Genomic DNA, 457207 nt, shown 5'->3' on the forward strand with positions numbered 1-457207 from the left:
CCGGTGCAGGTGGTGTGGCGGCGCGTGCGGCTTGCGGTCGAGGACGTGGTCCTCGATGAGCCGGGCGGCGATGCGGTTGTGCAGCTGCGGTCAAGTTTTGGACGCAGCCGACGGCTCGATGTGCGGCATGCGCCGCTGTTGCGGGGCTGTGTCGCCCATGACGCGCAGCATGGACGCTGGCTGCTGCTGCTGACCTATCATCATCTGGTGATGGATCATACGACCCTGGAGGTGCTCACGCATGAGGTCCATGCCCATCTGATCGGCCGGCAGGCGGAGCTGCCTGCGCCGGTGCCGTTCCGTAATTTCATCGGGCAGACGCTGCACGGCGTCAGCACGGCGGAGCACGAGACGTTCTTCCGCGAGCTGTTGGCGGACGTGACCGAGCCATCGGCGCCGTTCGGGCTCGTCAATGTGCAGGGCGACGGTACGGACATCGAGGACGCGCGTCATGTGCTTCCTGCGGCCCTGTCGGCACGGCTGCGCGCCCACGCGCGTGAGCTCGGGGTGAGCGCTGCAAGTCTGTTTCACCTGGCGTGGGGGCTTGTGGTGTCGCGGACGTCGGGAGGACGTGATGCGGTGTTTGGGACGGTGTTGTTCGGACGTCTGCACGGGATGTCCGGAGCGGATCGGACGGCGGGGATGTTCATCAACACGCTGCCGGTGCGGATTGCGATCGGCGAGACCAGCGCAGCCGCGAGCGTTCGCGATGTCCATGCGCTGTTGGGGCAGCTCCTCCGTCACGAGCATGCTTCGCTCGCACTCGCGCAGCGTTGCAGCGGTATCGAAGGTGCCGGCCCGCTGTTCACGTCGCTGCTGAACTACCGCTACAGCGGCGGTGTCGCCGAAGGCCCGGCGTGGGACGGAATCGAGCTGCTGTGGGGAGAGGAACGCACGAACTATCCCGTGATGCTGTCGGTCGATGACGCCGGAGACAGCTTCGGCCTGACGGCGCAGACGACGAGGTCGATAGGAGCGGCCCCGCTCTGCAGGATGATGGAGACGGCGCTGACCGAGCTTGTGGATGCGCTGGCACAGCATCCGGAAAGACCGATGCGACGGCTCGGGGTGCTGAGCGCCGCGGATCGTCGCGTTCTGCTGGAGGATTGGGCGGGCAAGGCTAAGGCCGATCCCGAGCGCTGTCTGCACGAGCTGTTCGCGGCGCAGGCTGCGCGGACGCCGGACTCCGTGGCGGTGGCGTTCGAGGACGAGCAGCTGAGCTACCGCGAGCTGGACGCACGCGCGAACCAGCTGGCGCATCATCTGCGCGGGCTCGGCGTAGGTCCTGAGGTCGTGGTCGGACTTTGCGTCGAGCGCGGCCTCGAGCTGGTGGTGGCGTTGCTGGGAATCCTGAAGGCCGGCGGCGCCTATCTGCCGCTCGACCCGGGCTACCCAGCGGACCGGCTGAGCTACATGCTGCACGACGCAGGCGCGCCGGTCATCGTCACGCAGCGGCACCTGACCGGTGCGCTGCCCGCTCATGCCGGGCGGGTGGTGGAGTTCGATACGGAAGCGGCTGACATCGCGGCCTGGCCGCGGCAGGCCCCAGTGAACACCAGCCGGCCGGCCAACCTCGCTTATGTCATCTACACCTCGGGCTCGACCGGACGGCCCAAGGGCGTGATGGTGGCGCATGCGGGGCTGATCAATTTCCTGACGGACATGGCCGAGCGTCCCGGCATCGATGCCTCGGACGTCGTGGCGGCGGTGACGCCGATCTCGTTCGACATCGCCGGACTGGAGATCTACCTGCCGCTGCTCGCCGGCGCCCGCGTGGTGGTGCTGCCCCGAGAGCTCAGCGTCGACGGGGAACGCCTGCGCGAGCGGCTTGCCGTAATCGGCGTGACGACGGTGCAGGCGACGCCCGCGACATGGCGCCTGCTGACGGACGCCGGCTGGCGACCATCCGCCTCGCTGAAGGTGCTTTGTGGCGGCGAGGCATTGCCACCCGACCTGGCGTCGCGACTCGCGGATGGATCATCCGCGAGCTGGAATCTCTACGGTCCGACCGAGACCACGGTCTGGTCGAGCTTGAGCCGGATCTCGACCGAGCGCCGGATCAGCATCGGGCATGCGATCGCGAACACGCAGCTTCATGTCCTGGATGGTGATGGCGAGCTGGTGCCCGTCGGTGTCGCGGGTGAGCTGTATATCGGCGGTGCCGGACTGGCGCGGGGCTATCTCGGCCGCGCCGACCTGACAGCGGAGCGGTTCGTGCCGAGTCCGTTCGGCGACGGCGAGCGGCTGTACCGGACGGGAGATCTCGTCCGCTGGGGCGCGGATGGCGAGCTGGACTATCTCGGGCGGCTGGATCACCAGGTGAAGATCCGCGGCTTCCGGATCGAGCTCGGCGAGATCGAAGCGGCGCTCCTTGCCCATGCCGGCGTGGCGCAGGCGGTGGTGACGGCCCAGGAGGACGGCAGCGGCGGCACGCGGCTCGTGGCCTATGTGGTGGGCGACGCAGCGCTGCGCGCAGACGATCTGCGGACGCAGCTGTCGCGGCGTCTTCCCGACTACATGGTCCCGTCGGCCTATGTGCAGCTCGCAGCTCTGCCGCAGACGCCGAACGGCAAGCTCGATCGCAAGGCGCTGCCTGCGCCGGGATCGGCAGCGTTTGGGCATCGTGCCTTCATTGCGCCGCTCGGTGAGGTCGAGGAGCGGCTGGCGCAGATCTGGTGCGAGCTGCTGAAGCTAGACCGCATGGGCCGGCATGACGACTTCTTTGCATCAGGTGGTCACTCGCTGCTGGCGATGCGGGCGCTGTCCCGGCTGCGCGACGAGTTCGTGATCGATCTGCCGCTGCGGGCCATGTTCGATGCGCCGCGACTGAGCGATCTGGCGGGACGGATCGAGAGCGCGTTGCGCAGTGGCGCCGGAGTGGCACTGCCGCCGCTGCAGGTTCAGCCGCGCCCGCAGCGGCTGGTGCTGTCCTTTGCGCAGGAGCGATTGTGGTTCCTGGATCAGCTCGGGCTGGTGGGAGCGGCCTACAATCTGCCGTTTGCCGTGCGGCTCGAAGGGGCGCTGGACACGATCGCGCTGGAGCGGAGCTTTGTCGAAGTGGTCCGGCGTCACGAGGCGTTGCGGACGCACTTCGAGACGGAGCAAGGGCAGGCGGTGCAGATCATCGAGGCCCCCTCGGTGTTCAAGCTCGGCCGAGACGATCTATCGGAGCTCGAGGACGACGAGGTGCGCCGGCTCAGGATCGATCGTCTGCTGCGCGAGACGGCCGTGCAGCCGTTCGATCTGTCGCGGGGACCGTTGTTCCGGGCACGGTTAATCCGGCTGGGTCCGCAGGACCATGTGGTGCTGGTGACGATGCATCACATCGTGTCGGACGGCTGGTCGATCGGCGTGCTGGTCCGAGAAATCGCCGCGCTGTACGAGGCCTATCGCACCAACGCGGCGCCGCCCCTGGCTGATCCCGAGGTGCAATATGCTGATTATGCGCTGTGGCAGCGGGCCTGGCTGCAGGGCGAGGCGCTGGAGCGCCAGCTTGCCTATTGGACGATGCGGCTGAAGGGCGCGCCGGCAGCGCTGGAGCTGCCGACCAACCGGGCGCGTCCCGCGGTCGCGAGCTTCGCTGGCGGAATGGTGCCGTTCACGCTGTCCCGCACGCTGTCGGACGGGCTCAAGGCGCTGTCGCGTCGTTCGGGCGCGACGCTCTACATGGTGCTGCTGGCCGCGTATCAGGTGCTGTTGTCGCGCTACAGCGGCCAGACCGACATCGTCGTGGGCTCGCCGATCGCCGGGCGCGTCGACCGCCAGCTGGAGGGACTGATCGGGTTCTTCGTCAACACGCTCGCGATGCGTACCGATCTGTCCGGGAATCCGAGCTTCATCGAGCTGCTCGGGCGGGTGAAGGAAGTGGCGCTCGGGGCCTATGCGCACCAGGATCTTCCGTTCGAGAGACTGGTGGAGGAGCTGCAGCCGGTCCGCGACCTGAGCCGTCAGCCGGTGTTCCAGGTCAGCTTCAGCCTGCAGAATACGCCGCAGGACGCGATCGAGCTGCGCGCGCTGACGCTTCGGCTCCTCGGCAGCGAGCACCGCACGTCGCTGTTCGATCTGGCGCTGTTCATGCGCGAGACCGCGGACGGCCTGGTCGGGACGTTTGAATATGCCTCGGATCTGTTCGACCGTGCGACGATCGCGCGGCTTTCGGAACACTTCGGCATCCTGCTGGGAGGCATCGTGTCGGCCCCGGAAGCCCGCTTGTCGGAGCTTGCGCTGCTGACCGAAGCCGAGCGTCATCAGCTGATCGTCGACTGGAACGCGACGGACGCCGACTATCCGGCGGATAAGTGCCTGCACGAGCTGTTTGCCGCGCAGGCCGCACGAACCCCCGACGGCCTCGCCGTGGTGTTCGAGGGCGCGCAGCTGAGCTACCAGGAGTTGGACATCCGCTCCAACCAGCTCGCGCACCATTTGCGCCGGCTTGGCGTGGGGCCCGAGGTCGTAGTGGGGCTGTGCGTGGAGCGCAGCCTGGAGATGGTGGTGGCTTTGCTCGGAATCCTGAAGGCGGGTGGGGCGTATCTGCCGCTCGACCCGGGCTATCCGGCGGAACGGCTGAGCTACATGATGCAGAACGCGGGCGCGCCCGTCATCGTGACACAGCCGCGCTTGGCCGCGTTGCTTCCCGCGCATGCCACCCGGGTGGTGGAGATCGACGCGGCCTGGTCCGCCATTGCGGCCGAGCCGCAGCAGGCGCCTGTCAACTGTAGCCGTCCTGCCAATCTCGCTTATGTCATCTACACCTCGGGATCGACCGGACGGCCCAAGGGAGTCGCCAGCACGCATGGCGGCATCGTCAACCGGCTGGTGTGGATGCAGGCGGCCTATCGGCTCGGCCCCGGCGACCGCGTTCTGCAGAAGACGCCGTTTTCGTTCGACGTGTCGGTGTGGGAGTTCTTCTGGCCGCTGATCGAGGGCGTGCCGCTCGTCGTGGCCCGGCCCGAGGGCCACCAGGATCCGTCCTATCTCGCCGCGCTGATCCAGCGCGAGGCGGTGACGATCGCGCATTTCGTCCCGTCGATGCTGCAGGTGTTCCTGGAGACGGAGGATGTCTCCCGCTGCGCCAGCCTGCGCGCCGTGATGTGCAGCGGCGAGGCGCTCGGAGGAGAGCTGAAGACGCGCTTCCTGCGGAGCTCGCGGAGCGAGCTGCACAATCTCTACGGACCGACCGAGGCTGCGGTCGATGTGAGCGCGTTCGCGTGCCGCCTGGAGGCGGATGCGGTCAGCGTGCCGATCGGCCGTCCGATCTCGAACATGCAGCTCCATGTTCTGGATGATCACGGCGCGCTCGTGCCCGTCGGCGTCGCCGGCGAGTTGTACATCGGCGGCGTGGGACTTGCGCGCGGCTATTTCGGCCGTGCCGATCTGACGGCGGAGCGCTTCGTGCCGAGCCCGTTCGGAGACGGCGAGCGGTTGTACCGGACGGGCGATCTGGTCCGGTGGCGCACGGATGGCGAGCTGGAATATCTCGGGCGCCTGGATCATCAGGTGAAGATCCGCGGCTTTCGGATCGAACTCGGCGAGATCGAGGCGGCGCTCGCCGAGCATGTCGGTGTGTCGCAGGCCGTGGTGGTAGCGCCGGAGGACGGAAGAGGTGACAGGCGGCTCGTAGCCTATGTCGTCGGTGACGAGAACACCATCGATCCGGTGGCGTTGAGCGCGCATCTCAAGCGGCGGCTTCCCGACTACATGGTGCCTGCGGCGTCGGCATTCGTCGTTCTGGATCAGCTTCCGCTCTCGCCGAACGGCAAGCTCGACCGCAGCGCGCTGCCGCAGCCGCAACGGCGGCACAGCGGCGGTGAAGCTGCTCCACGCACGGCCGCCGAGGACATTCTCGCGAAGCTGTGGTCGGACCTGCTCGGACTGCAGTCTGTCGGCGTGCATGACGATTTCTTCGAGCTCGGCGGCCATTCGCTGCTGGCGATGCGCCTGATCGCCCAGGTGCGGCATGCGCTCGGCGTCGATCTGCCGGTGCGCCTCCTGTTCGAGGAGAAGCCGACGATTGCGGTGATGGCCGCCCACATCGCCGTCGCACGCGCGGCGAAACAGGGGTTCGAGATGCACGGATCGGGCAGGCGCGACTACTCCTGCATCATCCCGATCCATCTGAGCGAGCAGGGGACGCCGATCATCTGTGTTCATCCCATCGGGGGCGGCATCCTGTGCTATCGCGACCTCGCGAAGTCGCTCGGGCCCGGCTATTCCGTCTACGGCATCAAGGCGCTGGGTCTCCATGGCGAGCAGGATCCGCTGGTCTCGATCGATCAGATGGCGGATCACCATGTCGCCCGCATGCTCGAGATCCAGCCAACGGGCCCATTCAATCTCGTCGGCTGGTCCGCCGGCGGGCTGATCGCCTTTGCCATTGCCAAGAAGCTGAACGAGCTCGGGCATCAGGTCGGGGTGCTGGCGCTGATCGATACCGTTCCGCCGAGCTCGACCGGAGAGTGGCGGCACAACAGGCGCCAGGTCGAGCGCACCGAGTGGCTCACATTCATGGGCGTGTTGGACATTCCGCCGCAACGCGGGCTGACGTCGCGATGGCATTCGTTCTGGCGACTCTCCGACGCGGCCAAGGCCGACTATGTGCTGCGTCTGGCCAAGCGCCACAAGTCGCTCTCGAGCGGAATGACGGACGCAGAGTTCGCCCACGTCGTCTCCGTGTTCCAGGCCAACCTGCATGCTCTCCAGCAGCACGTGGTGTCGCCCTATGGCGGCAAGCTGTTGCTGTTCCAGCCGGACGGAGATCCGGTCAGGGCGCCGGATCACTTCGTCAGAGCTGCGAAATTCTGGCAATCCAAGTCGCTGAACGGCTTTGACGTGAATTACGTCCCGGGCAACCACGGCTCCATGATCCAGCATCCGGCCTCGGACCACATCGCGGCGCGCTTGCGGGCCGAGCTCGAGGGGGCTCAGCCGGTCTCCGAGAGACTGGCCGCCGAGCCGGTCTAGGTCATCCTCATGCAGAACAAGCTCGTCTCTTTCCTGCTTCGTCTGGTCCCCGGGCCTATCGCAGTGGCCTCGGGGTGCAGCATTGTCGCGGCCGCCACGACCGTCGCGTTGTTTGCCTATGTCTTTGCGCATGTTCGCCAGCAGTCGCCGGCAGCTCTGCCCGATGTCATCTCGTTTGCGGCCCTCGCATCGGCATCGATCGCGAGCCGTCTGGCCGCCGCGCGAGCTTCGGTCCGTGTTGGCTGCGCCGTCATTCTCCGGCTTCGAAACACGTTGATCACGGCGATTCTGAAGACGCGCTACCGCCAGCTCGAGATCATCGGATCCGGACGGCTGAAAGCCGTCGTCTCGGCCGACGTCCAGACGATTGCGACGGCGGCTCCGATCCTCGTCAATATGGTGACGAACCTCGCGATGGTCGCGAGCCTGCTGGTCTACATGTGCTGGCTCTCACCGACCGGGGCAGGCGTGATCGTCGGCGCGGCGATGGTCGGCGTGCCGCTGTACTGGGCCGTGGTCGGCCGGTCGACCAGGTTGAGCTATCAGGCCTGGATGGCGTGGGAGCGCCTCGACAAGGTGCTGGGAGGACTGATCGCAGGTCTGAAACAGTTGAAATTGAGCACCGTCCGAACGTCGCGTTACCTGTCCGAGGACATCGACGGGCGTCAGACCGAGTTTCTCCGCCTTCGCGAGCAGGCGACATGGGCCGGCGCCATTGCGATGAATGTCGGGCAGGCCGTGTTTCTGCTGGTGATCGGAATTCTCTTGTTTCAGCATTCTTCGGACGCCCGGGATGTCGAGTTCTTCTTTGCTGCGATCTATCTGATCGGCCCGCTGGATGCCGCCATCGGGTCGTTCGCGTCGCTCGGCCATGTCAATGCGGTGTTTCGCAGGATCCAGGATCTCGGCGTGGTGCTCGCGTCGTCAGCGGCCGTGGACCCCGAAGCGGGCGAGAGCGCCGCGGCTGACGTCCCGTGGCGGCAGGTCAGCTTCGAGGGCGTCTGCTATTCCTACGGCGAGACCGGGCCCGCGGATGCGTTTGCATTCGGGCCGGTGGATCTCGTACTGAAACGCGGAGAGATCGTCTTCATCAAGGGCGGAAACGGCAGCGGCAAGAGCACCTTTGCGCGGCTGCTCGCCGGCCTGTACGAGCCGTCGAGCGGCGCGATCCTCCTGGACGGCCGGCCGGTCGATGATCGGAGCCGCGAGCTCTATCGTCAGATCTTCAGCTGCCTGTTCGAGGATGCGCATGCGTTCGAGCGCATTCCCGGCCACGAGACCTGTGAGGATCGCGCGCGCGGCTTGCTCGGGGAATGGTCGATCGACCGCAAGGTCATGACGGAGCACGCGAGGTTCTTGAATACGCAGGATCTGTCGCGGGGGCAGAAGGGCCGATTGCTGCTCGTGTCTGCCCTGATGGAAGATCGCGACATCTACATCTTCGACGAATGGGCTGCGGATCAGGACGCGAGATCGCGGGAGCAGTTCTATCTCTCGCTGCTGCCGGCGTTGAAGCGTGACGGGAAGCTCGTTATCGTCCTGACGCATGACGAGTCATTCGATTCCGTCGCGGATCGCATCGTCCGTTTCCATGATGGAAGAATCGCAGCCGATATGCCGGCCATGACTGGACAAGAAGGGTTGTCGCGTGCAGGCGTCGTCTAGTCGATCTCTTCTGCGCTATGCCAGCGCGCGGCCTGGTTGCCCGAAATTGCTGTGCTTTCCCTACGCCGGCGGCGTGGCTGCGGGCTATCGCAATTGGGCCTTGGCCCTGTCGCCGCATGTCGATGTCGTGGCCGTCGAATATCCCGGCAGGGGATTTCGCCGGCGTGAGCAGCTCTCGCGCCGGATTGTCGATCTCGTCCAGGGAATCATGCCCGAGATCGCGGCGGAAATGACCGGGCCGGTCATCCTGTTCGGCCACAGCATGGGGGCGCTTGTCGCCTTTGAGGTGTTGCGCGTCTTGTCCCCCAGGCAACCCGTGATCGCCGCCGTGATGTCCGGTTGTCGTCCGCCTGTCCTGCGCGGCTCCGAGCCCGAGATCCACGCTCTTCCTGACGAGGAGTTCATCGAGGAGCTGCGCAAACTCGACGGTACGCCGGAGGAGTTGCTCGCCGACCGTGACCTGATGGAGCTCGCGATGCCGGTGCTCCGCGCCGATTTCGAGGCGGTCGCGACCTATGCCCCGCCGAAGGCGCTCAAACTGTCCTGCCCCGTGCTGGTCTATGGCGGCGAGAGCGACAACAGTGTCGGTCTCGACGAACTGGAAGGATGGCGAGATCACGCCGCCATCTCGTGCGCCATCAGGGCGTTTCCGGGCAACCATTTCTTCGTCCGCTCCGCCGAGCAGGACGTGCTGAGCACGCTGCGGCGCGACATTCGTTCGCTCACCACGGTGTGAGAGGGCGCGGATACAGTCGCTCAGCGGGTTGAATTGCCGGCTGATTGTAAGTCATGGCTCCGCCACGCTCTCATTCGAGAGCGGCTGGCACCAGTTCAGAAGTTGGGCATTGCGGTGCAAGCGATCGCAGCCGATAGTTGTCAAATAGGGCTTGGCCTGATCGTGCAAAATATCCCTGTGGATCAACACGCGGGAAAATCGTCGGTACCACCTTCGGCATCCTGAAGCAGCACCGCGAAATAAGATAAAGGTATCAACGATCTGGCCGCGTGATAAGCAAACAAGTGGGAGTAATTCGCGGCGAGCTAAAGCCGTAAGGACCGCGGAGGGGTCTGGCGCGCGTCAGCGCGCGAGATCTGTTAAACCGCCCTGCGGCCAGAGAACAGCAACTCGATTGCAGTTGGTCTCGCGGATTGCCTTGCCCTGGGATGGCTACGAGTGTCCATCACGCGTGTCGATGCGCGCCGCGGCTCGTCCACGACGGAACCGGGAGCGCGCGCCGGGCAGATAGGCCCGTGCGAGCCGGTTGTGCTCGATCCGGTGCTGCATCATGTCTCTGCGGGTTTGACGCTCATCCTGGCTCAGGACGAGGTCTGAACGCGGCATGGTTGAGCACAGCAGAACAAAACCGGCTTCGACGTCCTCGGGATATACCGTGAGCGCGCCGGAGCGATCGACATCGCCGGCCAGAAGGCGCGCGGCGCAGGCGATGCACCAGCCTTGCTCGCAGATGTAGGGACTGTCGAGTCCGGCATCGATCATGGCATAGAGAAGATACTCGTCGGCCGCCGCGTCGAAACTGTAAGTGCCATCGGGCCGCTCGAGCCGGACGCGAAATGGCTTGGCGCCGCCTGCATTGGTCTTGGCCGGGAGCTCCGTCATCGTTCACCACCGGCTGTCGGGCAGCGCGACTTCGCCGATGCGGCCGGTCGCGTAGCAATGCGCCGCCGTGATGATGCGCATGGCAATCGCCAGCTCGCTCTCATCGCGCGGCGCGTAGATGATCAGGCTCTGCGGCGGCACGGCGCCCGCCATGTAGCGCGCGAAGGGATGCACCGTTCCCCATCCCTTGGCCGCGATCTTCTGCGCCCATTCCGGCCGCAAGGTCAGATGCAGCGAGGCGTCGGGGCGCACGATCAGCCACACCGAGGCGAACACGAAAGCCTCCGGCTGGCCCATCGCGTGCGCATCGTCGAGCGCGAAACCGCGGCCGGCGGCATTCAGGGGCGCGGGGACTTCGTCGACGCCTGCCAGGGTCCACGCGTAGGAGCAAAGCTGCGCGGCGAAGCTGGCGGGTGCGCCGTCGTCGAGCTGGTGGCATGGCCAGGTCGGCGCCAATCGCGGGCCGCCGCCGCGACGCGCCGTGAGGCGACGCAGTGCAGGGGCCATCGCCCAAACTGGGGGAATCCGGCGCAACCTTGGCCTAGCCGAAACTGTCATAATGAACCTGCGTGATCGGAACGTCGGCGCTGCGCAGCAGCGACTTGACGGCGTTCACCATGACCGGAGGTCCGGCGACGTAGAACTCGGCGGCGGCGGGCTCGGCGATCGTCGATGTGATGGCGTCGGTGACGAAGCCTGACGCATGCGGCCAACCCGCCGGCGCGATTTCGACCACGGGCAGATAGCGCGCCTGCGGGATCCGAGCGACCGCGGACGCCAGCATGTCGCCAGCAGCGAGGTCGGCCGGCGTGCTTGCGCCGTAGAGGACATCCACGCTCGCTTCGAAATCGAGCCGCGCCGCGGCCGCCTCGCGCAGCATCGCTAGGATCGGGGCGAGGCCGGTGCCGCCGGCCACGAACACCTTGCGGCCCGGCTGGCGCCGCAGGGTGCAGGCACCGAAAGGCGCCTCAATGCTGAGACGTGAGCCAGGCGCTAGTGCCGCGAGCGCGTTGCTGCCTCTGCCGCCCTCGTAGCGCTTGGCAATGAACTGCAGCAGTCTGCTGCCGGGCAGGTTGCATATCGAGTAGCAGCGCCGCAGCCTGTCGCCGAGATGCAGGATCGCATATTGGCCGGGCCGAAAGGCGACCGGCTCTGACGTTTCGAAGCTGAACTGGCGAATCTCCGGCGCGAGATCCTCGACATCAAATAGGATTGCCTGTTGCTCGATGCATCGCGGCGCCGGCGCGGACCATTCGCCCGGACCGCGCGCGATGGTGACGTCGGAGATCGCGCGCGACTGGCAGGCAAGAATGCGGTTGCGCCGCGCGTCGCGTGGATTGACGGCCGGCGCGCCTGGAAACATCAGATCGACCTGGCCGTCGACGAGCGTCACCTTGCATGCCCCGCAACTCCCCCAGCCGCATTCGTAAGCCAGCGCGACGCCCCCACGTCGCGCGGCCTGCAGGATGGTGTCATGGTCGGCGAGGTCGACTGCGACACCGTCGGGCTCGATACGGAGTTGCCGGGTCATGAACGCCATCCTTTCAGGCTTGGCGGCCGGCGCAGCACGCCGACCGTGCCTGCCAACTACAAGCCACACTCAGCAACCAGCCGTGCCTGGGCCGTCATGGTGCGGGTGAGGATCGCCTGCGTACTGTCGGCCCCTGGCGCTGCGGACAGCGCCTCGCTGAGGCCGCGCGCGGCGCGCTCGCCGAGCGGCAGCCACTTGGCAATCCACTCCCGCAGCAGATCAGCATGCGCCGGCACCTTGCCGGTGGCATAGGCCACCAGCGCCTTGGTGGTCTCGACCGCATAGGCTTCGTCGTAATTGCGGAAGTCGTCGTGCAGCAGCGCCAGCAGGTCATCGTCGTTCGCGCGGGCCAGCTCGGCGATCTCGCGATTGAAGATGTGGTCGAAGATCGGCCGCAGCACGAGGTTGCGGGATACGAAGGCCTCGCCCCAATCATAGGCGATCAGCTGCTTCTCGATCAGCTCCCGCAGACCCTGCCAGTGCGGCGCCTGCGTCCAGATCGCCCGCGCGATGTTGCTGTCGGCAAGTTCCGGTCGGCCGGTATCGAGCGCGAGCGCCTTGGCCAAATAGGCTTGGCGCTGCACCCGGCGCATCTCGTTGCCCATCTGGAAGTAGAAGGTGTTGGTGACGAAGGCGGACGGCGCCATCTGCGCGACATAGGCCGCGCTCATCTGCATCGCATGTCCGGGGAAACGCACCGGCAGATAGGCCTGGCCGAGGAAGTCGAGCCACGCCGCCGGCAGCTTGCGATAGCTGTCCTGGCGTTCGAACTCGTCGATCAGATTGTCGCAATAGACCTCACGGTCCTTCTGGTCGCCAACGTAGCGCCGATAGGTGTAGGTGAGGGGATCGCGGTAGCCTTCCCAATCATCGAGGTTGAACCTCGAGCCCTCGCGGTTCCTGAGATAGAACTGGTTGACCGGCCAGTTCTCCGCCAATTCGAACGGCGCCGGTGCGCGGCGGAAATGGCTGTGGAACTTGTAGGTGACGGCCTCGTATTCCGATGGTAGCCGGCGCTCGGTCCACAGGCTCCAGGTCTTCTTCTGCCTGCGCGCAGCCGGCTTCGCGGTCATCGCGGTCATGACGTATCCTCCCGGTATTTATGCTGTGTGGATGGTCCAGACCCATTCGTCGTCCATCGATTCCAGCCTGCCGCCGAACGACACCAGGCTCGGCTCGATTTCGGCGAGCCGGAACGGCCGCCCCAGCGCCGCCTGCATGCTCTTTTGCGTCAGGCGGAAATTTCGGTCGGCCTGGATGCGGACGTAGCCGCCGCGGTCCTCGACAACAATCTCGACGTCCGGATTGTCCTGCTCGCTCGCCGCGATCACGGCGTCGATGATGTCCTCGTCGACGCCCCTGATGACGGGCCCGACCAGTTTCGGTGCTGCTGTCGTGGTCATGAGCTTGGTCCTATGCGTCCTGTTCGGTCTTGTGGCGCAGGCGGCGCAGCCGGCCGTCTTGGGGCACGCCGACGAGAATGGTTTCACCGTCCTTCTTCACCTCGTAGCGGAAGAGGCGGCAGTCGCGCGGGTTGAGGCCGCGGCCGTCGTCCATGCTGAACTCCCACTCATGGGCCGAGCAGGTGATGGTGCCGGCTTCGAAATCGACCTTGCCGTCGGCCAGCAGGATTTCCTGGTGCGGGCACATGCCCTGGAAGCAGCGCAGTTCGCCCCCCGGCAGGTGCACCACGATCACCTCCTCGCCCTCGACCTCGACGCCGAGGAAGTCGCCTTCCCAGAGGTCGTCCAAGGTGGCGACCTGACGCCACGTCACGCTGGAATCATCAGACATAGGCCACCTCGATCCAATCCATCGGCTGGATGCCGGATTGCGCGATCGTCATCGACGAGGGCAGCTCGCGGCCATTGTAGTAGACGCATTTCGGCGAGTTCTTCTCGGCGACCCGCAGTCCGACCGCGTGCTGTGCGACCTTGTCGGCCACGATGCTCATGTCGTCGCCGTCGTCGACGGGGATGAGCAGAACGACGAAGTCGCCGCGGAAATTGGCTTGGAGCGGGAACAGGGCCACGCTTGCCTCCCATCTTGGTTGTTTGTTGTGATTGGTTGCTTGTCTGCGATCGTGTCGGTCAGCCGCGCCGCTCGTGAGCGGCGCCTCTTGCCGTGTCGGCCGCGGGTGCGCCAGCGTCACTCCGCCGCGAGGCGGGATGCGCCGTTCCAGGCGTAGGCCTGGGCGTCGTTGCCGGCGACGTCGGGCGTGATGCCCATGTATTGCAGCGCGCCTTCCAAGGTCGGCGGCTGGATGTGGCCAGCGAGGAAGCGGTCAACAATCGAGAGGTGGGTATCGTAGCGCTCGGGCTGGCTTTTCCACACCCACTCGCAGACCTCGCAGCAGAAGTTCAGCTTGCGGCCGTTATGCGTGGTGATGCGCGGCGCCTTGCCGATGCTCGGGCTGCAGATCGGGATGTGGCAGCAGTTGCAGACGATCGGCAAGGTCGCCGGATAGGTCTTCTCGATCTGGCCGGTACGTACGTTGTCGCCGATCACGTCCCACAGCTTGCCGAAGCGGTCGTTCCAGCCGGGATATTTCTGCTCCAGCCAGTCCCGCTCGGCGGGCGACACGCCGGCGTCCGGATTCCACCACACCGTCGGCCGCCAGAACCAGACGCCCATGTGATAGGCGTGATGGACCCAGTCGAGCTCCGGCAGGAAGTGCTCCTCCCAGTACCACGGCACGTTCATGCCGAGGTCCTTGAACTGGTCCATGAACTGCCGGCAGATCCAGTCCTGCATGAACTCCTTGAACGACATCGTCCGGCTTTCCAGCGGCGTGTAGTAGTCCATGGAGATGCCGGTCAGCAGCGCGAACAGCTTCCACGATCGCCAGAACATCTGGTCGACCATCTTCTGCGCCTCGGCCTTCCTGCCGTTATTGATCATGATCTTCAGCGTCGGCTCGCCCTGCTGCGAATGCCGCGCCTCGTCGGTCTGGATCGAGGAGATGAGCGCGCCGAACTCGATGTCGCCGACATGCAGCGCGTCCGAGGCCATGCCGAGGAATTGCAGGTTGGTGAAGCCGGTCTCGAAGGTGAAGGTCAACTGGATCGCCGTCGATACCGCGTCGTTGGCGGTGAACATGTCGTCGAACAGGCTGCGCGCCGCGATCACGCCCCATTCGTTGGTGTGCATCGCCTTGTGGGCCCAGTCAAACTGCGGGTCCTTTCCGAGCAGGCAATAAGGGAAGTAGATCTGCGCCTGGCCGTGGCGGCATTCGTCCAGTGTCCCGAACGCGGCCATGTTGCGCCACGCTGCTGCGCGGCCGAACCGGGCCATGCGCGCCTCGCCGATCGAGGCGAAATATTCCGGAACCGGTATCGCACCGTAATGCGCCTTGATCGCCGACTTCCAGCCGGCGTCGAGATTGTCGTACAGATTTGAGCGCGCGATCGTCGAGCGGATCGAGTAGATGCCGTCGTCCTTGCCGGCCTGATTGTGGACATATTCGCGATAGGTCAGCTTGTACGGCTCGTCCCAGCCCCACCATTGCTCGCCATGGATACCGAAGCTCTTGGAGAGCTCCTCGGGAAAGACCTCGTCCTCGCTGACATAGGAGAAGGCCCAGTTCATGTCGCGAACTGTATCGTAATAGTCCCGCCGCTGCAGCTTCGGCATCGTTGCTCCTCCCGAGCGTGATGGTCGCGTTCGTTCTTGTTCGTTGCCGCCGCTGCGCCGCCCTTGAACGGGCGAACCTTGTGCGGCTGCTGTCGGTCGTCCGATCTGTCGTCTTCGGACTAATCGATCGTCGCTCGATGTTAGTTGCTCCAGTGTAGGGAGCGTTCTTTGGTTTTTCTTTAGGTCGTCCCGAGCAGCGATCGGTGCCGCGCAAGCTGCGATTCAAGCGCAGGCGACCGCAGCGGTGCTGCGGCTTCACACGAGGTGATGCGATGCGGGATGATGGGGCGCTGGCGCCGAATCGACGCGTCGACCTGCGCGAGCTAGCAGCTCGTGGCGTGTCATGAGTCGGTTGTGTGGAGGAGAGGAGGCCGGCGCGGCCTTCGGACGATCAGCTGCTGCGGCCGACGACGCGCAGCGTCAGTCCATCGAGCGCGTCGATGATCGTGATCTGACACGCCAGGCGGCTCTCCGGCCGCACGTCCGTGGCCTCGAATTCGAGAACGTCCGCCTCGATCTCACCCGCCGGGCCGACACGGTCGAGCCATGCCTCGTCGACGTGGCAATGGCAGGTGGCGCAGATGCAGGAGCCGCCGCATTCGCCGATGATGCCATCGACGCTATTGCGCTTCGCCGCCTGCATGACGCTTTCGTCGTGCTCGGCATCCACGGTCCGCACGGTGCCATCGGGCTCGATGAAGGTGATCCTGGGCATGAGCGTTCGCGTCCCTAGTTGAACTGCCTGCCGCCGTCGACGATCAAGGTCTGGCCGGTGATGAAGGCGGCGGCGGGCGAGGCGAAGAACAGCGCGCCGCCGACCATGTCGTCGACATCGGCCGCGCGTTTCAGCGCGCCGCGCGAGACGCCGTATTCGGCCGCATTCTCCATCAGGCCGAGGCTGGCTGCGGTAAGCGTGAAGCCGGGCGCGATAACGTTGACGGTGATCTTGTCGTCGCCGAGCTCGCGCGCCAGGGCGCGGGTCATCGCGATCACGGCGCCTTTCGACGACACGTAGTGTAGCCACATCGGCGAGCCGCTCATGACTGTGGCTGACGAGACGTTGACGATCGCGCCGCCGCCAGCGCTTCGCATCAATGGGGCCGCCGCCTTGCTCATCATCCACACGCCCTTGACGTTGACGCGCATGACGCGGTCCCACTCGGCCTCGGGGATCGCCTCGAAGCCGCGGCGCTCCAGCTCGGCATAGATTGCGGCATTGTTGACGAGAACGTCGACCCCGCCCATGTGTGCGGCGGCGAATTGCGCGAGCCGTTCGGTGGACGACTCGCTCGCGACGTCGACCTCGGCGGCATGCGCCTTGCCGCCGCCGTCGCGGATCAGCCGCGCGGTCTCCTCGACCCCACCAAGACGGATGTCGGCGGCCACGACCTCCGCGCCCGCGGCCGCGAACGCCAGGGCGAAGCCGCGGCCGAGCCCGCCGGCGGCGCCAGTGACGATGACGCGCTTGCCATGCAGCTGGATCGTGCTCATGCGGACACCTCGATATGCAGCAGGTCGGTCATGCAGGCGGAGGCCGTGCCCTCAGCGATCAGCGCCTGGGCCATGGTGGTGCCGGCATTGGTCAGCATCGACGGCAGCACGAAGCTCTCGAGCATCGCGAGCGTCTCTTTCGGCTGTGTGTCGAACCAGCCGCCAATCGTGGCGACGCCGTGCCCGGTGAAGCGCCATAGCTTGTCGGCATCCTTCATCAGCGCATCCTCTTGCGAGATCGCGGCCTTGCGGGTGTCGTGGCCGTCGATGATCGCCAGGATGATCTCGACTTGAAGGCCGGGGATCGCGAGCCGCTTGAACGCCTCCGCCGCAATCTTCACGCCTTCGATCTCGTGGGCGCGCTGCAATTCGGGATATTTCGGATTGGGACCCACGGCAGCGGGGAGCTGCTCAGGCGGGAATTTCTTCCAGCCGACGTCGTGCATGAGGATCGCGGGCAGCACGACCGAGGCGTCCGCTTCGGGATGGATCCGCAGCAGTGCCTGGCCTAGCCGATAGGAAATCAGGGTGTGCTCGTCGTTCGAGCGCACGTCCAGCCAGGGCCGCGCTTCATGCCAGATCGGCAGATCCTGGTCGCGCAGAAAATGCGTCATCGCAGCTCCGCGTCGTAGGTGAGATAGATCGTCTTGTATTCGAGATAGTCCTCGACGCCGTAGCGGCCCTTCTCGCGTCCGATGCCGCTCTGCTTGACGCCGCCGAACGGCGCGCGCTGGCTGGAGCGCTGGATGTCGTTGACCCAGATCGAGCCGGCTTCGAGGCGTTCGGCCAATGTGAGTCCGGTCGCGAGATCGCGCGAGAACACGAAGGCGGCGAGGCCATAAACCGTTGCATTTGCCAGCCGCAGCGCCTCCTTGCGATCGTCGAAGGGAGCGACACCGAGCACCGGCCCGAAGGTTTCCTCGGTCATCACGAGAGAGGCAGGATCAGCATCGGCGATGATTGTGGGCGGCAGGAACCAGCCCTTGTCGTAGGGCCCGCCCGTCAGCCTTGCGCCGCCGGCCAGCAGCCTCGCGCCGCGAGAGCGCGCATCGGCAATCTGCCGCTCGCTGTTGCGATAGATCTTCTCGTTGACGAGGGGCCCGAGCGCGCAGGTCGAGATCAGGCCGTTGCCGACGGCGAGCTGCAAGACCTTGTCGGTGAGCGCGTCGAGGAATCTCGCATAAACGGTCCGCTCGACATAGACGCGATTGACGCGGTAGCAGAACTGGCCGGAATTGGCGAAGGCGTGACGCGCGATTGCAGCCGCCGCCGCGCCGACATCGGCGTCGGCGCAAACGATGGCCGGACACTGCCCGCCGAGCTCGAGCGTGACGCGCTTCATCGTGCCTGCGGCCGCCGCGGCAATCGCCTTGCCGGCCCGTGTGCCGCCGGTGAAGGCGATCTTGCGCGGCGTCGGATGTTCGATCATCTGCATGCCTACGTCAGGACCGCGGCCGGTCACGACGTTGAAGCAGCCGTCGGGATAACCCGCCGTCGTGAACAGCTCGGCAAGCCGCAGGGTCGACAGCGGCGTGTCCTCGGCGGGCTTGGCGACGACCGTGCAGCCGGCCATCAGCGCTGCGCCCAGCTTGAAGCAGAGCAGGGTGACCGGATAGTTGAACGGCGTGATCGCGATGACCACGCCGACCGGCTCACGGGTGATGATGATCTTCTCGCCGGCCACCCCCGTCAGCGGCATCTCGGCGTGCAGGCGCAGGCCTTCCTCGGCATAGACCTCGAGCAGTTCGGCCGAGCGCTGGATTTCGGTGATGGCGCCCGCCAGCGGACGGCCGAGCTCGCGGGTCATGAGACGGCCGAGCTGCTCGGCGTTCTCGCGCATCAGTCGCGCGGCGGCCTTCTGCAGGCGTGCGCGGTCCGCGACCGGGGTTGCCTTCCAGGCCTGGAAGGCCGTCTCCGCCGAGCGGATCGCGGCATCGACGTCGGCGGGACCGGCATCGGGAACGCTGTCGATGGTCTCGCCAATGGCGGGATCGAGCACGTCGAAGGTCGCGCCGCTCCGGGCTGCAACCCAGCGGCCATCGATGAACATGTCCATGTCCGCGGGCCCTCTGGTCAGATGAGGTCGAGCATAAGCGCAACCTGGGTCTTGGCCAGCGCCTCCTCGGCCATCTGTCGTCCGACCTCGGTCTCAAGCAGGGCGAACTGCGCCGTCAGGCGCGCGGCATATTGGTGTGGCGTCATCTTGAACCAGTCGCAGGCGACGGCGACGCCCGTGGTGGTGAAGCGCCACAGCTTGTCGGCGTCGCGCACGATCCGGTCGTTGAGCGAGCGCGGATAGGGGCGCGTGTCGTGGCCGTCGATGATCTCGGCGACTGCGACGATGACGGCTTCCGGCCAGTCGGCCTGCTCCAGCACCTCGCGCGACATGCGCACACCTTCGCTTTCGTGCAGGAAGCGCACGTCGGACTGCATCATGTTGGGGCCAAAACCCTTCTCGATGATGTCGGTCATGTCGATCGAGTACCAGCCGATGTCGTGCAGGATGATCGCAAGCGAAACAATGTCCTCGTCCGCGTCCGGATAATGCGCCAGCAGCTTGCGCGCATAGGCGTAGGACAGCGGGATGTGCACGTCGTTCTTGCGGGCGCGCATGTACGGCTCGCTGATGCGCCACACCTGGTCATAACGGCTGCCGATCTCGGGCCTGTCGAGCATTGCAATGTCCCATCTTGCGGAGAAGGCCGGCGTCGCCGGCCTTCTGTGGTTCGGGTGTCAGGAGAGAACGGTGACTTCGCCGGTCGAACCGTTGACGCGCAGCATCTGGCCGTTCTTGATGGAGGAGCTGGCGCGTCCCGTGCCGGTGACGGCGGGCAGTCCGTATTCGCGGCACACGATCGCCGCGTGGGACATCATGCCGCCGATGTCGGTGACGATCGCGTTGATCTTGCCGAAGATCGGCGCCCAACTTGGCGCGGTCACCGGCGCCACCAGGATCTCGCCCTGCTCGATCTGGCCGAGCTCGTCGGCCGAGCGCACCACGCGGGCGCGTCCCTCGACGATGCCGGGCGACGCGGCCATGCCGGACAGCTTGGTCGTGTTCGCGGCGCCATCGAGCCAGCGGCCGATGCTTTCCGTGGTGATGCCCCAGAGCATGATCGTGAACGGCTCGGTGATGACATCGGGCGGATTGTTGAGCGCGGGCTGCGGCGGCGTCGTCGCGAGCGCGGCGAGGATCTTCTTGCGCCGCTCGATCTCCGGCGGCCAGTAGGTCGGGCCGATTGCGGGCGCGCCGACCGCCCAGCCATTGCCATAGTCGAACAGCGCGTCGCGAACCTCCTGGCGGTTCAGATAGAACAGGTCGTCGGCGTCCTTCCAGAAGCCGGCATCGCGGAAGATCGCGCCGAGCTCGCGCATCTTGCGCCAGAACACGCTCATCGACCAATGCTCGATGTAGAAATTGTGGTTCTCGACGTAGGGGAATACGGTGCGGGCGAGTCCGAGCTTGCCCTCGAAGGCAGCGCGCGCGTCGGCATCGAGCATCTCGGCATATTCGGAGGTGATACGGTCGCGCTCGCGCGCGATGGCTTCGGTGGGGCGGTCGATCTCCTCGCCGCGCTGAACGCGGACGACATAATCCCTGATATAGCCGAGCGGAATGTCGAGATGCTCGATCCAGTATTTGTCGGTCGAGTAGAAGCCGTTGCCGGAGGTGAAGTTGAACCACGGGTCCTGCGCCTCCGTCCAGGCCTTCAGCCATTCGGCGCCGTTCGGCGCACGACCAACAGCGCTGAGTGCTTCGTCGACCGATCCGCTCTTCAGCGCTTCGGTTACGCCGAGCTTCACCGCAAGCTTCGCGAGTTTCTTCAGCTCGTCATCGGGACGGAACAGGTCGACCTCGACGCCCTGGACCATCTTGGCGATGGCCTGGTCCGGAATGGTCGGGAATTGCCCCTTCATGAAGCTGAAGAAGTCGAGATACGCGGCGTAGCCGAGATTGAGGAACTCGAAATGATACTGCCAGGTCTTGTACAGCAGCTGGATCGCGCGGTCGTAGGTCTCGGTGAGCGCGTAGGTGTTGTCGAGGCCGACGCCGCCGGTGATCCAGTCGAGCGGCACGGCATCGGGCAGCGGCTCGAAGCTGAGCGCCTCGAGGTCGGCGATGTTGGCGCGGACCTTCTTGTCCCAATTGGCCAGCAGGCGATCCCAGTTCTGGAAGTAGTAGCCGGCGCGCTCCATGAAGTGCGGGACGCGGTCGCCGATCAGCTCGGGCGCGACCGCGACCGGGCTCATGTAGCAATAGCCGTTGTGGATACGGTATTCGACACCGTTGGCCGGCGGGATCAGATAGTGCCGGGTGTTGTATTGGCCGAGGCACTTCACGGCGAACTCGACGGTGACGGCATCGAACGGCTTGAACGGGCTCGGCCAGTGCTGCGAATCGCAGAACCAGAACTTGCCGTCCTCCTTGTCGCGCAGGCTGTTCTGGAACTGCAGATAATAGGGATAGAGCTTCTCCCAGCCCTCGGCGCCTGCAGGCGTCTTCAGGTCATAGGGGCTCGGAAATTTCGCGTGCGCCGTCATGATCGTTTCCCCTCGTTGTCTCTGTTATTCGTTGTCGTGATGCTCAGCGCTTGGCCTGGACCGGAGCGAGCAGCGTTCCGAGTACGCCGGCAATGCCGGTCTCGTAGACGGCCGTCGTCTGCCTCTTCTTCTGGCTCCACACCGTTTCGGGCCGGCTCTGCAGCGCGACCAGATTCTCGTCCTCGGGGAGATCGGCGTCGATTGCCCATTCGACATCCTGCGGGCAGCCCATGCTGCGCTCGAGCGATTTGGCGAGCCGGGCGACGGCGAGGACCTGGGCATTGGTCAGAGAGGGCAGGGTGCGCCGCTCCGGCGCGATGACGCGCTCGACGGTGCGCCGCGCCGCGCGATCGGCGACGAGCTCGAAATCCTTCTCCGAGATGCGCTGCTTGATTACCTGCAGCAGCACCTTCTCAACGACGAAATTGTCCGGGGTGATCTCGCCGGACACCACGGGCTCGCCGAGTCCGAACGCGGCATCGATCACGATCTTGGTGCGATCCCCGTTGATCGGATCGAGCGTCATCGCGACGCCCGCGGCTGACGCATTGACCATCTTTTGGACGCCGACCGACATCAGCACGTCGATCTGGCCGAGCCCGTTCTCGGCGCGATAGGAGATGGCGCGGGCATTGAACAGGCTGGCCCAGCACGCCTTGACCTTCTCGACCACGGCGTCCTCGCCGACAATCCAGAGATAGGTGTCCTGCTGGCCGGCGAAGCTGGCATCGGGCAGATCCTCGGCTGTCGCGGAGGAGCGCACCGCCACCGGCAGTTGGCCGTCGGGCGACATCCGGCGATAGGCCTCGCGGATCGACTGCTCGACCACGCCGGGCATCGGCTGGGCGATGATCACGTCGCGGATCTCGTGGGACAGCTTCTCCTCGTCATCGACGTCGTCGAGCACGATCTGCGACAGGCGCTCGCGGATCGTCGCCTGGAGCCCGTTGCTGCGCAGATGCAGGGCATAGGCGTCGGTCGCGACCGCAAAGCCCTGGGGCACGCGGACGCCTTGCGCGATCATGCGCGCGAGGCTGGCGCATTTGCCGCCGATGCGCGGGAAGTCGGCCTCGCGCGCGGCGTCGAACGGCACGATGAAGGATGCGGCTGCGTTGGCGCCCATGCGTCTGTTCCCCACCTTGTGGTCCGGATCTGCTCCGGACTTGTTATTGCTTGTGACACGCGTCCGAGCGGTGGACGCGCCGTGTCAGGCGACGTCCCATTCGATCCGAAGTGCCGTCGGCACGCGAAACGAGATGTTGTGAACGAAGTCGATGGTCTGGTCCGCGGCCAGTCGCAGGCTCGGGAGCCGACGCGTCAGCTCGCCCAGCGCGATTGCGAACTCGATGCGGGCGAGCTGCTGGCCGACGCAGGTGTGGATGCCGTAGCCGAACGCCAGATGGCTTCGCGCATCGCTGCGCCGGACGTCGAAGCGGGACGGCGCCGAGAACACGCTTTCGTCGCGATTGGCGGAGCCGATCAGCAGCAGGATGTTGGAGTCCTTCGGCACGGGCACGCCGCCGATCTCCGCGTCCTTCAGCGCGCGCCTTCGCCACGCCACGATCGATGGGCTGAAGCGCAGCGATTCCTCGACGGCGGTCGAAATCAGCTGCGGCTCGGCGATGATGGCCTCCCAGTTCTCGCGGCGCTGCAGCAGCTCGCGCATGCCGTTGGCCATCAGGGTCGTCGTCGTCTCGTGGCCGGCGAACAGCGCGCTGTAGAGCACGCCGGCGATCTCTTCGTCGCTGATCTCGGCGCCGTCCTTCTGCAGCCGCACCAGGTCGCCCGGCAGATCGTCGGTCGGATCGTCGTGGCGCTGGCGCACCAGATCGCGGCAGTAGTTCCAGTATTCCACCATGTTGCGGGCGTGCACGACCTGCTCGTCGTCGCTGAGGTCGCCCCAGGTCAGGAGCGCGCGGCTGACCGCCCAGGATTTCACGCGCGGCACGTCCATGTTGGGAATGCCGACCAGCTTGAACAGCACCAGCGCCGGCACGTCATAGGCGAACTCGCGGAAGAAGTCGGCATGGCCGCGCCCGGCGAAGGCGTCGATCGCCTGGTTGACGATGGCCTTGATCTCCGGCTCGATTGCCCGGAAGCGGCGCGGCCCGAAGCAGCCCTGGACCAGCTTGCGGATGCGGGTGTGATCGGGCGGCACGCGAGCCGACAGGCCGGAATAGGCGGTGAAGCCGCCCTCACGCATGATGCGCTTGCCTTCCTCACACATCGGACGCAGCGGCGCCTGAGCGTTCTCCGACGAGAAGGTGCGCCAGTCGTCGAACACCGCCTTGATGTCGGCATGGCGCGCGACGACGTAGTATTTCAGTTCGTCAGAGAAGAAGACCGGCGCCTCGGCGCGTGCCCATTCGTAGAACGGGAACGGATCGCGCATCTCGAACGGATCGAAGTCCTTTGCGGCGTCGTGATAGGGGCATCGCGCCAGCTGAGCAGCCGAACCCGGCATGTGGTCCTCCCATTCGCCGCCCTCGACGGCGACCGTTTGTTATGGGCTCACTCTAAACGGCGGCCTTTGGGTTTTCTTTAGTCGACAACTCTATGAAAGATTGAGAGAAACTGTCAATTCTGCGTGGCAGTCGCCGTGCTGCGGGGAGACCGGCGAGGGCCGCGTCATCGATCCGTGGCCAGCGTTCTGGGCTCAAGCCGTCAGCTTGCGATGCAGCTCCTGGAGCGAGGCGCTCTTCGGCCGGTTGTCGAAGTGCTTGAGCGAGTCGAGGTAGAGCTTGAACTGGCGGTCGATCGCCTCGCGTCGCCCTTGCGCCTTGAACACCTGCATCGCCTCGGCATGCGCCATCTCGCACAACGGATCGATCGCGAGCGCCTTCTGGCAATGCGCAAGCGCGGCCGAGTAGTCGCTGCGTTCGAGATAGATCCGCGCCGCGTCGCGCTGCACCTTGAAGAACATGTCGCGCAGCCAATAGCGCTTGCTCCAGCACCAGTCGCGCTCGCCGTCGTCGGCATATTCGAGCGGAATGTCCTCGAACAGATCGCCGGTGTAGAGGCGATCCGCCGCCTGCAGGCAGATCAGCGCTTCGTCGCTGGCGCCGGCCTTGATATGTCCCTGGGACTGCCGGCACAGCTGCTCGAAGGTCGAAATGTCGAGCCAGCTGCGCTCCGGCGGCACCAGCACGTAGCGCGAGCCCTCGCGCCGGACGTAGTTGCGGCTACTGTCGCGTCCGTCCGACTGGCCCAGCGCCAGCCGGAGATAGCGCACGGTGTGATACAGGCGGTTGCGCGCTGCCTCGATGTCGTCGGCATTGGGCCAGAGCAGATCGGCGAGCTCGTCGGTGCTGGCGCCGTGGCCGCCTTTCTGCAGCAGATAGGCGAACAGCGTCTTGGTCTTGCGGGTGGCGCCGCCCGGCGGGTCCCAGTTCACCTGGCTGCCATCGTTGCGATAGATGCGCAGCCGGCCGAAGCAACGGATCTTCCAGCGGTCGCGGCTGTCGAGATGAACCGCTCCCGGCTCCTCCGCCGATCGGCGCAACAGCCACATCGGGTCGGCGCCTTCGGCCGCATGCAGAGCGACCGCAGACGTCCCGATGCGGAGCTCCGGCGCGATCGCGCCAAGCCAGAAATCGACCTGCTCGCGCAGCGCGCCGCGCGTCTGCAGTCGCGACGGAAGCCAATGTGGGTTGCTGACCAGTCCGGCGCTGGTGAGAATCTGCGGATGGCCGCGGAGGGCGACGAGCAACTGCTCGTCGATCAACAGTCGACGGTTGTAAAGCGAGGCGATCGACAGCACGGACTGCCGCGAGAGCACCTCTGCAAGCGCCGGCCAGCCCTCGAAATTGGCGGTGGCGGAGTTGGTCTCGAGTCCCCAACTCATGTCAACGACGAGCATGGCAGGGCCGTGATCACGGGTTGGCGAGATCCACGTCTCGATCTGGGCTGCGACGTCACGGAACGAGATCGGGACCCGCAGCAGCGCCATGTCGACGAAGCTCTTGCCCTCGACGCATCGGATCTTGCTGACGCGCCTCGCAAGCCTCTCGGCGATCGTGATCGCTTTTGCGTCCGCCGCAATGACGAAGATCCGCGACGGGCGTGCAACGGCGAGGTAGTGCTTGAAGAAGTCCGCAAAAAGCAGTCTTTGCTGCGTCGCGAAATGGGCGAGGTTGACACAACTGTTCTCAGCCATCGGTACCCACCCGCAACAACCCCTATCGGAGGCGGCAGACTGGAGCCAGTCTAAGAGTGGCCGTCGGAAACATGCAAGGCCCTGTTTCGCAAGCAGCCGTCACGAGCTTGACGTGGTTCTCTCGGCGGATTTCAAGCGCATTGTGACTTGGAAGAGCTTTTTGCTCGTCGTGTCAATGCACACCGCAAGTTCGACAGCGAACAAGTCAAACAGATGTGAGGACCATTAGGACCGCAAATCGCGTCGCGTTCGCTTCTTTGGCGGAGCGGAGCGATGGAGACCTCGTACCTCCTGCTGTTGAAAAAGCTCCGCGCAGAGTCCACGCAGCCATTGGCTTGCCAGGTCGTGATGGAAGCGGGCGTGCCAATATTGCTTCACCGTGAAGCCGGCGATCGCCAGCGGGCAGTCGAGCACGCGCAGACTGTAATAGTGAGCCAACGTTTCCCCGATGTGCCTTGGGAGAGTGGCGATCAGATCGGTCGTCCCGACGATTGCCGGTAACCCTAAAAAGCCGGGTAGCTCGAGCGCAACCTCGGGCGCCATCTTCTGCTCCTCCAGTGCGCCCGCGAGCAACTGATGTCCCGTGCCTGACCGGATGAAGACATGCGCCTCGCGCCGGAAATCCTTGACCGTCATGCGATCGCGGATTCGAGCGTGTTTGGCGTTCACCAAACAGACCCAGTCCTGCGGAAAGAGCGCCTGCTGAAAGTGCCCGGCGTCGAGATCCGAGATGTAGCCGAGTGCAAGATCGGCCTCGCCGGATTGCAGCATCCGCGGAGTGTCGGCGCCGATCTGTGTCGCCTCGATACGAACACCAGGGGCAACGCGGCGGACGTGAGCGAGAATGGACGGGAGCAGCGTGACGTGGCTTGCATCCGTCATGCAGATGGCGAACCGGCGCTTTGCGGTCGTCGGATCAAAATCGGTGCGAAGCTCCGCGAGGCGGCGCAGCATCTCCAAGGCCTGCCTCGCCGTGCCGATGAGGGCCTCGGCGCGGGGGGTCGGCAGCATCCCCTCCGCTGAGCGGACGAAGAGCGGATCGTCCAATTCCTTTCGCAGCCGTGCCAGCCAGATCGAGATCGTCGGCTGACTTTGACCGAGCTTCTCGGCTGCTTTGGTGACGCTGCCTGTGGTGAACAATGCGTCGAACAGCCTGAGCAGGCGCGGGGCGAGCAGGTTGGTCTCGGCATGGTGCGGGTGCGTCATTGCGTTTCACAATAATGGATATAAAGTTCATAGTATATCACAATGTAGGCCGGCCTGATACCAACGCCACCAACGCCGAGACAGGCGAGGGAGACGCGTTCGGATGAGGATCTGCTTTATCGGAGCAGGAGCTCTAGGCTCGACCATCGGCGGCACGCTGGCGCGCGGCGGGGCCGAGGTCTGGCTGATCGATCCGTTCCAGGCCCATGTCGGCGCGATCAATGCGGCGGGCCTGAGGATGCTCGAAGGTGACGCCGAGAGCGTTGTGAAGGTCACTGCCTGCACCTCGGCGGCCGAGGTCGGCGCGGAGGCGGACCTCATCATCGTCCTGGTCAAATCCTACCATACGCGCGACGCCATCCGGGCGGCAGCGCCGATCATCGGGCCGCGGACGGTCGTGATGTCGCTTCAAAACGGACTGGGCCATGAGGACATCCTGTCGGATGAGGTCGGTCGTGACCGGGTGATGGCCGGCAAGACCTACGTCGGCGGCGTGCTGTTGGGCCCGGGTCATGTTCGCTCCGGGGTGGTCGGCAAGGAAACCATCATCGGTGAACTCGATGGACGCGTGACGGAACGCGCACTGCGAATTTCCGAGACTTTCAATGATGCCGGCCTTCTCACGCTGCTCAGCGACAACATCTTGGGCACGATGTGGGACAAGCTCTTCATCAACGTCGCAGGCGGCGGCGTGACTGCCATAACCGGCCTGACCTATGGCGGCCTCTATTCGCTGCCGATCCTGGAAGAGTGCGCACTGGCCGCCATTTCGGAGGGCATCGCGGTCGCGCAGGCCGCGGGTGTGAAGATCTCGATTACCGACCCGCGGCGAGCCTGGACGATGGCGTCTGCTGGGCTGCCGCCCGAGTTCAAGACGTCGATGTTGCAGAGTCTGCAGTCCGGCAACCCCACCGAGGTCGATTACATCCACGGCTCCGTCGTGCGTTGGGGCGCCAAGCTCAACGTACCGACCCCTGTGAACTCCACTCTGGTCGCGTTGGTCAAAGGCATCGAATACGCCCGCGGCGATTATCCCGGAAAGGCCTGAGATGATGTCGCTGCCGCGCGCTTATGTCGAGCACGTCGCGATCCGCGTGCCGGATGTCGATCGTCACGTCGGCTTCTTTCGCGATGTACTTGGTCTTGCCATTCGCGACGAGCAACTCGCGATGGCCGGGCGCCCGCGCCAGGTATGGGTGCTCGGCAGCGTGCAACTGATCGAAGATCCGGATTTTGCCGGACCAGAGGGCCGTCTCGCCCATCTCGGAATCATGGTCGACGATTACTACGGCGTGCTCACCCGTGCCGCAGCCTGGGGCGCCAAGGCGTTGCCGGCCGGGCCGAACTGGCTCGAGCTGCCGGGCGGGCTCAACGTCGAAATCCTGCAAGCCAGCGCAGGCGCGGTAGAAGCCGCCCTGGCGATCAACCCCCGCGCTTAGATCAAGAGGGAGATGCGACATGACCGCTGAGCGCTACTGGGACGATGCCAATGTCGGCGACGAATGCGTCACTCCCTCAGTGACGGTCACCGAAGCAATGGTGAACGCTTATGCCGAGCTGACAGGTGATTTCACGCCTGTTCACGTCGACGAGGACTACGCCAAGACCACGCCATTCGGCACGCGCGTCGCGCACGGGCTGTTTGGTCTGTCGCTGGCCGACGGTTTGAAGACTCGCGCCGACTATCGTTTTCTCCCGGGAATGTCGCTGGGCTGGACGTGGGATTTCAAGCTGCCCATCAAGCTCGGCGACACCGTGCATGTGAAGTTCCGCGTCGGCTCGATGCGCGCGACGAAGCGGGAAGGGTGGGGCATCGTGGTGCTGCCCTCGGAACTGATCAATCAGCGCGGCGAGGTGGTGCAACTGGGCGAACACCGGCTGATGATTCCGATGCGCCCCACGACCAGCGTCGCGGGAGAGCAGGCATGACCGCGCAACATCTGCCACTCAAGGGCATCCGCGTCATCGACTACAGCCATTTCCTGGCAGGCCCGTTCATGGGCCGTTGTCTCGCCGCAATGGGCGCTGAGGTCATCAAGGTCGAGCGTCCCAGGGATGGCGATGCGGGCCGCGCCCATGGCTATTTCAAGGACGGACAATCCGGCTACTTCCTGCAGCAGAACATGGGCAAGCAGGGATTGTGCATCGATCTGCGCGACAAGCGCGGTCTCGACCTGATGATGAAGCTGGTCGATACGGCCGATGTCTTCATCGAGAACTACCGACCCGGTGCCCTCGAGCGTCTCGGGCTCGGTTACAAGGCGCTGTCGGCGCGCAATCCGAGACTGATCTACTGCTCGGTCTCCGCCTACGGCCACACCGGTCCCTATGCTGATCGTCCTGGGTTTGGCTTGATCGCAGAGGCGATGTCGGGCGCCTTGGCGCAACTGGGCACGCCCGGCGAAGCGCCGCCGCTGCTGCGGATGCCACTCGCCGATATGTACACCGGTATTCATGGTGTCGCAGCGATCAATGCCGCACTGGTCGGCCGCGCGTCGTCCGGCCGCGGCCAGCATATCGATCTGGCGTTGTACGACTGCATGGTCTCGATGCACGACTATGCGGTTCAGCGCTACTTCCTGTCCGGTGGCACTGACCTGCCGAAGCAGACCGGCAGTGGACAGCCGGACTCGACCGTCTACGGGGTCTTCCCGGCCAAGGACGGCAACCTGGTCATCGCTGCGCAAGTCGATGATGCCTGGCGGCGCTTGGCGACGCTGATCGGCGGGGACGCGCTGGCAGCCGATGAGCGCTTCGCCAGGCCCGCGGCGCGCAACGCCCATTATGCCGAAGCGATGGAGATCGTGCGCAACTGGACGATGTCGCAGTCGTCACGAGACTCCTGTCTCGCCGCACTCGATCAGGCAGGTGTGCCGTCGGCTCCGGTGCAGACCATCGAGGAGGTCGTCATGGATCCGCAGATTCACGCGCGTGGCATGTTGGTGGTGCAGGAGCATCCGGTGCTCGGCAAGGTGACGCTGCCGAACCTGCCTTTCCGCTTCTCCGACTGTGACACCACGATCCGCACGCCGGCGCCCCTGCTCGGGCAGGACAATCGCCGCATCGCTGCATCGCTCGGATTTTCGGCCGAGAATGTCGATGCCATGGTGCGCGACGGCGTTCTCTACAACGAAGCCGCAGTGACGGAGTGAGCGATGACTGACCGCTACGCCGTCATCGGCAATCCGATCGGGTTCACCAAATCCCCCTTCATCCACTGCACGTTCGCCGAGGCAACTGGACAGGACCTCTCCTACGAGGCCATCGAGGGTCCGATCGGCGGCTTTGCCGGAAGGGTCGATCAATTTCGTGCCGAGGGTGCCAGGGGGCTGAACATCACCGCCCCGTTCAAGCTTGATGCCTTCGCTTATGCGACGGAGCTTTCGGACAGCGCAAGACAGGCCGGCGCCGCGAACTGCCTGAAGTTCGAGGGCGACCGGATCATTGCCGAGAATTTCGACGGTGTCGGCCTTGTGCGCGACATCACCGTGAACCTTGGTGTGAAGATGAAGGGCCGCCGCGTCCTGATGCTCGGCGCTGGAGGAGCCGCCCGCGGTGCGCTGCTGCCGTTCCTGCGTCAGCAACCGGCTGAGCTGGTTCTCGTCAATCGAACGCTGTCGAAAGCGGTCGTCCTGGCTGAGGAGTTTGCGGGCCGTGGTCCGCTCATCGTCAGCGGCTACGGCGAACTGGTCGACCTCGCCGAAGGCTATGACGTCGTCATCAATGCGACCTCGGCCAGCCTGCGAGGCGAAATGCCGCCACTTCCGAGCCATGTCTTGCGCGGTGCGGAACTGGCCTACGAGCTTGCCTACGGTAAGGGGTTGACTCCCTTTCTACAGGCTGCACGCGCCGCAGGCGTCGCCAAACTGGCGGACGGGGTCGGCATGCTGGTCGAGCAGGCGGCGGAAGCCTTTGTCTGGTGGCGCGGTGTCAGGCCGAGCACGGCTGAGGTGATCGCCAAGTTGACCGTTCCCTTGACCTGACGGGCACGACAGATGTTGGGGGTCCATCCGAAACCAAGCTTTCTCGTCGGTCTGATCGGCAGCGGCATCGCGGCGTCGCGCACTCCGCCGATGCACGAAGCCGCCGCCGATGATGCCGGTCTCCGTTATCTCTACAAGAAGATCGATCTGGCCGAGTTGAAGCTCGGGGTCGAAGCCTTGCCTGAATTGGTCACGGCAGCAAGGCGAATGGGATTTGACGGGCTGAACGTGACCCATCCCTGCAAGCAAGCGATCCTTCCGCTGCTCGACGAACTCTCGCCGGATGCAGAAGCGCTTGGCGCGGTGAACACCGTGGTCATCAGGAATGGCCGTATGACCGGCCATAACACCGACTGGTTCGGGTTCGCCGAGAACTTTCGCCGCAACATGCAGGGTGCTCCGCTTGGCCGCGTCGTCCAGTTCGGTGCGGGTGGCGCGGGCGCGGCGGTTACGTTCGCGCTCATGAAGCTCGGCGTGCAGGATCTGACGATCATAGACGTCGACTTGGGTAGGGCGCGGAGCGTCGTTGATGGGTTGTCTGCTCGTTTCGAAAAGGGGCGCCTGAAGGTCGGCCAGGATGTCGCCGCCGCCGTGGCTGCTGCAGACGGAATTGTGAACGCGACGCCGGTCGGCATGGACAAATATCCAGGGACGCCGTTGCCGACAGCCTTGCTGCGTCCGGGTCTTTGGGTCGCCGAAATCATCTACTTTCCGCTGGAGACCGCATTGCTGCGCGCAGCGCGTGCCCTCGGCTGCCGCACGGTGGACGGCGGCGGCATGGCGGTCTTCCAGGGCACCGAAGCATTTCGCCTGTTCACGGGCATCTCACCGGATCCAGACGTCTTCTTCACGACCTTCGCATCCCTGGGAGGGTGACACCCGGCCGATGGGCGAGCGGTACGAACAACGCCCGAGAGGAAACGCATGATGAGCTACACGCTCGATTTCTCGGTGGTCTGGCATGCGATGCCCGCGCTGCTGTGGGGATGCGTGGGCACGTTGGGCCTTGCGCTGGCCGGAATGACGCTTGCAATGGTGATCGGTGTCGCCGGCGTCGCGGCACGCGACTCGAAGGCGGCGTGGCTGCGTGCTCTCGTGATCGGCTTTGTCGAGATCGCTCGCAATACACCTTTCCTGGTGCAGATCTTCTTTCTGTTCTTTGCCCTGCCGCTCATCGGATTGAAGCTCAATCCGACAGCGACCGCAATCATCGCCCTCGGCGTCAATGGCGGCGCCTACGCCATCGAGATCATCCGCGGTGGCGTTCAGTCCATCCATAAAGGGCAGCTGGAGGCTGGTTACGCGCTCGGACTGCACAAAGGGCAGGTCTTCCGGTTCATTGTGCTCAAGCCCGCGCTTCGCGCGATCTATCCCTCGCTTACCGGCCAGTTCATCATGCTGACGCTGACCTCGTCGATCTGTTCGGCGGTGTCGGCCTACGAATTGACCTCGGTTGCGCAGCGGATCGAAAGCGACACGTTCCGCAGCTTCGAGGTCTACTTCTTCGTGACCTTCCTCTATCTCGCGATCTCCTGGCTGTTGATGCTGGGCTTCGCGGCCATCTCTTACCGCTTCTTCTCATATCCGACACGCTGAGGAGGAGATCATGGCACCGCATTTTGGCCTCGCAGAGTTCGGCTTCCTGCTGCGTGGACTGCAGTGGACGATACTGCTGACGCTGGTCGCCTTCGTGGGCGGCTGTACCGGGGGCCTGGCGGTCGCATTGCTGCGCACCTGTGGTCATAAGGGCGTGGAATGGATCGTCCGCATCTACATCGGGGTCTTCCAGGGCACGCCGCTGCTGCTGCAGCTGTTCGTCGTGTATTACGGCTTGGCGCTGACCGGGCTGAAGCTCGACGCCTTCGTCGCGGTGGCGATCGGCTTCACCGTGAATGCCTCGGCCTTCCTTGGCGAGATCTGGCGCGGCGCGATCCAGGCGGTGCCGCGCGGTCAGACCGAGGCGGCGATGGCGCTTGGGCTGCACTATTCATCCCGCATGCGTGACATCGTGCTGCCCCAGGCGATCCGCATCTCGCTGCCGGCGACCATCGGCTATCTCGTGCAGCTAATCAAAGGCACGTCGCTCGCCGCCATCGTCGGCTTCATCGAACTCGCCCGCGCCGGCCAGATCGTGTCGAACCAGACCTTCCAGCCGCTGCTCGTCTTCGGCGTGGTCGGCGCAATGTATTTCGTCCTCTGCTGGCCACTCTCCTGGTGGGGCAGCCGGATGGAAGCCAGGCTCGCCCTGGCCGGTCAAAGGTAGGAACGGCGCGTCTGCCCAACAGAATACAGCCGCCGCGAAAGAGGAGGAGACAACAAATGCTAAATTCGATGACTCGGCGCCATCTTGGCGTCGCGCTGCTTACATTGGCGGCCCTCGCCACCGCGGACAAAGTGCAGGCCGGCACGTTGGAGGACGTCAAGAAGAAGGGCGTCGTCGTCATCGGCATCCAGGGCGACAATCCGCCCTGGGGCTATGTGGATAGTTCGGGGAAACAGGATGGCATCGATGCCGACATGGGACGCGCCTTCGCTGAATACCTCGGTGTGAAGGCCGAATTCACGCCGCTGGCCGTGGCCAATCGTATTCCGGCGCTGACCACGGGCCGTGTGGACATCCTGTTCGCGACCATGGCCATGCTGCCGGACCGCGCCAAGGCGGTGCAGTATTCCAAGCCTTATGTGGCTAACGAGATCACGCTCGTCGCGGCCAAGGCAACGCCGATCAGCAGCAATGCGGACATGGGCAAATACGTCATCGGGGTCCCGCGCTCCTCGACGCAAGACACCCAGGTCACCAACAATGCCCCGTCGGGCACCGAGATCCGCAGATTCGACGATGACGCGGCCACGATACAGGCACTGATATCCGGCCAGGTCCAGGCCGTCGGTGCGAACCTGTTCTACCCGCAGCGTCTGAACGCCGCAAAGCCGGATCTCGGATTCGAGCCCAAGCTCCACTTCACCGCGCTGTACAATGGCGCATGCACGCGGCTGGGTGAGAAGGAGTGGAACGAGACGGTCAACAAGTTCATCGACCAGATCAAGTCGGACGGCAGGCTGGCTGCCTTCTACGCCAAATGGATGAAGGTGCCCGTGCCGACTTTCCCCGATTCCGTCCCCGGCGTTCCGTTCACCGTCCAGTAGCCACGCAAGCGGCCGGCGCGACCTGCGTCGGCCGCCGCTCGACAGCGGAGACGAGCATGCAGGACGAGATCCTGATTGAAATGAACGGCGTGCAGAAATGGTACGGCGGGTATCAAGCTCTCCGCAACGTCGATCTCACCGTGCGCAGAGGTGAAAAGATCGTGCTCTGCGGCCCGTCCGGTTCAGGCAAGTCGACCTTGATCCGTTGCATCAACCGACTGGAGGCGATTCAGCAAGGCAGCATCGTCGTCAACGGTCATACGCTGGACGACAGCATCAAGGCCATCGATGTCGTGCGTCAGGACGTCGGGATGGTGTTTCAGAGCTTCAATCTGTTTCCGCATATGACGGTGTTGCAGAACTGCATGCTCGCGCCCATTCGCGCGCGCCGCATCAGCAAGACCGAGGCGGAGGCGACCGCGCGAAAATATCTCGAGCGGGTGCGCATCGGCGATCAGGCCGAGAAGTATCCGGCTCAGCTGTCGGGCGGTCAGCAACAGCGCGTCGCGATCGCGCGCGCGCTCTGCATGCAGCCCAAGGTGATGCTGTTCGACGAGCCGACGTCCGCCCTCGACCCGGAAATGGTCAAGGAAGTGCTCGACACGATGATCGGCCTCGCCAACGACGGCATGACCATGATCTGCGTCACCCACGAAATGGGCTTTGCCCGCCAAGTGGCTGATCGCGTGATCTTCATGGCTGACGGGCAGATCGTCGAAGAAGGTGCGCCCGACGCTTTCTTCCGTAATCCTCAGCACGCGCGCACCAAGCAGTTCCTTGGTGAGATTCTCGCTCATCACTGAATGGAGCCGGTCCATGAGCCGCCTTGTCTATGTCCTGAACGGGCCAAATCTGAATCTGCTCGGCAAGCGTCAGCCCCACATCTATGGTCATGAGACGCTTGCGGATGTGGAGCGGGATTGTCAGGCGCTGGCCGAGGAGATCGGTCTGGAAATCCGCTTTCGCCAATCCAACAGAGAATACGAGATCATCGATTGCATTCATGAGGCGCGCGAGACAGCCGCGGGCATCGTGATGAATCCCGCGGCTTTCACGCATACATCGGTCGCCATCCTGGATGCTCTCAATACGTTCGAAGGGAAGGTGATCGAAGTGCATATCTCGAACGTTCACAAGCGCGAGGAGTTTCGCCACCACTCGTTTGTCTCAAAACGAGCTGATGGAGTCATCGCAGGCTTCGGCACTCAGGGGTATCAGCTCGGCTTGCGGCGGGTGGCCAAGCTGCTCGACGAGTAGAAGGACTAGTTTCGGATAAGGATACCGGTCCGCCTGTCAGTGATGGGAGCGGGTCTCATGGACAAGCGCAACATCGCGTCTTTTGAGCTGACCCCTCGCAGCGCGTTCCACCTCCACATTTGGAGTATGCCTGCCAAGCCAATTGATTTTACAAGAGGCGAGTTCCGCGAGTTTTCCAAACGCGGGATGAAATCACTAGACAACCCAGCTGATCTTGATGCCGCCAGCTCTGTCCCAACGAACGATCTACGGGACGAGCAATCCTCGCATGCCCCGCATGCGCCAACTGCCCGTCGTGCCAGTTTGTCGCGGACTTCTCCCTTGCCACGTCGGGCAAATCACCTCCACATTTCAGCGCATCCCGGCTCGTTGAAGAGGGACGTTTCGCGATCGTCATGAAGCGTCGAGCCGGAGAGGCGACGGGCGCGTTGCTCCGCAGCCGGGTGTCACAGCCCGTGCCGACGAACGGAGCGAGGCGACGGCGAAGTGGTGTGGTCCTGGTCTCCCGACGCTGAGACCAAGCCGGCGGGGATGATGATCCGCTGGCGACGGGGGCAAGACAGCCGGTCCCCGGGGAGAGCGCCTATAAGTCGCAAAACCGTCGCGCAGGGAAGGCCGGATATTGGGCTGTACCTGTGGTTCTGCCGCGTGCTTGTTTGCTGCACGCGGACCGCGGGTATCAGCCGATACCCGGTCTTCCCTGCGCCTCTTCTTCCGAAGAGGAGAGGTTCACCCAGGTCAAACTCGGGCGCGAGTCGCCGCGAGATCGCAAAGCCATACCTGCTGTTTGAACGTGGAGAAACCATGCCGCATGATGTCCGGCGCGGACGCGGCGCAGAGACCCCGGAACGTCGTCGCGGGTGAGCCCCCGACCGCGTGCGACTTCGTCGCAATCCGAACTGGCAGCTCGATCAGCGACAATTTGCTTCGACGTGTCCGGTTCTGAAACAAACAATGCGCCGGCTCGCGATCTTTGAAGTTCCATTTCATTGACCGGAGGGAGGCGTGCGCCGATATTCGCGGCCGTCATTGCCCAACCGTGGATCGCCAGATGAGAACCAGAATCGCAGCCCGTCGCCTGGTGCGCAAGCGCCTCGCCGGACGCTGCTTCTCGGCGGCGACCGGGGCGTGTTGCTGATCGCTGCAGCCGAAGTCACCTCATTCATCGATTTGCAGATCCGACAGGAGCGCCGCTGCGCAAGGCGGCGAACGATCACTCATGACCACAGCCTTTGTCATCGAAGTCTTCAACCGCACCGCCGGCATCGTTACGGCCGACGAGCGCGGCTTCAGCTTCTTCTCGTCCGAGCGCGCGTTCGACAGCCTGGAAGGGCAGTTCTTCACATCGGCGCGCGATGCCGAACGCGCCGCTCGCGCGCTCGTCATCAGCGGTGGCGGGCGCCTGCGCCGCGGCTCCGTGTAAATCTTCCCATCGACAGCGAAGGAACATCGCTCATGAGCTTCTACAGGGACTTCAACGACAAGCTCGCCATCCAGGCGTGGAACGACCGCAAGCGCGAACCCTATCAGACGATCGAGGTCCGGCAGCTCGGTCCGACGGTCGGCGCTGAGATCGGCGGGGTCGATCTTGCCAAGGACGTGTCGGAGGCGCAGTTCGCGGAGATCCGCCGCGCGCTCGACGAAAATCTGGCGATCGTGTTTCGCGATCAGGACATCTCCAAGGAGGACCACAAGCGCTTCGCACGCCGCTTCGGCAAGTCGCTGCATCGGCACGAATTGGCGGCGACGCGCTTCCGTCATGATGGGCCGTTCGATCCGGAATTCCTGTCGTGGAAGACCGACGCCAATTCGCGCTTCACTGCAGGCGACGGCTGGCATCCCGACGTGTCCTGCGATCCGAGCCCGATCGCGGTCTCGCTGCTGCGGGTGACAAAGACGCCGCCGCTGGGCGGCGACACCGCCTTCGCCAACATGTATCTCGCCTATGAATTTCTGTCGGATCCGATCAAGCAGCTGCTCGACGGCCTGACCGCGATTCACGACGGATCATTGGCCTGGACCGCCGGCTACGGCGCGAAGCCCGATCCCGGCAAGACCTATCCGCAGTCCGAGCATCCGGTGGTCGTGACCCATCCGCGCACCGGCCGCAAGTTCCTCTACGTCAACGCCTCCTTCACCTCGCACATCGTGCAGCTGACGCGGCGGGAAAGCGACGCGCTGTTGCAGCTCTTGTTCCGCCATGTCGAAAGCCAGCTTGCGCTGCAGACGCGCGTGCACTGGCGGCCCAATTCGCTGCTCGTCTGGGACAATTGGGCGAGCCAGCATCATGCCGTGTGGGACTACTATCCGGAAGAGCGGTGGGGCGAGCGGGTGTCGGTGGTGACCGGCGAGAGTCCGCGGGCGCGGCTGGATCTCAGCGAGGCGGCGGAGTAGGGCGTTCGCGCGGGTGGGAGGGCGCGCGGCACGACGCGACGGCAAGCCTGATGTCGCTGCGGTGGCGTCATGCCAGCCATGTCCTGTCGCCGCAGGCAACGCAGAGAAGAAACATTTCATTCGGGAGCAGTGGCCGACGGCAAACCCGTCCTACGCCACGGCGCTCCAGAAGCAGGTCCGTTGCTATTTCTCGCATCGGCTTGTTCTGTCCGCCGCCGCCGACCAAGCTCCATGCAATCGCATGAAATTGCCCGGAGACATCACATGAGCCTGGTCGAGAGAAAGATCGAAGCGCTGCCCTTCGTGCTCGCCGAGCTGAACTATCTGGCGCCCATTGCGTCCAAGCCGCGGACCTACGCGTTCGATCCGCCGCCGGGCGAGCCGAAATCGACGGCGCTGCCGGAGCCGCACCGGGTGCCGGTGTTTGACGGCCGCCCGATCGCATCGTCGTTCTCGCTCGACCGCGAGGGCTTTGCATTGGTGCGGCACCCGACCTTCGTCCGTGACTTCACCAATGAAAAGGAAGTCCGCTCTATCTATTATCCGGCGGCGGAGGCCTTCATCCGCGCGACCTTGCGCGCGGATCGTGTCGTCATCTTCGATCATACCGTGCGCAAGCGTGTACCCGGCGCGGTCGATGTCCGCGACGGCGGGCCGCGGCAGCCGGCGACGCGCGTCCATGTCGACCAGACCGTGACATCGGGCGCCAATCGGGTGCGCGAGCACCTCGGTGACGAGGCTGAGGCGCTGCTGCGTGGGCGGGTTCAGGTCATCAATCTCTGGCGCCCGATCATCGGTACGCTGCGCGACAGCCCGCTCGCGATGTGCGACGGCACCACCGTCGCGCCGGAGGATCTCGTTGCCTCCGACCTGATCTATCCGAACCGCAACGGCGAGACCTATTCGGTCACCTACAATCCGGCGCATCGCTGGTTCTATTTCCCGGACATGACGGTGGACGAGGCCTTGCTGCTGAAGTGCTATGATTCGGCAACCGACGGCCGCACCCGCTTCGGGCCGCATACCGCCTTCGTCGACCCGACCACGCCAGCGGATGCCGCGCCGCGCGAGAGCATCGAGCTGCGGACGCTGGTGTTCCACTACGAGTGATGATGTGTGGGGAGCATGATGTTTCACGATGCGGCATCGGACGAGAAGCTTCGTCCATGACTTCAGGCATTTCTGAAATTGCGTCGGGACTGATCGCAGGCGATGGTGGGTTGAATGCGTGCATTGCAGCACGTCCAGTCAAGGTTCTCACATGAATGCCCACTCGTCCCTCGCCGCCGCCGAGCCGATCCGGCCGGTGGAGGCGGTCGTGCCCGATGCCTCGGTCGCCGCGCCGATGGTCCGCTTCGAGGCGCTCTCCAAGACCTATCCCGCCTATCGTGACAAGCCGGCCGTCGCGGCGCTCAAGGAGATCGATTTTGCCATCGCGCGCGGCTCGATCACCGGGGTGATCGGGCGCTCCGGCGCCGGCAAGTCGAGCCTGGTGCGGCTGATCAACGGACTGGAGAAGCCGAGTGCCGGCCGCGTCATCGTCGACGGGCGCGAAATCTCCGCGCTGAGCGGACAGCAGCTTCGGCTCGCGCAGCGCTCGATCGGGATGATCTTCCAGCACTTCAATCTGCTGTCCTCGCGCACCGCCGCCGACAACATCGCGCTGCCGCTGGAGATCGCCGGCTGGTCGAAGGCCGATATCCGAACGCGTGTCGCCGAACTGCTCGAACTGGTCGACATCGCCGACAAGCACGACCGCTATCCGTCGGAGCTGTCCGGCGGGCAGAAGCAGCGCATCGGCATTGCGCGCGCGCTGGCGACGCGGCCGGACGTGCTGTTGTCGGACGAGGCGACCTCGGCGCTCGATCCGCAGACCACGCGCGCCATCCTCGACCTGCTCGCCAACATCAACCGCGAGCTCGGCGTCACGATCATTCTCATCACCCACGAAATGTCGGTGGTCCGCCAACTCGCCAAGGAGGTGGTCGTGATCGATGACGGCCGCGTCGTCGAGCGCGGCCATGTCGCCGACATCTTCACCCAGCCGAAGCATCCGACGACGCAGACCTTCCTGGCCGAAGCGCTCGGCGATGCCGTGCCGGTGTCGCTGGCGAGCCGGTTGGTACAGCTGCCGACGCCGATCGGCCAGGCGGTTATTCGCGTGCAGGTGCGGGGCTCCGATGCTGGCGACACGCTGGTGGCGCGGCTCGCGCGCGAGCTGTCGATCGACGTCGCGCTGCTGTCGGCGCGCATCGACGAGATCGGCGGCCAGCACGTCGGCTCGCTGATCCTCGGCATTCCCGGTGGCGAGGCCGCGGCGCGGCAGACGCTCGCTTATCTCTCTCAGCATCAGTTCGCAGCGGAGCGTCTCGGCTATGTCGCCTGAGCTCATCAACCTGATCGTCCAGGCCACCGGCGAGAGCCTGTTCATGGTCTCGACCGCGGCGCTGGTCGCGACCGCCCTCGGCCTGCCGCTCGGCGTCTTCCTCGCGACCAGCCGCAAGGGTGAGCTGTTCGCGGCTCCTGCCGTGAACGCGGCGCTCGGGGTCGTCGTCAATGCGACGCGCTCGACGCCCTTCATCATCCTGGTTGTTGCGATCATCCCGTTCACGCGTCTCGTCGCCGGCACCTCGATCGGGTCGGGAGCTGCGATCGTGCCGCTGACGGTCGCGGCGACGCCGTTCATTGCCCGGCTGGTCGAGGCGGCGATCCGCGAGGTCGATGCCGGCCTGATCGAGACCGCGTCGTCGTTTGGCGCGACGCCGTTGCAGATCGTGTTCAAGGTGCTGATCCCGGAGGCGCTGTCCGGCCTGGTGCTGGCGCTGACGCTCGCGGTGGTCAGCCTGCTCGGCTACTCCGCGATGGTCGGCGCTGTCGGCGGCGGCGGCCTCGGCGATCTCGGCATCCGCTACGGCTACCAGCGCTTCATGCCGGAGATGATGCTGGCCGTGGTGGTCGTGCTGATCGCGCTGGTGCAGACGGTGCAGACCATCGGCGATCATCTCGCGCGCCGGCTCAATCGGCGCTTGAGGCAGCGCTGAGCTGAGGCAGACACGGACTCATCGACGCAGCCGAGCAGGAGGAATGACCATGAACGAGATCGTCGAACGACCCAGGAAGTTTGCGCTGGTCGAGCGCGCCCCCGCAGCCACCTTCGAGGAGGAGCGGCTGCATCGCAAGCAACGGCTTGCGGCGACCTTCCGCCTGTTTGCGCGCTACGGCTTCGATCAGGGGCTGGCCGGCCACGTCACGGTGCGTGATCCGGAATTCCCGGACCGGTTCTGGATCAATCCGCTGTCGACGCATTTCAGCCAGATCAAGGTCTCCGACCTGCAGCTCGTCGACCACGACGGCAACATCCTGATCGGCAACAAGCCAATCAACCAGGCCGGCTTCGTCATTCACTCCGCCATCCACGCCGCGCATCCGCAGGTGATCGCCGCCGCGCATACCCATTCGACCTATGGCAAGGCGTTCTCCGCGCTGGGCAAGCTGCTCGATCCGCTGACCCAGGATTCCTGCGCCTTCTACGACGATCATGTGCTGTTCGACCCGTTCACCGGCGTCGTGCTCGACGCCGAGGAGGGCAAGAAGATCGCGGCGGCGCTCGGCACCAAGAAGGCTGCGATCCTCCAGAACCATGGCCTGCTGACGGTCGGCCCGACCATCGAGGCGACGGCCTGGTGGTACATCGCGATGGACAATGCCGCGCGGACGCAATTGCTGGCTGAGGCCGCGGGGCCGACGAAGCCGATCCCGCACGAGATCGCGAAGCACACGTCGGGGCAGGTCGGCACCCACAAGGGCGGCTATTTCAGCTTCCAGCCGCTGTGGGACTGGATCACCGCGCAAGAGCCGGATCTGTTCAACTGAGTTTAGCGCCGTAGCCCGCATGAGCGCCAGCGACATGCGGGTTCTCCTCAACAGCTCATGTGACCCTGGATGTCGCTTCGCTCATCCGGGCTACAAGGAGGAGGATAAATCCTTCGGGGAAGGCGAGGAATAAAGAACATTTGTACACGAACATCAAACTCGAGAGCGCGTCCATTGCTTTGTTCGCAGCTGCGATTGATCCTCTGCGGCGCCAGGGCTAGTCACCAGCGGAACTGTTTTGTTTGGTTGGAGACTTGAATGTACCGTACCGTTATTGCGCTTGCCGCCTTGCTGTCCGTCGCGCTTCCCGCGCATGCCGAAACCATCCGTGTCGGTGTCACCGCTGGCCCGCATGCCGAGATCATCGATGTCGTGAAGAAGGTCGCGGCCGAGCGCGGGCTCGACATCAAGGTCGTCGAGTTCACCGACTACGTGATTCCGAACCAGGCGCTTGCGCTGAAGGATCTCGAGGCGAACTCGTTCCAGCACGAGCCCTATCTGAAGAACCAGATCTCCAAGACCGGCTGGAAGATCGTCAAGGTCGCCACCACCATCGCCTCGCCGCAGGGCGTCTATTCGCAGAAGTACAAGACGCTCGCCGAGCTTCCGGAGGGGGCCAAGGTCGCGATAGCCAATGATCCGTCGAACGGCGCGCGCGGACTGATGATCCTGGCGCTGCATGGCGTGATCAAGCTGAAGGATCCGAGCAACGTCGCCGCGACCGTCGCCGACATCACCGACAATCCCAAAAAGCTGAAATTCGTCGAGCTCGACGCTGCGCAGCTGCCGCGCGCGCTCGCCGACGTCGACCTCGTCTCGATCAACAACAACTACGCCGTCCAGGCCGGGCTCAATCCCGCCAAGGACGCGATCGCGCGCGAGAATGCCGAGGGGCCCTGGGTCAACATCCTCGCGGTGCGCGAGGAGGACAAGGACAAGCCCTGGGTGAAGCAGCTGATCGAGGCCTACCACTCCGAGCCGGTGAAGGCGTTCCTCGACACCCGCTTCAAGGGCACCTACATCGCGACCTGGTGATCGGGAGCCGCAGCCAAGGCCGGCGCGTCGACCGGCGGCACGGCGATCGGGCGGGCCTGCAACAGCCGGTGCGCCAGATCGGCGCATTGGCTGCGGATGTCGGGGATCGCGATGATCTCCCAGAACGCGGCGCGCGTCAGCGGGCCGATCGCGAACAGCCGCTGCGATGGCGTGCCATCGGCGCCGACGATGGCGCAATCGGCCGTGACCTCGATGCCAATCCGCAAGGCGTCGCAGCGCGCGAGCCCTTGGTCGAACAGGCTGCGGACCGCCGGATTGGCGGTGGCACGGGGATCCTTGACGATGCCCGTGCAGTCGATGACGGCGCCGACCTCGAGCGTCTCGACCTCGCTGCGGCCGCGCCGGCGATAATGCGCGCGGGCACCTTGCGTGCCACCGTCGATCTTGACGAGCTTGGCGGCGGCGATGCGGAGCTGTCCGTCCGCGATCGCCCGCGCGATCCGCTCCTCGACCTCGGGCGCCATGCGGTGGCGATGCACGTCCCACCACGCCCGCGCATGCTCCAGGAAGCTGCGCTTGGATGCCTGTGGCAATTCCTGCCAGAGGCGGTGGCTGAACGGCCTCACGGCATCGATGACGGCGCGCCAGTCGCCGCCCTCGGTGATGTGATCGGCAATCCGTTGCCGGAACCAGCGCAGCACAACGCTGCCGCACGCACCGAACGGAACCTCGTCCTCGCTGATCCTGCAGGGCGCGATGCGGCGATGTCCCCTGGCCATCAGGCCGCGGCGCGAGATGGCGACGATCGGGCCGCGATGGCCCTCGCGCAACAGCGACAGCACGTAGTCCGCCATCGTCAAGCCGGCGCCGAGAATGAGTACCGCCGAGTCGCGGCTGAAGCCGGGAACGGACGGGTTGATCCAGGGATCGGCATGCCAGGCCGAGCGCGGGATCGCGGCGTCGTGGCCCGTGGCGAACACCGCGACATCGCCGAGCCGGCGCGTGCCGTCGGCGAGGCTGACGGTGACGCCGCTGCCACCTTCGCTGACGGCCACGCATTCGCCCTGAATAATGGCGAGCCGCCGCGCACCGTTCTCGGTCGCGAGGAACGGCGCGATCAGGCTGGCGATGTAGTCGCCATAAAGGCGGCGCGGGACGAAGCAGAACGGATCGGGACAGAGCTGAAGGCCGTGCTCATGGGTCGACAGCCAGCGCCAGAAATGGTCGGGATCATCCGGCAGCGCGCTCATGTTGGCGGCGCGCACGTTGAGCAAATGGTCGGCATTGCCGGTGTGATATGCGAGCCCGCGGCCGACCTCCGAACGCTTCTCGATCAGGGTGACGCGGATATCGGAGTCCGGGCGCTGCAGCAGCTGATAGGCCAGAAGAACGCCGGATGCGCCGCCGCCGACGATGATGATGTGTCGTTCCGGAAAACGGCTCATGCAAAGATGCCTTTTCTCTCGCGCGGCGACGATGCGTAACGTTCATAATCTAGCACGTAAAAAAGCCGCCGGATTCGGAAAGACGAATATTCTACTTGTCGGCTTTTTCCGATCGAGCTTATTCCAAGGAAGTACAGATTGTTGTTCCGAGTGTGTCGTCGTAAGCGTTGGCGCATGAGAATTATCATACGCGCCCACTCGCACACGGGACGCCTGCGGCAGCGGGGAACGCTCGACCGAATTCTTCTCCAATCACGGATCGCGGCGAGAACAGAGCGTTCGAAAATTGCGCAATTCTGAAATTGCCAGCGGCAGCGCACTGGATGACCATATCAGCGGATGTGCGTCGTTTGCGCGCAGGGCTGCGGAGTTGGGACCATGATTGCGCGTGCGATGCTGACAGGACCAATGGGAGCGCGCGCCTTGCGGGTGACGCGTCGGATCGCCTCGTGACGGCTGCTGTGACTGATCCACTTTCGCTCAGCGCTGATGTGCTTGCGATCGGCGGCGGCATGGCCGGCGCCTGGGCCGCGGTCTCAGCCGCGCGTACCGGCGCGCGGGTGATCCTCGTCGACAAGGGCTATTGCGGCACCAGCGGCGTCACGGCCGCGGCAGGCCCGGGCCACTGGTGGGTGCCGCCTGATGCGCGCGTGCACGCCGTCAGCCAGCGTGTCGCCGCCGGGCTTGGTCTCGGCGAGGCCGCATGGATGCATGCGATCATCGACGAGACCTGGCGCACGCTGCCGACGCTCGCGAGCCACTATGCGTTCGGCATCGATGACAACGGAGAGACCAATTATCGCGCCGTTCGTGGCCCCGAATACATGCGGGCGCTGCGCACCCTCGCGCGGGAGAGTGGCGTCACCATCCTCGACCATTCGCCGGTGCTGGAACTGCTGGCGCGCGGCGACGGCACGATCGGCGGCGCGCGAGGCCTTCGCCGGCAGGACGGCGATGGGACCTATGAGATCGCCGCAGGCGCGACCGTGCTCGCCGCAGGCGGCACCAGCTTCCTGTCGCATCTGCTGGGATCGCGCACCAACACCGGCGACGGCTATCTGCTCGCGGCGGAGGCGGGCGCCGAGCTCTCGGGCATGGAGTTCACCGCGGCCTACACGATCGCGCCGGCGCATTCGACGATGACGCGCAGCATGGCCTATGCGTTCGCGACCTATTACGACACTGATGGCCGCGAGCTCGATCTGCCGTTCGGACCGCAGCAGACGATCGGGCTGGCGAGAGCGTTGCTCGCGGGTCCCGTGTTCTGCTCGCTGCATCGGCTGCCCGACGACATCAAGGCCCGGCTGCATACGATCTCGCCGAACGTGCCGCTGGTGTTCGACCGCTGGGGCATCGATCCCTGGCGCGATCGCTTTGAGGTCACGCTGCACAATGACGGCACCATCCGCGGGCTCGGTGGCGTCAGGGTCGACGATGTCGATGGCCGCACGTCGGTGCCGGGGCTGTTCGTCGCCGGCGACAATGCCTCGCGCGAGAAGGTGGCCGGTGCGATCTCCGGCGGCGGCAACATCAATTCGGCCTGGGCGCTGACCTCCGGCGTCCGCGCGGGGCAGGCCGCCGCGCGGCTGGCGCGCAGCATCGGAGCGAAGGCCTCGACCTTGACGCCGCTCGGGCAGGCCGGCCTGCGGCCGCACTTGCGGATCCGTGCGCTCGATCACGACACGATCAGGGCCGGCGTCCGCGCCGAGATGCATCCCTTCGACAAGACCCTGTTCCGCAAGGAGTCGACGCTGGCAGCGTCGCAGCGCGCGCTCGACGGGCTCTGGCGCGAAATCTCCGACCATGCGGGTGGCGATGTCATGCGCTCGCGCGAGACGGCGGCACTGGTCGCCACGGCACGCTGGTCGGTCGCGACCGCGCGCCGCCGGACCGAGAGCAGGGGCCTGCATCGCAGGATCGATCATCCCGGCCTCGACCCAAGCTTGGCGGTGCGGCTCGTCAGCCGTGGCCTCGATCGCGTCGAGATCGCAGCCGATACGGTCCACGCGCTTGACGCTCCGATCGCGCTGGAAGAGGCGTCATGATCGAGCTCATCCTTGCCGATCGCTGCACGGATTGCGGCGCCTGCGTCGACGTGTGTCCCACCAACGTGCTCGACCGCGCGGCGTCGGGACCGCCCTTGCTGGCACGGGTCGAGGATTGCCAGACCTGCTTCATGTGCGAGCTGTATTGCCGCGCCGATGCGATCTATGTCGCGCCGGATTGCGACCGCCGCGTCGCGATCACGCCGGACGAGGCATTGGCCTCGGGGCGTCTCGGTCAATATCGCCAGCATTCCGGCTGGGACGAATGGGCCGGCCAGTTTCCCAACGAGCAATGGTTGATGGAAACAGTGTTCCGCCGCGCCGGCGAGGCCGCGCGCGCAGCCGAGACGGACGATAAGAGGACAGCATGACCATCATCACCCACCGGCCGGGCGCCCTCGTCGGTCTCGACGGTTTTCCGGGACCCGCCGACCGGCCCGACAGCCCGCTGTCGCAAGCGCTGCAACAGCCGCTGCTGCTCGGCCTGTTCCTGCCGATCCAGGCCGGCGGCTGGAGCGCCTCGACCTTGCCGCGCACCACGTCATGGCATTTCGACTACAACCGCGACCTGGTGCTGACTGCTGAGAATCTCGGCTTCGATCTCGTGTTCGCGCTGTCGCAATGGCTGCCGAAGGGCGGTTATGGCGGCGTGTTCACGGGCGAGGCGCTCGACTCCTTCATGACCACGGCCGCGCTGACGAGCCTGACCCGGCGGATCATCCTGATCTCGACGATCCATGTGCTGTACGGTCCCATGCATCCGCTGCACCTGGCCAAATATGGCGCGACGCTCGACCACATTTCCAATGGCCGCTGGGGCATCAATGTCGTCACCGGCCATCGTGCCGCCGAGCACGAGGCTTTCGGCTGGAGCCGGATCGATCACGACCGCCGCTACGAGCTCGCGGCCGAGTTTCTCGAAGTGTTGCAGCGGCTGTGGGGCGACAGCGAGAACTACTCGTTCTCCGGCCAGTCGTCCTGGAAGCTCAACGGCGCCTTCGTGACGCCGAAGCCGCGCTTCGGCCGGCCGGTGCTGGTCAACGCCACCGGCTCGGACGCCGGTATCGCTTTTGCCGCGCGCTATTCCGACATCGTCTTCATCACCAGCCCCGCCGGCTCGAGCTTCGAGAGCGCGATCCCCGCGCTGCCCGCGCATACGGCGCGGGTCAACCAGGCGGCGCTCGACATCGGCCGCGAGGTGCGCACCCTGCTCAATCCGATGGTGATCTGCCGCGAGACCGAGCGCGAGACCTGGGCCTATCACGACGCCATCGTCGCCCACGCCGACCCGGTCGGCGACTTCCATCGGCTGGACAGCGACGCCCATGCCTGGCGCGGCCGTATCGGCGTCGATGCGCCGAAGCGCCGCGCGATCGGCGGCAACATCGAGGTGATCGGCACGCCCGAGCAGGTTGTCGAGCAGTTCGTGCAGCTCAAGAAGGCCGGCGTCGACGGTCTGCAGCTGTCGTTCTACGACTTCAAGCTGGATCTCGATGTCTTCGGCCGCCGCGTACTGCCGCTGATGGAGCAGGCGGGTTTGCGCAAACCGGTGATTGATCCCACCGCGGCGCAGGCGGCGGAGTAGCGGAGCCTTTCGACATCGCACGCATGATTTGTCGGGGGATTGTCGTCGTCCTCCGGGTCGGCTTTGCTAGGCGCCGACGCGCACGCAACTATCGAACAGCGGCCTGACAATGGCGTACGGGCCGGCATGGGGACTGAGGCAATGACGATCATCGAAACGAGGGCACCGATCACTCCGAGCGACGACATCACCGCGGCGCTGCGCAAGCGCTACGGCGCTGATATCCCCGCCATCACTTCCGGCGCCGACGACATCCTCGGCCAACTGCTGGCGCACCGCTCGATCCGTAGCTACCGCCCCGATCCGGTGCCGCCGCACACCGTGGAAACGCTGGTGGCCGCGGCGCAGTCGGCGGCGTCGTCGTCGAACCTGCAGACCTGGAGCGTCGTCGCGGTCGAGGACCCCGCGCGCAAGCAGCGCCTGTCGGAATTCGTGGGCAACCAGAAGCACGTCCGCGAGGCGCCCCTGTTCCTGGTCTGGCTCGCCGATCTGTCGCGGGCCGAGCGGCTGGCGCGGCGGGAAGGGCGCCCCGATGACGGCATCCATTTCCTGGAGACGCTGTTCGTCGCGATCATCGACGCAGCTCTCGCTGCGCAGAATGCGGTCGTCGCGCTCGAGGCGCTCGGCCTCGGCTCGGTCTATATTGGCGCGATCCGCAACCGGCCGCAGGCGGTGGCTGAGGAGCTCGGCCTGCCGCCGAGCGTGCTCGCCGTGTTCGGCCTCTGCATCGGCTATGCCGATCTCGCGGCTGGCGAGGACGTCAAGCCGCGGCTGCGCCAGAGCGTGGTTCTGCATCGCGAGCGCTATGCGCCGACCGATGAGATCCACGGCATCGCCGCCTATGACGAGACCCTGCGCGCGTTCCAGACCAGCCAGGGCGTGGCGCCGGTCGGCTGGCGGGACACGGTGCTCAACCGGCTCGGTTCGGCGAAGGCGCTCAACGGCCGCGACAAACTGGCTGAGGCGCTGCGCGCGCTCGGCTTCGGATTGAAGTAGCTGCGGGCGGTAGATGTTGACGGCGGCCGGGACGGGCCGCCGTCATCGATCACTTCATGTAGTCGGGCAGGGTGAAGCCGTCATAGAAGCGGTCGGCGAGGATGGCGGCCTTGAAGCCCGGTGACTTGTAGCCGTCCACGATGTCCTTGGCCCAGGCGGTCTCGGCATTGCCGCGCTTGACCGCGACGACGTTGATGTAGGGCGTCGTCATCTTCTCCAGCGCGAAGGCGTTGGTCAGCTTCAGGCCGCTGAAGATCGCGAAATTGCCCTGGATGGCGGCGAAGTCGACGTCGTCGAGCGCGCGCGGCGCCTGCGCCGCCTCGAGCGGGACGATCTTGATGCCGCCGGGATTCTTGATGACGTCGAGCTCGGTGACGTCGATCGGCTTGGAGTCGCGGATCTCGATCAGGTCGAGATCGCGCAGGATCCATAGTGCGCGCTGCAAATTGACCGGATCGTTGGGGACCGCGATCTTGGCACCCTGGCCGATCTTGGTGCCGAGCGGATGCTTCTTGGAATAGATCCCCATCGGCGGCGTCGGTACGTGCACGATGCCGGTGAGGTCGGTGCTCTGCCGCTCATTGTAGGAGTTCAGGAAGATCGTGTGCTGCATCACATTGGCGTCGATCTCGCTTTTGAACACGGCATTGTTGGCTTCAAGGCCGGTCGAAAACTCGACGTAACGGATCTGGTAACCCTTCTTCTGCAATTCGGGCGCGACGCCGATCTTGAACTCGTCGATGTAGGGGCCGGGCACGAAGCCGACCTTCAGCTCCTTCTTCTCAGGTCCTTGCGCCCATGCGCTGCTGACCGAGACGATCGAGAGGACAGAGGCGGCGAGCAGGCCGATGAATTGCGATCTGGTGATGTGATGCATGTGACTTCCAAGGCTTGATAAAGACTTGAACCAAACGAAAGGCGGCGCGGGCGCCTGTTGGTGTTCCGCGCCGTCCATGAAAAGAAGCTCAGGCGATCGCCTGGACCGGATGGCTGTAGAGACTGGCGGGTCGGTCCAGCCCGTAGTGCTCGCGCAAGGTCGTGCCGGTGTACTCGGTGCGGAACAGGCCGCGCTTGCGAAGGAGCGGCACGACGTGCTCGGCGAACAGGTCGAAGCCGCCGGGCAACCAGGGTGGCATGACGTTGAAGCCGTCCGCAGCGCCGTTCTCGAACCAGGCCTGGATGTTGTCGGCGATCTTCTCCGGCGTGCCGGCGATCACCCAGTGCCCGCGGGCGCCGGCGAGGCGCTGGATGAGCTGGCGGATCGTCGGCTTCTCGCGGTCGACGATGTCGACGACGAGCTTGAAGCGGCTGGCAACGCCGCGCGCGCCGTCGGTCTCGATCAGATGGCGCGGGAACGGCCCGTCGAGATCGAAGCCGGAGAGGTCGAGCCCGAGCATCTGGCGCAGCTGCACCAGCGAGTATTCCGGCTGGATCAGATCGTTGAACTCCTCCTGCAGCCGGTCGGCCTCGGCCTGCGTCGAGCCGATGAACGGGCTGATGCCGGGCAGGATCTTGACGTGATCGGGATTGCGGTCGAGCGCGCGCGCTTGGCGCTTGATGTCGGCATAGAACTCCTGCGCGCTGGCGAGCGTCTGGTGTGCCGTGAAGATGGCCTCCGCAAAGCGCGCCGCGAAGGCGCGACCGTCCTCGGACGAGCCGGCCTGGACGTAGACCGGCCGGCCTTGCGGCGAGCGCGGCACGTTCAGCGGCCCGCGGACGCGAAAATACTTGCCGACATGATTGAGCGGATGGACCTTGTCGGTGTCGGCAAAGATGCCGGACGCCGGATCATTGACGACGGCGTCGTCCTCCCAGCTGTCCCACAGCGCGGTGACGACGTCGAGGAACTCCTTGGCGCGCTCGTAGCGCTCGTGGTGCGGGGGATGCTCCGGCAGGCCGAAATTCTGTGCGGCCTGCACCGCGCTGGTGGTGACGATGTTCCAGCCGGCGCGGCCGCCGCTCAGATGATCGAGCGAGGCGAACAGGCGGGCGAGATTATAGGGCTCGTGATAGGTCGTGGATGCCGTGCCGATCAGGCCGATATGGCTGGTGGCGGCGGCGATTGCCGACAGCCAGGTGATCGGCTCGAAGCGGAAGCGCTGCGCGTAACGTACATTGTCGGCCAGCGCCGGACCATCGGCGAAGAAGATCGCGTCGAACTTGGCATGCTCCGCCGTTCGCGCCAGCTGCTGGTAATAGCCGATGTCGAGCGCACGGCTGGCGGACGACCCCTTGTAGCGCCACGCCGCCTCGTGATGGCCGCCCGGATAGATGAAGAGATTGAGGTTCAGTTGACGACGCTGGCTCATGGGGCGCTCGTGGGCTGGATTGTCGGAGGGACGCGAAACGATGGCTGGAGAGTTCGGCTATCGCGGTGTATCGGCAACGATGCGGCTCGGCGGTTGCGGCCACCGCAGGCGCCGCGCGAGCTCGACGGCAGCGCGGCTGATGCCGACGCCGAGATCGCGACCGCGCTGGTGGAGCTCGCGAAGCAGCGGCCTCATCTCGGCGCGGGCGCTGTCGCGGGGCGCATCGCTGCAACCCGTGGGCGGATCCTGGTACAGGCTGATCATGGCGAGAGGGTCGAACATCACGGCATCCGTCGAAGCGCGAACATCCCGGCATCGCTGATGCCGGCCGCGCGAATGCGAAAATCTAGCTTTTGGAGGACGATGCTGTCGATGAAATGGATTTGCATTGTTGTCTGCGGCGCGAGCATGAATCCGTCGTGCTCATCAGCAAGCGGGGATCTCCATTTCGATCGCCGATCCCCGGCAGATTCCGCGCCGGCTCAGGAGGTCTGCAGGTTCGGTCCGCCGACCTTGTTGCGGAGCGTGGCCTGGGTGACGACGCTGTTGGGCGGGACGTCGTGCGTCAGCCAGACATTGCCGCCGATCGTCGATCCCTGGCCGATCGTGATACGGCCGAGGATGGTGGCGCCGGCATAGATGACGACGTCATCCTCGACGATCGGATGGCGCGCGTCGCCCTTGATCAGCGTGCCGTCCTCCTCGGTCGGGAAGTGACGGGCGCCCAATGTGACCGCCTGGTAGATCCGGACATTGTCGCCGATCACGGCCGTTTCGCCGATCACGACGCCGGTGCCGTGGTCGATGAAGAAGCCGGAGCCGATCTGCGCCCCCGGATGAATGTCGATGCCGGTGGCGGTATGGGCGATCTCGGCGATCAGCCGCGACACCAGGCGGGCACCGAGACCGTAGAGAAGGTGGGCGAGGCGGTGATGGATGATCGCCGTCATGCCGGGATAGCCGATCAGGATTTCCGGAAAGCTCTTGGCGGCGGGGTCGCCGACGAAGGCCGCGCGCAAATCGCTGATCAGGATGCCGCGCAGCGCGGGCAACTCCTTCGCGAAGCTGCGCGTGAGTTCGATGGCCTCGGGCTGACGGAAGCCGGGGATCAACTCGTCGCCGACAAACAGCGCGGCGCGGTGGATCTGGTCGGAGAGCAGGTCGAGGCCGACGCTGAGCCGGTGGCCGACGAAATAGTCGATGTTCTCGCTATCGAGGTCGTACTGGCCATAGTGGCGCGGAAACAGCGCCTCCGTCAGTGCGGAGACGACCTGCGCCAGCTTCTCGCGCGACGGCGGCCGGTGGATCGTGCCGTCCTTGCGGATGCTGTGGGTCTCCTCGCGCGAGACGCGCAGCTCCGCCACCAGCCGATCGAGGCCCCAGCGTTCGCCCGCCGGGGCAGGTGCCTCGGTGCCGGAGCCCGCCACAGGACGATGTCTCATGCCGTCTCCCCCGTGATGCGCTATCACCGCACATGCGCCGGCGGCACGCCGACTTCCGCCAGCAGATCGAGGTCGGCATTGCGGTCGACCTCGACATACTGCTCGTTCCAGTACAGCAGGCTCGACAGCCGTGGCGCAAGCTCGATCGTGTCGGGACGACCGACGATGATCGCATGGTCGTAGCGCTCGATGATCTCGTCGACCTCGCAGGCGATCGCCGCCTGCGCATGCTGCAACAGCGGAACGCCGGTCGCGTGGCGCGACCAATCGATGCCCTCGAACTTCTGCCGCCCGGCGAGATGCGGACTGCTGAAGCGATCGGCGAGCACGAGCTGATCGGAGCTGAGGACGTTGATCCCGAACCAGCCGTTGCGGACGATCAGGGGAACGGCCGACGATTGCCGGCCGAGATTGATCATCAGCCGCGGCGGCTCGACCGAGAGCGAGACCAGAGACGCCGTGGTCACGCCGGTGATGTCGTCGCCGCGGCCGGCGGTCACGATGCTGACGCCGGAGGCGACGCGGCGCAGCGCCGAGTAGAAGTGCGGGGGAGTGGACGCCGTCAGGAGATGCAGTCCATGCTTGCTCATCCGTCGCCTCCTTCAGGGGGCTGCGCCTGCCGGTCAGAAGAACCCCTTCGCGGGAAGCGGTGTGCCGTTGATCAGATACTGCCCGATCGCCCGCTCCTTATAGGTGACCGGATTATGCGACGACAGCGTGCGCGCATTGCGCCAGTGCCGGTCGAAATTGGTGGCCTTCTTGGTCGACGACGCGCCGCCGACGTCGAAGATCAGCCCGCCATTGCGGATGGCCGCGTCGTCCGCGACGATCTTCGCCTGAGCCGACAGCAGTGCGGCGCGATGCGCCAGGGCCTCGGCGTCGGCGCGGCCCGCATCGAACGCTTCGGTGGCGGCGTCGAGCGCCTCGGCGGCGACGAGCACCACCGTTTCGGCGGCGTGCGCGGACGCTGCGATCTGGCCGATGGTCTGTTGCAGCAGCGGATCTTCGGTCGGCTTCTCATGCGGCGCGTAGTAGAAGGTGCGCTTGCGCGAGCGGACCAGCGCGATGGCGTCGCGCAAGGCCGCGCGGCTGATGCCGGCCACGGCCGCGGTCAGGAACAGCTGCGCGAACGTATTGGAGTAGGGCACGCCATAGCCGATATCAGGCGCATCGAACACGATCTCCTGCCGCTTGACCCGGACGTTGCGGAAATGCGTGGTGCCGGTCGCGGTCAGCCGCTGGCCCATGCCGTCCCAGTCGTCGATCAGCTCGATGCCGGCGCGATCGAGCGGCAGGATGGTCGCGCCGGGACGCCCGCTGGGATCAGCCGCGCGCACCAGGACGAGATCGGAATACAGCGTGCCGGTGCTGTAGTACTTGGTCCCGTTCAGCAGATAGTCGTCGCCGTCGGGGGTGAAGGTCGTGTTCGGCGTGATGTTGCCGACCTGCGGACTGTCGAGCTCGGTGGTGGCGAGGCCGATGATCGCACCGGCTGCGATGCGCTGCTGCCACTCCCGCGCCTGGTCGTCACGGGGAATGCGGACCAGACGCTCGACCACGCTGAAATGATTGCGCAGGATGTGCGCGACGTTGGCGTCGGCCTCGGCGAGCCGGATCACGATCTCGAACAGGCCGCGGATCGTACTGCCGGCACCGCCGGCGGCCACGGGAAGGCGGAGCGCGCCGAGCCGCGCCTGCTTGATCAAGGCGATCTGCTGGTGCGGCAGGATGCGCTCGCGCTCCCGCTCCGACTCGCCATCGGCAATGGCGGCGAGCAGCTGATCGAGCGTCTCCGCTGCCAAGGGCAGCGAGCTGTCGGCGATGAGAGTCTTGGTCGAGACCGGCTTGTTCATGACGAGTCCAGGCGATTGAATGGGAACGATCGGTGTCAGCGCTGCGGCGCCGCGTCTTCGATTGGGGCGAGATGATCGGCGACCTTGACCGGCTCGGGCAGCACCTTGCGCTCGGCCAGCCAGTCGGCCGCTTTCTGCAGGTCGGTGACGAACTGCTTGTCGTTGACCGAGAAATAGCGGTACTTGCGGTTCATCGCGATGAACTGATCGCGCACCTGGTCGCTGTATTTGCCGGCCTTCTGGGCGATGTATTCTGCCTCTTTGCTGTTCTCCGAAATCCACTTGCCTTCGGCGCGGAACGCGTCGTTGACGGCACGGACCAAAGCCGGGTTCTCGGTCGCGAATTTGCGGGTCGTCAGATAGGACGTGTAGTCGATCTGGAATTCGAGATCGCGGCCTTCCAGGAAGATGTCGTGCGCCTTGTAGTCGAGCCGGGCGATGTCGACGCCCGGGCTCCACATCGACCAGGCATCGACCTTGCCGGAGGCCAGCGCCGGCGCGGCATCCGGCGGGTTGAGGTAGACGAACTTGACCTTGGAGCGGTCGACCTTGTGCTTCTCGAGCGCGGCGACCAGCAGGAATTCGCCGAGACCGGAGCGGTTCACCGCGACCGACTTGCCGACGAGGTCCTCGACCTTGTTGATACCGGAATCGTCGCGCGCGATGATCGCGGTGGTGCGCGGCTCGTAGACGACAAATTGGGTGAACACCAGCGGCGAGCCGGCGATGATCGCGGCCAGCGCCGGCGTCGTCGAGCCGCCGAAGGAGAAATCGGCGGTGCCGCCGGTCACGGCCTGCAGGGTCGGCGCGTGGTTCGGGAACGGCCCGAGCCACTCCACCTTGATGCCGTCCTTGGCGAGCAGCTTCTCGAACTCGCCGCGCTCCTTGGCGATGTTGTTCAGGCCGGCGAGCCCCCAGGTCAGCCGCACCGTGTCAGTGACGCGGCCGGGCGCCGACCAGGCGTCATCGGTCAGCGTGAGGCCGGCGAGCGCGCCAATGCCGAACGCGGCAGTGCCGAGGAAATGGCGGCGGGAGAGGTCATCCGAAGACATGGTCGATCCTTGCGGCAATCAGGTGTGAAGGGAGGGCTTGAGCACGCCGAGCTCGGCCAGCAGGTCGCCGCGCGCGACCTCGCCGCCGTCGGCGGCACGGTGCTCGTAGGCGATCCGGCCGTCGCGCATCACCAGAATGCGGTCGGCGAGCGCGATCGCCTCGTCGACATCGTGGGTGACCAGCAGCACGCCCGGGCGATGAGTGGCAACGAGCTCGCGCACCAGCGCATGCATGCGGATGCGGGTCAGCGCATCGAGCGCGGCAAATGGTTCGTCGAGCAGCAGCAGCTCGGGCTGCTGCACCAGAGCGCGGGCGAGCGCGACGCGCTGCGCCTGGCCGCCGGAGAGATTGCGCGGCCAGTCGTCGAGGCGGTCGCCGAGGCCGACCTCGGCGAGCGCGGCCGCCGCGCGTTGCCGCGCATCGGGCACGTCGAGACCGAGCGCGACGTTGCGCCAGAGGCTGTCCCACGGCAGCAGGCGGTGCTCCTGAAACACCACGGCAGGTCGCTTCGGCGCGATGATCCGGCCGCCCTGAACGGGGTCAAGCCCGGCCAGAGCGCGCAGCAAGGTGGTCTTTCCGCAGCCGCTTTCGCCGAGCAGCGCGACGAACTCACCGCGCTCGATGCGCAGATCGAGGCCCTCGATCACGGTGCGCTCGCTATAGGCGCGGCGCAGGCCGTTGACGATCACCGCAGGCGCGGTGGCGGCCTGCAGCGGCGGCGCGAACTGGACCGTCATCGCACAGCTCCATAGTTGGGGTGCCAGGCGAGCAGGCGCCGCTCCAGCCAGCGCGCGATCAGGTCGGCGCCGACGCCGATCAGAGCGTAGATCACGATCGTCAGCACGATCACATCGGTGCGTAGGAATTCGCGGGCGTCCATCGCGAGAAAGCCGAGGCCGGATTGCGCGCCGATGGTCTCGGCGACGACGAGCGCGAGCCAGGCAGTCGCCAGCGCATAGCGCACACCGGTGAGGATCGAAGGCAGGGCGCCGGGCAGGATGATGCGGCGGATCAGCTGCAGGGTCGACAGCGCCTGCACCCGGCCAAGCTCGAGCAGCTTGGGATCGACCTGACGGATGCCGAGCGTGGTGTTGATGTAGATCGGGAAGGTCACGCCGAGCGCGACGAGAAACACCTTCTCGGCCTCGCCGACGCCGAGCCACACGATCACCAGCGGCAGCACGGCCAGGAACGGGATCGCGCGGATCATCTGGATGCTGCGGTCGATCAGCGCCTCGGCTACCGATGAGAAGCCGACGAGAATGCCAAGCGCGAAACCGACGGCGCCGCCGATCGCAAAGCCGGCAGCGGCGCGCAGCAGGCTGACGCCGAGATCGTTGAGCAGGGTGCCCTGTGTGGTCAGCTTGAAGGCGGTGCGGATGACCTTGCTGGGCGCCGGCAGGACCTGTGGCGACAGATAGCCACCCTGCGCCGCCGCTTCCCAGATCACGATCAGCAGGACCGGGGCGAGCCACGACAAAGCCTGCAGCGTCAGCGGGCTCAGCGCGCGGTGTCGTCCGGTGCCGGGGCGCGCGCCACGGGTGGTCTGCGGCAGCTCGATCGTCCCGGCAGCTTGTTCGAGATTGCTCAAGAGTACGTCGTCCTCGCGATGTCATGCTTCCGCCGGTCGCGATCGCGCGGCAGAGTAAGTAGATCGGATGCGCGCGGGCGGCCGCGTGACACAGCGTCGTTTCGCGCTGGCAAACTGTCCCACGAAACATGGCCGATCGAAATAGAGCCGTTTTCCAATTGTCGTTGCGATCGGAGGTTTTCGATTTCTCGCGCGGGCCAAAAGCGGCAAGAAGTTCTTTTCGGGATTTGTTAGTACGTGCAGCTATGAAAACGCATCGTCGAGACGGCGAAGCGTGACGCTGAGATCGTGAGGCTCGCCATGACACATCCGCTTCGTTTCGGCATTTGGGCTCTGGTGCATGGCCCGCGGGCCGCGCATCAGGATCCGGAAGAGCCCTATGATGCCTCCTGGGAGCGCAATCGCGATCTCGTGCTGCAGGCCGAGGCGCTGGGCTTCGATTCGACGCTGGTCGCCCAGCACACCATCAATCCGCATCAGGAGGATCTCGACCAGCTCGAGGCCTGGAGCGCGGCGGCTGCACTTGCGGCATTGACCAGCCGGATCGAGATCATCACCGCGATCAAGCCTTATCTGTATCATCCCGTGGTGCTCGCCAAGATGGCGCTCGGCATCGAGAACATCAGCCGCGGGCGGTTCGCGATCAATCTCGTCAACGCCTGGAACAGGCCCGAGCTGGAGCGCGCCGGCATCGGCTTCGCCGAGCACGATGAGCGCTACGCCTATGGTCGCGAATGGATCGATGTGGTGTCGCGGCTGCTGCAGGGCGAGCGCCTGACGCACAAGGGCCGCTATTTCGACGTGCAGGACTACGCGCTGCGGCCGAAGGATCTCTATCGCGCAAGGCCGCGGATCTATGTCGGTGGAGAATCGGAACCGGCGCGTGCGCTGGTCGCCGATCACGGCGATGTCTGGTTCATCAACGGCCAGCCACTCGATGACGTCGCCTGCTTGATTCGTGACGTCGCGGCGCGGCCGAGGGGCGCGGCGCTGCCGCTCCGCTTCGGCCTCTCGGCCTTCGTGATCGCGCGGCCGAGCGCCGAAGAGGCCGAGGCGGCGCATCAGCGGCTGCTGCGTCTCGCCGAGAAGGACGCGCCGATGAAGGCGCTTCAGAAGGCGAACACCGATCCCAAGGTCGTGATGATGCAGACCATGCAGAAGAGCGCGCGCGTCGGCAGCAATGGCGGCACGGCCGCCGGGCTGGTCGGCAGCTACGAGGAGGTGGCGGATCGCATCGTCGACTTCCACGCCGCCGGCATCGAACTGTTCATGCTGCAGTTCCAGCCGTTCGAGGCCGAGATGAAGCGGTTCGCTGAGGAGGTGATTCCGCGTGTCCGGCAGCGGCAGCGCGATCTCGGTCGTGGTAATGCCGAGTCCGGCCGTCGCGTGGGATGATGTCGCCCGCGACACGCGCGGAAGAACTGATTGCTTTGCGAAGCTCGCTTGGTGGGGAGATTATCGCTCGCCGCCGCGCCACATTCGAAAATCCATTTCATTGACGATGTGCAGTCGCGAACGCATCATCCGTTCATCATTGGGGCGCTGACGACAGCGCTGGTTCAACGACACATCAACGCATTCCGCGGGGGAGTGCGGGCGCTGTACGCCCGCGCAACGGCGGAGCTTTGTTGGCAGGAGAGGGCGATGGACAACACGGACAACACGGGCGCAGTCACCCGGCGTCGACTGCTTCAGGCGGGTGCCGGTGCCGCTTTGGTGGCGCCATTCGGCGGCTTGGCCGCGCAGGCCTTGTCCTTGCGGGCCGCCCCGGAGATCGATCTGTCGCAGTTTCCGATCTGCCGGACGGCAGCTGAAGCGCCGGCTCTCACCGGCGCGCCGCGCAAGCTGAAGCTGTCCTGGAATGCCGGCGCGGTCTGCCTGACGCCGGTGCCTGTGGCGATCGACCAGGGCTTCTTCAAGAAGTATAATCTCGACGTCGAGCTGATCAACTATTCCGGCTCCACCGATCAGCTGCTGGAAGCCATCGCGACCGGCAAGAGCGACGCCGGGCTCGGCATGGCGCTGCGCTGGCTGAAGCCGCTGGAGCAGGGCTTTGACGTCAAGATCGCGGCGGGCACGCATGGCGGCTGCATGCGGGTGCTGGCGCGCACGGAGTCCGGCATCAAGACGCTCGCCGATCTCAAGGGCAAGGCGGTTGCGGTCGGCGATCTCGGCGGTCCCGACAAGAACTTCTTCTCGATCCAGCTGGCGCGGCTCGGCATCGATCCGGTGAAGGACGTCGATTGGCGCGTCTATCCGGGCGCGGTCGTCAACGTCGCCGCCGACAAGGGCGAGACGCAGGCGTTCCTGGCGTCCGATCCGCTCGCCTATCTCTGGCTCAAGGATCCCGCCTATCGCGAGGTCGCCTCCAATCTCGACGGCGAGTATCAGAACCGCGTCTGCTGCATCCTCGGCCTACGCGGCAGCCTGGTGCGCGAGGAGCCGCAGGTCGGCCGCGCGATCACGCAGGCGCTGCTCGATGCCGCGATGTTCACCGCGCAGAACCCGGTCGAGGCGGCGAAGTCGTTCCAGCCCTATGCGCCGAAGCAGGCGACCTTGGCCGATCTCGAAGGCATGGTGCGCTACCACACCCATCATCATCATCCGCATGGTCAGCCGCTCAAGCAGGAGCTGAAGGCCTATGCCGACGACCTCAAGGTCGTCTCCGTCTTCAAGCCGAGCACCGACACCAGCAAATTCGCCGAGCGCATCTATGTCGACATTTTCGCTGTCTGAGGTCGCCCCGGGCGACAGCGCGCGGAGCGGCGCGCTTGCCGACAAGCTCCGCGAGGTGGCGCCCGGCATTGCCGCAGCGCTCGCCTGGGCGGCTTTCGGGGCCGCCTGTCTGGTGCGCGAGGATGTCGGTGACTGGTCCCGCACCAAGGATCTCGCGATCGCGGCGTTCGTGATCGCCGGGCTCGTGTTCGTCGTGAGCGTCGCCGCCGCTCAGCTCGGCCGTGTGGGCTCGGCTTTGCGCAAGCGCAGCCCCTGGCTGCTCGCGCTCGGCGTGTTCCTGACGCTGTGGGAGCTCGCCACCGCCAAATACGCCTGGCTGCCGCTGCCGTTCTTCCCGCCGCCGCAGGCGATCATCGAGGTCTACACCGACGATCTGCCGAAACTGCTCGACAGCGTCATCGCCTCGATCAAGCTGCAGCTCGGCGGCTATCTGATCGGCGCGGCCACCGGCTTCATCACCGGGGTCTCGATCGGCTGGTCGACGCGGATCGGCTATTGGGTGCATCCGGTGCTGCGCTTCATCGGGCCGCTGCCGGCGACCGCCTGGCTGCCGATCGCCTTCTTCGCGTTTCCGACCAGCTGGAGCGCGTCGACCTTCCTCATCGCGCTCGCCACCGGCTTCCCCGTCACGGTCTTGACCTGGTCCGGCGTCGCCAGCGTGCCATCAGCTTACTACGATGTCGCGCGCACGCTCGGCGCCAGGCCCTGGTTCCTGGTGCTGAAGGTCGCGATCCCCGCAGCCTTGCCGCATGTCTTCGTCGGCCTGTTCATGGGCCTGGGCGCCTCGTTCGCGGTGCTCGTCGTCACCGAGATGATCGGCGTCAAGGCCGGGCTCGGCTGGTACCTGCAATGGGCGCAGGGCTGGGCCGCCTATTCCAACATGTATGCCGCGCTCTTGGTGATGTCGCTGCTGTGCTCCGGCGCGATCACCCTGCTGTTCAAGACCCGTGACCGCGTGCTGGTCTGGCAGAAGGATGTCGTCAAATGGTAGCCGCAGCCGTTGCCGTCAGGGCGCAAGCTCCTGGTGCTGCGATCGACATCGCCCATGTCGATCATGCCTTCGACATCGACGGCGCCGAGCTGAAGGTGCTCGACGACGTCAGCCTGATCGTCGAGCCCGGCGAGTTCGTCGCGCTGCTCGGGCCGTCCGGCTGCGGCAAGTCGACCCTGCTGCGGCTGATCGCCGGCCTCGACAAGCCGCGCAGCGGCAGCTTGCGCGAGGACGAGGTCAGCATCAGGGGACCGCATCCGTCGCGCGTCGTCGTGTTCCAGGATCCGACGCTGTTTCCGTGGCGCACGGTCTGGGACAATGTCGCGCTCGGCCTGGAAGCGCAGGGCATCCTCAAGAAGCAGCGCCATCGCGTCGATGCCGCGCTCGATCTCGTCGGCCTCACCGACTTCAGGAACGCCTATCCGCATCAGCTCTCCGGCGGCATGGCGCAGCGCGTCGCGCTGGCGCGGGCGCTGGTCAACGATCCCAAGGTGCTGGTGCTCGACGAGCCGCTCGGCAAGCTCGACTCTCTGACCCGGATTGCGATGCAGGCCGAGCTGGTGGCGCTGTGGCAGCGCAAGGGCTTCACGACCCTGCTCGTGACCCACGACGTCGAGGAGGCGCTGGTGCTCGCCAATCGCGTCATCGTGCTGAGCGACCGCCCGGCGCGCATCAAGGCCGACATCGTCGTGGACCGGCCGTATCCGCGGCATCGCGGCGATCCGCATCTCGCCGATCTGCGCCGGCAGATTCTTGGTCTCCTCGGGTTGGAAGCGACATGGTAGCCGTCATCGAGAGCCTCGCGCCACGCCAGACCGGCACGGAGAATGAGGACGAACTGATCGCACGCGCGCTGCGGCTGGTGCCTGTGTTCGCCGAGCGCGCGCCGGCGCATGATCGCGACCGCAGCTTTCCGTTCCAGAATTTCAAGGATCTGTTCGAGGCGGGCCTGCTGTCGCTGACCGTGCCGACGGCGCTGGGCGGACACGGGGCGGGCGCGGGCCTCACGGCGCGCGTGCTCGGACTCATCGCCGAAGCCGATCCCTCGACGGCGCTGGTCCTGGCGATGCATTACATCCAGCACTTCGTGATGGCGCGCCAACAGGAATATCCGCCGCGGCTGGCCCGCAAGCTCCAGCGGGACTCGGTCGAGCGCGGCGCGCTGATCAACACCTTCCGCGTCGAACCGGCGCTTGGCTCGCCGTCGCGCGGTGGCCTGCCGGAGACGATCGCGCGGCGCACCGAGACCGGCTGGCGTCTGAGCGGCCACAAGATCTATTCGACCGGCGCGCCGATCCTGTCCTGGTACTCGGTGTGGGCCAAGACCGACGAGGCCGAGCCGCGGCTCGGCCTGTTCCTGGTCCAGGCGGGATCGCCCGGCATCCGCATCGTCGAGACCTGGGATCATCTCGGCCTGCGCGCCAGCGGCAGCCACGACGTCGTGTTCGAGGACGTCGTGATCCCGCTCGACCACGAGATCGAGCTGCGCAAGCCCGCGGACTGGCGGGTGCAGAATCCGACACAGGCACTGGTTCATGCCGCCTTCGTCGGCGCGATCTATGACGGGGTCGCGCGCGCGGCGCGCAACTGGATCATCGATTTCCTCAAGACGCGCACGCCGTCGAGCCTCGGCGCGCCGCTGTCGACTTTGGCGCGCGCGCAGGAGGTGCTCGGCGCGATCGAGGCGCGGCTTCAGGTCAATTCAAGGCTGATCGACAGCGTCGCGCGCGATTTCGACGAGGGCCGGGTGGTCAGCCCGGTCGAGGGCAACATCATCAAGCTCACCGTCACCAACAATGCGGTGGCGGCGGTCGAGGACGCGCTGTCGCTGTCGAGCAATCACGGCCTCAGCCGCACCAATCCGCTGGAGCGGCATTATCGCGACGTGCTGTGCGGCCGCGTCCACACCCCGCAGGACGACGCCACGCGCATCGCCGCCGGCCGTCTGGCGCTTGGACTCTAGGAACACAAGGAGACAGGACCCATGTCCGAGATCGAATTCATCGGCTTCATTTCCAACAACAACTCGTCCGAGATCATCGTCCGCCAGGGACCGGTGCTCGATCCCGTCCATATCGAAACGGTGGCGAAGGCGCATGAGAATGCCGGCTTCGACCGCGCGCTGCTGGCGTTCCACTCGACCTCGCCGGACAGCTTGCAGGTGGCCCAGCACGTGCTCGGCGTCACCTCGAAGCTCAACGTACTGATCGCGCAGCGGCCCGGCTTCACCTCGCCGACCCTGCTGGCGCGCCAGTTCGCGGTGCTCGACCAGTTCTCGAAGGGGCGCGTCGCGCTGCACGTCATCACCGGCGGCAACGCCACCGAGTTGCGCCAGGACGGCAATACGCTGGACGACAAGAGCGAGCGCTATGCCAGGACCAGCGAGTTCCTCGATATCATCCGGGCCGAATGGACCAGCGACAAGCCGTTCAGCTACGCAGGCAAGTACTACCAGGTCGAGAACGGCTTCGCGCAGGTGAAGCCGTATCGGAAAGAGGGCATCCGGATCTATTTCGGCGGCGCCTCGGATGCGGCGATCGACGTCGCGGGCAAGCATGCCGACACCTATGCGCTGTGGGGCGAATCCTATGCGCAGGTGCGCGAGCAGGTCGCCCGCGTCAGCGCCGCCGCGGCGAAGCACGGCCGTCCGGCGCCGCGCTTCTCGCTGTCGGTGCGGCCGATCCTCGCCGACACCGAGGAGAAGGCCTGGGCGAGGGCGCAGGATATCTTGGAGCGCGCGACCGCGCTGCAGGACCAGACCGGCTATCGCAAGCCGGCCGATGGCCACGCCACCGACGGCGCCAAGCGCCTGCTGGCGATCGCGGAGCAGGGCAAGCGCGTCGACAAGCGGCTGTGGACCGATATCGCCAAGCTCACCGGCGCCAACAGCAACACCACGGCACTGGTCGGCACGCCCGAGCAGGTCGCCGAGGTGTTCGGCGACTATTACGATCTCGGCATCAGCCATTTCCTGATCCGCGGCTTCGATCCGCTGATCGATGCCATCGACTATGGCCGCGCGCTGATCCCCGCGACGCGCGAGCTGATCGCTCGCCGTCAGGGCGCGAAGGGAGTCGCGGCGGAATGAAGCGCGTTCTCCTGGCGGCTAGCCTGCTGCTCGCATTCACCGCCTCGGCCTTCGCGCAGGTGACCTTGCGCGTCGGCGATCAGAAGGGCAATGCGCGCGCCGTCATGGAGGCGGCGGGCGTGCTCAAGGACGTGCCCTACACGATCGCGTGGAAGGAGTTCGTTGCGGCGGCGCCGCTGCTGGAGGCGCTCAGCGCCGGCGCGATCGATACCGGTCTCGTCGGCGACGCGCCCTTCACCTTCGCGGCGGCCTCCGGCGTGCCGGTCAAGGCGATCGCCGCGATCCGGCAGACCCAGGAAGGGCTGGCGATGCTGGTGCCGGAGACTTCGCCGATCAAGAGTTTCGATGATCTCAAGGGCAAGAAGATCGCCACCGGCCGCGGCTCGATCGGACACCAACTGGTGCTCGCCGCACTGGAATCGCGCGGCTGGACCACCAGCGACATCCAGCTCGTCTTCCTGCCGCCGTCGGACGCCAAGGTCGCCTACACGCAAGGCTCGGTCGATGCCTGGTCGACCTGGGAGCCTTATGTCAGCCAGGAGGAGGTGCTGTTTAAGTCGCGCCGGGTCATCACCGGCGAGGGACTGACACCCGGCCTCAGCTTCCAGGTCGCCACCCCCACTGCGATCAAGGAGCAGCGCGCGGCGCTGGAGGATTTCGTCCAGCGGCTCGCCGCGGCCCGCGCCTGGTCGCTCGGCCATGTCGAGAGCTACGCCGAGACCTGGGGAAAGCTGATGAACATCCCGGCGGCCGTGCCGCTCAACTGGCTCACGCGCGCCAAGGTCCGCATCGCCCCGATCGACGACGACGTCGTCGCCGACGAGCAGAAGACGATCGACCTCTATGCGCGGACCGGCCTGATCAAGGAGCGGCTCGATGCGGCGGCGATCCTCGATCGGTCGTTCGCTGAGGCGATCGCGAAAGGCGCGGGGCTTTGAGCTGGCGGCGGCATCTACTACATAGCGCCGAAAGCCATAACATCCTTTAGCGGTGATGATTCCGTCCTAAGACTTCACGCAGTCGGCGCCTGACCCTCCCTCTCGTCAGCATCAATAATCTCTGGCGGCAGCCAACTTTTGCGATTCCGATCGTAGAGTGCCTGCAGAGATCTTTAGATTAGGCCTTGCGCCCGCGCCAGTTGCCTGGGTGTTCTTTCTGTATATCACGGAGCCTTTGAACCCGAACTTTGCGTCGTTCCAACTCCTCCTGGGTGACTGTGCCGTCTTCAAGCACAGCGGACATCGCGTAATTCGCTAAAACCTTTTCAACATTGGCCTCGACATCCCCAACGACGTCAAGCATTTCATTGATAGCTCGCAACGCTGCGCCTTTGACATGACTTGGCAGCCGATCAATTGGAAAACTGCGAAGGGCCATAATTCCGTGCGAAACGGCTACTTCGGCCTCCCATAATCGTCTTCTTAGCGTGCGAAGCTGACGGAGTTCCCCACGGTTAAGATCCAGCGCGTTTATAGTGTAGTCCCCGACCTTGCTTCCACCCTTTGCCTCAAGGCGGATGCCCTTTTGCTCGAAGTGTTCGGTGCGCGCCTCTTGATCGCTTCGAAAAATGCGATAGCCGACGGCCCTAGCCGAGGCTGGCGGACATCGATCACCCTTTCTCTCGTTACATGCGTCACAAGCATAAAAGAGATTCTCATAGACAGTTTCTAAGTCTGGTCGCGCGCTACGTGGTTCATAGTGATCAATAGTGAACCGGTGACCACCAGCCTCGGACTCGCACATCGTGCAATAAGCGCACGAGAACCAAAAATCGGCCCGGAGATAATTCTTGTATTTACGATAGTCGGTCTGAGCTTCTACAGTCGAGCGTTGAACAATAAGCGATTTCCCGTCGTCAGAAGAGAACGGGGGCTGGATTTCGCCAGGATTGTCTTTTGTCATCGCTTCTTGAGATTCCCGGCAGCGCGGGTCAGGTCCTTGTGCAACTGATTGACGCTATCGCGGAAGCCCTCAAGCTTAGAAACGAAGGCGCCTAACGCTTCAAGTTCGATCCCTCGACGGGCGTCATCAATGCGATCCAGCGACCATCGAATGTATTCGAGTCGATTAGACTCGGATTTTGTCATGGTGCCGTCAAACTTCTTGTCGAGCAAGCGTTGTCGCTCCGACAATAGCGTCTCTAGCTCAGTTCGCTTTATCTGGGCGGCATTCAGTCGACCCGCTTCTCGTGCCGTGGCGGCATAGATGTTTGCTGGGAGGTCACGTTGAGCAGAGTGGCTGGTTCCGCTCGCAGGCGCATCGGACATAGGGGCGACCCCGAAAGTTTCTTCGTCAGCTATTAGAGTCGCGAATGATGTCTTCATCGAACATGCTCCCCTCAGCTACTTTCTCGAAATATTCCAATGCATCTTTGGTTACTAGCCGACAGCTTTGCTTCAGTCGATCGGAGGTCTACGCAGCACGTGGGCCCCGAGCAGCGTGTTTATGGAGAGAGCGAACGCCAGGTAGCGCTGCGTTGACGTTGGGTGGTGTCGCCGATCGGCTGACTAATCATCCGCCCGACGGGCAATCCGTGCACACCCCGCATGCATCAACTGCCCGTCGTGCCAGTTTGTCGCGCACTTCTCCCTTGTCATGTCGGGCAAATCACATCCACATTCTTGCGTATCCCGGCTCGCTGAAGAGGGACGTTTCGCGATCGTCATGAAGCGTCGGGCCGGAGATGCGACGGGCGCGTTGCTCCGCAGCCGGGTGTCAAAAGCCCGTGCCGACGAACGGAGTGAGGCGACGGCGAAATGGTGTGGTCCTGGTCTCCCGACGCTGAGGCCAAGCCGGTGGTGATGATGATCCGCTGGCGACGGGGGCAAGACAGCCGGTCCCCGGGGAGAGCACCTATAACCCGCAAAACCGTCGCGCAGGGAAGGCCGGATATTGGGCTGAACCTGTGGTTCTGCCGCGTGCTTGTTTGCTGCACGCGGACCGCGGGTATCAGTCGATACCCGGTCTTCCCTGCGCCTCTTCTTCCGAAGAGGAGAGGTCGAATGACCGCACAACTCGGGCGCATGTCGCCGCGGGATGGTTCGGCCATGCCCGCTGATCGGACAGGCCGGTCTCGTCGGCCAGGCGTTTGGTCAGGACAGTGATGGCGCGGGCGCAACGTTTGAGTCTCTCGCGATGGAAAGGCCAGATCTTGGGTGCCCTCGACCATTCGAATCCGATAATTGTCGTCAGATTCGCCGGGCTTTCATTCCGGCGTCCTCAATGACACGTGAGTCCACATCTTTGCCCTCAGTCCTTCGTGCTGCCCGCAGCTCGGTGCAGCGTAAGACGACGTCGCCAAAGCCCTCCGCAGCGCCAAAGAAGCCGGTTCCGCGCAAGACGATATCGATTGCGCCGAACAAGGTGGCGGTCGCGAAACCCAGCGTCTCCTCCGCGTCGCCTCTGGGACTCCTGGCGCTGCACCTGGTGGCGGAGTGGCAGGGGGCCGGCCGCGGCGGCGTCGTGTTTCTCGCGGAGAATGAGCGCCGGGCCGAGCGGCTGGCGTCCGTCATTCAGGTGCTCGAGCCGGCCTGTGATGTGCTCGTCTATCCCCGACTGAACACCTTGCCGTTCGATATGCTCGAGCCGTCGCGTGACATTGCGGGCAGGCGAAGTTCGGTCCTGCGGCGTCTGGCGCGCGCGAAGAAGCCGGTGCTGCTGATCACGACGGTCGAGGCGATGATGGAGCGCCTGCCGCGGCCGACGGAGTGGTCGGACATCGGCATGCTGCTGCGGGTCGGTGAAACCTACGCCGAACCGCTCGTCGAGGCGCGCTTTGCTGCGCTTGGCTATGACCTGGACGACAGCCCGGATTATCCCGGCGGCGTGCTGTTTCACGGCAACACATTCGAGATATTCCCGGCCGGCGCGCGCGGCCCGTTCAGGGTCGAGCATTCCGGCGGCAAGATACGGCGGATCGCCGCGTTCAATCCGCTGGATCAGGAGGTGATCTCCGAGTTCAAGGAGCTCCAGATCGATCCGATGTCCGAGCGGGTGGCGTTCAAGGAGCGGGCTCGGAACAAGGCGAGCCTGTTCGAGTATTGCACGCGGGCCAAGTGGATGGCCGATGCCCATGTGCCCAAACATGCTGACACGTGGCTGAGCACGATCGAGGATGCGGCTCCGCGCGCCGAGCGTGATCGCGCCTATGTGAGCCGCCGCGAATGGGAGCAGGCGGCGAAGCGGATCGCATGGCTGGTGCCGGCGGCGCCCTACCGGGCGACACCGGAGTTCTTCAAGCAGGCCACGCCGCGCAAGGCGCTGCGCGCCTTCATCGAGGAAGCCCGACGCGGTGATGCGCGTCTCGTGTTTGCCGCAGCGGTCGAGTCGGATCTGCGACTCATGGCCACGATGAGCGGCGTCAAGGCCGAACCTGCCGATGATTGGGCGCAGGCGATCGCGAGAGGAAGGCGGGAAGCCGCCTTGCTGGCCGGCTTCGACGCCGGCTTCGTCATTCCCGGACGGAAGCCGATTGTCGTCATCACGGCGTCTGACGTTCTCGGCAGCCGGGCGCATCAGCCGCAGCCGGCGAACTGGGCCTGGTCACCCGGCTTCGACGCCATCGATCTTCCCGAGCTTGGATCGGTGGTCGTTCATCTGCAGCGCGGCTTGGCCCGGCTCGGCGGATTGCGGTCGATGGGCACTGCCGGAGTTTCCGCGCGCGAAATGGTTCGGCTGGTGTTTGCCGGCAACGACGCCGTGCTCGTGCCTCTTGCGGAGCTGGCCCTGACTTGGCCGTACGCGAGTGAACTCGGCGACACCTCGCTCGACAAGGCCGATGGCAGCTCATGGCGGCCGCGGCGGGCCGCTGCCGAGACCGAGATCCATGTCGTCGCCAAGGAGCTCGCCAAGCAGAGAAGCCTGCGCCGGCGGCGGCCGGCGCCGAAGCTCGTGCCGCGGCCGGCGAGCTACGAGCAATTCGTTGCGCGCTTCCCTTATTTCACCACGCCGGACCAGGCGCAGGCGATCCGCGAGGTCCTGGATGATCTCGCGTCCGGTCATCCGATGGACCGCATCGTGTGCGGCGATGTCGGCTTCGGCAAGACCGAGGTGGCGTTGCGCGCCGCCGCGGCCACCGTGTTGGCCGGCAGGCAGGTCGCGATCGTCGTGCCGACGACGGTGCTGGCGCGACAGCATGTTGAGACGTTCCGCAAGCGCTTTGCCGCGCTCGGCATCGAGGTCGGAAATCTCTCCCGGATCGCGTCGACCGCCGAAGCACGCAAGGTACGCGAGGGCTTGAAGAGCGGTGAGCTCAAGGTCGTCGTGGGGACGCTCGCGCTGGCCTCGAAGGACGTCAAGTTTGCCGATCTCGGCCTCGTCATCATCGACGAGGAGCAGCATTTCGGCGCGGCCGACAAGGCCCTGCTGTCGAGCCTCAACAAGAACGGCCACAGGCTCTGGATGAGTGCGACGCCGATCCCGCGCACGCTGGCGGCGGGCCTGACCGGCTTGCGCGACCTCAGCGTGATCGCGACGCCGCCCGTGCATCGTGTTCCCGTCGTGACCAAGGTGGCGCCGCTGTCGGACATCGCGATCGCCGCGGCCCTGGCGCGCGAGCATCGCCGCAGCGGCCAGAGCTTCCTGATCTGTCCGAGGATTCAGGACCTCGATCCCATGCAGGCCCGCATTCACGCGCTGGCGCCGGAGCTTCGGATCATCACGATCCACGGCAAGCTGCCTGCTGATGAGATCGACGAGCGGCTGATGGCGTTCGTCGAAGGCAAGGCCGACGTGCTGCTCGCGACCAACATCGTCGAAAGCGGTCTCGACATCCCCCGGGCCAACACCATCGTCGTGTGCTGGCCGGAAAAATTCGGCTTGGCGCAACTGCATCAGCTGCGCGGCCGGGTCGGGCGCGGCGGCATCCGCGCCTTCGCGCATTTCCTGACCGAGGGCGGCTCCGACCGATCGGAGCAGCGGCTCTCCGTGCTCGAGGAGCTCAATCGTCCGGGCGCGGGCTTTGCCATCAGCGCGCGCGATCTCGACCTTCGCGGCGGCGGCGACATGCTGTCGGATCGCCAGTCCGGTCATGTGCAGGTGTTTGGTCCGACACTCTATGGCCATCTGCTGACCCTGGCTCTGGAGGGCGATCGCGACGGGATGTCCGCCCTGTGGCTTCCGGAATTGAACCTGCCCATCGCCGAGCTGCTTCCGTCGAACTACGTGCAGTCGGAGGCCGTCAGGCTGGAGATCTATGCCCGGGCTGCGCGCTGCAGGTCTGATGATGAGCTTGAGGAGCTCGAGGACGAAACGCAGCGCCGGTTCGGGCCGTTGCCGCCCGCGGCCAGCAACTTTTTCGCCGTTGCCAGGCTCCGGGTGGAATGCCGGGAGCGGGGGATCATGCGGCTCGATGTCGGTCCGGAGGCGATTGCCGCGACTCTGCTTCCGGGCAGGATCCGCAAGACGTGCTCACGCCTCCTGCTGCGCGACGGCAACCGTGTTGTCTACGCCGGGCGACGCAGCGAGTCTGTCCTGCAAAGAGTCGAGCAGTTTCTGGAGCTCCTCGACGAATAGCTACGTCATGGATGGGGCCCCGCGCATTCCGCTGCATTGGTCGCGCCGGCAATCGCCGCAGCAAGAAAGGCTTCTCACACCTGCGCGGACGGTGGGAAAATCACAGATGCTCCCGCGAGCACACGTCATCATCCGACCAATGCAGCGGTCCGAATATATTCTCGCGATCGCGGAGCAGGGCAAGCGGGTCACAAGCGGCTGTGGAGCGAGATCGCCAAGCTCACCGGCGCCAACAGTGATGAACCGACCTCTGCGACATCCGCCTGCTGACGCGGAACGATCCGCCTGTGTCGCGCATTACGACAGCATATTGTCATATCGACAGGACGCTGCTGATGCCCGCCTCAGGTTCCGACCCGCCCATCGTCCGCGATCTCGTGCTCAAGGTGTTCGAAACCAATGGCAGGCTGGTCGACGCGGGCAATGAGTTGGTCCGGCCGGCGGGGCTGACGACGGCTTGGTGGCAGGTGCTGGGTGCGCTCGGCTACTCGCCGCATCCTCTGCCGGTGGCGCACATCGCGCGCAACATGGGCCTGACCCGCCAGGCGGTGCAGCGCGTCGTCGATCTCTTGATTGCGCGCGGCCTGGTCGCGTTCGAAGCCAATCCGCACCATCAACGCGCCAAGCTCGTGGTGCTCACGCCGGCAGGCCGCAACGCACTCGCAGCGGCCGAGGCCGCCGTGGCCCCGCTCGACCGCAGGATTCTCAAGCGGATCGGGGCGAACCGGATCGCCACCGCGATCGCGGTCTTGAGCGAGCTGAACGACGTGCTCGCACACGATCTCCATCAGCGCGCGCCGACGGGCCTGCTATCAGCAAAGGACAAGTCATGACGACGGTTGCTAACGACCATTACGATACGGATGTCATCATCATCGGCGGCGGACCGATTGGCCTCACCACGGCCTGCGCGCTCGCCCACCATGGCGTCAGCTTCCGCCTGTTCGAGAAACGACGCGAGCACAAGCCCTATTCGCGAGCCAACAATCTGTGGGCACGGCCGCAGGAGCTGCTTGCGAGCATCGGCCTGCGCGATGCCCTGGCCGAGAAATCCTACCGGATCACGCAGATCAACACGCTGTTGAACGGTCGGCCGGTCAACCCCATCGACATTGCAGATGTGGCGAGTCCCTACGGGCGGGTGCTGTACAGCGGACAGGACGTGATCGAGGCCACGCTGGAGTCGCAAGTCGCGGCGCGCGGCGGCCAGGTCGAACGCGGCGTTTGCGTGACCGGGTTCGAGCAGGATGCGCAAGGTGTCACCGTCACGGTTGCGACGGCGAGCGAACGGGACGACGACAAGACCGAAGGGCCGAGCCGGCGGCTGCGCTGCCGCTATCTGATCGGGGCCGACGGCGGCGAGGGGTTCGTGCGCCGGCAACTGGGCTTCGACTTCGTGCCCGAGAAGCTGCCCAACTGCATGAACCGTCAGGTCGATGCAAAGCTGAGCTGGCGGCGATCGACCGACAAGGATCATCTGTGGTTCTTCTACTATCCGCGCGGCTTCTGCGGCGTGCTGCCGGTGTGGGAGGGCTATCACCGGCTGTTCTTCCTTGCCGACGATACCGGAATTCCCGACCGCGATCCCACGCTCGAGGAGATGCAGGCGATCGCGCGCGAGGTGACGCAGGACGAGACGCTGACGCTGACCGATCCGATCTGGCTGACGCACAGCCGCTTCCAGCACGGCGCCGCGCCGCATCACGCCAAGGGGCGCGTCTTCCTCGTCGGCGATTCCGGGCATTTGTCGTTGCCGATCGGAGGGCAGGGCATGAATGCCGGCCTGCACGATGCCGTCGGCTTGGCATGGCGGCTCGCCATGGTGCTCAACGGCGCGGCCGAACCCGTTCTGCTCGACTCCTACGACGAGGAGCGGGGCGGAGAGCATCGCCGGCTCGACGGCCAGCAGAAGCGCGGCTTCGATAACAGCGTCTATCGCGGGCCGCTGAAAGACGCGGCCATGGACCTTGCCGCCCGGGTGCTGCCCAATATCGGCGCACTGATCCAGGGTAGCGCCGACCTGCAGCAATTGACCGTTGCCTATCCCACGAGCCCGCTGAACGAGGATCACCTCAGCGGTTTCGGCGACCTCATCCGGCGCCGCGCTCCCAAGGCGGGCGAGCGCGCGCCCGATGCGAATGTGATTGCGGCGGACGGCGCCTCGACGACGATCTTCGCGCATCTCTACAATCCAGACGGCCGGAGTTGGGGCTGGTCGTTGCTCGCGTTCGACGGACGACAGGCCGATGCCATGCCTGAGCTGCGCAGGGCCTGCGCCGCGGCGAAGCCATGGGCATGGTTGCGACCGCGGCTGGTTCTCGCCGCTGCCGTTCCCGGGCCTGATGACCCGACGGTGCTGTCCGATCTGGATGGCGTTGCCCACGCCTCGTATGGCATCGGCAGCGAAGCCGCCCTGGTACTTGTCAGGCCCGACGGGCACATCGCCTTTCGCGGCGCTGCGGACCAGCCGGAGCGTCTGGTTGCCTATTGTCGCAGACTGTTCCGGGATCAGTCAGCCGAACGCAGGTCAGTCGTCACTCCGGGCGCCGGTGAAGAGTTGTGTCATGGGGCGTGATCTCATCCGGTTCGCTCGAGCCGGAGGTACCAGCGCGCGCGGTCTCTTACCGAGGCCTCGCCCGTCGCATTTCGTCTTGCCGCATCGGCATCGCATCGACGCGCTTGAACAGGTCCTCGGCCGAGATCGGCGTGTGAGAGGCCAGCGCGGTATGGCCGTCCTTGCCGATCAGAGTGACCGTGAAGCGGCGGTTGTCGCTGCTGAGCGCCGCGCGAAGCTGGCGGGAGGCGACGCTGTCGTCGACAGCCTCGAGCAGCACGATCGCGCGCTCGGACATGCCGGCTTTGGCGGCTTTGTAGATCCGGCGTTGCTGCTGCGTGTCGTCGTCGTCGGGGCCGGTCACGACCAGGACGCGATTCTTCCATCGGTACGGGTCGAGCAGTGAGGCGTCACTTGGGTGCGGCATGGCGATGAAGCCTGCGAGGAGTGCGGTCGTGAGCAGATACCGTCGCATGGTCGGGCCTCATGATGGCTCTCGCCTGAACGTCGAGGGCGCCGGCTTGGATCTCTGCCCATGCCGCCGGCGTCCGCTTGAGACTGCGCCGTCAGCTCTAGCGGTTGCCCTGGTCCTCGATCGGGACGTCGTCCCAGGGACGATAATACAGCTTGCTGCAGGACTCGCGCAGCACGCCGCCTTCGATCGTGATGTCGTCGCGATAGGCGTTGGCGACGAATTTGAGCGTGTCGACATGCCTGGCCTCGAAATACATCTGGTGCACGTCTTCGCGGCCGGCGCCGAACACGATGCGGCCGACCTTGCTCCAGATCGAGGCCATGGTGCACATGCCGCAGGGCTGCAGCGTGGTGTAGAGCGTGGCGCCACGCAGCTCGCCGTCGTCGAAGCCGCGGCCAGCGGCGCGGATCGCCTCGATCTCGGCATGCGCCGTGGCGTCGTGCTTGGCGGCGACGTGATTGCGTTCGGCCGCGATGATGTCGGAGCCCAGCACGATCACGCAGCCGATCGGCGACAACGAAGGGTCTGCACCATCCTGCGTGGCGACCTTGATCGCCTCCTGCATGAAATGCTCGTCGGTTTTCAGGTTCGGCACGGTCGGCGCTCAGGCTGCGAGCTGTTTCATCTGGGTGATCTTCGCCTGCAGGCTCTCGCGCTGCCGAGCCAGCGTGGCGGTGGTGGCGGCGTCGCCGGCGCACTCCTGCAGTGCGTCGTCATATTGGCCGAGGATCTGCTCCTCGCCGCTGACGAAGGACGACAGCGCATGGGTGCCGAGGCCGGTCACCGCGGCGCGAACGCGAATCACGGTCTGGTGCACCGTGGACATGAAGGAGCCGGACTCGTCCGGCGTCTCGCCCATCCGCCGCAGCGCGTCGTGCAGTTCGGCGTGATCCCGCTCCTTGAGCGCGATCATCTCGGCGAACAGCGCCTTGAGCGCCGGCGTCTCGGCGTCATCAGCGGCTTCCTGATAGCCGTTGCGCGCATCAACCAGGGACGTGTGCAGTGTCTTCAGGCCGTCTGCAGCCATGGTCGCCTCACCGTGTTGCTGGGTGGAATTTCGACCACGACAATCCGGCTTCGCAAGCTTTGTTCCGGGCCTGCTGCCTTCCGCCACAGGGGCGCGCTACTCCAGGCGGTATGCAGGTTGCCCGCGTCCGGGCGGCATCGTAGGCTCACTCATGCGACGGGCAGCATGCTCAGGATATCCTGGTGGCGCTGAGATCGCTGAGGGATTGCGCGTGTGATGGATGAGGACGACCCGGGCGGACAGATCGCCCTGATCGAGACGCGGATCGAACAGCTTGCCGACAGAGCCGAGCGCTGTCGAAAGATCATCCTGGCGTCGAAGATCGTGATTTCAGGCGGCGCCGCATTGTTGGTCGGCGCAGTGCTGGGGCTGTTCGGCTCCAATGCAACCGGGCTGCTCGGCGCGATCGCAGCCGTGCTCGGCGGCATCGTCTCGCTGGGATCGAATGTCAGCACGTTGCGGCAGACCCTGGCGGCGATCGCCGCCGCGGAGACGTTGCGCTCGGAGCTGATCGGCAGGATCGATCTCCGGCTGGTCGGCGAGGGGCGAGCCGTGTAGCGCGTGAGCGCCCGACCGCGCCATGCACCTTCGATTAAGGAAACGATGGGGAGACCACATGCTCAAGGGTTTGGATCCGCTGCTCAATGCCGACGTGCTCTATGCGCTCAGGGCGATGGGGCATGGCGACCGCCTGGTGATCTGCGACACCAACTTTCCGGCGGACGCGATCGCGCGGCAGACCGCGTTCGGCGAGCTGCTGCGCATTGACAATGTCAGCGCGGCGAGGGCCGTTCAGGCAGTGCTGTCGGTGCTGCCGCTCGACACCTTCGTGGACGATGCCGCCGTGCGGATGGAGGTCGTTGGCCAGCCGGAGGAGGTGACCGAGGTGCAGCAGGAGGTGCAGGCGGCGATCGATGCGGCCGAAGGCAGGCCGTGGCCGCTGGTCGGCGTCGAGCGCTACGCGTTCTACGAGATGGCCAAGTCGACCTATTGCGTGATCGCCACCGGCGAGCGCCGCTTCTATGGCTGCTTCATCTTCAGCAAGGGCGTGATCCCGCCGGAGGTGGCGTGAGGCCGAGAAGCCTCAACGCTCCTCTCGCATGATCTTCTCGAAGCGGAAGAAGTCGCCGTCGTCGGGCATGCCCTCGAGCGGCGGCCGATGCGGCAGCGGGTTGTGGGCGTTGTAGTATTCGACGATCCGAAAGCCGCATTTGTTGACGTAGAAATGGATGTTGCGCTTCTCGAAATAGGGCGTGAACGTCTGCCACACCCTGGTGTCGGGATAGCGCGCCTCGATCGCCCGCCATGCGCGCTGGCCGACGCCGCGGCTATGCTGCCGGACCGAGATGTAGAACAGGTCGAGCGAGTTGCGATGCGAGACCGGATCGATGGTCAGGACGACGCCGCCGACGCGGCTCCCATTCAGCAGTAAATGATAGGTCACAGCGCCTGGCGCGGTGAACGACTGCTCGATATCGTCGCAGGACGGGATCGCCTGCTCGGGCACTGCGCCGATCTCGTCCATCAATGCGACGGAAAAGGCCTCCTGCAATTCCTGCTTGAAGGCCGGGAGATCCCGCTTGTCCGCGACCTCAAGGGTGACGCTGTCGTGTTCCAAGGCTGTCCTCGCTGCAAGGTACCCCGCACGATCCATCGCCGGCGGGCGCGGCGATCTGAACGCGGTGAAGCTTACCGCCGTCTGACACAGCGATGGCAGCGCGGCCGAATGCCACTCACCCCATCGTGGCCAGCCGCACCGCCAGCGCGCAGGCGCGGTCGTATTCGTCGCGGTTGATCCACTCGTCGATCGTATGCGGCTCGTTCTGTCCGGTGCCGAAGGTGACGGTGGGGATGCCGTGGCGGACCATCCAGTTGGCGTCGAGGCCGCCATTGCCGGCGCGCAACGCCGGCGTCGCGCCGATGTCGATGACGGCGGCGGTGGCGCGCTTGACGACGGGCAGGGTCTCCTTGATCTGGAACGGCGGAAACTCCGTCACCGCCTTGAACTTGACGCGGCCGGACTTGCCGTCGCTGTTGGTGACCTGCTTGGCGGCCTTTTCGAATGCGGCCTTGTAGGCGTTGCTGATCTCGCGGACGAACTTCGCATCGTGGCTGCGGCACTCGCCGACGACATGGACATAGTCGGTGACGACGTTGGTGGCGTCGCCCGCCGGGCGGCCCTCGCCGCCGGTGACCGGCCCGACATTGCTGGTGCCAAGCTTCGCGTCCTTGCCCTTGCCTTGCACCACCTTGCCGAACCAGCCGCCGGCTTTGACCTCGGCGAGCGCGAAGGCGAGGATCATGGTGGCGCTGATGCCGCGCTCTGGAGCTACGCCGGCATGCGAGGCGCGGCCGAAGATCTCGACCTCCCATTTGTCGGCGCCCACCGCGGCGATGGTGATGCTGGATGCCGAGCTGCCGTCGAAATTGAACGCCATCTTGGGCGCGCCGAGCATGTCGAGATCGACGTGGCGCGCGCCGTGGAGCCCGCTTTCCTCGCGCACGCAGAACAACAGCGTGATCGGCGGATGATCGAGCCTCTCGCGGATCAGCTCGGCGGCCAGCGTCACCAGGATGCCGCAGCCGCAGCGGTTGTCGCCGCCGAGCGCGGTCTTGGCCTGGTTGACGATTTTGCGGCCCGAGATCTTCGGCTGCGCGCCGGCGCACAGCGGCACCGTGTCCATGTGGGTCATGAACATCAGTCGCGGCTGGTCTTTCAGGCTGCCGCGGCCGGGCAGGTCGACGATCAAATTGCCGGTCTCGGTCGGCAGGGCGATGCGCGTGTTCGCGTCATCGAACCGCATCGCCTTCGCCGGCACCCCGGCCTGCTTCAGCGCCGCCATGATCTCGCGCCCGATCGCCTTCTCCTGTCCGGTGACGCCCTGCACGGCGAGAAAGCGCATCAGGCGATCGGTGGCGGCGGCGGTGTCGACGGACATGGAGCGAATCCCGTGTTTGAACGATGCCCGACCATCCCGTCCGGCGTCGCATCGCGCAAGGGGCTGCTTGCCCCCGACGCGAGGCGCGTCGACAGGAGCATTGTTTCGAGAACCTGAACACCGCATTTGGTCCCGGCGCCATTATCAACCGGGCCGCGAGCCGCCACATCGGCACCACGAGCATGAAGGTCACGAGACACCCGTCGAGGACGGCAACGCAGGCGATGCCGTCGTGGGAGCGAGCGGTGGTCGGACAGCAAGGATCGGGCGGAACCCGGATGGTCATTCTGCACAAGGAGCACTCGCCTGAGGATGCGCGAGCGACAGCGCCTGCGTCTGCGGGCCGTGCGCTGCGGCCGCTCGCCGGGCTCGGCCTGATCGTGGGTATGCTCGTCGCGCTGTGGTGGATGGTCGACTACGTGACCGTCGGCCAATATCTCGTCCACACCGACGACGCCTATGTCGGGGGGAACGAAGTCCCGGTCAGGTCAGCCGTGCCCGGCCGGGTCAGAGAGCTGCTCGTGACCGACCATCAGGAGATCGCCCTCGGACAGCTTCTTGCGCGCATCGAGCCCCGCGACGCGGACACAGCGACGGTGGCGCTGAACGACGTCGTCGCTCCCGTCGCCGGCGTGGTGACGATGGGCGGTCTCCATGTCGGCGACGCCGTCACGTCAGACCGGTCGATGATGGCGGTGGTCGCGCCGGGCGAGCCCCACATCACCGCTGTCCTCGCTGTCTCCGAGATCACCTATGTCGCGATCGGACAGGCGGTTACGATCGAGGTGCCGGACCTGCCGTCCGTCCGGCTCTATGGACATGTGGCAGATGCCGAATGGATCGGTGAAGCGACGGGCTCGCCAAACGGTGAAGACCGGGTCGCACTGAAGATCCGCCTGCTGAAGGCTGTCCTTCCCGCCGGATTGAAGCCGGGCATGGCCGTCGGCGCGACCATTCTCACCGGCCTGACCGGGACAGAGCGGATGGTCTCGCAGATCCTGCAGGACAAGGCGCAGGGGAGCTGCCGCTGCGGGCAGGACCTCCAGCATGCGTCGGTGCGGCGGCGCATCTGATCAGAGCCATCTCCGCGCGACGCGCTATCCCTCTCTGCGCTGCCTGTTACTGCGCCCTCTCCCCTTGCGGGAGAGGGCATGTACGGCCGATCCCCAGGTGCGGTTGGGTGAGGGGTCTCTATCCTCAGGCGACGTTCTCGGAGAGAAACCCCTCACCCAACCGAGCACGTTGATAGTTCGGAGATGCCCTCTCCCACAAGGGGAGAGGGCGCAATCACGACGATCGTGGTTCGGGTTCTTGACGTCGGCTATTCCAGTATGGATGCGCCGAACGACATCATCGTTCGTCGTCGAGTCGGGCGCGCTGTCTGTTCAATGGTTCAGCGCCTGCACGCCGTCGTGCACCTGATAGACCACCTTGCCTTCGCGCCAGGCGAACGGCGCGTCCGGGTCGCGGCAACTGATGGCGGATTCCGGAATGAGCTTGTCGCACAGCATGACGATGATCGACTCCAGCGGAGCCGACGTGTCGTTCTCCTCGGTCATGCGGTCGATCGAGATTTCGTCGCCTTCGACGCCGTCGTCGATGTGGACGATGAAGATCTCCTCATGGCCATGGATGCCATGCGCCGTGACCCGAAACACTTCCCCCTTGTATTCGAATTCCCGAACCATCGTGTCCGCCCTCTGAGTTTGTTGATTGCCGCAAGCGGGTGCGGAAACTAGGAGCGCGACGGCCGAGGGGCAAGAAAAATGGGTGTCGGGAATCCGACAAAATGCATCGCGACTGCGATGCATCGGCGCACGACGGCCTGACGAGCAATCCTCCGCATGCTCTGATGGATCAACTGCCCGTCGTGCCAGCCTGTCGCGAACTCATCACTTGCGCTGCGCCTCTTCTTTGAAAGAGAGACCCATCGTTCAGCGCCGTGTCGCATCCGCGCGCAGCCAGCGCCGTTGCAGGAAGCCGCTCGCCGCGAGCACCGCGACATGGCCCAGCGGCAGCTCGACGAGATGATCGCCGACGATGCGGCGCCTGGCACGATCGAGCAGCGCCTGACCGCGGGCGCGCGGCACCATCCGGTCGAAGCGGCCGACGACGAGGCGGCTGTCGGGCGCGACGCGGTCGATCCAGTGGATCGGGTTGTAGCGGTGAAGCGCTGCGGCGAAATCGTCACGCCGAAAGCCGCGCCGCTCGGCCTCGCGGCGGATGCCACGCGCGGCCGGGCTCGACCAGATCATCAGTTCGCCGCGATCGGCCGAGGCGAAGCTCCAGACGGGTCGACCGAGCCGGCCGGCCATCAAGGTGGCCGGCACGCTGCCGAGGCTGAAGCCGACCAGCCGCGAGGGCGGGCCATTGCGCGCGGCGAGCCGGATCACGTCGCCTTCGATGGCTGCGATGCAGCCCGCGCACACCTCGGGATCGGGGCTGACCATCGCATCCGGCAGCCGGTAGCAGGCCTGCCAATCATGTCCGCCGACGAGGCCAAGCCAGCGCGCGGTGGTGAAGCCCATGCCCCAGGGCAGGAAGTAGATCGCGCCGCGCGAGTTGAGGCCGTCGATGCGTCGGGGGCGGATCTCGTCGGCGGGAAGCGGAGTGCAGGGCATTTGTCGCGACTCGGGATTTCGGATGGGCAAAGAGGGCGAACCGGCAGCCCGGACGGCCGTTCCTAACCGCCGCCTGGACCCCGCCGGCCGGCCATGACCCTGATTCCGCGATTAATTCCGAGCTGTGGGACGCCGCCTCGTTGGGCCGAAAGCGGCTTTTCGGTTCCGAAACAGCCGTGTTAGAAGGCCGCCAACAGTCACGACATGGAACGGGCGGACGCGCATGAAGGACATCCTGGACACCCTCGAGGAGCGGCGTAAAGGCGCCAAGCTCGGCGGCGGCGAGAAGCGCATCGAGGCGCAGCATGCCCGCGGCAAGCTGACCGCCCGCGAGCGCATCGAGCTGCTGCTGGACAAGGGCTCGTTCGAGGAGTTCGACATGTTCGTCGAGCACCGCTCGACCGAATTCGGAATGGAAAAGAACAAGATCCCCGGCGACGGCGTCGTCACCGGCTGGGGCACCGTCAATGGCCGCAAGACCTTCGTCTTCGCGAAGGACTTCACCGTGTTCGGCGGCTCGCTGTCCGAGACCCACGCGCTGAAGATCACCAAGCTGCAGGATATGGCGATGAAGGCGCGCGCGCCGATCATCGGGCTCTATGATGCCGGCGGCGCCCGCATCCAGGAGGGCGTCGCGGCGCTGGCGGGCTACTCCTACGTGTTCCGCCGCAACGTGCTGGCCTCCGGCGTGATCCCGCAGATCTCCGTCATCATGGGCCCGTGCGCCGGCGGCGACGTCTATTCGCCGGCCATGACCGACTTCATCTTCATGGTGAAGAACACCAGCTACATGTTCGTGACCGGCCCTGATGTCGTGAAGACCGTCACCAACGAGGTGGTCACGGCGGAAGAGCTCGGCGGCGCCTCGGTGCATGCGACGCGCTCCTCGATCGCCGACGGCGCTTTCGACAATGACGTCGAGACGCTGTTGCAGATGCGCCGGCTGATCGACTTCCTGCCGTCGAACAATTCGGACGGCGTGCCGGAATGGCCGAGCTTCGACGACATCGAGCGCGTCGACATGTCGCTCGACACGTTGATCCCCGACAATCCGAACAAGCCCTACGACATGAAGGAGCTGATCCTGAAGGTCGTGGACGAGGGCGACTTCTTCGAGATCGCCGACCTCTTTGCCAAGAACATCGTCACCGGCTTCGGCCGCATTGCGGGGCGCACCGTCGGCTTCGTCGCCAACCAGCCGATGGTGCTGGCCGGCGTGCTCGACAGCGATGCCTCGCGGAAAGCTGCGCGCTTCGTCCGCTTCTGCGACGCCTTCAACATTCCGATCGTCACCTTCGTCGACGTGCCGGGCTTCCTGCCGGGCACCGCGCAGGAATATGGCGGCCTGATCAAGCACGGCGCGAAGCTGCTGTTTGCATATTCGCAGTGCACGGTGCCGCTCGTCACCGTCATCACCCGCAAGGCCTATGGCGGCGCCTTCGACGTCATGGCCTCGAAGGAGATCGGCGCCGACATGAACTACGCCTGGCCGACGGCGCAGATCGCGGTCATGGGCGCCAAGGGCGCGGTCGAGATCATCTTCCGTGCCGACATGGCCGACCCGGAGAAGATCGCCGCCCGCACCAAGGAGTACGAGGACCGCTTCCTGTCGCCGTTCATCGCCGCCGAGCGCGGCTATATCGACGACGTCATCATGCCGCACTCCACCCGCCGCCGCATTGCGCGGGCGCTCGCCATGCTCCGCGACAAGAAGATGGAGATGCCGGCGAAGAAGCACGACAATCTGCCGCTCTAAGGCATCCATGAGATGTCGTTAGTGGGGGCAAGGAAGTCATTGAGAGCCTAAGGCGTGGCCCTGGATTGCTTCCGCCTTCGCTCTGCGAGCTACGGCGGACAAGTCGCTGCGCTCGCAGTGACGGAGAATGTGGCGCTTGCTGAGAACACCCCTGGCGCCCAACTGCATCGGAGTGCCGCAAGCGCACCACCTCCACCGTCATTGCGAGGAGCGTAGCGACGAAGCAATCCAGGGGCATCACGCGCAGCTCTGCATTGCAGCTCGCGGCCATTGCGGCAATCTGGCGCCTCACGCGGCCCTGGCGTTAAGCCTATGTCTTAACTAACCTTTAACGATGGGTTTGCGGGAACTGGGCCGCTGGCTTAGCTTTGATGGTCAAGGCAGGCACGTGAGTAGAGTAGAGGTCGCGTATCATGGCTGATAGAACATCGGCGTTTCGTTTCGGAGCTTGGGTTGCCTGCGCAGGCGCCGCCGCTCTGATGCTCTCGTCGCAGGCCGCCTCGGCCGGCTCAGGCGCTGCGGTGGCGGCGCCGATCGCCGCTGCGCCCGCCGCCCCGAGCCACGTCGCGCCGCCGGTGACCATCGTCCGTCCGCACCACCGCTTTCATCGGTCCTATCTGCCGGCTGCCGGCGCTTTTGCGTATGGTGGTACCGGCGAGCCGGTGATTCAGCAGATCCCAGAGCACACATCGGCCGACGTGCGTTACACCTATACCTACGACGTGCCGTGGGACTGGGCGCACCGCTACCCGCCGAACGTCGTGCCGTCCGACCGGCCCTATGTGTCGAACTGCCCGATGCAGACCGTGACGGTGCCGGGGCGCCGCGGCGGCGATCACAGCGTGACGATCACGCGCTGCTACTGAGAGACCGGAATTCTACGGGAAAGCCAGATCAGCACGGCTTGCGCCATGTCAACGCGACAGCTGGTGCAATCAATTAGCTGAAAGAGATACCGACCGGCTTCGCTCGCGCGAGGTCGCGAGGGGACGAGGCCCGGACTCCTAGGCACTCCGGGCCTCGTATTAAATTTGCTAGTCTTGTCGCGAGCCGAGTCGGCTGGCGGGAGGCTTCGATGAGCAGAACGGACGCGTGTCGGACGGTCCTGCGGATCGGACTGGTAGTGATGCTGGCGGCTGCTTTGGCCGGTGCAGCCTCCGCCGATGAGACCGTCACGGTCGGCGGCTCGCGCGTGGCGCTGATCAAGCCGGCTTCGGTGCGGGCTAGCGTCATCCTGCTGCCCGGCGGCGATGGCGCCATCAATGTCGGCGAGCGCGGCGACATTCATGGCCTGCTTGGCAACCAGCTGGTGCGCACCCGCAATGCCTATGCCGCGCGCGGCCTCGCGGTGATGGTCGCCGACACCAGCACCGACCTGAAGGCCGCAATCGACTACATGGCGGCCATCAAACGCCCCGTCACGGTGATCGGCACCAGCCGCGGCACGATCCGCGCGGCAGAGGGAATTGCGCGCGGCGCCCGCCCGGACGCGCTGGTCCTGACCTCCGGCTTTCTCAGCCCAGAGTCTGGGAGCTCATCGAACGTGATGTCGATCCTCGGCTCGCCGTCGGCGCTGCCGCGGACACTGGTCATTCATCACACCAGCGACGCCTGCAAGTTCACGCTGCCGGCCGGCGTGGATCCCTTCATCAAATGGTCCGGCGGGCGCGCCCGCGTGAAGTGGCTGTCCGGCGGCGCGGAGGAGGGCGATCCCTGCCAGGCCCGCGGCCATCATGGCTTCAACGGTCTGGATGGGCAGGTGGTGTCGCTCGCGGCGGGATTTCGCTGAACGCCTGATTGCGGCCAGGCTTCCGCGACAAGACCAACAACAACCGGAGGAACCGATGCCATCAGCCATCTTCGTCGTGCGCGCGACCGTGCCCGATCCAGTCAAGCGCGATGCGTTCGATCGCTGGTATCGCGACGTGCATCTGCCTGATGCGATCAAGAGCTTTGGCGTTCGCAAGGCGTGGCGTGTGTGGAGCCTCGTCGACCCCGCAGTGCATCAGGCGATGTATCAGTTCGACGACGTCGCCGCGATGGAGCGCGCTGTTGGTGGCGACGAGATGAAGCGGCTGATCGTCGACTTCAACCGCGACTGGCCCGACGTGACGCGTACGCGCGAGAGCTTCACGCTGGCGCAGATCGTCGAGGAATGAACAAAGCCATGCGCGATCGTGGCGAAAGCTCGGCGGCGACGTCTTTGCGCTTCTCGTGATGAGCGGGGCAGTTCAGCTCACGTTCAGGTGATCGTCGCGATACTCCATGCTCTGCTTGCTGATCATGGAGGCGCTCGATGGAACGACGATACTTCCTCAAGCTGGCATTGGGCCTGGGATGCGCGGCCGCCGGCGGCTTGGCGCTCCGCACGACGGAGTCGGTCGCCGCGCCGCTTGCGCCGGCGCCGCTGAACGAGGCGATCCCCTCGCCATCAAATGACACGGCGGAGCGCGCGGTCGGCTCGCAGGACGAGGCGGATCGCCTGACGTCAGAGCAGGTGCGTTGGGGGCATCATGGCCATCACGGACATCATCATGGCCACGGGCATCATTGGGGCTGGCGCCGGCGTCATTGGGGGTGGCGTCGCCGGCATTGGGGCTGGCGTCATCACCATCGGCACTGGCGCCGCCGCTGGCACCGTCGGCATTATTGGTGACGCCGGCGCCTTGGCCCGGCCTGCTTTTGGACACCTGCGGGCCGGCATGGCGGTTCTTACGGCGGCCGCTGCTCGGCAGCTAACAAGCGAACAGCACGGCAGGGATACGGCATCGCCGTGGTCCCTGCCGCCTGCCGGAGCTACTTGCCGAGAAACTCCAGCAGCAACGCGTCGTACTTCGCGGGCGCATCCAGAAACACCAGGTGGCCGGCATTGGCGATCACCTCGGCGCGGGCATCGCGCATCTGGCTTGCGAGGGCTTTTGATAGCTCCGCGTTCTGCCCCATCCTCGCCCGTAGCGCCTCCGGCGCATTCGGCCGGCCCGGCGCATTGTGGTCGTCGGCGCCCATGATGAACAGCGTCGGCTGCGTCAGCAGCGGGATCTCGTGCACGACAGGCTCGCGATAGATCATCTGGTAGGAGCTGACGAAGCTCTTCAGCCAGCGCGGATAGTCGGCGCTGTCCTTGAGATTGAACCTGGTGTCGATGAACGGGGTGACCTGCTCCGGCGGCAGCTTCATTGCGTAGTTGGTCTGCAACTGCTTGCGATAGCCGTCCGCGGTGAGACGATCCTCGTTCTCCATGATCGTCTCGGACGAGATCGGCGGCACTGAGAGGCGGTAGTCCTCGAGACCGATCGGCGCGGTCAGCACGAGATGAGCGACGCGATCCGGGTAGGCGCGGGCGATGCGCACGGCCAGCATGCCGCCCATCGAATGCGCGACGACATCGGCCTTGGCGATGCCGAGGTGATCGAGCAGCGTCATGGTGTTGCGCGCCAGCGTATCGAAATGCAGCTCGCCCGACGGCTTGGAGGATTTGCCGAAGCCGACCTGGTCGGGCACGACGACGCGGAAGCCGGCCTCGGTCAGCGTCCTGATCACGGGCGCCCAATAGCTCGACGGGAAATTGCGCCCGTGGAGCAACAGCACGGTGCGCCCGTTCGGCTGCGCCGGCGCGACGTCCATATAGGCCATGCGCAGCCGCTCGCCATCATTGACCAGCGGCAGCAGGTTGACCGGATACGGATAGGAAAAACCCTCGAGATTGATCCCATAGGGCTCACGCGGCGCCTCGGCGGCCGGAACCATGGTGGGAGCGAAAGCGAGCAGGGCGGTGCAGAATGCGATGGCGAAACGGGGCATTGAAACTCCAGGGCCGACGGCAGGGATCGTCGTCAGCCATCTGGCCGTGACGCGCCTTCGGCCTGAAGACAAGACCTTGACCGCGTGCCGCGATAAACAGCGCGTGATTGTCAGCTGCCGGACGTGCCGAACAGTGCAGCAAAATGTCTTTCGCCGGCGCGGCTGAAATTCACCACGCGGCTGCCGGGAGTGGGGTCGCGCGCGGCCCATTTCAACTCGGCGAAGCGCTTCATCAGGGCAGCGCCCAAGGTGCCGGCGAGATGATGCCGCCGCGCGCTCCAGTCCAGGCAGGCCTTGCAGACCGGACGGCGCGGATGCGCCAGCATCTCCGGCGAGATCCGCAAGTGCTGGGCGAGAAACCGTTCGCCATCCTCGGTGAGGATGATCTCCTGCTTGCGCTGGCGCACCAGCTTCTGCCTGACCATGCTGTCCAGCATCTGCACGCCGAGATCGCCGGCGAGATGATCGTAGCAGATGCGCGCACGCCGCAGCTCTGGCTCCTTCGGCCCGGTGCGCACCCGCATGTGGCCGGCGCGCGCGGCGAGCCCGGCAAGCTTCTCCAGCACGTCCGCAACGTCAGGATCGGCGAGCCGGTAGTAGCGATGCCGACCCTGTTTCTCCGGCTCGATCAGGCCGCCGCCTTCCAGCTTGGCAAGATGCGAGCTCGCGGTTTGCGGCGTCACGCCGGCCTCCTGGGCGAGCTCGGTTGCGGTGAGCGCGCGGCCCGAGAGCAGCGCGGTGAGCATGTTCGCGCGGGCGGGATCGCCGACCAGCGCTGCAACCATCGCGATATCAGGGCCTGATTTCATACTTCGATGCTAGACGAAGCATTGTCGTCCCGCAAGCGGATAGTGTGAGGCTGCGAAACATACCCGAGGTTGTCATGACTATCACCGTCTTCATCCGCTATCGCATCGATCCGTTCAAGCGCGATGTCTTCGAGCACTATGCGCAGCGCTGGCTGTCGATCATTCCGCGCTGCGGGGGCGATCTGATCGGCTATTTCATGCCCCATGAAGGCACCAACGACATCGCCTACGGCCTGATTTCATTCGACAGCCTCGCGGCTTACGAGCGTTATCGCGCGACCTTGCGCAGTGATGGCGAGGGCCGGGCGAACTTCGCGCTCGCGGAGGAGCACCAGCTCATTCTGGGCGAAGAGCGAACATTTCTGCGCAATGTCGTGGCGGCGCCATGAGAGCGGTACTATCCTGGTGCAACGAAGAGATGCATGGGAGGATGACATGACGGTGACCACCACGGCGGAGAAGCGCGCGGCCTTTCGCAGACTGCACGAGGCCGGCTGCTTCGTGCTGCCGAACCCGTTCGACGTCGGCACGGCGAAGATGCTTGAGCATCTCGGCTTCAAAGCGGTCGCTTCGACCAGCGCCGGCTTTGCGTGGTCGATCGGCAAGGCCGACACCGGCACGATGCTGGACGAGATGCTCGCGCATCTGGCGGCGTTGTCGGCGTCTGTCGACATTCCGGTCAATGCCGATTTCGAGGGCGGCTTCGCCGACGCGCCGGAGGGCGTGGCCGCCAATGTCGCACGCGCGGTCGCGACCGGCGTGGCCGGCCTGTCGATCGAGGATTCCACCGGCGACAAGGATCACCCGCTCTATGAGCGCGAACTGGCCGTGGAGCGCATCCGTGCCGCGCGTCAGGCGATCGATGCCAACGGCGGCGACGTGCTGCTGACCGGCCGTTGCGAGGCGTTTCTCTGGGGCAAGCCCGACCTCTCGCTGGTGACCGATCGCCTCGTGGCCTATGCGGAGGCCGGAGCCGACTGTCTCTATGCGCCGGGGATCAAGACCGTCGAGGAGATCAGCGCTGTCGTGAAGGCCGTGGCGCCGAAGCCGGTGAACCTGCTGATCGGGGCGTCCGGCCTGTCACTGGAGCAGGCCGGCGCGCTCGGCGTGCGCCGGATCAGCGTCGGCGGGTCACTGGCGCGGATGGCCTGGGCGGGCTTCATGCGCGCGGCGAAGGAGATGGCGGAGCAGGGGACCTTTACTGAGCTGGCGAACGGCTATCCCGGCGGCGAGCTGAACAAGCTCTTCGGCTGAGATCAGGTGCACGCATGCAGAAAAGCCGCGGAGCTTGCCGCGGCTTTTCCGATTCAGCAGCTATAACGGCTCAGTAGCGATCCGTGCCGATGCCGACGCTCACGCCGGGGGCGCGGATGCCGATGCCGCCGCGGTCTTCATAGGTGCGGCGCTCGATGTAGCGCTCGCGCGGTGAATAGGCGTAGGAATCGCGGTCGCGATCCTCGATGATGACGCGACGTTCGCGGTGCTCGCGCCAGCAACGGCCGTCTTCGTTGCAGACCATCCGGACGTTCTGGACGTCGCGCTGCGGGACGGCCGAAACGTCGGGCGAGAGCGGGGCGGCCGAGGCTGCGGTCACCACGAGCGTGCCTGCTGCGGCTGCGAGAGCAAGAACCTTCATCATGTGTCTCCTCCAGATAGTGGGTCAAAGTGCCGCACAGGCAATCGGCCAGTGTGCGATTAGTTCCACCTCAATGTCGTTGTTGGTCTGGAATTACGCGCGGCGACCCGTCTGCCGCTGCTAAGGACTCTCTCAAAAAAATGGCAGCGGATGATTGCTCACCCGCCGCCAGTTGCGACGGCTCGTCGCCGCCTGCGAGATGTCGTTGATGCGCGCGATTACTTCGCGTTGTTGCTCTGTCCGCTCGGGGCCGCCGGCGGCGGGGTGGTGCGGTCGCCCGCTGCGCCCGTAGTCACGCCCGGCGAGCCGTTGGGCGTGGTGCCGCTTTTCGTCGAAGCCGACTGCGTAGCCGGCGTGTTGCTGGCCTGGTTGTTGTTCACCGACATGTTGTTGAGGCCGTAGAACACGGCGCCGAGCAGGATCGCGATGCCGAGCGCGTAGGCGGCCATGCGGCCGGTCGAGGCCCGGCCTTCGCTCAGCTCAGGGTCGGGCTGCAGCCGACTGTCCATGCGGGCGGCGCGCTCATACTCCGTACCAGTCATGCCGGCACCGGTCATATCCGCGCCCATGCCTGGACGCGTGCTCATGTCCGGGCGGTTCATGCCATCAGGATAACGTTCGTTCGGAAGCCGTTCGTTGGCCATTGCATCCTCCTTGCGATTGTCTCCTGACAACCAGCGCAGCCGCCGGTCCGTTCCGCGAAACCTTACGAATTCGCAAGCTCGCGTAAGGCTGGGCGCGCTAAGGTTCCTCATGCGACCTGCGATTCTGGAGCCTTCGATGTGGAACCTGCCGCCGACCGACAGCGTGTTGCATGTGTTGTCCTGGCTGGCGCTGGCGGCACAGGCGATGACGGCTGCGCTCGCGGCGGGGCGTCGCAGCATGGACTGGATGGGCGTCTGCCTGCTGGGCGCCATCACCGCGCTCGGCGGCGGCACGCTGCGCGACGTCCTGCTCGGGCATTATCCGCTGGCCTGGGTCGAGCAGCCGTCCTTCTTGTTACTGACCCTGTTGGCGCCGTTCGTCACCATCGCGATGGCGCGGCTCGTGCACCGATTGACGACGGCCTTCCTCGTGCTGGATGCGATCGGCCTGGTCGTCTTCACCATCGCGGGCTGCGACATCGCCTGGCAGATGAACGTGCCGTTCGGCATCGTCATCGTCGCCGGGATGATCACGGGCTGCGCCGGCGGCGTGCTGCGCGACATCCTCTGCAACGACGTGCCACTGCTGTTTCGTGCCGAGCTCTACGCCAGCGTGTCTCTGCTGACCGGGCTGATCTATGCGACAGGCCTCCTGCTTGGTCTCGGCAGCGGCGTGCTGACGGCCCTGACCTTCGCCTTCGGCCTGTCGTTCCGGCTGCTGGCGATCCGTTACAAGTGGAACATGCCGCGGTTCGTCTTCACCGAAGAGGACAAGAGTTGAGGCCTTCTGTCGCAATGCACAACGAGGCATCCGAGAGAGAGCCGATCGGGCGGCAACGATTCGGTAACTGTCCGGCCATCGCGCCTAAGCCATGGCGGATATCATCCCATTTCGCAGCGGCCGTCGTTTCCGACACAAACCGCAAAACCCACCGCCTTGGCCGCCACGAAATTGCGATTTCGGTTGGCTGCCCTGCGCGTACGAGATTTGTGATGCGCATTCTTGAAAAGCAGACTTAAATCATTGGCAGAACGCGCGCTTCCGCCCAACGGTGGTGAGCTGCGCACCCCGACAAAGCACGGCAAGAGGGCGGAATGGGCATCAACGAGAGCGAGATCAATCTCGACCAGAAATACACCGCAAGCTCCGGCCACATCTTCCTGACCGGCATCCAGGCGCTGGTGCGGCTGCCGATGGCCCAGATCCGGCGCGACCGCGCCGCCGGCCTCAACACCGCCGGCTTCATCTCCGGCTATCGCGGCTCGCCGCTCGGCGGCTACGATCAGCAGCTGTTCTCCGCGCGCAAGCATCTCGAGCAATACAACGTCAAGTTCCAGCCGGGCGTGAACGAGGATCTTGCTGCGACCGCCGTGTGGGGCTCGCAGCAGCTGCATCTATCGCCCGGCGGCAAGTATGATGGCGTCGTCGGCATCTGGTACGGCAAGGGCCCCGGCGTCGACCGCTGCGGCGACGTCTTTCGCCATGGCAATGCGGCAGGCTCCGCCAAGAACGGCGGCGTGCTGTGCCTCGCCGGCGACGACCACGGCGCCAAATCCTCCACCGTGCCGCACCAGTCCGACCACGCCTTCATGTCGGCGCTGATGCCCTATCTCTATCCGTCCTCGATCCACGAGATGATCGAGATGGGTCTGCTCGGGATTGCGATGTCGCGCTATTCCGGCTGCTGGGTCGGCATGAAGGTCATCACGGAGACCGTGGAGACCACCGCCGAGATCAACCTCAACGACGAGATGACGCCGTTCGTCATCCCCACTGATTTCGAGATGCCGCCGGGCGGCCTCAATCTGCGCTGGCCCGACGACCGCTTCGAGCAGGACCGCCGGCTGCAGGACTACAAGGGCTTCGCCGCGATTGCCTTTGCCCGCGCCAACAAGGTCAACCGCATCACGATGGATTCACCTAACGCCCGCTACGGCATCATGGCGTCGGGCAAGAGCTACGAGGACATCCGCCAGGCGCTGCGCGAGCTCGGGATTACCGAGGAGGTCGCCGCCAAGATCGGGCTTCGCCTCTACAAGATCGGCATGCCCTGGCCGCTGGAGCCGGAAGGCGTGCGGCAGTTCGCGGTCGGTCTCGAGGAGATCTTCATCATCGAGGAGCGCCGCGAGATCGTCGAGAACCAGGTCAAGCAGGAGCTGTTCAACTGGCGCGACGACGTCCGCCCGCGCATCGTCGGCAAGATGGACGACCACGACAAGCGCTTCCTGCCGTTCGCGACCGAGCTTTCGGTGGCATCGCTCGCGACCTCGCTGACCGAGCGGCTGCTTCGTCTCGACCTCAATCCCGAGATCAAGGCGATGCTGCGCGCCAAGGCCGACTGGTTCAACGGCCGCGACGCCTCGCAGATGCAGCTGGTCTCGCCGGTGGCGCGCACGCCGTATTTCTGCTCGGGCTGTCCGCACAACACCTCGACCAAGGTGCCCGAAGGCAGCCGCGCGCTGGCCGGCATCGGCTGCCACTTCATGTCGCTTTGGATGAACCGCAACACCGAGACGTTCACGCATATGGGCGGCGAGGGCGTGCCGTGGGTCGGCATCGCGCCGTTCACGGGCGAGGAGCACATCTTCGCCAATCTTGGCGACGGCACCTATTTCCATTCCGGCAGCCTCGCGATCCGCCAAGCGGTCGCCTCCAAGGCCAACATCACCTACAAGATCCTCTACAACGACGCCGTCGCGATGACCGGCGGTCAGCGCCATGACGGCGATCTGTCGCCGCAGCAGATCACCTTCCAGCTGCATGCCGAAGGCATCCGCGAGATCTACCTGGTCTCGGAAAACCCGGACTCGTATCCGGCCGACAGCATCGCGCCCGGCGTCAAGCTGGCGCATCGCGACGAGCTCGACAACGTTATGAAGACCCTGCGCCAGACCAAGGGCGCCTCGGCGATCGTGTTCGTACAGACCTGCGCCGCCGAGAAGCGCCGCCGCCGCAAGCGCGGCACGATGGAGGATCCGCAGCGCCGCGTCTTCATCAACCCGGCGGTCTGCGAGGGCTGCGGCGACTGCTCGGTGCAGTCGAACTGCATTTCGGTCGAACCGCTGGAGACCGAGCTTGGCCGCAAGCGCGTCATCAACCAGTCCTCCTGCAACAAGGACTATTCCTGCGTGAAGGGTTTTTGCCCGTCCTTCGTCACCATCGATGGCGGCAAGCCGCGCTCGCGCGCACCGGCCGAGCTCGGCGACATCGGCGAGATGCCGGAGCCGCTGGAGAAGCCCACGCTCGACCGTCCCTACAACGTCGCCGTCGGCGGCGTCGGTGGCACCGGCGTGCTGACGATCGGCGCGCTGCTCGGCATGGCCGCGCATATCGAGGGCAAGGCCTCGATGATCCTCGACATGTCCGGCCTGGCGCAGAAGGGCGGGGCGGTGCTCAGCCACGTCCGGCTGTCACAGAACACCGCCGACGTGACCTGCTCGCGCATCGTCACCGGCACCGCCGATCTCGTCATCGCCGCCGACGAGGTGGTGGCGGGCGCCAAGGAGACGATCACGCTCTGCGATTCCGAGCGCACCCATGGCGTCATCAACAGCCACCTGATCCCGACCGCCGACTTCGTGCTCAACCGCGACTTCAACTTCCAGAACCGCAAGGTCACGAGCCTCCTGGAGACCGCGCTCCGCAAGGACGCCACCTTCTTCGACTTCACCAAGCCGGCCGAGGCGCTGCTCGGCGATTCCATCGCCACCAACATGATGATGATGGGCTACGCCTATCAGAAGGGCCTGCTGCCGCTGTCGGCGGAAGCGATCGAGAAGGCCATCGCGATCAATGGGGTGGCCGTCAAGATGAACACGGAGGCGTTCCGGCTCGGCCGCCTGATGGTGGTCAACCCCGAGCGCGTCGCCGGCATGATGACCGGCCAGGACGAGACGATGCCGCCGAAATCGCTCGACGCGATGACGCTCGACGAGATCATCGCTCATCGTATGGCGCACCTCACCTCGTATCAGAATGCGCGGCTCGCCAAGCGCTACCGCAAGCTGGTCGACCAGGTCCGCGACGCCGCTGACAAGGGCGGCTATGGCGAGGCGCTGCCGCGCGCGGTCGCGATCAACTACGCCAAGCTGCTCGCCTACAAGGACGAGTACGAGGTGGCCCGGTTGTTCTCCGACGGCACCTTCGAGAAGCAGCTGCACGACGCCTTCGAGGGCGACTACAAGGTGTCGTTCAACCTGGCGCCGCCGATCTTCAACTCAGGTCTCGACCCGCAGGGCCGGCCGAAGAAGAAGAGCTACGGCCCCTCCATGATGAAGACGTTCCGTCTGCTGGCGAAGCTCAAGGGACTGCGCGGCACGCCGCTCGACATCTTCGGCTACTCCGCCGAGCGCAGAACCGAGCGCGACCTGATCGCCGGCTACGAGAAGGACGTCGCGACGGTGCTGAGCCTGCTGTCACCGGCCAACGCCGAGATCGCCGCGGAATTCCTGTCGCTGCCCGACAAGATCCGCGGCTACGGCCCGGTGAAGGACAAGGCCGTGCAGGACGCCAAGGTCCGCTACACCCAGCTCGCCGCCGACCTCGCCAACCCGCCGCCCGCGCCACGCCAGATGGCGGCGGAGTAGGGCACTACACGCGAGGTGCCGTAGGGTGGGCAAAGCGCCGCCACCGGCGGCGCGTGCCCACCGTCTCGGGGCGTGCTCGTTGCTCGATGGTGGGCACGTCGCGCCGCTCCGCGTCGCGCCTTTGCCCACCCTACGGTTTGACCGTCATTGCGAGGAGCGCAGCGACGAAGCAATCCAGGGGTGCGCACGCGGCCCTGGATTGCTTCGCTGCGCTCGCAATGACGCAACGAGAGTGTAGCCCGCATGAGCGAAGCGACGTGCGTGGCGATTGTCCGGACAAGTGTCGCAAGGAGAATTCCGGTTTACAGATTTATATTGACGAATTTCGGAATTTGTGTTTTACTCCCCGACATCCCGCCTCACTCGGAAGGGGCGTTGCGCGCGATCGTCACGACACGCGGGGCGGGGAGCGATGGCCGCGATCGAGCCGCAGCGTGTCCGCAAGGATGCGCCGACGAACGGTTCGGCGCGGACGTGAAGTCGCAGCGTGCTGGCACCCCGATGCTGGTGCTACGTTCGTGAGGCGCTTGCGCGCCGCGCGGGCCATGGTGGCTACAAGCCCGGACACCAGGCAGACTGCGTATAAGCGTTAAACCCGTCGCGCAGGGAAGGCCGGGCGTTGTCCGGCTGCACCTGTGGTACCTGCCGCCTGCATTTTTTTTCGCAGGCGGGCCGCAGGCGTCAGCCGACGCCTGGCCTTCCCTGCGCCCTCCGATTTTCGAGAGGGTGAAAGAGATCAGCATGACTCGGGCAGAGATGTCGCGGGAACGCGCGCTCACGTGTAGTTCGATATCAGCTCGCTCGCGCCACATCACCGGTGTCGTCCCGGGCTTGACCCGGGACCCATAACCACAGACGGGTGTGAGAGTGCACGCTGGTTGACCATCGAGTCTAACAAGATCCGCCGGGGGGTATGGGTCCCGGGTCAAGCCCGGGACGACGGCGGAGTCGGAGGCGCGATCGCGCTCCATCTCCACCGCGCGGAATATTGTCGGCGCTTGCCAAGACGCTTGCCAAGACTCCTGCGAGGGTCCAAAAAATCTCCAACCATCAGGCAGGAAACGACAGGAAGCGGAGACGGAATTGACCATCAAGGGCAAGGCCTACATTGCCGGGATCTACGAGCATCCGACCCGGCACGCACCGGACAAATCGACCGCTCAGCTGCATGCCGAGGTCGCCAAGGGCGCGCTGGAGGATGCGGGGCTCAGCGCGAAGGATGTCGACGGTTACTTCTGCGCCGGCGATGCGCCGGGCGGCGCCTGGCCGATGGTCGATTATCTCGGCCTTAAGGTGCGGCACATCGACTCCACCGAGACCGGCGGCTGCTCCTATCTGATCCATGTCGGCCACGCTGCCGAGGCCATCGCCGCCGGCAAATGCTCGATCGCGCTGATCACGCTCGCCGGCAAGCCGCGCACCGGCCCGATGCCGCCGCGTGCCGCCGGCGCCGAGGCCGATTTCGAAGCCGCCTACGGCGCGACCACGCACAACGCCTACGGCATGTGCGCCATGCGCCACATGCACGACTACGGCACCACCTCCGAGCAGCTTGCCTGGATCAAGGTCGCGGCCTCGCATCACGCGCAGTACAATCCGCATGCGATGCTGAAGGAGGTCGTCACCGTCGAGGACGTCATCAACTCGCCGATGATCTCCGATCCGTTGCACCGCATGGATTGCTGCGTCGTCACCGATGGCGGCGGCGCGCTGATCGTGACCACGCCGGAGATCGCCAAGAGCCTGAAGAAGCCGCTGGTGCGGCTGATCGGCCACGGCGAGGCCATGAAGGGCCCACGCGGCGGCAAGGATCTCGACCTCACTTACTCAGCTGGCGTGTGGTCCGGCCCGCGCGCGTTCGAGGAGGCGGGTATCACGCCGAAAGATATCAAATACGCCTCGATCTATGACAGCTTCACCATCACCGTGCTGATGCAGCTCGAGGACCTCGGCTTCTGCAAGAAGGGGGAAGGCGGCAAGTTCGTCGCCGACGGCAACCTCATCTCCGGCGTCGGCAAGCTGCCGTTCAACACCGATGGCGGCGGTCTCTGCAGCAACCATCCCGTCAACCGCGGCGGCATGACCAAGGTGATCGAGGCCGTGCGCCAGCTGCGCGGCGAAGCCCATCCCAAGGTGCAGGTGCCGAACTGCGACCTCGCCATCGCCCATGGCACCGGTGGACTTCTGGGCGTGCGCCACGCCGCCTCGACCTGCATTCTGGAGCGCGTCTGATGTCTGAAGCCAAGAAACTGCCGGCCAAACTGCCGGCCCCCGTCACCAATCCCGAGACCAAGGCGTTCTGGGACGCGGCCATTGAGGGCAAGTTCCTGATCAAGCGTTGCACCGCCTGCGGCGAGGCGCATTACTTCCCGCGCTCGATCTGCCCGTTCTGCTTCTCCGACCAGACGGTGTGGGAGCAAAGCGCGGGCGAGGGCGAGATCTACACGTTCTCGATCATGCGCAAGTCGCCGACGGGCCCGTATGCGATCGGGTATGTGACTTTGAAGGAGGGGCCGTCGTTGCAGACCAACTTCGTCGACTGCGATTTCGATCAACTGAAGATCGGTCAAAAGGTGAAGGTGGTGTTCAAGCCCACCGACGGCGCGCCGCTGCCGTTCTTCACGCCGGTGTAGCGACACGTGCCGGTGGCGACACGAAAGGTGCACCCTCTCCCTTTGCGGGAGAGGGTGGTAGTTCAGGCGATGCGAAGCAACGCCTGAACTACCGGGTGAGGGGTATCTTTCCGCACGAGCGGTGTCTCTGTGGAGGCATACCCCTCACCCGAGCGAGATTGACGCTGATAGCTGTGTAGCCCTCTCCCGCAAGGGGAGAGGGCGCAGCAATGGGCGCCGGAGAAAGTGCGTAGGGTGGGCAAAGGCGCGGAGCGCCGTGCCCACCGTGGGTGTTGTAAGACAGGCGGTGGGCACGCTTCGCTTTGCCCACCCTACGAAGAACGAATTCGGGGAGGCTAAATGCCGATCAATTACGATGAGCTGATGGCGATGAAGGCGATCGGGCAGCCCTATGCCTACACCGATCGCGATGTGATGCTCTACGCCTACGGCATCGGTATGGGCGCCGATCCGATGGATGAGCGCGAGCTCGCCTTCGTCAACGAGGCCACCGCCGAGCCGCGGCCGCTGAAGGTGGTGCCGACCTTTGCGTCCGTGGCGGCGTGGGGCGCCGGCCCCGGCGACATGAAACTGAACCGCGTGCTGGTGGTCGACGGCGAGCGTGACATCACCTTCCACAAGCCGCTCGCTGTCGCCGCGAAGATCACCGCCGACTCCTCGGTGCTCGCGGTCTCCGACAAGGGCAAGGACAAGGGCGCCGTCATCCGCCACCAGACGATCCTGCGCGACGAAGGCGGCGCGCCTCTGGCGACGCTCGTGGCCTCGCGTTTCGCCCGCGGCGATGGTGGCTTCGGCGGTCCGTCCGGCGGCATCCCGGATCCGCATCCGGTGCCGTCGCGCGCGCCGGACCGCAGCGTCGACATCTCGACGCGGCCCGACCAGGCGCTGATCTATCGCCTGTGCGGCGATCGCAACCCGCTACACTCCGACCCCGAATTCGCCCGCCGCGCCGGCTTCCCGCGGCCCATCCTGCACGGCATGTGCACCTATGGCCTGACCTGCCGCGCCGTGCTGCAAACCTACGCGGACTACGACGCGTCGGCGTTCAAGCAGCACGCCGCGCGGTTCTCCTCGCCTGTATTTCCGGGTGAGACCGTGACGGTCGATCTGTGGAAGGACGGCAATGTGATCTCGTTCGAAGCCCGCGTGAAGGACCGCAACGTCACCGTCATCAAGAACGGCAAGACCGTGCTGAGTTAGGACGGTGCTGAGTTAGGAAGGCACGAACGTGGTCTCCCTCTCCCCGTTCTTCACGGGGAGAGGGTGGGGTGAGGGGCAGCCACAACCACCGGGCTCGCGGAGAGTCCCCCTCACCCGGATCGCATCTTGCGATGCAATCCGACCTCTCCCCGCACGCGGGGAGAGGTGAACAAGTGGAAGCGGGGCTGTAACAGTAAGCGCAGGAGGACACACCCATGGGACTGCTCGACGGCAAGGTGGCGTTGATCACCGGCGCAGGTGGCGGGCTCGGTGAGGCCTACGCAAAGCTGTTCGCGCGCGAGGGCGCGGCGGTCGTGGTCAACGACCTCGGCGGCCCGCGCGATGGCTCAGGCTCCGACCTGTCGATGGCCGAGCAGGTGGTCGCCGCGATCAAGGCCGAGGGCGGCCGTGCGGTTGCCAACGGCGCTGATATCTCCACCATGGCCGGCGGGCAATCGGTGTTCGACGACGCCATCCGCCATTTCGGCCGCGCCGACATCCTGGTCAACAATGCCGGCATCCTGCGCGACCAGACCTTTGCCAAGGCGAGCGAGGCCGACTGGGACAAGGTGATCCAGGTCCACCTCAAGGGCACCTTCTGCTGCACCCTGCCGGTGTTCCGCTGGATGCGCGACAATGGCGGCGGCGTCATCGTCAACACCTCCTCGACCTCGGGCCTGATCGGCAATTTCGGCCAATCGAACTACGGCGCTGCGAAGGGCGGTATCTGGGGCCTGTCCAACGTGCTGGCGATCGAGGGCCGCAAGTACAACATCCGGGTCTGGACGCTCGCGCCGGGTGCGCTGACCCGCATGACCGCAGACCTGCCGCGCTACAAGGAAAATCCCGGCGCCGCGCTGACGCCCGAAGGCATCGCCCCGGCGGTGCTCTACATGGTCAGCCATCTCTCGGGCGACCAGACCGGCAAAGTGCTCGGCGTCTCCGGTCCGCGCGGCGTGCGCGAGTTGCGTATGATGGAAATGGACGGTTGGAAGCCGCCGTCCTCGGGCTGGAAGGCGGAGGACATCGCGGATCATGCAGAGGAGATATTCTTTTCGGAGGACGAGATTCGAAAGTCCGCGCGGCGGTTTTGATGTATGTCTGGCGTCATCCCAGGGGCTCCGCCGAGACCCGATTGTGAGACGGCGGAGCAGCGTTCCCGGAATCCAGAAGTATCACGGACCGCATCGCCTCCGGGCTCGCGCCCGGCAGCGTATCCCGGACTGACGCCAGAGAGATTGGAGACCAGACGATGAAGCTTACCGCCGCCGCCAAAGGCACTTTCGCGATTGCGCCGACGCCGTTCCATGATGACGGCCGCATCGACGAAGCGTCCATCGATCGTCTTGTCGATTTCTATGCCGAGGCGGGCTGCGACGGCATCACCGTGCTGGGCATCATGGGCGAAGCGCCGAAGCTCGATGCGGCTGAATCCGAGCAGGTCGCGGTGCGTTTCGCCAAGCGGGCCAAGAACCTTCAGATCATCGTTGGTGTCTCCGCGCCGGGCTTTGCGACCATGCGCTCGCTGGCGCGTGCTTCGATGGACGCCGGCGCTGCCGGCGTGATGATCGCACCGCCGCCCTCGCTCCGTACCGATGATCAGATCACGGGCTATTTCAAGCAGGCCCAGGAGGCGATCGGCGAGGACATTCCGTGGGTGCTGCAGGACTATCCGCTGACCTTGAACGTCCAGTTCACGCCGGCGGTGATCCGCAAGATCGTCATGGACAGCCCGTCCTGCGTGATGCTCAAGCACGAGGACTGGCCGGGCCTGGAGAAGATCTCTGCGCTGCGCGGCTTCCAGAAGGACGGCTCGCTCAAGCCGCTGTCGATCCTGTGCGGCAATGGCGGCCTGTTCCTCGACTTCGAGATGGAGCGCGGTGCCGACGGCGCGATGACCGGCTACGCCTTCCCGGAAATGCTGGTCGACGTCGTCAAGCTGTCGCAGGCCGGCAAGCGCGATGCCGCGCACGACCTGTTCGACGCGCATCTGCCGCTGGTGCGTTACGAGCAGCAGCCGGGGGCGGGGCTCGCCGTGCGCAAATACGTGCTGCAGAAGCGCGGCGCGATCGCCTCCAGCGCGCAGCGCAAGCCGGCGTCCGGCATCAGCGCCGCGGCCAAGGCCGAGGTCGACTATCTGCTGTCGCGCGTCGCCCGCACTGATGCCCGTGCCAACCTGCAACCCCGAGCCACCGCCGCGGAGTAACCATGGCTGACGCTGCCGCCGTTCGTCCTGCCTCGACCGTGCTGCTGCTGCGCGACAGCGCAGCGGCTCGCGAGATCCAACTGTTCATGATGGTGCGTCACCATCAGATCGAGTTCAATTCGGGCGCCCTGGTGTTTCCAGGCGGCAGCGTCGACAAGGGCGATCAGGAGATCGCCGGCAATCCTGAGCTCTATGCCGGCGATGAGGGCCTCGGCGTCGAGGCGCTCGGCTTCCGGATTGCCGGGGTGCGTGAGACGTTCGAGGAGAGCGGCATCCTGCTGGCGCGGGCCAGGGGCTCCGGCACGCTGATCGATGCAGCCAGCGCACGCGAGATCGAGGCGGCGCACCGCCTGGCGCTGTGCGAGAGCAAGATCAGCTTCCGCGAGGTGATCGAGGCGCATGGCCTGGTGCTGGCGCTGGATGCGCTCGTGCCTTACGCGCATTGGATCACGCCCGAGGGCATGCCCAAGCGCTTCGACACCTGGTTCTTCCTGGCGGCTGCGCCACCGGACCAGCTCGGCGCCCATGACGGCCGGGAATCGACCGACTCGATCTGGGTGTCGCCGCGCGAGGCGCTCGCCGGCGGCGAGGACGGCCGCTTCAAGCTGCCATTCCCGACCACGCGCAACCTGATCCGGCTCGGCAAGCAGCCGGCGGTTGCCGACGCGCTGGCTGCGGCGCGCGCCATGGACATCGTGACCGTGATGCCGATCATGACCAAGACCGCGGATGGCGGCCGCGAGCTGCGCATTCCGCGCGAAGCCGGCTATGATGGCGAGGTGTTCGCGTTCGGTGCGGCTGGTTAACCGCACAGATTATTTTTCGTCCGGCGGGTCGCCTGGACGATCGTTGTTCCTAATTTGTTCTGTTGGCCGCGCGGCGGCTCGTATATACTGCGGTTCCGACCATCGGATCCCATGAGTAAAAACGTTGATTTCGGCCTCGCCTGTGATCGCCTCCGATCCCTCACGATCGGACGGATGATCTTTGGCAGCTTTTTGCTGCTGCTCGCCGTCATCACCGCCACCAGCATGGCGAGCGTCATCGCCATCCGCCACATCGACTCCACCTTTGCCGAGTTGCAGCGGCTGCAGGGCGTCGGCGATCTCGCCGAGGAGATCGATCAGCGCATGAATGAGCTGCGGCTCGCCGCGCGCGACTTCGTCACCGATCCCGGCTCGCGCTCCGACCGCGTGATGGAGGCGGCGACCGAGCTCAGCGCGCTCCTGAAGAAGACGCGGCTGCAACTGGCGCCGGAGCAGCAGGCGACCATCGATGGCGTCTCGCAGCGGCTGGCGAATTATCGCGAGGGCATCGACCGGATCAGTGCGCTGATCGCACAGCGCGCCGAGCTGCTGTCAGGACTGCCAGCCGCGCGCGAGGGTTTTGAGGCGGCGATCGCCGGTGTTACCGATCGTGGCACGGCGCGAGCCTTGTTCCAGGTGCAGAACCAGGTCGGAGCGGCGCTGCTGGCGCGTGATCCCGCCGGCGCCGAGCAGGCGGCCCGCAGCATGCGCGCGCTGCCGATCGAGGATGCCAATTTGCGGGCGGCCGTGGACCGCTATGCCCAAGCGATCATCGCGATCTCCGGCACCGAGGACGAGATTGCACGGCTCGACAAGGAGGTGCTCGGCATCGAGGGCCGGCTGATCGGCCGCGTCACCGAGCTGTTGCGCGCACTGAGCGCCAGCCAGGGCAAGGTGCTGTCGCGCGACTTCGCCCGCACGCTCGCGGAAACGAAGTGGCAGAGCATCATCTTCGGCACATCGGGCGTGCTGATCGGCATCTTTGCCGCGTGGTTCGTGGTGCGTCGGACGGTGAAGCCGCTCGCTTCCATCGCGCGCTCGATCCGGGCGCTGGCGGCCGGCGAGAAGGCGACCTCGATTCCGCAGACCGACGTCCAGAACGAGATCGGCGACATCGCGCGTGCCGCCGAAGTGTTCCGGCAGACGCTGCAGGACGCCGATGCCGCCCGCGAGGCGGCGGTGCGTGCGCTCGCCGAGCAGCGGCTCGCCGAGGAGAGCTATCGCAAGCTGTTCGAAGCCTCGATCGACGGCATCTATGTGACCACCCCGAGCGGCCTCGTGCTCAACGCCAACCCGGCGCTGGCGCGCATCATGGGCTACGAGTCCCCGAGCGAGCTGATCCAGGGCGTCAACGACATCGCCGACACGATCTATGTCCACCCGCTGGCGCGCGAGCGCTACCAGCGGCTGATGCGGCGCGACGGCATGGTGCGCGAGTTCGAATATCAGGTGCGCCGGCGCAATGGCGAGATCCGCTGGCTGTCGGACAGCGCCACCGTGGTGCGCGACGAGAGCGGCGAGGTCGTCCGCTACGAAGGCGTGGTCCGCGACATCACCGATCAGAAACGCGCGGAAGATGCGATCGCGGAAGGGCGGCGATTGCTGCAGCAGGTCATCGACACCGTGCCGGCGGTGATCAACGTCAAGGATCGCGAGCTGCGCTATGTGCTGATGAACCGCTACATGGCCGGCATCTTCAACGTCGAGCCCGAGGATGCGCTGGGGCGCACCACGGGCGAGCTGATGTCGCGCTATGGCGCAAGCAAGACCGATTCCAACGACAAGCGTGTGCTGGCGACGAAGGACGGACTGGGCTTCTACGAGGAAGAATATCTGGATTCCAGCAACGTGATGCGGCAGTGGCTGGTCAACAAGCTGCCGCTGCTCGATGCCGACGGCGAGGTCGACAAGATCGTTACCGTGGCGCTCGACATCGGCGAGCGCAAGAAGAGCGAGCACGAGATGCGCAAGGCGAAGGAGGCGGCCGAGACCGCGCTCCGGAACCTGCGCGACACCCAGGCCTCGCTGATCGAGGCGGAGAAACTCGCTGCGCTCGGACGCATGGTCGCGGGCGTCGCGCATGAGGTCAACAATCCCGTCGGCATCAGCCTGACGGTGGCCTCCGCGCTCGAGCGCAAGACCGATCTGTTCAGCGAGGCGGTGACGCGCGGCGAGCTCCGGCGCTCCAGCCTCAACGAGTTCATCGACACCAGCCGCAATGCAGCCGCCCAGCTGGTCGCCAATCTCAATCGCGCGGCCGAGCTGATTCAGTCGTTCAAGCAAGTCGCGGCGGATCGCAACTACTCGGACCAGCGCAGTTTCGATCTGGCCGATCTCACCGAGCAGGTGGTGATGAGTCTGCGCCCGGGCGTGCGTAGACAGAACCTGACGATCAATGTCGATTGCCAGCCCAATCTGGTGATGAACAGCTATCCCGGCCCCTATGGTCAGGTTCTGACCAACCTGTTCCTCAACGCCGTCGCGCATGCATTCCCAGACGGGCGCAGCGGAGTGATCGAGATCCGGGCGCGCGAGTCCGGGCGCGACAATGTCGAGATCATCTTTTCTGACAATGGCTGCGGCATGTCGCTCGACGTCCGCCGCCGCGCCTTCGATCCGTTCTTCACGACGCGCCGCGACCAGGGCGGCACGGGGCTCGGGCTGCACATCGTCTACAACATCGTCACCAACAGGCTGGGTGGCCGGCTCGATCTCGACACCGAGCCTGGCGCGGGCACACGCGTTCAGATCATCCTCCCGCGGACGGCGCCGCTGGAGCAGGCGGCGGAGTAGTCTGACGGGCTGAACATGGATGGGACTGAACGACGTCGATCTCCGGATTGACTCTCACGAAGCCGCGATCGAATCGAATCTGGCCCGGTTGATGCATCGCCATCCGCGCACCCTGGGGTGGTGCAGGAGCCAGATGGAAATGAGCAAATGGATCGTGTCCCGCGGCCATGCGCCGCATCGCGCTGATTGTTCGGCTGTCAGTCACCTCGGTTCGAGGCGACAGGAATCCGGACGCTGGAAGCCTCCCATCCAGGTCACGGGCGCCGCGCTGCTGATCGCGCTCGCTACGCCAATCCAGGCGCGCGATCGCGGTCAATGGGCGAACTCATCGCCGGAGATCAAGGCGTGGTTCGACGGCCTGCGCAGCGGCAAGGGCCCGTGCTGCTCCGATGCCGACGGCAGCGCCGTCAGCGATGTCGATTGGGAGAGCAAAGGCGGCCACTATCGTGTGCGCATCGAAGGCGAATGGCTCGACGTTCCCGACGATGCCGTGATCACCGAGCCCAACCGCGTCGGCCGCACCATGGTCTGGCCGATGCGCGGCTATCAGGGCCTCTCGATCCGTTGCTTCATGCCCGGCAGCATGACGTAGTGGAGAGCCGCGGCGTCTCAGACGTATTTCTTGTCGCGCTCCAGCAGCTCGATGGAGATGCCCTCGGGACCGCGGATGAAGCAGATGCGCACGCCGGGGCGGATCGTGGTCGGCTCGGTCGTGAAGGTGACGCCCTTGGCCTTCAGCTCGGCCGCCGCGGCGTCGATGTCCTTCACGGTGAGGCCGAAATGATCGAGGCCCCGGTGGGGCGTCTCGGGCGCCGCATTGACGCCGTCGCCAGGCTCGACCTTGGCAATGAACACGCTGGCGCCGCCAAGTTTGACGTCGATGCGGCCGGGATGGCGGACGATCTCGCCGCCGAGAACCTCGTGCAGCCAGTTGGCGGTCGCTTCCGGATCCGGGCTGCGCAGATGAATATGGTCCCAGGTGACGTTCAACATCGTCTTAGAGCTTTCCAAAGAGTGAACCGTGGCCGAAGCGGCGGCGTTACCGATGCGGCGGCAATGACGCGCATGTCTACCGGCTCGCTGCCGCCGACACCAGTCCGGCAAACGAACGGTATCGGGGCCTGCCCTCCAATTGTCGGCTTTGCATGAGACGCTGGCGATGTTTGCCGAAGGAGGCTTTCAGATGCCCGAGCGGGCAGCCGATGGTGCAGACATGAGTGCGGGTCTCTCTCGTTTGCTGAGGCGCAAGCTCGGCGGGACGCCTGCGCGCCGGCGGTCGGACGCTCATCTTCCTTTGGGAACGGCTTCACTTGGTTTAGGGGCGCTCGCGCTCGTCGTGTTCGGCACGGTCGGCTGGCTGATCGTGACCGGTGACGAAGGCGAGATCGCCGACGGCAGTCTTGCGCGGCTCACGTTGGACAGTTCGAGCAGACAATATCAAGACGATGAGGATGGCACGGAGCCATCCCGCGGGTTCTCGTCGGTGGTGCCCGGCGGATCCAGCGCCTACCTCTCTTCATCATCCGCGGTCAGCGCGGTCCCGAGTCTCATGGACGCGAATGCCAGCCTTGCGCCCGCGATGCCGGGGCCGCCGGTGGGGCTCGATCCTGCCGTTCTGTCCGGCCTGCGCATCAGTTCCCAATCCTGGCGGCGCGGCGGGCTGGGATCGAAGGCGCTCGTCACCTTCACCTTGCGAAATGCCAATAGCTTCGCAATCAAGGACGTCGAGATCAGCTGCGCCTTTAGCCGGCGCGATGGCAGCCAGGTGACCGAGCGCCGCCGGGTCGTTCCGGGCGAGATCCGGCCGCAGAGCCGCAGGACCTTCGCCTCGGTCCATGTCGGATTTGTCAACGTTAATGCCAGCTCGGCCAAATGCGCGCTGGTTGCAGCGACGAAAATCTAATTATGTCGCGCTAGTTTCCCGCGGTCCTTGAACCGGATCGGTCGCCTCGGGAACATACTGTCATTGTCATCCGTTAGGTGGATGGTCGGCTCGGGGTGGGCCGACGGAGCGGTAAATTATGCCTATCTTGCGCTACTTTCTGTTTGTCGGCGGTGCCCTGTTTGCGTTGCTGGTCCTCGCGGACGCCGTGCTTCCGAGTGTGCCACTGCCGGCGAACCTCACATCGGCCTCGGACCTTCCTCCAGTTCGGATCCAGTCGGCACGCAAGTGGCCCGAGCGGATCGTGATGGATACGTCGATCGCCCCTCCGGCGTCCGTGGCGCTTGCGAAGTTGGAACAGCCCGCCCCGGCGGCCACAGCAGAACTGCCGAAGACGGAGCCCTCCAAGACCAGTGCTCGCGACGCCTACGCGCAGATGAGCAGGGCCGGGACCGGCCCGTCGGCCGCAACGCCGAAGGCGTCCGAAAAACCTCACGCCACGAGACTTTCCGAGGCTAGCGCGAGAGCCGCGGAGACCAAGAAGCGGAAGAGTGCAAAGGCTCCTCCAGGAAGGCCAATGATCTTGGTCGCCCAGCAGCCGCATTTTGGCCTGTTCGGCTCGACCTGGTAGTTTGGAAGCGGCCGTCTCGCTCAATCCAGCCGAGAGCGTTGGCAATCGCCTCCGGCTGGCACTGCTCGTCGACCACGCAGTTTCCTGCCGCCAGACTGCCTTGATCTTGCGCAAAGTGCGCTCCCTCCGGAGCGCCTAGCGTCACCTCAATGGGACCCGGGGCGTGTTGCCCGGGCACCCACGGAGACGCTGTATGACCACCACCCCTCCCAACCTCTCGATCTCGCCGGAGAAGGTCGCCTTCGTCGTAACGAAGGTGCATCAATATGAAATGGAAGCGGCCGAGCCGGAGCTGCTGGCAGATCTGACCGACGATGACTCTGCTCCCGGGACAGGTGGACGCGGTGCGACAACGGACCGATCCGAGCTCGTCAGCTTCATCAGGGGCCTGAACGTCGACGAGCAGATCGACCTGGTCGCGCTGATGTGGTTGGGCCGCGGCGACGGCTCGCTCGAGAACTGGGATGAGCTGCGCGCGCAGGCCGCGCAGGCTCACAACAACCGCACGGCCACCTATCTGATCGAGACGCCGATGCTTGGTGATTATCTCGAGGAGGCTCTGTCCGAATTCGGCCTCTCTCTGGAAGATTTTGAGGAAAGCCTCTAGCGCGCGATCGGCGCTGCCTCCGCTGCGCCGCCGACGGCCCTGGAAGATGAATTGAAGTTTCCCGGCTTCCATTGGCGGGGACTTCCGTTCGACCCTGCGTTGGGGTCACGAAGATGGAGTTGGCTCATGGACAAGATGAAGGTCGGAACCGGTGATTGGATCGTCGTTTGCGACGGTCGCAAAGCGCTGATCCTCGAGAACGTCGGCGACAGCATGTTTCCGAACCTGCACACCAAGGAGGTGCATGAGCATGAGAACGACCGCACGAGCGCGCAGGGCTCCGACGCGCCCGGCTCGGTTCAGCAATCGTTCGGCCACGCCCGAAGCTCAGTCGAGCAGACGGACTGGCATGATCAGGCCGAGCGGGCCTTTCTGAAGCAGATCGCCGACCGCCTGCATCACGCCGTCCTGGCTGGCGAAACCAAGGGCGTGACGATGGTGGCCTCGCCGCGTGCCCTCGGAATGATCCGCGCCGATTATTCCGACGCGGTGCGCAGGGTCCTGCATGGCGAGGTCCACAAGGATCTGGTCAAGCTGCCGGTCTATGAAATCGAGAAACAGCTGCTGGCTTGAGCAGCGGGCCTATTCAAGTGAGACGTCAATGATCTCGCTCGTCGCTCGCGAGCGGGATCAATGCGCGTTTTCCAGTGACGATGTGGTTTCCGGCACATCCGGCACCAGGCTCGCGTCGCGGTGCACGGCATCTTTTTCCACGATCTCATAGCCACAGTCTTCCAGCCAGGCGATGAGACGATCTGCCATGGCGTAGTCCCAGGTCGGGTAGGAACGGGCGATGACTTGACGCGGTGTGAGCTTGCGAGACATTCGTCCTCCTTTTGTCGCCACCTGATACGCCGGATCAATTTCGGCTTCGGCGCGTATTCAACACTGGGAGTCTCAGCCCGTTCCTGACTCAGCCCGCAAGAGGGTAGACTTGCGAGCGACAGGGACAGATCTGGTCAGCAGGCGTTGACAACGTTCGGATGCAACTCGTCGGCCGAGAGCGCTGCGGCATCAAGCTCCTGCCTCTTTTCGACGATTTCGTACCCGCAATGATCGAGCCAGGCGATGAGACGGTCGGCCATGGCGTAATCCCAGCTGGGGTACGATCTGGCGATGACTTCGCGTGCAGTGAATTTTCGAGCCATGATGTCGACCTGTTTGAGCGCCTCGCCCCAATCCACCCGAAGCTGTCGCCACTTCGCGGTGGAAATCGGTTCTTTTCGTTACGTTTGATGTCGAGATATGACTTTTAGCTTTCGGCCCCGCCCAGCCTCCGCCGTCTCTGTCGAATATGGTGAAAACCTTCTGGCCGCGTGACCCATTTCGGCGGGAGCTTGTGGCGTAGTCGTGCAGAGAACGGGGCCGGTTCGTGATTGGTGGCGCGGTGTTTCGTCACAGGACCGTAGGGCTACGTCGAAAAGCGCGTGCGTTCAGCCGCGTCGTTAGAGCGGGGGCCGCGGCCGGTCGTGGGAACGGAGCCGGACGATCGCGGTTTTCAGCCGGGGCTTTCAGCCGCGCCGACGTTTAGCTCTGAGCCGGTGAAAATGGAGTGAAGCAATGAGGCTCGTGTATGTTGTCATGTTGCTCATGGCCATCGTAGCGTCAGCGGGGCCCACGCTTGCCAACGAATCCTGTGGTCCGGGCTGTCATGTCGCGCCCAATGGCGGCTGCGTGGTGAATGGCTGGGAGTCGGGAGCTCCCCTGTGGAATGAGTGCCCTGCAGGTGCGCGGCCGAGGCCGCCATGCGGCGCAGCATTCAAGTGGAGCCGGCAAGCAAGGGCCTGCATCATCAAGTGACCAAAGCTCCATCACGCAGAGCGGAGTGGATCGTTGGCAAGCAGGACGGTGGCTCGAACTCAGGAGGGCCAGAGAGCGCCGAGCTACAAGGTCTGGATGTCCAGCGTAAAAAGTCGCTGCTCGGAGGCATGTTCCGAGTGGGCCAGCACCTGCTCCAGCAGTGCGATGACCGCCGTTGCCCGGTCGCCGGCATTGGTGTCGTCGAAGCTCGTAGCCGCGAGCACCGAGCCGTTGACTTCGCATACCGCCTTGATCTGAACAATCACCTGTTGCCTCCCATGCTCCGAGGTCGGATGCCGGGAGACTGGCAGCAATCTTCTTAAATGCGCGCAAAATGTTCCGGATAAACCGGAGGTATTATTGGACGGATGTCCGTTCATTGCGATCGGCCCAGGGGCCACTTTCCAAGCTCAGCTCACTTTGGCTTGGATCACCTCCCGCGGCGCGCTGCTTCCCAACGCGCGCCGGATCCACGCTCGTCCTCGGGCCTCGATAAGTATATAGGAGATCAAGGCGACCGCTGTCGCGATCCCAACGAAGAGGGCCAGCCGGATCACCAGCTCGACAAAGCCGGGCTGGTTGGACTTGCCGATCATTGCAAGGCGGATCAGGAAAGGGTGCAGCAGGTAGATCGAATAGCTGCATTCTCCGCCGATGATCAAAGCCCGGGATGACAGCCAGCGGGCCCTGCCGTAACGGCTGGTTGCGACGAAGAGGATCGAGAACGCGGAAATCTCTATCATCCGCACGGCGAGCTCGATCGAGAACGACAAGCCGGGCAGTCGCGGCTGCAAGAACATCAGCACGGGGGCGCAGGCCAAGCCCGTGAGGGATAGCCAGACCAGCCAGGTCACGCGTTGGAGCTCTGCAGGACCAGGCTCGGCGAGAGCACGGTTCTGGTAGATCATCGCCGCGAAGCACCCGGCCAGAAACTGCGCCACGTGAAGGTAGGGGGCGTAGTAGGTGAGCCACTGCATTCCGCCGTGTTGGAGGCTCGGCACGACAGCTTGAAGGACCGTCGGGCCGAACGTGAAGAAGGCAGCGATGGTCAGCGCAAAGGCGAGGATGTTCGCGACCGCAAGCCATATCACCGTCGACAGGCGGGTGATGCCGGCCAGCAGGAAACAGATGAACGGAAACAGCAGATAGAAGAACAGCTCGACGCTGATCGACCAGAGGTGCTGCAGCGCCGGGACGACGGCGACCAGCATCGTGCCGTTCTGCACCGGAAACCAGGCCTGTGTCATCGTCAGGATGAAGCCGAGAGAGGGGGCCGAGAGCCCTCGGGCGATCATCAGGTAGGTGACGATGGCAAGGACGACGACGGCGTACATGGGATACAGCCGGGCGAAGCGCGCGATCGCGAACTCGCGAAGAGCGTCTCCCACCGGCTGGGTCTGAAAACGTCGGGCGTAATTGAGCCAGAGAACGAAGCCGCTCAGCACGAAAAACATGGTCATGCCGATGCTGCTGACCTGCGCGATCAGCTCCGCCGGCCAACCGTGCCCCAGAGAGGGCGCGCCGTGACCGATTGCGACCGTCGCAGCGGCGATAAAGCGCAGGCCGGTGAGTGAGCCGATGAACCGCTGATCATTCACGTGGAGACGTCGTCCTGGCATTCCGGAACAGGCGGCAGGCTAACGCACAGAGCCACCGGAACAAGGCCTGGCGCGCTCGGAGAGATTCGAACTCCCGACCCTCGGAATCGAAATCCGATGCTCTATCCAGCTGAGCTACGAGCGCGCGTGACGGACCATCGTCCGCACGAATCCCGATATCAGACTTGCACGGCCAAGGCCAGTCTCGTGGGCCAATGTCATGGGGCCTGAGAACGCTCCCGTCGCGCAGCCTGCCTCAGAAGCAGGGATGGCGGCGGCGGTCCTGGCCGATATAGGCCGCCGCGCTCTGGTAGCAATGGTTGGTCGACGGACCGTCGTAGAACCCAAAGGTGCCTGGCAGCGGGCCTGGACCATAATTGTGAAGGAAGCTGATCGCGTAGGGCAGGCCGTGGTGATGGTGCTGGCGGTGATGCCGATGGTGGCCTCGGGCCTCCGACGTGACGGGTGCGAGAGCGGCGGCGGCCACGATCAAGGCGATGGCTGATGATGCGAGCTTGCTCATGTCTTTTCTCCGAAACCGCCGCTAAGGCGAGGTATTGGACCGACAATCTAACTTCGAAGCGTCGGAAAAGGTGCGTCAAAGCGGCCGTTATGTCAAAATTTTGGCCTTTTCCGCGGGCTTAACGAATCCGTGACAGCGTCGGGCCGCTGCTGTGGGTCTCCAGCGCCCTGTCGCAACTCCGCCCAGATGAGACCGGGTTTTCCGCCCCGCCGATGAACCGCCTGATCCCCTGCGTCGTGCTTTCGCTGGTCGCCGCGACCCCGGCGCGTGCGGATCTGCACATCACACGCGATCACGGCGGTTACATCGAAGAGTACAAGGCCAAGTACCAGCATATCCGGGACACGCGTCAGCGCGTGATCATCGACGGCATCTGCAATTCCGCCTGCACGCTGGTCTTCGGCATCGTGCCGCTCAACAGGATCTGCGTCACGCCGAAAGCGAGCCTCGGTTTTCACCAGGCCTATTACGACAAGGCCTTCACTTTCGGTATCAAGGTCACCAGCTTCGAGGGCACATCCGAGCTGATGTCCTTTTATCCCGAGACGGTGAAGGATTGGATCCGGCGCAACGGCGGGCTCACCACCGAGATGAAGCGGATCACGAACGGCACGGACCTCTGGAAGATCGTCGATCCCTGTCCGGATTCCTGGTGAGCCGTCCTTAGCGCGGTCAGGGATCGCTGCGCTGCGCGGCGGGGGGCGTTCCTGTTGAGACCACGAGCACCGGCACCTCCGACGCGGCGAGGACCGCGGCGATCATGGCACCGAAGTCGAGGGCCGCGCCCTGCAACCGGTCGACGCCAAGGACGATCAGGTCAGACTTGATCTTCGAGGCTTCGGCCAGGATGGCGATATCAGGTCCGACGTCGGCATCGGCAACGGCCGTGGTCACATCGAGGTCGTAGCGGCGCGCGGCCGCCGCATTGTCCGCGAGAACCTGGTCGGCGCGGTCTTTCTCCTCGCTTGTACGCCGCTCGTCGGCGCTGCCCTGCGTCGTCGAGACATAGAGCAGATGCAGCCGGGCAGGCCCGACATGCGCCAGCGCAATCGCCACCTCGGCGCCGCCACGCGAGACGCCGCGCCCGGACACAGGCACCAGAATGCAGGCATCGCGCTGCGGCGCAGGACCGTCGGACGCTGCCGCCGGCGCAAGAGCAAGCGCCAGCGGGCCGTGGAAACCGGACGCGATCTCCTCGCAGGCCTCACTGAACCGGCCCTGCGGTGTCAGGCCGTCCTCGAGACCGATCAGCATCAGGTCGAAGCCCTTGCGCGCTTCGTTTTCGACCGCGTCGCGCAGGCCCGTTGTCGGTGTGAGCGTGGTCACATCGACGTCGACATTGCTCTCGGTCCGCTGAGCGCCTTGCTGTGCAGCGTCCTTGATGACGGCCTCGGACTGCAAAGGGCCGTCGACCGGGGCCCGGGCTACGTGCCGGATGCCTTCCACGTCGAGCACCGTGACCGGACGTCCGCCAGGGCCAGCCAGCAGTCCGGCGATGCGGGCGGCGAGCCGGCCGCTGCTGCTATCGTCAGCGGCCAGCAGCAGCCGCTCCAGGCCGCCGACGAAGCCGCTGCGCTCATGCGCCTCGCGCTCGAGCCGGGCCTGCTCGGAGCGGTCCGGCGGCAGCCGGCGCAGCGCAGCCCGTAGCATCGGCGGCATCGCCAGGGTGGTGAGGATCGCCATGGTGACGATCATCGTGAACAGCGGCTGGCTGAGCACGCCGATCGAGAGCCCGATCGAGGCGATGATGACCTCGGTCGAGCCGCGCGCATTCATGCCGCTGGCTAGCGCAAGCGACTCGCCCCGCGTCAGCCCGCCGAGCTTGCCGCCGGCCAGTGCGCCCGCGAACTTGCCGAGGCTTGCGATGACGACGAGCCCGGCGGTGAAGAGCAGCAGCTCGGGGGTGTGGAGCTGGATGAGGTCGGTACCGAGCCCGGCCAGGCCGAAGAACACGGGCATGAACAGGCTGGTGATCAGGCCGCGCAGCCGCTCGTCGATCTGCCGCGTCAGGATCGGGGATTCGCCCACCAGCACGCCGGTGACGAAGGCGCCGAGCACCGTGTGCACGCCGATCAAATGGGTGATGAGCGCCATTACGCTCATCAGCAGCAGGATGACCGTGACGACCGGCGAGGCGCTGACCAGGTGATCATTGGCAAGGCGGATCAGGATGGACACCAGGCGCCGCCCGACCGTGAAGCTCAGACCGAGGAACACCAGCGTTCCCAACACGGACTGCGTGATGCCGCGCAGGTCGAGGCTGCCGCGGGAGGCGAGGCTGAAGATGACCGCGATGATGATCCAGCCCAGCGTGTCGTCGATGATCGCCGAGGCGACGATGATCTGGCCGACGTTGCGGCGCATGAAGTTCATCTCGCGGACCACGACGGCGACGATCTTGACCGATGAGATCGACAGCGCGGTGCCCAGAAACAGCGACGCGACCAGCCGCGCCTCGGGATGCGGAAGTAGCATCTCCGGCATCCATTGGCCGAGGGCGAAGCCGCAGGCGAAGGGGACGGCGATGCCGAACACTGAAATCGTCAGAGCGGGGCGGCCGACCTTGCGCACCAGCTTGAGGTCGACCTCCATGCCGGTGAGCAGCAGTAGCAACAGGATGCCGAACTGCGCGAGGCCCTCGATCATGGCCTGCTGGGCCGGCTCGTGCGGGAAGATCGCGGCTTGAGCCGAAGGCCACAGCCAGCCGAGCAGCGAGGGCCCGAGCAGCAGGCCGCCCAAGAGCTCGCCGAGTACCGAGGGCTGGCCGATGCGCTGCATCAGCTCGCCGAGGCCGCGGCCGACGCCGATCAGCAGGGCGACCTGGATCAGCAGCAGAACCTCGGAGCCGTGACCGGCTGCGCCAGCCTCGGCATGGGCTGCAGACACGGGCAGGGCGACGAACAGGCCAGTCCAGACGAGTGGTCGCCGCCACGCTTTGAGCGGCCAGCGCGCGATCAACCGGCGCCCACTCTGCCCTTGCCCCATCAGCGCCTCGGTGTCGCATCTCCCGCCATTCGGGAGGGGCTAAGGCGCCTATGACGAATATGTTCCAGCCTGCAATGGCCGCCGATCGAGCCGCCGGTAGAAAGGCTAGACAAACGCACGAAACAATCCAGCGCCAGATTGTCCCCACGACCGGGCACTGGATTGTTTCGCCGAACCGGCCAGACGGGCGATGGCTTGCCCTCAGGCCGCACCAAGCGAGGTTAGCGCTTGGCCTTCTTCGTCTTCTTGGCCGCCTTCTTGGTGGCCTTCTTCGCCGTCTTCTTTGCAGCCTTCTTGGCGGCTTTCTTCACGGTCTTCTTCGCAGTCTTCTTGGCCGACGTCTTGGTCGCGACCTTCTTGGCCTTCGCGGCGGCCCGCTTGGGAGCGGCTTTCTTGGCAGCCTTCTTCGAGGCCCGCTTCGCCTTCGGCGCAGCGGCAGTCACTGGATCCGTCGCAGGCTCGGGCGGGGTGCCCGGAGCGGCGATGGTCGGGTCGGTGAGTGTGGTGTCGTCCATATCGGTCCCCCGATCTGTTGGAAACCCTATGACGATAGCTGGATTCTCCGTGCTGTCAAAGTGAGCGCAACTAATCACTTGTGCGCAAGCTCGCATAGGCCGCCAGCGCCCGCTCGCGCCCCCGCTTGTGATCGATGGTTGGCGCGGGGTAGGAGCGTCCCAGCGTCACGCCGGCCTCGGCGAGCTCGAGCGGCTTTGCCGCCCAGGGTTGGTGGATCAGGCTGGCGGGCAGGCGCGCGAGCTCGGGAACCCAGCGCCGCACATAGCTGCCGCTGGCGTCGAACTTCTCGCCCTGCAGCACGGGATTGAAGACGCGGAAATAGGGGGCGGCATCGGCGCCGGAGCCGGCGACCCACTGCCAGCTCGCGGGGTTGCTGCCGGGGTCGGCGTCGACCAACGTGTCCCAGAACCACTGTTCGCCCTGCCGCCAGTCGATCAGCAGGTGCTTCACCAGCAGCGAGGCGGCGACCATGCGGACGCGGTTGTGCATGCTGCCGGTGTGCCAGAGCTCGCGCATCCCGGCATCGACGATCGGATAGCCGGTCTGGCCGCGCTGCCAGGCCGTCAGCGCGGCGTCATCCTGGGTCCACGGAAAGGCGTCGAAGGTCGGCTGCAGGTTGCGGGTGGCGAGGTCGGGATTGTTGTAGAGCAGGTGGCGGCTGAACTCGCGCCAGCCGACCTCGCTCAGGAACTTGTCGATCCCCTTCGCCAAAGCCGGTCTCTCCTCTGCGGCGAAGCGCGCGGCGTGAAAGATCTGGCGCGGGCTGATTTCGCCGAACCGTAAATGGGGCGACAGCCGCGAGGTGGCCTCGACGTCCGGACGGTCGCGGTCGGCTGCGTAGGTCCCGACAGAGCTCGTGAGGAAGTCGTTCAGCCGCTGCTGGGCAGCGCGCTCGCCGGCCTGCCATGTCGCGCGCAGGCCGCCCGCCCAATCCGGCCGGGTCGGCTCCAGCGCCAGTTCGTCGACCGCAAGGCTCGCGATCCCCGGCACCGGCGGCAGCCGCACCGGCATCGGCAACGGCTTCGGCGGATCGCCCAGCGCCAGCACGCGTTTCCAGAACGGGGTGAACACGCGCGGGCCACGGCCATCCTTGCCGCGCATCTCGGCGGGATCGACCAGCAGGTCATCAGCAAACACGCGCGACGTGACGCCGATCTCGCCGAGCGCGGCTTCCACGCGCTCTGCGACGGCGCGCGGGCCGCGCTGCGCGACGTCGTTCCAGTAAACCGCGCCGGCCTTGGTCTCGCGTGCCAACTGGCTGAGCACCGTCGCTGCCGGCCCGCGGCGGATCACCAGATCGGCCCCGAGCGACTGCAACTCTATGCGGAGTGCACGCAGCGATTGCGCCAGCCACCATCGCGTCGCTCCTCCAAGTGGACGAAGTCCCGGACTCTCCTGATCGTAGATGTAACTACAAACAACCGGCACGCCGGCCTGGGCTGCGGTATACAACGCGGGGTGGTCAGAAAGTCGCAGGCTCTCGCGAAACCATACGATGATAGGGGTGGGAGCCATGCTCAGGTATCTTATTGCTGCCTTTTGAGGGGATGTCCGTATTCTTCCTGCCGGAAAATAATCGGATGGAAACGAAGTACGGGCACTTTGAGATTTAGTTGCAGTTCCCTCGGAAGGTTTCTGACGTGTCCGTCAAGTTGAAGCTCGGCACCAAGGCGCTGATCGGCGCCGTTGTCGTCATTGCGCTGAACACGGCCCTCGTGGTCGGCGCGGCCTACTGGTCTCTCACCAACGATTTTGCGGATCGCGCCAAGCGCGACATCGAAGGGAATCTGCGCACCTTCGCCCTGACTTTCGCTGAAACGTTCAAGGACGCCAAGGTCAGCGTGCAGAACGGCGCCGTCACACGCATCGAGATTCCCGCAATCCCCGAGATCAAGGATCATGCCATCGTCGACCGCGCGGTGTCCTATGTCGGCGGCAGCGCGACCTTGTTTGTTGTCGACGACAGCGGCCAGTTCGTGCGCCGCTCGACCAATGTGAAGAAGGAGAATGGCGATCGCGCCGTTGGCACGCAACTCGCCGCTGATCATCCCGCGCAGGCGCTGCTGCGCCGGGGCGAAGCCTATAAGGGACCGGCCACGCTGTTCGGCAAGCCGTTCATGACCGCCTATTTCCCCGTCACCAACCCCGCTGGCAAGGTGACTGGCATCCTCTATGTCGGCGTGCCGATGGCCGAGCTCGACGCGATGCTGGCGCAGGCGATGCAGACCATGATCATCGCTGCCGTGGTCGCCGCGCTGCTGGTGCTCGCCCTGACCATGCTCGCCGTGAGCCGCGTCACGAAGCCGCTGAGTGCCGTGACGGAGGCGCTGACTGCGATCGCCGAGGGACGCGAGAATGTCGACATCAAGTCGGATGAGCGCGGCGACGAGATCGGCGAGATCGCCCGCAGCTTGGTCGTGTTCCGCAGCGCCGCCAGCGAGCGGCGTCGGATGCGCGAGGAGCAGGCGGCGGCCGCAACGGCCGCGGTCGAGCAGCGCAAGGCCGAGCTGCAGCGCTTCGTGGATTCGTTCCAGGCCAGCATCGGCGGCATCATCGACAACGTGCTGACCTCGTCGGGCGAGTTCGAGCGCGAGGCGCGACAGCTCACCCAGACCGCGCGCACCACTGCCGATCTGTCGGGACAGTCGGCCGGCGCCTCCGAGACCGCCTCCGAGCATGTCCGCACCGCGGCGGCGGCGTCCGACGAGCTGTCCGGCTCGATCGCCGAGATCATCCGCCGGGTGCAGGAATCCAACGCCATCGCTGCCGAGGCGGTCAAGCAGGCCACCGCGACCGACCAGCGCATCAAGGAGCTGTCGGATGCCGGCAACCGCATCGGCGACGTCGTCAAGCTGATCACCTCGATTGCCGAGCAGACCAATCTGCTGGCGCTCAACGCCACCATCGAGGCCGCCCGCGCCGGCGATGCCGGTCGCGGCTTCGCGGTCGTCGCCCAGGAGGTCAAGACGCTCGCCGGCCAGACCGCCAAGGCGACCGAGGAGATCTCCAGCCAGATCGCCAACATGCAGACCGTGACGCAGGAATCGGTCGATGCGATCAAGGCGATCGGCTCGACCATCGAGCGCATCAACGAGATCGCGGCGTCGATCTCGGGCGCGGTCGAACTGCAGCGCGCCGCCACCCAGAACATCACCCAGAGCGTCCGCTCGGCCGCGAGCGGCACCGCCGAGGTCGTCAACAACATCCGCAGCGCGGCGCGCGGGGCGGGCGAGACCGGCGAAAGCTCGAACCGGATGTTCGCCTCGGCGCAGGCGCTGTCCGGCGAGAGCCTGCGGCTCAAGGCCGAGGTGCAGAAGTTCCTCGACGGCATGCGCGCGGCCTGACATCGCTGCTCACCCGTAGAGCAGCCTTGGCAGGATCGTCACGATGCCCGGGAATAGCGTGAGCAGCAGCACGAAGGCCACCATGATGGCGAGGTAGGGCGCGGTGACGCGGGCGATGTAGCCGAGGCCGTCCTCCGTCAGGCCCTGGATCACGAACAGGTTGAAGCCGACCGGCGGCGTGATCTGGGCCATCTCGACCGCGAGCACCAGGAAGATCCCGAACCACACCTCGTCGAAGCCCGCGCCCTTCACGATCGGCAGCACGATCGGCAGGGTCATCACGATCATCGAGAAGCCGTCGAGGAAACAGCCGAGGATCAAATAGAACACGATCAGGACCACGATCAGCATGAACGGCGACAGGCCGAGGCCCTTGACGAAGGCGGCGACCGCCTGGGGAATGCCGAGAAACGCCGCGGCGTTGCCGAGGATCGAAGCGCCGAGTACGATCAGTGCGATCATCGAGCAGGTGATGACCGAACCGATCATCACGTCGCGGATGACCTGCTGCGACAGCGCTCCCTGGAAGAACGCCACCAGCGCCGCGCCGAGCACGCCGACGGCGGCGGCCTCCGACGGGGTCGCGAGGCCGCCATACATCGAGCCGAGCACGCAGGCGATCAGGAACAGGGCCGGCGCCAGGTCCTTCAGCGCGGCGAAGCGCTCGGCCCACGGCACCTGCGAGAGCTGCGCCTCGGCGTTCGGCACCATCGCAGGCTTGAGCGTGGTGTGCAGCATCACCCAGCCCATGAAGGTCGCGGCGAGTAGCAGGCCCGGCAGCACGCCGGCGGTGAACAGTTTCAGGATCGAGACGTCGCCGAGCACGCCGTAGATGATCATGATGTTCGACGGCGGGATCAGGAAGCCGAGCGTGCCGGCGCCGGCGAGCGAGCCGATCGCGATGTCGCGCGAATAGCCGCGGCGCAGGAGCTCGTTGAGCGACATCCGGCCGATGACCTGCGTGGTCGCCGCCGACGAGCCGGAGATCGCGGCGAAGATGGTGCAGCCGATGACGTTGACGTGCAGCAGGCGGCCCGGCAGCAGGCCGGCCCAGGGCGCGAGGCCTTGGAAGAGCGAGCGCGACAGCCGGGTGCGGAACAGCAGCTCGCCCATCAGGATGAACAGCGGCAGCGCCAGCAGCTCCTGGGTGGTCAGGATGTTCCAGGCATATTGCGGAAGCAGCTTGTCCAGCGGGATCGAGCGGAACATCGCCAACAGCAATGTCGCGGTGAAGGCGAGCGTGAGCCCGATCCACAGGCCGCCGGCCAGCAGCGCGAACAGGATGACGAAGAGGGCGATGACTTCGATGGTCATGGGGAGGGGGAGTCCGCGGTGAGGAGGGCGGGCGGGAGTGGTCGGGCGGAGGACCAGCCGAGCGCGGGATGAGACGTTGTATGGGTCAGGTGCGCACAGTGCTGGCGGCGCGGGCGGTGCAACCTCGCCCCGCTTGCGGGGAGAGGTCGGATTGCATCGTTAGATGCAATCCGGGTGAGGGGGGCTCTCCGCACGGTCGGTGGGTGTGGCTGCCCCTCACCCCAACCCTCTCCCCGTAAGGACGGGGAGAGGGGGCGCACCGTTTGCGGGGCGACGATCGTGCGGCGCGCGCGGTGTAACCTCGCCCCGCTTGCGGGGAGAGGTCGGATTGCATCGTTAGATGCAATCCGGGTGAGGGGGGCTCTCCGCACGGTCGGTGCTCGTGGCTGCCCCTCACCCCAACCCTCTCCCCGCAAGAGCGGGGCGAGGGAGCGCACCGTCTGCGGGGTGAGAGCTCGCATCGTTTCGATGAGTTTTCGCGCCCTCATTCGACCGGCGACGCCTTCATGCGGTGGTCTTCCAGCGGCAGTCCGAGCGCCGCTTGAATCGCCCGGGCTAGGAATTGCAGCGTCAGCAGCAGCATGCCGAACGTCACGACGGCCTGCGGAAACCACAGCGGGGTGTCGCTCGAGGTCGAGACCTGGCCGCGGATGAAGGAGCTCCAGGCGAACTTCGTCATCGCCGAGGTCAGGAACGCCATGAAGGCGAAGCCGGCGGCGGCAGCCAGCACCTCCAACGCGCGCTGCAGTGGGGCGGGCACGTTCTTCAGCAGCAGCACTACGCGGATGTGGCCGCCGACCCGCAACGTCATGGCGGCGCCGAAGGTGAACGAGGCCGCCATCAGATAGGACGAGTATTCCCAGGCGATCGAGATCGTCGGCGGGAAGAACGGCAGCACATTCGATAGCGCCCGCGTCGTCACCTCCGCCAGCATCAGGCACGTCAGTGTTAGCAGGCAGCCGCCGCCGATCCAGCCGTCGAGCCGGCCGAGCCGGTCGATGACATCGAGCAGGATGCGCAGCGGCGCGGGGGCCGCTGCATTGAGGCTCGCCCGATCGGCCGGCGAGGTGGCTTGCGCGATCTCAGCCACGCTTCATCTCGGCGAGATAGGCCTTCACCGGCGCCTCGGCCGCGGGTACGCGCTTCAGGAAGGCTTCCATCTGCGGCGCGGTCTTGGCACGGATCTCCGTCATCATTGCATCCGAGACCGGCACGACTTCCATGCCGCCTTCCTTGAGGCGGTTGAGGCTGTCGACGTCGGCCTTGACCGAGTTGGCCCAGAACGTCGGCTCCATCTTGGCGGCGATGTCGCTGATGATCTTCTGCTGCTCCGGCGTCAGCGCCTTCCAGGAATCCAGGTTCACGTTGAGCATCTGCGACGACCACACATGGTTGGTCGGGTAGACGTATTTGAGAAACTCCCAGAACTTGCCGTCGACGCCCGACACCGACGAGGTCGAGACGCCGGCGACCGCGCCGGAGGCCAGAGCCGGAATGGTCTCGCCCCAGGGGATCATGACCGCGGCCATGCCGATGGCGTTGAGCATGTCGACCGCGTTCTTGTCGGGCACGCGGATCTTGATGTTCTTCAGCCCGGCGACATCGGTCGTCTTGACCTTCAGATGCAGATACTGCGTCGGCCACGGCACGATGTAGAGGATCTTCTGGTTGTTGCGGGCGGCGATCTTGTCGTATTCGGGCCGGACATATTTGTGCAGCGCCTTGACCTCGTCGACGGAGCCCGCGAGGAACGGAATGCTCTCCACGCCCATAAAGGGCTCATCGCCGACCTGCTGGATGTTGAGCACGTCCGCCAGTGGCACGAGGCCGTCGCGCACGGCGCGCAGATGCTCGGGGCCCTTGAAGCCGAGCTGACCGCCGGCCTTCACGGTGATGTTGACGGCGCCATTGGTCTGCTTCTTCACCTCCTCGGCGAAGGCCATCGCATTCTGGGTGTGGAAGTTGGCCTCCGGCCAGACCGTGGACATGTCCCAGTTGGTGGTGGCGGCGCGGGCGCGCGTCGAGAGCTGGGTCGCTGCGAGCAGGGTGGCTGCGCCTGCGGTGAATTTGCGTCGCGTGATCATGAGAGTCTCCGCTTCGTTGCTGAGCTAAGGGAAATGGAAGAGGCTTGGCCAGCAGTCTGGTTGCGGCCATCCTTCGAGACGCCCGCCTGCGGCGGGCTCCTCAGGATGAGGGCACGTTGCGCGGCCAGATGCTGATCCTCTCCATGAACACGCCGGTTGGCGTGTTCATGGTCTGTGTGCAGGACCCGCTTGGGTGCCAAAACCTCATGGTGAGGAGCGCCGCTCTTGCGGCGCGTCTCGAACCATGAGGCCACGATTGTTTCAACGGGCATGAGATCTCACCCAACCTGCCCATAGACCTTTGCCGCGTTAACCGCCGACACCAGCCCGCTCTCGACGTCGCTCTGCACGAGCTCCGCCGCGCGTGCGCGGGGATCGCCGATGCCCGCGCCGCCCGGTGTCAGCACCACCAGCCGGTCATCCGGCGGCACGGTCTGGAAGCCCTTGCCGCGCAGCTTCTTGCCCGAGGCGAGCCCGACATAGCCGGCCTCGCCATTGTGGCCGCCGTCGCGGCCGCGGGGCGGGTGGTCGATGCGGTCGAAGGCGGCGAGGATGTCGAACGGCGCGTCGACGCCGCTGCCGACCTCGATGATCTGGCCGAGGCCGCCGCGGGTGCGGCCGGCGCCGCCGGAGTCCGGGCGCAGCTCCTTGCGCCAGAAGATCAGCGGCGTCTGTGTCTCGGCAATTTCGACCGGCGTGCCGCGCACGCCGCTTGGATAGGCGGTCGCCGACAGTCCGTCCTTGTCGAAGCGTGCGCCGGTGCCGCCATTCGAGGTCACAGCCATCGAGAACCCGTAATTGCCGCCGGCGCCGGAGCGGGTCTGGCCGCGCACGTTGAGATTCCACAGGCACGACGTGCCTTCGGCCGGCACGCGTTCCGGAATGATCTGGCGCAGGCAGCCGAACACGACGTCGGGCAGCATCTGGCCGATGACGTGGCGCGAGGCCACCGGCGCGGGCTTCGGCGCATTGAGGATTGCGCCCGACGGCGCCGACACGGTGAGCGGCGACAGCGAGCCGGCATTGTTGGGGATCGCTGACGCCACCACGCAGCCGAGCCCGAACACGGTGTAGGCCGTCGTATAGGACAGCGGCACGTTGATGCCGAACTTCGAGGCCGTCGACGTGCCGTCGAAGTCGACATGGATGCCGTCATCGCTGATCGTGAGCGCGGCCTTGAGCGTCACCGGCGCATCATAGCCGTCGACCACCATCTCGTTGCGCCAAGTGCCCTTGGGCAGCTTGGCGATCTCCGCCAGCACCGCTTCGCGCGAGCGGTCGCAGACGTAGTCGCCGAGCTCATCGAGCGATGAGATGCCGAACTCGGTCATCATCTCGACCAGGCGCTGGCAGCCGACATCGTTGCAGGCGGCGAGCGAATAGGTGTCGCCTTCGGTGTCGACCGGCAGCCGGGTGTTGGCGCGGATCATCGCCATCAGCGTCTCGTTGACGACGCCCTGATCAATGAGCTTCAGCATCGGGATGTACAGCCCCTCCATGAACACGTCGGTGCCATCGGGGCCGAAGCCGATGCCGCCGATGTCCATCAGATGGCTGGTGCAGGAGAACAAGGCGACCGGCTGGCCGTCCTTGAAGCACGGCGTGGTGACGACGAAGTCGTTGAGATGACCGGTGCCCATCCAGGGATCGTTGGTGATGTAGGCATCACCCGGCTTCATCGTATGAATCGGGAAATGCGTGATGAAGTGCTTCACCGACTCGGCCATCGAGTTGACATGGCCCGGTGTGCCGGTGACGGCCTGCGCCAGCATGCGTCCCTTCAGGTCGAACACGCCGGCGGAGAGGTCGCCGCATTCGCGCACGATCGGGCTGAAGGCGGTGCGCAGCAGCACCTGGGCCTGCTCTTCGACCACGGCGATCAGCCGATGCCACATGATCTGCAGGTCGATCAGGCTGGTTTGGGATGCGCTCATCGTCAGGCCGCCTTCCGTTCCATGACGATGCTGCCGGCACCGTCGATATGCGCGTCAAAACTGTTGGAGATGAAGGTCGAAGTCTCGTCCTCGGCGATCACGGCGGGACCTGCGATGACCGCGCCCGGCGCCATCTGCTCGCGGCGATACAGCGGGATCTCGACGAAGCGGCCGGCGCGGCCATCGAAGAATTTGCGGTGGCCCGAAGCCGCGCCGGCGGGCTTGCGCATGACCTCGGCGACGGTGGCCGGCTGACGCGCGTCCGTCGTCGCCAGCACCGACCAGCTCAGCACCTCGATCGCGGCCCCCGGGATGGCGCGCTCGAACAGCGCGGCATAGCCGGCCTCGAAGGTCTTGCGCAGGGCAGGGAGATCCTCCGCGGTGAGTGCGCGGTTCGGCAGCTCGACGCTGATCTCATGGCCCTGGCCGACATATCGCATGAACGCCGCGCGGCGCTCGCGCACCGGAGCGCCGGCCGCGCCGGGCTCGACCAGGGCCCGGGCCTCATCGGCCATCTGCTGCAACAGGCCGGAGACGAGCGCCGTGTCGAAATCGTCGAGCCGGGCATGACGGCTGCGTACCAACTCATAGGCGATGGGGGCGGCGAGGAAGCCGACCGCCGAACCGACGCCGGCATTGGAGGGCACGATGACTTTGGCGACACCGATCTTCTCGGCGACGCGGGCGGCGTGCAGCGGCGCCGCACCGCCGAACGCGATCAACGTGTGCTGGCCGATGATTGCGCCGCGCTCGACGGCATGAACGCGCGCCGCGCTCGCCATGTTCTCGCAGACGACCTCGTGCACCGCATAGGCTGCGGTCTCGGCGTCCAGCCCGAGCGGCGCGCCGACGTCACGGAGCAGGGCCTGCTTCGACAATTCGGGATCGAGCTTGATGGTGCCGCCAGCGAATGCGTCGGGATCGATCATGCCGAGCGCGACGTCGGAATCAGTGACCGCCGGACGCTGGCCGCCGCGGCCATAGCAGGCCGGGCCGGGTTCGGAGGACGCGCTCTCGGGACCGACGGTGACGCGCTTCATCGCATCGATGCGGGCGATCGAGCCGCCGCCGGCGCCGATCTCGACCATCTCGATGACGGGGATGCGCACCGGCAGGCCGGAGCCTTTCAGGAAGCGCGCGGCGCGATCGACCTCGAACACGCGCGAGCTCTCCGGCTCGAAGTCCTCGATGAGACAGATCTTGGCGGTGGTGCCGCCCATGTCGAACGACAGCACCTTGCGCTCGCCGAGTCGCGCGGCAATCTGGCCGGCGAAGATCGCGCCGCCGGCGGGGCCGGATTCGACGAGGCGCACGGGGAAACGCCGCGCCGTGTCGATCGAGGTGACGCCGCCGCCTGACGTGACGAGATAGATCGCGCCGCGGAACTGCTCGACGCGCAACGCCTGGTCCATGCGGGCGAGGTAGGAATCCATCAGCGGCTGCACATAGGCGTTGGCGACCGCGGTCGAGGTGCGCTCATATTCCCGGATTTCGGGACAGACGGCCGACGACAGCGTGATCGAGACTCCAGGCAGTTCCTCGGCGAGGATTTCGCCGGCGCGGCGCTCATGCGCGGGATTGGCGTAGGCGTGCAGGAAGGCGATGGCGATGCTGGCAACATCGAGCGCGCGCAGCTGCGGCGCCAATGCGCGCACCGCCGCTTCATCGAGTGGCAGTCTGATGTCGCCGTGAGCATCGACACGCTCAGGTACCGTGAAGCGAAGAGCGCGCGGCACCAACGGCTTCGGCTTGTCGATGGAGAGATCGTACTGGTCGTAGCGGCTCTCAGTTCCAATATCGAGAACATCGCGGAAGCCCGACGTGGCGATCAGCGCGGTCTTCGCGCCGCGTCGCTCGATGATCGCGTTGGTCGCGAGCGTGGTGCCGTGGATGAAGACGTCGATGTCGGAGATGCGGGCCTTCGCATCGGCCAGGATGAGGCGGGTGCCATCGAGCACGGCCTGCTCGGGCTGCGTCGGCGTCGTCAGCACCTTGCGTGTGCGGCGGTGATCGCCGATGTCGAGTACGATATCGGTGAACGTGCCGCCGATATCGACGGCCAGCCGGACTTCGGCTCCTTCAAGCATTCGGTCATCTCCGCAAGCGACGAATTGATGTGCGATTTGAGCAAGTCCCATGCCATTGCGCCAGCGGAGATACGTGTTGCTGCTCTGCGTTTTGTGCGGCGCGGATTGAAGGTCGTGGCGAGATGTGCGCTCAATCTTGCTGATTGAGAGCTGATTGGCTCTCGCAACACTGAGCACGACGTTGCCCGAAATCGCTTGGCGGCGCATCACAGGCTCCGCCGTCGTCCCGGCGAACGCCGGGACCCATAACCCCAGGGAGAGGTTTGAGGCAGGCACGTCGTTACACACCTTCCGCCTCACGTCCGCCGCGGCGTATGGGTCCCGGATCGGCGCCGCGTCGCGCTGGCGCGCGCCGTGGCTTGTCCGGGACGACACGGGAGATTGGTGCGCGTGCGGAGCATCTCATCGGCGTGCGTTCGTGTTCCCGCGGCGCATCACGCCCGAGTTCTGCGATCAGTTCACCCTCTCCGCAAACGAGAGGGTGCAGGGAATGCCGGGTGAAGGCCTCACCCATGGCCCGCCTGCGAACAAGAATGCAGGCGGCAGGTACCACAGGTTCAGCCGAGCATCCGGCATTCCCTGCGCGGTGTCTTCACGCTTATACGCAGTCTCCCTGGCGCGCCGGCTTGTTGGCCACCATTCCGCGACAACGCGCTGACGCGCATTGCGTGGGGATACCAGCTTCGGGGTATCAGGACGCTGCGACTTCACGTCCGCCATCATGCCGGTCGTCTGCGCTGAAAGCGCGTCCGACATGATCAGCGGCACCGCATCCCGCACCCGACGTTCGTGACGACGCGTACGTCCCTCTGCATGGGGCAGGACGGCGCGGATCATACATGATTTCTGGAAAAGAGAAAGTATTTTTTCGGGAAAGCGGAATGTGCATGGTCGCGTGAAAGACGGTAAAGGGGGCCGGAGACAAATGCCGGATTCCGACGTTCTCAGGCCTCGTGTTCCGGCCCGGCTTGGCGTAAAGCAGCCGAATCGAAGAGAGGTCCTCCCTTGTCATTTCCCGTGACCAATCCGCCGCTGGCCCGCGCGCTGGCCGAGCGCAATTATGAGACGCCCACCCCCGTCCAGCTGGCCGTGCTCGCTGACGACGCCGTCGATCGCGACCTGCTGGTGTCGGCGCAGACCGGCTCGGGCAAGACGGTGGCCTATGGGCTTGCGATGGCGGCGGACCTGCTGGGCGAGGCCGAACGCTTCGGCCCGGCCGCCGCGCCGCTCGCGCTGATCGTGGCGCCGACGCGCGAGCTGGCGCTGCAGGTGCAGCGTGAGCTCGCCTGGCTTTATCAATATGCCGGCGCCCGCGTGATCTCCTGCGTCGGCGGCATGGATCCGCGTCGCGAGCAGCGCGAGCTGGAGGCGGGTGCCCATATCGTCGTCGGGACACCCGGGCGGCTGTGCGATCATCTGCGGCGTCACCGTCTCGACATCTCTGAGCTGAAGGTGGTGGTGCTCGACGAGGCCGACGAGATGCTCAATCTCGGTTTCCGCGAGGACATGGAGTTCATTCTCGAGACCACGCCGGAGACACGCCGGACCTTGCTGTTCTCGGCCACGTTCCCGCGCGGCATCGTCGCGTTGGCCAAGCAGTACCAGGACGACGCGTTCCGCATCGAGGTCGAGGGCGACGAAGGCGGGCATGCCGACATCGAGTATCGTGCCATCCGCATCGCGCCCGATGATGCCGAGCACGCGGTGGTCAATCTGCTGCGCTTCTATGAATCACCGAGCGCGATCGTGTTCTGCAATACCCGCGAGGCGGTTCGGCATCTGCAGGCGGCGCTGCTCGAGCGCGGCTTCTCGGTGGTCGCGCTATCAGGCGAATTGACACAGAACGAGCGCACCATGGCGCTGCAGTCGCTGCGCGACGGCCGCTCGCGGGTCTGCGTGGCGACCGACGTCGCCGCGCGCGGCATCGATCTCGCCAATCTCGATCTCGTCATCCATGCCGAACTGCCGAATGATCCCGAGGTGATGCAGCATCGCTCGGGGCGCACCGGCCGGGCCGGGCGCAAGGGCGTCAGCGTGCTGCTGGTGCCGCCGGCGCGGCGGCGCCGCGCGGAGATGCTGCTGAAGCTCGCGGGCATCGAGGCCGACTGGGGCGCCGCGCCGCAGGCCGAGGAGATACGCAAGCTCGACCAGGAGCGCATGCTGCAGGATTCCATCTTCACCGAGGAGACGACGGCGGATGATCTGGCGCTCGCCCAGATCCTGCTCGCGCAGCGCTCGGCCGAGGACATCGCCGCCGCGCTGGCGCGGCTCTATCGCGCCCGGCTGCCGTCGCCGGAGGACATCCTCGATGCCGTCGAGGATCGCGGCCGCGGGCGTGCCGAGCGTGGCCGCGACCCCGTCGCCCGCAATGCGCGCGACACCGCCGCGCGGGATGACGGTCGCGCGCCGGCGCCGCGGACCAAGGGCGGCAAGCCGTCGCGCCACGGCATGGGCGAGCCCAGCGTGTGGTTCCGTGCCGCGATCGGGCGCCGCAAGAACGCCGAGGCGAGCTGGCTGCTGCCGATGATCTGCCGCCGCGGCGGCATCGACAAGCAGGACATCGGCGCGATCAAGATCTCCGACACGACGACGGAGTTCGAGATCGCCGCGCGCGTCGCCGACAGCTTCGCTGCCAACATCCGCCGACCCGACAAGGAGGACACGATCCGCATCGAGCCGCTCGGCGCGGCGCCCGCGGGGCAGCCTGCGGCCGAGACGGTTTGGCCGCAAAAGCCGCCGCCGCGGCGCAAGGCGGACGAGGGCGCCTATCACCCGCTCGACCGTGACGAGCCGCGCGAGCGCGCGGAGGAGAGGCCGCGCGGCAAGCCGCATCGCGAGGCTCCGTCGAAATCGTTCCGCGAACCGGCGTTCGCGAAGAAAAAGAAGCCGCGTGACAAGTCCGGCCATGGTGGTCAGGCGTTTCCTTCGAGCCATCCGCGCGCGAAGCCGCCAGGTGGGAAGAAGCCGAAGACCAAGCGTCGCGGCTGAGCTGGCCGGTCGAGGCGCTTGCGTCGACCGGTAAACCGTAAGGGAGGAGCCATCCTTGAGCCGCTATGCCGTCCTGTATTTTGCAACCCTGGCCGTGCTGCTCGGCTTCGACATCCCGTTCCTCGCCATCGTCGCCAAGGGCTTCTTCCAGTCGCAGGTCGGCGAGATGCTCGGCGAGATCCGGCCCGTGCCGGCGGTGCTGTTCTATCTGCTGTATGTGCTGGGTGTGCTGATCTTCGTCAGCGGCACCGCTGACGCCAACTGGCGCTCGACCTTGCTCTACGGCGCGCTGTTCGGCCTGTTCTGCTACGCCACCTTCGAGCTGACATCGCTGGCGATGCTCAAGCAGTGGACCTGGGCGGTGGTGGCGGTCGACATCAGCTGGGGCGTGTTCGTGACCGCGGTGTCAGCGACGGTGGGTTTGCTGATCGCGGACTGGGTGACGCCACGGGGCTGACGCGGTGCTCTGCCGGAAGCCTCGCGACAGAAGCTGCGGCCCGTGGCACAATGCGATCGATCACTCAGGTAACGGGTCCCGCGATGCCCGTACGAAAGGTCGTTCTGACCGACGATCAGGACAAGGTCATTCAAGATCTGGTAGCGTCTGGCCGATACCCGAACGCGAACGAGGTCCTGCGCGACGGCCTCCGTTTGATCGAGCGGCGTGAGGCTGAAGGTGCTGCAACGCTAGAGGGCCTTCGTGAGGCCGCTCAAGCCGGCTTTGCTGCGCTCGATCGCGGCGAGTTCAAGGAGTTCGCCACCATCGACGACCTTCAGGCCTATCTCAATGGCCTTTCGGACAAGCTCATCAATCGCGCCGACTGATCGCTGCGGATCGCAGTGCCCTGACGGGAGCGCCTGATGATGGGAGAGACGTGGCGGGTTCGTCTCGGTGCCCTCGCAGAGCTCGACTTCGCGAACATCCTGACATGAACGGTGGAAACGTTCGGTTGCGCCAAGCGGAGGTCTACCGAGACACGCTGCTGAGCGCGATCGGAGACTTGGCGAATGGTCCGGATGTGGCGGGATCGAGAGCCCGCGACGACATCATGCCCGGCGTTCGCACGCTTCACGTTGCGCGACGCGGCCGTGCCGGTCGACATTTGCTGCTCTACCGCATGAGCGGCCCGGGGGTCATCGAGATCGGCCGCATTCTGCATGACCGCATGGACTTGCCGCGGCATTCGCCCTTCCCATCCGAGAAGGGCGAATGATCTCGACCGCCTAAGACATCACTTCGGCTGCGGCACCACGCGCAGATACGGCTTCGGCGCCTTCCAGCCGTCCGGATAGATCGTCTTGGCTTCGTCGTCGGACACCGAGCCCGCGATGATCACGTCCTCGCCCTGCTTCCAGTCGGCGGGAGTGGCGACGCGGTGCTTGGCGGTGAGCTGCAGCGAGTCGATGACGCGGAGAATTTCCTGGAAGTTGCGGCCCGTGGTCATCGGGTAGACCAGGATCAGCTTGATCTTCTTGTCCGGGCCGATGATGAAGACGTTGCGGACGGTCAGATTGTCGGCGGCGGTGCGCTTGGCCGGATCGCCGGACACGGCTGCGGGCAGCATGTCGTAGAGCTTGGAGACGTTGTAGTCGATGTCGCCGATCAGGGGATAGTTCGGCGCCGCGCCTTGGGTCTCGCGGATGTCCTCGGCCCACTGCGAATGCTTGTCCACGGGGTCGACGGACAGGCCGATCAGCTTGACGCCGCGCTTGTCGAACTCCGGCTTCAGACGGGCCAACGCACCGAGCTCGGTGGTGCAGACCGGGGTGAAATCCTTCGGATGCGAGAACAGCAGCGCCCAGCTGTCGCCGATCCAGTCGTGGAATTTGATCTTGCCTTCGGTGGTCTCAGCCTCGAAGTCGGGCGCGGTGGAACCGATTTGAAGAGCCATGGCAGTCCTCATGTGGATGGAAGGGGCGGCATAAAACGTTCTCTCGACTATAGGAAATACCGCCTCCCATGGGAACCGTTCCAGAAAAAAGAGAACGTTGTTCTCCTGCAGCCTCCGCGAGCAACAACTTCTTTTGAGTTTCGCACCTGCGGCGAAACATCCGTGAGACTACCGGCTGCCCCGATTTCGCCACGTCTCGGTCGCAACACGCCGCCCCTCGCGACAGGCCGTTTTGAACCGTGATCGAGGTCACTGCGGCAAAAGAGCAACCGATACAAAAACCCACAGCAGCGTTTCGAACCATTAACCACTCGTTCAGACGCGGACCGACAAGGTGGGTCAACACAGCAACTGAGAAGAGAACATGGCTACCTCTGCACCAAAAACCATCGATGGTCTGGAACCGTCCTGTTGTGACACCGCCGCATCCGCGCTCGGCATCGTGCGCGACGGCGTGATCACTGGAGAAGGCCCGACCACCGCAGGCCGCGTGCATTTCTCCCGCATGCTCGACGCCGAGGACGCCGCCTGGTGCGCGCGCATCCTGACATCAGCCGCAATCAACGACACGCCCGTCAGCCGCGCCGAGGCCGAGGCGCTGTTTGCGATCGACGCCGCCGCGACCGAGCGCAAGGATGACGGCCGGTTCGAGGACCTGCTCGCCAAGGCCGTCGCGCACCACACCGCCGCGGCCTCCGGCCTGCCGGTGCCGCCGCGCAGCGTGGCGCTGTCGCCGGAGACGGCGATCGAGAGCTGGGCGCCCAATGCGCGCGGCGTGCGCACCGATGCGCTGGAGTGGGTGGCCAAGCAGATGCGCGGCAAGAGCCAGGGCGACCGCAACCGCGCGCTGATGGCGATGGTCGCGACACTGGTGGGCGTCACCGTGATCCCGCTGGCGCAGCTGCCGTCGATGATCGACATCGGGATGTAAGGCGCGCTGCGCCCGCCCGACAGCGAGATTTGCAAGAGCGCGATGATCTCATCGCGCTCTTTTGTTTTGGGGCCGCGATCGTCCGTGCGCGGCGCTTGCTCCGGCCTCTTGATGACGCCCGCTCGCCGGTGAATAGATCGTCGGAGACGACGGCGAGCACGGAGATGACGACATGAGCCGATGGAGCTTTCCCGCGCGCCTGCTGGCGGTAGCGGCGACGGCGCTGCTGCTCATGATGGCCTGGCAGACCTTCCCGCTGATCCAGGCCGAGCTGCTCGGCTTGCGCGCCAAGCCGCGCGACATCACGCCGCGCGGCGATCTCGCCGCCGACGAGAAGAGCACGATCGCGCTGTTCGAGAGCCGCAGCGGCTCGGTGGTGTTCATCACGACCGTTCAACAATCGGTCAATCCATGGACCGGCAATGCGCAGCAGGAACGGTCCGGCACCGGCTCCGGCTTCGTGTGGGACGAGCTCGGCCACGTCGTCACCAACTATCATGTGATCGAAGGCGCGACCGAGGCGCTGGTCAGCCTCACCGACGGCCGCTCGTTCCGCGCGGCGCTGGTCGGCGCCAGTCCGGAGAACGATCTCGCGGTGCTGGTGATCGGGGTCGGGGTCGACCGGCCGAAGCCGCTGCCGGTCGGCACCAGCGCCGATCTCAAGGTCGGGCAGAAGGTGTTCGCGATCGGCAATCCGTTCGGACTCAGCAGCACGCTGACCACGGGCATCGTTTCCGCGCTGAACCGCAATCTGCAGGTCACGCAGGAGCGGACATTGAACGGCCTGATCCAGACCGATGCCGCGATCAATCCCGGCAATTCCGGCGGCCCGCTGCTCGACAGCGCAGGAAGGCTGATCGGCGTCAACACTGCGATCTACAGCCCCTCGGGCGCGTCGGCCGGCATCGGCTTCGCCGTGCCGGTCGACAAGGTCAACCGCATCGTGCCGCGGCTGATCGTGAGCGGCCGCTATGTCAGCCCGAGTCTCGGGATCCGGACGGATGCGAAGGCCAACGAGGCGCTGGCTTCGCGGCTCGGCGTCTCCGGCGTGTTCGTGCTCGATGTCGAGCAGGATTCGGCGGCCGAGAAGGCCGGGTTGATCCCGGCACGGCTCACGCGCGACGGCGGCTTCGCGCTGGGCGACGTGGTGCTGGCGATCGATGGTCAGGAGGTGGATTCGCCTGACGATATGACCCGAGCGCTGGAAACCAAGACCCCCGGCGATCGCGTCGTGCTGCGCGTGCTCCGCAACCGCAAGACCATCGAGGTCCGGGTCACGCTCGACGTCGCGCGGTGAGGTGGTCGTGAAGTCGCTGGATGTTTCCACGCGTCATTGCGAGCGCAGCGAAGCAATCCAGGGCTGCGCGCGCGACTCTGGATTGCTTCGCAGCGCTCGCAATGACGTGGAGAGAGCGGTGCTTCTCATTGCGAAACAATTCGCGGAACGAGGTCCCCGGGGTCGCTTCCGCTCGCCCGGGGACATGTGCATTCGCGTGATCTGACTACTTCGCCGCCGCCTTCTGCTTCGGCGCCTCGTCATCGAGGCCGACGGTGCGGCCGGGGAAGCCAGCGGCGTCGAAATAGCGCTGGCTGCCGACGCGCTGCAGTTTCAGCACGGTGCGCAGGCCGCCGGCCGGGTCGGACTTGATGACGTCAGTCGTTGCCTTCGGCGTCGCGCCGTTCGGCATCGCTTCGGTCATGACGCGGCCGATCAGCTTGCCCTTCGGCGCGACCTTGAGGTCGAGCAGCCTGGCCGCGGTGATGCCGACGTCGGCGTTGCTGACGGGCAGGGGGTCGACGAAGCCCGCCTTGAAGTCGGGGCCGATGGCTGCCATGAAGTTGTAGGTGTCGCCGCGGCCGAACGAGCCGTGCATGCCCTGGCCCTGGCGCAGCACGGTGTCGGCGACCTCGACCTGGCAGTTGCTCGGCACGTCGCAGCCCGGCGCCACATAGGAGCGGAAGTTCACCACGATCGCCGGATGCGGCGTCACCGCCTTGCCGTCGAGATTGACGACCGACAGCGGCAACGTGCCGGGGATCTCGCCGAGCTTGTCGTCGACGAAGATGCCGGAGACATAGTCCTGCTCCAGCAGCGCCCTGACGGTGCGGCGGGCCAGCTTCTTGTCGTTGTTAGGCAGGTAGATCAGGTCGGAGCCGCCATTGGTGGCGACGACGAGATCGGGCTTGGTCGGGTCCTTGCCGAGCACGCCGTTGCCGGCCTTCGGATGCTTGCCGGCGGGCACGGCAGCGTTCTTGTCGTTGGGGTCGAACAGCGGCAGGTCGAGCGCCTTGGCGAGGTCGAGCGCCAGGAAGCCCATCGGCAGGAAGTCCTTCGGCGTGTCGTCATAGCTGACCTTGGCCGAGGGCGAGGTCTTGCTTTCCTTGGAGATGGTCGAGAAGCCGTGGTCGGCCTGCACCATGATGTTGGTCGAGGCGGAAAGGCCGAGATCGTCGAGCGCCTTGCGCAGCGCGGCGAGGTTGTCGTCGGCGTTCTTGATGCCGGCCATCGAGGTCGGGCCGTTGATGCCCGGCGTGATGGTGTTGAGGCTGTCGCCGTGATTGTGCTGGCTGCCGTCGGGATCGCGCGACCAGAACACCAGCACGAACGGCTTGTTGCGGGCCTTGAACATCGGCAGGACCACCTTGGTGGCGACGTCGACCATGTAGGCCTGCTGGGCGACATTGGCCGAGGTCGTGCCCGGCGTCTTGGCGTCGCCCGCCTTGCCGTTGTCGCCGCGCGACGGCGTCGCCAGCGGCAGGCCGGCCTTGGTCAGGGCGTCCTTGATCTCGTCGGTGATGGGCACGCCGTTCTTGTTGCCGGTCGAATCGTCGATCACCACCGAGGAGGTCGCGCCGGGCTTGCACGCGCAGCCGGTGTGATCGAACAGGTAGGTCGGGCCGAGCTTGCCGATCGCAGCCGTCGAATAGCCGGCCTTGCGGGCGAGCTTCAGGATCGTGTCCTCGTTGAGATAGTCGCCGTTGAAATGCTCGTCGATGTCGCCGAGCACGGCGTCGTTCTCGATGAAGGGCACCACGGTGTCGCCTGCGGGCGCCGAGGTGTAGCCGGTGAAGATGGTGTTCGAGAAGGTGCCGGTGTCGCCGAGATAGTGCCCGGTAGCCATCGCCGAGCCGTTGGCCATGGTGAAGGTCGGAAACAGCGAGTGCGAGTTCTTGAAATTGACGCCCTTGTCGCGGACGGCGGCCATGGCCGGTGCCGTCTCAGGCGTCACTTTGGCCGCGCGCAGGCCGTCTGGGATGAAGAGAATGAGGTTACGGGGCGTGGCGTTCTGCGCAAATGCGGCGCTGGACGACAAAAGGGTCAGTCCGGCGCACAGCAGCACGAGCGGGCGGCGCATTGAAAACTCCTGGAAGCAATCGGCGGAATCGCGGCGTCTCGCCGCAGGCAAGAGCTTTAGTTTTGCCAGGTGACGGTTTTGTTACAAGGGGGAAGGCTCGGATGTTGGCTGCTCAAGATACGATTTTCGCGCGGCGGTAGTCCAAGGCAGGAACCAGGGTGTGGCTTTCCGGTTGTCCGGTCACAACACAGGGAGCACACCATGGCTGCAGACAAAGACCTCAACGAACTCTTCCTCGATACTCTCAAGGACATCTACTACGCCGAGAAGCAGATCCTGAAGAACCTGCCGAAGATGGCCAAGGCGGCGCAGTCGCAGAAGCTGTCGGCGGCGTTCGAGAAGCATCAGGAAGAGACCGAGGGCCAGATCGAGCGTCTGGAGCAGATCTTCGAACTGCTCGGCAAGCCCGCCCGCGGCAAGCGTTGCGACGCGATCGAGGGCATCCTCGACGAGGGCAAGGAGATCATGACGGAGTACAAGGGCACGTCCGCCCTCGATGCCGGCCTCCTTGCTGCCGCTCAGGCCGTCGAGCACTACGAGATCTCGCGCTACGGCACCTTGAAGTCCTGGGCCAACAAGCTCGAACTCAAGCAGGCCGTCAAGCTGCTCGACCAGACGCTCAATGAAGAGAAGAAGACCGACGATCTCCTCACCAAGGTCGCCGAGAGCGAAGTCAATTACGAAGCGGCGGCCTGATCGCCGCTCGCGCCCTATCCGAGAATGGCCGCCGCCAGTGCTGCAATCAGCGCTGGCGGCGTTGCCACGAGTCCGATCTTGAGAAACTGCCAGGCCGACACCTCGATCTTTTCGCGCCGCAGCGCCGTCAGCCACAGGATGGTCGCGAGCGAGCCGGTGACGGAGATGTTCGGGCCGAGATCGACCCCGATCAGGATCGCACGGATGACTTCGTGCGGCAGGTGATCGCTGGCCGCGACCGAGCCTGCGACCAGGCCGACCGGCAGATTGTTGGCGATGTTGTCCGCCACCGCCGTGATCAGGCCCGCGGCCCAGGCCGTGCCCGCCGGTGAGTGGCTGACGCCCTGATGCAGCCAGGCGCTAAGCTGTCCGATCGCGCCGAGGAGGCTCAATCCTTCGACCATGACGAACAGGCCGCCGACCAGCGGCAGCACGCCCCAGGACACGCCCTTGAGGATCGGCCAGGGCGATTGCCGGCTGACCACGAGGATCGCGGCCGCGGTGACCACGCCGCAAACGAAGGTCGGCAGGCCGAGCTGGACGTCGAGCGCCGACGCCGTCAGCAGCACGGCTGCGATGGCGATGATGCCGAATGCTGCAAGCCAGCCCTCACGGCTGAGATGCGGCTTCTCGACATCGGTCCGCAACTGCTCGTCGCGCAGGGCGCGGCGTTGCGTCAGCCATAGCGCGACATAGGTGAGGGCGATGGCCGCGATCGAGGGGACGGTGAACTGCCGCAGCCATTCGGTGAGATGCGGCATGCGCTCGCCGAACACGACGAGATTGGCCGGGTTGGAGATCGGCAGCACGAAGCTCGCGGCATTGGCGATGAAGGCGCAGACGTAGAGATAGGGCAGCGGCGAGGCGCCGGCCGCGCGCGTTGCGGCGTAGACGGCCGGCGTCAGCACGATCGCAGTGGCGTCGTTGGAGAGCAGCACGGTGACCAGCGTGCCGACCGCGTAGACCAGCAGGAACAGCAGCTGCGGCGAGCCGCGGGCGTGCTCCACCGCGTAGGCCGCGAGATAGTCGAACAGGCCCTCGCGGCGGGCGAGCTCGGCGATCAGCATCATGCCGATCAGGAACAGATAGACGTCGACGCCCTTGCGGATGCCGGCGAGCGCGTCCGTCCAAGGCAGCAGGCCGAGGGCGACGAGCAGAATTGCGCCGGCCACCGCCCAGATCGCTTCGGGCAGCCGGAAAGGGCGGATGATGACGCCGGCGGTGGCGAGGATGATGATGGCGTAGGCGAGCCAGGTCGTGTGTGCGAACATGATCGGGGATCGTTAGAGCAAATCATTCGGCGGGGATAGCGGGCGCGGCGGCCGCGTCCGGATGGGCGGCTTGCGCTCCACCGGTTTCCGGCAGCAGCAGCCAGCACACGATGACGGCGACGGCCGCCGTTGCGCCGAGCACCAGGAACGCGGCGCTGTAGCCGCCATGGACCACGACGAGGCCGGCCATCGCGGTGGAGAGCGCGGCCCCGATGCTCTGCGCGGTGATGACGGCGCCCTGCGCGACGTTGAACCGGCCGGTGCCGCGCATCAGGTCCGCCACGATCACCGGCATGATGGCGCCGAAGATGCCAGCGCCGACGCCGTCGAGCAGCTGCACGCCGACCAGCCAGGCCTTGTCGTCGGACAGCGTATAGAGCACCGCGCGCAGCGGCAGGATCAAGAGCGCCGCGAGGAAGAAGCGCTTGTGTCCCCAGCGATCGGCGCGGGCGCCGACGAGGAGCGCCATCGGCACCATCACGAGCTGCGCCGCCGCGATGCAGGCCGACATCAGGCTGGTGCCGAGGTTCTTGTCCTGCAATGCGAGTTTCTGTCCCACCAGCGGAAGCATCGCTGCATTGGCCAGGTGAAACAGCGCCACGCAGATCGCGAAGATGAGGAGCGGGCGGCAGGTCAGCAGAATACTCAGACCGGAGGGCTGTTCATCGCGCTTCGCCGCGTCGCCGTGGTTCTCGTGCGACAGGCCGCGCGCCGCATCGTGATCGATCGCGCGCTCGGGAATCGCAAGCACGCTGATGAGACTGCCGGCGGAGGTTACTGCCATCAGATAGAACACGGCCGACGGGCCCAGCGCATAGGCGGCCACGCCCGCGATGACCGCGCCGACCGCATTGCCGGCATGGTTGAAGGTCTCGTTGCGCCCGATCCGGGCGGTGAAGGCCTTGGCGCCGACGATGCCGAGCGACACCGCCGCGATCGCCGGCGCGAAGATCACCCCGGCCGCGTTGGCGATGCTCTGCGAGATCGCCACCGGCCAGAAGCTCGACATCAGCGGCAGGGCCAGGGAGCCTGCCGTGACGATGATCGCGGCCACGATCATGATCATGCGTTTGGCCCTGGTCGCATCGACCAGCGCGCCGGCCGGCGTCTGCGCGACGATGCCCGCGATCGTCGCCAGCGACATCACGACGCCGATCGAGGCCTCGTCCCATTTCTGCTCGGTCAGCAGATAGATCGCGAGATAAGGGCCAAGGCCGTCGCGCACGTCGGCCAGGAAGAAATTGGCGGCGTCGAGCGCGCGGCCCGCGCGGCGCGTGGTGGTTTCATCCTGTGACATGCTGTTGGCCTCGGCTCCTCGATGCGTCATGCGTGCCTGAGATCAGGCGTGGGCGTGATCGTGCTTCGGTCCGTGTTTGGGCCCGTGCTTGTGCTTCGGCCCGTGCTTGGGACCGTCAGCATGCTTCGGCTCCGGCTTGCGGTGCTTGAGCAGCTTGAGCGTCTTCAGGCTCGGACCGGCTTCGCGGGCGTGAATGACGCGGCCGAAGCGCGTGTCGATGCCGTCGCCGCGGACCGCCAAGGTGGCCTTCGGCGCGAGCAGGTCGGGGATATCAGTGGCTTCCTTGGGCCCGATCCTGATGACGGTGCCGTCCGTCAGGAGCGCGCCGCGCAGCTCGCCTTTAGGTCCGTACAGCGACAGCCGCACGGTGCCTTCCGCGTCCATCTTGTGATGATCGTGCTTGGGATGCTCACGCTCCTTGTCGGGTCCGTGATCGACGATCTGGTGTCCGCTCGCTGTGATCACCGCGACTGCGGCGAGCAAGTCAGCGCCGCGCGGCCTGACCGCGTGCACGCCGACCTTGTCGCCGGCCTTGATGTGACGCGTCAGCTCCGCCTCCATGTGCGGAGGCGTGTGAACGAGCACATCCTTGTCGCCCGCGCGCATGACGAAGCCGTCGACCTCGCCATGAGGATTGAGCACGAAGCGCTCGAGAACGCCGGTCACCGCCGGCAGGCTGTCAGGGTCGATCCAATGCATGATTGTCTCCTCAGATCTGTTTGTTGGGTTCTTGCTTAGCCGCGCGGCGGGGGCGGCGGCGGAGGAGGACCAAGCCGGTCAGGCCCGCCCTTCGGACCGCGCGGCGGCCGGGGTCCCTCAACCTCGGTCAACTGATCCGGCGAGGTGCCGATCGCCCGGACGTCGACGAGCCTGCCGAGGGCAGTGTCGAGCACATCGCCCCGCACCGAGATCGTCTGTCCCACGCGCAGCGTGTCGGCGAGCCGGTCGGCTTCCGGCGGCGGCAGGCGAAGCGAGGTGCCGTCGTCGAGCACCGCGCCGTTGACCTCGCCGCGCTTGCCATGCAGCAGCGTGGCGATGCGTCCGCTGACGGTCTGATCGCTGCCGCGCCGTCCCGGTCCATCCGGCGGTCCGCTGTCGACCACGCTCTTGCCGGTCGCGATGTTGGTGACCTGCGTGGCGTCGACCAACGGCAGCGCACGGGCGCGCAGGCCGCGGACCGAGACGCCATCACCCGGCTTGATCGCAAACACGATTTGCGCGGTCAGATGCGGCGGCAGCTTCACCTCGGTGCCGTCATTGAGGATCAGCCCGTCGACGTCGCCGCGCGGCGTCAGCGTGTACTGCTTGACGATGCCGCGCGTCTCCGGCAGCTGCGACGCATCCCATGTCGCATCGGGCGGTGAGAGCGGTGCCTGGGCGTAGGCCGTGCCGAAGCCGGCGGCGGCGAGCACGAGCGCACCCATGATCGGCGTCATCTTTCGCGTCATCCTGGAACTCCTTGTCGAGGTTGGTGACGCGATCCGTTTCGCAACGGCCGTGCCAGTTGCCGAGCGACGATAAATCAATGGGTTGCGTGAGGAGGCGAGGGACTAGCCGTCGTCTTTTCCGACGGCGCGCGTCAGATTTCCTGACGCCTCGTCGCCGAGGCCGTAGCGCTGCATCTTGGTGTAGAGCAGCTGCCGGTTGATGTTGAGCTGTCGCGCGGCCTCGGTGCGGTTGCCACCGCAGGCCGCGAGCGCGCGGCGGATCAGACGCTCCTCCAGCCGCGCGACGGCCGCAGGCAGATCGGTCGACGGCTCCAGGTCGTCGTCGCTCGTCGCCTCGGAGATCTCGATGTCATCGGCATCGATGAGAGATCCGCGCGTCAGCACGCAGGCGCGCTCGATCACGTTGCGCAGCTCGCGGACATTGCCGGGCCAGGCGGCGCGCACGAGCTTGTCACTGGCAGCCTCGCTGAGCTGCGGGCGCGGCCGGCCGCTCGCGGCGAGCGACAGGAAGTGATGAGCCAGCGGAAGGATGTCCTCGGCGCGCTCGCGCAGCGGCGGCAGCTCGATCGGGATCACGTTGAGCCGATAGTACAGATCCTCGCGGAAGGCGCCGTTCGCCACCTGCTTGGCGAGGTCGCGATGCGTGGCGGCGACGACGCGGGCCGCGACTTTCACCGGCTTGCCGCCGACCGGCGTGATGATCCGCTCCTGCAAGGCGCGCAGGATCTTGGCCTGCATCGCAAGCGGCATGTCGCCGATCTCGTCGAGAAAGAGTGTTCCCGCGCCGGCATCGCGGAACGCGCCGGACCGATCGGAGGTCGCGCCGGTGAAGGAGCCCTTCACATGGCCGAACAATTCACTTTCGAGCAGGTCCTGCGGGATCGCCGCGCAGTTCACGGCGATGAAGGGGCTGGTGCTGCGACGGCTGTGGACATGCAGCGCGCGCGCGACGAGCTCCTTGCCGGTGCCGGTCTCGCCCCGGATCAGCACCGTCGCGTCAGAATCGGCCGCGAGACCGATCGTCTTCTGCACCCGCCGCATCGCCTCGCTGGTGCCGATCAGGCCGCTGTCGTCCGTGCGCGGCTTGTCGTGCGGCGGATGGGCTCGCGGCGGCAGCCGCTCGATCAGCTCGCGCAGCGCGTTGCGGCCGATCGGCTTGACGAGATGATCGAACGCGCCGAGCCGCATCGCCTCGATGGTGTTTTCCGGGCTCGCATAGGCCGTCAGCACGATCACCGGCGGCGCATCGCCATCGGCGCGGATTCGGCGCAGGGTCTCGATGCCGTCGATCCCTGGCATGCGCAGGTCGAGCAGGATCGCATCGGTCTCTTCTGACACCATGCCGATCGCCTCGCGTCCCGAGGCCGCGGTGAGCGCGATGTGACCGAGGTCGGTCAGCGTCTCCGCGAGACCCTCGCGAAGTGCGGCGTCGTCGTCGACGATCAGGATGGTGGCCATGGCAGGGAAATCTCGAAGCTGGTGCCGGTGCTGATGGGAGCTAATCTGGCCTCGCCATGATGGGCGCGCGCGATCTCGCGCACGATGGCGAGGCCGAGGCCGGTGCCGTCGGCGCGATTGCTGACGAAGGGTTCGAACAGACGATCCTTGATGCCGGCGTCGACGCCGGGGCCGCTGTCGGTGACGCGAAACAACAAGCGCCCGTTCTGGATCTCGGAGGCCACGACGATCTCGCCGCCCTCGGGCGTATTCTGGATCGCGTTGAGGATCAAATTGTCGAGCGCCCGCTGCATCTGGGCGGGATCGAAGCAGGCGGCTTCAGTCGAGGAGGGCGCGAGCACGCGCAGTTGCAGGCCGTGACGCGTGGCCAACTCGCGATGCGTCTCGATCGTCGCCTGCAGGAAGCCTGCGAGATTGACGGAGCGCTTGGCCGGCTGGCTCGTTTGCGTCATGGCGAGCAGATCCCGCAGCAGCGCGTCGAGACGCGCGACCTGCTGCAGGATCGCTTCGAGCGCGCGACTCTTGCGCGCGGGATCGGACGAGGCGAGCGCGTTCTCGGCCTTCAGGCGCATCGCCGCGATCGGGTTGCGGATCTCGTGCGCGAGGTTCGCGGACAGACGGCCGACCGCGGCGAGCCGCTCCGCCGCAGTCGCGCGGTCGCGCTCCGCCGCGAGCCGATGGCCGGCGTCGTTGACGGCGTCGACCAGGCGGTCGAGCTCGCGCGCGCCGGTCCGTGGCAGCTGCGGCAGGTCGGCCGTGGTGGAGGACGTGCCGAGCGCGCTCTCGATGATGGCGATGCGGCGCGACCACGAGGCCAGGATGAAGGCGAGCCAGATGGCCGAGCCGAGCAGAGTGAGCGCGAGCACCGAGAGACCCGTCAGCAGATGCGTGTAGGCCGGACCTTCGGTGGTCGCAGCGCGCGTCATGGTCCATGCCGTGACGTTTGGCAGCGGGCCGCGCAGCGGGCAGGCGTGGACGATCAGGGTCTGCGAGCGGCCGGCGTTTTCGGTCGTCCCGGCACGGCCGCTGCGCTGGGTGTCGCCATTGACCTGCTGAATGACGCTGAGCTCGGCAGCGGGAAGATCGGTCTTGGGCCCGGTCCCCTCATAGGTCGGATAGGCATAGGCGAGCGAGCCGTGGTCGGCCTGCCAGATGCCGCCCTCGACGCCAGGCGAGGCGGCCAAGGCGGACTGCACCACGGGGATGAGATCCTGCTTGATGCGATCATCGATCGGTGCGCCGCCCCAGCCCGAGACGAAGAACTGATAGCGGTCGGCGATGTCGCGGCAGCCACGGACAACCAGATCCTGCGCACGTGCCACGCGCGCCTGTGACGATTGCTGAAACGACTCGACGAGGAGATAGGCGGTCGCCGCGCCGGAGACTGCCAGCATGAGCCAGAGCGCCGACAGCCGCGAGCGTAGGGAGCGCATCGATTGGTCCGCAATGACAAGGGATGCCTGAGCATGCAAGCCATCCGCAGGCAGGACACGGATCGATGCACGTCATCGCGGAAAGGAACGCCTGATCAGCAACAATGGTTCCCGCGCTACCGCTCACCGCGGCAGCGGCGCCTTCTCGGCCATGGCCTTGCGGAGAATGCGGGACAGCGACTCGACCGAATACGGCTTCTTGATCAGCTCGAAGCCGTGATGGGCGTTCTCCGCGAGCACATGGCTGTAGCCTGAGGTCAGCACCACCGGCAGGCCGGGATAGCGGTCGCGGATGATGCCGGCGAGCTCGAGGCCATTGATGCCGGGCATGATGACGTCGGAGAACACGAGATCGACCGCGAACTCGTTATCCGCGAGGATCGCCAGCGCATCCTGGCCGTTCGACACGCGGCGCGTGACGTAGCCGAGGTCCTCGAGCAGCTCGGTCGAGAACTGCCCGACCTCGTCATTGTCCTCGACTACAAGCACACGATAGCCGCGGCCGATCGTGGCCGGCTCGACGCGCGCCGTCGTGGCGTCCACGCCTGATTGCGGCGCGGCGGCCTGCGGCAGATAGATCGTGAAGGTCGCGCCATGGCCGAGCCGGCTCTCCACCGCGATGTCGCCTTCGGACTGCTTGGCGAAGCCGAAGGCCTGGCTGAGGCCGAGCCCGGTGCCCTTGCCGACTTCCTTGGTGGTGAAGAACGGCTCGAAGATCGCATTGATGTTCTGAGGCGCGATGCCGGCACCGGTGTCCGTCACTGAGATCGCGATGAAGGCGCCGGGGCGCGCGCTCTGGCCGCGCAATGACGGGATCTGATCCGTCCGCTGCACGCCGATCGTCAGCCGTCCCTCGCCATTCATGGCGTCGCGCGCGTTCACCGCGAGATTGATCAGCGCAGTCTGGAATTGCGCGATATCGGCGAGCGTGAACAGCTTGGCATCGTCGATGGCCGGTTCGATCTGGATGCGGCTGCCGACCAACGGGCGGATCAGCTGCACCACGCTTTCGACCTGCTCGCCGACATTGAACACCTGTGGTGTCAGCGGCTGCCGCCGCGCGAAGGCCAGCAACTGCCCGGTCAGCTTCGAGGCGCGCTCGACCGTCTCCGAGATCGCATCGACGTAGCGCCGTCGGCGTTCTTCGGCGAGATCGCGGCGGCGCAGGAAGTCGGTGGCCGAGCGGATGATCGTGAGCAGGTTGTTGAAGTCGTGCGCGACGCCGCCGGTGAGCTGGCCGACGGCCTCCATCTTCTGCGATTGCCGCAGCAGATCCTCGCCCTGGACGCGCTCGGTGATGTCGACGGCCTCGGCGACCGCGCCCATGATTGCCTCGTGCTGATCGAACAGCGGCCGCATCGACAGCTCGAAATGCCGATCAAAATCAGGAAATTCGAGCCGCACCTCGGTGCGGAAGCTGTCGCCCGTGAGCACGCGCGCAAATGCAGTGCGCAGCATCTCGCTCACGCCCGTCGTGTAGGTGAACCACGGTGCGTCCCAGAGCGGCTGGCCGATCACATCGACGCCGCCGGCGCGCATGCCCATCACGGCGATGCGGTTGGCGTGGGTGATGCGGCCTTCGACGTCGAGAATGGCCTGATACTGATTGCTGGTGTCGAAGATGGCGCGCATGCGCGCCTCGTTGGCGGCGAGCTGCGCGGTGCGCTCGCGGATGCGCTCCTCGAGCGTTTCGTTGATGCGCCGCAGCTCGATCTCGCCCTGCTTTGCGGCCGTCACGTCGTGGGCGACGCCGATGAAGCCGATATGCTTTCCGTTCGCGTCCCAGCGCGGCTGGGATTCCGAGCGCAGCCAGCGCCATTCGCCGTCGGCCCGGCGATAGCGGGCCTCCAGGAAGAACGGCTTCAGCGAGCATTCGCCGGATTGCTGCTGGTCGAGGACGCGCTCCAGGTCTTCCGGATGCAGCGCCTTGCGCCAATCGAAGGCGAGCGCCTCCTCGTGCGACACGCCGAGGAAGTCGACATAGGCGCGGTTGACGAAAGAGCGGGTGCGGTCGAGCTTCGTGACCCAGATCGGCACCGGCGCGCTGTCCGCAATCAGGCGAAAGCGCTGTTCGCTCTCGCGCAGCTTGGCCTGGGCCTGCATCTGATCGGTGACGTCGATATGGGCGCCGACCAGGCGGATGGCGCGGCCGGTCCAGTCGCGCTCGATGCGCGCGATGACGCGGATCCAGCGGGTCTCGCCATCGCTCGGCCGGATGATGCGGTATTCGGTGGTATAGTCCTCCTGCTTGCTTTTGACCGCCGCAATGAAGTCCTGCTCGGCCTTGGCGCGATCGTCAGGATGAACGCGCTTGACCCAGTCTTCGTGCGTTTCGTTGGCGGCCTCGGAGGGCAGGCCGTGAATGATCAGATATTCTGGCGAGCGACGGTTGCGAAAGCCCTCGCGGAGATCGACCTCGACGCCGCCGACCCGGGCGATGCGCTGAATGCGCGCGAGCTCCGCCTCGCGCTCCTGCAGGGCCCGGTAGGCCTGGTCGCGATCCCTGGCGATCTCCTCGATGTGCTGCCGCAGCTCGGCCGCGCCAGCGACTTCAGGGACGATCTCGTCTCGTGGCGCGTCCGCGCTGCTCATGCTGACCTGCACCGGGAAAGCAAGGTGTCGCCGGACCATTTCACCTGACGTGTTCGGAAGCGTGGCGACATTGGGTTGAATGACAACAAATTGGCCAGCGATTGGGGCGGACGAACGCCCGCGCAATGAAAACGTTGAGGCAGATAAAAAGTTCCGCAGCCCCGGAACGGACTGTTACTGTCATGCGTCGTCAGGCGCTAGACACCGCAACGCGTAGGTCCATACCGTGAAGCTCTTCGTCTGTCAGGCCTGCAAGAATATCCTGTATTTCGAGAATCGCAGCTGCGGGCGCTGCGGCCATCAGCTCGCCTTCATGCCGGAGCGCCAGACGCTGTCGGCGATCGAGCCGGTAGAGCAGGGCTTTCGGACCTTGGCCGACGGCCGGGAAGGGCGATTCTTCTGCGCCAACGCCGAGCACGACGCCTGCAACTGGCTGCTGGAAATCGGCGAGACCGCCGGTTTCTGCCGCGCCTGCCGGCACAATGGCACCATTCCCAATCTGTCCGACCCGGCGCAGCTCGCCAGCTGGCGCGAACTGGAGGTGGCCAAGCACCGGCTGTTCTATTCGCTGATCCGCTGGAAGCTGCCGCTGAGGACGCGAATCGAGGACCCGCAACACGGCCTCATCTTCAATTTTCTGGCCGACGACCCCACTGGCCAGCAGAAGGTGATGACCGGTCACGACAACGGCCTGATTACGATCGCGCTTGCCGAAGCCGACGACATCGAGCGTGAAAGGCGACGGCTGGAGATGGACGAGCCGTACCGGACCTTGCTCGGCCATTTCCGCCATGAGGTGGGGCATTATTTCTGGGACGTGCTGGTGCGCGATGCCGGCAAGCTCGAGGCGTGCCGCGCGGTGTTCGGCGACGACTCGCAGGATTATGGCGAGGCGCTGAAGCGCCATTACGACGAGGGGGCGCCTGCGAACTGGCAGGACAATTACGTCTCGGCCTATGCCACCACTCATCCGTGGGAGGACTTTGCCGAGACCTGGGCGCACTATCTGCACATCGTCGACACGCTGGAGATGGCGTCCGAGTTTGGCATCGAAATCGATCCGCCGGCCGACCAGATCGGCGGGCTCACCGCGCGCGTCACCTTCGATCCCTATGTCGCGGAAGATTTCGACACCATCGTCAACGCCTGGCTGCCATTCACCTTTGCCATGAACAGCGTGGCCCGGGCGATGGGCGCGCGCGATCTTTATCCGTTCATCCTGACGCCGCCCGTCATTGCCAAACTCGGCTTCATCCATGCGCTGGTGCGTCAAAGCGTGCCTAAGGCCGCCGCTGCGCCCGCTGAAAAGCCGCAGGTCGCGCCCAAGGAGGCGGTCGGGGCGGCATGATCCGCCTTGACTCCTTAGAACATAAAGTGAACATGATGGCGTGACCGGAGCGAGGATCGCCATCACGCCATGCCGTCTGAAATGCACGCCAACACCGAGCAGACCGATGATGCGGCGCTGGACGCTGCCGTGGACCAGGCGATTGCAGCCTGCGGTGGTGATCTCAGGGCGACCATTCGCGCGCTGATCATTGCGAATGATTATCTGGAGACCGAGGTCGGCGAGTTGATGAAGGCGGTGTCGCACGCCTACACGCGAGGACGTTTCAACAGCTATTCCGGCTGACGGGACGGCTGGTCTCTGGCATGCCTGCCCAATGCGCGGGACCGCGCCGAGAGTCGGGTTGCGCGCGGGCGATTTTGCTATAGACGAACCCACGAGCTCGCGGTGGTCGCGCCTGTGCCGTGAGCGGGGAGCCCGCCCAAAGGTATCAAGAAAAAACATGTTCAAGACCATTCTGATCGCGAACCGCGGCGAGATCGCCTGCCGGGTCATCAAGACCGCCCGCCGCATGGGAATCAGGACCGTTGCGGTCTATTCGGAAGCCGATCGTGATGCGCTGCATGTCGAGATGGCCGACGATGCGGTGCTGATCGGCCCGCCCGCCGCCGCCGAGAGCTATCTCCTGATCGACCGCATCGTCGAGGCCTGCAAGAAGATGGGCGCGCAAGCCCTGCATCCCGGCTACGGCTTCCTGTCCGAGCGCGAGGCGTTTCCGCGCGCGCTCCAGGAGAATGGCATCGTCTTCATCGGCCCCAATCCCGGTGCGATCGCCGCGATGGGCGACAAGATCGAATCGAAGAAGGCCGCCGCCAAGGCCAAGGTCTCGACCGTGCCAGGCTTTCTCGGCGTCATCGAGGACGACAAGCACGCCGTGCGCATCGCCGACGAGATCGGCTATCCCGTGATGATCAAGGCCTCCGCCGGCGGCGGCGGCAAGGGCATGCGCATCGCGCATTCGACCGCGGAGGTCGCCGAGGGCTTCAACCTGGCGAAGGCCGAGGCGAAGGCCTCGTTCGGCGACGACCGCGTCTTCATCGAGAAGTTCATCGTCGATCCGCGCCACATCGAGATCCAGGTGCTCGGCGACAAGCATGGCAACGTGATCTATCTCGGCGAGCGCGAATGCTCGATCCAGCGCCGCAATCAGAAGGTCATCGAGGAGGCGCCGTCGCCGCTGCTCGACGAGGAGACCCGGCGCAAGATGGGCGAGCAGGCGGTCGCGCTCGCCAGGGCCGTGAACTACGACTCCGCCGGCACGGTGGAGTTTGTCGCCGGCCAGGACAAGAGCTTCTACTTCCTGGAGATGAACACCCGTCTTCAGGTCGAGCATCCCGTCACCGAGCTCGTCACCGGCATTGACCTGGTCGAGCAGATGATCCGCGTCGCGGCCGGAGAGAAGCTCGCGCTGGCGCAGAAGGATGTCGCGCTGACCGGCTGGGCCGTGGAATCGCGCGTCTATGCCGAGGATCCGTTCCGCAACTTCCTGCCCTCGATCGGCCGCCTCACCAAGTATCGTCCGCCGGCCGAGAGCAAGGCTCACGGCATCACCGTGCGCAACGACACCGGTGTGCAGGAGGGTGGCGAGATCTCGATCTATTACGATCCGATGATCGCCAAGCTGGTCACCCACGCGCCGTCGCGCGCCGCGGCCATCGAGGCGCAGTCGACCGCGCTCGACGCGTTCTATGTCGACGGCATCCGTCACAACATCCCGTTCCTGTCGGCGCTGATGAACCATCCGCGCTGGCGCGAGGGCCGGCTGTCGACCGGCTTCATCGCCGAGGAGTTTCCCAAGGGCTTTGCCGCGCGCGCGCCGGAAGGCGAGATCGCGCGCCGGCTCGCGGCGGTCGGTGCTGCGATCGATCACGTGCTCGGCGAGCGCAAGCGGCAGATCTCGCAGCAGATGATCGGCCGTCCGGTAACGCGCCAGGGCCGCCGCGCGGTCTGGCTCGGCCGCGATGAGATCCTGCTCGACATCGCCAGGGACAATGGCGCGATCACCGTCCGCTTCGTCGGCGCCGACGGCAAAGTGGGGCCGGCGCATGCGCTGGTGTCCGAATGGAAGCCGGGCGATGCGGTCTGGCACGGCACCATCGATGGCGCCGAGATCGCGGTGCAGACGCGCCCGATCCCGAACGGCGTTCGCCTCGCCCATCAGGGCGTCGAAGCGCCGGTCTACGTCTACACCGAAGCCGAAGCCGCCGCTGCGCGGCTGATGCCGGTCGTCACCGCCGGCGACAGCGGCAAGAAGCTGCTGTGCCCGATGCCGGGCCTCGTGGTCTCGATCGCCGTGACCGAAGGGCAGGAGGTCAAGGCCGGCGAGACGCTCGCCGTGATCGAGGCCATGAAGATGCAGAACGTGCTGCGCGCCGAGCAGGACGGCACCGTGAAGAAGGTCCACGCCTCGGCGGGCGCGACGCTGGCCGTCGACGCGCTGATCCTGGAGTTCGCGTAAGTCTAGCCGCCGTCATTGCGAGCGCAGCGACGCAATCCAGGTCTCAGTATGCGACTCTGGATTGTTTCGTCGCTTTGCTCCTCGCAATGACGGAGAGAGAGGGGCGTGATGACATTCCGTACTCGCCGAGAAGCGTTACGCTCCATCCTCGCCAGCGACCGCTGCGTTCATCCCGGCTCCGTCTACGACGCGATCTCGATCCGCATTGCCGAGGACCTCGGCTTCGAACTCGGCATGTTCGGCGGCTCGGCTGCTTCGCTCGCCGTGCTTGGCGATTCGGACATCGCGCTGATCACGCTGACCGAGCTCGCCGAGCAGATGCGGCGGATGTCGCGGGCCGCCGTGCTGCCGGTGCTGGTCGATGCCGACCATGGCTACGGCAATGCCATGAACGTCCGCCGCACCGTGCAGGAGCTGGAGGCCGCCGGCGCCGCCGGTCTCACCATCGAGGATACGCTGCTGCCGCAGGCGTTCGGCGCTGCCAAGCCGCAGCTGATCTCGCTGGACGAAGGCGTCGGAAAGGTGAAGGCGGCGCTCGACGGACGCGGCGATCCCTCGCTGGTCATTCTCGGCCGCACCGGCGCCGTCTCCATCACCTCGCTCGACGACGCGATCGCCCGCGCCAGGGCGTACGAGGCGTGCGGTGTCGACGGGCTGTTCTTTACCGGCATCAGTACGCGCGATCAGCTCGATGCGATCGCAGCCGCCACGACGCTGCCGATCGTGCTCGGCGGCGCGCCGGACGAGATGGCCGACCTCGGCTATCTCGCCGCGCGCCGCGTCCGCGTCGCGCTGCAGGGGCATGCGCCGATCGCCGCCGCGACGCAGGCGGTCTACGACACGCTCAGGGCGCTGCGTGATGGCACGTCGCCAAAGCAGTTGAAGGGACTGCCCTCGGCCGAGCTGACGTCGCGCGTGATGCGCGAAGCCGACGTGAAGATGCGGTTGCGCGATTTTCTGAGGCTCGGATCATGACCGATCGCGTCATCGTCCACGTCATGGTGCGCGGTCGCGTCCAGGGCGTCGGCTATCGTGCTTGGGTCGAGGATCAGGCGATCCTGAACGGCGTCGAAGGTTGGGTGCGCAACCGCGCCGATCGCAGCGTCGAGGCGGTGTTCGCCGGGTCGGCCGACGACGTCGCCGTCATGGTCGCAGCCTGCCGGCACGGTCCGCCGGCTGCGCGCGTCGACGGTGTGACGGACACGCCGGCCACCGTCGATCAGCTCGCGCTACGCCGGCCCGCGGAAGAGTTCTCCGTTCTGCCGACGGTGTAGTTGCGGCGCTTACCACGCCGAAATCACCAATGCCTGGATCTGCCCGACGACGGGCCCACTGCCGAACCGTCGCCGAAGCGCGTTCGCAGCCGCGTCCGTTACTGTCGCCAGATCCGGCTGGCCACGCGCCTCGATCTCGCCGCGCATCGGCGTCCCCTGGCAATAGGCGATGGCGGGCTCTTGCGCGGAAGCGGCGCGGCTGCGGTGCGGCAGCGTCTCGATGATGCTATCGGAGAAACCCGCTTCATTCAGGTCGGCCCTGATCTTCACCGCGTCGAAATAGCCGTGTGGCGCGCGGGTGAAGAACTGCGGCGGGTTGTCCGTATAGACTTGTTGCAGAGCCTCGTGGACGACGTGGGCGAACTCATTGTCCTCGATCCGGTCCCAGACGTTGAAGACGAAGCGTCCGCCGGGCCTCAGCACGCGCCGCGCCTCGGCATAGCCCTTGATGCGATCGGGGAAGAACATCACGCCGAATTGGCACGCGACGACATCGAAGCTTGCATCGGCGAAGGGCAGGGCGAGCGCGTCGGCCTGTTGCAATACGACGCGGCTCGCGTCGGCCAAGTGTGTCCTGGCCTGCGCCAGCATCGGCGCGTTGAGATCGGTCGAGGTGATCAGGACCTCCGGCGGCAACTCGGCATGCAGGGCCCTGGTGACCGCGCCGGTGCCCGCGGCGGTCTCCAGCACGTCACGCGGCCGGAGCGCCTTGATGCGCCGCGCCAGATCCTGCGCATACGGCGTGAAGATCAGCGGAACCAGCAGCTCATCGTAGATCTGCGGGATTGAACCGGTGAAGGCCTTGTCGGATGCCGTCATGGCTTGCTCCTGTTCCAACGGGGCAGGGACGATCGGGGCGGTGGTCGTCGGCGGTCAAGTTCGCACTCTCATCTCCGTCTTGCCAATCGTCCCTCGGGTTCAGCGATCAGCCGCTCTTGACATTCATCTCCATCAGTCAGATATTTCTGTCATGACAGAAATTACAGGCAAGAAGAAGCTTCCTCCCGCCGTCGAGCGCTTCATCCTCAACTGGGGCGACATGGGCGACCAGTGGGGCGTGAACCGCTCGGTGAGCCAGATCCACGGCCTGTTGTACCTCGCCGAGAAGCCGATGACGGCGGAGGACATCGCCGAGACGCTCGGCATGGCGCGCTCCAACGTCTCGAACTCGCTGAAGGAGCTGCTCGCCTGGGACCTGATCCGGCGCGTGCCGATCCTGGGCGATCGCCGCGATCATTTCGAGGCGGAGACCGACATCTGGGAGGTCGCGCAGCGCATCGCCGCGGGCCGCAAGCAGCGCGAGATCGATCCCGCAATCGCGGCGCTGCGCGCCTGCGTCGCGGAGGCGACCGCCGATCCCGGCATCAGCTCGGTCGCGGCCAAGCGGCTGAAGGACATGCTGGCGTTCACCGAACTGGTCGACCGCTGGTACGTGCAGATGCTGAAGGTACCGCGGCCGCGTTTGGTCGCGTTGATCAAGCTCGGCGAGAAGATCGCAAACCTGCTGCCGTCGGGACGATCCAGGTCCGGCAGCGATTAGTTCATTGGAGGGCGTCATGGTGAGCCTACGACATCTCGGACTTTCAGCACCTTCAAATGTCCGGCTCCATGACGATCACCGTTTCCGCGCGCTGCTGTCGCCGGAGGATTGGGGCCGGTTGCCGGTCTCGATCTGGCGGCGCTTCTCCAAGCGTCTCGCCGACGGCGCCACCGTCGTCTATGTCGGCGAGGTCGAGCAGGCGGAGATGAGCCGCGCCGGATTCTGGTTCGCGCAGGCCGCACGGTTGATCGGCGGCCCGCTGCCGATCACGGCGAACACCGGCGTGCCGATGATCGTCTCTGTCACGGAGGATCCCGCCAGCGGCGGCCAGATCTGGACCCGCATCTGCGGCCGCCCGCATGGCTTTCCGCAGGTGATCCATTCGGCCAAGCGCTTCGCCGGACCGACGGGGCTGGAGGAATATCTCGGCTGGGGCCTGAGCATGAGCCTGCGCGTCTGCGTGACGGAGGGTACGCTCGCCTTTCATAGCGCCGGCTACACCCTCGCATTCGCGGGCCGGCGCTGGCGGCTGCCGTCCTGGCTCACGCCTGGAAATCTCACCGTCACCCATTCCGATCTCGGCGGCGGCGCCTTCCGCTTCGCGCTCGAGATCGTCCATCCGCGCTTCGGCCGGATCATCCGCCAGAGCGCCGTGTTCAGGGAGTCCGCACCATGACGCCGCTGCTCCGGTCTTTGATCGCCGTTCAGGTCGTGATGGGGGTGTTCGACACCTTCTATCATCACGAATTCACCGAGCGCCTGGCGTGGCGGCCGTCGCAGCGGAATGAGCTGAAGCTGCACGGGATCCGCAATCTGCTCTATGCGCTGCTGTTCGCCGTTCTCGGCTGGTGCGAGCCGCATGGACTGTTCGCGATAGCGGTGCTCGCGGTGCTCCTCGCCGAGATCGCGATCACCCTGACCGACTTCGTCGAGGAGGATCTGACGCGCAAGCTGCCGCCGAGCGAGCGCATCAATCACACGCTGCTCGCGATCAATTATGGCGCCATCCTGATGCTGCTGGTGCCGGTGCTCATCGACTGGGCGATGCAGCCTTCAGCCGTTGTGTTGGCCTATGCCGGCCTTCTGAGCTGGATCGCCGCAGCGGCCGCGATCGGCGCCAGCCTGTGTGGCCTGCGTGATTTCGCCGCCGCGGCGCGGCTCGGGCGAATGGCCCAGCCCGACGCGAGCGGACTGGTCGCAGTGCTTCCGCCGGCACAGACCATCCTCGTCACCGGCGCCACCGGCTTCATCGGCGCGCGTCTCGTTGCGAGCCTTGCCGCGTCCGGCCATCACGTGATCGCGTTGGTGCGCGATCCGGCCAATGCCGCGAACCTGCCGCCGCCGCTGACCCTGATCACCAACCTCGATCAGATCGCTTCGGACACCCGCATCGATGCGATCGTTAATCTCGCCGGCGAGCCGATCGGCAACGCGCCGTGGACGGCGGCCAAGCGCGCGGCGATCGTGCAATCCCGGCTCGCCATGACGGAGGCCGTCGTCGCCCTGGTCGCGCGGCTCGCGCGCAAGCCGAAGGTGCTGGTGAATGGCTCGGCGATCGGCTGGTACGGCCTGTGGCAGGACCAGCCGCTGACCGAGTCGGCCAAGTCGCATCCCTGCTTCAGCCACGATCTCTGCGACGCCTGGGAGCAGGCGGCACGCGGCGCCGAGGTGCATGGCGTGCGCGTGGCGCTGCTGCGCATCGGTCTCGTGGTCGGCCGCGACGGCGGCTTTCTGTCGCGCATGCTGACGCCGTTCGAGTTCGGCCTGGGCGGTCCATTCGGCACCGGCGCGCAATGGATGTCGTGGATCGAGCGCGACGATCTGATCCGGCTGATCGCGCATGTCATCGCGACCGAGTCGATCACTGGCCCCATCAACGCGACGGCGCCGCTGCCGGTGCGCAACATCGCCTTCACCGCCGAGCTCGCACGCTGCCTGCGGCGACCGGCCATCCTGCGCGTGCCGGCGGGGCTGCTGCGCCGTCTCGGCGGAGACTTCGCCGAGGAGTTGCTGCTCGGCGGCCAGCGGGTCGTTCCGAACAAGGCGCTGTCGAGCGGATTCGTGTTCCGCCACCAGAGCCTGCGCAGCGCGCTGGAGGCGATCTTGTGAGCTGCTCACGACCGAGCGGAGCGGGCTGCCGTCGCCGACGGCAGCTCGCCGAACGTGGCGCGGTAGTAGCGGGCGAAGTGACCGGCATTGGTGAAGTTGCAGGCTGCGGCGGCGGCTGCCACGGTTACCGCAGGATCGCCGGAGCGCAGCATCTCGTGCGCGCGGCGCAGGCGCACCGCCTTGGCGAAGGCCATCGGTGAGTAGCCGCGCACGCGCTCGAACACGCGAAAGATCGAGCGGGCGCTGACGCCGGCCTCACGCGCCAGGCGCTCGATGGTGATGGGCTCGCGCCAATTGGCCTCGATGTAGTCTTCGAGGCGCTTGACCAGTCCGAACTCGGGCATCGGCGCCGGATCGATCAGCATATCGCGGAAACGATGGCGGCTGGCGCAGAGGAAGGCGACGTGCACGGCGTCTTCCAACTCGCGATAGACAGCAACCGGAAAGGCCGCGTCCTGCTCGCTGAGCTGGGTGGTGAGGAATTCGAGCAGGCGGAGCAGGCTGCGGGCCTGCGGATCGGCGGACGGGATGGCGGCGTCGATCGCATAATCGGCGCGCGGCGGCACGCCGACCAATGCTGCGAGCCGCTCGCGCAGCACCTTCGGATCGAGCCGCAAGGTGAGCCGCCGGTGGCCGCCCTGGCAGGCCATCTGCCACGGTACGCCCGCCGGCGCGACGGCGAATTGCTGCTCGTTGACATCGGTGGCGTCGCCGCGGGCGCAACTGACGGCGCGTCCCCTCATGGCGATCTGCAGGCGGATGAAATCGGCGGGCCGGTGGTCGGAGACCATGTCGCAGGTGGTGGTGCCGAAGGCGAGGCCGATGGTCTGAAGCTCGATCAGATTGACGACCGCCTCGAAACGCTCGGCATGGCGGAAGTCGATGCGCTCGGCGCCGAGCTTGCGGCTTGCGAGGTCGCGCAGAACTTCGGCGCTGGAGGTCCGAATCAAGGCATGACGATGCAAAGGTTCGAGGCCGCTCGAAGCAACGCCGGCTACGCCCGTGGCCGCCGGGCTCGGCTTTGGTGAAGCGCTGACGAGGTCAGTTGCGGTCAAGAGACGGTTCAAGCCGCTTCTCCTGAGCTTCGAATGTTAACCTATGCTACATGACGGTGTGGCCTCGTCAATTACTTCGCCGGCGAAGCGCTTCGGAACGCGGCCGCCAGTGTGCGCAACGCCGCGCGCTTGGCAGCGTCACTGACTTTGGCATGAAGGATGACCTTCGACCGGCCGAGCTTCGGCAAGCCAAGCGCTGGGCCGTGATCGACCAGACCTGCCGGAGCGATTCGGCGCGCCAGAGGTGCGACCGCAAGCCCAGCCTGTGCGGCGGCCACGACCGCGGCGACGCCGCCGCCGACGAAATTTTCGACATAAGGCCATTTCGCCTTGTCGAGCGCGCGCACCGCAAGGGCGCGCACGCCGCACGGCGCAGCCAGCGTCGCGAGCGGCAACGGCGTGCCTGCCGGCGCACGAAATCGCGGGCTCGCGAACCAGCCGAATTCGTCGTCGGCGAGGGTCTCGCCGCCGCGGCGGGAGGCTTCCTGGCGGATGATGATCGCATCGAGCGTGCCCGCATCATAGCGGTCGAGCAGGTCGCGCGAGAAGCCGATGCCGACCGACAATGTGAGCTCGGTGGTGATAGCGTGAAACTGCTGCAGCATGGGGACCAATTCCGGGCCCGCCGCATGATCGCTGATGCCGAGCGCCAAGCGCGGACGGATTCGGGGCGCCGCTGCCAGCGCGACGTCGTGCGCGGCCACCAGGGCGCGGGCATTCTCGACGAAGGCCGCGCCATCGGCCGTGAGTCGCACGGCGCGCGGGGAGCGCTCCAGCAGCCGCTTTCCGAGCACGGCTTCCAGCCGCTGCAGCTTCAAACTGACAGCGGCCTGGGTTGTCCCCAGCGCTTCGGCCGCGCGCGTGAAGCTTTGCAGGTCCGAGACCAGCAGGAAGGTGCGGACCGCGGCGATGTCGAGCGTCGGTGTCATTTCAAGAGCTTATCATTGATATCTTGCATGATAGCATACATAAATGATTGGCGACGCGCTAGGTTCTGGTTCGTAAGGCGGCTTGCCGCCGTTCACGAGAAAGAGCCGACCCATGCCCCTGATCAACATCGTCTATGCCAGCTCACATCGCTCACCTGCGCTGAAGAAGCACATCGCGGACGCCGTCACGGCGCTGACTGCGCGCATCCTCGGCAAGGATCCCAAGGTCACTGCGGTCATCGTCTCCGAGGCCGATCCGGCCGACTGGTTCGCCGGCGGCGCCTCGCTGGCCGAGCAGGGGCTCGCCAGCTACTGGATCGACATCCACGTCACCGAAGGCACCAACACCAAGGACGAGAAGGCGGCCTATCTTGCCGCAGTCTTCGAGCGCATGGCCGAGCTGATCGGGCCGCTGCATCACGAGACCTATCTGCATGTCGACGAGGTCAGGGGCGATGCCTACGGCTTCGGCGGCCTGAGCCAGGAGCGCCGCTACGTCGCGGCCCGGCTCGGCGTTCCGCCGCAGCCGGCCGCCTGAGCTCACACCGTCTCCGGCAGGGCCGCGACTGTGGCGCCGAACACGCTCTCGAACGCCTGCCGGAGCGCCACGTCGACATCGGCCATGGTCACCGGCAGGCCGAGATCGACCAGGCTGGTGACGCCGTAGCGCGGATCGGTGACGCCGCAGGGCACGATGGCCTGGAAGTGCGACAGGTCGGGCTCGACATTGATGGCGATGCCATGAAACGTGACCCAGCGCTTCAGCCGGACGCCGATCGCGGCGATCTTGTCCTCGAAGCCCTGGCCCTTGTCGGGCCGCCTGACCCAGACGCCGACCCGGTCCTCGCGCCGCTCGCCGCGCACGTTGAACGCGTCCAGCGTGCGGATGATGGTCTCCTCGAGCGCCGCGACATAGGCGCGCACATCCGGCCGGCGGCGCTTGAGGTCGAGCATGACATAGGCGACGCGCTGGCCGGGGCCGTGATAGGTGACCTGGCCGCCGCGTCCCGTCGCGATGAACGGAAAGCGCGGGTCGCGCAGATCCTCCGGCTTGCCTGACGTGCCGGAGGTGTAGACCGGCGGATGCTCCAGCAGCCAGACCAGCTCCTCGGCCTCGTGGGCGGCGATGGCCGCCGCCCGGGCCTCCATGACCGCGGTCGCCTCGGCATAATCGACCAACGAATCGGAGATGCGCCACGCCACCGCGTTGCCGGGAGGGCCGGCGAAGGGGGAGAGGTCGAGCGTTTCGCGGCTGTTAACCATTGGCTAACCACAACATGGTGATGTCTCGGGTAACGGAATCCAGTGACTTCGGTGCTCTCGCAGTGTCAACCCTCGATAAAGTGACAGTCGACCTGATGGTCGTTCTCGGCACCTGCTCCATGCCCATCCACCAGGTTCTGCGGCTGTCCCGCGGCGCCATCATCGAGCTGGACGCCACCGAGGCCGACGACGTCAAGGTGCTGGCCAACAATCTGCCGATCGCCAACGGCGTGGTCCTGGTCGACCGCAACCGCATTGCGGTCGAGGTCAAGCAGATGCTGCCGCGCTCGCCGACACCGACCACCCGATAGCGTCCGGATCGGCCACTAAAACCATCCACAATCCGGTATTTTAGGGCAGGGCGGGCCTTGTCCCCCCGACATCGATTTGATACACGGGCGCCACTGATCCGGTGCCGCTGTTTCCTCTGGCCCCGGCTTCTTTTAGCGCTCGTGGCGGAATTGGTAGACGCGCTGCCTTGAGGTGGCAGTGGGTAACACCGTGGGGGTTCGAGTCCCTCCGAGCGCACCATACCTCTCCTCATCAAATTCGGATCTGTTGCCGGTTCGTTCTGGTCTTGCGCCCGTCGATCGGGCGTGGGGCCATGATCCCGCGGCGCAATGGCGTCCGAGTTGTTCCGGTCGTTCCGCCCTCGAAAGATGAGAGGGCGCGGGGAATGCCGGGCGCTGGCCGCACCCATGGCCCGCCTGCAGACAAAAAAGCAGGCGGCAGTCACCACAGGTTCAGCCGAGAACACCCGGCATTCCCCGCGCGATGGTTTTCACGCTTATGTCGCGATCTCCCCGGTGTCCGGCTTGCAAGTCACCGTCGCCGCCGGGATCATCACCCAACAGCTTGACGCCAGCATCGGGGCGTCAGGACCACGCGTCTTCACGTCCGCAAGCTGCCGTTCGTCGGCGGGCATGACACCCGCTGCAGCGCACTCGCGGCCACCGCATCCCCAGCCCAACGTCTCGTGACGATCGCGAAGCGCCCCTCTCGCGGACCGGGATGAGCATAGATAATCACATATTCTGAAAATCGGCAAGTGAATAATATTTTGCAGAAGTATGGCGTTTCTGGTGTCGATCCATCTTCGGCGCCGGGAGTGGACTGTTGGACCAGTGGTGCGGGTGTCGCGCTTCATCTGATGAAGGGGGAGCTGCTCGCTAACGTCATTGCCTTCGGCCACGGGCGAACTGCGTCGACTGGATCACGAGAGTCCACCCGCCGTCACGACGCGAGGCAGGTGGCGGACTCGGCTGCGTAATCAGAAGTCCGAACAAACGCGATCGACAGAAGAAGCCGATATGCTAGCGTGCAGAGATCATCGCCTGGCACACCTGCTGAGACTGACCGCTCGGATTGCAGCAATGAAGCTCGACCGCATCGATATCAAGATCCTGCATGAATTACAGAAGAACGGTCGCGTTACCAATGTGGAGCTCGCCAAGCTGGTCAATCTGTCGGCGAGTCCCTGCCTCATGCGCGTGAAAAAGCTCGAGATCGAGGGCTATATCTCCGGGTATTCGGCGCAGATCAACGTGGCCAAGCTCGGTTCGACGCTCACGGTTTTCACCGAGGTCACGCTGAAGAACCATCAGCAGATCGACTTCGCTCGATTCCTGGCAGCGATCGAGAAGGTGGAGGAGGTGGTGGAGTGCCATCTCGTGTCCGGCGGGTATGACTATCTCCTGAAGGTCGTCACGGCCGGAATCAGCGAGTACCAGGAACTCATGGAGCGTTTGAGCAGCCTCAATGTCGGGATCGACAAGTACTTCAGCTTCATCGTTCTGAAGTCACCGTTGGTGCGAGCCCATCTTCCGCTGAAGAGCCTATTTCCGCTCTGAAAGAGCCCGCTTGCGCTTGGCGGCCGAATCACGCGGGAGGAGCCGCGCTGAGCTCGGAGCGCCAGCCGTGGCCCCTCGGCCTTCGTAAATTTCTGCCGAAAACAGCGGAAGAAACGAAACATCCTGCTTCGAGACGGCGGAAAATGGTGATCCCGCCGCTCGGTTACGCCCTACCTTGATCGCATCATTCATCGGCTTGCAGCGCCGACGACGAGGATAGTGCGCATGACCCGCTTCCGCCCGAAATACATCACCTTCGACTGCCACGGCACGCTGATCCACTTCCAGATGGCCGAGGCGGCTCGCGACATCTACGGCGCGCAGCTCAGCGAACCGCAAATGCTGGAATTCATCAGCAACTTCGCAGCCTATCGGCTCGACGAGGTCATGAAGCACTGGCAGCCCTTCGCGACCGTCATCCACAATGCCCTGGAGCGGGCCTGCAAGCGCAACGGCGTCGCTTTCCGGCCCGAGGATGCCCGCAACATCTACGAGCGCATTCCGAGCTGGGGTCCTCATCCGGATGTGCCGGAGGGCCTCGCGAAGGTTGCCAAGGAGATCCCGCTGGTCACGCTGACCAACTCGATGGACGCCCAGATCGGCTCCAACGTGGCCAAGCTCGGTGCGCCCTTCCATGCGGTGTACACCGCCGAGCAGGCCTGCGCCTACAAGCCCCACTTCCGCGCCTTCGAATACATGTTCGACATGTTGAACTGCGGTCCGGAGGACATTCTGCATTGCTCCTCGTCGTTCCGCTACGATCTGATGTCGGCGCATGATCTGGGCATCAAGAACAAGGTCTGGGTCAATCGCGGCCATGAGCCGGCCAATCCCTATTACGGCTATGTCGAAATTCCTGACATCAGCCATTTGCCGGGCGTGGTCGGTCTCTAGATCAATCTCGCATAGGTCCTGACGCGCCCGGCGTGGATTGCTGGGCGCGCCGGACGAAGAGGAGAGGGCGGGCGGTCACGCAAGAGCATTCAGGGCCGCCTGACGACACCGAGGAGGCGATGTTGCGCGTCGATGATGACGCCGGCGGCTCGGCGGCGTGGCCGCGGAGCGCACGACCGAAGGGCAGCCAGCCGCGTTGGCCCGCACCGTCTTCCGATATGTTTTTCCGCGCCGCCTCGGCCGTCATGGCGACGTCGCCTGATGTCATCGAGGTGGATGTGCTCCAAGCGCTTCTGGCGCGCCATTATGCGCTCGACGGGCGCATCGAGGTGCTGTCCTCGGAATTGGAGGATTCGCGCGGTACGCTACGCCGGTCTCTTCTTCGGGATTGACGTGGGGCTAGATGCGATGTCGCCGATCGAGCGCCGCAGGATGGCGCTCGATGTCGTGAACGCGATGCGCCACGGTGGCGTTCTCATCAGCACCAACGGAGCAAATGAGGATACGCTCAAAGTGCGCCGGCCACTGGTCTGCGCAGCGCAGCATGTCGACCGTTTCCTGGAGGCGCTCGAAGCCGCGCTGAAAAAGTGCGGGAGCCAATCGATCTAAACCCGGCGGACCTTGATGCCGGCTGCGAGCGGCTTCATCCGACGCGATGCTCATCGAGGCCGCCTGCGTGCGGCAGTTGGCGTGCGCCATCCCCCGCGCACGCTGCGCACTCCGCCGATGCCGGTTTCCTGAGCAACGCAGTTGCGAAAGCGGCAAGGAGAAGGGAGTAGCAGATGACCGGGCTGTCCGATGTTTCAAGCCGCGCGGTGGGATTGAGAGGCCGACGGAGCCGGACAAGCCTCGATCAGAGGATAATATACCGAAAGCGACCCGGGCTGCAGACGAGTATGCTGCGCCCCTCTCGCCATTCAGCGTTTCGTGTTGCTAACGGCGCGCAACACTGACTGGAACGGCCACGGAATCTGGGCGGGATTTCATGGCCGGCGACCACTTCACGGTGCGCCCTCAAGTTAGGCAAACTGCCGCGACTTGTGCCTCTTACCCCATCATTGTGACGATCTATTAGCACGAGTTGACGGGAATGAGTTCGACGATGCCTCAAAGCCAGACCGCAGGACCGGTGGCGCCGGCCCTGTCCGTCCGTGGTCTGACAGTGGATCTGCCGCGCGGGATGGAGCGGCGCCACGCCGTTGAGAACATCAGCTTCGATCTCCTGGACAGTCAGATCCTTTGCATCGTCGGCGAGTCCGGCTCGGGCAAGTCGGTTACGGCCAACACGATCATGGGCCTCTTGCCCCGCGCGATCCTGGTGTCGGCCGGCGCCATTCAGCTCGGCGGACCAGAGGGCACGGCGATGATCGGCGCATCGCCTGCAACGCTGCGCTCCCTGCGCGGCCGTGTCGTCTCGATGATCTTCCAGGATCCGCTGTCAGCCCTCAACCCGCTGATGACGGTGGGCGAGCAGATCACCGAGGTCCTGACCGCGCATGACGTTGGCACGAAGGATTGGCAGCGAAAGCGCGTCATCGAGCTGCTCACGGAGGTCAATCTTCCCAACCCGCAACTGATGTACGATCAGTATCCGTTTCGGCTGTCGGGTGGGCAGCGCCAGCGCGTGATGATCGCGATGGCGCTGGCGCTCGAGCCCAAGGTGCTGATCGCCGACGAGCCGACGACGGCGCTCGACGTCACCACCCAGGCGCAGATCCTGCACCTGATCCGGGACATCCAGCGGCGAAAGGGGATGAGCGTCATGTTCATCACCCACGACTTCGGAGTCGTCGCCGAGATCGCCGACAGCGTGATCGTCATGGAGAAGGGGCGCATCGTCGAGCAGGGCAGTGCCGCCGAGGTGCTGAAGTCGCCGTCTCACCCTTACACCAAGCGCCTCATCGCAGCCGTGCCCAATCTGACGGGCCAGGACCGCGCCGCGGCAGCAACTGCGTCTGAGGACGCGATCCTCAAAGTCGAGGGGCTGTCGAAGACCTATCGGAGCGGCAGCGCCCTTTTGGGAGGCCAGCGCGTCGTTCCTGCCGTGCAGGAGGTCTCGTTCGAGATCGGTCCCGGCCGCACGCTCGGAATCGTCGGCGAAAGTGGCTCGGGCAAGTCGTCGCTCGGCCGTCTGCTCGTCAAGCTGCAGGATTGCGACGGCGGCCGGATCCTGTTCGAGGGGCGCGATATCGCGGCTCTCTCGGATTCCGAGTTTCGCCCGCTGCGGCCGAAGATCCAGATGATCTTCCAGGACCCATTCGCGTCGCTCAACCCGCGGTCGACGATCGGCCACATCCTGACAGTTGGCCCGATCGCGCATGGCATGCCCCGTGCGCAGGCGCGCATCGAGGCGAAGGAATTGCTGTCGCATGTCGGCCTCGATGCGGGCGCGTTCGATCGCTATCCGCACGAGTTTTCCGGAGGACAACGCCAACGCATCGGCATTGCTCGCGCGCTGATGTTCAAGCCCAGGCTGCTGGTCGCCGACGAGGCGGTCTCCGCGCTCGACGTCTCGATCCAGGCGCAGATCCTCGAGCTGCTGGATCAGATCCAGCGCGAGACGGGTGTGTCGATGATCTTCATCACGCACGACCTGCGTGTCGCCAGCCAGATCTGCGACCAGATCGCCGTGATGCACAAAGGGCGGATCGTCGAGCAGGGCCCGCCGTCGCAGATCTTTCTCAATCCGCAATCGTCCTACACGCGCGAGCTTGTCGCCGCAATTCCGGGTGAGAAGCTGGTGTGAGCCGGTCACTCGCCCGTATCCGAACCCACCACCGCAACCGATACAAGCAACGCCATCTTAACATCTTAACGGAGAGACGACGTCATGACGGATACGACCAACGCCCGGCCCGGCTACTCGCGTCGTGATGCCCTGCGCCTGACTGCAGCGGGCGGACTCGCCACCTTCGTCGCTCCCCATTTCCTGGGTGGCGCGGCGTTCGCGCAGGGCAAGGGCAAGGCTCCCAAGGGCCGCGTCGTCGTCGGAGTCTCGCAGGAGCCCACGACGTTCAATCCCCTGATGGTTCATGGCGAGACCGACGACGCCGTGATCTTCTCGGTGTTCGACGCCCTGATCCGCATCGACGCCCAAGGCGTGATGCAACCCAATCTTGCGGCCGAGGTGCCGAGCCAGGCCAACGGTGGTATCTCGAAGGACGGTCTGGTCTGGCGCGTTCGGCTGCGCGACGACGTGAAGTGGCATGACGGCACGCCGTTCACGGCCGAGGACGTGAAATACACGCTGGAGCTGATCGTCAATCCGAAGTTCAGGGCCTGGCGTACCGGTGGACATTCGCTGGTGCGTGACCTGAAAGTGGTCTCTCCGACCGAGATCACCTGGCGAATGGAAAGCGCCTTCGCGCCCTATCTCGCGTTCCTGGCCGAGACCTTCATCGTGCCCAAGCACATCCTGGAGAAGGAAGCCGATCCGAACATTACGGCCTTCGGCCAGGCGCCCATCGGCACCGGTGCCTTCAAGTGGGGCCAGCGCGTTCCCGGCGACCGGATCGAGCTCGAGGCCAACCCGAACTACTTCGGACAGGGGCCGTTCATCAGTCAGCTCGTGTTCAAGTACATCCCGGACATGACGGTGCTCTATACCCAGTTCCAGGCCGGCGACGTCGATCTGGTGGACCAGGCCTACATCACGGCCGATCACTACGAGGAAGCCAAGAAGCTGCCGGGGCGCACGGTCGATCTCGAAGCGGCATCGGGGATCGAAGGAATCTTCTTCAACCTCGAGCGGCCGCAGTTCAAGGAGCTCGCGGTTCGCAAGGCGCTCTATGCGGCGCTTGACCGCAAGTCGATCATCGACAGCATCTACTATGGCGTGGGCACCGTCACCGAGACATTCATGCCGCCGCAATCCTATTATTATGATCGGACCCTGCCGGTTCAGGACTTCAACCTGAATGCCGCGCGCAAGATTCTCGACGACGCCGGCTGGGTGCCAGGGGCGGACGGCATTCGCGCCAAGGGCGGCGTACGCTTGTCCTTCGCCAATTCGACGACGTCGGGCAACCATCTGCGCGAGCAGATGCAGCAATACATGCAGCAGATCTTCCGCGAGATCGGTGTCGAGATGACGATCTCGAACCTCCCTCCGGCCGTCATGTGGGGCGACTTCTGGCAGAAGTCCCAATTCGACAGCGGTCTCTCCGGCGTCACCTTCTTGATTGCCTCCGACCCCGATGTCACCAACCGTTTCGCGTCCACCTCGAGCGTGGCCCGGGGCGGGCAGGGGTCGAACGTCATGCAATATTCCAATCCGAAGGTGGACGAACTGCTGAAGCAGGGGCGCAGCACCTTCGATCAGGAGGAACGCCGCAAGATCTACACCCAGGTGCAGCGGATCATCCGCGAGGAGCTGCCGTTCCTGCCCGTGTTTGCCTACACCATCATTCTCGGCCGCAAATCGAAGCTCGACGGCTTCAAATTCAATCCCAACGTACGCACGGCCTCCTGGAATGCCGCCTCGTGGTCCTGGAAGGGATGATGGTGTCCAAATAACCCGTCATCCGCCGCCTGCCGGCGGATGGCCCCTGTTTTCGACGCGGTCATGATGGGCGAGAGCGAATGCGCGGCTTCCTACTCAAACGGCTTCTGCAGAGTCTGGTTCTGCTGCTGATCGTGTCCGTGATCGGCTTCGCGGTGCTGAATCTCTTTCCCGGCGGCCCGCTGGCGCAATACGCGCTCGACTCCAGCATGACCCAGGACGACCTCGCGCGCCTGAAGGAGCAGCTTGGACTGAATCGGCCTCTGTACGTGCAGTACTTGGATTGGGCGTTCAGGCTCGTGCAAGGCGACTGGGGCCACTCCTTCCGCGACCGGGCGCCGGTTCTGTCGGTCATCGGCCGCCATCTCTGGGCGACCTTCCTGCTGATGGGATCGTCGACCGTTATTGCTGTCGGGGTCGGCGCCTGGATCGGCATTCGCAGCGCAACGCATCGCGGCTCGCTGTTCGACCATGCAGCGACCGTCGGCGCCATGGTGGCGTTGTCGATCCCGACATTCTGGTTCGGACTTGTCGGCATCTACGTCTTCACGCTGCGGCTGGGATGGCTGCCGGCGGGCAACATGTACACGGTCGGCGACGAGTCGATTCTCGACTACCTTCATCATCTCATCATGCCGAGCGCCGTGCTTGCGCTGGTGCACGTCGCCATCTGGAGCCGCTACATGCGCTCGGCGACGCTGGACGTCATCCACCAGGATTTCGTCAATACAGCCCGCGCCAAAGGCCTCAGCGAGCGGCGCATCCTGATGAAGCACGTCGTCGGCAACGCGCTGCTGCCGATGATCACGCTGGCGGGTATCCAGCTTCCCAGCGTGCTGACGGGAGCGCTCGTGACGGAAACCGTCTTCACCTGGCCCGGCATGGGCCGCCTGTTTCTCGATAGTCTCGGCTACAGCGACTATCCGGTCGTGATGGGCCTGTTGATGTTCTCGGCGGTGCTCGTGATCGTGAGCAATCTCCTGGCCGATATCACTGTCGCGCTCGTCGACCCTCGCATCCGGTTGGCCTGAGTCATGTCATCCACCGCCAGAGAGATGGAACCCGCCGTCATGACGATCGCCGCCGCCTCCCATCCGGCCCGCGAGCGCTGGTGGCGCGGTCGGACGATGCGCCGATTCATGGCCAACCGTCTCGCGTTATTTGGTGCGGCGGCGATCGTGCTGCTCGTGCTCGCATGCGTGATCGGGCCCAGTCTGCTGCCTTATACGTCCCTCAGCATCGACCTGCGCGCGCGTTTCGCGCCGCCCTTCACCGGCTCCCACTATCTCGGCACCGATCCGCTCGGGCGTGACATGGCGGCGCGGCTGTTCATGGCCGGGCGCATCTCGCTGGCGGTGGGCTTTGCCGCGATGCTGCTGTCGACCATCATCGGCACCCTGATCGGCGTGATCGCAGGCTATCGCGGCGGCTGGATCGGCGCTGTCCTGATGCGCATGGTGGATGGGTTCCTGTCCTTTCCCTCGATCTTCCTGGTCCTGGCGCTCGCGGCGGCACTGAAGCCAAGCGCGATGATGATCACGGTCGTCATTGCCGCGACCAGCTGGATGGAGGTGGCGCGCATCGTCGAGACCGAGGTGCGATCCTTACGCGAACGCGAGTTCGTGCAGGCCGGGCGCATGCTCGGCCTCAGCGGGACGCACATCATGTTTCGCGAGATCCTGCCGAACGCGATCGGGCCGATCATCGTGGCTGCCACTCTCACCGTCGCGCGCGCCATCCTGATGGAAGCCTATATCAGCTTCCTCGGATACGGGATCCAGCCGCCGCTGCCGAGCTGGGGCAACATGCTCGATGGCGCGCAGCGCTATCTCGGCAGCGCGCCATGGCTCGCCATCATCCCTGGCGCGGCCATCACCATCGCGGTCGCCAGCTTCAACTTCATCGGCGACGGCTTGCGCGACGCCTTCGATGTTCGCGGCGACCACAAATAGAACCGCCGGACATGACGCCTGCCGGCGCTCCGCAGCGCCGGAAATCAACTCTTTGGACCACGCCGTGAGCCACGGCACTTCAATTGAAAGAAGCTCGCTATGCCTATCGTCGTTCAACCGGTGCAGAACAGCGCCGAGTTTCCCAAGCAGGTCGATGTCGTCGTGATCGGCGCGGGCATCGTCGGCACGTCGACGGCCTATGAGCTGGCGCGCAAGAAGGTCTCCGTCGCCCTGATCGAGAAGGGCATCGTGGCGGGCGAGCAGTCCGGCCGCAACTGGGGTTGGGTCCGCCAGCAGAACCGCGACCTCCACGAGCTGCCGCTGGCGATGTATAGTTTGAAGCGCTGGGGCGAACTGAACTCCGAACTCGGCGCCGACCTTGGCTTCCGCCGCTCCGGCATTCTCTACGCCACGCGAGATGCGAGCGAACTGGCCCGCTGGGAGAAGTGGAGCCAGCAAGCCAGGCTGATGGGCTTCCATAACGAGAGTCTCACCGCAGCCCAGGCCCAGGAGCGGATGAAGGGCAGCACCAACACATGGCTCGGCGGCATCTGGTCACCGACCGACGGCTGCGCGGAGCCGGGCATGGCTGCGCCCGCGATCGCCGAGGGCGCCAAGGCGCTCGGGGCTTTCGTCCACCAGAACTGCGCCGCGCGGGGGCTCGACATCGCCAATGGTCAGGTGAAGGGCGTGTGGACGGAGCGCGGACTGATCCGCGCCGACGCCGTGGTGCTGGCGGGCGGTGCCTGGAGCTCGCGCTTTCTGCGCCGGCACGGGATCGACTTGCCTGTCGCCAATATCGACGGAACGGCGCTGCGCACGACGCCTGCTCCCGACATCTTCGATGTGTCATGTGTCTTCGGCGCGGGATACGCCCTGCGGCGGCGCATCGACGGCTCCTACACCATCGCGGTGCCGGGGCATGGCGTCGTCAACCTTGCGCCGCAGGGCTTGCGCTACGCGACGAAGTTTCGCGAGTTGATGCGCGCCAAGATCGGGAAGAAGATGACCTACCGGGTCAACAGCATGCTCTGGAATGGTCCGGACGCCTGGGGAAGCTGGGACTTCGACAAGACCTCGCCATTCGAGAAGATCCGCATCATGGATCCGGTCCCGCAGAAGGATCTGGTCGATCAGGCCATCCGTAATCTGGTGTCGGACTTCCCGGCGTTGAAGGGCATCGGGGTTGCCGCGTCCTGGGCCGGGCTGATCGACACCTCGCCTGACCTCGTGCCCGTCGTCGACACGACCGAGAAGATCCGCGGGCTGACGATCGCCACCGGCTTCAGCGGCCACGGCTTTGCGCTCGGACCCGGCGCGGGCCGGCTGGCGAGCGAATTCGTCATGAACGAAACTCCGTTCGTCGACACCAGAGCCTATCGTCTGTCGCGCTTTTCGGATGGATCGGCGATCAGGCGGCCGGAGATGATGTGAGCGAGGAGGGCGTCCTCGGCGGATGATGCTGCCCAAGCAAGGATTGTCGTGGAGCGGCGTCGTTGCGGCCCGCAGGCGCGGTGTGCTATCGCCTCCCGCGCACGTCGCCGGTCCACCGTCTACAGACGGCCAGATTTGAAGCAGTCATCGAAGAGCCGGTGACAGCAAGCAAGACCGGACTTTTGATGCCCGATTGTTTTTCGGACGTTTTTTGTAGATGATCTGTCGTCTCGATGCCTTTCCTGGCGTCGCCATTCGACGGCGATAAGGGGATCTGACGATGCAAGACTCCGTGCGCCTGAAATCGTTCGAGCTGTTTCCGCAGGACATTGCTGGTGTCGATGTCAAGCTGCTGCACGCGCTCACGATCAGCGTCGGCTGGCCGCATCGCCCCAACGATTTGGAGCTCATGCGCCGTGCCGGCAAGGGCATCGTGGCGGTCGACGGCATCGGCCGTGTCTTCGGAAGCGCGATGTGGTTTCCCTATGGAGATGATTTCGCCACGATTGGCCTGGTGATTACGGTGCCGCGCACGCAGGCGCAGGGCAACGGCCGCTGGCTGATGGACCACGTCTTCTCTCATTGCGGGGCTCGTCGTCTGAGCCTCAACGCCACCAAGGCGGCCTACGGCCTCTATCATTCCCTGGGCTTCATCAAGGAGGCGATCGTTCAGCTCCACGATGGCGAGCTCTCGTCGAGTGGAGTGTCCCTGCCGCCCGTGGATGGTCGTCTCGAGGAGCTGCCCGCGGAGGCGCTTCCCGAGATCATGCCGCTCGACCTCGCTGCATTCGGGGTCGATCGTGAACGCCTTCTCACCCTCCTGGCCGAGGTTTCGAGCGTGCGCGTGCTCCGGCGTCACGGCGAGATCGTCGGCTACTCGATGTGCCGCGAGTTCGGCCGGGGGCATGTCATCGGACCGATCGTCGCGTCCAATGACGAGGATGCCATCCATCTCGCGGCGGTTCATATGGCGGCGCTGAAGGGACGATTCGTTCGGGTGGATACCCGCTCGCAAGGCGCCTTTGCCGAGTTTCTCACCCGCAGCGGGCTGGTCGCCGGCGAGGCTGTCACCACGATGTGGAAGGGACGCCCGTTCCTGAACGAAGTTGCGGGTCGTCCCATCGTCTACGGCTTGGCCGGCCACTCCTTCAACTGAGCCGGTGCGCCGAACACCAGGACCAGGGAAAGCGCCCGGCGGTCGTCGCCAAATCGCGAAATAACGCCGCGCCCGTCCGGTTGCGTGAGACGTCCGCGCGACGGCGGTTCAGCGCTTCCACCATCGGCTGAAGTAAAAATAGAGCAGGCCGCCGGCAATCGCGGGGCCGGCAGGGGCGATCGCCACTGCGAGCAGCAAGGCCAGCAGGATCACCAGCGTGGTGACGTACCACGGCGGCCGCTTCTTCTTTGCTGCGCGCGCCGCGTCTGCGGTGCCCGGTCCCCAGGGCCCGTTGACGGGGATGGATCCGAGGGACGGCGGGGGCACGTTCGGTGGTCGCGACGGGCTGGCCGCTGCGGCGTGCGCCTGGGCGGCTTGCTTCTTCTCTTCCTGTCGCGCCAGGGCGACCAGCACCGGATCCGGCGCCGGCGGCGGACGCACGGCGGGAGTCCATTGCCGGCCGGGAGGTGTCTGGCCAGCGGCCGCAGCCTTGCGGAAGGCCGCGCGAGTCGGACGTAGCACCGAAGGCGTGGGGGCGTATCGTGCGGCGAGCTGCTGGGCCCGCTGCAGCAACGGCGCGCCACTCTCGGGGTCGACCATGACCGCGAAATGCCCGAAGCCGAGCAGCGAGCGGATCACGTCCTTGCCGGGGCCAAAATGCTTGCCGGCGGGTCCGTGGCGCTCGACCTGCTGCAGCACGGCGCGGTAACGGCGCATGAGGTCGCGCGGCACGGCCACGGCCTCATTGACCGTGAGGCCGGTGACCTCCTGGCGCGCCGACCGCCGCATCACGCGCGTCTTGTCCGGATGCACCGTGAAGCCTTCGGCCTCGACGATGCCATTGACGGCCTTGAGCAGGGTGCCGATCTTCTTCACCGCTTCGCCCGAGCCGGAGAAGGTCATGTCGTCGGCATAGCGGCTGTAGACGAAGCCGAGCGTGCGCGCGAGCCCGGCGAGGCGCCGGTCGAGCTTGCGGCAGATCAGGTTGGTGATCGCCGGGCTCGTCGGCGCGCCCTGCGGCAGCAGCCTGGGGCCGTCGGCGATGTAGTGACGCTCGCCGTCGAGCGTGACTTCGTCGACCATGGGCTCGGTGCACAACAGCGCGAGCGGGATCGCAACCGCCTCGGCATAGCCGAGCGCCTCGAACAGGCCTTTGACGCGGACATAGGTCAGCGTCGGAAAGAAATCCTTGAGATCGAGGTTGATCACCACGTCGCGCCCGACATGGTTGCGCGCATTGGTCAGGGTCGAGCGCTCCGGCGCGAAGCCGTGCGCGGCCTCGTGCAGCGGCACGTGGCCGAGGATGTTGTCGAGCACCCAATATTGTGCGCGCTTGAGGCGCGGCATCGGCGCCGAGATCAGCCGCTCGCCGCCGCTCTTCTTCGGGATCGTGAAGCGTTGATAGTGATTGACCGACGCCACCTTCCTGTTGAAGGCGAGGAAGCGCAGCTCGGCGAGCGCAATGCCCATCGCATCGGCCAGCGCCTTGGCGTCGGCGAGCGGCGGCAGTCCGTCGCGGAGCGGCACCACGGCCGTCCGGCTGTGGAGTCCTTGTGAAACGTCCTCGCCGAGATAGAGCACGTCGCGCTTGCGCCGCTCGTACCAGGCAAACGCCCGCGTCTGCCGCGCCTCGGCATGGCGGCGCCTGGTCTCCTGCCGCCGCGCCATCGCCTCCGCCTTGCGGCGCTTGTGCATTTCCTTCAGCGCGCGCACGGGATCGCCAAGCGCGGCGTTCTGACGCTGCAGTTCGGCGAGTTCGCGAATGGCCTCCGCACGGTTGCGGATGGCCTCCGCAGCCGGCGCGGGCGCGCCTTCGCCTTCGGGCCAAAAACCGAGCCGGATCATCTCTTCGAGGATGACCTCGTCCTTCGAGGACTGGCGAATGCGGTCGTAGAGCTCCTGGCGCGAGAGCTTGCCGGGGGAAACGGTGTCGGTCACGCGGCCGGCCCTCCGGTCAGGAGTGCCGCTGCAGAGCGATCAAGAGAGATCGGAAGGAGCGCAGGCCGGTTTGCCTTCGTCTTCTCCAAGAACTGGATCGATCCACTCGAAGCCGGGGCGCCCACCCATCCGCAATTGGGTTCAAAGAACCCATTCTGCGATTGCGGATGGGTGGGCAGCCCCGGCCCAGTGAAGATCGGGCCAGTGACGCATGCATGGTCATGGTGCAAGGACGGCGATACGCCGCCCGGATTGCAAGGTCCTGACCGGCCTGCGCTCTTCCGAAGCCAGTGATACGCGAATTGTCGTTTCCGGTTCAAGCCGGGTGTGCAGATGGCGGCTGTCATGTCGGTCATGCGATGGCCTGTCCGCCGGCTTGTCCGTGGGCCTGCCCATCTTGGGCCGTGCCATCGACCTGCGCATGGACGATGCGGCGCAAGGCCAGCATGTGCTCGCACGGACCGCGCGCCATCTTGTTGTGGATGTAGAAGTGGCAGCTGCAGCGCGCCTCGACGAGACGATCGTCGCCGTCGATCACGAGGCTGACCTGCTCGGTGCGGGCGTTGTCGAGCACGCTGCCGGTGACGGCGCGAGCGCCCTGGTTGCGGTCGATGCGGCCGATGGTCACGAGGTTCGCCGCGATCAGGCGGTCGGCCTTCTCCTCCTGCGGGCTCGCAAAGCGGAGCTGCTCGGGCGACAGCGGTTCGCGCGTCAGCTCGCGCAGGCGGTAGAGCGATTTGTCGAGGTCGAACATCACGCGCCCGGCCTGCGTGTAGGCGGTGAGCGCGGCGTGCACGAGCGGCTCGCCGGTGCCGGTCTGCCGCGACAGCTCGGCGGCGGTCGCCGCATGCGCGCTGCCGAGCGCAGCGAAGATCCGCTGCGCCGTGTCGTGATCGACCTTGTGGCGTGGCGCGAGAAGATCGAACTGTCCGGCCGAGGACCAGTCGTTCGCGGTCCAGCCCGACAGGCCGAGCGTGAAGCGCAGGCCGCCGAAATCGACGACGAAGAACGAGGGCAGGCCGCTGCCGGTGAGGTGCACGCGCACCGACCGCGCCAGCGCCAGCGTGCGCCCGAGGATCGCGAGCCGGCGCCGCCCCCAGATGCGGATCTCGGCCGCGCTCGGGCCGCGATAGATCGAGCGGCGGAAGCGGAGCCGCTCGTTCCACGGCTCGATCACCACCTCCACCGGTGCATCCGGCGTCAGCACGAAGCGCAGCGAGCGTGGGCCAGCCTTCTCCTTCTTCTGCGCGAGGCGGGTGAGAATGTTGGCCATATCGACGGGATGCAGATCAAACACATGCGCCGGCAGGGTCATCGCGCTCGATACCTGCAGGAAGCCGCGCACCCAGCTGTCGGGCAGGTCGATCTTCTCCTCGCGAAAATCGGCGTCGCCGCCGGTCTGCACCTCGAACCCGGACGGATCGATCGTCAGGGTCGTATCGCGATAGGAGCGGATCTTTTGGAATTCGTCGTAGAGCGCGTGGCTGTAGTCGATGTTGGTGGTGCCGAACGCCATCTCGCCGAGGCTTTCGAACACGTCGTGATCGCACGACAGCCGGCCGTAGCTGGATTCGTCGAGGCTGAAGCACTCGAAGAAGATCTCGTCCGGATGTACCGTGATGACCGGATCGAGCACGATCCAGGCATCGCGATCCCGTTTGTACAGGTAGTCGAAATAGGCCCGCTGCGCCTTCCAGTAGGGCTGCATCAGGAAATGGCGCTGCTGGTCCAAGCCGCGAATGCGGGCCTGCAGCTCCGCGATGCGCGGCATGAGCGCCGCGGACTGCGCGGTCGCCTCGGCGAGGAAGGTGGCCTCGTTCTGCTTCAGCCATTCGAAATAGGCGGTGCGATCGCGCGGCTTGAAGCGCAGGTCGGAGACGACGACGTGATGCAGCGCCGAGATCGCCTCGCGGAAGGCGAGATGCCGCGCGACCTTGCCGGTGAAGAAGGTCGGCTGGCGCAGCGTGTCCGGCGCGAAGGCGAACGACGACGCCGCGGCATCGGACGAGGCGCTGGTGCTGCCGAGAAAGCGATAGGCGAAGTTCATGCGGCGCTTCCGCTGAGATGCGAGCCGCCCTCGGGGCTGCGGCCGGCGCGGGCCACGGTGACGGGCAGCGTGAGATCCGGCCAGGCGCGGGCGATGTCGCGCAGGATCAGCAGCGCCGGCGCCTTGTCGCGCAGCGTGACGCTCAGGGTGAAGTCGTGGAGCAGTTGCGCGATGTCAGCGGCGCGCTCGCGATGCGCCAGCGCCTCGTGACGCAGAGCCATGAAGATCCGGTCCTTGGCGACGCGCCCGCGGTTGATCTGCATCAGGATGAAGCGCGCCTGGGTCATGAACTTGGCGAACATGGCCGCATCTTCCAGCGCCTCTCCGGTGATCAGCTCGGTGACGAAGAGATGGAAGCTGCCCGAGGGGTGCTCGAGCAGGCGGCCGAGCACGTCGGCAATGTCGCCGTCGGACAGGCTGCGCCGCAGCAGCAGGCGGGCGCTGTCCTGCACCGCGGGCACGGTCGAGTCCGCCATCACCGCCAGCGCCGAGGCCGGCAGCGCCTCGCTGGGCCAGGCAGTCAGCCGGTTCACCACGGCGGTTCTAACGTCCTCCCATTCGCTTTCGACCAGCAGCACGGCGTTCTCGGGATCGGCGCGGAAGCGGGCCTCGTCGGCAGCGAAGGCCTGCAGCACGAAACGGCGCACGGCGACCAGCGCATGATTGCCGAGGCGGGCGAGTTGCCGGACCGAGAATTGCGCGGGATCGCGGCTCCCGAGCAGGCTCGCGCCGAGCATGCGGGCGCCGGCCGCGCGCGCCTGCAACAGGCGCCACAGCGTGCCGTCGTCGACGTCGGCTACCGCGGGCGGCAAGGCCGTGGTGAACAGGGTGACCATGTCGACGGCATGGCCTTCGACCGGCTCGGCACGAAACAGAATGGCCAGCAGCAGGTCGCGCACCCGGGCAGCGAACGCTCCATCGACCGCCGCGAGGCGGGCGAGCAGGGGCCGCGCCGCCGCGCGCAGGCCGGCATGGCTGCCGGTGGCCGCCAGCACGATGCCGTCGCGATGCTCGGCGAGGGCGGCGTCATCGAGCCGGCCCAGCAGGCTCATCGCGGCGATACGGATCTCGGGCGCGTCGGCCAGCAGGATGGCCTGCATGAAGGCGGGCGGCAGGTCGGCTGGCTTCGTCGGCGTGACGGCGATGAGCTGGATGCTCGCCGCCTGGACCTCGGGGCTGCCGTGGCCGGTGAGGCTTTCGATCACCTCCGGCTGCAGCGGACAGTCGCGATCGGGCCAGAGCTGCGGCAGCAGGGCGATGGCGGCTGACAGGCCGGCGCGCTGGAGGTCGTCGAGCGCGGCCGGCAGTTGCGCAAGCCAGGCCGCGAACGCCTCCGTCGCCTGCGCGCGCTGCTCGCGCGACGGCGCGCGGTCGCGCAGCCAGGCGCGGGCGCGGCTTTGCACAGGCTCGTAAGGGCTGGTCAGCACGGCGCGAGCAAGGTTGGCGTCGGCCCACGGCCAGTCGGCGCGATCGTCGATGGCGCGGACGGCGAGGTCGCGCATGTCCTGTGCGGCCGCCTCGAGCAACGCGCCAATCAGTACCGCATCGGCCCTTCCAGCGTCGATGAGGCGCCGCGCGATCCCGGCTGCGAGCGTGGTGACCTCCGAATAGGGCGAGGTCAGCAGACCGCCGATCGCGGCGATGTCCATCGTCTCCGGCCGAGTCGGGCCCTGCAGCAACGCCAGGGCGGCAAAGCGCGCCGCGGCGTGATTGCGCGCCAGCGCCGCGATGCGGAGCAGCCGCTCGGGCTGGGCATCCCAAAGCGCCGGAAAGGCCTCCTCGCGCTGGCCGGCCATGCGCGTGCCGAGATGGCGATGCGTCAGCGCATTGGCATTGAAGCGGCTGGTCGGGGCCTCGGCATGCAGCAGGTGGCTGACGCTCCAGACGCGGCTCAGCGCCTCGATGGCGTTGGCGACAGGTTGATAGCGGCGGTCGATGTAGACGTAAGTGCTCCATTCCGCGGGCTTGCTGCCGTCGGCGTCGGTGAAGGCGAGCAGGAGCTCGCTCGCCATCGCGGTGAAGGCGTCCTGTCCAAGCTCCGCGCGCTTGCGCAGCATGCGCCAGGCGCGCCGCTTGAAGTAGAGCAGGGTCTGGTCGGACAGCGCGAGGCGCGGCGCCGCGCTGTTCTGCTCCTCGCTGAGCTTCAGCGGCTGGCGCGAGCCGGGCAGCCAGACCTGATCCCGATAGACGTTGCCGCGGCGATACATCGGCGTCGCAAGCTCGAACTGTCGCGCCGTCGCCGCGAACAGCGGCCCGTCGTCGGTGAGATCCGCATATTTGAACAGGCGGCGCAGCACCTGCACGAAAGGAGGACGCGGCGTCATCGCACGCACTGCGACGAGCAGTGTCTTGCGCGCGCCGTCGTCGGCGAGCGCATGATGGGCGAGGGCGATCAGGTACTGATTGGCGAAATTCGGCTGTGCCGCACTCGCCGCCAGCAGGGCCGGCACCAGCTCCGCGCCACGGCCGCTCTCCAGCACGGCTTCGATGTCGCGGTTCGCCGCGGCATCGCTCGTTCGCGGCAGCGATGGGCGTGGAGGCGATCGCTGCGCGCCCATCAGCTCGCTCGCCAGCGCATAGGCCGCGTAGTCGCGCGTCACGGGGCTCACATTGGTGTCCGCGCAACTGCGCAGCAGGTCGGCGGCGAGTCCGCCGCCGCAACGCGCCAGCGCATACACCAGGCTGTAGCTCGCATTCGCTGCGCCGGTCTTCTGCGCGAAGGCGGCGATTTGTGGATAGGCGGCCGCCAGCCGGACCACCCCGAGGCGCCAGAACAGGCGGTCGTGCTCCTTGTCGCTCCATCCGCCGCGCGCGCAGAGCGAGAGTTTCTTGAGCAGTTCCGCGGCGCGTCCGTCGGTCGCGGCCCCGGCGTTGAGGTCCGTTAAGGGGGACGTCTCACCATCGACGCGGCGATAACCACCGTTGATCTTGGACACCACGACGCTGTCGAACAGTCTGTCGGCGTTGGCGCGGACGACCGGAGAAGGAGTCTTCGTGCCCTCCCGAAGCGAGCCGCCGCGACGACCATAACGGAAATTGACCAGGTAGCGTGCGTCGCCATTGGCACGTTCCAGATCGACGAGATCGACTTCGTAGACCTTGTCGGACGTGCCCTCCTTCATCCAGAGGCGCACCGAACGAATGACTTGCATAGACTGCCCCTGGGAGGTCCGGCGCGCTACATGGCAAGCCGGGCACGCCGCGTCAACGTCAGATTGGTAGGCGGACAAATATGGCGATTCGACGCAAGTCGCCGGTCCGCGGCATCCCGCACGCAAGTCTGCGACCCGGGCTCGCGAGGCATCCAGGCCCAAAACGATCGTCTGCTTCAACAAGATGCTGATGTCGCTGACATTCGCCGGCCACGCGTAACGCAACATCGCGGCTCCCCTGCAAGACGCGATTCGTCTTGGCGTCGCGCCGCGATCCCGCGCCGCAATTCTCGACCAGGGTTGTGGCGCCAGCCTTCGGGGCGCCAGGACCACGCGTCTTCACGTCCGCAAACCCGCCGTTCCTCGGCGAGCATGAGGCCCGCTGCAGCACGTCCGTGGCCACCGCATCTCCGGCCCACGTCTCGCGACGATCGCGATACGCCTCTCCTCGGCGGGATGGGAGGGCGAGAGAAGAACGCTAATTCTGAAAAATGAAAATTAATTTATTCGTTACAGAAGACGCTGGAGCCGTGAGGACGGCCATGTTGGCCCGTTCAGATGGCCACCGCGATCGATTGTGCGTATCGGTGCTTGCGCTCCCCAATCACTAACACCGACACCCCCGCAGCTCAGGCGGCTGTGGCAGTTTAGGTTGGGCCACGCTTCGGCTGGCCGCGGCGCGGAGCGTTCATGGACTTCGCCTTCGCGTCGCAGGTGCTGTTGGATCTTCGTTGAGCGGTCTGAGTGTCGTCCACAGTCCTCTGCACGAGCGCACGCCGCCGCCGAGAGCCGCCGTCCACCCTGGGGAGCTTCCCAGGTTAGGAACTCTCCCAGGACAGTTGAAAGCCATCCTGAGGCAGTCTGGTCGCCATCCTCGTGTCGAGGTGGTCCGGTCGCATCTCAGGATTCGCGTCATGAGCTTATGGTCGACGAAAAGCGATACCGATCCAAAGAAACTCAGTCCCGTGGAGCAGGCGCGGGCCTCGATGCGCAAGCTCTCGGAGCGTGGCGTCGAGATCCCGGCGCAGGTCGCCTTGCCGATCCTCGAGGCCGAGAAGGCAGGCGATTTCAAGAGTGCGCCCTCCGATGTGCAACACAAATTCTGGTCGGCCTATGGCGCGCTGAATTCCAAGATCAAGTCGGCCGAGGAGGCCAAGGATTACTACAGGCGTTTCTTTTACGGCATCCTCACGGCCCTGCTGCTGCTGCAACTCTATTACTCCGCGTCGCTTGCTGTTCAGGCGCGCCTTATCGATGTCGGCAAGGCAATTCAGGCTTTCGATACCCAGAGCACGACCACGCAGATCGCGAAGGTCCTCGCCGACCACAAGGAAGCGGTGCGGGAGCAGGCGACCTACCTGCACATCAACGAATACATCATGGGAATCCCGAAAAGAATCGCTAGTCTCCTGAGCATCCTCGGCTTAGGCGACGGCGCTGTGGCAGCCGACGACAAGCCGGAAGCCGTCGCGCGAGTCCAACTCGATCTGGCGACCTCGTTCATTGGCGGCTTTCTCCTGCCGGTGCTCTACGGCATGCTGGGCGCAATCGCATTTGTTCTGCGGCGCCTCTCCGACGAAAGCCTCACCGGCGAGGAGAGCCGCGAGATCAGGAGTCGATATTCGCTGCGCGTCCCGATCGGCGCGCTTTCTGGCCTAGCCGCGGGCTGGCTGCTGCAGCCGCCGACCTCGTCGACGATGACATCGCTCTCTCCGTTCGCCCTGGCTTTCGTTGCTGGCTACAGCGCCGATCTGGTCTTCACGGCGATGGATCGCCTCGTTGCTGCGTTCACCAGCGCTCCCGAGCCGCGGAAGGCCGAGCGGCCGTCAGGTGACGTGTCGCCCCAAGCGTCCGACGGATCCGGGACTCGGCAGCTGCCCGATTCCAACGCGGATCCATCGGCGGCGACCGCAGCGCCGACGCCGGAGGCGGCTGGCCCAGCCCCCCAGCAGCGCAGCCCGCGCGCACCCGACATAGCGGCGCTGAGCTCACGCGCCCAGGCGAACCAACAAGCCAATCAAAATGTCTGAGGTCAGCCAAGGAGCAGCCGCGATGACGACGATCACCTTTGCCCAAGTCAAGTCTCTGGCCCCGAACATGAATGCCGAATATGCAGCGGCGTTCGGCGCCCCTGACGTCAATGCCGTTCTCGCCAGCCATGCGATCGATGCCAATGGCCTGCGCATGGCGCACTTCTTCGCCCAGATGCTGCAGGAGACCGGCCGCTTCAGGATCCAGACGGAGAGCCTCAACTATTCGCCGACACGGCTGATGGAGGTCTGGCCAAAGCGCTTCCCCACGATCGAGATCGCGCAGGAATACGCGCACAACGAGGAGAAGCTCGGAAACTACGTCTATGGCGGCCGGCTCGGCAATGTGAACCCGGGCGATGGCTTCCTCTATCGCGGCCGCGGCCTGCTGCAGATCACGGGACGGGCGGCCTATGCAAGGTTCGGCGCGGAGCTCGGCATTCCGCTGGAAACCAATCCGGACCTCGCCTTCCACAAGGATCACTGTCTCAAGATCGCGGCGGCCGAGTGGGCCGTGAGCGGCCATCATCACAAGTTATGCAACGCGCTCGCCGATGCCGATGACATCGTCGGCGTCACCATCGCCATCAACGGCGGGGAGACGGGCATCGACGATCGGCGATTCTGGCTGAAGAAGACCAAGGCGATCTGGACCCAGGCTCCTGCGCCGGCGGTGCAGATGGCGAGCCGCGCCAGCGCCAGGCTGGAAGCTGCGCTGGCTCCGAATGGAGCGCCTGGCGCCCTTGCGCCCGATCAGCCCATGCTGGAGGCCGCGGTCGCGGCGCCCGCGGGAAGCTTTGCCTCTCGCGCCGCCGCGTTGGCGCTCGGGGAATGGCAGAAGTTCGGGCGGCAGACCTATGATCTGTCCGGACACGCCACGCATGTCGGCCACAAGGAGGGCGAGACGCCCTACTATCAATATATTGGCGACTACTGGAGCTTCGGCGTCAAGAACGACACCCTCACCGGTCTCGATGACGTGCCCTGGTCGGCCGCCTTCATCTCCTGGGTGATGCGCAAGGCGGGCGCGGGCGACCGTTTCCACTACAGCCCGCAACACTCGATCTACATCTTCCGTGCCAAGAACGATCTGCGGCTTGGTACGCCCAATGCCGGCTACTACTGCTATCAGCTTCGCGAGATGAAGCCGAAGGTTGGAGACCTCGTGTGCTGGGCGCGCCGCGCCGGCATCGACTACGAGCACCAGAATGGCGGCGACTATCCGGGGCATTGCGACCTGGTCGTCGAGGTCGGCGCCAACGAGGTTCAGGTCGTCGGCGGCAACGTCGGCAACTCCGTCACCAAGCGGCCGTTGGCCTTGAATGCGGGAGGCTTCCTTGAGCCGATCGTGCAGGGCGGAGAGAATTTGTTCGGTCTGATGAGCTGCCGGCTCTAGCGAGCCGGCCGCGCTGATCTTCTCTTTAAGTCCCGGGCTTGCGTGAGCCTGTCGAGTGATGGCGTGCAGCCCGGGACTTGAGACTTCGAACTACGGTTTGAAGACCACGCTACGGAAGGCTTGCTGGTCGCGCGGTTGCTTTTCGCATGTCTTGCCGCCGACCGGCGCCTTGCCGTCATCGCTCAGGATCTGGATCTCCTGCGCGTCGGGAATCGCAATCAGCGCCTCCGGAAACAGTCCGGCCAAGGCTTTCGTTGGAACTGGAGCGACCTTGTCGGTCGCAGGTCCGGGCCACGCGTAAAGCTCGAACGCGCCCTCCTGATCGATCGGTCCGGCGACGATAAGGAACGAGCTGCCGACACGTTCGATGCTTCGGACGCCACGGCCGGCAAGGTCCAGCTCGACGGGAGCACCGAATCTGGCCGGCGTGCCCGCAATGAGCTCGGTCGGATTCAGCAGCGGTACGACGAGGGCCTTGCCGCCCGGCAGCGGATTGCGAAAACCGATCAGCAGCGATCCGTCGCCGCCATCCGCAAGCCCCTCGATGTTCAGCGCGTCGCTTGCCTTCGGTGGACGCGTCGCGGCCTCGGCGAGATTGTAGCTCGCCAGCCCTCGATCGCCGGCAAGATCCTCGACGAGCTTCGCGTAGGGCTTGCCGATGGTCCGCACCGTCGGTGACGGCCGCTCGACGACCTCCGTGGCGAAGAACCGCCGGCGGCGGTCCTGCACCTCGCCGCGTCTGTTGGTGCCATGCGAGCTGATCCAGAAGATCAGATTGCCGACGCGCGCCGCGCCTTCGATGTCCGATTCCTTGCTCGGCTTGGTACCGAGGAAGGACGACAGATCGACCTGGGCAATCGATGCCGCCTCGTTGCGGCGATACACACGCAGCACGTTCAGCTCGTCATCGGCCACGACGAAATGATCCTTGTCGAGCGCGGCGGCCGCCGAGGCATTGCACATTTCGCGGTAGCCGAAGAGCGACGGTTCCGCGGCCTGGGCCACGCTGGAGAGCGATGTGGCCGCGAAAAGCAAGGCGAGTGGCAGAATTCGTTTCATTCGTGCTCCTCCGAACCGTCTGCGTCGATGATCTGATTTTATAGCCCAGCGCGACAACAGTCTTCCGCTGCTTGACAAGCGTATCTTTGTCGCGGCCGTCGTTGGCGGAAGCCGAGGCGCTGCCGTCCGGTGTCACGTTGACTCCCAAGGTGAACTGAAGGCCGATGAGCAGGGGGCCGTATACTGGGGACTTGCCCAGGTGATGTCGCGCCTTGTTCGATCGATGATGTGGTGCGAGCGGTCGTCCTGGCGATAAAGGGATCATCGGCTGGCCGAGCCTCGTGAAGTCCGTAGTGCCGGTCCGGGCTGATCTCGGCCATTGTCCGCTGATACTAATCCTTCATCTGTGGGACGCCTCCGATGAGCGACGAGAACGAGTCGAACCTCATCCAGCACAACCGACGCATCATCGCCGGCACATGCGCTGCGGTTGCGCTCTTGGTGGCTGGAGCCGTCGCCTTCACATGGGTGTCTCCGGTGGTGCCGGAGAAATCGGTGGCACAGCAATGGAACGAGGCGATCAGCCGGCTCGGCATCGAGCCGGTCTATCCGCCGCAGGAGGATATCGCGGTCGGCGACGTGTTCGTGATCCTGACCAAGGATGAGTTGAACGAGGTCGAGAAGGAGCCGCTCGCCGGCCGGTCCATGAGGATCTGGCACGTCGATATGACGAGCAAGATCGAGAATGCCTATGCCGAGATCTATCGCTTTCCGGAGACGCCGGACGCGCCGGCTCAGGGCAGGGCGTGGAAGCTGGGCGCGGCGAATGGGCCGGTGTTTCGCCCCGGCGTGCCGCGGACGGACCTGCCGCTGGTGCTGTTTCCGGGCTTCACGATCACCAGCACGCGGCAGGCCAACGGCGCAGCTTCGGCGGCGAGCCTCCTCGGCGCGGCCTTCCACGGCGACGTCGCTTCCGAGTTCTCGATGGACGTGCAGATCGCAGCTGCGGAGACCTACGGCGTCCCAGCCATCATGGCCGAAGCTGTCCTCGATAGTTTCTGCAACGGACCGCTGCAGCGATATTGCACTGAGACCGAGGCACGACGCCAGATGTCGCATGTCGTCGGCAGCAAGATCTACGACAAGGTCACCGATCCCGCCTCCGGCGAGACGAAGCCGCGCTTCAGCTTGGAATTGGGACTGATCACGCGGGTGTACCTGGCGCGATCGTTTCACAACGTGATCCGCCGGGCCGGCAGCGCGGGCGGCGCGGTCAACGGCGGAGACGGCGGGGCAACTCCCTCAAAGGCGCCATCCGATGTTCCGGCTGCCGGGGGAGCGCAAGCCGGTGCAGCTACGGCCGCGGCCAGCCCCGGCGAGGCTGGCGGTCGGCAGACCGATCCGGCAGGCGCGATCGGGCCGAACTCGCCGGGACTGTCAGGTGCGTTGCAGTTCGGAAATTCGTCGCTGGTCTCGACGGTGCAGACGCTGCAGCGGCCGGTCGCGTTCGGTTTCAGATCGGTACGCTGGCAATTTGGAGAGTCGAAATGAAGATATCGCTTGGCCTTCTCGTGCTGATCGGCCTCACGTCCATCGCCCTTGCAGAGGAGCCCGCGGCGGCGCCGCCGAGCCCAGTGCCCTGCAAGTTGGACGACGAAGTCTGTGCGATGTTGGCCCGGTCGTCTCCGCCCAAGCCGGGAGGCAATGGCCTCGGATCGCGCGGCGGAACCGGAGGACTTGGATCAGGCGTCGGGACCGGCGGTGCGGGGCTGAACAACATCACCAAGGGATTCGATCTGCGGATCGAGCGGTCGGCCATCCCGGGCAATGTCGGCCGATGAGGCCGGCCGCAATCGACTGTCGTCTCATGGAGCCGCTGTTTTCAGACGGTGATCGCGCCGGCCCGAATTGCCGCGACGACCGCGGTCATGCGATTGCAGGCGCCGAGCTTCCTGATGGCGTTCGACAAATGGAATTCGACCGTCTTCTCGGAGGTCGAGATGATCTCTCCGATTTCCCAGTTGGTCTTGCCCTCCTTGCACCATTCGAGGCATTCGATTTCGCGGGCGGTCAGTCTCGGGCTGTCGGGACGGGTGACGTCGTGGAGATCGCGGCGTCTCAGCCAATATTGGACGGCGATGCCGTACAGCCGTCGAATGCTCTCGTCGTGCTCGGTGATCCGTTCGCCGCGGCCGAGGCAGATTAGATCGACCGAGGTCCCCGGCCCGTGCAGTGGAATGACGAGGCCGGAGCGGATCCCGAGCGCATGTCCCTCGTGAAGCAGACGGCTCTCCTCGACGCCTCGCGAACCCAGCGTGCACAGCTCGTTCCACCGCAATGGTCGGTTCACCTGCCGGATCTGGCGTAGGACCAAGTCGGCGCCGTGCCAGTCGCGACCGAGAGCAGAGGGCGGAAGCCCGTTCCGGCATCCTTGCTGAAGTGAGACCAGGCGGTCGTCACGCGTCTCCGCAAACATGACCCGATCGTAGCCTTCTGCATCGACGGTCTGCAGGAAGGCGTCGAGCAGCTCGCGATCCGAGGTCATTGAGGAAGTCATCGAGATGAAATCGTCAATACTGGGGCTCATCCGGTACTCCGAATGGAGGTCGGTGTCGAAGCTAAATGGCAGACGCCAGACAGCGCACCGTCGTCAATGCGGTCGCATTGTGCAGGCGCTCCCGTCCACCGGCATCCGTTTCGATAAAATCATAACAACTGATTAGTCGTCTTGGCGTGAGTTAAGTGTGAGTTGAACGGAGCAAGCTGTAACCGGATGCCGAGGAAGCAAAGGCCCTGCACTCATTGTTGGAGGTCGTGCTGGCTGATCCGATCGACGAGCAGAATCAGCCAGTGAAGGATCGCCCGCTCCGAAGGTTGAAGATCCGACCGGTTGCCGAGTTGAACGACAGCCGGCCGAAATTCGGTCCAGCGGTGATAGAACTCGATCAGGTCGCGCGGCTCCGGCGGCCCTTGACCGGCCGGGTCGGCGCCTGCGTCGTTTTCCTCGGATCGGCCCATGCGAACACGATAGTCTGGCTGTTCGGGTTGCAGGGCGTGAAAAATACGTGAAGCAGCTTGGAGGCTCGCCGGCTTGGTGCTAGCCTGACTGCGTTTTATTGCTGATAGGCATTTTTTGGGCGGAATTTCTTCGTGAAGTTGGCACGCCTCGAGATCAGTCTTTTTGGAGCGTGCGTGGTGCGATCCACGCAGCCGGGCGGCTTTGAGATCAGCGGCGCCAAGCACAAAGCGCTGTTCGCACTTCTCGCGACAGCGCCCTTCGGCCGCCGCACCCGCGCGTTTCTCCAGGAGACGCTGTGGGGCACAGCCTGCTACGATACCGGGCGGCAAAGCCTCAGGCGTGCGCTATCTGATATTCGACATATCATGGGAGACTGCTTCGCGGACGTGCTGTCCAGCACCAACAGCGAGCTGTCGCTGGACATGTCGCGCGTCTCGTTCATCGGACGCCCCGGCGCCGGCGAGTTCCTCGAAGGTATCAATTTACGCGAGGAGGGCTTCAATCGCTGGCTTGCTGCGATGCGGCTCGATCCTCAGCAGATCTATGGGCTGTTCAGCACCAGGTCGCAGCCACCGCCGCCGCCGGTTCTGCCGCTGATCGCCGTGCTGCCCTTCCGAACTCTCGGTTCAGGCCTCGAGGGGCAGGGCGATGCCTGGCTCGGTGATTGGCTGGCGGAGGAGGTCTGCCGTTCGCTCTCGCGATCGAACCTGATCTCGGTCATTTCGCATTGGTCCAGCCGGGCGCTGGACCAACGCCGTATCGACATCGCCGCAGTCCGCTCGCTCTTGGGGGCGGACTATTGCGTCGTCGGGACATCCCGCGTGACCGGCAACGAGATCGTGCTCGATGCGGATTTTCTCGACGCGGCGTCGGGACGCATTCTGTGGACGCGCCAATTCACAGGTCCGGCCAGCGACTTTCTCAACCGCTCCGCCGAGGGTATCGCGCAGATCGTCCGCGCGGTCGGCCGCTCGATCGCCGACGATGCCATGGTGCATGTTGCGGGGCGAAAGGTCACGGATCTCGAAGATCACCGTCTCCTGGTCGCAGGGGTGAGCCTCATGCACCGACCCGCACTGCGCGACTTTGCCCGCTCGCGGGAGCTGATCGAGGAGGCGAGGCGGCGGGCTCCCAACGCAGCGGAAGTCCATGCGTGGTTTGCCAAATGGCACGTGCTCAGCGTCTTCAACCGATGGAGCAGCGATGCCGCGCGGGACACTCAGGTGGCCATCGACAGCACGGCGCGGGCGCTGGACATCGACCCGGAAAGCGCGTTCTGCATGACCATTGACGGCTTCGCGCACAACAATCTGCTACGTCGCATGGACATCGCTGCCGCCCGTTATGACGCCGCCCTGCAGCGCAATCCCAACGACTCACTCGCCTGGCTGATGAGGGGGGCGCTGCTCGCCTTCTCCGATGAACCGGCCGCCGCGGTCGTCGCGGCCGAAAAGGCACGGCGGCTCTCGCCGATGGATCCGTTCCGATATTACTACGAGTCGCTGAGTGCCACGGCGCTGTTCGCGGCCGGCCGTTACGCGGAAGCGCTTGAACTCGCAGACCGGTCGCTGTCGCGGCATGACCGCCACATCTCGACGCTGCGGGCCAAGGTCGCCTCATTGCATTGTCTCGGCCGCTCGCAGGAGGCGGGGGCCGCCGCGCGCGAAATTCTCCGCCGACAACCGGACTTCACAGTCGCCGGCTATCTTCGTGGGCATCCGGCAGGCGATCACGAGTTTGGACGGCGCGTCGCCGCCGCGCTGAGGGGGGCGGGCATTCCGTAAAAGGCAACTGAGGGACCGGATATGAGTCAATCGGGTGGCATGGGTGGCATGGGCGGCATGGGAGGCATGGGAGGCATGGGAAGCCTCACCGCCACCGGACTCGGCACTTTCCTCAGCGCCGGCGTCGACCCAGTCTACGACCCCATGCTTGTGCAGGGCCTGCAGATTACCGAGCAGGCGATCACGCATGTGGCCAACGGCGGAGCTGAGCCGGGCCACCCGCAGGAACTGCGCTTCTCGTGCGCCGGCAATATGGGGCTCTGGGCCGATTGGGTGCGGGCGTCGCTCTATCTCACGGACTTCATGCGCCACTTCGACTGGTCGGTCGGCGGGCACGACAAGTGCGTGTCGCTGAGCTATGGCGGCAAGAGCTTCTATACAATTCACAGGCCGGATATCGCCGTCTTCGAACAGCAACTGAAGCTGATGCGGAATTATCTCGATCAGCGCCCGGATCGAACGCCGGAAATCCTGACCCAGCTCGGCTTTCCGACACCCTATTTCGTGATGTTGCTCGGGCTGCAGACCGGCACTAACAACCATACGTTTGAGCTGATCACCATCACCCAGGTCATCGCTGCTCATGTCGCGATGGTCGCCAAGCACCACCTGGCCTGCCGGCGTCCCGACCGCATCGGCCATCAGGTGATGCCGATGATCCCGACGCCGGCGCATGGCAGCTTCCCGAGCGCCCATGCCACCGAGGCGTTCGCCGTCGCCGAGGTGCTCAACGGCTTGGTCGAATTCCAGAGCGGGCACTATGGCGACTACAAGAAGCGACAGGCCCTGATCAACAAGCTCGCCGAGCGCATCGCCGTCAACCGGACGGTCGCGGGATTGCACTTCCCGATCGACAGCTGGGCGGGTGCGATCCTCGGTCGTGCCATCGGACAGATCGTGCTGGCAAAATGCGGCCGCGGTGACGAGGTGCAAGGCTACAGCTACGACGCCCATGACGGCGATTTCTCCCTCACGGAGTTCGCGAAGGGAGCCAACGATCCTCTCGGCGTCAAGAAGGCGGATCCATGCAGCGTCTCGTCAAGCGACTTGTTTCGCTGGCTGTGGGACAGGGTTTGCGACGAATACACGTTCGCGAGATAGGCCGAGCCATGACAGAGAACGACCCGTCCGATGCTCGTGCTCAAGAGCCGGAGTCGGCGCCGATCTATCTCAGCCCCTATGAGGCCTGGAATTTCGGCCCGGGGCGGCCCTATGCGTTTCCCGCGATCCGCGACCAAGCCGAGTTCATTACGGCCGTCACCGAGTTGAAACGGGACGACGTCGCTGTGACCGAGGCGACGACGATGGACGCCGTCGCGATGGAGCGCATAGCGTGGCACCCGACCTTGTGGAGGGAACGGGAACTGTCGTTCGTTCCCTTCGTCGTGCGCAATCCGCTCGGGCGCATCGAGGATGCGGGCGATCTGGCGCAGCTGCTCGATCTCGGCCTCAAGCAACTGAACAACTTGGCCTTCGTCAACATCGGTGCCAAACGAGCTCGAATCGCGTTTCCGGTGCCACCGCGGGCCATGCACAGCGACCAAGATCGCGACCCATCAGGGCCCGCCTGGAAGCCCGACTCCGGACTGCGCGATCGGATCGGGAAGGACCCGCAAATCACCATCATGGCGGTGATCGACGACGGCCTCCCATTCGCGCATCGCAATTTCCGCGACGCAAGCGGAGCGCGGACGCGGGTCGAGTTCTGCTGGCTGCAGGCGGCGGACGCGCTCAAGGAGCAGCACAGCGTCCTCTTTGGCCGCGAATATATTCGTAGCGAGATCGAGGACTACATCGCACGCTACGGCGATGACGAGGATACCCTTTACTGCATGGCCGGGGCAACAAGCGACGCCGAGGATCTCGGCAGCCTGATCGACCGCCACGCCACCCACGGTGCCCATGTCATGGACCTGGCAACGGGTTACGCGCCTGAGCGCGACGAGGTCCCGCCCGAGGCGATACGCATCATAGCCGTGCAACTGCCGAATACGATTGCCTGGGACACTTCGGGTTTCGGAAAGGACATGTATGTGCTCTCAGCGATGCACTACATTTTCGAGCGCGCCGACCGCATCGCCGCCGGCTATGGGATCGAGCGGGCGCGGCTGGTGATCAACTTCAGCTATGGTTTCTCCGGCGGCCGGCACGATGGCGGCACTGAACTCGAGGCTGCGATCGACGAACTCGTCAGGATTCGCCGGGCGAAAGCGCACTGTCCCACCGCACTTGTTCTGCCCGCGGGAAATACGTTTCTCGATCGGCTGCACGCCCGTGTCAGGGAGGTCGACTTCAGGGACGGCGAGGCGCGACTCTATTGGAGGATCCAGCCGAACGATCGCACGCCGAGCTATCTCGAGATCTGGTTTGCCGGCAACTTCGACACCAGGGGGTATACGATCGAGCTCCGAGATCCCTGGAAGAAGATACGTCAGACCATCCCGATCACGGCAAATCAGGGGTTGAACAGACAGGACCCTGGTGATCCGAGACGCGTCGCGAGCCTTAAGAACGAACGCGACCAGCCGATCGGTCAGATCAGTGCTGATTATCACCGCCGGGACTGCTGGCGTGTGCTCGTTGTCCTGGCCCCTACGGAGCCCGACGATCAATCTCTGCCGGGCATCGAGGCCGGCAAATGGACCATCGTCATCAAGCGAGACGGGACTGCCGCACCGCTCGATCATCCGATCGAGTGCTGGATCCAGCGCTCGGCGGATCCCGAGAGCCTGCGCTCCGGCAGCCGGCAAAGCTATTTCGATCATCTCGATGACATCCGCTACACGGATGAAGGCGACCTGAAGGAGACCGATACCGACAATTGTGCCGTGCGGCGGTTCGGCAGTTTGAACGGGCTGGCGACGGGAAAGACAGCTCTCGTCGTGGCCGGCTACCGGCTTGCCAATGGATTGGGATCGTCGCTCAAAGAGGTTTGTCCCGCCCGCTATAGTTCGGCCGGGACGGAGAGCACGAGGCAAATCGCGCGGGGCATCGATTGCGCGTCGATGTCCGATCGCTCCCGGGTGCTGCCGGGGACGTGGGCTGCCGGCGTGCGCAGCGGCTCGCTGTCGCGGGTGCAGGGAACCAGCACGGCGGCTCCGTTTGTGGCCCGTCAACTCGTCACGACCTTTGTCACGGCGACTGAGGCATCTGTTGCGGCGGCTGAGGGCAACAACTATCTCGGCCTGTTGTCTGGCGACACGAGTCCCCTGAACCCGCAGACGAGAACGCGGCTTGGTACCGTGCGGGTCGAGCCGCATTGGCAGCCCGGCCTCGATCCGAAGCCGTCCAAAGCCAGCTCCGCGTGAGCCTTTCAATTCACGCTTATCTCACGCACGAGTTTCTCTTCTCCTTGGTAGTCTCTCCTTAAGCGCACAGGACCGTTGCGTCCGATGTCCCGGCGAGCCGCGGTCGTTCTCGGCTTCCCGCGGCGCCGGCGGGCGACCCAGCTCCTGATCGTCCTCGTCACGAGGCCGCGTGCCGCGCGACGTTCGTCGAAGGCGTAGGAAGACGCAGCGATCAGTCCTGCGTCCGAGGGAGGTAGGCATGGCGAAGCTGGCGGCGCGCTTCCTGAAAGTTCAAGGCGAGCACCTGGTGGAGGTGACGCGCCTCTTGGTGGATGACGGCGGGCACACCGTCTTCAGGCCCGCAATCGCTCTGCCGTTCTCGTTTGCGGTCGTCGAATTGTTCGATGGAAGCGAGGACCGGCGCCGCCTGCGGATGCGCGGGATGAACGGACTGCTCTATCGCGGTGACGGCGGCGGGCTCGAGATGCAGCTCGACGTGCCGTTTCCAGCGGTCGTGTTCAAGGATATTCCACCCAGCAAGACTGATATCGGCCCGGACTTCGCCTGCATGATCGGCATGAGGTTCGCGCCGGCGCTGTTCGGCGCTGACGGTTCGCTGCGCATCGATCACTATCATCTGGAATACCGAACGTGGAAGCCCGGCGGCGGCGCCGGCGACGCCCCGCCTCATGACGAGGCGCACTATCAGGATGCGGCGGGCAACCCGAAGCCGATTTCGCTCAAGCAGCTGACGGAGCGGGCCGCAGAGCGGAGTGTCGAGCTGAACATCTTCGGCACCAACGCCGACGTCGATCTCACGAGCGGCGACTATCCGCTGCTGGCGGACCTCTTCCGCAACGGGGGGCGGATCGAATTCGAGGATCGCAGTGCGATTCCGCCGCAGGACTCTCCGGACTTCAAGTTCGACAAGCCGCGCGCGGTCGGTGTGAAACCCATCGGTATTAGAGCCACGGCGCAGGACGCAGCCTCGACATCCTGCTCCATCGCAGCAGTCGTCGATATCGGTCCAAAGGCGGCAGCAGTCGATCAGGCTGATCTTCGGTTCGACGATTGTCTGCTCGCGACCGGGACCAGCGTTCGCGATCGAATCTCGATCGAGCTGATCCAGGATGGCGCCAACGATGGCTTGCTGGGCGTGGGCGTCTCCCGCGACCCTAACCGCTACTGTTGGTATGTGCGCGCGCGCCCGGTGCCAGCGACGATCTTCTCCACGATCTGGAACGAGCGGATCGCAAAGCCCTATCTCGACGCCCTGCGCATCACCGATGACGCGCGCGACCTTTCCTTCGTGCCGCTGCTGGAGAACATCGGGCCGGTCACGCCGGGCGGGACGCTGCCGGCCTTCGACCTCGCCTTCGATCTGGTGCAGCAGCGGCAGGATCGCAAGGCATCCCGCCTGTCGTCTCCCGTATTGATCGGCTTTCGCCCTCACGACGCCGAGCGCAGCGAATTCGCCGCTGATGCGATCTTCCCCGGACTGATCAACCATGACGGCAACATGGTGCGGCGCCGGCTGAAGGTGACGATCGAACGCCAGCCGCTGAACGAGAGCTTCGAGTGGTTCGACATCGCGCAGCGCAAGCCCGGCAGCCAGCCGACCATCGTGGTCACGCTGGAAACGGCGGAGGGTCTGACCTCCGGGCTCATCGGCGGCAAGGTGCGGCTCGGCGCGCTCGACCTCGATGTTCCACACGCAGCGAGTGGCGAGCAGGGGCAGATCCGAATCCGCTACAACGTGACTTTCGATCCCGCCGATCCGACGCGCGGCGGTATGCTGGGAGCCGAAAAGGATCCGAAGGGTGTCGCCGGCCGCGCCCGTCTGCCACGTCGCGGCGAGGCGCTGCCACGCGTCGCCGCTCGCATCGACCGGTTCGATCTGCATGGGGCGTTGCCCGGGTCTCAGGATCCGATCCCTGATGCCGGGCGGGCCTTCGATGCCGTCCTGGACGAACTCGCACGCGCGCCAGCACAGGCCATTGGTTCGACGGATCCGCGGCAACGACAGATTCAGCGCGAGAAGCAGATCGCGGCAGATCTGCAGCGCGAGGCCGCGGTGGTCCTCATCGACGACGCGCCTGCAACACCAGCTGATACGCCGTTCTTTCTTCACGGCGAGGAGGTCACCCGCACCAACCGCAATCGCCAGCTCAGCCTGACGCTGCACCGGAGGGCCACAAAAACGCGAACTGAGGCTTACCGAACCATCGTCATCGATCGTGAGCCGATGACGGTGGCGCTCATCGATGTTCCGGCGTTCGAGCTCGACAGCGAGGATGTCGCGGAGAATGACGGCGAGATCGCCAACTGGCAGACTTCCGAGCTCGCAGGCTCGTATTGGGACATCGCCAGGATCTCGGACGGCTTCGATCTGTTTCTGCCGCCGCAGGCCACCGGAGAAGCCGCTGAAAAAGGCCATCCATGGCCGACGATTTCGCCCCGCGGCTCCGAGCAGACGATCGATTTCCGGCTCGGCACGGCGGCCAGGCTGCGCCTGCGATCGTCCTACTTCAAGCAGCGTTATGCCGAGGCGCCTTGGAATCTACGCCGAATTCTGGGCTATGCCGGGCAGCGCGCGCCCGGCGCCGGCCTCGACAGCGCACGTTTCGAGTTTCTCTACGGATTGGCGTCGCGCTTGACGGCTCCGTCGCTGCGCCTTGCTGAGCTCGGCTCGCGCATCGGCGGCGTGCGTGATCCGCTACCGGCGCGTCCGCGCGGGATCACGCGGTCGCTGCTCGACGGCACCGAAACGCAGGCCGGCCCATCCCTGCAGCCGCTGGTCGAAGCTGAGCTGTATGACCGTTTTCGCGACGTGTCCGCGTCCTTCACCAAAGCCTGGAATACCCGCGTCGGTGTGTTCGAGGCCTATCGCGACGGTCATGATGAGCCGCTCTCCGTCGAAGACCAGTCGCCCGACAAGGTCGCGTTTGTCCTGCGCGTGCCCGGAGCGGAGGCGAGCCCTGCGGACCTCGATCCGGAGCCATGGAATCCGGACAGTGGCTCGACGAAGCTCAAGGGCGGCGCCACCTGGGGATTCGAATCGAAGAACATCCACGCCGAGGTGATCGCCAGGCCTTCAAGCACCCGTGGCCAGATCATCAATCCGTCCTTCTCTGCCCTGGGAGGCTCCGGCTTCGTTCGGGCGTTCTTCGCCAACGGCAAGACGCGCATCGTGTCGGACACCAGCTTCGGCCGGACACATAGTTATGCAGTCGAGCGGATCGGCCGGATCGCGCGACACTGGAACGTCGCCAAGCACGTCATCGTCTACGAGCGTACCGTGCTGCCGCCGGATCAGTTCGCTGCGCAGCAGGCCGGGCAACATCTTGGCCGGCCGGTGCTGCGCAAGGTGCGCGAATATGTCGACATCCTCGAGCCCGAACGGCGGTTTCCGGAGGCCGGCGCCAACCTGAAGAAGCGGGCCTTGTATGAGGCCTGCGTGTTCCGCACGTTGCGGATTCCGGTTGATAGCCGCTGGGGGCACGACGTCCCGGATGGTTGGGTCGTGCCGCTGTGGCACGAAGGTGAGGACCCGGATATCTACCCGAAGCCGGATATCCGCCTGCATTGCACCGGTGCTCACACCGATGCCGCCGCGGCGATCGCTGCGCGAAGCGCCAAGCCGCAGCAGTTCGTTTTCTTCACCTCGACACGCCCAGAGGATGGCGACAATCCCAATCTCTGGCCAGCGCGTGAAGGCGTCGATTTCGACAACAGGCCGCCGCCTGCGCCGGCGGGGACGCCGGGTCTGGATTCGGGCGACCCGGACGCTCCGGCGGCAGACGACATCATGCACGACCCGCTGCATGAGGGCGGCACCTTCGACATCGACAGCGACGGCGCTGCGGCCAATCTGGTGGCGACGCGCAGCAGCGGCGAACCGATCGCGGCCGTGCTGCAGACCATCACGGTGTCGCGTGGACAGCCGACCGGCGTGTCGGGCGGCGCGGCCGGCCAAGCCCTCGCTCTGCGCCAAGAGCTCGAGCGCATCCTTGCCGAGGCGCGCGGGTTGGACGCGATGCTGGACGGAGTGCTGTCGCAGAGCCGCGGCGTGCTCGGCAATCTGCTCCGCGTCGTCAACAAGACCCGACCGGAGATCGAGGCCGCCCTGAATGTGGAGATCGACCGCCTTGGCGCCATCAAGCCGGTCATTCACCGTGAGGCTGCCAAGGTGCGTGACGCGATCAACGCGGCGGTCGCTCGTGCCAAGGCAAATCTCGCCGCAGCCAGATCCGGATGGACCGACGCGGCGGATGTGGTGGAAGCTCGTCTCAAGCGGGACATCGAGAACGCGCTTCTGTCACGTCTCGATGGGCTGGAGAAAGAGCTCGAAGCGGTGGTGGCGCGGGTCGATGAGTTCCTCGCCTCCGACGCGCCCGCGCAAACGGCCGAGGTGCTCGCGCGACGCATCGAGGAGACGCTGGCTCCGGTCCGTCTCACCATCTTCAGTGCGCTCAACGTGGTGGGAGAAGCGCTCGCCCGGCTTGATCGGAGCATCGCGACGTTTCGCGTCGAAATCGCCGCCGCACGCGACCTCGTTGAACAGGAGGGAGCCGTCCTCAACAGCAGGATCGGCGCGCTGGCGACGCCATCGGATTTCCATTCGCTGGTCACGCTCTACGAAAGCTATCACGCCAAGGCGCTGACGAGCCTCGATGCCGTCGACAAGGTCGCGCGACGCGGCCTGCCGCGGGAGATCAAGGATCGCAAGCTGTTTGCGGCCGGAGCCAAGACGCTTCTCACGGTGCTCGCTGACCTCCGAACCAGCATCGTCCAGCTCCACGATGTCGCGCTCGGAGAGGTCGCGCGCAGCAGCGCATCGATCGAGACCGCAAAAGCCGTGATCAATCGCGCCGTCGGTGACACGGTCGCGCAACTGAGCGGGACGGCCTCTGCCATGCAGGCTCTGACCGATGCAGCCGCGGGGCTGACGGCAGACGCCGAGTCGGCGCTCGCGAATTTCCGGTCTGGCCTGCAGGCGGATTATGACGGCACCATGGATCGCATCCACGAGATCTGCCGCAAAACGGCATCCGGTGTCGGCGCAATCAAGGACGACGTGAGGAAGGCGCTACGTGACTTCGCAACGCGCGCCGGGAACCTGAAGACCAGGGTCCATCAGGCCGCCGATCAGGTCCTGAAAGCCATTGCAGGATTGCTCGACGAGGTCGGTGTCGCGATCGGAGTTCAGGAGCAGAAGCTCGACGCCGCGCTCGATGAGGCCGCAACGGCTGCCAGGACGACGATCGGCACTCTGGAAGCAACGCTCGTCGCAGCCGTCGACGATGTGATCGCCAGGTTGAAGGGGCAGGCCGGCAACCTCGCCGGGGCGATCGCCAACGCATCAGACCGGATCAAGCAGGGCGCCGCCGATCTGGCGCAGGGCCTTCGCGACAAAGTTCCGCCGGATCTTGCCGACGACGTCCGTGTCCTCGAGGAGGGCTACAAGCGTTTGTCGAACGCGCCAAGCTTCCAGAACCCGAGCGAGACGCTCGCGCTTATCCGCGCCGCCGGCTCCGCGCCGATCCTGCCGAACCTGAAATTCAACCGCGAGCGCATCGCATATTTCTTCGACGATGCGCGGGAGGCGGTGCAGAGCTCGCCGGTCGTCGGGCTGATGAACCGCATGGGCGACGATCTCAAGGCGCTCGGCATTCGCGTGCCGACCAACGAGTTTCTCGACCGGCTGATTCCCAAGGGCATGGAGAACTATGATTTCGGGAAGCTGTTTCCGGACCTCGGCGGGTTGAAGCTCGATGGGTTGTTCAAGAACGTTCGTCTGCCGTCGCTGAATGACAATGTGAAGGTGACCCACGGCTTCGACAAAGCGAGCCTCACTGCATGGGCAAAGGCGGAGGCGAGGGCGCCGTTTCCGAGCCGATCGGAGGTGTTCGAGATCGGCCCGCTCAAGCTGTCGGTTGTCGGAGCGCGCTTCGATGCCCTGGCCGACCTCGCGGTGGGACTGGATGGCATCACCCGGCGCACCACCAAAGGTGAGGTGGTGGGGGATTGGGAGCTTGCCTTCAGCGGCACGCCGCTGGTGACGCTGGAGCAGACACGCGTCTTCTTCGAGAATGGACAGGGCCTGAACGTCGATATCGATCCGACCCGCGTCCGTCTCGACAAGGCGATCAAATTCCTGTCCGACCTGATCAAGTCGTTCAGCGAGCCGAACTCCGGCTTCTTTATCGAGATGCTGGAGGATGGTGGCGCGCCTTCGGGACTGGCGGCGCGCATCGAGCTGCCATTGCCCCCGCTGTCGTTCGGCGCCTTCTCAGTGACGGGCTTGCGCTTCTCGGCCTCCTTCGAGCTGCTGATGATCAAGGGCAGCGGCGGACGGCGCGGCGACTTCGCGCTGGGCACCACGCTGGCGCTGGGCCGCAAGAGCGAGCCCTTCGTGCTGCGCGTGTGGATCCTGGTTGGTGGCGGCTGGCTCGAGACCAGCGCGAGGTACTTCCCGTCTTCAGGCAGGCTTCTCAGCCATGTGTCGGTGGGACTGACGGCCGGCCTCGGACTGGATTTCGCCTTCGGTCCGTGTCGCGGTTTCGTCTATGTGATGGTGGGAGCCTATGTCGAGTTCGACAGCGGCGGCGGCTCGAGTTTTTCCATTGCGGTCATCTTCCTGGTGCGCGGCGGCATCGTCATCCTCGGCCGCTTCAACATCGGCCTCTATCTGCTGCTCGAGCTCATCTATCAGAATGACGGCTCGGTGATCGGACGCGGAACGATCGAGGTCAGCTTCAAGATCTGCTGGTGCTGCGAGATCAAGGTTCGCCAGGGCGTGACCTATTATTTGAAGAAGGGCAGCGGCGCCACGCAGTCTGGACAACATCTCGATCATTTCGCCTGACCGGAGCGTGCCATGAAATTCGTACTGTTTTGCGATGTCTTGCGCGCGCCGGGCGAACGGGCCCGGCCGACCATCGGGCTCAGGCTGTCGGGTGCCGCGGTCAAGCCGTCGGCGGGCGAGTCCGACAGCGACTTCAATGCCAGGCTCCAGGCGCTGTTCGACGGCGTGCGGGGCAGGGATGTGCCGAAGCCGGGCGAAGCCGGGTTCGAACATTATCTCGATGATCTCGCGCGCGGTGCCGGACCGTTGTTTCCATGGCTCGGCGGCCGATTGGATTTCTCGCTTCTATGGGCCAGCGCGCCGGCGCGCCAGACGCCGCAGCCGGGCGCGATCGACCCGACCGGGTTTGGGGTCACGCCGATTGCGCTTCCGGCCGATGGCAATCCGGCGCACAACGCCAACTTCGAACTCTCCGACGCCAGCCTGAATGCGCTGCTCTACACCGCGCTCAAGGACCTCGCCTCGGACACCGCGCCCACGCACACGGATCACTACCATCACGTCGAACCATTCAAGCTGATCGGCTGGAACGAGGGGCAGGGCGGTCGTCAAGAGATCGAGGAGATCGGCGATACAGGCGCCAACTTTCGCTATGAAGCTTTCTTTGCAGGGCTGGCGTCGCTGCCGGCTCCGCTTCCACATGGACGGCTCAATCTCGTCCGCTTCGTCAGGCTGGATACGATCAAGCCGGCCCCGGCGGGGCAGACCACGCTACTGATCGCAGCGCCGCGTTTCCAGCCGCGGGCCGCAACGAGCGTGCTCGAGCCCGCATTCGGAGATCAGGCCCATCCCACCGTCCAATGGAATCTCGTCGGTCCCAATCTGGTGGCCAGCATTCCGTACATGACTCCCTTCGGCGGTCACGAGATCGAAGTCCTCTGCCGTGCGCTCGATCTTGGCGAGGACCTGACCCGCAACGCCAGCTTCCTCGATCGTGAGACGCTGTGGGTCAAGCGAAGCCACACGCGTGGTGTGAGCGACAGTCGCGACGGCATCGGCTTCGAGGACTGGCTGGCCCGGCTGCCGGAACAGCTCGCTGATGTCTTCGACCTGCCGCGGCTGGTGCTGCAAGCGGTCGAAGATGACGCGACGTCGCCCGGCACGCCGTTGACGGCCGCGCTCTCCATGCCTTCTCGTCCGGACGGTGCGATGCGGCTGGCCGAAGCCGTGTTGATGGCGTTGCGCGACACGGTGGGACCAGGTTGTGTCGCCACTGCGTCCGCCGTCCTGACGGGCCCGAACGGCTCGCCCGCGCACCTTGCGATTCTGGAGCGTGTGAACAGGATCATCGTCGAAAGTCGCCCGGGGTCGGAGCTGAATGCGCAGGAGCTGCGGGCGCTCGCTGACGGTGTCGAGCGCGACGACCGGGCATTTCGCAATGCGTTTCGCAACGGAGCTGGTGACCCGCAGCGTGCGGTCTGGCTTGGCCGGCTGGCGAAAATCGCTGGCGCCAATCTGAATCTGCCCGCGGGGGCAGGCTTCCTCACGGAGCTGGCGGCTCGCGTCGCCGTCGGCCCGGATGCGAAAGGGGCGTTCGATCCTTCGCCGCTCCGCCGCGCGGTCGACGAGCTGACCACGCCAGCCGCGGCCGCTGCGCTGCAGATTGAAATCTGGCGGCACTCGGCGCCGGCCGATGCGCGTCACGGCGCCTGGCTCTCGGCCGCGGAAGCGGCATTCCCGGTGCTGTTCGATCGCGGCTTCCGTCTCGTCGAGATCCTGAAGAAGGCGAACATCGATCTGGCCTGGGCGGCGCCCGACGGCATCTGGAAGAAGGCGAGTGACCCTGACATCCGCGACACGGAGGCCCTGGCCGGCTCGGAGCGCCATCGCGGCAACATTCGTGAAGCCATCACGAGCTATTTGTATGGAACGCTGTGCGAAAGCGACGGCAGCCCGACGACGCTCGAGTGGATCTATCAGGACGATCACGGCCGCATCGGGCGGCTGCCCGCTTCCGCGCGCGGCGTGCTCGCGGACGCCGTCGATACTGCGGCCCGTGTGCGGATGCAGGGCTGGTTCAAGCAGCCGGACAAGGAGGGTACCGATACCCTTCTCACGGGGGACCTCGCGCCTGACGCGCATGGCGTGATGCTACAGATCGACCGGCTCGTTGTCGCGGCCGGAGACACACCGGACTTCAACGAGGATCTGGCCGGCTATGGACTGCTGATGCGACGGAGCAGACCGGCCGACGCCTGGCGCTGTCTCACAGCCTGCTTCGCCGAGCTTGCCCCGGATTCCGATATGCCGGTGCCGGCCACCTTCGTGTCGGCGCCCCGCGCGGTGATGGGAGCGCTGCCGGTGTCCTATACGAGCCGGATGCCGCAGGTCATCGTGACCTACGACAACCGGCCGATCGTTGGCGACGGCCAGGCCGATATTCAGACCGAAGGGCAAACAGAGGATGATCCGCAGCCGCGCATCGCCCGTCTGGTCCAACCGCGCGTGCAGGACAATCCGCCGGCCGAAACCCTGCTGCCGTTCCTGGCCTATGGCGCCACCTTCGACGTCGCTCCGTTCGGCATCTCCAACCAGGGAGCCTTCCCGGTCGAGATCAGACGCGATGACTTCCCGGCTTTGCTCGATCCGGCAAAGCTGACGGACGATCTGTTTGCGGCCAATGCCGACATCGTGCGCCGTTTCTCCTATCTGCGCCGAACCGGCATCGGATCGCTGCGGGTCGCACCGGCGTTCGCGCCCGCCCAGCGGGCCGGCGCGTTGTTTCATCCGATGGTGCCTCCCCGCGAGACCAGGCTGGTCGCCGACGAAATCCTGGTGCCGCCGCAGGCGATCGAGCCGTGGGCGCCCTCCGGAGCTGTGCGTGCCTTGAAGATGAAGACTGCATTGCTGCTCAGCGACGCCAATGGCGATGCGCTGGTGGTCAAGCCGGACAATGCTTGCGGTGAATTGCGGCTGCGCGTCGAAGCACCCGTGACGACGCTCGAGGATTTCGACCGCTGGATCGCCTTCGACGAGACGGTGCTATCCGACGCTGACAAGACGGCGCTGCGGCAGTTTCGCAAGGCGCTGCGCACGTTCCATTTCGAGCAGACCGCGGCGCTGCACGACCGCGAGTTAGCCTTGCGCAAAGCCGTCGACACGCGCGATGGCGCCGCCGAGGCGCGTTTGCGCGCCGAGGTGGACGCGATCAAGGCGACGCTCGATCTGCAGGACCCGTCGGTCGGCGTCCTGGCCGTCTCGGTCACGCGGGTGCGGCGCGACGGCGCGCTTGCTCCCGATGCCGTTGGCCGTCACACGCCGGAACTGTTCGCGTGGCGATGGACATGGAAGCCGGACCTGGACCCGACACGTCCGTTCGCCACGGCGCGGCCACCGATCGATGTCATATGCAAGGTGAGCAAGGACAGGACCAAGCCGCTGTTCGATGCGGCAACGAAGACGGTCTGGAGCACCCCGGGCGACGTCGTCATCGTGCGGCTGTTCGCCGGTGTCGACGATGCGCTGTTCGTCGAGAATGTTGCGCCGGCCGGCCGGCGCCGGTTCGACGATTGCGTCCGCCGCGTCTCGCTCGGAGCAGGTGACAAGGACGCCGTCGTGACCGCAGCCGATGGCACGCACTATCGCCTGTTTTCGACCTATGCGTTCGCGGTAGAAGCTGCCTCGCCCGGACTGCCGGCTGACATCGAGATTGCCGCAGCCGTCAGCGGAAGCATCGTCGATGGCGGGTCGGGCGCCGCGGACGAAAGTCCTGGCGATATTCGTCTCCATTTCCGGCGCACGCCGTCAGTGGCTTCTGATGCGATCGGCAGCCTCACCGTCGGTTCGCAGGCCTGGCGATGGACGGGCCGTCCCCTGTCGCCATTCCCGTTCGACAAGACCGGGAGCCTCAACGTCTTCCCGGTCCAGGATCCGCAAGATCCTCTGTCCGTTTCGCCGCCATCGGCGGCGGAGTCGGCGCTGCTGTGGGACATGGAAGGCTTCGCCGAGCGCCTCGACGAGACACTCGACGACGAGATGGCACCGCTGCCGTTGAGCGAGCAGATCGATTTGAACGCGACGCCGCCGGCAAGCACAGCCCGCGCAACACGGATCGCGTTGCGCACTCCGAACCGCAGCGAGGTTGCGCGCTACATGCGTTTTCGCGTCACTGCCGTGAACCGATATGCGTCCGCCTATCAGGCCGCTCGCCAGAAGAACGTCGGCACATGCGCAGCGCGATGGACAAGCGTGAGCGGCAAATGGGAGACGCCCTGGTTTCGTATCGTCCGGCCCGCAGCAATCCCTGATGTGATTCCGAAGCCCGGACTCCGTGCCCTGATTCCGCTGACGCGCGCTCTGCGGGACGGCGAGGTCTCGCCGGTGGCCGGGGTCCTCGCGGTGGTCGATGGGGCCTGGTTCGAACACGCCGGTCCTGCCGAGTGGCTGCTTGCCGGAGTCGAGACGGCCTACCGCAAGACGTCGATCATCCCGGGATCTCCGGCCGGAGCCGTGGCCGCGGAGATCGGGCCCGACCCGCTAGTCCGGACCTATGGCCTGGGCCAGGCGCCGCGACAAACACCGACGAGCGCGGCAGAGCTTCGCTCGGCGGTTCCGCTCGCCGTGACCGGACCGCTCGGGCATTCCTTCGATTCAGGGACGGCGACCGGACTGTTTCTCAACAGCTCCTTCATCGTGCCGGCGCCGGCGCTGGCGGCCGATGATCCGGCGGCATGGTGGATGGGAAAGCTTGCGTTCCGCCGTCTCATCCTGGCCGAAGGCACGCGCGGCTACCGGCATACGAGCAAGGACCAAAAAAAGCCATCCAACACGGTGCAGATCGGCGCGACGGTCCATTCCATCGCGGCGACGACAACGCCTGCCTCCCTGAAGCTCCGGGCGACGGGCAAGTTGTCCTGGGGCGCGCTCACTGCCGATGCGACCACCGCGATCGAGGCCAGCCGTACCGGTCCCGGCTGGAGCATCACCGTCGAGAATTCGACGCCTCACGCCAAGGACCGCTTCGACATCACCACAGCGGGCATGGATCTGCGGCTCATCGCCGTGCGCCGGGTTGCCCGCATTCCCGCCGGACCGGAGCAATATGTCTGGTACGAACTGCTGCTCCTGGTGAAGCCCCGTAACCGGCCGTGGCAACTCGCGTGGCAGACACAATGGTTCAACGACATGAAGCTGGCGCAGGCCGGTGACCCCGCCAAAGCCGAACTCGCCTTCGCTTTCGTCACCGAGGCCCGCACCAACGTGACCTGCGACGACCCGCTGATCACGACGATCCCGCAGGTGTCGGATGCCACCGAGGGACGATGGACGCAATTTCTGCCCAACATGCAAACACTCGCGCGATCTGCCAAGGTCGACCTCGGCGCGCTTGCGTTGTCGGTCGATTCACGCGCGAACGAGCGGCTCCGCCTGACGGCCGGGGGGCAGCCCTTCGCCTGGCTCCCGACCAATGCCCTGAAGACCAAGCGGGGACAAGACGACCAGGGACTCTTCAATCTGCTGCTGGTGACCAAGCGAATAACCAGCGTCTCCGACAGCAACGAAGAGGCTTATGTCGGCCTGTATCACTCGGCCGCTGGGTATGATCCGGCCGAGCAGGCTGTCGTGCTGACCTGGTTCGATCGTGGCCCACCGCGTGCGCTCACCGGCAAGCCCGATCTGATCGGCCGCATACTGACCGTCCGCGCCGGAAGCCCCTCAGTGTCCGATGCGCAGATTGCGGAATGGCAGAACGATCCCTGGAAGGCGTTCTTTCCTCATGAGAGGAGCCTGGAGCAAGCCGATCCGGCAATGGTGTTCGGCGAAACCAGGCCTCCCGACGCCTCCGCCCAGATCGTGGAGATCTACTCCCCCATCATTTCACGAGACATCTCAAGCTGAACCTGATGCAACGAGCAGCCTCGCCTGGCTCTGCGCGGCCGCAATATTCTCTCGATAGATATTCAGAAGTTCAAATATTCGTATATAAAGCCTTCTGTGTCAGCCACGGCATCGGGCCGCGTGCGAGCAAGGAGGACGGGCGTCATGACGATGATCACCGACGTCGATCGTCGGCGCGATCCTCTATGCGCTGAGCTTCGATTGGGTGAAAGCCCACATTCTCAACGTCTGCGCGGCGCTCCGCAAGGTACGGCTGCCCGACGTCACCGGCCTTCCGGATGCGGTCTGGTTCGCCGCGCTTGTGATCGGCGCAGGCTTCTTCTTCTAGGTCGAAGCGTCCGAAACCGAGGCGAAGCGGGCGCGTGGTGAGGCGGCCTTTGCCCGACCGGTTCATCGTCAGCAGTCGAAAGGTTCTTCCAATGCTAGCAGGATTGTTCAAAAGACTGACGGGGTCGACCAGCGTCCCGGCGATTGCGCATGACGAGCTGGTCAAGGCGCATCAACAGCGCAGCTGCGTCATCGTCGACGTCCGCGAGCCCCACGAGTTCAAGGGCGGTCATATCCCAGGCGCTATCAACCATCCACTCTCGCGTTTCGATCCGGAGCGCCTCGTGCGCGACAAGCCGGTGATCCTGATTTGCCAGGCCGGCGGTCGCTCGGCCACCGCATTGCGCCGGGCGCTGGCGGCGGGACGGCAGGACATCCGCCACTATGCGGGCGGCATGAATGGCTGGCGCGCGCGCGGCGGTCCGGTCGCCTAGGCGGCCGGTCGGATTGCGGCTGAACCGAACCACCGACATATCTTTCGATAATAGTCGTCACTTCCGCGCATCCGCGATCGCCTGCTTGAATGCCTGGGCGTTCGGCGCACCGGGGACGCGGAAACGGCCGATGATGAAGGCCGGCGTGCCCTGGAAGCCGAGGCCCACGGCCTGCTCGTGATTGCGGGCAAGGAGGGCGTTGATCTCGTCCTGCTTGGCGGTGAGATCGGCCTTGGCGCGCGCGAGGTCGATCCCGGCGGCGGAGAGCGCGGCGTCGACCTTGGCTTCGGACAGCTTCTCGTTGAGCGAGATCAGCGCCTCGTGGGCCTCGGCGAACTTGTCCTGGTATTTCGCGGCCAGCGTGAGGCGCGAGGCATAGATCGAAGGGCCGCCGAAGATCGGCCAGTCCTTGAAGACGAGGCGGACGTGACCGTCGTCGCGCACCACCTTGGCGAGCTCCGGGCTGATCTTGCGGCAATATGGACATTGATAGTCGAAATACTCGACGATCGTGATGTCGCCATCGGCATTGCCGAGAACGGGAATGGCGGGATCGCGCAGGATGCGTGCCTCGCTCAGGATGTCGCCGTCGTCGTCCTCGGCGCGGGCCTGGAGCGGCAGCAGGGCGGCTGCGAGCAGCAGCAGCGTGGCAAGCGATGCAGCAAAGGTCTTTCTTGTCATGACTTGTCGTTCTCCGGTTGGGGGATGGTGGATGCAGTATTGATCGCGTCGAGCACGATCTGAGGGGTCAGGAGCTCGGGCAGCACGATGCCGCTGGGCGCGCCTGGTCCGAACACGACGTTGAACGGCAGGCCGTAGCGATCGAAGGATCGGAGATAGCTCGCGATGGCATCGCTGGGTGAGGTCCAGTCCGCCCTGACCGCGATGACATCCGAGGCGAGGCGGCTGCGCACGGCCGCACTGTCGATCACGAACGTCTCGTTGACCTTGCAGGTGACGCACCAGCTGGCGCCGATATCGACAAACACGGTATGGCCGCTGCGGACCTCGGCCGCGATGTCGGCGGGCACCAATGGCTGCCAGTCGATTGCGGTGCTTTGGCTCACGCCAGGCGGCTGCGTCACATGCGTTGCGGCGATCAGCGCCAGCCCGATCGGGACGGCGAGACCGGCGCCAGCGAGCGCTCGCCGCAACGGAAAACGCAGCGCGGCCAGGATGAGCCCGGTCACGAGCAGCGCGGCGGCGAGCACGGTGGCCGTTACGGTGCCGCTGATGTCCGCGAGCACGGTCAGCAGCCACAGCGCGGTTGCGATCATCGCAAGCGCCGCCACCGCGCGCAGCTTCAGCATCCAGCGCCCCGGCCGCGGGAAGAGTCTGGCAAGACGTGGTGCCGCTGCCAGCAACAGATAGGGCGCCGCCATTCCAATGCCGAGAGTCGCGAACACCAGCAGGATCTGCGGCGCAGCCTGCGACAGGGCAAACGCGACGGCAGTGCCGACGAAAGGCGCCGAGCAGGGCGTTGCCAGCAACGTCATGACGAAACCGTTGATGGTGTGGCCCGCGACCGTCCGCCGGCCGGTCGCGCCACTGAGGCGGCCGGCGATCCACCAGGGCAGCTTGATCTCGAACAGACCGAGGAGGTTGGCGCCGAACGCGGCGAGAACGAGGATCATGGGGATGAGGAAAGCGGGCTGCTGAAACTGCAGGCCCCAGCCGACCTGCGCGCCCGCCGCCTTCAGGGCGGAGAGGACGATGGCAAGTGTCACGAACGAGGCGACGATGCCTGCGGCCGTCGCGAGAAAGGCCGGACGCGGTGAGGGTGCGTGGGCCGGATCGTGCTCGATCAAAGAGACGAGCTTCAGCGACAGCACCGGAAATACGCAGGGCATGAAGTTGAGGATGAAGCCGCCGAGCAGCGCGACCGCGAGGATGGTCCAGATCGATGCCGCCCCGGTGCGCGATGCTGCCGCTCCTGGTCTGGCGACAACATCAGCATCGACCGGGAGCGTGGCTTCGATCGACCGGTCGCCATCGACGAGCGTCACTCGCAACCGTTGGCGCGGGCCGGCCTGATCCAAACCTTGCAACGGCACGGAGATTGTGACTTCGCCATCCGATATCCTGCTCACCTGGGCACGACCGCCGGACACGGCGTCACTGCCGTCGATGAAAACGTCGGGCGCGCGCAGCGGCGGCGTTGCCCGGGCCTCGAGCCGCAATTCCGGCTTCGGCTGGCGGTCGATGCGAAGCGCAGAGATGGAGAGCCCAACCGCAGTCGCACGGGGCACGCTCTGCCGCCATTCGTCGATCAGTGCCTGGTCGTTCGGCTGACGCGACATGGCCGGAATGTCGGCTTCGAGCTGGGTCTCCTGCTGCGTGCAGATGATCGAACAGACGAACAGGACGGCCTTCAGCGTGAGATGTGCGGGCGCCGCTCGATCCCGAAGCTGCACGCGCAACGGAAACATCACATGCTCGTCATAGCCGAACGTATCGATGTCCTGCTCGCTGAAGCGCCGTGGCGCCGGCCATTCGACGGTCACTTCGGCGACATTGCGTGACCCGCTCCAGTCGAATTCGGGCGGCGCGCCGGCATCGCCGGGGGAGCGCCAATAGGTGTGCCAGCCGGCGCCGAGCCTGACATCCAGCCCCGCCCATGCTGTCGCGGCGCCGCTGTCTGCTCGCGCGACGTCGCCGACCAGCAGGCGCGTGTCCAGGTTTGGCTGGGGCCGCGACGCGCCGACGGCAGAAGCTATCGTTGCAAGATGAAGCACCCCCAGCAACAGGCCGAGGCTCCCAAGATGACGGATGGACATGTTGATCTCCCTGCGCGGTCGCGCATGTCGCTGGCGGTCGCGCTGCGCTACCGGCGCTAGGTGCCCGACAACGGCACTTGAGCCGATCCGCTTTCAACGCGATCGATCATGGATGTTCGTTCGCCGACGCCGCGGCGTTACGGCCGCGCGCGACAGGACGAGAGGATGGTCAGGATCGGCGACAGGGAGGACGGTAGGGTGAGGACGCGTGACATTGCGTTGTCAGCGCATCGTCCTGGGGATGCCACGACAGCGTCCGCGAGACGGCCATTGGCTGTGTTGTTGCACCGTCATCCACCGGCAGGGCGCTGAGACTCGCCGCTGCGAACGGACAGATGTTGATGGTGCCGGGGAGGACTGCTTTCCTGCAGGGCTTTGGCGCCGGTGCCTTAGTCGGCGACCATTGTTGTGCGCGGACGCCGGTGTCAGCCGCTGCGACGGCATCGAACGCTCCGAGCAGAGGAACCAGGCTCATGGCCAGCGCGATCAGCGCCGCAACCAGGCGGCGTGTCGTCACGGGCATCTTAAGACCAGGGCGCCTCATCTTGGATCATCGTCTCCAGGAGGGACTGGTCGCGCAGACGACCCGCTCCTGACAACTGACATCTTCGTGACGCGGCAATCCCTGCGGGTGCATCTCAGGCGCAGCATACGCCTGAGGGGCTTCGAGGAGTTCGACGATGATCATCACGCGATGCAAAGAACCGTTCGGATGATCCGCTGATGATCGCTGCCTCAGGCGCTCGGCCTGATGCCTGCGATGTGGAACGTCTTCACTTCGAGATATTCTTCGATGCCCAGATAGGACCCCTCGCGCCCGACACCCGACTGCTTGACGCCGCCGAAGGGAGCGACCTCGGTGGAGATGGCTCCCGTATTGAGGCCCACCATTCCGAATTCGAGCGCCTCGCCGACGCGCCAGGCGCGCGAGAGTCCCTCGGTGTAGAAATAGGCGGCGAGGCCGAAGGGGGTGCCATTGGCGATCGCGATCGCCTCGCTCTCTGTCTGGAAGCGGAAGAGGGGGGCGACGGGTCCGAACGTCTCCTCGGACGCAAGCAGCATGTCGGTGGTTGCCTCTCCGATCACGACAGGGCGGGCATATTGAGCGCCGGGCGGGATCTCGGCGCCTTCCGCCAGGATGCGGCCGCCCTTTGCCTTGGCGTCAGTGACGTGACGCTCGATCTTCGCGATGGCCGCGCGATTGATCATCGGGCCGATGGCGACGCCCTCCTCGGTGCCGGGGCCGACCTTCATGGCCCTCACACGGCTCGCGAGCCGTTCGGCGAAGGCGTCGTACACACCTGCCTGCACGAGAATGCGATTGGCGCATACGCAGGTCTGGCCGCCGTTGCGGAATTTCGAGGCGACGACCCCTTCCACCGCAAGGTCGAGGTCGGCATCGTCGAACACGATGAAGGGCGCGTTGCCGCCGAGCTCGAGGCTCAGCCGCTTGATGCTGTCGGCAGCGCCACGCATCAGCAGCGCGCCGATTCGCGTCGATCCCGTGAAGGAGATCTTGCGCACCATTTCGCTCGCCAGGAGTGCCTTGCCGATGTCCGTCGGCATCCCCGTCACGATGTTGACGACACCGGCCGGAATGCCGGCACGTTCGGCGAGCACGCCCAGGGCGAGAGCTGAGTAAGGAGTGAACTCCGACGGCTTGATCACCACGGTGCAGCCTGCCGCGAGCGCGGGCGCGATTTTGCGGGTGATCATCGCGTTCGGAAAATTCCAGGGCGTGATGATGCCGCAGACTCCGACGGCCTCCTTCAGCACGATGATGCGGCGATCGGGCGTGGGCGAGGGGATCGTCGTGCCGCCGATGCGTCGCGCCTCCTCGGCGAACCATTTCACGAAGCTGGCGCCGTAGCGGATCTCGGCCCGCGCCTCCGCCAGCGGCTTTCCCTGCTCGGCGGTAAGGATGCGCGCCAGGTCTTCCTCGTGCTGAAGCATCAGCGCGTGCCAAGCCTCGAGGAGCGCGGCGCGCTCGGCATGGGTCTTCCATTTCCAGGGTGCGAAGGCGCGCCCGGCGGCGTCGATGGCGGCGCGCGTCTCGGCCTCGCCCATGTCGGGCACGGTCCCGACCGCAGCCTGCGTGGCGGGATCCTGCACCTCCAAGCTCGCCCCCGAGGCTGCGTCCTGCCAACGCCCGTCGATCAGGCCCTGGAAGCGCAGCAGGCCGGTGTCATTCAACCGCATGGTTCGATTCCTTGCTAACCGAGATACGTCAGAACGGCGTTGGCGATGGCATCCGTCTTGTCCTGGCCGGGTTGTGCGCCGATGCCACGAGCCGTGGTGGCCTCGGTCGCCCGCATCACGTCGGCGGCGGCCTCTCGTTCGCCGAGGTGCTCCAGCAGACTCCGCGCGCTGTAGCACGCTCCAGGCTGCGTCGATGACGGCCGGGCCGATGCCGTCGCCGGGGACGAGCGCGATGGCGTAGGACTTCATGGGCTTTCTCAGGGAATTTCTCGCTCGATGCGTGCACGGGCCGGCGAAGCGGACACTGCCGCTCCGCTGGTATCGGTCACTCGTAGACGCAGACGTAGATCTTGCGGACGGTCTCGATCGTGCGCCAGATGCCGACGAAGCCCGGCTTCATCACGAAGCTGTCGCCGGCGCGGAAGGTGAAGGTCTCGCCGCCCGTCTCCTTGATCTCGATCAGTCCCGACAGGATATGGCAGAACTCGAACGTCGTGCCTTTGATCGAGTGCGTCTCGCCCGGCGTCGCTTCCCAGACCCCGGTCTTGATCATCTCGCCGCGCGAGTCGTCTTGAGCCCAGGTCTTGAACTTGGGCGAGCCGGAGATCAGTCGCTCGGGCAGGGGGAGAGCGTCTTTGGGCGTGAACGTCGGATTGGTATCGATCGGGATGAGAAGCGACATGCAGGACTCCAGGTGCGGGGGAGGGTGTCAGTAACCGCGCGCGCGGTCGACCAGGCCGATCATGGGCTGGCCGGCTTGATGACGGCGGATGTTGTCGATCACGGCCCGCGCGGCCGTATGAGGCTGGGTGACGCTCGCGACATGCGGCGTGATCGTCACCTTGGGATGGCGCCAGAGCGTATGATCGGAGGGCAGCGGTTCGGGATCGGTGACGTCGAGCACGGCGGCTGAGAGGTGTCCTGTATCGAGCGCTGCGAGCAGCGCGGGCGTATCGAGCTGCGGACCGCGTCCCACCTGCACCAGGGCCGCCCCTTGAGGCAGGCAAGCGAAGAGCTCGGCATTGAGAAAGCCGCGCGTCTCGTTCGTCAGCGGCAGAAGGCACACGAGGATGTTCGTCCGGGCAAGAAAGCCCGGCAATTGCGCCGCGCCGTGAAAGGATTCGACACCCTCGATCGCTCGGGGCGAGCGGCTCCAGCCAGCCAAGGCAAAGCCGAAAGGCTTGAGGCGTTCGATCGCAGCCTGCGCCAGGATGCCGAGGCCCAGGAAGCCGACACGCCGCTCGCTCGCCTGGCGCGCCGGCAATGCGCGCCAGACCCCCTGGCTCTGCTGCGCGGCATAGGCCGGCCAGTCGCGATGCAGCGCCAGCACGGATAGCGCGACATATTCCTGCATCATGCTGATGATGCCTTCCTCGACCATGCGCACCACGGAGATGCCGGCCGCAAGGCCCGCATTGTCGAACTGATCGACGCCCGCGCCGATGGAGAAGACGACCTCCAATTGCCGGTAGCGATCGAGATCCGCCGGAATCTTCCAGGTGATGAGGTAGCGTACGTCGTCGGGATCGACCGTTGCTGCATCGTCCGCGAAGATGATGTCCGGGAGATCCCGTGCGAAGGCTTCGCGGAATACGGCCGCGCGCTGGGCGGTCGAGTTGAATAGGAAGATCGGCCGACCGTTCATGCGCAGAGACTCTCACCGCGGGGGAGGATCATCGCGCCCCGGTTTGGAATGGCGCTCAAGGTAGAGAAACGGCCTGGCTGTTCGCGCCGTAAACCGAGGGATTTCGGAAGATAATATCGAAAACGGTCCGTTCTGCAGTCGAACCTTCTGCCGTTCTCGGATCACCTTACGCGCAGTGAAGCATCGTCCGTTCGATCTTGGATGCGGATCGACGCACGTCCATTACCATCAGGCCGAGGGGACGGCGCGGGCGCGATGTGAGTTGGTATGAGACCTCATTGAGATATCTGAAGGCAGCATGAAAACCGCAGACATCCGGGATCGAGGGGCCGCGGCGGATGACGTCTCCCTCGTCCCGTTCTCCGCTCATCACCTCCCCGGCGCACTGAAATTGTCCCAGGACTTGCGCTGGCCCTATCGGATCGAAGACTGGGCATTCGCCCTGCAGCTCGGGCACGGGTTCGTTCTGGAGCGCGACGGCGAGGTGATCGCCAGCGCCGCCTGGTTTCCCTATGGCGAGGACTGCGCCACCATGGGCATGATCATCGTCTCCGGCGCGGCCCAGGGGCGCGGCTATGGCGCCAGGCTCATGGATGCGCTGTTGGCGGCAGCTGGGCCGCGGACCGTTCTGCTGAACTCCACTCCGGAGGGCCAGCTTCTCTATACGCGGCGCGGCTTCCAGCCGGCCGGCACGATCCACCAGCACCAGGGCAATCCCGTCGGCCGCTTTGAGGCGCCACCGCTCGATGTCGTGCGCCCGCTGGCATCGTCCGACGTCGAGGCCGTTGCGCGCCTCGACGCCGAGGCGACGGGCTTCCAGCGGCGTCCGCTGCTCGAGCGCTTGCTCGAGGTCGGTGACGCACAGGTCCTGCTGCGGAACGGCGACGTCGCAGGCTATGTCATCTCGCGCCTGTTCGGCCGCGGGCACGTCGTCGGCCCTGTCATTGCACCGACAGTCGACGAGGCACGTCTTCTGATCAAGGCGGCGCTGTCGCGGCTGGAGGACCGGTTTGTGCGGATCGATACGGCGGCTGATAGCGGCCTGTCTCCCTGGCTCGAGACGATCGGCTTGCCGCAGGTCAGTGATGCGCTCACCATGGTCCGAGGCACGATGCCGCCGAGCGGACCGTCTTGTGTCTTCGCCCTCTCGAACCAGTCGCTGAACTAGGAGAACCGGCATGCTGGACCCCGCGGCCGCGAGCCTCGATGACTTGGCCACTCCGGCCGCCATTCTCGATCGGACCCGGCTGGACCGCAACCTCGCGCGTCTCGCCGCCCGCATGACGGATCTCGGCGTCACGCTGCGTCCGCATATGAAAACGGCCAAGTCGATCGACGTCGCCCGGCGCGCCTTCCCGAATGGGCCAGGACCCATCACGGTCTCCACCTTGGCGGAGGCGGACTACTTCGCGGGTCACGGCTCTCGCGACATGACCTATGCGGTCGGCATCGCGCCTCACACCGCCAGCCGGGCCATGAGCCTGCGCAAGGCGGGCGTGGATATCAAGGTGCTGCTGGACACGGTGGAGCAGGCCGCGTTCCTCGCCGAGGCGGGACGGGCGGTGGGCGTGACGCCGGCTGCTTTCATCGAGATCGACTGTGACGGCCATCGTGGCGGGCTGCGGGTCGACGACCCCGCGCTGCTCGACGTCGCGGCGGCGCTGACGGACGGCGGCGTGTTGCTTGCGGGCGTGCTGACTCATGCCGGCGAATCCTATGCGCTTCACACCCCCGAGGCGCTCGTGTCCGCCGCGGAGAATGAACGGGCCGTTGCCGTGAAGGCAGCCGAGCGGCTGCGCGCGGCCGGGCATCAATGTCCCGTCGTCAGCGTCGGCTCGACGCCGACGGCTCATTGCGCTGCAGGGCTCGACGGCGTGACCGAAGTGCGAGCGGGCGTCTACATGTTCTTCGACCTGGTGATGCATGGCGTCGGCGTCTGCTCGACCGACGATATCGCCCTCTCGGTTCTGTCCACCGTCATCGGCGCCAAGCCTGAGAAGAGATGGATCATGATCGACGCGGGCTGGATGGCGCTCTCGCGCGATCGCGGCACGTCGAGCCAGCGGGTCGACCAGGGCTATGGCCTGGTCTGCGATCTCGAGGGCCGGATCTATCCCGATCTGATCGTAGCCTATGCCAGCCAGGAGCACGGGACCCTCGCGATCCGCTCCGGCTCCTCCGAACCGCTGCCGGACCTGCCTGTCGGCAGCAAGGTGCGCATCCTTCCCAATCATGCCTGCGCGACGGCCTCACAGCACGAGCGCTACCATGTCGTCGCCGGCCAGAGCGCCGTGATCGAAGCCCAGTGGCCGCGCATCCGCGGTTGGTAGTTGCTTGGGGCAGAGCACGTCCTCTCCCTTCCTCCTTCGCCCGGTGACAGATGAAGCTCACATCCTACTGGCTCGACACATCCGAACCGTTTTGGGGCGGTGCCAAAGGTCCGATCGAAGGGACGTATGATGTCGCGGTGATCGGCGGTGGCCTCACGGGCTCCTCGGCGGCGCTGGCGCTCGCCAAGAAGGGCGCACGTGTCATCATGCTCGAGGCCGAGACGATCGGCCATGCCGCCTCGGGCCGCAACGGCGCGATGTGCAACAACGGCTTCGCCCAGGACTATGGCGTGATGTCCGACAAGCTCGGACGCGAGACCGCCAACAGGCTCTACCGCGCCTTCGACGCCGGTGTGGACATGGTCGAGCGTCTGGTCGCCGAGGAGGGTATCGATTGCAGCTTCGCCCGCGTCGGCAAGATCAAGCTCGCCGCCAAGCCGGAGCATTACGACAAGCTGGCGCGCGGCCAGGAATTGCTCGCCGCGCACGTCGATCCCGACACCCACATGGTTCGCCGCGAGGATCTCGCATCGGAGATCGGGTCGGAGCGCTATTACGGCGGCCTCGTCTACCGCAAGAGCGCGGCCATGCATGTCGGCCGCTTCGTCCGAGGCCTCGCGGAAGCTGCCGCGCGCCGCGGCGTCGCCATCCATGAGCGCACGCCCATGACCGGCCTGACAGCCGCACCCGGCGGCGGCCACCTTGTTGATACCCCGAAAGGCCGTTTTACGGCCAAGCAGGTTCTCCTCGCCAGCGGGATCTCGCAGGTTGGTCCGCTCGGCTGGATCCGTCGCCGCGTCGTGCCGGTCGGCGCCTTCCTGATCGTCACCGAGCCGTTGCCCGTGGACGTCCTCGACAGGCTGACTCCGCGCCGGCGCAATGCGGTCGACACCAAGAATCTCGTCAACTACTTCCGCACGACGCCCGACAATCGCCTGCTGTTCGGCGGCCGGGCGCGCTTCGCGGTGTCCAATCCCGCCTCGGACGCGAAGAGCGGCGAGATCCTGCGCGCCGCGCTTCACGATGTCTATCCCGAGCTGCGCAACGCACGGATTGACTATTGCTGGGGCGGCATGGTCGACATGACGCGCGACCGCCTGCCGCGCGCCGGCGAGCGCAACGGCGTCTACTACTCCATCGGCTACAGCGGCCACGGCACGCAGATGTCAACGCTGATGGGGACGATCATGGCCGAGGTTATGGAAGGGCAGGCCGCATTGAATCCCTGGAAGGACTTCGCCTGGCCGGCCATTCCCGGCCATTTCGGCAAGCCCTGGTTCCTGCCCCTCGTCGGCGCCTACTACCGGATCAAGGATCGCTTCCGATGAGCAACCCCATCCGGCATCTGACCGAGGCGGGCCATCTCGGCACCTTCTTCATCGACGGCGGCTGGTGCAAGCCGGACGGCAGGGAGCATGCTCCTATCGTCAACCCCGCGACCGAAGAGGTGGTCGCCGCTCTGCCGTTGGGCAGCGAGGCCGATGCCGACTACGCCGTGAGCGCCGCGCGGCGCGCCTTTCCCGGCTGGGCGCGCACGCGCCCCGAGGAGCGCGCCGCAGTTCTTGATCGCATCCACGCCTTGATCCTCGAACGCCAGGAGCTGTTTGCGCAGGCCCTGACGTGCGAGATGGGGGCTGCGATCACCTACGCGCGTCAAGCGCAGGTTCCGCTGGCCGCCGAACATGTCCGGGCCGCACGTGACAATCTCGCGAGCTTTCCCTTCATCGCCGCACGCGGCAGCACCGCGATCATGCGCGAGGCGATCGGCGTCTGCGCGCTCATCACGCCGTGGAATTGGCCGCTCTATCAGACCACGGCAAAGGTCGCTCCGGCGCTCGCCGCCGGCTGCACGATGGTGTTGAAGCCGAGCGAATTGTCGCCGCTGAGCGCCTTGCTGTTCGCCGAGGTGATGGACGATGCCGGCGTACCGCCCGGCGTCTTCAACCTTGTCCAGGGGACAGGTCCGACCGTGGGCGCCGCGCTGGCCGCGCACCCCGAGGTCGACATGATCTCGATCACCGGCTCGACCCGGGCGGGGATTCTCGTCGCTCAGGCGGCCGCGCCCACCGTGAAGCGCGTGGCTCAGGAGCTTGGCGGCAAGTCGCCCAACATCATCTTGCCGGATGCCGATCTGCGCCGGGCTGTTTCGCTCGGAGTGGGCGCCGCCTTCCGCAACCTCGGCCAATCCTGTAGCGCGCCGACGCGCATGATCGTCTTGCGCTCACAACTGGAAGAGGTCGAAAGGCTGGCGGTGGCCGCCGCGTCCGAGCTGGTGGTCGGCGATCCCCTAGCGGACAGCACGACCCATGGCCCGATCGCCAACCGACCGCAGTTCGATCGCATCCAGACCATGATTGGCGTCGGCCTGGAGGAAGGCGCCAAGCTTATCATCGGTGGGCCGGGGCGGCCCGACGGCCTCTCAGTTGGGCTCTATGCGCGACCGACGGTGTTCTCGAGTGTCCATCGCAACATGAGGATTGCGCAGGAGGAGATCTTCGGCCCGGTGCTGTCGATCATTCCCTATGACACGGTGGAGGAGGCGGTCGATATTGCGAACGACTCCGTCTACGGTCTCGGAGCTCACGTTCAAGGCAAGGATCGGCGGACGATGCAGATGGTCGCCGCGCAGATCCGGTCCGGCCAGGTGCATCTCGATTATCCCGACTGGGACCCCAACGCACCGTTCGGCGGCTACAAGCGCTCCGGCAATGGCCGGGAATACGGCCCCGAGGGCATCGAAGAATATCTCGAGACCAAAGCCGTGCTCGGCTTCTATCGATGATCGCCGATGCAGGACGGCGGATGTTGCTGCGATGAGCTCGGTTTGATCGAACTGCGATCAGTTGCGACCCAAAGCATAGCACTCATCGTGCTCGGCGGCGAAGCGCTGCCGTGGGTGGCGCGTGTCCAAGCTCAGCGCGCCACGTGCAGCCACACGCGTGGCAACCCCTCGTGCGACCAGGATTGATCCGATGGCGATCGCGGCGCCTGCGATCATGTCAGCGAGAAAGTGTCCGCCGCCGATCGGCGTCGAAAGCAGCATCGTTCCGTTGATCAGGATGTTGAATGGGCGCAGCCAACGGAAGGACCAGAGTGCCCATCCATAGAGGACGGCAGCTGCCGCGTGGAAGCTCGGGAAGGTCACGATGCCGACGAGCTGGTTGATATCCAGGAGGCGCAACGTCCCCTCGCGAACCAGAGGCATCTGCCGCGCCGTGTCATAATAGGCTTCCGGAACGAGATTCGCGTAGTCGGACGGCGTCAGTCCCAAGGCGTGATAGACGCCGATTGCCGGAACGACCATGGTCAGGCCGCAAGTCAGGATAGCCGTGAGGCTCATGGCGAGATTGAATTCGGCGAACCTGCGACAATGGCCGAGGAGAGGAAGGGCGACGACGACCACCACCGCCGACCACGCGATCGAGCGATAGGCAAGGCTGAGGATGGTGATCAGCCACGGGCGCATGTTGACGAAGGTGAGGTAAGCTCTGAAATCAAAGCCCAAGCCTTCGTCGAATGCGAGCAAGTTTGCGTCCTGAAGTGGCAGGTTGGCGGCGGTGACGACATGGGCGAGAGACGCAAGCCCGCTGAGCGCCAAAATGATCTGCGCCAATCCCGTGAGAAACGAGAACAGCCACGGCTTGGAACGCGCGCCTGAGCGCGCATTCGAATAGCCGACATAACCATAGAACATCGTGACCGACAGCACGATGAGGTAGCCGACCGGCCGAGCTCGGAAATCTGTCAGCGCCAGGCCCAACGCCAACATCGCCCAGAGGCCCGCCAGGATCAGCCAATTCAAGCGAAACACGCTCCAGGCGGCCCTGGCTTCTACGCTATCGTGTGCATGATGACGACCAACTCTGGTGAGGATCGACCTGAGGCGGTCGGAATAAGGCAACAGCCGGCCGTATGCGGTGTCCGACATTGTCGTCCGCTCTCACATGTCCAAGAATTTCGAAATGTTTCCCGTCGGTGTTTTGTTACGCCGGCTGCGATCGCAAAATCAACCTCAACGAGTATGATACAGTGATACCGTGCGAGGATGATTAATCGAATATGACTCGGAATGGCGCGGAAAGCGGTCTCGAGATTGCGCGGAGTTCGAGGCCAACGGTCAAGCTAGGTGGGAGCGTCGCGCGTCGGGTAGGGGAACAGAGTGAGCGCTTGCCGCTGTGAGTCATGGGCGAACTGCCATCATTGTCGGCATCGCCCGACGATGGCGCGTGCGGCCACCATGTCGAGGCCGCGAAAGGGGGATTGCTGCCCGTTGGGGCATTTCGGCCAGGATGGAACGACATTATAGATCACCTGCCGGAACAGAGTGATCCGGCAACGTCGCTCGGCGTACCGAGCCCGGTTACAATCGCGGGAACCGTGCCGGTCAAGGGTCATTATGCCGTTGGCGGCAAATCGCGGAATAGTTGCATCTCTATTGTGCACGCGTGCTCGGCAATTGGGGCTGCGATCGATCGGTAGATGCCTGGCCGCGTCGTGGTCGTTCCGGTTCGTCGCTTGTCCGCATCAATCCGAGACGTCAAAGAAGGCAATCGAAACGTCTCCGGCGAGGCTGTTTCCGCGCGTATCGAAGGGGCGCAACCGGAAGTGGTTCTGAGCAATGGGTGCGGGGCACGGGGAGCGACGCTCGACGGCCCGACATTGCGACTGCAGCTGAAGGCGCCTGCCGTCAGGCAAACTCGAATGGCCAGTCCAAGCTGCCTCTGGTGCGTCCCGAATGGTCCGATGGCTCGTCGTGGTCCGAAGTCTGGCGCGGGTGTAGAAAGCCGATCCATCAATGTTTGATTGAGAGTTTTTGCGTAGGCTGCCGCTCCGGCAACAGGCCGGAGATGGAGATGCACGTCATATGAATTCCCTTGCGCTGACATCCGCCGCCCTGCGGTCATCCAGCCCAGCGACACGACTCCGTCTTCTCCACGCGTTGTTCTTTTTGTCGGGCATTCCGGCTCTCATCTATCAACTCACATGGCAACGCAGCCTGTTTCGCATTTTTGGCGTCAACACGGAGTCGGTGACGATCGTCGTCACCGCGTTCATGCTGGGCTTGGGACTCGGCAGTCTCTTCGGTGGATGGCTCACGCGACGACGAGCAGTCGACGCCTTGCTCGTCCTGGGAGTGATCGAGCTTTCGACCGCCATCTTCGGGGTGGGGTCCCTGTCCTTGTTTGAAGTGGTCGGGCATCTTGTCCTGAACTGGTCCTTGCCGGCCGTTGCAGCAGTCAATCTCCTGCTGGTTCTGATACCAACCCTTCTCATGGGAGCGACGCTCCCGATCCTGGTTTCGTATTTGGCCAGGACCTCTGGCAATGTCGGCAGCACAGTCGGCACGCTGTATTACGTCAATACACTCGGTGCGAGCCTCGCCTGCCTGATATGCGCCGCCGTGCTCTTCCCATTTTTGGGTATGCACGCTGCCGTGTGGGTCGCCGCCGCGATCAATGCGGCGGTTGGCCTCGGCGCAATCATGGCTCGTGGCAAACGCGCGGCATCAGTTGCCGAGTCCGTGCCCAGCTCTGCTGACCGGGTCGTCAGCGTGCCCGTGTTGGGCTTGCTCCTAGCCTCGGCGCTGGCGGCTCTTGGCGGCTTCGTCTCGTTATCTTACGAGATCTTCCTGTTCCGGGTCGTTTCCTTTGCGTCGGGTTCGACATCCGTTGCATTTGCCCTCACGCTTTGTGCATTTCTCGCCGGAATCGCCGCAGGTGCCAAGAAAGCTGCTGATAACTGCGACAAGCTTCATTCTGTCGAAGTCAGGTCCAGGGCTGTGCTGGACTTGATCTGGGCAAACGTTTTCGGAGCGTTGTTTCTGCCCTTGATCACTCAAGCCAGCTGGATCGGCGCGGGCGTGACTGGCGTCGCCATTGTGATGGTCTACGTTATCGCCCGGCAATGGGGAGCCTTGCTGCCCTATTTCGCGCATCTCGGCTTTTCGGCGGATGGTGCGGTCGGAATGCGGGCTGCACTTCTGTATTGCTCAAATATCATCGGCTGCGCCACGGGTTCGGTGCTGACCGGATTCATCCTGACGGATCTTCTGGGGCTGACGCAGATCTCTGCACTGCTGTTGTTGCTGGGTTGTCTGTGTACGCTGATATTGGCCTTCGCCGTCGATCTGGCGCCATCAACGCGTTTGCGTTACGGGGGCTTGGCCGTTCTGACGCTGGCGTTCGGCCTTGCTCTCCTTCCGCTTCTTGCGGATCGAGTTCTTGAAAATCTTCAGACAAAGAAGATCTCGGACCACGCGTTCGCCGCAGTCGTTCAAAACCGGAGCGGGATCATTACTGTCGATGCCGACGGGACGGTGTTCGGCACGGGGATGTACGACGGACGTTTCAATACAGATCTCAAGATGGATTGGAATGGAATCGTCAGGCCCTACGCTTTGAGCTTGTTTCATCCGATGCCGCGAGATGTCCTCATGGTCGGACTGTCGTCGGGATCATGGGCTCAGGTCATCGCCAACAATCCGGCCGTGGAGTCGCTGACCATCGTCGAAATCAATAAGGGCTATGTCGAGCTGATTGCTCAGCGGGCTGAAGTGAAGTCACTTCTGCACAACCCGAAGGTCAGGATCATCCAGGACGATGGGCGCCGTTGGATGGATCGCAACCCGGAGAGACGCTTCGATGCGATCGTCTCGAACACGACGTGGCATTTTCGTAAGCATCCGCCGTAGACCCAGATGACGCCATCCTCGATGTCCAATTCGCTGGCGACGTCGTGCAACCATTCCTCATCTTCGCCGAGGTCCTTGGCAACCTTGGCGATGGTGGTGACGTGGTGAACTTTGTTGACGTGCGTGGTCATGCTGCTCGGGTGGAGAGCGCTGCGGCCTGAGGCGTCCAGTTCCAGGGCAGCAGTTCGTCGAGCCGTTGGGACGGGTGAGCGGCAATCCGGTCAATGACATCGGTCAGCCAGGCTTGCGGATCGATCCCGTTCATTTTGGCGGTGACGATCAGGCTGTACATCGCAGCTGCGCGCCGGCCGCCGCGATCAGACCCGCAGAAGAGCCAGGATTTTCGACCTAGGGCGATGCCTCGCAGACCGCGCTCGGCGGCATTGTTGGAGAGGCACACACGACCGTCATCGAGGAACAGCGTGAAGCTCGGCCATCGCTTCAGCACGTAATTGAATGCCTTGGCAAGGTCGTGCCCCCGGGCGAGCTTGGCGAGTTGCTCTTGCATGTAGAGCCGCAGGTCTTCGGTCAAAGGCCGACTGAGCGTCTGCCGTGCTTCGAGACGCTCCTGCGCGCTTTTGCCATTGATGGAACGCTCGATCTCGAACAACGCATCGATCCGGCGCACGACCTCGATTGCGATCGGAGAAAGCGGGATCTCCTTCTTGCCCGCAGCCTTGCGGCGCGCATTCTCCTCCAGATCGGCCATGGCAAAGAACGGGCGCCGCGCATGCGCCCAGCACGACGCCTCGCGGATCGGTCCAGGGCCGCGTCCAGCCAGATAGAGCTGGTTATAGCCGTCATAGGCGTCGGCCTGCAGGATGCCGGCATACCGCGCCAGATGCGCCTGCGGATGCTCGCCCTTGCGATCGCGCGAGTAGTAGAACATCGCTGCCGGCGGGTCCGCACCACCGAACGGCCGGTCGTCCCGGACATAGATCCAGCACCGCCCCGTGTCAGTCTTTCCCTTGGCCAGCACCGGCACGGTCGTATCGTCGGCATGAAGGCGCTCGGCCGTCATGACATGCGCTTCAACCAGGCGCAGCAGCGGGTCCAGCGACGCACAGACCGACCCCACGGCATCCGCCATGGTCGAGAGCGCTATCGGCACGCCCTCCAGCGCATAGCGCTCGGCCTGGCGGTTCAAGGGCTGATGCTGACCGAACTTCTCGAACATGATCATCGCCAGCAGGCTCGGCCCGGCCCATCCTCGCGCCACGGCATGGAACGGCGCCGGCACCTGGCTGATCTTCTCGCAGTCCCGGCAGGAGAACTTCTCCCGCACCGTCTCGATCACCTTCCATTGGCGCGGCACCACCTCCAGCGTCCGCGTCACGTCCTCGCCGAGCTTGCGCAGGCGATTGCTGCCGCAGCATTCGCAAGCCGTCGGCGGCTCGATCACCACCCGCTCGCGGGGCAGATGTTCGGGGAAGGTTTGTCGCTCGGTGCGCTTGCGCGTGAAGGCGCGGACCGTGCTGGTCTTCGCCGCGGCGCGTTCCGCCGCAAGCTCGTCCTCGGTGGCGCCAGCTTCCTGCTCTTCGAACGTCAGCGCCAGTTGTTCGAGCAGGCGTGATGAACGCTCCGACCGCTGCCCGTAGATCTGATGCCTCAGCTTGGCGATCTGCAGCTTCTGGGACGCGATCAGGGCTTCGTCTTCCGATGCCTTGGCTCGGGCAGCCGCAAGCTCGGCAGCGACCTCCAATCCCTTCGCGCGCTCGGCCGCCAGCGCCTGTTTCAGGGCGACGACGTCATCCGGTCCAGCATCGCAATCGGCGTTCATGCGACGCAGTGAATCACAGATCAGGCCGGTTGGAACTCCCTAAATACCGGAAAGCCGCAACTATCTCTGCTCAGCCTGCGCTCTGTGGCCGCCATGTCAGCTGCGGATTCCTCCAATCGATCGCCTCAAGCATGTAGGCCATCTGCGCGGCCGAGATCGACACCGCGCCATTGGACACCGAGGGCCAGATGAACTTTCCTCGGTCGAGGCGCTTGGCGTAGAGCGACAAGCCGATTCCGTCATGCCACAGGATCTTGACCAGATCCCCGCGACGGCCGCGGAAGATGTAGAGATCGCCGGCGTGGGGATCTCGCTTCAAAATCTCCTGGACCATCAGGGCCAGGCTCTGCATACCACGGCGCATGTCCGTGTGGCCGGTCGCAATCCAGACCTTGACGTCGCTCGGGATCGGAATCATCGCCGCCTCAAAAGGTCGAGAATGCGCCGAAGTGCCTCGGTGTCCACGTCGCGGTCGACGCGCACGCAGCAGTCGTCCAGTTCGATCTCGATCGTTCCGGCCCGCATGCTCGGTGCGGCACGCGATGGCGACGGTGGTGATGGCACCCTCGTCAAGTCGTCAGCCTGCGACGACACGATGGCGACAGGAACGATAGCCGGCACAGCCTCGGCACCCAGCCGGCCCTGCCGCGCCTGCCGGCGCCAGGTGAACAGCAGGCTCTGAGCCACCCCATGCCGCCGGGCAACTCCGCAGACGGTCTGCCCGGACTGCATCGTCTCCTCGATCAGACGAACCTTATCCTCATAACTCCATCGACGCCGCCGTTCGGCGCCCAAAACTTCCATCTGCATCGCCGCATGACCTCAAGGCTGGACTTAAGGCCATATCCTTAGGCGGCCGGTGACGCCGAACAAGGCGGCCTACGCCGGAGCGATACGCATTTTCGAGCCAATGCCACGAACCTGCTCTCGACCGAGTTTCTGGATCTGGCCAAGCAACATCTCAATCCGCACGGAGTTCTCTTTTTCAATACAACGGATTCGAGGCGGGTGCAGAGAACGGCATGTCTAGCCTTCCGATACGGCGCGCGCTTTACCAATCATATGGTCGTGTCCCAGGCTCCCATCGCGTTCAACTATGAGCGTTGGCGAAGTGTCCTTCAGAATTACTCCATCGACGGAGAGCCTCTGTTCAATGCTTCAAAGGCGGAGGAGACCTCGAAGCTGAAGGAACTGATGGATAATTATGGCCCTGAGAGTTCATCGATCGAGCATTGTCCGACGTTGCTGCAGCAGACGGCCGGAAAGGCTGCTGTGACGGACGACAACATGGGCACCGAATGGCGCTACTATTTTGCGCTGGAGTGACCGGTGCCCACGACAGCCAGAGTGACGACAGGTTTGTAACCACTGGTCAGCGAAGTCGCCTTGGCGCGTATCGCGGCGTCGGGCTCCCCGTTCATATTGCGTTAGGCGTTTGTTCGTAGCTTTGCAAGCAGAGTGTGTTTCGGATCGGGATTCGGGCCGGGCCACATGCGATGAAGGCTTGGAGCGGTCGTTTCCTTGAGGGGATGGCTTCCTCGTGGTCGGGCGTGAGGGATAGCCGGGTCCGGCGCACCGCTGGCTCCGGCAGGGACGACGGCAGCTTGCGGGTCATGGAAAGTGACGAGGCGAGATCTCGCTTACGCCCATCCTCGAACGGCCGGCCGGTCGCCGCCGCGCGCATTGCTGCTTGCCCCCTCCGGCCATCATTGATCCGCGTGAGGGCAGGGCGGTGCTTGCAGGGCTCCAATGAGGACGTGCGAGTTGACCGGCCAGGCGATCTCGCGGAGCTGTCGTCCCGAAGCAGACACCATCCGGCGGGCGTGTCGTTGATCGTCCGGCTGAGCTTGGCCGTCATTCCCGTTCGCCTTGATCTTTGAGTGCAGGCCATGTCAGACCTCGTTTCAGCTTCAAGTCTCTTCCCCAGAGAGCGGCGAAAGGAAAGTGCCGTCGTCTTGATGGCGGTGCTGGGATTGACGCTCGTGCTCTCGGCCGGAATTCTTTCGATCAAGACCGGCGTCTTCGACGCGATGTCGACCGATGATCTCATGCGGCTGGTCGAAGTTCGTGATTGGATGAACGGTCAGGCCTGGTCTGATCTCCACCAGTATCGGCTGGGCTCGTCCGGCATCCTGATGCATTGGTCGCGGCTGGTGGATCTCCCGCTCGCCGCATCCATATTGCTGCTCAAGCCTCTGATCGGAGCGTCCGCCGCCGAGGTGGTGACGCTGTATGTCTGGCCACTCCTCCTTCTTGCCATCGCTGTTGCCCTGGCTGCAGCCATTGCGCGGCAGATGACTAATGGGGCTGTCGTGCCTAGGATCGCGGCAGCCGTTCTGGCCCTGCTGGCGACCCCAGCCCTCGTTCATTTTCGCCCTGGCGCCATCGATCATCATAATGCGCAGATCGTCCTGGTGCTGGCGATGCTTCTGTTCGCCGTGCAGATTGAACGCAGCGCGGCCAAGGCTGCGGCTGCGGGATTTGCGGCGTCAGTCTCGCTGGCCATTGGTGTCGAGATGTTGCCCGCGATCGCGGCGACGGGAATTGCTGTGGCCGGGCTCTTCATCTGGCGTGGCGCGCCCGTCGCACGTCAGGTGTCAGCGTTCGGGTTGGCGCTCGCCGCATCGTCCTTGGGACTCGCGCTCGTTCTGCTTCCTCCGGGAGCGCTGGCTTTGCCGGTGGTGGACGCGCTCGGGGGACCACTCCTGGTTTTGACCGTCGGCGGGGGCGCCGGCTTGCTGCTCATGGTCGGAATTGATCGCTACCGCTCCGGTCTTGGGCTGCGTATCGTCGTCGCGATCGGAATGGCCGTTGCCCTGATCGGAGCCTTCATCGCGTTATTCCCCGAGGCGCTGGCGGCGCCCTACGCGACGCTCGATCCGCTCGTCACGTCGTTATGGCTGGAGAGGGTGCAGGAGACGGTCTCGCTCAGGACGATGCTCCGGATCGGGCCGGAGGATGTTCCCGGGTTCTACGCCCTTCCGGCGATTGCGTGGGTTCTCGCTGTGGTCGCGCTTGTCCATTCGAAGCCGAACGAGCGATTTCGTTGGGTGCTCGCCGTTGTGATGCTCGCGTCCCTGATCGCGGTCAGCGCCTGGGAGATGCGCGGCGCGGCGGCGGCGGCGATGGTCGCGGCACCGATCTTTGCTGCGGCCGCGGCCGTCGTCTGGCGGTCGCTCGCTGTCGGCAGCAACCTCGTGCTGCTGGCGTTCGTTGTCTCACCAGCGATGTTCGGCATTCTCGGGAACTCAGCCAAGCCCGTGATCGACCGGTTCGTCGCGCCGTCCCCTGTCTCGTTCACCTCGGAGGCGTCGAGTTGTCGGAGTGTGTCGGACGCTGCTCCCATGAAGCAGCTTCCGAGGGGGCGCGTCATGGCGCTGGTCGATCTCGGTCCGGCCATCCTGGTCGACACCGACCATAGCGTCTTTGCGGGGCCGTATCATCGCAACAACGACGGCAACCTCGCCATGCTCAGGCTCATGCTTGCATCCGGTCCCACCGCCCATCAGATGCTCCGGGAGCAACATGTCGACTATGTCGTGATCTGCCGGACAGCTCCAAACCGCGACATCATCGACCGCGCTCCGGAGGGACTGGAAGCAAAATTGGTTCAGGGCGACGCGCCCGACTTCCTGGAGCCGATCGAGCTTGGGTCCGGGTCCAAGATCTCGGTGTGGCGCGTGCGCGAGTGACGCCGCATCCGGGCGCATGCGGCCGCTCGCGTCCGGGCACATCCCGCTGAACTCGCAGAGAGGTGCCCGGCCGGGTCCTGAATCGACCCGGCCCGGTTCGATGGCGCGTCAGTCCGCCGCCTTTGCGCGCAGCCTCTGCGCGTAGACGTTGATCACCAGTGCCGCGAGCAGGATGAGGCCGCGGATCAGGATCTTCAGGAAGCTGTCGATGTTGACGTGGTCGAGGCCGTTGTTGAGCACGCCGAGCACGAACAGGCCGACGATGGTGTTGCCGATGCCGCCGCGGCCGCCGAACAGGCTGGTGCCGCCGACCACGACGGCGGCGATCGAGTCGAGCAGATAGGTGTCGAACTCGTTCTGCTGCGCGCTGCCGAAATGCGCCACGCCCAGCATGCCGCCGATGCCCGAGCACACGGCCGAGATCACCATGACGCTGCCGAGGATGAGCTTGACGTTCAGGCCGGAATACTCGGCCGCCTCGCGGTTGCCACCAACCATGTAGACGTAGCGGCCGAACCGCGTGTAGGTCAGCACGAGGTGGCCAAGCAGCAGCATCAGCGCGGCGACGATCACGATCCAGGGGATGCCGGCGATCGAGCCGGAGCCGAGCGTCGTGATGATAGGCGGCACCTTGTAGGCGATCTGGCCGCGCACCAGCATCGCCGAGATGCCGGCGGCGATCTGCATCATCGCCAAGGTCATGATGAAGGAGGGGATGCCGATCACGGTCAGGCCGAAGGCGTTGACCACGCCGAGCAGCGCGCACAGCGCCAGCGCCAGCAGGATCGCGGCAAAGCCCGGCATCGGCACGTTGGCGATGTTGACGTAGGACTCCTGTAGCGTGAAGTAGGCGACCGCAATGCCTGTGACGTTGGCGATGGCGGCGATCGACAGGTCGATCTCGGCGCAGAGGATTACGAACGTGAGCCCAACGGCAATGATGCCGGTCACAGAGACTTGGGTGAGGATGTTTCCGACGTTGTCGATCGTGGCGAAGGACGGCGAGGCGATCGCGAAAAACGCCGTGAGGAAGATCAAGGTCAGGAACGGCGCGATGTTGCGCATCTGCGACCGCAGCAGCGAGGCGATGCCGCCAGTGCGGCGCGCCTGCGCCTCCGGCATCGGAACGGTGTCGCCATGCGCCATGGAAGTCTCCTTACGCCGCCTCGAGCAGACGGTCTTTGCTGATGGTTTCGCCGGCGAATTCGCGCACGACCTCGCCGCGCTTGAGCACGATGACGCGGTCGGCCAATGACAGCACGGTTTCCGGCTCGGTCGAGAGCACGATCACGGCGATGCCCTGGTCACGCAACTGGCGCACGATCTGGATGACGTCGCTCTTGGCGCCGACATCCATGCCGCGGGTCGGCTCGCACAGCACCAGCAGCCGTGGCGGATGGCTGAGCCATTTCGCCAGCGCTACCTTCTGCTGGTTGCCGCCGGAGAGCAGGCCGAGCTCGATCTCGACATCGGCTGGGCGGATCTGCAACTGCTCGACCTGGCGCTGCGCCAGTGCACGTTCGCGCGCGGGCTTGAGAAGCAGCGCATCGATGCGATCGAGGATGCTGATCGACACGTTCTTGTAGACCGGCTCCTGCAGGAACAGCATGTCGCGCCGGCTCTCGGGCACGAAGGCGATGCCGGCGCGGCGCGCATCGGCCGTGCTCTTGAAGCGATTGCGCTCGCCGGACACGCGTAGTTCGCCGGCGTCCGGTGCGAGCTTGCCGAACAGGATGCGCGCCAGCTCGAGCTGGCCGCAGCCCATGAAGCCGTAGACGCCGAGCACCTCGCCGGCGTGGACTGAGAACGAGACCTGCTTGAGATTGCGCGCCAGTGACAGGCAGTCGGCTTCGACTACGATCGGCTTGTCGACGGGAGGCGCGGGCAGGGTGATGTCGTGGGTGTAGCTGTCCTCCAGAGCGTCGCGGCCCTTGCCGATCATGGCCTCGATCAGCGCCGCCTTGCTGGTGTCGGCCGCCCGCGTCTCCATGATCTTGCGGCCGTTGCGGAACACGGTGACCTCGTCGGAGATCAGCAGGATATCCTCGATGAAATGCGAGATGAAGATGATCCCGGTGCCTTGCTCGCGCAGCTTGCGCAAGGCGGCGAACAGCCGCTCGACCTCAGGCGGCGACAGCGCCGAGGTCGGCTCGTCCAGGATGATGATGCGCGCGCCGGAGAACAGCACACGTGCGATCTCGATCAGCTGCTGCACGCCGATCGGCAGATCGCCGAGCCGGCTCATCGGATCGGCGTCGATGCCGAGCCGCTTGAGCTGCTCGGCGGCCTCGCGCGCCATGCGGCGCCACTGCACGAGACCGAGCGCGTTGGTCGGCTGATTGCCGAGAAAGACGTTCTCGGCCACCGTGAGATCAGGCGCGACGCTGAGCTCCTGATGCACCATGGCGATGCCGGCGGCGCGAGCGTCTCGCGCCGAGTTGAAATGCACCTCGCGGCCGTCAAGCAGGAAGCGGCCGGAGAATCCGGTGTGCACGCCGGCGATGATCTTCATCAGCGTGCTCTTGCCGGCGCCGTTCTCCCCGACGAGACCATGGATCTCGCCGGGGCGAAGCGTGAAATCGACGCCGCGCAAGGCGGTGACGCCGCCGAACGACTTGGTGATGTCCTGCAACTGCAGAAGGGGTGGGCGGCTGTCCAGCATGGGAAGAGACTTCAGATCAGGAAATGATCCTCCATCCATTGCATGCCCGGCGCATTGGCCTTGGTCACGACGGGGCCGTCGGTGATGACCTGCTTCGGGATTCCCTGGCCGCTCTTCTCGCCGGCGGTGACAGCAGCAACGCCGGCCACGATCGCGCCGCCATGGATGCGGCAGGACGGATTGCGGACGGTCGCGAACATGCGGCCATCGGAGACGGCCTGGATCGCCGGCGGCATGGCGTCGACGCCGCCGATCAGGATGTTGGTGCGGTTGCGCGCCTTCATGATGTTGTAGGCGGCGAGCGCCATGTCGTCATTGTGGAAGAACGCCGCGTCGATCTGCGGATATTTCGTGAGATAGGTCTCCCACAGGCGCGCCGCCTTCGACACGTCCCAGTCGGCCGGCTGCGTGTCGAGCACCTCGATGTTCGGGAACTGCTTGATCACCGAGTTGAAGCCCTTGGCGCGGCCCTGCGCACCGGTGTGGCCGAGCGCGCCCTGGGTCATGATGATCTTGCCCTTGCCGCCCATGGCCGTCGCAAGCGCCTGCGTGACCGAGGCGCCCATGAACTCGTTGTCGGGGGCCAGGAAAGAGTGGACGTTGATCTGATCGAGCGGCGCGATCAGCGTGTCCATATCGATGACGGGGATGCCGGCGTCGATCATCTTCTGCACCGGCTGCGTCAGGGTGCCGATGCCGAAGGCCTGGATCGCGACGAAGTCCCACTTCTGCGAGGCCATGTTGTCGATCGCGGCGCGCTGCTTCACCGCATCGAGCTGGCCATCGAACCAGGTGACCTCGACGTTGAGCAGCTTGCCCCACCATTCGGCGGCCTGCTTGCCCTGGGCGCACCATGTCGCCTGCAGACCTGCGTTGGAGAAGGCCGCCTTCAGCGGCTTTTCGGAGCGGCCCATCTCCGCGGCGAGCGCCGGATTGATGCCGAAGCCGGCGAGCAGTGCCGCCGCAGAGCCCGCGGCGGTGGCCGCCTGGAGAATATCGCGCCGGTTCTTGATGATCTTGTTGGACGTTTCGTCAGTGCCGGACATGCCGTGCTCCCTGTCCCATTGTTGTCTGGCGTCGTCATTGATCGCGCCGCCAAGAGCTGCACTGTTTCACAACCGAATTGATCTCGCTACAGCCGGATGTTGTGCGCTGCACCGCGCGACTTTTGCGCCGCACGCGCGCTGTCAGAAAACTGTGATGCGCGCATGCTACCGGGCGCGTGGCATCTTCTCGCGCCATGCATTTGTTGGAGACGCGGTTTTGGCAACGACGCGCATTGCCGTGGTCGGCGACATCCATCACGGGCACGACACGCAGACGAAGCGCGGCTCGATGGCACTGCCGCTGCTGGAGCGATTTGTCGCAGAGATCAACGACGGAAGCGTCGATGCGGTGATCGACCTCGGCGACCGGATTTCCGATGAGGATCCCGAACGCGACCGCCTGCTTCAGAGCGACGTCGCGATGTGTTTCGCCGCGCTCACGGCCAAGCACCATCACGTCAGCGGCAATCACGACGTCGCGTGTCTCACCCTGGCCGACAATGAAGCGATCTTTGATCTGCCGAGCGGGTCACGCGCGCTTATGGCGGGTGAGGTCAGATGCGTGTTCTGGCAGCCCGATGTCCGGCTCGCCCGGACGCGCGGCCTGCATCTTTCGGACGGCGATCTCGACGGGCTCGAGCAGTTGCTCGGACAGGACGAGCGGCCGACCTTGCTCGTCAGCGATGTTCCGCTGTCTGGCCATGCGCAGACCGGCAACTACTATTTCGAAGCCAATCCCGGCCATGCGGCCTATGCCGAGGTCGCGGGAATCAGGAAGGTCATTGCCGACGCGCCGTGTCCGATCGTCGCGCTGGCCGGTCATGTGCATTGGAATACGTTGACCACGGTGGACGGCACACCGCACATCACGCTGCAATCGTTGACCGAGACCTTCATCTCTGGCGAGCCGGCCGAATCGTTCGGCGTGCTGGAGGTCGAGGACAACGAACTGCGCTGGACGGTGCTGGGCCGAGAACCGGTGTCGGTCACGCTGCCGTGGCGGAAGACGAAATCGCGCTGGCGTGCGCCGTTGCCGACATTCACGGCCCTGGAGGCAACTTGAAGAGGTCAGATGACCGCGTTCAGGCAGCGTTCATGCGGATGCGCATACGGTGATCTGGTGAGGGTATGCCCGCTCAAAAAAAGATAGAGCAGGGCAGCGGGCCCTGCTCGGAAATTGTGTCGACCCTTTGATATCCCGCAAGTTCAGATTTGATCTTGTTAAGCGGGGTGACGCTGCTTTTGCGCGCCAGGGCTCCTCCCGAGACTTGGACCACCAGACTTCCGCAAGCGATAGCCTGAGGCCCAAATTCGTAGACGATCTTTTTGCGTTTGTCATCCTTTTCGGCAACGATTGTTCAAATTTCGCGCACTTCATGAAATGATCGATAAGTGCTTGCAATTGGCGGGTTTTATTTTCGCTTTTTCCCGCCTTTGGTGCTGAGATACCTCAAGCGCGAGCCGCTCTGCGCTTCCCACAATTGCTGTCGGCGTTGTTCTTCATCAACGATCGCCGGCCAAATGTGCGCACTGTGCTCCTGATGACCTCGACTCGGGACGAGCGCTCGGGCACAACAGATCAGTTCATTTGGCGAGCCTTCATGCGGCAGCGGCTGCAAGCGTTTCTTCCGGTCATGCTGATCGCACTGATGGTGCAGATCCTGGCGCCGATCGGGCTCGCCTGGGCGGCTGCGGCCGCCGCATCCGATCCGCTGCGCGGCTTCGAGATCTGCCACAGCCAACCGGGTTCCCAGCCTGCCGACGAGTCCCGGGGCAAGCCCGGTCACGAGGCCTGTGCGCTCTGCTGCGCGGCTCAGCCTGCAGCGCTGCATGGTCCGAATCGGGCCGTCGTCGACGTTGCTCAACGTGCCGAGCTCGACGTGATCTGGCACGTCCCGGCGACCGCAGCTTCACCCACGCGTGCCGGTTCCCACGCGCAGGCCAGGGCCCCGCCGTCGCTGTGATCCGCTGTCCGCTTCCGCGGCTATCGTCTTCAAGACATACAGACCTGTCTGCTTGGCCTTAGCGGTCGGCAGACGCGCGCCACGGCTGGAGCCGGCGCATTATGACGACCATCGAACAAGGATGATGAACATGACGTTCTTCGGACGCTCTCTGCTTGCACTCGCTCTTCTGCTGCCCACGGCATCCGGCGTTTTCGCCGCTGACATTAAGGCGGGCGACCTCGTCATCGCGCAGCCGTGGAGCCGCGCCACGCCCGGCGGCGCCAAGACCGGCGCCGGCTATCTGACGATCGAGAACAAGGGCGCCGCGCCGGATCGCCTGGTCGCCGCGTCCGCTGACGTTGCCGGCAAGGTCGAGGTCCATGAGATGGCCGTGACCAATGGCGTCATGACGATGCGGCCGCTCGACAAGGGCCTGGTCATCGAACCCGGCAAGACCGTCGCGCTCGCGCCGGGCGGCTATCATCTGATGATGATGGACCTGAAGAGCCCGCTGAAGCAGGGCGACAAGCTGCCGCTCACGCTCGAGTTCGAGAAGGCCGGCAAGGTGGCGGTGACGCTCGACGTGCAGGCCGTGGGCGCGAAGGGGCCGGGCGGCGAGGGCGGCAGCATGATGAAGCACGATCATAAGATGTAGCGCATCGGTCTGGAGCAGGGGCCTTCGATGGACCAACGGGTCTGCCATTCGCGTCGTTTCACAGGCTCGTTCGCCAGCCTGCGATCCGGCGCGGCCGGAAGCGTCCTATGACTGCTCGTCGCGCGATGGCAGCTAAAGTGCGCAAGGGAGCGTGCCGTGCTCACGGCATCGCCCGGCGCCGCTGGATCGCGCGCATTCTGCCGCTCGCGCTGCTGGCCCTGATGATACAGGTGCTGGCGCCGGTGGCGGCGTCGGCGATGACGGCTGCGACCATCGCAACTGTCGATCTCCTCGGCGAGGCCGTGATCTGTCACGCCGAAGCGGATGCGCCGCCGTCCGACCGAGGCGGCGACCGCAGCGATTGTGGCCTCGACTGCGTCATGTGCTGCGTGCTCCACGCCGCTGGCGCGCTCGATGCTCCAACTGTTCCCACGCATGCGGGACCGCCGCGCGAATCGGCGCGGGTCGCATGGGCCGGACGCGAGTTCGTCCTCCTCCATCTCCTTGCCATCTCTCAAGCCCAGCCGCGCGGGCCTCCCTTCCTCTCCTGATGACAGACGTCCTCATCGGCGCAGCAAGCAACGTTTGCGCCGATGATTTTGTGATCAGCAAGACCGGCCCTGGGAGCCGGCAATGGGGAAGTTCAACATGTTTCGTCGTCACGCCCTCGGGGGCGCAAGCGTGATCGCCATGCAGCTGGTGCTGGTGCAGTCGGTCACGATCGCGCACGCGCAACCTGAGCAGGAATTGCCGTCAGTCACCGTCGATGCGCCGCGCGCGGCGGCCCAGAGAACCACCCGCAAGCCGGCCGCGCCGCAGGCTGCTCGCGCCACGAGCCGTGCGCCGAAGCCGGCCGGCGGATCCGTTGCCGCCGCATCCGGCCAGGGCAGCGGCGCGTCCGGTCGGGCCGACGGCGCAGCCGCCGCGCGCGATCAGCTCAGCCAGGCGCCGGCCGGCCAGACCGCGACCACCATCGACCGCAGCCGCTACGACGACCGGCCCGCATTCACGGTGGGCGACATCCTGCGTGAAAGTCCCGGCGTGTCGCTCAAGCAGGGCAACGGCCCGCGCGATCTCGGCATCTCGATCCGCGGCTCCAACGCCCGCAACGGTTTCGGCATCCGCAACATCGCGCTGTTCGAGGACGGCTTTCCGGTGACGCAGCCGGACGGATTGTCGCGCAGCGACCTGATCGATCCGCATGCCTATGGCGCAGTCGACGTGATCCGCGGGCCGTCCTCGGCTCTGTATGGCAACTACGCCACCGGCGGCGCGATCAACTTCCGCACGCGTCCGGGCGGCAGCATCGATGGCGCGGAGATCGGCAGCGAAGGCGGCAGCTTCGGCTATCTCAGCAACTATCTCGCCTACGGCAAGAAGGTCGGCAATTTCGAAGGCTCGCTGTTCACCAGCGACGTCCGCGGCGACGGCTATCTCGGCAACAGCTGGTTCAACACCCAGACCGTCAATTTCCTTGGAACGTTGAAGGCGACGCCCGATGATCGCTTCACGGTCAAGATCATCAACAACGAGCTTTCGACACGGTTGCCGGTCCGATACACGCTGAGCAACTACTATCAGAATCCGTATCAGCAGGGCTGCACCACCGGGAAGCCGCTTGCGGCCGGCTGCCAGACCGTCGGGCTCAACACGAACGGCTTCAATACGCTCGGTGGCGTCGACCAGGAGACCGCGCTGCAGGCCGGGCTCGGCCGCAACGACCGCCGCACCATCGTCGGCGGCCGCTGGGAGCATGATTTCGACAACACCACGACCTGGCGCAACCAGTTCGTGTTCGATGATCGCAACATCAGCCAGCCGACGGGATCGACCAGCGCGATCGGCGACTATCCGTCCTACAACTACATGAGCGACATCACCAAGCGTGGTGAGATTTTCGGCCTGGAATCCACGGCGTTCTTTGGCGCCTTCTACAATACGCTGACCGCCTCGGGGGACACGCGCTTCGTCGTGCCCGGCGGCAATGCGGCGCTCGGGCGTCTGTCCGGGAACACCTGGAGCGAGACGACCAATTATGGCCTGCGGGCGCGTGAGGAGCTCAAGCTGACAGCGGCGCTGACCGCGGTGGCCGGACTGGGCTGGGAGCGCACCCACCTCCGCGGCGTGAATACGGCCTACACCTATACGGGACTTGCCGGCACCACGACCACGTCGCTCACCACCGCGGACCGGCAGTTCGACAATCTCGCCCCCGAGCTGGCGCTGCTCTACAAGGTGAACAGCGACTGGCTGCTGCGCGCCCGCGTCGCGACCGGCTATGGCACGCCGCAGGCCTCCAACCTGTTCGTTCTGCCGACCGGCGCCTTCGGCAACAACACCCAGCTGCAGTCCCAGACCAATCTCGGCTACGACATTGGTGTCGACTGGACGCCGAACCGGGCGGTGACCGTGAGCGCGACGGGCTTCTACGAGTTCTTTCGCAACGAGATCGTCACCCAGGCCGTCACGGGGCCGCTCAATTCATCCTACACCTTCAACGCGCCGCGTTCGGAGCACAAGGGCGTCGAGCTGGCCGCCGACTGGAGGTTCCTGCCGGGCTGGCGGTTCACCGCCGCCTACACCTATCTGGACCAGGTCTACACCGAATATACCGAGAACCTCGTGGGCAGCTCGAAGCTGTTCAGCTTCAACCGTGCCGGCAACAAGATCCCCGGCATCTCGCCGAACGAGCTGACCGCTCGGCTGGGCTACGATCACGACAGCGGGAGATTGGCCGGGCTCGGGGGCTTCGTCGAAGTCCAATGGAAGGATTCTTTCTATATGGACAATGCGAACCTGCAGAAGGCGCCCGGCTACGAGCTGGTCAATTTGAACGTTCACTACAAGACCGAGTTGGCTTCGGAGACGTTCAAGTCGCTGAACGTGTTCTTCGAGGTCCGCAACGTATTCGACCGCACCTACATCGCGTCGGCGAACAATCTGCAGAACACGGTGACGGGGGCCGGCGTGCAGGGCTTGGCGACCACCGGGACGATCTACGCCGGCTCACCACGCGCCTTCATGGCGGGCATGAAGGTGGCATTCCGATGAGGATCGACATGACAAGGACATCGCGGCTTCGAAACGGACTGGCTGGGCTTGCCATCGCGTTGCTCTGTCCACTCACCGCTCAGGCGCAGATGGCGCATCAGCACGGCTCCGACGCCGCCTGCGAAGGCACCGAGCTCAGATGCGCGACCAAGGTGACGCCGTTCTTCGCGGCCGATGGCAAGCTCTGGCTGGCCTGGATGGCCGGAGGGCGCCTGTCCGTCGCGAGCTCGACGGACGGCGGCAAGACCTACTCAACGCCCGTGCCGGTGACCGAGCAGCAGCTCAATCTGGACTGGGGACCCGATGCCCGGCCGAAGCTGGTGGTCGACGGCAAGGGGACGGTTGCGGTGGCGTTCTCGATCTTCCGCGATCAGGCCTTCAACGGCCAGGTGCTCACGACGCGCTCCAGCGATGGCGGCCAGAGCTTCGCGCCGGTTCGTCCGATCACGGCCAGCAATGAGAGCCAGCGCTTCGAGGCGATGGCGTTCGACCAGGACGGCACGGTGTTCGTTGCCTGGCTCGACAAGCGCAACCGCGCGCCGGCGAAGGCCGAGGGGCGGAGCTATGAGGGGGCGGGGCTGTTCTTCGCCTCGTCACGCGACGGCGGCGCGACTTACGCGGAGGCGAAGTTGGCCCAGGACAACACCTGCGAATGTTGCCGGCTCGGCCTTGCCTTCGTAGGCCCGGGACGCCCGGTCGTCGTGTTCCGCAACATCTATGAGGGCAGCGTCCGCGACCATGCAGTGGTCACGTTCAGCGATCTCACGACGCCGGGCGAGGTCTATCGGGTCAGCACCGACGATTGGCAGATCAAGGCCTGTCCGCATCAGGGGCCGAGCCTGACCGTGGCGCCCACCGGCACCTACCATGTGACCTGGTTCACCGGCGGCAAGGCGCGCAAGGGACTGTTCTATGCGCAGTCGCGCGACGGCGGACGGACGTTCTCCGAGCCCATGGCCCTCGGCCAGGCCGATCGCAATCCGACGCGACCCTTCGTGCTGGCGACGCAGGATGTCACGACCCTGGTCTGGAAGGAGTTCGATGGCGAGCGGACCACCGTCATGGCCATCCAGTCCAAGGATGACGGCGCAACCTGGTCGAAGCCGCGCGCCATCGCCAGCACCGACAACGCATCGGACCATCCGCTGCTGGTCGCCAACGGCCGGCAGGTGTTCCTGTCGTGGATGACCAAGGCGGACGGCTATCGGTTGCAGGCGATCGGAGACGAGTCATGAAACGCGAAATCTTGGTTGCCATTGCCCTCTGCGGTCTTCTCGCGCTGACCGCCTCCGGCACGGCAGCGCCGCAGCCATTGAAGCCGTTCGAGCGCGGCACCTGGCACGAGCTGCTGCGCGCCCATGCGGGACGGCCGACCCTGATCCATTTCTGGGGTGTTACCTGCGGGCCCTGCAAGATCGAGCTGCCGCAACTCGGCAAGTTCATGGCGGATCATCCCGGGATCGATGTGGTCACCGTGAGCGCCGACCTCGTGCCCAACCTGACCACCGCAACCCAGGCGATGCTCGACAAGGCCGGGCTCGCCGCTGCCGAGAACTTCATTTTCAACGATGGCTTCGTCGAGCGCCTGCGGTTCGAGATCGATCCGTCCTGGCAGGGCGACATTCCTCGCACCATGCTCGTGACCCCGGACGGTGCGATCGAGACCATCGAGGGCAGCGCCGAGATCAGTGATCTCGATCAATGGTCCGCCAAGCAGAGGCGTCAGCAATAGGGCCGCGAGGACGTGGATGGGGCCCCGCTCGTCCGGCTTCGATGACGGCAAGGAGATGGCGGCGGGGCTCAACCACCGCCTCAGCTCAACCAGTAAAATAGTCGGGAATACGGTGGCTTAGCCGCTTTTTCTCAAACCCAGTCTTGTGTTTTGCCGCCCGATCCGGTTTGACTGCGCCAGCCCGAACCGAATCTTGAAGGCCTAACCCATGCGTCTGTCGCGGTTTTTCCTGCCGATCTTGAAAGAAAACCCGAAGGAAGCCGAGATCGTCTCGCACCGGTTGATGCTGCGCGCCGGCATGCTGCGGCAGGAGGCGGCCGGCATCTATGCCTGGCTGCCCCTTGGCTTCAAGGTCCTGAAGAAGATCGAGCAGATCGTGCGCGAGGAGCAGAACCGCGCCGGCGCGCTCGAGCTGCTGATGCCCACCCTGCAACTCGCCGACCTCTGGCGCGAGAGCGGCCGCTACGACGCCTACGGGCCGGAGATGCTGCGCATCAGCGACCGCCACAAGCGTGAGCTGCTGTACGGGCCGACCAACGAGGAAATGATCACGGAAATCTTCCGCGCCTATGTGAAGTCCTACCGTAACCTCCCGCTCAATCTCTATCATATTCAATGGAAATTCCGCGACGAGCAGCGTCCGCGCTTCGGCGTGATGCGCGGCCGCGAATTCCTGATGAAGGACGCCTATTCGTTCGATCTCGACGAGGCCGGCGCGCGGCGCGCCTATAACAAGATGTTCGTCGCTTATCTGCGCACGTTCGCGCGAATGGGCCTGAAGGGCATTCCGATGCGCGCCGAGACCGGCCCGATCGGCGGCGATCTCAGCCACGAGTTCATCGTGCTCGCCGAGACCGGCGAGTCTGGCGTCTATTGCGACCGCAACGTGCTCGACCTGCCGATCCCGCCGGCGACCGTCGATTACGACGGCGACCTGACGCCGATCATCAAGGAATGGACCTCGCTCTACGCGGCGACCGAGGACGTCCATGACGGCGCCCGCTTCGAGGCCGAGGTGCCGGCGGAGCGGCGCGTCCACACCCGCGGCATCGAGGTCGGCCAGATCTTCTATTTCGGCACCAAGTACTCGGAGCCGATGAAGGCGCTGGTGGCCGGTCCCGACGGCGCCGAGGTGACCATTCACGGCGGCTCCTACGGCGTCGGCGTGTCGCGTCTCGCGGGCGCGATCATCGAGGCCTGCCACGATGACGCCGGCATCAAATGGCCGGAGGAGGTGGCGCCGTTCCGCGCCGTGATCCTGAATCTGAAGCAGGGCGGTTCCGACACCGATGCCGCCTGCGAGCAGCTCTATCGCGATCTCCTGGCCAAGGGCGTCGACGTGCTCTACGACGACACCGAGCAGCGCGCCGGCGGGAAGTTCGCCACGGCCGACCTCATCGGCATTCCCTGGCAGATCATGGTTGGCCCCAAGAGCCTGGCCGAGGGCAAGGTCGAGGTGAAGACCCGCAGTGACGGTGCGCGGCAGATGATGTCGCCGGCTGACGTTGTGGCGCGGCTCGGCGGACCCGTGGCTGGCTGAGCGGGGTTCGTTCGATCATCGGATTATCCACCGGGGCAGCCCGTTCCCTTCTGGCCAATCCGGCCACAATCGGCCCGAATCATGGGATGATCGCGCAATGGATGAAGCCATGACCGAACCCGTGCAGACCGCGCCCTTCGCCCCCTTCGAGTGGATGCTCTCGGGACGTTATCTGCGCGCGCGGCGCCGCGAAGGGTTCATCTCGGTGATCGCCGGGTTCTCGTTTCTCGGCATCATGCTCGGCGTTGCGACCCTGATCATCGTGATGGCCGTCATGAACGGCTTCCGCAAGGAGCTGCTCGACAAGATCCTCGGCCTCAACGGCCACTTGCTGGTCCAGCCCCTGGAATCGCCGTTGACCGACTGGAAGGACGTTTCCGAGCGCATCTCGCAGGTCCAGGGCATCCGCTTGGCGGCTCCCGTGGTCGACGGCCAAGGCCTGGGCTCGTCGCCGTTCAATGCCTCCGGCGTGTTCATCCGCGGCATCCGCTCGCAGGACCTCGTGAACCTGACCTCGATTGCCAAGAACATCAAGCAGGGCACGCTCGAGGGGTTTGACGAGGGGCAGGGCGTGGCGATCGGCCGGCGCCTGGCTGATCAGCTCTCCTTGCACGCCGGCGACAGCATTACGCTGGTCGCTCCCAAGGGCGCGGTGACGCCGATGGGGACGACGCCGCGCATCAAGCCCTACAAGGTCGCGGCGGTGTTCGAGATCGGCATGTCCGAATATGATTCTAGCTTCGTGTTCATGCCGCTTGCAGAAGCGCAGGCCTATTTCAACCGCAACAACGACGTCACCGCGATCGAGATCTTCACCAGCAACCCGGACAAGGTCGAGCAGTTTCGCAAGACGGTGACCGAGGCGGCCGGCCGGCCCATCTTTCTCGTCGACTGGCGCCAGCGCAACTCGACCTTCTTCAACGCGCTCCAGGTCGAGCGCAACGTGATGTTCCTGATCCTCACGCTGATCGTGCTGGTCGCCGCGCTGAATATCGTCTCGGGCCTGATCATGCTGGTCAAGGACAAGGGCCAGGACATCGCCGTGCTCCGGACGATGGGTGCGTCGCAGGGCGCGATCATGCGCATCTTCCTCATCACCGGCGCCTCGATCGGCGTGGTCGGCACGCTGACCGGGTTCATCGTCGGCCTCCTGATCTGCATGAACATCGAGACCATCCGGCTGTTCCTGTCCTGGCTGACGAACACCGAGCTGTTCGATCCCACGCTCTACTTCCTGTCGAAACTGCCGGCCGAGATCGACGCCGGCGAGACGACGGCGGTGGTCATCATGGCCCTGACCCTGTCTTTCCTGGCCACGCTCTATCCCTCCTGGCGCGCCGCCCGATTAGACCCGGTCGAAGCGCTTCGCTACGAGTGAGACGCTGATGGAAGAGCAGGGGGCAGAGGATGTACCGGTCGTTTATCTCCACGAGATCAAGCGGCGGTATATGCAGGGCGAGCAGCAGCTGACCATTCTGGACGGCGCCAAGCTCGCGCTGTGGGCGGGGCAATCGGTGGCGCTGGTGGCGCCGTCGGGCTCGGGCAAGTCGACATTGCTGCACATTGCGGGTCTGCTGGAGAGCCCCGACGAGGGCGAGGTCTATGTCGGGGGGACGCCGACCTCGCAACTGACCGACATCGAGCGTACCCAGATGCGCCGCACCGACATCGGCTTCGTCTACCAGTCGCACCGCCTGCTGCCGGAGTTCACGGCGCTGGAGAATGTGATGCTGCCGCAGATGATCCGCGGGCTGAAGCGCTCGGAGACGGTGAAGCGGGCGACCGAGATCCTGGCCTATCTGGGCCTGGGCGAGCGCATCAAGCACCGTCCGGCCGAGCTCTCCGGCGGCGAGCAGCAGCGCGTCGCGATCGCGCGCGCGGTCGCCAATGCGCCGCGCGCGCTGCTCGCGGACGAGCCCACTGGCAATCTCGATCCCGGCACTGCGGACCACGTGTTCCACGCCTTGATGCAGCTCGTGAAGGCGACGCGGGTTGCGATGCTGATCGCGACCCACAACATGGAGCTGGCCGGCCGCATGGACCGCCGCGTCTCCATCGTCGGGGGCAAGGTGGTCGAGCTGGATTGAGGCCGGCTGCGCTCAGGGCCTGATCACCGTCATCTTGAACGGCTGATTGTTCGCGGCGGCATGGGTCACGGCCTCGTTGGCGTTGTCGAGATCGAAACAGGTCGGCTCGAACTGAGCGAGGTCGAGCAATCCGCCCCTGATCAGTCCGACCATCTTCACCGTCGCGGTCGGCGGGCACATCCAGACGCCGTGAATGGTGATGCAGTCGCGCATGATCCAGGGATAGGGCAGATCGAGCCCTGGGCCGCCGAGCATGCCGACGCCGCCCATCAGCACCACGCGCCCATAGGGACGCACGGTCATCACCGCGGACCTGACGACATCCGTCGTCACGGAGGGCGGCATGATGTCGAGCACGCAGTCGATCGGGCCAGGCGCTGCGCGCTTCATGCGCTCGGTGTCGTCCCTGTGATTTCCGGAGAGCCTGACCGGATGGACGCGGCCGCCGAACCTGCGCTGGAGCTCGGCCAGCATGACCTCGTTGCGGCCGGGCGCCACCACCGCAGCGGCGCCCATCGCGAGCGCCACCGCGACCGCCGCGCTGCCGAACCGGCCGGTGGCGCCGCTGACCAGCACGGTCTCACCCGGCTGCAGCTGGGCCGCCAGAAAGCCGCCATAGGGCACGAGCAGGGTGCCGAGCGCGCACCACCGCGCGGCGTCATCAGGATCGATCACGCCGATCGGCTTGGCGTTCTCCGTCGGCATCCGCATCCGCTGCGCGAACGAGCCGTGCCGAAAATACTGCTGAAGCTTGAGCCCACCTGGTCCGCGCGCGCTCAGGCCTTGCAGCGTGATATCGGGGGCAAGCGCATTATCCCGTGAGCGCACGGTCGGATCGCAGAACACCCAGTCGCCGATGGCAAGATGCGTCGCATCGGGGCCGAGCGCGCTCACCCTGCCGACACCGCTCGTTCCTGGAATGACCGGAAGCTCCAGCAGGTACTTCCGCTCGCCGCTGAACACCTCGTTCGCATAGGACAGCACGCCGGCCGCGACGATGTCGACGATGACCTCGCCGGTGCCGAGCACGGGGTCCTCGACCTGCTCGATCTCCAATGGCGATCCAAAACGTTTCAGCACGGCAGCCTTCATGGTCGTTCTCCTTCAACGAGTAGCGGCTTGAGGTTGCCGGGCTATGCTGCGCGTAGGAAGGCCTGGTATTATCCTGGGATTGGCGAGGCCCAGCCTGGAACCCCTCACTCGGCAGGACTGAATCATGAGCGATCCTAGACATGAAGCGCTCGGAAACTTCCTGCGCTCACGGCGCGAGAAGCTGACGCCGCAAGCGGTTGGGCTCGCGGCTGGCCGGCGGCGTCGCACGGCGGGGCTGCGCCGCGAGGAAGTGGCCGAACTCGCCGGCATCGGCGTCGACTGGTACATCCGGCTCGAGCAGGGCCGTGCGGTGAAGCCGTCGTCATCGACGGTCGACGCGCTGGCGCGCGCGCTGCGGCTCAGCCGAACGGAGCATGCTCATCTCAAGGCGCTGGTGCGCGGACCCGCGCGCAAGCCGTTCGTGCGCGAGACAGTGCCGGCCGGACTTCGCGAACTCGTGCAAAGCCTGAACCAGCCGGCCTACATCTCAGGGCAACGATGGGACGTGCTGGCCTGGAATGACCAGGCCGACGAGATCTTCGGCTTCTCACAACTCGCCGACGAGGATCGTAACACGCTGCTGCTCATGCTGTGCACGCCCGGCGTCCGCCGGCTGTTCGGCACACAGTGGAAGGAGTTGGCACGACGCATGGTCGCGCAGTTTCGCGCGACCTATGATCTTTGGGCCGGTGATCCCGCTTTCGTGGATCTGCTCGCGCGGCTGCGCCATGGCAGTCGCGAGTTCAATGAGTTGTGGGCAGCTCACGACATCAATCCTCTGTCTGCAGGCGAGAAGCTGCTCGACCATCCGAAGAAGGGGCGAGTGAGATTGCGGTACGCGACCTTTCAGGCCAACGACGACCCTGCGCTGAAGCTTGCGATCTACTACGCGTGAGTGCCTGCTTCTTCCGTGTCGGAGGGCGCGATCGTGGACCTTGTCCACGCATCGCGGGTTGAATTGAATCTGCACCATACATTCGTCGGCTTTGCGCATGATGATGCCAAGCATTCGCAATATCAGTCGCGCTGCCTCGAAGAGTTCACGACTGAGACGCGCTGAAGTCTGTTCCGTGACGAGCGATGTGGGCGTCACGATTTCGGCGTCGCTTCGTATTGTGGCGAGCCAGGGACATTGGTCACGACTCCTCCACACATCTTATTAGTTGTTTGTTCATATAGCGGCCAAAGCCTGTGAAAACAGGCGTTTGCGGCCAATCCCCAAAAAGCCGAAAAGAACAGTTCTAATCTGGCACATCAGCGATGTCGGCGGAGCGAGTGCGGAATGCATCGGCGCTTCGTCGCGCTGCATGCGTTTTGGACGGAACCAGAAGGGTTTGGGGACCTTGGGACAGAAGCTACGGAGTTCGATGATGAAGACGCTTTTCGGCGCAACGGTGGGGCTCGGCGCGGTCGCCGTGGCAACGTCTGCTTTCGCGGCTGATCTTCCGATGAAGAAGGGTCCCTACACCAAGGCTCCGCCTGCGGTCATGGCGACGGTGTATGATTGGGGCGGGTTCTATGCCGGCTTCAACGCGGGCGGCGGCTCCAGCCGGGACTGCTGGAACCTGGTCTCGAACGCCGGCGTGGCGGTCAACCCCGCTCTGAACCGCGAAGGCTGTTCGGGCGGTGGCGGCGCCGCGGTCGGTGGTCAGATCGGCTATCGCTATCAGATGGCGAACTGGGTGTTCGGTGTCGAAGCGCAGGGCGACTGGGCCAACTTCAAGGGCACGAATCGCAACCTGATCCTGCCCAATGTCAGCGACCGGTCGCGCACCAATGGCTTCGGCCTGTTCACCGGCCAGGTCGGCTACGCCTTCGACAACATCCTGGGCTATGTGAAGGGCGGCGCTGCCGTCGTCGGCGATCGCTACGACACCTTCACCACCGGCACCAACGTGATGCTCGACCGCGCCAACACCACGCGTTGGGGCGCCACGATCGGCGCGGGTCTCGAATATGGCTTCGCGCCGAACTGGTCGGTCGGCGTCGAATACGACCACATCTTCCTCGGCAACAAGAACCTGAACTTCGTCGCCGCTGCGGGACAGCCCGCAATGACCCATCGCATCAAGCAGGACATCGACATCGGGCTCGTGAGGCTGAACTACAAGTTCGGCCCGGGCTTCGGCATGGGCATGATGCACTGACGCCAGCGCTGCGGGTTGCTGAAAACAGTTCGCCGAGGCTTGTGGCCTCGGCGAATGCTGAATGCGCGCTCTAAGATCGTCGGCGACGCGCGCCGACCGGACGCCGCTCAGTCTTCCTCGAAGACGAACGGGTTGGGGAAGGGCGCGTAGGGATTAGGCGCCGGCGGGCGCGGCTTGATCCGCTGCCGGTGCGGATAGGGATAGGGCGTCGCCCGCGGATCGTTGCTGACGCCAGCGAAATAGGGATTGGCGATGCAGGTCAGCAGGCGTCCCGACGCCGTCGCCTGGCACTGCGCATAGCTGTCGAAGGTGCAGTTGCTCAATCCCGGGTGCTGATCACCCTGCAGACAGAACGCATGCCGGATGCCGACGGCGTGCGCCGGGGCATGGGTTGCGACCACGAGGCCGGCTGCAGCCAGGGCCGCAAAGAACACGTCACGCATCAACGATCTCTCCCTTCCTTCGGTGAGGACAGAATTCGCGCGCGGCATGGCGAAGTGATGCGCGAATGTCTGCGTTGTGTGTAGTCGGTCGGCCTCAGATTGCAAATCGGAAAGTTCCATCAACACACTGTGATTACAGATTAATTTCCAGACATGTCCAACGCGCGTTCAGACGTCACCTGTGACCTCAAGGCTACAGCAATTGTGGCCGATATCGTTAAGAGGTGCGGCTGGCCTGGGGGCCAAATGAGACGAGACTGGACCTGTGATGAAGAAACTTGTGTTGATGACGACGGCGATCGTGGTGCTGGCCTCGCCGGCGCTTGCCGCGGATCTCGCTGCGCGTCCCTACACGAAGGCGCCAGCGCCGATGATGGCTGCGATCTATGACTGGAGCGGCTTCTACATCGGTGTGAACGGCGGCGGCGGTTGGACTCACAACACCTGGGATCTGGTGGGCGGCGGTCGCGAAGGCTCGCATGATGCGTCGGGCGGCACGGTCGGTGGCCAGGTCGGCTATCGCTGGCAGATGGGTCAGCTGGTGTTCGGCGTGGAAGCGCAGGGCAACTGGGCCGATCTCTCCGGCGACAATGTGAGCGCACTGTTCGCTACGCGTAACCGCACCAAGACCGACGCGTTCGGTCTGTTCACCGGCCAGGTCGGCTACGCCTGGAACAACGTGCTGCTCTACGCGAAGGGCGGTGCGGCGATCACCAGCAACACCTACTCGATCAGCAACGCGGCCACCGGTGCGTTCCTCGCCTCCAACGACAGCACCCGCTGGGGCGGCGTGGTCGGTGCCGGCCTCGAATACGGCTTTGCTCCGAACTGGTCGATGGGTGTCGAGTACAACCATCTGTTCATGGACCGTCAGACCGTCAGCTTCGGTGCGCTCGGCTCCGACAGCATCAAGCAGGACGCCGATCTGTTCACCGCCCGCCTGAACTATCGCTTCGGCGGCCCGGTGGCGACGCGGTACTGATTCTCAGCCGTATCCATCGATCGATCAAAGGCCCCGGCGTGATTTGCGCCGGGGCTTTTTTCGTGGCGCCAACCGCCGGATTAACCACGTGCCGCAGCGGAGCGGCGATGTGCCTGGCAGCGTGCTTGACCTGAGAACGAAAAAGGAACATTGTTCTTCGTATGTTCTAGCTCAGGGAGGTCCCCATGCTGAAGGTTTTCGTCGAAGAAGCCGCCGCACTGGCGTCGATCACGCTGTTTGTCGGGATGATCGCGCTATGGGCGCAAATCATTCCGCAGCTTTGATTTTTTGGCCGACCTGCAACTGGGGAAAAGCGGGACAGCGGTCGGGACGACCGGACTCCGCGGCGGCTGATCCGATAACATCAGCGGGCGAGTCGGTCGGGCTCTCGGATGGTGACGGTGGTCACGTCCCTCTGCTGGCCGGTGACTCTGCTGTCGGAAGCCCCTGAGGAAGTTGCAAGGCGAGCATGTCCAGCGCCGGATTCGTCCATCTCCACGTCCATTCCGCCTATTCGCTGCTGAAGGGCTCGATCAAGATCGCCAAGCTCGGCGAGCTCGCCAAGTCCGACCGCCAGCCGGCGCTGGCGCTGACCGACACCGACAACATGTTCGGTGCGCTCGAATTCTCCGACAAGATGGCGGGCTATGGCATCCAGCCGATCGCCGGCTGCGAGCTGGCGATCGATTTCGGCGACATGGACCCCAACGCCCGCAATGCGGGCGCAGTCGCGCAGCCCTCGCGAATCGTCCTGCTGGCGGCGAAGGAGGAGGGCTACCGGCATCTGATGCGGCTGAACTCGCGGGCCTTCCTGGAGACGCCGACGCATCAGGCGCCACACATCAAGTTCGACTGGCTCACGGAAGGCGTCGAGGGCCTGATCGCGCTGACGGGCGGACCGGACGGGCCGATCTCGCTCGCGCTCCAGCACGACATGGCAGCGCTCGCAGCGCAGCGGTGCGAGCGGCTGGCGAGCCAGTTCGGCGACCGCCTCTACATCGAGTTGCAACGCCACGGCACCGAGCGCGAGCGCCGCGTCGAAGGCGGGCTGATCGACATCGCCTATGACAAGGGCCTGCCGCTGGTTGCGACCAACGAGCCGTATTTCGCGAGCACGGACGACTACGAGGCGCACGACGCCCTCTTGTGCATCGCCGGCGGCCATCTCATCGCCGACACCGAGCGCGTGCAGCTGACGCCCGAGCACCGCTTCAAGACGCGCGCGGAAATGGCCGTGCTGTTCGCCGACATTCCGGAGGCGCTGGCCTCGACGGTGGAGATCGCCGAGCGCTGCTCGTACCGGCCGCGCACGCGCAAGCCGATCCTGCCGTTCTTCACGGTCGGCGCCAGCGGCAGCGACGCCGTGGACGCTGCCAGCGCCGAAGCGGCCGAGCTGAAGCGGCAGGCGGAGGAGGGCCTCGAGCGCCGCTTGAAGGTGCACGGCATGGCGCCGGGCATGACCGAGGAGGACTATCAGAAGCGGCTCGCCTTCGAGCTCGACGTCATCATGCGCATGAAGTACGCGGGCTACTTCCTGATCGTGTCGGACTTCATCAAATGGGCCAAGGCGCACGGCATCCCCGTCGGTCCGGGCCGCGGTTCGGGCGCAGGCTCGCTGGTGGCCTGGGTGCTTACCATCACCGACCTCGACCCGATGCGCTTCGCGCTGCTGTTCGAGCGCTTCCTCAATCCCGAGCGCGTGTCGATGCCGGACTTCGACATCGACTTCTGCCAGGATCGCCGCGGCGAGGTGATCTCCTACGTGCAGCAGCGCTACGGCCGCGACCAGGTCGCGCAGATCATCACCTTCGGTACGCTACAGGCGCGCGGCGTGCTGCGCGACGTCGGCCGCGTGCTGCAGATGCCTTATGGGCAGGTCGACAAGCTGACGAAGCTGGTGCCGCAGAATCCGGCCGCACCCGTGACTCTCGCCGCCGCCATCGAGGGCGAGCCGAAGCTGCAGGCGTTTCGCGACGAGGATCCGGTCGTGGCGCGCGCCTTCGACATCGCGATGCGCCTCGAAGGCCTGACGCGCCACGCCTCGACCCACGCCGCGGGCATCGTCATCGGCGACCGGCCGCTCAGCGAGCTGGTGCCGATGTATCGCGATCCGAAATCGGACATGCCGGTCACCCAGTTCAACATGAAGTGGGTCGAGCCGGCCGGGCTCGTGAAGTTCGACTTCCTCGGCCTGAAGACGCTGACCGTGCTCGACGTCGCGGTGAAGCTGCTGAAGCAGCGCGACATCCACGTCGATCTCGCCACCTTGCCGATCGACGACGCGCCGAGCTACCAGATGCTGGCGCGCGGCGATGTGGTCGGCGTGTTCCAGGTTGAAAGTCAGGGCATGCGGCGGGCGCTGATCGACATGCGCCCCGACCGCTTCGAGGACATCATCGCGCTTGTGGCGCTGTATCGCCCGGGCCCGATGGCCAACATCCCGACCTACTGCGCCCGCAAGCATGGCGAGGAGGAGCCGGAATATCTGCATCCAATCCTGGAGCCGATTCTGAAGGAGACCTTCGGCGTCATCATCTACCAGGAGCAGGTGATGCAGGTCGCGCAGCAGATGTCGGGCTACTCGCTCGGCGAAGCCGACCTGCTGCGCCGCGCCATGGGCAAGAAGATCCGCGCCGAGATGGACAAGCAGCGCGTCCGCTTCGTCGAGGGCGCCGTCAAGAACGGCGTGCCGAAGGACCAGGCCGACACCATCTTCGACCTCTTGGCCAAGTTCGCCGACTACGGCTTCAACAAGTCGCACGCCGCCGCCTACGCGCTGGTGTCGTACCACACCGCCTACATGAAGGCGCATTATCCGGTGGAGTTCATCGCGGCGTCGATGACGCTCGATCTCAACAACACCGACAAGCTGTCGGAATTCCGCTCCGAGGCGCAGCGCCTCGGCATCAAGGTCGAGCCGCCGTCGATCAATCGCTCGGGACCGACCTTCGAGGTTAGCGGCAACACCATCTTCTACGCGCTCGCCGCGCTGAAGGGCGTCGGCCCGCAGGCGATCGAGATGATCGTCGAGGCCCGCAACAAGGGGGGCCCGTTCACCTCGCTCGCCGATTTCGCCAGCCGCGTCAGTCCGCGCGCGATCAACAAGCGCATCATCGAGACGCTGGCCGCGGCCGGCGCCTTCGATTGTCTCGACAAGAACCGCGCTCGCGTGTTCGCCGGCGCTGACGCCATCGTCGCCGCCTGCCAGCGCGCCAACGAGGCCGCCACGTCAGGGCAGAATGACATGTTCGGTAATGCCGCCGATGCGCCGGCGATCATCCTGCCGAACATCGAGAACTGGCTCCCGGCCGAGCGCCTGCGCCGCGAATATGATGCGATCGGCTTCTTCCTGTCCGGCCATCCGCTCGACGACTACGCCGCGGCGCTGAAGCGGCTGCGGGTGCAGAGCTGGGCGGAATTCTCCCGCGCAGTGAAGACCGGCGCCACCGCCGGCAAGGTCGCGGCGACCGTTGTGTCGCGAATGGAACGCCGGACCAAGACCGGCAACAAGATGGGCATCATGGGCCTGTCGGATCCGACCGGCCATTTCGAGGCCGTGCTGTTCTCCGAAGGACTCGCGCAATACCGCGACGTGCTCGAGCCGGGTGCTGCCGTGCTGCTGCAGCTCGGCGCCGAGCTGCAGGGCGAGGACGTGCGCGCCCGCGTGCTGCATGCCGAGCCGCTCGACGATGCCGCCGCCAAGACTCAGCGCGGCCTGCGCATCTTCCTGCGCGACACCAAGCCGCTCGATTCCATCGTCAAGCGGCTGCAGGGCGACGGCGCCGCGGCCAATGGCAATGGGGCGTTGGCCAAGAGCGCCGCGCCGCCGCTGGCGCCCCGCGCCACCGCCGGCGAGGGCGAGGTGTCCCTGGTGATGATGCTCGATCTGGAGACCGAGGTGGAAATGAAGCTGCCCGGCCGCTTCAAGGTTTCGCCACAAATCGCAGGTGCGATCAAAGCGGTGACCGGCGTGGTCGACGTTCAGCAATTGTAATCGGCGGTTGCCGTTTGCTGAATTCATCGTCCGCGTCGATCTTACCGATAAAAAAGCTGCGCGCGGGCTGAACGGAACGCCTCTGTTCAACCGCGGTTCAGCCATCGTCCCGCTGAATCCGCGGCATGTGCCTCGAAAGGGCTGGAACCGTCATGCGCCTGGTCAAGATCAACCTCACCATCCTCTTCGGCGTCTCGCTTTGCCTGATGGCGCTGAACGCCGGGTCGCGGCCTGCCGCAGCGCAACAGCCGGGTCCAGAGAAGCGCATCGCGCTGGTGATCGGCAACGGCGCCTATGCGAAAGGTCAGCTGGCCACCGCAGCTAATGACGCCGGCCTGATCGCGCAGACGCTGCAGGCGGCGGGCTTCGACGTGGTCGGGGCGCGGGATCTCGACGCGGATACGCTGAGAAAGAGCTTCCGCGATTTCATTCACAAGGCCCAGTCGGCCGACGACAACACCGTCGCGATGGTCTATTTGGCAGGCTACGGCATGCAGCTCGCCGGCGAGAACTATTTCATCCCGGTGGATGCCAATATCGCCAGCGACGTCGACATTCCGACCGAGGGCCTGCGCCTCAGCGACTACACCCGACAGCTTGCTGCGACACCGGTGAAGGCAAGTATCGTCGTGTTGGACGCGGCTCGCCAGCAGCCCTTCATCACCAGCGGGCCGGCGATTGCGGGCGGGCTCGCGCTGGTCGAACCCGACAACAAGATGCTGATCGCCTTCAATGCGGCGCCAGGCACGATTGCGCCGGCTGAGACCGGCTCCTACGGCATCTACGCGCAGTCGCTGGCGGAGATGATCCGAACCGGAGGACTGCAGCTGCCGGACGTGTTCGATCGTTTACGGCTGCGGGTCAACGAGGCGACCAAGGGCGCCCAGGTGCCGTGGGATGCCCAGAAGATCCAGACGGCCTTCACCTTCTTCGATCGGGCGCCGGACGCGCCGGCCCCGCAGGCGTCCGCCGAGCAGACGGCAGCTTTGCGCGCACGGCCGATTCGCGATCTGCCCGTGCAGGAGGCCTACACCGCCGCGCTCGAGCGCGACAGCCTGCAGGGCTACGAGGATTTCATCGCGGCCTATCCGAGCGATCCGCTGGCGCGGCGCGTGCGCGCCATCGTCGCCGCGCGCCGCGAGGCGCTCACCTGGCGGCGGACCTACCGCGCCGACAGCCCCGAGGCGTATTGGTCGTATCTGAGGCGTTATCCCAATGGCGCGCATGCCGCTGATGCGCGTCGGCGGCTGGCGGTTCTGTCGGCGCCGCCGGACCCGCCGGCGACGTTCGCCATGATCGAATACGACGTGCCGCCGCCGCCGCCGGACGAGGTGGTCTATGTCGATCGGCCGGTGCTGCTGTTCTCGGATCCCGACTTCGGCTTCGTGCCGCCGCCGCCCCCGCCGGTGTACATCCTTCCGCCACCGCCGCCTGAATTCGTCGATCTTGCGCCGCCCTACGCGCCGGTCGGGGTGTTCATCCTGCCTCGTCCCGTGTTCGTGCCGATCCCGGTCTATGTGCAGCCGCCGGCGATCGTCGTGCCGCCGCCGAACAACATCATCTACCAGAACATCCACAACACCACGGTGATCAACACGGTCATCAATCGTCCGGTCGTGGGGCCGGCAGCGCCGGCCGGCCCCGTAGGGCCGGGCGGTCCTTCCACGCCGACACCTGCGACTGCGCCCGTCGTCACACCATCTTTGCCGCCCGCAGCGCTGCAGCGCGCCTCGCTCATTCAGCAGGGCAAGGCTCCCGTTCCGGGAGCGCCGATGGTGCCGGGCGGCCGAGGCCCTGGAAGTGCTCCGTCCATTGGACCCGCCGCGACTGTGACCCCCACCGCACTGCCCAATGCCCCGGGCCGGCCGGGCCCCGGGGGAGTGGGCTTGATGGCGCCTAATACGTCCAATCCGCTTCCGGTACCGGGCAGGGGCGGCCCGCCTGTTCCCGGAAACGTTGCGAATCCGACCGCGCCTGCCGTCGCGTCGCCCACCCCGGGACAGGTTGGGCGGCCCGCGATCACCGCAACGACACCGCCCGCGCGCGAGCCGGCCTCCGGCGTTCAAGCGAACCGCACGCCTGGTGGCCTGCCGGCACCCGCCGTGAGGCCGGGAGAGCGGGCCGATCGCCCGGCGCCGCCGACATCGAGCCCACGTGGACCGGAAGCCCGGCCGCGGATCGAGCCGCCCGTGCCCGACCGGGTCGAGCGCCGCGCCCCGCCGCAAATGGCACGGCCAACCCCGCCGCCGCAGATGGCGCGGCCAAGCCCGCCGCCACAGATGGCACGACCAAGCCCGCCGCCACAGATGGCACGACCAAGCCCACCGCCGCAGATGGCGCGTCCGAGCCCGCCGCCACAGATGGCACGGCCAGCTCCGCCGCCGCAGATGGCGCGGCCAGCACCGCCGCCACAGATGGCGCGGCCGAGCCCGCCGCCGATGGCCATGGCACGGCCGCCTGGGCCGCCGCCGATGGCGCGGCCTGCCGGACCTCCGCCACAGGCGCCGGGCAAGAAGTGTCCGCCGAACGTGCCGCATTGCTGAGCGGACCCGCGCCGCTGCGGCGGCGCGGGCGTTGCATCGCAGGCCCGTTTTCGATATTGGCCGGTTCGCCGGACTGATCGATCGTGGGCGCAGGACGTCGGCAGCCGACGACCTGTTGCGGGGGCATCATTGATTTCAGCGTTTGTTCGGACGGTGCGCGCGCTGCTGTGGCAAAGCGCAATCCTGGCCGCCCTTTGCAGTTCGGCAATGACGGCCTTGCCGACACCCGCCGGCGCCCAGGCGCTGCCCGGCGCCGAAACCGTCTACGCCTCGGCGCCGCCGCGCCTGCTGCAGATCCGCACGCTGCTGGCCGACGCCGGCCGCCAGACCTCGACCGGCTCCGGCTTCCTGGTCTCCGACGACGGGCTTGCGATCACCAACTACCACGTCGTCTCGGATGCGGCGCTCGAGCCGAAGACGTACCGGCTCGAATACACCGGCGCCGACGGCACGCAGGGCGCGGTGACGCTGCTCGCCGTCGACCTGCCGAATGATCTCGCGCTCGTTCGTGTCGACAAGCAGAATGCGCCGTTCTTCACCTTCGATAAGGCCGCGCTGGACGGCAGTCTGCCGAAAGGCGAGCGGCTCTATTCGCTCGGCAATCCGCTCGATCTCGGCTTCACCATCATCGAAGGCACCTATAACGGTCTGGTCGAGCACAGCTACAATGATCACATCCACTTCACCGGTGCGCTCAATCCCGGCATGAGCGGCGGCCCCGCGGTGAACGCGCAGGGACAGGTCGTCGGCATCAACGTCGCCACGCGGCGCGGTGGCCAGCTGATCAGCTTTCTGGTGCCGGCACGTTTCGCCGCCGCGCTGCTCGCGCGCGGCAAGGATGCCAAGCCCGCCGCCAGCGACCTGCGCAAGGACGTGATCGCACAGCTCGCGAGCTGGCGCGGCGCGCTCTACAAATCTCTCGGCGACGAGGGTTTTCGCGACCGCGTGTTCGGCTCCTATCAGGCGCCGGAAACGCGGGCAGGGTGGTTCGAATGCTGGGCCAGCACCAATGCCGGCGCCTCGCCGAAGCCGCGCGCCAGCATCAATTCGACGAGCTGCAAGGCCGAGGCGAGCGTGTATGTCGCCTCCGATCTCAACACCGGCACGGTCGAGGTCAATCACTCCTACGCCAAGTCGATCGATCTCAATCAATTCCAGTTCGCAACCGTGCTGACGCAACTGGCGCAGCCGCGCCTCACCATGGGCGGCTCGTTCCGCAAATGGTACACGCCGCAGCATTGCCACGAGGATTTCGTCGGCCTCGCGCCGGCGGCGGATCATCCGCCGTTGCGGGTGATGTGGTGCGCGCAAGGCTATCGCGAGTTCGACGGACTCTATGACGTCGTGCTGGTTGCGGTGACGCAGGACCATGCCGATGAAGCGCTGGTGTCGCGGCTCAATCTGCAGGCGATCGCCTATGACGACGCGTTGCGGCTCGGCAAGAGCTTCCTCGAACGGCTGCAGGTCGCCCGATGATCTGGATCGAGATCCTGTCCAAGCATCGCGACGTCGCCGGCCGCTTCCGGGTCGATGCGGCCGAGATCCACATCGGCCGCGGCTACGACAATCATGTCATCCTCGACGATCCCTTCGTCGCGGCGCGCCACGTTCGCATCTTCCGTGATGGCGAGGGCCGTCTCGTCGCCGAGGATCTCGGCAGCGCCAACGGTCTCTATCTCGACCGCAGCAAGAGCCGCAAGCCGCAGCTCGTCCTCGACGGCAGCAAGCCGATCCGGATTGGCCAGACGCTGCTGCGGGTTCGCGACGCCGCCCATGCGGTCGAGCCGGAGCGGCTCGTGGGCTCGGAGCGCAGCGCGCTGCCGGTCGTCGCTGCGATTACACTGGGCGCCGTTCTGCTGGCGCTCAACGGAATCCTGGTCTGGTTCGCGCAGACCTCCGAGCCGCATCTGTCCGACTATCTCGTGCCGATGCTGACGCTGATCGGCGTCGTCCTCGCATGGGTGGGCATATGGGCGCTGCTCGCACGGCTGTTTTCCGGACGATCGCACTTCCTACGTCATCTGCTGATCGCTGAGGCGGGTCTGGTCGCATTCTGGTTCTATAGCGAGTTCGCGCAGATCGCGTCCTTCGCCCTGACCTGGACCACCGTTTTCACCTACGGCTACGTCGTCGCCTGGATCGTTCTCGCAACGGCCTGCTTCCTGCACCTGCGCGAGGTCGGGCGCACCCATCTGATCGCCAAAGGTGTCGTGGTCGCCGTCCTGCTCGTGGTCGCCATTGCGGTCCAGTCCCTGCAGCGCTCGGAGGCGTTCGCCAATTCGGGCCGCCCCAATGTCAGCCACGTGCTGATGCCGCCCGCCTTGCGCCTGGTCCCGCTCCGCGAGCAGCAGGCCTTCTTCGACGATCTCGAGCGCATGAAGGCGAAGCTCGACGCTGACCGGGCCGAGCTGAAGCCGGCCGGTGTGGAGCGCTGAGCACAGTTCCACTGTCTGCGTTCCCGGCCTTGAAAGTTCCCGGGTTCCCGTCATAGCCTCGCTTCCGGGGATTTACGGGGGGCGTCAAATGGAACGACGGGCGTTTGTGGGAATGGGACTGGCTCTGTTGGTAACAGGGTGTGTGACCGGCAGGGAAGGAACGGAATACGCGGTTGTCTCGCAGAAGATCGGTGCGCCGCGGCCCGGCCATTCCCGGATCGTCATCATGAGCCTGAAGGATTCCTGGCTCGAACGGACCAATTGCGACGCCAAGGTCGATGGCATTGCCTTGAATCGGCTGCTGCCGGGCACCTACGCCTATGTCGATCGTCCTGCAGGCCCGCACCACCTCACCGCGACCCAGATCCTGTTTCCCGGCGAGACGGTGCTCGATTTCAACACCGAGTCTGGGAAAACCTATTTCTTCTCGATCAAGCCCAGTGAGCGCTCCCGAGCGATGCAGGGCGGTGCGATCATGTTCGGGCTGGTCGGTGCGGGCGTCATGGCTGCCGCCTCGGCCGGCGCCGATAACAAGGGGCCCGTCGACCTCGTCCCCCTCCAGGAAAGCCAGGCCCGGACCGCCATGGCGGAGCTTCTGCAGGCCGAATAGGTCCATTTTCCTTGCGTTGCGCCAAAATCCGGCTATATAGCGCGCCATCTCACACGGAAACTTGGCTCTCCTAGAGGGCGTCCGGTGGCAAGCCGGGCCGAACGGCCCGTTTTTGCTCACGCGCTTCCGGAGGAATCAACCGGAGAATATCCAAATGGCGTTGCCTGAATTCACCATGCGCCAGCTGCTCGAAGCTGGCGTGCACTTTGGTCACCAGTCTCACCGCTGGAATCCGAAAATGGCCGATTTCATTTTCGGAAGCCGCAACAACATCCACATCATCGACCTCGCCCAGACCGTGCCGCTGATGCACACGGCGCTGCAGGCGGTGAGCGACACGGTCGCCAAGGGCGGCCGCATCCTGTTCGTCGGCACCAAGCGCCAGGCGCAGGACAATGTCGCCGACGCGGCCAAGCGCTGCGCGCAGTATTTCGTCAATTCGCGCTGGCTCGGCGGCACGCTGACCAACTGGAAGACGATCTCGGCGTCGATCAAGCGCCTGCGTCATCTCGACGAGGTGCTGTCCTCGGGCGAGGCGAACTCCTACACCAAGAAGGAGCGCCTGACCCTGCAGCGCGAGCGCGACAAGCTCGACCGCTCGCTCGGCGGCATCAAGGACATGGGCGGTCTGCCCGACATGATCTTCGTGATCGACACCAACAAGGAAGACATCGCGATCCAGGAGGCCCAGCGCCTCAACATTCCGGTCGCCGCGATCGTCGATACCAATTGCGATCCGAAGGGCATCACCTATGTGGTCCCGGGCAATGACGACGCCGGCCGCGCCATCTCGCTGTATTGCGACCTGATCGCGCGCGCCGCCATCGACGGCATCTCGCGCGCCCAGGGCGAACTCGGCATCGACGTCGGCGCGTCCGCCGCGCCGCTGGAAGAGGATCTCCCGGCTGCATCCGCCTCGACCTTCCAGGGGCTGCCGGGTCCGCGCGGCACGGCCGACGACCTGAAGAAGCTCACCGGCGTGTCCGGTGCGATCGAGAAGAAGCTGAACGATCTCGGCATCTTCCACTTCTGGCAGCTCGCCGAGCTCAACCACGACACGGCCCACCAGATCGGCGAAGAAGTCGGTCTGCCGAGCCGGGCCGATGCCTGGGTCGCCCAGGCCAAGTCGCTGGCCGACGCCTAAGACGAGACGACACGAATCTGGCCGGCGTCGCACGCCGGCCATCGCGACTGAGATAGGGTTTTCCTGGCAGCGGACGGCGAAGAGCCATCCGCTGCGTCGCGCTTTGGACAGGCAAAAGGACGTTCAACAATGGCGAATATCACCGCAGCGATGGTGAAGGACCTGCGCGAGTCGACCGGCGCGGGCATGATGGATTGCAAGGCCGCTCTCACCGAGAACGGCGGCGACATGCAGGCCGCGCAGGATTGGCTGCGCAAGAAGGGCCTGTCGAAGGCCGCCAAGAAGGCCGGCCGCGTCGCGGCCGAGGGCCTGATCGGCGCGCTGACCTCGGGCAAGAAGGGCGTGGTCGTCGAGGTCAACTCGGAGACCGACTTCGTGGCGCGCAACGAGCACTTCCAGGGCCTGGTCAAGATGATCGCCCAGGTCGCGCTCGACGTCGGCGCCGACGTGGAGAAGATCAAGGCCGCCAAGGTCGGCAGCATCACGGTCGAGGCCGCGATCGCCGATTCGATCGCGACCATCGGTGAGAACCAGACGCTGCGCCGCGCGGCTGCGCTCGAAGTGAGCGAAGGCGTGGTGTCGAGCTACGTCCATGGTGCCGTGGTCGAGGGCGCCGGCAAGCTCGGCGTGATCGTTGCGCTGGAGTCGCCGGGCAAGACCGACGAGCTCGCGGTGCTCGGCCGTCAGCTCGCGATGCATGTCGCAGCCGCCAACCCGCAGGCGATCGATGCCGCCGGTCTCGACCCGGAGCTCGTCAAGCGCGAGAAGGACGTGCTCGCCGACAAGTATCGTCAGCAGGGCAAGCCGGAAAACGTGATCGAGAAGATCGTCGAGTCCGGCCTGAAGACCTACTACAAGGAAGTCACGCTGCTCGAGCAGGCCTTCATCCATGACAGCGGCAAGTCGGTCGCTCAGGCGCTGAAGGAAGCCGAAGGCAAGGTCGGCGGCCCGATCAAGGTGGCTGGCTTCGTGCGCTATGCCCTCGGTGAGGGCATCGAGAAGGAAGAGACCGACTTCGCCGCCGAAGTCGCCGCCGCCAGCGGCAAAAAGTAACGACTGAGAACGGTCACGATCCGGCGCGGCCTTCGCGCCGGATCTCAACGCGCGGGATAGGAGAGCATTGGCACATGGCTGAGCCGGTCTATCGTCGCGTCGTGGTCAAGCTGTCCGGCGAGTATCTCGCAGGCAGCCATTCCTTCGGCATCGACCAACCGACCGTCGATCGCATTGCCGACGACCTGATTTCAGCTCAAAAGCTCGGCATCGAGATCGCCGTCGTTGTCGGCGGCGGCAACATGGTGCGTGGCGTCGAGGTGTCGTCACAGGGCGTCTCGCGCGCGACCGGCGACACCATGGGCATGCTGGCCACGGTCATGAACAGCCTGGCGCTGGAGGCGGCCTTGCAGCGCAAGGGAGCGCCGGCGGTGGCGCTGTCGGCCTTCGTGATGCCGCAGGTCTGCGAGCTGTTCACACGCGCTGCAGCGCACAAGGCGCTCGCGGAAGGGCGCATCGTCGTGCTCGGCGGCGGCACCGGCAATCCCTATTTCACGACCGACACCACCGCCGTGCTGCGCGCCGCCGAGATCAGCGCCCAGGCGGTGCTGAAGGCCACCAATGTCGACGGGGTCTACAGCGCCGATCCGAAGAAGGATCCGGCGGCGAAACGGTTCGAGCGGTTGACGCATTCCCAGGCCATCGAGGGCGGCTACAAGGTCATGGACGCCACGGCCTTCGCGCTTGCCCGGGAAACATCGCTGCCTATCATTGTATTCTCCATTGCCGAGCCCGGCGCCATCGGCGCGATGTTGCGCGGCGAAGGGCGCGGCACCGTCGTCGCGGGGTGAGCGCGACACCGTCCGCGGCCGGTGTTGGACCGGTCCGGCGGCTGCGGTAGAAGCGTAACCGAAACAGGAATTCGTCCGGGAGTCGGATAAGCCGGCCGCAGGCCTTCCAAAGGTCCGGCAGAACCGGCCAGAGAGCCCCGGGTTGCAGGAAAGGAAAGCGTATGAGCACGGGCAATTTCGACCTCAACGAGCTGAAGCGCCGCATGCAGGGCGCGACCCAGGCGCTGAAGCACGAGCTCGGCGGCCTGCGCACCGGCCGCGCTTCGGCGTCGATGGTCGAGCCGGTCCAGGTCGAGGCCTATGGCTCGCACATGCCGCTCAACCAGCTCGCGACCGTGTCGGTGCCCGAGCCGCGTCTGCTCTCGGTGCAGGTGTGGGACCGCTCCATGGTCAAGGCGGTGGAGAAGGCGATCGTCGATTCCAACCTCGGCCTGTCGCCGGCGACCGAAGGGCAGGTGATCCGGCTGCGCATTCCCGAGCTCAACCAGGAGCGCCGTAAGGAGCTGGTCAAGGTCGCGCACAAATATGCCGAGCAGGCCCGTGTCGCCGTCCGCCACGTGCGCCGCGACGGTCTCGATACGCTGAAGAAGCTCGAGAAGAATCACGAGATGTCCGAGGACGATCAGGAGCGCTTCGCCGGCGACGTGCAGAAGGCGACCGACAGCGTGATCTCGGAGATCGACCAGCTGCTGGCGGCGAAGGAAAAGGAAATCCTCACCGTCTGAAGGATGCACTTGATGTCCAAAGCCGCGGCCCCGGTGACGGAGGCGCCGGACCGGTCCGACGGACCGGCGCATGTTGCCATCATCATGGATGGCAACGGCCGCTGGGCTGCGGCACGCGGTCTGCCGCGCGCAGAGGGGCATCGCCGCGGCGTCGAGGCGCTGCGCCGCGTGGTGCGCGCCTGTGATGAGCTCGGCATCCGCTATCTCACGATCTTCTCGTTTTCATCGGAGAACTGGTCGCGGCCGGCGAGCGAGATCGGAGATCTCTTCGGCCTGTTGCGCCGCTTCATCCGCAACGACCTCGCCACCCTGCACCGCGACGGCGTGCGTGTGCGCGTGATCGGGGAGCGCGACGGACTCGAGCCCGACATCTGCGCGCTGCTCAGCGAGGCCGAGGAGCTGACGCGTTCCAACACCAAGCTGACGCTCGTGGTCGCCTTCAATTACGGCTCGCGCCAGGAGATCGCACGCGCGGCGCAGCGTCTCGCACGCGAGGTTGCCGAGGGACGGCGTGACCCGGGCTCTATCGATGCCGACGCGATCGGCTGCTATCTCGATGCGCCGGACATTCCCGATCCCGATCTGATCATTCGCACCAGCGGCGAGCAGCGGCTGTCGAACTTCCTGATGTGGCAGGCGGCCTATAGCGAGCTGGTATTCGTGCCCCAGCATTGGCCCGATTTCGACAAGGCGGCACTCGAAGGCGCGATCGCCGAGTTCGGCCGGCGTGAACGCCGCTTCGGCGGCCTCGTGGCGAAAACCGCCTCGTGACCCATCCCGAGACCGCAACCGCCGGAGACGCCGCTGATCCCGCGCAGCGCGATGACGCCGCGCGGGCGAAGAAGGCGGGTCCGAGCAATCTCGTGATGCGGATCGCGGCCGCCCTCGTGCTGGTGCCGCTGGCGCTGGGCGCAGCCTATGCCGGCGGCGCGTTCTGGACCGCCTTGGTGACGGTCGTCGCGGTCGGGCTATATCTCGAATGGCTGATGGTGATCGGCGAGGTCCGCACGGTCAGCGTCGGCACGTCAGGCGCACTCGCCATCGCGATAGCGGGTATTTGCTGCGCATTCGGCCTGATCGACTTTGCCGTGGTCGTGCTCGCGCTCGGCCTCGTTGCGGTTGCGGCCCTCGCAGCCGGCCGTCGGCTTTGGGGCGCGGCGGGCTTTGTCTATGCCGCGGGCGCCGAGCTCGCCTCGGTGCTGGTGCGTTTCGACCAGCAGCAGGGCTGGCACGCGCTGGTGCTGGTTTTCCTCGTCGTCTGGGCCAGCGATATCGGCGGCTATGTCGCCGGACGCAGCATCGGCGGCGTGAGGCTGGCGCCGCGGATCAGTCCGAACAAGACCTGGGCCGGCGCGATCGGCGGCTTCGCTGCGAGCCTGGTCGCCGCGATGGGCTGGTCTTTGGCAGGTGCCGGCGGCGTGCTTGCGATGCTGACCGTGGCGGCTGTGCTGTCGGTGGTGTCGCAACTCGGCGATCTCGCGGAGTCCGCGGTCAAGCGGCACTTCGGCGTCAAGGATTCAAGTCACATCATTCCCGGCCATGGCGGCCTACTGGACCGCCTGGACGGCTATGTCGCCGCGATCGTGTTCGCGGCTGTGGTGGGTTTGCTGCGCGGCGGCCTGGACGGCGTCGGCCGCGGTCTTCTGGTTTGGTGACCGGCGCGCGCGGCGCGTCGGTCGAGATCTTTGGTGAGAACATGAGCGCAGTGCCATTGCGGAACAACAAGGCCGAAACGACTGACGTGCGCAGCATCACCGTGCTCGGCGCCACCGGCTCGATCGGCGATTCGACCATGGACCTGCTGCGCGGCGCCCCGGAGCGCTACCGGGTCGAGGCGCTGACCGGCAACAGCAACGTCGAGGGACTGGCCAAGCTCGCCCGCGAGTTCAATCCCCGCTTCGTCGCGGTCGCCGATCCCGCGCGACTCGCCGAACTGCGCGAGGCCCTCGCCGGCACGGGAATCGAGTGCGGGGCAGGGGAGAGCGCCATCATCGAGGCCGGCGCGCGTCCCGCCGACTGGGTGATGGCCGCAGTGTCCGGCGCCGCCGGCCTGAAGCCGGCGCTGGCCGCCGTCGATCGCGGCGCGACCGTCGCGCTCGCCAACAAGGAATGCCTCGTCTGCGCCGGCGATTTCTTCATGGAGCGCGCCGCACAGGCCGGCGCCTGCATCCTGCCCGCCGATTCGGAACACAATGCGCTGTTCCAGGCCCTGTCCTCCGGCAATCGCGAGGAACTGGTTCGCGTGATCATCACGGCTTCCGGCGGACCGTTCCGCACCTGGGCGCCTGCGGATATCGAGCAGGCGACGCTGGCGCAGGCGCTCAAGCATCCGAACTGGAGCATGGGGCAGAAGATCACGATCGATTCGGCCTCGATGATGAACAAGGGCCTCGAGGTGATCGAGGCGTCCTATCTGTTCGCGCTGTCACCGGACGAGATCGACGTGCTGGTCCACCCGCAGTCGATCGTCCACGGCATGGTCGAATTCTCCGACCGCTCGGTGGTCGCCCAGCTCGGCGCGCCCGACATGCGCATCCCGATCGCGCATTGCCTCGGCTGGCCGGAGCGCATCAAGGGCCCCTCGGCGCGGCTCGATCTCGCCAAGATCGGCACGCTGACGTTCGAGGCGCCCGATTTCGAGCGGTTCCCCGGGCTGCGGCTGGCCTATGATTCGCTGCGCACCGGCCGGGGTGCGACGACGGTGTTCAACGCGGCGAACGAGATCGCGGTGGCTGCCTTCATCGCCGGAAAGATTCGATTCGGCGCGATCGCCCGGCTGGTCGAGGCGACGCTCGAGCATTGGACGCGTTCGGGTAATTTGGCACCGCTCAGCTCGGCTGACGATGCGATCGCCATTGACCATGACGCTCGAAAAAGAGCTGCGGCCCTCTTGCCTGAAATCGCCGCAAAAGCATCTTAGAGGGTTGGACGGGCCGACGGCCCGCGGGAAGGTAGTCGGATGACCGAATTTTTCCACCACATTTTCAATACGTTGAGCAGCGGCCTGCTCGGCACCATCATCCCCTTCCTGTTCGTGCTGACGATCGTGGTGTTCTTCCACGAGCTCGGCCACTTCCTGGTCGCGCGCTGGTGCGGCGTGAAGGTCTTAACGTTTTCGCTCGGATTTGGTCCGGAACTGATCGGTTTCAACGACCGGCACAACACGCGCTGGAAGATCTCCGCCATTCCGCTCGGCGGCTATGTGAAGTTCTTCGGCGACGAATCCGAGGCGTCCACCCCGTCGACCGAGGCGCTCGCCAAGATGACGGCCGAGGAGCGCGCCGACAGCTTCCATCACAAGACGGTCGGCCAGCGCGCGGCGATCGTGGCGGCCGGTCCGATCGCCAATTTCATCCTGGCCGTGATCATCTTCGCCGGCATGGCGCTGTATTTCGGCAAGCCCAACACCACGCCGCGGGTCGACGCCGTGCAGCCGGACAGCGTCGCGGCCGCCGCCGGGTTCAAGACCGGTGACGTGATCGCCGCCATCGATGGCCGCTCGATCGAGACGTTCGGCGACATGCAGCGCATCGTCTCCGTCAACGCCGGCACCGAGCTGACCTTCCTGATCAAGCGTGACGGCTCCGAAATCACCCTGAAAGCCACGCCGGCGCTCCAGGAGCGCAAGGACACGTTCGGGAACAGTCACCGAATCGGCGTCCTCGGCATCCAGTACAACGCCAAGCCGGACGAATCGCGGGCGATCCCGGTCGGGTTCCTCGAATCGATCAAGTTCGGCTTCGAGCAGGTCTGGTTCATCATCACCACGACCTTCAAGTTCATCGGGTCCCTGTTCGCCGGAAGCGGCAATGCCGGCGACCTCGGCGGCCCGATCCGGATTGCCCAGCTTTCGGGGCAGGCGGCGAGCCTCGGGTTCCAGGTGCTGGTCAACTGGTGTGCGATGATCTCGGTCTCGATCGGCCTGCTCAACCTGTTCCCGGTGCCGCTGCTCGATGGCGGACACCTGCTGTTTTACGGGTTCGAGGCCGTGCGCGGCCGTCCGCTGTCCGAGCGGGCGCAGGAGATGGGGTTCCGAATCGGGCTGGGACTGGTCCTCATGCTCATGGTCTTTGCAACCTATAACGACATCCTGCACCTCGCGGGCTCGTGAACGCGGCGTTTTTACGACGTGGCGGATAGGCAACGTTTTGAAACGAATTTGAAAATTCGGAGACATCCGGCGTTTGCCGTCAGGTCCAAATTGGCTACAAGCGAACGACAAATGGGAATCTGTCGGTTCGGTAGGGGTACCGGATCGGCCTCGGAATAAGGGCGCGTAGCGCATGAAGTTCGGATTGCGGGTGCGGGGGGGCTTGGCGGCCGCCTTTATCATGTTCGCTGGAACGGCAGCCTTGCCGGTGGCGAGCGTGGTTGTGTCGTCGCCAGCTGCGGCTCAGACGGTCAACTCGATCGAAGTGGTCGGCAACCGCCGTGTCGAGCTGGAGACGATCCGCTCATACTTCAAGCCGGGTCCCGGCGGCACGCTGGACGCGGGTCGGGTCGATGACGGCCTCAAGGCCCTGATCGAGACCGGTCTGTTCTCGGACGTGAAGATCAACCGCCAGGGCGGCCGGCTGATCGTGACCGTCGTCGAGAACCCGGTGATCGGCCGTGTTGCCTTCGAAGGCAACAAGAAGGTCAAGGACGAGCAGCTCCAGGGCGAAGTCCAGTCGAAGCCGCGCGGCACCCTGTCGCGGCCGATGGTCCAGTCCGACGCTCAGCGAATCGCCGAGATCTATCGCCGGTCGGGCCGCTATGACGTGCGCGTCACGCCCGAGATGATCGAGCAGCCGAACAACCGTGTCGACCTGATCTTCACGATCGAGGAAGGCGCCAAGACCGGCGTGAAGTCGATCGAGTTCGTCGGCAACAATGCCTTCTCGTCCTATCGCCTGAAGGACGTGATCAAGACCCGCGAGACCAACCTGCTGAGCTTCCTGGGCTCCGGCGACGTCTACGATCCGGACCGGGTCGAGGCGGATCGCGATCTCATTCGCCGCTTCTACCTGAAGAACGGCTATGCCGACGTGCAGGTCGTCGCCGCGCTCAGCGAGTATGATCCCGAGCGCAAGGGCTTCATGGTGACCTTCAAGATCGAAGAGGGTCAGCAGTACCGGGTTGGCTCCGTCGACTTCCAGTCCACGATTTCGACGCTGGATCCGAATTCGCTGCGCGGCTACTCCCGCGTCTCGGTTGGCTCGCTCTACAACGTCGAGAACATCGAGAAGTCGGTGGAGGAGATGCAGATCGAGGCGTCCCGGCGCGGCTATGCCTTCGCCGTGGTCCGTCCGCGTGGCGACCGCAACTTCGAGGCTCACACCGTGTCGGTGGTGTTCGCCGTCGACGAGGGCCCGCGCACCTACATCGAGCGCATCAACATCCGCGGCAACACCCGCACCCGCGACTACGTCATTCGCCGTGAGTTCGACATCTCCGAGGGCGACGCCTACAATCGCGCCCTGGTCGACCGTGCCGAGCGCCGGCTGAAGAACCTCGACTTCTTCAAGGACGTGAAGATCACGACGGAGCCGGGCTCCTCGAGCGACCGCGTCATCCTCGTGGTCTCCCTCGAGGAAAAGTCGACCGGCGACTTCTCGATCTCGGGCGGCTATTCGACGACCGACGGTGCGCTGGCTGAAGTCTCGATCTCCGAGCGCAACTTCCTGGGTCGTGGCCTGTTCGCCAAGGCGTCGGTGACCTACGGCCAGTTCGCCCGCGGCTACTCGCTGTCCTTCGTCGAGCCCTATCTGCTCGACTACCGGGTCGCGCTGGGGCTCGACCTCTATCAGCGCCAGCAGCTCGCCAACAACTTCATCTCCTACGGCACCAAGACGCTCGGCTTCAGCCCGCGCCTCGGCTTCCAGCTGCGTGAAGACCTGTCGCTGCAGCTGCGCTACTCGATCTACCGCCAGGAGATCACGCTGCCGCAGACGCTGTCGAACTGTAACAATGGTGGTGGCGGCAGCCCGCTGCCCTTCAACCCGACCCCGGCGTTCATCAACGCCAATCCCGGCAACCCGCAGGCGGCGGCGATCGGTGCCGCGACCGGTGGCCTCGGGTGCTTCTCTGACGGTGAGGCCTCGCTGCCGGTCCGCCAGGAGCTGGCGAAGGGTGCGACGCTGACCTCGGCGCTCGGCTACACGCTGAACTACAACACGCTCGACAACAACAAGAACCCGACCGACGGCCTGCTGGTCGACTTCAAGCAGGACTTCGCGGGTGTTGGCGGCGACGTGTCGTACCTGAAGACCGCGTTCGATGCGAAGTACTTCACCCCGCTGGTGTCGGACATCGTCAGCATCGTCCACCTCCAGGGCGGCATCCTGAACAAGATCGGCAACACGCAGCTGCGCATGCTCGATCACTTCCAGATGGGTCCGAACCTGGTTCGTGGTTTCGCTCCGAACGGCATTGGTCCGCGTGACATCAATCCGTTCGGCACGCAGGATGCGCTGGGCGGCACCAAGTACTGGGGCGCTTCGCTCGAACTGCAGATGCCGTTCTGGTTCCTGCCCAAGGAAACTGGCCTGAAGGGCGCGGTCTACGCCGATGCTGGTGGCTTGTCGGGCTATCAGGGGCCGACGAACTGGGCTCTGACGGGCGAGGTCAACCAGCCCGGCTGTATCAGAGCAACGCGTGCCACGGCGACCACCCCGGCCAATGCCGGTACCTGCCTTGGCCTGCAGTTCGACGACAGCTCCAAGGTCCGCAGCTCGGTCGGTGTGGGTCTGGTGTGGGCGTCGCCGTTCGGTCCGCTGCGCTTCGACTACGCGATCCCGCTCACCAAGGGTCAGTTCGACCGGACCCAGGAATTCCGGTTCGGCGGCGGTACATCGTTCTGAGCTTGAGCCCAAAAAATCCGGGTTGGCGTCGACCAACCCGGCCAGTGTAAGAGATGAGAGCTCGGTTCCGGGAGACTGGAGCCGGGCTCTGATGTTTTTGAGAGTGTGACGGGATGGCCCAGCCGACCTTCTTCCAACCTCCACCCTCGACGACCCTGGCGGCGATCGCAGCGAAGGCGAATGCGGTGCTCGTCGACGCCGCCGAAGGCGAGAAGGTGATCAAGGGACTGGCTTCGCTGGACGAGGCCGGGCCGATGCATCTGGCGTTCTTCGACAACCTCAAATACGCCGACCAGCTCGCCCGGACCAAGGCCGGCGCCTGTCTCGTGAGCCCGCGTTTCGAGGCGCGGGTGCCGGCGCATGTCGCGGTCGTCAGGGCCAACCAGCCGTTCCGCGCCTTCGTACAGCTGGCGCGCGAGTTTCATGCCGATGCGCTGCGCCCGCAACCCTGGTTCGGGGACGACGGCGTCTCGCCCCAGGCGATCATCGACCCCAGCGCGCGGCTGGAGGATGGCGTGATCGTCGAGCCCCTGGCGGTGATCGGCGCCCATGTCGAGATCGGCTCGGGCACGATCGTCGGCGCCGGCGCCGTGATCGGCGCCCACGTCAAGATCGGCCGCGACTGCAATGTCGGTGCCCGGACCGTCATCCAATGCGCGCTGATCGGCAATGACGTGCTGATCCATCCCGGCTGCAGCATCGGCCAGGACGGCTACGGCTTCATCTTCTTCGGTCCCGACGGCCATCTGAAGGTGCCGCAGACCGGGCGCGTGATCATCCAGAATCACGTCGAGGTCGGCGCCGGTACGACGATCGACCGCGGCAGCCTGCGCGACACGGTGATCGGCGAGGGGACCAAAATCGACAACCAGGTGCAGATCGGCCACAATGTCACAATCGGGAGACATTGCCTGCTGGCGGCTCAGATCGGACTGGCAGGCAGCCTTACGATCGGCGACAACGTCGCGCTTGGAGCGAAGGTCGGTATCAACAATCACCTCACGATCGGCGATGGCGCCCAGGTGACCGCCATGAGCGGCGTCAAGGACGACATCCCGCCGAACGGAAGGTGGGGCGGCTTCTTCGCCAAGCCGACCAAACAGTGGTTCCGCGAGATCGTTGCGGTGGAACGGCTGGTACGTGATCAGGCAGCGAGCAGGGACGAAGGACGGGAGTGATGGAGGAGTCACCCATCAAGTTTGCGGACATCGATATCAACGAGATTCTGAAGACGCTGCCGCATCGTAACCCGTTTCTGCTGATCGACCGCGTGAAGAACATCCGGGCCGACTACAGCGGCATCGGCGTCAAGAACGTCTCTTTCAACGAGCCGTGCTTCCAGGGCCATTTCCCGGAGCGGCCGGTCTATCCGGGCGTGCTGATGATCGAAGGCATGGCGCAGACCGCCGGCGTCATCGGCATCAAATCGGTCGAGGGCACGGAAAAGCCGCGCGCGGTGTATTTCCTCACCATCGACAAGTGCAAGTTCCGCAAGCCGGTGCTGCCGGGCCAGACCATCGAGTACCACATGCGCTCGATCGGCCGCCGCAAGACGATGTGGTGGTTTCACGGGGATGCCAAGGTGGACGGCGTTGTTGTCGCCGAGGCCGATGTCGGCGCGATGCTGACCGACTGAGCTTACGACGAGAGAGTTGGTTGCGTTGAGATGAGCAAGATTGATCCCACCGCCCGCGTCGAGGATGACGCCGTCATCGGCGAGGGGACCGTGATCGGTCCCTATTGCATCGTCGGCCCGAACGTCGTGATCGGTGCGAACTGCAAGCTGATCAGCCACGTCCAGATCATGGGCCACACCACGCTCGGCGACGACAACGTCATCTCGCCGTTCGTCGTGCTCGGCGGGGCGCCGCAGGATCTCAGCTATCGCGGCGAGCCGCACCGGCTCGAGATCGGCTCCGGCAACACCTTCCGCGAAGGCGTGACGATGAACATCGGCACCACCAAGGGCGGCGGGCTGACCAAGATCGGCAACGCCGGCTTCTTCATGAACAACGCGCACGTCGCGCATGATTGCGTGGTCGGCAACAACGTCATCTTCGCGACGTCGGCGACGCTCGGCGGCCATGTCGAGATCGGCGATGCCGTCTATATCGGCGGCCTCTCCGCCGTGCATCAGTTCACCCGCATCGGCCATGGCGTGATGGTCGGCGGCGTTTGCGGCGTGCGCGGGGACATCATTCCCTATGGCCTCGTCAACGGCCAGTATGCCGCGCTGGAAGGCCTCAACGTCATCGGCATGAAGCGCCGCAAGTTCACCCGCGAGCGGCTCGCCACCGTGCGCGCCTTCTATCAGAAGCTGTTCCACGGTCCCGGCGTGTTCGCCGACCGCCTCGCGGCGGTGCAGCCGATGGCCGGCGACGATCCGGCGATTGCCGAGATCCTCGCCTTCATCGGCGGAGGCCGCCACCGCGCGCTGTGTCTGCCGGACATCGGCAGATCCGCGCCGACCGAGCTCTGACGGTCATGTGCGGGCAGGCCAGCGAGACCACACCGCCGGTCGGCTTGATCGCAGCCGGTGGCGTGCTGCCCTTCGCGGTCGGCGACGCCATCGTTGCGCGCGGGCAGACGCCGGTGCTGTTCGCCCTCAAAGGCATCTGTGATCCCAAGCCGTTGGCCCGCTTCCGTCATCACTGGATCGGCCTCGGCCAGCTCGGCAATGCGCTGAAGCTGCTCAAGGCCGAAGGCGTCCGCGACCTGATGTTCATCGGCAACCTCGTGCGCCCCGCGGTCTCCGAGATCCGCTTCGACTGGGGCACCTTGCGTGAGCTGCCCTACATCTGGTCGGCGTTCCGCGGCGGCGACGATCATCTGCTGTCGGGCGTCGGCCGCATCTTCGAACGCCACGGCTTCCACATGATCGGCGTCAAGGACGTCGCGCCCAACCTGCTCGTGCCCGAGGGGCATCTGACGCGCAGCCGGCCGAACGATCTCGTGACCGGCGACATCGCCAAGGGGCTCGCCGTGCTCAGGGCGATGGCGCCGTTCGATGTCGGGCAGGCCGTGGTCGTGATCGACGGTCACGTCGTGGCGCTGGAGGACATCGAGGGCACCGACGGGCTGCTGGCCCGCGTGGCGCGGCTGCGCACCGATCGCCGCATCCGCTCTGCCGTAGGCCGCGGCGTGCTGGTGAAGGCGCCGAAGGCCGGCCAAGACCTCCGCTACGACCTGCCGACCATCGGGCCGCGCACGGTCGAAGGTCTCGCCACGGCCGGCCTCGCCGGCGTCGCCGTCGCATCGGCCCACACCCTGCTGGCCGATCCGCAAGCGACGGTCACGGCCGCCGATCGCGCCGGCGTGTTCATCACGGGCGTCACTGCGTGACGGCGCAGCCGCCGGCAGGCCGGGGCCTCCGCAGGATCTGCCTCGTGGCCACCGAAGAGTCCGGCGATCGCCTCGGCGCGCCGCTGATGAAGGTGCTGCGCCAGCGGCTCGGCGACACCGTTGCATTCACCGGCGTCGGCGGCCGCGACATGACCGGGGAGGGACTCGTCTCGCTGTTCCCGATCGAGGAGCTCTCGATCATGGGGTTCACCGGCGTTCTGAAGCAGCTGCCGAAGATTCTGCGGCTGCTCAGGCAGACCGTGGACGCCGTGATTGCGGCGCAGCCGGACGTGCTCGTCATCATCGACAGTCCCGACTTCACTCAGCGCGTGGCCAAACGCGTTCACGCCCGTGACGCTGCGATCCCGATCGTGAACTACGTCGCGCCGACGGTGTGGGCGTGGCGGCCGGGCCGGGCGCGCGCGATGCATTCCTATGTCGATCATGTGCTTGGTCTGCTGCCCTTCGAACCGGAGGCGTTTCGCAAGCTCGGTGGTCCGCCCTGCACCTATGTCGGTCATCCCTTGATCGAGCAGTTATCGTCGCTGCGCCCCAACGAGGCAGAGCAGGCGCGCCGCGACGCCAAGCCGCCGCTGCTGCTGGTGCTGCCCGGCAGCCGGCGCAGCGAGGTTGCCCGCCATATCGCGGTTTTCGGTGAGACACTGGCGCGCTTGCAGGCGCAAGGCATCGCGTTCGAGGCGGTGGTGCCGACCACGCCGCATCTCGAAGCTGCCGTCCGGGCCGGGGTGGCGAACTGGTCGGTGGCGCCCGCGATCATCACCGGCGAGGCCGAGAAGCGCGCTGCCTTCAGGACGGCCCACGCAGCGCTGGCGAAGTCGGGCACGGTCACGCTGGAGCTCGCGCTGTCGGGCGTGCCGATGGTGACGGCCTATCGCGTCGGCGACGTCGAAGCCTTCATCCTGCGCCCCCTGGTCAAGGTCCAGTCGGTGATCCTCGCCAATCTCGTGATCGGCGAGAACGTCATTCCGGAGTATTTGCAGGAGGCCTGCACCGCCGACAACCTCGCGCCCGTGCTGGTCGATCTGCTGAGCAACGGCCCGATCCGTGCACGCCAAGTCGCAGCGTTCGACCGGCTCGACGACATCATGTCGACCGGCGCTGCCTCGCCCAGCGAGCGCGCAGCCGACGTCGTTCTGGCCACGATGCGCGGCGGACCGCGGGGCACGCCCTAACAACAAAGACGGTCTCGTAGGGTGGGCAAAGGCGCTGCCGTGCTCTCTCCTTACGGAGACTTGTAGTCGCGCCGTGCCCACCATCTTCTGCTCGGTTCGTCGATCGACGGTGGGCACGCTGCCGCCTTGCGGCGGCCGCTTTGCCCACCCTACGGCTGAACACCAGGACCTTTCACTTCAATCGCTCCAGGAAAAAGCTTGTCGCTCGTGCAAGCGCATCCGCAGCCTCGGGGCGGGTCGCATCGAAATCGAAACCGTGGCCCATGCCGTGATAGATGACCAGTTCGGCCTCTCTGCCTGCTGCTTGGGCTGCTTCGACCAGGGCCTTGCCCGACGACAGCGGCACGTTGCGATCGGCATCGCCGTGGAGAGCGAGTAGAGGCGGCAGACGAAATGGGTCTGCGTCATGGAGATCGGGACGCCCCGCATAAAAGACCACCAGCGCCGTGATACGCGGATCCGACGCAGCGGTAGCAACTGCAAGAAAGCCACCATTGGAAAAGCCGAGAAGCCCGATCTTGCCGGAGTAGCCCTCACGACGCGTGAGCAGGGACGCCGCGCCGCGGACGCGCTCCGACCATGTCGCAACGTGAGCAGAGAAGTAAGCCTGTCGGGTTTTCTGATCGGCTGAGCTCATCGGGCCGATGTCTGTTGCGTCATAATAGGAAACGAGAGCTGCATCGATGCCTTTGGCGGCCAGCGCCTGGGCATAGCGGGAATACGCGGCGGCATATCGCTCGAGTCCCTGTGCGCCATGGAGGATGATCACCGCCGGCCGCGGACCTTCGCGCTGACCGGCAAACAGCTTGATCGTCATGGACGCGTCGGCCGTGGAGACGGTCAGCTCTTGCGGGACGGTATCCGCTGCATGGCTCGGCATCGTCGGGACGAAAACCAGCACGATCGCCGCGATACACAACGCTCGGAAAGTTGCGAGCCGCTCCGTCATCGCTTCTGCCTTATGAGTTGAACGACGTGAGCCGTAGGGTCGGCAAAGGCGCTGCCGTGCTCTCTCCACTCATGAGATCGCAGAGGCGCCGTGCCCACCATCTAAAGCATGATCCGGAAAAGTGCGCAGCGGTTTTCCGAAAAGATCATGCGCAAACAACAACCTAAAGCGCGATGACGATTCATCCTGATCTCATCGCGCTTTAGCCGCTGAGTTCGCCGAACGAGGGTGGGCACGCTGACGCCTTGCGGCGGCCGCTTTGCCCACCCTACGGCTGCTCACCAGCTTCAGCGGACGCGCATCCAACTGCAGCAAAAAAGGCCCGTCCAGCGTGGACGGGCCTTTGATCATTGATCGCTGCTGTTTGATCAGCCGCGCTTGTCCATCTCGACATAGTTGCGCGTGGTCACGCCGGTGTAGAGCTGGCGCGGACGGCCGATCTTCTGCTGCGGGTCCTCGATCATCTCGCTCCACTGGCTGATCCAGCCGACGGTGCGGGCGACCGCGAACAGCACGGTGAACATCGAGACCGGGAAGCCCATCGCCTTCAGGGTGATGCCCGAGTAGAAGTCGACGTTCGGATAGAGCTTGCGGTCGATGAAGTACTGATCGCTGAGCGCGATCTTCTCGAGCTCCATCGCGACCTTCAGCATCTGATCGTCGGCGTGGCCCGTCTCCTTGAGCACCGCGTGACACATCTTCTGCATGATCTTGGCGCGCGGGTCGTAGTTCTTGTAGACGCGATGGCCGAAGCCCATCAGGCGCACGTCGCTGTTCTTGTCCTTCACCTTGGCGATGAATTCGGGAATCTTGTCGACGGTGCCGATCTCGGCCAGCATGTTCAGCGCGGCCTCGTTGGCGCCGCCATGCGCCGGGCCCCACAGGCAGGCGATGCCGGCGGCGATGCAGGCGAACGGGTTGGCGCCCGAGGAGCCGGCGATGCGCACCGTCGAGGTCGAGGCGTTCTGCTCGTGGTCGGCGTGCAGGATGAAGATCTTGTCGAGCGCGTCCGCGAGCACCGGATTCGGCTTGTAGTCCTCGCACGGCACGGCGAAGCACATGTGCAGGAAGTTCTCGGCGAAGGACAGCGAGTTCTTCGGATAAACGAAGGGCTGGCCGATGGTGTATTTGTAGGCCATCGCGGCCAGGGTCGGGATCTTCGCGATCATCCGCATCGACGCGATCATGCGCTGCTTCGGATCGTTGATGTCGGTCGAGTCGTGGTAGAACGCAGCGAGCGCGCCGACCGAGGCGACCATGACCGCCATCGGATGGGCGTCACGGCGGAAGCCGTGGAAGAAGCGCGACATCTGCTCGTGCACCATCGTGTGATGGGTCACGCGATAGTCGAAGTCCTTCTTCTGGGCGGCGGTCGGAAGCTCCCCGTACAGCAGCAGATAGCAGGTCTCGAGGAAGTCGCCCTTCTCGGCGAGCTGCTCGATCGGGTAGCCGCGGTATTCCAGGACGCCGGCGTCGCCGTCGATATAGGTGATCTTCGACTGGCAGCTGCCGGTGGAAGTAAAGCCGGGGTCATAGGTGAACATCCCGGTCTGGGCGTAGAGCTTGCCGATGTCGATGACGTCGGGGCCCACGGTGCCGCTCAGGATCGGAAGATCGAAATTCTTGTTGCCGACGGTGAGGGTCGCGGTCTTGCTTGCGGATTTTGCGTCCATCGTTTGTCCCCGATGAGATCGTTAGGCGTGATCGTTAGGCTTTGGCCCTTGTTCTTTGTGAGAGATCGCAGGCGGGTGGACATTATCTAGTGCGGTGGCTCTGACTTTGCCGTCAGCGTCGTCCGCGGCACTGTTGCCGTGAACATCTTAAGCGAAGGTCAAATCCGAAACCGCACTGGAATCTTATACTTACTAGTGTCCTTCGGCTTTCACATTCGCAAACGCGCCGGCTGCAACGTGTGACGATTGTCAAAGCCCGGGACACCAGTTTGTGCCGCACAACTGGGTATCGTATTGCCCTGTGCGCTGCAAGATGGGGGTTAATGAGACCTTATGCGATGGTCTGGTCCTTCAGACGGCCTAAGGATTCATCACGCCCCAGAATGGCCAGAACGTCGAAAATGCCGGGCGAAGTTGTCCGTCCGGTCAGCGCGGCGCGCAGCGGCTGCGCCACGGCGCCCAGCTTGAGATTGTTAGCTTCCGCAAACGCACGCAGCGCGGCTTCCGTGGCCGGCCCGCTCCAGGACTCGACGGCCGAAAGCGCGTCGTGCAGCCGGCCGATCAGGGCGCGGCTTTCCGGCGTCAGCAGGGCGGCGGCCTTGGGATCGATCGGCAGCGGCCGGTCGGCGAAGATGAAGGCGGCGCCGTCGATCAGCTCCAGCAGCGTCTTGGCGCGCTCCTTCAGGCTCGGCATCGCCTGCGTCAGCTGCGCGCGCGTGGCATCGTTGAGCTTGGCCTTCAGCGCCGGGCCGTTCGGCACGTAGTTGAGAACGTCTTCGAACTGGCGTACCAGCGCGGCGTCGTCGCTGTGGCGGATATAGTGGCCGTTGAGGTTTTCCAGCTTGGCGAAGTCGAACCGCGCCGCCGAGCGGCCGATCGCCGGCAGGTCGAACGCCTTGATCATCTCGTCGGTCGAGAAGATCTCCTGGTCGCCATGGCTCCAGCCGAGCCGTACCAGGTAATTGCGCAGGGCGGACGGCAGATATCCCATGGCGCGGTAGGCATCGACGCCGAGCGCACCGTGGCGCTTCGAGAGCTTCGATCCATCGGGCCCGTGAATCAACGGAATGTGCGACATCGACGGCACCGTCCAGCCCAGTGCATCGTAGATCTGCTTCTGGCGCGCGGCGTTGATCAGATGGTCGTCGCCGCGGATGACGTGGGTGACGCCCATGTCGTGGTCGTCGACGACCACCGCCAGCATGTAGGTCGGATTGCCATCGCCTCGCAGCAGCACGAGATCGTCGAGGTTCTCGTTCTGCCAGACCACGCGGCCCTGCACCTGGTCCTCGATCACGGTCTCGCCGGTCAGCGGCGCGCGCAGCCGGATGGTCGGCTTGACGCCTTCGGGCGCCTCCTTGGGATCGCGGTCGCGCCATAGGCCGTCGTACAGGCGCGTGCGGCCTTCCGCGCGCGCCTTCTCGCGCATGGCCGTCAGCTCCTCCGCCGTGGCATAGCAGCGATACGCCATGCCGCTGGCGAGCAGCTGCTCGGCGACCTCGCGATGCCGCGCCGCGCGGCTATATTGGTAGATGACCTCGCCGTCCCAATCGAGCTCGAGCCATTTCAGCCCGTCGAGGATCGCCGTGATGGCCGCATCGGTCGAGCGCTCCCGGTCGGTGTCCTCGATCCTCAGCAGCATCTTGCCGCCGCGGCCCCGCGCATACAGCCAGTTGAACAGGGCCGTCCGGGCGCCTCCGATATGGAGAAAACCGGTCGGGGAGGGGGCAAAGCGCGTGACGATCGGTGAGGTGGTCGATGAGGTCATGGGCGGCAGCACGAAATCCAGGCAGGGGCTCAACAGGGCGGGGGGTGTATAGCAGGCCTACCGCATAACTAAAGCCTTCCTTGGGGGAGGCGGATTTGGCAGATAGGCTTCCAAATTCCGGAGCAGGATATTCTTGATGACCACGAACGACACGGCAGCGACGGCAGAGGCAGGGCGCGACTTCATCCGCGACATCGTCCAGGCCGATCTCGACAGCGGCAAGCACAAGGCGGTCGTCACCCGGTTCCCGCCGGAGCCGAACGGCTACCTGCATATCGGCCATGCCAAGTCGATCGGTCTCAACTTCGGCATCGCCCGGGAGTTCGGCGGCCGCTGCAATCTTCGCTTCGACGACACCAATCCGACCAAGGAAGAGCAGGAATACATCGATTCCATCCAGGCCGACGTGCGCTGGCTCGGCTACGATTGGGGCGACAACCTGTTCTATGCCTCGGATTATTTCGAGCGGCTCTACGACTGGGCGGAAGGCCTGATCAAGGCCGGCCTTGCCTATGTCGACGACCAGACCCAGGAGGAGATCCGGCTGGCGCGCGGCACGCTCACCGAGCCCGGCAAGAACAGCCCGTTCCGCGACCGCTCGGTCGAGGAGAATCTCGACCTGTTCCGGCGCATGAAGGCGGGCGAATTCCCGAACGGCGCGCGCGTGCTGCGCGCCAAGATCGACATGGCCGCCGGCAACATCAATCTGCGCGACCCCGTGCTGTACCGGATCCTGCACGCGCATCACCCGCGCACCGGCGACACCTGGAAGATCTATCCGAGCTATGACTACGCCCACGGCCAGTCGGACGCGATCGAGGGCGTGACGCACTCGATCTGCACGCTCGAATTCGAGGATCACCGGCCGCTCTACGAATGGCTGCTCGACAAGCTGCCGGTGCCGTCGCACCCGCGGCAGTACGAGTTCGCGCGCCTCAACCTCACCTACACGCTGCTGTCGAAGCGCGTGCTGACGCGGCTGGTGCAGGACGGCCATGTTGCCGGCTGGAACGATCCGCGCATGCCGACCATCGCCGGATTGAAGCGCCGCGGCGTGCCGCCGGCGGCGGTGCGCGAATTCATCAAGCGCATCGGCATCGCCAAGGCCAACAGCATCGTCGATGTCGGCATGCTGGAGTTCTGCATCCGCGAGGAGCTGAACCGCACGGCGCAGCGCCGCATGGCGGTGCTGCGTCCCTTAAAGGTGGTGATCGAGAACTATCCGGAAGGGCAGGTCGAGGAGCTCGAGGCGATCAACCATCCGGATGATCCGTCGGCCGGCACGCGCAAGATCGCCTTCGGCCGCGAGCTCTACATCGAGCAGGACGACTTCATGGAGAACCCGCCGAAGAAGTTCTTCCGCCTGTCACCGGGCAACGAGGTGCGGCTGCGCTACGCCTATTTCATCAAGTGCCGCGAGGTCATCAAGAACGACGCCGGCGAGATCGTCGAGCTGCGCTGCACGTATGATCCGGCGACCAAGGGCGGCAACGCGCCTGATGGACGCAAGGTCAAGGCGACGATGCATTGGCTGCCGGCCGCGCAGTCGGTGCAGGCTGAGATTCGTCTCTATAACCAGCTGTTTGCCAATCCGAGCCCGAACGCGGCCGACTTCACCGCCGACCTCAATCCGAATTCGCTGGAGGTGCTGACCGACGCGCGCATCGAGCCGGCGATTGCCACGAGCAACTCGGCCGAGCCGATGCAGTTCGAGCGTCAGGGCTACTTCGTACGGGATGCGGACTCGACTGCGGACAAGCTCGTGTTCAACCGCACCATCGGCCTGCGCGATACGTTCGCGAAGGAAGTCGCGAAGGGCTGAGGCAAACGGACGGCGCGGGACGCGTGCGGCTCAGCCGATCGCGTCCTGCCCGGCATCCGTCAGCGTGGGCACACCGTCGGTGAGCTCGACGAGCCCGCGTTCGGCGAGCAGCGACAAATCATCCTCGGCAACCGGGGACAGCGTGAGCCGATGCGCCTTGATGTCCCGGAGAGTCCAGCGCAGGTGGATCGCCTTCTCCAAGGCGAGATCGGCGAAGGGGTCGTCCATGTCGTGGGCATCCATACCCCGATAAGCGCGTGCGCTGCGAAAAGTTCCAACGCTCAAGCCGTGCAGAAAGTCAGGATTCCCGTTCCGTTCTGCTAGGCGGCCTCGCGCAGCCTCCGGTAGCCTTATCCCGCCAACAGGTTGCGGGTGGTGTGGGTCATGGCGGAGCCGGTACGGCCGCCAGGGTGGCGTCGCGGGATCGCGGGCGTGATGGCCGATGTCTGGCCGCCGCGCGGCGCGCTGGCTGGCGGCTGGCCCGGGATCGGCGCCGGCGCGTGGCCGTCCTTTGCCGCCAAGCTCCGGAGTTGGGCAAGCGAGGAGGCCGGGGCAGGGCGGCTGCTGCCCTGGGTGCCCGTCGCTTTCGGCGCCGGCATTGCGCTGTACTTCTCCGCCGATCACGAGCCCGTGCTCTGGATCGCCGCCGTCACCGCCGGGCTGCTCTGCCTGGTGGCCGCGCTGATGCGACGCCATCGGCTATTTCCGGCCGCCGTGATGATGGCAGCCGCGGCATCCGGCTTCGCGGTCGCGACCGTGAAGACCGCGCGCGTGGCGCATCCGGTGCTGGCCCGGCCGCTCTATTCGGTGTCGCTGTCGGGCTTCGTCGAGGCGCGCGACATCCGCGAGCGCAGCGACCGCATCGTGCTGCGCGTCAACTCGATGGAGAGCCAGCGCAACGCGATCACGCTGACGCGTGTCCGGCTCGCGGTGCGCAAGGGCACCGCGCCCGATGTCGGCAGCTTCGTGCAGTTGAAGGCGCGGCTGCTGCCGCCGCTCGCGCCGGTGCGCCCCGGTTCCTACGACTTCGCCCGCGACATGTTCTTCCAGGGCATCGGCGCCTCCGGCTTCGTGATGGGGGCGATATCAGCGCAGCCGCCGCCGCAGGAAGGCGGGTTCGCCCTGCGCTATGCCGCGACCATGCAGGGCCTGCGAGATGCGATCGATGCTCGCATCCGCGCAAGGCTCAGTGGCGACGAGCGCGCCATTGCCACCGCGCTGCTGACCGGCCGGCGCGACGCCATCACGCCTGATGTCAACGACGCGATGTTCATCTCCGGCCTCGGCCATGTGCTGTCGATCTCCGGCTATCACATGGCGGTCGTCGCCGGCGTCGTGTTCTTCGCCGTGCGCGCGCTGCTCGCGCTGATCCCCGGCCTCACCGTGAGCCACCCGATCAAGAAATGGGCAGCCGCTGCGGCGCTGGTGGCCGCCGCTCTCTATCTCTTGCTCTCCGGCGCGGAGGTCGCGACGCAGAGATCGTTCTTCATGACCGCGGTCGTGCTGATCGCCGTCATGGTCGACCGCCGCGCCGTCACCTTCCGCACCCTCGCGGTGGCCGCGATGATCGTGCTGATCGCCGCTCCCGAAGCGCTGGTGCATCCGAGCTTCCAGATGTCCTTCGCGGCAACGCTCGGCCTCGTCGCGCTGGTGCAGTTCGGCCTGCCCAGACTGTTCGCGACGCCGGACTCATCGACCACGCAGCGCATCGCGCTGTGGGGCGGCCGTGAGCTTGCCATGCTGCTGCTGGCCTCGCTGATCGCGGGGCTCGCGACCACGCCCTACGCCGCGTTCCACTTCCACCGCATCACGCCCTATGGCGTGCTGGCCAATCTCGCCGCGATGCCGGTGGTCTCGGCGCTGGTGATGCCCGCAGGGCTGCTGGGCCTGATGGCCGCGCCATTCGGGCTCGATGGTGTCTGGTGGATGCTGATGGGCTGGGGCATCGACTGGATGATCGCGGTGACGCGCTGGGTGGCCGCGCTGCCCGGCGCCGTCGGGCGCATGGCCGCGTTCGGCATCGGCCCGCTGGTCCTGGGCAGCCTCGGCCTGATCCTGATCGGCCTGCTCAGGACGCCGTTGCGCTGGTCAGGCGCGCTGATGCTGGCAGCGGCAACGTTGTGGGCGGCCGCAGCGCCGCTGCCCGACATCCTGATCTCCGGCGACGGACGCGCGGTGGCCGTGCGTGGTGGCGACGGGCGGCTGCATGTGATGCGCAGCGGCAAGGACGTGTTCGCCACCCGCGAGTGGCTCGCTGCCGATGCCGATGCGCGCCTGCCGGCCGACTCGTCGCTGGGTGACGGCGTGTCCTGCGATGAGGCGGGTTGCGTCGTGGCGATGGCAGACGGCCGCCTGGTCGCGATGGCCCTGCGCGCCGACGCGCTGGCCGACGATTGCGCCCGCGCTGCGCTCATCGTGACCACGCGCGCCGCACCGTCGTCCTGCGCGGCCGGGGTGATCGACCGCCCGCGATTGCAGCAGCAGGGCGCATTGATGCTGACCCGCCAGGGCCGCGGCTTCGCCGTCACGCCTGTCCGCGCCGCAGGCTCCGACCGCCCATGGGCGCCGGCACCGCCTGATGCGACCGAGTTCGAACCGACATTGGTGCCGCGCGCGCCCGCGTCGCGCGTTCAGGATGCGACGCCGCCAGAGTCGGAGCAGGGCGTCGACGATTAGTTCGGTGGATCGCTCATTGCTGCGCGACGGCCCTCGGCACCGGCAGATGCCGGCCGAGAGCCGCCGCGATGTTGGCGCGCGATCCGAGGAATGCGATCAGTTGGCGATCAGATCGTCAGGTGATGCTGATGCGCCGGATCGATGGGGTCTGCGCCGCCGGCCGCTCCTCTGCCTGCTCGGGACGGTGCTCGCCGGGCTGCTTGGTGACGGGCAATTGCAGCACCGTCACGCGCTGGCCCTCGCAGAGCTGTGTCACCAGGACGTGGCGGCCGTCGGCGAACTCGATCGCGTCGTGATGGCGATCGGGAATGTGCTTCTCGATGGTGTTGAACTTGGCGACGCGCTCGCGGATGGTCCGCGTCCACAGCCAGCGGCTGTCGTAGCGGACGTCCTCGGCGAAGGCGAGCTCGGTGCCGGGCAGCATGCACACCGCAACGGTCGGCTCGCTTTCCAGCGCGAAGCCGCGGGTTGCAGTGCCGCGGAACGTCGTCGAGATCAGCGTCTCGCCGACTTTGGCGGGACGGGAGGCAACGGCATGGAGGCTGTAGTCACACATCGGATCGCTCCTCGTTCAGAGATAGCTGACCCACGCTCCCCCCGGACAGGCGCAGGCCTCTATCAGAGTGGACATCGAGGAGAATGTTAGCGCGCGCTTCGCGGCAATTCTGCGCTGATCTTCATCGCGTGCAGCCGCTGACGATCACAAGCGTTTGAGCATGCCGCGCTGCACATCATAGGGTGCGCTCGCGTGTGACTTGTTTTTGAGCTACGCGCGAAGCTCGTTCGCGCTTAGCCGACCGATTGTGCATCTCGCGATGCTAACCGCGGTGCATCACCGCGACTGCGCGGCGTGCGCGATCAGTACTTGCGATACAGCCCGACCAGCTTGCCCTGGATCTTCACCCGGTTGGGCGGCAGGATGCGCACCTCATAGGCGGTATTGGCCGGCTCGAGCGCGATCGATGCGCCGCGGCGGCGGAAGCGCTTCAGGGTGGCTTCCTCATCGTCGATCAGCGCCACCACGATATCGCCGGTGTCGGCGGTCTCGTTGCGCTGGATCAGCGCCATGTCGCCGTCGAGGATGCCGGCGTCGACCATCGAATCGCCGCGCACCTCCAGCGCATAGTGATCGCCATTGCCGAGCATGTCGGCCGGCACGCTGATGGTGTGGCTGCGCGTCTGCAGCGCCTCGATCGGCGTACCCGCGGCGATGCGGCCCATCACCGGCACCGCCACCGGGCGCTCGCCATCATCAAGCGCCGGTGTCGACGTGCGAACCTTGCCGAGATTGCCCTCGATCACCGACGGCGTGAAGCCGCGGCGGTTGCCGGCGGCCTGCGACAGCTCGGGCAGCTTGATGACCTCGATGGCGCGGGCGCGATTGGGCAGCCGGCGGATGAAGCCGCGCTCCTCCAGGGCGGTGATCAGGCGGTGAATGCCGGACTTCGAACGCAGGTCGAGCGCGTCCTTCATCTCGTCGAAGGACGGCGGCACGCCGGCTTCCTTGAGCCGTTCGTTGATGAACCGCAGAAGTTCGTACTGTTTGCGCGTCAGCATCTCGACCTGGTCCCCGGTTTGATGTCGTCCGACTCGCGAGCTCCTCGATCGGAGCTCCTCATCTCTCTGCGAGCCGGACGAGCGTCTTCGCGTCGTTCCGCAACATACTAAAAACAAATCATGAACGGACACTATATGTTCGATGTGTGTTCCGCAATCCTAAAAATATGATGAACGGACCGGGCTTTGCCGGGGGACGCGGCTCAGTTCGGCAGCCGCAGGATCTCGCAGGGGCTTCCCGCAGGGGCCTTTGGCGCAAAGGCGGGACGAATGACGAGTGCCTGCGAGAGCGCGAGATTGCCGAGCAGCGACGAATCCTGCTGCGTCACAGGGGTCGCGACCAGCGTGCCGTCGGCGCGCTCCTCGAGCTGCGCGCGCAGATAGTCCTCGCGCGAATCATTGGCGCCGAGCTCGCGGCCGAGCAGGGCGGTCTCGCGCGGCAGCAGCGCCTCGCGGCCGAGCAGGCTGCGAATCAACGGCACCAGGAACAGGATGGCGCAGACATAGGACGACACCGGATTGCCCGGCAGGCCGATCACGCGCATGCCGCCGAGCCGTCCGTGCATCATCGGCTTGCCCGGCCGCATCGCGATCTTCCAGAACGCCATCTCGACGCCCTCGGCCTCGAGCGCCTGCTTGACCAGGTCGTGATCGCCGACCGAAGCGCCTCCGGTGGTGACCAGGATATCGGCCTCCGCCTCGCGCGCCCGGCGGATGCCGGCGACCGTCGCCTCGAGCGTGTCGGCGGCGATGCCGAGATCAATCGGTGTCGCGCCTTCGCTGCGCATCAGCGCCCGCAGGCCGTAGCCGTTGGAATAGACGATCTGGCCGGGGCCGGGCGCCGAGCCCGGCATCACCAGCTCGTCGCCGGTGGCGAGCAGCGCCACCTTGGGCCTGCGCCGCACCGGCAGCGCCGCATGATTCATGCTCGCGGCGAGCGACAGGTCGCGGTCGCTGAGCCGGCGGCCGGCCTTGAGCAGCACCATGCCCTGATGGAAGTCGACGCCAGCGGGGCGGATGTGCCGGCCCTTGATCGCGGGCTCGTTGATGACGACGTGGCCGGCTTCGGCACGCGTGTCCTCCTGGATCACGACCGCGTCAGCCCCTTCGGGCACGACGCCGCCGGTGAATATCCGCGCCGCCTCGCCGGGACCGATCACGCGATCGAACGGCCGTCCCGCCGCGACCTCACCGATCACCTGCAGCCGCGCCCCGCTCGTGGCCGCATCCGCCGCGCGCAGCGCATACCCGTCCATCGCCGACATCGCCTCCGGCGGCTGGGTCCGCAGCGCCGCAAGGTCATGCGCCAGCACCCGGTGGAACGCCTCGTCCAGCCCAACCATTTCCTCGGCCAGCGGCTCGGCGCCGGCAAGCACCGCGGACAACGCATCGGACACCGGCATCAGGGCCATCAGAGTTCCTTTGGAGGAAAGCGCACGAGTCGAGGGAGTCGCGTTCTAACCGAACGCGCACCGTGCGGCCAAGGGGCTCGGCTGTGATAGGTCTCTCAGGCTATGAAGCACCCAGGGCCGACGAGCAATCAGACCGGGTGCCTGATCCAGACATTCGGTTCGACATAGACGGCGTGCTCGGCGGACACGAGCACGGGCACCAGCGCGCCGGGAATCTCGATCTCGCCCGCGCGATCGAAGGCCACGCCCGTCCATTGCGTCCACTCCGCGAGCGTGCCGACGATGGTCATCGAGCACGGCGCAATCTTGACGATCTCGCCGCCAATTGCGAGGTGCGTGCGCAGCCAGGAATCCGTATGCTGGCCATCGGCGCGCCGCCGTTCGAGATAGGCGCGCATCGGCATGCGCGGCACCAGATGCTTCTGGTTCGGCCGCACCGGCGCGTAGAGCTCGGCGAAACCCTTTGCACGCGCGCAGCCCTTGAGCGCATCGAGCATCGCGCGCGAGGAGCCCGACACGCGCGCCTTCGGCAGCAGCGCGATCTCCAGCGCGCTCATCGTCGTTGGCCGTCGACCCAGCATGCGGTCCTCATGACCCCAGCGGATCACCTCGTCCCAGCCCGCATCCGGCAGCGTCGTGCGGTCATCGACGCCGAATGCAAAGGGAATGGCGAAGGCGCGCCCGACCACCTCGCCGCCATCGAGCGCAGCAAAGGCGCAGTCCGCAAAGTGCCCGAATGCAGCCTCGCCGTAATATAACATCGCCGTTCGGTCCTGCCGCATGAACTCCGGCCAGAGGCCGTCGAGCTCGGGTGCGAAGACGCGCGGGATCAGGTCCGGCCGGTCGCGCAGGGAGATGATGGTGAGGGTCATGCAACGTTCCAAACTGCGGTGATCGGGGCGGGGCAAGCAACCTTTAGACCGCTTGGCGTTTTAGGCGTTTGGAGCCTGTACAGCCAAGCCCGCAGCCGCTGCACGCGCCGTATACGGTAGATTCGCCGATGCCGAATTTTATCTTCGCCTTTTCGGAATTGTCTGCTATATTGATTTGGTCCCGTGCTCGACAGGAGGGGCGCTTCGCGATCGTCACGGACGTGGAGTGCGGGATGCGGTGGCCGCAATGATGTCGCAGCGGGCCTTGATGGCGCGCGGACGAACGGCAGCTTGCGGACGTGAAGTCGCGTAGTCCTGGCATCCCGACGCCGATGCCAAGCCGGCGGGTGATGATTCCGACGGCGACGGTGGCCAACAAGCCGAGCACCGGGGAGATCGCGTATAAGCGTGAAGACCATCGCGCAGGGAATGCCGGATGTCGGCTGGACCTGTGGTGACTGCCGCCTGCTTTTCTTGTTGCAGGCGGGCCATGGGTTGCGGCCTGCAGCCCGGCATTCCCTGCGCCCTCCGTTCGGACGAGGGTGAATGAACCAGCATCACTCGGGCATGTCATGCCGCGAGAACGAGTTTGCATGATTGAAGGTCAGGGAGCGTGGGCCTTCGCGATCAGTTCACACGCGTGTCATGCGTACTCCGCCCTCCGCTGTCGTCCCTGCGAACGCAGGCACCCATACCCCCAGGGAGCAGTTGTTTTGCGCGATGCCCGACCAGTCCTGCTTCATCACCATCTACGGTGGTTATGGGTCCCTGCGTTCGCAGGGACGACAGTGGTGTCTTTGGTAGCGTCACGGGCAGCTCCGAAAACTATAGCAGTTGTTCGACTTGTCCCGGCGAACGCATCAGAGCCCCAGCGCGGCCATGGCCGCCGCCACATCATCCGTGGAGCGCACCAGCACCGCTTTCAATCCGCTGGCCCGCGCGCCTTCGACATTCTCTGCGAGGTCATCGAAGAACACGATCCGCTCCGCCGGCACGCCGATCGCCTGCACCACGTGCTCATACGCCTCAGCATCAGGTTTGCGCAGGCCGATCGACGAGGACAGGAAGATCTCGCGGAAGTGACCGAGCAGGTCGGCATAAACAGGCGAGAAGTGATTGATATGCGGCTGGTTGGTGTTGGAGAACGCATAGAGCGGCAGCCGCGAAGCAGCGCGCGCGAGCAGGGGGGCGATGCCGGGCATCGGGCCGACGAAGATCGCGTTCCAGCCATCGAGAAACTGCGCGTCGCTGATGTCGATGCCGAGCTGCCGGCGCAGATTCGCGAAGAACGCGGCGTCGGAGACGGTGCCGCGCTCATGACCTTGGTAGACCTCGTCGCGCATGAAGCGGGCCGCGAGATCCTGCGGCGCGCACCCCGCATGCCCCGCCCAGCGCGCGACGACCTGGCCGAAATCGATGTCGATGACGACGCGGCCGAGATCGAACAGCAGCGCATCGGCCGCGCCGGGGCGGAGATCGGAGGGAAGCATGGCGACGCGCGTCTTTGCCGAGAGGGGAGCCGAAAGAGTGCTCCCTCAATAGCGATAGGGCTCGATGTCGACCAGCGGAAACGCGCTGACCACGCTCGGCAGATTCGTCGCGGTCGCCGGGTGCAAATACGAGCCGTTCAACTCGCCGAACGAGGTGACGCCGAGCAGGCCGAGCGCGCGGATGACCTCGTCCTCGAGCAGCTCCAGCATGCGCAGGACGCCGTCTTCGCCGGCCGCGGCGAGCGCCCAGCATTGCAGCCGGCCGATGCCGACGAGGTCGGCGCCGGAGGCGATCGCCTTGACGATGTCGGTGCCGCGCGAGATGCTGCCGTCGACCATGATCTTGGCGCGGCCCCTCACGGCCGCGACGACCTCCGGCAGCACATGCATGGCGCCGCGGCCATGATCGAGCTGGCGGCCGCCATGATTGGAGACATAGATCCAGTCGACGCCGTGATCGACGGCGATCTCTGCGTCCTCGGCGGTGGCGATGCCCTTGATGATCAGCGGCAGCTTGAACTTGTCCTTGATCAGCTTCACCGTGTGCCAGCTCAGCGCTTTCTGATGGTCGCCGCCGGTGGCGCGCAGCCGGCTTTCGCGCACGTAACGCTTTGCGATGTCGCGCTCGCGCCGGCTGTAATGTGCGGTGTCGACGGTGAGGCAGAACGCGGTGTAGCTGTTCGCGACGGCACGGCTGACATAGTCCTCGACGAAGGCGTCGTCACCGCGGACATAGAGCTGGAAGATGCGCAAGGCGTCGGGCGCGGCCTCCGCCGTCTTTTCCAAACCCGGTTCCGAAACCGAACTCAGCATGTGCGCCGCCCCGAACCGGCCGGCGCCGCGTGCCACGCTGGCGGCTCCCGCCGGATCGAAGATCTCGAGCGCCCCGACCGGGGCCAGCACCACCGGCAGGCGCAGCCTGCGCCCGAAGCTCTCGACCGAGGCGTCGACCCGGGAGACATCGCGCAGCACGCGCGGACGAAACGCGATCTCATCGAGCGCCATCCGGTTCCGCCGCAGCGTCGTCTCGGTCTCGGCGCCGCCGATGATGTAGTCCCAGGCGTTCTGGTTGAGCTGGGCGCGCGCCTTGCGGATGAACTCATGCAGGTTCTGGAACTTCTCGTCGCTGGCGCCGAGCTCGACGTTCCGCCACCCGGGTTCGATCGGGGTCTGTTGATTCATGTCTGCCTCCCAGCAACCATATTATCATTTGTTATCCAGCATCGCCCATCGGACAGCCGCTGTGCAAGCCATTCCGAACTGCGGCTGGCGCGGCCGCGCAGCGGCATCCATGCGCCGTGGACATCGATTCGATCGGGGCCACGTCGTTCATTCAGTTGTGATCACCAGGTGACCGTGAAAGCCCGGATAATGCAATCAGGCGGCGACGATCTTGAATTCAGCTTGTCAACGGCCATTTCCGGTGCGGGCTCACGGCGCGCCATGGTAGGCTGGGCGGACCGGTCAGGCCGCGGCGGCGGAGCTTCGGCCTTGAAGAAACCGGAAATGTGGTGTGAGTTCGTGGTCCAATCATGCCGCTGACGCGTTCGAACACGTGTGATCGGACGGCCATCAAACCAAGCTCGGGAAGCAAAACAATGCGGAAAAACTGGCTGTTCTTGGCGGGCACGATGACGGGCGTCGGTCTGACCCTGATGGTTTCGGGGCCGGAGGGTGCGCAGCTCATCGCCAAGGCCAAGGCAGCGGCCGGCATGGCCGACACCTATACGCAGCTCAATCTGTTCGGTGCGGTGTTCGAGCGGGTTCGCGCCGACTACGTCGAGAAGCCGAACGATCCCGCGCTGATCGAAGGCGCGATCAACGGCATGGTGTCCTCGCTCGATCCGCATTCGCGCTACATGAACGACAAGTCCTGGCGCGACATGCAGGAGACGACCTCCGGTGAGTTCGGCGGACTCGGCATCGAGGTCACGATGGAGGACGGTCTCGTCAAGGTCGTCGCGCCAATCGACGACACCCCGGCGTCGAAGGCCGGCATCCTCTCCGGCGATCTCATCGCCAAGATCGATGGCGACGCGGTGCAGGGCCTGACGCTCGAACAGGCGGTCGCCAAGATGAAGGGCGGGGTCAACACCAAGACCAAGCTGACGATCATCCGCAAGGGCAAGGACGCTCCAATGGATGTGACCCTGAATCGCGAGATCATCCGCGTGCGCCCGGTGCGCTATCACACCGAGGGCGGCGACATCGGCTACATCCGCGTCACCTCGTTCAACGAGCAGACCACCGAGAGCCTGCGCAAGGCGATTGCCACCATTTCCAAGGAGATCCCGCAGGAGAAGCTCGCTGGCTACGTGGTGGACCTGCGCAACAATCCGGGCGGCCTGCTCGATCAGGCGGTGTCGGTCTCCAGCACGTTCCTGCCGCGGGGCGAGGTGGTGTCCACGCGTGGCCGCAATCCCGAGGAGACGCAGCGCTTCACGGCGCGTGGCGGCGATCTCACCAAGGGCAAGCCGCTCGTGGTGCTGATCAACGGCGGCTCAGCCTCGGCCTCCGAGATCGTGGCGGGCGCGCTGCATGACCACAAGCGCGCGACCCTGATCGGCACGCGCTCGTTCGGCAAGGGCTCGGTGCAGACGATCATTCCGCTCGGCGCCGGCAATGGTGCGCTGGCGCTGACCACGGCGCGCTACTACACGCCGTCGGGCCGCTCGATCCAGGCTCAGGGCATCGCGCCGGACATCGAGGTGAAGCAGGACGTGCCCGACGATCTGAAGGACCGCACCGACATCAAGGGCGAAGCATCGATGCGCGGGCATCTGTCGGCGGCCGACGGCACCGAGCAGACCGGCTCGCAGTCCTACGTTCCGCCGGACGAGAAGGACGACAAGGCCTTGCACGCGGCGTTCAACGTGCTGCGCGGCGTCACCGTCAATGCCGATGTCCGCGCTAAGGCGGCGGTGCCGAACTGATTGCTGTTTGTCAGGGGCAAGGGCCGTGCCGGTCTCGCGCCCCGCTTTCGCTCACACCCGACGGGGCGGCCTTGCGGCCGTCCCGTCGTGGTTTTCGACCAGCGTGTACAGGCGGACACGGAGTATGTCCGACTGTTTCGGGTAGATCATGCTGACAGGCGCGCGTTCAAGCGAGCGAATGGTATGATCGAACGACAGGGTTTGAAATCGGCTGATGGAAAGCCGACAAATTGCAGCGGTATTTATCGATCGTCCCTCAGGCCGCATCGGAGCGGGCGCGCCGCCCGGACGAGCCGCCGGCGCGATGGCTGGCAAACAGGCTTCGCACCTCGGCCGCGGGCTTCGGAGGGCTGAACAGATAACCCTGCATCTCCGAGCAGCCGAGCCGCTTCAGCACCTGGCGCTGCGCCTCGGTCTCGACACCCTCGGCGGTCGTCGACATCTTGCGGATGGCGGCGATGTTGACCACCGCCTGCACGATGCTCGCGGACCCCTCCGACTCCGAGATGTCCTTCACGAAGCAGCGGTCGATCTTGATCTTGTCGAACGGAATCCGCTGCAGATAGCTGAGGCTGGAATAGCCGGTGCCGAAATCGTCGAGCGCGATGCGCACGCCGAGCGCGCGCAGCTCGTGCAGAGTATCCAGCGCATCATCGTCGCGGATCAGCACGGCTTCGGTGATCTCGAGCTCCAGCCGCCGCGGCGACAGGCCGGACGCCGCGAGCGCATTGGCGACCTTGAGCGCCAGCGTGCCGCTCTTGAACTGCACCGGCGAGACGTTGACCGCCAGCCGGATCTCGTCGGGCCAGCTCGCAGCCTCCGCGCAGGCGACGTGGAGGACGCGCTCGCCGAGCTGGTTGATGAGGCCGGTCTCCTCGGCAATCGGAATGAACTCGGCCGGCGAGACGTTGCCGCGAGTCGGATGCTTCCAGCGCACCAGCGCCTCGCAGCCGACGATGCGATCGTCCTGCAGGCTGAGACAGGGCTGGTAGTAGACCTCGAGCTGATCGTCCGCGATCGCCTGGCGCAGGTCGACCTCGAGCTGATGGCGGGCCTTGACCTGGGCGTCCATCTCCGGCTCGAAGAAGCGCCAGGTGCGGCGTCCCGCCGCCTTCGCGGCGTACATCGCGAGGTCGGCATTCTTCATGATCTGGTCGAGATTGGTGCCGTGCTGGGGAATCAGCGCCACGCCGATCGAAGCATCGGCGGTCAACTGGTGGCCCAGGCAATCGCGGGGAGCGCGGATCGCGGCAAGCATGTCCTCGATCAGGCAGCTGACGTCCTCGCGGCTCTTGATCGTGGTCTGCACGACGGCGAACTCGTCGCCGCCCAGCCGCGCAACGAAGCCGGCACTCCCGACGCACGTCTGCAAGCTGGTCGCAACGGACTTCAAGAGCTCGTCACCGATCAGATGGCCGAGCGAGTCGTTGACGCCCTTGAACTCGTCGATGTCGATGTAATGCAACGCCATCTGCCGTCCCTCGGCGACAGCAGCCATTTCTTTCTTCAGGCGCTCGTGGAACAGGGTGCGGTTCGGCAGCTCGGTCAGCGCATCATAATGCGCCAGATGCGTGATCCGCTGCTCCGCCCGCCTGCGCTCGGTGATGTCTTCATGGGTGGCAAGCCAGCCGCTGCCCACGATCGGCTCGTTGACGATCTGGATCGACCGACCGTCTGGCGTCTCGATGATCTGCGACGTCTTGCAGCCGATGTCACGCAGCACGGCATTGGCGTATTCGCCATCGTCGCCCGTGAGCGATCCGCTGGCCTTGCGGTGAGCGATCAGCTGCCGGAACGTGCAACCCGGCTTCACGACGTCTGCGGAGAGGCCGTACATGTCGATATAGCGCTGGTTGCTGATGACGAGACGCTCGGATGCGTCGAACAGCAGCAGGCCCTGGGTCATGTTGTTGACGGCCTTGTCGAGCCGTTCCTTCTCCAGGGTCAGGCGGCGGCTGGACGCTTCGTGATCGCTGATCAGCCGGCGTACGACGACGGCCAGCATGCCGGCGATCAGCAGCACGGAGGTCACGCCGACGGCGATCAGGAAGCGCATCTGCTCGCGCCAATCGGTCAGCGCCGCCGCGACGGTCGTCGTTGCCGTGACGATCAACGGGTAGCTCGTAAGCCGGTGCGATGCGCCGACGCGCTGCTCGCCATCCACGGGGCTGCTGAAGATGCCGGTGGTGTTGCCGTCGCCGGCCAGAATCTGGCGGAAGATCGGTGCGGCGCGGTAGTTCTGGCTCAGCATGCCCTCGTGGTGAGGATGGCGGGCCAGCAAAGTCCCGTCGCGATGCATCATGGAGATCGCAGCCTCGGGGCCGAGCGCAACCGAGGCGAAGAAACGTTCGATGTTGATGGGCTCGAGACTGCGGCTGATGACGCCCAGGAACTGGCCGTTGGGACTGGTCACCTTCAGGGCGAAGACCGCGACAAAGGTGCCGCTGACCCGGCCGAACACCGGTTCGATCAGCAGTTGCGGCGCGGTGGGATCGGACTTCAATCGCTGGAAAAAGGAGCGGTCGGAGATGTTGATCGGCGGCACTGGCCAGGACTTCGCGGAATTGATCAGGTTGCCGTCGGAATCGAAGATGTTCAGGCCGCCGAGATAAGACGTCGCGCTCAGCTTGCCAGTCAGCATGGCGTTGATGCTGGCGGTCCCCATCTGCTCCTTGAAGCGAGCGCTGGTGTCGATGCGGTTTTGCCGAACATAATTGGCGAGGTCGCGCTGGATGGCGCCGAGGTCCTCCATCTGCTGGTCGAAATGGCGCGCCAGGAGCAGCACCGTGTTCTCCAGCTCGCGGGTCGCGCTGTCGAGCGCGCGCTGCCGGAAACTGTCGGCCATGATGGTCGCGCCGATCGCGATCGCCGCAATCAGCACGAGGCCTCCGCCGACCAGCCACCCGATCGGGCCACTGCGGTCGGTCGAACGTTGGAGGGCATTCCGGGGACTGGTGTTCGTCGTCATCGGTCCTGAATACGCTTGCGATGGGCGCTTCGGGATGGCCGTCCGACGTCCCTCCCACAACCATGGCTACATGTCGGCCATGGAAGTGAGGTTAGGAAGTTGAGTTAGCGAACGATTAATTTGAAGTTGTATTTAGCTGGTAAATACCTTCAGGCGCGATAATGCCCGGACTTGCCGCCGATCTTCTCGGTCAGATGGATGCCTTCGATGCGCACGCCGCGCTCGGCGGCCTTGATCATGTCGTATATGGTCAGGCAGGCGACGGAGACGGCCGTGAGCGCCTCCATCTCGACGCCCGTAGGTCCCGTGACCTTGACGGTTGCGCTGACGACGCAGCCGGGCAGGGCGGCGTCCGGCGTGATGTCGACGGTGACCTTGGACAGCGCCAGCGGGTGGCACAGCGGAATGAGGTCCGAGGTCCGCTTCGCGGCCATGATGCCGGCGATGCGCGCCGTGCCCAGCACGTCACCCTTCTTGGCATTGCCGGAGACGATCAGCTCCAGCGTGGCCGGGCTCATCACGACGCGCCCCTCGGCCGTTGCGGTCCGTTCCGTCGCCGCCTTGTCGGAGACGTCGACCATGCGGGCTTCGCCGCGCGCGTCGATGTGGGTGAGGGACGGCTTGTCGTTCATGACCGGCTACTCGGCCGCGCTGGCAGAGGAGGAATCACGGGCGAGCAGGGCGCGCGTGGCCGCGGTCACGTCCGCCTGCCGCATCAAGCTCTCGCCGACCAGGAACGTCTGGATGTCGACACGCGCCAGACGCGCGAGATCCACGGACGTGAAGATGCCGCTCTCGCCGACCAGCAGGCGGTCCTTCGGCACCAGCGGCGCCAGGGTTTCGGACGTGGCCAGCGTGGTCTCGAAGGTGCGCAGGTTGCGGTTGTTGATGCCGATCATCGGGGAGCGCAGCTTCAGCGCGCGATCGAGCTCGGCGCGATCGTGGATCTCGATCAGCACGTCCATGCCGTGGGCGAGCGCGGCCGCCTCGATATCGGCAGCGGCGGCATCATCGAGCGCTGCCATGATGATCAGGATGCAGTCGGCGCCATGCGCGCGCGCCTCGATCACCTGATAGGTGTCGAACATGAAGTCCTTGCGCAGCACGGGCAGGGCGGTCGCCGCGCGCGCTGCGACCATGAAGTCGAGATGGCCCTGGAACGACGGCGTATCGGTCAGCACCGACAGGCAGGCCGCGCCGCCGGCCTCGTACGCCTTGGCGAGAACCGGCGGATCGAAATCGGCGCGGATCAGGCCCTTGGACGGGGAAGCCTTCTTGATCTCGGCGATCAGCGCATAGTCGCCGGTCGCATGCTTGGCTCGGATGGCGTTGACGAAGCCGCGCGGCGGCCGGGCGTCACGCGTACGCGCCTCGAGCTCCGGCAGCGGGCACGCCCGCTTGGCGGCTGCTATCTCCTCGCGCTTATAGGTTTCGATCTTGGCCAGGATGTCGGACATGGCGCCCTCCAGGGATCAGCTGTTGGAGATGGCGATCAACTGCTTCAACCGCGCGGCAGCTGCTCCGCTGTCGAGCGAGTCCTGACCGATCGCAACGCCTTCCTGAAGCGTCTTGGCGCGGCCCGCAACAACCAATGCCGCAGCCGCATTCAACACCGCGACATCGCGATAGGGGCTCGGCAGACCGTCCAGCACGCTCTGCAGCGCCACCGCATTGGCCGCGGCGTCGCCGCCCTTCAGCCCCTCGCTGCCGCACAGGCCGAGCCCGGCCTGCTCCGGCGAGATCTCGAAGGTACGGATGTGGCCGTTCTCCAATGCGGCGACGAAGGTCGGGCCGGTCAGAGTGATTTCGTCGAGTCCGTCGGAGCCATGGACGACCCAGGCGGCTTCCGAGCCGAGGTTCTTCAGCACCTGGGCCAATGGCTCGACCCATTGTCTGGAGAAGACGCCGACCATCTGGCGCTTGACGCCGGCGGGGTTCGACAGCGGTCCGAGCAGGTTGAAGATGGTGCGGGTGGCGAGCTCGACCCGGGTCGGGCCGACGTTCTTCATCGCCGGATGGTGGGCGGGGGCGAACATGAAGCCGATACCAGCCTCGCGCACGCAACGTCCGACCTGATCGGGCTTGAGATCGATCTTCACGCCGAGCGCGGCGAGCACATCGGCGGCGCCGGAGCGCGACGACAGCGCGCGGTTGCCGTGCTTGGCGACCGGCACGCCGGCGCCGGCCACGATGAAGGAGGCGCAGGTCGAGACATTGACCGACCCGGAGCCGTCACCGCCGGTGCCGACGATGTCGACCGCACTGGCCGGTGCGTCGACACGCAGCATCTTGGCGCGCATCACGCTCACGGCACCGGTGATCTCTTCCACCGTCTCGCCGCGGACGCGCAGCGCCATCAGCAGCGCGCCCATCTGCGACGGTGTGGCCTCACCCGACATCATCCTGTCGAAGGCGGATGCTGCCTCCTCGCGAGAGAGGGGCGCCCCTGTCGCCACCTTGCCAATGATCGACTTGAGATCGTCCAGCACGCGCTTACCCCCAGCGATCGATCATTGATTGCTGCCGCCGCCGACCACCTGGGCCACGGCAGCTTCGTTGATCGTGGTCCCGATGTCCTTCTCGAGCTTCAGGACATACGACGTACCCTGCTCGTCGGCCAGCGCGCGTTGCAGCTGGTCCTTGAGCTTCTTCACGTCTTCGGAAGCGAGGTCGACCTTGGGATCGACGATGTCGGTTACGCGGAAGACGATCCACTGCTTACCGCCATCGGCCTCGGTCTGGCCGACGCCGTCCTTCGCCGTGCGGAATGCTGCGGTGATGGCTCCTGCCGGGACGCCCGGCAGGCTCGCATCGCGCTTGAATGCGGTTGCGTTCTCCAGCTTCACGCCGAGCGCAGTCGCCTCGTCCGCGAGCTTGCCGCCCTCGTTGAGCTTCTTGACCAGTTCGGTGGCCTTGGCGCGCAGCTTGGCGGCAACCTCATCATCGCGCCATTTGGCGGCGACCTGGTCCTTGACTTCGTCGAGCGTGCGATCGCGCGGCGGGGTGATGCCGAGCACCTCGAACCACACATAGCCGCCGCGGAACGAGATCGGCTCGTTGTCGACGCCGACATCGCTGTTGAAGGCCTGGGAGACGACGTCGAGGCCGAGCGGAATGTTCGGGACAGGCTGACCGTTGGGCTGTTTGCCAGAGCGATCCACCGCTTCGACCGTCACCGCATTGAGGCCGAGCTTCTTGGCAGCCTCAGCGACGCTTGCTCCGCCGCCGCGCTCGTCCTCCATCTTGTCACGGAGATTGGCGACCTGCGCCTTGGCGCGATCGGCGGCGATCTCCTTCTTGATGTCGGCGGCGACGCTCTCATAAGAGGGCTCCTGGCCCGGCTGGATCGCGCTCACCTTCACCAGCGCCACGTTGAACGCGCCCTTGACCGGCTGGCTGACCTCGCCGGTCGGCAGCGAGAAGGCGGTATCGGCCACGGCGGGATCGAGAATCGCCGACTTCGTCACCAGCCCGAGATCGAGGTCGGAGGGATTGAGGTTACGCTCCTTGGCGAGTTCGTCGAACGTGACCTCACCGGCGGCGATGCGGGCGCGCGCGGCCTGGGCTTCCTCCATGCTCGGGAACGTCATCTGCTGGACCTGGCGCTTCTCCGGCGTCCCCATCAGCGCCTTGCGCTGGTCGAACACCTTCCGCGCATCCTCGTCGGACACGTCGGTCGACTTGCCGATCTCTTCGGGCGTCACCAGCACGAACGAGAGCTTGCGATACTCAGGTGCCTTGAACTGCGCCTTGTGCTCGTCGAAGTACGACGCGAGGATCTCGGGCGAGGGGGCCTCGATGGTGCCGGCCTGCGCCGCGTCGAGCTTAATGTAGTCGATCGAGCGCTGCTCGTTCTGGAAACGACTGAGCGCGTCGAGCATGAGGGTGGACGGCTCGAGCCCGGCCGCGATCGTGCCGGTGATCTGCCGCCGCAGCGACTGCCGGCGCTGGTCGGCCAGATAGCGCTGCTCGGTGAAGCCGAAATTGCGGATGATGGCCTGGAAGCGCTGCGGATCGAACGCGCCGTTCGGGCCCTTGAAGTTGGGATCGCTGAGGATCACGCGCATCGTCTCGGCATCCGACTGGCCGAGACCGAGCCGGCGGGCCTGCTCGTCGAGAGCCGCTTCCGCGATCGTCTGCTGCAGCACGGAGCGGTCGAGCCCGAACATGCGGGCCTGGTCCTGGGTCAACGGCCGGCCGATCTGGCGGCCGATCTGCTGCAGACGGTCGGTATAGATCTGGCGGAACTCGTTGATCGAGATCTCGGTGCGTCCCACGGTTGCAGCCGTCGACTGGCCGAAGCCGCGGAAGATGTCGGCGATGCCCCAGATGCCGAAGCTGACGATCAAAACGCCCATGACCACCGCCATGATGGTCTTGCCGAGCCAGTTTGATGAGGCCTTGCGTAATCCTCGAAGCATGGGTCCAGTCTGTCTGCAGGAAAAAGGATGAAGGGGCCGCGCCTTGGAGCGGATTTAGCGGAAGGGCGTCACCGATTTGGAACGGCTTATAATGAGGCAGCCGCCCGGTCGCAACCTCGCGCCTGAGGCGGATTGAAGCGGTGGGAAGACCGTTCCCGCTCTGGTACTCCTGCAGGGGCTCTGCTAGCCGATCTCCTGTCACAACGCTTGCTGGAATCCTGCCATGACCGACCGCATCCGCCCCCTGATTGCCGGCAACTGGAAAATGAATGGCCTGAGGGCTTCGATCGCCGAGTTCGAGGCGATGCTGGCGGGCGCGGCCGAGGTCGCGGCGAAGGCCGATCTGCTGGTATGTCCGCCGGCGACCCTGGTGTCGGCCTTCACCGAGAAGGCGCGCGGCAACAAAGCGATCGCGGTCGGCGCGCAGGATTGCCACGCCAAGGCGTCGGGCGCCCATACCGGTGATCTCTCGGCCGAGATGCTGGCCGACGCTGGCGCGAGCGCCATCATCGTTGGCCATTCCGAGCGCCGGGCCGATCATGGTGAAAGCGATATCGTGGTGCACCAGAAGACCGAGGCGGTGTGGCGCGCCGGGCTGGTGGCGATCGTCTGCGTCGGCGAGACCCAGCAGCAGCGCGACGCCGGGCAGACGCTGGATATCCTGCGCGGGCAGCTCAACCTCAGCCTTCCCGAGGGATCGCAGGCCGGCAATCTGGTCGTGGCCTATGAGCCGGTCTGGGCGATCGGCACCGGGCTGACGCCGACCGCGAGGGATGTCGAGCAGATTCATGCCTTTATCCGGCAATTGCTGACCGATCGCTTCAAGGGGGAGGGCGCGAAGATGCGGATCCTCTATGGCGGTTCGGTGAAGCCCTCCAATGCCGCCGAGCTGATGGCAGTTGCGAACGTGAACGGCGCGCTGGTCGGCGGCGCCAGCCTGAAGGCTGCGGATTTTCTCGCGATTGCGAAGGGATGTTGAAGCAGCTCTCGAACATCGCGCGAGGACCCGCGGTTCACGCTGCTCCTCCGACCCGCTTCCAGTAGATCATCGTCCCCGTGAGGCCGCCATGCGGCTTCACCGCGTAGTCCGGAATGATTCCGGACAACTGGAAACCGAGACCCTCATAGAGCCCCGAGGCGCCGCCGTCCTCGGCGGTGTCCAGCACCAGCATCGTCCGTCCATGCTGGCGAGCCAGGGCTTCGGCCGCGCGCAGCAGGGCGGTGGCGATCCCGCGCTTGCGATGGCTGACGCGCGTCATCATCTTTGCGATCTCAGCACGATGCGGCTGGTTCGGCGGCAGCTTGAGCTGCAAGGTCACGGTTCCCACCACCGTTTCGCCGTCGAGCGCGCCGAGCACGATCCGCTCGCCGCGCGCGGCGCTCGCCAACGACTCGCGCCAGAACGCGTCAGCATCGTCGGTGCCGAGCGGGTGCATGAAGCTGACCGAGCCGCCATTCGCGACCGTCTCGATCAACATCTCATTGAGCCCGGCGCGAATAGCCGGGGTGTCGGACAGCGCTGCAATTCGAATCGCGGACATTCTCAACTCCGGGCAAGCGCCACCACATAGGTGCAGGGCGCGTCGGTCTCATTGGCGAAGGTGGTATCGATCGGCGGGCCGAAGCCGAGGCAGTCGCCGGGCCCAAGCTCATGGCGCTCGGCGCCTTCGATGATCGTCAGGCGTCCGCTCTGAACCCAGAGCAGTTGGCGGATGTGGATGTAGGACGAGGCCGGCAGGGTCACGCTGCGCCCGGCGGGCATCTCCACGGACACGAGCTCGACCGGATGGTCCGGGCGCAGGAACACCTGGCGCCTGAGATAGCCGGTGTCGGGGTCGCGCCAGACCGGCTGCTCGCTGGCCCTCGACACGCGCTCCGGCTGGGCTTCCGCGCGGAGCATCAGGCCCGCCAGCGTGAGCTCGAAGGCGCTCGCGAGCTTGACGAGCACCACGGCTGTCGGGCTCACTTCTGCCCGCTCGATCTTGCTGATCGTGGCCTTCGAGACTCCCGAGCGCTCGGCAAGATCGGCAAGGGACCAGCCGCGGCCGTCCCGTTCCAGCTGGAGACGCCGAGCGAGCCGCTGGCTGAAGTCGTCAATTATTTGATCCATTCGTCTCTATTAATGGATATGGGATCACCTTTCAAGAGCGACCGATGCTGTCCGTCTCCACGCTTGTGAGAAGCGCGGCTGCGATTATCTGCGGGGTGGCGTTGCCCGATTTGATCGTGTAACACCGCGCAAATTTCCGAATAGCCCGCGAAGCTCTCGCGATCCCGGCCCCCGGTCGGGGCCAGCGAGGGCTTGTGACGGAAGGTCACCATGCAGACTGTCTTGATCGTCATCCACCTCATGATCGTCGCCGTCCTGATCGGCGCGGTGCTGTTGCAGAAGTCCGAAGGCGGCGGCCTTGGCATGGGCGGCGGCGCCGGCTTCATGTCGAGCCGCGGCACGGCAAACCTGCTGACGCGCACCACGGCGATCCTGGCGGTCGGCTTCTTCATCACCAGCCTGCTGCTGACCTGGCTTGCCGGCCTCGAGCGCAAGCCCACGTCGATTCTCGGCACCGTGCCCGGCCAGACGCAGTCCGGCGGTGCGACGCCGGTGGCGCCGGGCAGCGGCGGCGTGCTCGACCAGCTGAAGAAGGCTGACGAGCAGCAGGCACCGGCGGCGCCGAGCGCTCCGTCCGCCCCGCAGTCGCAATAACGCGGGGAAGCCATGCAGGAACGCAATTGGCGTCCTGCATCAGGAGGCGGTCTCAAGTCTCTGAGGCCATTCATATTTTGACGTAACCCACAGGCCCGCGACAACGTTGCGGGCCGACCACGATTCGTTTTGGCGAATCGCACTAGCGGCATTAAAGGTAGGGTCCCATGGCGCGGTACATCTTCATCACCGGCGGCGTGGTTTCCTCGCTCGGAAAGGGTCTGGCTTCAGCCGCGTTAGGCGCGCTGCTGCAGGCCCGCGGCTACAAGGTCCGGCTTCGCAAGCTCGACCCCTATCTCAACCTCGATCCAGGCACGATGTCGCCGTATCAGCACGGCGAAGTCTTCGTGACCGATGACGGCGCCGAGACCGATCTCGATCTCGGCCATTACGAACGTTTCACCGGGCGGCCCGCGACCAAGGCCGACAACATCACCACGGGCCGCATCTATCAGGACATCCTGACCAAGGAGCGCCGCGGCGATTATCTCGGTGCGACCATCCAGGTCGTCCCGCACGTCACCAACGCGATCAAGGAATTCGTGCTGTCGGGCAATGACGAGTATGATTTCGTGCTGGTCGAGATCGGGGGTACGGTCGGCGACATCGAGGGCCTGCCGTTCTTCGAGGCTATCCGCCAGCTCAAGAACGATCTGCCGCGCGACCACGCGATCTACATCCACCTCACGCTGCTTCCGTACATCCCGAGCGCCGGCGAATTGAAGACCAAGCCGACGCAGCACTCGGTCAAGGAGCTGCGCTCGATCGGCATCCAGCCGGATATCCTGCTGTGCCGCACCGATCGCGAGATCCCGAAGGAGGAGCGGCGCAAGCTCGGCTTGTTCTGCAACGTGCGTGAGAGCGCGGTGATCGAGGCGCGCGACGTCGACAACATCTACGCCGTGCCGGAGGCCTATCACGCCGCCGGTCTCGACGGCGAGGTGCTGGCCGCGTTCGGCATCGAGCCGCGGGTGCCGCCAGCGCTCGCCAGCTGGCACACGATCAACGAGCGCGTCCGCAATCCGGAAGGCGATGTCACGATCGCGATCGTCGGCAAGTACACGGGCATGAAGGATGCTTACAAGTCGCTGATCGAGGCGCTGTCGCATGGCGGCATCGCCAATAAGGTCCGCGTCAAGCTCGACTGGATCGAGAGCGAGGTGTTCGAAAACGAGGACCCCGCGCCGTTCCTCGAGCACGTCAACGGCATCCTGGTGCCCGGCGGCTTCGGCCAGCGCGGCGCGGAAGGAAAGATCCGTGCGGCGCAATTCGCGCGAGAGCGCGACGTGCCGTATTTCGGCATCTGCTTCGGCATGCAGATGGCGGTCATCGAAGCCGCGCGCAATCTCGTCGGGATCACGGAGGCGAACTCGACCGAGTTCGGTCCGACTAGGGAGCCGCTGGTCGGCCTGATGACCGAGTGGCTGCGCGGCAACGAGCTCGAGAAGCGCTCGAAGAGCGGCGATCTCGGCGGCACGATGCGGCTCGGCGCGTATCCTGCGGCGCTCAAGCGCGGCAGCCGCGTGTCCGAGGTCTACGGCGGCGCGACCGAGATTTCCGAGCGGCATCGCCACCGCTACGAGGTCAACACCGCCTACAAGGATCGGCTGGAGCAGCACGGCCTGAAGTTCTCTGGTCTCTCGCCGGACGGCGTGCTGCCGGAGATCGTGGAGTACGAGGACCATCCGTGGTTCATCGGTGTTCAATTCCACCCCGAGCTGAAGTCGCGTCCGTTCGAGCCGCACCCACTGTTTGCGTCGTTCATCCAGGCCGCGGTGGTGCAGTCGCGGTTGGTTTGAGCCAGCTGCAACGGGCGAGAACAAGCTGCTCGCAGACAACGTGCACCGCCGATTTCCGCACTTAACCCTCATGGTGAGGAGCGTCGCCCATGCGATGCGTCTCGAACCATGAGGCCAAGGTCCGGGGCCTCGCTCTTCGAGATGCGCGCCAAGGGGCGCGCTCCTCGGCGTGAGGGGCGAACATCGTTCCGGGCAGCGCGAAATGTAGTGGCCACTACGCCTTTGACGGCCGCAGCGATTGTTGCGACAACGCTCCTTGGTTGAGAAAAACAGATCAGGGAGGATCAGATGATCTACGAGAGCCGCATCTATCGCTGCATTCCCGGCCGGCTGCCGGCGCTGCTGAAGCGCTTCGAAAACACGACGCTGAAGCTGTGGGAGACGCACGGCATCCGCCCGGTGGGCTTCTTCACCACCCTGATCGGCGAATCCAACCAGGACCTGACCTATTTCCTCGCCTGGGAATCGCTCGCCGAGCGCGAGACCAAATGGACCGCGTTCATGACCAATCCGGAGTGGATCGCGGCGCGGGCCAAGAGCGAGGAGGACGGCCAGATCGTCGCCAACATCACCAGCCAGTTCCTGGTGCCGACGGCGTTCTCGGCGCTGAAATAGAGCCCGGAGCGGGGCGGGGATGACCGATCCCCGCAACCCTGCCATTCCCCTGGGCGAATGCGCCTTGATCAGGCGGGCCATGCTGGGCATGGTCCGGCGCAACCTGAGGGGATCGTGACCATGACCACAGCCACCACTGCCGCCCCGATCGTGACCGCAGGCTCGGTTCGCTTCGGCAACGACCTGCCGCTCGCGGTGATCGCGGGCCCCTGCCAGCTCGAGAGCCGGGGCCACGCGCTCGAGGTTGCCTCGGCCCTGAAGGAGATCGCGACGCGGCTGAACATCGGTCTCGTCTACAAGACGTCGTTCGACAAGGCCAACCGCACCAGCGGCTCGGCGGCCCGCGGGCTTGGGCTCGCCCAGTCGCTGCCGATCTTCGCCGAGATCCGATCGTCGCTTGGGCTGCCCGTGCTGACGGACGTGCATGACGCCAGCCAATGCGCCGAGGTGGCGCAGGCGGTCGACATTCTGCAGATCCCGGCGTTCCTGTGCCGGCAGACCGACCTGCTGCTCGCGGCGGCGGCGACCGGCAAGGTCGTCAACGTCAAGAAGGGCCAGTTCCTGGCGCCCTGGGACATGGCCAACGTGGTGGCCAAGATCACCGGCGCGGGCAATCCCAACGTGCTCGCGACCGAGCGCGGCGTCTCGTTCGGCTACAACACGCTGGTCTCGGACATGCGGTCGCTGCCGATCATGGCGAGGATGACCGGCGCGCCGGTGATCTTCGATGCAACGCATTCGGTGCAGCAGCCGGGTGGGCAGGGCACCTCGTCGGGGGGCCAGCGCGAATTCGTGCCCGTGCTCGCACGCGCGGCCGTGGCGGTCGGCGTCGCCGGCGTGTTCATCGAGACGCATCCCGATCCCGATCATGCGCCCTCCGACGGACCGAACATGGTCCCGCTGGCGCAGTTCGAGGGATTGCTGCGGACGCTGATGGCGTTCGACAAGCTCGCGAAGGGGCAGGCGGCGGACGCCGCGTCCTGATGCACCAGCACGTCGCCAAGCCGTCTGACAGCAAGCCCGACAGCAAGTTTCCGCCGGCCGTCAACATCATCGCCTTGGCGGGCTTCTCCGCGGCGCTGTCGACGCGGGCGCTCGATCCGGTGCTGCCGCATGTTGCCGAGGATTTCTCGATCAGCATCGCGACCGCAGCCGGGATCGCCGCGGGCTACGCGCTGATCTACGCGCTGATCCAGCCGGCGATCGGCGCCGCCGCCGATCTGTTCGGCAAGGCGCGGCTGATGACCTTGTGCCTCGCGCTGCTCGGCGTGGCCAGCGTGCTCGGCGCGCTTGCGACCTCGTTCCCGCTGCTGTTCGCCACCCGCATCCTCGCCGGCATCGCCTCCGGCGGCGTGTTTCCGGTCGCGCTCGGACTGACCGCCGATCTCGTCGCGCCCGACAAGCGCCAGGTCGCGATCGGCCGCACCTTGGCGGGCTCGATGGCCGGCAACCTGCTCGGCGCCACCGCGTCCGGCATCATCGGCGATTTCATCGGCTGGCGCGGCGTGCTCGCGATCCTGGGCGCGCTCGGCCTGATCGCCTCCTTCGCGGTCGCCGCCGGTTTTCGCGGCGCCAAGGTGACGCACGCGGCGACCACCGATCTCGCCACCTTGAAGAAGGGCTACGGCATCATCTTCAGGAACCCGAACACGCGCTTCTGCTACTCGGCGGTGTTCGTCGAGGGCTGCTGCGTATTCGGGCTGTTTCCGTTCATCGCCTCGTTCCTGTTCGACCTCGGCGAGACCTCGCTGTCGATCGCCGGCATCGTCATCGCGGGCTTCGCCGTCGGCGGCCTGTTCTACACGGCCACCGTGTCGAACTTCCTGCCGCGGCTCGGCGTCAAGGGCATGATGATCGTCGGCGCCGCGCTGGTCGGCGTGCAGCTTGCCGCATTGTCGTTCGGTCCGTCCTGGAAGCTGCAATTCGCCTGCATGCTGATGATGGGCTGGGGCTTCTACATGATCCACGGCTGCCTGCAGGTGTTCGCCAGCGAACTGTCGATCGGCGCCCGCGCCACCGCGATGTCGCTGCACTCGTTCTTCTTCTTCCTCGGCCAGACCGTCGGCCCGATCGCCTATGGCTTCGGCGTCGTGCATGGCGGCAAGCAGCCGACCCTGTTCATCGCAGGCGCCCTGATGGTCGCCCTCGGCTTCGCCTGCGCCGCGCTGCTGCGGCAGCGTCCGCCCGCGGATGCGGCGACGACGTGACGGTCGTTTGAGCCGCGAGTGCAGGCCTTTTGTATTCGAAGACTTGGGGCCGTCGCTGCAGGAAAGCCTACTGATTTGTTGCTCCGTCATGGCCGGGCTTGTCCCGGCCATCCACGTCATCCGGCACGCTGAGAAGGACGTGGATGCCCGGGCCTTCGCCGCGCCGAAGCGGCTTCGGCCGCGCAGGCGGGACAAGCCCGGGCATGACGACGTGGAGAGAGCCGAGCGCAACACGCCCATCGTCCGCCCCTTTCGCCGCCAGCGAGAGCGAGGGCGCCCTTTCTTGCTCTCGATGTTGAACATGCGCGGCTGAGACATCTGTGCTCGGCTTGGCTATGCGCCCCAGGACACACCGCCGCCTTCTCGCGGCGCATCGGCGTCCGAGCCTTGCCTTTGGACATGCCCTTCTCCTTCGAAGAGGGCACGGGGAATGCCGGGAGCTGGCCGCCCCCATGGCCCGCCTGCGGAAAAAAATGCAGGCGGCAGGTACCACAGGTTCAGCCGAGACATCCCGGCATTCCCCGCGCGATGGTTGGGCGGCTTATACGTACTCTCCCCGGGGACCGGGCTGTCTTGCCCCCGTGACCGGCGGATCATCATCACCGCCAGCGTGACCTCAGCGTCGGGAGGCCAGGACCATACGACTTCGCCGGCGCATCAGGTTCGTTCGTCCGCATGACTGATCACGCTGCGAACCCGACACACCCACCGCATCCCGCCTCAACGTCCGTGACGACCGCGAAGCGCCCCTCTGATCGAGACGGGACGGAGACAGTCAAACACATATTCTGATAAAACGAAAGAGGAATGTTTCTCCCGGGAGGTCTGACCGGCGTCATCGGATTGAATGCGCGGCAGAAATTAGTTTGCTGGAGCAGCGGCTTGCTAGTCGCATGGAACAAGACCGTCGAGCGGGAGCGCGCCCGTCGGGCAACTCAGGGGCAACGGGGCAGGACGCGAGAAGAGTTGTTCCGTGGTGCGGTGCAGGGCTGAGACTAAGAAAGACCTGCTCAGCTGAAAATCGCTGAGTCTACGGCGTGAGAGCCAGAACAAGCAGAGATATTCCCGCCCAATTGGCAATGCCGCAAATCAGGACCACCGTGCTCCAGAGTCGAGCTCGGCTTATGCGCTTGATCTCCGCAAGCAAGACGAGCAGCACGAGGGTCAGTGGCGAGAAGTAGAGAAAGATAAAGGGAACGCTGGCATTTTGCGACGTTGGATAGGTGAGCGTCCCAATCGTGACGGTTAGAAATGTCAGGCAGCCGCCGATGATTCCGGCCGACAATGCCAGCCTGTAGGTCAGGGGGCGGACAGCGACGAAATAGGTGGGCACGACGAAAGCCACAGCAGCGATCGTGGACAGATTGTTGATGGTGGGTACGGCGCTGTAAATCTGAGAAGCATCCACGTAACTATCTCCGTCACGTTGTCCGGCAACGTGCAGGACGATTACGTTGACAGTGCCGGGCTATACGCCCAAGTGAGGTGCAACAATCTCAGCGACATGGTGTGAAGGTGACGGTGCACCCATCAGCGGGGCCGGGTCGCGATTTGAGTACGTTCATGGTCATCCTGTCGAGCAGTTACCACAACCCTAGGTTATATCGACTTGCGTTTCTCATTTGTTCTCGCTAGAGTCGCTTCGCAGCAGGGGGAGCAGCAGTGAAGCAGTCCTGGCGTTGGTTGTTGGTTGTCGCGATCTTGGCGGGGAGTTTCCATCAGGCGCTGGCGCAGCCGACGGCCAGATCCGAAGGCAGGTCCGAAGGTCCGCGTAGCGCCGCCAGCGCGCCGGCCAAGATCCTGCTCAGCTCGCACCGGGGGGATGCGACCATTCTGACCCTCTCCGATCCGGACAGCGACAAAGCGGAGGTCACGTTCCGGATCGAGCTCGACGACGCGATCGAGAGGTGTCTGCGCGAGCCGCCGCCTGACGACATCAATCCGGCGGAAGTGGCGCGGTGCGCCAAGCAGGTCATGGACCTCAATGACGGCAAGCCGTCCAAGCGGCGGGCGATGTGCTCGAAAAACACTGTCTACACGGAGTTCGGCAACTACTCGCTGGTCGGCACCGGCGAGCCCCAGTCGAATGGCGAAGGCAACAAGAAGTCGATCCGCACCGACTGGAAAGATCATCGCAACGAAAAGATCGTCGGCAATTGCAGCGCCTGCAGGACGCCCGAGATCATCAATACGTTCGAGGTGCTTTGTCCGGCAACCTACAAGGCCAAGTTCGACGGCTTTGCCGCGTATTGAGGCGCGGCCGATCGATCGCTCAGCCGCGGCCGCGATATGGCGCCACGCCCTGGTCCGGCACCCACAGGCCCTTCGGCAGCTTGCCGGTCTGCCAGAACACGTCGATCGGGATGCCGCCGCGGGGGTACCAGTAGCCGCCGATGCGCAGCCATTTCGGCTTGATCTCGGCCGTCAGGCGCTTGCCGATGGCGACCGTGCAGTCCTCGTGGAAGGCGCCGTGGTTGCGGAAGCTCGCGAAGTACAGCTTGAGTGACTTGGATTCCACCAGCCAGGGGCCGGGGGCGTAATCGATCACGAGATGGGCGAAGTCCGGCTGGCCCGTCACCGGGCACAGCGAGGTGAATTCCGGCACGGTGAAGCGGGCCAGGTAATCGGTGTCCTTCTGCGGGTTGGGAACGCGGTCGAGCCTAGCAGCCTCCGGGCTGTCGGGGGGCGCGACCTCGCGGCCCAGTTGGAGGCCTGCCGATGTCAGGGATGGGTTGGATTTTTTCGCCATGTGTCGTGTCACCTGCCGCAGAGGCGCCCGTTTAGCCAATCGGAGCGTCCGCGTCATCCGCTTCGTGATTTCCGCCTCAGGTGGCCTTTTCGCCCCCGTGACCTTGCGGTAGAAGCGGCGCAGCAAAGCCCACCCAGAAACGTCTCACGAGGACCCCATGACCGCCATCGTCGACATCATCGGCCGCGAAATCCTGGACAGCCGCGGCAATCCCACGGTCGAGGTCGACGTCGTGCTGGAGGACGGCTCGGTCGGCCGCGCCGCGGTTCCCTCGGGCGCCTCGACCGGCGCGCACGAGGCGGTCGAACTGCGCGACGGCGACAAGCACCGCTATCTCGGCAAGGGCGTCCAGAAGGCGGTCGAAGCGGTCAATGACGAGATCTATGAGGCCCTGGCCGACATGTCGGTGCAGGACCAGGTCCAGATCGACCAGATCCTGATCGAGCTCGACGGCACCGAGAACAAGAGCCGGATCGGCGCCAACGCCATCCTCGGCGTCTCGCTCGCCTGCGCCAAGGCCGCGGCGATCTCCTACGACATGCCGCTGTATCGCTATGTCGGCGGCACCTCGGCGCGCACGCTGCCGGTGCCGATGATGAACATCGTCAATGGCGGCGTCCATGCCGACAACCCGATCGACTTCCAGGAATTCATGATCATGCCGGTGGGCGCGCCGACCTTTGCGGAGGCGCTGCGCTGCGGTTCGGAGATCTTCCACACGTTGAAGGGCGAGCTGAAGAAGGCCGGCCACAACACCAATGTCGGCGACGAAGGCGGCTTCGCGCCGAACCTCCCGTCGGCGGACGCGGCGCTCGACTTCGTCATGAGCGCGATCGGCAAGGCCGGCTATACCGCCGGCGAGGACGTGATGCTGGCGCTGGACTGCGCCGCGACCGAGTTCTTCAAGGACGGCAAGTATGTCTATGAGGGCGAGAACAGGTCCCGCTCGCGCTCGGAGCAGGCCAAGTATCTCGCCGACCTCGTCGCGCGCTATCCGATCTGCTCGATCGAGGACGGCATGTCCGAGGACGACATGGACGGCTGGAAGGAGCTGACCGACCTGATCGGATCCAAGTGCCAGCTGGTCGGCGACGATCTGTTCGTCACCAATGTGAACCGTCTCGAGGACGGCATCCGCAACGGCCGCGCCAACTCGATCCTGATCAAGGTCAACCAGATCGGCACGCTGACCGAGACGCTCGCCGCGGTCGAGATGGCCTACAAGGCCGGCTACACCGCCGTGATGTCGCACCGCTCCGGCGAGACCGAGGATTCCACCATCGCCGATCTCGCGGTCGCCACCAATTGCGGGCAGATCAAGACCGGCTCGCTGGCGCGCGCCGACCGCACCGCCAAGTACAACCAGCTGCTGCGCATCGAGCAGGAGCTGGACGCACAGGCCAAGTATGCCGGCCGCGCGGCGCTCAAGGCGCTGGCCTGAGCCTGAACTAGAGCGCCATGTGTTCTTGTTGAATCGAAACGCCTGCCGCGATTTCAGTTCACCTCTCCCCGCTGGGGAGAGGTCGGCGCGAAGCGCCGGGTGAAGGGCTGCCAGATAATTTGTAACCCCTCACCCGGATTGCATCTGGCGATGCAATCCGACCTCTCCCTTCGGGAGAGGTGAACGGAGACCGCGGCCGGCTCTTCGACCAACAAAACGGATCGTTCTGTAACAAAGAAAGGGAGGCGCGTATGAGTGGCGAGACCGGCCTGCAACTGCGGACATTGATCAAGCGCAGCGGTGAGCTCGAACTGTCGCTGGTCGACGTGCACACCCCTGAGCCGGGGCCCGACGAGGTGGTGGTGCGCATCGAGGCGGCGCCGATCAATCCGTCGGATCTCGGCCTGCTCGTCGGTGCGGCCGACCTCTCCACCATGCAAGCGTCGGGCACTAAGGATCGTCCGGTGATCACGGCCAAGGTGCCGGAGGCCGGCATGCGGGCGATGGCGGCCCGGGCCGACGAGTCCCTGCCGATCGGCAATGAGGGCGCCGGCGTGGTGGTCAAGACCGGCTCGTCGGACGCCGCCAAGGCGCTGATGGGCCGCACGGTCGCCGCGATCGGCGGCGCGATGTACAGCCAGTATCGCTGCCTGAAGGTCTCCGAGTGCCTGCCGCTGCCGGCCGGCACGACGCCGGAAGAGGGCGCGTCCTGCTTCGTCAATCCGCTGACTTCGCTCGGCATGACCGAGACGATGAAGCGCGAGGGGCACACCGCGCTGGTACACACCGCGGCCGCGTCCAATCTCGGGCAGATGCTCAACAAGATCTGCCTCAAGGACGGCATCCCGCTGGTCAACATCGTGCGCAGCCAGGCACAGGCCGAGCTGCTGCGCGGCATCGGCGCGAAGTATGTCGTGGATTCGACCTCGCCGACCTTCATGGACGAACTGACGGCGGCGCTGGTCGAGACCGGCGCGACCATCGCTTTTGATGCGATCGGCGGCGGCAAGCTCGCCGGCCAGATCCTCAATGCGATGGAAGCGGCGATCAACAAGTCGGGCAAATATCCCTACAGCCGCTACGGCTCGGCCGTGCACAAGCAGGTCTACATCTACGGCGGTCTCGACCTCAGGCCGACCGAGATCACGCGCGGCTTCGGCATGACCTGGAGCGTCGGCGGCTGGCTGCTGTTTCCGTTCCTGATGAAGATCGGCAAGGCGGATTCCGAGCGGCTGCGCCAGCGCGTCGTCGAGGAGCTCAAGACCACCTTCGCCAGCCACTACACCAAGGTGGTTTCGCTGGCCGAGGCGCTCGATCCGGCCAACCTTGCCGTGTACGCCAAACGGGCCACTGGCGAAAAATTCCTCATCGACCCCAACAAAGATAAGTGACCTAACGCCGCGCCTCGGACGTTGCGGACGGGCTTGCCTTTGGCCTGCGGCCGAAGACAATCCGCGCCGTCTTGGTTCGCGGCGGTGCTGGCCGCTGACACCTCTGAGGAGAGATTTCTGATGACACAATTGGATCGCCGTCGCTTCCTGGCCGGTGCCGCGCTGGCCGGCGCCGCCGGCACGCTGCCGTCGCTCGCAGGCACGCAGGCACGCAGGCCCGCGCGGCCACGGCGCCGGCCGGCGCCCAGGCGCCCGGCTTCTTCCGCTACAAGGTCGGCGACTACGAGTGCACCTCGATCAACGACGGCGCGCGCACCTTCCCGATGCCCGACAAGTTCGTCGTCAACACGCCGAAGGACGAGGCGCTGGCAGCGGCCGAGAGCGCCTACATGCCGAAGGGCATGATCACCATCCCCTTCAATCCGCAGCTGATCAATACCGGCTCCAAGCTGATCCTGATCGACACCGGCAACGGCGCAGGCGCCTTCGAGGCCAGCAAGGGCGCGGTCGGCCGTCTGCAGCAGAACCTCACCGCTGCCGGCATCGATCCGAAGGCGATCGACATCGTCGTGCTCTCGCACATGCATGGCGACCACATCAACGGCCTCCGGCTCGCCGACGGCTCGCTGGCATTCCCGAATGCCGAGCTCAAGGTGCCCTCGGTGGAGTGGGCGTTCTGGAACAGCGACGAGAACGCCGCCAAGGCGGCGTCGGACCTGATGAAGGGCAACTTCGCCAACTTCAAGAAGGTGTTCGGTGGGCTGGAGACCAAGGTCACGCAATACGAGTGGGACAAGGAGGTCGCGCCCGGGATCACCGCGCTGGCCACCCCCGGTCACACGCCGGGCCACACCTCATTCGCGGTCGCCTCGGGCAATGCCAAGGTGTTCATCCAGTCCGACGTGACCAACATCCCCGAGCTGTTCCTGCGCAATCCCGATTGGCATGTGATGTTCGACACCGATGCGGCGCAGGCCCAGGAGACGCGGCACAAATTCTACGACATGGTCGCCGCCGAGAAGGCCAAGGTGATCGGCTTCCACTTCTCGTTCCCCTCGGTCGGCTATGTCGAGAAGGACGGCGCCAAGTACCGGCTGATCCCGGCGCCGTGGAATCCGGTGCTCTAACTTTCGTCATTGCGAGGAGCCAACGGGTCCGCGCGAAGCGCGGCCCGATGACAGGCTCCGCGACGAAGCAATCCAGAGTCCCGACCGAGCCCTGGATTGCTTCGCTCCGCTCGCAATGACGGAGGAGAGACTGTGCCAGGCCGCCTCCGGGCGGCCTGTTCGTTTTTGCATATGCGGTATTTCGGGCTTTCCCCCGTCGCCATGACCGCCTATGTCGGACGCTTCGCAGTCCGCAGGGCCTCGCATGCCGACCGATCCGTCTCCCGCCACCCCAGACCTCTCCAACTGGCGCACCGCGCCGTACAGCCGTTGGGCGTTTCACAACGTCCGTTCCATCCTCCCGGTCGCGGATATCGCGAGCGCGCCGGGCAGTGCCTGGCCGCTGCAGGCGAGCCCTGTTTCCTTCGAGGATTTCCGCCTCAAGCTGCCGAAAGGCGGCACGCTCGATCTCGAGGGCTTCCTGAAGGCGACCGCGACCGATGGGCTGCTGATCCTGCGCGACGGCCGTATCGTCTTCGAGCACTATGAAGGCGGCAACGATCGCGACACGCCGCACATCCTGATGTCCGCGACCAAGTCGATCACCGGCCTGATGCTCGGTATCCTCGCCGAGCGCGGCGAGATCGACATCGATGCCGAGGTGACGCGCTACGTGCCGGAGGTCGCAGGCACGGCCTATCGCGGCGCGACGATCCGTCAGCTCACCGACATGCGCGCCGGCATCGTGTTCGATGCCGCCGGCCTGCAGGCCTATGCCGACGCCGCCGGCTGGGAGCCGGTGGCATCAGGCACGACGCCGAACCTGCACGACTTCTTCGCGACGATGCGCGCGCAGGCCCAGCCCCATGGCGGCGCCTTCAGCTACGTCTCCTCCAACACCGATCTGCTGGGCTGGGCGATCGAGCGCGCCACCGGCCGCAGCTTCGCGAGCCTCGTCGGCACCTTGCTGTGGCAGCCGTTGGGGGCGAGCGGCGAGACGTTCATCACCGTCGATCGCAAGGGCGCGCCCCGCTGCACCGGCGGCTTCTGCACGACCCTGCGCGACTTCGCCCGGCTCGGCCAGCTCGTGCTGTCCGGCGGCCGGCGCGGCTCGCACGCGATCATCCCGCAAGGCTGGCTCGACGACATCAGGCAGAACGGCGACGTCCAGGCCTGGCGCGACGGCCAGTGGCGCGACAGCTTCGCCGCCATTAGCCGCAACATGCACTACCGCAGCGGCTGGTACGTCATCAATGACGAGCCGCAGCTGATGTTCGCGATGGGCATTCACGGCCAGAACCTGTTCGTCGATGCCGCCAACAGGATCGTCATCGCCAAGCTGTCGAGCTGGGCGCAGCCGGTCGACGGTCAGGCCATCTGGCTGACACATCAGGCCGTGGCGGAATTCGTCCGTGTGCTGCGCGAGCAGCCAGCCGGTTAGCGCGGTCGCAGCGCGTGCGGTCTAGCCGGGCCTCGCGAAACGGTTGATGCCGATCAAGGCGTTGCGCCCTTGCCGGGCGCAGCGTCCCTTCCAGGATCTCGACCTGGGAGGAGATCATGCGTGGGTACCTTCTCGCCGCGGCCATCATGAGTCTCACATTGGGGTTCTCGTCGCCGGCCCGCGCGGGATGCTGGCCGAGCGAAAGCTATCCGCTGGTCTGCTGGCTCGACACCAAGGGCTGGGGCTGCGTCGCGCATCATGCGCTCACCGGCGTCAAGGCGGTCTACTATCCGCAACCCCGCTACTCGCTCTACGAGCTCGAGGCGACGCATTGGTGGACCTCCGGTTCGACCACGGCCTGTCCGCCGACCAAGACGACGAAGTTCACGGGCACGTGGGACCGCGAAACCGGCCTCGCCGAGGAAACGGCGACCACCACCGGCGGAACGTTGTCTCGCCATGTCACCTGCAGTCACAATCCCTGGACCGGGCAGGGCTCGTCCGGCGTGCCGATCTGCGCCTCGGCCGCCAACGACCCCAATGCGGGGACGCCGGCCTCGCCGGGCCTGCTCTCACCGGGCCAGAAGGATGATCTGCTCCACGTTCAGGAGCCGCTGCATACAAGCTGTGAATTGCTCTCGCCCGCGGAGATCGGTTGGCACGCGGCGAAGGTCAATTCCGTCGTCCAGGTGGTCGTCGCGCATCATGAGTTTCAGAAGATCGAATGGCACCTGTGGTACGCGCCATCCGACGGCCTCGGCCTCTGGCAGGAGGTCGCGCCGCCGAAGCCGAAATTCATCATGATGTGGCCGGCCACCAAATACTCCGAACGCCAGATCGCGACGTCGACCCGCAAATTCTGGCTGAACAAGGCCGGCCGATGGAAGGTCGTCGCGGTGCCCAAGCCAATTTCGCCGCAGGCCCAGGCCATCCCGACGACCGTGACCAACGAGTGCTACGGCGTCTTCTTCAACACTGAGTGAACACTGGAGTGACGGGGCGGCCTTGAGCGCCTGCGGCGCGTTCGGGAAACACTGCGTTTCCTGGCGGTGGATGTTCATGCACTTGCATGAAACTGCGCGGGACGCTTAAGGTCCGCCAACGGTTCAATGCAGAAGGATGCCTCCATGGCCACCCCATACTCCATCGTCGCCCTCGTCGGCAGTCTCCGCAAGGAGAGCTTCACGCTCAAGATTGCCAAGGCGATGGCCAAGCTGGCGCCGGCCAGCCTCAAGATCGAGGTGGTCACGCCGGAAGGCCTGTCGTTCTTCAACCAGGATGTCGAAGCCAATCCGCCGGCCGAGTGGCTCGCGTTCCGCGACAAGCTCAAGGCCTCGAACGGCGTTCTGATCCTGACCCCGGAATACAACCGCTCGATTCCCGGCGTGCTGAAGAACGCGATCGACATCGCCTCGCGCCCCTATGGCCAGAGCTCGTTCCTCGGCAAGCCGGTCGGCCTGATCTCGAACTCGCCGGGCCCGCTGGGCGGCGTCGCTGCCGCGAAGCATCTGCAGAACATCATGCCGGGCATTTCGGGTCCGGTCATGGGCCAGCCGGAGATCTATCTGAACGGCGTCGGCGACGCGTTCGACGACAAGGGTGAGCTGGTCAAGGACTCGCTGACGACCGTGCTGCAGCAATATCTCGACGCGTTCGCGGCCTTCGTGGCCAAGCAGAACGGCTGACGCTCGCGCGACCGCGTGGCGCGGTCGCTCAGGGCATAACGGGTATGCCCAGGGCATAACGGGTATAACGGGCAGGGCGTTGACGCGCCTTGCCCGATCCGTTTTCAAGGCGTGGTCGGTGACCTGCGCAACGATGCGCGACCTCGAGGACACGCCATGGCCCATTCCTTCACGCCCGCCAGTTCCTCAAAGCCGGGACCGAACCAGCCGAAATTCGACAGCGAAGCGGTCTGGCAAGCGCGGGTCGATCTCGCCGCCTGCTTCCGGATGGCGGCGCGGCACGGGCTGGAGGAGGGCATCTGCAACCATTTCTCGGCGCTGGTGCCCGGCTATGACGACCTCTTCATCGTCAATCCCTACGGCTACGCCTTCCGCGAGCTGACCGCCTCGAAGCTCCTGGTGTGCGATTTCGACGGCCACGTCGTCTCCGGCGACGGCCAGCCCGAAGCGACCGCCTTCTACATCCACGCCCGCATCCACAAGGCGCTGCCGCGGGCCAAGGTCGCCTTCCACACCCACATGCCCTATGCGACCGCGCTGTCGATGACCGAGGGGCCACCGCTGATCTTCGCCGGCCAGACCGCGCTGAAGTTCTACGGCCGCACCGCCGTCGACGAGAACTATAACGGGCTGGCGCTCGACAACCGCGAGGGCGACCGCATCGCGGGGGCGATCGGCGATGCCGATATCGTCTTCATGAAGCATCATGGCGTGATGGTGCTGGCGCCGACCATCGCGGAGGCCTGGGACGATCTGTATTATCTGGAGCGCGCCTGCCAGGTGCAGTGCCTGGCGCTGTCGACCGGTCGCAAAGTGGTGCCGGTCGCGCCCGACATCGCCGAGGCGGCCTATCGCCAGATGCGCGATGGCGACGCAGAATCGGCGCGGCTGCATCTCGAGGCGGTCAAGCGGACGCTGGACGCCGAGGAGCCGGCCTACCGCACCTGAGCGCGGAGCGGGAGGCGCAGGGTTAGCGTTTCCTTAACCGGGGCGCAGCATTCTGCCGGCCATGGTCTCCCGCGCACGCCTGAAATCCTTCCTCACCGGGCTCGCCCTCTACACGATGGCGGCGGCCATCATCGGCTATTTCGGCATCAACGCCTATACCGGCCGCTACGGCCTCAATGCCCGCCAGGAGCTCGACCAGGAGATCATCTCTCTCACCTCCGAGCTGATGCGGCTGAAGCAGGAGCGCGCCGAGGGTGAGAAGCGCGTGTCGCTGCTGCGCTCCGACCGGGTCGATCCCGACATGCTCGACGAGCGCGCGCGATTTCAGCTCGGCTATGCCAATCCGCACGACCTGATCCGGATCAACCGTCCGTAGCGACCAGCCGTTTCAAGCGGCCTCGCCGAACAGCCGGCCCGCTGCCGGGCCGGCTTTCGGAGATCCCTCAGCTAGGCGGCGCGGACCGACGCCAGGAAACGGCTGACCTCGAGCTTCAGCCGCTGGCTGTCCTGCGACAGGCACTGCACGGAATTGAGCACCTGCGATGAGGCCGATCCGGTCTCGCTCGCCTCGCGCTGCACCTGGGCGATGTTGGCCGAGACCTGGCGCGTGCCCTGCGCGGCCTGCTGGATGTTGCGCGAGATCTCCTGCGTCGCCGCGCCCTGTTCCTCGACGGCCGCGGCAATGGTCGAGGCGATCTCGGACATGCGCCCGATGGTGTCGCCGATGTCCCGGATGGCCGTGACCGAATGCTGTGTCGCCGACTGGATCGCGCCGATCTGCTGGCTGATCTCGTCGGTCGCCTTGGCGGTCTGCTCGGCCAGCGCCTTGACCTCGGAGGCGACCACCGCAAAGCCGCGGCCGGCGTCACCGGCGCGCGCCGCCTCGATGGTCGCATTCAGCGCCAGCAGGTTGGTCTGGCCCGCGATCGTGTTGATCAATTCGACGACGTCGCCGATGCGGGCGGCGGCCTGCGACAATTCGCCGACGCGCTCGTTGGTCCGCCGCGCCTGCGCCACGGCCTCGTTCGCGATCGCCGCCGATTGCTGCACTTGCCGGCTGATCTCATTGACGGAGGACGACATCTCCTCGGTCGAGGCGGCCACCGACTGCACGTTGTTGGAGGCGTCGCCGGAGGCGTTGGCAACCACGGTCGCCAGCCCCTGGGACCTGTCCGCGGTCGAGGTGAGGGACTTGGCGGAGGTCTCGAGCGCGGCTGCCGCCGAGGAGACGGTGTCGATGATGCTGCCGACCGAGCTTTCGAACTCGTTGGCGAGGCGTTCGGTGTCGGCCTTGCGCTGAGCAGCGAGCCGGCCTTCCTGCTCCTTCTGCTCGGCTTCGAGCCGCTGGCGCGCCTCGGCATTGACCTTGAACACCTCGACCGCCCGCGCCATCTCGCCGAGCTCGTCGCGCCGCTCGGCACCAGCGACGTCCACGGCAAGGTTGCCGGTCGCGAGTTCGGTCATCACTCGGGTGATGGCCTGCAGCGGCCGCACCAGTGCGCGCGCAATGGTGAGAGCGGTCACGCACAGCAGTGCGATCAGTCCTGCAGCCCAGACCAGCGCGGTCTTCACGGACGCGTAAAACATCTCGTCGAGATCGTCGACATAGACGCCTGTGCCCACGATCCAATTCCAGGGATCGGCCTTCAACGTATAGCCGAGCTTGGCGACCGGGACGGTGCTGCCGGCGCGGGCGAACATGTAGTCGGTGAAGCCGCCACCGTCGCGCAGACCCGAGGCGACCAGCTCGCGCACGAAGAACAGGCCATTGGCGTCCTTCTCGTTGCTGAGGTTCTTTCCTTCCCAATCCGGGCGGGGACCGAGAACGATATTCTCTCCATCCGGCTTGTAGACGAAGATGTAGTCGTTCTTGCCATAGCGGATGTTGCGCAGCGTCGTTTTCGCGCGGGTCTGCGCCTCGGCTTCGGTCAGCGTTCCCTTTTGAACCTCGGCGGCCAGCGCCTTCACGATCGACACGGCCGATTGCACCTGGCCGACGATGGCCGTCTTGCGTTCGTCCAGAAGAGCCGAGCGGGCGCTCAGCAGTTGACTGGCGATGGCCGCGATGCAGATGGCAATCGAAACGGCGACGAGGATGCCGAAGCGGCGAGGGATGGTCAGCACCATGTTGCACTTCCGAAAAGTCCGCAGCGCCATTGCTGCGTGGCAATACAGTGCGAGCCGTTGGTTTACGCCGGCTGAAATTGTCTCCGTAGGACTACGAAGGCGGCGAGCGATAACTCCGCCCGAAGCGGCCCTCGTCTGCGCCCCCCGGTGCGGCCTTTGCTCTGCCGCTTTCGGAGGCAGGTCCCACGCTTTCGGGCGGAGCTCGACCCTCCACCCGTGCAGCGTGGAATACAGCGATGGGGCGAGACCTCCGGGCCAGCCGAGCGCATCAAGATGACCGAGCCATCGCGCGCAACCAATCTTCGTTTCAAAAATCCGCCTGTTCGATTTCTAAAATTTCGCCTTCGTTGCACTGCGGCAAAAGCAAAGTGAATGGTGGTTCACGCGGTCCTTTTACGTGCCATGGAGTTGAGCTAGAGAAAGCTACTTTTTCTCTCATCCGGAATTGCCATGGCCGCACCGAAGAAAACCGCCGCAAAGGAACAAGGGCAGGACAGAGACAACGGCCCGCCGCCGGAATTCACCAGGGAGCAAGAGCTGGCTGCGCTGCGCGACATGCTGCTGATCCGCCGCTTTGAGGAGAAGGCGGGTCAGCTTTATGGCATGGGTGCGATCGGCGGATTCTGCCATCTCTACATCGGCCAGGAGGCCGTGGTGGTCGGCATGCAGATGGCGCTGAAGCAGGGCGACCAGGTCATCACCGGTTATCGCGATCATGGCCACATGCTGGCGACCGGCATGGATGCCAAGGGCGTCATGGCCGAGCTCACGGGGCGCCGCGGCGGCTACTCCAAGGGCAAGGGCGGCTCCATGCACATGTTCAGCATGGAGAAGAACTTCTTCGGCGGCCACGGCATCGTCGGCGCCCAGGTCTCGCTCGGCACGGGGCTGGCGCTCGCCAACCGCTACCGCGGCAACGATTCGGTCAGCGTCGCCTATTTCGGCGACGGCGCGGCCAACCAGGGCCAGGTCTATGAGAGCTTCAACATGGCGGAGCTCTGGAAGCTGCCGGTGATCTACGTCATCGAGAACAACCGCTATGCGATGGGCACGGCCGTGTCGCGCGCCTCGGCGCAGACCGACTTCTCCAAGCGCGGCATCTCCTTCAACATCCCGGGCGAGCAGGTCGACGGTATGGACGTCCGCGCCGTGAAGGCCGCCGGCGAGAAGGCTGTCGCCTGGTGCCGCGAGGGCAAGGGGCCCTACATCCTGGAAATGCAGACCTATCGCTATCGCGGCCACTCGATGTCCGACCCGGCCAAGTACCGCACGCGCGAGGAGGTCGAGAAGGTCCGTCACGACCAGGATCCGATCGAGCAGGTGCGCAACCGCCTGCTGGCGGCCAAGGTCAGCGAGCAGGATCTCAAGGCGATCGATGCCGACGTGCGCAAGATCGTCAACGAGGCCGCCGATTTCGCGCAGGCCGATCCCGAGCCGGATGCCGCCGAGCTCTACACCGACGTCTATCGCTAATCGCGCGCGCAAGCTGATTTCTCTGGAGCTGATATGCCTATTCAAGTTTTGATGCCTGCGCTGTCGCCCACGATGGAGAAGGGCAACCTCGCCAAATGGCTGAAGAAGGAAGGCGAGGCGATCAAGTCGGGTGACGTGATCGCCGAGATCGAGACCGACAAGGCGACGATGGAGGTCGAGGCGACCGACGAGGGCACGCTCGGCAAGATCCTGATCCCCGAAGGTACCGCCGACGTCGCGGTGAACACGCCGATCGCGACCATCCTCGCCGATGGCGAGACGGCGGCCGATCTCGGCAAGGCCTCGGCGCCCGCCGCCGAGATGAAAGCCGCGCAATCGGCGCCGCCGGCTGACGCTGGTGTCTCCGTGCAGGCCTCGCCCGCGCCGACCGGCGTGGCCGCGCCGCAGAGCGTCGCCGAGCCCGATCCGGAAGTCCCGGCCGGCACCGAGATGGTGACGCAGACCATCCGCGAGGCGCTGCGCGATGCCATGGCCGAGGAGATGCGCCGGGACGGCGACGTCTTCATCATGGGCGAGGAGGTCGCCGAATATCAGGGCGCCTACAAGGTGACCCAGGGCCTGCTGCAGGAGTTCGGCGCCCGCCGCGTGATGGACACGCCGATCACCGAGCACGGCTTCGCCGGCATCGGCGTCGGTGCCGCGATGGCCGGCCTGAAGCCGATCGTCGAGTTCATGACCTTCAACTTCGCCATGCAGGCGATCGACCAGATCATCAACTCCGCCGCCAAGACGCTCTACATGTCCGGCGGCCAGATGGGCTGCTCGATCGTGTTCCGCGGTCCGAACGGCGCCGCCGCCCGCGTCGCCGCGCAGCACAGTCAGGACTACTCGTCCTGGTATTCGCACATCCCTGGCCTCAAGGTCGTCGCGCCATACTCCGCGGCCGACGCCAAGGGCCTGCTGAAGGCCGCGATCCGCGATCCGAACCCGGTGATCTTCCTCGAGAACGAGGTGCTGTACGGTCACTCCGGCGAGGTGCCGAAGCTCGACGACTACATCATCCCGATCGGCAAGGCGCGCATTGCCCGCACCGGCAAGGACGTCACGATCATCTCCTGGTCGAACGGCATGACCTACGCGCTGAAGGCCGCCGATGAGCTCGCCAAGGAGGGCATCGAGGCCGAGGTCATCGACCTGCGCACGCTGCGTCCGATGGACACCGACACCATCATCGCCTCGGTCAAGAAGACCGGGCGTGCGGTCACGGTGGAAGAGGGCTGGGCGCAGAGCGGCGTCGGCGCCGAGATCGCCGCGCGGATCATGGAGCACGCCTTCGACTATCTCGATGCGCCGGTGACGCGCGTCTCGGGCAAGGACGTGCCGATGCCGTATGCCGCGAATCTCGAGAAGCTCGCGCTGCCGTCGGCTGCGGAGGTCGTGCAGGCCGCAAAATCCGTCTGCTACCGCTAAGGGACATCCCAGATGGCCGGACCCAAGGAGCAGCCGCTGCCGCCCGACGTCGTCGGCCGCGAGGACGCAACCGAAGTGTTGCGCGCCTTCGTGCTCGATGGCGGGCTCTCGATCGCCTTCCAGCGCGCGTTCGAGGAGCCCGACGTGTGGGGGCTGCTCCTGGTCGACGTGGCCCGACATGCTGCGCGCGCCTATGCGCGCGAGAGCGATTATTCCGAAGACGAGGCGCTGCAGCGCATCGTCGAGATGTTCGAAGCCGAGCTGGCTCGGCCGACTGACACGGGCACCACCAGCCCCAGGTCGAAACAAGGTCACTGATCATGCCGATCAACATTCTGATGCCCGCGCTGTCGCCGACGATGGAGAAGGGCAACCTCGCTCGTTGGCTCAAGAAGGAAGGCGACCAGGTCAAGTCGGGCGAGGTCATCGCCGAGATCGAGACCGACAAGGCCACGATGGAAGTCGAGGCGGTCGACGAAGGCACGCTCGCCAAGATCCTGGTGCCCGAGGGCACGCAGGACGTCCCGGTCAACGACGTGATCGCGGTGCTCGCCGGTGAGGGCGAGGACGTGAAGGCCGCGGGCGGCGCGCCGGCGGCCGCTGCGCCGGCGGCCGAAGCCAAGCCGACGGCGTCTGCGGCCCCCGCCGCTGCGCCAGCACCTGCTGCCGCGCCCGCGCCGAAGCCGGCTGCGGCTCCCGCGCCAGCCGCTCCTGCGGCTGCTGCCCCCCAGGTCAATGGTCACGAGCGCATCTTCTCGTCACCGCTGGCGCGGCGCCTTGCCAAGGATGCCGGCATCGATCTCGGCCGCATTACGGGCACCGGCCCGCATGGCCGCGTCGTCGCGCGCGACGTCGAGGAGGCCAAGTCTGGCAAGGGCCTGAAGGCCGCGCCGACGGCTGCTCCCGCTGCCGGGGGCGCGCCGGCCGTGGCGCCATCGATGTCGGACAAGCAGATCCTGGCGCTGTTCGAGCCGGGCTCCTACGAGGTCATCCCGCATGACGGCATGCGCCGTACCATCGCGCAGCGCCTCACCGCGGCGACGCAGACCGTTCCGCATTTCTATCTCACGATCGACTGCGACATCGGCAAGCTCTTGGCTGCGCGTGAGGAGATCAATGCGGCTGCGCCGAAGGACAAGGAGAAGAAGCCGCTCTACAAGCTCTCGGTGAACGACTTCGTCATCAAGGCGATGGCGGTGGCGCTGCAGAAGATCCCGAACTGCAACGTCAGCTGGACCGAAGGCGGCATGGTCAAGCACAAGCATTCCGACGTCGGCGTTGCCGTGGCGATGCCGGGCGGCCTGATCACCCCGATCATCCGCAAAGCCGAGACCAAGACGCTGTCGGCGATCTCGAACGAGATGAAGGACTTTGCCGCGCGCGCCCGCTCGCGCAAGCTGAAGCCGGAGGAATATCAGGGCGGCACCACCGCCGTGTCGAACCTCGGCATGTACGGCATCACGCACTTCACCGCGGTGATCAACCCGCCACATGCGACAATCCTTGCGGTCGGCACATCAGAGGAGCGACCCGTCGTGCGCAACGGCAAGATCGAGATCGCCAGCATGATGAGCGTGACCCTGTCGTGTGACCACCGCGCCATCGACGGCGCGCTCGGCGCCGAGCTGATCGGCGCCTTCAAGCAGCTGATCGAGAACCCCGTGATGATGATGGTGTGAGCCGCAAGGCTCATGCCCGTCATACCAATAGAACACTTGTAGGGTGGGCAAAGCGCAGCGTGCCCACCGACCACATCGCAAGCTCGTGAGACGGTGGGCACGGCGCTCCGCGCCTTTGCCCACCCTACGAGATGACAACTAAGTTGAGATCGGAGCCGTCATGGCCGACACATCCTTCGACGTCATCATCATCGGCTCCGGCCCGGGCGGCTACGTCACCGCGATCCGCGCCGCCCAGCTCGGCTTCAAGACCGCGATCATCGAGAAGACGCATCTCGGCGGCATCTGCTTGAACTGGGGCTGCATCCCGACCAAGGCGCTCTTACGCTCGGCCGAGATCTATCACTACATGCAGCATGCCAAGGATTATGGCCTGTCGGCGGAGAAGATCTCCTACGATCCGAAGGCGGTGGTGCAGCGCTCGCGCGGCGTCTCCAAGCGACTTGCCGACGGCGTCGGCTTCCTGATGAAGAAGAACAAGGTGCAGGTGATCTGGGGCCGCGCCAACATCGACGCGCCCGGCAAGATCACCGTGACGAAGTCCGACGTCGAGGCGCCGAAGGGCGCGCTGGGCGAGGGCACCTACCAGGCCAAGCACATCATCGTCGCCACCGGCGCGCGGCCGCGCGTGCTGCCGGGGATCGAGCCGGACAAGAAGCTGGTCTGGACCTATTTCGAGGCGATGGTGCCGGACAAGATGCCGAAGTCGCTGCTCGTGGTCGGCTCCGGCGCGATCGGCATCGAGTTCGCCTCGTTCTTCCGCACCATGGGCTCCGAGGTCACGGTGGTCGAGGTGCTGCCGCAGATCCTCCCCGTCGAGGACGCCGAGATCGCCGGCATCGCCCGCAAGCAGCTGGAGAAGCAGGGCTTGAAGATCATGACCGGCGCCAAGGTCACCAAGCTCGACAAGAAGAGCGACAGCGTGGTGGCGACGATCGACGACGGCAAGGGCAAGATCGAGACGACCGAGTTCGACCGCGTGATCTCGGCGGTCGGCGTCGTCGGTAACATCGAGAATCTCGGCCTGGAAAAGCTCGGCGTGAAGACCGACCGCGGCTGCATCGTGATCGACGGCTACGGCAAGACCAACGTGCCCGGCCTCTACGCGATCGGCGACGTCGCAGGTCCCCCGATGCTGGCGCACAAGGCCGAGCATGAGGGCGTGGTCTGCATCGAGGCGATCAAGGGCCTGCATCCGCATCCGATGGACAAGAGCCTCATTCCGGGCTGCACCTATTGCCACCCACAGGTCGCCTCCGTCGGCCTCACAGAAGCCAAGGCGAAAGAGCAGGGCCGCGACATCCGTGTCGGCCGCTTTCCCTTCGTCGGCAACGGCAAGGCGATCGCGCTCGGCGAGGACCAGGGCCTCGTCAAAGTGATCTTCGACAAGAAGACCGGACAGCTGATCGGCGCGCACATGGTCGGCGCCGAGGTCACCGAGCTGATCCAGGGCTATGTCGTCGCGATGAACCTCGAGACGACCGAGGAAGAGCTGATGCACACCATCTTCCCGCATCCGACCCTGTCGGAGATGATGAAGGAAGCCGTGCTCGACGCCTATGGTCGTGTGTTGAACATGTAGTCCCGCTCACCGCTCGTCATGCGCGGGCTTGACCCGCGCATCCATCGCGCTTCGGGAAGACTCTTGCGAAGGGGATGGATTGCCGGGTCAAGCCCGGCAATGACGGATGCGGCCAGAGGGGCTCAAACAGGAAGTGCTACGAATGAACTCCAGCAAGCTGCACGATAGAAACATTCGGCCCTAGATCCGCTCGTCATGCGCGGGCTTGACCCGCGCATCCATCCCGCTTCGGGAAGCTTTTGCGAAGAGGATGGATCGCCGGGTCAAGCCCGGCAATGACGGGTGTAACCAGAAGGGCTCAGCCAGAAAGTCCCGCCGTGAAATCCAGCGACAATCTCACCACCGAGCGCCCGAGCTTCGTCACGCATCTTGAATGCGCGATGGAGGGCGATCACTATCCGGCGGATCAGGTCCACAACCTCTCCAAGGCCGGCAAGCCGCTCTTGGTGCGCTACGATCTCGCGGGCGTGAAGCAGGCGCTGACCAAGGATGCGCTGGCGCAGCGCCCGGCCGACCTGTGGCGCTATCGCGAACTGCTGCCGGTGCGCAAGTGCCAGGACATCGTCAGCCTCGGCGAAGTCATGACGCCGCTGATCACACTGCCGAAGCTGTCGAAGAAGCTCGGCGGCGGCGAGATCATCGTCAAGGACGAGGGCCGGCTGCCGACCGGCTCGTTCAAGGCGCGCGGCCTGGTCATGGCGGTGTCGATGGGCAAGGCGTTCGGCATCACCCATATGGCGATGCCGACCAACGGCAATGCGGGTGCTGCGCTCGCGGCTTACGCGACGTCCTGCGGCATCAAGACCACGATCTTCTGCCCGGCGGATACGCCGGAGGTGAACGTCAGCGAGATCGAGCTGCAGGGCGCGACCGTCTACCGCGTCAACGGCCTCATCGACGATTGCGGCAAGATCGTCGGCGAGGGCAAGGCCAAGGTCGGCTGGTTCGACACCTCGACTCTGAAGGAGCCGTACCGCATCGAAGGCAAGAAGACGATGGGACTCGAACTGGCCGAGCAGCTCGGCTGGGACGTGCCCGACGTGATCTTCTATCCGACCGGCGGCGGCACCGGCCTGATCGGCATGTGGAAGGCGTTCGACGAGCTCGAGAAGATCGGCTTCATCGGCTCCAAGCGCCCGCGCATGGTCGCGGTGCAGGCCTCAGGCTGCGCCCCGATGGTGCGTGCGTATGAGCAGGGCGTCGAGCATGCGACGCGCTGGGAGGACGCTCATACGATCGCCTCGGGCATTCGCGTGCCGCAGGCCGTGGGGGATTTTCTCATCCTGCGCGCCGTCCGCGAGAGCAAAGGTTTCGCGATTGCCGTCGATGACGAGAAGATTTCTTCTGCGCTCAACGAGGTCTCGCGCGAGGAGGGCTTCCTGCTGTGTCCCGAGGGCGCCGCGACCTACGCCGCCTACAAGCAGAGCCTCGTTGACGGACGCGTCACCAAGACCGACCGCGTGATGCTGTTCAACTGCGCGACGGGACTCAAATATCCGCTGCCGCCGGTCACCCGCATGCTCGATCGTCACCAGCCGATCGACTACACTCAGTTCTAAAGCGTACTGTCAGCTCTATCTCCTCATCCTGAGGAGCCGCGTAGCGGCGTCTCGAAGGATGAGGCCGAGGTCATCGGGGCCTCATGGTTCGAGACGCGCCAAGTGGCGCTCCTCACCATGAGGAGAAATAGACTCTTTCAGCCGATCGTACGTACCAATCAGCAACGACGTGAGATCAACGCGTCTTGCATGGGAGGACGAAGATGCGACTGATCATGTCAACCGTGATGCTGGTGCTTTTTGCCCTCGCGGCAACCGCCCGAGCGGACAACTATCCCTCGCGCGCGATCACGGTCATTGTGCCATTCGCGGCCGGCGGACCGTCCGACGCGATGATGCGCATCCTTGCCGAGCATATGAAGCAGACGCTCGGCCAGCCGGTGCTGGTCGAGAACGTGACCGGCGCGGGCGGCTCGATCGGCGTCGGGCGCGCGGTGCGCTCCAGGGCCGACGGCTACACCGTCAGCTTCGGCCATCTCGGCACGCACGTCGCCAACGGCGCGGTGTATCGGCTCGGCTATGATCTCGTCGCCGATCTCGAGCCGGTCGTGCTGCTGCCGAGCAATCCGATGATCATCGTCAGCAAGAGCAACGTGCCGGCGAAATCATTGTCCGAATTGCTGGCCTGGCTGAAGGCGCAGCCCAACCCGGCATCCGCGGGCACGGCAGGCAACGGCTCGGGCAGCCATATCGCCGGGCTCTATTTCGAGCAGGTCACCGGCATCAAGCTGCAATACGTGCCCTATCGTGGCACGGGGCCTGCGATGAACGATCTCGTCGGCGGCCAGATCGATCTGATCGTTGACCAGACGTCGAACGCGATCAACCAGGTGCGTGCCGGCACGATCCGCGCCTACGCCGTCACCGACGCCAAGCGTCTCGACAGCGCACCGGAGATTCCGACGACGGACGAGGCCGGCCTTGCGGGCTTCCACATGACATTGTGGTCGGGTCTCTGGCTGCCCAAGGGAACGCCGAAGGAGATCGTCGAGACGCTCAATGCCGCAGCGGTCGACGCGCTTGACGATCCGGACGTGCAGAATCAATTGAAAAACCTGGGGTTGCAGATGACTCCCGGGGATCAGCGGACGGCTGCGGCGCTGGGAACCCTGCAACGGGCCGAAATCGCCAAATGGTGGCCGATGATCCGGGCGGCGGGGATCGTCCCGGAATAGCGGGGCGGTATCCCATGGTGCTGAATGGTGGCGCATTGGCCACGGATGTTGCGACGTCGCCACAGTTTACGAAGTTTTGGTAACAATCTCAGGCGCTCCGCAAACGCGCCGCTTTTTGGCCACACCTGGTCGTGAAATACTTTGATCAGAATAGTACCTGTGCGTGTGAGGTAGCCGAAAATCCACTTCTGGGATTTTAGCGTTCTCCACAGCGCCGGGAGGCCAGAACAGCGATGGACGCGAAGACCGACATCAAGCGCAGGCTGCCCAGCCGTCACGTGACGGAAGGGCCCGAGCGTGCGCCGCATCGGTCGTATCTCTACGCGATGGGCCTGACGACGGCTCAGATCCACCAGCCCTTCGTCGGCGTCGCCTCGTGCTGGAACGAGGCTGCGCCCTGCAACATCGCGCTGATGCGGCAGGCCCAGGCCGTGAAGAAAGGCGTCGCGCATGCCGGCGGCACGCCGCGCGAGTTCTGCACCATCACCGTGACGGACGGCATCGCGATGGGCCATGACGGCATGCGCTCGTCGCTGCCGTCGCGCGAGGCGATCGCCGACTCGGTCGAGCTGACGATCCGCGGCCATTCCTACGACGCGCTGGTTGGGCTGGCCGGCTGCGACAAATCGCTGCCGGGCATGATGATGGCGATGGTCCGGCTCAACGTACCCTCGATCTTCATCTACGGGGGCTCGATCCTGCCCGGCAATTTCCGCGGCCAGCAGGTCACGGTGCAGGACATGTTCGAGGCCGTCGGCAAGCACTCGGTGGGTGCGATGTCGGACGACGACCTGGATGAGCTCGAGCGCGTCGCCTGTCCGTCGGCCGGCGCCTGCGGCGCCCAGTTCACCGCCAACACGATGGCGACCGTGTCCGAGGCGATCGGGCTGGCGCTGCCGTACTCGGCCGGTGCTCCCGCACCTTACGAAATTCGTGATTCCTTCTGCATGACCGCCGGCGAGAAGGTCATGGAGCTGATCTCAGCCAACATCCGGCCGCGGGACATCGTGACGCGAGCCGCTCTCGAGAATGCCGCTGCGGTTGTGGCGGCCTCCGGCGGCTCGACCAATGCTGCGCTGCATCTGCCTGCGATCGCCCATGAGGCCGGCATCAAGTTCGACTTATTTGACGTCGCCGAAATCTTCAAAAAGACACCTTATATCGCGGATTTGAAGCCGGGTGGCCGCTATGTCGCCAAAGACATGTTCGAGGCTGGTGGCATTCCGCTCTTGATGAAGACGTTGCTCGACCATGGCTATTTGAACGGCGACTGCCTCACAGTCACCGGCCGGACGATCGCCGAAAACCTCAAAGGCGTGAAATGGAATCCGCACCAGGACGTGGTGAGGCCGGCTGATCAGCCGATCACTGCAACCGGAGGTGTTGTCGGTCTGAAAGGCAATCTCGCGCCAGAGGGCGCGATCGTGAAAGTCGCGGGCATGTCGAACTTGAAATTCACTGGGCCGGCCCGCTGCTTCGATCGGGAAGAGGATGCCTTTGAGGCCGTGCAGAAGCGGACCTATCGCGAGGGCGAGGTGATCGTCATTCGCTATGAGGGCCCGCGCGGCGGCCCGGGCATGCGGGAAATGCTGCAGACCACGGCGGCGCTGACCGGGCAGGGCATGGGCGGCAAGATCGCGCTCATCACCGATGGCCGGTTCTCCGGCGCGACGCGCGGCTTCTGCATCGGCCATATCGGACCGGAGGCGGCCGTCGGCGGGCCGATCGCCCTGGTCGAGGATGGCGACATCATCGAGATCGACGCCGAGGCAGGTATCCTTAACGTCAAGTTGAGCGATGCCGAGCTCGCGTCACGGAGAACCAAGTGGACGCCGCGTGAGACGCATCACACGTCGGGCGCACTTTGGAAATATGCCCAGCAGGTCGGGCCGGCCGTGGCGGGTGCCGTCACCCACCCAGGTGGTGCGCAAGAGAAGTATTGCTATGCGGACATCTGATCGGATCATTTTTGCATTGCTGCTGGGGGTTGCCCCGCTCGCGTTGCCGGCGTCGTCGTTCGCGTTCGATGGCGCTCCGGTCAACCAGGAGCCGGCGATCCCCGTGGCTGGACCGCAGGCCGGTGCGGGTGCGCTGCGTAAGGCTGTGCCCGCGACCACTGCTACGACCAATCCCACGCAGTCCCTGACTGCGCTGCAATATGCCGCGGAGGAAGGCCACCCGGTCGCGCAGTTCAAGCTCGGCCGGATGTATGCCGCCGGCGACGGCGTGGCGCGCGACGACATGCGCGCGTTCGACTATTTCAGCCGCATCGCCAATGCGCATGCCGAGGACAGCCCGTCGGCGCCGCAGGCCCAGATCGTGGCCAACGCCTTCGTGGCGCTCGGCCGCTACTACCTCTCGGGCATCCCGAACACGAAGGTGAAGCCGGATCCGGACCGCGCCCGCGAGATGTTCTCCTATGCGGCGTCCTATTTCGGCAATGCCGATGCCCAGTACGATCTGGCGCGGCTGTATCTGAAGACGGCGGACGCCTCGCGCGACGATTTCCGCTATGGTGCGCGCTGGCTCGGCCTTGCCGCGCAGAAGGGGCAGCATCAGGCCCAGGCCTTGCTTGGCCAGATGCTGTTCAATGGCGACCGTCTGCCGCGGCAGGCGGCGCGCGGCCTGATGTGGCTCACCCTGGCGCGTGACAGCGCCGGTCCGGACGAAGCCTGGATCAAGGAGAGCTACAACCGCGCCTTTGCCAAGGCCTCGGACGACGACCGCGCCACGGCGCTGCAGATGCTCGAGAGCTGGGTGCAGGGCAAGCGCGAGTAGCAGGGGGACGCATCGCGCTCCCTCTGCGAGAGGGGATTGCGATGATCATCCGGGATGCGACTCCTGACGACGCCGCGGCCGCCTGCGCCGTGTTGCGCGCCTCCATCATCGAATTGTGCGAGGCGGATCACCGCGGCAATCCGGAGATCCTCGGCCGCTGGCTGGCGAACAAGACACCGGAGATCGTTGCAGGCTGGGCCGACGGGCAGGGAAGGTCGTTGCTGGTGGCAGTCGAGGAGGAGACGATTCTCGCCGTCGGCGGGCTCGCTCATCCCAACGAGATCACCGTGAATTACGTCTCGCCGCAGGCCCGCTTCCGTGGGCTCAGCTCGGCCATGGTGGCTGTGCTGGAGCAGCGTGCCGCAGGCCTCGGCGCCCGTGAGATCGAGCTGCTGAGCACCGAGACGGCGCACCGATTCTATCTCGCCCGCGGCTATGTCGATGTCGGCACGCCCGCCGGCAAGTTCGGCGCCGCCGCGTCCTATCCGATGCGCAAGACCCTGCTCACCCGTTGAGTCGCGCATCCCGCGGACCGCTCTCGGAGGGGCCGTCGTGGCTGCCTAAGGATTGTGCTAGCGTGAGCTGATGTTTTGATCAGCATCGGGCGCGCCGCTCAAAATTGGCGACATCTCGTTCGCAAACCGCTGTCCAGAGCCCGAATCGCGCTTGGCACGATTCGTGAGTGCAAATGCCCTGCAGCAGCAGAGGCGGCACGTTTGCGCAGCGTTCGGATCGGACTGATCATTCCCCAGAGCGGCTCGGCAGGGTTGTGGGCGCCCTCTGCCGAAGCCTGTGGGCGGCTGGCCGTGACCGAGCTGAACCAGGCTGCGGGAATCCGCCGCAAGCCGGTGGAGCTCGCCGTCATCGACGGCGGCGCCACCGGCGCCAGCGCCGGGCAGGCGGCTGCGGAGGCGGTCGATGAGCTTGCGGTCGACGGCCTCATCGGCATGCTGCCGAGCTACGCGCGCGATCCGGTGGCACGTGCGGCGCGGGGCCGCGTGCCCTTTCTCTACACGCCGCAATTCGAGGGCCTATCGCCGGACAGCGATGTCATGACGACAGGCGAGACGGCCGATGAATTGCTGGCCCCCGCCATCCAGTGGCTGTCGGAGTGCAAGCGCGCCCGGCGCTTCTTCCTGTGCGGCAACAACTACATCTGGCCGCGCTCCTCGCTCGCCATCGCCAAGCGGATCATCGCCCGATTCGGCGGGACGGTGACCGGCGAGCACTACGTTCCGGTCGGCGCGCACGACTTCGACGAGATGATCGAGCGTATCAAGGCGACCCGCAGCGACGTCGTGCTGCCGGTGTTCCTCGGCTTCGACTGCATCGCCTTCAACCGCGCCTTCTGCGCCGCCGGCCTCAGCCGGCACGTGCTGCGGTTCTCCTCGGCCTTCGACGAGACCATCGTCTACGGCCTCGACAGCAGCGAGACCGAAAACGTCTACGTCGCCTCCAGCTATTTCGCCTCGCTGCGTTCGCGCAACAACGGCGCGTTCCTGGAACGCTACTACACGGCTTTTGGCGACAATCCGCCGCCGCCGAACGGCTATGGCGAGTCCTGCTACGAAGGCATCCACGCGCTCGCCGCACTGATCGAGCGGGCCGAGAGTTTCGATACGCGCGACATCAGGCGCGTGTTCGGGCGCACGCTGCAGGGCCGCACCGCGCGCGGCAACGAGGCACAGCCTGTCGTCGGCAGCCGCCATCCGATCCATCTCGCCGAGCTCGACGGCTACGATTTCGCCGTGGTCGCATCGCGCTAGAGCCGGCTGTGCGGCAAAAAACTACTTGCCATTTCAAATATTGTAATTTTAAACTTCACGCGGCTCATGAACCCGCATCACCAACCCATGGGGATCTCTGATGACTCTTTCTCGCCGTCGTTTCCTGCAGCGCTCGGCCGTCGCGACGTCGACCTTGATCGCCGCACCCGCAGTGTTCCGCTCGGGCGCGCTCGCGGCCGAGAACCCGATCACGGTCGGCAGCCTGCACGACCAGTCCGGTCCGATCGGCACCTCCGGCACGCCGATGGTCTATGCGCTGCAGCTGGCCGTTGAGGAGATCAACGCCGCGGGCGGCCTGCTCGGACGGCCGCTGAAGGTGATGCACTACGACACCCAGTCGAACATCCAGCTGTACTCGCAATATGCCCAGCAGCTGGCGGTGAAGGACAAGGTCGACGTCGTGCATGGCGGCATCACCTCGGCTTCGCGCGAGGCGATCCGCCCGACCTTCGACCGCTTCAAGGTGCTGTACTTCTACAACACGCTGTACGAAGGCGGCGTCTGCGACCGCAACACCTTCTGCACCGGCACCACGCCGGCCCAGACGGTCGAGAAGCTGGTGCCGAGCGCGATGAAGAAGGCGGGCAAGAAGGCCTACATCATCGCCGCCGACTACAATTACGGTCAGATCACCGCGAAGTGGATGACCAAATACTGCAAGGACAATGGCGGCGAGATTCTCTCGACTGACTTCTTCCCGCTCGATGTCACCAATTTCGGCTCGACCATCTCCAAGATCCAGGCGGCCAAGCCCGACCTCATCCTGTCGGCGCTGGTCGGCGGCAATCACACCGCGTTCTACCGGCAGTGGACCGCCGCCGGCATGAAGGGGAAGATCCCGATCGCCTCGACCACCTTCGGCCTGGTCAACGAGCCCTCGACGCTCGACGCCGCCGAAAGCGACGCGATCATCGGCGCCTACGGCTATTTCGAAGAGCTGACCACGCCGGCCTCCAAGAGCTTCGTCGAGAAGATCAAGAAGGCGCATCCGGACTCGCCCTATATCAGCGAGCTCGCCTCCTGCACCTATGAGGGCGTCATGCTCTGGGCCGAGGGCGTCAAGAAGGCCGGCAGCATCGACCGCATGAAGGTGATCGAGGCACTCGAAAGCGGCCTCGTCTTCGACGGTCCGAGCGGCAAGGTCTCGCTCGACAAGCCGACCCACCACACCGTCCGCAACGCGTTCCTCGCCGAGGTGAAGGATCGCAAATGGTCAGTGCTGGAAACCTACACCGACGCCAAGCCGGCGGACACCGCCAGCGTCTGCGACCTCGTCAAGAACCCCAACGACGTCAAGCAGTACATCATCAATCTCTGACGTGCTTCCGGGTCCCGCCGTCCGGCGGGGCCCGGTGTCCCTGGACTGCCCTGAAAGACCTGACGCATGGCGATCTACGTCATCCTCGCGCTCGACGTTCTCAACGGAATCTCCTCGCTGTTCCTGCTGTGCCTGGGACTGGCGATCATCTTCGGCATGATGAAGATCATCAATCTCGCCCATGGCGAGTTCATCATGTTAGGGGCCTATGCGACGGTGATCTCGGCCAACGCCGGGGTGAACATCTGGATCGCGATGCTGATCATCGCGCCCCTGTTCGTCGGCATCGTCGGACTCGTCATCGAGCGCTGCCTGATCCGCTTCCTCTACGGTCGGCTGGTGGATTCGATGCTTGCGACCTGGGGCCTGAGCCTGCTGATCATCGGCATCATCACCACGATCTACGGCAACACCCAGCAGGGCGTGCCGACGCCGCTCGGCGGCTTCTCGATCGGCTCCTATCAGTCGAGCTACTACACGCTGTTCCTCGCACTTATGGCCGCGGTGATGATGGCGATCATCTACGGCGTCATGCGCTACACCCGTTTCGGCCTGGTCGCCCGCGCCACGATGCAGAACCCCGCCATGGCCGCCACGCTCGGCGTCAACCCGGCCCGCGTCTACATGAGCACGTTCGCTCTCGGTGCCGCCGTCACCGGCCTTGCCGGGGGACTTCTCGCGCCGGTGTCCGGCATCACGCCGGTCATGGGCGGCGCCTATGTCGCCAAGGCCTTCATGACGGTGGTCGGCGGCGGCGCCGCGATCCTCTCCGGCACGCTCTCGGCGGCGAGCCTGTTCGGCTCGGTCAACCAGGTCGGCGCCTACTTCACCACGCCTGTGTACGGCGAGGTCATCGTCTTCACCACCGCGATCGTGCTGATCCGCTTGCTGCCGCAGGGCATCTCCGGGCGCTTCTTCAAGGGGAACCTGTGATGGACAAGCGCCTCCGCTTCGCTCTCCAGGCCGCGGGAACCGTCATTGCCATCGGCGTGATCGCGATCGTGCCGAGCGTGATCGAATTGTTCGGCCTGATGCAGTTGACCTTGTTTGCCGCGATGTCGGTGCTGGCGCTGAGCCTCGCCTTCATCTGGGGCTATGGCGGCATCCTGTCGTTCGGCCAGACCGCCTTCTTCGGCCTCGGCGGCTACGCCTACGCGATCGCGGCTGTGAATTTCCAGGATTCGACGCCGGCGATCCTGCTGGCGATCGTGGTGCCCGCGCTGTTCGCGGCCATCCTCGGCTACTTCATCTTCTTCGGCCGCATCTCCGACGTCTATCTCGGCGTCATCACGCTGACCGTCACCTTGATCCTGTTCAACTCGGTCAACTCGACCTCGGGCGACGCCTACAAGATCGGCAAGGCGCTGCTCGGCGGCTTCAACGGCATGCCGGCGGTGCCGACCTTCAACGTGCCGTTCGATCCGTCGACGGTGCTGTCGCCGGAGCAGTCGTGGTGGACGACCGCCTATGTGCTGCTCGGCGTGTTCCTGCTGCTGCGGCTGCTGCTGGCGCTGCCCGCGGGGCGCATCATCGTCGCTGTGCGCGAGAACGAAATTCGGGCCTCGCTGCTCGGCTACGACCCGCGTCTCGTGAAGTGCCTGACCTTCATTCTCGGCGGCGCCATCGCCGGTCTTGCCGGCGCGCTCTACGTCAATTGGGGTGCCTTCGTCAGCCCGACCATCTTCAGCCTGTCGCTATCGGCGGAGATCATCATCTGGATCACCGTCGGCGGGCTCGGCACCTTGCTCGGACCGATCATCGGCTGCGTCGTGATCGAATACATCGTCGCCTATATCGGCTCGCAACAGCTCCTCAACTCCAACCTCGTTCTCGGCGGTGTGCTGGTGGTGTTCGTGCTGCTGCTGCCGAAGGGCATCGTGCCGACCGCGCGTGATCTCGTGATGCGGCTGATCCCGGACAGGAAACCGAAAACCAACGGTCCGCCGGTCCCATCAGCGGCTGCGCCGCATCCTGCAGGAGCCGAATGACATGGCGGAACTCGTCCCTCTGCTCAAGGCCGAGCACCTGACGATGCGCTTTGGCGGCGTGGTCGCCAATGACGACATCACCTTCACGCTGCAGGAGATGGAGCTGCGCTGCCTGATCGGCCCCAACGGCGCCGGCAAGAGCACGTTCTTCAAGACGCTCACGGGCCAGCTCGTGCCGACCTCCGGCACCATCGCGTTCCGCGGCATGCCGATCGCGGGCAAGGCGTCGCACGAGATCGCGCGCATGGGCATCGGCATCAAGACCCAGGTGCCGAACGTGTTCAACGGCCTCTCGGTGCGTGAGAACATCTGGATGGCGGTGCGCCGCAAGGCGACGCCGCGGCAGCAGGGACCCGCTGTCGACGCGGTATTGGAGATGATCCGGCTGACGGACTACGCCGACAGCATCGTCGCGACGCTTTCGCACGGCCAGCGGCAGTGGGTGGAGATCGGCATGGTGCTCGCGGCCGAGCCGGAGCTGATCCTGCTCGACGAGCCCGCCGCGGGGATGACCGACGAGGAGACGTTCCACACCGCCGCGATCATCCGCGAGATCAACCAGACCCGCGCCATCGTCGTCGTCGAGCACGACATGGAGTTCATCAAGCAGATCGCCAAGCGCGTCACCGTGTTCCACCAGGGCCGCGTGCTGGTCGAGGACACCGTCGACAAGGTGCTCGCCGACCAGCGCGTGCGCGACGTCTATCTCGGCAAGAAGGTGGCGGCATGAGCGCGCTTCTCGAGGTCAAGGGTCTCAAGTCCGGCTATGGCCGGATTCCGATCCTGTTCGGCGTCGACCTCACGGTCGCCGACGGCGAGTATCTCGGCATTCTCGGCCACAACGGCATGGGCAAGACCACGGCGCTGCGTACCCTCATGGGGCATTTGCCGACCACCGACGGCTCGGTGGTGTTCGCAGGCCGAGCCATCACGCATCTGAAGCCGCATGAGCGCTCGCGGCTCGGCATCGGCCTGGTGCCGCAGGGCCGCGAGATCTTTCCTGATCTCTCCGTCATGGAGAACCTCCGTATGGGCCTTGCCGCGGCGCCGAAGGAGGATCGCGGTGTCATCGACGCTGTGCTGCAGGATTTTCCGCGCCTGGTGCGGCTGCTCGACCGTCGCGGCGGCGCGCTGTCCGGCGGCGAGCAGCAATTGCTCGCGCTGGCGCGCTGTCTCTGCACCAAGCCGAAGCTCATCCTGCTGGACGAGCCGACCGAGGGCATCCAGCCCTCGATTATCGAGGAGATCATTGAGACCTTGCTGGCGCTGAAGTCGCGCTGGAAGATGTCGCTGATCGTCGTCGAGCAGAATCTGGAATTCATCACGTCGTTGTCGGATCGGATCCTGCACATCCAGAAGGGACGCATCACCGAGGAACTCGACCGTGAGACGCTGCTCGCCCGGGAAGGTCAGATGATCCCGAGCTAGACAAAATTCCGGCGCGGCTGCGCCGGCGCAATTGAACTGTACACTCTTAGTCTCTGCTCCAGCTTGTCCTCACAAGAAAGGATGACTCATGTCCATCAAACGCCCGAATGCCGAGGAAGTCGCCGATCTCGCCGCCAGCCTGCACATGAACATGACGGTCGAGGAGGCGGCCGAGTATCTCGCGCTGATGGGCGGCATGTTCGATCAGTACGACATCATCGACGAACTGCCGAACCCGATGCCGCCGGTGAAATATCCGCGCACGCCGGGGGCGAAGCCGCCGGCGAAGGAGAACAAATACAACGCCTGGGCGATCAAGACCGAGGTGAAGGGCGCAGGCTCCGGCAAGCTCGCCGGGCGTACCGTGGTGCTGAAGGACAACGTCGCGCTCGCCGGCGTTCCCATGATGAACGGCTCGACCACGCTCGAAGGCTTCATCCCTGCGGCGGATGCGACCATCGTCTCGCGCATCCTCGATGCCGGCGGCACCATCGTCGGCAAGGCCGTGTGCGAGCACTTCTGCCTGTCCGGCGGCAGCCACACCTCCGATCCGGCGCCGGTGCACAATCCCTGGAAGATGGGCTATTCGGCCGGTGGTTCGTCCTCGGGCAGCGCCGCGCTGGTGGCGGCCGGCGAGGTCGATATGTCGATCGGCGGCGACCAGGGCGGCTCGATCCGCATCCCCGCATCCTATTGCGGCATCTACGGCATGAAGGCGACCCACGGCCTCGTGCCCTACACCGGCGTGATGCCGATCGAGTCGACCATCGACCACACCGGTCCGATGACGGCCAACGTCAAGGACAACGCGCTGCTGCTCGAAGTGCTGGCCGGCGCCGACGGCCTCGATCCGCGGCAGTATGCGCCGAAGGTCGCGGCCTATACCGAGTCGCTCGGTAAGGGCGTCAAGGGCCTCAAGATCGGCGTGCTCAAGGAAGGCTTCAGCGCGCCGAACATGCAGGAGGGCGTGGTCAGCAAGGTCAAGGCCGGCGCCGAGCGCTTCGCCAAGATGGGCGCGTCAGTGTCGGAGGTCTCGATCCCCGAGCACATGCATGCGCTGGCGGCGTGGAATCCGATCACGCTGGAAGGCTTCCTGGTGCAGATGATGCTCGGCAACGGCATGGGCTTCAACTGGAAGGGCCTCTATGACGTCGGCCTGCTCGACGCGCATTCCGGCTGGCGCAACCGCGCCGATGATCTCTCGGTGACCTTGAAGCTGACCATGCTGGTCGGCCAGTGGGGGCTCGAGCACTATCGCGGCCGCTACTACGCCAAGTCGCGCAATATCGCGATCCAGGCCAAGGCGGCCTATGACGCGATGTTCGGCTCCTACGACCTGCTGCTGATGCCGACGTTGCCGTGCGTCGCGACGCCGATCCCGGCCAAGGACGCGCCGCTCGCCGAAGTCGTGCAGCGCGCCTTCGAGATGACCGCGACGACGAGCCCGTTCGACGTCACCGGCCATCCCGCGATGACCATTCCGTGCGGCCTCTCCGACGGCCTGCCGGTCGGGCTGATGCTGATCGGCAAGGACTACGCCGAAGCGACGATCTATCAGGCGGCGGCGGCGTTCGAGGCCGATGGCGACTGGAAGACGTTCTGATGATCACCATCACCGCGGTGATCAGGGCCAAGGCAGGACATGAGGCCACGATGCGCGACGCCCTCGTCGCCGTCGCGGCCCATGTCGCGGCCAACGAGCCGGAGACGATCGGGTTCTTCATCTCGCAGAGCGAGACCGAGCCCGGTCTGTTCACCACCTACGAACGCTTCGCCGACAAGGCCGCGATGGACCGCCACAACGGCTCCGCCGCGGTGGCGACCTTCTTCGGAATCGCCAAGCCGATCCTCGACGGCGAGGTCATCCTCGTGACCTCGCAGGAGGTGTCGGCGACGATGCGGTAGGGGGAGGCGAGGCGAGTAACCCAATCGTCCTTCGAGACGCCCGCCAAGCGGCGGGCTCCTCAGGACGAGGGCGGTGGGTGTGGCGAGATGAGCGTCTGTTGCAGGCCTAACTCTGAAAAAATTCGCCAGAGCGAGCTCTGCAAGAACTGGTGCGGGGCTTGCGGTCACATCGAACGCAAGTCCCGCCCACGATCTCAACCCTCATGGTGAGGAGCCCGCCCCTTGGCGGGCGTCTCGAACCATGAGGCCCCAATTCGAACGACAAGCGCTGAACAACAAGAAGGACCACCGCCGATGCTCCGTCTGCACGGCATCATGGGACGCGCCGACGACAAGATCTACGCGCGGCAACTGCACACGCTCGAGCATCGCGGCGGCATCGAGCTGCTGTTCGTGCCGCCGGAGGATTCCGGCCGAAAGCGCTTCCGCCTGACCACCGATCGCGGCACCGACTGTGCTGTCAGCCTCGACCGGGATGAGGAACTGATCGACGGCGCGCTGCTGCATCTCGACACCGACCGCGCCATCATCGCCCGCTTCGGCGAGCAGCAGGTGCTGCGCCTGAAGGCGCGCGACGAGGCGAGCGCGCTGAAGCTCGGCTGGCACGCCGGCAATCTGCACTGGCGCGTCCGCTTCGAGGGCGATCACCTCGTCGTGCTGCTCGACGCGCCGCTCGCCACCTATCGCGCCCGGATCCAGCCGCTGCTCGACTCCGGCGAGGTGGTGGAGCGCGAGCATGTTTGACCGCGGCGAGGCGCTTGCGCTGCTGCAACTCGGGGACAGTGCCTTTCCTGCCGGTGGTTTTGCATTTTCCTGGGGTATCGAGGGCCTCGCCGCCGATGGCCTACTGTCCGATCGCAGCGATCTCGACGATGTCATCGCCGATCATCTGGCGCAGCGCTGGGCCACCATGGATCGCATTCTGCTGCGTCGCGCGTGGCACGCGAGCGACAGCGCGGCCATCGCGTCTGTCGACCGTCTCGCGGAGGTCACGACGCCCTCGGCCGAAATGCGCGAGGGATCGCGGCGCGCGGGCAGAGCGCTGCTCGGCGTCTGGGTCAAGCTCGCAGGTCCGCTCTCCGTGTCGTACCGCGCGCGTGTCGCGGCGGATACCAGGCTTGGCCATCTCGCCGTGGTGCAGGCGATCACCGGCCGTGACGCCGGCTTGACGCTCGATGCCGCCGAGCTCGTGTCAGGCTGGACCTTGATCACCGGCCTCGTCAGCGCCGCGGTGCGGCTTGGCCTGATCGGCCACATCGAGGCGCAGCAGAGCCTGGCGCGCGCCCGCGCGCTGCTTGCTGATCTGCTTACTGATACGCCCGACGACGACGCTATGCCGTCGAGCTTCACGCCCTTCATCGATATTGCCGTGTCGCGCGGACCGTTGCGGCACGTGCGCATGTTCACGACCTGAGGTGCCCTCGCCATGATGAACCTGTCGCCGACGGAGCTCGACCGTCTCGTCATCTTCAACGCCGCGCAGATGGCGCGGCGCAACCGCTCGCTCGGGATCAAGCTCAGCCATCCGGAGGCGGTCGCCTACATCACCGACGAGGTGATGACCGCCGCGCGCCGCAATCTGCCTTACGCCGAGATCCGCGACATGGCGGGTCGGCTGCTCACCACCGATGACGTGGAGCCCGGGGTCGCGCAGATGATCCCGATGCTCTATGTCGAGCTGATGTTCGCCGAGGGCACCAAGGTGATGGCGCTGTTCGAGCCGATCCAGCCCGCTGAAGGCGCAGCACCCGATGACATTGTGCCCGGCGAGATCATCGCCGGCGGCGACGACATCGCGATGTTCACCGAGCTGCCGGCCGTGACCATCGATGTGGTCAACACCGGGGATCGCGATATCCAGGTGCGCAGCCACACCCATTTCTTCGAGGTCAACCGCGCGCTGCGTTTCGACCGCGCCGCCGCCTGGGGCATGAAGATCGACCGGCCCGCGGGCTTAGGCCTGCGGTTCGAGCCCGGTGTCTTCAAATCCGTTCGCCTTGTGCCGATCACCGGCGATCGGATCGTGCGCGGCCAGGCCGGGCTCGTCAACGGCCCGCTCGATGCTCCTGGCGCGCGCGACGCCGCGCTGAAGCTCGCGCAGTCGCGCGGCTATCTCGGAGCCTGAGCCATGGCCACGCTCACCCGCCAAGCCTATGCCGAGCTCTATGGCCCCACCAAGGGCGATCTGATCCGGCTCGCCGACACCAGCCTGCTCGCCGAGATCGAGCACGACTACACGACGTACGGCCATGAGCTCCTGGTCGGCGCCGGCAAGAACATCCGCGACGGCGAGGCCGTCGCGGCGCACCGGACCTCGAAGCACAAGGCCCTCGACGTCGTCATCAAGAACGCCACCATCGTCGATGCCGTGATCGGCATCGTGAAGGCCGATATCGGCATCCGCGACGGCCGCATCGTCGGCATCGGCAAGGCCGGCAATCCCGACATCATGCCGGACGTGCATCCGGACATGGTGGTCGGCCACACCACCGCGCCGATCGCCGGCGGCCCGTTCATCGTCACGGCGGGCGCGATCGAGAGCCACGCGCATCTGATCTCGCCGGAGCAGTCCGATCATGCGCTGGCCGGCGGCACCACGACGATGGTCGGCAACGGCTCGGGCCCGGTGTTCGACGTCGGTTCAGGCTCTGGGCCGAACTTCGGCCACTTCCTCAAGTCGATCGAGTTCTCGCCGCTGAACTACGCGCTGTTCGGCCGCGGCGGCTCCGATCCGGCAGCCGTCGAGGAGGCGGTCGCGGCCGGCGGCATGTCGGTCAAGATCCACGAGGACTTTGGCGCATCGCCTGACGTCATCGACAAGACGCTGATGGCCGCCGATCGCAACGATTTCGCGGTCCATCTGCATACGGACTCGATCAACGAATACGGCTTCTGCGAGGACACGATGGCGGCGGTCGATGGCCGCACCATCCACATGTACCACGTCGAGGGCGCCGGCGGCGGCCATGCGCCCGACCTGCTCAAGGTGGTGTCCTGGCCCAACGTCATCCCATCCTCGACCAATCCGACCAATCCCTACACCTCCTACGGCATGGAGGAGGGCGTGCCGATGACGATGATCTGTCATCAGCTCAACTACAATTCGCCCGAGGATGTCATGTTCGGCGAGTCCAGGGTGCGCGCGCAGTCGATGGCGGCGGAGGATTTTCTGCACGACATGGGCGCGATCTCGATCTTCGGCACGGACACGCAGGGCATGGGCCGCCTCGCGGAGAACGTCGCCAAATGCTGGCAGCTCGCCAGCGTGATGAAGGACCGCATCGGCCGGCTGCCCGAGGAGACGACGGCGCGTGCCGACAATGAGCGCATCAAGCGCTACGTCGCCAAGCTCACGATCAACCCGGCGATCGCGGTCGGCATCGATCATGTCGTCGGCTCCATCGAGGTCGGCAAGATGGCCGACCTCGTGCTGTGGCCGCGCGCCTCGTTCGGGCTGAAGCCCTACATGGTGATCAAGAACGGCTTTCCGGTCTGGGCCGCGATGGGCGACGGCAACGGCAGCCTCGGGCTGTCGGAGCCGATGATCCAGAAACGGATGTGGGGCGCGCTGGGCGCAGCGCCGCAGCGGCTCGGCGTCAACTTCATGTCCAAGCTCGCGGTCGACGCCGGCATCCGCGGCAAGCTGGGTTTGAGTCGCGAGACCGTGCAGATCAAGAACGTGCGCCGCCTGCGCAAGACCGACATGATCCGCAACGCGGCGATGCCGCAGGTCGAAGTCGATCCGCAGACTTTCGAGGTGCGCGCCGACGGCAAGCTGTTGATGTGTCCGCCGGCCACCTCCGTGCCGCTCGCCAGGAGGTTCATGCTGCGATGAGCCGTCTCGCTCTCACCCGCACTGATTCTCCGATGACTGCCGCGCGCGTCGGCATCGGCGGCCCCGTCGGCTCCGGCAAGACCGCGCTGGTCGAGCAGCTGATCCCGGCGCTGCAGGCGCGCAGCATCGACATCGCTGTCATCACCAACGATCTCGTCACCGCTGAGGATGCCGAGCGCGTGCGCCGCTCCGGCCTGATCGACCCCGAGCGCGTGTCGGCGGTGGAGGCGGGCGCCTGTCCGCACACCGTGATCCGCGAGGACCCGACGCTCAACATCGAGGCCGCCGACGAGCTGGAGCGGCGCTTTCCCGGCGTCGAACTGATCCTTCTGGAGAGCGGCGGCGACAATCTCGCCTCGACCTTTTCGCGCGACCTCACCGACTTCTGGATGTTCGTGATCGACGTCGCCGGCGGCGACGACATCCCGCGCAAGCGCGGCCCCGGGGTGATCCGCGCCGATCTGCTGGTGATCAACAAGGTTGATCTTGCGCCTCACGTGGGCGTCGATCTCGCGCGCATGCAGCGCGAGGCCACGGAGGTGCGCGGTGGCCGCCCGGTGCTGCTGACCAATTGCCGGCGCGGCGAGGGGATCGACGCGATCGTAGATCTCCTGGAGCGAGAGGTGCTGTTCCGCACGTGAGCGCTGTCAGCACAGAGAAGCCGCGCCTCGATCTGTCGTTCGTCCGGCGCGGCGGCCGCACTGTCATCGACCGCCGCCTGTTCGCCTGGCCGTTCGTGCTGACGCGCAGCTTCCACACCGATGCGGAACGGCCGGATTGTCTAAGCGTGATCCTCCAGACCGGCAGCGGCGCCGTGCATGGCGAGGACCGGCTGACGCAGCGCTTCATGCTCGCCGAAGGGGCGGCTGTCTGCGTCACGACGCAGGGCGCGACCTCGGTGCACCGCGCCGAACCGGGTACGCGCGCCGTCGAGCATGTGTTGCTGCATGTCGCCGCTAGCGCGGCGCTCGACTACCGGCCTGAGCCGCGCATCCTGTTTCCCGATGCAGCCTTGTGCCAAGTGCTCGAGCTCGACTGCGACCCTGACGCCGTCGCGCTCGTCACCGACGCCTTCACGATGCATGACCCGGACGGGCAGGGGCGCTTGTTCCGGGAGCTCGATTCCACGCTCATCGTGCGGCGGCAAGGCCAGGAGCCGCTGCTGATCGACCGTATGCATCTGCGCTATCCGTCGACCGCGCTGTTCAAGGACCGCCGCGCGTTCGGCTCAGCCGTGCTCATGCTGCCGCCGACGCACGACCGCGCCGCTCTCCGCCTGCGCCTCGCCGACGCGTTCGCGCGCATCGATGATCTCTATGCGGCCGCGAGTCTGCTGCCCGATGGCGCCGGCATCGGCGTTCGGCTCGCCGCGCGCGAGGTCCGCCAATTGCGCGCCGGCTTCGACGCGATCGGAGCCGGGGTTCGTGGAATCGATCTCAGTAGCCGCGCCGCTCAGGCGCCGAGCGCAGCCGCAACCGCACGGCCGACCGCGGCGTGAACGGCGTTGCGCTTGTCATCGCCGGCCTTGGTCTCGGTGAGATAGCTCGTCACGATCACCGGTGCGCGGCCCGCAGGCCAGATCACCGCGACGTCGTTGCTGCTGCCATTGTCACCCGTGCCGGTCTTGTCGCCGACGCGCCATGACGCGGGCAGGCCGGCGCGTAGCCTCGCGGCCCCGGTCTTGCAGCCGATCAGCCAGCCATTCAGCACATCGCGTGATGCGGCCGACAGCGTGTTCCCGGTCGTGAGCTTCGCTAGGGTCTGCGCCATCGCCGCGGGCGTCGTCGTGTCCCTGGGATCGCCAGGCACGCTCTCGTTCAACTCCGGCTCGATGCGGTCGAGCCGGGTGATGGCATCACCAAAGCCGCGGACCGCGCGCGTGAGGCCGGCCGGGCCGCCGAGCGTCGCGAGCAGCAGGTTCGCCGCCGTGTTGTCGCTGAGCGTGACCGCCGCCTCGCACAACTCGCCGACCGACAGGCCGGAGGTGCCGACATAGGCCTTCGTCACCGGCGCGTAGCTTAGGATGTCCGCCTGCGTGATCGGAAGGCGCCGCGAGAGCTGCTCGGCGCCGGCATCGACCTTGGTCAGAATCGCGGCCGCCAGCAGCGCCTTGAAGGTGCTGCACATCGGGAACCGCTCGTCGAGGCGATGACCGCTGAGCGCAGCGTTTGCGGTGTCCAGCAGCGCGACGCCGAGACGCCCGCCGCTGTCGGTCTCGATGCCTGCGATCGTCGCCTGCAGGTCGGCTGCGAGCGTCGGCTTCGCCGCCAGAAGCGGCACCAGTGCGAGCGGGAACAATTGCCGCCGTGTGTAGATCGTCAATGGAGGGTCCTGAATGCTGTCCCGGATTCCTTACACTAGCTTGGCGCAGCGGCCGAACCAAGCGGGGGACGCTGTTGACGAAGGCAGATGGCTAGTGCTACTTTAGGTTGTATGATTGTTGCCGGCCTCGATGCGTCGAACAGCGCATGATCGAGGACGCCGTCGATTTGAATCACATACTCCATTTCATCGCAACGATTGATGAGGAACATTTCCATGGACGATGTCGTCGTTGGCACCTCAATTCCGGCGCGCGCCACCGCACCTGCGTCCGCAGGCGACGGTTGGCAGGAGAACTACGCATATTCGCTGGGAATGCAGGCCTATGTCTGGGGCTTTCCGTGGATCTACAATGCGCAGCTGCGCTGGCTCTGGACCACGAAAGAAGGCCAGAAGGTGAGCCAGCAGGCCCACAAGCCCGATCTGTACGCGCCGGTCAACTCGTTCCACCGCAGTCAGCAACTCGCAAGCCCCGAAAACAGCAAGTCTGGCGGCAGTCCCAATTGCGACACGCTGTATGCGACCGCCTGGCTGGACGTGACGCACGATCCGATCGTGATCTCGGTGCCGGCGGTGACCGACCGCTTCTATTGCATCGAAATGGTGTGCATGGATGCCGACAATTTCGCCTATGTCGGGACGCGCTCCACAGGCACCCAGGCAGGCAATTATCTGATCGCGGGCCCCGGCTGGACCGGCGCGGTGCCCGATGACGTGCTCGACGTGCTGCCGCGCTCACGCACGGTGAGCATCTTCCTGCTCGGACGCACGGGGGTCAATGACCAGACCCAGGCGGATCTGGACAAGGCGAACGCGATCCAGGCGCAGTACCAGCTGACGCCGCTGTCGCTGTGGCCCAACACGCCGCCGCCGACGCCGAGCCACGTCCTCGTTCCCGACGGTTTCGACTACAACCACACAGCGGGTGCGTGGCGGACCATGAACGCGGCGATGACGCAGGATCCGCCCGGACTGCCGCCCGGCATCGCGCAGGATCAGCTCCTGAAGCTGTTTGCGACCGTCGGCATCGGCCCCGGTCAGGACGTCGAGCGCCAGTCCGAGGCGACGCGGGCCGGGCTGCAACGTGCGGCCAGGGACGGGCTGGCGATGCTCCAGTCCATGGCCAAGGGGCACGGCAAGCAGATCAACGGCTGGACCTATCCGCCGCTGGATCTCGGGCGCGCCGGGCAGAGCAGCGACTACATCACCCGCGGCGCGTTGCAGTCGCTCGCCGGCATCTGCGCCAACGATCCGGCCGAGGCAGTCTACATCAACGCATTCAGCGATAGTCTCGGACAGCAGTTGAATGGAAACAGCTACTACCGGATCATGTTCGGCGCCGGAGACTTCCCGCCCTGCGATGTGACCAGGCACGGCTTCTGGTCGATCACGATGTACAATGCCGATTATAATCTGGTCGAAGGCTCCGCGCACTACACGATCAACGGCTACTGTCCGGCATACCAGGACCGTGACGCCGCGGGCGGCATGACGATTCTGATCCAGAACGCCGATCCCGGCTCGCTTCCGCTCGGCACCTACTGGCTGCAATCGCCGGCGGACGGCACGTTCTATCTGATCCTGCGTGTCTACGTGCCGGATCCGCAGGTCAGCGTCACCCAGACCTGGGCGCCACCGGAAATCGTCCGGCTGCCCTAAAGCATGATCCGGAAAAATGCAGCGGGTTTTCGAAAAGATCATGCGCAAACAGCAACCTAAAGCGCGATGATGATTCATCCTGACCTCATCCCGCTTTAGCCGGCGCGCGATGGGGGCTCACGCCGTCTCGAGATCGAAGTCGGCCCACACTGGCACGTGATCGGACGGCTTCTCCCAGGCGCGGACATAGCTGTCGATGCCGACCTCGACCAGCCGGTCTGAGGCCTGCGGCGACAACAGGAGGTGATCGATGCGGATACCCATGTTCTTCTGCCAGGCGCCTGCCTGATAGTCCCAGAACGTGTACTGCCCCGGCGCGTCGTTGACGGCACGCAGGGCGTCGGTCAGCCCCAAGCCGAGCAGCGACTGGAAGCTCTCGCGCGTCTCGGGACGGAACAGCGCGTCGTCGACCCAGGCTTCGGGATTGGAGACGTCGGCGGCGGCCGGGATCACGTTGAAGTCGCCTGCGAGGATCAGCGGCTCCTCGGTCTTCAGCCGTTCACGCGCATAGTCACGAAGCCGCGACATCCATTTGAGCTTGTAGGGATATTTCTCGGTGTTCGCCGGATTGCCGTTCGGCAGGTAAAGGCAGGCAATGCGCACCACGCCGCTCTTGAGGCTCACGACGCCCTCCAGGAACCGCGCATGCACGTCCTCGGCATCGCCGTCGAGCCCCGATTTGGTTTCGTCGAACGGCAGCTTCGACAGCAGCGCGACGCCGTTGAAGGTCTTCTGGCCATGGGTGACGACGTTGTAGCCGAGCGCCTCGATCTCGAGCCGCGGGAACGCGTCGTCCGTGCACTTGATCTCCTGCAGGCAGACGATGTCCGGCGAGCACTCCTTGAGCCAGGTCACGAGGTGCTCGATCCGTTGCCGGACCGAATTGACGTTCCAGGTGGCGATGCGCATCGGCGGGTTCCAAGGACCTCTGGGAGTGAGGCCCGGTTAGACCAAGCGGCAGGGCCCCGGGTCAAGGCGATTGGCCGCCGGACTCACAGGCCGGTGCAGCCAGGTCATGCAGGGGGGCCCATGGCGGCCGACCGCGTGTCCGCGTATTCATGCTGTCAACACCTAAGGAGATCATCATGGACCATCGACGTCTCGGCCATTCCGGCCTGCGCGTGCCCGCGCTCAGCTTCGGCACCGCGACCTTCGGCGGCGGCAACGACTTCTTCAAGGCCTGGGGCGCGACCGACGCCGATGGCGCGAGCCGGCTGATCGATGTCTGCCTCGATCATGGCGTGTCGATGTTCGACAGCGCCGACGTCTATTCCAGCGGCCTCGCCGAGACCATTCTCGGCCAGGCCATCAAGGGCAAGCGCAACCGGCTGCTGATCTCGACCAAGGGCACGTTCCCGAAGGGCGACGGTCCCAACGATTACGGCTCGTCGCGGCAGCACCTCATCGAGGCCGTGGAGGGTTCGCTCAAGCGGCTCGGCGTCGAGCACATCGACCTCTATCAGCTGCACGGCCAGGACTACAACACGCCGGTCGAGGAGACGCTCTCGACGCTCGACCAGCTCGTGCGCGAAGGCAAGATCCGCTACATCGGCTGCTCGAATTTCTCCGGCTGGCACCTGATGAAGTCGCTGTCCGCGTCTGATCGCCATGGCACCCCGCGCTACGTGGCGCACCAGGCCTATTACTCGCTGCTCAACCGCGACTACGAATGGGAGCTGATGCCGCTCGGCATCGATCAGGGCGTTGGCGCCGTGATCTGGAGCCCGCTCGGCTGGGGCAAGCTGACCGGCAAGATCCGGCGGGGACAGCCGGCCAAGCCCGGCACCCGCGCCCACGACATCGCCGGTACCGGCCCGCATTTCGAGGAGGAGCGGCTCTATCGCGTTGTCGATGCGCTCGATGGCGTCGCCAGGGAGACCGGCAAGACGATTCCGCAGGTGGCGCTGAACTGGCTGCTGCAGCGCCGGACGGTGTCGACCATCATCGTCGGCGCGCGCGATGAGCGCCAGCTGGTCGAGAACATCGGCGCCGTCGGCTGGAACTTGACGGCGGAGCAGGTGGCCACGCTCGACGCCGCCAGCGACACGCCTGCGGCTTACCCTGTCTGGCACCAGCGCGGCTTCCCGATGCTGAACGAGCGGCGCTAGTGGCTTGTGGAGGCGCCGCGCCTGCGGCGTCGATCCATTTGACGGCCATCCGCGGCCCGCAGTAAATTGAAGTTCGATCGTCACGTGGCCGCGCTCCGGTCATCCTGGAGCCGCCACAACGGGGGGCATCGACCCCGGACCGATCGGCGGTTGAGCCTCACGACTGTGCCGGACCCGCAGTCTTCAATGTGACGATGTTTGGCTCACTAAGTCGTCCCGGCGAACCGCATCGGGTTCTTGTTATATTGATCGCGATGTCAGTGAATGCGCCCTCTCCCCCAGGCGAAGCGAAGCTTCGCTAGGGTGGGAGAGGGCATGTAGGACAGCGCGACAAACTCGGTTGGGTGAGGGGTTTCTCTCGACGAGCGCCGTTTGTGGAGAGAAACCCCTCACCCAACCGAGTTCGCGGATGGGCCGCACATGCCCTCTCCCACAAGGGGCGAGGGCGCTGTATCGGACAGCTCGTTTGCTGCACGAGTGAAAGCCCAGACGCGCGCGGGAAGTGCCTCGTCGCAAGCATGCGATCAAATGCTCCAGCCCTCCGCCGGATACGCCAGCGCATCGCCCGGCAAGATTTCCGCGCCCACCCCATTGCAAAACCGGCTGGCATAGAACGCCAGCGGCAGGCCGTCGCGGTGCCGGCACCAGCGGACCTCGCCGATGAACAGCGTATGGTCGACGATCTCCACCGTGTTGACCACCTCGCAGGCGAACTGCGCGATCGCCTGCGGCAGCAGGAAGAAGCCGTCGCGCGCTTGCAAGCCGGGCGCACCTTGCGCCAGCGCCGCGCCGGCGAAATGCCGGCCGACTGCGACATCATCAGCCGCGAGCACGTTGACCGCATAGCGGCCGGACGCACTGACCGCCTGCCAGGTGCGGCCGCGCTTGAGCGAGACCAGCACTGTCGGCGGTTGCATCGAGACCGTCGTGAAGCTGTTGGCGGTCATGCCGACCGCCGCGCCCTCGGTATCGCTGCTGGTCACCACGGTGACGCCCGTCGAGAACCGCGACGCCGCTGCGCGAAAGCTGGCCGGATCCGGATGATGGCTCATGAGCTTCTCCGCATCATCGGCCTCACGCCGCCAGCTGCGTCCGCTCGTCGATCCAGGCGTGAATGCGCCGGTCGCTCGCCAGCCGGTCCCATTGCCGCTCCGGATAGTTGAAATTGTCGGTGAACTCGTCGCAGAGCGCGCGGTTCTGCGCCATGGTGAAGATCAGCCGGCCCATCGCCTCCGACGGCGGCTGCAGCATCAGGTTGGTCCAGCGCGACGCTGCGAGCACGCGGTTCTCGCGGGCGCGATCGACCGTCTCGACGAAGCGGTCGTCGAACACGACGGCGTCGACGATCGCCTTGCCGAGCTCGAACGCCGCATAGGATGCCATGTTGGCGCCTTGGCCCATCATCGGATCGACCACCGAGTGCACGTCGCCCAAGGCGATCGCGATCTTGCCGTCATCGAAGCCGACGGAGGAGCGCCGCACCGTCGGCACCACGGCGCCCTGCAACAGGTCGAGCGGCTGCAGGTCGAAGCGGTGCGTGTCGATCTTGTTATAGGTGTGCGGATGGTGTTTCTCGAGCTTGTCGAGCATCGTCTGCCGGAAGCCCGCGGGATCGGCGTCGTAGTTCAGCGACACCAGCTCGGCCATGTCGCCGCCAGGAATGTTCTCCATCAGCAGCGCCGTCTTCATGCCGCCGAAGCTGAGCGTCGGGATCACGATCATCTCGCCATGTCCCGGCGAGACTGACAGCGTGACGCCGCGCGGATCGTCGCCGTCAAGGCTGCCGTGATCGACGCCGTCATACAGCCCGACGCAGAGCAGGCGCTGCGGCTGGTTGTAGGGCGACAGCTCCGGCCGGTGGCTGAACATCCGCCCGAGCGCGCCCTTGCCGGTCGACACCACCAGCAGGTCGAACCGCGCCACCAGCGCCGGGATGTCGTCGTCCTGGATGCTGGCATATTCGATGCTGCCGCCGCGATCCTCAAAATCCTTCATCAACGCCGGCAAATAGATCCGGTAGTCGACGGCGCGGCTCGGCTGCTTGAACGCGCCGCGAAAGAGCAGGGGACTGCCCGGGAAATTGAAGAAGTGATCGTGGTGGTGATAGACCACATCCGGATCGTCCCAGTGGTTCACGCCGAGCTCGTTCTCGCGCGCCACCGTGATGCCGTGATGCGCCACCGTGTTCATCAGCCGCGTTGCAGCATACTGCTCGGGCTCGCGGTCGGTCAGGACGGTGGCCTGGATGCCGTGCTTCTGCAGATAAAGCGCGAGATGCAGTCCGCCGATGCCGGCGCCGACGATGCCAATCGACTTCTCCATGGGTCTCCCTCCGTTTTGATTTTTCAGGAGGCTAGACCAGTCCTCCCGATGCCGTATACGGAATGGCAAGAATAAAACTCATTCCGGGGAGGAATGAATGGATCGGATCGACGCGTTGCAGACCTTCATCCGGGTGATGGAGGCCGGCAGCTTCACCCAGGCCGCAGCCGATCTCGGCCTGGGCCAGCCCGCGATCACCAAGCGCATCGCGCTGCTGGAGGAGCAGTTCGGCTGTCGCCTGTTCGTACGCACGACGCGCAAGCTGCGCCCTACGCCCGAGGCCGACCGGGTGCTCAAGCTCGCCAAGGAGATCGTCAGCTTGTTCGAGAGCGCCGGCGTGCCGTCGCCGAAGCGCGTCGGCGCACCCTCGGGCACCTTGCGCATGACGGTGCCGACCTCGTTCGGGCGCCATTTCTTCGCGGATATCTTTGCCGAGTACGGCCGCCGCTATCCCGAGGTACGGCTCGACATCCGCTTCACCGAGCAGGTCGTCGACCTCGTCGAGACCGGCACCGAGCTCGCCATCCGCATCGGCGTGCTCTCCTCGAGCTCCCTGGTCGCGCGCCGCGTCGGCACGGTCAAGCGGCTGCTGGTCGCGGCGCCATCCTTTCTGACACGGCACCACCAGCCGCGCCTCCCCAACGACCTGCGCCAGCTGCCCTGCGTGACCTATTCGCGGCTGTCGCCGAAGAACGAATGGAGCTTCGAGTCTGAGACCGGCCGCCATGTCGTCGGCATCTCGCCGTCGCTCACCTGCGATGACGCCGACATCATGACATCTGCTGCCTTGGAAGGCCTCGGCGCCGCCGTGCTGCCGGACTGGTGCGCGGTCGATCACATCGCCTCCGGCAAGCTGATTCACCTGCTACCCGACTACGACGTCCCCTCGCTGCCGCTCCACGTCGTCTATCCCGACCCGCAATGGATGTCGCATCGGGCGCGATTGTTCCGTGACCTGATCATCGAGCGCGCGGACGTGTTCGCGATCGGTGCGGCGCAATGAGAACCGTAGGGTGGGCAAAGGCGCGCAGCGACGCGAAGCGTCGTGAGCACCGTGCCCACCGTCTTTGCCGCGACGAAGATGGTGGGCACACGATCGCCTGCGGCGCTCGCTTTGCCCACCCTACGCAGTCTGCTAGCGGATGTTGAACGTATGGCCGCAGCGCGAGCGGTGCCCGTGAATGCGCCCTCGCCCCCAGGCGAAGCGAAGCTTCGCTAGGGTGGGAGAGGGCATGTAGCACAGCGCAGCGAACTCGGTTGGGTGAGGGGTATGTCTCCACAAGTGGCGATCGCGGAGAGATACCCCTCACCCAACCGAGTACGCGGATCAGCCGGCGATGCCCTCTCCCACAAGGGGCGAGGGCACTGTATCTCACAGCGGTGCGCTCAGCTGTGTCCAGTATGGTGGGCACGCGATCGGCTGATGGCGTCGCTTTGCCCACCCCTACGGAGTCCAATAATCATTGATCGCCGTGGCCGCCGGAGCCGACATCATCGGCTCCGGAATGATGACTGCCGCCGTGATCTCCTGATGCTGCATCGGAATGATAGAAGTGCCAGCGATGGGCGTCGATCACCATCGATGTGTACAGGGCTCTCACGGCGCCGTATTCGGGATCCATTGTCGTCATCTGGCCGAGCTTCTCGCGGAGGATTTCAATATCTCTCAACCTGGCTCGCTTGTTGAACAGCCAGTAGATGCCTGCGCCCAGGATGATCAGCATCAGGACGCCGAAGAACGTCACCCACGCGACAGCAGGCCCGGCAAACACTTGCACCATTCTTCCGTCTCCTTGCCTTTGCAGATGGACGGTTCCGCTCACTCTTGCATGGCTGCGCAAGCGCTTCAACTTCGGAGAGGTGCCGATTGAGCAGAGCGCCTCGCATGCCGCGGTTCGCGTCGCGCCTGGTTGCAACTGTGGCCCGCGCAAACTTTCATTAACGTTGCAAGCGGACATCGCCGGCGCTCTGATTGACGCGCCGGCTCATCTTCGCACAATCTCCGCGTGATTGCGCAAACACTGATATTGCAGGGGCAGGGGATCGATGGAGACGGCCGCCAAGCCAGGCATTCCGCTGTGGTTCAAGCTCGCCTACAGCGCGTTCTGCGCGGTGCTGGTGCCCACCTATCTGATGGCCTACGGTCCGACCAACTTCCTCTACTTCTGCGATGTCGCGCTGTTGACCACGCTCGCCGCAGTCTGGCTGGAGAGTCCGTTGCTGGCTTCGGCGCCGGCCGTCGGAATCTTGCTGCCGCAAGCTCTCTGGGTGGTCGATTTTCTCGGCACCGCCGCGGGCCTGCCGATCACGGGCATGACGGCCTACATGTTCGACGCCAAGCTGCCGCTGTTCACCCGCAGCCTCTCGTTCTTCCATTTCTGGCTGCCGTTCGTGCTGGCCTGGCTGGTGTGGCGGCTCGGCTATGACCGTCGCGCCTTTGCGGTCTGGACCGTCGGCGCCTGGGCGCTGCTGTCGGTGTGCTACTTCCTGATGCCGCCGCCGCCCGCCACCAGCGATCTTCCGGTCAACATCAACTACGTCTACGGCCTGAGCGACGCCGTGGCGCAGAGCTTCATGCCGGGGCCCGCCTGGTTCGTGATGCTGCTGATCGGATTGCCGCTGGTGATCTTCTATCCGACGCACCGCCTCTTGCAGCGGTTTGCAAGGACGGCTCCAGCGCTGTCGGCAATTCCCGTGCGGTCCTGATCGGCATGAAATCGTAGGGTGGGCAAAGGCGCGCAGCGGCGCGACAGCGTCGCGAGCACCGTGCCCACCATCTTGCCACGGACCGCGCGATCGATGGTGGGCACGGCGCGCGCGATCCGGCACACATCGATAGCGTGCCACGCGCCTTTGCCCACCCTACGCCTCGGTCGTTGTGACAAACGAAGCATCGCAACCAGAGTCCTCGTCCAGCCCTGGACGACTTCGCTTCGCTCGAAATGACGTGGATGATAGACTGGTCGAAACGACCATGAGCGCGACACGAGGAGGCGAAAGATGCGGCTGGCTGTGATCTCCGACGTGCATGGCAATCTGCCGGCACTCGAAGCCGTTCTCGCGGACATCAAGACCCGCAGCGTCGATGCCACCGTCAATCTCGGCGATTGCGTGACCAGCCCGTTATGGCCGCGCGAAACCTTCGAGCTGCTGCAAACGCTCGCGCTGCCGACCGTGCGCGGTAATCACGACCGCTGGATCGAGGAGTTTCCGGAGGAGAAGCTGTCTCCCGCCGGCCGCTTCGCGCGCGCCGCGCTGACAGCCGAGCAGCGCCGCGTCCTGCATGCTCTGCCGCCGCGGCTGGCGCTGGAGCAAGGGATCCTCGCGGTGCACGGCACACCCGACGACGACTGCGCGCTGCTGCTCGAAGAGATGCTCGACGACGGCCGCTACGTCCCGGCTGGCCGCGACGTGCTCGCCGCGCGGCTCGTCAATCTCGGAGGCGCCACGCTGGTGCTGTGCGGCCACAGCCACCGACAGGCGATGGTGCAGGTGCCGCGCGGTCCTCTTGTCGTCAATCCCGGCAGCGTCGGCTGCCCCGTGTTCGGCGACATCCCCATCGCGGCGCAGCTCGAATATCGCTCGCCGCACGCGCGCTATGCCGTGCTCACCGAGCGCCGCGGACATTGGCAGGCCGAGCTGCTGTCGCTGGCTTACGAGTGGGATCACGCGGCGGCGCGCGCCGTAGAGAACGGTTTTCCGCACTGGGCCGGTGCGTATGCATCCGGCGCCGTGATCTGAACGCCCTTGAGACGCTTGTGAGAAGTCGGACGAACCGGGTAACCGATCGCCCGTCGGGCAAATCGGTCTGCTTGTTTGTGCGCAGTCGCCTGCATCCAACGGCGCTGCCGGCTTTGAATCCGCCTGCGCGCGTAAACTGATTTCATCAGCGCCATCAAGCTGATTTGGCCTGTCCAGTCTCCACAGTAGAAATATATCTGTTTCGTAATATCGGAATTTGTGCTTTCCTGTCGCCGTCCCGCCCCGGCACGAGGGGCGTATCGCGATCGTCACGACACGCGGGGTGGGATGCGATGGGCGCTAGGAGCCGCAGCATGGTGTGATGCCGTGCGGACGAACGGCTCCGGCGCACGCCGAGATCGCATGGTCCTGGTCTCCCGACGCTGAGGCCACGCCGGTGGTGACGATGATCCGCCGGTCACGGGGGCAAGACAGCCGGTCCCCGGGGAGAGTGCGTATAACGCGTAGAGCCATCGCGCAGGGAATGCCGGTTGACCGGCTGGACCTGTGGTGACTGCCGCCTGCTTATCTTTCTGCAGGCGGGCCATGGGTTGCGGCCAGCACCCGGCATTCCCTGCGCCCTCGTTCTCCGAGGGAGGGTGGCATCGAGAGACACAACTCGGGCAGATCATGCCGCGAGACCGATGCGCCGTGCGCGCGTTCGGTGCGCGCGTGAAGCGCCCCACCGATGCCCGGGGTCTGCCAGGAGCCAGGGCGGGCACGAAATTGGTTCCGTAATTCTACGGGTGGGACAATTAACGTCGCTGAAGCAGCCGATCAGGCATGGCAAAGGGGATCACAAGGAAAGCACCGCGCCCTCATGATATGGCCTGGGGATCCCACGAGCTCGAAGCGAACCGCAGCCGCCAGCCCGCTGAGCGCATTTTTCCTTTGGATCGGCGGCTTCGGGGCCATCGAGGGCCTCGACGACGAAGCGCTCACCGAGCGTGATCGCCGGCGCATCCGTGCACGGCAGATCGATGCCGTGGCGCGCCTGGTCCCGGTGACGATCGGCATCAACTTCGCCAATGCCGCCATCATTCTCGGCGTGTTCTGGAACGCTGTCTCCAATCTCTTCCTCACCGCGTGGGGCGCGGCGATCGCCGTTGCCGGCGGCATGGCGTTGCGCGGCTGGTGGCGCGCACGCAAGTCGCGGCCGCAGGAGGCCTCGGAGCGCGCCATCAATCGGATGACGGTGCAGGCATTCTTCCTCTCGGCCGTCTGGGGCTCGCTGCCTCTCATCGTCATGCCGCAGGTCGACCCGCAACTGCAGATCATTGTTGGATCGCTGATGACCGGGATGATCTCCGGCGGCGCGTTCGCGATGTCCAGCGTGCCGCGGGCCGGCCTGACCTATACCTGGACGATGATGCTGTGCTCGGTCGGCTCGCTGTTTCTGTGCGGCGGCGCCACCTACCTCGTGCTCGTCGTCTTCCTCGTGCTCTACTCGTCCTTCATGGTGCGCCACCTGGTGTCGCACGGCAACGTGTTCCTGGAGAACCTGAAGGCGCAGATCCGCCACGAGCGCCAGAACGAGACCATCTCGCTGCTGCTCAAGGAATTCCAGGAGAACGCCGCGAGCTGGCTGTGGCAGACCGATGCCGAGGGCCGTCTGATCGATGCGCCGCAGCGCTTCGCCGACGTCGCGCAGCTGCCGCTCGATCAGCTCAAGGGTGAGCGACTCATCGATACGCTGAAATATCTTTGTCCGACCGATACGGCGACGCTCAAGACGCTCGCGGATCGCATGACGCAGCGGCTGTCGATCCCGGAGAGCCTGATCCATGTCGTGGTCGCGGGCGGCGAGCGCCGCCGCTGGGCACTCACAGCGCGACCGGCGCGCGACTATGAGGGCAAGTTCGCCGGCTATCGCGGCTTCGGCCGCGACGTCACCGAGCGCTGGCGCGCCGAGCAGGCGGAAGCCGAGAGCAGGGCCAAGTCCGACTTCCTGGCGATGATGAGCCACGAAATCCGCACACCGATGAACGGCGTGCTCGGCCTCGCCTCGACCCTGCTCGAGACCAAGCTCGATGACGATCAGCGCCACGCTGTGATGACCATCCGCGAGTCCGGCGACAATCTGCAGCGCATCCTCAACGACATTCTCGATCTGTCGAAGCTCAATGCCGGCAAGCTGGAATTCGAGACGGTCGATTTCTCGCCGGCGGCGCTGGTGGAGGCCGTCACCGCCATCATCGGCGTCAGCGCGAAGTCGAAGAGCCTCCTGGTCAATGCCGACATCGATCCGAAGCTGCCGCCGTCGCTGAAGGGCGACGTCGCGCGCATCCGACAGGTGCTGATCAACCTCGCCTCCAACGCGGTGAAGTTCACCGAGCAGGGCGGCGTCACCATCGCGGTCGCATGCCGCACGCGCGACGATCACAAGGCCACCATCGAGTGGCGCGTCTCCGACACCGGCATGGGCATTCCCGCCGATCGCGTCGGCAAGCTGTTCACCGACTTTGCCCAGGCCGATGCCTCGATCAACCGCCGCTTTGGCGGCACCGGGCTCGGACTTGCGATCTCCCGTCGCATCATCGAGCAGATGGGCGGCACGATCGCCGTGTCCTCGGTGCAGGGCGAGGGCTCGACCTTCCGCTTCAGCCTGACCTTGCCGTGGAGCGACAAGCAGGTCTCCGATCAGCGCGGCGACCGCGTCGGCGCCGGCGACCTGAAGGCGCGCATCGAGGCGCTCGGCCGGCCGCTTCGGGTGCTGATCGCCGAGGACGATGCCACCAACCGGATGGTGGTGTCGAAGATGCTACAGGAGTTCGGGGTCGACAAATGTATCGTGCCGGACGGCCTGCAGGCGGTGAACGCTGCCTCCGAGCAGGAGTTCGACCTGGTGCTGATGGACGTCCGCATGCCCGAGATGGACGGCATCACGGCGACGCGGACGATACGTGCGAAAGGCGGACGGCTGGCCGAACTGCCGATCATCGCGCTGACGGCCAACGCCTTCCCAGACGACATCAAGCAGTGCCGCGAGGCGGGCATGACCGACTTCCTCGCCAAGCCATTGCGCAAGCCCGCGATGGTGGCCGCGATGCTGAAGGCGATCGGCACGTCAGCCCCCAGCATCGAGGCGCCGGCACTGGCGCCGTCAGACAGTCCGGCGGCGACCGCCGAGGTCTGAGTCGGGGGAGGTTAGATCGAGAAGCTGGTGCCGCAGCCGCAGGAGGCGGTGGCGTTGGGATTGTTGATCCGGAACGAGGCGCCCATCAGGTCGTCGACGAAGTCGACTTCGGAGCCCGCCAGGAACGGCACCGAGGCGGGATCGACCAGCACCACGGCGCGGTCGCGCTCGATCACGAGATCGTCCGCGGCCTTGGCACGATCGACGTCGAATTTGTACTGGAAGCCGGAGCAGCCGCCGCCCTCGACCGAGATGCGCAACATCGCGCCGGCCGCTTCCTTGCCGAGGATCTCGCCGATCCGGCGGGCGGCGCGTTCGCTGATGGTGACGGGGCCGGTCGCGGCGTCGGTCGTCGAGGCGTCGGTCATGGCAGGAGGTCTCCGAATAGCGCGTCATGCCCTATTCATTTGGTCTCGGGCATTCCCCATAGTTAAGTGGGCTCGGCTGAGGAATCAAACCGCAAAAGGAACAATCGCCCGTGTCGGTCGGAATGGCTGCTCCCCGCGCTCCCTTTTCCTGCGATCCCGATCGCAGCCGGGGCCGCCTGTTCGCCGAGCCGCCGTCGCGCACCCGCAGCCCGTTTCGCCGGGATTGCGACCGGGTGATCCATTCCACCGCCTTCCGGCGCCTGAAGCACAAGACCCAGGTGTTCGTCTTCCACGAAGGCGACCACTACCGCACCCGCCTGACCCATTCCCTGGAGGTCGCCCAGATCGCCCGCGCGCTGGCGCGCCAGCTCGGTCTCGACGAGGACCTGACGGAGACCTTGGCCTTGGCGCATGATCTCGGCCATCCGCCGTTCGGCCATGCCGGGGAGCGGGCGCTGAACCGCTGCATGGCCGACCATGGCGGCTTCGACCACAATGCCCAGACATTGCGCATCGTCACCTCGTTCGAGCAGCGCTATCCGGATTTCGATGGGCTCAACCTGACCTGGGAATCGCTCGAAGGCATCGTCAAGCACAACGGTCCGTTGCAGGGGACGATCCCCGCGGGCATCGCCGAGTTCAACGCCGGCTTCGACCTGGAGCTATGGAGCTACGCCTCGCTCGAGGCCCAGGTTGCAGCGCTGGCCGACGACATTGCCTATGACGCCCACGACATCGACGATGGGTTGCGCGCGGGCCTGTTCGTGGTCGACGACCTCAAGGAGGTTCCGCTGCTTGCGGCGATGATCGAGGAGATCGACCGGCACTATCCGGCGCTCGACGCCATCAGGCGCGGGGCCGAGCTGGTGCGCGAGCTGATCTCCTACCTGATCGCAGCCGTCGCGGCCGAGGCCGAGCGCCGGATCACCCAGGTGAAGCCGGTCTCGCCGCATGACGTCAGGCGCCACACAACTGCGCTGGTGGCGTTTCCCACTGACGTTGCCGAGCACGAGGCCACCATCAAGGCGTTTCTCTGGCAGCGGATGTATCGCCACGAGCGGGTGATGCGGGTGATGCGCGACGCCGAGCGCATCGTCGAGGACCTGTTCGGCCGCTATCAGCAGGACGGCGCGACCCTGCCGGCCGGCTGGCTCGACGGCTGCGACGGAGAGGGCGATCGGGCCCGCCGGATCGGCCACTTTATCGCCGGAATGACCGACCGTTTCGCGTTAACCGAGCACCACCGGCTTTTTGACTCGACTCCGGATTTGCGTTAGGCGGCGGCATGGTTGAACAAGCGTCCACCCCCTATCTTTTCGCCGACATGCTGGCCCGCGTGCACGCCATCTGCGCCGCGCTCGCCAAGGCCGACGGCTGGCCCGAGGGCACCGACTTTTCGCGCGTGGTGGTCGAGCCGCCGCGTGATCCGAGCCATGGCGACATGGCGACCAACGCCGCGATGGTGCTGGCCAAGGAGGCCAAAGCCAAGCCGCGTGACCTGGCCGAAAAGCTCGCTGAGCGGCTGCGCGCCGACGAGCTGGTCGCCAAGGTCGACGTCGCCGGTCCGGGCTTCATCAACCTCACTTTGCAGCCGACGGTGTGGGCCAGGGCGCTCGGCACGATCCTGCGCGAGGGCATCGGTTACGGCCGCGTGGCCCCGGTGCCGGGCGCGCCGAAGGTCAACGTCGAATACGTCTCGGCCAATCCCACCGGGCCGATGCATGTCGGCCATTGCCGTGGCGCCGTGTTCGGCGACGCGCTGTGCAGCCTGTTGCAGTTTGCCGGCCGCGACGTCACCCGCGAGTACTACATCAATGACGCCGGCGCGCAGGTCGACGTGCTCGCGCGCTCTGCGTTCCTCAGATATCGCGAGGCGCTCGGCGAGGACATCGGCGCGATTCCGGACGGGCTTTATCCCGGCGATTATCTCAAGCCGGTCGGACAGGCGCTCAAGGCCGAGCATGGCGACAAGCTCAAGGCCATGCCCGAAGCGCAGTGGCTCCCGATCGTGCGCGACAAGGCGATCGCGATGATGATGGACGAGATCAAGGATGATCTCGCCGCGCTCAACATCCGGCACGACGTGTTCTTCTCCGAACGCTCGCTGATCACCGGCGGCAACAACAAGGTTGCCGAGACCATCGACTTCCTGCGCGAGCGCGGCGACGTCTATGAAGGCCGCCTGCCGCCGCCGAAGGGGGCGCCGGTCGAGGATTGGGAAGATCGCGAGCAGCTCTTGTTTCGCGCGACGGCCTTTGGCGACGATGTCGATCGCCCGCTGATCAAATCGGACGGCAGCTACACCTACTTCGCCTCAGACATCGCTAACCACCGGCACAAGTTCGAGCGTGGCTTCGCCGATCTCATCGACGTGTTCGGCGCCGACCATGGCGGCTACATCAAGCGCATGCAGGCCGCGGTGAAGGCGGTGACCGCTGCGCAGGCGACGCTCGACGTCAAGGTCGTTCAGCTCGTCAAGCTGCTGCGCAATGGCGAGCCGGTGAAGATGTCGAAGCGCTCCGGCGACTTCGTTACCTTGCGGGAAGTTGTTGATGAAGTGGGGCGCGATGCGGTCCGTTTCATGATGCTCTACCGCAAGAACGACGCCGTGCTCGATTTCGACCTCGCCAAGGTCATCGAGCAGTCGCGCGACAATCCGGTGTTCTATGTGCAGTATGGTCACGCGCGGGGCTACTCGGTGTTCCGCAATGCCCGCGACATGGTCCCGGACCTCCCGGAAGAGGAGGGCGCCCGGCTGGCGTTTCTGCGGGATGCCAATCTCGAGAGACTTTCCGACCCCTTCGAACACGACCTCTTGAAACGGCTGGCGCTCTACCCACGTACGGTGGAGAGCGCGGCCCTGGCGCATGAGCCGCACCGGATCGCCTTCTACCTCTATGAACTTGCAAGTGAATTTCACGCCCACTGGACTCGTGGGCGGGATTTGCCCTATTTACGCTTCATTATCGATGATGATGCAGAATTGACCAAGGCACGTTTGGCCATGGTTCAGGGCGTCGTCTCGGTACTGGCGTCGGGACTTGCGATCTTGGGCGTTAATGCTCCTGATGCAATGCGCTGATTGGGGGAAACACGCGACTTCAGTTGGGGGCCTCAATCTGGCAGGGTCCGCCTTAGGACGCATATGCGGCTCACCCGCAGGGACGCTTCATCACGATGGCTGATCGTTACCAGGACAGACCCTTTCCCGCTGATGGTTTTGGCCGCGGTGGAAACCAGTCGGCCGATGCCGATCCGCTCGCTGAGCTCGCCCGCCTGATCGGACAGAACGACCCCTTCGCGCAGTCCGGCCGGGGCACCCCCCAGGCCCAGCCGCGGCCGATGACCCGGCCTGCGGCGCCCGTTCCGGAGCAGCCCGCACCCGGCATGCCGCCGGCCGGCGCCCCGGCCTGGATGCAGCGCGCCCAGCCGGCCGCCGCCAACCCGTTTGCCGACATGGGGCGCGAGCCTCCGCAACCCGCGCCGGCGCCTCCGTCGTTCCCGGCAGGCTATCAGGATCCGCGCGGCCAGCCGCCGGCATTCCCCGAACAGGATTTCGCGCCCGCCGCAGCACCCCGGCCGCAGCCCGGCTTCCCCAATGCCGAGTTTGCCGATCAGCTCTCCAAGCTCGATTACAACGTCGGCGACTCGCGGCACGGCTTTGCCGAAAACGATCGCGACTACGACCGCGGCAACGGCTTCGACGACAACGAGCCCGATCCGTCGCGCTATGACGATGCGCTGTTCGGCCAGATGGGCGGTGGACAGCAGGGCTTCCAGGGCGACGACGGTTTCCAGGACGGCCAATACGGCTATCAGGACGGCTACGACGAGGGCGAGGAAGAGGAGCGGCCGCGGCGTCGCAGCGGCATGAGCACGGTGCTCGCGGTGCTGACGCTCGCGGTGGTCGGCACCGGCGGCGCCTATGGCTACAAGACCTACATCTCCTCAGCGCGCACCGGCGAGCCGCCGATCATCCGGGCCGACAACAGCCCGACCAAGATCATGGCGCAGCAGGATACGACGCCGAAGGTACCGGACCGGCTGCTCGGCAATGATGGCGGCGAGAAGCTGGTGTCTCGCGAGGAGGCGCCGATGGATCTGAACACCCGCGGCGGCAATCCCCGCGTGGTGTTCCCGCAGATGAACCAGAACGGATCTCCCCCGCCGGCGAGCATGCCGAGCGTCACGCCGGCGCAGATCGCCAACGCCAACGGCACGCTGCCCAACAGTGATCCGCGTCCGATCAAGACGCTCTCCGTCACCGGAGGCAATCAGCCGCCCGCGACCGCCGACGCGCCGATGCCGGCCGCGCCTGCGACCAAGGCGGCCGCGAAGGGCCGCAAGTCGCCTGCCAATGCCAATGCGTCCGCGGCGACGGACAGCCCGATGCCGCTGACGCCGCAGCCTGCCGCGGCGCCGACGCCCGCCCGCATCGCGACCGCCGTTCCGGTCACCGAACAGACCCCGACCGAGCGCACCGGCGGCTATCTGGTCTCGATCTCGTCGCAGGCCAGCGAAGCCGAGGCGATGTCGTCGTATAAGTCGGTGCAGGACAAATACGGCGCCGTGCTCGGCAAATATGAGCCGATCATCAAGCGAATGGATCTGGGTGAGAAGGGCGGTGTCAAGTACCGCGCCGCTGTCGGCCCCTTCGCGACGAAGGAAGAGGCCAACAAGATGTGCGGAACGTTGAAAACTGCCGGCGGACAGTGTTTCCCGTTTAGCAACAATTAAGGCTCGCTTGACCGACCCCCAGGCGGGGTCTATGCGGCCCGCATGACCATGCGGGCTTTCATTACCGGCATCTCCGGCCCCGACCTCACCGAGGCCGAGCGCGCCTTCATCCGCGATGCGAAGCCCTGGGGCTTCATCCTGTTCAAACGCAACGTCCAGTCACCCGACCAAGTGACTGCACTGGTTCAGGAATTGCGGAATTGTGCGGGCCGCGCCAACGCCCCCCTCCTGATCGACCAGGAGGGCGGTCGGGTGCAGCGGCTGGGCCCGCCGCACTGGCCGGCCTATCCGGCGGGTGTCGTGTTCGACCGCCTCTACGACCTTGATTCGGCCGCCGGCCTGCGCGCCGCCTGGCTGAGCGCCCGCCTGATCGCCGACGATCTACACAGCCTGGGGATTACCGTCGACTGCCTGCCGCTGGCCGACGTCCCCATCGCCGGCGCCGATGCCGTGATCGGGGATCGGGCCTATGGCACGACGCCGGCCAAGGTGGCGGCGATTGCCCGGGCGGTCACCGAGGGGCTGGAGCAGGGTGGCGTGCTGCCGGTGCTCAAGCACATCCCCGGGCATGGCCGTGCCACCGCCGACAGCCACCACCGGCTGCCGACGGTCGACACGCCCGAAACGGAGCTCGACGCGACCGATTTCGCCGCCTTCAGGCCACTGGCGGACCTGCCGATGGCGATGACTGCACATGTTGTGTTTAGCGCGATCGACGCCGCCCATCCGGCCACGACTTCTGCGACAATGATCCAGCGGGTGATTCGCGAGCGGATCGGGTTCCAGGGTTTGTTGATGAGTGATGACGTTTCCATGAACGCCTTGGCCGGCTCCATCGCCGATCGCACGCGGGCGATCGTCGCCGCGGGCTGCGACATGGTTTTGCATTGCAACGGCAAGCTCGACGAGATGCAGGCCGTCGCGGCCGAGACGCCGGCGCTGGCCGGTCAGGCTTTGATCCGCGCCGATCGCGCGCTGGCCGCGCGCAAGGCACCCTCGGGCTTCGATCGGATGGCCGCGCGCGCCGAGCTCGACGCCCTGATCAACCGGTTGGGACCCGCGAGCGCATGACCGCTGAAATTCTGTCGTTTGAAACCGGCCGTCCCACGACGGAGCTGGCCGAGGCCGAACCGGCATTGGTCGTCGACGTCGAAGGCTATGAAGGCCCGCTCGACTTGCTGCTTGCGCTGGCGCGGCAGCAGAAGGTCGATCTCGCCAAGATCTCAATCCTGGCGCTGGCCGACCAGTACCTTCAGTTCATCGAAGCCGCGCGCAAGATTCGGCTCGAGTTGGCCGCCGACTATCTCGTCATGGCCGCGTGGCTCGCCTTCCTGAAGTCGCGCCTGCTGCTGCCCGAACCGCCGGCGCAGGAAGGGCCGAGCGCCGAGGAGATGGCGACTGCGCTCGCCAACCGGCTGCGCCGGCTGGAGGCGATCCGCGAGGCGGCCAACCGCCTGATGAACCGGCCGCAGTTCCAGCGTGACGTGTTCCCGCGCGGCAATCCCGAGACGATTGCCGAGGTCCGCAAGCCGAAGTTCACTGCGACGCTGTTCGACCTGCTGTCGGCCTACGCCATCCAGCGCCAGGCGCGGGTGGTGACCTCGGTTCACATGGCCAAGCGCAACGTGTGGTCGCTCGCCGAGGCGCGCGCGACGCTCGAACGGCTGGTCGGGATGACCGAGGTGTCCGACGACTGGGGCTGTCTCGACGACTATCTGCTGACCTATGTCCCCGAGCCCACGCAGAAGGCCACCGTCTTCGCCTCGAGCTTCGCGGCCGTGCTGGAGCTGGTTCGCGAAGGCAAGCTCGAACTGAATCAGAAGCAGGCGTTCGCGCCGCTGTATTTTCGTAAGCGTCCACCGAACCAGTCCGGCGCCATGGCTGCGCCGGACTTGACGGTTGAGTAACGAAGAAGGAGACCCTGCCATGGCAAGCTTGGCGGAACTGCGCATGGAAGAGCCCGACGAGATCGCGACAAGCGAGCCTGAGGTGCGCCCCGAGGAGTTGCGCATCCTGGAGGCTCTTCTGTTTGCCTCGGCCGAGCCGCTCGAGCAGGCGACGCTTGCCAAGCGTATGCCTGAAGGTGTCGACATCAAGGCCGCGCTGGCGCAGCTGCAGGCGGAGTACGCCAATCGCGGCGTCAATCTCGTGCGCGTGGCCAGCAAATGGACCTTCCGCACCGCCGGCGACCTGGCTTGGCTGATGACGCGCGAGAGCACCGAGACGCGCAAGCTGTCGCGTGCGGCAATCGAAGTGCTCGCCATCGTCGCCTATCACCAGCCGGTGACGCGCGCCGAGGTCGAAGAGATCCGCGGCGTCGTGACCTCCAAGGGCACGCTCGACGTGCTGCTGGAGACCGGCTGGATCAAGCCGCGCGGACGCCGCAAGACCCCGGGCCGGCCGCTGACCTTCGGTACGACCGACGCGTTCCTTGCGCAGTTCAGCCTGGAGACCCTCGGCGATCTGCCGGGCCTCGAGGAGCTAAAGGGCACGGGCCTGTTGGATTCGCGGCTGCCGACCGGCTTCACCGTGCCGACGCCATCTGACGATCCGACCCTGCGTGAGGACGAGGAGCCGCTGGATCCGGGCGATCTCGATCTGGCGCTGGCGCCTGCCGTCGAGGCCGAGCCGGGCGAAGGCCAGGCTGCCGATGCGGCGACGTCCGAGGCGGAAACGGCTGCCGGCGAGACGGGCCTCGTGGAGACCGGCGTCGTCGAGACGCTGGCCGACACCGCGGAGGTAGGCGTGGCAGAGACGAAGTCTGACGTTCTCGAGGACGAGACTTCTGCGCAGCTCACCGTGGGTGATCTTGAGATCTCGACGTCGGAGCCGACCACGGAAATCGGCGAGGCCGACCTCGAGGTCCAGGAGCTTGAGGCCGAGGAACTCAAGGCTGAGGAGCTCGAGACCGAGGAGTCCGCTGCCGAGCAGGAGGAAGAGGCTGTTGCCGAACTGGCCGATGCTTCGGCGGAGGACGAGACCGAGTCCGATATCGAGGATGACGCTGAGGCCGAGCTCGAGGCCGACGAGGGTCACCGCGATACCGACGAGGATGGCTCGCCGGACCGTGAGGCGTAGCGGCCGGTGCGTCGTTAACACTCGCGTTATTACGTAGCTCCGGCCGTGATTTGCCGGAGCTTAAGTGCTTGTTTTTGGGGGCGGCGACGCCTACCTTCCGCCCCAGATCGGGCTGTCTGCGCGCCGTTTTTGGCTTCCGCCGCATCGTGTTCGTTGCTGTTTCGCAATCGAATGCTAGAAGCGAAGTGTCGCGGCCAAGCCCATGGATATGGCGCGGTTTCGGCGGTAGCGTCGACGGGCAGCTTAAGGGAAGGGCTGCGCCGGTGTTTGGAGGGTTGCAGGATGGGTTCGCTTAGCATTTGGCACTGGATCGTGGTGATCGCGGTCGTCCTGCTCCTGTTCGGGCGCGGCAAGATCTCCGATCTGATGGGCGACGTCGCGCAGGGCATCAAGGCCTTCAAGAAGGGCATGCAGGACGACGACAAGGCGCCGGAGAAGACCGAGCCGGTCAAGTCGATCGATCACGGCGCGACGCCTTCGGCCACCCGCACGGATGTCGGCAGCAAAGCCGTTTGATCTGCGCGTGAAGGGCGCGGGCGGCGCGCGCTCCCGCTTAGGGTGGACCTGCTCGGACGGGCAGGGCGGGGCCAGAGACGTCGTCGCGTAGGCGGATTGTTAGATGTTCGATATCGGGTGGAGTGAGCTGCTCGTCATTGGGGTCGTCGCGCTGATTGCGATCGGCCCCAAGGAGCTTCCCGGCGTCCTGCGCATGGTCGGGCAGTGGATGGGCAAGGCCCGCCGGATGGCCTCGGAATTCCAGGGCCAGTTCCAGGAGGCCATGCGCGAGGCCGAGATGGCCGACCTCAAGAAGAGCTTTGACGAGGTCAAGGAGGCCGCGAGCGGTTTCTCCCCGAGTGGCATGATGTCGTCGCTGCAGCGCGACGTCGACAAGGCGCTCGATATCGAGGGCGTCGACAAGCCCGCAGAGCCGATCATTCCGACCTCGCCGGAGCCGGTGGCGTCCGCCGAGACGCCCGTGACGCCGACCACCCCCGAGCCACCGCATCCCCAGACCTTCGTGGAGGCTGAGGCGCATCAGGCCGTCAGCGAGCCACTGGCCATCGTCCGCGAAATCAAGCCCGAGCCGCAGCCTGAAGCGCCGGCCGAGGCCGAACGTCTGAAGGACGCCAAAGCGTCATGACCGTCGAAGATATCGAGGCCAGCAAGGCCCCGTTGATGGATCACCTGATCGAGCTGCGGTCGCGGCTCATCAAGGCGCTGCTCGGCTTCGGCGTGGCCTTCATCTTCTGCTTCTTCTTCGCCAAGCAGATCTACAACATCCTGGTGCTGCCGTTCGTCTGGGTCGCAGGCGCGGAGAACAGCAAGTTCATCTACACGCAGCTGCTCGAATATTTCATCACGCAGCTCAAGCTCGCGATGTTCGGCGCCGGCTTCATCTCGTTCCCGATCGTGGCGACGCAGATCTACAAGTTCGTGGCGCCGGGACTGTATCGCCACGAGCGCAATGCATTCCTGCCCTATCTGATCGCGACCCCCGTCTTCTTCGTCCTCGGCGCCATGCTGGTGTATTTTGCAGTGTGGCCGATGATCGTGCGCTTCTCGCTCGGCATGCAGCAACTCGGCGGCCCGGAGACGGCGCAGATCGCGCTGATGCCCAAGGTCGGCGAATATCTGTCGCTGATGATGTCGCTGATCTTCGCCTTCGGCATCGCGTTCCAGCTCCCGGTGATCCTGACCTTGCTGGGCCGCATCGGCATCGTCACCTCGAAGATGCTGAAGGAGAAGCGGCGCTACTTCATCGTCATTGCCTTCATCATCGCCGCGGTGCTCACGCCGCCGGATGTGCTGAGCCAGGCGTCGCTGGCGCTGCCGCTGATGGCGCTCTATGAGGGCGCGATCATCGCGGTCGGCATCGTCGAGAAGCAGGCGGCTGCGGCCAAATCCGGTTCCGGCTCCTCGTCGGACTCGGGCAACCTGCCGACCAATCCGTCCGAATAGTGCGATCAGGCCGCCCGGGCTCATCCGGGCGCCTGTTCCCATCGGCGGCCATTCGCGGTAGTGCAAGCGCGCCCGCGGATGCCGCGGCGACTCGTCCCCCTGTCTTTTCGTTCCCAGGACCGAACGACCATGCACGACATCAAATCGATCCGCGACAATCCGCAAGGTTTCGATGCGGCGCTGACGCGCCGGGGTCTCGCGCCGCTGTCGTCGCATCTGCTCGCCATCGACGAGCGGCGGCGCGCGGCGATCCTGGCATCCGAGCAGGCGCAGGCCCGGCGCAATGCCGCGTCGAAGGAGATCGGCGAGGCCAAGAAGGCGAAGGACGATGCCCGCGCGTCGGCGCTGATGGAGGAGGTCGCCAAGCTCAAGGCGACGATGCCGGAGCTCGAGGCGGCCGCCAAGCAGGCGGACGAGGAGTTGGCGCGCGAGCTTTCGGCGATTCCCAACCTGCCGCTCGAGGAGGTGCCGGACGGCAAGGACGAGCACGACAATGTCGAGCGCCACGTGTTCGGCGCCAAGCGCAACTACGCCTTCACACCGAAGGCGCATGACGACATCGGCGCCCCACTCGGCATGGACTTCGAATCGGCGGCGAGGCTGTCCGGCGCGCGCTTCGTCGTGCTGAAGAAGGGATTGGCGCGGCTCGAGCGCGCGATCGGGCAGTTCATGCTCGACCTGCACACCACCGAGCACGGCTATACCGAGGTCAATCCGCCACTGCTGGTGCGCAACGACGTCATGTTCGGCACCGGGCAGCTGCCGAAATTCGAAGACGATCAGTTCTGGGCGGTGAGGGGCGAACTGCTGATCGCGCCCGATGAGCGGCTCAAGACCGATCGGCTCGGCCTCATTCCCACGGCGGAAGTTGCGCTCACCAATCTGGTGCGCGAATCGATCGTCGACGAGAAGGAGCTGCCGATGCGGCTCACCGCGCTGACGCCGTGCTTCCGCGCCGAAGCCGGTGCGGCCGGACGTGACACCCGCGGCATGATCCGCCAGCACCAGTTCACCAAGGTCGAGCTGGTGTCGATCACGACGCCGGAGACCAGCAAGGACGAGCATGAGCGCATGCTGGCCTGCGCCGAGGAGGTGCTGCGCCGGCTCGACCTGCATTATCGCGTCATCACGCTATGCACCGGTGACATGGGCTTCTCGTCGCAGAAGACCTACGACATCGAGGTCTGGATGCCCGGGCAGGGCGATGGCGGCGCCTTCCGCGAGATCTCAAGCTGTTCGGTCTGCGGCGACTTCCAGGCCCGCCGCATGGATGCGCGCTACCGCGCAAGCGACGGCAAGCCGCGTTTCGTGCACACACTGAACGGCTCGGGCACCGCCGTCGGCCGCGCGCTGATCGCGGTGATGGAGACCTATCAGCAGGCGGACGGCTCGATCGCCGTGCCCGACGTGCTGCAGCCCTATATGGGCGGTCTCAAAGTGGTCGCTGCTCAGTAGGCGGCGAACTCCCTCGGAGCGCGGTCGCCGCTTGCGCGGCTTCCGCCTATCCGTATGCTCGATGCTGTTCAGCGGCTGCTTTTCAGAGTGGGCGCCATGGCCCTGCATCGGGATATTTTCTGGATTGGACGGCAATGGGCCGTCACCGGCTCCGGCATCCAGGCGGTCGATCAGCGCCTCAAGGGCGCCTTCGACGTCGATCGGACGGCGGTGTGGGACGACGGCTTGGCCGAGGCGCTGAGCCCTCAACCATGGTTCAACGCGGCCGACTTCGAAAAGGCGCTGGACGTGGCGCGGGCGCGGTTTCCCGCCCAGCCGCGGCCCGAGGCTGCAGCGCCGCCGGCCGCCGCGCCGAACGTGCCCGAAGCATCTTCCGTCTCCGCAGTCCCGCTCCGTCTGGGGGCCGGCGGCAAGCTCGCCCGGTTCCTGCCGCAGTGGCGCGTCCGGTCGTGAGTCGCAGACGCCGTCCTGTGAGCCGGTTTGCCTCGCTACTGCTCAGCGGTTAAGACACGCCGGCAATGTCTTGAACGGGATGGAACAGCGGCCATGCGGATTCTCTGCACCAATGACGACGGGATCCACGCGCCTGGCCTGAAGGTGATCGAAGAGATCGCGCGCGCTTTGTCCGATGACGTCTGGATCGTGGCCCCCGAACTCGACCAGTCCGGCGTGTCGCATTCACTGTCGCTCAATGACCCGCTGCGTTTGCGCGAGGTCGGCCCGCGGCATTTCGCGGTGCGCGGCACCCCGACGGACTGCGTCATCATGGGCGCGCGGCATATCCTCGGAGACAAGCGTCCGGATCTGGTGCTGTCCGGGGTCAACAAGGGCCGCAACGTCGCCGAGGACGTGGTCTATTCGGGCACTATCGCCGGCGCCCTCGAAGGCACGATCCTTGGCCTGCCGTCATTCGCTCTGTCGCAGGAATTCAGCATCGCGACGCGGGACAAGCCGTCCTGGGACACCGCGCTCAAATTCGGCCCGCAGATCGTCCGCAAGGTGCTGGAGGCCGGCGTGCCGAAGAACACCGTGATCAACGTCAACTTTCCGTCCTGCGCGCCCGACGAGGTCCGCGGCATCGTCGTCACCCGGCAGGGCAAGCGCAATCTCGGTTTCCTGAAGGTCGATGAGCGGCGCGACGGGCGCGGCAATCCGTATTTCTGGATCGGCTTTGATCGCGCCGCCGCCCTCGACGTTCCTGACGAGGGGACGGATCTCGCGGTGCTGGCGGCACACTATGTGTCGGTGACGCCGCTTCGCCTCGACCGCACCGATGAGGCGTTCTCCGGCAAGCTCAAGGACATCCTCGGCTGACCGCAGGCTTCAGGTCGGCCTTTGCCGGGTCGGCGTCCTAGCCTTGCGGCTCGGCGCTGCGAAGAGCGTGTTCGATGGCCTTGCTGAGCGTCTCCAGCTGAAACGGCTTCTGCAGGGCAGGCCGGTCGCGATATTCCTCGGGCAGCCCGGATGAGCCGTAGCCGGTCGCGAAGATGAAGGGGCGGTTGCGGGCCTTGATGAGGTCAGCCACCGGCGAGATCACCTTGCCATTGACGTTGACGTCGAGGATCGCGACGTCGAAATAGGTGCTCTCGGCCAGCTTCATCGCCTCGCCGATCTCGCCGGCCTCGGCCGCAACGGTGTAGCCGAGCTCTTCGAGCATGTCGGCCACCATCATCCTGATCATGACTTCGTCTTCAACCAGAAACACAGAGCCGCGTGGCGGCCGCGGTGCAGTCATGATGTCAGTCCTTGCCCATACTCAATTTGACGCTCGCAAATAACCGCTCGCAGCGCAACGTCAACAACGTCGTCCTAGGCACGTCGTCTCCGCGCAGCGTGGGCAAAATCGTCCCGCAAGGTGAACGAAGTCGGTTGCCGCTGGTTCCTTGGCCGGAACGGTTTTGTGTCAGCGATCGGGATCTTTCCTCCGTCGTCACCGCGGTGTGCGGAAATTCGCTGCGCAACGGGCTGGTGATGATCTAAATTGGTGCAGGCGAACAACCGAAACGGCGATGCCCCCGACCCCTCCGCCCGAAAAGATGATGTTTCAGCTGACCCTGCGTCGACGGGGGATCAGCGACCAGGCCGTGTTGCGCGCGATGGAGGAGGTGCCGCGGGAGGAGTTCGTGCTGCCGGCCGACCGGCCCGACGCCTACCGTGACAGCGCCATGGCGATCGCCTGTGGACAGACCATCAGCCAGCCCTTCGTGGTCGCCTATATGACGGAGCAGCTCAAGCTGCAGAAGACTCATCGCGTGCTCGAGATCGGCACCGGCTCGGGGTATCAGGCTGCGGTGCTGTCCCGGCTGACCGCCCACGTGCTCACGGTGGAGCGATTCCGGACCCTCGCTGACAAAGCGCGGGACCGGCTGGAGAAGCTGAACTGCTTCAACGTGGAGGTCCTGCTGGGGGACGGCTATGCGCTGCCGCCCGGCGGCGGCCAGTTCGACCGCATCATCGTCACGGCCGCCATGGACGAAATTCCCCAGAGCCTGCTCGACCGGCTGGAGCCCGACGGTATCCTGATCGCCCCGGTGGGGCCCGCCCACGGCGTGCAGACCCTCGTGAAGGTCACGCGAAGCGGCGATCATTTCGAGCGAAAAGAGCTCGTCGACGTGCGATTTGTGCCGGCAATTCCGGGGATTGCGCGCGAACTTTAAACGAGCGGATCAGCAAGTCCGCCAACGCTTTATTCGCGGCTTAAGCGCTTATTTACCGCGGCTGTGTTTACTCGAATTCGTTGTTTGTTGCGTACGAGTGAGTAACCATGCCCGCTACCGTCGAGTTGCTTCGCTCGCGCCGCCTGCCGCAGGTTGCGGCGCTGGCGCTGATGTCGTTCGGCGTCGCCGGCTGCAGCGCCGACATGTCGACGCGGCTGTCCCAGACGCAAAATCCCTTTTCCAACCCGTTTGCCTCCGACTCCACCGGATCGGTGCCGGCGCAGCCGGCGCGGCAGCATCAGCAATATAGCCAGCAGCAATACACTCCGGCGCCCGCGCCGGCGCCGGCCTATTCGTCCTCGGCGTTGCCGCCGCCCGCGGTCGGTGCGCCCCAATCTTATCCGTCCGGCGATGGCGCCGGAGGCGTGTCCGGAGGCGGGCGAGGCGTGGCATCCTATGCGCCGCCTGCACCGGTCCCAGCGGCCGCGCCGCAGGCCTATGCACAGCCGGCGCATTCCTACGCGCCGCCGGCGCAGCCGCAGCTCGAGACCACCGGTGCCGTGCCGCCGCGCTCGGTCGCGGCCGCGCGTCCTGCCGGCGGCACCAAGATTATCGTCGGCACCAGCGATACGCTCGACATTCTCGCCAAGCGTTATCGCGTGACCCCGGCCGAGATCCTCGCGGCCAATGGCTACAAGGGGCCACGCGCGCTGTCGCCTGGCCAGCAGCTGATCATCCCGCATCCGGGAGCAGGGTCGGTCGCCGCTGCTCCGGCGGCGCAGCCGGTTGCCGCCGCAGCGCCGATGGTTGCGCCGAAGCCGGTTGCGGTGGCTGCGCCCGCGACGCCATCCACGGTGCATTTCGTCAATCGCGGCGAAACGCTCGCCAGCATCGCGCGCCAGAATCACGTGACGGCGGCGGAGCTCGCCCGCGCTAACAATCTCGACCAGGCGTCGCCCCTGAAACTCGGTGCCAGGCTGACCGTCCCTGGCAAGCCCGCAGCGGTCGCTGCTGCTGCGCCCGTGGCTCCGGTCGCAACCGTTCCCCAGGCGGTTGCGACCGTGCCGGCCCCGCTGCCGACCACGCGGGTGGCTGCTGCCGGTCCTGTGCAGAGTGCCCGGCTGGCCCAGGCCAATCCGGCGCCCGAGAAGGAAGAGGAGCCGGCGCGTCCGGCCGAGACCACCAGCGCGCTGCCGACTTTCCGCTGGCCGGCGCGCGGCAAGGTGATCACGAGCTATGGCGCCAAGACCAACGGCAAGTCCAATGACGGCATCAACATCGCCGTGCCCGAGGGCACGCCGGTGAAGGCCGCCGAGGATGGCGTCGTGGCCTACGCCGGCAATGAGCTGAAGGGTTATGGCAACCTGGTCCTGGTGCGGCATTCCAACGGCTATGTCACCGCATATGCCCATGCGAGTGAGCTGATGGTGAAGCGCGGTGATCCGATCAAGCGCGGCCAGGTCATTGCCAAGTCGGGTCAATCGGGAGAAGTCGGGTCGCCGCAGCTCCACTTCGAGATCCGCAAGGGATCGTCCCCGGTTGACCCGCTGCAATTCCTCAACGGGGCATGAGCCGCCGACACCCTTATCCTTGTGCAAGGGCCCGCCTTTCGGCGGGCCCTTTTCGTTTGACGGCGGCTGAAGCTGACCGATTGCCACGCCTTCGTGGCCCGCGAGGCTGCGTAGTTCGCCTTACTTGGCGCTCAGCCGCACGCCGAGCCGACCGGCGAGGTCCTGCGTGAACTGCCAGGCGACGCGGCCCGAGCGGGAGCCGCGCGTGGTGGCCCATTCCAGCGCCTCGCGCTCCAACTCATCCTCGGCCACCGCAATATTGAAATGGCCGCAATAGCCGCGGACCATGGCGAGATATTCGTCCTGGCTGCAGCGGTGGAAGCCGAGCCACAGGCCGAAGCGGTCGGAGAGCGAGACCTTCTCCTCGACGGCCTCGCCCGGATTGATCGCGGTCGAGCGCTCGTTCTCGATCATGTCGCGCGCCAGCAGATGGCGGCGGTTCGAGGTCGCGTAGAGAATGACGTTCTCGGGACGGCCCTCGATGCCGCCTTCGAGCACCGCCTTCAGCGACTTGTAGGACGCATCATTGCCGTCGAACGACAGGTCGTCGCAGAACACGATGAAGTGGAAGGGCGCTGCGCGCAGGATCTCCATCAGCGCCGGCAGGCTCTCGATGTCCTCGCGGTGGATCTCGATCAGCTTCAGCCGGTCGGCGGGCTCGCGCGCGACATTGATGTTGGCGTGGGCGGCCTTCACGAGCGACGACTTGCCCATGCCGCGCGCGCCCCAGAGCAGGGCGTTGTTGGCGGGCAGGCCGTTGGCGAAGCGCTCGGTATTCTCGATCAGGATGTCGCGCATCCGGTCGATGCCCTTGAGCAGGTCGATCTCGACGCGGCTGACGCGCGGCACCGTCGAGAGCCGGCCGTCCGGATGCCAAACGAATGCGTCGGCCGCATTCCAGTCCAGCGCCGGCTTGGCACTCGTTTGAGTTGCCGCGAGATGTGCCGCAATCGCTTCCAGCGCGCGGGCGATCCGCTCCGGCGTATCGTCGGGCGCAGGGCCGGCGGGACGTTTTGCCGCGACCTTCGACGGCCTTCGCTCCGCGGGCGCGGAGCCTTTGACGGCGGTTTTGGGAGCGGCTTTGGCGGCGGGGCGGGGCGGGGCTTTGGCTGGTTTTTTCGACATCTGCAAGTTCCTGATGGGGCAGCCATATCGGGCCGCGCCGGCGGCCGCAAGCGCGGCGAAATCGAGGGGCGGTGCGCCTTGCTATTGGGACCGCTGCCGCTATATTCCGCGCGAAATTCGCAAGAGGCCGGCCCGCGCCAACAGAATGCGTGGTTCGCCGGCTATTCCCGTCTCACCGGGCACTGGCCCACGAGGATCGACCGCATGCTGATTACCCCTGCCTATGCCCAGGCCGCCGGTGCTGGCGATACCAACAGCATGCTGATGTCGCTGCTGCCGTTCGCGCTGATCTTCGTGATCATGTACTTCCTGATCCTGCGGCCGCAGCAGAAGAAGGTCAAAGAGCACGCCGATCTCGTCAAGAACGTCCGCCGCGGCGACACGATCGTCACGCAGGGCGGTCTGGTCGGCAAGGTCACCAAGGTCGTCGATGACGACCAGGTCGAGTTCGAGATCGCTGATGGCGTCCGCGTCCGGCAGATGCGCCAGATGATCACCGGCGTCCGCACCAAGGGCGAGCCTGCGAAGGCGGATGCAAAGGACGACAAGAAGGATGAGAAGGCGGCGAGCTGATCGCGGCCCGGCCGGCGCGTCGGCGGCCTTCGTCTGATCTGATGTTCTGATTTCCCCGGGCCGGCTTTCGGCCCCTACGGACACCTCTCATGTTGTATTTCACGCGGTGGAAGGCGCTGGGCATCATCCTCACGGCGCTCGTGGTGTGCCTGTGCGCGGTGCCCAACTTCTTCCCCGAAGCGACGGTCAAGACCTGGCCGGCCTGGGCGCAGCGTCACATCGTTCTCGGTCTCGACCTGCAGGGCGGCTCGTACCTGCTGCTCGAAGTCGACTCCAACTACGTCAAGAAGGAGCGGCTCGATGCGGTGCGCGACGATGTGCGCCGCACGCTGCGCGATGCCAAGATCGGCTACACCGGATTGGCCAGCAAGGGCGACGGCGTCGAGGTCCGCATCACCAAGGACACCGACGTTCCGACCGCGCTGTCCAAGCTGCGTGATCTCTCCCAGCCGCTCGGCGGCCTCCTGGGCTCCAGTGGCCAGCGCAGCCTCGAGGTCAGCGATGCCGGCAACAGTCTGATCCGGCTGACGATCCCGCAGGCAGCCATCACCGAGCGCGTGCGCCAGACCATCGAGCAGTCGATCCAGATCGTCGAGCGCCGCATCAACGAGCTCGGCACCGTCGAGCCCGTCATTCAGCGCCAGGGCACCGACCGCATCCTGGTGCAGGTGCCGGGCTTGCAGGACCCGACCGAGCTCAAGAACCTGCTCGGCAAGACCGCCAAGATGGAATTCCGCATGGTCGACACCACGGTGTCGCCCGAGCAGGCGCTGCAGGGTCGGGTGCCGCCGGACTCCGAGGTGCTGCAGAGCGCCTCGCCGCCGAACCAGCCTTATGTCGTGAAGAAGCAGGTGCTGGTGTCCGGTGGAGATCTCTCCGACGCGCAGACCGGCTTCGATCAGCGCACCAACGAGCCGATCGTCTCCTTTCGCTTCAACTCGGCCGGCGCCCGCAAATTCGCGCAGGCGACGACCGAGAATGTCGGCCAGCCGTTTGCGATCGTGCTCGACAACAAGGTGATCTCGGCGCCCGTCATTCGCGAGCCGATCACCGGCGGTTCGGGCCAGATCTCGGGCAATTTCACGGTGCAGTCCGCCAATGAGCTCGCAATCCTGCTGCGCGCCGGCGCGCTGCCGGCGCCGCTCACGGTGATCGAGGAGCGCACCGTCGGTCCGGGCCTTGGCGCCGATTCGATCGCCAAGGGCGAGCTCGCCTCCTATGTCGGCTCGATCCTGGTCATCGTGTTCATGCTGGTAACCTACCGGCTGTTCGGCGTGTTCGCCAACATCGCCGTGGTCGTGAACGTCGCGATGATCTTCGGCGTGCTGTCGCTGCTGAACGCAACGCTGACCTTGCCCGGCATCGCCGGCATCGTGCTGACGGTCGGCATCGCGGTCGACTCCAACGTGCTGATCTATGAGCGCATCCGCGAGGAACTGCGCGGCGGCCGCAACGCGATCTCGGCGATCGATGCCGGATTCAAGCGCGCACTGGCGACCATTCTAGACTCCAACATCACCACCTTCATCGCCGCCGCCGTACTGTTCTACATCGGCACGGGCCCTGTGCGCGGTTTCGCCGTGACGCTCGGCATCGGCATCCTCACCACGGTCTTCACCGCCTTCACGCTCACCCGCCTCATCGTGGCGGCATGGGTGCGGTGGAAGCGGCCGCAAAGCGTGCCAATCTAGGAGCTAAAGTGACACACTGGGTTCTCATCGGGCTTGGCATCCTGATCGCGGTGCTGACGGTGGTCAGTGCGCTCGGCCTGCTGCCGTCGCTGCGCATCGTTCCCGACGACACGCATTTCGACTTCACGCAGTTCCGGCGTATCAGCTTCCCGATCTCGGCGGCGCTGTCGATCCTGGCGATCGTGCTGTTCTTCACGCATGGCCTGAATCTCGGGATCGACTTCCGCGGCGGCAGCCTGCTCGAGGTGCGGGCCAAGTCCGGCACCGCCGATATCGCGGGGATGCGCGCGAAGCTGTCCACGCTTGGTCTTGGCGAAGTGCAACTGCAGCAGTTCGGTGGCCCCGAAGGGGTGCTGATCCGCGTCGCGGAGCAGCCCGGCGGGGACATCGCGCAGCAGGAAGCTGCCAACAAGGTCAAGGCCGCGATCGGTGATTCCGTCGAGTATCGCCGCGTCGAGGTCGTCGGTCCGCGCGTGTCCGGCGAGTTCCTGGCCGTCGGCATGCTCGGCCTGATGCTCGCGATCGTCTCGATTCTGATCTACCTCTGGTTCCGCTTCGAGTGGCAGTTCGCGCTCGGCGCCATGATCGCCAACGTCCACGACATCGTGCTGACGATCGGCTTCATGTCGATTAGCCAGGTCGATTTCGACCTCACCAGCATCGCGGCGCTGCTGACCATTCTCGGCTATTCGCTCAACGACACCGTCGTCATCTACGACCGTATCCGCGAGATGCTCAGGCGCTACAAGAAGATGCCGATGCCGCAGCTGCTCAACGAGTCGATCAACTCGACCTTGTCGCGCTCGATCATCACCCACGTCACCGTGACCTTGGCGTTGCTCGCGCTGCTGCTGTTCGGCGGCCCGGCGATCCACAGCTTCACGGCTGTCATGATGTTCGGCGTCGTGCTGGTCGGCACCTACACCTCGATCTTCATCGCGTCTCCTATCCTGATCTATCTCGGCGTGCACGCGATGCGCGCCGAGGCGCAGGATGAGAAGCCGGCTGCGAAGAAGAAAACCCCGTGATTCGAAGGATGCTTGCCTTTGGATCCTATCCAGCGGCAGCAAGTTGATCTCGGACATGGCCACTGCGAACGACACGCCACACTTTCCGCGGTCCGCACCGATCGACGGCTATGGCAAAGGCGGCTTCGCCTTTGCCGACATGTCGCATCGCGGCTCGCTGCTGTGCCTGCCGGATTCGATCTGGGCCTGGGACGTCACCCAGCCGAGCCAGATCGACCGCTATTCCCTGCAGCGCGTGTTCGATGCGGCGAACAAGATCGACACGCTGATCGTCGGCACCGGAAATGAAGTCTGGATTCCGCCGGCGCCGCTGCGCGCGGCGTTGCGCAACGTGTCCGTCGTGCTCGACGCCATGCAGACGGGACCGGCGATCCGCACCTACAACGTCATGATCGGCGAGCGGCGGCGGGTTGCGGCTGCGCTGATCGCAGTGCCATGAGCGAGACGGCCGCCAGTACCAGCGATGCCGCGTTCTGTGCAAGCTTGGTCCGCGAGCTCGATTTCGACCGCTACGCCTCGACGCTGTTCGTGACGCCGGAGATCCGGCGTGCGCTGCTGTCGCTCTATGCGTTCAATGTCGAGGTGAGCCGGATCCGTGATCTCGTCACGCAGCCGCTGCCGGGCGAGGTTCGCCTGCAATGGTGGCGGGACTCATTGACGGGCCTTGAGCATGGCGGCGTCGAAGGCAATCCCGTCGCTGCCGAGCTGCTGCTGACGGTGCAGCGCTTTGCTCTCCCGGTGGATCGGCTGACGCGTCTGGTGGATGAGCATCAGTTCGACCTCTATAACGATCCGATGCCGACCATGGCGGCCCTCGATGCGTATCTCAGTGATACAAGTGGGACACTGTTCGCGCTGGCCGGACGTATCGCGGCCGGGGCCTTCGAGAATATCGACCATCTTGCCCATCACGCCGGCGTCGCGCTCGGCCTGCTGCAGGTGATCGCGTCGCTGCCGCGGGATGCTGCTCACCGACAGCTCTATGTGCCGCTGGATCTCCTCGCGCGCCATGGCGTCGATCAGGAGGAGGTCTTTGCAGCCAAGGCTACGCCAGCCATCCAGGCCATGCTGACCGATCTGCGAGGCCAGGCGTTGCAGCATCTCGATCATACGCTGGAACTGGCGGGCCAGGCGCCGCCGGCCGTGCGGCCGGCTCTGTTGCCGCTTGCGCTCGTCCGTCGTGATCTCGCGCAGGCCGCGCGGCGCGCTCCAGATCCGTTCCAACCGCAGCCCCGCTCGCATCTGGCGACGCTCTGGACGCTGTGGCGGGCGTCCAGAACGGCGAGTTTTCGCGGGCGCTGATGGTTTCGCCGCCTCAGGCGGTCGGCATCGTGTTCCAGAGCGGCGGGCTGTGCAGCAGCCTCGGCATGTCCGATGCCTCGTGGCGGTGGATCGTGCAGCGCGTGTCCCACACGACGAGATCACCGCCGCGGCAGGTATGAGCCCAACTGAATTCGGGCCGTTCAGCAAGCTGCCAGAGATCGTCGAGCAGCACGTCCGATTCGTCCTGCTCGAGGCCGACGACATAGGAATGGCGCCGCTGGCCGAGCGCCAGCATCGAGCGGCCGGTGTCGGCATGCAGGCCGACCAGCGGATGAACGGGACCGGCAACGATGGTGCGGCGGCCGTCATCAGCCATATCGATCGTGCGATGACGAACCTTCAGATGGGCGACGCGGCTGCGCAGCGCCGGCGACAGCGCATCATACGCTGCGTAGAGGCTGCAGAAGGACAGGGTGTCGCCGAGCATCGTGCCATAGGACGTGTAATGGAGATCGGCATGGCCAAAGCGCCGGCTGAACGCGGCGATGTCGCGCTCGGTGAGACGCTGTCCGCGCACCAGCAGCACCTGGTGCTTGAGCAGTGCGCGCATGAAGGAGGCGAACGCCCAGTCGTCGAAGGATCGGAGGTCGACATTGCAGACCTCGGCACCGAGCGCTTTTCCGGTCGGGAGCACCTGGACGAGGCTGCTTTCGGCGTTTCGCGCAACGTTGCTTCTGTGACTCACTTGCGTCGTCTCCCAAGTTTCACCAGCGCTGCCAATCAACCACTGTAATTTGTCGGGGTTGTTTCGGCTCGGAGGCAATTCGCGGAAGGATCGCGGCACGATCTGCCGATTGTCGGCACAGTCTGCCGCTGTGAGTCAGAAGTTGGACGCTTCAAGGCGGCGTGCGACGAAATATCGAGCAAGCTGCAACTCGTTCGCAGGCATTGTGCCGCTCAGGCAGGCGTCACCGTTGTGCGAACGAATCAGCTGGGGCGTTGAGTTCCCTTGATCTGAGTCCGGTGCATGATTCGCCGTGCGTGATCATCGAACGGATCGCGCCGATGCATGGTGCTGCGATTGTCCCAGATGACGAGATCGCCGACCTTCCACACATGCTCCCAGGCGAATTCGGGGCGCGCGACATAGGTCCAGAGTTCGTCGAGCAGCGCTTCAGAGTCGGCGAGCTCGAGTCCCACCAGATACGCGTTGCGCCGGCGGCCGAGATAGAGCATTTGCCGGCCCGACTCGGGATGCGTGCAGACCAGCGGATGGACAGCGCCGGGCGATGTGCGTGGATCATCCGTCGGCGTGACGCCTTGGCGGACGAAGCCGCCACTGTTGTAGGTGCCGTCGTGCTTGATCTTCAGGTCGGCGATGCGGCGCTTCAAATCAGCGGGAAGCGCGTCATAGACAGCGTACATGCTGCAGAACGAGGTGTTGCCGCCGACGGGCGGAATCTCCAGCGCATAGAGCGCGCTCGCGATCGGCGGCGTGTCGAGATATGACATATCCGTGTGCCACACCGCTTCGCCGGCACCGAGACTGCCGATCGCCTCGCCGTTCACCTTCACGTTCGAGACGATGTAGATCTCGGGGAGGCCTTCGACGAAGCGGCGGCCGTTCTCCTGGATCGGCGCGAAGTCCAGTTCGCCGAAGCGGCGGCTGAAGGCGATCAGGTCCTGATCGCTCAGGCTCTGGCCGCGCACCAGCAACACGGAATGGTCGTGGAAGGCGCCGAGCAGGGTCGAGAACGCCTTATCGTCCAAATGCCGGAGATCGACGTTGCGGATCTCGGCACCGAGTTGCGCGCCGGTCGGGATGATCTCGAGCGCTGATGGCAGAGTGGCTGGATGCACGCGGGCTTCAACGTTCATGGCCAATCCTTCCGAGCGATTGTGCGGCCCACGCAGACTAGCGCGGCCAGTCTTCGAAGTCTCGTCTGCTCACGTCGACGGCAGCTTCAGCTCCGCCTCGAAATTGAATCGGTCGCGCAGGTTCTTGCGCGAGTCCAGGATGTCCTTGAGGAAAGCGCGGTCGCTGTCGCTCGTGATCATCGGCTCGACCAGGTCGATCTGGTTCATCGCGACCAGCTGCAACAGCTCGGTCCGCGGCCGGCCGCTGGCGTCCCGCGGAAGGGCGTGCACCACCTGGATGTGCTCCGGCGGCTTCGGGCCCTTGGCGGAGGCCAGCTCGGTTTGCAATTGAGTCTCGAGGGCAGCCTGTTCCGCCTCGACGAAGGCATAGAGACCGACGCCGGTGCGGCGGTCGGCAAAGGCAACGATGGCGGCGTCCCGCACCTCGGGGTTCTTGCGGATCATCTCCATCAGCACCGGCGCGTCATTGACCAGCCGTCGTCCGCCGCCCTCGCGGTCGGTGAAGTTGAAGATGCCGCGGGTGATCGCGCGATAGACCTTCTTGCCGGTCATCAGCCAGATGCGCGCGAACAGCGATTTGCGCGCCAGGATCTTGCGCTCCTTCGGCGTCAGCGCGTCCGGTGCATAGGTGCGCTTGTGCTTGAGGAGGTGGCGCAGATCCTCATAGGCCGCGATCCGGAACAAGCGGCTGCGGGTGGTGAAGCACGCGGCAAGCTGGAAGTCCGTCACGTAGCAATGGCCGCCATGTCCGACCAGCCAGTTCTGCTCCTTGGCGAGGTCGTTGTGCGTGATGCCGGCGCGGTGCAGTCGCCGCATCATCTGCTTGGCGGAGCGGAAATAGGCGATGTTGCCGTGCGGTTTCGCCAGATGCAGCGCCACGCCATTGATGAAGCCGCGCACCAGCGCGCGATCTCCGGCCCACAGCAGGTCCGGGCCGGCGTTGAGGCCCTTGGCCCGCCTCAGCGCCTTGCGTTCCCTGGCGAACAGATGACGCGCCAGCACGAACGACCACCACGGCACCTCGTCGAGCCGGCGCAGCACCGCGTCGACCTCGCCGGTCTCGCTCTTGAAGCGGCCGCGCTCGACGGTCGAGAACACGTCGCGCTTGAGCAGCACGCCCTCGCTCCAGCGTGACGCCAGCAGGGCGGAGTCGGTCTTCGGCAAACTCATCGCAATCTCACGCAGCCGCCGCGACGCGGAGATGCTCGGCGATCCAGCGGTCGAGATCCGCCAGCGCCCGGGCGCTCATCGCCTGCTTCTTGGCCACCGTCTTCTCGTTGCCTTTGAGCCGCGTGCCGTCGGGCTTCTTGGTCGGAGCTACCGCCAGCGGCGGGAACAGGCCGAAATTGACGTTCATCGGCTGGAACGAGCGCGTCGCGCCGTCGATCGTCTCGATGTGCCCGCCGGTGATGTGGCCGAGCAGGGCGCCGAGCGCGGTGGTCGGCGGCGGCGCGGCGAGACTTGCACCGCGTGCCTCGGCAGCGGCGTAGAGGCCAGCGATGAGGCCGATGCTCGCGGACTCCACATAGCCCTCGCAGCCCGTCATCTGGCCAGCGAAGCGCAGCCGCGGCTGCGCGCGCAGGCGCAATTGCTGATCAAGCAGCTTCGGCGAGTTGAGGAAGGTGTTGCGGTGCAGGCCGCCGAGCCGGGCGAACTCCGCGTTTTCCAGGCCGGGAATGGTGCGGAAGATCTGCTGCTGCGGGCCATACTTCAGCTTCGTCTGGAAGCCGACCATGTTGTAGAGCGTGCCGAGCTTGTTGTCCTGGCGCAGCTGCACGATGGCGTAGGCCTTCACGGTCGGATTGTGCGGATTGGTCAGGCCGACCGGCTTCATCGGACCGTGACGCAACGTCTCATGGCCGCGCTCGGCCATGACTTCGATCGGCAGGCAGCCGTCGAAGTAGGGCGTGTTGGTCTCCCACTGCTTGAAGTCGGTCTTCTCGCCGGCGAGCAGCGCCGCCACGAAGGCGTCGTATTGCTCCCGGGTCATCGGGCAGTTGATGTAGTCGGCTCCCGTGCCGCCCGGACCGACCTTGTCATAGCGCGACTGGAACCACGCCTTCGACATATCGATCGTGTCCTTGTGCACGATCGGCGCGATGGCATCGAAGAAGGCGAGCGCGTTCTCATCCGTGAGGCCGCGGATCGCCTCGGCCAGCGGTTGCGAGGTGAGCGGGCCGGTGGCGATGATGACGTTGGTCCATTCGTCGGGCGGCAGGCCGGTGACCTCGCCACGACGCAATTCGACGCGTGGATGGGCCTCCAGGGCGCTAGCCACGGCCGCCGAGAAGCCGTCGCGGTCGACCGCGAGCGCACCACCGGCGGGGACCTGGTTGGCGTCAGCGGCCCGCATGATCAGCGAGCCGAGCCGGCGCATCTCGGCATGCAGCAGGCCCACGGCGTTGTTGGCGGCATCGTCGGAGCGGAAGGAATTCGAGCACACGAGCTCCGCAGGCGTCGCGGTGCGGTGCGCCTCGGTCATGCGGTCCGGCCGCATCTCATGCAGCACCACGTCGATGCCCGCCTCGGCGAGCTGCCAGGCTGCTTCGGAGCCGGCCAAGCCGGCGCCGATAACGTGGACGGTATTTGAAGGTGATTTGGTCCCGGTCATGCGCGGGACAGGTAGCGCTTTTCCGGAGCGCTGCAAATGCGCCAAGTGGGCTTGCGCGAGAGAAACCCGAGGGCTGTGGCCCTTTGCGCAAGGACCCAAAAACGGCAACGCCCGCAGCGAGGCGGGCATGTCCGGTCGATATCGGAAGGTGGCTGATCAGCCGTTGTAGTGACCAGCAGCAACGCGCGGAATGTCCGAACGGTCGAGACCGATGTCGGCGAGCTCGCGATCGCTGAGCTGCGACAGCTCGGCAACGTTGCGCTGATACTCACGGAACGCCTGAACCATGCGGATGAGCGAGAGCAACATGAGAAATCTCCTTTAGTTCGCGATTCAGTTCTTCGTTGGAACCTCATCGTTGAAATGAACATAGAAGAGATTGTTGCGATGCAGAAGCGCTGATGTTGCGATGCAGCTAAACCGCCGGCGCATAGCTTGAGTAACGCTTGGGTAAGAATCGGGCAGGGCCGCCCAGCGGTTGAGCGAATGACGAAAAGCCCCGTAATCATGCGGCTTTCAATCGCTCGTTTGATTTTATTGGTCCCTGAGGCTCGATCCCTGGGAGGTCGCCACACCTGCCAGCGGTGCGTGCCCGTCGCCTGATGTCCCACCTGTGAATGCATGGATGAACGCGGGTGAACAACGGTTCAGTGTTTGTGAGGTAATCCTCTAACGGACGTTCGCGATCACGGCGTGCTCGCAGGGATTTCATTTCGCGAGACTCCGAGCGTGGTGCGACAAAGTGTCGCGGTGATCGGCGATGATGCCGACGCCGTCGCACAGCGAGGAAGAACAATGAACAGCAAACTGTTGGGGGCCGCGCTCGTCACTGCGGCAGTTGTTGCGATTGGACCGGTTCAGGCGGCGAGGATGCACGGCGCCGGCTGCAGCGGGGCCAATCTGGAAAAGACCGAGACGGCGATCGAAGCGATGGCCGATGGCGATGCCCGCTGGGAGGCCCAGAAGGAGATCGCGGCGGCGCAAGACGCGCTGCTGAGCGGCAAGATGGGGGCCTGCAGCATGCATCTGACCAAGGCGATGCATGTCGGGATGATCAAGTAACAGCTGCATCGATCGCACGATCGAAGGACCGGCCGGTCGCCTCCCGCGATCGGCCGTCTCTCTGTCCAATCCTATGGCGCGCGCGCCAGCTGGGTTGCAAAGGTCGCGATCGTTCGCGCATAGACCTCGCTCTTGTTCCACTGCTGGATGACCGCGAAATTGGGGCTGCCGGGCTCCCAATCCTTGCCCTTCTGCCAGCCATAGCCCTTCAGATAGTTGGCGGTGGAAGCGAGCACGTCGGGCGCGCTGCGGATCAGGTCGCGCTTGCCGTTGCCGTCGAAATCGACGGCGTATTTGATCCAGGACGACGGCATGAACTGCGTCTGCCCGATCTCGCCGGCCCAGGCGCCGCGCATCTCGGCCGGCTGCAGATCGCCGCGATCGACGATGCGCAGCGCCTCCAGCAGCTCGCCACGGAACTGCTCCGCGCGGCGGCAGTCATAGGCCAGCGTCGCGAGCGCGCGGATGGTGGGAAACTTGCCGACGTTGACGCCGAAATCGGTCTCGAGCCCCCAGATCGCAACCAGCACCTCGCCGGGCACGCCATAGGCCTGCTCGATCCGCGACAGCACCGATCCGTACTGCTTCATCATGTTCGAGCCACGGGTCAGGCGCGGCGGCACCATGCGGCCCGAGAACTCCTCGAAGGTCTGGCTGAACACCTTCTGGCTCTTGTCGCGGTTGAGCACACTCTGGTCGGGCGTGATGCCGGTGAGCGCGGCGTTGATCGCGTTCTGCGAAATCCCTTTTGTCGTAGCTTCGGTCTTGAACTCACTGAGCCAGGCATCGAAGCTGCCGCTGCCGCATGGAACGGCGGCGCTGGCAGGGGAGCAGAGGGTGAGCAGGGTGGCGAGGCAGGCAAAAGCGGAGGTCGTCAGAACGCGAGCAATCATCGAAACACCTGGACGGCAATGACATCAAATAGGATCGGGGACCTGCTCCATGTCGGGCGTAACCGCGGCAGCAACAAGGCCGTCCGATCACGATGATGTCGGTTTGCGTGAGCTGCCGCCGAGCCTCCAGGCTCCGCTGGTTCGTTTCGCGACACCACCGCCGGCCGGCAGGCCGGCGGCATCAACGCATCCATGGAATCATCCTTACATCTGATCACGCGAACGCCATGGGAAGAGATTGGCCGGGAAATCCGCGGCCGGCTTCGCCGCACGCGGCGCTGGCGGCACGATCCTGGCGGCGTCCGGATGGATCGCGATCGCCTCGCGGTAGAGGTGCCAGGTGGCGTGGCCGAGCACGGGGATGACGACGGCGAGGCCCAGGAACAACGGGATCGTGCCGGCGACCAGCAGCACCGCGACGATGAGGCCCCAGGTGGCGACGGCGACAGGGTTCTTCGCAACTACGCGCAACGAGGTCACAACCGCTTCGAGCGCGCCGGCGTGCCGGTCGAGCATCAGCGGGAAGGAGACGATGCTGAGGCACAGCGCCAGCAGCGCGAACAGGAAGCCGGCGCCGCAGCCGACCGCCATCAGCCACCAACCTTGCGGCGTGGTGAAGACGCGCTGAACGAAATCGCTCACGCCCGACGCGCCGCCATAGCCGAACACCGCGACGTAGATCGCCTGCGCCGTCGCGACCCAGGTGACGAACAGCGCCAGCAGCAGGGTGCCGAGACCGAGCATCGAGCCGAACGAGGGCGAGCGCAGCACCTCGAAGGCATCCCACGCGCTCGCTTCCTCGCCGCGATCGCGGCGACTCGACAGCTCGTAGAGGCCAAGCGCGGCGAACGGGCCGAGCAGGGCAAAACCGGCCGCCAGCGGAAACAGCAGCGGCAGCACCGCATAGCCGAACACGGCGCGCGCCAACACCAGGCCGAGCACGGGATAGATCGCGCACAGCATCACGGCGTGGCTTGGAACAGCCTTGAAATCATCCCAGCCGAGCCGCAGCGCGCGCATGAGGCTCGAGAAGTCGATCGTGCGAATGGTGATCTCGGCCGCGACCTCGTCGGCAGGCCGAACATGTGCGGCGACATTGCTGTGATAGGTGGCCATTATCGTTCGCTCCCTCATGCCTTGTGAGGCGCTTCCCAACCACGCAGGCAGGGCTGCGCTTGTCGTTGGACGGATCGCGAATGGCCAAACGCGACGAACCCTGGGGACGGCCATTCGCGAACGGAAGTGAGAAGCATAATGGGGAACGTGACGCCGCCTACTCACGCCTCGGTGAGGGATGTGAATGTCGCAGTGCATTAGAACGGCCGGAGAGCGCGACGAAGCTGAGCATTCCCTGGACAAAGTCATTCCGCCGTCATTCTGCCTTCGGTAAGCTTCACAACGGTCGCCGTGTTCGGGCTGGCAGGTGACCGCCGCGCGAAGGAGCTGTGACGGGCAGCTCCGCAACGGAACACCGCCGACCGAGTTCTTCATTCGATCTCTATCCATTGGGAGCCACTGATGAGCGTTTTCGGAAAGATCATGGGCGCGATTTTCGGCCATCATGCCGAGGCTGCGCCGGCCGGCGGCAGCACGCCGGCTGCAGGCGGAACCGCGCCCGCAGGTGGCACGGCTGCGGCTCCGGCGGCTGCCCCTGCTGCAGCGCCGCAGAGCGTGGATGTAGCTGACATCGTCGACAAGGCCGCGGCCGCCAAGCACGAGAAGCTGGAGTGGCGCACCTCGATCGTCGACCTGATGAAGGCGCTCGACATCGATTCGAGCCTCGCGGCGCGCAAGGAGCTCGCCAAGGAGCTCGGCTACAGCGGCGACACCAACGACTCCGCCAGCATGAATGTCTGGCTGCACAAGCAGGTGATGAGCAAGCTTGCGGCGAACGGCGGTAAGCTGCCGCCGGAGATCAAGCACTAAAGATCTTGGCTCAGCCGTCCAAAAGCGAAAGGCCCGCCATCGTGCGGGCCTTTGTCGTTTCTGATCTCCTGATAGGCGGCGGCGTGCAAGGATCTCAGGCGCGCACGAGCGCGGCGCGTTCCCAGGCCTGCGCATACATCTGGTCGCGATTGACGCCGATGTCGCGCAGCGTGCGATCGTCGAGCCCCTCGAGGCAGGCGAGCTGGGCGCGGTAGTGCGTGTAGCGCTTGAAAAAGTCGAAAATGGCGGTGATGAACATGAGCCTCTCCCCATCGGTCTGGTTGTCTGTTCGGCGGGGGATTGCTGATCCATCCGGGTAGCCATTACGTTAATCCGGGCGCTCCACTTGTCCTGCTCGGTAGTTCTACGGACCGTCAGGCCATGATGTCACGGTTCTCCGGGTGGTCGCGGAGGTAGTCGGCGACGAAGCTGCAGCCCGCGGCGACCTTGTGACCCTCGGCGCGGATCAGCTCCAGCGCGCCCTTGACCAGCTCCGAGCCGATGCCGCGCCCGCGCAGCGGACGCGGCGTCTCCGTGTGGGTGATGATGACCGCCTGCGGCGTCGCGCGGTAATTGGCAAAGGCGACGTTGCCGTCGATGTCGAGCTCGAAGCGGCTCTCGGCCTTGTTGTCGCGAACGGCGGTCATGGTCGCTCCTCTTGGGCTCTACCTTCGTTTCGGTTTATCGGTCTGCTTGATGAACTCGGCCAGCATGTCGCGGATTGACCACGGCTTGCCGTCGACGGTGCCGCGGATGTCGTCGATCTTCCATTGGCCCTCATCGCGCACGAAGTCGTAACGAATGACGTTGTCGGCCTGTTCCTTGCGCTCTAGCCGATGGCCGGTGATGGTGACGGCGATGGTGGCCTTGTCGGCCTCCTGCTTCTCTGAAACCACCTTGAACGAGGCGACGTCCGGATCCTGCGAATTGGTGATCGGATCGAAATCGACCGCGCCGACCTCGCCCTTGGGCGTACGCGCATCCATCTTGGCCCATTGGGCCGCCAGCGCTTTCGACAAATACTTCGCGCGTGCCGCCTTATCCGCGATGACGAAGTTGCCGCCGTCCTCGCCCTTGCCCTTGGCCACGCGGGTGTAGATCGCGGTCATGATGCCGGCGGGATCGCTGACGGAGGTCTGCGCGTGCAGCGATGGGGTGGCGAGCACGCCGAAAAGGCCGAGAAGCAGGAAGCGACGATCGATCATGGGTGTCCTCAAATCAGATTCGGCGCGCGCTGAAATGGGGAAATGCGCGGCCGGCACGGGTTTGTCGCACGGGCTCCGCATTCGTTCGAACGACCTGACCGCATGGGAGCGATGGGCAAGCCGCGCTTGCGAGGCTGTGGCGGAGCACGATAAACAGGCCGGATGGTAACGGGCGGCTGAGATCGCCCGATGGATCGATCGAGGGGACGCTGCCATATGAATCTGGTCACGGGGCTATTCATCCGCGTTATCAGCACGAGGGCGCGTCGATGACACAGCTGCGCACGTCCCGCCGGGTGATGAATCTCGCGCATATCGTCACCCAGAACGGCCGCCGGCTCGGTGAGCGCATCGGCTTCGTGTGGGGTGAGCGCGCCTGGACCTGGCGCGAGATCGACGCGATGGTGTCGGCGCTGTCGGCCGCGCTGGCCGAGCAGGGCATCGCCAAGGGCGATCGCATCCTCGTGCATTCCAAGAACTGCGAGGAGATGTTCGTCTCGATGTTCGCCGCGTTCCGGCTCGGCGCGGTCTGGGTGCCCACCAATTTCCGCCTGATGCCGGATGAGGTCGCCTATCTCGCCACCGCCTCGGGCGCCAGGGCGTTTCTCTGCCATGGCGATTTTCCCGAGCATGCAGCGGCGGTGACGACAGCAGCGTTCACCTGGCGCATCGGCGAGGGCGGCACTCTCGGCTCGCGCTCCGTTGCCGAGGCGATGAAGGCCCACGCCGGCACTGACGTTCCGAATGCCGCGGTCGAGCACGACGATCCCTGCTGGTTCTTCTTCACCTCGGGCACCACCGGGCGTTCGAAAGCAGCCGTGCTCACCCACGGCCAGATGGCGTTCGTCATCACCAACCATCTCGCCGATCTGACTCCGGGCACGACCGAGAACGACGCCTCGCTTGTCGTGGCACCGCTGTCGCATGGCGCCGGCGTGCATCAGCTGATGCAGAGCGCACGCGGCGCCAAGACGGTGCTGCTGCCGAGCGAGAAGTTCGACATCGCGGAGGCCTTCCGCCTGATCGAGACGCATCGCGTCAGCAATCTCTTCACCGTGCCGACGATCCTGAAGATGATGGTCGAGCATCCCGCCGTCGACCAGTTCGATCATTCCTCGCTGCGCCACGTCATCTATGCCGGCGCGCCGATGTATCGCGAGGACCAGAAGCGCGCGCTGGCGCGGCTCGGCAAGGTCATCGTGCAGTATTTCGGCCTCGGCGAGGTCACCGGCAACATCACGGTGTTGCCGGCTGCGGTCCATGAGGAAGAGGATGGGCCGCAGGCGCGGATCGGCAGCTGCGGCTATGAGCGCACGGGCATGCAGGTCTCGATCCAGAACGATGGGGGACGCGAGCTCAAGCCCGGCGAGACCGGCGAGATCTGCGTCATCGGTCCGGCGGTGTTCGCCGGCTATTACGACAATCCCGAAGCCAACGCGAAGGCGTTCCGCGACGGCTGGTTCCGCACCGGCGATCTCGGCCACATGGACGCGCAGGGGTTTGTCTACATCACCGGCCGCGCGTCCGACATGTACATCTCCGGCGGCTCCAACATCTATCCGCGCGAGGTCGAGGAAAAGATCCTGACACACCCTGATATCGGCGAGGTGGCGGTGCTCGGCGTGCCCGATCCCGTGTGGGGCGAGGTCGGCGTCGCCGTTTGCGTTGCGCGCGAAGGCGCAAAAGCGCCGAGCGAGAGCGACATCGCCGGCTATCTCGCGACCAAGCTGCCGCGCTACAAGATGCCGAAGCGCTTCTTCTTCTGGGACAGCTTGCCGAAGTCCGGCTACGGCAAGATCCCGAAGCGCCTGGTGCGCGACGAGCTCGAGGCGCGCGGGCTGCTCGATCTCACCAAGCAGGGCTGACGCGGAATGCGATCCATCACCCAGCCCGGCACGCCCATTGCGGACCGCATCCAATGGGTGGAGGCGCGCGGCCGCGCGTTCACCTTCACGATGGAGCCGGGCGTGCCGCTGCTCGAAGCGGCGCGTCGCGGCTTTGCGGCGCATGGCTTTGCCGGCGGGGTGCTCGACATCAAGCGCGGCGCGCTCGGGCCGTTCGCCTATGTGATGCCAGCGCTGTCGAAGACGCCTGACCATGCCGCGTTCTACAGCGAGACCTATCGGCCCGCGGGTGTCACGCAGCTGACGACTGCGACGATGACGCTGGGCGCCCGCGACGGCGGGCCGTTCTTTCATTGTCACGCACTCTGGACGGAAGAGGGTGGTCGCGCCGGGGGTGGGCACATCCTGCCCGAGGAGACCGTCGTTGCCGAGCCGTTCGAGGTCGCGGCGTTCGGTCTCGATGGCGCGATCTTCACTGCGGAGCCTGATCCCGAGACGGGGTTCAAGCTGTTCGGCCCGGTGGCGGCAGCGCCGAGTGGTGCCACCACGGACCGCCGCGCCTTCGCGCTGCGGCTGCGGCCGAACCAGGATTTTGCCGGCTGCCTCGAAGCGTTCTGCCAAGCGCAGGGCATCCGCAAAGCCCTGGTCCACGGCGGCGTCGGCTCGACCATCGGAGCGCGGTTTGTTGATGGCTCCGTCGTCGAGCCGTTCGCCACCGAGCTGACGATCACCGCCGGCACCATTGCGCCCGGCACGGATGGTCTCGAAGCTACGCTCGACGTCGCGCTCGTCGACTACACCGGCGCGCTGGCACACGGACGGCTGGTGCGCGGCGACAATCCGGTGCTGATGACCATGGAGCTGGTGCTGGAGGTGGTGGCGTAGCGCGCTGCGGGCGCTGGTCGATTGCGCCGCGATGTGCGACATTGCCGGTCGTGTCATTGAGGTTGTGAAAGCATCATGGCGAGGAAGCAGCGTGAGATCCGGCTGCCCGCACCCTATCTGAAGCGGCTGTGGCTCGATCCGGCCAAGATCGCCGATCGTGATGCGTACCCGTTCTGCCTGCCATTCCTGCTGGACGATTTCGAACTGAATTTTTCTCATGCCATCACCATCATCGTCGGCGAGAACGGCACGGGAAAGTCGACGCTGCTCGAGGGCATCGCGGCGCTCGCCGGCTATGACGAGGCGGGCGGTGGCAAGGGCTACATGCCGGTCAACCACAGTCGGGCGGTGGAACGCATGGGTGGTGCGCTCGCTGACGCATTCCGCGCCAGTTGGTTGCCCAAGGTCACAAGCGGTTGGTTCTTTCGCGCCGAAAGCTTCTTCTCGGTCGCGCGCTATCTCGACGAGGCCGCGCTGGACGTCGGCGGGCCGCCGCCCGACTTCCTGTCGCATTCGCACGGCGAGGGCTTCCTGCGCTTCTTCGAGGAGCGCTGCCGGCGCCAGGGCCTCTACATCTTCGACGAGCCGGAATCGGCGCTGTCGCCGGCCCGGCAGATCGAGTTCTTGAAGCTGATGCGGCGGATGGACGAAGCGGGACACTGCCAGGTGTTGATGGCGACGCATTCGCCGGTGCTGATGGCCTATCCCGGCGCCACGCTGCTGCGGTTGACGAAGTACGGCCTGGAGAAGGTCGCGGTGCAGGACACCGATCATTTCAAGGCGCTGCGCGAGTTCTGCAGAGATCCGGATGGGTTCGTGCAGGGCGTGCTCGCGGAGTGACTTGCGTTGACGAAGAGACATGAATCCTCGTTATCGCGATGCATCCGCACCCGAGCTTTGACTGTCATTCCGCCCTCACCGATGAGAGGGCGCAGGGAAGGCCGGGTGCAGGCCGCACCCATGGCCCGCCTGCAGAAAACAAAGCAGGCGGCAGTCACCACAGGATTGGCCGAGCAACCGGCCTTCCCTGCGCGACGGTTTTAACGGCTTATACGCGCTCTCCTCGGTGCACCGGGCTTTCTGGCCACCGTCATCGCAAGCGCCGCGTCAGCAACGCCCGCGATTTGACCTCAGCGTCGGGAGGTCAGGACCACACGATTTCGCCGTCCGCCCCGCGGCCCGTCGTCTTGCGCAAAAGCGCCGGGCCCGTGACGTCCATCGCATCCCGCCCTCCACGCCCGTGACGACCGCGAAGCGCCCCTCTCGTGAGAGCAGGACGGGGACAGGAAAACCGAAATTCGATAAAGACGAAAGGAGAATATTTTTCGCGGCGGGACTGGACAGCGGTGATCCGATTGATTGTGCGGTGAAATTTAGGTTTTGCGCGCAGCATCGGTTTGGTGTCAAAACGGCCCTCTCACGGCTGCGTCGCGTGGCCGCCGGGCAAATCAGGCCGGGATGTCGGCGCGGCAAGAGCAGGGTTGCAGATGGCGGATCAGACCAACTCTCACGTGGCGCTGGAGCAGGCGCTGCTCGCGCTCGACGACCGGGCGATGGTGCTGGAGGAGCTCGACGGCTTTATCGCCGGTCTGCTGATCCTGCCCGAACAGGTGCCGCCCGGCGAGTGGTTCGCGGTCGCTTTCGGTCTCGGCAAGGGACAGCGCACGGTGTTTGCCAGCATCGATCATGCCAATGCGGTGCTGGACCTGGTGAGGGCCTATCACGACGCCATTGCGCGCACATTGGCGCGCACGCCGGAGCTGTATCAGCCGCGTTTTCCGGTCGATCCCGACACTGGCGATGTGGTGTGGGAGCTGTGGATCGACGGCTTTGCCAGGGCCACGGATCTGCGTCGCCAACGATTCGATGCCTATGAGCTGGTTGGGGGCGAAGTCGCCATCGCCGCGCTGGGCCTGATCACGATGATCGGTGCGACTCTCGACGACGATCCGGATCCCGTCGAATATCGAAATCTCAGTCGCAACGCGCCGAGAAACATCCGCGATGCGGTCCTGACCCTGTATCAATACCGGAACAGCGGGGGGCCATTGCCCGGCACGCCCTCTTTCGAGGACATTCCGAATCCGTTCGCCTCGCTTGCCAAGACCGGCCGCAACGATCTCTGTCCGTGCGGTTCCGGCCGGAAATTCAAGCGCTGTTGCGGCGCGAATTGAGGCGGCCACGACACGGTCTTTTTTGTTGCAACAATCCGCTGCGGTGCAAAGATGCGCTGCCCGTGCCGGATGCGCGGGCCAATGAAAGTGACCGAGGAAACGAGATGAGGATGGTGTTCGGCAAGGCGCTGACCGCGACGGCGGCGCTCGCGATCGCAACGACGGCTCTGACAATTTCGGCCCTGACCACTGCGGATGCGCACGGCCCCACCCGGCGCAAGGTGCAGGAGCATGTCGAGATCAACGCCGCGCCCGCCAAGGTGTGGGCTGTCATGGGCAACTTCCAGGACATGAGCTGGCTCGGCATCGTCGACAAGACCGAGGGCGACAAGGGCAACGAGATCGGCGCGACGCGCAAGCTGACCCTGAAGGGCGGCGCCACCGTCGACGAGGAGCTCTACAAATACGACGCCGAGAAGATGAGCTATTCGTATCGCATCACCGCCGTCGACGTGAAGGTGCTGCCGGTGACGAACTACTCGTCGACCATCGCGGTGACGCCGAGCGCCGACGGCAAGGGCAGCGTGGTCGAATGGACCGGCGCCTTCTACCGCGGCTTCCCCAACAACGACCCGCCGCCGGAGCTCAGCGACGAGGCCGCTGTGAATGCGGTGAGCGGCTTGTACAAGGGCGGGCTCGAAGGCCTGAAGAAGAAGGTGGAGAGCGGGAGCTGACCTGACAGAGTGACAGTGATGAATCACTCGTGTCTCCCAGCAAGCGCTGTGCTCCCTCTCCCCGTTCTTCACGGGGAGAGGGTTGGGGTGAGGGGCGTCCGCACGGGAAGTGTTCGCGACCTGACGTATGATCCCGCGTTCAGATTGCGTCGAACATGCAATCCGGGTGAAGAGGACTCTTCAAACACCGGACTCGCGGAGAGTCCCCCTCACCCCAACCCTCTCCCCGCAAGCGGGGCGAGGGGGCGCACCGTCGATGACGTGCTATCTCGGCTTCATCGGAGAGCACGACGTCTGATCTCTGGCGTTCTCGGAGCTTTTCTATTTGGCACCATCCCGCTCCACGCCGAGGAAGCTTTCGTCACCAACCAGCTCAGCGATGATCTCACCATCGTCGATCTCGCAAGCGCCAAGCCCGTGGCCACGATTCCGATCGGCGGCAAGCCGGCCGGTGTCGCCGTCGCCGCCGACGGCCGCTTCGCCTATGTCGCGAGCCCCGATGACAAGGCGGTCAGCGTCATTGATGCGGTCGCGCGAAAGGTCATAGGCCGCGTCGAGGTCGGCGGTGGGCCGCTCGGGATCGCGGTGGCGCCTGACGGAGTGACGGTCTACGTCGCCGACTGGTACAACGCGGCGATCCGGGTGATCGATGCGAAGACGCTGACAGTCACCGGCAGCATCGCGGTCGGCGCCTCGCCCTCGGGGCTCGCGCTGACGCCCGACGGCAAGCTGCTGCTGTCAGCGGATCGCGACGACGACATGGTCTCGGTGATCGACGCCGCCACGCGGCAGCGGCTCAAGACCATCAAGGTGGGCACCCGGCCGTTCGGCGTCACCATCGACGCCGAGGGCAAGCGCGCCTACACGGCCAATGTCGGCTCCAACGACGTCTCGGTGATCGATCTTGCCGACGGCCGTGAGATCGGCCGCATCAAGACCGGCCTGCGGCCCTATGCCGTGGCGCTGGCACAGGGCAGGGGCTTCGTCACCGATCAGTATGACGGCACGGTGAGCGTGTTCGATATCGCCAGCCTGCAGCCGATCAAGCGCATCACCGTCGGCGACTATCCCGAGGGCATCGAGGCCACGGCCGATGGCCAGCGCATCATCGTCGCCAATTGGGAGAGCAACATGCTCAGCATCATCGACGTCGCGGCGCTGAAGGTGACGGCCGAGATCAAGGTCGGCGACGGCCCGCGCGCGTTCGGCGCGTTTCTGCGCAGGTGAGCTACGAGCTGGCCTTCGCCACCAGCTTCTCGACGATCTCGTCCATCCGCGTGAACACCAGCTCCGGCTGGCGGTCGCGCAGCGCCTTCTCGGCGGCATAGCCCCAGGTCACCGCGCCAAAGGCGATGCCGGCCGCGCGCGCGGCCTCGATGTCGCGGGTTTCGTCGCCGATGGCGATCGCCTCGGCCGGGGCCACGCCAATGCGCTTGACTACGCGCCTGAACTTGCGTGCCTTGCCATACAGCGCGGCCGAGCAGTCGAAGGCGGTGAACAGCGCGGCCGAGGCGCCGAGCTTCTGGCGCGCATTGGCCTCGGTGTCCGATGAGACCAGCGCCAATTGCAGCCCCGCATCGGCCAGCGTGGCCAGCGTCGTCTCGACGCCGCCAAACAGCGGGATGCTGGCGGCCTGCTCAGTCTTGAGACAGCGAATGTGCCGCGCGATCAACGGCAGCTTCCACCTGGCAACGCCGAGATGGTTCAGCACCTCTGCCGTGGAGGAATGACGCAGACGTTCGACATCCTCATCGACCACCGGCCGAAAGCGATAGCGCGCCGCGACCGTATTCACGTTGCGGCGAAACCACGGGAAGCTGTCGGCCAGGGTGCCGTCGAGATCGAAGATGACGAGAGAGTAGGGCATCGGACCTGAGGCGACGAGGGCGGACGTTTGACCGGCGACCATGTGAGAGACCGCGGGCCGCTTCGCACTTAGCAATGGCGGCCTCCCGCGGCAACTGATCAGGCCGACGACACCCGGCGCGCGCTCCGGGCACGGCAACGATCCAGGGTTGAACATGTTGTGATGTGCGCGTCGGGGGGAGATGGCCTAGGGTGATGAAGCGACGGACGGAGTCCGTCGCTTCATTTGATTTGAATTATTTGTATCATTCAACAGCAGCGAGATTTCAGATGCCGTTCAACAAATTTGCAGCCGCCTATCTGTCCTACTTCGCCTATATCGATGACGCGCTCGACGTCGTTCAGGCCAGCGACTTCGCGACCTTCCTGCAGAAGATCCCCGCCGGCCCGGCCAACGGACCCTGGTCCTTGTGCTGGGGCCCGGCCGTGAATGATGGCGTGCTCGCCTATGTCGCGAAGGGCGCCGACGGCAGCTACGCACTGGCGTTTCGCGGCACCGATGTCGACGGCTCGGTGTCGGCGGCGTTCGAGAATGTCGGCGCCGACCTCGAGGCGTTCTTCATGGTGCCGTTCCTGTATCCGCAGCAGCCGTCACTGCCGGCCGCGTCGCAGCCGCAGATCTCGTCGGGTCTCAACGGCGCGCTGGCGCTGGCCATCGGGCTGACCGATCCGGCGACCGACATCTCGCTGCTGGATTATCTGCGCAGTCTCGCCAAGGCCGCTCCGCTCGATCTGATCGTGACCGGGCACAGCCTCGGCGGCGCGCTCGCTGTGGCGGCGACCGCCTGGCTGCAGGATCAGCTGCCGAAGGCCGGTGCTGTCTCCTACACGCTGTGGCCGCACACGTTTGCATCCCCGACGATGTGGAACGCTGCGTTTGCAAGCGATTTCGCGAGCTTTACCTACTACGCCGCCGTCAACAAATACGACGCGGTGCCGATGGGCTGGGCTGATCTCGCCACCTTGCAGACGACCTATCCGGCGCCGGGGCCGAGCCTCGAAGATACGGATACGCTGCTCTATGTCGGCATCTTGGCCCTGGAGCCCGTCGCTGCCAAGCTCGGCTACACCAAGATCGTGCCGAGCAATCCCGATGTGTTCGCGGCGACGCTGCAGTCGGTGCCGACATGGACCGACGAGGCCGGCCTGATGCATTCGATGCAGGACGTATATTTCCAGCACGTGATCGGAACGGTCGGCCCGGATCTGCCGGGTACCAGCACGACCGGCGTGGCGCGGCCGCGTGCGGTGGCTGTGGCGGCCTAAAGCGCGATGAGATCAGGATGAATCTTCATCGCGCTTTAGGTTATTGTTTGCGCATGATCTTTTCGGAAAACCGCTGCGCACTTTTCCGGATCATGCTTTAGTGCGATCGCTGCGGCGGCGCGGGCGAAGATTGTGGAGGCGCGATGCGGACGGCGTGTCGCGCCTTTTTCCATGCGTGTCGATCGACGGCTGCAAGGGGATGAAGCGATCTCGCCGATCACGTTTGCATCACGGCTTTTGTGAGGGTGCGCTGCGGAACGGTGCCGCAATGCGGCCGTTGACCCGCACGAAAGCAAGGAGAACAACATGCAACGCACGATCAAGATGGCGGCGCTCGCCGCGGCAACCCTCGTCATCGGTACCGCCGCCGCGTCCGCGCAGGGCTATGCCCGCTACAACGATTCGATGGCCTTCGTGCCGCCGGCGCAGAGCTATGATTCCGAGCCGGTCTATGGCGCCGTGCAGGCACCGGCCTACGCACCGGGTCCGGCGGCCTGGGGCCGCGGCTTCAACGGCACCAACCATCCGACTCCGGGCTCGACCCAGGGCGATGTCGGCCCGCAGGGCAACAACAACGGCACGCAGACCGGCATCTATCGCCAGTGGTAACAGCATCGCCGCCTTAATGGCGTCGGTGTGAGTTCAGCAAACCCGTCGCTCGGACACGAGCGGCGGGTTTGTTGCGCCTGAACGGACGAGCACGTCTGAACGGAGGAGTGGGCGGATTACGGCCTCGCTCGAATGTGAGCGCCGCGTTGTGTCGCACAATTGTTGGAGCGACCACCGGAACCTCCTCTGCGGTGCCGTCGTTTGTTCCCCGATTCAATTAGGAACAACGGAGCAAGTTCATGCGCATGATCACGATGGCCGCGCTGGCTGCGGCGACGGTGGTGACGGGCACGGTCGGCGCCACGGCCGGCGAATACGGCCCGGGCGGCTACGGCTATGGCGGCCAGACCACCAGCACCTATGCCTACCGCGACTCCTTCGCCTGGGCGCCGGCCCCAGTCTACGAGGAAGGCTACGTCGCCGTCGCACCCGGCCCCTATGCCGGCCCGGGCTGGGGCGCCGGCTACAACGGCACCAACCACCCGACCCCGAGCTCAACCCAGGGCGACGTCGGCCCGTGGGGCAACAACAATGGGACGCGTAGCGGATATTATCGGTGGTGAGTTGAGCTTGTAGAGCAACGATCGAGCCCGTCGCTCTTGGCTGAGCGGCGGGCTTCCGTTTGAGGCGACGGCTGCCGCCCCGACCGTCATTGCGAGCGCAGCGAAGCAATCCAGACCCTTGCGCTCTGCCCTGGATTGCTTCGCTGCGCTCGCAATGACGGCGTAACTAACATCCATTGTCCGCGTAGCCGGATGAGCCCAGCGATATCCGGGGTCATCGCCGACGTCCGAGGAGAACCCGGAGTCGCTATCGCTCATCCGGGCTACGGCTGCGCTACTCCGCTGCCTCGCTCGCAGCCCCACGGCCGCGCTTCTTCGGCTTGGCTGACTTCTCCAGCACCGGCTTCAGGAACTGCCCCGTGTAGCTGCGCGGCGCCTTGACGATGTCCTCGGGCGGGCCCCAGGCGACGATCTCGCCGCCGCCGTCGCCGCCTTCGGGGCCGAGGTCGATGACCCAGTCGGCGGTCTTGATGACTTCCAGATTGTGCTCGATCACGACGACGGTGTTGCCCTGCGCGACGAGCTCGTGCAGCACCTCCAGCAGCTTCTTGACGTCGTGGAAGTGCAGGCCCGTCGTGGGCTCGTCGAGGATGTAGAGCGTGCGGCCGGTGGCGCGCTTGGACAGCTCCTTGGCGAGCTTGACGCGCTGGGCCTCGCCGCCTGAGAGCGTGGTGGCCTGCTGGCCGACATGGATGTAGTCGAGGCCGACGCGGCGCAGGGTCTCAAAGGTGTCGCGGACGCGCGGCACGGCCTTGAAGAACTCGGCGGCCTCCTCGACGGTCATGTCGAGCACGTCGGCGATCGACTTGCCCTTGAACAGCACGTCGAGCGTCTCGCGGTTGTAGCGCTTGCCCTTGCAGACGTCGCAGGTGACGTAGACATCCGGCAAAAAGTGCATCTCGATCTTGATGACGCCGTCGCCCTGGCAGGCCTCGCAGCGGCCGCCCTTGACGTTGAAGGAGAAGCGGCCCGGCTCGTAGCCGCGCGCCTTCGATTCCGGCAGGCCGGCGAACCATTCGCGGATCGGCGTGAACGCGCCGGTGTAGGTCGCGGGGTTGGAGCGCGGCGTGCGGCCGATCGGCGACTGGTCGATATCGATGATCTTGTCGATGTGCTCCAGGCCCTCGATGCGGTCGTGCGGCGCGGCGGCCTCGTTGGCGCCGTTGAGCTTGCGCGCGATCGACTTGTAGAGCGTGTCGATCAAAAGCGTCGACTTGCCGCCGCCGGAGACGCCGGTGATGGCGGTGAACAGGCCGAGCGGGATCTCGGCCGAGACGTTCTTCAGATTGTTGCCGCGGGCGTTGACGACCTTGATGGTGCGGCGATGGTTCGGCGGCCGCCGTTCGGGCACCTCGACCTCGAGCTCGCCGGTGAGATATTTGCCGGTCAGCGACTTCGGGTTGCGCATGATCTCGGCGGGCGTGCCCTCGGCGACGATGTGGCCGCCATGGGTGCCCGCGCCCGGGCCGATGTCGAGCACGTAGTCGGCCAAGCGAATGGCGTCCTCGTCATGCTCGACGACGATCACGGTGTTGCCGAGGTCGCGCAGCCGCTTCAAGGTATCGAGCAGGCGGGAATTGTCGCGCTGGTGCAGACCGATCGAGGGCTCGTCGAGCACGTAGAGCACGCCTGTGAGCCCCGAGCCGATCTGCGACGCCAGGCGGATGCGCTGGCTCTCGCCGCCGGACAGGGTGCCGGAGGAGCGGGCGAGGGTCAGATAGTTCAAGCCGACATCGAGCAGGAAGGTCAGGCGGTCGCGAATCTCCTTGAGGATGCGTGTCGCGATCTCGGTCTGCTGCGCGTTGAGCTGGGCCGGCACCTCGGCGAACCATTCGCCGGCGGCCTTAACGCTGAGATCGGAGATCTCGCCGATATGCTTGCCGCCGACCTTGACGCACAGCGCCTCCGGCTTCAGCCGAAAACCCTTGCAGCCGGCGCAGGGGACGTCGTTGAAGTACTTGCCGAGCTCCTCGCGCGCCCATTCGCTCTCGGTCTCGCGGAAGCGGCGCTCGATGTTGGTGATCACGCCCTCGAACGGCTTCTTGGTGTCGTAGGCGCGGACGCCGTCCTCATAGGTGAACTTGATCTCGTCGTCGCCGGAGCCATGCAGCAGAGCGTTCTGCGTCTTCTTCGGCAGGTCCTTCCACTTGGTGTCCAAGGTGAACTTGTAGAATTTGCCGAGCGCGGTCAGCGTCTGCAAATAATAGGGCGAGGACGACTTGGCCCACGGCGCGATCGCGCCCTTGCGCAGGGTGACGTCCTTGTCGGGAATCACGAGGTCGGCGTCGACATGCTGCTCGACACCGAGGCCGCCGCATTCCGGGCAGGCGCCGTAGGGATTGTTGAACGAGAACAGCCGCGGCTCGATCTCGGGGATGGTGAAGCCGGAAACGGGACAGGCGAACTTCTCCGAGAACAGGATGCGCTCGGGTCCGCTCTTGTCGTGGATTTTTGCCACCTTCTTCTTCTCGTCATGGCCGGGCTTGACCCGGCCATCCATCTCTTTCGAAGAGGATGGATCACCGGGTCTCGCGCCTTCGGCGCGGCCCGGTGATGACGAGGAGGGGGCGGGGTCGGCGAATTCGACGACGGCGAGACCCTCGGCGAGTTTCAGCGCGGTTTCAAAGCTCTCGGCCAGGCGCTGGCCGATGTCGGGGCGCACGACGATGCGGTCGACGACGACGTCGATGTCGTGCGGAAACTTCTTGTCGAGCGTGGGCGCCTCGGCGAGCTCGTGGAAGGTGCCGTCGATCTTGACGCGCTGAAAGCCCTTCTTGAGGTATTCGGCGAGTTCCTTCTTGTACTCGCCCTTGCGGCCGCGCACGACCGGGGCCAGCAGATAGAGGCGGGTGCCCTCCGGCAGCGCCAGCACGCGGTCGACCATCTGCGATACGGTCTGGCTCTCGATCGGCAGGCCGGTCGCGGGTGAGTAGGGCACGCCGACGCGCGCCCAGAGCAGGCGCATGTAGTCGTAGATCTCGGTGACGGTTCCGACGGTGGAGCGCGGGTTCTTCGACGTCGTCTTCTGCTCGATCGAGATCGCCGGCGACAGGCCGTCGATCTGGTCGACATCCGGCTTCTGCATCATCTCCAGGAACTGGCGCGCATAGGCGGAGAGCGATTCGACATAGCGGCGCTGGCCCTCCGCATAAATCGTGTCAAAGGCGAGCGAGGATTTGCCGGAACCGGACAGGCCGGTGAACACCACGAGCTTGTCGCGGGGAATCTCGACGTCGACGTTCTTGAGGTTGTGCTCGCGGGCGCCGCGGATGGTGATCGCCCGCAGACTCGACTGATTGGCTTGCGCGCGCTGCTTGGCCTTGATCACTTCATCCATGACGATTGTCCCACGGCGCAGGGCTGCGCCATCGTTGCAGGCGCGTTCTGCCGGAAGCCGGCCCTCGGACGCCAGGGGGAAAGGTATCGTCGGAACGTAGGAAGAACGGGCCCGGATTTCCAGTGCCCCGAGCGAATCATCAACAATGCGCTCGCGACATGGCAGCGAGTGGCAGGAGCGGAACCGCTCCGCAATTGGCGGGGGCGGCCGGGCGATCGATCGGGAAGCGGATTCGACAAAGAAAAAACCTCCGCCCTTGTGGAGCGGAGGCCTGTGCGTTGGCCCGAAGGCCGCAGTTCTTAGAAGTGGTAGTTCACGCCGACCTGAACGCTGTGCAGGTTCAGGTTGCCGGTCGGCAGAGCGCCGTTGAAGTAGGTCTTGCCGTCGAAGCTCTTGTAGAGGTACTCGGCCTTGACCGACCACTTCGGAGCGAACATCACCTCGACGCCGCCGCCGGCGGTCCAGCCGCTCAGGAACTGCGAGTCGGAGACGCTGACGCCCAGCGCCGAGAGGCTGATCTTGTTGTTGGCCCAGGCGTAACCACCGGTGCCGTACACCAGCACGGTGTTGAAGGCATAGCCGATGCGGCCGCGGACCGTACCCGTCGCGTCGATCTTGCTGCCGACGGCAACAGCACCGAAGCCCGGAACAACGCCACCGACCGAGTCCTTGATGTCGGCCCAGGCAGCGTCGGCCTCAACGCCGAACACCCACGCGCCGGTCTGCCAGTTGTAGCCGGCGGTGCCGCCCGCGAAACCACCCTTCGGGCTCAGGATGCCGCCGTTGTCCGTGGTCGCGTAACCGCCCATGCCGCCGAGGTAGAAGCCACCCCAGGTCGGAACCGGCGCGAGAACCGGGGCCTTGGTGTAGGTCGGACGCGCGGCAAGATCGGCAGCGGCAGCGGGAGCAGCCAGGGCGGCCAGGGCCACGGTCGCAAGCAGGATCTTCTTCATTCTTGTCTCCAGTTTATTCCTCGAAGTCCGCGTCGCACCGAAGCTTTCACGCACGAAACAGACTCACCCGTTCAAGTTGACGATCACCCTATAGCCGGGTTCCGTGCGGATTACCGTCACCCTGAAGCCACACTCGCGGCCAAACCGCGTTTTTGCGGGCGGGTTCCCGAAAGCCATTGTGACTCAATTGCTTGGTTCCGGGTGTGGCCTGCGGATCAAGGTGTCATCCGGGCAACAAAAAAGGCCGGCTTTCGCCGGCCTTTGGGAACTCGCGGTTGATCGGTCGATCAGTATTTCGCCACGACCGGGCCACCGAAGCGGTAGTTCAGGCGGGCCGTGAACAGGTCGACATCCTGCTTGATGGTGTCGGTCTGGGTGAAGACCGCGCCGCGGAACGGGACGTTGGTGTTGCCCATGAACAGGTGGTCGTACTCGAAGCCGACCGACCATCCCGGCGCGAAGGCGTATTCGACACCTGCGCCGACAGTGGCGCCCCACTTGTGCACGGTCGTGGTGGCCAGCACGCTGTTGATCACGCCGGAGAAGATCTCGTACTTGGTGTCGGTGACCGCCGCGCCGCCCTTGGCGTAGATCAGGGTGTCGCCGAAGGAATAGCCGATCTGGCCGGTGAACAGGCCGAAGGCGTTGAGCTTGGTGCGGTTGCGATCGGGCGCGAACACCGGGCTGATGTTGTTGCCGGTGAGATCAGCCCAGTTGCCCTGCGCCTCCAGGCCGAACACGACCGAGTTCATCTGCCAGCGATAGCCGAACTGACCGCCGATCGTGCCGCCGGTGGCGTTGTGGCAGCCCTCGGTCGGGCCGTTCACGAGCGTCCAGCAGTTGCGGCTCGAGCCGTAGCCGCCGTTGATGCCGAGGTAGAAGCCGCTCCAGTCGTTGATGGCAGCAATCATCGGCGGCGCCTTGGTGTACGGGCGGACGGCCATGTCGGCCGCCGAAGCGGACGTGGCGGTTGCGATGCCGACGAGAGCCGTCGTGATCACAAACAACTTCTTCATCAAATTCTCCCCCAAGGAGTTGGAATGACAAGCGATGAAACGTTCATACACGCGGCATCCCGGAGATGCTGTAACGCACCTGCCACAGGGTGTAAAAAGCGTTATAAATCAAATATTTAACACAAAAGCGCCGCGCCGATGCCGAAGCCCTGACACGAAAAAGGCCGGCGCGGGCGCCGGCCTTCAGAAGGGCTCCGAGAAGCCGCTTTTTCGCTTAGTAGCGGGTGCCCGCGGGGCCGCCGAATCGGTAGTTCACCCGCACCGTTGCCATGTCGATGTCCTGCTTGATGGTGTCGACGCGCGAATTCACCAGGGCAGTGGCCGGGAACGTGATGTCGCGCGAGCCCATGAACAGGTGGTCGTATTCGACGGCGACCGACCAGTTCGGCGCAAAGCCGTACTCGACGCCGGTGCCGACGGTGCCGCCCCAGCGAGTCTCGCTGGCGGAGTCCAACTGCGTTCCGACGGCGATCGGCGCGGCTGCATTGGCGGTCCCGGTGTATTTGTTGTGCGTGACCGCGGCGCCGCCCTTCACGTACCAGAGCACGTTGCCCCAGGCGTAGCCGACCTGGCCGGTGAACAGGCCGATCGCGTCGGTCTTGGTGTTGTTGGTGATGCCGGCTGCGAGGGCTGCGGTGCTGGCTTGCGACGATTTCAGGTCGGTCCAGTCGCCTTGAGCTTCCAGGCCGAACACCCAGCTGGCGGCCTGCCAGCGATAGCCGACCTGACCGCCGATCAGGCCGCTGCTCGCATTGCGGCAGCCTTCGGACTGCGCCGGTGCGACGGGCACGCCGCCGACCTGATTCAGCGTCCAGCAATTGCGGCTCCAATCGGCGCCGCCGTTGATGCCGAGATAGAAGCCGGCCCAGCTCGGCAGCGGCGCGACATAGGCCGGCGGCGGCGCCTTGCCATACGGACGCGTCGCGAAGTCGGCGGCCGATGCCGGAGCCAGTCCGAGCAAGGCCGCACCGGCAGTCACGATCAAGGTAGTCTTCTGCATTGGTTCTCTCCCCAGTCCCAGAACGAGTCCCGCCGGATCCCTCCGATCCGGCCGCGTGTCGTTTGTCGCTGGTTGTAGGAGAGAGTGATTTCTAAAGCGGTGATGGCCGAGCAGGCGCGGCCAGATGTATCGATCGTGCTTAAGCGGACGTAAATGACGCCGCGACCGAGGCGGGATGACGCCGGGCAGGGCGCGCGAGACAAGGCTCGCGGGCCATCGAGCGTTCGCAGAAAGCCGGCGGACGGGACGTCGTGCGCCCGCGCGCTCAGTGCTTGGAGACGACCGGGCCGCCCCAGCGATAGTTGACGCGCACCGTCGCCATGTCGACGTCCTGGCCGACCGTGTCCGTCCGGGTCGCCGCGCCGGCGGGGACGCCGGTGAAGTTCAGGGCCTTGTTGCCCATGAAGATGTGCTCGTACTCGGCGCCGACCGACCAGTTCTTGCCGAAGCCGACCTCGAGCCCGGTGCCGACCGCGGCGCCCCACCGGGTGGTGCTGAACTGGTCGAGGGTCGTCCCAGTGCCAGTCGCAAGACCGTTGTACTTTTCGCCCGCGACAGCCGCGCCGCCCTTCACGTACCAGAGCACGTTGTTCCAGGCATAGCCGATCTGGCCGGTGAGTAGGCCGACACCGTTGACCTTGGTCTGGTTGGTGACTGCCGGCGCGAGCTGGCTGGTGTTGCTGCCCTTGAGGTTGGCCCAGTTGCCCTGGCCCTCGACGCCGAACACCCAGCTGCCCGCCTGCCAGCGATAGCCGATCTGGCCGCCGGCCAGCGCGCCGGTCGCGTCGTGGCAGCCCTCGGCATTGGTCGCCGCGACGCCGCCAAAAGTGACGTTGTTGGTCCAGCAGGTGCGGGCGGAGCCGCCACCGGCGTTCAAACCGAGATAGAAGCCGCTCCAATCATAGATCGTGGCGATCATCGCGGGCGCCTTGGTGAAGGTGCGCGCGGGCAAATCGGCTGCGATCGCCGGCGCAAGCCCCAGCGCCAACGAGGTTGTCGCCCCCAGCAACAGCCTTCTCATCGCAGTCCCCAAACCAAGTCCGACGCCCGCACGCACGCTCTCACCAACGCCCACCCGCGGAGCCTTGATAGACCCTTCCGTCGCAAAAAGCCGTCACCCAAACGACACAGCGGCTCAGCAAGTGCCGGTTCTGACAGGCAAAAAAAGGCCGGCGCGAGGCCGGCCTTTCGTCATATTCGCGTCTAGCGAGCAATCAGTAGCGCGACACGCTCGGGCCACCGAAGTGGTAGACGATGCCGGCCTTGACGGTGTGGATGGTGTCCTTCCACTCCGACCGATTGCCCGCAGCGGGGGTGTACTGGAGCGAGCTCGTGCCGAAGTCGAGGTAGTTGTACTCGACCTTGGCCGACCAGTTCTGGGCGAACATGTATTCGGCGCCGGCACCGATCGTCCAACCCCAGCGCCAATCGTTCTGCGACGCGCCGGCCGCAGCCCCGAACAGGCCGGGATCGTAGCGGTGCTGCAGATCGCCGACCGTGGCACCGCCGCTGACGAAGAACAGGGCGGGGCCAGCTGCCCAGCCGAGACGACCCTTGATGTCGCCGAAGCCGCGCAGCCGGGTGAAGTAGCTGTCACCGAAGCCGGCGTTGATCACGCTCGAGCGGCCGTTGATGTCCGCCCAGTGGTAGTCGCCTTCGAGGCCGAACACGACGTTGTCGACCTGCCAGTTGTAGCCGATCACGCCACCGGCGAAGCCGCCGTTGAAGTCGTAGCGCTGCGTGCCGGCGAAGCCGACCGCGTTCGGCGCGCCCAAGAAGGTCTCATCGCTGCGACCCCAGCCGCCGCCGCCCTGCAGACCGAGATAGAAGCCGGCCCAGGTCGGAAGCGGAGCGGGCGCTGCCACCGGCGCCTTGGTGTAGGGGCGGGCAGCCAGGTCGGCGGCCCCTGCGGGGGCCAGCGACCCCAAGACCATCAAGCTGGCTGCTGCAAGAAAGATTCTTTTCATCCCAAGTCTCCCGCGTTGGGCGCCCCGAATTTCGTCCCCGGAGGCGCTCGTCCTTAGAGGTGGCGCGACCGCGTTAGCGGCCTCATTCCATCCGCAAATATACGCGATTCAACCCTGGATACCGTCTCCCAAAAGCCACAGGCGAGGAGGATGTAAGGCAGGCTAAGTTAATGAAAGTTAATCGCTTTTTCGTGATCAGGGGAACTTTTTGGCAGTTCCATGCATGGAACTCGGGGTTCCCTGCGGTTCCATTCGGTTCCATGAAACTCGCTGTCTGGTTGTGGGCGTAGGTTTGCGAACAAAACTGGAACGATCATCCTCGGCCTGCTATATGTGGATAAGCAATGAGAAAGCAGGTGGCAGGCGCGGCAACCGTATAGGGTCCGGCGCCAGAGGAAGGGTTAGCCACCTTGTGCCGAGAGGCCGGTCGGCAGGACCGGTCCGGTCATTTCTGAAAACCGCGGGAGAGTGTGATGGCGGGTAGCGTGAACAAGGTGATTTTGGTCGGCAATCTCGGCAAGGACCCTGAGATCCGCCGCACCCAGGACGGTCGGCCGATCGCCAATCTGAGCATTGCGACGTCGGAAACGTGGCGCGACAAGGCGACGGGCGAGCGCAAGGAAAAGACCGAGTGGCACCGGGTCGTGATCTTCAATGAAGGTCTCTGCAAGGTCGCCGAGCAATATCTCAAGAAGGGCTCCACGGTGTATATCGAAGGCGCGCTTCAGACCCGCAAATGGACCGACCAGAGCGGCGTCGAGAAGTACTCGACCGAGGTGGTGCTGCAGGGCTTCAACTCGACGCTGACGATGCTCGGTGGCCGTGGCGGCGGAGGCGGCGGCAATTTCGCCGACGACGCGGGCGGTGGCGATTTCGGCATGAGCAGTCCGTCCTCATCACCGGCGCCACGTCGTCCGATGGCGGCCGCCAGCCGCAACAGCGACATGGACGACGACATTCCGTTCTGATCCGAAGGCGGCGCGGAGCGGGGCTCGCAAGGCCCGTTCCGCGTCAGCTCCACCGCGGCCGTGGATCGTTCCGTAAGATCTTGTTAAGTCGCTGGAATTGCGGCTCGAAAAACCTTCGTGCTGGAAGGCCTGGGGGTGGCCTGCCGCGACGCGATGCGCTATATGATTCCAAGCGATTTTCGCGTGTCAAAACCGACCGGTATCCCCTTTGTCCGATAAAGAAGATGAGAAGCCCGGCGAGCCGGGCGGACCTTCCGACATTCGTCCCGTTTCCATCCTCGACGAGATGAAACGCTCCTACCTCGATTACGCGATGAGCGTGATCGTGGCGCGAGCGCTGCCCGATGCGCGCGACGGCCTGAAGCCGGTGCATCGACGCATCCTGTTCGGCATGTACGAGAACGGCTTCGAATGGAACAAGCCGTACCGCAAATCGGCGCGCACCGTCGGCGACGTCATCGGTAAATACCATCCGCACGGCGACCAGTCGGTCTACGACGCGCTGGTACGCATGGCGCAGGACTTCTCGATGCGCGTGCCGCTGATCGACGGTCAGGGCAATTTCGGCTCGGTCGACGGCGACATGCCGGCGGCGATGCGCTACACGGAATCCCGCCTGACCAAGATCGCGCAGTCGCTGCTCGACGATCTCGACAAGGACACCGTCGACTTCCAGGCGAACTACGACAATTCGGAGAAAGAACCGTCGGTCCTGCCGGCGAAGTTTCCGAACCTGCTGGTCAACGGCGCCGGCGGCATCGCCGTGGGCATGGCGACCAACATCCCGCCGCACAATCTCGGCGAGGTCATCGACGCCTGCATCGCGCTGACCGACAATCCCGCGCTGACCATCGACGAGTTGAACCAGATCATCCCTGGTCCGGACTTCCCGACCGGCGGCATCATCCTGGGCCGCGCCGGCATTCGCTCGGCCTATCACACCGGCCGCGGCTCGATCGTGATGCGCGGCAAGGTGACGATCGACACCATCCGCAAGGACCGCGAGGCGATTCTGATCACGGAGATCCCGTATCAGGTCAACAAGGCCTCGATGGTCGAGCGCATCGCAGAGCTCGTCCGCGAGAAGAAGATCGAGGGCATCTCGGATCTGCGCGACGAATCCGACCGCGACGGTTTCCGCGTCGTCGTCGAGCTCAAGCGCGACGCCGTGCCGGACGTGGTGCTGAACCAGCTCTACAAGTTCACGCCGCTGCAGACCAATTTCGGCGCCAACATGGTGGCGCTGGATGGCGGTCGTCCGCAGACCATGAACCTCAAGGATCTGCTGAGCGTGTTCGTGGCCTTCCGCGAACAGGTCGTGACGCGGCGGACCAAGTTCCTGCTCAACAAGGCGCGCGACCGCGCCCACATCCTGGTCGGCCTCGCGATTGCTGTGGCCAATATCGACGAGATCATCCGCGTCATCCGGACGTCGCCCGATCCGAACACGGCGCGCGAAACCCTGATGTCGCGCGACTGGCCGGCGCAGGACGTCGCAGCGATGATCACCTTGATCGACGATCCGCGCCACCGCATCAATCCGGACGGCACCGCGCGGCTGTCGCTGGAGCAGGCCAAGGCCATTCTCGATCTGCGTCTGCAGCGCCTCACCGCGCTGGGTCGCGAGGAGATCTCCGACGAGCTCGACAAGCTCGCGGTCGAGATCGCCGACTATCTCGACATCCTGCGCTCGCGCGCCCGCGTCCAGGATATCGTCAAGACCGAGCTGTCGGCGATCAAGGCCGAGTTCGCCACGCCCCGCCGCACCGTCATCGCCGAGCAGGAAGGCGAGATGGAGGACGAGGACCTGATCCAGCGCGAGGACATGGTCGTGACCGTGTCGCACGCCGGCTACACCAAGCGCGTCCCGCTGTCGGCCTATCGGGCGCAGCGCCGCGGCGGCAAGGGCCGCACGGGCATGCAGACGCGCGAGGAGGATTTCGTCAGCCGGCTGTTCGTGGCCTCCACGCACACACCGGTGCTGTTCTTCTCGTCGCGCGGCCAGGTCTACAAGGAGAAGGTCTGGCGGCTGCCGATCGCGGCGCCCAACGGCCGCGGCAAGGCGCTGATCAACATCCTGCCGCTGGAGCAGGGCGAGCGCATCACCACGATCATGCCGCTGCCGGAGGATGAATCCTCCTGGGCCAATCTCGACGTGATGTTCGCCACGACGGGCGGCAACGTTCGGCGCAACAAGCTGTCGGATTTCGTCGATGTCAGGCGCTCCGGCATCATCGCGATGAAGCTCGACGAGGGCGAGGAGATCGTCAACGTCCAGATCTGCACCGAGCGTGACGACGTGCTGCTGACGGCCTCGGGCGGCCAGTGCATCCGCTTCCCCGTCACCGATGTGCGCGTGTTCACGGGCCGCACTTCGATGGGCGTGCGCGGGATTGCACTCGCCGAGAGCGACAAGGTGATCTCGCTGTGCATCCTGCGCCACGTCGAGACCACCTCGGACGAGCGCACGGCTTATTTGAAGATGCGTCGCGCGATGTCGGGCGAGGCGACGACCGAGGAGCCCGTCGAGACCGAGGGCGAGGAGGCGGCCGCGGGTGCGATCCAGCTGTCTCAGGAGCGATATGTCGAGATGTCGGCGCAGGAGCAGGTGGTGCTGACCGTCTCGGTCAACGGCTACGGCAAGCGCACCTCGTCCTATGAGTACCGCACCACCGGCCGCGGCGGCAAAGGCATCGTCGCGATGTCCGTCAACAACCGCAACGGCAAGCTGGTGGCGTCATTCCCGGTCGAGGACGGCGACCAGATCATGCTGGTCACCGACAAGGGCCAGCTGATCCGCTGCCCGGTCGACGGCATCCGTATCGCCGGCCGCTCCACCCAGGGCGTCATCGTGTTCAACACGGCTGACGACGAGCACGTCGTCTCGGTCGAGCACATCGGCGAGGAGGCGGAAAACGGCAACGGCGGCAATGGGACCGAGGGGACCAATGGCGAGTAGGGCGTAGCTACTCGCTCCCTCTCACTGCGTCCGCTCGACACCGACGATCCGCGCCTCGCGGATCGTCGACTTGGTGCCGGCGCCGCGCAGGCAGGAGGCCTCGAAGTTCGGCCAAGCCTGCTGCGAGCAGTCGCGGCCGATCGGGCGAAAGTCGAGGCGGTCGCCCTTGGCCAGCGGCTGCGGCACGCTGGCGTTCACCTCCGGGGCGAGGCCGGGCAGGACGGTGAGGGCGGCAGCCACGAAGCCGGCCGCTGCGACGGCAGAAAGCGCTTTGATCATGACGGTCCCCTGTGGTTGGGCCGTTCCCGGCCCGTCGTTCGTTAAGGATTTGATAACCATTTCGGGTTTCGAGATGCTTTCGCGGTCCGAGCGAATTGGTTTCGTGGCCTTGCCGCTGTGTTTCGTGGCTGAAGTTCCGAGGAAACAATCGCGAAGGCGGGCGGCAGTTCCGGCTGTATTGCCGCAGCGCACCCGCATGGCCCAGGCATCACAGCCGCGCCAGCATAGGCGCCGGCGGCTTGCCGGCCTGTTCCGGCCGGTATAGGACGGGCGCATGCAACGCATTGCGCTCTATCCGGGCTCGTTCGATCCCGTCACCAACGGCCATCTCGACGTGGTCCGGCAGGCCGTTCACCTCTGCGATAAGCTGATCGTCGCGGTCGGCGTGCACCACGGCAAGAAGCCGCTGTTCTCGACCGAGGAGCGGCTGGCGATGGCCCATGAGGTGTTCGGACCGGTCGCCGCCGCCGCCGGCTGCGCCTTCGACGCCTCGACCTATGACAATCTGACCGTGACGGCCGCTGCGAAGGCGGGTGCGATCATGATGATCCGCGGCCTGCGCGACGGCACCGATCTCGACTATGAGATGCAATTGGCCGGCATGAACCAGACCATGGCACCGTCGATCCAGACGGTGTTCGTGCCGGCCTCGGTGCCGGTCCGTCCGATCACTGCCAGCCTCGTGCGCCAGATCGCCGCGATGGGCGGCGAGATCTCGCATTTCGTGCCGCCGTCGGTGCTGGCCCCCTTGAAAGCCAAGTTCGTCTGACGATCCGGCGTCCGGCGACGGCCTGCGCCGGGCGGCCTTCTTAACGCGTCCCTCTCATCATCTTTTCGGAGTTGCCATGATCCGCGCTCTCGCCTTCGTCTTCGCTCTCGTGTTCGCCGTGCCGGCGCTGGCGCAATCGCTGCCCGCCGGGCTCGACAAGCAGAATGCGCTGGTCATCGACACCACCAAGGGCCGCATCATCATCAAGCTGCGCACCGATCTCGCGCCCCAGCACGCCGAGCGGCTCAAGACGCTGGCGCGCGAGGGCTACTACAACAATGTGCCGTTCCACCGCGTGATGGACGGCTTCATGGCGCAGACCGGCGACGGCCAGAAATTCGACGGCACCGGCGGCTCGAAATATCCGAACCTGAAGCAGGAGTTTTCGCAGACGCCGTTCAAGCGCGGCACCGTCGGCATGGCGCGCCGCGGCGACAGCGTCGATTCCGCCAACTCGCAGTTCTTCATCTGCTTCGGCGACGCCTCCTTCCTCAACGGCCAGTACACGGTGGTCGGTGAGGTCGTGCAGGGCATGGACGTCGTGGACAAGCTGAAGAAGGCGCCTCCGGGCTCAGCGGGCGGCGCCGTGACCGATCCGGACAAGATGGTCAAGGTCCAGGTCGCCTCCGACATCAAGTAGCCGGAGAGCGCAGGGCGCCCGGGCTTCGCGCCCGGGTTCCCGCGCGGTTTAAGGAACCCTTTGCCACGCGCCGCCCGCCGCATCGACAGGACGGGCGGCTTCAGCTTTAAGCGCGTTGGGTCTATTCTGGACCCGCATCGCCCCGGGCCTCGTTGTGCCCGGAGTGCCGTCAGGAGGGGTGGCGGCCGCACATGAGAAGGCGCCGCGACATGTCAGACCCCGGACTGTCCGTTGTCCTACCCCTCATCAATTCAACCAAAACCGAGAGACCCGCATGGCTGTGACTGAAAATACCTTGATCCTCGAGACCACCCAGGGCCCCGTCACCATCGAGATGCGCCCCGATCTGGCGCCGAACCACGTCGCGCGCATCAAGGAGCTCGTCCGCGAGGGCTTCTATGACGGGATCGTCTTCCACCGCGTCATCGACGGCTTCATGGCACAGACCGGCTGTCCGCAGGGCACCGGCATGGGCGGCTCCGGCAAGAAGCTGAAGGCCGAGTTCAATGCCGAGCCGCATGTCCGCGGCACCACGTCGATGGCCCGCGCCGCCAACCCGGATTCCGGCGACAGCCAGTTCTTCATCTGCTTCGACGACGCCAGCTTCCTCAACAAGCAGTACACCGTCTGGGGCAAGGTCACCGAAGGCATGGAGAACGTCGACAAGATCAAGCGCGGCGAGCCGGTGCAGAACCCAGACAAGATCGTCAAGGCCTACATGGCCGCCGACGCGGCGTAACCAACGACCCTCATGGTGAGGAGCGTGCGCAGCACGCATCTCGAACCATGAGGCCACAGTCGGGCCTCATCCTTCGAGACGCGCTGACGCGCTCCTCAGGATGAGGTGTCCGACGGTCGTCCAGAACGACGATGCGCACCGATCTTTTCGATTTCCATCTTCCCCCCGAGAACATCGCGCTGCGGCCGGCGAGCCCGCGGGAATCTGCACGCATGCTGGTGGTGCAGGGCGACGGCGTGCTGCGCGACCGCACCGTCGGCGATCTGCCGGACTGGTTGGAGCCGGGCGATCAGCTCGTCGTCAACGACACCAAGGTGATCGCCGCCCAGCTCTCCGGCCGCCGCATCAGCCGCGAGACCGAGGCCAAGATCGAGGCGACGCTGATCAAGCGGCTCGACGGTTCGCGCTGGCAGGCGCTGGTGCGGCCGGCCAAGAAGCTCGCCCCGGGCGACACGATCCGCTTCGGCAATGAGGGCAAGGTCTGTTTCCTGGGCCATCTCGACGCCACCGTCGAGGCCAAGGGCGAGGAGGGCGAGGTGACGCTGTCCTTCGTCTTCCACGGCCCCGCGCTCGATCAGGCCATCGCCGATCTCGGCCGCCCGCCGCTGCCGCCCTACATCGCCGGCAAGCGGCCCGCCGACGAGCAGGACGCCGCCGACTATCAGACGATGTTTGCGGCCAACGAAGGCGCTGTTGCCGCGCCGACCGCCGGGCTGCATTTCACGCCGGCCCTGGAGCAGCGCCTGCGCGAGCGCGGCGTCGTGCTGCAGCGAGTCACGCTGCATGTCGGCGCCGGCACCTTTCTGCCGGTGAAGGTCGACAACACCGAGGGCCACCGCATGCATGCGGAGTGGGGGAGTCTCACGGCCGAGACTGCGGCTGCTCTCAACGAGGCGCGCGCGAACGGCGGCCGGATCGTGGCCGTCGGCACCACCTCGATGCGGCTGCTCGAAAGTGCCGCGCTGCCGGACGGCACCATCGCGCCGTTCGAGGCGGAGACGTCGATCTTCATCACGCCCGGCTACCGCTTCCGCGCCGTCGACATCCTGATGACCAACTTCCATCTGCCGCGCTCGACCCTGTTCATGCTGGTCTCGGCCTTTGCAGGCCTCGAGACGATGCAGGCGGCCTATGCGCATGCGATTGAGAGCGGCTACCGCTTCTATTCGTATGGCGATGCCTGCTTGTTGTTCCGCGCCGAGTAGCGCGCTCACCGACCGATAATTTCGAGTCCGCCGCACCGGCTGCCGCAGTGACCTGCGGCAGAGTGTCGGCGCATGCCTGCGAGCACGTACTTGCCTGATCGGCAATTTGCGCTAGTATCCACTCATTGCCGCAATGATTGATTGTGGGGTGCGTCACACATCGTGTCCGCTCCATCCCGTTAGTTCGTTGGGACGACCAGACAGCTTTTCGACAGGAAAGGATTTTGTCATGGGTGCGGTTCGGCAGGACGTTGCGACGCTGGGCGCCGGTTGGAATAAGACTTTGCTGAACTACGCGCTCGCCATGCGAGCGCTCGATCAATTGCCGATCAGCAATCGCAACAGCTGGAAATTTCTCGGCGCCATGCATGGCTTCGACGAGGAGCTCTGGCGCAGCGAGGAATTGATCGGCGGCACCGATCCGGTGCCGGCGGACCTGACGAACGGCACCTATGGTGATCAATGCCAGCACGGCAGCTGGTACTTCCTGTCTTGGCATCGCGGTTACCTCGCGACCTTCGAAGCCATCGTCGCAGCCAAGGTGAAGGAGCTCACCGGCGACGACTGGGCGCTGCCGTACTGGAACTATCTCGATGCGAGCAACCCGGATGCGCGCAAGGTGCCCGCGGCGTTCATCGCCGACAAGCTGCCGAACGGCGATCCCAATCCGCTCAAAACCTATCCGCGTCGGCCGGGGCTCAGCATCCTGCAGCCGGGCCGGCGCGACGCGTTCAGCCTGGCTGCGGTGCAGGAAAACGATTTCATCGTCGGCAAGGACGGCAGCATCGGCTTCGGCGGCGGCATCACCGGAGACTTCGTTCAGTTCGGTGGCTGGACCGGCGATCTCGAGAACAACCCTCACAACACGGTGCACCGGCTGATCGGCGGCTACATGGGGGATCCGCGGCTTGCCGGGCTCGACCCGCTGTTCTGGCTGCACCATTGCAACGTCGACCGGTTGTGGGAGGCCTGGATGAACACGCCGGGCAAGACCATGACGCGCGACTCGCGCTGGCGCGAAGGGCCGGCCGATCGTCCGTTCCTGATGCCCGCGCTCGGAGGCGCCGATCCCGGCATCAGCTTTGGCGGCGCGGATACGTTGAAGGGCGGGAAATTCCACCCCACCTATGACGATCTGACCAAGGGAACGGGCCTCGTTCCGGGAGGTGTCGCGGTGGCACGTGTGGGCATGGGTCCTTCGCATCAGCAGTCCGTCGAGCCCATCGGCGCCAATGCCAGCGTGGTGAGTGTCGGCAGCACAGCCGCGAGCAGCCTCGTCACGCTCGAGCCGCGGGCGACCGCCGCCGGTGTGGCCGCGATGGGGGCGACGACTCCGGGACAGACGGTGACGCGACTCTATCTCGCGCTGGAATCCGTCCGCGGCAATGCCCCGGCGCCGCAGCTCGATGTCTACGTCAACCTGCCTGATGGCGCCGATCCGGATGCGCATCCGGAATTGCACGCGGGCAACCTGACCCTGTTCGGCTTGAACGTCGCGTCGCGGCCGGATGGCCGGCACGGCGGCAATGGTCTCGGCTACACGCTCGACATCACCGATCTGGCGCAGCGCCTGCAACAGGCCGGGGGCTTCGATCCGACCAACATCCGCGTGACGCTGGTGCCCGGCGAGCATGTCAGTGACGCTCAGCCGATTACGGTCGACAAGATCAGCGTGTTGAAGCGCGTCGGCACCGTCAGCTGAGTTGGCTTCGATGCGGCGCGCAGCGATTTTGCGCAGCTTTGCCCGGCCGCCCTGGTGGGCGCTGTTCGCCGCGGCAGGCTGCGGCTTGCTTCTGTCGACCTATGGGACGGCGACGGCGACCGTGCCGCTGCTCTGTCGCTCTAGCGCGATCAGCGAGCTGACCGCGACGAACGCCGCCGATGCGGTCGCCCTCGCGATCGCGCTCAATCCACCGGGGCCGCTCATGGCCGGCTGGGCGCTGATGTTGCTGGCGATGATGCCGCCGCTGCTCGCCGCGCCCTTGATGCACGTCTGGCGCTCGAGCCTGCCGCAACGCCGCCAAGGGTCGCTGGCGCTGTTCCTGATCGGCTATTGCGCGGTGTGGATGGCTGCCGGGTCGCCGCTGATCGTGCTCGCCGTGACGCTGCACATGCTGCTGGGCGGCGTCAGCCTGTGGGTGACCTTTTCGCTCGTGGTTGTGGCGCTGCTCTGGAGCGCCTCTCCGTGGCAGCGGGCGGCGCTCAACCGCGGTCACCGCCTGCAGCGGATCAGCCTGTTCGGCTGGGCTTGGGGGCGGGATTGCGCGCGGTTCGGTGTGGTCCACGCGCTGTGGTGCGTGGCCTCCTGCTGGCCTTGGATGCTGGCGGCCGCAAGCGCGGAGGATTGGCATCTTGCGTTCATGATAGCGGCCGGCGCGATCATGCTCGGCGAGCGCCTGGCGCCCGCGGAGCCGCCACGCTGGCGCTGGCCCGTGCTGATCCTGGCGCTCGATCCGCGCCCCGCTTGGGCGCCGCTGCAGGACCTGCTCCGCCATGGGTAGACGCGCATGTCTTGCGATCGGGGTGGCGACCGTGCTGCCGGTGAAAGCGAACGAGACCTCGCGCTTCGTCGATCTCGATGGCGCCGTGATTGCGGCCCGCGCCATCGGCGATTGGGCACTGCGCTCGGGCTTCGGCGCTGAGAACGTTCGCGTCGTCGACGACAAGCGGGTCGGCGGCAAGGACAATCCGGTCACGGCCGCGCGCGTCCAGCAGGCGGTGGACGAATTGTTTCCAGCCGGTGGCGACGGCGTCGACCATCTCTTTCTCGCCTTCTGCGGCCATGGCCTCACCGATGCGAATTTCGGCTCGATCTCCTGGCTGTTCAGCGACTCCTTGCGTGCGCGCTATCGCGTGGTCGCGGACGCCTTCAATGAGGAACTGCTGCATCACAACGTCCAGCGCATCACTCTCATCTCCGATGCGTGCCGCGAAGCTCCCAAGGATATCGACCTGATGCGGCTCGATCCGGTGCGCGGAATCACGGTCGACGGCGAGCGGGTGGAGAGCCCGAAATTCGATCGCTTCGCCGCCTGCCAGGATGGACAGCTCGGCTTCATGGTGGCGGAGCAGAACTCCGCCAGCCCCGGCAAATGCATTTTCTCAGGCGTGATCGTCGATGTGCTCTGGGGCAAAGAGCCCACGGCGATCAGCAATGACGTGATCACCACCAACAGCTTCGGCGTCTGCGTGCGCAACCGGACGACCCAGCGCGCCAAGGATTATCGGCTGAAGCTCAATCCGCAGTGCCAGGTCGATCCCGAGGCCGTTGTTCTCTACGACAAGAACAAGCCGCCGCCGGACAATGGCATCGAACTGCAACCCTGGCCGCCAGCTGGCAGCGCGTCCATCATGGGCGCGCTCCCGCCGGTGGCCGACGCGGCCGAGGCCGAACGCAACCTGGAGATGGTTCGCACCGACGAGTCGTTCCGCAACCGCGTTCTTGGGCCGGGCTTCGGTCTCAACAAGCTTGGCTTCGGCGTCTCGAAGGAAACCTTGCCGATCCCGCGCGCAAGCGAGGACATGCTGCATGACCTGGTCCGGCTGCGCGTCGCGCCGTCGGAGCAAAGCCGTACACAGGAGACGCAGCGTGCGGCGGATGCCATTGCGCTGCAGCTCGAGGCCGACGCCGTCGCTGCTGCGCGCGCCAAGGCCGCCGGCGAATTTCGCCGCAGCGTCACGCAGATCAAGCCATCTCCCGGGCCCGACGGGTCCAACTTGATCATTGCCGGAGACGCCAAATTGTGGGCGCGGCAGCCGCCACAGGCGGGCCGCCAGACCGCGGCGCGGATGGGCTTTCGCGTCAGCACGGATCCTGCGGGATGGCCTGTTCTGGTCGAACTCGCCGACGGCAGCTTCGTGCCGGTCGTCCCTTATGACGGCCTGTATGCTGTCGTGAAGCAGAGCTCGACCGGAGACGTCATGCTCGTCTATGGCGAGCGCGATTCGCGGGACGCCTTCCGCGATGCGCTCGAGGCGATCACCGATTTCGCGGCGGGTCGGATCGGTCCCGATCGACTCGCCGCGCTCGCGGCGCGGCTCAGGCTTTCCAAGCATGCCGATCCTGCACTGGGCGCGATCTGTGCTCATCTGTATCGGGCGATGGCCGACTTCGACAGCATTCGCCGCATGGCCTATTTGTTCGTTGCGAACGGACAGGCGGTGCCGTTCGACGTCGCGCTGCTCGGTGCCATGGACGTGGTGCGCGGCCGCGACGGCACGCTGACGCTCGCGATCCCGGCCGTGAAGGCGCGCAACCGGCCGGATGGCGCTTCGGAGCTGCCGGACTTCGTCATCTGCAGCACACCCGAAGCCCAGGCATCAATCGCGGGACGCTGCCCGTGGCTGGCCAGCGGCTGGGATTTCGTGACCGATCCGCGGCGGGCGACGGCCGCACTGGTCGAAGGTCTGGCCGAGCACGCCGCCGAGATCCGCCGCAGCGGTTTCACCGTGCTTCCCGCTGAAGCCGGCCGACAGTTCGCCCAACAATGGGGGCTGACGCCCCCCTGAGAAGCTGGTCGGCGGCTCCGGCACGATGTCGCGGCAGCAGGCCAGGACGCGTGGCCGGCTGCCATCGCTCTGCGATGCGTGAGATCAGGCCATCACCCGCTCGGGCAGCAGCTCGGCGATCTGCACTGCGTTGAGCGCGGCGCCCTTCAGCAACTGGTCGGCGGCGACGAACATCGCGATCGAATGGCCGGACGGATCGGACAGATCCTTCCTGATGCGACCGACCAGCACGTCGTCCTGGCCGGAGGCGTCGACCGGCATCGGGAAGTAGTTCTTGGCGCGGTCGTCGACGATGCGCACGCCGGGCGCGGTCGCGAGGATGCGGCGGACGTCGTCCTCGGTGATCGGCTTCTCGCATTCGAAGGTGATGGCCTCGCAATGGGCGCGCAGCACCGGCACGCGGACGCAGGTGACGCCGATGGCGATGCCCTCGTCCTCGAAGATCTTGCGGGTCTCGTTGATGACCTTGGTCTCTTCGTCGTTGTAGCCGGTGTCGGGGTCGATGGCCGTGTTGTGGCTGAACAGATTGAAGGCGAACGGATGCGGCATCACCTTGGGCGCATAGACCTGGCCGTTGAGGTTGGCGCGGGTCGACTGCACCAGCTCGTCCATCGCGGCCGCTCCGGCGCCGCTGGCGGCCTGGTAGGTCGAGATGATCACGCGCTTGATGCGATTCTGCTGGTGGATCGGCCACAGCGGCACCAGCGCCGTGATCGCCGCGCAGTTCGGATTGGCGATGATGCCCTTGTGGTCGCGGATGCGGCGGGAGTTGATCTCCGGGATCACCAGCGGCACGTTCGGATCCATGCGGAAGGCCGAGGAATTGTCGACCACGACGGCGCCCGAGCGAACCGCTGAAGGCGCGAACTTCTTGGAGATGCCGCTGCCGGCCGAGAACAGCGCGATGTCGACGCCCTCGAAGGAGCGCTCATTGAGCTCCTCGACCACGATCGTCTGGCCGCGGAAGGTGAGGGTCTGGCCAGCCGAGCGTGCGCTCGCCAGCGCCTTGAGCTTGCCGACGCGAACGTTGCGGCGGTCCAGGGTGGCGATGAACTCGGCGCCGACGGCGCCGGTCACGCCGACGATGGCAATGGTGGGATCTTGCGGCACTTCTCAGGTCTCCGGTTGAAATTTGGGCATAAAAAAAGCCCCGGACCTTCATCAGGCGGGGCTTCGGTTCGAAGATGGTCGCGATATCGTTCGATTACGCGCGCACGCCTCCCGAGTCCCCCTGGGGCTTGGTGGTTTTCGTCGTGCGTTTGGTCGCGGTGAACATGGGGCGGACCATAGGGACGTGAGGTTCCGCCGTCAACGGCCCTGATCGGCCAAACACCGCCGATCGCGGTTGAATCGAGGACGATCCTGACGCAATAAGCCGGCCATGAGCTCCCCAGCTAACGACCTTCCCAACCATTTCGAATTGCTCGGCACCGATGGCGCGACGCGCACCGGCCGGCTGACGACGCCGCATGGCGTGGTCCGGACCCCGGCCTTCATGCCGGTCGGCACCGCCGGCGCCATGAAGGGCATCCACTGGCGCGACGTGCGCGAGGCCGGCGCCGATATCGTGCTCGGCAACACCTATCATCTGATGCTGCGGCCCACGGCGGAGCGGATCGCGGCGCTCGGCGGCCTGCAGCGCTTCACCGGCTGGGGCGGGCCGATGCTGACGGATTCCGGCGGTTTCCAGGTCATGTCGCTGTCGGGCTTACGCAAGGTCACCGAGCAGGCGGTGACGTTCCGCTCGCATATCGACGGTGCCAAGATCGAGCTGTCGCCCGAGCGCGCGATCGAGGTGCAGCGGCTGCTCAACTCCGACATCGCGATGCAGCTCGACGAATGCGTCCGGCTGCCGGCGGAGCCCGCCGATATCGAGCGTGCGATGCGGCTGTCGCTGCGCTGGGCCGAGCGCTGCCGCCGCGCGTTCGAGAGCGCGCCCGCCGGCTACATGCTGTTCGGGATCGTGCAGGGTGGCGATGTGCCGGCGCTGCGCGTGGCGAGCGCACAGGCGCTGGTCGACATCGGCTTTCATGGCTATGCGATCGGCGGCCTCGCCGTCGGCGAGCCACAGGCCGTCATGCTCGAGATGATCGAGGCCACCGTGCCGGCGCTGCCGGCCGACCGGCCGCGCTATTTGATGGGCGTCGGCACGCCGGACGATCTCCTGGAGTCGGTGAAGCGTGGCGTCGACATGTTCGACTGCGTGCTGCCGACCCGCAACGGCCGCCACGGCGTGGCCTATACGCGCTTCGGGCCCGTCAACCTGCGCAACGCTCGTCATGCCGATGATGCCCGGCCGCTCGACGAGGAGAGCCCGTGGCCGCCGGCGCGCAGCTATGCGCGTGCCTATCTACATCACCTCATTAAGGCCGGTGAGGCGCTCGGGGCGACGCTGCTGTCGGAGATCAACATCGCCTATTTCCAGCAGCTGATGGCCGGGATGCGCGAGGCCATCGCGCAAGGGCGCTTCACCGAATTCTACGAACGCACCAAGGCCGATTGGGCCCACGGCGATATCGCTCCGCTGTGAAATTGCTCACGCAATTCAAGGTTGCGTGATCCAGAATTGTCGTGCCAGTCACACGCCTGCAAGGTATCGCTATTATGATACCGTGAGCGCGGAGGTGGACATTGGGCCGGCTGATCATTGTTTCCAATCGCGTCAACCCTCCATCGAGCGCGGGCGACGAGAGCGTCGGCGGATTGGCCATGGCGCTGGCGGCCGCCTTGCGCGGCAGCTCGGGACTGTGGTTCGGCTGGACTGGGAAAACTGCCAGTACCTATTCGGGTCAACTGAAGGTCGAGCGCATCGGCGGCGTGATGACCGCCACCATCGACCTCGACGAGGCGGGGTTCTGCAACTACTACAACGGCTATTCCAACAAGACCCTGTGGCCGCTGTTGCACTACCGCCCGACCTCGCGGTCTATGACCGCGACTTTCAACACGGCTACCGGATGGTGAACGAGCGCTTTGCGGATGCGCTTGCGCCGCTCGTCGAGCCGGATGACCTGATCTGGATCCACGACTATCATCTGATCCCGCTGGGGCGCGAGCTGCGGCGTCGCGGGTTTACGAACCGGATCGGCTTTTTTCTCCATGTGCCCTGGCCGGCCGCGCAGGTGTTCGTCAATCTGCCCGAGCACCGCGATCTCGTTCAGGCGCTGTTTGCCTATGATCTGCTCGGCTTCCAGATTCAGGACTATCTCCAGGCGTTCGAGGACTACGTCGTCTCGCAGGCGGCCGGCCGGCGAACGGAGGAGGGGCTGCTCTCGGCCTTTGACCGTTCGGTCGAGACCGGCGTCTTTCCGATCGGCATCGACGCTCCGGAGTTCGCGCGGCTGGCGCGCACGCAGACGGCGCGATCCAGCCGCGAGCGGCTGATCGGGGCGACTGCCGGCCGGAGGCTCATCGTCGGCGTCGACCGCCTGGATTATTCCAAGGGTATGGAGGAGCGCTTCCTCGGCTTCGAGCGCTTTCTCGCCGATCACGCCGAGCTGCGCAGCCAGGTGCTGATGCTGCAGGTCGCGCCCGTCAGCCGCGAGCAGGTGCTCGCCTATCAGGAGATCCGAAGCCGGCTGGACGCGCTGTCGGGGCGAATTAACGGAGAGTATTCCGACGTCGACTGGACGCCGCTCCGCTACGTCAACAAAAGCTACCGGCGGGATGAGCTCGCCGGGATCTATGCCGCCTCATGCGTCGGGCTGGTAACGCCGCTGCGTGATGGCATGAACCTGGTCGCCAAGGAATATATCGCGGCCCAGGACCCGGAAGATCCAGGCGTGCTGATCCTGTCGCGGTTCACCGGGGCGGCACGCGAGCTGGACGCAGCGTTGCTGGTCAACCCGAACAGCCGGGAAGAAGTCGCGGACGCGTTGCGCCGGGCACTGACCATGGATCACGCCGAGCGCACCGCGCGATGGCTGGCGCTCTACGACGTGGTCAGCCGTAACGATGTGCAGGCCTGGCGGGACAGCTTCGTTGCGCGTCTGATGGCGACGAGCCGCCTTCCGATTGCGGCATGACCGGTACCAGCCGTTCGCGCGCGATCCGTCGTACAATTAACCCCGCCACGCCGAGAGCGCGGGGCAGGTGACGTGCCCGCAACGGGCAAGGGGGTGAGTTTTTGAGGCAAAGTCTGTCACGGGACGTGACGCTCCCCGCATCACCGTTACGAGCCGCTCAATTGCAGACGAAACGGCTCCTGAGCGTGTGCTTCGTCACGAAGCCGTAGCCGCAGGTGTCGCAGGTCCAGAGATAGCTGATCACATTGTCGGCCAGATAGGCCGAGGCCTCCGCAGCGATCATGGAGTCGGCGCAGACCGGGCATGTCGGCAAGTCGCAGCCGCGAGGATCGGGCCGGGGCGATGCGGTCGACACGAGATCAGCGAGTGCTGACATAGGGACCTCCTGAGGCGATCTCTTTGTTGTCGTTTTCTGTTTGAATGGCGTCAATTTGAGCATGTCGTTTTTCGAACTTGTCTCATTCCGACTCGTCCGATTTCGACGCTTCAAAGTTTCAACTCGTCCAACTTCCAACGGTCTGAAGTGCGTCACACGAATTCAGTCACACAAAGAGTTTGTCTGGTGGTCTCTTCTTATAGGATCCGATTTTGGATGATCTGTTCTATGGAAGCGGCTTCGGGTGGCATCAACATTCTGCTTATACCATTCCCAAGATGACATCTTGCTGATGTCCGCTTGGGCCGCAGGCGATGCACACCGTGAATCTCCGCCCTACTGAAGTTGAACATACACCCAGTCTGTTGACCTTGTCGCAACACAAATGCGTAGGTTTTGCGCAATTTAACGACGACTTGTTGTGCGTCGCGATGATCGTACCATCGCGCAAACGTGCTTGCGCAGCGCAGCAGGCTCGCTGAAGATAGTCAGGACCTCTGTCGATACCGCGCCGACGTGCGCAAGGAGTGATTTCATGGATTCGTCAGCTACGACACAGCGTCCTGGACGCGGCCGCGTATTTGACTCAATTGTCGACGCATTCGGCAACACACCGATTGTGCGTCTGCGAAAGCTGCCGGAGCAGCACGGCGTCAAGGCCACCATCCTGGCCAAGCTGGAATACTTCAATCCTGCCGCGAGCGTGAAGGACCGCATCGGCGTCGGCATGATCCTGGCGATGGAGCAGGCCGGGGTGCTCAAGCCGGACACGGTGCTGATCGAGCCGACCTCCGGCAATACCGGCATTGCGCTGGCCTTCGTGGCGGCGGCGCGCGGCTACAAGCTGAAGCTGGTGATGCCGGAGTCGATGTCGGTCGAGCGGCGCAAGATGCTCGCCTTCCTCGGCGCCGAGATCGTGCTGACGCCGGCTTCGCAGGGCATGAAGGGCGCGATCGCCACCGCCGAGGAGCTGCTGCGGAGCACGCCGAACTCGGTGATGCCGCAGCAGTTCAAGAACCTCGCCAATCCCGAGATCCATCGCCGCACCACGGCGGAGGAAATCTGGAACGACACTGCTGGCAATATCGACCTGTTCGTCGCCGGCGTCGGCACCGGCGGCACCATCACCGGTGTTGGCCAGGTGCTGAAGTCGCGCAAGCCCAGCCTGAAGGTGGTCGCTGTCGAGCCCGAGGAGAGCCCGGTGCTGTCGGGCGGCCAGCACTCTCCGCACAAGATCCAGGGCATCGGCGCCGGCTTCGTGCCTGACATTCTCGATCGCTCCGTCATCGACGAGATCGTCAAGATCAACAGCACGACCGCCATCGAGACCTCGCGCGCGCTGGCGCGCAACGAGGGCATCCCTGGCGGCATCTCCTCAGGCGCGGCGATTGCTGCGGCGATCGAGCTCGGCAAGCGGCCGGAGAATGCGGGCAAGACGATCCTGGCGATCGTCCCGTCGTTCTCGGAACGTTATCTGTCCACGGCGCTGTTCGAAGGGATCTGATCATGGCCGATCAGCCGCGACGTCCGCGCACGCTCGCCGATGCCCGCACTGAGGCGGAGGCGGCGTTCAAGAAGGTCACCACCAAGCCTGTCGAGGCGCCGCCGAAGAAGGCGGCTGTCCCGGGCGTGCGCGAGCAGGTGACGTTGCGCATCGATCAGGATGTGCTGGAGCACTTCCAATCCCAAGGCCCCGGCTGGCAGGATCGCATGAATGCGGCGCTGCGCAAGGCCGCGGGGCTCTGATCGGTCTTGAGCTAACCAAGCGGCGGGGCTTTGCCGCGCCGCTTGGTTGCTGCTTCAGCGGCCGCGTCGTCTGGCCTCGGCTCTCAAGCCGTAGGAAGTTGCGTTGAGCGCAGGACGGTCGCTCAGCGCCGGAACGCACCGCCGAGCATTCCGCCCATGACCCCGCCGATGAAGGCTGCGCCGGCGTCCGGCCCGCTGCGGTGATAGCCACCGCCGCCACCGCTGCTGCGTTGCGCGCGGCGGGCAGGGCGCTCCTCATTTGCGCTGGCGGTCGCCGCGGCCGGAACGATCTCGGCGAGCAGGGCCTTGTGCTGCAGCTTCGTCAGATAGCCGCTCGACGGATAGCCGCGTGCCGCCTGCCAGCGCTTGAGCACGGCGCGCGTGGGCTCGTCGAACTTGCCGGTCGTCTTGGTGTCGAAGCCGAGCCCGGTGAGGCGGCGCTGCACGTCGCGGCGCAGGCCCTTGTCGAGACCGATCTGGTCTTCTGTGATCTGCGTGCCCTGTTCGGTGAAGGTCGCGGGATCGACGCCCGTGGTCAGGTTGCGCGTCGTCGTTGAGGGCCCATTCTCCAGCGAGGCGACTCGCGCCAGCGCCAATGACCTGAACTGGCCGTTGGGATAATTGGTGAGGTAGGCCTTGAGCTCTTCGGCCTTGTTGGAGTCTTTGACCGAGCGCCAGAACTCGAGCTCCACATCGTTCGCGGGCTGCACGGCTGCGACGATCGCCGGAGCAGCGGCGGTAGTCGCCCCGCCGGCCGCCGGATTGAGATAGACGGCGCCGATCAGGTTGGTGTGTCCCCAGGGCAGCTGGCCTTTGGCGGTTTCTTCGTTCACCTGGGCGCGGACAGAGGTCATCGCCTGCTGGATCTCGACGCCGGGCTTAGTGATGTGCGCGATCAAAGCGCGCGTGAACGGGCTGTTGGTGCCGGCCTCGCCGTCGAGCGCCGTCTGGCCCGGGCCGGTGGCGAACGCGATCAAGGTGCCTTCGCCGGACTTCATCTCGGCAAGGCCGGTCTGCACCGAGACGCTGCGGGTCGAAGCCGTCGACCTGATCTTGGCGGCGAACGGGTTGTCGCGGCAGGCGTCGAGGAACACCAGCTTGACCTTGGCGTCCGCCAGCGTCTGCTCGAGCGTGACGTCGACATTGATGGCCGCGCCGAGCTTGGCATCCATCTCGGACTTGATGTCGGCGTCGATCGGCAGCAGGTAGTTGGTCCCGGAGATCGCGATGCCGTGGCCGGCATAATAGAACACGGCGACGTCGGCGCCCTGGCTGCGGCGGCCAAACTCCAGCAGCTTCTCGGTCATCTGCTCGCGATTGAGGTTGGTGCCCTCGACGACGTCGAAGCCGACATTGCGCAAGGTCACCGCCATCGCACTGGCATCGACCGGCGGGTTTGGCAGCTGGGCCACGTTCTTATAGGCGCCATTGCCGACCACGAAGGCGACGCGCCGATCGGCCATGGCCGTGTCGATCGCCAGCGCAGACCAGACCAGCGACACCACGAGCGCCGGAATGAGGCTGAGCACCCGCATCTGAAATCCCCCTGGAGCAAGCAAAATGAGCGACTGAAAACCGCCATCTTGTCTACACCAAAAAGCCGTGATTGGCCCAAGTCAAATCAGCAGTTGTGAGCTGACGGGCAAGCAAAAAGCCCGCACCTTGCGGCGCGGGCTTTGCGTCTTGAGCGGACCGGTCGTCAGCGGCGCAGGGCGCTGCCGAGCACGCCGCCCATCATGCCGCCGATGAAGGCGGCGCCGGCGGCATTGCCGGCGTTGTCCTGCGGCGGCGGGTTGCGATAGACCGGCGCGCCCTGCGGCGGCGGGCTGCCGGCGGCGACGTTGCCCGCCGGCTTGGGGCGGCGCGGCTTGGCCTCATCGCCGACCGCGGCGGTCGCAGGCGTCGGCTGGGGCTCGGCCAGGAGCGCCTTGTGCTGCAGCTTGGTCAGGAAGCCCGTGGAGGGGAAGCCGCGCGCGGCTTGCCAGCGCTTCATGACGCCGCGGGTCTCGTCGTCGAACACGCCGGTCATCTTGGTGTCGAAGCCGAGCCCGGTGAGGCGGCGCTGCACGTCGCGGCGCTTGGTCTTGTCGAGGCCGATCTGGTCCTCGCTGACCTGGGTGCCTTCCTCGGTATAGGTCGCGGGATCGACGCCCTTGGCGACGTTGCGGGTCGCGGTGTTGACGGCGCCGGTCTCGATCGAGGCAATGCGGGCCATCGCCAGCGACTTGAACTGACCGTTCGGATAGGTCGCGAGATAGGCGTTGAGCTCTTCCGGCTTGTTCGAGTCCTTCACCGAGCGCCAGAACTCGAGCTCGGCCTCTGCAGCCGTCGGGCTTGCCGCGGCGGCGGCCGGCGTCGTGCCGGGAGTTGCAGCCGTCGTCGCCGGCGCGGCTGCCGGGTTGAGATAGACCGCACCGATCAGGTTGGTGTGACCCCAGGGCAGCTGGCCCTTGCTGGTCTCCTCGTTGACCTGGGCGCGCACGGACGTCATCGCCTGCTGGATCTCCACACCGGGCTGGGCGATGTGTGAGATCAGCGCGCGGGTGAACGGGCTGTTGGCGCCGGCGTCACCATCGAGCGCGGTCTGGCCGGGACCGGTCGCGAACGCGATCAGCGTGCCTTCGCCCGACTTCATCTCGGCGAGGCCGGTCTGCACCGACACGCTGCGGGTCGGCGAGTTCGACTTGATCTTGGCGGCGAACGGGTTGTCGCGGCAGGCGTCGAGGAACACCAGCTTGACCTTGGCATCGCCCATCGTCTGGTCGAGCGTCACGTCGATGTTGATCGCGGAGCCCAGCTTGACGTCCATCTCGGATTTCAGATCGGCGTCGACCGGCAGCAGATAGTTGGTGCCGGCGATCGCGATGCCGTGGCCGGCATAGTAGAACACCGCGATATCGGCGCCCTGCGCCTTGCGCCCGAAGTCGAGCAACTTCTCGGTCATCTTGTCGCGCGTGAGATTGGTGCCCTCGACAACGTCGAAGCCGACATTGCGCAAGGTCGCAGCCATCGCCTTGGCGTCGACAGGCGGGTTCGGCAACTGGGCCACGCTCTTATAGGCGCCGTTGCCGACGACGAAGGCGACCCGGCGGTCGGCCTTCGCGGCTCCGGCCGTCAGCACCATGCAGAGCAGCGACAGGGTGATGGTGAAAAAGCGCATCAGGAGATCCCCCAACGATCAAGCGAAGCGGTCACTGCAGCATTTGTCGTCGTTCAGGACGAAAAGTCTTGTTCCAGAAGAAAAAATCTCGCTTTCGCCACAAATCAAACCGCGAGTGTTGCGCACGGCCAACGCCGATCGCGTGTATGCCAGGAGTTCCGTGAGAGAGGTCACAGACCGCTGGGCGCGCCAAGCCGGAAAAGTCCGGATCAGCCCTGCGACGTGTTGACCGCAACCGGTCGCGGCTGAGGCGGCCGCAGGTTCAGCAGGTTGCCGGCGAGAATCAGCACGGCGCCCAACACGGTGAATCCGTCGAGCCGCTCCGAATACACCAGCCAGCCGACCGTCGCGGTCAGCGGCACGCGCAGGAAGTCCATCGGGATCACGATGGTGGCGTCGGCATAGAGCATCGCGCGCGCCATGCAGAAGTGCGAGAAGGTGCCGCAGAGGGCGACGAGGACGATCCAGCCCCAGGCCGTGGCCGACGGCCACGACCAGAGCAGCAGCGTCGGCACCAGACCGGCGACCGCCTGCACCGTCAGCATCCAGAAGATGATCGAGACGGTGGGCTCGGTCCGCGTCAGGAATTTGACCAGCGCGATCGAGATGCCGAAGCCGACGGCGGCGGCCAACGCAATCAGCTGACCCGGATTGATCGCGCCGGTATCCGGCCGCACGATCACCACGACGCCGACAAGGCCCAAGATGATCGCTGCGAGCTTGAACAGGGTGATCCGCTCGCCGAGGAATGTGGCTGCGAGCAGGGCGGTCCAGATCGGCATCGTGAACTCGATCGCGACCACTTGGCCGATCGGAATCAGAGTGAGAGCAAAGAACCAGCCGAGCTGCGCCCCGTAGTGGATTAGGTTGCGGGCTGCGTGCAGCTTGAGCCGCGTCGTGCGCAGCGTGGCGAAGCCGCCGCTCAACGCAATCACCGGCGACAGCATCACGAGGCCGAGGAGACAGCGCAGCTCCATCAGCTCGAACACGTTGAGCTCGCGCATTGCCTCACGCCCGGCCACCGCCATGACCAGCATGAGGCTGAGCCAGCCGGTCATCCACAACGCAGCCATCAGTTTCGAAGCGGGGCGAGTCATGCAGCGGGAGAGGCGAGGCGGGCGGGAGCGGCTGTATCACCTCGCGTGCAAAGCATTGCAAACGAAATCAACGGTGCAGTGCACCACGTGGCCCCAGCAAGGGGAGCGACGCGCCATGATAAACGCCACGAGAAACACTGTGAGAAAAACGTGGAGTGTGAGGGCGTTTCGTCCTAAAGCGACCGCCGCGAAACAGCCAAGGGCAGCTTTGACACATGACCGACCGTGCCGCCTCAGCCGACTTCCTGACCGCCTTCGCCACGGGCTGGCCGGAGCGCGAGCCTCACCTGATGGTGCTGTCGCTGACCACGCAGAAGGGCGTGCAGGATTTCGCCATGACGCGCGAGCAGGCGCTGCTGGTCGCCAAGACCATCAAGCGCACCGCGGCGCAGCTTGCCCCGGCTCCGGCCGGAGCGCCGTCGCCAGGAATCAAGCGCGCCTGAGCGCCGTCACCGCGACAGCGAGATGTTCGCTGCGCGGAACTGGCTATCGGCGCGGATCGATACTGATTGCTTGTTGCCGCGGGTGGCGAGCGCGATGTTGGCATTGAAGCCGGCGGTCGAGGCAGCCAGCTGGAAATTGCCGCCGCCGCCGCGCCCCTGAAGCACGCCGCTGACGCCACGGCTGGTTTCGGTCCACGTGCCCGAGATAGCCGAGCCCTCGGCGATCACCTCGGCCTGCAGACCGAACTTGTAGGCGTCGCTGGCGCAAGTGAGCACCAGGGTCATGCGCGGGCCGGCAACATCATAGTGAGCCCGGCAGCGGATGCGTTCGGTGGAGCCATCCTCGAGGGCGACGGTGCCGCCGCCACCCCAGTTTCCCGCCAGGCCGGTAAACGGACCTGGATCGGCGCGCAGCGGCGATGCCGCGATACCGGCGGCCAAAACGATCGCGGCGGCCGAGAGCCGCCGCGTGACCTGTTGCAGAGAGCCGAAGCCGTTACAGGCGCGAGGCCTGCCAGCGACCGCTGCACGGAATGCCTGCAGAGGCTCCGTTCCACTTGCCTGAACCCGAATTGCCGCTGAGCTGCCCATTCGCATATGCGCCATTGATCGAGACCTTGACGAGGCCTTCGCGCCCGATCGAACCCGATACGTTGGCGCCAGCCGCCGAAATCTTACCGTCTGCGACGATCAGGGTCGAGCTGGCCGTGGGCTCGCAGCTGCCGCTGCTGGTGACGATCGTGACCTGCCACTGGCCGTCATAGGGCGACTGGGCGAATGCGGGGGCGGCCGAGCTGCCCACCAGGATCGACGCGGCGAATGCCATTCCAATGCGGTCGAGACGCATGAATCTTGTCCCTCAATATCGTTGATGAGGTCAGCTTATTTGGACGAATTGTGACGAAAATTTGCCGCACTGCCGAAAGTAAATTTTATCGAGCAGTTCCAGTCTGTTAACGATTAACGCGAAACCCGCTTTTGAGGCATTCGGGCGGCATTGTGGGTAAACTGCGCCTTCGCGCACGACATGAGCAGATGATGGCCATAGCCCTGCGTTGACAGAACATCCGTTCGTGGCAAGCGTCGCGCCGTCTCGGCCAAGGCCGCGCGAGGGTCATGGCCATTGCCTCGGGAGAGGCGCTCAGTGCGGCGTGATGCTGGGCGCCTTGGTCGCGAACTGCTCGTCCTGCGGCTTGGCTGGGATGGTGCCGGTCGCCTTGGCTGATTCGACGACGTCGCCGAGCAGCTTGAGGCCGAGCGGCGCCAGCGCGCGCTCCCACAATTCGCGGGCGGTCTCACCCTTCTTGACGAAGCACCAGTCCTGGGCCGCGATGGCGCCCGCGTCCATCCGCTCGGCGAGGTGATAGATGGTGCCGCCGGCGACCGGATCGCCTTCCTTGATCGTCCATTCCACCGCGGCGATGCCGCGGTGCCGCGGCAGCAGCGAGGGATGGTAGCCGATGCCGCCGAGCTTGGCGGCGGCAACTGCCTCCTGCGTGACGCGGGCGTGGCTGTGCGCGGTCACGATCAGGTCGGTGCCAGGGGCGATCTCGCTGGCTGGCACCACCTTGGGATCGGCCTGGACCACGACCTCGATCCCGGCCGCGCGCGCCGCTGCGGCAAGCCGGTCCTCGCCGTCATGCACGACCACGCGTGCGATCTCGATGCCTCTCTCGCGCAACATGTTCAGTGTGGCGACACCGAAATGGCGGGAGCCGACGAGAGTGATGCGCATGGTTCGGGATCTTCCATGGTTGGGCGGGGTGGTGTCCGGGTCAAACCAAGCCTTGGCGCCGAGGTCAAGCGCCTGCTGTGCTTTCCTCCCATCCCAGCCGTCGGGATCTCGCCGGGCCGGCAGGTGGCCGGGATCGTCCAGACGACCCATGTTCCGGAGGATGGGACCCCCGTCTCAGCCGGGCGGCTGGTCAGATCCGGCGGAGCGACCTGGCCGGCCGGCGGAGGGCGGGACAGCCGGGCGCCACTCACGGCGGAGCGCCGGCCGTGTCCGTCACCATCGTTCGTCGGGTCGATGTCTTGATCAAGTCGCGGTCTTTGCGGCAGAGCAAAGCTCGCTGGAACGCAACGAACTAATGAGCTGGACTATCAGCTCGTCGCCGCCACGGACATTCATGGGAAGCACGCTCGTTCAGGCTGGATTTGACCGGTGTGCGAACGCAAATCGCGTCCACCCGGTCTGATCCTGGTCGATACAACTTTTGATTGTGTAATTAGCTGCCGGTCGTGCGTAGTAAGACTGACGCCTAGGCGTATGATGGAGATAATTTCTTAAACGCCGTCACGCAGAATACAAAAGCCGCTCCGCCGCGCGGCCGGATAGCCGGGTGCCGCGCCTGTCACCGATCCCTGGGCAACAGCACCCGGTTATTTGCCGGCGGTCAGGTCGCTTCCGCCGCCGGCGGTACTTCGTCGAGGCCGAGCGCTTGGCGCAGCGGCCCGAGATGCTTCTCGTAGCGGCGCCAGCTTCCGATCGCGCGACGGTAGATCGGCTCGCGCACCTGCATCAGGCTCGCGGTTCGCACGGTGCGCTCGGTGCGGTGGAAGTCGAGGCAGGCATCCTCCCAGTCCAGCCCGCAATGATCGAGCACCCGGCGTGCGACGCCCTCGAGGTCGTCGACCATGTCCTCGTACTGCACGTCGATCAGGACGCCCGGCGGCAGCACCTTGTGCCAATGTTCCATCACGCCCTCATAGCCCCGGTAGTAGTGGCCGAGTTCCGTGAGGTCGTAGGCAAACGGCTGGGCTCCGGTGAACAGCAGCTGATAGCAGGAGATGCAGTTGTCCAGCGGGTCACGCCTGGTGTTGATGATCCGGGCGCGCGGAAACGCCGCATGGATCAGGCCGACGAACAGGAAGTTGAGCGGCATCTTGTCGACGATGCGCTCGGCCTCAGGCGCCAGGATGCGCACGCGAGCGGTGTATTCCTGCCCGAGCTTGGTCATTTCCTCCGGCGGCAGCAGCATGACGAGATCGGGGTAGTTCGGAACCACCTTCTGCCGCGTGGCGCATTCGCCAACCAGGTCCTTGAAGGTCTCGAGCTCGCCCGCACCGAATACCTTGGAATGGCTCGCCAGCACCTGCTCCATCAGCGTGGTTCCGGAGCGCGGCATGCCGACGATGAAGATCGGCGCCCAGGACTCGTCGCCATGACCCGCAACCGTGCGGAAGAACTCGGGCGTGAAACGGCTGGCGACGTTCTTCATCATGTCGAGCCGCTGCCCGGAGTCGTAGTCGAAGGTCTGGCGCTTGAGCGTGTTGGCCTTGTGCAGATGCGAGAAGGCGGCGTCGTAGTCCTTCAGATCCGACAGCGCCTTGCCAAACGCAAAATGGGCCGCGATCTGCTTCTCCTGGTCGAGCTGGTCGATTCGAGCCATCAGGCTTTGCAGGCCGGGCAGGCGGCTGTCGTCCGGCTTGAACTTCGACATGTTCGCCAGATTGAGGTGGATCGGCGCGTCATCCGGCGCGAGCTCCAAGGCTTTCTGGAACGCCGCGGTCGCCTCATCGAAGCGGCCGAGCGCCTGGTAGGCGACACCGAGATTGTTGTAGGAGCCGAACCGCTCCGGCTTGATCTTGATGGCCAGGAGGTTCTGCTCGATCGATTCCTCGAGCCGGTTGAGCTCGAGGAACGCATTGCCGAGATTGCCGTAGGCATCGGCATAGTCGGGCCGGCTCGCAATCGCGCGCTGGTAGTGCTCGATCGCGCGCTCGCGATGGCCCTGCCGCAGCAGCACGTTGGCGATGTTGTTGTGAGTCTCGGCGTGTTCGGGGCTGAAATCGAGAACCTTGAGGTAGTGTCTCGCTGCCTCGATATCCTTGCCTGACGTATACAGCAGATTGCCGAGCGCAAAATGCGCATCGAGGTGCTGCGGCTTGTTGTCGATCGCCCGCCGCAGCAGGGCCATCGCCTCGTCGATCAGTCCCTGGTTCTGCCGAACCATGGCAAAGCCGTAGAGAATGCCGGGATGGCTCGGCGACAGCGTCAGTGCCGTCTCGTAGTGCCGGACCGCCTCGTCGTAGCGGCCCGCGGAGCCTTCGACGGCGCCGATGCTGCCATGGGCCTCGGCGGAGTTGGCATTCACCGCCACCGCGCGGACGAAATAGTCCTTGGCTTCCTCGAGGCGGCTGTAAGTGGTTGAGATCATGCCGAGGCCGACGAGGGCCTCGAAATTGGTCGGCTGGCCGGCCAGGATCAGCTTGAAGATCTGCTCGGCATCACTGATTTCGCCGCGGCTCTGCAGCTTCTTGGCGACAGCGAGGACGCCGTCCGCCAGCGTCTGCAGCGACGCGAGCTGCGTGGCGTCGAATGGGCGCGAGTCTTTCGTCGGCGTGACCACCGGCGGCGCGACGTTGACGGGCTGGGGCGGCGCCCCTCCGGCGATGGCCTCGGCGATCGTCGGCCTGAGAGCTTCGGTGCCGAGCGCATCGAGCAACGGTTTCAGGCGATCGCCATACATTCGCCAGCGGCCGACCGATCCGGAGAATAGCGGCTTGCGGACCTGCACGAGACTCGCGGTGTTGACCGGACGCTCGTTCTCATGGAACGACAGGCAGGCGTCGTTCCATTCGAGCCCGCTATGTGCGACGATCTTGCGGGCGTGCGCCTCGAAGTCGCGCACGACATCCTCATACGCCACTTCGAGCATGACGCCGTCCGGCAGGACATCGCGCCAGTGCTTCATCAGTTGCTCGTAGGCCCGGTAGTAGCGGCCGAGCTCGGCGAGGTCGTAGGCGAAGGGCTGCGGCTCCGCGAACAGCTGCGTATAGCACGACAGGCAGGTGTCGATAGGATTGCGCCGGACGTGAATGATGCGCGCGTTCGGCAGCGCGAGATGAATGAGCCCGGCAAACAGGAAGTTCGACGGCATCTTGTCGACGATGCGCTGCGTGTCCGGCGGCAGGTTCGTGAGCCGGTCGAGATAGGCGCGCGCGAGCGTCGAGATATCCGCGTCGGCGAGTTTGGCGAGCATCTCCGGATAGTCACCGCGGGAACGGTCGGTAAACAGCCCTGCGGCTGCCGCGAAGTAGTTGACCTCGCCAGCGCCATGAACCGCCGGGTGGCTGGCGAGGATCTGCTCGATCAGACTGGTGCCGGACCTGGGCATGCCGATCACGAACACGGGGGCGTCAGATGGATCGCCATGGCCGGCCCGCGCCCGCAGCACCTGTTTGGAGAAGACGGTGCGAATGCGCTCGATCTGGCGCAGCGCCTGGTTCTCGTCGTAGTTGATGCGGCGGCGCTCGAGGCCGTTGCCGGCATTGAGATGCAGCAGCGATCGTTCGCCATCCTTGATGTCGGCATAGGCGCGCCCGAGCGTGAAGTGCAGGGCGATGCGGGCGTCTTCGGTCAGGGTCTCGGAGCTCGATGCGAGCTCCTGGAGCGCGGGCCAGCGTGGGTCGTCGACGGCGAACGGCTTGACCACGCCGAGATTGAGGTGAGTGCCGATGCTGCGCGGGTTGACGGCTAACGCGGATTCATAGGCGCGCTCCGCTTCGTCGATCCGGCCCACGATCGTGAGGACGCCCGCGAGATGGTTCATGGTCGTCGTGTCGCGAGCATCGTGCGCAAGAGCGGTCTGATACCCGGCGATCGCCTCGTCGTATCGCTGCGCGTTGCGCAGCGAGTCCGCGCGATTGCGGTGGGCAACGGCGTAGTCTGGCCGCAGCCGCAGCGCTTCGTCATAATGGGAGAGGGCCTCATCGTGCCGGCCCGACGACTCCAACGCATTGGCGAAATTGTTGTGGGCCTCGGGGAAGTCCGGTCGCAGGGCGACCGCGCGCTCGTAGTGGAAAAGCGCTCCCGGCCAGCTCTTCATGTCCAGGTGGATATTGCCGAGATTGTAGTGGGCCTCGGCGAGTTGAGGGCTCAACGCGAGAGCCTTCTGCAGGTTGCGAATGGCGGCATCCAGTTCGCCGATCGCTTGATGACAGCCGCCGAGATTGAGCAGGACCATCGGCATGTTGGGCTCGATGGCGAGCGCCCGGGTGTAGTGAGCGATGGCTTCCGAATGACGGCCGAGCTGCCGGCAGACATCGCCGAGGCTGCTCGCAGCCGCTGCAAATTGCGGCCGCGCCGCGAGCGCCGCCTCATGATGCGACATGGCCTTCTCGTTTTGGCCGAGCCGCTGCAGGGCTAGGCCGAGCGCCTGGTGGAGGTCCGCATTGGTGGCATCGATCGCAAGCGCCTGTTGAAGGTGCTGCACGGCGGCTGCGGGATCCCCCAGGCCGTAGAGCGCGCCGCCGAGCAGCAGGCGGGGCTCGACCGAGGAGTCGTCCAGTGCGGCGGCGCGTGCGAAATGCGATGTCGCTTTGGCGAGGTCGCCCAAGCCTGCGAACGCTTTTCCGACGGTCAGGTGCAGCCCTGCCGAGTCGCCTGCAGCGTCCGCGGCGCGCTCCAGCAGGGTTCGCGCCTCATCGGCGTCACCGAGTTGCAGACGGACAGTCGCAAGGCTGCAAAGGGTCCGAAAATGCTGCGGCTGAAGAGCAAGCACTTTCCGGTAGGCCTCCTCGGCAATCTGCAGGGCGCGACCGTCGATCGGAGACGGGAATGGCGCGCGGGCGTTGCTCGATGCCGACACGAGACGGGGACGGAAGGCGAGGGCTGGCTCGTTCATGATCACAACTTACTGATGGTTCGACGAAAACAGTCTTCGGGTGGAATGAAGCGAAACAGAGGCTTGGCGGCTGTGGATCGGGACAGGGCGTCTGGAATCCTTCGAGCCAAGCCGTCCCGGGGAGCTTTTGTCAGAATGCAACAAGGCCGGCACAGACCATGGGTCTGCGCCGGCCGGCGTTGAGGAGTCAGTATGAAGGTGTCAGGCCCACATGTGATGCATCGCATGGTGATGCGACATGTCGGGAGCGGCCGTCGCCGCCGCCGCCGTGCCCGCCGTCGTAGCGGCAGCTGCCGTGTGGTGACTGTGATGATGACCGTGGCAGTGGTGCATGTTGTTGGTCTGGTTGCCGCCGCCGCCAGCCGCTCCCCCGTTGTTACCTCCCGCCGCGCCGCCGCCTGCAGCTCCGCCTCCGGCCGTTCCTCCGCCAGTGGTGCCGCCGCCGGCAGCTCCTCCACCGGCCGTGCCGCCGCCTGCCATGTCGCCGCCGGTGGTACCACCCGGCGTGGTCGGAGCGGCGACAGCACCGCCGGTGCCGTTGGCGATGTTCGGATTGGCGCCCGCCGGCATACCGGTGCCCTGAGCGATGCCATTGACCGCCGTCGCGGTCACGAAGCTGGTCGCTGACGTCACGTAGGCGGATCCGCCGATCGCGATGTTGTTTCCGGCGATGTCGCCGGCATTGCCGATGTAGTTCGCGGCCGCAGCCTTCAGCATCGCCTGATCCGTCGCCAGGGCTGCACCCGTGTCGCCGTTCATGATGCCCATGAGCGCCTTCGTGGCCATGATGGTGTCGGACTGCAGAGCACCGGCGGCGAGCTCGTCATCGAAGCGTCCCTTGAACACCGCGCCCTGGGCCGCATCGAAGGCGGCGCCGAAGTTCTGGTAGTTCGTGATCTGATCGATCAGGGCCTGCGACGCCATCCCCGTTCCATTGGCGACCGCGACGAGCTTTGCACCGAGCGTATTGCCCTCGGCGAGGAAACTGGCCCAGAAGTTGGTCTGCGCCTGATTGTCCTGGAACTTCGTGACGGTTCCGGTGAGTCCGCCCGGGTCCTCGGCGAAGCCGCCGCCATGTCCCGGCATGCCGGTGCCGCCCGCCGCCTTGTTGAGGGCCGCGTCGTTCTGAAACACGTCGATCATGTCGACGATGTTGTCGGCCGAGCCGCGTAGCGCGGTCGGACTGGCCATGGTCTCGGCAACGTCGTAGTTGTTCAGCTGAAGGTTTGCTTGGCTGAGCAGCGTCATCAGATGCAGTGTCGTCGTTTGCGCATCGACGGCGGTTTGACCGGCTTCAATGGCGGCGAGCTTCGCCGGATCATTCAGGATCGCCTGAAGGCCCTGCGACACGGCCGTGAAATCAGCCTGGACCTGGTTGATGTTGTTCGCGCTCATGCCACCCATCGACAGGGTCGCGACGGCGTTGAACACCGATCCGATAGCTGTCAGATCGCCCGCTGCTGCTGCTGCAAGATTGGTCGCGCTGTCGTTGCCGACGGAAAGGGGCTGGAACGCGATGTCCATGGCGCCCGTATTGGCCAGGAAGGGAACGTTGTTGAGAGCGGCCGAAAGATGCGCATCCCCATGGATTTGACCCAGGATCTGCATCTGTACGTTGTGGAGAGTCTGATCGGCCTCGGCGAGCGTCGCCGGATTGGTAGTGTTCGGCGCCGCGTTGATCAGCGTGGTGATCTCGTTCGACACCTGAGTGAGCACCGCAGTATCGGTGGCGTTCAGCGTGAACGCCTTACCGCCCACGGTGACCTGGCCGGGATTGGCCAGCATCGCGTTGATGTCGTTCTGCACCGCATGCAGGTCGGTGGTGTAGCTGCCGAGGAACGGGTTGGAATTGCCGCTGTTCTGCGGCGTCGAGAACAGGCCGGTCGAGATTCGAACGGCGTCATTGAACACGACGCCGGCCTGCACGAGGTCGGTCGACAGGTTCAGCGCCGATGCGCGAACGAGTAGGTTGGACGTGCCATTCGCCAGCGCCGTCGGGTTGAAGGTATTGGCTGCCATCAGATTATCTCCCCAAGTTTCAACCCGGCATCAGCTGCTTGGCGTCATGGCAGCACGCGGGCGTTGATCGGGTTGCGACGTCTCGTTCACCCCTTGCAGGGCGGGCGAAATGTCGCAGCCTCAGAGCACCTGGGAATTATTTGCTCCAATGGGGCCAAAAGAAGCGTCGCGGAGTCCCCAAATATGATGTTGTTCGGGCATGCGACGGGTGTCGCAGCCGGGGCACGGCAACGTGTAGAAACATTCTAACTCGTTGATTTCTGTCGTGGCATCCTTGCAACATGCTTAGGTGAGTGACTCCTCGACACACGGTGTAGACAAAAAGTTGCCCTGATCTCGTAGCGCGGATCGACACTCACCTTAGAAGAGTTCCAGCACCCTGGCGGCATCTGATGGGAACGGAAGATGCATCACGGCGAATCTCCAAAGCCTGTTTTCTTCACCTCACTTCCTCCGACTTTGCTCATCATCGTTTCGCCTGTGGCCCGGGAGCTCGGTGACGTGTTGACGTCATTCGGGACTCCCGGGGTCTGATCACCGCGGCTGCTGCGGCTGCGTCATCGCGCTGTCTCAAGCCCACATGTGATACATCGCGTGGTGATGCGACATATCGGGGCCGGCTGCTGCTGCCTGGCTCGTATGCGCGGCCTGGGTCATATGAGGACCCGGGCTGTGATCGTGATGATGGTCGTGGTGCTGCATGTTGTTGCCGCCGTTATTGGCGGTGGTGGTGCCGCCATTGGCCTGCCCGGCGGCTCCTCCGGCAGCCGCACCTCCGTTCGCAGCCGTTCCACCGGCCGCAGCGCCGCCAGCTGCAGCACCGCCCGCCGCCGTCGTTCCCGCCGCCGCAGTGCCGCCGGTGCCATTGGCGAGGTTCGGCGTGGCGGTGACCGGAATGGTCCCGTGTGCCGTGCCCTTGATGGAGGTCGCTGCCGAGACCGTCGTCGCGGTGCCAACATAGGTGCCGCCATTCACCGGGATGTTGTTGCCGGACACGTCCATGGCGTCAGCCGCGAAGCCCTGGCCGGCCGCGGTAATCATGGCCTTGTCGGCGGCAAGCGCTGCACCGGTGTCGCCGTTGAGGATGCCCTGCAGGCCCTTCACGGCCGCAGCCGTGTCGGCCTCGAGCGTGCCGCTCAGCAGCTCGTTGTCGAAGCGGCCCTGGAAGACGGCGCCCTGAGCGGCGTCGAAATTGGCGCCGAACTGCTGGTAGTTCTGGATCTGCGTGACCAGCGCGGCGCTGGCTTGTGCGCCGCCGGTCGAGATCTTCTGCAAGGTCGCGTTGATGGTGTTGGCTTCGGCCAGGAACGCCGCCCAGAAGTTCGTCTGTGCCTGGTTGTCCTGGAATTTGGTGACGGTGCCGGTCAATCCACCCGGGTCCTCAGCGAAGCCGCCGGCATGACCTGCAGCGCCATTACCGCCAGCCGCCTTGTTCAGGTTGGCGTCGTTCTGGACGATGTCGATGATGTCGAGCAGGTTGTCGGCGGTGCCGCGCAAGGCTGCCTGATTGCCGGTCGTCGCGGCCTGATCATACTTGGTCAACTGCAGGTTGATCTGACCGAGCACGGTCTGCAGGTGGACCGTGGTCAGTGCGGCCGCGTTCGCCGTCTCGCCGGCCTCGATCTGCGCGAGCTGGGTCTTGTTGTTGAGGATGGCCGTCAGCCCCTGCTGGACCGCGGTGAAGTCGGCGTGGACCTCGGCCAGATTGCCGGTGTTGATGCCGCCTGTAGCGACCTCGACGGCCTTGTTGAAGACGAGACCGACGTCCTTGAGGCTGTTGCCGGCTGCGGCCGCAGCAAGGCTCGCCGGATCATCAGCGCCCGCAGGCGACGTCTGGAAGGCGACGTCCTGACCGCCGGTGTTGGCGAGGAAGGGGACGTTGTTCAGCGCGTTCGCCAGATGCGCGTCGTTGTGGATCTCGCCGAGGATCTCCTGCTGCAGTGCGTGGATCGTCTGGCTCGCCGCTGCCGATGTGCTGGCGTTGGCAAACTGGCCTGCAGCCTGCAGCAGCGTGCCGAGCTGTCCTTCGACGTTGGTCAGCACCGCCGTGTCGGTGGCATTGAGCGCAAATGTCTTGCCGCCAAGCGTGACCTGGCCCGGATTGGCCAGCATCGCCGCGATGTCCGTCTGCACCGCCGTGATGTCAGCCTGGTAGCTGGTCAGGAAGGCCGGCGAGTTGCCGCTGTTGGCGAGGCTGAACAGACCGAGCGAGGCGCGCACTGCGTCGTTGAACACGACGCCGGCCTGCACGAGATCGGTCGAATGCTGGATCGCGGTGGCCCGTGTCAGCAGGTTCGACGTGCCGTTGGCGAGCGCGGTCGGATTGAAATTGACGGCAACCGGCGCCGGCGTGGTGGATGACGAAGTCATCCCGCCGGTGCCGTTCGCGATGTTGGGAGTTGCGGTCACCGGGATCGTACCCTGCGCGAGGCCGTGCACCGAGGTCGCCGTCGATACCGTCGTCGCCGTTCCCACATAGGTGGCGCCGCCGATCGCGATGTTGTTGCCGGACACGTCCATGGCATCGGCCGCGAAGCCCTGGCCGGCCGCGGCGATCATCGCCTTGTCGGCGGCGAGCGCAGCGCCGGTGTCGCCGTTGAGAATGCCCTGCAGGCCCTTCACCGCGGCCGCAGTGTCGGCCTCCAGCGTGCCGCTCAGCAGCTCATTGTCGAAGCGGCCGCGGAAGACGTTGCCTTGTGCCGCGTCGAAATTGGCGCCGAATTGCTGATAGTTCTGGATCTGCGTGACCAGAGCTGCGCTCGCCTGCGCGCCGCCCGTCGAAATCTTCTGCAGCGTGGCGTTGATGGTGTTGCCTTCGGCCAGGAACGCGGCCCAGAAATTGGTCTGCGCCTGGTTGTCCTGGAACTTGGTAACGGTGCCGGTCAATCCGCCGGGATCCTCGGCGAAGCCGCCGGCGTGACCGGGCATGCCATTGCCGCCGGCTGCCGTGTTGAGGTTGGCGTCGTTCTGGATGATGTCGATGCTATCGAGCAGATTGTCGGCCGTGCCGCGCAGCGCGGCCTGATTGCCGGTCGTTTCCGCCTTGGCATACTGGTTCAACTCGAGGTTGATCTGGCCTAGCACCGTCTGCAGGTGGATCGTGGTGAGCGCGGCTGCATTGGCCGTCTCGCCGGCTTCGATCTTGGCGAGCTGGGTCTTGTTGTTCAGGATGTTGGTGAGGCCTTGCGAGATCGCCGTGAGGTCGGTCGTGACCTCCTGCAGATTGCCGGTGTGGATGCCGCCGGAGGCGAGATCGACCACTTTGTTGAAGACCAGGCCGACGTCCTTGAGGGTGTTGCCTGCAGTGGCCGCAGCAAGGGTCGCCGCATCGTCAGCGCCGGCCGGCGTATTCTGGAAAGCGACGTCCTGGCCGCCGGTGTTGGCGAGGAAGTTCACCTTGTTCAGGGCGCCGGAGAGATGCGCATCACCGTTGATCTCCTGCAAGATCTCCTGCTGCACCGCGTGGATCGTCTGGTCCGCGGCCGTGATCGTCGCAGCGTTGGCGGTCTGCGGCGCAGCCGTGAGCAGGGTCGAGATCTGCGCCTGCACATTGGTGAGGACCGCGGTGTCAGTGGCGTTCAGCGTGAACGTCTGGCCGCCGAGCGTCACCTGTCCGGGATTGGCGAGCATCGCGGCGATGTCGTTCTGCACGGCGTGGAGGTCGGTCGTGTAGCTGCCCAGGAACGGGTTCGAATTGCCGCTGCCGGCCTGCGTGAACAGGCCGAGCGAGGCGCGGACTGCATCGTTGAACACCACGCCCGCCTGGACGAGGTCTGTCGACATGTTGAGCGCAGAGGCGCGCACCAGCAGGTTCGACGTTCCGTTAGCCAGGGCCGTCGGGTTGAAGGTGTTGTTCGCCATGGATCATTTCTCCCCAAGTTCATCCGACGCCGGCAGGGCCTCGTACCGAAACTGGCCAGACGATGCGGACTGCATCGGCCCTGCCGCAGAAGGCGATGCGCGTTCGCGCAGCGCCTCCGTGTGTGCGATGCTGTGTCGCGCGCTAAACCGCCGCGCGTTACTTTGTCGCACCTGGCTATATGGTCGAAGCAATCGGGCCAAAACAGGCGTCGGGGAGTCCGCAAATATGTTGTTGTTCGGGCATCGCGGAGCTGTGATCGCTTTGCCGAACACGCGACCAAGTGCTTGATTTCAGGAGGTGGGTGACTGATGCGGGGAGTGTCGATCCGATGCCGGCGGCACGTTGTCGCCAACATCCTGCCTGCATCGTGCCGGTGACGGCCGGCCATTGCGGCTGTCGCAGGAGGCGTGTCGCACTGTCAGCGCGTTCCTTGAAAACGCCGGACTGGTGCGAATCCCGAAGCGCCGCTGCGCGTGTCGCGACGGCGGGTCACCGCTCGGAGTTGTGCGGCGGCTCGCGCCTGAAATTGAACTTCAGCGCGCGTCTGGAAGCATCGATTGATTTCGCCGAGCTGCAGCTCAGGACTGCGGCGCGAGCTGGCGCTGCGCCAGCAGGGCGGCGCGGATCTTCTGGAGCAGGGTCGTGTAGATCTGATTCCACGCCGGATCCTGCCCGCTGGCATCGAGCCCACGCTTGGTCAGGCCAAGGCTGATCCGGTAGACGGTCAGCGCGCCGTCGATATTGCCGAGAGGAACGAACGCATCGCCGAGGCGCTGATAGGACGTCGCCAGCAATTGCTGGAGCGCCAAATCATCCGGCGCGGCGTTCGCCAGGCGCGTGATCAGAGCTGCATTGGAGCGCCGCTGATCGAACGCCTCGGCATGACGGCCTTGGTCCGTGAGCACGTCGGCCAGCAGCGCATGGCACCAGGCGAGATCGCGCTGAAAACTAGGATTGGCGAGATTGGCCGCCGTCAGTTTCTGCACGATGGCGAGACTGGCAGAGTAGGCGGCATGTGCGCCCTGGAGATTGCGCTGAACGAACAGCACGGCGCCGATCCGGTTCAAAGCGACCGATAGGTTGCGCTGAAAGAGGGCATTGTCGGGCTCGGCCTGCGTCAGATACCTGACGATGTCGATGGTCTGCTTGTAGCTCTGGAGTGCGGTGACCAGATCGCTGGCGTTGGCGGCGGCGTCGCCTGCGGCGATCTGCGCGGCAGCCTGGTCCGACAGCCGTCCTGCTGCGACCGTGACGCCGACGGCGAGACCGCCGCGGGGGACGTCGCCATGCGGCTGCGCCAGCAGGGCGGCCAGCGCGACCGGCTCCTCAGCGCCAGCCGAGGCCGAAGTTGCTGCGAAAGCCGGATCACCCCGCGGAGGCTGAACGTTGCTCGGCTGTAGGTTCGGTTGTGGACGCAATCCCTGCCCGAAGCCGGGGATCCTGCGCAGCGCGCCTTCGACCTGCTCGGCCGTGATCAGGCGGGTGCACTCAAATTGCCGGGGCGTGCCTTTCCAGCGTGGGCACCAGAGCGCATCCTCATGATCGAAGCGATGATGCGCGTCATGCCAGCAACCATTGCAGGCGTGGTAGTTGATGATGCGATAGGGCGTCGCAAACTCATTGCTGGGGTGGGTGAATCCACTAATCAGCACGACGGGCGTTCCGACCGCCCAGGCCAGCCAGGACAGGCCTGACGAGAGACCGACGAAGAGCGCGGCATGCTTCAGCCAGCGGGCGCGCTCGGTGAGTGGCCGGTCGCCGGTCTGATCCTCAGCGTCGCGGGGGATCTGCGTACGGAACGGACCGTGGCTGCGGTCGGCCTTCTGGTCGATGCAGACGACACGGTAGCCGGTCGCTTTGAGGAAGCCCACGATCCGATCCCATCCCCCCGGATGATTCCAATGCTTGCATTGCGTCGTGGCCTGCACCGCGATGCAGACATAGGGCTCCGCGATGGGAGGGCTGTCCTCGCTGAGCGCGACACGCGGCGGCTGCTCGGCCGGATCGACGCCGAGAATGTGGGCTGCGGTTGTGTGGAGCCCAACCTGCCGGAAGTCGCGGGGGTGATGGACCAAATCGGTGTCGTCGAAGAACAGGCCGACGGAGTAGGTCGCGTAGTAACGCTCGGCCTCGACCAGCTCGTGAGTGACGAAGCCGACGTCGGGGTAGGCGCTGCGAAACAGCGGGATCAGCGCCTCTCCCATTGCGCAGGTGAGACGGCACTGATGCAGCTCCTTGAACTTGATCGCATAGCTCAGCCAGCCGATGATGTCGCCGAGCGTGCCGACCGGAAACTGGATCAGGACGTCGCGCCCGGCGGCGTCATAGTCGTGGCGTAACAGGAGCTCATGTCCTGACCAGACCTCGACCCTGAACGGCACGAAATAGCGCTTGCTGCTGTTGACGTGCCCGGAGCGGAGCTCGATGTCGAACAGGACGTTGGCGGTCTCGAGATCGCTCAGCCGCACGCGCCAAGGCTGTCCGGTGTCGGGCAGCATGACGCGGCAGCCGTCGTTGAAATCGAAGCGAAGGCCCTGCGGCCCCTCCTGGGTCGGCACGCGCGACGGCGGGGGAAGTCGTGGCCTGCTCCGACGATCGCCGGCGCCGTCAGACCCGAGGTTTGGCTGGGTGTCGACGGGTGGTCTCGCAACGGTTGGCACCATCGTCGAGTCCGAGGTGCGGGAAAAACTTGCAATATTCATGTTGGGGCACTGATGCGGTCTGCATTCCCGCGGGGAACGCAGACCGCGTTTTGTCAGCTCACTCCACGAAGGCGCGTCGCCACTGATCGAGAACCGGCTTCATCAGATAGCTGAGCATCGTGCGGCTGCCGGTCTGGACATAGACCTCGGCCTGCATGCCCGGCTTCAGATTGACGTCGCCGAGCCGCTTCCGCTCCTCGTCGGGCAGCGTGATCCTGACCGTGTAGAACGTGGAGCCCGTGCGCTGGTCGTTGGTGATGTCGGGCGAGACGAACGAGACCTGGCCGCTTAACTTCGGTGTCGTGTGCGAATTGAAGGCATTGAAGTGGACCATTGCGTCCTGTCCGGTATGGACATGGTCGATGTCCTTGGGCTGAACGTGCCCTTCGACCTGCAGTTCGTCCGAATCGGGCACCAGCTCCATGATGGTCTCGCCCGGCTTGATGACGCCGCCGATGGTATGAACCGCGAGCTGGTGGATGGTGCCCGAATTCGGCGCGCGCATCTCGATGCGGTCCAGCTGGTCGCGGGCGGCCACGCTCTTCTCGACCAGGTCGCCTTCCTTGGCCTGTGACTCGCTGAGATCCTTGACCACCTCACTGCGGAAGTCCTGGTCTATCTTGACCGTCTGCAGCTCGGCTTCGCTGATCTTGGACTTGGTCTCCGCCACGCTCGACACCAGCTGGCCGCGCTCGCCGTCGATGCGGGCGGCTTCCCGCTGCAGCGTCGTCAGTCGCGTCAAAGGCACGAGGCGCTTGTCGTAGAGATCCTGCACGCCGGCGAGCTCGCCCTTGATCAGGTCGATCTGCTTGTTCTTCGAATCCAGCTGGGACTCCATGCCGCTGATCTCGTTGTTGAGCTGGACGATGCGGCCCTGCAGCAGCTCCTTCTGGCTTTTGCGGGTGACCGCGCGGGCCTTGAACAACGCGTTTTCGGAGGCGATGACAGCGCGGATGTTCGGGTCGTCGGAGCGTGAGGTCAGCGTCGCCGGATAATCCGGCTGCTCCAGACCATCGCGCTCCGCCGACAGCCTGGCGATCTTGGCGCGCTGCTCGTTCAGCTGCTTGGTGATCGATTGCAGTTGGGCCTGGCTCTGCGTGGCGTCGAGTCGGACGAGCAGGTCGCCGGCGGCAACGCGCTTGCCGTTGTCCACCTTGATCTCGGCGACGATGCCGCCCGTCGGATGCTGGATCGCCTTCACGTTGGACTGCACGACGAGATTGCCGGGCACGACGACCGCGCCGGCCAGCGGTACCAGCGTCAGCCAGCCGCCGCCAAACACGGCGGCGACCAGCAGGACACGCAGGCCGAGACGCAGCTCGTTCTCGAACATGCGGCCGACGCGCGGCACGAGGGATTCGTCCGAGCCATCATCGAGGTCTGCCGCCGTTCCCTGTGCGGCGATGAACGTCATGCCTGTGGTCAAGGCCGTGCCCGCGGTGCCGACCAGACGGCGGACGCCGGTCTGCGGAACGGTCGGCGCGTGGCCCAGCGTCGCAGGAAGGTTCTGCTGCCCCATCGGCCGCCGCGCACCGTCGCTGAAATTAGCGTCGCGTCGGTTGTGCAGGTCCAGCACCGGTGCCTGGTTGGCCGGTAATCGCGCGGGCGCATTGCGTGGCGGAGGTGAGAACTCCGGCTCGTAGCCGCGCGTCTGCGCGGGCTGTTGCCAATCCATCTCGCGGATGCCTTCGGCGCGGCGTGGCTTTGGGGCCTGGTTGCCGATACCGAACAACGACAGCGCACGGCCCATCGTGCTGCCTTTTTTCTTGCGAGGCTTCGGCCGCGCTTGCGATGGCGGCGGACGCCGGCGCTTCTTGCCGTCGCGCGAGCCGCGGCGAGCCCGCGGGTCATCCTCGTCGGAGCCGTCGTCAAAGGCACCCTGCAGTCGCTGCAGCTCGAGAATCAGAGCATCGCCCTGCGGACCCACGGCGCGGGTCTTCGGTCGCACATAGTCCTGGTCGTCGAACGGCCTGAAGTCATTGATGTGTTTCATGGCTCAAGCGCTTTCTGCTGGGGCGGCGCGACGAAGCGATCTCGCGTTCGGATTGGGCGCAGCTGTCGGGGCGGCGACCCTGGGTGCGGCAGCGGCATGTGTGACCGCCGGTCCCGCCGGCGCCTTGGCGCCGGCGACGCGGGCGAAGATCTCCTGACAGGGGCCGAAGGCGATCGCCTTGCCCTCGTAGAGCACCAGCGCCATGTTGAGCGCGTTCAGCGCGCTCGGGCGGTGCGAGATGACGATGACGATGCTCTGGTTCTGCTGCCGCATGATCTGAATCGCGCGGCTGAGCGCATTCTCGCCGTCGGTGTCCAGATTCGCGTTCGGCTCGTCGAGCACGATGAGGAACGGATCGCCATACAGCGCGCGCGCGAGGCCGACGCGTTGCCGCTGACCGGCCGACAGCGACATGCCGCCCTGGCCGATTCGCGTCGAATAGCCTTCGGGCAGCCGCAGGATGATATCGTGCACACCCGCGATCTGCGCCGCCTTCAGGATCGAATCCGATGTCGCATTCTCGTCGAAGCGGCAGATGTTGTCGGCGATGCTGCCGTCGAACAGGGCGACGTCCTGCGGCAGGTAGCCGATATGCCGTCCGAGATCCTCGTTGCTCCATTGGTCGAGCGCCGCGCCGTCGAGACGGACGGTGCCGTTCAAGGTCGGCCAGATGCCTACGAGCGCCTTCGACAGCGAAGTCTTGCCGGACGCGCTCGCGCCGAGCAGCGCGAGACCCGTGCCGGCCTTGATCGAGAACGACACGTTCTGAACGATCGGACGATCCGTTCCCGGTGCGGCAACGGTGAGCTCCTGGACGGTGAGCTCGCGGAACGGCCGCGGCAACGCCACCGGCGGCGCTTCCGGCTTTGCGGTGGCCTTGCAGACGTCGCGCAGCCTCGCGATGCCCTGGCGCGCGGCGACCAACTGCTTCCAGCTGCCGAGCGCGATCTCGATCGGCGCGAGGGCGCGGCCCATCAGGATCGACGACGCCATCATGACGCCGCCCGAGGCCTGCTCGGAGACGACCAGCGCCGCGCCGATGCCGAGCATGCCCGATTGCAGGATGTAGCGCAGCACTTTGGCAGCGGCACCGAGGTTGGAATAGACGTCGCTCGCGCGAATATTATCCTTAAGATACTTCTCGTTCACCGCGTTCCAGCGCGCCGAGAAGCGGTCGAGCATTCCGAGCGCACGAATCACCTCGGCGTTGCGTTGGGTGGCATCGGCGAGAACCTGGCGTGCGGCGCTGGTGTCGCTGGCGGATCGACTGGCTTGCTTCGAGAGCCGGTCGGTGACCAGCGTCATCGAGATGATTCCCACTGTGCCGATGATCGCAGTGATCCCGATCAGCGGATGAAACAGGAACATGCCGATCAGGAAGATCGGGATCCAAGGCATGTCGAGAAAAGCGGTCGGCCCCATGCTCGACATGAAGGCGCGCAGCTGGTCGAGATCGCGCAACGGCTGCTGCATCAGCATCGGCTTGGTGCCGCGCAGGGGCAGGGTGGCCAAAGCGTGGTGGATGGCGTCCTGCAGGCTCGCATCGAACACGGTCGCGACCCGGCACAGCATGCGCGAGCGCAGCGCGTCGAAATAACCCTGAATCAAATAGACGGCCAGAATCATCACCGACAGGCCGATCAGGGTCGCCAGATTCTTGCTCGGGACGACGCGGTCGTTGACCTGCATCATGTAGACGGAGCCGGAGAGCATGAGGATGTTGATCACGCCGCTGAACACGCCGATGCCGGCCATGCGCTTGACAGCCTGACGCAGGCCCCGCGTCACCGGATCATCGCTTCCCGAGATCAGGTCATTGAGGGCAGCCGCGGCTTTCGTTCGCGGGCGGTCTTGAGCCAGACTCATCCAGGCGCGTCTCCCAAATTCCAATACGTCAGCCAGCGCTCTTGCCAGTCGATGCCGACGAATTTCCGGCAACAATTGGACAGCTGGCCAATTCTGTCGCAGGCAGCGGGCTGCGCGAAGCGCGGAGAGGTTGAGGAGGTATGGTCTCCAGCCGCGCCGCGGAGAACTGCCGAGCCCATCAGTCCGAATCGGATTCGGCCGTGATCTTCGATAGTTGCATGTCAGTGATGAGGCGCGACGGAGAGTGGGCGTCACACATTCGTCCGTCTATCACCTTGCTTCTGCACTCATTGGCCGCTGTCCGGGCCGATTGACGCCATGAACGCGAATAAATCTTCCTGCGGTGCAACGGACTCGCGTTGTCATCTCGATCATGCGGCATCGGCGGATGTGTAGGGAACGACAGTGACACCAGCGAACACACGCTCAGACGTGGATCCCCGTACGAACACAGGCGCAATTGCTGATGGTCATTTCGGTCGTCGGTTGTGCGTTCTTTCATCGAACACGTGAGCGGCAAGCGTCCGGCATCCGGTCTGACGGCGGGCAATAACAACATCAGGGAGGGCAGTGCGGCGGACCAGTTCATTCGCAACCCGAGCAACCCGTCACCGGCTCTGGATGCTTCAACACTGGTCTTCGGTGCGTGATCTTGGGGGGGCGTACCGAACGTAAGGGGCAACGCAATGAAGGGCGACGCGGGTGGCGTCGGTGTCGGACAGATGGTTGCCAAGTAATGAGTATCTTGGGGGACGAGAGTTGCTGAACTACATCACCACCGAAGCGCGTGATGCGGGAGTGCATTTGGGGCGAGTGCGGACCGTGGGTGGCATGGGGACGACGAGCCATGTCACTGTCCATGTCACGGTCCACACGCTCAATCACAAGTCGGTCGCCGGAGCGGCGTTGAATCGCGCCGATCCCGTGCGCGCATGTCGGGAGGCGCACGCATGAAGATTCGAAAGACCGACTATGGAACGATCATCCTGCACTGGACCCTTGTCGGGGCCACGGTGATTGCATTCCTGACCGGGCTTCGCATGGCGACCGAGGCACCGAACCATGCGTGGATCGCGAATAATCTTGATTGGCTGCTGCCGCGGCACCGGACCTGGACCTGGCACATGCCGGCGGGAGTCGTGCTCGCAAGCGTTGCGGTTGCCTACATGATCTATGTCTCGAAGGCGGGCCTCGGCCGTCGCGTCAGCATCGACAAAATGCGCTTCAAGGGCCTGCTCGGCCGCCGGCCCGCGCGCCTGGGCTCGATTAGCGTGATGCTGCACTGGGTGCTGTTCGTCTCGATGTTCACCTTGATCGTCACGGGCGGCCTGCTGTTCTTCGGCGTGGCCTCCGGCTACGTGACCATGATGATCCATTGGTATGCGACCTGGGTCATTCCGGCCTTCGTGGTACTGCACATCCTCGTTCACTTCAGCATCGGTGGAAAGATGCAGCTCTATCGCGTATTCCGGCCCGCCCCCTTGCCGCCGCCGCCGCCAAAACTCGATCCGGTCGAGCTGCTTACGATGCTGGTCGAGCAGTCGGAGAAGCTCGAGGAGGCCGAGGCGCCGCCGAAGAAGCCCGCGCCTGCTCAGCAGCGCCCCCCCATGCGCGAGCCGATGCCGGCGCCGCGACGCATGGAGGAGCCGATGCGGGGACGGCCCGAGCCGCGCATGCCGCCCGGGCGGATGCGTCCGCCGCCTGCGCCGGCGAAGGGCAATTCGCGCCGTCGCAATCCGACCTTCCAGGCCAACCCGTTCATGGTCGCCACGGCGGCAGCCATCGTGATCGGCTCGGCGATGTTCGCCGCGGACTATTACGCGGAGGACACTGTCACCGTGTACCGGATCGCCAGCTCGGATGCGCCGACGCTCGACGGCGATTCATCGGACCGCGTCTGGCGCAACATCCAGCCGCACATGGTCACCACCAACCAGGGCGACAATTTCGACGGCACCGGCGAGTCGCGCGTCTGGATCAAGGCGGCGCATGACGGCACCTGGGTCTACTTCCTCGTCATCTGGGAAGATCCGACGCGCTCGTTGAAGCAGCTGCCGCTGATCAAGAAGGCCGATGGCTGGCATCTGCTGACCAACGGCTTCGATAAGGGCGACGAGAACGACTACAACGAGGACAAGTTCTCGATGTTGTTCACGACGCTGCCGATCACGCTGGCTGCTGACCGGACCTTCCACATGAGCTCGCAGCCGATGCCGGACAAGCCGGCGACGCTGTCGGGCCGCGGCATTCACTACACGCCGGCGCCGAATCTCTACGCCGATGCATGGCTGTGGAAGGCGACGAGCGGCGGGCCGACGGGCTGGATGGATGACGATCATTTCGGTCCGCCGGCTGAGCCTACGCCAGACCAGGTCAAGGGCCTTACGCCCTATAAGGGTGGCTTCGCGCCGGATCCGGGCACGGCGAACTACACGGACAATTTCGTCCTCGACAGGGAGGCCGCCAGACTGGGCAATCGGGGCGTCAGACCGAAGCGCCTGCCGAAGGACGTAGCCGCAATGACGGCGGCGATGGGCGAGATCAATCTTGATCCGAACATCGGCGAAAGTGAAGGAGCGCGCTGGTTCATGACCGAGGCAGAGTCGGTGCCTTATTCCGCCGAAGCCGATGCGCAGACGCCGATCGGGACGGTGGTGCCTGGCGTTCTCATCAGCGGCGAATTCACCGGCGACCGCGCCGACATTCGTTGTGCCGCACGTTGGGCGGCCGGCCACTGGACGCTCGAAATTGCCCGCAAAATGGACACGAAAAGCAAGTACGACGTTCCGATCAAGAACGGTGTCTTCATGCGAGTCGCTGCGTTCGACCACACTCAGATCCGACATACGAGGCAGATCCGGCCGATGCGACTTGAGGTGCAGTGATGGGTAAGATTTGCAAGATCCAGTACAACAGGGAAACGTTCTACGCGAATGTGGGCGATATCCTGCTCGACGGCGCCATCAACAGTGGCGTGGATCTGCCCCATGACTGCCGCAGCGGAATCTGTGGCTCCTGCAAGGTCACTGTCGTCGACGGCAAGCTGTTCGGCGGCATGGAAGGCGACATGGCGCATGCCTGCCAGGCACGTGTCGTCTCCGATCTGAAGATCATCACCGAGCCCGTTCCCGACACCGTGACGATGAACTGCGAGGTCGGTGATCTCGTGCGGCTGGCGCCCGACGTGGTCGGCGTCACGATCGAGATGCCGAAGCCGCTGCGGTTCTTCCCCGGACAATATGCCAAGGTCCAGTACCGCGGCTTCCCGACGCGCTGCTACAGCCCGACCTATCCGATGGTCGGCGCGCCCGACAGCCATCTCTTGTATCTGCACATCCGCATCCTGAAGGACGGATTGGTGTCGTCCGCGCTCGGCCGCGACATCCAGGTCGGCCATCGCGTCAAGCTGACGGCACCGCTCGGCACCGCCTTCTTCCGCCAGAAGCATCGTGGACGAATCATCCTCGTCGCCAGCGGCACCGGCTTCGCGCCGATGTGGGCGATCGCGGTTGCGGCGATCACGGAGAATCCGAAGCGCGAGATCGTGTTCATCGTGGTGTCGCGCACGCTGCAGTCGTTCTACATGCATCAGGCGCTGTGCCGGCTGGCGCGCTTCCCGAACGTGAAGATCATCCCGATCGTCTCGGAGCCGCAGAACGTCTCGCCGGCGATTCGCAGCGGCCGTCCGACCGAGCACATGCCGGAGCTGACGCCAAACGACGTGGTCTACACCTGCGGCGCGCCGGCGATGACGGAAGCCGTCGCCAAGATGTCGCGCGCCGCCGGCGCCAAGTGCCATTGCGATCCGTTCGTGTCGTCAGCGCAGCCGTCGGAGTCGAGCGGCGGATTGATGGATCGCCTGGTCGGGTGGCTCGACAGCCAGCGCGGCCGCCCGGCGATGTTCCAGCCGGCCGAATGACATCGAAGCGGCCGCGATGACGCGGCCGCTTCGCGCTGATTTAGCCGGCCACGAAGGCGAGCAGCGTCCCGGTCGCCGCTGCCGGCGGCACCACGAGACTCGCGCCGCTGCGTATCGCCGCCGCACCCAGCGTCTTTTCCGTTGCCGCCAAATCATGCGAGGCCAGCACCAGGCCGGCGCCGCCGCGCTCCGGCAGGCCGGCGAGCGACACGCCGGGATAGCGCGCTGCGAGCTGATCCCGCGTCAGGAACACGAAATCGGCGCGATCTCCGCCCGAGGTCACCGTGACGGCGCCATCGGCTTCGCTGCGCCCCTCGCGGTCGATCAGCCGCGACAGATGCGCGGCGTCCTTCGCCGGATCCGGCGTGACGATCAGGGCCTGCTTCAGCTGCTTGGCGGCATTGGCGTGGGTCATCAGTTCCGGAATCCACACCGTCTCGCGTGTCTTGTGCTGACAGGCGAAGATGCGCAGGCCGCCGGGTGCCTCCGCAACGGGCCATTGAAAGACGCGGAATTTTGCCGCCGAGATCGTGCCGTCGGGCAGCGGCACCGGACGCTCGAAATCGATCGGGCCGATCGGCTCAAAACCATGGCTGCGAATTTCCTCCGCGCCGGCGGCGGAGTCGATGGCCGTGAAGGCGATGCGCTCGATGCCTTCGCCGCGCTGCGCGAGGAAATTGCGTGTCGGCACATTGTGGTCGGTCTCGGCGAGGATGCCGAGCAGCTCGATGTAATCGGGGTCGAGCATGATGGTGTAATTGCCGGAGCCCATCTTGGCGCTGTGGGTGCCGCGCGGGGATAGCGTGAAGCCGAGCCGCTTCCAGGTCTCGGCGGCTGCGTCGAGCTCCTTCACCACGACGACAGCGTGATCGATACCGATGACATTCTTGAGGGCCACGCGTTTGTCTCCTTGCAGCGAAATTGGCATATTGGCGGCCGAACTATGCCCAATCGACCCATGCGCCGCAACCGGCGGCGCCGGGCGCCAGGCGCAAGGCAAGATCGATCTCCCCGAGGTCGGTCGATCAGCAGGGGTGAGCTGTCCACGATGAGCATGACGACCCAAGACGTTCCATGGCCGCCATCCCTATGGGCCGCGCAGACTCCTCCCGGCCCTGATCTGCCCGAACTCGAGGGCAGCGCGCAGGCCGATGTCGTCATCATCGGCGGCGGCTTTACCGGCCTGTCGACCGCGCTGCATCTGCGTGAGGCGGGCACGGACGTGGCGATCGTCGAGGCGATGGAGCCGGGCTGGGGGGCGTCGGGCCGCAACAACGGACAGGTCATTCCGACGCTGTCGCGCCCCGATCCCGAGGATCTCATCAAGCGCCACGGTGCAGCCGGCGAGCGCTTCGTCGCCATGCTCCGCGACAGCGCGTCGGCGCTGTTCAACACGGTCAGGCGCTATGGCATCGACGCCGAGCATGAGCAGGCCGGCTGGGTACAGCCGGTGCATTCGCCCGGGCGCATCAAGATCGCCGAGCGCAGGTTCAAGCAGTGGTCGAAGTTCGGCGCCGATGTCGAACTGCTGTCGCGTGATCAGGCGCGCGACATGCTCGGCTCCGACGCGTGGCATGGCGGCTTCTGGAACAAGACAGGCGGCCACATCAATCCGCTGGCGCTCGCGCGCGGCTTGGCGCGCACCGTGTTGAGCCTGGGCGGCCGCATCTATGCGCGCTCGCCCGTGATCGACTTCGAGCGGCGCGGCGAGCGCTGGGTGGTGCGGACGGCGCGCGGCGAGCTCTCGGCTCGCGCCCTGGTGCTGGCGAGCAACGCCTATAGCGGCGAGTTCTCCAAGGCGCTCGCCCCTGAGATCGCGCATGAGGTGATGCCGGTGCTGTCCTGGCAGATGGCGACGCAGCCGCTGTCGGACAACGTCCGCAAGACGATCATCCCGGCGCGGCAGGCGATGTCCGACACCCATGGCGAGCTGTATTTCGCGCGTTACGATGCGCGCAATCGTCTGGTGACGGGCGGCGCCGTGATCGGCCCCGGCAACAAGGCCGAGCGGTTGAAGGCGCGGGTCTCGGAACGTTTGCAGCGGCTGTGGCCGCAGATCGGCGAGATTCGGTTCGACTATGTCTGGAACGGCTATGTCGGCATGACCACGGACTACATGCCGCGCATCCATCGGCTTGGTCCCGACGCCTATGGCTGGACCGGCTGCAATGGTCGCGCGGTGGCGCTGACCATTCCGCTTGGAGCTGAGCTGGCCAAGGCTGTCAGTGGCGTGCCGGCTGGCGAGCTGGCGCTGCCGTTCACGGAGCCGGTCACGATCCCCGCGCATGCGCTGCTGCGGCCGTTCGCGCCGCTGATGCTGCTGCTGTATCGCTACCGCGACGCGCGCGAGATCGCCTAAAGCGCGATGAGATCAGGATGAATCGTCATCGCGCTTGAGGTCTTTGTTTGCGCATGATCTTTTCGGAAAACCGCTGCGCACTTTTCCGGATCATGCTTGAGCGCTCAGCCCTGTGCGGTCCGGGCGAAGTCGCCGCCCGGAATCGCCGCGAGCAGGGCCTGAGTGTAGGCATGCTGCGGGCTGCCGAACACGGTGCCCGTCAGCCCATGCTCGACGACCTCGCCGTCCTTCATGACGGCAACGAGATCGCAGATCTGCGCCGCGACGCGCAGGTCGTGGGTGATGAAGATGATCGACAGGCCGAGTCGCTCGCGCAGGCCAGTGAGCAGCTTCAACACCTGCGCCTGCACGGAGACGTCGAGCGCCGAGACGGGCTCGTCCGCGACCAGCACGTCGGGCTTGAGCGCGAGTGCGCGGGCGAGGCCAATGCGCTGGCGCTGGCCGCCGGAGAATTCGTGCGGGAAGCGATCGGCTGCGGAGGGATCGAGACCCACCAGCGCGAACAGTTCGCGGGCCTCTGAGAGCGCCTGCGCCCGCGGCGTGCCGTGCACGATCGGTCCCTGAGCCACCAGCTCAGCCGCCTTGCGCCGCGGGTTCAGCGAAGCGAACGGGTCCTGGAACACCATCTGCATCTTTTGGGTCCGTTGCCTGATGTCGCCGTGCGACAGCCGGGCCCAGTCTTCGCCTTCTAGCAAAATCGATCCCGCATCCGGATCGATCAGACGGATGATGCAGCGGGCGAGGGTGGATTTGCCGGAGCCGGATTCACCGACGATGCCGAGCGTCGCGCCCTTCGGCAGCGCGAGTGAGACATCCTTGACCGCATGGGTGACGCGCACGCCGCGACCGAGAAAGCCGCCGGTCCGGTAGGTCTTGGCGACGCCGGTGAGGGCGAGAATGGTCTCATCCGACAGCTTGCGCGCCGGTGGCGCCGCGACCGGCGGCACGGCCGCGATCAGCTGTTGCGTGTAGGCGTGCTGCGGCTTGCGGAGCACCTCTGCTGCAGGTCCGTGCTCGACCACCACGCCATGCTGCATCACCACGACACGATCGGCAATTTCAGCGACGACGCCGAAATCGTGGGTGATGAACAGCACCGCCGTCTTGCGTCGCTGCTGCAACTCGCGGATCAGCTTGAGGATCTGCGCCTGCGTCGTCACGTCGAGCGCGGTGGTTGGCTCGTCGGCGATCAAGAGCTTCGGATCGAGCGCCAGCGCCATCGCGATCATCGCGCGCTGGCGCTGGCCGCCGGAGAGCTCATGAGGATAGGCCTTGGCGGCGCGCGGCGGATCGGGAATATTGACGTCGGCGAGCAGCGACAGCACGCGCGATCGGATCTCGGCTTTCGACAGATCGGTGTGGATCTCCAGCACTTCGCCGATCTGATCGCCGATCGTGCGCAGCGGATTGAGCGCCGTCATCGGCTCCTGGAACACCATCGCGATGTCGGCGCCGCGGATGCGGCGCATCTCGGCCGCGGAGGTCGTGCAGAGATCGCGGTCGCCGAACAGGATGCGACCGTTATCGGTGGACACGCCCTGCGGCAGCAGCCGCATGATCGCATTGGCCATCATCGACTTGCCGGAGCCGGACTCGCCGACGATGCAGACGATCTCGTTCTCGGCGATGGTGAGCGACACCTCGGAGATCGCGTGCGTCCGATCGGCGCCCTTGGGCAGGCGGATGCTGAGCCGGTCGACGGAAAGAATGGGGGCTGTCGAACTCATCGCTGCTTCAGCCGCGGGTTCAGTGCATCGTTGAGGCCCTGGCCGACCAGGGAGACGGCGAGCACGGTGATGAGGATCGCGACACCGGGAATGGCCGAGACGTACCATTGCACGCGCAACACGTCGCGGCCGAGCCCGATCAGATTGCCCCAGGACGCGACGTTGGCATCCGACAGCCGCAGGAACGCAAGCGCGCTCTCCAAGAGAATGGCGACAGCCATCACGACGCCGGCATAGACGATCACCGGCGGCAGCGCATTGGGCAGGATCTCGCGCAGGATCAGCTGCGTATCGCGCATGCCGAGTGTGCGGCCGGCCTGGACGAATTCGCGGCTCCGCAGCGACAGGAACTCGGCGCGCGTCAACCGTGCGGGAGCGGGCCACGAGACGATGCCCACGGCGATCGTCACTGTCGTCAAGGTCGAGCCGAACACGGCCACCAGCACCAGCAGCAGCACGAAGTTCGGCAGCGTCTGGAACGCCTCGGTGATGCGCATCAGAATGTTGTCGATCCAGCCGCCATAGTAGCCGGCGAGCGCGCCGACCAGGATGCCGATCGTCACCGCAATCAGCGTGGCGACGCCGCCGATCAGGAGCGAGATCCGCGCGCCATAGAAGATCTGGGCGGCAATGTCGCGGCCGGAATTGTCGGTGCCGAGCAGGAAACGCGGATTTGCGAACGGCCAGATCAAGGGCCGGCCGGCGAGGGCAAGGGGATCGCGCGGATAGAAATAGCCGGCGCTGATCGCCATGCCCAAGACGACGAGCAGCAGGACGAGGCCCAGCACCGCGGCGGGACTGCGAAAGTATCGTTTCACGGCATCCATGCGCTAGCTCTCCGCCGAGATGCGCGGGTCGAGCCGCGCATAGAGCAGGTCGGTGATGAAGTTGACCAGGATGACCAGCAGCGCGGAGACGAACACGATGCCGAGCAGCGTATTGAGATCGCGCTGGACCACGGACTCATAGGCGAGGCGACCGAGGCCCGGCAGCGAGAACACCGTCTCCACGACGACCGAGCCGCCGAGCATCGTGCCGGCCTGCAGCCCGATCAGTGTGACCATCGGCAGCAGCGCGTTGCGCAGCACGTGCCGGGTGATGATGCGGGTCTCATCGAGACCCTTGGCGCGCGCCGTGCGGACGAAGTCGAGATTGAGCACCTCGAGCATCGAGGCGCGCATGATGCGCAGATAAATTGCCAGGAAGATCAGGCCAAGCGTCAGCGATGGCAGCACCAGATGGCTCGCGATGTCGAGCACGCGCCAGAGGCCGGTGCTGACCGCGCCGATATCCTCGAAGCCGCCGGCCGGCAGCCATTGCAGATAGATCGAGAAAACCACGATGGCCATCAGGCCGAACCAGAAGGACGGCGTGGCGTAGAAGATCAAACCGACGGTCGAGATCAGCGTATCCGGCCATCGGTTGACGCCGCGCGCCGCGATCACGCCGAATACGAGACCAAAGAAGAACGCAAAGGAGAGTGCCGAGGTCATCAGCAGCAAAGTCGGCGGCAGCCGTTCCAGGATGACGGTCGCAACGGGCTTGCCGTAGATTGCGGAGAAGCCGAGATCGAGCCGGACCAGGCGCCACAGATAGTTGGTGAGCTGCATCGGGACCGAGAGGTCGAGCCCATAGAAGCGGCGCAGCTCGCGCGCCGTCGCAGCATCGCCGCCGCCCATCTGCGCCATCATCGCGTCGACCGTATCGCCCGGCGCGAGCTGCAGCAGGAGAAAGACGCCGATGAGGATCAGCAACAGGGTCGGGATCGAGGCGGCGAGCCGCCGCCCCGCAAGGCTCAGGATGCGCATGGCCTATTCTGACGTATCAAGGCTCAGGCGGAAAGCCAGAGATCGTGCCAGCTGGTCGATCCCCAGCGCGGGGTGTTCGAGTGGTTGCGCGCCTTCGCCGTGATCACCGTGACGAAGATCTGCTCGATCGGCATCCACACCGGCAGCTCGGTATTGGCCTCGCGCACGAAGTCGGCATAGAGCGCCTTGCGCTTGACCGGATCGACCTCGGTTGCGGCGTCGTCGATGATCTTGTCGATCTTGGCGTCGTCCCAGCCCCACTGGTTGGTCCACGGCGCGCCCTTGGGCTGGCCGGAGCGGTACCACACCGTGGTCGAAACCGCGGGGTCGTTGCGGTACTGATGCCAGCCGGTCGCCAGGTCGAAGGCGTGCTCGTCATAGACCTGCTTGAGGAAGCCGCCGCCGTCATTGCGCACGATCTCGACCTGGATGCCGACCTCGCCCAGGGATTGCTGGATGAAGGTCGACCACAGCGAGATGTCCTCGCCCCAGGGGGCGGGCAGCAGCCTCAGCGAGAAGCGGTTGCCGCCGGCGGCCGGCTTGTAGCCGGCCTCGTCGAGCAGCGCGGCTGCCTTGGCCTTGTCGTAGGGATATTGCGGCGTGTTCGCGCCGGGATAGAAGTCGGTCGAGGTCGACGGGATCGGGCCGGTGCCGAGCTTGGCGAAATCGCCGAGGAAGTTCTCGATGAAGAACGGCACGTTGATCGCATGCGCAATCGCGCGGCGGACCTTGATGTCCGACAGCTCCTTGCGGCGGACGTTGAATTCCAGCGTGTTGGTGCGCGCGTTGCCTTCGTTGCCCTTGGTCGAGACGATGAAGCGCTTGTCCTTGCCGAGCCGCGCCATGTCCGAGATCGTCAGCCCCGAGAACGGGCTGTATTGCAGCTCGCCCGCCTCGAGCTGAGCCGCCGCCGCGGCGCGATCGGTGATGACCTTCCACACGATGCGGTCGAGGTAGGGCGCGTTGGGACGCCAGTAATCCGCGTTGCGGTCGGCGATGATGTATTGGCCGCGCTCGTATTTCACGAACTTGAAGGGGCCGGTGCCGATCGGCGCGAGATTGGCAGGGTTCTGCCGGATGTCACCGTTCTCATAGATGTGCTTGGCCGAGACGTAGCCGAGATCGGGCAACGCGCGCAGCAGCAGGTTGAGCGGCATCGGGCGCTCGTAGCGGAAGATCGCCGTTTGCGGATCCGGCGTATCGACCGCGGTCAGGAACAGCTGCAAGGTCGATCCGTAGTTGAGGATCTTCTTCCACATGTTCATCGCGGTGAAGGCGACGTCCTCGGACGTGAACGGCTTGCCATCGTGCCAGGTGACGCCCTTGCGCAGCTTGAACGTGACGGTCTTGCCGTCCGGCGTGGCTTCCCAGCTCTCGGCGAGCACACCGACCGGCTGTCCCTGGGCATCGAGGTCGACGAGGTTCTCCTGGATCTTGCCGCCGATGATGTAGACGCCGGTCGAGGCCTGCAGGCTTGGATTGAGCTGGCGCTGCTCGGCGCCGTAATGCACGTTGAACACGCCGCCCTTGCGCGGGGTCTCCTGGGCAAAGGCCCGGAGCGGATTGACCACGTTGGCTGCGATCGCGGCCGAGGTCAGCAGTGCGGTACGGCGGGTGATGTCGAAACGGCTCGAATTCATCAAGGTCTCCCGAAGGCCATGTCGAGGCTGGCCGATGGTGCAATGCCCCGAAGCTTACGCGGATCGCAACGCCGAGTCATTCCCAATCGCGCAGGCTGAACTGTCGCAGCCGAGACGCCTCGGCAAATCCCTGGTGAAACAGATTGCTCGTATACGAACGAACGACGGGATGGCCGGGCTGCTGCGGTAGCGGGTGGCGGAATTGCTTGCCATCGCGCCCGGCTCGGAGGAGCGATCGCCGAAGCCGGCAGCTTGCGCCCCTCCACAGGAGATCTCGATCAGATCTGCAACTTCAAAGAAGAGGAAATGTTCTCTTGCTATTTGAGGTGTGCCTGAGGCGGCTCTTCGCCAGCCGGCAGACGTAGCTCGAAGCGCACCTCATCGTCGGACGGCAGGAGATCGATCTGGCCGCCATGGCTTATCATGACGGCGCGCACGATAGCCAGGCCCATTCCGGTTCCGCCGCTGTCGCGCCGCGTGGTGAAGAACGCGTCGAAGATCCGCTCGCGGTTGGCCGGCGAGATCGGACTGCCGTCGTTGCTCACGCTGAGGACCAATTGTTCGCCTCGATCGTCGAGCTCCAGGCGGATCGTGCGGGCGCCGTGACGGACGGCATTGTCGGCAAGGTGGGTGAGGACGATCAGGAGCGTCTCGCTGGACAGCCTGATCGGCAGATGCACCGCGCCGCCTGTTCCAATTTGTGCTGTAGGATAGCGTTCGCGCAGCGGACCGATCACCTCGGCCAGGCTGCTCGCCTCGCTCTGCTGGAGGGCTTCGGCACGCGCAAGCTCCCGCAGCCGCTGCGCCATCCGGTCAAGCCGCTCGGCATCGCCAAGAATGTTGGTCAGAAACGTCTCCTGCTCGGCGTGCGTCAGCTGGCCTGAGGTGGCATGCAGGGAGTCCAGCATCAGCTCCGCCGCGCCCTTGATCGAGGTCAGCGGCGATTTGAGCTCGTGCGTCAGGTGCGCGGAGAAGTTTCGGATGTAGCTGGAGCGCCGCGCCAGCTGCTCGGCCATCGCGAAGAAATGCTCCGCAAGTTCAGCAAAGTCGCGCGTGCCGTAATGGGCGAGCGGGCGGAATCCGGCAGGATCATTGCGCCCGATACGCCCGGCGCGGTCGACCAGCTCGCGCATCGGGCGGGTGATCGTCCGCGCCACGATGAAGCCGACAAGCAGCGTGGTGAGGATGATGGCGGAGCCCGCGGCAATGAACTTGCCACGCTCCACATAGAGGTGCTCGAAGATGTTGCGCGGCGTCCGCGAGGTGTAGATGACTCCGACGACATGATCGTTGACGATGACGGGCATGGCCGAGAACACGTGGACACCCACGCCGCGGCTGAACGAGTAGATCGGCGGAGGCGATTTGTCGGGAATGCGGATGCGGAGCGCCGCGCTGTATTTCCCCTTCAGCGCAGCGGCGATCTCGTCGATATGGGCAAGCGATTTGCCCATCTCGTCGCGGCCGGCGATCACGACGCCCTGCGGATCGAGCACGCGAAAGCCGGCCAAGGTGACCTTCTGCGTCTCGCGGATGATCGGCCACAGCCGTGCGCCGATCGCGACATAAGCGGGGTCAGCGGGCTGAGGCGCCTCGCGCGCATCGGGACGGCGGACGAAGAGATCATTGGCGAGCAGATCGAGCAAGGGCCGGATCGGCGTCACCTCGTCGGTGGCATCGGGCCGTGCCTCGGGCGGGATCTCCGCACCCAGCGGAATGCCGGCGGCGAGGCGCGCCGAGACCTCCTCGGCAAATAAGGCCGCGAGCACGCGGCTCTGCGCGATCAGCTCGGCCTGGGTCTGGCGGATCAGCTGGTTGTCGTAGATGCGGAAGAAAAACAGCCCGACGAGCGGCAGGGTGGCGACGAGCGCGAGCACGCCGAACACGATCTGTCCGAGCGACGGCCGCCATTTTTTCTTCGGCTTCGGCGCGATCATGGCGCGCCGCAGCGGCCGAGCCGGAACCCGACGCCGTGCACCGTCTCGATGGCGTCATCGCAATGGGCGGCCGCAAGCTTCGCACGGATGTTGCGGATGTGGCTGTCGATCGTCCGGTCGGAGACCTGGATGTTGAGGTGATAGGCCGCGCTCATGATCTGCTCGCGGCTGAACACAACCGCTGGCCGTGTCATCAAGGTGCGGAGAATGCTGAACTCGAGTGCCGTCAGCGTGAGCGGCGTCTCGCCGAAACGAGCGAGATGCTGCTGCGGGTCGAGGCGGAGCCGGCCATGGGCGAGCTCCTCCGGCTCCGACGCACGATCGCCTCCGCCGGCTGCGGCCCGGCGGAGGATGACGTTGACGCGCGCGACCAGCTCGCGCGGGCTGAAGGGCTTGGTCACGTAATCGTCGCCGCCGATCTCCAGCCCGAGGATGCGATCGATCTCCTCGTCGCGCGCCGACAGGAACAGGATCGGCACCTGCGAGGTCCGCCGGATACGACGGCACACTTCGAGACCGTCGAACTCGGGCATGCCAACGTCGAGCACGATCAGGTCCGGGCGGTCCTCGCCGAACCTGACCAGCGCCGCACGGCCGTCGGCGGCCTCCGTCACCGTCATGTCGGCCTTTCCCAAGGCGACCCGCAGGACTTCGCGGATGTGCGGATCGTCGTCGACGATCAGGATTCGGGGGGACACAATCGAGGCTCCGCGGCGGGACATTAGCTGGGGTTCTGGATCAGGGGATGTGTATCGAGATAGCGCTGCAAGCGCCAGCCGCGGAACGTCCAGGAGCGCCAGTTCGCCATGTCCTTTGCCTGCTGGTCCAACAGACTCTGGTTCATGCGGGACAGTGCGGATTCCCCGGGCAGCAGCAGCATGGCTCGCCGGACCGCCGGCAGGGCCTGCGGACCTAGGCTCAGAAGATAGGGCATGTCGATGGCGGTCCCGCTTCGTCCGTCTTCGCGGCTATGAGCGACGTTGTAGTCGGCGATCACTGCGGAGAAATTGACGAGGGCGCAGCCATAGAGAGTCGCCGCAAGCGCAATCAGGTTCATGCGGACGAGCCACGCCGTGGGGCGGTCCAGGACGATCCGGACCACGATCAGGATCAGGCCGATGCCAACCAGCGCCATCCAGATCAGCGCCGCGATGCGCCAGTGGGTCAGGAGGTAGGTCTGGACGTAAATGTGGACCCGCTGGATCGAGGACAGCACCAGCAGCAGATTCTGTCCGACCCAGAGGTAGACCAGTGGACGGATCAGCCGCGGCTCGTCGTCGCGTTTGGAGCGGACGGCGATGATGACGAAGGCGGCGGCCAGCAGTGCCGTGACGATCAGCGGATAGGCGCCGCGATGCGCATAGGTGGCGTAGGTCATCCCGTCGGGAAGCGCCGCATGGCCCCACAGGTATACGCCATCCAGCGCAGTTTGAATCGCAAACAGCAGGTTGAACAGGAGCAACGAGCGAACGACGGTTTGCGGATTGAGCAGGGGAGATGCGATCGACGATGTCTGCTCGGCCTCGGCATCGATCGGCAGGCGCGGCGTCTTCGTCCGCTGCCGCCAGCGCAGATGGATGAACGGCCAGATCAGAGACAGCATCAAGAGCCAGAAGAGCGGGCGGCCGAAGCTCAGGTTGGAAACCACGTGCTGGGGCCGGAGCTGATCGAGCCACTGCTCGATGACCGGGTTGGCTGCGGCGAATAGCAGGCTGAAGACGAGGCCGAGGGCGAGTGGAATGCTCCAGGTCAGCAGCAGCCGCGTAAAGTCGTGCGCGCGAAGCGTTGCGATGGCGTCGGGGATCAGCCTGAACGGTCCGACCAGGAGCAGCTGTCGTGCGGCCGTGACCGGCAGGCGAAGCCCTTCGGCTGCGGGGTTTGTCATCAGGGCGATTGCTGAGATCGTTGCGAGGACCACGCTCGAGACCGACAGCAGGGTCAGGTCCTCGATCGCAGGCAGCAGTCCCAGGACGAGCAGCACGGCTGCGAGCCTCGTCCGCGATCGATCGATGCCGGCGTGATTGGCAAGCAGGCTGGTCGCGACCAGCGCGGCGGTGAAGATCGGAAGCGAGAGCCCTGGGGCTTGATCGTAGAACAGGATATCGGCGAGCGCGAGGAGCGCGAAGGCGAGGGCGAATTTGTGCCACATGGAGAGCGAGACGGCTGGAGACGCCGTCAGCTCCGCGGAGCTGGTCATTTGCGGGGGTCCTCGATTGAGTGACGATACGGCCGGCAGTCGGCAGCCGATGACCGCACCATGACCCCGCCGCGTGCAGCCGCTCACGAGCGGGCCTGCAGCATTTCAGGATTTGTTTGCAGATTTCGTGCAGAGGCGATTCAGCTCCTGGCGTTGGAGGTTGAGCGTTGTTAGGCAGAGTCCGTCTTTCTCAAGGGAATGATCGGCTGCTCACATGCTCGGACGTATCAGGACCATCGTCCTCTGGATCCTTGCTCTGGCTTTCATTGCCATCACGCTCAACAGCAACGAGCCCTATCTGGTCCGGCTGCGCGGGACAGGGCACGCCGCGTTGCTCATCATCGGGCTGGCAGCTCCGCTGCTGCTTGTGATGAGCGGGCGCTGGCGCGACGGCATGGCTGGACGCATGCTGGTCCTGGCATGGTGCATCCCGGTGCTCGCGCTCACCGCGACGCAGTTCGCGTTCGCCTGGCGCAAATACGAGACGTTTCAGACGGCACCGGATGTCGCGCGTCTGCTCGGACGGCATTTCATCGTGGGCTACACGTCTGTCGATGAAGCCGCCGCCTTGGCCGGGCAGGGCCTGATCGCCGGCGTGTATGTCACTCATCACAATGTGCGCGGACGGACCGAGGCGCAGCTGAGCGCCGACATGGCACGGCTACAGGCGGAGCGCAGGGCAGCCGGGCTGCCGCCGCTGCTCGTGTCGGCCGACCAGGAAGGAGGCAGGGTCGCGCATCTCTCGCCGACGTTGCCGAACATGCCGGGGCTGGCGACCTTGGCCGATCACCCGGCTGCGCGGCGTGCCCATGATGCGTACGAGATGGGGCGCGCCCAGGGGCAGTCGCTGGCGTCAGCGGGCATCACTTTCAACTTGGCGCCGGTGGTCGATCTGCGGCCACGCTGGACGCGTAACCGGTTCGATTTTCATACGCTGATCGGGCAGCGTGCGATCTCCAACGATCCGGCCGTGGTGGGGGACATCGCGCTCAGCTATGTCCGTGGCCTGGAGGCGAGCGGCGTGCAGGCGGCGGTCAAGCACTTCCCGGGTCTCGGGCGCGTAGAGGCCGACACGCATCACTTCTCCGCGCAGCTCGATACATCAGCCGAGGTGCT

Annotated in this window: 391 protein-coding genes, 2 tRNA genes and 3 pseudogenes (2 of these 396 only partly in view); 237 read left to right on the forward strand and 159 right to left on the reverse strand. The window is 65.5% G+C overall.

What is annotated here, in order from left to right:
* The 3 genes in view from BRAD285_RS13220 to BRAD285_RS13230 are tightly spaced (at most 46 nt apart) and all read left to right on the forward strand, a layout consistent with a single transcriptional unit that may run on beyond the window.
* Window positions 1–6960, forward strand: the 3' portion of a protein-coding gene (locus BRAD285_RS13220; RefSeq protein WP_006614275.1) for a non-ribosomal peptide synthetase. 3669 nt of this gene lie to the left of the window's left edge; 6960 of the gene's 10629 nt are visible here — the last part of the coding sequence; its start codon lies beyond the left edge, outside the window; the stop codon is at window positions 6958–6960.
* 9 nt (window positions 6961–6969) lie between these two features.
* Window positions 6970–8625: a cyclic peptide export ABC transporter gene (locus tag BRAD285_RS13225; RefSeq protein WP_006614274.1), complete on the forward strand. Its 1656-nt coding sequence runs from the start codon at window positions 6970–6972 to the stop codon at window positions 8623–8625.
* A 46-nt stretch (window positions 8626–8671) separates the two neighbouring features.
* Window positions 8672–9361: a thioesterase II family protein gene (locus BRAD285_RS13230; protein WP_050886945.1), complete on the forward strand. Its 690-nt coding sequence runs from the start codon at window positions 8672–8674 to the stop codon at window positions 9359–9361.
* A 432-nt stretch (window positions 9362–9793) separates the two neighbouring features.
* On the opposite strand, the gene BRAD285_RS13235 is transcribed toward BRAD285_RS13230, so the two are convergent.
* From BRAD285_RS13235 to BRAD285_RS13320, 18 genes are all read right to left on the reverse strand, one after another.
* Window positions 9794–10243: a 2Fe-2S iron-sulfur cluster binding domain-containing protein gene (locus BRAD285_RS13235; RefSeq protein ID WP_006614272.1), complete on the reverse strand. Its 450-nt coding sequence runs from the start codon at window positions 10241–10243 to the stop codon at window positions 9794–9796.
* Window positions 10244–10246: 3 nt separating this feature from the next.
* On the reverse strand, window positions 10247–10750 hold the full coding sequence (locus BRAD285_RS13240; protein WP_006614271.1) for a hypothetical protein: 504 nt from the start codon (window positions 10748–10750) through the stop codon (window positions 10247–10249).
* A gap of 34 nt (window positions 10751–10784) precedes the next feature.
* Window positions 10785–11774, reverse strand: a complete 990-nt coding sequence (locus BRAD285_RS13245) for a 2Fe-2S iron-sulfur cluster binding domain-containing protein (protein WP_139020695.1) — start codon at window positions 11772–11774, stop codon at window positions 10785–10787.
* Between the two features lie 56 nt (window positions 11775–11830).
* Window positions 11831–12856, reverse strand: coding sequence for an aromatic/alkene monooxygenase hydroxylase subunit beta (locus BRAD285_RS13250; protein ID WP_006614269.1), 1026 nt, complete (start codon window positions 12854–12856; stop codon window positions 11831–11833).
* A gap of 18 nt (window positions 12857–12874) precedes the next feature.
* Window positions 12875–13177: an MmoB/DmpM family protein gene (locus BRAD285_RS13255; RefSeq protein WP_035648135.1), complete on the reverse strand. Its 303-nt coding sequence runs from the start codon at window positions 13175–13177 to the stop codon at window positions 12875–12877.
* A 10-nt stretch (window positions 13178–13187) separates the two neighbouring features.
* A complete protein-coding gene (locus tag BRAD285_RS13260; protein ID WP_006614267.1) occupies window positions 13188–13568 on the reverse strand; it encodes a Rieske 2Fe-2S domain-containing protein in 381 nt (126 codons plus the stop codon).
* Window positions 13561–13806 carry a toluene-4-monooxygenase system B family protein gene (locus tag BRAD285_RS13265; protein ID WP_050886943.1) on the reverse strand — a complete coding sequence of 82 codons (246 nt, stop codon included), beginning with the start codon at window positions 13804–13806 and terminating at the stop codon, window positions 13561–13563. The genes BRAD285_RS13260 and BRAD285_RS13265 overlap by 8 nt, the downstream gene beginning before the upstream one ends.
* A 116-nt stretch (window positions 13807–13922) precedes the next feature.
* Window positions 13923–15407, reverse strand: a complete 1485-nt coding sequence (locus BRAD285_RS13270; RefSeq protein ID WP_006614265.1) for an aromatic/alkene/methane monooxygenase hydroxylase/oxygenase subunit alpha — start codon at window positions 15405–15407, stop codon at window positions 13923–13925.
* Between the two features lie 391 nt (window positions 15408–15798).
* Window positions 15799–16122 carry a 2Fe-2S iron-sulfur cluster-binding protein gene (locus BRAD285_RS13275; RefSeq protein ID WP_006614264.1) on the reverse strand — a complete coding sequence of 108 codons (324 nt, stop codon included), beginning with the start codon at window positions 16120–16122 and terminating at the stop codon, window positions 15799–15801.
* A 14-nt stretch (window positions 16123–16136) separates the two neighbouring features.
* Window positions 16137–16898, reverse strand: a complete 762-nt coding sequence (locus BRAD285_RS13280; RefSeq protein ID WP_006614263.1) for an SDR family NAD(P)-dependent oxidoreductase — start codon at window positions 16896–16898, stop codon at window positions 16137–16139.
* Entirely contained in the window at window positions 16895–17512 is a 618-nt protein-coding gene (locus BRAD285_RS13285; RefSeq protein WP_006614262.1) for an HD domain-containing protein, read from the reverse strand. Before BRAD285_RS13285 ends, BRAD285_RS13280 begins: the two co-directional genes overlap by 4 nt.
* On the reverse strand, window positions 17509–18948 hold the full coding sequence (locus tag BRAD285_RS13290) for an aldehyde dehydrogenase (protein WP_006614261.1): 1440 nt from the start codon (window positions 18946–18948) through the stop codon (window positions 17509–17511). The genes BRAD285_RS13285 and BRAD285_RS13290 overlap by 4 nt, the downstream gene beginning before the upstream one ends.
* 23 nt (window positions 18949–18971) lie before the next feature.
* Complete coding sequence (locus tag BRAD285_RS13295) at window positions 18972–19574, reverse strand: HD domain-containing protein (protein WP_006614260.1); 603 nt, start codon at window positions 19572–19574, stop codon at window positions 18972–18974.
* A gap of 57 nt (window positions 19575–19631) precedes the next feature.
* Complete coding sequence (locus tag BRAD285_RS13300) at window positions 19632–21440, reverse strand: PEP-utilizing enzyme (protein WP_006614259.1); 1809 nt, start codon at window positions 21438–21440, stop codon at window positions 19632–19634.
* A 43-nt stretch (window positions 21441–21483) separates the two neighbouring features.
* The gene (locus BRAD285_RS13305; RefSeq protein WP_035648129.1) at window positions 21484–22563 is read right to left on the reverse strand and encodes a PEP/pyruvate-binding domain-containing protein; all 1080 of its coding nucleotides are present in this window, start codon (window positions 22561–22563) and stop codon (window positions 21484–21486) included.
* An 84-nt stretch (window positions 22564–22647) separates the two neighbouring features.
* Window positions 22648–23904, reverse strand: a complete 1257-nt coding sequence (locus BRAD285_RS13310) for a cytochrome P450 (protein WP_006614257.1) — start codon at window positions 23902–23904, stop codon at window positions 22648–22650.
* Between the two features lie 192 nt (window positions 23905–24096).
* Window positions 24097–25596: a BTAD domain-containing putative transcriptional regulator gene (locus BRAD285_RS13315; RefSeq protein ID WP_006614256.1), complete on the reverse strand. Its 1500-nt coding sequence runs from the start codon at window positions 25594–25596 to the stop codon at window positions 24097–24099.
* A 225-nt stretch (window positions 25597–25821) separates the two neighbouring features.
* Complete coding sequence (locus BRAD285_RS13320) at window positions 25822–26802, reverse strand: LysR family transcriptional regulator (RefSeq protein ID WP_006614255.1); 981 nt, start codon at window positions 26800–26802, stop codon at window positions 25822–25824.
* A gap of 103 nt (window positions 26803–26905) precedes the next feature.
* Between BRAD285_RS13320 and BRAD285_RS13325 the strand changes: the two genes are divergently transcribed.
* The 18 genes from BRAD285_RS13325 to BRAD285_RS13415 all read left to right on the forward strand — a co-directional run bounded on the left by BRAD285_RS13325 (window position 26906) and on the right by BRAD285_RS13415 (window position 42491).
* Window positions 26906–27850 (forward strand): ketopantoate reductase family protein, encoded by a 945-nt coding sequence (locus BRAD285_RS13325; protein WP_006614254.1) that lies wholly within the window; start codon window positions 26906–26908, stop codon window positions 27848–27850.
* Window positions 27851–27854: 4 nt separating this feature from the next.
* Window positions 27855–28241: a VOC family protein gene (locus BRAD285_RS13330; RefSeq protein WP_035648159.1), complete on the forward strand. Its 387-nt coding sequence runs from the start codon at window positions 27855–27857 to the stop codon at window positions 28239–28241.
* A gap of 19 nt (window positions 28242–28260) precedes the next feature.
* On the forward strand, window positions 28261–28731 hold the full coding sequence (locus tag BRAD285_RS13335; RefSeq protein ID WP_006614252.1) for a MaoC/PaaZ C-terminal domain-containing protein: 471 nt from the start codon (window positions 28261–28263) through the stop codon (window positions 28729–28731).
* On the forward strand, window positions 28728–29954 hold the full coding sequence (locus BRAD285_RS13340) for a CaiB/BaiF CoA-transferase family protein (RefSeq protein ID WP_006614251.1): 1227 nt from the start codon (window positions 28728–28730) through the stop codon (window positions 29952–29954). Before BRAD285_RS13335 ends, BRAD285_RS13340 begins: the two co-directional genes overlap by 4 nt.
* A 3-nt stretch (window positions 29955–29957) precedes the next feature.
* Window positions 29958–30785, forward strand: coding sequence for a shikimate dehydrogenase (gene aroE / locus BRAD285_RS13345; RefSeq protein WP_006614250.1), 828 nt, complete (start codon window positions 29958–29960; stop codon window positions 30783–30785).
* A 12-nt stretch (window positions 30786–30797) separates the two neighbouring features.
* Entirely contained in the window at window positions 30798–31661 is an 864-nt protein-coding gene (locus BRAD285_RS13350; RefSeq protein ID WP_006614249.1) for a shikimate dehydrogenase, read from the forward strand.
* A gap of 51 nt (window positions 31662–31712) precedes the next feature.
* Window positions 31713–32381 carry an amino acid ABC transporter permease gene (locus BRAD285_RS13355; protein ID WP_035648126.1) on the forward strand — a complete coding sequence of 223 codons (669 nt, stop codon included), beginning with the start codon at window positions 31713–31715 and terminating at the stop codon, window positions 32379–32381.
* 10 nt (window positions 32382–32391) lie between these two features.
* Window positions 32392–33048 carry an amino acid ABC transporter permease gene (locus tag BRAD285_RS13360; RefSeq protein ID WP_006614247.1) on the forward strand — a complete coding sequence of 219 codons (657 nt, stop codon included), beginning with the start codon at window positions 32392–32394 and terminating at the stop codon, window positions 33046–33048.
* Window positions 33049–33104: 56 nt separating this feature from the next.
* Window positions 33105–33932, forward strand: a complete 828-nt coding sequence (locus tag BRAD285_RS13365) for a transporter substrate-binding domain-containing protein (protein ID WP_006614246.1) — start codon at window positions 33105–33107, stop codon at window positions 33930–33932.
* 56 nt (window positions 33933–33988) lie between these two features.
* On the forward strand, window positions 33989–34735 hold the full coding sequence (locus BRAD285_RS13370) for an amino acid ABC transporter ATP-binding protein (protein ID WP_006614245.1): 747 nt from the start codon (window positions 33989–33991) through the stop codon (window positions 34733–34735).
* Between the two features lie 13 nt (window positions 34736–34748).
* Entirely contained in the window at window positions 34749–35189 is a 441-nt protein-coding gene (aroQ, locus tag BRAD285_RS13375; protein ID WP_006614244.1) for a type II 3-dehydroquinate dehydratase, read from the forward strand.
* Window positions 35190–36408: 1219 nt separating this feature from the next.
* Complete coding sequence (locus BRAD285_RS13380; protein ID WP_035647290.1) at window positions 36409–36612, forward strand: hypothetical protein; 204 nt, start codon at window positions 36409–36411, stop codon at window positions 36610–36612.
* Window positions 36613–36644: 32 nt separating this feature from the next.
* Window positions 36645–37583, forward strand: coding sequence for a TauD/TfdA family dioxygenase (locus BRAD285_RS13385; RefSeq protein WP_006613219.1), 939 nt, complete (start codon window positions 36645–36647; stop codon window positions 37581–37583).
* 264 nt (window positions 37584–37847) lie between these two features.
* Window positions 37848–38693 carry a CmcJ/NvfI family oxidoreductase gene (locus BRAD285_RS13395; protein ID WP_006613221.1) on the forward strand — a complete coding sequence of 282 codons (846 nt, stop codon included), beginning with the start codon at window positions 37848–37850 and terminating at the stop codon, window positions 38691–38693.
* Between the two features lie 151 nt (window positions 38694–38844).
* Window positions 38845–39969 carry a methionine ABC transporter ATP-binding protein gene (locus BRAD285_RS13400; protein ID WP_035647293.1) on the forward strand — a complete coding sequence of 375 codons (1125 nt, stop codon included), beginning with the start codon at window positions 38845–38847 and terminating at the stop codon, window positions 39967–39969.
* Complete coding sequence (locus BRAD285_RS13405) at window positions 39959–40624, forward strand: methionine ABC transporter permease (protein ID WP_006613223.1); 666 nt, start codon at window positions 39959–39961, stop codon at window positions 40622–40624. Before BRAD285_RS13400 ends, BRAD285_RS13405 begins: the two co-directional genes overlap by 11 nt.
* A gap of 49 nt (window positions 40625–40673) precedes the next feature.
* Window positions 40674–41456: a class II aldolase/adducin family protein gene (locus BRAD285_RS13410; protein ID WP_006613224.1), complete on the forward strand. Its 783-nt coding sequence runs from the start codon at window positions 40674–40676 to the stop codon at window positions 41454–41456.
* Between the two features lie 258 nt (window positions 41457–41714).
* On the forward strand, window positions 41715–42491 hold the full coding sequence (locus BRAD285_RS13415; protein ID WP_006613225.1) for a MetQ/NlpA family ABC transporter substrate-binding protein: 777 nt from the start codon (window positions 41715–41717) through the stop codon (window positions 42489–42491).
* Here BRAD285_RS13415 and BRAD285_RS13420 read toward each other — a convergent pair.
* Window positions 42473–43897, reverse strand: coding sequence for an FAD/NAD(P)-binding protein (locus BRAD285_RS13420; protein WP_006613226.1), 1425 nt, complete (start codon window positions 43895–43897; stop codon window positions 42473–42475). The two genes, BRAD285_RS13415 and BRAD285_RS13420, sit on opposite strands and share 19 nt — an antisense overlap.
* A 449-nt stretch (window positions 43898–44346) precedes the next feature.
* Between BRAD285_RS13420 and BRAD285_RS13425 the strand changes: the two genes are divergently transcribed.
* From BRAD285_RS13425 to BRAD285_RS13440, 4 genes are all read left to right on the forward strand, one after another.
* Window positions 44347–45942: an FAD-binding protein gene (locus BRAD285_RS13425; RefSeq protein WP_006613227.1), complete on the forward strand. Its 1596-nt coding sequence runs from the start codon at window positions 44347–44349 to the stop codon at window positions 45940–45942.
* The gene (locus tag BRAD285_RS13430) at window positions 45939–46313 is read left to right on the forward strand and encodes a ferredoxin family protein (RefSeq protein ID WP_006613228.1); all 375 of its coding nucleotides are present in this window, start codon (window positions 45939–45941) and stop codon (window positions 46311–46313) included. The genes BRAD285_RS13425 and BRAD285_RS13430 overlap by 4 nt, the downstream gene beginning before the upstream one ends.
* The gene (locus tag BRAD285_RS13435; protein ID WP_157681680.1) at window positions 46310–47527 is read left to right on the forward strand and encodes an LLM class flavin-dependent oxidoreductase; all 1218 of its coding nucleotides are present in this window, start codon (window positions 46310–46312) and stop codon (window positions 47525–47527) included. Before BRAD285_RS13430 ends, BRAD285_RS13435 begins: the two co-directional genes overlap by 4 nt.
* A 141-nt stretch (window positions 47528–47668) precedes the next feature.
* Window positions 47669–48523 (forward strand): NADPH-dependent oxidoreductase, encoded by an 855-nt coding sequence (locus BRAD285_RS13440; protein WP_006613230.1) that lies wholly within the window; start codon window positions 47669–47671, stop codon window positions 48521–48523.
* A 49-nt stretch (window positions 48524–48572) separates the two neighbouring features.
* Here the strand turns inward: BRAD285_RS13440 and BRAD285_RS13445 are convergent, their stop codons facing one another.
* The 10 genes from BRAD285_RS13445 to BRAD285_RS13485 all read right to left on the reverse strand — a co-directional run bounded on the left by BRAD285_RS13445 (window position 48573) and on the right by BRAD285_RS13485 (window position 56771).
* Entirely contained in the window at window positions 48573–49400 is an 828-nt protein-coding gene (locus BRAD285_RS13445) for a MetQ/NlpA family ABC transporter substrate-binding protein (RefSeq protein ID WP_006613231.1), read from the reverse strand.
* A gap of 88 nt (window positions 49401–49488) precedes the next feature.
* Window positions 49489–50832 (reverse strand): LLM class flavin-dependent oxidoreductase, encoded by a 1344-nt coding sequence (locus BRAD285_RS13450; RefSeq protein ID WP_006613232.1) that lies wholly within the window; start codon window positions 50830–50832, stop codon window positions 49489–49491.
* Between the two features lie 57 nt (window positions 50833–50889).
* Window positions 50890–51114 carry a hypothetical protein gene (locus tag BRAD285_RS13455; protein ID WP_035647295.1) on the reverse strand — a complete coding sequence of 75 codons (225 nt, stop codon included), beginning with the start codon at window positions 51112–51114 and terminating at the stop codon, window positions 50890–50892.
* Window positions 51114–51242: a hypothetical protein gene (locus BRAD285_RS36515; protein WP_256387680.1), complete on the reverse strand. Its 129-nt coding sequence runs from the start codon at window positions 51240–51242 to the stop codon at window positions 51114–51116. Before BRAD285_RS36515 ends, BRAD285_RS13455 begins: the two co-directional genes overlap by 1 nt.
* A gap of 72 nt (window positions 51243–51314) precedes the next feature.
* Complete coding sequence (gene epsC / locus BRAD285_RS13460) at window positions 51315–52274, reverse strand: serine O-acetyltransferase EpsC (RefSeq protein ID WP_006613233.1); 960 nt, start codon at window positions 52272–52274, stop codon at window positions 51315–51317.
* 23 nt (window positions 52275–52297) lie between these two features.
* Window positions 52298–52864, reverse strand: coding sequence for a flavin reductase family protein (locus tag BRAD285_RS13465; RefSeq protein ID WP_006613234.1), 567 nt, complete (start codon window positions 52862–52864; stop codon window positions 52298–52300).
* Between the two features lie 33 nt (window positions 52865–52897).
* Window positions 52898–54127, reverse strand: coding sequence for an acyl-CoA dehydrogenase family protein (locus BRAD285_RS13470; protein ID WP_006613235.1), 1230 nt, complete (start codon window positions 54125–54127; stop codon window positions 52898–52900).
* 35 nt (window positions 54128–54162) lie between these two features.
* Window positions 54163–55179 carry an NrtA/SsuA/CpmA family ABC transporter substrate-binding protein gene (locus tag BRAD285_RS13475; protein ID WP_006613236.1) on the reverse strand — a complete coding sequence of 339 codons (1017 nt, stop codon included), beginning with the start codon at window positions 55177–55179 and terminating at the stop codon, window positions 54163–54165.
* 18 nt (window positions 55180–55197) lie between these two features.
* The gene (locus BRAD285_RS13480; protein WP_006613237.1) at window positions 55198–55917 is read right to left on the reverse strand and encodes an ABC transporter ATP-binding protein; all 720 of its coding nucleotides are present in this window, start codon (window positions 55915–55917) and stop codon (window positions 55198–55200) included.
* The gene (locus tag BRAD285_RS13485; protein ID WP_006613238.1) at window positions 55914–56771 is read right to left on the reverse strand and encodes an ABC transporter permease subunit; all 858 of its coding nucleotides are present in this window, start codon (window positions 56769–56771) and stop codon (window positions 55914–55916) included. Before BRAD285_RS13485 ends, BRAD285_RS13480 begins: the two co-directional genes overlap by 4 nt.
* A gap of 300 nt (window positions 56772–57071) precedes the next feature.
* Between BRAD285_RS13485 and BRAD285_RS13490 the strand changes: the two genes are divergently transcribed.
* The 7 genes from BRAD285_RS13490 (at window position 57072) to BRAD285_RS13520 (ending at window position 64524) form a co-directional block, all read left to right on the forward strand.
* A complete protein-coding gene (locus BRAD285_RS13490; RefSeq protein WP_035647298.1) occupies window positions 57072–58166 on the forward strand; it encodes an LLM class flavin-dependent oxidoreductase in 1095 nt (364 codons plus the stop codon).
* Window positions 58167–58415: 249 nt separating this feature from the next.
* A complete protein-coding gene (locus tag BRAD285_RS13495) occupies window positions 58416–59507 on the forward strand; it encodes an ABC transporter substrate-binding protein (protein ID WP_006613240.1) in 1092 nt (363 codons plus the stop codon).
* Complete coding sequence (locus tag BRAD285_RS13500; protein ID WP_006613241.1) at window positions 59485–60498, forward strand: ABC transporter permease; 1014 nt, start codon at window positions 59485–59487, stop codon at window positions 60496–60498. Before BRAD285_RS13495 ends, BRAD285_RS13500 begins: the two co-directional genes overlap by 23 nt.
* Window positions 60492–61283 (forward strand): ABC transporter ATP-binding protein, encoded by a 792-nt coding sequence (locus BRAD285_RS13505; RefSeq protein ID WP_006613242.1) that lies wholly within the window; start codon window positions 60492–60494, stop codon window positions 61281–61283. The genes BRAD285_RS13500 and BRAD285_RS13505 overlap by 7 nt, the downstream gene beginning before the upstream one ends.
* On the forward strand, window positions 61277–62461 hold the full coding sequence (locus tag BRAD285_RS13510; RefSeq protein WP_006613243.1) for an acyl-CoA dehydrogenase family protein: 1185 nt from the start codon (window positions 61277–61279) through the stop codon (window positions 62459–62461). The genes BRAD285_RS13505 and BRAD285_RS13510 overlap by 7 nt, the downstream gene beginning before the upstream one ends.
* A gap of 21 nt (window positions 62462–62482) precedes the next feature.
* Window positions 62483–63586, forward strand: a complete 1104-nt coding sequence (locus BRAD285_RS13515; protein WP_006613244.1) for an LLM class flavin-dependent oxidoreductase — start codon at window positions 62483–62485, stop codon at window positions 63584–63586.
* Window positions 63583–64524: an ABC transporter substrate-binding protein gene (locus BRAD285_RS13520; protein WP_006613245.1), complete on the forward strand. Its 942-nt coding sequence runs from the start codon at window positions 63583–63585 to the stop codon at window positions 64522–64524. The genes BRAD285_RS13515 and BRAD285_RS13520 overlap by 4 nt, the downstream gene beginning before the upstream one ends.
* Before the next feature lie 178 nt (window positions 64525–64702).
* Here the strand turns inward: BRAD285_RS13520 and BRAD285_RS13525 are convergent, their stop codons facing one another.
* Window positions 64703–65488: an HNH endonuclease gene (locus BRAD285_RS13525; RefSeq protein ID WP_083846429.1), complete on the reverse strand. Its 786-nt coding sequence runs from the start codon at window positions 65486–65488 to the stop codon at window positions 64703–64705.
* A complete protein-coding gene (locus tag BRAD285_RS13530) occupies window positions 65485–65910 on the reverse strand; it encodes a hypothetical protein (RefSeq protein WP_006613246.1) in 426 nt (141 codons plus the stop codon). Before BRAD285_RS13530 ends, BRAD285_RS13525 begins: the two co-directional genes overlap by 4 nt.
* 712 nt (window positions 65911–66622) lie before the next feature.
* On the opposite strand from BRAD285_RS13530, the gene BRAD285_RS13535 reads away from it, so the two are divergent.
* The 3 genes from BRAD285_RS13535 (at window position 66623) to BRAD285_RS13545 (ending at window position 72674) form a co-directional block, all read left to right on the forward strand.
* Window positions 66623–70099, forward strand: a complete 3477-nt coding sequence (locus BRAD285_RS13535) for a DEAD/DEAH box helicase (RefSeq protein ID WP_006612821.1) — start codon at window positions 66623–66625, stop codon at window positions 70097–70099.
* 335 nt (window positions 70100–70434) lie between these two features.
* The gene (locus BRAD285_RS13540) at window positions 70435–70932 is read left to right on the forward strand and encodes a MarR family winged helix-turn-helix transcriptional regulator (protein ID WP_006612820.1); all 498 of its coding nucleotides are present in this window, start codon (window positions 70435–70437) and stop codon (window positions 70930–70932) included.
* Entirely contained in the window at window positions 70929–72674 is a 1746-nt protein-coding gene (locus BRAD285_RS13545; RefSeq protein ID WP_006612819.1) for an FAD-dependent monooxygenase, read from the forward strand. The genes BRAD285_RS13540 and BRAD285_RS13545 overlap by 4 nt, the downstream gene beginning before the upstream one ends.
* Before the next feature lie 46 nt (window positions 72675–72720).
* Here the strand turns inward: BRAD285_RS13545 and BRAD285_RS13550 are convergent, their stop codons facing one another.
* From BRAD285_RS13550 to BRAD285_RS13560, 3 genes are all read right to left on the reverse strand, one after another.
* Entirely contained in the window at window positions 72721–73128 is a 408-nt protein-coding gene (locus BRAD285_RS13550; RefSeq protein ID WP_006612818.1) for a DUF4174 domain-containing protein, read from the reverse strand.
* Window positions 73129–73225: 97 nt separating this feature from the next.
* Window positions 73226–73723 (reverse strand): nucleoside deaminase, encoded by a 498-nt coding sequence (locus BRAD285_RS13555; RefSeq protein WP_006612817.1) that lies wholly within the window; start codon window positions 73721–73723, stop codon window positions 73226–73228.
* A 9-nt stretch (window positions 73724–73732) separates the two neighbouring features.
* On the reverse strand, window positions 73733–74155 hold the full coding sequence (locus BRAD285_RS13560) for a PA2169 family four-helix-bundle protein (protein ID WP_006612816.1): 423 nt from the start codon (window positions 74153–74155) through the stop codon (window positions 73733–73735).
* A 216-nt stretch (window positions 74156–74371) separates the two neighbouring features.
* Here BRAD285_RS13560 and BRAD285_RS13565 point away from each other — a divergent pair, with 216 nt between their 5' ends.
* A complete protein-coding gene (locus tag BRAD285_RS13565; protein WP_006612815.1) occupies window positions 74372–74713 on the forward strand; it encodes a hypothetical protein in 342 nt (113 codons plus the stop codon).
* Window positions 74714–74771: 58 nt separating this feature from the next.
* Window positions 74772–75227: an RbsD/FucU family protein gene (locus BRAD285_RS13570; RefSeq protein ID WP_006612814.1), complete on the forward strand. Its 456-nt coding sequence runs from the start codon at window positions 74772–74774 to the stop codon at window positions 75225–75227.
* Window positions 75228–75239: 12 nt separating this feature from the next.
* On the opposite strand, the gene BRAD285_RS13575 is transcribed toward BRAD285_RS13570, so the two are convergent.
* Together BRAD285_RS13575 and BRAD285_RS13580 are read right to left on the reverse strand one after the other, a co-directional pair.
* Window positions 75240–75773, reverse strand: coding sequence for a GNAT family N-acetyltransferase (locus BRAD285_RS13575; protein WP_006612813.1), 534 nt, complete (start codon window positions 75771–75773; stop codon window positions 75240–75242).
* A gap of 115 nt (window positions 75774–75888) precedes the next feature.
* Window positions 75889–77094, reverse strand: a complete 1206-nt coding sequence (locus tag BRAD285_RS13580; RefSeq protein WP_006612812.1) for a M20/M25/M40 family metallo-hydrolase — start codon at window positions 77092–77094, stop codon at window positions 75889–75891.
* A gap of 23 nt (window positions 77095–77117) precedes the next feature.
* Here BRAD285_RS13580 and BRAD285_RS13585 point away from each other — a divergent pair, with 23 nt between their 5' ends.
* A complete protein-coding gene (locus tag BRAD285_RS13585; RefSeq protein WP_006612811.1) occupies window positions 77118–78167 on the forward strand; it encodes an HlyD family efflux transporter periplasmic adaptor subunit in 1050 nt (349 codons plus the stop codon).
* A gap of 312 nt (window positions 78168–78479) precedes the next feature.
* Here the strand turns inward: BRAD285_RS13585 and BRAD285_RS13590 are convergent, their stop codons facing one another.
* Window positions 78480–78782, reverse strand: a complete 303-nt coding sequence (locus tag BRAD285_RS13590; RefSeq protein WP_006613291.1) for a hypothetical protein — start codon at window positions 78780–78782, stop codon at window positions 78480–78482.
* Between the two features lie 246 nt (window positions 78783–79028).
* On the reverse strand, window positions 79029–79715 hold the full coding sequence (locus tag BRAD285_RS13595; protein ID WP_006613292.1) for an alpha/beta fold hydrolase: 687 nt from the start codon (window positions 79713–79715) through the stop codon (window positions 79029–79031).
* A 223-nt stretch (window positions 79716–79938) separates the two neighbouring features.
* Here BRAD285_RS13595 and BRAD285_RS13600 point away from each other — a divergent pair, with 223 nt between their 5' ends.
* From BRAD285_RS13600 to BRAD285_RS13620, 5 genes are all read left to right on the forward strand, one after another.
* Window positions 79939–81471 (forward strand): acyl-CoA carboxylase subunit beta, encoded by a 1533-nt coding sequence (locus BRAD285_RS13600; protein ID WP_006613293.1) that lies wholly within the window; start codon window positions 79939–79941, stop codon window positions 81469–81471.
* A 413-nt stretch (window positions 81472–81884) separates the two neighbouring features.
* Entirely contained in the window at window positions 81885–82337 is a 453-nt protein-coding gene (locus BRAD285_RS35370) for a hypothetical protein (protein ID WP_006613294.1), read from the forward strand.
* Between the two features lie 209 nt (window positions 82338–82546).
* Entirely contained in the window at window positions 82547–83260 is a 714-nt protein-coding gene (locus tag BRAD285_RS13610; protein ID WP_006613295.1) for an alpha/beta hydrolase, read from the forward strand.
* A 55-nt stretch (window positions 83261–83315) separates the two neighbouring features.
* Entirely contained in the window at window positions 83316–83630 is a 315-nt protein-coding gene (locus BRAD285_RS13615) for a hypothetical protein (RefSeq protein ID WP_006613296.1), read from the forward strand.
* A 137-nt stretch (window positions 83631–83767) separates the two neighbouring features.
* On the forward strand, window positions 83768–84127 hold the full coding sequence (locus BRAD285_RS13620) for a hypothetical protein (protein ID WP_006613297.1): 360 nt from the start codon (window positions 83768–83770) through the stop codon (window positions 84125–84127).
* A gap of 140 nt (window positions 84128–84267) precedes the next feature.
* Here BRAD285_RS13620 and BRAD285_RS13625 read toward each other — a convergent pair whose 3' ends face one another.
* Entirely contained in the window at window positions 84268–85272 is a 1005-nt protein-coding gene (locus tag BRAD285_RS13625) for an alpha/beta fold hydrolase (protein WP_006613298.1), read from the reverse strand.
* 110 nt (window positions 85273–85382) lie between these two features.
* Entirely contained in the window at window positions 85383–86081 is a 699-nt protein-coding gene (locus BRAD285_RS13630) for a metalloregulator ArsR/SmtB family transcription factor (RefSeq protein WP_006613299.1), read from the reverse strand.
* A gap of 74 nt (window positions 86082–86155) precedes the next feature.
* On the opposite strand from BRAD285_RS13630, the gene BRAD285_RS13635 reads away from it, so the two are divergent.
* Both BRAD285_RS13635 and BRAD285_RS13640 read left to right on the forward strand, forming a co-directional pair.
* Window positions 86156–86470: an NIPSNAP family protein gene (locus BRAD285_RS13635; RefSeq protein WP_006613300.1), complete on the forward strand. Its 315-nt coding sequence runs from the start codon at window positions 86156–86158 to the stop codon at window positions 86468–86470.
* A gap of 46 nt (window positions 86471–86516) precedes the next feature.
* Entirely contained in the window at window positions 86517–87335 is an 819-nt protein-coding gene (locus tag BRAD285_RS13640; RefSeq protein ID WP_006613301.1) for an oxaloacetate decarboxylase, read from the forward strand.
* A 70-nt stretch (window positions 87336–87405) separates the two neighbouring features.
* On the opposite strand, the gene BRAD285_RS13645 is transcribed toward BRAD285_RS13640, so the two are convergent.
* Window positions 87406–87717, reverse strand: a complete 312-nt coding sequence (locus BRAD285_RS13645; RefSeq protein WP_006613302.1) for a hypothetical protein — start codon at window positions 87715–87717, stop codon at window positions 87406–87408.
* A gap of 218 nt (window positions 87718–87935) precedes the next feature.
* Window positions 87936–88361: a hypothetical protein gene (locus tag BRAD285_RS13650; RefSeq protein ID WP_006613303.1), complete on the reverse strand. Its 426-nt coding sequence runs from the start codon at window positions 88359–88361 to the stop codon at window positions 87936–87938.
* Window positions 88362–88497: 136 nt separating this feature from the next.
* Here BRAD285_RS13650 and BRAD285_RS13655 point away from each other — a divergent pair, with 136 nt between their 5' ends.
* From BRAD285_RS13655 to BRAD285_RS13705, 10 genes are all read left to right on the forward strand, one after another.
* Window positions 88498–89142 (forward strand): trimeric intracellular cation channel family protein, encoded by a 645-nt coding sequence (locus BRAD285_RS13655; RefSeq protein WP_006613304.1) that lies wholly within the window; start codon window positions 88498–88500, stop codon window positions 89140–89142.
* A 314-nt stretch (window positions 89143–89456) separates the two neighbouring features.
* A complete protein-coding gene (locus BRAD285_RS13660) occupies window positions 89457–92948 on the forward strand; it encodes an indolepyruvate ferredoxin oxidoreductase family protein (RefSeq protein ID WP_006613305.1) in 3492 nt (1163 codons plus the stop codon).
* A 1083-nt stretch (window positions 92949–94031) separates the two neighbouring features.
* Complete coding sequence (locus BRAD285_RS13670; protein ID WP_006613621.1) at window positions 94032–95180, forward strand: thiolase domain-containing protein; 1149 nt, start codon at window positions 94032–94034, stop codon at window positions 95178–95180.
* The gene (locus tag BRAD285_RS13675) at window positions 95180–95581 is read left to right on the forward strand and encodes a Zn-ribbon domain-containing OB-fold protein (protein WP_006613620.1); all 402 of its coding nucleotides are present in this window, start codon (window positions 95180–95182) and stop codon (window positions 95579–95581) included. Before BRAD285_RS13670 ends, BRAD285_RS13675 begins: the two co-directional genes overlap by 1 nt.
* A gap of 339 nt (window positions 95582–95920) precedes the next feature.
* The gene (locus BRAD285_RS13680) at window positions 95921–96781 is read left to right on the forward strand and encodes a MaoC family dehydratase (RefSeq protein WP_006613619.1); all 861 of its coding nucleotides are present in this window, start codon (window positions 95921–95923) and stop codon (window positions 96779–96781) included.
* Window positions 96782–96996: 215 nt separating this feature from the next.
* Entirely contained in the window at window positions 96997–97875 is an 879-nt protein-coding gene (locus BRAD285_RS13685; protein ID WP_006612564.1) for an SDR family oxidoreductase, read from the forward strand.
* Between the two features lie 158 nt (window positions 97876–98033).
* Window positions 98034–98987: a dihydrodipicolinate synthase family protein gene (locus BRAD285_RS13690; RefSeq protein WP_006612565.1), complete on the forward strand. Its 954-nt coding sequence runs from the start codon at window positions 98034–98036 to the stop codon at window positions 98985–98987.
* 2 nt (window positions 98988–98989) lie between these two features.
* Window positions 98990–99793 carry a hypothetical protein gene (locus BRAD285_RS13695; RefSeq protein WP_006612566.1) on the forward strand — a complete coding sequence of 268 codons (804 nt, stop codon included), beginning with the start codon at window positions 98990–98992 and terminating at the stop codon, window positions 99791–99793.
* Between the two features lie 111 nt (window positions 99794–99904).
* Entirely contained in the window at window positions 99905–102586 is a 2682-nt protein-coding gene (locus BRAD285_RS13700; RefSeq protein WP_006612567.1) for a PAS domain-containing protein, read from the forward strand.
* Between the two features lie 139 nt (window positions 102587–102725).
* Window positions 102726–103178, forward strand: coding sequence for a hypothetical protein (locus BRAD285_RS13705; protein ID WP_035646878.1), 453 nt, complete (start codon window positions 102726–102728; stop codon window positions 103176–103178).
* Window positions 103179–103195: 17 nt separating this feature from the next.
* On the opposite strand, the gene BRAD285_RS13710 is transcribed toward BRAD285_RS13705, so the two are convergent.
* The gene (locus tag BRAD285_RS13710; protein ID WP_006612569.1) at window positions 103196–103579 is read right to left on the reverse strand and encodes a VOC family protein; all 384 of its coding nucleotides are present in this window, start codon (window positions 103577–103579) and stop codon (window positions 103196–103198) included.
* A 190-nt stretch (window positions 103580–103769) separates the two neighbouring features.
* On the opposite strand from BRAD285_RS13710, the gene BRAD285_RS13715 reads away from it, so the two are divergent.
* The 3 genes from BRAD285_RS13715 (at window position 103770) to BRAD285_RS13730 (ending at window position 106279) form a co-directional block, all read left to right on the forward strand.
* Window positions 103770–104489, forward strand: coding sequence for a hypothetical protein (locus BRAD285_RS13715; protein WP_035646880.1), 720 nt, complete (start codon window positions 103770–103772; stop codon window positions 104487–104489).
* 803 nt (window positions 104490–105292) lie between these two features.
* A complete protein-coding gene (locus tag BRAD285_RS13725) occupies window positions 105293–105706 on the forward strand; it encodes a DUF3775 domain-containing protein (RefSeq protein WP_006612572.1) in 414 nt (137 codons plus the stop codon).
* A gap of 126 nt (window positions 105707–105832) precedes the next feature.
* Window positions 105833–106279: a host attachment protein gene (locus BRAD285_RS13730; RefSeq protein WP_006612573.1), complete on the forward strand. Its 447-nt coding sequence runs from the start codon at window positions 105833–105835 to the stop codon at window positions 106277–106279.
* A 57-nt stretch (window positions 106280–106336) separates the two neighbouring features.
* Here BRAD285_RS13730 and BRAD285_RS13735 read toward each other — a convergent pair whose 3' ends face one another.
* On the reverse strand, window positions 106337–106531 hold the full coding sequence (locus BRAD285_RS13735; RefSeq protein ID WP_006612574.1) for a hypothetical protein: 195 nt from the start codon (window positions 106529–106531) through the stop codon (window positions 106337–106339).
* Window positions 106532–106665: 134 nt separating this feature from the next.
* Window positions 106666–106791: a hypothetical protein gene (locus BRAD285_RS13740; RefSeq protein ID WP_371507584.1), complete on the reverse strand. Its 126-nt coding sequence runs from the start codon at window positions 106789–106791 to the stop codon at window positions 106666–106668.
* Between the two features lie 505 nt (window positions 106792–107296).
* Here BRAD285_RS13740 and BRAD285_RS36685 point away from each other — a divergent pair.
* Window positions 107297–107506, forward strand: a complete 210-nt coding sequence (locus BRAD285_RS36685; protein WP_371507708.1) for a GCG_CRPN prefix-to-repeats domain-containing protein — start codon at window positions 107297–107299, stop codon at window positions 107504–107506.
* Between the two features lie 83 nt (window positions 107507–107589).
* Here BRAD285_RS36685 and BRAD285_RS13750 read toward each other — a convergent pair whose 3' ends face one another.
* From BRAD285_RS13750 to BRAD285_RS13765, 4 genes are all read right to left on the reverse strand, one after another.
* Window positions 107590–107772, reverse strand: coding sequence for a hypothetical protein (locus BRAD285_RS13750; RefSeq protein ID WP_035646870.1), 183 nt, complete (start codon window positions 107770–107772; stop codon window positions 107590–107592).
* 144 nt (window positions 107773–107916) lie between these two features.
* Window positions 107917–109104, reverse strand: a complete 1188-nt coding sequence (locus BRAD285_RS13755; protein WP_006612578.1) for an acyltransferase — start codon at window positions 109102–109104, stop codon at window positions 107917–107919.
* A gap of 68 nt (window positions 109105–109172) precedes the next feature.
* Window positions 109173–109249, reverse strand: a tRNA-Arg gene (locus BRAD285_RS13760).
* Between the two features lie 111 nt (window positions 109250–109360).
* The gene (locus BRAD285_RS13765; RefSeq protein ID WP_006612579.1) at window positions 109361–109627 is read right to left on the reverse strand and encodes a hypothetical protein; all 267 of its coding nucleotides are present in this window, start codon (window positions 109625–109627) and stop codon (window positions 109361–109363) included.
* 212 nt (window positions 109628–109839) lie between these two features.
* On the opposite strand from BRAD285_RS13765, the gene BRAD285_RS13770 reads away from it, so the two are divergent.
* Entirely contained in the window at window positions 109840–110283 is a 444-nt protein-coding gene (locus BRAD285_RS13770) for a hypothetical protein (RefSeq protein WP_006612580.1), read from the forward strand.
* 16 nt (window positions 110284–110299) lie between these two features.
* Here BRAD285_RS13770 and BRAD285_RS13775 read toward each other — a convergent pair whose 3' ends face one another.
* The 3 genes from BRAD285_RS13775 to BRAD285_RS13785 form a co-directional block, all read right to left on the reverse strand.
* Window positions 110300–112612, reverse strand: a complete 2313-nt coding sequence (locus tag BRAD285_RS13775; RefSeq protein ID WP_006612581.1) for a cation:proton antiporter — start codon at window positions 112610–112612, stop codon at window positions 110300–110302.
* A gap of 221 nt (window positions 112613–112833) precedes the next feature.
* A complete protein-coding gene (locus BRAD285_RS35750) occupies window positions 112834–113127 on the reverse strand; it encodes a hypothetical protein (protein WP_006612582.1) in 294 nt (97 codons plus the stop codon).
* A gap of 70 nt (window positions 113128–113197) precedes the next feature.
* Window positions 113198–114643: a deoxyribodipyrimidine photo-lyase gene (locus tag BRAD285_RS13785; RefSeq protein WP_172889768.1), complete on the reverse strand. Its 1446-nt coding sequence runs from the start codon at window positions 114641–114643 to the stop codon at window positions 113198–113200.
* Window positions 114644–114768: 125 nt separating this feature from the next.
* Between BRAD285_RS13785 and BRAD285_RS13790 the strand changes: the two genes are divergently transcribed.
* A complete protein-coding gene (locus tag BRAD285_RS13790; RefSeq protein WP_035646875.1) occupies window positions 114769–116472 on the forward strand; it encodes a Cache 3/Cache 2 fusion domain-containing protein in 1704 nt (567 codons plus the stop codon).
* 9 nt (window positions 116473–116481) lie between these two features.
* On the opposite strand, the gene BRAD285_RS13795 is transcribed toward BRAD285_RS13790, so the two are convergent.
* From BRAD285_RS13795 to BRAD285_RS36285, 6 genes are all read right to left on the reverse strand, one after another.
* Window positions 116482–117786 (reverse strand): TRAP transporter large permease, encoded by a 1305-nt coding sequence (locus tag BRAD285_RS13795; RefSeq protein ID WP_006612585.1) that lies wholly within the window; start codon window positions 117784–117786, stop codon window positions 116482–116484.
* 484 nt (window positions 117787–118270) lie between these two features.
* Window positions 118271–118876, reverse strand: a complete 606-nt coding sequence (locus BRAD285_RS13800; protein ID WP_006610562.1) for a TRAP transporter small permease subunit — start codon at window positions 118874–118876, stop codon at window positions 118271–118273.
* A complete protein-coding gene (locus BRAD285_RS13805; protein WP_006610561.1) occupies window positions 118869–119870 on the reverse strand; it encodes a TRAP transporter substrate-binding protein in 1002 nt (333 codons plus the stop codon). The genes BRAD285_RS13800 and BRAD285_RS13805 overlap by 8 nt, the downstream gene beginning before the upstream one ends.
* A gap of 278 nt (window positions 119871–120148) precedes the next feature.
* Complete coding sequence (locus tag BRAD285_RS13815) at window positions 120149–121804, reverse strand: hydantoinase B/oxoprolinase family protein (protein WP_006610560.1); 1656 nt, start codon at window positions 121802–121804, stop codon at window positions 120149–120151.
* A 2-nt stretch (window positions 121805–121806) separates the two neighbouring features.
* Complete coding sequence (locus BRAD285_RS13820; protein ID WP_006610559.1) at window positions 121807–123891, reverse strand: hydantoinase/oxoprolinase family protein; 2085 nt, start codon at window positions 123889–123891, stop codon at window positions 121807–121809.
* A gap of 453 nt (window positions 123892–124344) precedes the next feature.
* Entirely contained in the window at window positions 124345–124728 is a 384-nt protein-coding gene (locus tag BRAD285_RS36285; RefSeq protein WP_006610558.1) for a hypothetical protein, read from the reverse strand.
* A 168-nt stretch (window positions 124729–124896) separates the two neighbouring features.
* Between BRAD285_RS36285 and BRAD285_RS13830 the strand changes: the two genes are divergently transcribed.
* The 4 genes from BRAD285_RS13830 (at window position 124897) to BRAD285_RS13845 (ending at window position 128093) form a co-directional block, all read left to right on the forward strand.
* Window positions 124897–126879: a DEAD/DEAH box helicase gene (locus BRAD285_RS13830; RefSeq protein ID WP_006610557.1), complete on the forward strand. Its 1983-nt coding sequence runs from the start codon at window positions 124897–124899 to the stop codon at window positions 126877–126879.
* Between the two features lie 55 nt (window positions 126880–126934).
* The gene (locus BRAD285_RS13835; RefSeq protein ID WP_006610556.1) at window positions 126935–127336 is read left to right on the forward strand and encodes a DUF2177 family protein; all 402 of its coding nucleotides are present in this window, start codon (window positions 126935–126937) and stop codon (window positions 127334–127336) included.
* Window positions 127337–127419: 83 nt separating this feature from the next.
* Window positions 127420–127704 carry a type II toxin-antitoxin system ParD family antitoxin gene (locus BRAD285_RS13840; protein WP_006610555.1) on the forward strand — a complete coding sequence of 95 codons (285 nt, stop codon included), beginning with the start codon at window positions 127420–127422 and terminating at the stop codon, window positions 127702–127704.
* A gap of 104 nt (window positions 127705–127808) precedes the next feature.
* Complete coding sequence (locus BRAD285_RS13845; RefSeq protein ID WP_244422115.1) at window positions 127809–128093, forward strand: type II toxin-antitoxin system RelE/ParE family toxin; 285 nt, start codon at window positions 127809–127811, stop codon at window positions 128091–128093.
* Window positions 128094–128111: 18 nt separating this feature from the next.
* Here the strand turns inward: BRAD285_RS13845 and BRAD285_RS13850 are convergent, their stop codons facing one another.
* Window positions 128112–128771, reverse strand: coding sequence for a peroxiredoxin (locus BRAD285_RS13850; RefSeq protein ID WP_006610554.1), 660 nt, complete (start codon window positions 128769–128771; stop codon window positions 128112–128114).
* Window positions 128772–129135: 364 nt separating this feature from the next.
* On the opposite strand from BRAD285_RS13850, the gene BRAD285_RS13855 reads away from it, so the two are divergent.
* Both BRAD285_RS13855 and BRAD285_RS13860 read left to right on the forward strand, forming a co-directional pair.
* Window positions 129136–129702, forward strand: coding sequence for a hypothetical protein (locus BRAD285_RS13855; protein WP_006610553.1), 567 nt, complete (start codon window positions 129136–129138; stop codon window positions 129700–129702).
* 172 nt (window positions 129703–129874) lie between these two features.
* On the forward strand, window positions 129875–130999 hold the full coding sequence (locus BRAD285_RS13860) for a S1C family serine protease (protein WP_006610552.1): 1125 nt from the start codon (window positions 129875–129877) through the stop codon (window positions 130997–130999).
* Window positions 131000–131204: 205 nt separating this feature from the next.
* On the opposite strand, the gene BRAD285_RS13865 is transcribed toward BRAD285_RS13860, so the two are convergent.
* A complete protein-coding gene (locus BRAD285_RS13865; protein ID WP_006610551.1) occupies window positions 131205–133058 on the reverse strand; it encodes an alkaline phosphatase family protein in 1854 nt (617 codons plus the stop codon).
* Window positions 133059–133259: 201 nt separating this feature from the next.
* Here BRAD285_RS13865 and BRAD285_RS13870 point away from each other — a divergent pair, with 201 nt between their 5' ends.
* On the forward strand, window positions 133260–133754 hold the full coding sequence (locus tag BRAD285_RS13870; RefSeq protein WP_006610550.1) for a ferritin-like domain-containing protein: 495 nt from the start codon (window positions 133260–133262) through the stop codon (window positions 133752–133754).
* 14 nt (window positions 133755–133768) lie between these two features.
* Here BRAD285_RS13870 and BRAD285_RS13875 read toward each other — a convergent pair whose 3' ends face one another.
* The 7 genes from BRAD285_RS13875 to BRAD285_RS13905 form a co-directional block, all read right to left on the reverse strand.
* Window positions 133769–135025, reverse strand: coding sequence for an arsenic transporter (locus tag BRAD285_RS13875; protein WP_006610549.1), 1257 nt, complete (start codon window positions 135023–135025; stop codon window positions 133769–133771).
* 22 nt (window positions 135026–135047) lie between these two features.
* Complete coding sequence (locus tag BRAD285_RS13880) at window positions 135048–136322, reverse strand: MFS transporter (RefSeq protein WP_006610548.1); 1275 nt, start codon at window positions 136320–136322, stop codon at window positions 135048–135050.
* A gap of 42 nt (window positions 136323–136364) precedes the next feature.
* Window positions 136365–137021 (reverse strand): hypothetical protein, encoded by a 657-nt coding sequence (locus tag BRAD285_RS13885; protein WP_006610547.1) that lies wholly within the window; start codon window positions 137019–137021, stop codon window positions 136365–136367.
* A gap of 35 nt (window positions 137022–137056) precedes the next feature.
* Complete coding sequence (locus BRAD285_RS13890) at window positions 137057–137758, reverse strand: OB-fold nucleic acid binding domain-containing protein (protein WP_006610546.1); 702 nt, start codon at window positions 137756–137758, stop codon at window positions 137057–137059.
* 114 nt (window positions 137759–137872) lie between these two features.
* A complete protein-coding gene (locus BRAD285_RS13895) occupies window positions 137873–139228 on the reverse strand; it encodes a sigma-54 dependent transcriptional regulator (protein ID WP_006610545.1) in 1356 nt (451 codons plus the stop codon).
* A complete protein-coding gene (locus BRAD285_RS13900; protein WP_087877646.1) occupies window positions 139213–140661 on the reverse strand; it encodes a HAMP domain-containing sensor histidine kinase in 1449 nt (482 codons plus the stop codon). Before BRAD285_RS13900 ends, BRAD285_RS13895 begins: the two co-directional genes overlap by 16 nt.
* Window positions 140662–140784: 123 nt before the next feature.
* Window positions 140785–143253: a PAS domain S-box protein gene (locus BRAD285_RS13905; RefSeq protein ID WP_083846346.1), complete on the reverse strand. Its 2469-nt coding sequence runs from the start codon at window positions 143251–143253 to the stop codon at window positions 140785–140787.
* A 226-nt stretch (window positions 143254–143479) separates the two neighbouring features.
* On the opposite strand from BRAD285_RS13905, the gene BRAD285_RS13910 reads away from it, so the two are divergent.
* From BRAD285_RS13910 to BRAD285_RS13930, 5 genes are all read left to right on the forward strand, one after another.
* A complete protein-coding gene (locus BRAD285_RS13910) occupies window positions 143480–144601 on the forward strand; it encodes a putative zinc-binding metallopeptidase (protein ID WP_006610541.1) in 1122 nt (373 codons plus the stop codon).
* A 69-nt stretch (window positions 144602–144670) separates the two neighbouring features.
* Window positions 144671–144886 carry a hypothetical protein gene (locus tag BRAD285_RS13915; protein WP_006610540.1) on the forward strand — a complete coding sequence of 72 codons (216 nt, stop codon included), beginning with the start codon at window positions 144671–144673 and terminating at the stop codon, window positions 144884–144886.
* Between the two features lie 157 nt (window positions 144887–145043).
* On the forward strand, window positions 145044–147059 hold the full coding sequence (locus BRAD285_RS13920; RefSeq protein ID WP_035645252.1) for an acetyl/propionyl/methylcrotonyl-CoA carboxylase subunit alpha: 2016 nt from the start codon (window positions 145044–145046) through the stop codon (window positions 147057–147059).
* A 108-nt stretch (window positions 147060–147167) separates the two neighbouring features.
* Window positions 147168–148034, forward strand: a complete 867-nt coding sequence (locus tag BRAD285_RS13925) for an oxaloacetate decarboxylase (protein ID WP_006610538.1) — start codon at window positions 147168–147170, stop codon at window positions 148032–148034.
* On the forward strand, window positions 148031–148333 hold the full coding sequence (locus tag BRAD285_RS13930; RefSeq protein ID WP_006610537.1) for an acylphosphatase: 303 nt from the start codon (window positions 148031–148033) through the stop codon (window positions 148331–148333). Before BRAD285_RS13925 ends, BRAD285_RS13930 begins: the two co-directional genes overlap by 4 nt.
* 9 nt (window positions 148334–148342) lie before the next feature.
* On the opposite strand, the gene BRAD285_RS13935 is transcribed toward BRAD285_RS13930, so the two are convergent.
* Complete coding sequence (locus tag BRAD285_RS13935; RefSeq protein WP_006610536.1) at window positions 148343–149152, reverse strand: class I SAM-dependent methyltransferase; 810 nt, start codon at window positions 149150–149152, stop codon at window positions 148343–148345.
* Between the two features lie 151 nt (window positions 149153–149303).
* On the opposite strand from BRAD285_RS13935, the gene BRAD285_RS13940 reads away from it, so the two are divergent.
* The 3 genes from BRAD285_RS13940 to BRAD285_RS13950 are packed head-to-tail and all read left to right on the forward strand — an operon-like array spanning window position 149304 to window position 151982.
* Window positions 149304–149873 (forward strand): GbsR/MarR family transcriptional regulator, encoded by a 570-nt coding sequence (locus BRAD285_RS13940; protein WP_006610535.1) that lies wholly within the window; start codon window positions 149304–149306, stop codon window positions 149871–149873.
* A gap of 16 nt (window positions 149874–149889) precedes the next feature.
* The gene (locus BRAD285_RS13945; protein WP_006610534.1) at window positions 149890–150549 is read left to right on the forward strand and encodes a DUF4166 domain-containing protein; all 660 of its coding nucleotides are present in this window, start codon (window positions 149890–149892) and stop codon (window positions 150547–150549) included.
* A complete protein-coding gene (locus tag BRAD285_RS13950; protein WP_006610533.1) occupies window positions 150546–151982 on the forward strand; it encodes a TIGR01777 family oxidoreductase in 1437 nt (478 codons plus the stop codon). Before BRAD285_RS13945 ends, BRAD285_RS13950 begins: the two co-directional genes overlap by 4 nt.
* A 5-nt stretch (window positions 151983–151987) precedes the next feature.
* On the opposite strand, the gene BRAD285_RS13955 is transcribed toward BRAD285_RS13950, so the two are convergent.
* Entirely contained in the window at window positions 151988–152932 is a 945-nt protein-coding gene (locus BRAD285_RS13955; RefSeq protein WP_244422112.1) for an AraC family transcriptional regulator, read from the reverse strand.
* A 176-nt stretch (window positions 152933–153108) separates the two neighbouring features.
* Window positions 153109–153966, reverse strand: a complete 858-nt coding sequence (locus BRAD285_RS13960; RefSeq protein ID WP_006610531.1) for a LysR family transcriptional regulator — start codon at window positions 153964–153966, stop codon at window positions 153109–153111.
* Between the two features lie 112 nt (window positions 153967–154078).
* Between BRAD285_RS13960 and BRAD285_RS13965 the strand changes: the two genes are divergently transcribed.
* Complete coding sequence (locus tag BRAD285_RS13965; protein WP_006610530.1) at window positions 154079–154504, forward strand: 4-oxalocrotonate tautomerase family protein; 426 nt, start codon at window positions 154079–154081, stop codon at window positions 154502–154504.
* A 2-nt stretch (window positions 154505–154506) separates the two neighbouring features.
* Here the strand turns inward: BRAD285_RS13965 and lipB are convergent, their stop codons facing one another.
* Window positions 154507–155229: a lipoyl(octanoyl) transferase LipB gene (gene lipB / locus BRAD285_RS13970; protein ID WP_006610529.1), complete on the reverse strand. Its 723-nt coding sequence runs from the start codon at window positions 155227–155229 to the stop codon at window positions 154507–154509.
* A gap of 20 nt (window positions 155230–155249) precedes the next feature.
* On the opposite strand from lipB, the gene BRAD285_RS13975 reads away from it, so the two are divergent.
* From BRAD285_RS13975 to BRAD285_RS14035, 12 genes are all read left to right on the forward strand, one after another.
* Window positions 155250–155540: a FliM/FliN family flagellar motor switch protein gene (locus tag BRAD285_RS13975; protein WP_371507592.1), complete on the forward strand. Its 291-nt coding sequence runs from the start codon at window positions 155250–155252 to the stop codon at window positions 155538–155540.
* 135 nt (window positions 155541–155675) lie between these two features.
* A tRNA-Leu gene (locus tag BRAD285_RS13980) sits at window positions 155676–155760 on the forward strand.
* A gap of 842 nt (window positions 155761–156602) precedes the next feature.
* Window positions 156603–157079 (forward strand): Lrp/AsnC family transcriptional regulator, encoded by a 477-nt coding sequence (locus tag BRAD285_RS13990; RefSeq protein ID WP_006610526.1) that lies wholly within the window; start codon window positions 156603–156605, stop codon window positions 157077–157079.
* Between the two features lie 225 nt (window positions 157080–157304).
* Entirely contained in the window at window positions 157305–157973 is a 669-nt protein-coding gene (locus BRAD285_RS13995; protein WP_035645247.1) for a haloacid dehalogenase type II, read from the forward strand.
* Between the two features lie 119 nt (window positions 157974–158092).
* Window positions 158093–158365, forward strand: coding sequence for a hypothetical protein (locus BRAD285_RS35755; RefSeq protein WP_035645245.1), 273 nt, complete (start codon window positions 158093–158095; stop codon window positions 158363–158365).
* 16 nt (window positions 158366–158381) lie between these two features.
* Window positions 158382–158582, forward strand: a complete 201-nt coding sequence (locus BRAD285_RS35760) for a hypothetical protein (RefSeq protein WP_006610524.1) — start codon at window positions 158382–158384, stop codon at window positions 158580–158582.
* A 481-nt stretch (window positions 158583–159063) separates the two neighbouring features.
* Entirely contained in the window at window positions 159064–160719 is a 1656-nt protein-coding gene (locus BRAD285_RS14010) for an ABC transporter ATP-binding protein (RefSeq protein WP_244422110.1), read from the forward strand.
* Between the two features lie 84 nt (window positions 160720–160803).
* Window positions 160804–162474 carry a peptide ABC transporter substrate-binding protein gene (locus tag BRAD285_RS14015; RefSeq protein WP_006610522.1) on the forward strand — a complete coding sequence of 557 codons (1671 nt, stop codon included), beginning with the start codon at window positions 160804–160806 and terminating at the stop codon, window positions 162472–162474.
* 80 nt (window positions 162475–162554) lie between these two features.
* A complete protein-coding gene (locus BRAD285_RS14020) occupies window positions 162555–163505 on the forward strand; it encodes an ABC transporter permease (protein ID WP_006610521.1) in 951 nt (316 codons plus the stop codon).
* Window positions 163506–163544: 39 nt separating this feature from the next.
* Entirely contained in the window at window positions 163545–164426 is an 882-nt protein-coding gene (locus BRAD285_RS14025) for an ABC transporter permease (RefSeq protein WP_035645243.1), read from the forward strand.
* 99 nt (window positions 164427–164525) lie between these two features.
* Window positions 164526–165860 (forward strand): FAD-binding oxidoreductase, encoded by a 1335-nt coding sequence (locus BRAD285_RS14030; protein WP_006610519.1) that lies wholly within the window; start codon window positions 164526–164528, stop codon window positions 165858–165860.
* Between the two features lie 280 nt (window positions 165861–166140).
* The gene (locus tag BRAD285_RS14035; RefSeq protein WP_006610518.1) at window positions 166141–167016 is read left to right on the forward strand and encodes a GNAT family N-acetyltransferase; all 876 of its coding nucleotides are present in this window, start codon (window positions 166141–166143) and stop codon (window positions 167014–167016) included.
* A 108-nt stretch (window positions 167017–167124) separates the two neighbouring features.
* Here BRAD285_RS14035 and BRAD285_RS14040 read toward each other — a convergent pair whose 3' ends face one another.
* The 3 genes from BRAD285_RS14040 to BRAD285_RS14050 all read right to left on the reverse strand — a co-directional run bounded on the left by BRAD285_RS14040 (window position 167125) and on the right by BRAD285_RS14050 (window position 174153).
* On the reverse strand, window positions 167125–168954 hold the full coding sequence (locus tag BRAD285_RS14040; protein WP_006610517.1) for a reverse transcriptase family protein: 1830 nt from the start codon (window positions 168952–168954) through the stop codon (window positions 167125–167127).
* Between the two features lie 352 nt (window positions 168955–169306).
* A complete protein-coding gene (locus BRAD285_RS14045; protein ID WP_006610516.1) occupies window positions 169307–171001 on the reverse strand; it encodes an SWIM zinc finger family protein in 1695 nt (564 codons plus the stop codon).
* Complete coding sequence (locus BRAD285_RS14050; protein ID WP_006610515.1) at window positions 170998–174153, reverse strand: hypothetical protein; 3156 nt, start codon at window positions 174151–174153, stop codon at window positions 170998–171000. Before BRAD285_RS14050 ends, BRAD285_RS14045 begins: the two co-directional genes overlap by 4 nt.
* Before the next feature lie 914 nt (window positions 174154–175067).
* On the opposite strand from BRAD285_RS14050, the gene BRAD285_RS14055 reads away from it, so the two are divergent.
* Both BRAD285_RS14055 and BRAD285_RS14060 read left to right on the forward strand, forming a co-directional pair.
* The gene (locus tag BRAD285_RS14055) at window positions 175068–176183 is read left to right on the forward strand and encodes a hypothetical protein (RefSeq protein ID WP_139020588.1); all 1116 of its coding nucleotides are present in this window, start codon (window positions 175068–175070) and stop codon (window positions 176181–176183) included.
* 22 nt (window positions 176184–176205) lie between these two features.
* Window positions 176206–177579 (forward strand): DUF2272 domain-containing protein, encoded by a 1374-nt coding sequence (locus BRAD285_RS14060; protein ID WP_050886787.1) that lies wholly within the window; start codon window positions 176206–176208, stop codon window positions 177577–177579.
* Between the two features lie 90 nt (window positions 177580–177669).
* On the opposite strand, the gene BRAD285_RS14065 is transcribed toward BRAD285_RS14060, so the two are convergent.
* Window positions 177670–178695, reverse strand: coding sequence for a DUF3616 domain-containing protein (locus BRAD285_RS14065; RefSeq protein ID WP_139020587.1), 1026 nt, complete (start codon window positions 178693–178695; stop codon window positions 177670–177672).
* A 303-nt stretch (window positions 178696–178998) separates the two neighbouring features.
* On the opposite strand from BRAD285_RS14065, the gene BRAD285_RS14070 reads away from it, so the two are divergent.
* Both BRAD285_RS14070 and BRAD285_RS14075 read left to right on the forward strand, forming a co-directional pair.
* Window positions 178999–180129, forward strand: a complete 1131-nt coding sequence (locus tag BRAD285_RS14070) for a hypothetical protein (RefSeq protein ID WP_006610511.1) — start codon at window positions 178999–179001, stop codon at window positions 180127–180129.
* Entirely contained in the window at window positions 180126–180419 is a 294-nt protein-coding gene (locus tag BRAD285_RS14075) for a hypothetical protein (protein ID WP_006610510.1), read from the forward strand. The genes BRAD285_RS14070 and BRAD285_RS14075 overlap by 4 nt, the downstream gene beginning before the upstream one ends.
* 41 nt (window positions 180420–180460) lie before the next feature.
* Here BRAD285_RS14075 and BRAD285_RS36565 read toward each other — a convergent pair whose 3' ends face one another.
* Window positions 180461–181135 carry a LuxR C-terminal-related transcriptional regulator gene (locus BRAD285_RS36565; protein ID WP_283806897.1) on the reverse strand — a complete coding sequence of 225 codons (675 nt, stop codon included), beginning with the start codon at window positions 181133–181135 and terminating at the stop codon, window positions 180461–180463.
* Window positions 181136–181392: 257 nt separating this feature from the next.
* Here BRAD285_RS36565 and BRAD285_RS35390 point away from each other — a divergent pair, with 257 nt between their 5' ends.
* From BRAD285_RS35390 to BRAD285_RS14120, 8 genes are all read left to right on the forward strand, one after another.
* Window positions 181393–181647: a hypothetical protein gene (locus BRAD285_RS35390; RefSeq protein WP_172889770.1), complete on the forward strand. Its 255-nt coding sequence runs from the start codon at window positions 181393–181395 to the stop codon at window positions 181645–181647.
* Window positions 181648–181728: 81 nt separating this feature from the next.
* Window positions 181729–183381 (forward strand): hypothetical protein, encoded by a 1653-nt coding sequence (locus BRAD285_RS14090; protein ID WP_006610508.1) that lies wholly within the window; start codon window positions 181729–181731, stop codon window positions 183379–183381.
* Between the two features lie 75 nt (window positions 183382–183456).
* Window positions 183457–184482: a phosphatase PAP2 family protein gene (locus BRAD285_RS14095; protein WP_244422108.1), complete on the forward strand. Its 1026-nt coding sequence runs from the start codon at window positions 183457–183459 to the stop codon at window positions 184480–184482.
* 8 nt (window positions 184483–184490) lie between these two features.
* Complete coding sequence (locus BRAD285_RS14100) at window positions 184491–186689, forward strand: hypothetical protein (RefSeq protein ID WP_035645235.1); 2199 nt, start codon at window positions 184491–184493, stop codon at window positions 186687–186689.
* Window positions 186690–186927: 238 nt separating this feature from the next.
* Entirely contained in the window at window positions 186928–193536 is a 6609-nt protein-coding gene (locus tag BRAD285_RS14105; RefSeq protein ID WP_035645233.1) for a hypothetical protein, read from the forward strand.
* Window positions 193537–193548: 12 nt separating this feature from the next.
* Window positions 193549–199374, forward strand: a complete 5826-nt coding sequence (locus BRAD285_RS14110; RefSeq protein ID WP_006610504.1) for a hypothetical protein — start codon at window positions 193549–193551, stop codon at window positions 199372–199374.
* A 205-nt stretch (window positions 199375–199579) separates the two neighbouring features.
* Window positions 199580–199702 (forward strand): hypothetical protein, encoded by a 123-nt coding sequence (locus tag BRAD285_RS36520; protein WP_006610503.1) that lies wholly within the window; start codon window positions 199580–199582, stop codon window positions 199700–199702.
* Window positions 199703–199793: 91 nt separating this feature from the next.
* Entirely contained in the window at window positions 199794–200135 is a 342-nt protein-coding gene (locus BRAD285_RS14120; protein ID WP_006610502.1) for a rhodanese-like domain-containing protein, read from the forward strand.
* Between the two features lie 57 nt (window positions 200136–200192).
* On the opposite strand, the gene BRAD285_RS14125 is transcribed toward BRAD285_RS14120, so the two are convergent.
* The 6 genes and pseudogenes from BRAD285_RS14125 to BRAD285_RS14155 form a co-directional block, all read right to left on the reverse strand.
* Complete coding sequence (locus BRAD285_RS14125) at window positions 200193–200816, reverse strand: DsbA family protein (protein WP_006610501.1); 624 nt, start codon at window positions 200814–200816, stop codon at window positions 200193–200195.
* On the reverse strand, window positions 200813–202912 hold the full coding sequence (locus tag BRAD285_RS14130) for a protein-disulfide reductase DsbD (protein ID WP_006610500.1): 2100 nt from the start codon (window positions 202910–202912) through the stop codon (window positions 200813–200815). The genes BRAD285_RS14125 and BRAD285_RS14130 overlap by 4 nt, the downstream gene beginning before the upstream one ends.
* Window positions 202913–203647: 735 nt before the next feature.
* On the reverse strand, window positions 203648–205111 hold the full coding sequence (locus BRAD285_RS14140; protein WP_006610498.1) for an NAD-dependent succinate-semialdehyde dehydrogenase: 1464 nt from the start codon (window positions 205109–205111) through the stop codon (window positions 203648–203650).
* A gap of 14 nt (window positions 205112–205125) precedes the next feature.
* Window positions 205126–205290: pseudogene (locus BRAD285_RS36305) on the reverse strand (tartrate dehydrogenase); the annotation flags it as partial.
* Window positions 205291–205436: 146 nt separating this feature from the next.
* A complete protein-coding gene (locus BRAD285_RS14150; protein ID WP_006610497.1) occupies window positions 205437–205793 on the reverse strand; it encodes a cupin domain-containing protein in 357 nt (118 codons plus the stop codon).
* A 27-nt stretch (window positions 205794–205820) separates the two neighbouring features.
* The gene (locus BRAD285_RS14155) at window positions 205821–206756 is read right to left on the reverse strand and encodes a glyoxylate/hydroxypyruvate reductase A (RefSeq protein ID WP_006610496.1); all 936 of its coding nucleotides are present in this window, start codon (window positions 206754–206756) and stop codon (window positions 205821–205823) included.
* A gap of 298 nt (window positions 206757–207054) precedes the next feature.
* Between BRAD285_RS14155 and BRAD285_RS14160 the strand changes: the two genes are divergently transcribed.
* The 4 genes from BRAD285_RS14160 to BRAD285_RS14175 are packed head-to-tail and all read left to right on the forward strand — an operon-like array spanning window position 207055 to window position 211868.
* Window positions 207055–207924: a GNAT family N-acetyltransferase gene (locus BRAD285_RS14160; RefSeq protein ID WP_006610495.1), complete on the forward strand. Its 870-nt coding sequence runs from the start codon at window positions 207055–207057 to the stop codon at window positions 207922–207924.
* Window positions 207925–207934: 10 nt separating this feature from the next.
* Window positions 207935–209086 (forward strand): DSD1 family PLP-dependent enzyme, encoded by a 1152-nt coding sequence (locus BRAD285_RS14165; RefSeq protein WP_006610494.1) that lies wholly within the window; start codon window positions 207935–207937, stop codon window positions 209084–209086.
* Between the two features lie 50 nt (window positions 209087–209136).
* Window positions 209137–210414 (forward strand): FAD-binding oxidoreductase, encoded by a 1278-nt coding sequence (locus BRAD285_RS14170; RefSeq protein WP_006610493.1) that lies wholly within the window; start codon window positions 209137–209139, stop codon window positions 210412–210414.
* Window positions 210411–211868: an aldehyde dehydrogenase family protein gene (locus BRAD285_RS14175; RefSeq protein WP_006610492.1), complete on the forward strand. Its 1458-nt coding sequence runs from the start codon at window positions 210411–210413 to the stop codon at window positions 211866–211868. Before BRAD285_RS14170 ends, BRAD285_RS14175 begins: the two co-directional genes overlap by 4 nt.
* A gap of 57 nt (window positions 211869–211925) precedes the next feature.
* Here the strand turns inward: BRAD285_RS14175 and BRAD285_RS14180 are convergent, their stop codons facing one another.
* Window positions 211926–213014 (reverse strand): phosphatase PAP2 family protein, encoded by a 1089-nt coding sequence (locus tag BRAD285_RS14180; protein WP_006610491.1) that lies wholly within the window; start codon window positions 213012–213014, stop codon window positions 211926–211928.
* A gap of 936 nt (window positions 213015–213950) precedes the next feature.
* Between BRAD285_RS14180 and BRAD285_RS35395 the strand changes: the two genes are divergently transcribed.
* A complete protein-coding gene (locus BRAD285_RS35395) occupies window positions 213951–215777 on the forward strand; it encodes a spermidine synthase (protein WP_157681681.1) in 1827 nt (608 codons plus the stop codon).
* Window positions 215778–215904: 127 nt separating this feature from the next.
* Here the strand turns inward: BRAD285_RS35395 and BRAD285_RS14190 are convergent, their stop codons facing one another.
* The 3 genes from BRAD285_RS14190 to BRAD285_RS14200 form a co-directional block, all read right to left on the reverse strand.
* Complete coding sequence (locus tag BRAD285_RS14190) at window positions 215905–217557, reverse strand: IS66 family transposase (RefSeq protein WP_157681655.1); 1653 nt, start codon at window positions 217555–217557, stop codon at window positions 215905–215907.
* Between the two features lie 70 nt (window positions 217558–217627).
* Complete coding sequence (tnpB, locus tag BRAD285_RS14195; protein WP_006613318.1) at window positions 217628–217975, reverse strand: IS66 family insertion sequence element accessory protein TnpB; 348 nt, start codon at window positions 217973–217975, stop codon at window positions 217628–217630.
* Entirely contained in the window at window positions 217972–218361 is a 390-nt protein-coding gene (locus BRAD285_RS14200) for a transposase (RefSeq protein WP_157681650.1), read from the reverse strand. The genes tnpB and BRAD285_RS14200 overlap by 4 nt, the downstream gene beginning before the upstream one ends.
* Before the next feature lie 264 nt (window positions 218362–218625).
* On the opposite strand from BRAD285_RS14200, the gene BRAD285_RS14205 reads away from it, so the two are divergent.
* On the forward strand, window positions 218626–218883 hold the full coding sequence (locus tag BRAD285_RS14205) for a hypothetical protein (RefSeq protein ID WP_157681682.1): 258 nt from the start codon (window positions 218626–218628) through the stop codon (window positions 218881–218883).
* Window positions 218884–219446: 563 nt separating this feature from the next.
* Window positions 219447–221249, forward strand: a complete 1803-nt coding sequence (locus BRAD285_RS14215) for a hypothetical protein (RefSeq protein WP_035645767.1) — start codon at window positions 219447–219449, stop codon at window positions 221247–221249.
* 108 nt (window positions 221250–221357) lie between these two features.
* Here the strand turns inward: BRAD285_RS14215 and BRAD285_RS14220 are convergent, their stop codons facing one another.
* From BRAD285_RS14220 to BRAD285_RS14230, 3 genes are read right to left on the reverse strand one after another with little or no spacing between them, the layout of a single operon-like run.
* Entirely contained in the window at window positions 221358–222395 is a 1038-nt protein-coding gene (locus BRAD285_RS14220; RefSeq protein WP_006611133.1) for an ABC transporter permease, read from the reverse strand.
* A gap of 10 nt (window positions 222396–222405) precedes the next feature.
* Window positions 222406–223911 carry a sugar ABC transporter ATP-binding protein gene (locus BRAD285_RS14225; RefSeq protein WP_006611132.1) on the reverse strand — a complete coding sequence of 502 codons (1506 nt, stop codon included), beginning with the start codon at window positions 223909–223911 and terminating at the stop codon, window positions 222406–222408.
* Window positions 223912–223922: 11 nt separating this feature from the next.
* Window positions 223923–224957: a sugar ABC transporter substrate-binding protein gene (locus BRAD285_RS14230; RefSeq protein ID WP_006611131.1), complete on the reverse strand. Its 1035-nt coding sequence runs from the start codon at window positions 224955–224957 to the stop codon at window positions 223923–223925.
* Window positions 224958–224994: 37 nt separating this feature from the next.
* Here BRAD285_RS14230 and BRAD285_RS14235 point away from each other — a divergent pair, with 37 nt between their 5' ends.
* The 10 genes from BRAD285_RS14235 (at window position 224995) to BRAD285_RS14280 (ending at window position 235968) form a co-directional block, all read left to right on the forward strand.
* Complete coding sequence (locus tag BRAD285_RS14235) at window positions 224995–226020, forward strand: metallophosphoesterase (RefSeq protein WP_244422154.1); 1026 nt, start codon at window positions 224995–224997, stop codon at window positions 226018–226020.
* A 430-nt stretch (window positions 226021–226450) separates the two neighbouring features.
* Window positions 226451–226921, forward strand: coding sequence for a DUF2946 family protein (locus tag BRAD285_RS14240; protein WP_244422152.1), 471 nt, complete (start codon window positions 226451–226453; stop codon window positions 226919–226921).
* Window positions 226922–227051: 130 nt separating this feature from the next.
* Window positions 227052–227558: a copper chaperone PCu(A)C gene (locus BRAD285_RS14245; RefSeq protein WP_006611128.1), complete on the forward strand. Its 507-nt coding sequence runs from the start codon at window positions 227052–227054 to the stop codon at window positions 227556–227558.
* Window positions 227559–227665: 107 nt separating this feature from the next.
* On the forward strand, window positions 227666–228109 hold the full coding sequence (locus BRAD285_RS14250) for a DUF2946 family protein (protein WP_006611127.1): 444 nt from the start codon (window positions 227666–227668) through the stop codon (window positions 228107–228109).
* 97 nt (window positions 228110–228206) lie between these two features.
* A complete protein-coding gene (locus tag BRAD285_RS14255) occupies window positions 228207–230609 on the forward strand; it encodes a TonB-dependent receptor (RefSeq protein WP_035645764.1) in 2403 nt (800 codons plus the stop codon).
* Window positions 230610–230617: 8 nt separating this feature from the next.
* Window positions 230618–231844 (forward strand): sialidase family protein, encoded by a 1227-nt coding sequence (locus BRAD285_RS14260; RefSeq protein WP_035645762.1) that lies wholly within the window; start codon window positions 230618–230620, stop codon window positions 231842–231844.
* Window positions 231841–232341 carry a TlpA disulfide reductase family protein gene (locus tag BRAD285_RS14265; RefSeq protein WP_035645753.1) on the forward strand — a complete coding sequence of 167 codons (501 nt, stop codon included), beginning with the start codon at window positions 231841–231843 and terminating at the stop codon, window positions 232339–232341. Before BRAD285_RS14260 ends, BRAD285_RS14265 begins: the two co-directional genes overlap by 4 nt.
* A 208-nt stretch (window positions 232342–232549) precedes the next feature.
* Window positions 232550–233881: a proline--tRNA ligase gene (gene proS, locus BRAD285_RS14270; protein ID WP_006611123.1), complete on the forward strand. Its 1332-nt coding sequence runs from the start codon at window positions 232550–232552 to the stop codon at window positions 233879–233881.
* A 97-nt stretch (window positions 233882–233978) separates the two neighbouring features.
* The gene (locus BRAD285_RS14275; RefSeq protein WP_006611122.1) at window positions 233979–235259 is read left to right on the forward strand and encodes a lipoprotein-releasing ABC transporter permease subunit; all 1281 of its coding nucleotides are present in this window, start codon (window positions 233979–233981) and stop codon (window positions 235257–235259) included.
* 7 nt (window positions 235260–235266) lie between these two features.
* The gene (locus BRAD285_RS14280; RefSeq protein WP_006611121.1) at window positions 235267–235968 is read left to right on the forward strand and encodes an ABC transporter ATP-binding protein; all 702 of its coding nucleotides are present in this window, start codon (window positions 235267–235269) and stop codon (window positions 235966–235968) included.
* A gap of 12 nt (window positions 235969–235980) precedes the next feature.
* Here BRAD285_RS14280 and BRAD285_RS14285 read toward each other — a convergent pair whose 3' ends face one another.
* Complete coding sequence (locus BRAD285_RS14285) at window positions 235981–237060, reverse strand: zinc-binding alcohol dehydrogenase family protein (protein WP_035645749.1); 1080 nt, start codon at window positions 237058–237060, stop codon at window positions 235981–235983.
* Between the two features lie 124 nt (window positions 237061–237184).
* Here BRAD285_RS14285 and BRAD285_RS14290 point away from each other — a divergent pair, with 124 nt between their 5' ends.
* Together BRAD285_RS14290 and BRAD285_RS14295 are read left to right on the forward strand one after the other, a co-directional pair.
* Window positions 237185–237955: a helix-turn-helix transcriptional regulator gene (locus BRAD285_RS14290; RefSeq protein WP_006611119.1), complete on the forward strand. Its 771-nt coding sequence runs from the start codon at window positions 237185–237187 to the stop codon at window positions 237953–237955.
* Between the two features lie 472 nt (window positions 237956–238427).
* Window positions 238428–239207, forward strand: coding sequence for an outer membrane protein (locus BRAD285_RS14295; RefSeq protein ID WP_006611118.1), 780 nt, complete (start codon window positions 238428–238430; stop codon window positions 239205–239207).
* A gap of 107 nt (window positions 239208–239314) precedes the next feature.
* Here the strand turns inward: BRAD285_RS14295 and BRAD285_RS14300 are convergent, their stop codons facing one another.
* Window positions 239315–239650 (reverse strand): DUF3551 domain-containing protein, encoded by a 336-nt coding sequence (locus BRAD285_RS14300; protein WP_006611117.1) that lies wholly within the window; start codon window positions 239648–239650, stop codon window positions 239315–239317.
* A gap of 268 nt (window positions 239651–239918) precedes the next feature.
* Between BRAD285_RS14300 and BRAD285_RS14305 the strand changes: the two genes are divergently transcribed.
* From BRAD285_RS14305 to lpxB, 20 genes are all read left to right on the forward strand, one after another.
* Entirely contained in the window at window positions 239919–240632 is a 714-nt protein-coding gene (locus BRAD285_RS14305) for an outer membrane protein (RefSeq protein WP_006611116.1), read from the forward strand.
* A 469-nt stretch (window positions 240633–241101) separates the two neighbouring features.
* Window positions 241102–244626, forward strand: coding sequence for a DNA polymerase III subunit alpha (dnaE, locus tag BRAD285_RS14310; RefSeq protein ID WP_006611115.1), 3525 nt, complete (start codon window positions 241102–241104; stop codon window positions 244624–244626).
* A 152-nt stretch (window positions 244627–244778) separates the two neighbouring features.
* Window positions 244779–247169, forward strand: a complete 2391-nt coding sequence (locus BRAD285_RS14315; RefSeq protein WP_006611114.1) for a caspase domain-containing protein — start codon at window positions 244779–244781, stop codon at window positions 247167–247169.
* Window positions 247170–247298: 129 nt separating this feature from the next.
* The gene (locus BRAD285_RS14320; protein ID WP_006611113.1) at window positions 247299–248645 is read left to right on the forward strand and encodes a S1C family serine protease; all 1347 of its coding nucleotides are present in this window, start codon (window positions 247299–247301) and stop codon (window positions 248643–248645) included.
* Window positions 248642–249604, forward strand: coding sequence for an FHA domain-containing protein (locus BRAD285_RS14325; RefSeq protein WP_006611112.1), 963 nt, complete (start codon window positions 248642–248644; stop codon window positions 249602–249604). The genes BRAD285_RS14320 and BRAD285_RS14325 overlap by 4 nt, the downstream gene beginning before the upstream one ends.
* Window positions 249605–249716: 112 nt before the next feature.
* Window positions 249717–250214 (forward strand): DUF2846 domain-containing protein, encoded by a 498-nt coding sequence (locus BRAD285_RS14330; RefSeq protein ID WP_244422150.1) that lies wholly within the window; start codon window positions 249717–249719, stop codon window positions 250212–250214.
* A 154-nt stretch (window positions 250215–250368) separates the two neighbouring features.
* The gene (locus tag BRAD285_RS14335; RefSeq protein WP_006611110.1) at window positions 250369–251358 is read left to right on the forward strand and encodes a 30S ribosomal protein S2; all 990 of its coding nucleotides are present in this window, start codon (window positions 250369–250371) and stop codon (window positions 251356–251358) included.
* 129 nt (window positions 251359–251487) lie between these two features.
* Window positions 251488–252411, forward strand: coding sequence for a translation elongation factor Ts (tsf, locus tag BRAD285_RS14340; RefSeq protein WP_006611109.1), 924 nt, complete (start codon window positions 251488–251490; stop codon window positions 252409–252411).
* Window positions 252412–252485: 74 nt separating this feature from the next.
* A complete protein-coding gene (gene pyrH, locus BRAD285_RS14345; RefSeq protein WP_006611108.1) occupies window positions 252486–253202 on the forward strand; it encodes a UMP kinase in 717 nt (238 codons plus the stop codon).
* Window positions 253203–253363: 161 nt separating this feature from the next.
* Window positions 253364–253927, forward strand: coding sequence for a ribosome recycling factor (frr, locus tag BRAD285_RS14350; RefSeq protein WP_006611107.1), 564 nt, complete (start codon window positions 253364–253366; stop codon window positions 253925–253927).
* Between the two features lie 12 nt (window positions 253928–253939).
* A complete protein-coding gene (locus BRAD285_RS14355; protein ID WP_006611106.1) occupies window positions 253940–254698 on the forward strand; it encodes an isoprenyl transferase in 759 nt (252 codons plus the stop codon).
* On the forward strand, window positions 254695–255582 hold the full coding sequence (locus tag BRAD285_RS14360) for a phosphatidate cytidylyltransferase (RefSeq protein WP_006611105.1): 888 nt from the start codon (window positions 254695–254697) through the stop codon (window positions 255580–255582). Before BRAD285_RS14355 ends, BRAD285_RS14360 begins: the two co-directional genes overlap by 4 nt.
* Window positions 255583–255623: 41 nt before the next feature.
* A complete protein-coding gene (dxr, locus tag BRAD285_RS14365) occupies window positions 255624–256847 on the forward strand; it encodes a 1-deoxy-D-xylulose-5-phosphate reductoisomerase (protein ID WP_006611104.1) in 1224 nt (407 codons plus the stop codon).
* A 39-nt stretch (window positions 256848–256886) separates the two neighbouring features.
* Window positions 256887–258038 (forward strand): RIP metalloprotease RseP, encoded by a 1152-nt coding sequence (gene rseP, locus BRAD285_RS14370; RefSeq protein WP_006611103.1) that lies wholly within the window; start codon window positions 256887–256889, stop codon window positions 258036–258038.
* A 172-nt stretch (window positions 258039–258210) separates the two neighbouring features.
* Complete coding sequence (gene bamA, locus BRAD285_RS14375; protein ID WP_006611102.1) at window positions 258211–260769, forward strand: outer membrane protein assembly factor BamA; 2559 nt, start codon at window positions 258211–258213, stop codon at window positions 260767–260769.
* A gap of 113 nt (window positions 260770–260882) precedes the next feature.
* Entirely contained in the window at window positions 260883–261947 is a 1065-nt protein-coding gene (lpxD, locus tag BRAD285_RS14380) for a UDP-3-O-(3-hydroxymyristoyl)glucosamine N-acyltransferase (protein WP_006611101.1), read from the forward strand.
* A complete protein-coding gene (gene fabZ / locus BRAD285_RS14385; RefSeq protein ID WP_006611100.1) occupies window positions 261947–262405 on the forward strand; it encodes a 3-hydroxyacyl-ACP dehydratase FabZ in 459 nt (152 codons plus the stop codon). Before lpxD ends, fabZ begins: the two co-directional genes overlap by 1 nt.
* Before the next feature lie 30 nt (window positions 262406–262435).
* On the forward strand, window positions 262436–263248 hold the full coding sequence (gene lpxA / locus BRAD285_RS14390; RefSeq protein WP_006611099.1) for an acyl-ACP--UDP-N-acetylglucosamine O-acyltransferase: 813 nt from the start codon (window positions 262436–262438) through the stop codon (window positions 263246–263248).
* 5 nt (window positions 263249–263253) lie between these two features.
* The gene (locus BRAD285_RS14395) at window positions 263254–264111 is read left to right on the forward strand and encodes an LpxI family protein (protein ID WP_006611098.1); all 858 of its coding nucleotides are present in this window, start codon (window positions 263254–263256) and stop codon (window positions 264109–264111) included.
* On the forward strand, window positions 264108–265304 hold the full coding sequence (gene lpxB / locus BRAD285_RS14400; protein ID WP_006611097.1) for a lipid-A-disaccharide synthase: 1197 nt from the start codon (window positions 264108–264110) through the stop codon (window positions 265302–265304). Before BRAD285_RS14395 ends, lpxB begins: the two co-directional genes overlap by 4 nt.
* A gap of 172 nt (window positions 265305–265476) precedes the next feature.
* Here lpxB and BRAD285_RS14405 read toward each other — a convergent pair whose 3' ends face one another.
* The 3 genes from BRAD285_RS14405 to gltX all read right to left on the reverse strand — a co-directional run bounded on the left by BRAD285_RS14405 (window position 265477) and on the right by gltX (window position 269694).
* A complete protein-coding gene (locus BRAD285_RS14405) occupies window positions 265477–266253 on the reverse strand; it encodes a dienelactone hydrolase family protein (protein WP_006611096.1) in 777 nt (258 codons plus the stop codon).
* A gap of 368 nt (window positions 266254–266621) precedes the next feature.
* The gene (gene gltA / locus BRAD285_RS14410) at window positions 266622–267926 is read right to left on the reverse strand and encodes a citrate synthase (RefSeq protein ID WP_006611095.1); all 1305 of its coding nucleotides are present in this window, start codon (window positions 267924–267926) and stop codon (window positions 266622–266624) included.
* Between the two features lie 331 nt (window positions 267927–268257).
* Window positions 268258–269694 carry a glutamate--tRNA ligase gene (gene gltX, locus BRAD285_RS14415; RefSeq protein WP_006611094.1) on the reverse strand — a complete coding sequence of 479 codons (1437 nt, stop codon included), beginning with the start codon at window positions 269692–269694 and terminating at the stop codon, window positions 268258–268260.
* A gap of 136 nt (window positions 269695–269830) precedes the next feature.
* Here gltX and BRAD285_RS14420 point away from each other — a divergent pair, with 136 nt between their 5' ends.
* Window positions 269831–271516: a glutamine--tRNA ligase/YqeY domain fusion protein gene (locus BRAD285_RS14420; RefSeq protein WP_035645744.1), complete on the forward strand. Its 1686-nt coding sequence runs from the start codon at window positions 269831–269833 to the stop codon at window positions 271514–271516.
* Window positions 271517–271546: 30 nt separating this feature from the next.
* Here the strand turns inward: BRAD285_RS14420 and BRAD285_RS14425 are convergent, their stop codons facing one another.
* Window positions 271547–271759 carry a hypothetical protein gene (locus tag BRAD285_RS14425; protein ID WP_006611092.1) on the reverse strand — a complete coding sequence of 71 codons (213 nt, stop codon included), beginning with the start codon at window positions 271757–271759 and terminating at the stop codon, window positions 271547–271549.
* A 141-nt stretch (window positions 271760–271900) separates the two neighbouring features.
* On the opposite strand from BRAD285_RS14425, the gene BRAD285_RS14430 reads away from it, so the two are divergent.
* A complete protein-coding gene (locus tag BRAD285_RS14430) occupies window positions 271901–274192 on the forward strand; it encodes a ComEC/Rec2 family competence protein (protein ID WP_035645742.1) in 2292 nt (763 codons plus the stop codon).
* Between the two features lie 115 nt (window positions 274193–274307).
* On the opposite strand, the gene BRAD285_RS14435 is transcribed toward BRAD285_RS14430, so the two are convergent.
* The 6 genes from BRAD285_RS14435 to BRAD285_RS14465 form a co-directional block, all read right to left on the reverse strand.
* Window positions 274308–274748 carry a hypothetical protein gene (locus BRAD285_RS14435; RefSeq protein ID WP_006611090.1) on the reverse strand — a complete coding sequence of 147 codons (441 nt, stop codon included), beginning with the start codon at window positions 274746–274748 and terminating at the stop codon, window positions 274308–274310.
* A gap of 302 nt (window positions 274749–275050) precedes the next feature.
* Window positions 275051–275749, reverse strand: a complete 699-nt coding sequence (gene lexA, locus BRAD285_RS14440; RefSeq protein WP_006611089.1) for a transcriptional repressor LexA — start codon at window positions 275747–275749, stop codon at window positions 275051–275053.
* A gap of 203 nt (window positions 275750–275952) precedes the next feature.
* Window positions 275953–277161: a gephyrin-like molybdotransferase Glp gene (gene glp, locus BRAD285_RS14445; RefSeq protein ID WP_006611088.1), complete on the reverse strand. Its 1209-nt coding sequence runs from the start codon at window positions 277159–277161 to the stop codon at window positions 275953–275955.
* A gap of 128 nt (window positions 277162–277289) precedes the next feature.
* Window positions 277290–277943: a hypothetical protein gene (locus tag BRAD285_RS14450; RefSeq protein WP_006611087.1), complete on the reverse strand. Its 654-nt coding sequence runs from the start codon at window positions 277941–277943 to the stop codon at window positions 277290–277292.
* A 950-nt stretch (window positions 277944–278893) separates the two neighbouring features.
* Window positions 278894–279523 (reverse strand): HAD family phosphatase, encoded by a 630-nt coding sequence (locus tag BRAD285_RS14460; protein ID WP_006611086.1) that lies wholly within the window; start codon window positions 279521–279523, stop codon window positions 278894–278896.
* A gap of 45 nt (window positions 279524–279568) precedes the next feature.
* On the reverse strand, window positions 279569–280705 hold the full coding sequence (locus tag BRAD285_RS14465; protein ID WP_006611085.1) for an alpha-hydroxy acid oxidase: 1137 nt from the start codon (window positions 280703–280705) through the stop codon (window positions 279569–279571).
* A gap of 416 nt (window positions 280706–281121) precedes the next feature.
* Between BRAD285_RS14465 and BRAD285_RS14470 the strand changes: the two genes are divergently transcribed.
* Window positions 281122–282456: a S41 family peptidase gene (locus tag BRAD285_RS14470; RefSeq protein WP_006611084.1), complete on the forward strand. Its 1335-nt coding sequence runs from the start codon at window positions 281122–281124 to the stop codon at window positions 282454–282456.
* A 256-nt stretch (window positions 282457–282712) separates the two neighbouring features.
* Here the strand turns inward: BRAD285_RS14470 and BRAD285_RS14475 are convergent, their stop codons facing one another.
* The 5 genes from BRAD285_RS14475 to BRAD285_RS14495 all read right to left on the reverse strand — a co-directional run bounded on the left by BRAD285_RS14475 (window position 282713) and on the right by BRAD285_RS14495 (window position 289845).
* Window positions 282713–285424 (reverse strand): EAL domain-containing protein, encoded by a 2712-nt coding sequence (locus BRAD285_RS14475; RefSeq protein WP_006611082.1) that lies wholly within the window; start codon window positions 285422–285424, stop codon window positions 282713–282715.
* 149 nt (window positions 285425–285573) lie between these two features.
* Window positions 285574–286056, reverse strand: a complete 483-nt coding sequence (gene moaC / locus BRAD285_RS14480; protein ID WP_006611081.1) for a cyclic pyranopterin monophosphate synthase MoaC — start codon at window positions 286054–286056, stop codon at window positions 285574–285576.
* Window positions 286057–286062: 6 nt separating this feature from the next.
* Complete coding sequence (gene trpC, locus BRAD285_RS14485; RefSeq protein WP_006611080.1) at window positions 286063–286881, reverse strand: indole-3-glycerol phosphate synthase TrpC; 819 nt, start codon at window positions 286879–286881, stop codon at window positions 286063–286065.
* 15 nt (window positions 286882–286896) lie between these two features.
* Window positions 286897–287910, reverse strand: a complete 1014-nt coding sequence (trpD, locus tag BRAD285_RS14490) for an anthranilate phosphoribosyltransferase (protein WP_035645759.1) — start codon at window positions 287908–287910, stop codon at window positions 286897–286899.
* A 24-nt stretch (window positions 287911–287934) separates the two neighbouring features.
* Complete coding sequence (locus BRAD285_RS14495) at window positions 287935–289845, reverse strand: peptidylprolyl isomerase (protein WP_006611078.1); 1911 nt, start codon at window positions 289843–289845, stop codon at window positions 287935–287937.
* A gap of 223 nt (window positions 289846–290068) precedes the next feature.
* On the opposite strand from BRAD285_RS14495, the gene tpiA reads away from it, so the two are divergent.
* Complete coding sequence (gene tpiA, locus BRAD285_RS14500; RefSeq protein WP_006611077.1) at window positions 290069–290824, forward strand: triose-phosphate isomerase; 756 nt, start codon at window positions 290069–290071, stop codon at window positions 290822–290824.
* A gap of 34 nt (window positions 290825–290858) precedes the next feature.
* Here tpiA and BRAD285_RS14505 read toward each other — a convergent pair whose 3' ends face one another.
* The gene (locus BRAD285_RS14505) at window positions 290859–291386 is read right to left on the reverse strand and encodes a GNAT family N-acetyltransferase (protein ID WP_006611076.1); all 528 of its coding nucleotides are present in this window, start codon (window positions 291384–291386) and stop codon (window positions 290859–290861) included.
* A gap of 2 nt (window positions 291387–291388) precedes the next feature.
* Window positions 291389–291955, reverse strand: coding sequence for an XRE family transcriptional regulator (locus BRAD285_RS14510; protein WP_006611075.1), 567 nt, complete (start codon window positions 291953–291955; stop codon window positions 291389–291391).
* Between the two features lie 210 nt (window positions 291956–292165).
* Here BRAD285_RS14510 and secG point away from each other — a divergent pair, with 210 nt between their 5' ends.
* From secG to BRAD285_RS14535, 5 genes are all read left to right on the forward strand, one after another.
* The gene (gene secG, locus BRAD285_RS14515) at window positions 292166–292549 is read left to right on the forward strand and encodes a preprotein translocase subunit SecG (protein ID WP_006611074.1); all 384 of its coding nucleotides are present in this window, start codon (window positions 292166–292168) and stop codon (window positions 292547–292549) included.
* A gap of 167 nt (window positions 292550–292716) precedes the next feature.
* Window positions 292717–294348, forward strand: a complete 1632-nt coding sequence (locus BRAD285_RS14520) for a CTP synthase (RefSeq protein WP_006611073.1) — start codon at window positions 292717–292719, stop codon at window positions 294346–294348.
* 288 nt (window positions 294349–294636) lie between these two features.
* On the forward strand, window positions 294637–294963 hold the full coding sequence (locus tag BRAD285_RS14525) for an NIPSNAP family protein (protein ID WP_006611072.1): 327 nt from the start codon (window positions 294637–294639) through the stop codon (window positions 294961–294963).
* A 120-nt stretch (window positions 294964–295083) separates the two neighbouring features.
* Complete coding sequence (kdsA, locus tag BRAD285_RS14530) at window positions 295084–295947, forward strand: 3-deoxy-8-phosphooctulonate synthase (protein WP_035645736.1); 864 nt, start codon at window positions 295084–295086, stop codon at window positions 295945–295947.
* On the forward strand, window positions 295947–297170 hold the full coding sequence (locus BRAD285_RS14535) for an MFS transporter (RefSeq protein WP_006611070.1): 1224 nt from the start codon (window positions 295947–295949) through the stop codon (window positions 297168–297170). The genes kdsA and BRAD285_RS14535 overlap by 1 nt, the downstream gene beginning before the upstream one ends.
* 1030 nt (window positions 297171–298200) lie before the next feature.
* Here BRAD285_RS14535 and BRAD285_RS14545 read toward each other — a convergent pair.
* Window positions 298201–298578 carry a hypothetical protein gene (locus tag BRAD285_RS14545; protein ID WP_006611068.1) on the reverse strand — a complete coding sequence of 126 codons (378 nt, stop codon included), beginning with the start codon at window positions 298576–298578 and terminating at the stop codon, window positions 298201–298203.
* Window positions 298579–298871: 293 nt separating this feature from the next.
* On the opposite strand from BRAD285_RS14545, the gene BRAD285_RS14550 reads away from it, so the two are divergent.
* A complete protein-coding gene (locus BRAD285_RS14550) occupies window positions 298872–299423 on the forward strand; it encodes a hypothetical protein (protein ID WP_244422148.1) in 552 nt (183 codons plus the stop codon).
* A gap of 19 nt (window positions 299424–299442) precedes the next feature.
* Here the strand turns inward: BRAD285_RS14550 and queF are convergent, their stop codons facing one another.
* Window positions 299443–299919 (reverse strand): preQ(1) synthase, encoded by a 477-nt coding sequence (queF, locus tag BRAD285_RS14555; RefSeq protein ID WP_006611066.1) that lies wholly within the window; start codon window positions 299917–299919, stop codon window positions 299443–299445.
* 157 nt (window positions 299920–300076) lie between these two features.
* Between queF and eno the strand changes: the two genes are divergently transcribed.
* The 8 genes and pseudogenes from eno to BRAD285_RS14595 all read left to right on the forward strand — a co-directional run bounded on the left by eno (window position 300077) and on the right by BRAD285_RS14595 (window position 308307).
* Window positions 300077–301360 carry a phosphopyruvate hydratase gene (gene eno / locus BRAD285_RS14560; protein WP_006611065.1) on the forward strand — a complete coding sequence of 428 codons (1284 nt, stop codon included), beginning with the start codon at window positions 300077–300079 and terminating at the stop codon, window positions 301358–301360.
* A 251-nt stretch (window positions 301361–301611) separates the two neighbouring features.
* Window positions 301612–302751 (forward strand): zinc-binding dehydrogenase, encoded by a 1140-nt coding sequence (locus tag BRAD285_RS14565; RefSeq protein WP_006611351.1) that lies wholly within the window; start codon window positions 301612–301614, stop codon window positions 302749–302751.
* A 120-nt stretch (window positions 302752–302871) separates the two neighbouring features.
* Window positions 302872–303878, forward strand: a pseudogene (locus BRAD285_RS14570) (MBL fold metallo-hydrolase).
* Between the two features lie 244 nt (window positions 303879–304122).
* Window positions 304123–305298 carry a serine hydrolase gene (locus BRAD285_RS14575; RefSeq protein ID WP_006614394.1) on the forward strand — a complete coding sequence of 392 codons (1176 nt, stop codon included), beginning with the start codon at window positions 304123–304125 and terminating at the stop codon, window positions 305296–305298.
* Between the two features lie 116 nt (window positions 305299–305414).
* Window positions 305415–306281: a hypothetical protein gene (locus BRAD285_RS14580; protein ID WP_006614393.1), complete on the forward strand. Its 867-nt coding sequence runs from the start codon at window positions 305415–305417 to the stop codon at window positions 306279–306281.
* A gap of 144 nt (window positions 306282–306425) precedes the next feature.
* Window positions 306426–306983, forward strand: a complete 558-nt coding sequence (locus BRAD285_RS14585; protein ID WP_006614392.1) for an NADPH-dependent FMN reductase — start codon at window positions 306426–306428, stop codon at window positions 306981–306983.
* A 156-nt stretch (window positions 306984–307139) separates the two neighbouring features.
* Complete coding sequence (locus BRAD285_RS14590) at window positions 307140–307931, forward strand: aldolase (RefSeq protein ID WP_006614391.1); 792 nt, start codon at window positions 307140–307142, stop codon at window positions 307929–307931.
* Window positions 307932–307992: 61 nt separating this feature from the next.
* Complete coding sequence (locus BRAD285_RS14595; protein WP_006614390.1) at window positions 307993–308307, forward strand: septum formation initiator family protein; 315 nt, start codon at window positions 307993–307995, stop codon at window positions 308305–308307.
* Window positions 308308–308378: 71 nt separating this feature from the next.
* On the opposite strand, the gene BRAD285_RS14600 is transcribed toward BRAD285_RS14595, so the two are convergent.
* A complete protein-coding gene (locus BRAD285_RS14600; protein WP_244422342.1) occupies window positions 308379–310058 on the reverse strand; it encodes a methyl-accepting chemotaxis protein in 1680 nt (559 codons plus the stop codon).
* Window positions 310059–310508: 450 nt separating this feature from the next.
* Here BRAD285_RS14600 and pdhA point away from each other — a divergent pair, with 450 nt between their 5' ends.
* From pdhA to BRAD285_RS14720, 24 genes are all read left to right on the forward strand, one after another.
* Entirely contained in the window at window positions 310509–311531 is a 1023-nt protein-coding gene (pdhA, locus tag BRAD285_RS14605) for a pyruvate dehydrogenase (acetyl-transferring) E1 component subunit alpha (protein WP_006614388.1), read from the forward strand.
* Window positions 311532–311564: 33 nt separating this feature from the next.
* Window positions 311565–312962 (forward strand): pyruvate dehydrogenase complex E1 component subunit beta, encoded by a 1398-nt coding sequence (locus BRAD285_RS14610; protein WP_006614387.1) that lies wholly within the window; start codon window positions 311565–311567, stop codon window positions 312960–312962.
* 12 nt (window positions 312963–312974) lie between these two features.
* Window positions 312975–313280 (forward strand): DUF5076 domain-containing protein, encoded by a 306-nt coding sequence (locus tag BRAD285_RS14615; RefSeq protein WP_006614386.1) that lies wholly within the window; start codon window positions 312975–312977, stop codon window positions 313278–313280.
* 2 nt (window positions 313281–313282) lie between these two features.
* On the forward strand, window positions 313283–314641 hold the full coding sequence (locus tag BRAD285_RS14620; protein ID WP_006614385.1) for a pyruvate dehydrogenase complex dihydrolipoamide acetyltransferase: 1359 nt from the start codon (window positions 313283–313285) through the stop codon (window positions 314639–314641).
* Window positions 314642–314801: 160 nt separating this feature from the next.
* Window positions 314802–316223, forward strand: coding sequence for a dihydrolipoyl dehydrogenase (gene lpdA / locus BRAD285_RS14625; protein WP_006614384.1), 1422 nt, complete (start codon window positions 314802–314804; stop codon window positions 316221–316223).
* Between the two features lie 317 nt (window positions 316224–316540).
* Entirely contained in the window at window positions 316541–317782 is a 1242-nt protein-coding gene (locus BRAD285_RS14630) for a threonine synthase (protein ID WP_006614383.1), read from the forward strand.
* Window positions 317783–317985: 203 nt separating this feature from the next.
* Window positions 317986–318957, forward strand: coding sequence for a tripartite tricarboxylate transporter substrate binding protein BugD (locus BRAD285_RS14635; protein ID WP_006614382.1), 972 nt, complete (start codon window positions 317986–317988; stop codon window positions 318955–318957).
* Window positions 318958–319190: 233 nt separating this feature from the next.
* Window positions 319191–320915 (forward strand): dihydroxy-acid dehydratase, encoded by a 1725-nt coding sequence (gene ilvD / locus BRAD285_RS14640; protein WP_006614381.1) that lies wholly within the window; start codon window positions 319191–319193, stop codon window positions 320913–320915.
* Window positions 320902–321735: a tetratricopeptide repeat protein gene (locus BRAD285_RS14645; RefSeq protein WP_035648209.1), complete on the forward strand. Its 834-nt coding sequence runs from the start codon at window positions 320902–320904 to the stop codon at window positions 321733–321735. The genes ilvD and BRAD285_RS14645 overlap by 14 nt, the downstream gene beginning before the upstream one ends.
* A gap of 41 nt (window positions 321736–321776) precedes the next feature.
* Window positions 321777–322250 carry a GNAT family N-acetyltransferase gene (locus BRAD285_RS14650; protein WP_006614379.1) on the forward strand — a complete coding sequence of 158 codons (474 nt, stop codon included), beginning with the start codon at window positions 321777–321779 and terminating at the stop codon, window positions 322248–322250.
* A 201-nt stretch (window positions 322251–322451) separates the two neighbouring features.
* Window positions 322452–323501, forward strand: coding sequence for a substrate-binding domain-containing protein (locus BRAD285_RS14655; protein WP_006614378.1), 1050 nt, complete (start codon window positions 322452–322454; stop codon window positions 323499–323501).
* Window positions 323502–323601: 100 nt separating this feature from the next.
* A complete protein-coding gene (locus BRAD285_RS14660; RefSeq protein WP_006614377.1) occupies window positions 323602–324840 on the forward strand; it encodes an ABC transporter substrate-binding protein in 1239 nt (412 codons plus the stop codon).
* A 66-nt stretch (window positions 324841–324906) separates the two neighbouring features.
* Window positions 324907–325773, forward strand: a complete 867-nt coding sequence (locus tag BRAD285_RS14665) for a branched-chain amino acid ABC transporter permease (RefSeq protein WP_006614376.1) — start codon at window positions 324907–324909, stop codon at window positions 325771–325773.
* Window positions 325773–326828 (forward strand): branched-chain amino acid ABC transporter permease, encoded by a 1056-nt coding sequence (locus BRAD285_RS14670; RefSeq protein ID WP_006614375.1) that lies wholly within the window; start codon window positions 325773–325775, stop codon window positions 326826–326828. The genes BRAD285_RS14665 and BRAD285_RS14670 overlap by 1 nt, the downstream gene beginning before the upstream one ends.
* A gap of 1 nt (window position 326829) precedes the next feature.
* A complete protein-coding gene (locus BRAD285_RS14675) occupies window positions 326830–327558 on the forward strand; it encodes an ATP-binding cassette domain-containing protein (RefSeq protein WP_006614374.1) in 729 nt (242 codons plus the stop codon).
* Window positions 327555–328256 carry an ABC transporter ATP-binding protein gene (locus tag BRAD285_RS14680; RefSeq protein WP_006614373.1) on the forward strand — a complete coding sequence of 234 codons (702 nt, stop codon included), beginning with the start codon at window positions 327555–327557 and terminating at the stop codon, window positions 328254–328256. Before BRAD285_RS14675 ends, BRAD285_RS14680 begins: the two co-directional genes overlap by 4 nt.
* A gap of 88 nt (window positions 328257–328344) precedes the next feature.
* Entirely contained in the window at window positions 328345–329859 is a 1515-nt protein-coding gene (locus BRAD285_RS14685) for an amidase (protein WP_006614372.1), read from the forward strand.
* Complete coding sequence (locus BRAD285_RS14690) at window positions 329859–330161, forward strand: putative quinol monooxygenase (protein WP_006614371.1); 303 nt, start codon at window positions 329859–329861, stop codon at window positions 330159–330161. The genes BRAD285_RS14685 and BRAD285_RS14690 overlap by 1 nt, the downstream gene beginning before the upstream one ends.
* A gap of 294 nt (window positions 330162–330455) precedes the next feature.
* The gene (gene ureE / locus BRAD285_RS14695) at window positions 330456–330905 is read left to right on the forward strand and encodes an urease accessory protein UreE (protein WP_006614370.1); all 450 of its coding nucleotides are present in this window, start codon (window positions 330456–330458) and stop codon (window positions 330903–330905) included.
* A complete protein-coding gene (locus BRAD285_RS14700) occupies window positions 330898–331575 on the forward strand; it encodes an urease accessory protein UreF (protein ID WP_006614369.1) in 678 nt (225 codons plus the stop codon). Before ureE ends, BRAD285_RS14700 begins: the two co-directional genes overlap by 8 nt.
* A gap of 12 nt (window positions 331576–331587) precedes the next feature.
* Window positions 331588–332286, forward strand: a complete 699-nt coding sequence (gene ureB, locus BRAD285_RS14705) for an urease subunit beta (protein ID WP_006614368.1) — start codon at window positions 331588–331590, stop codon at window positions 332284–332286.
* A gap of 3 nt (window positions 332287–332289) precedes the next feature.
* On the forward strand, window positions 332290–333996 hold the full coding sequence (gene ureC, locus BRAD285_RS14710; protein WP_006614367.1) for an urease subunit alpha: 1707 nt from the start codon (window positions 332290–332292) through the stop codon (window positions 333994–333996).
* Window positions 333993–334637 (forward strand): urease accessory protein UreG, encoded by a 645-nt coding sequence (ureG, locus tag BRAD285_RS14715; RefSeq protein ID WP_006614366.1) that lies wholly within the window; start codon window positions 333993–333995, stop codon window positions 334635–334637. Before ureC ends, ureG begins: the two co-directional genes overlap by 4 nt.
* A complete protein-coding gene (locus BRAD285_RS14720) occupies window positions 334634–335494 on the forward strand; it encodes an urease accessory protein UreD (protein WP_006614365.1) in 861 nt (286 codons plus the stop codon). The genes ureG and BRAD285_RS14720 overlap by 4 nt, the downstream gene beginning before the upstream one ends.
* On the opposite strand, the gene bla is transcribed toward BRAD285_RS14720, so the two are convergent.
* Window positions 335449–336318: a class A beta-lactamase gene (bla, locus tag BRAD285_RS14725; protein ID WP_006614364.1), complete on the reverse strand. Its 870-nt coding sequence runs from the start codon at window positions 336316–336318 to the stop codon at window positions 335449–335451. The two genes, BRAD285_RS14720 and bla, sit on opposite strands and share 46 nt — an antisense overlap.
* A 216-nt stretch (window positions 336319–336534) precedes the next feature.
* Here bla and BRAD285_RS14730 point away from each other — a divergent pair, with 216 nt between their 5' ends.
* Window positions 336535–337977 carry a DUF1254 domain-containing protein gene (locus BRAD285_RS14730; RefSeq protein ID WP_050886956.1) on the forward strand — a complete coding sequence of 481 codons (1443 nt, stop codon included), beginning with the start codon at window positions 336535–336537 and terminating at the stop codon, window positions 337975–337977.
* 117 nt (window positions 337978–338094) lie between these two features.
* Here the strand turns inward: BRAD285_RS14730 and xth are convergent, their stop codons facing one another.
* Window positions 338095–338886, reverse strand: a complete 792-nt coding sequence (gene xth / locus BRAD285_RS14735; RefSeq protein WP_006614362.1) for an exodeoxyribonuclease III — start codon at window positions 338884–338886, stop codon at window positions 338095–338097.
* Window positions 338887–339062: 176 nt separating this feature from the next.
* Between xth and BRAD285_RS14740 the strand changes: the two genes are divergently transcribed.
* On the forward strand, window positions 339063–340085 hold the full coding sequence (locus BRAD285_RS14740) for an aldo/keto reductase (protein WP_006614361.1): 1023 nt from the start codon (window positions 339063–339065) through the stop codon (window positions 340083–340085).
* Window positions 340086–340609: 524 nt separating this feature from the next.
* On the opposite strand, the gene BRAD285_RS14745 is transcribed toward BRAD285_RS14740, so the two are convergent.
* Together BRAD285_RS14745 and styA are read right to left on the reverse strand one after the other, a co-directional pair.
* Window positions 340610–341137: a flavin reductase family protein gene (locus BRAD285_RS14745; RefSeq protein WP_006614360.1), complete on the reverse strand. Its 528-nt coding sequence runs from the start codon at window positions 341135–341137 to the stop codon at window positions 340610–340612.
* Window positions 341138–341159: 22 nt separating this feature from the next.
* On the reverse strand, window positions 341160–342407 hold the full coding sequence (styA, locus tag BRAD285_RS14750) for a styrene monooxygenase subunit StyA (RefSeq protein WP_006614359.1): 1248 nt from the start codon (window positions 342405–342407) through the stop codon (window positions 341160–341162).
* Window positions 342408–342504: 97 nt separating this feature from the next.
* Between styA and BRAD285_RS14755 the strand changes: the two genes are divergently transcribed.
* A complete protein-coding gene (locus tag BRAD285_RS14755; protein WP_006614358.1) occupies window positions 342505–343410 on the forward strand; it encodes a LysR family transcriptional regulator in 906 nt (301 codons plus the stop codon).
* Window positions 343411–343867: 457 nt separating this feature from the next.
* Here BRAD285_RS14755 and BRAD285_RS14760 read toward each other — a convergent pair whose 3' ends face one another.
* Entirely contained in the window at window positions 343868–344188 is a 321-nt protein-coding gene (locus BRAD285_RS14760) for a hypothetical protein (RefSeq protein ID WP_006614357.1), read from the reverse strand.
* Window positions 344189–344453: 265 nt separating this feature from the next.
* Between BRAD285_RS14760 and BRAD285_RS14765 the strand changes: the two genes are divergently transcribed.
* The 3 genes from BRAD285_RS14765 to BRAD285_RS14775 all read left to right on the forward strand — a co-directional run bounded on the left by BRAD285_RS14765 (window position 344454) and on the right by BRAD285_RS14775 (window position 349284).
* Window positions 344454–345113 (forward strand): hypothetical protein, encoded by a 660-nt coding sequence (locus BRAD285_RS14765; protein WP_006614356.1) that lies wholly within the window; start codon window positions 344454–344456, stop codon window positions 345111–345113.
* A gap of 294 nt (window positions 345114–345407) precedes the next feature.
* Window positions 345408–346148 carry a metallophosphoesterase gene (locus tag BRAD285_RS14770; RefSeq protein ID WP_006614355.1) on the forward strand — a complete coding sequence of 247 codons (741 nt, stop codon included), beginning with the start codon at window positions 345408–345410 and terminating at the stop codon, window positions 346146–346148.
* Window positions 346149–346968: 820 nt separating this feature from the next.
* A complete protein-coding gene (locus BRAD285_RS14775; protein ID WP_006614354.1) occupies window positions 346969–349284 on the forward strand; it encodes an ATP-binding protein in 2316 nt (771 codons plus the stop codon).
* An 11-nt stretch (window positions 349285–349295) separates the two neighbouring features.
* On the opposite strand, the gene erpA is transcribed toward BRAD285_RS14775, so the two are convergent.
* Window positions 349296–349652: an iron-sulfur cluster insertion protein ErpA gene (gene erpA, locus BRAD285_RS14780; RefSeq protein WP_006614353.1), complete on the reverse strand. Its 357-nt coding sequence runs from the start codon at window positions 349650–349652 to the stop codon at window positions 349296–349298.
* Between the two features lie 110 nt (window positions 349653–349762).
* Between erpA and BRAD285_RS14785 the strand changes: the two genes are divergently transcribed.
* The 12 genes from BRAD285_RS14785 (at window position 349763) to surE (ending at window position 362195) form a co-directional block, all read left to right on the forward strand.
* Window positions 349763–350929 carry a deoxyguanosinetriphosphate triphosphohydrolase gene (locus BRAD285_RS14785; protein WP_006614352.1) on the forward strand — a complete coding sequence of 389 codons (1167 nt, stop codon included), beginning with the start codon at window positions 349763–349765 and terminating at the stop codon, window positions 350927–350929.
* An 8-nt stretch (window positions 350930–350937) separates the two neighbouring features.
* On the forward strand, window positions 350938–352734 hold the full coding sequence (gene argS, locus BRAD285_RS14790) for an arginine--tRNA ligase (RefSeq protein WP_006614351.1): 1797 nt from the start codon (window positions 350938–350940) through the stop codon (window positions 352732–352734).
* A 95-nt stretch (window positions 352735–352829) separates the two neighbouring features.
* Window positions 352830–354389, forward strand: a complete 1560-nt coding sequence (locus BRAD285_RS14795; RefSeq protein WP_006614350.1) for an SPOR domain-containing protein — start codon at window positions 352830–352832, stop codon at window positions 354387–354389.
* A gap of 42 nt (window positions 354390–354431) precedes the next feature.
* A complete protein-coding gene (gene nagZ / locus BRAD285_RS14800) occupies window positions 354432–355460 on the forward strand; it encodes a beta-N-acetylhexosaminidase (RefSeq protein WP_006614349.1) in 1029 nt (342 codons plus the stop codon).
* Window positions 355457–356296 carry a ScpA family protein gene (locus BRAD285_RS14805; RefSeq protein ID WP_006614348.1) on the forward strand — a complete coding sequence of 280 codons (840 nt, stop codon included), beginning with the start codon at window positions 355457–355459 and terminating at the stop codon, window positions 356294–356296. Before nagZ ends, BRAD285_RS14805 begins: the two co-directional genes overlap by 4 nt.
* Before the next feature lie 19 nt (window positions 356297–356315).
* On the forward strand, window positions 356316–357467 hold the full coding sequence (scpB, locus tag BRAD285_RS14810; protein ID WP_035648203.1) for an SMC-Scp complex subunit ScpB: 1152 nt from the start codon (window positions 356316–356318) through the stop codon (window positions 357465–357467).
* 282 nt (window positions 357468–357749) lie between these two features.
* On the forward strand, window positions 357750–357983 hold the full coding sequence (locus BRAD285_RS14815; protein WP_006614346.1) for a twin-arginine translocase TatA/TatE family subunit: 234 nt from the start codon (window positions 357750–357752) through the stop codon (window positions 357981–357983).
* Window positions 357984–358086: 103 nt separating this feature from the next.
* On the forward strand, window positions 358087–358608 hold the full coding sequence (tatB, locus tag BRAD285_RS14820; RefSeq protein ID WP_006614345.1) for a Sec-independent protein translocase protein TatB: 522 nt from the start codon (window positions 358087–358089) through the stop codon (window positions 358606–358608).
* Complete coding sequence (gene tatC, locus BRAD285_RS14825; RefSeq protein WP_006614344.1) at window positions 358605–359426, forward strand: twin-arginine translocase subunit TatC; 822 nt, start codon at window positions 358605–358607, stop codon at window positions 359424–359426. The genes tatB and tatC overlap by 4 nt, the downstream gene beginning before the upstream one ends.
* A gap of 129 nt (window positions 359427–359555) precedes the next feature.
* The gene (gene serS, locus BRAD285_RS14830; RefSeq protein ID WP_006614343.1) at window positions 359556–360881 is read left to right on the forward strand and encodes a serine--tRNA ligase; all 1326 of its coding nucleotides are present in this window, start codon (window positions 359556–359558) and stop codon (window positions 360879–360881) included.
* Window positions 360882–360977: 96 nt separating this feature from the next.
* Entirely contained in the window at window positions 360978–361334 is a 357-nt protein-coding gene (locus tag BRAD285_RS14835) for a hypothetical protein (RefSeq protein WP_006614342.1), read from the forward strand.
* Window positions 361335–361427: 93 nt separating this feature from the next.
* Entirely contained in the window at window positions 361428–362195 is a 768-nt protein-coding gene (gene surE, locus BRAD285_RS14840; protein ID WP_006614341.1) for a 5'/3'-nucleotidase SurE, read from the forward strand.
* Between the two features lie 37 nt (window positions 362196–362232).
* Here the strand turns inward: surE and BRAD285_RS14845 are convergent, their stop codons facing one another.
* Window positions 362233–362616, reverse strand: coding sequence for a response regulator (locus BRAD285_RS14845; protein WP_006614340.1), 384 nt, complete (start codon window positions 362614–362616; stop codon window positions 362233–362235).
* 11 nt (window positions 362617–362627) lie between these two features.
* On the opposite strand from BRAD285_RS14845, the gene BRAD285_RS35400 reads away from it, so the two are divergent.
* The 3 genes from BRAD285_RS35400 (at window position 362628) to BRAD285_RS14855 (ending at window position 365109) form a co-directional block, all read left to right on the forward strand.
* Entirely contained in the window at window positions 362628–362861 is a 234-nt protein-coding gene (locus BRAD285_RS35400) for a hypothetical protein (RefSeq protein WP_139020697.1), read from the forward strand.
* A gap of 29 nt (window positions 362862–362890) precedes the next feature.
* Window positions 362891–363538 (forward strand): protein-L-isoaspartate(D-aspartate) O-methyltransferase, encoded by a 648-nt coding sequence (locus BRAD285_RS14850; protein ID WP_006614339.1) that lies wholly within the window; start codon window positions 362891–362893, stop codon window positions 363536–363538.
* A 107-nt stretch (window positions 363539–363645) separates the two neighbouring features.
* Window positions 363646–365109, forward strand: coding sequence for a LysM peptidoglycan-binding domain-containing M23 family metallopeptidase (locus tag BRAD285_RS14855; RefSeq protein WP_006614338.1), 1464 nt, complete (start codon window positions 363646–363648; stop codon window positions 365107–365109).
* A 120-nt stretch (window positions 365110–365229) separates the two neighbouring features.
* Here BRAD285_RS14855 and BRAD285_RS14860 read toward each other — a convergent pair whose 3' ends face one another.
* Window positions 365230–366234, reverse strand: a complete 1005-nt coding sequence (locus BRAD285_RS14860) for an ATP-binding protein (protein WP_006614337.1) — start codon at window positions 366232–366234, stop codon at window positions 365230–365232.
* A gap of 204 nt (window positions 366235–366438) precedes the next feature.
* Here BRAD285_RS14860 and yajC point away from each other — a divergent pair, with 204 nt between their 5' ends.
* The 5 genes from yajC (at window position 366439) to BRAD285_RS14885 (ending at window position 370828) form a co-directional block, all read left to right on the forward strand.
* Window positions 366439–366807 carry a preprotein translocase subunit YajC gene (yajC, locus tag BRAD285_RS14865; protein WP_006614336.1) on the forward strand — a complete coding sequence of 123 codons (369 nt, stop codon included), beginning with the start codon at window positions 366439–366441 and terminating at the stop codon, window positions 366805–366807.
* An 89-nt stretch (window positions 366808–366896) separates the two neighbouring features.
* The gene (gene secD, locus BRAD285_RS14870; RefSeq protein ID WP_006614335.1) at window positions 366897–368498 is read left to right on the forward strand and encodes a protein translocase subunit SecD; all 1602 of its coding nucleotides are present in this window, start codon (window positions 366897–366899) and stop codon (window positions 368496–368498) included.
* Between the two features lie 8 nt (window positions 368499–368506).
* A complete protein-coding gene (secF, locus tag BRAD285_RS14875; protein WP_006614334.1) occupies window positions 368507–369526 on the forward strand; it encodes a protein translocase subunit SecF in 1020 nt (339 codons plus the stop codon).
* Between the two features lie 55 nt (window positions 369527–369581).
* Window positions 369582–369965, forward strand: a complete 384-nt coding sequence (locus BRAD285_RS14880; protein ID WP_006614333.1) for an Mth938-like domain-containing protein — start codon at window positions 369582–369584, stop codon at window positions 369963–369965.
* Window positions 369962–370828 carry a phytoene/squalene synthase family protein gene (locus BRAD285_RS14885; protein WP_006614332.1) on the forward strand — a complete coding sequence of 289 codons (867 nt, stop codon included), beginning with the start codon at window positions 369962–369964 and terminating at the stop codon, window positions 370826–370828. The genes BRAD285_RS14880 and BRAD285_RS14885 overlap by 4 nt, the downstream gene beginning before the upstream one ends.
* Window positions 370829–370841: 13 nt before the next feature.
* Here the strand turns inward: BRAD285_RS14885 and BRAD285_RS14890 are convergent, their stop codons facing one another.
* The 5 genes from BRAD285_RS14890 to BRAD285_RS14910 form a co-directional block, all read right to left on the reverse strand.
* Window positions 370842–371534: a TauD/TfdA family dioxygenase gene (locus BRAD285_RS14890; RefSeq protein ID WP_006614331.1), complete on the reverse strand. Its 693-nt coding sequence runs from the start codon at window positions 371532–371534 to the stop codon at window positions 370842–370844.
* A gap of 242 nt (window positions 371535–371776) precedes the next feature.
* Window positions 371777–372667 (reverse strand): TauD/TfdA family dioxygenase, encoded by an 891-nt coding sequence (locus BRAD285_RS14895; protein ID WP_006614330.1) that lies wholly within the window; start codon window positions 372665–372667, stop codon window positions 371777–371779.
* A 69-nt stretch (window positions 372668–372736) separates the two neighbouring features.
* Window positions 372737–373837, reverse strand: a complete 1101-nt coding sequence (locus BRAD285_RS14900) for a serine/threonine protein kinase (protein ID WP_006614329.1) — start codon at window positions 373835–373837, stop codon at window positions 372737–372739.
* A 7-nt stretch (window positions 373838–373844) separates the two neighbouring features.
* Window positions 373845–375278 carry a methylenetetrahydrofolate--tRNA-(uracil(54)-C(5))-methyltransferase (FADH(2)-oxidizing) TrmFO gene (gene trmFO / locus BRAD285_RS14905; protein ID WP_006614328.1) on the reverse strand — a complete coding sequence of 478 codons (1434 nt, stop codon included), beginning with the start codon at window positions 375276–375278 and terminating at the stop codon, window positions 373845–373847.
* A gap of 156 nt (window positions 375279–375434) precedes the next feature.
* A complete protein-coding gene (locus tag BRAD285_RS14910; protein WP_006614327.1) occupies window positions 375435–375587 on the reverse strand; it encodes a DUF1127 domain-containing protein in 153 nt (50 codons plus the stop codon).
* A gap of 486 nt (window positions 375588–376073) precedes the next feature.
* Here BRAD285_RS14910 and BRAD285_RS14915 point away from each other — a divergent pair, with 486 nt between their 5' ends.
* Window positions 376074–376340, forward strand: coding sequence for a hypothetical protein (locus tag BRAD285_RS14915; RefSeq protein ID WP_006614326.1), 267 nt, complete (start codon window positions 376074–376076; stop codon window positions 376338–376340).
* 71 nt (window positions 376341–376411) lie between these two features.
* On the opposite strand, the gene BRAD285_RS14920 is transcribed toward BRAD285_RS14915, so the two are convergent.
* Both BRAD285_RS14920 and BRAD285_RS14925 read right to left on the reverse strand, forming a co-directional pair.
* Window positions 376412–377233, reverse strand: coding sequence for a lytic transglycosylase domain-containing protein (locus BRAD285_RS14920; protein ID WP_006614325.1), 822 nt, complete (start codon window positions 377231–377233; stop codon window positions 376412–376414).
* A 204-nt stretch (window positions 377234–377437) separates the two neighbouring features.
* On the reverse strand, window positions 377438–378349 hold the full coding sequence (locus BRAD285_RS14925; protein ID WP_006614324.1) for a DUF2189 domain-containing protein: 912 nt from the start codon (window positions 378347–378349) through the stop codon (window positions 377438–377440).
* A 402-nt stretch (window positions 378350–378751) separates the two neighbouring features.
* Here BRAD285_RS14925 and BRAD285_RS14930 point away from each other — a divergent pair, with 402 nt between their 5' ends.
* Window positions 378752–379159 (forward strand): DUF3597 domain-containing protein, encoded by a 408-nt coding sequence (locus BRAD285_RS14930; protein ID WP_006614323.1) that lies wholly within the window; start codon window positions 378752–378754, stop codon window positions 379157–379159.
* A gap of 94 nt (window positions 379160–379253) precedes the next feature.
* On the opposite strand, the gene BRAD285_RS14935 is transcribed toward BRAD285_RS14930, so the two are convergent.
* The 3 genes from BRAD285_RS14935 to BRAD285_RS14945 form a co-directional block, all read right to left on the reverse strand.
* Window positions 379254–379418 (reverse strand): DUF1127 domain-containing protein, encoded by a 165-nt coding sequence (locus tag BRAD285_RS14935; protein WP_006614322.1) that lies wholly within the window; start codon window positions 379416–379418, stop codon window positions 379254–379256.
* Between the two features lie 115 nt (window positions 379419–379533).
* Complete coding sequence (locus BRAD285_RS14940) at window positions 379534–379806, reverse strand: GNAT family N-acetyltransferase (RefSeq protein WP_006614321.1); 273 nt, start codon at window positions 379804–379806, stop codon at window positions 379534–379536.
* A gap of 18 nt (window positions 379807–379824) precedes the next feature.
* Window positions 379825–380364 carry a DUF3828 domain-containing protein gene (locus BRAD285_RS14945; protein WP_006614320.1) on the reverse strand — a complete coding sequence of 180 codons (540 nt, stop codon included), beginning with the start codon at window positions 380362–380364 and terminating at the stop codon, window positions 379825–379827.
* Between the two features lie 269 nt (window positions 380365–380633).
* Between BRAD285_RS14945 and BRAD285_RS14950 the strand changes: the two genes are divergently transcribed.
* The 6 genes from BRAD285_RS14950 to BRAD285_RS14975 all read left to right on the forward strand — a co-directional run bounded on the left by BRAD285_RS14950 (window position 380634) and on the right by BRAD285_RS14975 (window position 387168).
* Window positions 380634–382229: an acyl-CoA synthetase gene (locus tag BRAD285_RS14950; protein ID WP_006614319.1), complete on the forward strand. Its 1596-nt coding sequence runs from the start codon at window positions 380634–380636 to the stop codon at window positions 382227–382229.
* A 6-nt stretch (window positions 382230–382235) separates the two neighbouring features.
* Window positions 382236–383093: a PCC domain-containing protein gene (locus BRAD285_RS14955; protein ID WP_006614318.1), complete on the forward strand. Its 858-nt coding sequence runs from the start codon at window positions 382236–382238 to the stop codon at window positions 383091–383093.
* Between the two features lie 75 nt (window positions 383094–383168).
* On the forward strand, window positions 383169–383933 hold the full coding sequence (locus BRAD285_RS14960; RefSeq protein ID WP_006614317.1) for an AAA family ATPase: 765 nt from the start codon (window positions 383169–383171) through the stop codon (window positions 383931–383933).
* A 647-nt stretch (window positions 383934–384580) separates the two neighbouring features.
* On the forward strand, window positions 384581–385267 hold the full coding sequence (locus tag BRAD285_RS14965) for a UPF0149 family protein (protein WP_006614315.1): 687 nt from the start codon (window positions 384581–384583) through the stop codon (window positions 385265–385267).
* A 104-nt stretch (window positions 385268–385371) separates the two neighbouring features.
* Window positions 385372–385941 (forward strand): SRPBCC family protein, encoded by a 570-nt coding sequence (locus tag BRAD285_RS14970; RefSeq protein ID WP_006614314.1) that lies wholly within the window; start codon window positions 385372–385374, stop codon window positions 385939–385941.
* Window positions 385942–386235: 294 nt separating this feature from the next.
* Window positions 386236–387168 carry a cytochrome D1 domain-containing protein gene (locus BRAD285_RS14975; protein ID WP_050886722.1) on the forward strand — a complete coding sequence of 311 codons (933 nt, stop codon included), beginning with the start codon at window positions 386236–386238 and terminating at the stop codon, window positions 387166–387168.
* A gap of 1 nt (window position 387169) precedes the next feature.
* On the opposite strand, the gene BRAD285_RS14980 is transcribed toward BRAD285_RS14975, so the two are convergent.
* The gene (locus tag BRAD285_RS14980; RefSeq protein ID WP_006609359.1) at window positions 387170–387808 is read right to left on the reverse strand and encodes an HAD-IA family hydrolase; all 639 of its coding nucleotides are present in this window, start codon (window positions 387806–387808) and stop codon (window positions 387170–387172) included.
* A 269-nt stretch (window positions 387809–388077) separates the two neighbouring features.
* Here BRAD285_RS14980 and BRAD285_RS14985 point away from each other — a divergent pair, with 269 nt between their 5' ends.
* The 3 genes from BRAD285_RS14985 to BRAD285_RS14995 all read left to right on the forward strand — a co-directional run bounded on the left by BRAD285_RS14985 (window position 388078) and on the right by BRAD285_RS14995 (window position 390245).
* Window positions 388078–389073 carry a hypothetical protein gene (locus BRAD285_RS14985; protein ID WP_035644434.1) on the forward strand — a complete coding sequence of 332 codons (996 nt, stop codon included), beginning with the start codon at window positions 388078–388080 and terminating at the stop codon, window positions 389071–389073.
* Between the two features lie 306 nt (window positions 389074–389379).
* The gene (locus BRAD285_RS14990; RefSeq protein ID WP_006609357.1) at window positions 389380–389682 is read left to right on the forward strand and encodes a hypothetical protein; all 303 of its coding nucleotides are present in this window, start codon (window positions 389380–389382) and stop codon (window positions 389680–389682) included.
* Window positions 389683–389921: 239 nt separating this feature from the next.
* On the forward strand, window positions 389922–390245 hold the full coding sequence (locus BRAD285_RS14995; protein WP_006609356.1) for a hypothetical protein: 324 nt from the start codon (window positions 389922–389924) through the stop codon (window positions 390243–390245).
* A gap of 274 nt (window positions 390246–390519) precedes the next feature.
* Here BRAD285_RS14995 and uvrA read toward each other — a convergent pair whose 3' ends face one another.
* The 6 genes from uvrA to BRAD285_RS15025 form a co-directional block, all read right to left on the reverse strand.
* Entirely contained in the window at window positions 390520–393582 is a 3063-nt protein-coding gene (gene uvrA, locus BRAD285_RS15000; protein ID WP_006609355.1) for an excinuclease ABC subunit UvrA, read from the reverse strand.
* 299 nt (window positions 393583–393881) lie between these two features.
* Window positions 393882–394535, reverse strand: a complete 654-nt coding sequence (locus tag BRAD285_RS15005) for an outer membrane protein (protein ID WP_006609354.1) — start codon at window positions 394533–394535, stop codon at window positions 393882–393884.
* A gap of 287 nt (window positions 394536–394822) precedes the next feature.
* Window positions 394823–395551 (reverse strand): outer membrane protein, encoded by a 729-nt coding sequence (locus tag BRAD285_RS15010; RefSeq protein WP_006609353.1) that lies wholly within the window; start codon window positions 395549–395551, stop codon window positions 394823–394825.
* Between the two features lie 214 nt (window positions 395552–395765).
* Window positions 395766–396551, reverse strand: a complete 786-nt coding sequence (locus BRAD285_RS15015) for an outer membrane protein (RefSeq protein WP_006609352.1) — start codon at window positions 396549–396551, stop codon at window positions 395766–395768.
* A 265-nt stretch (window positions 396552–396816) separates the two neighbouring features.
* A complete protein-coding gene (locus BRAD285_RS15020) occupies window positions 396817–397572 on the reverse strand; it encodes an outer membrane protein (protein WP_006609351.1) in 756 nt (251 codons plus the stop codon).
* A gap of 193 nt (window positions 397573–397765) precedes the next feature.
* Entirely contained in the window at window positions 397766–398518 is a 753-nt protein-coding gene (locus BRAD285_RS15025; protein WP_006609350.1) for an outer membrane protein, read from the reverse strand.
* 473 nt (window positions 398519–398991) lie between these two features.
* On the opposite strand from BRAD285_RS15025, the gene BRAD285_RS15030 reads away from it, so the two are divergent.
* A complete protein-coding gene (locus BRAD285_RS15030; RefSeq protein WP_006609349.1) occupies window positions 398992–399486 on the forward strand; it encodes a single-stranded DNA-binding protein in 495 nt (164 codons plus the stop codon).
* Between the two features lie 208 nt (window positions 399487–399694).
* The gene (gene gyrA, locus BRAD285_RS15035; protein WP_006609348.1) at window positions 399695–402445 is read left to right on the forward strand and encodes a DNA gyrase subunit A; all 2751 of its coding nucleotides are present in this window, start codon (window positions 399695–399697) and stop codon (window positions 402443–402445) included.
* 21 nt (window positions 402446–402466) lie between these two features.
* Here the strand turns inward: gyrA and BRAD285_RS15040 are convergent, their stop codons facing one another.
* Entirely contained in the window at window positions 402467–402724 is a 258-nt protein-coding gene (locus tag BRAD285_RS15040) for a hypothetical protein (RefSeq protein WP_006609347.1), read from the reverse strand.
* Between the two features lie 274 nt (window positions 402725–402998).
* On the opposite strand from BRAD285_RS15040, the gene coaD reads away from it, so the two are divergent.
* From coaD to BRAD285_RS15075, 7 genes are all read left to right on the forward strand, one after another.
* Complete coding sequence (gene coaD / locus BRAD285_RS15045; protein WP_006609346.1) at window positions 402999–403493, forward strand: pantetheine-phosphate adenylyltransferase; 495 nt, start codon at window positions 402999–403001, stop codon at window positions 403491–403493.
* Between the two features lie 76 nt (window positions 403494–403569).
* On the forward strand, window positions 403570–404133 hold the full coding sequence (locus BRAD285_RS15050; protein ID WP_006609345.1) for a peptidylprolyl isomerase: 564 nt from the start codon (window positions 403570–403572) through the stop codon (window positions 404131–404133).
* Window positions 404134–404407: 274 nt separating this feature from the next.
* Window positions 404408–404872, forward strand: coding sequence for a peptidylprolyl isomerase (locus tag BRAD285_RS15055; RefSeq protein ID WP_006609344.1), 465 nt, complete (start codon window positions 404408–404410; stop codon window positions 404870–404872).
* A 131-nt stretch (window positions 404873–405003) separates the two neighbouring features.
* Entirely contained in the window at window positions 405004–406077 is a 1074-nt protein-coding gene (gene queA / locus BRAD285_RS15060; protein WP_006609343.1) for a tRNA preQ1(34) S-adenosylmethionine ribosyltransferase-isomerase QueA, read from the forward strand.
* A gap of 229 nt (window positions 406078–406306) precedes the next feature.
* Complete coding sequence (locus BRAD285_RS15065; protein ID WP_035644431.1) at window positions 406307–407779, forward strand: tyrosinase family protein; 1473 nt, start codon at window positions 406307–406309, stop codon at window positions 407777–407779.
* 10 nt (window positions 407780–407789) lie between these two features.
* Window positions 407790–408578, forward strand: coding sequence for a DUF2182 domain-containing protein (locus BRAD285_RS15070; protein ID WP_035644450.1), 789 nt, complete (start codon window positions 407790–407792; stop codon window positions 408576–408578).
* On the forward strand, window positions 408571–410586 hold the full coding sequence (locus tag BRAD285_RS15075; protein WP_006609340.1) for a caspase family protein: 2016 nt from the start codon (window positions 408571–408573) through the stop codon (window positions 410584–410586). The genes BRAD285_RS15070 and BRAD285_RS15075 overlap by 8 nt, the downstream gene beginning before the upstream one ends.
* Before the next feature lie 84 nt (window positions 410587–410670).
* Here BRAD285_RS15075 and BRAD285_RS15080 read toward each other — a convergent pair whose 3' ends face one another.
* Complete coding sequence (locus BRAD285_RS15080; protein WP_006609339.1) at window positions 410671–411696, reverse strand: aspartate-semialdehyde dehydrogenase; 1026 nt, start codon at window positions 411694–411696, stop codon at window positions 410671–410673.
* A gap of 271 nt (window positions 411697–411967) precedes the next feature.
* Between BRAD285_RS15080 and tgt the strand changes: the two genes are divergently transcribed.
* Both tgt and BRAD285_RS15095 read left to right on the forward strand, forming a co-directional pair.
* Window positions 411968–413116 carry a tRNA guanosine(34) transglycosylase Tgt gene (tgt, locus tag BRAD285_RS15085; RefSeq protein ID WP_006609338.1) on the forward strand — a complete coding sequence of 383 codons (1149 nt, stop codon included), beginning with the start codon at window positions 411968–411970 and terminating at the stop codon, window positions 413114–413116.
* A gap of 179 nt (window positions 413117–413295) precedes the next feature.
* Window positions 413296–414611, forward strand: a pseudogene (locus tag BRAD285_RS15095) (trehalose-6-phosphate synthase).
* 157 nt (window positions 414612–414768) lie between these two features.
* On the opposite strand, the gene BRAD285_RS15100 reads toward BRAD285_RS15095, so the two are convergent.
* The gene (locus tag BRAD285_RS15100) at window positions 414769–414987 is read right to left on the reverse strand and encodes a hypothetical protein (RefSeq protein ID WP_035644428.1); all 219 of its coding nucleotides are present in this window, start codon (window positions 414985–414987) and stop codon (window positions 414769–414771) included.
* Between the two features lie 535 nt (window positions 414988–415522).
* On the opposite strand from BRAD285_RS15100, the gene cysK reads away from it, so the two are divergent.
* Together cysK and BRAD285_RS15110 are read left to right on the forward strand one after the other, a co-directional pair.
* Entirely contained in the window at window positions 415523–416491 is a 969-nt protein-coding gene (gene cysK / locus BRAD285_RS15105; RefSeq protein WP_006609335.1) for a cysteine synthase A, read from the forward strand.
* 2 nt (window positions 416492–416493) lie between these two features.
* Entirely contained in the window at window positions 416494–416733 is a 240-nt protein-coding gene (locus BRAD285_RS15110) for a BrnA antitoxin family protein (protein WP_006609334.1), read from the forward strand.
* A 122-nt stretch (window positions 416734–416855) separates the two neighbouring features.
* Here the strand turns inward: BRAD285_RS15110 and BRAD285_RS15115 are convergent, their stop codons facing one another.
* From BRAD285_RS15115 to BRAD285_RS15125, 3 genes are all read right to left on the reverse strand, one after another.
* Window positions 416856–418268: a caspase family protein gene (locus tag BRAD285_RS15115; RefSeq protein ID WP_006609333.1), complete on the reverse strand. Its 1413-nt coding sequence runs from the start codon at window positions 418266–418268 to the stop codon at window positions 416856–416858.
* Between the two features lie 164 nt (window positions 418269–418432).
* Entirely contained in the window at window positions 418433–419893 is a 1461-nt protein-coding gene (locus BRAD285_RS15120) for a caspase family protein (RefSeq protein ID WP_006609332.1), read from the reverse strand.
* Window positions 419894–420102: 209 nt separating this feature from the next.
* A complete protein-coding gene (locus BRAD285_RS15125; protein WP_006609331.1) occupies window positions 420103–420990 on the reverse strand; it encodes a DMT family transporter in 888 nt (295 codons plus the stop codon).
* 215 nt (window positions 420991–421205) lie between these two features.
* Here BRAD285_RS15125 and BRAD285_RS15130 point away from each other — a divergent pair, with 215 nt between their 5' ends.
* Window positions 421206–421433: a hypothetical protein gene (locus BRAD285_RS15130; protein WP_006609330.1), complete on the forward strand. Its 228-nt coding sequence runs from the start codon at window positions 421206–421208 to the stop codon at window positions 421431–421433.
* 6 nt (window positions 421434–421439) lie between these two features.
* Here the strand turns inward: BRAD285_RS15130 and BRAD285_RS15135 are convergent, their stop codons facing one another.
* From BRAD285_RS15135 to BRAD285_RS15175, 9 genes are all read right to left on the reverse strand, one after another.
* On the reverse strand, window positions 421440–422024 hold the full coding sequence (locus BRAD285_RS15135) for a hypothetical protein (protein ID WP_050886721.1): 585 nt from the start codon (window positions 422022–422024) through the stop codon (window positions 421440–421442).
* Entirely contained in the window at window positions 421930–422280 is a 351-nt protein-coding gene (locus tag BRAD285_RS15140) for a hypothetical protein (protein ID WP_006609328.1), read from the reverse strand. The genes BRAD285_RS15135 and BRAD285_RS15140 overlap by 95 nt, the downstream gene beginning before the upstream one ends.
* A 294-nt stretch (window positions 422281–422574) precedes the next feature.
* Window positions 422575–423168 carry a formyltransferase family protein gene (locus tag BRAD285_RS15145; protein WP_006609327.1) on the reverse strand — a complete coding sequence of 198 codons (594 nt, stop codon included), beginning with the start codon at window positions 423166–423168 and terminating at the stop codon, window positions 422575–422577.
* A gap of 661 nt (window positions 423169–423829) precedes the next feature.
* Window positions 423830–428062 (reverse strand): tetratricopeptide repeat-containing sulfotransferase family protein, encoded by a 4233-nt coding sequence (locus BRAD285_RS15150; protein ID WP_006609326.1) that lies wholly within the window; start codon window positions 428060–428062, stop codon window positions 423830–423832.
* A 201-nt stretch (window positions 428063–428263) separates the two neighbouring features.
* Window positions 428264–430081, reverse strand: a complete 1818-nt coding sequence (locus BRAD285_RS15155; RefSeq protein WP_006609325.1) for a hypothetical protein — start codon at window positions 430079–430081, stop codon at window positions 428264–428266.
* A 570-nt stretch (window positions 430082–430651) separates the two neighbouring features.
* A complete protein-coding gene (locus BRAD285_RS35995) occupies window positions 430652–433942 on the reverse strand; it encodes a hypothetical protein (RefSeq protein WP_006609324.1) in 3291 nt (1096 codons plus the stop codon).
* A gap of 579 nt (window positions 433943–434521) precedes the next feature.
* The gene (locus BRAD285_RS15165; RefSeq protein WP_006609323.1) at window positions 434522–436645 is read right to left on the reverse strand and encodes an autotransporter strand-loop-strand O-heptosyltransferase; all 2124 of its coding nucleotides are present in this window, start codon (window positions 436643–436645) and stop codon (window positions 434522–434524) included.
* A 58-nt stretch (window positions 436646–436703) separates the two neighbouring features.
* Complete coding sequence (locus BRAD285_RS15170; RefSeq protein ID WP_006609322.1) at window positions 436704–438638, reverse strand: HlyD family type I secretion periplasmic adaptor subunit; 1935 nt, start codon at window positions 438636–438638, stop codon at window positions 436704–436706.
* A gap of 3 nt (window positions 438639–438641) precedes the next feature.
* Window positions 438642–440393, reverse strand: a complete 1752-nt coding sequence (locus tag BRAD285_RS15175) for a type I secretion system permease/ATPase (RefSeq protein WP_006609321.1) — start codon at window positions 440391–440393, stop codon at window positions 438642–438644.
* A 1061-nt stretch (window positions 440394–441454) separates the two neighbouring features.
* Between BRAD285_RS15175 and BRAD285_RS15180 the strand changes: the two genes are divergently transcribed.
* Together BRAD285_RS15180 and BRAD285_RS15185 are read left to right on the forward strand one after the other, a co-directional pair.
* Window positions 441455–443389, forward strand: a complete 1935-nt coding sequence (locus tag BRAD285_RS15180) for an ethylbenzene dehydrogenase-related protein (protein WP_035644423.1) — start codon at window positions 441455–441457, stop codon at window positions 443387–443389.
* Window positions 443389–444423, forward strand: a complete 1035-nt coding sequence (locus BRAD285_RS15185) for a 2Fe-2S iron-sulfur cluster-binding protein (protein ID WP_006609318.1) — start codon at window positions 443389–443391, stop codon at window positions 444421–444423. The genes BRAD285_RS15180 and BRAD285_RS15185 overlap by 1 nt, the downstream gene beginning before the upstream one ends.
* A 40-nt stretch (window positions 444424–444463) precedes the next feature.
* Here the strand turns inward: BRAD285_RS15185 and BRAD285_RS15190 are convergent, their stop codons facing one another.
* A complete protein-coding gene (locus BRAD285_RS15190; RefSeq protein ID WP_006609317.1) occupies window positions 444464–445321 on the reverse strand; it encodes a VOC family protein in 858 nt (285 codons plus the stop codon).
* Window positions 445322–445471: 150 nt separating this feature from the next.
* Between BRAD285_RS15190 and BRAD285_RS15195 the strand changes: the two genes are divergently transcribed.
* Window positions 445472–446782, forward strand: a complete 1311-nt coding sequence (locus BRAD285_RS15195) for an FAD-binding oxidoreductase (protein ID WP_006609316.1) — start codon at window positions 445472–445474, stop codon at window positions 446780–446782.
* 104 nt (window positions 446783–446886) lie between these two features.
* Here BRAD285_RS15195 and BRAD285_RS15200 read toward each other — a convergent pair whose 3' ends face one another.
* The 7 genes from BRAD285_RS15200 to BRAD285_RS15230 form a co-directional block, all read right to left on the reverse strand.
* Complete coding sequence (locus tag BRAD285_RS15200) at window positions 446887–448509, reverse strand: ABC transporter ATP-binding protein (RefSeq protein ID WP_006609315.1); 1623 nt, start codon at window positions 448507–448509, stop codon at window positions 446887–446889.
* Window positions 448506–449336 carry an ABC transporter permease gene (locus BRAD285_RS15205; protein ID WP_006609314.1) on the reverse strand — a complete coding sequence of 277 codons (831 nt, stop codon included), beginning with the start codon at window positions 449334–449336 and terminating at the stop codon, window positions 448506–448508. The genes BRAD285_RS15200 and BRAD285_RS15205 overlap by 4 nt, the downstream gene beginning before the upstream one ends.
* Window positions 449337–449339: 3 nt before the next feature.
* The gene (locus BRAD285_RS15210; protein WP_006609313.1) at window positions 449340–450317 is read right to left on the reverse strand and encodes an ABC transporter permease; all 978 of its coding nucleotides are present in this window, start codon (window positions 450315–450317) and stop codon (window positions 449340–449342) included.
* Window positions 450318–450340: 23 nt separating this feature from the next.
* On the reverse strand, window positions 450341–451957 hold the full coding sequence (locus BRAD285_RS15215) for an ABC transporter substrate-binding protein (protein ID WP_006609312.1): 1617 nt from the start codon (window positions 451955–451957) through the stop codon (window positions 450341–450343).
* Between the two features lie 317 nt (window positions 451958–452274).
* Window positions 452275–453894 (reverse strand): ATP-binding protein, encoded by a 1620-nt coding sequence (locus BRAD285_RS15220; protein ID WP_006609311.1) that lies wholly within the window; start codon window positions 453892–453894, stop codon window positions 452275–452277.
* Window positions 453891–454592, reverse strand: a complete 702-nt coding sequence (locus BRAD285_RS15225; protein WP_006609310.1) for a response regulator transcription factor — start codon at window positions 454590–454592, stop codon at window positions 453891–453893. Before BRAD285_RS15225 ends, BRAD285_RS15220 begins: the two co-directional genes overlap by 4 nt.
* A 23-nt stretch (window positions 454593–454615) precedes the next feature.
* Window positions 454616–456091, reverse strand: a complete 1476-nt coding sequence (locus BRAD285_RS15230; RefSeq protein WP_006609309.1) for a DUF4153 domain-containing protein — start codon at window positions 456089–456091, stop codon at window positions 454616–454618.
* 214 nt (window positions 456092–456305) lie between these two features.
* On the opposite strand from BRAD285_RS15230, the gene BRAD285_RS15235 reads away from it, so the two are divergent.
* Window positions 456306–457207, forward strand: the 5' portion of a protein-coding gene (locus tag BRAD285_RS15235; RefSeq protein ID WP_006613566.1) for a glycoside hydrolase family 3 N-terminal domain-containing protein. The gene runs 451 nt beyond the window's last position; 902 of the gene's 1353 nt are visible here — the first part of the coding sequence; the start codon lies at window positions 456306–456308; its stop codon lies beyond the right edge, outside the window.

The organism is Bradyrhizobium sp. ORS 285, assembly GCF_900176205.1.
Lineage (GTDB): Bacteria > Pseudomonadota > Alphaproteobacteria > Rhizobiales > Xanthobacteraceae > Bradyrhizobium.

What these genes read in the sequence shown, in the direction of transcription:
- BRAD285_RS14850 (WP_006614339.1), top strand. Translation starts at nt 362,891, where the DNA reads ATGCCCCCGACCCCTCCGCCCGAAAAGATGATGTTTCAGCTGACCCTG.
- BRAD285_RS13535 (WP_006612821.1), top strand. Translation starts at nt 66,623, where the DNA reads ATGGTTCGGCCATGCCCGCTGATCGGACAGGCCGGTCTCGTCGGCCAG.
- BRAD285_RS13610 (WP_006613295.1), top strand. Translation starts at nt 82,547, where the DNA reads ATGAGCAGAACGGACGCGTGTCGGACGGTCCTGCGGATCGGACTGGTA.
- surE (WP_006614341.1), top strand. Translation starts at nt 361,428, where the DNA reads ATGCGGATTCTCTGCACCAATGACGACGGGATCCACGCGCCTGGCCTG.
- trpC (WP_006611080.1), bottom strand. Translation starts at nt 286,881, where the DNA reads ATGTCCGACATCCTGGCCAAGATCGAAACCTATAAGCGCGAGGAGATA.
- BRAD285_RS14330 (WP_244422150.1), top strand. Translation starts at nt 249,717, where the DNA reads ATGGGACTGGCTCTGTTGGTAACAGGGTGTGTGACCGGCAGGGAAGGA.
- BRAD285_RS13415 (WP_006613225.1), top strand. Translation starts at nt 41,715, where the DNA reads ATGTACCGTACCGTTATTGCGCTTGCCGCCTTGCTGTCCGTCGCGCTT.
- eno (WP_006611065.1), top strand. Translation starts at nt 300,077, where the DNA reads ATGACCGCCATCGTCGACATCATCGGCCGCGAAATCCTGGACAGCCGC.
- BRAD285_RS13860 (WP_006610552.1), top strand. Translation starts at nt 129,875, where the DNA reads ATGAGCCGATGGAGCTTTCCCGCGCGCCTGCTGGCGGTAGCGGCGACG.
- BRAD285_RS15220 (WP_006609311.1), bottom strand. Translation starts at nt 453,894, where the DNA reads ATGATCGCGCCGAAGCCGAAGAAAAAATGGCGGCCGTCGCTCGGACAG.
- BRAD285_RS13775 (WP_006612581.1), bottom strand. Translation starts at nt 112,612, where the DNA reads ATGGGGCAAGGGCAGAGTGGGCGCCGGTTGATCGCGCGCTGGCCGCTC.
- BRAD285_RS15010 (WP_006609353.1), bottom strand. Translation starts at nt 395,551, where the DNA reads ATGAAGAAGTTGTTTGTGATCACGACGGCTCTCGTCGGCATCGCAACC.
- BRAD285_RS13570 (WP_006612814.1), top strand. Translation starts at nt 74,772, where the DNA reads ATGCTCAAGGGTTTGGATCCGCTGCTCAATGCCGACGTGCTCTATGCG.
- BRAD285_RS14225 (WP_006611132.1), bottom strand. Translation starts at nt 223,911, where the DNA reads ATGCTGGACAGCCGCCCACCCCTTCTGCAGTTGCAGGACATCACCAAG.
- BRAD285_RS13500 (WP_006613241.1), top strand. Translation starts at nt 59,485, where the DNA reads ATGTCGACATTTTCGCTGTCTGAGGTCGCCCCGGGCGACAGCGCGCGG.
- BRAD285_RS14295 (WP_006611118.1), top strand. Translation starts at nt 238,428, where the DNA reads ATGATGAAGACGCTTTTCGGCGCAACGGTGGGGCTCGGCGCGGTCGCC.
- BRAD285_RS14290 (WP_006611119.1), top strand. Translation starts at nt 237,185, where the DNA reads ATGAGCGATCCTAGACATGAAGCGCTCGGAAACTTCCTGCGCTCACGG.
- BRAD285_RS13400 (WP_035647293.1), top strand. Translation starts at nt 38,845, where the DNA reads ATGAATGCCCACTCGTCCCTCGCCGCCGCCGAGCCGATCCGGCCGGTG.
- BRAD285_RS14845 (WP_006614340.1), bottom strand. Translation starts at nt 362,616, where the DNA reads ATGACTGCACCGCGGCCGCCACGCGGCTCTGTGTTTCTGGTTGAAGAC.
- BRAD285_RS13320 (WP_006614255.1), bottom strand. Translation starts at nt 26,802, where the DNA reads ATGACGCACCCGCACCATGCCGAGACCAACCTGCTCGCCCCGCGCCTG.
- BRAD285_RS14025 (WP_035645243.1), top strand. Translation starts at nt 163,545, where the DNA reads ATGACGATCGCCGCCGCCTCCCATCCGGCCCGCGAGCGCTGGTGGCGC.
- BRAD285_RS13740 (WP_371507584.1), bottom strand. Translation starts at nt 106,791, where the DNA reads ATGGCCGACCGTCTCATCGCCTGGCTCGATCATTGCGGGTACGAAATC.
- BRAD285_RS13625 (WP_006613298.1), bottom strand. Translation starts at nt 85,272, where the DNA reads ATGCCCCGTTTCGCCATCGCATTCTGCACCGCCCTGCTCGCTTTCGCT.
- BRAD285_RS14230 (WP_006611131.1), bottom strand. Translation starts at nt 224,957, where the DNA reads ATGTCCGGCACTGACGAAACGTCCAACAAGATCATCAAGAACCGGCGC.
- BRAD285_RS13935 (WP_006610536.1), bottom strand. Translation starts at nt 149,152, where the DNA reads ATGACGGCATCCGACAAGGCCTTCACCGGTTCAATCCCGCAGATCTAC.
- BRAD285_RS13315 (WP_006614256.1), bottom strand. Translation starts at nt 25,596, where the DNA reads ATGGCTGAGAACAGTTGTGTCAACCTCGCCCATTTCGCGACGCAGCAA.
- BRAD285_RS14595 (WP_006614390.1), top strand. Translation starts at nt 307,993, where the DNA reads ATGGTCTCCCGCGCACGCCTGAAATCCTTCCTCACCGGGCTCGCCCTC.
- scpB (WP_035648203.1), top strand. Translation starts at nt 356,316, where the DNA reads ATGGCAAGCTTGGCGGAACTGCGCATGGAAGAGCCCGACGAGATCGCG.
- BRAD285_RS14760 (WP_006614357.1), bottom strand. Translation starts at nt 344,188, where the DNA reads ATGGTGCAAGTGTTTGCCGGGCCTGCTGTCGCGTGGGTGACGTTCTTC.
- BRAD285_RS14260 (WP_035645762.1), top strand. Translation starts at nt 230,618, where the DNA reads ATGACAAGGACATCGCGGCTTCGAAACGGACTGGCTGGGCTTGCCATC.
- BRAD285_RS15195 (WP_006609316.1), top strand. Translation starts at nt 445,472, where the DNA reads ATGAGCATGACGACCCAAGACGTTCCATGGCCGCCATCCCTATGGGCC.
- BRAD285_RS15065 (WP_035644431.1), top strand. Translation starts at nt 406,307, where the DNA reads ATGGGTGCGGTTCGGCAGGACGTTGCGACGCTGGGCGCCGGTTGGAAT.
- BRAD285_RS13560 (WP_006612816.1), bottom strand. Translation starts at nt 74,155, where the DNA reads ATGGCTGCAGACGGCCTGAAGACACTGCACACGTCCCTGGTTGATGCG.
- BRAD285_RS14165 (WP_006610494.1), top strand. Translation starts at nt 207,935, where the DNA reads ATGCTGGACCCCGCGGCCGCGAGCCTCGATGACTTGGCCACTCCGGCC.
- BRAD285_RS13795 (WP_006612585.1), bottom strand. Translation starts at nt 117,786, where the DNA reads ATGACCATCGAAGTCATCGCCCTCTTCGTCATCCTGTTCGCGCTGCTG.
- frr (WP_006611107.1), top strand. Translation starts at nt 253,364, where the DNA reads ATGAGCACGGGCAATTTCGACCTCAACGAGCTGAAGCGCCGCATGCAG.
- BRAD285_RS13975 (WP_371507592.1), top strand. Translation starts at nt 155,250, where the DNA reads ATGTCTCGGGTAACGGAATCCAGTGACTTCGGTGCTCTCGCAGTGTCA.
- styA (WP_006614359.1), bottom strand. Translation starts at nt 342,407, where the DNA reads ATGGAGAAGTCGATTGGCATCGTCGGCGCCGGCATCGGCGGACTGCAT.
- BRAD285_RS13620 (WP_006613297.1), top strand. Translation starts at nt 83,768, where the DNA reads ATGGAACGACGATACTTCCTCAAGCTGGCATTGGGCCTGGGATGCGCG.
- BRAD285_RS14175 (WP_006610492.1), top strand. Translation starts at nt 210,411, where the DNA reads ATGAGCAACCCCATCCGGCATCTGACCGAGGCGGGCCATCTCGGCACC.
- BRAD285_RS14965 (WP_006614315.1), top strand. Translation starts at nt 384,581, where the DNA reads ATGGCGGATCAGACCAACTCTCACGTGGCGCTGGAGCAGGCGCTGCTC.
- BRAD285_RS13950 (WP_006610533.1), top strand. Translation starts at nt 150,546, where the DNA reads ATGACGCCGCTGCTCCGGTCTTTGATCGCCGTTCAGGTCGTGATGGGG.
- BRAD285_RS14670 (WP_006614375.1), top strand. Translation starts at nt 325,773, where the DNA reads ATGGACAAGCGCCTCCGCTTCGCTCTCCAGGCCGCGGGAACCGTCATT.
- ilvD (WP_006614381.1), top strand. Translation starts at nt 319,191, where the DNA reads ATGGACGCGAAGACCGACATCAAGCGCAGGCTGCCCAGCCGTCACGTG.
- BRAD285_RS13840 (WP_006610555.1), top strand. Translation starts at nt 127,420, where the DNA reads ATGCCCGTACGAAAGGTCGTTCTGACCGACGATCAGGACAAGGTCATT.
- BRAD285_RS13865 (WP_006610551.1), bottom strand. Translation starts at nt 133,058, where the DNA reads ATGCGCCGCCCGCTCGTGCTGCTGTGCGCCGGACTGACCCTTTTGTCG.
- BRAD285_RS13360 (WP_006614247.1), top strand. Translation starts at nt 32,392, where the DNA reads ATGGCACCGCATTTTGGCCTCGCAGAGTTCGGCTTCCTGCTGCGTGGA.
- BRAD285_RS13280 (WP_006614263.1), bottom strand. Translation starts at nt 16,898, where the DNA reads ATGAGCACGATCCAGCTGCATGGCAAGCGCGTCATCGTCACTGGCGCC.
- BRAD285_RS13850 (WP_006610554.1), bottom strand. Translation starts at nt 128,771, where the DNA reads ATGGCTCTTCAAATCGGTTCCACCGCGCCCGACTTCGAGGCTGAGACC.
- BRAD285_RS15050 (WP_006609345.1), top strand. Translation starts at nt 403,570, where the DNA reads ATGATCCGCGCTCTCGCCTTCGTCTTCGCTCTCGTGTTCGCCGTGCCG.
- moaC (WP_006611081.1), bottom strand. Translation starts at nt 286,056, where the DNA reads ATGAACGACAAGCCGTCCCTCACCCACATCGACGCGCGCGGCGAAGCC.
- BRAD285_RS14610 (WP_006614387.1), top strand. Translation starts at nt 311,565, where the DNA reads ATGCCTATTCAAGTTTTGATGCCTGCGCTGTCGCCCACGATGGAGAAG.
- BRAD285_RS14045 (WP_006610516.1), bottom strand. Translation starts at nt 171,001, where the DNA reads ATGAACTTCGCCTATCGCTTTCTCGGCAGCACCAGCGCCTCGTCCGAT.
- BRAD285_RS13655 (WP_006613304.1), top strand. Translation starts at nt 88,498, where the DNA reads ATGTGGAACCTGCCGCCGACCGACAGCGTGTTGCATGTGTTGTCCTGG.
- BRAD285_RS13305 (WP_035648129.1), bottom strand. Translation starts at nt 22,563, where the DNA reads ATGGGCGCCAACGCAGCCGCATCCTTCATCGTGCCGTTCGACGCCGCG.
- BRAD285_RS36285 (WP_006610558.1), bottom strand. Translation starts at nt 124,728, where the DNA reads ATGATCCGCGCCGTCCTGCCCCATGCAGAGGGACGTACGCGTCGTCAC.
- BRAD285_RS13925 (WP_006610538.1), top strand. Translation starts at nt 147,168, where the DNA reads ATGACATTCCGTACTCGCCGAGAAGCGTTACGCTCCATCCTCGCCAGC.
- BRAD285_RS13380 (WP_035647290.1), top strand. Translation starts at nt 36,409, where the DNA reads ATGACCACAGCCTTTGTCATCGAAGTCTTCAACCGCACCGCCGGCATC.
- glp (WP_006611088.1), bottom strand. Translation starts at nt 277,161, where the DNA reads ATGGCCCTGATGCCGGTGTCCGATGCGTTGTCCGCGGTGCTTGCCGGC.
- BRAD285_RS13270 (WP_006614265.1), bottom strand. Translation starts at nt 15,407, where the DNA reads ATGCCGAAGCTGCAGCGGCGGGACTATTACGATACAGTTCGCGACATG.
- BRAD285_RS13285 (WP_006614262.1), bottom strand. Translation starts at nt 17,512, where the DNA reads ATGACGCATTTTCTGCGCGACCAGGATCTGCCGATCTGGCATGAAGCG.
- BRAD285_RS14895 (WP_006614330.1), bottom strand. Translation starts at nt 372,667, where the DNA reads ATGAACGTTGAAGCCCGCGTGCATCCAGCCACTCTGCCATCAGCGCTC.
- kdsA (WP_035645736.1), top strand. Translation starts at nt 295,084, where the DNA reads ATGACCACAGCCACCACTGCCGCCCCGATCGTGACCGCAGGCTCGGTT.
- BRAD285_RS14935 (WP_006614322.1), bottom strand. Translation starts at nt 379,418, where the DNA reads ATGTTCATCACCGCCATTTTCGACTTTTTCAAGCGCTACACGCACTAC.
- BRAD285_RS14995 (WP_006609356.1), top strand. Translation starts at nt 389,922, where the DNA reads ATGCGCATGATCACGATGGCCGCGCTGGCTGCGGCGACGGTGGTGACG.
- BRAD285_RS13260 (WP_006614267.1), bottom strand. Translation starts at nt 13,568, where the DNA reads ATGTCTGATGATTCCAGCGTGACGTGGCGTCAGGTCGCCACCTTGGAC.
- BRAD285_RS14180 (WP_006610491.1), bottom strand. Translation starts at nt 213,014, where the DNA reads ATGTCGGACACCGCATACGGCCGGCTGTTGCCTTATTCCGACCGCCTC.
- BRAD285_RS15150 (WP_006609326.1), bottom strand. Translation starts at nt 428,062, where the DNA reads ATGAACGAGCCAGCCCTCGCCTTCCGTCCCCGTCTCGTGTCGGCATCG.
- BRAD285_RS35760 (WP_006610524.1), top strand. Translation starts at nt 158,382, where the DNA reads ATGTCGCCGATCGAGCGCCGCAGGATGGCGCTCGATGTCGTGAACGCG.
- BRAD285_RS14405 (WP_006611096.1), bottom strand. Translation starts at nt 266,253, where the DNA reads ATGACGGAGCGGCTCGCAACTTTCCGAGCGTTGTGTATCGCGGCGATC.
- BRAD285_RS14675 (WP_006614374.1), top strand. Translation starts at nt 326,830, where the DNA reads ATGGCGGAACTCGTCCCTCTGCTCAAGGCCGAGCACCTGACGATGCGC.
- lpxA (WP_006611099.1), top strand. Translation starts at nt 262,436, where the DNA reads ATGAGCAAGATTGATCCCACCGCCCGCGTCGAGGATGACGCCGTCATC.
- BRAD285_RS13420 (WP_006613226.1), bottom strand. Translation starts at nt 43,897, where the DNA reads ATGAGCCGTTTTCCGGAACGACACATCATCATCGTCGGCGGCGGCGCA.
- BRAD285_RS13540 (WP_006612820.1), top strand. Translation starts at nt 70,435, where the DNA reads ATGCCCGCCTCAGGTTCCGACCCGCCCATCGTCCGCGATCTCGTGCTC.
- BRAD285_RS35750 (WP_006612582.1), bottom strand. Translation starts at nt 113,127, where the DNA reads ATGGACGACACCACACTCACCGACCCGACCATCGCCGCTCCGGGCACC.
- BRAD285_RS13940 (WP_006610535.1), top strand. Translation starts at nt 149,304, where the DNA reads ATGACAGAAATTACAGGCAAGAAGAAGCTTCCTCCCGCCGTCGAGCGC.
- BRAD285_RS13765 (WP_006612579.1), bottom strand. Translation starts at nt 109,627, where the DNA reads ATGAGCAAGCTCGCATCATCAGCCATCGCCTTGATCGTGGCCGCCGCC.
- BRAD285_RS14745 (WP_006614360.1), bottom strand. Translation starts at nt 341,137, where the DNA reads ATGAGCCATCATCCGGATCCGGCCAGCTTTCGCGCAGCGGCGTCGCGG.
- BRAD285_RS14285 (WP_035645749.1), bottom strand. Translation starts at nt 237,060, where the DNA reads ATGAAGGCTGCCGTGCTGAAACGTTTTGGATCGCCATTGGAGATCGAG.
- BRAD285_RS15040 (WP_006609347.1), bottom strand. Translation starts at nt 402,724, where the DNA reads ATGATCAAAGCGCTTTCTGCCGTCGCAGCGGCCGGCTTCGTGGCTGCC.
- BRAD285_RS14960 (WP_006614317.1), top strand. Translation starts at nt 383,169, where the DNA reads ATGGCGAGGAAGCAGCGTGAGATCCGGCTGCCCGCACCCTATCTGAAG.
- BRAD285_RS15075 (WP_006609340.1), top strand. Translation starts at nt 408,571, where the DNA reads ATGGGTAGACGCGCATGTCTTGCGATCGGGGTGGCGACCGTGCTGCCG.
- BRAD285_RS14835 (WP_006614342.1), top strand. Translation starts at nt 360,978, where the DNA reads ATGGCCCTGCATCGGGATATTTTCTGGATTGGACGGCAATGGGCCGTC.
- tnpB (WP_006613318.1), bottom strand. Translation starts at nt 217,975, where the DNA reads ATGATTCCGATCCCGAGCGACGTCAAGGTCTGGATTGCGACCGGCCAC.
- BRAD285_RS14730 (WP_050886956.1), top strand. Translation starts at nt 336,535, where the DNA reads ATGGACGATGTCGTCGTTGGCACCTCAATTCCGGCGCGCGCCACCGCA.
- BRAD285_RS14355 (WP_006611106.1), top strand. Translation starts at nt 253,940, where the DNA reads ATGTCCAAAGCCGCGGCCCCGGTGACGGAGGCGCCGGACCGGTCCGAC.
- argS (WP_006614351.1), top strand. Translation starts at nt 350,938, where the DNA reads ATGGTTGAACAAGCGTCCACCCCCTATCTTTTCGCCGACATGCTGGCC.
- BRAD285_RS13325 (WP_006614254.1), top strand. Translation starts at nt 26,906, where the DNA reads ATGAGGATCTGCTTTATCGGAGCAGGAGCTCTAGGCTCGACCATCGGC.
- BRAD285_RS14125 (WP_006610501.1), bottom strand. Translation starts at nt 200,816, where the DNA reads ATGACAAGAAAGACCTTTGCTGCATCGCTTGCCACGCTGCTGCTGCTC.
- BRAD285_RS14150 (WP_006610497.1), bottom strand. Translation starts at nt 205,793, where the DNA reads ATGTCGCTTCTCATCCCGATCGATACCAATCCGACGTTCACGCCCAAA.
- BRAD285_RS14220 (WP_006611133.1), bottom strand. Translation starts at nt 222,395, where the DNA reads ATGGCGCATGGCGACACCGTTCCGATGCCGGAGGCGCAGGCGCGCCGC.
- BRAD285_RS13730 (WP_006612573.1), top strand. Translation starts at nt 105,833, where the DNA reads ATGGACAAGATGAAGGTCGGAACCGGTGATTGGATCGTCGTTTGCGAC.
- BRAD285_RS13705 (WP_035646878.1), top strand. Translation starts at nt 102,726, where the DNA reads ATGAGCAAATGGATCGTGTCCCGCGGCCATGCGCCGCATCGCGCTGAT.
- lpxD (WP_006611101.1), top strand. Translation starts at nt 260,883, where the DNA reads ATGGCCCAGCCGACCTTCTTCCAACCTCCACCCTCGACGACCCTGGCG.
- BRAD285_RS13595 (WP_006613292.1), bottom strand. Translation starts at nt 79,715, where the DNA reads ATGCCCTGCACTCCGCTTCCCGCCGACGAGATCCGCCCCCGACGCATC.
- BRAD285_RS35370 (WP_006613294.1), top strand. Translation starts at nt 81,885, where the DNA reads ATGGCTGATAGAACATCGGCGTTTCGTTTCGGAGCTTGGGTTGCCTGC.
- BRAD285_RS36565 (WP_283806897.1), bottom strand. Translation starts at nt 181,135, where the DNA reads ATGACTTCCTCAATGACCTCGGATCGCGAGCTGCTCGACGCCTTCCTG.
- BRAD285_RS35995 (WP_006609324.1), bottom strand. Translation starts at nt 433,942, where the DNA reads ATGGCGAACAACACCTTCAACCCGACGGCCCTGGCTAACGGAACGTCG.
- BRAD285_RS15070 (WP_035644450.1), top strand. Translation starts at nt 407,790, where the DNA reads ATGCGGCGCGCAGCGATTTTGCGCAGCTTTGCCCGGCCGCCCTGGTGG.
- BRAD285_RS14585 (WP_006614392.1), top strand. Translation starts at nt 306,426, where the DNA reads ATGGCCACCCCATACTCCATCGTCGCCCTCGTCGGCAGTCTCCGCAAG.
- BRAD285_RS14685 (WP_006614372.1), top strand. Translation starts at nt 328,345, where the DNA reads ATGTCCATCAAACGCCCGAATGCCGAGGAAGTCGCCGATCTCGCCGCC.
- BRAD285_RS14110 (WP_006610504.1), top strand. Translation starts at nt 193,549, where the DNA reads ATGAAATTCGTACTGTTTTGCGATGTCTTGCGCGCGCCGGGCGAACGG.
- BRAD285_RS13645 (WP_006613302.1), bottom strand. Translation starts at nt 87,717, where the DNA reads ATGAAGGTTCTTGCTCTCGCAGCCGCAGCAGGCACGCTCGTGGTGACC.
- xth (WP_006614362.1), bottom strand. Translation starts at nt 338,886, where the DNA reads ATGCGCATCGCCACCTGGAACGTCAATTCGGTCCGGCAACGGATCGAG.
- BRAD285_RS13275 (WP_006614264.1), bottom strand. Translation starts at nt 16,122, where the DNA reads ATGCCCAGGATCACCTTCATCGAGCCCGATGGCACCGTGCGGACCGTG.
- BRAD285_RS15230 (WP_006609309.1), bottom strand. Translation starts at nt 456,091, where the DNA reads ATGACCAGCTCCGCGGAGCTGACGGCGTCTCCAGCCGTCTCGCTCTCC.
- BRAD285_RS14690 (WP_006614371.1), top strand. Translation starts at nt 329,859, where the DNA reads ATGATCACCATCACCGCGGTGATCAGGGCCAAGGCAGGACATGAGGCC.
- ureG (WP_006614366.1), top strand. Translation starts at nt 333,993, where the DNA reads ATGAGCCGTCTCGCTCTCACCCGCACTGATTCTCCGATGACTGCCGCG.
- BRAD285_RS13820 (WP_006610559.1), bottom strand. Translation starts at nt 123,891, where the DNA reads ATGCTTGAAGGAGCCGAAGTCCGGCTGGCCGTCGATATCGGCGGCACG.
- BRAD285_RS13295 (WP_006614260.1), bottom strand. Translation starts at nt 19,574, where the DNA reads ATGCTCGACAGGCCCGAGATCGGCAGCCGTTATGACCAGGTGTGGCGC.
- proS (WP_006611123.1), top strand. Translation starts at nt 232,550, where the DNA reads ATGCGTCTGTCGCGGTTTTTCCTGCCGATCTTGAAAGAAAACCCGAAG.
- BRAD285_RS13340 (WP_006614251.1), top strand. Translation starts at nt 28,728, where the DNA reads ATGACCGCGCAACATCTGCCACTCAAGGGCATCCGCGTCATCGACTAC.
- BRAD285_RS14010 (WP_244422110.1), top strand. Translation starts at nt 159,064, where the DNA reads ATGAGTTCGACGATGCCTCAAAGCCAGACCGCAGGACCGGTGGCGCCG.
- BRAD285_RS15180 (WP_035644423.1), top strand. Translation starts at nt 441,455, where the DNA reads ATGAAGATTCGAAAGACCGACTATGGAACGATCATCCTGCACTGGACC.
- BRAD285_RS15140 (WP_006609328.1), bottom strand. Translation starts at nt 422,280, where the DNA reads ATGCGTCTCGACCGCATTGGAATGGCATTCGCCGCGTCGATCCTGGTG.
- BRAD285_RS14590 (WP_006614391.1), top strand. Translation starts at nt 307,140, where the DNA reads ATGGCCCATTCCTTCACGCCCGCCAGTTCCTCAAAGCCGGGACCGAAC.
- BRAD285_RS14060 (WP_050886787.1), top strand. Translation starts at nt 176,206, where the DNA reads ATGACGACGATCACCTTTGCCCAAGTCAAGTCTCTGGCCCCGAACATG.
- BRAD285_RS14665 (WP_006614376.1), top strand. Translation starts at nt 324,907, where the DNA reads ATGGCGATCTACGTCATCCTCGCGCTCGACGTTCTCAACGGAATCTCC.
- BRAD285_RS13430 (WP_006613228.1), top strand. Translation starts at nt 45,939, where the DNA reads ATGATCGAGCTCATCCTTGCCGATCGCTGCACGGATTGCGGCGCCTGC.
- BRAD285_RS13405 (WP_006613223.1), top strand. Translation starts at nt 39,959, where the DNA reads ATGTCGCCTGAGCTCATCAACCTGATCGTCCAGGCCACCGGCGAGAGC.
- BRAD285_RS15175 (WP_006609321.1), bottom strand. Translation starts at nt 440,393, where the DNA reads ATGGCCGGCATCGGCGTGTTCAGCGGCGTGATCAACATCCTCATGCTC.
- BRAD285_RS14160 (WP_006610495.1), top strand. Translation starts at nt 207,055, where the DNA reads ATGAAAACCGCAGACATCCGGGATCGAGGGGCCGCGGCGGATGACGTC.
- BRAD285_RS14985 (WP_035644434.1), top strand. Translation starts at nt 388,078, where the DNA reads ATGCCGTTCAACAAATTTGCAGCCGCCTATCTGTCCTACTTCGCCTAT.
- BRAD285_RS14925 (WP_006614324.1), bottom strand. Translation starts at nt 378,349, where the DNA reads ATGGCCACCTATCACAGCAATGTCGCCGCACATGTTCGGCCTGCCGAC.
- nagZ (WP_006614349.1), top strand. Translation starts at nt 354,432, where the DNA reads ATGACCATGCGGGCTTTCATTACCGGCATCTCCGGCCCCGACCTCACC.
- BRAD285_RS13410 (WP_006613224.1), top strand. Translation starts at nt 40,674, where the DNA reads ATGAACGAGATCGTCGAACGACCCAGGAAGTTTGCGCTGGTCGAGCGC.
- BRAD285_RS13505 (WP_006613242.1), top strand. Translation starts at nt 60,492, where the DNA reads ATGGTAGCCGCAGCCGTTGCCGTCAGGGCGCAAGCTCCTGGTGCTGCG.
- BRAD285_RS15215 (WP_006609312.1), bottom strand. Translation starts at nt 451,957, where the DNA reads ATGAATTCGAGCCGTTTCGACATCACCCGCCGTACCGCACTGCTGACC.
- BRAD285_RS13240 (WP_006614271.1), bottom strand. Translation starts at nt 10,750, where the DNA reads ATGGCCCCTGCACTGCGTCGCCTCACGGCGCGTCGCGGCGGCGGCCCG.
- BRAD285_RS15205 (WP_006609314.1), bottom strand. Translation starts at nt 449,336, where the DNA reads ATGGATGCCGTGAAACGATACTTTCGCAGTCCCGCCGCGGTGCTGGGC.
- BRAD285_RS13995 (WP_035645247.1), top strand. Translation starts at nt 157,305, where the DNA reads ATGACCCGCTTCCGCCCGAAATACATCACCTTCGACTGCCACGGCACG.
- BRAD285_RS15145 (WP_006609327.1), bottom strand. Translation starts at nt 423,168, where the DNA reads ATGCGCATCACTCTCGTCGGCTCCCGCCATTTCGGTGTCGCCACACTG.
- BRAD285_RS13870 (WP_006610550.1), top strand. Translation starts at nt 133,260, where the DNA reads ATGGCTGCAGACAAAGACCTCAACGAACTCTTCCTCGATACTCTCAAG.
- BRAD285_RS13385 (WP_006613219.1), top strand. Translation starts at nt 36,645, where the DNA reads ATGAGCTTCTACAGGGACTTCAACGACAAGCTCGCCATCCAGGCGTGG.
- BRAD285_RS14855 (WP_006614338.1), top strand. Translation starts at nt 363,646, where the DNA reads ATGCCCGCTACCGTCGAGTTGCTTCGCTCGCGCCGCCTGCCGCAGGTT.
- pyrH (WP_006611108.1), top strand. Translation starts at nt 252,486, where the DNA reads ATGGCTGAGCCGGTCTATCGTCGCGTCGTGGTCAAGCTGTCCGGCGAG.
- BRAD285_RS14460 (WP_006611086.1), bottom strand. Translation starts at nt 279,523, where the DNA reads ATGCTTCCCTCCGATCTCCGCCCCGGCGCGGCCGATGCGCTGCTGTTC.
- BRAD285_RS13785 (WP_172889768.1), bottom strand. Translation starts at nt 114,643, where the DNA reads ATGGCTCCCACCCCTATCATCGTATGGTTTCGCGAGAGCCTGCGACTT.
- BRAD285_RS13510 (WP_006613243.1), top strand. Translation starts at nt 61,277, where the DNA reads ATGGTAGCCGTCATCGAGAGCCTCGCGCCACGCCAGACCGGCACGGAG.
- BRAD285_RS14215 (WP_035645767.1), top strand. Translation starts at nt 219,447, where the DNA reads ATGTCAGACCTCGTTTCAGCTTCAAGTCTCTTCCCCAGAGAGCGGCGA.
- BRAD285_RS13585 (WP_006612811.1), top strand. Translation starts at nt 77,118, where the DNA reads ATGCCCGACCATCCCGTCCGGCGTCGCATCGCGCAAGGGGCTGCTTGC.
- BRAD285_RS13235 (WP_006614272.1), bottom strand. Translation starts at nt 10,243, where the DNA reads ATGACGGAGCTCCCGGCCAAGACCAATGCAGGCGGCGCCAAGCCATTT.
- BRAD285_RS13615 (WP_006613296.1), top strand. Translation starts at nt 83,316, where the DNA reads ATGCCATCAGCCATCTTCGTCGTGCGCGCGACCGTGCCCGATCCAGTC.
- dxr (WP_006611104.1), top strand. Translation starts at nt 255,624, where the DNA reads ATGAGCGCAGTGCCATTGCGGAACAACAAGGCCGAAACGACTGACGTG.
- BRAD285_RS13250 (WP_006614269.1), bottom strand. Translation starts at nt 12,856, where the DNA reads ATGACCGCGATGACCGCGAAGCCGGCTGCGCGCAGGCAGAAGAAGACC.
- BRAD285_RS13440 (WP_006613230.1), top strand. Translation starts at nt 47,669, where the DNA reads ATGACGATCATCGAAACGAGGGCACCGATCACTCCGAGCGACGACATC.
- BRAD285_RS14885 (WP_006614332.1), top strand. Translation starts at nt 369,962, where the DNA reads ATGAGCGAGACGGCCGCCAGTACCAGCGATGCCGCGTTCTGTGCAAGC.
- BRAD285_RS14395 (WP_006611098.1), top strand. Translation starts at nt 263,254, where the DNA reads ATGTGCGGGCAGGCCAGCGAGACCACACCGCCGGTCGGCTTGATCGCA.
- BRAD285_RS14815 (WP_006614346.1), top strand. Translation starts at nt 357,750, where the DNA reads ATGGGTTCGCTTAGCATTTGGCACTGGATCGTGGTGATCGCGGTCGTC.
- BRAD285_RS14930 (WP_006614323.1), top strand. Translation starts at nt 378,752, where the DNA reads ATGAGCGTTTTCGGAAAGATCATGGGCGCGATTTTCGGCCATCATGCC.
- BRAD285_RS14035 (WP_006610518.1), top strand. Translation starts at nt 166,141, where the DNA reads ATGCAAGACTCCGTGCGCCTGAAATCGTTCGAGCTGTTTCCGCAGGAC.
- uvrA (WP_006609355.1), bottom strand. Translation starts at nt 393,582, where the DNA reads ATGGATGAAGTGATCAAGGCCAAGCAGCGCGCGCAAGCCAATCAGTCG.
- BRAD285_RS13700 (WP_006612567.1), top strand. Translation starts at nt 99,905, where the DNA reads ATGAGTAAAAACGTTGATTTCGGCCTCGCCTGTGATCGCCTCCGATCC.
- BRAD285_RS13520 (WP_006613245.1), top strand. Translation starts at nt 63,583, where the DNA reads ATGAAGCGCGTTCTCCTGGCGGCTAGCCTGCTGCTCGCATTCACCGCC.
- BRAD285_RS13680 (WP_006613619.1), top strand. Translation starts at nt 95,921, where the DNA reads ATGCCGATCAATTACGATGAGCTGATGGCGATGAAGGCGATCGGGCAG.
- BRAD285_RS14635 (WP_006614382.1), top strand. Translation starts at nt 317,986, where the DNA reads ATGCGACTGATCATGTCAACCGTGATGCTGGTGCTTTTTGCCCTCGCG.
- BRAD285_RS36515 (WP_256387680.1), bottom strand. Translation starts at nt 51,242, where the DNA reads ATGCTCGCGCCGCAGACAACAATGCAAATCCATTTCATCGACAGCATC.
- BRAD285_RS14900 (WP_006614329.1), bottom strand. Translation starts at nt 373,837, where the DNA reads ATGAGTTTGCCGAAGACCGACTCCGCCCTGCTGGCGTCACGCTGGAGC.
- BRAD285_RS13945 (WP_006610534.1), top strand. Translation starts at nt 149,890, where the DNA reads ATGGTGAGCCTACGACATCTCGGACTTTCAGCACCTTCAAATGTCCGG.
- BRAD285_RS13490 (WP_035647298.1), top strand. Translation starts at nt 57,072, where the DNA reads ATGACACATCCGCTTCGTTTCGGCATTTGGGCTCTGGTGCATGGCCCG.
- BRAD285_RS14190 (WP_157681655.1), bottom strand. Translation starts at nt 217,557, where the DNA reads ATGAACGCCGATTGCGATGCTGGACCGGATGACGTCGTCGCCCTGAAA.
- BRAD285_RS13690 (WP_006612565.1), top strand. Translation starts at nt 98,034, where the DNA reads ATGAAGCTTACCGCCGCCGCCAAAGGCACTTTCGCGATTGCGCCGACG.
- BRAD285_RS15100 (WP_035644428.1), bottom strand. Translation starts at nt 414,987, where the DNA reads ATGTCAGCACTCGCTGATCTCGTGTCGACCGCATCGCCCCGGCCCGAT.
- BRAD285_RS14770 (WP_006614355.1), top strand. Translation starts at nt 345,408, where the DNA reads ATGCGGCTGGCTGTGATCTCCGACGTGCATGGCAATCTGCCGGCACTC.
- BRAD285_RS13715 (WP_035646880.1), top strand. Translation starts at nt 103,770, where the DNA reads ATGCCCGAGCGGGCAGCCGATGGTGCAGACATGAGTGCGGGTCTCTCT.
- BRAD285_RS14535 (WP_006611070.1), top strand. Translation starts at nt 295,947, where the DNA reads ATGCACCAGCACGTCGCCAAGCCGTCTGACAGCAAGCCCGACAGCAAG.
- BRAD285_RS13335 (WP_006614252.1), top strand. Translation starts at nt 28,261, where the DNA reads ATGACCGCTGAGCGCTACTGGGACGATGCCAATGTCGGCGACGAATGC.
- BRAD285_RS14015 (WP_006610522.1), top strand. Translation starts at nt 160,804, where the DNA reads ATGACGGATACGACCAACGCCCGGCCCGGCTACTCGCGTCGTGATGCC.
- bamA (WP_006611102.1), top strand. Translation starts at nt 258,211, where the DNA reads ATGAAGTTCGGATTGCGGGTGCGGGGGGGCTTGGCGGCCGCCTTTATC.
- BRAD285_RS13635 (WP_006613300.1), top strand. Translation starts at nt 86,156, where the DNA reads ATGACTATCACCGTCTTCATCCGCTATCGCATCGATCCGTTCAAGCGC.
- BRAD285_RS13660 (WP_006613305.1), top strand. Translation starts at nt 89,457, where the DNA reads ATGGGCATCAACGAGAGCGAGATCAATCTCGACCAGAAATACACCGCA.
- dnaE (WP_006611115.1), top strand. Translation starts at nt 241,102, where the DNA reads ATGTCCAGCGCCGGATTCGTCCATCTCCACGTCCATTCCGCCTATTCG.
- BRAD285_RS14940 (WP_006614321.1), bottom strand. Translation starts at nt 379,806, where the DNA reads ATGACCGCCGTTCGCGACAACAAGGCCGAGAGCCGCTTCGAGCTCGAC.
- BRAD285_RS14155 (WP_006610496.1), bottom strand. Translation starts at nt 206,756, where the DNA reads ATGAACGGTCGGCCGATCTTCCTATTCAACTCGACCGCCCAGCGCGCG.
- lexA (WP_006611089.1), bottom strand. Translation starts at nt 275,749, where the DNA reads ATGCTGACGCGCAAACAGTACGAACTTCTGCGGTTCATCAACGAACGG.
- BRAD285_RS14325 (WP_006611112.1), top strand. Translation starts at nt 248,642, where the DNA reads ATGATCTGGATCGAGATCCTGTCCAAGCATCGCGACGTCGCCGGCCGC.
- BRAD285_RS14450 (WP_006611087.1), bottom strand. Translation starts at nt 277,943, where the DNA reads ATGCGGCAGGACCGAACGGCGATGTTATATTACGGCGAGGCTGCATTC.
- BRAD285_RS13875 (WP_006610549.1), bottom strand. Translation starts at nt 135,025, where the DNA reads ATGTTCGCACACACGACCTGGCTCGCCTACGCCATCATCATCCTCGCC.
- lipB (WP_006610529.1), bottom strand. Translation starts at nt 155,229, where the DNA reads ATGGTTAACAGCCGCGAAACGCTCGACCTCTCCCCCTTCGCCGGCCCT.
- BRAD285_RS15015 (WP_006609352.1), bottom strand. Translation starts at nt 396,551, where the DNA reads ATGCAGAAGACTACCTTGATCGTGACTGCCGGTGCGGCCTTGCTCGGA.
- BRAD285_RS13330 (WP_035648159.1), top strand. Translation starts at nt 27,855, where the DNA reads ATGTCGCTGCCGCGCGCTTATGTCGAGCACGTCGCGATCCGCGTGCCG.
- BRAD285_RS14505 (WP_006611076.1), bottom strand. Translation starts at nt 291,386, where the DNA reads ATGTCCGCGATTCGAATTGCAGCGCTGTCCGACACCCCGGCTATTCGC.
- BRAD285_RS13885 (WP_006610547.1), bottom strand. Translation starts at nt 137,021, where the DNA reads ATGCATTGGATCGACCCTGACAGCCTGCCGGCGGTGACCGGCGTTCTC.
- queF (WP_006611066.1), bottom strand. Translation starts at nt 299,919, where the DNA reads ATGGCGAAAAAATCCAACCCATCCCTGACATCGGCAGGCCTCCAACTG.
- BRAD285_RS14255 (WP_035645764.1), top strand. Translation starts at nt 228,207, where the DNA reads ATGTTTCGTCGTCACGCCCTCGGGGGCGCAAGCGTGATCGCCATGCAG.
- BRAD285_RS14680 (WP_006614373.1), top strand. Translation starts at nt 327,555, where the DNA reads ATGAGCGCGCTTCTCGAGGTCAAGGGTCTCAAGTCCGGCTATGGCCGG.
- BRAD285_RS15170 (WP_006609322.1), bottom strand. Translation starts at nt 438,638, where the DNA reads ATGAAACACATCAATGACTTCAGGCCGTTCGACGACCAGGACTATGTG.
- BRAD285_RS14300 (WP_006611117.1), bottom strand. Translation starts at nt 239,650, where the DNA reads ATGCGTGACGTGTTCTTTGCGGCCCTGGCTGCAGCCGGCCTCGTGGTC.
- BRAD285_RS13395 (WP_006613221.1), top strand. Translation starts at nt 37,848, where the DNA reads ATGAGCCTGGTCGAGAGAAAGATCGAAGCGCTGCCCTTCGTGCTCGCC.
- BRAD285_RS14495 (WP_006611078.1), bottom strand. Translation starts at nt 289,845, where the DNA reads ATGCTTCGAGGATTACGCAAGGCCTCATCAAACTGGCTCGGCAAGACC.
- BRAD285_RS14525 (WP_006611072.1), top strand. Translation starts at nt 294,637, where the DNA reads ATGATCTACGAGAGCCGCATCTATCGCTGCATTCCCGGCCGGCTGCCG.
- gltA (WP_006611095.1), bottom strand. Translation starts at nt 267,926, where the DNA reads ATGGACGCAAAATCCGCAAGCAAGACCGCGACCCTCACCGTCGGCAAC.
- BRAD285_RS14140 (WP_006610498.1), bottom strand. Translation starts at nt 205,111, where the DNA reads ATGCGGTTGAATGACACCGGCCTGCTGCGCTTCCAGGGCCTGATCGAC.
- BRAD285_RS14280 (WP_006611121.1), top strand. Translation starts at nt 235,267, where the DNA reads ATGGAAGAGCAGGGGGCAGAGGATGTACCGGTCGTTTATCTCCACGAG.
- cysK (WP_006609335.1), top strand. Translation starts at nt 415,523, where the DNA reads ATGGATTCGTCAGCTACGACACAGCGTCCTGGACGCGGCCGCGTATTT.
- BRAD285_RS13475 (WP_006613236.1), bottom strand. Translation starts at nt 55,179, where the DNA reads ATGTCTTCGGATGACCTCTCCCGCCGCCATTTCCTCGGCACTGCCGCG.
- BRAD285_RS14130 (WP_006610500.1), bottom strand. Translation starts at nt 202,912, where the DNA reads ATGTCCATCCGTCATCTTGGGAGCCTCGGCCTGTTGCTGGGGGTGCTT.
- BRAD285_RS14660 (WP_006614377.1), top strand. Translation starts at nt 323,602, where the DNA reads ATGACTCTTTCTCGCCGTCGTTTCCTGCAGCGCTCGGCCGTCGCGACG.
- BRAD285_RS13640 (WP_006613301.1), top strand. Translation starts at nt 86,517, where the DNA reads ATGACGGTGACCACCACGGCGGAGAAGCGCGCGGCCTTTCGCAGACTG.
- BRAD285_RS15125 (WP_006609331.1), bottom strand. Translation starts at nt 420,990, where the DNA reads ATGACTCGCCCCGCTTCGAAACTGATGGCTGCGTTGTGGATGACCGGC.
- BRAD285_RS15135 (WP_050886721.1), bottom strand. Translation starts at nt 422,024, where the DNA reads ATGGGCAGCTCAGCGGCAATTCGGGTTCAGGCAAGTGGAACGGAGCCT.
- BRAD285_RS15025 (WP_006609350.1), bottom strand. Translation starts at nt 398,518, where the DNA reads ATGAAAAGAATCTTTCTTGCAGCAGCCAGCTTGATGGTCTTGGGGTCG.
- BRAD285_RS14580 (WP_006614393.1), top strand. Translation starts at nt 305,415, where the DNA reads ATGCGTGGGTACCTTCTCGCCGCGGCCATCATGAGTCTCACATTGGGG.
- BRAD285_RS14620 (WP_006614385.1), top strand. Translation starts at nt 313,283, where the DNA reads ATGCCGATCAACATTCTGATGCCCGCGCTGTCGCCGACGATGGAGAAG.
- tatB (WP_006614345.1), top strand. Translation starts at nt 358,087, where the DNA reads ATGTTCGATATCGGGTGGAGTGAGCTGCTCGTCATTGGGGTCGTCGCG.
- BRAD285_RS13880 (WP_006610548.1), bottom strand. Translation starts at nt 136,322, where the DNA reads ATGTCACAGGATGAAACCACCACGCGCCGCGCGGGCCGCGCGCTCGAC.
- BRAD285_RS13255 (WP_035648135.1), bottom strand. Translation starts at nt 13,177, where the DNA reads ATGACCACGACAGCAGCACCGAAACTGGTCGGGCCCGTCATCAGGGGC.
- BRAD285_RS14970 (WP_006614314.1), top strand. Translation starts at nt 385,372, where the DNA reads ATGAGGATGGTGTTCGGCAAGGCGCTGACCGCGACGGCGGCGCTCGCG.
- BRAD285_RS14520 (WP_006611073.1), top strand. Translation starts at nt 292,717, where the DNA reads ATGGCGCGGTACATCTTCATCACCGGCGGCGTGGTTTCCTCGCTCGGA.
- BRAD285_RS13445 (WP_006613231.1), bottom strand. Translation starts at nt 49,400, where the DNA reads ATGCATCACATCACCAGATCGCAATTCATCGGCCTGCTCGCCGCCTCT.
- BRAD285_RS14990 (WP_006609357.1), top strand. Translation starts at nt 389,380, where the DNA reads ATGCAACGCACGATCAAGATGGCGGCGCTCGCCGCGGCAACCCTCGTC.
- BRAD285_RS14200 (WP_157681650.1), bottom strand. Translation starts at nt 218,361, where the DNA reads ATGGAAGTTTTGGGCGCCGAACGGCGGCGTCGATGGAGTTATGAGGAT.
- aroQ (WP_006614244.1), top strand. Translation starts at nt 34,749, where the DNA reads ATGAGCCGCCTTGTCTATGTCCTGAACGGGCCAAATCTGAATCTGCTC.
- BRAD285_RS15055 (WP_006609344.1), top strand. Translation starts at nt 404,408, where the DNA reads ATGGCTGTGACTGAAAATACCTTGATCCTCGAGACCACCCAGGGCCCC.
- BRAD285_RS35755 (WP_035645245.1), top strand. Translation starts at nt 158,093, where the DNA reads ATGTTGCGCGTCGATGATGACGCCGGCGGCTCGGCGGCGTGGCCGCGG.
- BRAD285_RS15210 (WP_006609313.1), bottom strand. Translation starts at nt 450,317, where the DNA reads ATGCGCATCCTGAGCCTTGCGGGGCGGCGGCTCGCCGCCTCGATCCCG.
- BRAD285_RS13845 (WP_244422115.1), top strand. Translation starts at nt 127,809, where the DNA reads ATGAACGGTGGAAACGTTCGGTTGCGCCAAGCGGAGGTCTACCGAGAC.
- BRAD285_RS13600 (WP_006613293.1), top strand. Translation starts at nt 79,939, where the DNA reads ATGAAGGACATCCTGGACACCCTCGAGGAGCGGCGTAAAGGCGCCAAG.
- BRAD285_RS13450 (WP_006613232.1), bottom strand. Translation starts at nt 50,832, where the DNA reads ATGAGCCAGCGTCGTCAACTGAACCTCAATCTCTTCATCTATCCGGGC.
- BRAD285_RS14305 (WP_006611116.1), top strand. Translation starts at nt 239,919, where the DNA reads ATGAAGAAACTTGTGTTGATGACGACGGCGATCGTGGTGCTGGCCTCG.
- BRAD285_RS13650 (WP_006613303.1), bottom strand. Translation starts at nt 88,361, where the DNA reads ATGGCCAACGAACGGCTTCCGAACGAACGTTATCCTGATGGCATGAAC.
- epsC (WP_006613233.1), bottom strand. Translation starts at nt 52,274, where the DNA reads ATGAGACATCGTCCTGTGGCGGGCTCCGGCACCGAGGCACCTGCCCCG.
- serS (WP_006614343.1), top strand. Translation starts at nt 359,556, where the DNA reads ATGCACGACATCAAATCGATCCGCGACAATCCGCAAGGTTTCGATGCG.
- BRAD285_RS15185 (WP_006609318.1), top strand. Translation starts at nt 443,389, where the DNA reads ATGGGTAAGATTTGCAAGATCCAGTACAACAGGGAAACGTTCTACGCG.
- BRAD285_RS13590 (WP_006613291.1), bottom strand. Translation starts at nt 78,782, where the DNA reads ATGGTTCGGGAATTCGAATACAAGGGGGAAGTGTTTCGGGTCACGGCG.
- BRAD285_RS14755 (WP_006614358.1), top strand. Translation starts at nt 342,505, where the DNA reads ATGGATCGGATCGACGCGTTGCAGACCTTCATCCGGGTGATGGAGGCC.
- BRAD285_RS14105 (WP_035645233.1), top strand. Translation starts at nt 186,928, where the DNA reads ATGGCGAAGCTGGCGGCGCGCTTCCTGAAAGTTCAAGGCGAGCACCTG.
- BRAD285_RS14050 (WP_006610515.1), bottom strand. Translation starts at nt 174,153, where the DNA reads ATGCAAGTCATTCGTTCGGTGCGCCTCTGGATGAAGGAGGGCACGTCC.
- BRAD285_RS14275 (WP_006611122.1), top strand. Translation starts at nt 233,979, where the DNA reads ATGGATGAAGCCATGACCGAACCCGTGCAGACCGCGCCCTTCGCCCCC.
- BRAD285_RS13290 (WP_006614261.1), bottom strand. Translation starts at nt 18,948, where the DNA reads ATGTTCATCGATGGCCGCTGGGTTGCAGCCCGGAGCGGCGCGACCTTC.
- BRAD285_RS14615 (WP_006614386.1), top strand. Translation starts at nt 312,975, where the DNA reads ATGGCCGGACCCAAGGAGCAGCCGCTGCCGCCCGACGTCGTCGGCCGC.
- BRAD285_RS13225 (WP_006614274.1), top strand. Translation starts at nt 6,970, where the DNA reads ATGCAGAACAAGCTCGTCTCTTTCCTGCTTCGTCTGGTCCCCGGGCCT.
- BRAD285_RS14805 (WP_006614348.1), top strand. Translation starts at nt 355,457, where the DNA reads ATGACCGCTGAAATTCTGTCGTTTGAAACCGGCCGTCCCACGACGGAG.
- tsf (WP_006611109.1), top strand. Translation starts at nt 251,488, where the DNA reads ATGGCGAATATCACCGCAGCGATGGTGAAGGACCTGCGCGAGTCGACC.
- BRAD285_RS13965 (WP_006610530.1), top strand. Translation starts at nt 154,079, where the DNA reads ATGCCCCTGATCAACATCGTCTATGCCAGCTCACATCGCTCACCTGCG.
- BRAD285_RS13915 (WP_006610540.1), top strand. Translation starts at nt 144,671, where the DNA reads ATGCCGTCTGAAATGCACGCCAACACCGAGCAGACCGATGATGCGGCG.
- BRAD285_RS14775 (WP_006614354.1), top strand. Translation starts at nt 346,969, where the DNA reads ATGATATGGCCTGGGGATCCCACGAGCTCGAAGCGAACCGCAGCCGCC.
- BRAD285_RS13565 (WP_006612815.1), top strand. Translation starts at nt 74,372, where the DNA reads ATGGATGAGGACGACCCGGGCGGACAGATCGCCCTGATCGAGACGCGG.
- BRAD285_RS14565 (WP_006611351.1), top strand. Translation starts at nt 301,612, where the DNA reads ATGAGTGGCGAGACCGGCCTGCAACTGCGGACATTGATCAAGCGCAGC.
- BRAD285_RS14510 (WP_006611075.1), bottom strand. Translation starts at nt 291,955, where the DNA reads ATGGATCAAATAATTGACGACTTCAGCCAGCGGCTCGCTCGGCGTCTC.
- BRAD285_RS15200 (WP_006609315.1), bottom strand. Translation starts at nt 448,509, where the DNA reads ATGAGTTCGACAGCCCCCATTCTTTCCGTCGACCGGCTCAGCATCCGC.
- BRAD285_RS13355 (WP_035648126.1), top strand. Translation starts at nt 31,713, where the DNA reads ATGAGCTACACGCTCGATTTCTCGGTGGTCTGGCATGCGATGCCCGCG.
- coaD (WP_006609346.1), top strand. Translation starts at nt 402,999, where the DNA reads ATGCAACGCATTGCGCTCTATCCGGGCTCGTTCGATCCCGTCACCAAC.
- BRAD285_RS13695 (WP_006612566.1), top strand. Translation starts at nt 98,990, where the DNA reads ATGGCTGACGCTGCCGCCGTTCGTCCTGCCTCGACCGTGCTGCTGCTG.
- BRAD285_RS13435 (WP_157681680.1), top strand. Translation starts at nt 46,310, where the DNA reads ATGACCATCATCACCCACCGGCCGGGCGCCCTCGTCGGTCTCGACGGT.
- BRAD285_RS14920 (WP_006614325.1), bottom strand. Translation starts at nt 377,233, where the DNA reads ATGATTGCTCGCGTTCTGACGACCTCCGCTTTTGCCTGCCTCGCCACC.
- BRAD285_RS15115 (WP_006609333.1), bottom strand. Translation starts at nt 418,268, where the DNA reads ATGCGGGTGCTCAGCCTCATTCCGGCGCTCGTGGTGTCGCTGGTCTGG.
- BRAD285_RS14980 (WP_006609359.1), bottom strand. Translation starts at nt 387,808, where the DNA reads ATGCCCTACTCTCTCGTCATCTTCGATCTCGACGGCACCCTGGCCGAC.
- BRAD285_RS14465 (WP_006611085.1), bottom strand. Translation starts at nt 280,705, where the DNA reads ATGAATCAACAGACCCCGATCGAACCCGGGTGGCGGAACGTCGAGCTC.
- BRAD285_RS13770 (WP_006612580.1), top strand. Translation starts at nt 109,840, where the DNA reads ATGAACCGCCTGATCCCCTGCGTCGTGCTTTCGCTGGTCGCCGCGACC.
- BRAD285_RS13245 (WP_139020695.1), bottom strand. Translation starts at nt 11,774, where the DNA reads ATGACCCGGCAACTCCGTATCGAGCCCGACGGTGTCGCAGTCGACCTC.
- BRAD285_RS13455 (WP_035647295.1), bottom strand. Translation starts at nt 51,114, where the DNA reads ATGTTCGACCCTCTCGCCATGATCAGCCTGTACCAGGATCCGCCCACG.
- BRAD285_RS13495 (WP_006613240.1), top strand. Translation starts at nt 58,416, where the DNA reads ATGGACAACACGGACAACACGGGCGCAGTCACCCGGCGTCGACTGCTT.
- BRAD285_RS14055 (WP_139020588.1), top strand. Translation starts at nt 175,068, where the DNA reads ATGAGCTTATGGTCGACGAAAAGCGATACCGATCCAAAGAAACTCAGT.
- BRAD285_RS13685 (WP_006612564.1), top strand. Translation starts at nt 96,997, where the DNA reads ATGGGACTGCTCGACGGCAAGGTGGCGTTGATCACCGGCGCAGGTGGC.
- gltX (WP_006611094.1), bottom strand. Translation starts at nt 269,694, where the DNA reads ATGACCTCATCGACCACCTCACCGATCGTCACGCGCTTTGCCCCCTCC.
- BRAD285_RS14600 (WP_244422342.1), bottom strand. Translation starts at nt 310,058, where the DNA reads ATGGTGCTGACCATCCCTCGCCGCTTCGGCATCCTCGTCGCCGTTTCG.
- BRAD285_RS13550 (WP_006612818.1), bottom strand. Translation starts at nt 73,128, where the DNA reads ATGCGACGGTATCTGCTCACGACCGCACTCCTCGCAGGCTTCATCGCC.
- BRAD285_RS15110 (WP_006609334.1), top strand. Translation starts at nt 416,494, where the DNA reads ATGGCCGATCAGCCGCGACGTCCGCGCACGCTCGCCGATGCCCGCACT.
- yajC (WP_006614336.1), top strand. Translation starts at nt 366,439, where the DNA reads ATGCTGATTACCCCTGCCTATGCCCAGGCCGCCGGTGCTGGCGATACC.
- fabZ (WP_006611100.1), top strand. Translation starts at nt 261,947, where the DNA reads ATGGAGGAGTCACCCATCAAGTTTGCGGACATCGATATCAACGAGATT.
- BRAD285_RS13545 (WP_006612819.1), top strand. Translation starts at nt 70,929, where the DNA reads ATGACGACGGTTGCTAACGACCATTACGATACGGATGTCATCATCATC.
- BRAD285_RS15130 (WP_006609330.1), top strand. Translation starts at nt 421,206, where the DNA reads ATGACCGACCGTGCCGCCTCAGCCGACTTCCTGACCGCCTTCGCCACG.
- pdhA (WP_006614388.1), top strand. Translation starts at nt 310,509, where the DNA reads ATGGCCGCACCGAAGAAAACCGCCGCAAAGGAACAAGGGCAGGACAGA.
- BRAD285_RS15030 (WP_006609349.1), top strand. Translation starts at nt 398,992, where the DNA reads ATGGCGGGTAGCGTGAACAAGGTGATTTTGGTCGGCAATCTCGGCAAG.
- BRAD285_RS14765 (WP_006614356.1), top strand. Translation starts at nt 344,454, where the DNA reads ATGGAGACGGCCGCCAAGCCAGGCATTCCGCTGTGGTTCAAGCTCGCC.
- BRAD285_RS15020 (WP_006609351.1), bottom strand. Translation starts at nt 397,572, where the DNA reads ATGAGAAGGCTGTTGCTGGGGGCGACAACCTCGTTGGCGCTGGGGCTT.
- rseP (WP_006611103.1), top strand. Translation starts at nt 256,887, where the DNA reads ATGACCGAATTTTTCCACCACATTTTCAATACGTTGAGCAGCGGCCTG.
- BRAD285_RS14120 (WP_006610502.1), top strand. Translation starts at nt 199,794, where the DNA reads ATGCTAGCAGGATTGTTCAAAAGACTGACGGGGTCGACCAGCGTCCCG.
- BRAD285_RS13370 (WP_006614245.1), top strand. Translation starts at nt 33,989, where the DNA reads ATGCAGGACGAGATCCTGATTGAAATGAACGGCGTGCAGAAATGGTAC.
- ureE (WP_006614370.1), top strand. Translation starts at nt 330,456, where the DNA reads ATGCTCCGTCTGCACGGCATCATGGGACGCGCCGACGACAAGATCTAC.
- BRAD285_RS13465 (WP_006613234.1), bottom strand. Translation starts at nt 52,864, where the DNA reads ATGAGCAAGCATGGACTGCATCTCCTGACGGCGTCCACTCCCCCGCAC.
- BRAD285_RS14335 (WP_006611110.1), top strand. Translation starts at nt 250,369, where the DNA reads ATGGCGTTGCCTGAATTCACCATGCGCCAGCTGCTCGAAGCTGGCGTG.
- BRAD285_RS14915 (WP_006614326.1), top strand. Translation starts at nt 376,074, where the DNA reads ATGAACAGCAAACTGTTGGGGGCCGCGCTCGTCACTGCGGCAGTTGTT.
- BRAD285_RS13930 (WP_006610537.1), top strand. Translation starts at nt 148,031, where the DNA reads ATGACCGATCGCGTCATCGTCCACGTCATGGTGCGCGGTCGCGTCCAG.
- BRAD285_RS14100 (WP_035645235.1), top strand. Translation starts at nt 184,491, where the DNA reads ATGACAGAGAACGACCCGTCCGATGCTCGTGCTCAAGAGCCGGAGTCG.
- BRAD285_RS14250 (WP_006611127.1), top strand. Translation starts at nt 227,666, where the DNA reads ATGACTGCTCGTCGCGCGATGGCAGCTAAAGTGCGCAAGGGAGCGTGC.
- BRAD285_RS14860 (WP_006614337.1), bottom strand. Translation starts at nt 366,234, where the DNA reads ATGTCGAAAAAACCAGCCAAAGCCCCGCCCCGCCCCGCCGCCAAAGCC.
- BRAD285_RS13815 (WP_006610560.1), bottom strand. Translation starts at nt 121,804, where the DNA reads ATGAGCGCATCCCAAACCAGCCTGATCGACCTGCAGATCATGTGGCAT.
- BRAD285_RS13805 (WP_006610561.1), bottom strand. Translation starts at nt 119,870, where the DNA reads ATGATCACGCGACGCAAATTCACCGCAGGCGCAGCCACCCTGCTCGCA.
- secG (WP_006611074.1), top strand. Translation starts at nt 292,166, where the DNA reads ATGCAGACTGTCTTGATCGTCATCCACCTCATGATCGTCGCCGTCCTG.
- BRAD285_RS36685 (WP_371507708.1), top strand. Translation starts at nt 107,297, where the DNA reads ATGGCCATCGTAGCGTCAGCGGGGCCCACGCTTGCCAACGAATCCTGT.
- BRAD285_RS13350 (WP_006614249.1), top strand. Translation starts at nt 30,798, where the DNA reads ATGTTGGGGGTCCATCCGAAACCAAGCTTTCTCGTCGGTCTGATCGGC.
- secD (WP_006614335.1), top strand. Translation starts at nt 366,897, where the DNA reads ATGTTGTATTTCACGCGGTGGAAGGCGCTGGGCATCATCCTCACGGCG.
- BRAD285_RS14955 (WP_006614318.1), top strand. Translation starts at nt 382,236, where the DNA reads ATGCGATCCATCACCCAGCCCGGCACGCCCATTGCGGACCGCATCCAA.
- erpA (WP_006614353.1), bottom strand. Translation starts at nt 349,652, where the DNA reads ATGACCGACGCCTCGACGACCGACGCCGCGACCGGCCCCGTCACCATC.
- BRAD285_RS13525 (WP_083846429.1), bottom strand. Translation starts at nt 65,488, where the DNA reads ATGACAAAAGACAATCCTGGCGAAATCCAGCCCCCGTTCTCTTCTGAC.
- BRAD285_RS15165 (WP_006609323.1), bottom strand. Translation starts at nt 436,645, where the DNA reads ATGAATATTGCAAGTTTTTCCCGCACCTCGGACTCGACGATGGTGCCA.
- BRAD285_RS14880 (WP_006614333.1), top strand. Translation starts at nt 369,582, where the DNA reads ATGGCCACTGCGAACGACACGCCACACTTTCCGCGGTCCGCACCGATC.
- aroE (WP_006614250.1), top strand. Translation starts at nt 29,958, where the DNA reads ATGACTGACCGCTACGCCGTCATCGGCAATCCGATCGGGTTCACCAAA.
- BRAD285_RS13990 (WP_006610526.1), top strand. Translation starts at nt 156,603, where the DNA reads ATGAAGCTCGACCGCATCGATATCAAGATCCTGCATGAATTACAGAAG.
- BRAD285_RS13710 (WP_006612569.1), bottom strand. Translation starts at nt 103,579, where the DNA reads ATGTTGAACGTCACCTGGGACCATATTCATCTGCGCAGCCCGGATCCG.
- BRAD285_RS13365 (WP_006614246.1), top strand. Translation starts at nt 33,105, where the DNA reads ATGCTAAATTCGATGACTCGGCGCCATCTTGGCGTCGCGCTGCTTACA.
- BRAD285_RS14700 (WP_006614369.1), top strand. Translation starts at nt 330,898, where the DNA reads ATGTTTGACCGCGGCGAGGCGCTTGCGCTGCTGCAACTCGGGGACAGT.
- BRAD285_RS14795 (WP_006614350.1), top strand. Translation starts at nt 352,830, where the DNA reads ATGGCTGATCGTTACCAGGACAGACCCTTTCCCGCTGATGGTTTTGGC.
- BRAD285_RS13960 (WP_006610531.1), bottom strand. Translation starts at nt 153,966, where the DNA reads ATGACACCGACGCTCGACATCGCCGCGGTCCGCACCTTCCTGCTGGTC.
- BRAD285_RS14030 (WP_006610519.1), top strand. Translation starts at nt 164,526, where the DNA reads ATGCCTATCGTCGTTCAACCGGTGCAGAACAGCGCCGAGTTTCCCAAG.
- BRAD285_RS13920 (WP_035645252.1), top strand. Translation starts at nt 145,044, where the DNA reads ATGTTCAAGACCATTCTGATCGCGAACCGCGGCGAGATCGCCTGCCGG.
- BRAD285_RS14470 (WP_006611084.1), top strand. Translation starts at nt 281,122, where the DNA reads ATGCGGAAAAACTGGCTGTTCTTGGCGGGCACGATGACGGGCGTCGGT.
- BRAD285_RS13855 (WP_006610553.1), top strand. Translation starts at nt 129,136, where the DNA reads ATGGCTACCTCTGCACCAAAAACCATCGATGGTCTGGAACCGTCCTGT.
- BRAD285_RS13310 (WP_006614257.1), bottom strand. Translation starts at nt 23,904, where the DNA reads ATGCCGGGTTCGGCTGCTCAGCTGGCGCGATGCCCCTATCACGACGCC.
- BRAD285_RS13905 (WP_083846346.1), bottom strand. Translation starts at nt 143,253, where the DNA reads ATGAGCAGCGCGGACGCGCCACGAGACGAGATCGTCCCTGAAGTCGCT.
- BRAD285_RS14945 (WP_006614320.1), bottom strand. Translation starts at nt 380,364, where the DNA reads ATGATCGATCGTCGCTTCCTGCTTCTCGGCCTTTTCGGCGTGCTCGCC.
- BRAD285_RS14475 (WP_006611082.1), bottom strand. Translation starts at nt 285,424, where the DNA reads ATGACGACGAACACCAGTCCCCGGAATGCCCTCCAACGTTCGACCGAC.
- BRAD285_RS14650 (WP_006614379.1), top strand. Translation starts at nt 321,777, where the DNA reads ATGATCATCCGGGATGCGACTCCTGACGACGCCGCGGCCGCCTGCGCC.
- BRAD285_RS35395 (WP_157681681.1), top strand. Translation starts at nt 213,951, where the DNA reads ATGAATTCCCTTGCGCTGACATCCGCCGCCCTGCGGTCATCCAGCCCA.
- BRAD285_RS14430 (WP_035645742.1), top strand. Translation starts at nt 271,901, where the DNA reads ATGGCGGAGCCGGTACGGCCGCCAGGGTGGCGTCGCGGGATCGCGGGC.
- BRAD285_RS13735 (WP_006612574.1), bottom strand. Translation starts at nt 106,531, where the DNA reads ATGTCTCGCAAGCTCACACCGCGTCAAGTCATCGCCCGTTCCTACCCG.
- BRAD285_RS14425 (WP_006611092.1), bottom strand. Translation starts at nt 271,759, where the DNA reads ATGGATGCCCACGACATGGACGACCCCTTCGCCGATCTCGCCTTGGAG.
- queA (WP_006609343.1), top strand. Translation starts at nt 405,004, where the DNA reads ATGCGCACCGATCTTTTCGATTTCCATCTTCCCCCCGAGAACATCGCG.
- BRAD285_RS15155 (WP_006609325.1), bottom strand. Translation starts at nt 430,081, where the DNA reads ATGGCAGCCAATACCTTCAACCCGACGGCGCTGGCGAATGGCACGTCC.
- BRAD285_RS13580 (WP_006612812.1), bottom strand. Translation starts at nt 77,094, where the DNA reads ATGTCCGTCGACACCGCCGCCGCCACCGATCGCCTGATGCGCTTTCTC.
- BRAD285_RS14315 (WP_006611114.1), top strand. Translation starts at nt 244,779, where the DNA reads ATGCGCCTGGTCAAGATCAACCTCACCATCCTCTTCGGCGTCTCGCTT.
- BRAD285_RS14910 (WP_006614327.1), bottom strand. Translation starts at nt 375,587, where the DNA reads ATGTTGCTCTCGCTCATCCGCATGGTTCAGGCGTTCCGTGAGTATCAG.
- BRAD285_RS14020 (WP_006610521.1), top strand. Translation starts at nt 162,555, where the DNA reads ATGCGCGGCTTCCTACTCAAACGGCTTCTGCAGAGTCTGGTTCTGCTG.
- BRAD285_RS13900 (WP_087877646.1), bottom strand. Translation starts at nt 140,661, where the DNA reads ATGCGCTCCCTACGCTCGCGGCTGTCGGCGCTCTGGCTCATGCTGGCA.
- BRAD285_RS14740 (WP_006614361.1), top strand. Translation starts at nt 339,063, where the DNA reads ATGGACCATCGACGTCTCGGCCATTCCGGCCTGCGCGTGCCCGCGCTC.
- BRAD285_RS14645 (WP_035648209.1), top strand. Translation starts at nt 320,902, where the DNA reads ATGCGGACATCTGATCGGATCATTTTTGCATTGCTGCTGGGGGTTGCC.
- BRAD285_RS14950 (WP_006614319.1), top strand. Translation starts at nt 380,634, where the DNA reads ATGACACAGCTGCGCACGTCCCGCCGGGTGATGAATCTCGCGCATATC.
- BRAD285_RS14420 (WP_035645744.1), top strand. Translation starts at nt 269,831, where the DNA reads ATGACCACGAACGACACGGCAGCGACGGCAGAGGCAGGGCGCGACTTC.
- BRAD285_RS14070 (WP_006610511.1), top strand. Translation starts at nt 178,999, where the DNA reads ATGAGCGACGAGAACGAGTCGAACCTCATCCAGCACAACCGACGCATC.
- BRAD285_RS13630 (WP_006613299.1), bottom strand. Translation starts at nt 86,081, where the DNA reads ATGAAATCAGGCCCTGATATCGCGATGGTTGCAGCGCTGGTCGGCGAT.
- BRAD285_RS13675 (WP_006613620.1), top strand. Translation starts at nt 95,180, where the DNA reads ATGTCTGAAGCCAAGAAACTGCCGGCCAAACTGCCGGCCCCCGTCACC.
- BRAD285_RS13895 (WP_006610545.1), bottom strand. Translation starts at nt 139,228, where the DNA reads ATGGCCACCATCCTGATCGTCGACGACGACGCCGCACTTCGCGAGGGT.
- BRAD285_RS14170 (WP_006610493.1), top strand. Translation starts at nt 209,137, where the DNA reads ATGAAGCTCACATCCTACTGGCTCGACACATCCGAACCGTTTTGGGGC.
- BRAD285_RS14435 (WP_006611090.1), bottom strand. Translation starts at nt 274,748, where the DNA reads ATGTGTGACTACAGCCTCCATGCCGTTGCCTCCCGTCCCGCCAAAGTC.
- BRAD285_RS14095 (WP_244422108.1), top strand. Translation starts at nt 183,457, where the DNA reads ATGGGAAGCCTCACCGCCACCGGACTCGGCACTTTCCTCAGCGCCGGC.
- BRAD285_RS13515 (WP_006613244.1), top strand. Translation starts at nt 62,483, where the DNA reads ATGTCCGAGATCGAATTCATCGGCTTCATTTCCAACAACAACTCGTCC.
- trmFO (WP_006614328.1), bottom strand. Translation starts at nt 375,278, where the DNA reads ATGACCGGGACCAAATCACCTTCAAATACCGTCCACGTTATCGGCGCC.
- BRAD285_RS15120 (WP_006609332.1), bottom strand. Translation starts at nt 419,893, where the DNA reads ATGCGCTTTTTCACCATCACCCTGTCGCTGCTCTGCATGGTGCTGACG.
- tpiA (WP_006611077.1), top strand. Translation starts at nt 290,069, where the DNA reads ATGACCGACCGCATCCGCCCCCTGATTGCCGGCAACTGGAAAATGAAT.
- ureC (WP_006614367.1), top strand. Translation starts at nt 332,290, where the DNA reads ATGGCCACGCTCACCCGCCAAGCCTATGCCGAGCTCTATGGCCCCACC.
- BRAD285_RS13890 (WP_006610546.1), bottom strand. Translation starts at nt 137,758, where the DNA reads ATGACGCCGATCATGGGTGCGCTCGTGCTCGCCGCCGCCGGCTTCGGC.
- BRAD285_RS15005 (WP_006609354.1), bottom strand. Translation starts at nt 394,535, where the DNA reads ATGAAGAAGATCCTGCTTGCGACCGTGGCCCTGGCCGCCCTGGCTGCT.
- BRAD285_RS13470 (WP_006613235.1), bottom strand. Translation starts at nt 54,127, where the DNA reads ATGAACAAGCCGGTCTCGACCAAGACTCTCATCGCCGACAGCTCGCTG.
- ureB (WP_006614368.1), top strand. Translation starts at nt 331,588, where the DNA reads ATGATGAACCTGTCGCCGACGGAGCTCGACCGTCTCGTCATCTTCAAC.
- BRAD285_RS14075 (WP_006610510.1), top strand. Translation starts at nt 180,126, where the DNA reads ATGAAGATATCGCTTGGCCTTCTCGTGCTGATCGGCCTCACGTCCATC.
- lpdA (WP_006614384.1), top strand. Translation starts at nt 314,802, where the DNA reads ATGGCCGACACATCCTTCGACGTCATCATCATCGGCTCCGGCCCGGGC.
- tatC (WP_006614344.1), top strand. Translation starts at nt 358,605, where the DNA reads ATGACCGTCGAAGATATCGAGGCCAGCAAGGCCCCGTTGATGGATCAC.
- BRAD285_RS13480 (WP_006613237.1), bottom strand. Translation starts at nt 55,917, where the DNA reads ATGACGGTCCAGTTCGCGCCGCCGCTGCAGGCCGCCACCGCGCCTGCG.
- BRAD285_RS14265 (WP_035645753.1), top strand. Translation starts at nt 231,841, where the DNA reads ATGAAACGCGAAATCTTGGTTGCCATTGCCCTCTGCGGTCTTCTCGCG.
- BRAD285_RS13530 (WP_006613246.1), bottom strand. Translation starts at nt 65,910, where the DNA reads ATGAAGACATCATTCGCGACTCTAATAGCTGACGAAGAAACTTTCGGG.
- BRAD285_RS13300 (WP_006614259.1), bottom strand. Translation starts at nt 21,440, where the DNA reads ATGACGGCGCACGCGAAATTTCCGAGCCCCTATGACCTGAAGACGCCT.
- BRAD285_RS14575 (WP_006614394.1), top strand. Translation starts at nt 304,123, where the DNA reads ATGCCGACCGATCCGTCTCCCGCCACCCCAGACCTCTCCAACTGGCGC.
- tgt (WP_006609338.1), top strand. Translation starts at nt 411,968, where the DNA reads ATGAGCTCCCCAGCTAACGACCTTCCCAACCATTTCGAATTGCTCGGC.
- BRAD285_RS14245 (WP_006611128.1), top strand. Translation starts at nt 227,052, where the DNA reads ATGACGTTCTTCGGACGCTCTCTGCTTGCACTCGCTCTTCTGCTGCCC.
- BRAD285_RS13725 (WP_006612572.1), top strand. Translation starts at nt 105,293, where the DNA reads ATGACCACCACCCCTCCCAACCTCTCGATCTCGCCGGAGAAGGTCGCC.